Annotated in this window: 403 protein-coding genes, 10 tRNA genes, 3 rRNA genes, 1 pseudogene and 1 riboswitch (2 of these 418 cut by a window edge); of the genes and pseudogenes, 159 read left to right on the top strand and 258 right to left on the bottom strand. The window is 60.0% G+C overall.

Annotated features, from left to right (window positions below):
• A protein-coding gene (locus BLU71_RS03545; protein WP_083352302.1) for an ATP-binding cassette domain-containing protein crosses the window boundary here: on the bottom strand, positions 1–1618 show its 5' portion. 305 nt of this gene lie to the left of the window's left edge; the window shows 1618 of its 1923 coding nt (coding positions 1–1618); its start codon is at positions 1616–1618; its stop codon lies beyond the left edge, outside the window.
• Between the two features lie 214 nt (positions 1619–1832).
• On the opposite strand from BLU71_RS03545, the gene BLU71_RS03540 reads away from it, so the two are divergent.
• A complete protein-coding gene (locus BLU71_RS03540; protein WP_064365368.1) occupies positions 1833–3761 on the top strand; it encodes a transglycosylase SLT domain-containing protein in 1929 nt (642 codons plus the stop codon).
• Positions 3762–3864: 103 nt separating this feature from the next.
• On the opposite strand, the gene BLU71_RS03535 is transcribed toward BLU71_RS03540, so the two are convergent.
• Positions 3865–4893 carry a Fic family protein gene (locus tag BLU71_RS03535; protein WP_083352301.1) on the bottom strand — a complete coding sequence of 343 codons (1029 nt, stop codon included), beginning with the start codon at positions 4891–4893 and terminating at the stop codon, positions 3865–3867.
• Between the two features lie 56 nt (positions 4894–4949).
• Positions 4950–6734: an ABC transporter transmembrane domain-containing protein gene (locus tag BLU71_RS03530; RefSeq protein ID WP_162276420.1), complete on the bottom strand. Its 1785-nt coding sequence runs from the start codon at positions 6732–6734 to the stop codon at positions 4950–4952.
• Positions 6735–6992: 258 nt separating this feature from the next.
• Here BLU71_RS03530 and BLU71_RS03525 point away from each other — a divergent pair, with 258 nt between their 5' ends.
• A complete protein-coding gene (locus tag BLU71_RS03525) occupies positions 6993–7172 on the top strand; it encodes a PA1571 family protein (protein ID WP_042609025.1) in 180 nt (59 codons plus the stop codon).
• Between the two features lie 167 nt (positions 7173–7339).
• Here the strand turns inward: BLU71_RS03525 and pdxB are convergent, their stop codons facing one another.
• Positions 7340–8482, bottom strand: a complete 1143-nt coding sequence (gene pdxB, locus BLU71_RS03520) for a 4-phosphoerythronate dehydrogenase PdxB (protein ID WP_083352299.1) — start codon at positions 8480–8482, stop codon at positions 7340–7342.
• A 160-nt stretch (positions 8483–8642) separates the two neighbouring features.
• On the opposite strand from pdxB, the gene BLU71_RS03515 reads away from it, so the two are divergent.
• A complete protein-coding gene (locus tag BLU71_RS03515; RefSeq protein ID WP_083354297.1) occupies positions 8643–10052 on the top strand; it encodes an MATE family efflux transporter in 1410 nt (469 codons plus the stop codon).
• Between the two features lie 47 nt (positions 10053–10099).
• On the opposite strand, the gene tusA is transcribed toward BLU71_RS03515, so the two are convergent.
• The gene (tusA, locus tag BLU71_RS03510; RefSeq protein ID WP_042609023.1) at positions 10100–10348 is read right to left on the bottom strand and encodes a sulfurtransferase TusA; all 249 of its coding nucleotides are present in this window, start codon (positions 10346–10348) and stop codon (positions 10100–10102) included.
• Positions 10349–10510: 162 nt separating this feature from the next.
• Entirely contained in the window at positions 10511–11584 is a 1074-nt protein-coding gene (rlmM, locus tag BLU71_RS03500; protein WP_042609022.1) for a 23S rRNA (cytidine(2498)-2'-O)-methyltransferase RlmM, read from the bottom strand.
• Positions 11585–11806: 222 nt separating this feature from the next.
• On the opposite strand from rlmM, the gene acnA reads away from it, so the two are divergent.
• Positions 11807–14548, top strand: a complete 2742-nt coding sequence (gene acnA, locus BLU71_RS03495; RefSeq protein WP_065615870.1) for an aconitate hydratase AcnA — start codon at positions 11807–11809, stop codon at positions 14546–14548.
• Positions 14549–14869: 321 nt separating this feature from the next.
• Here the strand turns inward: acnA and BLU71_RS03485 are convergent, their stop codons facing one another.
• The gene (locus BLU71_RS03485) at positions 14870–15358 is read right to left on the bottom strand and encodes an SRPBCC family protein (protein ID WP_064365374.1); all 489 of its coding nucleotides are present in this window, start codon (positions 15356–15358) and stop codon (positions 14870–14872) included.
• A 175-nt stretch (positions 15359–15533) separates the two neighbouring features.
• On the opposite strand from BLU71_RS03485, the gene BLU71_RS03480 reads away from it, so the two are divergent.
• Positions 15534–16454 carry an ADP-ribosylglycohydrolase family protein gene (locus BLU71_RS03480; protein ID WP_083352297.1) on the top strand — a complete coding sequence of 307 codons (921 nt, stop codon included), beginning with the start codon at positions 15534–15536 and terminating at the stop codon, positions 16452–16454.
• Positions 16455–16496: 42 nt separating this feature from the next.
• Positions 16497–16901, top strand: coding sequence for a lysozyme inhibitor LprI family protein (locus BLU71_RS03475; RefSeq protein WP_042609017.1), 405 nt, complete (start codon positions 16497–16499; stop codon positions 16899–16901).
• Between the two features lie 42 nt (positions 16902–16943).
• On the opposite strand, the gene mrdA is transcribed toward BLU71_RS03475, so the two are convergent.
• The 6 genes from mrdA to BLU71_RS03445 form a co-directional block, all read right to left on the bottom strand.
• Positions 16944–18836 carry a penicillin-binding protein 2 gene (mrdA, locus tag BLU71_RS03470; RefSeq protein WP_083352296.1) on the bottom strand — a complete coding sequence of 631 codons (1893 nt, stop codon included), beginning with the start codon at positions 18834–18836 and terminating at the stop codon, positions 16944–16946.
• Between the two features lie 192 nt (positions 18837–19028).
• Positions 19029–19144, bottom strand: a 5S ribosomal RNA gene (gene rrf, locus BLU71_RS03465).
• 156 nt (positions 19145–19300) lie between these two features.
• Positions 19301–22194 (bottom strand): 23S ribosomal RNA (locus BLU71_RS03460).
• A 238-nt stretch (positions 22195–22432) separates the two neighbouring features.
• Positions 22433–22508, bottom strand: a tRNA-Ala gene (locus BLU71_RS03455).
• A 10-nt stretch (positions 22509–22518) separates the two neighbouring features.
• Positions 22519–22595 (bottom strand) — tRNA-Ile (locus BLU71_RS03450).
• A gap of 123 nt (positions 22596–22718) precedes the next feature.
• Positions 22719–24255: ribosomal RNA gene (locus tag BLU71_RS03445) — 16S ribosomal RNA — on the bottom strand.
• Together the 16S, 23S and 5S rRNA genes with 2 tRNA genes alongside form the textbook arrangement of a ribosomal RNA operon.
• 666 nt (positions 24256–24921) lie before the next feature.
• Between BLU71_RS03445 and rhtA the strand changes: the two genes are divergently transcribed.
• Together rhtA and BLU71_RS03430 are read left to right on the top strand one after the other, a co-directional pair.
• Entirely contained in the window at positions 24922–25809 is an 888-nt protein-coding gene (rhtA, locus tag BLU71_RS03435) for a threonine/homoserine exporter RhtA (RefSeq protein ID WP_064361587.1), read from the top strand.
• A gap of 169 nt (positions 25810–25978) precedes the next feature.
• Entirely contained in the window at positions 25979–26260 is a 282-nt protein-coding gene (locus tag BLU71_RS03430) for a hypothetical protein (RefSeq protein WP_039759777.1), read from the top strand.
• On the opposite strand, the gene BLU71_RS03425 is transcribed toward BLU71_RS03430, so the two are convergent.
• A complete protein-coding gene (locus BLU71_RS03425; RefSeq protein ID WP_042607815.1) occupies positions 26261–26830 on the bottom strand; it encodes a TetR/AcrR family transcriptional regulator in 570 nt (189 codons plus the stop codon).
• A gap of 91 nt (positions 26831–26921) precedes the next feature.
• Here BLU71_RS03425 and BLU71_RS03420 point away from each other — a divergent pair, with 91 nt between their 5' ends.
• Together BLU71_RS03420 and BLU71_RS03415 are read left to right on the top strand one after the other, a co-directional pair.
• A complete protein-coding gene (locus BLU71_RS03420) occupies positions 26922–27650 on the top strand; it encodes an SDR family oxidoreductase (RefSeq protein ID WP_042607816.1) in 729 nt (242 codons plus the stop codon).
• Between the two features lie 40 nt (positions 27651–27690).
• On the top strand, positions 27691–28287 hold the full coding sequence (locus tag BLU71_RS03415; protein ID WP_064361585.1) for a 2-hydroxychromene-2-carboxylate isomerase: 597 nt from the start codon (positions 27691–27693) through the stop codon (positions 28285–28287).
• A gap of 43 nt (positions 28288–28330) precedes the next feature.
• Here BLU71_RS03415 and BLU71_RS03410 read toward each other — a convergent pair whose 3' ends face one another.
• The 5 genes from BLU71_RS03410 to BLU71_RS03390 form a co-directional block, all read right to left on the bottom strand.
• A complete protein-coding gene (locus BLU71_RS03410) occupies positions 28331–30139 on the bottom strand; it encodes an aminopeptidase P family protein (protein ID WP_083352295.1) in 1809 nt (602 codons plus the stop codon).
• A gap of 69 nt (positions 30140–30208) precedes the next feature.
• Positions 30209–31375: an aminotransferase class V-fold PLP-dependent enzyme gene (locus tag BLU71_RS03405; RefSeq protein WP_064361584.1), complete on the bottom strand. Its 1167-nt coding sequence runs from the start codon at positions 31373–31375 to the stop codon at positions 30209–30211.
• A 205-nt stretch (positions 31376–31580) separates the two neighbouring features.
• A complete protein-coding gene (locus BLU71_RS03400; protein ID WP_042607820.1) occupies positions 31581–32195 on the bottom strand; it encodes a LysE family translocator in 615 nt (204 codons plus the stop codon).
• A gap of 101 nt (positions 32196–32296) precedes the next feature.
• The gene (locus BLU71_RS03395) at positions 32297–32566 is read right to left on the bottom strand and encodes a hypothetical protein (protein WP_065616926.1); all 270 of its coding nucleotides are present in this window, start codon (positions 32564–32566) and stop codon (positions 32297–32299) included.
• 111 nt (positions 32567–32677) lie between these two features.
• Positions 32678–33031, bottom strand: coding sequence for an antibiotic biosynthesis monooxygenase (locus tag BLU71_RS03390; RefSeq protein WP_064361582.1), 354 nt, complete (start codon positions 33029–33031; stop codon positions 32678–32680).
• Positions 33032–33124: 93 nt separating this feature from the next.
• On the opposite strand from BLU71_RS03390, the gene soxR reads away from it, so the two are divergent.
• The 10 genes from soxR to BLU71_RS03340 all read left to right on the top strand — a co-directional run bounded on the left by soxR (position 33125) and on the right by BLU71_RS03340 (position 40624).
• Positions 33125–33577 carry a redox-sensitive transcriptional activator SoxR gene (gene soxR, locus BLU71_RS03385; protein WP_065616925.1) on the top strand — a complete coding sequence of 151 codons (453 nt, stop codon included), beginning with the start codon at positions 33125–33127 and terminating at the stop codon, positions 33575–33577.
• 112 nt (positions 33578–33689) lie between these two features.
• Positions 33690–34148: a VOC family protein gene (locus tag BLU71_RS03380; RefSeq protein WP_064361581.1), complete on the top strand. Its 459-nt coding sequence runs from the start codon at positions 33690–33692 to the stop codon at positions 34146–34148.
• Positions 34149–34360: 212 nt separating this feature from the next.
• Positions 34361–35560, top strand: a complete 1200-nt coding sequence (locus BLU71_RS03375; protein ID WP_083352294.1) for a PepSY-associated TM helix domain-containing protein — start codon at positions 34361–34363, stop codon at positions 35558–35560.
• Complete coding sequence (locus BLU71_RS03370; protein ID WP_064361579.1) at positions 35557–36099, top strand: hypothetical protein; 543 nt, start codon at positions 35557–35559, stop codon at positions 36097–36099. Before BLU71_RS03375 ends, BLU71_RS03370 begins: the two co-directional genes overlap by 4 nt.
• On the top strand, positions 36096–36437 hold the full coding sequence (locus BLU71_RS03365) for a hypothetical protein (RefSeq protein ID WP_064361578.1): 342 nt from the start codon (positions 36096–36098) through the stop codon (positions 36435–36437). The genes BLU71_RS03370 and BLU71_RS03365 overlap by 4 nt, the downstream gene beginning before the upstream one ends.
• Entirely contained in the window at positions 36434–37009 is a 576-nt protein-coding gene (locus BLU71_RS03360; RefSeq protein ID WP_083352293.1) for a DUF6162 family protein, read from the top strand. The genes BLU71_RS03365 and BLU71_RS03360 overlap by 4 nt, the downstream gene beginning before the upstream one ends.
• Positions 37010–37044: 35 nt before the next feature.
• Positions 37045–37974: a metal ABC transporter substrate-binding protein gene (locus BLU71_RS03355; RefSeq protein WP_042607829.1), complete on the top strand. Its 930-nt coding sequence runs from the start codon at positions 37045–37047 to the stop codon at positions 37972–37974.
• Positions 37971–38819 carry a metal ABC transporter ATP-binding protein gene (locus BLU71_RS03350; protein WP_083352292.1) on the top strand — a complete coding sequence of 283 codons (849 nt, stop codon included), beginning with the start codon at positions 37971–37973 and terminating at the stop codon, positions 38817–38819. The genes BLU71_RS03355 and BLU71_RS03350 overlap by 4 nt, the downstream gene beginning before the upstream one ends.
• The gene (locus BLU71_RS03345; protein WP_007917717.1) at positions 38819–39718 is read left to right on the top strand and encodes a metal ABC transporter permease; all 900 of its coding nucleotides are present in this window, start codon (positions 38819–38821) and stop codon (positions 39716–39718) included. The genes BLU71_RS03350 and BLU71_RS03345 overlap by 1 nt, the downstream gene beginning before the upstream one ends.
• Positions 39719–40624 (top strand): metal ABC transporter substrate-binding protein, encoded by a 906-nt coding sequence (locus BLU71_RS03340; protein ID WP_064361575.1) that lies wholly within the window; start codon positions 39719–39721, stop codon positions 40622–40624. It abuts the gene before it with no gap.
• 177 nt (positions 40625–40801) lie between these two features.
• On the opposite strand, the gene BLU71_RS03335 is transcribed toward BLU71_RS03340, so the two are convergent.
• The 5 genes from BLU71_RS03335 to BLU71_RS03315 all read right to left on the bottom strand — a co-directional run bounded on the left by BLU71_RS03335 (position 40802) and on the right by BLU71_RS03315 (position 45367).
• A complete protein-coding gene (locus BLU71_RS03335) occupies positions 40802–41026 on the bottom strand; it encodes an MbtH family protein (RefSeq protein ID WP_041478467.1) in 225 nt (74 codons plus the stop codon).
• Positions 41027–41109: 83 nt separating this feature from the next.
• Positions 41110–42522 carry an aspartate aminotransferase family protein gene (locus BLU71_RS03330; RefSeq protein WP_083352291.1) on the bottom strand — a complete coding sequence of 471 codons (1413 nt, stop codon included), beginning with the start codon at positions 42520–42522 and terminating at the stop codon, positions 41110–41112.
• Between the two features lie 106 nt (positions 42523–42628).
• Entirely contained in the window at positions 42629–43150 is a 522-nt protein-coding gene (locus tag BLU71_RS03325; protein ID WP_083352290.1) for a GNAT family N-acetyltransferase, read from the bottom strand.
• A 214-nt stretch (positions 43151–43364) separates the two neighbouring features.
• Positions 43365–44687, bottom strand: a complete 1323-nt coding sequence (locus BLU71_RS03320) for an ATP-binding protein (RefSeq protein ID WP_042607835.1) — start codon at positions 44685–44687, stop codon at positions 43365–43367.
• Positions 44687–45367 (bottom strand): response regulator, encoded by a 681-nt coding sequence (locus tag BLU71_RS03315; RefSeq protein ID WP_042607836.1) that lies wholly within the window; start codon positions 45365–45367, stop codon positions 44687–44689. Before BLU71_RS03315 ends, BLU71_RS03320 begins: the two co-directional genes overlap by 1 nt.
• A 155-nt stretch (positions 45368–45522) precedes the next feature.
• Here BLU71_RS03315 and dsbD point away from each other — a divergent pair, with 155 nt between their 5' ends.
• Genes dsbD through dsbG form a run of 3 tightly spaced genes read left to right on the top strand, consistent with a single transcriptional unit; the run spans position 45523 to position 48883 of the window.
• Positions 45523–47256, top strand: coding sequence for a protein-disulfide reductase DsbD (gene dsbD / locus BLU71_RS03310; protein ID WP_083352289.1), 1734 nt, complete (start codon positions 45523–45525; stop codon positions 47254–47256).
• Complete coding sequence (locus tag BLU71_RS03305) at positions 47256–48137, top strand: TlpA disulfide reductase family protein (protein WP_083352288.1); 882 nt, start codon at positions 47256–47258, stop codon at positions 48135–48137. The genes dsbD and BLU71_RS03305 overlap by 1 nt, the downstream gene beginning before the upstream one ends.
• Positions 48113–48883 (top strand): thiol:disulfide interchange protein DsbG, encoded by a 771-nt coding sequence (gene dsbG / locus BLU71_RS03300; protein WP_064361570.1) that lies wholly within the window; start codon positions 48113–48115, stop codon positions 48881–48883. The genes BLU71_RS03305 and dsbG overlap by 25 nt, the downstream gene beginning before the upstream one ends.
• Positions 48884–48994: 111 nt before the next feature.
• Here the strand turns inward: dsbG and BLU71_RS03295 are convergent, their stop codons facing one another.
• Positions 48995–49819 (bottom strand): alpha/beta fold hydrolase, encoded by an 825-nt coding sequence (locus tag BLU71_RS03295; RefSeq protein ID WP_083352287.1) that lies wholly within the window; start codon positions 49817–49819, stop codon positions 48995–48997.
• Positions 49820–50023: 204 nt separating this feature from the next.
• On the bottom strand, positions 50024–63022 hold the full coding sequence (locus BLU71_RS03290) for a non-ribosomal peptide synthetase (protein WP_083352286.1): 12999 nt from the start codon (positions 63020–63022) through the stop codon (positions 50024–50026).
• A gap of 371 nt (positions 63023–63393) precedes the next feature.
• On the opposite strand from BLU71_RS03290, the gene BLU71_RS03285 reads away from it, so the two are divergent.
• Complete coding sequence (locus BLU71_RS03285; protein WP_042607842.1) at positions 63394–63948, top strand: RNA polymerase factor sigma-70; 555 nt, start codon at positions 63394–63396, stop codon at positions 63946–63948.
• A gap of 108 nt (positions 63949–64056) precedes the next feature.
• Here the strand turns inward: BLU71_RS03285 and BLU71_RS03280 are convergent, their stop codons facing one another.
• From BLU71_RS03280 to BLU71_RS03270, 3 genes are all read right to left on the bottom strand, one after another.
• Positions 64057–65070: a GNAT family N-acetyltransferase gene (locus BLU71_RS03280; RefSeq protein ID WP_065616913.1), complete on the bottom strand. Its 1014-nt coding sequence runs from the start codon at positions 65068–65070 to the stop codon at positions 64057–64059.
• An 85-nt stretch (positions 65071–65155) separates the two neighbouring features.
• Positions 65156–65953, bottom strand: a complete 798-nt coding sequence (locus BLU71_RS03275) for a substrate-binding periplasmic protein (protein ID WP_083352285.1) — start codon at positions 65951–65953, stop codon at positions 65156–65158.
• Between the two features lie 94 nt (positions 65954–66047).
• Positions 66048–66671 carry a TetR/AcrR family transcriptional regulator gene (locus BLU71_RS03270; RefSeq protein WP_042607845.1) on the bottom strand — a complete coding sequence of 208 codons (624 nt, stop codon included), beginning with the start codon at positions 66669–66671 and terminating at the stop codon, positions 66048–66050.
• A 184-nt stretch (positions 66672–66855) separates the two neighbouring features.
• Here BLU71_RS03270 and BLU71_RS03265 point away from each other — a divergent pair, with 184 nt between their 5' ends.
• From BLU71_RS03265 to BLU71_RS03230, 8 genes are all read left to right on the top strand, one after another.
• Positions 66856–68640: an acyclic terpene utilization AtuA family protein gene (locus BLU71_RS03265; RefSeq protein WP_083352284.1), complete on the top strand. Its 1785-nt coding sequence runs from the start codon at positions 66856–66858 to the stop codon at positions 68638–68640.
• Positions 68641–68652: 12 nt separating this feature from the next.
• Positions 68653–69537: an SDR family oxidoreductase gene (locus BLU71_RS03260; RefSeq protein WP_083352283.1), complete on the top strand. Its 885-nt coding sequence runs from the start codon at positions 68653–68655 to the stop codon at positions 69535–69537.
• A 3-nt stretch (positions 69538–69540) separates the two neighbouring features.
• A complete protein-coding gene (gene atuC / locus BLU71_RS03255) occupies positions 69541–71157 on the top strand; it encodes a geranyl-CoA carboxylase subunit beta (RefSeq protein WP_083352282.1) in 1617 nt (538 codons plus the stop codon).
• 30 nt (positions 71158–71187) lie between these two features.
• Entirely contained in the window at positions 71188–72345 is a 1158-nt protein-coding gene (gene atuD / locus BLU71_RS03250; RefSeq protein ID WP_042607849.1) for a citronellyl-CoA dehydrogenase, read from the top strand.
• Positions 72342–73139, top strand: coding sequence for an enoyl-CoA hydratase/isomerase family protein (locus tag BLU71_RS03245; RefSeq protein ID WP_083352281.1), 798 nt, complete (start codon positions 72342–72344; stop codon positions 73137–73139). The genes atuD and BLU71_RS03245 overlap by 4 nt, the downstream gene beginning before the upstream one ends.
• 219 nt (positions 73140–73358) lie before the next feature.
• Positions 73359–75320, top strand: a complete 1962-nt coding sequence (locus BLU71_RS03240) for an acetyl-CoA carboxylase biotin carboxylase subunit (protein ID WP_083352280.1) — start codon at positions 73359–73361, stop codon at positions 75318–75320.
• Between the two features lie 70 nt (positions 75321–75390).
• Complete coding sequence (locus BLU71_RS03235) at positions 75391–75933, top strand: exonuclease domain-containing protein (RefSeq protein WP_064361558.1); 543 nt, start codon at positions 75391–75393, stop codon at positions 75931–75933.
• A gap of 71 nt (positions 75934–76004) precedes the next feature.
• Positions 76005–76289 carry a pyrimidine/purine nucleoside phosphorylase gene (locus BLU71_RS03230; protein WP_039759849.1) on the top strand — a complete coding sequence of 95 codons (285 nt, stop codon included), beginning with the start codon at positions 76005–76007 and terminating at the stop codon, positions 76287–76289.
• A gap of 72 nt (positions 76290–76361) precedes the next feature.
• Here the strand turns inward: BLU71_RS03230 and BLU71_RS03225 are convergent, their stop codons facing one another.
• Entirely contained in the window at positions 76362–77168 is an 807-nt protein-coding gene (locus BLU71_RS03225) for an MOSC domain-containing protein (protein WP_083352279.1), read from the bottom strand.
• Positions 77169–77381: 213 nt separating this feature from the next.
• Entirely contained in the window at positions 77382–78317 is a 936-nt protein-coding gene (locus tag BLU71_RS03220; protein ID WP_016770829.1) for a chemotaxis protein CheV, read from the bottom strand.
• Between the two features lie 454 nt (positions 78318–78771).
• Between BLU71_RS03220 and BLU71_RS03215 the strand changes: the two genes are divergently transcribed.
• The 3 genes from BLU71_RS03215 to BLU71_RS03205 all read left to right on the top strand — a co-directional run bounded on the left by BLU71_RS03215 (position 78772) and on the right by BLU71_RS03205 (position 81255).
• Positions 78772–79242 (top strand): hypothetical protein, encoded by a 471-nt coding sequence (locus tag BLU71_RS03215; RefSeq protein ID WP_064361556.1) that lies wholly within the window; start codon positions 78772–78774, stop codon positions 79240–79242.
• 463 nt (positions 79243–79705) lie between these two features.
• The gene (locus BLU71_RS03210; protein ID WP_042607855.1) at positions 79706–80599 is read left to right on the top strand and encodes a sensor histidine kinase; all 894 of its coding nucleotides are present in this window, start codon (positions 79706–79708) and stop codon (positions 80597–80599) included.
• Complete coding sequence (locus BLU71_RS03205) at positions 80596–81255, top strand: response regulator transcription factor (RefSeq protein WP_042607856.1); 660 nt, start codon at positions 80596–80598, stop codon at positions 81253–81255. The genes BLU71_RS03210 and BLU71_RS03205 overlap by 4 nt, the downstream gene beginning before the upstream one ends.
• Here the strand turns inward: BLU71_RS03205 and yegS are convergent.
• Entirely contained in the window at positions 81239–82156 is a 918-nt protein-coding gene (gene yegS / locus BLU71_RS03200; RefSeq protein WP_042607857.1) for a lipid kinase YegS, read from the bottom strand. The genes BLU71_RS03205 and yegS overlap by 17 nt on opposite strands.
• A gap of 25 nt (positions 82157–82181) precedes the next feature.
• Between yegS and BLU71_RS27220 the strand changes: the two genes are divergently transcribed.
• Together BLU71_RS27220 and BLU71_RS27440 are read left to right on the top strand one after the other, a co-directional pair.
• Positions 82182–82415 carry a hypothetical protein gene (locus BLU71_RS27220; protein WP_133247397.1) on the top strand — a complete coding sequence of 78 codons (234 nt, stop codon included), beginning with the start codon at positions 82182–82184 and terminating at the stop codon, positions 82413–82415.
• A 56-nt stretch (positions 82416–82471) separates the two neighbouring features.
• A complete protein-coding gene (locus BLU71_RS27440) occupies positions 82472–82780 on the top strand; it encodes a hypothetical protein (protein WP_173867389.1) in 309 nt (102 codons plus the stop codon).
• Between the two features lie 59 nt (positions 82781–82839).
• Here BLU71_RS27440 and glp read toward each other — a convergent pair whose 3' ends face one another.
• Together glp and moaB are read right to left on the bottom strand one after the other, a co-directional pair.
• A complete protein-coding gene (gene glp, locus BLU71_RS03190; RefSeq protein ID WP_083352278.1) occupies positions 82840–84066 on the bottom strand; it encodes a gephyrin-like molybdotransferase Glp in 1227 nt (408 codons plus the stop codon).
• Positions 84050–84589 carry a molybdenum cofactor biosynthesis protein B gene (moaB, locus tag BLU71_RS03185; protein ID WP_083352277.1) on the bottom strand — a complete coding sequence of 180 codons (540 nt, stop codon included), beginning with the start codon at positions 84587–84589 and terminating at the stop codon, positions 84050–84052. Before moaB ends, glp begins: the two co-directional genes overlap by 17 nt.
• A gap of 81 nt (positions 84590–84670) precedes the next feature.
• On the opposite strand from moaB, the gene mobA reads away from it, so the two are divergent.
• The gene (gene mobA / locus BLU71_RS03180; RefSeq protein ID WP_083352276.1) at positions 84671–85273 is read left to right on the top strand and encodes a molybdenum cofactor guanylyltransferase MobA; all 603 of its coding nucleotides are present in this window, start codon (positions 84671–84673) and stop codon (positions 85271–85273) included.
• 78 nt (positions 85274–85351) lie between these two features.
• Positions 85352–85573: a YgdI/YgdR family lipoprotein gene (locus tag BLU71_RS03175; protein ID WP_016770600.1), complete on the top strand. Its 222-nt coding sequence runs from the start codon at positions 85352–85354 to the stop codon at positions 85571–85573.
• An 82-nt stretch (positions 85574–85655) separates the two neighbouring features.
• Here BLU71_RS03175 and BLU71_RS03170 read toward each other — a convergent pair whose 3' ends face one another.
• The 3 genes from BLU71_RS03170 to BLU71_RS03160 all read right to left on the bottom strand — a co-directional run bounded on the left by BLU71_RS03170 (position 85656) and on the right by BLU71_RS03160 (position 87285).
• Positions 85656–86546 carry a pseudouridine synthase gene (locus BLU71_RS03170; protein ID WP_083352275.1) on the bottom strand — a complete coding sequence of 297 codons (891 nt, stop codon included), beginning with the start codon at positions 86544–86546 and terminating at the stop codon, positions 85656–85658.
• Positions 86547–86616: 70 nt separating this feature from the next.
• A complete protein-coding gene (locus BLU71_RS03165) occupies positions 86617–86934 on the bottom strand; it encodes a hypothetical protein (protein WP_042607861.1) in 318 nt (105 codons plus the stop codon).
• Between the two features lie 114 nt (positions 86935–87048).
• A complete protein-coding gene (locus BLU71_RS03160; protein ID WP_064361550.1) occupies positions 87049–87285 on the bottom strand; it encodes a glutaredoxin family protein in 237 nt (78 codons plus the stop codon).
• Between the two features lie 198 nt (positions 87286–87483).
• On the opposite strand from BLU71_RS03160, the gene BLU71_RS03155 reads away from it, so the two are divergent.
• On the top strand, positions 87484–89196 hold the full coding sequence (locus tag BLU71_RS03155; RefSeq protein ID WP_083352274.1) for a cation:proton antiporter: 1713 nt from the start codon (positions 87484–87486) through the stop codon (positions 89194–89196).
• Here the strand turns inward: BLU71_RS03155 and BLU71_RS03150 are convergent.
• Positions 89193–90401, bottom strand: coding sequence for an ammonium transporter (locus BLU71_RS03150; protein ID WP_064361548.1), 1209 nt, complete (start codon positions 90399–90401; stop codon positions 89193–89195). The genes BLU71_RS03155 and BLU71_RS03150 overlap by 4 nt on opposite strands.
• 293 nt (positions 90402–90694) lie before the next feature.
• Between BLU71_RS03150 and BLU71_RS03145 the strand changes: the two genes are divergently transcribed.
• The 8 genes from BLU71_RS03145 to BLU71_RS03110 all read left to right on the top strand — a co-directional run bounded on the left by BLU71_RS03145 (position 90695) and on the right by BLU71_RS03110 (position 102074).
• Positions 90695–91009 carry a DUF883 family protein gene (locus BLU71_RS03145; protein WP_016770842.1) on the top strand — a complete coding sequence of 105 codons (315 nt, stop codon included), beginning with the start codon at positions 90695–90697 and terminating at the stop codon, positions 91007–91009.
• A gap of 2 nt (positions 91010–91011) precedes the next feature.
• On the top strand, positions 91012–91398 hold the full coding sequence (locus BLU71_RS03140; RefSeq protein ID WP_008079909.1) for a phage holin family protein: 387 nt from the start codon (positions 91012–91014) through the stop codon (positions 91396–91398).
• Positions 91395–91733: a hypothetical protein gene (locus BLU71_RS03135; RefSeq protein ID WP_042607865.1), complete on the top strand. Its 339-nt coding sequence runs from the start codon at positions 91395–91397 to the stop codon at positions 91731–91733. The genes BLU71_RS03140 and BLU71_RS03135 overlap by 4 nt, the downstream gene beginning before the upstream one ends.
• Positions 91734–91853: 120 nt before the next feature.
• A complete protein-coding gene (locus BLU71_RS03130; RefSeq protein WP_042607866.1) occupies positions 91854–93017 on the top strand; it encodes an EAL domain-containing protein in 1164 nt (387 codons plus the stop codon).
• Positions 93018–93086: 69 nt separating this feature from the next.
• Positions 93087–94415, top strand: coding sequence for a deoxyguanosinetriphosphate triphosphohydrolase (locus BLU71_RS03125; protein ID WP_042607867.1), 1329 nt, complete (start codon positions 93087–93089; stop codon positions 94413–94415).
• A gap of 385 nt (positions 94416–94800) precedes the next feature.
• A complete protein-coding gene (locus tag BLU71_RS03120) occupies positions 94801–95427 on the top strand; it encodes a response regulator transcription factor (protein WP_042607868.1) in 627 nt (208 codons plus the stop codon).
• A gap of 8 nt (positions 95428–95435) precedes the next feature.
• A complete protein-coding gene (locus BLU71_RS03115) occupies positions 95436–99080 on the top strand; it encodes a transporter substrate-binding domain-containing protein (protein ID WP_083352273.1) in 3645 nt (1214 codons plus the stop codon).
• A gap of 48 nt (positions 99081–99128) precedes the next feature.
• The gene (locus tag BLU71_RS03110) at positions 99129–102074 is read left to right on the top strand and encodes an HD domain-containing phosphohydrolase (RefSeq protein ID WP_083352272.1); all 2946 of its coding nucleotides are present in this window, start codon (positions 99129–99131) and stop codon (positions 102072–102074) included.
• Here the strand turns inward: BLU71_RS03110 and BLU71_RS03105 are convergent, their stop codons facing one another.
• Positions 102075–102557 carry a GAF domain-containing protein gene (locus tag BLU71_RS03105; protein ID WP_042607871.1) on the bottom strand — a complete coding sequence of 161 codons (483 nt, stop codon included), beginning with the start codon at positions 102555–102557 and terminating at the stop codon, positions 102075–102077.
• Positions 102554–103444, bottom strand: coding sequence for an ATP-binding protein (locus tag BLU71_RS03100; protein WP_041478431.1), 891 nt, complete (start codon positions 103442–103444; stop codon positions 102554–102556). The genes BLU71_RS03105 and BLU71_RS03100 overlap by 4 nt, the downstream gene beginning before the upstream one ends.
• Before the next feature lie 165 nt (positions 103445–103609).
• Between BLU71_RS03100 and BLU71_RS03095 the strand changes: the two genes are divergently transcribed.
• A complete protein-coding gene (locus BLU71_RS03095) occupies positions 103610–105931 on the top strand; it encodes a hybrid sensor histidine kinase/response regulator (RefSeq protein ID WP_042607872.1) in 2322 nt (773 codons plus the stop codon).
• Here the strand turns inward: BLU71_RS03095 and BLU71_RS03090 are convergent.
• The 3 genes from BLU71_RS03090 to msrB form a co-directional block, all read right to left on the bottom strand.
• A complete protein-coding gene (locus BLU71_RS03090; protein ID WP_083352271.1) occupies positions 105915–106373 on the bottom strand; it encodes a MarR family winged helix-turn-helix transcriptional regulator in 459 nt (152 codons plus the stop codon). The two genes, BLU71_RS03095 and BLU71_RS03090, sit on opposite strands and share 17 nt — an antisense overlap.
• A complete protein-coding gene (locus BLU71_RS03085) occupies positions 106370–106855 on the bottom strand; it encodes a glutathione peroxidase (protein WP_083352270.1) in 486 nt (161 codons plus the stop codon). The genes BLU71_RS03090 and BLU71_RS03085 overlap by 4 nt, the downstream gene beginning before the upstream one ends.
• Positions 106856–106959: 104 nt before the next feature.
• The gene (gene msrB, locus BLU71_RS03080) at positions 106960–107355 is read right to left on the bottom strand and encodes a peptide-methionine (R)-S-oxide reductase MsrB (protein WP_083352269.1); all 396 of its coding nucleotides are present in this window, start codon (positions 107353–107355) and stop codon (positions 106960–106962) included.
• Positions 107356–107579: 224 nt separating this feature from the next.
• Between msrB and BLU71_RS03075 the strand changes: the two genes are divergently transcribed.
• Both BLU71_RS03075 and htpX read left to right on the top strand, forming a co-directional pair.
• Positions 107580–108791, top strand: coding sequence for a pyridoxal phosphate-dependent aminotransferase (locus BLU71_RS03075; protein ID WP_042607876.1), 1212 nt, complete (start codon positions 107580–107582; stop codon positions 108789–108791).
• Positions 108792–109094: 303 nt separating this feature from the next.
• Complete coding sequence (gene htpX, locus BLU71_RS03070) at positions 109095–109982, top strand: protease HtpX (RefSeq protein WP_083352268.1); 888 nt, start codon at positions 109095–109097, stop codon at positions 109980–109982.
• Between the two features lie 171 nt (positions 109983–110153).
• Here the strand turns inward: htpX and BLU71_RS03065 are convergent, their stop codons facing one another.
• Positions 110154–110810: a thiopurine S-methyltransferase gene (locus tag BLU71_RS03065; protein ID WP_065616894.1), complete on the bottom strand. Its 657-nt coding sequence runs from the start codon at positions 110808–110810 to the stop codon at positions 110154–110156.
• A gap of 103 nt (positions 110811–110913) precedes the next feature.
• On the opposite strand from BLU71_RS03065, the gene BLU71_RS03060 reads away from it, so the two are divergent.
• A complete protein-coding gene (locus BLU71_RS03060) occupies positions 110914–111681 on the top strand; it encodes a DODA-type extradiol aromatic ring-opening family dioxygenase (RefSeq protein ID WP_042607878.1) in 768 nt (255 codons plus the stop codon).
• A 106-nt stretch (positions 111682–111787) separates the two neighbouring features.
• On the opposite strand, the gene BLU71_RS03055 is transcribed toward BLU71_RS03060, so the two are convergent.
• The gene (locus BLU71_RS03055; RefSeq protein WP_042607879.1) at positions 111788–113461 is read right to left on the bottom strand and encodes a DEAD/DEAH box helicase; all 1674 of its coding nucleotides are present in this window, start codon (positions 113459–113461) and stop codon (positions 111788–111790) included.
• 420 nt (positions 113462–113881) lie between these two features.
• Between BLU71_RS03055 and BLU71_RS03050 the strand changes: the two genes are divergently transcribed.
• A complete protein-coding gene (locus tag BLU71_RS03050; RefSeq protein ID WP_083354295.1) occupies positions 113882–114673 on the top strand; it encodes a crotonase/enoyl-CoA hydratase family protein in 792 nt (263 codons plus the stop codon).
• 111 nt (positions 114674–114784) lie between these two features.
• Here the strand turns inward: BLU71_RS03050 and BLU71_RS03045 are convergent, their stop codons facing one another.
• On the bottom strand, positions 114785–115540 hold the full coding sequence (locus BLU71_RS03045) for a spermidine synthase (RefSeq protein ID WP_042607880.1): 756 nt from the start codon (positions 115538–115540) through the stop codon (positions 114785–114787).
• Positions 115541–115691: 151 nt separating this feature from the next.
• Here BLU71_RS03045 and BLU71_RS03040 point away from each other — a divergent pair, with 151 nt between their 5' ends.
• A complete protein-coding gene (locus BLU71_RS03040) occupies positions 115692–117038 on the top strand; it encodes a class II 3-deoxy-7-phosphoheptulonate synthase (RefSeq protein ID WP_064361542.1) in 1347 nt (448 codons plus the stop codon).
• Positions 117039–117129: 91 nt separating this feature from the next.
• On the opposite strand, the gene BLU71_RS03035 is transcribed toward BLU71_RS03040, so the two are convergent.
• Both BLU71_RS03035 and BLU71_RS03030 read right to left on the bottom strand, forming a co-directional pair.
• On the bottom strand, positions 117130–118365 hold the full coding sequence (locus BLU71_RS03035) for a winged helix-turn-helix domain-containing protein (RefSeq protein WP_083352267.1): 1236 nt from the start codon (positions 118363–118365) through the stop codon (positions 117130–117132).
• Between the two features lie 64 nt (positions 118366–118429).
• Positions 118430–118651 carry a DUF1127 domain-containing protein gene (locus tag BLU71_RS03030; protein WP_042607883.1) on the bottom strand — a complete coding sequence of 74 codons (222 nt, stop codon included), beginning with the start codon at positions 118649–118651 and terminating at the stop codon, positions 118430–118432.
• 97 nt (positions 118652–118748) lie between these two features.
• Here BLU71_RS03030 and BLU71_RS03025 point away from each other — a divergent pair, with 97 nt between their 5' ends.
• Positions 118749–119603 (top strand): LysR substrate-binding domain-containing protein, encoded by an 855-nt coding sequence (locus tag BLU71_RS03025; protein WP_172667885.1) that lies wholly within the window; start codon positions 118749–118751, stop codon positions 119601–119603.
• Here the strand turns inward: BLU71_RS03025 and BLU71_RS03020 are convergent.
• Positions 119593–120339 (bottom strand): sulfite exporter TauE/SafE family protein, encoded by a 747-nt coding sequence (locus tag BLU71_RS03020; RefSeq protein ID WP_301291685.1) that lies wholly within the window; start codon positions 120337–120339, stop codon positions 119593–119595. The two genes, BLU71_RS03025 and BLU71_RS03020, sit on opposite strands and share 11 nt — an antisense overlap.
• A gap of 112 nt (positions 120340–120451) precedes the next feature.
• Here BLU71_RS03020 and BLU71_RS03015 point away from each other — a divergent pair, with 112 nt between their 5' ends.
• The 4 genes from BLU71_RS03015 (at position 120452) to BLU71_RS03000 (ending at position 123729) form a co-directional block, all read left to right on the top strand.
• Positions 120452–121408, top strand: coding sequence for a LysR family transcriptional regulator (locus BLU71_RS03015; RefSeq protein WP_083352266.1), 957 nt, complete (start codon positions 120452–120454; stop codon positions 121406–121408).
• Between the two features lie 74 nt (positions 121409–121482).
• Positions 121483–121938, top strand: a complete 456-nt coding sequence (locus BLU71_RS03010) for a MarR family winged helix-turn-helix transcriptional regulator (protein ID WP_042607887.1) — start codon at positions 121483–121485, stop codon at positions 121936–121938.
• 324 nt (positions 121939–122262) lie between these two features.
• Positions 122263–122682, top strand: coding sequence for an organic hydroperoxide resistance protein (locus tag BLU71_RS03005; protein ID WP_007940002.1), 420 nt, complete (start codon positions 122263–122265; stop codon positions 122680–122682).
• 36 nt (positions 122683–122718) lie between these two features.
• Positions 122719–123729: an alpha/beta hydrolase gene (locus BLU71_RS03000; protein WP_083352265.1), complete on the top strand. Its 1011-nt coding sequence runs from the start codon at positions 122719–122721 to the stop codon at positions 123727–123729.
• Positions 123730–123915: 186 nt separating this feature from the next.
• Here the strand turns inward: BLU71_RS03000 and BLU71_RS02995 are convergent, their stop codons facing one another.
• Both BLU71_RS02995 and earP read right to left on the bottom strand, forming a co-directional pair.
• Entirely contained in the window at positions 123916–124485 is a 570-nt protein-coding gene (locus tag BLU71_RS02995) for an elongation factor P (RefSeq protein ID WP_003226785.1), read from the bottom strand.
• 48 nt (positions 124486–124533) lie between these two features.
• Positions 124534–125676, bottom strand: a complete 1143-nt coding sequence (gene earP / locus BLU71_RS02990; RefSeq protein WP_083352264.1) for an elongation factor P maturation arginine rhamnosyltransferase EarP — start codon at positions 125674–125676, stop codon at positions 124534–124536.
• A gap of 125 nt (positions 125677–125801) precedes the next feature.
• Here earP and BLU71_RS02985 point away from each other — a divergent pair, with 125 nt between their 5' ends.
• Positions 125802–126215 carry a hypothetical protein gene (locus BLU71_RS02985; RefSeq protein ID WP_042607890.1) on the top strand — a complete coding sequence of 138 codons (414 nt, stop codon included), beginning with the start codon at positions 125802–125804 and terminating at the stop codon, positions 126213–126215.
• Between the two features lie 2 nt (positions 126216–126217).
• Entirely contained in the window at positions 126218–126700 is a 483-nt protein-coding gene (locus tag BLU71_RS02980) for a GreA/GreB family elongation factor (protein ID WP_042607891.1), read from the top strand.
• 9 nt (positions 126701–126709) lie between these two features.
• Here the strand turns inward: BLU71_RS02980 and cysB are convergent, their stop codons facing one another.
• The 5 genes from cysB to BLU71_RS02955 all read right to left on the bottom strand — a co-directional run bounded on the left by cysB (position 126710) and on the right by BLU71_RS02955 (position 130667).
• Positions 126710–127684: an HTH-type transcriptional regulator CysB gene (gene cysB, locus BLU71_RS02975; protein WP_016770873.1), complete on the bottom strand. Its 975-nt coding sequence runs from the start codon at positions 127682–127684 to the stop codon at positions 126710–126712.
• A gap of 112 nt (positions 127685–127796) precedes the next feature.
• Entirely contained in the window at positions 127797–128300 is a 504-nt protein-coding gene (locus tag BLU71_RS02970) for a universal stress protein (RefSeq protein ID WP_016770874.1), read from the bottom strand.
• A 98-nt stretch (positions 128301–128398) separates the two neighbouring features.
• The gene (locus tag BLU71_RS02965) at positions 128399–129304 is read right to left on the bottom strand and encodes a 5'-nucleotidase (protein ID WP_024013777.1); all 906 of its coding nucleotides are present in this window, start codon (positions 129302–129304) and stop codon (positions 128399–128401) included.
• Positions 129305–129327: 23 nt separating this feature from the next.
• Complete coding sequence (locus BLU71_RS02960) at positions 129328–130284, bottom strand: putative 2-dehydropantoate 2-reductase (RefSeq protein WP_065616886.1); 957 nt, start codon at positions 130282–130284, stop codon at positions 129328–129330.
• On the bottom strand, positions 130281–130667 hold the full coding sequence (locus BLU71_RS02955) for a thioredoxin family protein (RefSeq protein ID WP_083352263.1): 387 nt from the start codon (positions 130665–130667) through the stop codon (positions 130281–130283). Before BLU71_RS02955 ends, BLU71_RS02960 begins: the two co-directional genes overlap by 4 nt.
• On the opposite strand from BLU71_RS02955, the gene BLU71_RS02950 reads away from it, so the two are divergent.
• Complete coding sequence (locus BLU71_RS02950) at positions 130666–131109, top strand: PilZ domain-containing protein (protein ID WP_065616884.1); 444 nt, start codon at positions 130666–130668, stop codon at positions 131107–131109. The genes BLU71_RS02955 and BLU71_RS02950 overlap by 2 nt on opposite strands.
• Positions 131110–131238: 129 nt before the next feature.
• Positions 131239–132315: a 3-deoxy-7-phosphoheptulonate synthase gene (locus tag BLU71_RS02945; protein ID WP_016770878.1), complete on the top strand. Its 1077-nt coding sequence runs from the start codon at positions 131239–131241 to the stop codon at positions 132313–132315.
• A 60-nt stretch (positions 132316–132375) separates the two neighbouring features.
• Here BLU71_RS02945 and BLU71_RS02940 read toward each other — a convergent pair whose 3' ends face one another.
• On the bottom strand, positions 132376–132657 hold the full coding sequence (locus tag BLU71_RS02940) for a GNAT family N-acetyltransferase (protein WP_016770879.1): 282 nt from the start codon (positions 132655–132657) through the stop codon (positions 132376–132378).
• 638 nt (positions 132658–133295) lie between these two features.
• Between BLU71_RS02940 and oprI the strand changes: the two genes are divergently transcribed.
• Positions 133296–133547 carry an outer membrane lipoprotei OprI gene (gene oprI, locus BLU71_RS02935; RefSeq protein WP_003183784.1) on the top strand — a complete coding sequence of 84 codons (252 nt, stop codon included), beginning with the start codon at positions 133296–133298 and terminating at the stop codon, positions 133545–133547.
• A gap of 124 nt (positions 133548–133671) precedes the next feature.
• Here the strand turns inward: oprI and BLU71_RS02930 are convergent, their stop codons facing one another.
• The 3 genes from BLU71_RS02930 to BLU71_RS02920 all read right to left on the bottom strand — a co-directional run bounded on the left by BLU71_RS02930 (position 133672) and on the right by BLU71_RS02920 (position 135811).
• Positions 133672–134643, bottom strand: a complete 972-nt coding sequence (locus BLU71_RS02930; protein WP_042607894.1) for a L,D-transpeptidase family protein — start codon at positions 134641–134643, stop codon at positions 133672–133674.
• 211 nt (positions 134644–134854) lie between these two features.
• Positions 134855–135148 carry a hypothetical protein gene (locus BLU71_RS02925; protein WP_016770881.1) on the bottom strand — a complete coding sequence of 98 codons (294 nt, stop codon included), beginning with the start codon at positions 135146–135148 and terminating at the stop codon, positions 134855–134857.
• Between the two features lie 57 nt (positions 135149–135205).
• Positions 135206–135811 (bottom strand): arylesterase, encoded by a 606-nt coding sequence (locus BLU71_RS02920; protein ID WP_042607895.1) that lies wholly within the window; start codon positions 135809–135811, stop codon positions 135206–135208.
• A gap of 10 nt (positions 135812–135821) precedes the next feature.
• Here BLU71_RS02920 and BLU71_RS02915 point away from each other — a divergent pair, with 10 nt between their 5' ends.
• Genes BLU71_RS02915 through greB form a run of 3 tightly spaced genes read left to right on the top strand, consistent with a single transcriptional unit; the run spans position 135822 to position 139541 of the window.
• Positions 135822–136505, top strand: a complete 684-nt coding sequence (locus BLU71_RS02915) for an ABC transporter ATP-binding protein (protein WP_016770883.1) — start codon at positions 135822–135824, stop codon at positions 136503–136505.
• Positions 136505–139009 (top strand): ABC transporter permease, encoded by a 2505-nt coding sequence (locus BLU71_RS02910; RefSeq protein WP_083352262.1) that lies wholly within the window; start codon positions 136505–136507, stop codon positions 139007–139009. Before BLU71_RS02915 ends, BLU71_RS02910 begins: the two co-directional genes overlap by 1 nt.
• Positions 139010–139043: 34 nt before the next feature.
• The gene (gene greB / locus BLU71_RS02905; RefSeq protein WP_016770885.1) at positions 139044–139541 is read left to right on the top strand and encodes a transcription elongation factor GreB; all 498 of its coding nucleotides are present in this window, start codon (positions 139044–139046) and stop codon (positions 139539–139541) included.
• Between the two features lie 6 nt (positions 139542–139547).
• Here the strand turns inward: greB and BLU71_RS02900 are convergent, their stop codons facing one another.
• The 3 genes from BLU71_RS02900 to BLU71_RS02890 form a co-directional block, all read right to left on the bottom strand.
• Positions 139548–139856 carry a hypothetical protein gene (locus BLU71_RS02900; RefSeq protein WP_042607899.1) on the bottom strand — a complete coding sequence of 103 codons (309 nt, stop codon included), beginning with the start codon at positions 139854–139856 and terminating at the stop codon, positions 139548–139550.
• A gap of 249 nt (positions 139857–140105) precedes the next feature.
• Entirely contained in the window at positions 140106–140540 is a 435-nt protein-coding gene (locus BLU71_RS02895; RefSeq protein ID WP_016770887.1) for a DoxX family protein, read from the bottom strand.
• 113 nt (positions 140541–140653) lie between these two features.
• A complete protein-coding gene (locus BLU71_RS02890; protein WP_083352261.1) occupies positions 140654–142075 on the bottom strand; it encodes a transglycosylase SLT domain-containing protein in 1422 nt (473 codons plus the stop codon).
• A gap of 235 nt (positions 142076–142310) precedes the next feature.
• On the opposite strand from BLU71_RS02890, the gene BLU71_RS02885 reads away from it, so the two are divergent.
• The 3 genes from BLU71_RS02885 (at position 142311) to BLU71_RS02875 (ending at position 145405) form a co-directional block, all read left to right on the top strand.
• Entirely contained in the window at positions 142311–143117 is an 807-nt protein-coding gene (locus tag BLU71_RS02885) for a TatD family hydrolase (RefSeq protein ID WP_083352260.1), read from the top strand.
• Positions 143118–143333: 216 nt separating this feature from the next.
• Positions 143334–144815: a methyl-accepting chemotaxis protein gene (locus BLU71_RS02880; RefSeq protein ID WP_083352259.1), complete on the top strand. Its 1482-nt coding sequence runs from the start codon at positions 143334–143336 to the stop codon at positions 144813–144815.
• A gap of 224 nt (positions 144816–145039) precedes the next feature.
• Complete coding sequence (locus tag BLU71_RS02875; RefSeq protein ID WP_042607903.1) at positions 145040–145405, top strand: Mpo1-like protein; 366 nt, start codon at positions 145040–145042, stop codon at positions 145403–145405.
• 1 nt (position 145406) lies between these two features.
• On the opposite strand, the gene BLU71_RS02870 is transcribed toward BLU71_RS02875, so the two are convergent.
• From BLU71_RS02870 to BLU71_RS02860, 3 genes are all read right to left on the bottom strand, one after another.
• A complete protein-coding gene (locus BLU71_RS02870) occupies positions 145407–146201 on the bottom strand; it encodes an acyl-CoA thioesterase (protein ID WP_064361529.1) in 795 nt (264 codons plus the stop codon).
• Between the two features lie 233 nt (positions 146202–146434).
• The gene (locus BLU71_RS02865) at positions 146435–147193 is read right to left on the bottom strand and encodes a CHAD domain-containing protein (RefSeq protein ID WP_042607905.1); all 759 of its coding nucleotides are present in this window, start codon (positions 147191–147193) and stop codon (positions 146435–146437) included.
• Between the two features lie 106 nt (positions 147194–147299).
• Positions 147300–147578, bottom strand: a complete 279-nt coding sequence (locus BLU71_RS02860) for a lipoprotein (RefSeq protein WP_042607906.1) — start codon at positions 147576–147578, stop codon at positions 147300–147302.
• A 214-nt stretch (positions 147579–147792) separates the two neighbouring features.
• On the opposite strand from BLU71_RS02860, the gene BLU71_RS02855 reads away from it, so the two are divergent.
• Positions 147793–148830 (top strand): patatin-like phospholipase family protein, encoded by a 1038-nt coding sequence (locus BLU71_RS02855; RefSeq protein WP_042607907.1) that lies wholly within the window; start codon positions 147793–147795, stop codon positions 148828–148830.
• 125 nt (positions 148831–148955) lie between these two features.
• On the opposite strand, the gene BLU71_RS02850 is transcribed toward BLU71_RS02855, so the two are convergent.
• From BLU71_RS02850 to kdpF, 6 genes are all read right to left on the bottom strand, one after another.
• Entirely contained in the window at positions 148956–149654 is a 699-nt protein-coding gene (locus BLU71_RS02850) for a response regulator (RefSeq protein ID WP_083352258.1), read from the bottom strand.
• A gap of 48 nt (positions 149655–149702) precedes the next feature.
• Positions 149703–152354, bottom strand: coding sequence for a sensor histidine kinase (locus tag BLU71_RS02845; protein ID WP_083352257.1), 2652 nt, complete (start codon positions 152352–152354; stop codon positions 149703–149705).
• Between the two features lie 120 nt (positions 152355–152474).
• Entirely contained in the window at positions 152475–153020 is a 546-nt protein-coding gene (kdpC, locus tag BLU71_RS02840; RefSeq protein WP_083352256.1) for a potassium-transporting ATPase subunit KdpC, read from the bottom strand.
• Between the two features lie 232 nt (positions 153021–153252).
• Entirely contained in the window at positions 153253–155310 is a 2058-nt protein-coding gene (gene kdpB, locus BLU71_RS02835; protein WP_064361523.1) for a potassium-transporting ATPase subunit KdpB, read from the bottom strand.
• On the bottom strand, positions 155307–157016 hold the full coding sequence (gene kdpA / locus BLU71_RS02830; protein WP_065616876.1) for a potassium-transporting ATPase subunit KdpA: 1710 nt from the start codon (positions 157014–157016) through the stop codon (positions 155307–155309). Before kdpA ends, kdpB begins: the two co-directional genes overlap by 4 nt.
• A gap of 8 nt (positions 157017–157024) precedes the next feature.
• The gene (gene kdpF / locus BLU71_RS02825; protein ID WP_007899818.1) at positions 157025–157114 is read right to left on the bottom strand and encodes a K(+)-transporting ATPase subunit F; all 90 of its coding nucleotides are present in this window, start codon (positions 157112–157114) and stop codon (positions 157025–157027) included.
• A gap of 396 nt (positions 157115–157510) precedes the next feature.
• On the opposite strand from kdpF, the gene eat reads away from it, so the two are divergent.
• The 3 genes from eat to BLU71_RS02810 all read left to right on the top strand — a co-directional run bounded on the left by eat (position 157511) and on the right by BLU71_RS02810 (position 159884).
• Positions 157511–158875, top strand: coding sequence for an ethanolamine permease (gene eat, locus BLU71_RS02820; protein WP_042607913.1), 1365 nt, complete (start codon positions 157511–157513; stop codon positions 158873–158875).
• Positions 158876–159020: 145 nt separating this feature from the next.
• Entirely contained in the window at positions 159021–159188 is a 168-nt protein-coding gene (locus tag BLU71_RS02815) for a DUF2897 family protein (protein WP_016770901.1), read from the top strand.
• 138 nt (positions 159189–159326) lie between these two features.
• Positions 159327–159884 (top strand): TetR/AcrR family transcriptional regulator, encoded by a 558-nt coding sequence (locus BLU71_RS02810; protein WP_083352255.1) that lies wholly within the window; start codon positions 159327–159329, stop codon positions 159882–159884.
• On the opposite strand, the gene fabF (BLU71_RS02805) is transcribed toward BLU71_RS02810, so the two are convergent.
• The 5 genes from fabF (BLU71_RS02805) to BLU71_RS02785 form a co-directional block, all read right to left on the bottom strand.
• Positions 159881–161155 carry a beta-ketoacyl-ACP synthase II gene (gene fabF / locus BLU71_RS02805; RefSeq protein ID WP_083352254.1) on the bottom strand — a complete coding sequence of 425 codons (1275 nt, stop codon included), beginning with the start codon at positions 161153–161155 and terminating at the stop codon, positions 159881–159883. The two genes, BLU71_RS02810 and fabF (BLU71_RS02805), sit on opposite strands and share 4 nt — an antisense overlap.
• Before the next feature lie 256 nt (positions 161156–161411).
• Positions 161412–161747, bottom strand: a complete 336-nt coding sequence (locus tag BLU71_RS02800) for a ComEA family DNA-binding protein (protein ID WP_083352253.1) — start codon at positions 161745–161747, stop codon at positions 161412–161414.
• A 110-nt stretch (positions 161748–161857) separates the two neighbouring features.
• A complete protein-coding gene (locus tag BLU71_RS02795; RefSeq protein ID WP_042607966.1) occupies positions 161858–163852 on the bottom strand; it encodes a polysaccharide biosynthesis protein in 1995 nt (664 codons plus the stop codon).
• Positions 163853–163948: 96 nt separating this feature from the next.
• Positions 163949–164980, bottom strand: coding sequence for an MraY family glycosyltransferase (locus BLU71_RS02790; protein WP_083352252.1), 1032 nt, complete (start codon positions 164978–164980; stop codon positions 163949–163951).
• Positions 164977–165948 carry a UDP-glucose 4-epimerase family protein gene (locus tag BLU71_RS02785; protein WP_083352251.1) on the bottom strand — a complete coding sequence of 324 codons (972 nt, stop codon included), beginning with the start codon at positions 165946–165948 and terminating at the stop codon, positions 164977–164979. Before BLU71_RS02785 ends, BLU71_RS02790 begins: the two co-directional genes overlap by 4 nt.
• Before the next feature lie 381 nt (positions 165949–166329).
• On the opposite strand from BLU71_RS02785, the gene BLU71_RS02780 reads away from it, so the two are divergent.
• From BLU71_RS02780 to BLU71_RS02755, 6 genes are all read left to right on the top strand, one after another.
• The gene (locus tag BLU71_RS02780; protein WP_083352250.1) at positions 166330–167427 is read left to right on the top strand and encodes a DegT/DnrJ/EryC1/StrS family aminotransferase; all 1098 of its coding nucleotides are present in this window, start codon (positions 166330–166332) and stop codon (positions 167425–167427) included.
• Entirely contained in the window at positions 167424–168368 is a 945-nt protein-coding gene (locus tag BLU71_RS02775) for a glycosyltransferase family 2 protein (protein WP_042607920.1), read from the top strand. Before BLU71_RS02780 ends, BLU71_RS02775 begins: the two co-directional genes overlap by 4 nt.
• Positions 168361–169317 carry a WxcM-like domain-containing protein gene (locus tag BLU71_RS27860; RefSeq protein WP_042607921.1) on the top strand — a complete coding sequence of 319 codons (957 nt, stop codon included), beginning with the start codon at positions 168361–168363 and terminating at the stop codon, positions 169315–169317. Before BLU71_RS02775 ends, BLU71_RS27860 begins: the two co-directional genes overlap by 8 nt.
• Complete coding sequence (locus BLU71_RS02765; RefSeq protein WP_223259132.1) at positions 169314–169724, top strand: GtrA family protein; 411 nt, start codon at positions 169314–169316, stop codon at positions 169722–169724. Before BLU71_RS27860 ends, BLU71_RS02765 begins: the two co-directional genes overlap by 4 nt.
• Before the next feature lie 10 nt (positions 169725–169734).
• On the top strand, positions 169735–171930 hold the full coding sequence (locus tag BLU71_RS02760) for a hypothetical protein (RefSeq protein WP_083352249.1): 2196 nt from the start codon (positions 169735–169737) through the stop codon (positions 171928–171930).
• Positions 171931–172036: 106 nt separating this feature from the next.
• Entirely contained in the window at positions 172037–173464 is a 1428-nt protein-coding gene (locus BLU71_RS02755; protein WP_064361516.1) for a hypothetical protein, read from the top strand.
• A gap of 116 nt (positions 173465–173580) precedes the next feature.
• Here the strand turns inward: BLU71_RS02755 and BLU71_RS02750 are convergent, their stop codons facing one another.
• The 4 genes from BLU71_RS02750 to gmd are packed head-to-tail and all read right to left on the bottom strand — an operon-like array spanning position 173581 to position 177769.
• Positions 173581–174699 carry a glycosyltransferase family 4 protein gene (locus BLU71_RS02750; protein WP_064361515.1) on the bottom strand — a complete coding sequence of 373 codons (1119 nt, stop codon included), beginning with the start codon at positions 174697–174699 and terminating at the stop codon, positions 173581–173583.
• Positions 174696–175841 carry a glycosyltransferase family 4 protein gene (locus BLU71_RS02745; RefSeq protein WP_064361514.1) on the bottom strand — a complete coding sequence of 382 codons (1146 nt, stop codon included), beginning with the start codon at positions 175839–175841 and terminating at the stop codon, positions 174696–174698. Before BLU71_RS02745 ends, BLU71_RS02750 begins: the two co-directional genes overlap by 4 nt.
• Complete coding sequence (locus BLU71_RS02740) at positions 175842–176738, bottom strand: GDP-mannose 4,6-dehydratase (RefSeq protein ID WP_064361513.1); 897 nt, start codon at positions 176736–176738, stop codon at positions 175842–175844.
• On the bottom strand, positions 176738–177769 hold the full coding sequence (gene gmd, locus BLU71_RS02735) for a GDP-mannose 4,6-dehydratase (RefSeq protein ID WP_039760002.1): 1032 nt from the start codon (positions 177767–177769) through the stop codon (positions 176738–176740). Before gmd ends, BLU71_RS02740 begins: the two co-directional genes overlap by 1 nt.
• Before the next feature lie 355 nt (positions 177770–178124).
• On the opposite strand from gmd, the gene BLU71_RS02730 reads away from it, so the two are divergent.
• The 8 genes from BLU71_RS02730 to BLU71_RS02695 are packed head-to-tail and all read left to right on the top strand — an operon-like array spanning position 178125 to position 185356.
• Positions 178125–178949, top strand: coding sequence for an ABC transporter permease (locus BLU71_RS02730; protein WP_227972800.1), 825 nt, complete (start codon positions 178125–178127; stop codon positions 178947–178949).
• 12 nt (positions 178950–178961) lie between these two features.
• Positions 178962–179705, top strand: a complete 744-nt coding sequence (locus tag BLU71_RS02725; RefSeq protein WP_039760008.1) for an ABC transporter ATP-binding protein — start codon at positions 178962–178964, stop codon at positions 179703–179705.
• Positions 179706–179710: 5 nt separating this feature from the next.
• On the top strand, positions 179711–180250 hold the full coding sequence (locus tag BLU71_RS02720; RefSeq protein ID WP_064361511.1) for a hypothetical protein: 540 nt from the start codon (positions 179711–179713) through the stop codon (positions 180248–180250).
• Positions 180247–180876: an acetyltransferase gene (locus tag BLU71_RS02715; RefSeq protein WP_083352248.1), complete on the top strand. Its 630-nt coding sequence runs from the start codon at positions 180247–180249 to the stop codon at positions 180874–180876. Before BLU71_RS02720 ends, BLU71_RS02715 begins: the two co-directional genes overlap by 4 nt.
• A 10-nt stretch (positions 180877–180886) precedes the next feature.
• Positions 180887–181990, top strand: a complete 1104-nt coding sequence (locus BLU71_RS02710; protein WP_042607927.1) for a DegT/DnrJ/EryC1/StrS family aminotransferase — start codon at positions 180887–180889, stop codon at positions 181988–181990.
• Complete coding sequence (locus tag BLU71_RS02705; RefSeq protein WP_042607928.1) at positions 181990–183024, top strand: glycosyltransferase family 4 protein; 1035 nt, start codon at positions 181990–181992, stop codon at positions 183022–183024. The genes BLU71_RS02710 and BLU71_RS02705 overlap by 1 nt, the downstream gene beginning before the upstream one ends.
• The gene (locus tag BLU71_RS02700; protein WP_042607929.1) at positions 183021–184058 is read left to right on the top strand and encodes a glycosyltransferase family 4 protein; all 1038 of its coding nucleotides are present in this window, start codon (positions 183021–183023) and stop codon (positions 184056–184058) included. The genes BLU71_RS02705 and BLU71_RS02700 overlap by 4 nt, the downstream gene beginning before the upstream one ends.
• Positions 184055–185356, top strand: a complete 1302-nt coding sequence (locus tag BLU71_RS02695; RefSeq protein ID WP_083352247.1) for a glycosyltransferase — start codon at positions 184055–184057, stop codon at positions 185354–185356. Before BLU71_RS02700 ends, BLU71_RS02695 begins: the two co-directional genes overlap by 4 nt.
• Before the next feature lie 48 nt (positions 185357–185404).
• On the opposite strand, the gene BLU71_RS02690 is transcribed toward BLU71_RS02695, so the two are convergent.
• The 18 genes from BLU71_RS02690 to mtnA form a co-directional block, all read right to left on the bottom strand.
• Positions 185405–186790 carry a glycosyltransferase family 4 protein gene (locus BLU71_RS02690; protein WP_083352246.1) on the bottom strand — a complete coding sequence of 462 codons (1386 nt, stop codon included), beginning with the start codon at positions 186788–186790 and terminating at the stop codon, positions 185405–185407.
• Entirely contained in the window at positions 186787–188010 is a 1224-nt protein-coding gene (locus tag BLU71_RS02685; RefSeq protein ID WP_065616864.1) for a hypothetical protein, read from the bottom strand. Before BLU71_RS02685 ends, BLU71_RS02690 begins: the two co-directional genes overlap by 4 nt.
• A gap of 100 nt (positions 188011–188110) precedes the next feature.
• The gene (locus tag BLU71_RS02680; RefSeq protein WP_064361508.1) at positions 188111–189475 is read right to left on the bottom strand and encodes a phosphomannomutase/phosphoglucomutase; all 1365 of its coding nucleotides are present in this window, start codon (positions 189473–189475) and stop codon (positions 188111–188113) included.
• 148 nt (positions 189476–189623) lie between these two features.
• On the bottom strand, positions 189624–191066 hold the full coding sequence (locus tag BLU71_RS02675; RefSeq protein WP_083352245.1) for a mannose-1-phosphate guanylyltransferase/mannose-6-phosphate isomerase: 1443 nt from the start codon (positions 191064–191066) through the stop codon (positions 189624–189626).
• Positions 191067–191318: 252 nt separating this feature from the next.
• The gene (gene rfbA, locus BLU71_RS02670; RefSeq protein ID WP_064361506.1) at positions 191319–192209 is read right to left on the bottom strand and encodes a glucose-1-phosphate thymidylyltransferase RfbA; all 891 of its coding nucleotides are present in this window, start codon (positions 192207–192209) and stop codon (positions 191319–191321) included.
• Positions 192206–193099, bottom strand: a complete 894-nt coding sequence (gene rfbD / locus BLU71_RS02665; protein WP_083352244.1) for a dTDP-4-dehydrorhamnose reductase — start codon at positions 193097–193099, stop codon at positions 192206–192208. The genes rfbA and rfbD overlap by 4 nt, the downstream gene beginning before the upstream one ends.
• Positions 193096–194172 (bottom strand): dTDP-glucose 4,6-dehydratase, encoded by a 1077-nt coding sequence (gene rfbB, locus BLU71_RS02660; RefSeq protein ID WP_042607936.1) that lies wholly within the window; start codon positions 194170–194172, stop codon positions 193096–193098. Before rfbB ends, rfbD begins: the two co-directional genes overlap by 4 nt.
• A 222-nt stretch (positions 194173–194394) precedes the next feature.
• Positions 194395–194634 (bottom strand): LapA family protein, encoded by a 240-nt coding sequence (locus tag BLU71_RS02655; RefSeq protein ID WP_042607937.1) that lies wholly within the window; start codon positions 194632–194634, stop codon positions 194395–194397.
• 30 nt (positions 194635–194664) lie between these two features.
• Positions 194665–194961 (bottom strand): integration host factor subunit beta, encoded by a 297-nt coding sequence (ihfB, locus tag BLU71_RS02650; protein WP_007950920.1) that lies wholly within the window; start codon positions 194959–194961, stop codon positions 194665–194667.
• 153 nt (positions 194962–195114) lie between these two features.
• A complete protein-coding gene (locus BLU71_RS02645) occupies positions 195115–195393 on the bottom strand; it encodes a hypothetical protein (protein WP_083352243.1) in 279 nt (92 codons plus the stop codon).
• Positions 195394–195586: 193 nt separating this feature from the next.
• Positions 195587–197272, bottom strand: a complete 1686-nt coding sequence (rpsA, locus tag BLU71_RS02640) for a 30S ribosomal protein S1 (RefSeq protein WP_016770920.1) — start codon at positions 197270–197272, stop codon at positions 195587–195589.
• Between the two features lie 119 nt (positions 197273–197391).
• Positions 197392–198081: a (d)CMP kinase gene (gene cmk / locus BLU71_RS02635; protein ID WP_024013869.1), complete on the bottom strand. Its 690-nt coding sequence runs from the start codon at positions 198079–198081 to the stop codon at positions 197392–197394.
• A complete protein-coding gene (locus tag BLU71_RS02630; RefSeq protein ID WP_231982510.1) occupies positions 198078–200285 on the bottom strand; it encodes a bifunctional prephenate dehydrogenase/3-phosphoshikimate 1-carboxyvinyltransferase in 2208 nt (735 codons plus the stop codon). The genes cmk and BLU71_RS02630 overlap by 4 nt, the downstream gene beginning before the upstream one ends.
• Before the next feature lie 28 nt (positions 200286–200313).
• Positions 200314–201426: a histidinol-phosphate transaminase gene (gene hisC, locus BLU71_RS02625; RefSeq protein WP_064361502.1), complete on the bottom strand. Its 1113-nt coding sequence runs from the start codon at positions 201424–201426 to the stop codon at positions 200314–200316.
• A gap of 13 nt (positions 201427–201439) precedes the next feature.
• Positions 201440–202534, bottom strand: a complete 1095-nt coding sequence (pheA, locus tag BLU71_RS02620) for a prephenate dehydratase (RefSeq protein WP_016770924.1) — start codon at positions 202532–202534, stop codon at positions 201440–201442.
• Positions 202534–203619 (bottom strand): 3-phosphoserine/phosphohydroxythreonine transaminase, encoded by a 1086-nt coding sequence (gene serC / locus BLU71_RS02615; RefSeq protein WP_064361501.1) that lies wholly within the window; start codon positions 203617–203619, stop codon positions 202534–202536. The genes pheA and serC overlap by 1 nt, the downstream gene beginning before the upstream one ends.
• 251 nt (positions 203620–203870) lie before the next feature.
• Entirely contained in the window at positions 203871–206525 is a 2655-nt protein-coding gene (gene gyrA, locus BLU71_RS02610; protein ID WP_065616859.1) for a DNA gyrase subunit A, read from the bottom strand.
• A 423-nt stretch (positions 206526–206948) separates the two neighbouring features.
• The gene (gene mtnA / locus BLU71_RS02605) at positions 206949–208025 is read right to left on the bottom strand and encodes an S-methyl-5-thioribose-1-phosphate isomerase (RefSeq protein ID WP_042607942.1); all 1077 of its coding nucleotides are present in this window, start codon (positions 208023–208025) and stop codon (positions 206949–206951) included.
• Positions 208026–208133: 108 nt separating this feature from the next.
• Here mtnA and BLU71_RS02600 point away from each other — a divergent pair, with 108 nt between their 5' ends.
• The 5 genes from BLU71_RS02600 to BLU71_RS02580 all read left to right on the top strand — a co-directional run bounded on the left by BLU71_RS02600 (position 208134) and on the right by BLU71_RS02580 (position 213032).
• Positions 208134–209468, top strand: coding sequence for a TRZ/ATZ family hydrolase (locus BLU71_RS02600; RefSeq protein ID WP_083352241.1), 1335 nt, complete (start codon positions 208134–208136; stop codon positions 209466–209468).
• A 58-nt stretch (positions 209469–209526) separates the two neighbouring features.
• A complete protein-coding gene (ubiG, locus tag BLU71_RS02595) occupies positions 209527–210225 on the top strand; it encodes a bifunctional 2-polyprenyl-6-hydroxyphenol methylase/3-demethylubiquinol 3-O-methyltransferase UbiG (protein ID WP_024013875.1) in 699 nt (232 codons plus the stop codon).
• 4 nt (positions 210226–210229) lie between these two features.
• A complete protein-coding gene (gene mupP / locus BLU71_RS02590) occupies positions 210230–210901 on the top strand; it encodes an N-acetylmuramic acid 6-phosphate phosphatase MupP (RefSeq protein WP_042607944.1) in 672 nt (223 codons plus the stop codon).
• 102 nt (positions 210902–211003) lie between these two features.
• Complete coding sequence (locus tag BLU71_RS02585; RefSeq protein WP_042607972.1) at positions 211004–211744, top strand: YciK family oxidoreductase; 741 nt, start codon at positions 211004–211006, stop codon at positions 211742–211744.
• Positions 211745–212105: 361 nt separating this feature from the next.
• Positions 212106–213032: a GGDEF domain-containing protein gene (locus tag BLU71_RS02580; RefSeq protein ID WP_042607945.1), complete on the top strand. Its 927-nt coding sequence runs from the start codon at positions 212106–212108 to the stop codon at positions 213030–213032.
• A gap of 102 nt (positions 213033–213134) precedes the next feature.
• On the opposite strand, the gene BLU71_RS02575 is transcribed toward BLU71_RS02580, so the two are convergent.
• The 7 genes from BLU71_RS02575 to BLU71_RS02545 all read right to left on the bottom strand — a co-directional run bounded on the left by BLU71_RS02575 (position 213135) and on the right by BLU71_RS02545 (position 221068).
• The gene (locus BLU71_RS02575) at positions 213135–213896 is read right to left on the bottom strand and encodes a TenA family transcriptional regulator (RefSeq protein WP_371919864.1); all 762 of its coding nucleotides are present in this window, start codon (positions 213894–213896) and stop codon (positions 213135–213137) included.
• Between the two features lie 79 nt (positions 213897–213975).
• The gene (locus tag BLU71_RS02570; RefSeq protein WP_065616858.1) at positions 213976–216435 is read right to left on the bottom strand and encodes an EAL domain-containing protein; all 2460 of its coding nucleotides are present in this window, start codon (positions 216433–216435) and stop codon (positions 213976–213978) included.
• A 137-nt stretch (positions 216436–216572) separates the two neighbouring features.
• Complete coding sequence (locus BLU71_RS02565; RefSeq protein ID WP_042607948.1) at positions 216573–218390, bottom strand: ABC transporter ATP-binding protein; 1818 nt, start codon at positions 218388–218390, stop codon at positions 216573–216575.
• Positions 218383–218985, bottom strand: coding sequence for a DsbA family protein (locus BLU71_RS02560; protein ID WP_172667887.1), 603 nt, complete (start codon positions 218983–218985; stop codon positions 218383–218385). Before BLU71_RS02560 ends, BLU71_RS02565 begins: the two co-directional genes overlap by 8 nt.
• A 35-nt stretch (positions 218986–219020) precedes the next feature.
• Positions 219021–219962: a rhodanese-related sulfurtransferase gene (locus tag BLU71_RS02555; RefSeq protein ID WP_083352240.1), complete on the bottom strand. Its 942-nt coding sequence runs from the start codon at positions 219960–219962 to the stop codon at positions 219021–219023.
• A gap of 272 nt (positions 219963–220234) precedes the next feature.
• Entirely contained in the window at positions 220235–220534 is a 300-nt protein-coding gene (locus tag BLU71_RS02550; RefSeq protein WP_064361493.1) for a BolA family protein, read from the bottom strand.
• A 12-nt stretch (positions 220535–220546) separates the two neighbouring features.
• A complete protein-coding gene (locus tag BLU71_RS02545; protein ID WP_083352239.1) occupies positions 220547–221068 on the bottom strand; it encodes a DUF2059 domain-containing protein in 522 nt (173 codons plus the stop codon).
• A gap of 191 nt (positions 221069–221259) precedes the next feature.
• On the opposite strand from BLU71_RS02545, the gene BLU71_RS02540 reads away from it, so the two are divergent.
• Positions 221260–222654 carry a class II fumarate hydratase gene (locus BLU71_RS02540; protein ID WP_083352238.1) on the top strand — a complete coding sequence of 465 codons (1395 nt, stop codon included), beginning with the start codon at positions 221260–221262 and terminating at the stop codon, positions 222652–222654.
• A gap of 104 nt (positions 222655–222758) precedes the next feature.
• Here the strand turns inward: BLU71_RS02540 and BLU71_RS02535 are convergent, their stop codons facing one another.
• Positions 222759–223718, bottom strand: a complete 960-nt coding sequence (locus tag BLU71_RS02535; RefSeq protein ID WP_083352237.1) for a DMT family transporter — start codon at positions 223716–223718, stop codon at positions 222759–222761.
• Positions 223719–223928: 210 nt separating this feature from the next.
• Between BLU71_RS02535 and BLU71_RS02530 the strand changes: the two genes are divergently transcribed.
• Positions 223929–224129, top strand: a complete 201-nt coding sequence (locus tag BLU71_RS02530; RefSeq protein ID WP_083352236.1) for a DUF6316 family protein — start codon at positions 223929–223931, stop codon at positions 224127–224129.
• A 101-nt stretch (positions 224130–224230) separates the two neighbouring features.
• Here the strand turns inward: BLU71_RS02530 and BLU71_RS02525 are convergent, their stop codons facing one another.
• Together BLU71_RS02525 and pap are read right to left on the bottom strand one after the other, a co-directional pair.
• Positions 224231–225415, bottom strand: a complete 1185-nt coding sequence (locus BLU71_RS02525; RefSeq protein ID WP_083352235.1) for a thiolase family protein — start codon at positions 225413–225415, stop codon at positions 224231–224233.
• A 103-nt stretch (positions 225416–225518) separates the two neighbouring features.
• Entirely contained in the window at positions 225519–227033 is a 1515-nt protein-coding gene (pap, locus tag BLU71_RS02520) for a polyphosphate:AMP phosphotransferase (protein ID WP_064361490.1), read from the bottom strand.
• Positions 227034–227205: 172 nt separating this feature from the next.
• Between pap and mnmC the strand changes: the two genes are divergently transcribed.
• On the top strand, positions 227206–229185 hold the full coding sequence (mnmC, locus tag BLU71_RS02515) for a bifunctional tRNA (5-methylaminomethyl-2-thiouridine)(34)-methyltransferase MnmD/FAD-dependent 5-carboxymethylaminomethyl-2-thiouridine(34) oxidoreductase MnmC (protein ID WP_083352234.1): 1980 nt from the start codon (positions 227206–227208) through the stop codon (positions 229183–229185).
• Between the two features lie 3 nt (positions 229186–229188).
• On the opposite strand, the gene BLU71_RS02510 is transcribed toward mnmC, so the two are convergent.
• Positions 229189–234012 carry an NEL-type E3 ubiquitin ligase domain-containing protein gene (locus BLU71_RS02510; RefSeq protein ID WP_083352233.1) on the bottom strand — a complete coding sequence of 1608 codons (4824 nt, stop codon included), beginning with the start codon at positions 234010–234012 and terminating at the stop codon, positions 229189–229191.
• A 363-nt stretch (positions 234013–234375) separates the two neighbouring features.
• Between BLU71_RS02510 and BLU71_RS02505 the strand changes: the two genes are divergently transcribed.
• The 4 genes from BLU71_RS02505 to BLU71_RS02490 all read left to right on the top strand — a co-directional run bounded on the left by BLU71_RS02505 (position 234376) and on the right by BLU71_RS02490 (position 239651).
• The gene (locus tag BLU71_RS02505; protein ID WP_083352232.1) at positions 234376–236148 is read left to right on the top strand and encodes an N-acetylglutaminylglutamine amidotransferase; all 1773 of its coding nucleotides are present in this window, start codon (positions 234376–234378) and stop codon (positions 236146–236148) included.
• A gap of 3 nt (positions 236149–236151) precedes the next feature.
• Entirely contained in the window at positions 236152–237900 is a 1749-nt protein-coding gene (ngg, locus tag BLU71_RS02500) for an N-acetylglutaminylglutamine synthetase (RefSeq protein WP_064361486.1), read from the top strand.
• Between the two features lie 158 nt (positions 237901–238058).
• Positions 238059–239255, top strand: coding sequence for an osmoprotectant NAGGN system M42 family peptidase (locus BLU71_RS02495; protein ID WP_042607960.1), 1197 nt, complete (start codon positions 238059–238061; stop codon positions 239253–239255).
• Positions 239256–239423: 168 nt separating this feature from the next.
• Positions 239424–239651, top strand: a complete 228-nt coding sequence (locus BLU71_RS02490; protein WP_003172962.1) for a YheU family protein — start codon at positions 239424–239426, stop codon at positions 239649–239651.
• Between the two features lie 5 nt (positions 239652–239656).
• Here BLU71_RS02490 and csrA (BLU71_RS02485) read toward each other — a convergent pair whose 3' ends face one another.
• The 3 genes from csrA (BLU71_RS02485) to BLU71_RS02475 form a co-directional block, all read right to left on the bottom strand.
• Positions 239657–239842 carry a carbon storage regulator CsrA gene (csrA, locus tag BLU71_RS02485; RefSeq protein ID WP_024013891.1) on the bottom strand — a complete coding sequence of 62 codons (186 nt, stop codon included), beginning with the start codon at positions 239840–239842 and terminating at the stop codon, positions 239657–239659.
• A gap of 133 nt (positions 239843–239975) precedes the next feature.
• Positions 239976–240308, bottom strand: coding sequence for a YnfA family protein (locus tag BLU71_RS02480; protein WP_042607961.1), 333 nt, complete (start codon positions 240306–240308; stop codon positions 239976–239978).
• A gap of 64 nt (positions 240309–240372) precedes the next feature.
• Positions 240373–241188: an SDR family oxidoreductase gene (locus BLU71_RS02475; protein ID WP_064361485.1), complete on the bottom strand. Its 816-nt coding sequence runs from the start codon at positions 241186–241188 to the stop codon at positions 240373–240375.
• 331 nt (positions 241189–241519) lie between these two features.
• Here BLU71_RS02475 and BLU71_RS02470 point away from each other — a divergent pair, with 331 nt between their 5' ends.
• Positions 241520–241672, top strand: a complete 153-nt coding sequence (locus BLU71_RS02470; protein ID WP_003183939.1) for a DUF3309 family protein — start codon at positions 241520–241522, stop codon at positions 241670–241672.
• A gap of 72 nt (positions 241673–241744) precedes the next feature.
• On the opposite strand, the gene BLU71_RS02465 is transcribed toward BLU71_RS02470, so the two are convergent.
• The 10 genes from BLU71_RS02465 to BLU71_RS02420 all read right to left on the bottom strand — a co-directional run bounded on the left by BLU71_RS02465 (position 241745) and on the right by BLU71_RS02420 (position 251175).
• Positions 241745–243838 (bottom strand): LTA synthase family protein, encoded by a 2094-nt coding sequence (locus BLU71_RS02465; RefSeq protein ID WP_065616846.1) that lies wholly within the window; start codon positions 243836–243838, stop codon positions 241745–241747.
• 314 nt (positions 243839–244152) lie between these two features.
• Positions 244153–244758 carry an START domain-containing protein gene (locus BLU71_RS02460; RefSeq protein WP_042610733.1) on the bottom strand — a complete coding sequence of 202 codons (606 nt, stop codon included), beginning with the start codon at positions 244756–244758 and terminating at the stop codon, positions 244153–244155.
• 40 nt (positions 244759–244798) lie between these two features.
• On the bottom strand, positions 244799–245053 hold the full coding sequence (locus BLU71_RS02455; protein ID WP_083352231.1) for a YkgJ family cysteine cluster protein: 255 nt from the start codon (positions 245051–245053) through the stop codon (positions 244799–244801).
• A gap of 163 nt (positions 245054–245216) precedes the next feature.
• The gene (locus BLU71_RS02450; protein ID WP_083352230.1) at positions 245217–245690 is read right to left on the bottom strand and encodes a translation initiation factor 2; all 474 of its coding nucleotides are present in this window, start codon (positions 245688–245690) and stop codon (positions 245217–245219) included.
• 78 nt (positions 245691–245768) lie between these two features.
• The gene (locus BLU71_RS02445; protein WP_083352229.1) at positions 245769–247208 is read right to left on the bottom strand and encodes a PLP-dependent aminotransferase family protein; all 1440 of its coding nucleotides are present in this window, start codon (positions 247206–247208) and stop codon (positions 245769–245771) included.
• Positions 247209–247409: 201 nt separating this feature from the next.
• On the bottom strand, positions 247410–248222 hold the full coding sequence (locus BLU71_RS02440; protein ID WP_064361482.1) for an OmpA family protein: 813 nt from the start codon (positions 248220–248222) through the stop codon (positions 247410–247412).
• A complete protein-coding gene (locus BLU71_RS02435) occupies positions 248219–248581 on the bottom strand; it encodes a DUF4398 domain-containing protein (RefSeq protein WP_172667940.1) in 363 nt (120 codons plus the stop codon). The genes BLU71_RS02440 and BLU71_RS02435 overlap by 4 nt, the downstream gene beginning before the upstream one ends.
• Before the next feature lie 9 nt (positions 248582–248590).
• On the bottom strand, positions 248591–249412 hold the full coding sequence (locus tag BLU71_RS02430) for a substrate-binding periplasmic protein (RefSeq protein ID WP_083352228.1): 822 nt from the start codon (positions 249410–249412) through the stop codon (positions 248591–248593).
• An 81-nt stretch (positions 249413–249493) separates the two neighbouring features.
• Positions 249494–250423 (bottom strand): electron transfer flavoprotein subunit alpha/FixB family protein, encoded by a 930-nt coding sequence (locus BLU71_RS02425; RefSeq protein WP_042610727.1) that lies wholly within the window; start codon positions 250421–250423, stop codon positions 249494–249496.
• A 2-nt stretch (positions 250424–250425) separates the two neighbouring features.
• Positions 250426–251175: an electron transfer flavoprotein subunit beta/FixA family protein gene (locus BLU71_RS02420; RefSeq protein WP_007908338.1), complete on the bottom strand. Its 750-nt coding sequence runs from the start codon at positions 251173–251175 to the stop codon at positions 250426–250428.
• A gap of 550 nt (positions 251176–251725) precedes the next feature.
• Between BLU71_RS02420 and BLU71_RS02415 the strand changes: the two genes are divergently transcribed.
• Positions 251726–253390, top strand: coding sequence for an electron transfer flavoprotein-ubiquinone oxidoreductase (locus BLU71_RS02415; RefSeq protein ID WP_064361479.1), 1665 nt, complete (start codon positions 251726–251728; stop codon positions 253388–253390).
• A 184-nt stretch (positions 253391–253574) separates the two neighbouring features.
• Here BLU71_RS02415 and BLU71_RS02410 read toward each other — a convergent pair whose 3' ends face one another.
• Positions 253575–254465: an AraC family transcriptional regulator gene (locus tag BLU71_RS02410; protein WP_083352227.1), complete on the bottom strand. Its 891-nt coding sequence runs from the start codon at positions 254463–254465 to the stop codon at positions 253575–253577.
• Positions 254466–254656: 191 nt separating this feature from the next.
• Here BLU71_RS02410 and BLU71_RS02405 point away from each other — a divergent pair, with 191 nt between their 5' ends.
• Positions 254657–255709 carry an NAD(P)-dependent alcohol dehydrogenase gene (locus BLU71_RS02405; protein WP_039760107.1) on the top strand — a complete coding sequence of 351 codons (1053 nt, stop codon included), beginning with the start codon at positions 254657–254659 and terminating at the stop codon, positions 255707–255709.
• Positions 255710–255720: 11 nt separating this feature from the next.
• Here the strand turns inward: BLU71_RS02405 and BLU71_RS02400 are convergent, their stop codons facing one another.
• From BLU71_RS02400 to BLU71_RS02355, 11 genes are all read right to left on the bottom strand, one after another.
• Positions 255721–256524, bottom strand: a complete 804-nt coding sequence (locus BLU71_RS02400; RefSeq protein ID WP_042610724.1) for an IclR family transcriptional regulator — start codon at positions 256522–256524, stop codon at positions 255721–255723.
• A gap of 61 nt (positions 256525–256585) precedes the next feature.
• A complete protein-coding gene (locus BLU71_RS02395) occupies positions 256586–257896 on the bottom strand; it encodes an MFS transporter (RefSeq protein ID WP_064361478.1) in 1311 nt (436 codons plus the stop codon).
• A gap of 171 nt (positions 257897–258067) precedes the next feature.
• Positions 258068–259216 carry a galactonate dehydratase gene (dgoD, locus tag BLU71_RS02390; protein ID WP_016770960.1) on the bottom strand — a complete coding sequence of 383 codons (1149 nt, stop codon included), beginning with the start codon at positions 259214–259216 and terminating at the stop codon, positions 258068–258070.
• Between the two features lie 60 nt (positions 259217–259276).
• Positions 259277–259897, bottom strand: a complete 621-nt coding sequence (locus tag BLU71_RS02385; RefSeq protein WP_083352226.1) for a 2-dehydro-3-deoxy-6-phosphogalactonate aldolase — start codon at positions 259895–259897, stop codon at positions 259277–259279.
• Positions 259898–259916: 19 nt separating this feature from the next.
• Positions 259917–260906, bottom strand: coding sequence for a 2-dehydro-3-deoxygalactonokinase (locus BLU71_RS02380; RefSeq protein WP_083352225.1), 990 nt, complete (start codon positions 260904–260906; stop codon positions 259917–259919).
• A gap of 209 nt (positions 260907–261115) precedes the next feature.
• Positions 261116–261610: a hypothetical protein gene (locus BLU71_RS02375; protein ID WP_156889209.1), complete on the bottom strand. Its 495-nt coding sequence runs from the start codon at positions 261608–261610 to the stop codon at positions 261116–261118.
• Positions 261603–262343 (bottom strand): alpha/beta hydrolase, encoded by a 741-nt coding sequence (locus BLU71_RS02370; RefSeq protein ID WP_065616837.1) that lies wholly within the window; start codon positions 262341–262343, stop codon positions 261603–261605. Before BLU71_RS02370 ends, BLU71_RS02375 begins: the two co-directional genes overlap by 8 nt.
• A gap of 6 nt (positions 262344–262349) precedes the next feature.
• Positions 262350–262844, bottom strand: a complete 495-nt coding sequence (locus BLU71_RS02365) for a PAAR domain-containing protein (protein WP_083352223.1) — start codon at positions 262842–262844, stop codon at positions 262350–262352.
• The gene (locus BLU71_RS27620; RefSeq protein WP_231982459.1) at positions 262841–263110 is read right to left on the bottom strand and encodes a hypothetical protein; all 270 of its coding nucleotides are present in this window, start codon (positions 263108–263110) and stop codon (positions 262841–262843) included. Before BLU71_RS27620 ends, BLU71_RS02365 begins: the two co-directional genes overlap by 4 nt.
• A 51-nt stretch (positions 263111–263161) precedes the next feature.
• Entirely contained in the window at positions 263162–263503 is a 342-nt protein-coding gene (locus BLU71_RS27615; protein WP_231982458.1) for a hypothetical protein, read from the bottom strand.
• 159 nt (positions 263504–263662) lie between these two features.
• Positions 263663–264142, bottom strand: coding sequence for a GNAT family N-acetyltransferase (locus BLU71_RS02355; RefSeq protein WP_064361472.1), 480 nt, complete (start codon positions 264140–264142; stop codon positions 263663–263665).
• A gap of 225 nt (positions 264143–264367) precedes the next feature.
• Between BLU71_RS02355 and BLU71_RS02350 the strand changes: the two genes are divergently transcribed.
• The 4 genes from BLU71_RS02350 (at position 264368) to BLU71_RS02335 (ending at position 266257) form a co-directional block, all read left to right on the top strand.
• The gene (locus tag BLU71_RS02350) at positions 264368–265021 is read left to right on the top strand and encodes an HD domain-containing protein (RefSeq protein ID WP_083352222.1); all 654 of its coding nucleotides are present in this window, start codon (positions 264368–264370) and stop codon (positions 265019–265021) included.
• A gap of 107 nt (positions 265022–265128) precedes the next feature.
• The gene (locus tag BLU71_RS02345) at positions 265129–265473 is read left to right on the top strand and encodes a hypothetical protein (protein WP_042610718.1); all 345 of its coding nucleotides are present in this window, start codon (positions 265129–265131) and stop codon (positions 265471–265473) included.
• Positions 265474–265517: 44 nt separating this feature from the next.
• Positions 265518–265772: a hypothetical protein gene (locus BLU71_RS02340; protein WP_041479421.1), complete on the top strand. Its 255-nt coding sequence runs from the start codon at positions 265518–265520 to the stop codon at positions 265770–265772.
• A 104-nt stretch (positions 265773–265876) separates the two neighbouring features.
• The gene (locus tag BLU71_RS02335; protein ID WP_064361470.1) at positions 265877–266257 is read left to right on the top strand and encodes a Rho termination factor N-terminal domain-containing protein; all 381 of its coding nucleotides are present in this window, start codon (positions 265877–265879) and stop codon (positions 266255–266257) included.
• A 44-nt stretch (positions 266258–266301) separates the two neighbouring features.
• Here BLU71_RS02335 and BLU71_RS02330 read toward each other — a convergent pair whose 3' ends face one another.
• The 27 genes from BLU71_RS02330 to BLU71_RS02200 form a co-directional block, all read right to left on the bottom strand.
• Positions 266302–267231, bottom strand: coding sequence for a PfkB family carbohydrate kinase (locus tag BLU71_RS02330; RefSeq protein WP_083352221.1), 930 nt, complete (start codon positions 267229–267231; stop codon positions 266302–266304).
• Positions 267224–268690 (bottom strand): purine-cytosine permease family protein, encoded by a 1467-nt coding sequence (locus BLU71_RS02325; protein WP_083352220.1) that lies wholly within the window; start codon positions 268688–268690, stop codon positions 267224–267226. The genes BLU71_RS02330 and BLU71_RS02325 overlap by 8 nt, the downstream gene beginning before the upstream one ends.
• A 202-nt stretch (positions 268691–268892) precedes the next feature.
• Positions 268893–269891: an ADP-ribosylglycohydrolase family protein gene (locus tag BLU71_RS02320; protein WP_042610714.1), complete on the bottom strand. Its 999-nt coding sequence runs from the start codon at positions 269889–269891 to the stop codon at positions 268893–268895.
• A complete protein-coding gene (locus BLU71_RS02315; protein WP_042610713.1) occupies positions 269888–270601 on the bottom strand; it encodes a GntR family transcriptional regulator in 714 nt (237 codons plus the stop codon). The genes BLU71_RS02320 and BLU71_RS02315 overlap by 4 nt, the downstream gene beginning before the upstream one ends.
• Before the next feature lie 268 nt (positions 270602–270869).
• A complete protein-coding gene (gene araH / locus BLU71_RS02310; RefSeq protein ID WP_039760239.1) occupies positions 270870–271838 on the bottom strand; it encodes an L-arabinose ABC transporter permease AraH in 969 nt (322 codons plus the stop codon).
• A 12-nt stretch (positions 271839–271850) separates the two neighbouring features.
• Positions 271851–273401: an L-arabinose ABC transporter ATP-binding protein AraG gene (gene araG / locus BLU71_RS02305; RefSeq protein ID WP_042610712.1), complete on the bottom strand. Its 1551-nt coding sequence runs from the start codon at positions 273399–273401 to the stop codon at positions 271851–271853.
• Positions 273402–273454: 53 nt separating this feature from the next.
• On the bottom strand, positions 273455–274459 hold the full coding sequence (locus BLU71_RS02300) for a substrate-binding domain-containing protein (RefSeq protein ID WP_083352219.1): 1005 nt from the start codon (positions 274457–274459) through the stop codon (positions 273455–273457).
• Positions 274460–274736: 277 nt separating this feature from the next.
• Positions 274737–275555 carry an SDR family oxidoreductase gene (locus tag BLU71_RS02295; RefSeq protein ID WP_083352218.1) on the bottom strand — a complete coding sequence of 273 codons (819 nt, stop codon included), beginning with the start codon at positions 275553–275555 and terminating at the stop codon, positions 274737–274739.
• 270 nt (positions 275556–275825) lie between these two features.
• A complete protein-coding gene (locus tag BLU71_RS02290; protein WP_083352217.1) occupies positions 275826–276701 on the bottom strand; it encodes an SMP-30/gluconolactonase/LRE family protein in 876 nt (291 codons plus the stop codon).
• Positions 276702–276835: 134 nt separating this feature from the next.
• A complete protein-coding gene (locus tag BLU71_RS02285; RefSeq protein ID WP_039760144.1) occupies positions 276836–277552 on the bottom strand; it encodes a FadR/GntR family transcriptional regulator in 717 nt (238 codons plus the stop codon).
• A gap of 191 nt (positions 277553–277743) precedes the next feature.
• Positions 277744–278304: a DUF1285 domain-containing protein gene (locus BLU71_RS02280; protein ID WP_083352216.1), complete on the bottom strand. Its 561-nt coding sequence runs from the start codon at positions 278302–278304 to the stop codon at positions 277744–277746.
• Positions 278305–278318: 14 nt separating this feature from the next.
• Positions 278319–278924, bottom strand: coding sequence for a DUF4823 domain-containing protein (locus tag BLU71_RS02275; protein ID WP_024013915.1), 606 nt, complete (start codon positions 278922–278924; stop codon positions 278319–278321).
• Positions 278925–279089: 165 nt separating this feature from the next.
• Positions 279090–280058 (bottom strand): GTP 3',8-cyclase MoaA, encoded by a 969-nt coding sequence (locus BLU71_RS02270; protein WP_041479439.1) that lies wholly within the window; start codon positions 280056–280058, stop codon positions 279090–279092.
• A 138-nt stretch (positions 280059–280196) separates the two neighbouring features.
• Positions 280197–280835, bottom strand: coding sequence for a TetR/AcrR family transcriptional regulator (locus BLU71_RS02265; RefSeq protein WP_016770981.1), 639 nt, complete (start codon positions 280833–280835; stop codon positions 280197–280199).
• Positions 280836–281186: 351 nt separating this feature from the next.
• Entirely contained in the window at positions 281187–281978 is a 792-nt protein-coding gene (locus BLU71_RS02260; protein WP_083352215.1) for a TatD family hydrolase, read from the bottom strand.
• A gap of 15 nt (positions 281979–281993) precedes the next feature.
• Entirely contained in the window at positions 281994–282350 is a 357-nt protein-coding gene (locus tag BLU71_RS02255; RefSeq protein ID WP_016770983.1) for a PilZ domain-containing protein, read from the bottom strand.
• Between the two features lie 42 nt (positions 282351–282392).
• Positions 282393–283376 (bottom strand): DNA polymerase III subunit delta', encoded by a 984-nt coding sequence (locus BLU71_RS02250; RefSeq protein ID WP_064361463.1) that lies wholly within the window; start codon positions 283374–283376, stop codon positions 282393–282395.
• Positions 283369–284001 carry a dTMP kinase gene (gene tmk / locus BLU71_RS02245; RefSeq protein WP_042610705.1) on the bottom strand — a complete coding sequence of 211 codons (633 nt, stop codon included), beginning with the start codon at positions 283999–284001 and terminating at the stop codon, positions 283369–283371. Before tmk ends, BLU71_RS02250 begins: the two co-directional genes overlap by 8 nt.
• A gap of 19 nt (positions 284002–284020) precedes the next feature.
• On the bottom strand, positions 284021–285214 hold the full coding sequence (gene mltG / locus BLU71_RS02240) for an endolytic transglycosylase MltG (RefSeq protein WP_083352214.1): 1194 nt from the start codon (positions 285212–285214) through the stop codon (positions 284021–284023).
• A gap of 3 nt (positions 285215–285217) precedes the next feature.
• Complete coding sequence (pabC, locus tag BLU71_RS02235; RefSeq protein ID WP_083352213.1) at positions 285218–286033, bottom strand: aminodeoxychorismate lyase; 816 nt, start codon at positions 286031–286033, stop codon at positions 285218–285220.
• Positions 286033–287277, bottom strand: a complete 1245-nt coding sequence (gene fabF / locus BLU71_RS02230; RefSeq protein WP_038860467.1) for a beta-ketoacyl-ACP synthase II — start codon at positions 287275–287277, stop codon at positions 286033–286035. The genes pabC and fabF (BLU71_RS02230) overlap by 1 nt, the downstream gene beginning before the upstream one ends.
• Positions 287278–287385: 108 nt before the next feature.
• Positions 287386–287622 carry an acyl carrier protein gene (gene acpP, locus BLU71_RS02225; protein ID WP_003175607.1) on the bottom strand — a complete coding sequence of 79 codons (237 nt, stop codon included), beginning with the start codon at positions 287620–287622 and terminating at the stop codon, positions 287386–287388.
• A gap of 196 nt (positions 287623–287818) precedes the next feature.
• Positions 287819–288562: a 3-oxoacyl-ACP reductase FabG gene (gene fabG / locus BLU71_RS02220; RefSeq protein ID WP_016770989.1), complete on the bottom strand. Its 744-nt coding sequence runs from the start codon at positions 288560–288562 to the stop codon at positions 287819–287821.
• A 16-nt stretch (positions 288563–288578) separates the two neighbouring features.
• Positions 288579–289517 (bottom strand): ACP S-malonyltransferase, encoded by a 939-nt coding sequence (fabD, locus tag BLU71_RS02215; protein ID WP_083352212.1) that lies wholly within the window; start codon positions 289515–289517, stop codon positions 288579–288581.
• 123 nt (positions 289518–289640) lie between these two features.
• Positions 289641–290651, bottom strand: a complete 1011-nt coding sequence (gene plsX / locus BLU71_RS02210) for a phosphate acyltransferase PlsX (protein WP_083352211.1) — start codon at positions 290649–290651, stop codon at positions 289641–289643.
• A gap of 4 nt (positions 290652–290655) precedes the next feature.
• Positions 290656–290838 (bottom strand): 50S ribosomal protein L32, encoded by a 183-nt coding sequence (rpmF, locus tag BLU71_RS02205; RefSeq protein ID WP_003179396.1) that lies wholly within the window; start codon positions 290836–290838, stop codon positions 290656–290658.
• A gap of 13 nt (positions 290839–290851) precedes the next feature.
• Positions 290852–291379, bottom strand: a complete 528-nt coding sequence (locus BLU71_RS02200; RefSeq protein ID WP_003204262.1) for a YceD family protein — start codon at positions 291377–291379, stop codon at positions 290852–290854.
• A gap of 105 nt (positions 291380–291484) precedes the next feature.
• Between BLU71_RS02200 and BLU71_RS02195 the strand changes: the two genes are divergently transcribed.
• Entirely contained in the window at positions 291485–292063 is a 579-nt protein-coding gene (locus BLU71_RS02195; protein ID WP_083352210.1) for a Maf family protein, read from the top strand.
• Positions 292064–292182: 119 nt separating this feature from the next.
• On the opposite strand, the gene sppA is transcribed toward BLU71_RS02195, so the two are convergent.
• From sppA to rluC, 3 genes are read right to left on the bottom strand one after another with little or no spacing between them, the layout of a single operon-like run.
• The gene (gene sppA, locus BLU71_RS02190; RefSeq protein WP_083352209.1) at positions 292183–293172 is read right to left on the bottom strand and encodes a signal peptide peptidase SppA; all 990 of its coding nucleotides are present in this window, start codon (positions 293170–293172) and stop codon (positions 292183–292185) included.
• A 24-nt stretch (positions 293173–293196) separates the two neighbouring features.
• Entirely contained in the window at positions 293197–293859 is a 663-nt protein-coding gene (locus BLU71_RS02185) for an HAD-IA family hydrolase (RefSeq protein WP_083352208.1), read from the bottom strand.
• A complete protein-coding gene (gene rluC, locus BLU71_RS02180; protein ID WP_064361456.1) occupies positions 293846–294805 on the bottom strand; it encodes a 23S rRNA pseudouridine(955/2504/2580) synthase RluC in 960 nt (319 codons plus the stop codon). The genes BLU71_RS02185 and rluC overlap by 14 nt, the downstream gene beginning before the upstream one ends.
• Positions 294806–295504: 699 nt before the next feature.
• Here rluC and rne point away from each other — a divergent pair.
• Positions 295505–298792 carry a ribonuclease E gene (gene rne / locus BLU71_RS02170; RefSeq protein ID WP_083352207.1) on the top strand — a complete coding sequence of 1096 codons (3288 nt, stop codon included), beginning with the start codon at positions 295505–295507 and terminating at the stop codon, positions 298790–298792.
• Positions 298793–298983: 191 nt separating this feature from the next.
• Here the strand turns inward: rne and BLU71_RS02165 are convergent, their stop codons facing one another.
• The 12 genes from BLU71_RS02165 to BLU71_RS02110 all read right to left on the bottom strand — a co-directional run bounded on the left by BLU71_RS02165 (position 298984) and on the right by BLU71_RS02110 (position 310453).
• The gene (locus BLU71_RS02165; RefSeq protein ID WP_083352206.1) at positions 298984–299580 is read right to left on the bottom strand and encodes a nucleotidyltransferase family protein; all 597 of its coding nucleotides are present in this window, start codon (positions 299578–299580) and stop codon (positions 298984–298986) included.
• The gene (locus tag BLU71_RS02160; protein ID WP_083352205.1) at positions 299577–300557 is read right to left on the bottom strand and encodes an XdhC family protein; all 981 of its coding nucleotides are present in this window, start codon (positions 300555–300557) and stop codon (positions 299577–299579) included. The genes BLU71_RS02165 and BLU71_RS02160 overlap by 4 nt, the downstream gene beginning before the upstream one ends.
• Positions 300557–302878, bottom strand: a complete 2322-nt coding sequence (locus BLU71_RS02155) for a xanthine dehydrogenase family protein molybdopterin-binding subunit (protein ID WP_042610693.1) — start codon at positions 302876–302878, stop codon at positions 300557–300559. Before BLU71_RS02155 ends, BLU71_RS02160 begins: the two co-directional genes overlap by 1 nt.
• Complete coding sequence (locus BLU71_RS02150; protein WP_041479453.1) at positions 302875–303345, bottom strand: (2Fe-2S)-binding protein; 471 nt, start codon at positions 303343–303345, stop codon at positions 302875–302877. Before BLU71_RS02150 ends, BLU71_RS02155 begins: the two co-directional genes overlap by 4 nt.
• 250 nt (positions 303346–303595) lie before the next feature.
• Entirely contained in the window at positions 303596–304615 is a 1020-nt protein-coding gene (gene murB / locus BLU71_RS02145) for a UDP-N-acetylmuramate dehydrogenase (RefSeq protein ID WP_083352204.1), read from the bottom strand.
• On the bottom strand, positions 304612–305076 hold the full coding sequence (locus BLU71_RS02140; protein WP_064361450.1) for a low molecular weight protein-tyrosine-phosphatase: 465 nt from the start codon (positions 305074–305076) through the stop codon (positions 304612–304614). The genes murB and BLU71_RS02140 overlap by 4 nt, the downstream gene beginning before the upstream one ends.
• Positions 305076–305840: a 3-deoxy-manno-octulosonate cytidylyltransferase gene (gene kdsB / locus BLU71_RS02135; protein WP_042610690.1), complete on the bottom strand. Its 765-nt coding sequence runs from the start codon at positions 305838–305840 to the stop codon at positions 305076–305078. Before kdsB ends, BLU71_RS02140 begins: the two co-directional genes overlap by 1 nt.
• A complete protein-coding gene (locus BLU71_RS02130; protein ID WP_003179363.1) occupies positions 305837–306022 on the bottom strand; it encodes a Trm112 family protein in 186 nt (61 codons plus the stop codon). Before BLU71_RS02130 ends, kdsB begins: the two co-directional genes overlap by 4 nt.
• 24 nt (positions 306023–306046) lie before the next feature.
• Entirely contained in the window at positions 306047–307057 is a 1011-nt protein-coding gene (gene lpxK, locus BLU71_RS02125) for a tetraacyldisaccharide 4'-kinase (RefSeq protein WP_083352203.1), read from the bottom strand.
• A complete protein-coding gene (locus BLU71_RS02120) occupies positions 307057–307485 on the bottom strand; it encodes an ExbD/TolR family protein (RefSeq protein ID WP_042610688.1) in 429 nt (142 codons plus the stop codon). The genes lpxK and BLU71_RS02120 overlap by 1 nt, the downstream gene beginning before the upstream one ends.
• Positions 307482–308117, bottom strand: a complete 636-nt coding sequence (locus BLU71_RS02115; protein ID WP_007908216.1) for a MotA/TolQ/ExbB proton channel family protein — start codon at positions 308115–308117, stop codon at positions 307482–307484. The genes BLU71_RS02120 and BLU71_RS02115 overlap by 4 nt, the downstream gene beginning before the upstream one ends.
• Positions 308118–308218: 101 nt before the next feature.
• Entirely contained in the window at positions 308219–310453 is a 2235-nt protein-coding gene (locus tag BLU71_RS02110; protein WP_083352202.1) for a DNA internalization-related competence protein ComEC/Rec2, read from the bottom strand.
• A 136-nt stretch (positions 310454–310589) separates the two neighbouring features.
• Between BLU71_RS02110 and BLU71_RS02105 the strand changes: the two genes are divergently transcribed.
• Positions 310590–311108 (top strand): DUF2062 domain-containing protein, encoded by a 519-nt coding sequence (locus BLU71_RS02105; RefSeq protein ID WP_083352201.1) that lies wholly within the window; start codon positions 310590–310592, stop codon positions 311106–311108.
• Positions 311109–311246: 138 nt separating this feature from the next.
• Here the strand turns inward: BLU71_RS02105 and BLU71_RS02100 are convergent, their stop codons facing one another.
• The 4 genes from BLU71_RS02100 to BLU71_RS02085 all read right to left on the bottom strand — a co-directional run bounded on the left by BLU71_RS02100 (position 311247) and on the right by BLU71_RS02085 (position 314415).
• Positions 311247–312026: an ABC transporter permease gene (locus BLU71_RS02100; protein WP_039760202.1), complete on the bottom strand. Its 780-nt coding sequence runs from the start codon at positions 312024–312026 to the stop codon at positions 311247–311249.
• On the bottom strand, positions 312023–312955 hold the full coding sequence (locus BLU71_RS02095) for an ABC transporter ATP-binding protein (protein ID WP_042610685.1): 933 nt from the start codon (positions 312953–312955) through the stop codon (positions 312023–312025). Before BLU71_RS02095 ends, BLU71_RS02100 begins: the two co-directional genes overlap by 4 nt.
• Positions 312956–313088: 133 nt before the next feature.
• Entirely contained in the window at positions 313089–313712 is a 624-nt protein-coding gene (locus tag BLU71_RS02090; protein ID WP_083352200.1) for a glutathione S-transferase family protein, read from the bottom strand.
• Between the two features lie 43 nt (positions 313713–313755).
• Entirely contained in the window at positions 313756–314415 is a 660-nt protein-coding gene (locus tag BLU71_RS02085) for a transglutaminase-like domain-containing protein (RefSeq protein ID WP_064361446.1), read from the bottom strand.
• A gap of 247 nt (positions 314416–314662) precedes the next feature.
• On the opposite strand from BLU71_RS02085, the gene BLU71_RS02080 reads away from it, so the two are divergent.
• Both BLU71_RS02080 and BLU71_RS02075 read left to right on the top strand, forming a co-directional pair.
• Positions 314663–317110, top strand: coding sequence for an acyl-CoA dehydrogenase (locus tag BLU71_RS02080; RefSeq protein ID WP_083352199.1), 2448 nt, complete (start codon positions 314663–314665; stop codon positions 317108–317110).
• Between the two features lie 73 nt (positions 317111–317183).
• A complete protein-coding gene (locus BLU71_RS02075) occupies positions 317184–317591 on the top strand; it encodes a PA2817 family protein (RefSeq protein WP_007967565.1) in 408 nt (135 codons plus the stop codon).
• A 590-nt stretch (positions 317592–318181) separates the two neighbouring features.
• Here the strand turns inward: BLU71_RS02075 and BLU71_RS02070 are convergent.
• Entirely contained in the window at positions 318182–319180 is a 999-nt protein-coding gene (locus tag BLU71_RS02070; RefSeq protein ID WP_064361444.1) for a LysR family transcriptional regulator, read from the bottom strand.
• A gap of 89 nt (positions 319181–319269) precedes the next feature.
• On the opposite strand from BLU71_RS02070, the gene BLU71_RS02065 reads away from it, so the two are divergent.
• From BLU71_RS02065 to BLU71_RS02045, 5 genes are all read left to right on the top strand, one after another.
• Positions 319270–319896, top strand: a complete 627-nt coding sequence (locus BLU71_RS02065) for a hypothetical protein (protein WP_083352198.1) — start codon at positions 319270–319272, stop codon at positions 319894–319896.
• 90 nt (positions 319897–319986) lie between these two features.
• Entirely contained in the window at positions 319987–320757 is a 771-nt protein-coding gene (locus BLU71_RS02060; protein WP_042610678.1) for a 2OG-Fe(II) oxygenase, read from the top strand.
• A 1-nt stretch (position 320758) separates the two neighbouring features.
• Positions 320759–321397, top strand: coding sequence for a LysE family translocator (locus BLU71_RS02055; protein WP_042610677.1), 639 nt, complete (start codon positions 320759–320761; stop codon positions 321395–321397).
• A gap of 188 nt (positions 321398–321585) precedes the next feature.
• On the top strand, positions 321586–323325 hold the full coding sequence (locus tag BLU71_RS02050) for a dipeptidase (RefSeq protein WP_083352197.1): 1740 nt from the start codon (positions 321586–321588) through the stop codon (positions 323323–323325).
• A gap of 223 nt (positions 323326–323548) precedes the next feature.
• The gene (locus BLU71_RS02045) at positions 323549–324649 is read left to right on the top strand and encodes a transketolase-like TK C-terminal-containing protein (protein WP_156889208.1); all 1101 of its coding nucleotides are present in this window, start codon (positions 323549–323551) and stop codon (positions 324647–324649) included.
• A gap of 9 nt (positions 324650–324658) precedes the next feature.
• Here BLU71_RS02045 and BLU71_RS02040 read toward each other — a convergent pair whose 3' ends face one another.
• Positions 324659–325111, bottom strand: a complete 453-nt coding sequence (locus BLU71_RS02040) for a MarR family winged helix-turn-helix transcriptional regulator (RefSeq protein ID WP_064361440.1) — start codon at positions 325109–325111, stop codon at positions 324659–324661.
• Between the two features lie 171 nt (positions 325112–325282).
• Between BLU71_RS02040 and aceE the strand changes: the two genes are divergently transcribed.
• Positions 325283–327952, top strand: coding sequence for a pyruvate dehydrogenase (acetyl-transferring), homodimeric type (aceE, locus tag BLU71_RS02035; protein ID WP_083352196.1), 2670 nt, complete (start codon positions 325283–325285; stop codon positions 327950–327952).
• Positions 327953–328080: 128 nt separating this feature from the next.
• On the opposite strand, the gene BLU71_RS02030 is transcribed toward aceE, so the two are convergent.
• The 4 genes from BLU71_RS02030 to BLU71_RS02015 form a co-directional block, all read right to left on the bottom strand.
• Positions 328081–328156, bottom strand: a tRNA-Gly gene (locus BLU71_RS02030).
• Between the two features lie 3 nt (positions 328157–328159).
• A tRNA-Glu gene (locus tag BLU71_RS02025) sits at positions 328160–328235 on the bottom strand.
• Positions 328236–328339: 104 nt separating this feature from the next.
• Positions 328340–328415, bottom strand: a tRNA-Gly gene (locus BLU71_RS02020).
• Between the two features lie 2 nt (positions 328416–328417).
• A tRNA-Glu gene (locus tag BLU71_RS02015) sits at positions 328418–328493 on the bottom strand.
• 384 nt (positions 328494–328877) lie between these two features.
• Between BLU71_RS02015 and BLU71_RS02010 the strand changes: the two genes are divergently transcribed.
• Positions 328878–329636 (top strand): hypothetical protein, encoded by a 759-nt coding sequence (locus tag BLU71_RS02010; protein WP_039764159.1) that lies wholly within the window; start codon positions 328878–328880, stop codon positions 329634–329636.
• Between the two features lie 659 nt (positions 329637–330295).
• Here BLU71_RS02010 and BLU71_RS28055 read toward each other — a convergent pair.
• The 4 genes and pseudogenes from BLU71_RS28055 to BLU71_RS01995 form a co-directional block, all read right to left on the bottom strand.
• Positions 330296–331159 (bottom strand): methyl-accepting chemotaxis protein, encoded by an 864-nt coding sequence (locus tag BLU71_RS28055; protein WP_376779075.1) that lies wholly within the window; start codon positions 331157–331159, stop codon positions 330296–330298.
• A pseudogene (locus BLU71_RS28050) lies at positions 331157–331354 on the bottom strand (HAMP domain-containing protein); the annotation flags it as partial. The gene BLU71_RS28055 and the pseudogene BLU71_RS28050, both read right to left, overlap by 3 nt.
• A gap of 1017 nt (positions 331355–332371) precedes the next feature.
• Positions 332372–333772 carry a PLP-dependent aminotransferase family protein gene (locus BLU71_RS02000; protein ID WP_042610672.1) on the bottom strand — a complete coding sequence of 467 codons (1401 nt, stop codon included), beginning with the start codon at positions 333770–333772 and terminating at the stop codon, positions 332372–332374.
• Between the two features lie 187 nt (positions 333773–333959).
• Positions 333960–334721, bottom strand: coding sequence for an SDR family oxidoreductase (locus BLU71_RS01995; protein WP_042610735.1), 762 nt, complete (start codon positions 334719–334721; stop codon positions 333960–333962).
• A gap of 235 nt (positions 334722–334956) precedes the next feature.
• On the opposite strand from BLU71_RS01995, the gene BLU71_RS01990 reads away from it, so the two are divergent.
• The gene (locus BLU71_RS01990) at positions 334957–335961 is read left to right on the top strand and encodes an NADP-dependent oxidoreductase (RefSeq protein WP_016773662.1); all 1005 of its coding nucleotides are present in this window, start codon (positions 334957–334959) and stop codon (positions 335959–335961) included.
• An 85-nt stretch (positions 335962–336046) separates the two neighbouring features.
• Here the strand turns inward: BLU71_RS01990 and pyrF are convergent, their stop codons facing one another.
• Complete coding sequence (pyrF, locus tag BLU71_RS01985; RefSeq protein WP_083352194.1) at positions 336047–336745, bottom strand: orotidine-5'-phosphate decarboxylase; 699 nt, start codon at positions 336743–336745, stop codon at positions 336047–336049.
• A gap of 262 nt (positions 336746–337007) precedes the next feature.
• Between pyrF and BLU71_RS01980 the strand changes: the two genes are divergently transcribed.
• Both BLU71_RS01980 and BLU71_RS01975 read left to right on the top strand, forming a co-directional pair.
• Positions 337008–337757: a response regulator gene (locus tag BLU71_RS01980; protein ID WP_064361435.1), complete on the top strand. Its 750-nt coding sequence runs from the start codon at positions 337008–337010 to the stop codon at positions 337755–337757.
• A complete protein-coding gene (locus BLU71_RS01975; RefSeq protein ID WP_083352193.1) occupies positions 337757–338806 on the top strand; it encodes a sensor histidine kinase in 1050 nt (349 codons plus the stop codon). Before BLU71_RS01980 ends, BLU71_RS01975 begins: the two co-directional genes overlap by 1 nt.
• 710 nt (positions 338807–339516) lie before the next feature.
• On the opposite strand, the gene BLU71_RS01970 is transcribed toward BLU71_RS01975, so the two are convergent.
• From BLU71_RS01970 to BLU71_RS01930, 9 genes are all read right to left on the bottom strand, one after another.
• Positions 339517–340557, bottom strand: coding sequence for an AI-2E family transporter (locus BLU71_RS01970; RefSeq protein WP_042607148.1), 1041 nt, complete (start codon positions 340555–340557; stop codon positions 339517–339519).
• Between the two features lie 69 nt (positions 340558–340626).
• Entirely contained in the window at positions 340627–341433 is an 807-nt protein-coding gene (locus BLU71_RS01965; protein ID WP_065616807.1) for a DUF4892 domain-containing protein, read from the bottom strand.
• A gap of 115 nt (positions 341434–341548) precedes the next feature.
• Positions 341549–342403: an alpha/beta hydrolase gene (locus BLU71_RS01960; RefSeq protein WP_083352192.1), complete on the bottom strand. Its 855-nt coding sequence runs from the start codon at positions 342401–342403 to the stop codon at positions 341549–341551.
• Entirely contained in the window at positions 342400–343206 is an 807-nt protein-coding gene (locus BLU71_RS01955; protein ID WP_065616805.1) for an alpha/beta fold hydrolase, read from the bottom strand. Before BLU71_RS01955 ends, BLU71_RS01960 begins: the two co-directional genes overlap by 4 nt.
• A gap of 335 nt (positions 343207–343541) precedes the next feature.
• Positions 343542–343985: a hotdog fold thioesterase gene (locus tag BLU71_RS01950; RefSeq protein ID WP_064364810.1), complete on the bottom strand. Its 444-nt coding sequence runs from the start codon at positions 343983–343985 to the stop codon at positions 343542–343544.
• Positions 343986–344016: 31 nt separating this feature from the next.
• Positions 344017–345672, bottom strand: a complete 1656-nt coding sequence (locus BLU71_RS01945) for an AMP-binding protein (RefSeq protein ID WP_083352191.1) — start codon at positions 345670–345672, stop codon at positions 344017–344019.
• A 167-nt stretch (positions 345673–345839) separates the two neighbouring features.
• Positions 345840–346292, bottom strand: coding sequence for a phosphohistidine phosphatase SixA (gene sixA / locus BLU71_RS01940; protein WP_083352190.1), 453 nt, complete (start codon positions 346290–346292; stop codon positions 345840–345842).
• The gene (locus tag BLU71_RS01935) at positions 346289–346636 is read right to left on the bottom strand and encodes a DUF4389 domain-containing protein (protein WP_083352189.1); all 348 of its coding nucleotides are present in this window, start codon (positions 346634–346636) and stop codon (positions 346289–346291) included. Before BLU71_RS01935 ends, sixA begins: the two co-directional genes overlap by 4 nt.
• Before the next feature lie 30 nt (positions 346637–346666).
• On the bottom strand, positions 346667–347692 hold the full coding sequence (locus tag BLU71_RS01930) for an NAD(P)H-dependent glycerol-3-phosphate dehydrogenase (RefSeq protein ID WP_083352188.1): 1026 nt from the start codon (positions 347690–347692) through the stop codon (positions 346667–346669).
• A 197-nt stretch (positions 347693–347889) separates the two neighbouring features.
• On the opposite strand from BLU71_RS01930, the gene BLU71_RS01925 reads away from it, so the two are divergent.
• From BLU71_RS01925 to BLU71_RS01900, 6 genes are all read left to right on the top strand, one after another.
• Positions 347890–350013, top strand: a complete 2124-nt coding sequence (locus BLU71_RS01925; protein ID WP_083352187.1) for a TonB-dependent receptor plug domain-containing protein — start codon at positions 347890–347892, stop codon at positions 350011–350013.
• Between the two features lies 1 nt (position 350014).
• Positions 350015–350947, top strand: coding sequence for an ABC transporter substrate-binding protein (locus BLU71_RS01920; RefSeq protein ID WP_065616801.1), 933 nt, complete (start codon positions 350015–350017; stop codon positions 350945–350947).
• On the top strand, positions 350944–352848 hold the full coding sequence (locus BLU71_RS01915) for an ATP-binding protein (RefSeq protein WP_064364820.1): 1905 nt from the start codon (positions 350944–350946) through the stop codon (positions 352846–352848). The genes BLU71_RS01920 and BLU71_RS01915 overlap by 4 nt, the downstream gene beginning before the upstream one ends.
• A 247-nt stretch (positions 352849–353095) precedes the next feature.
• Entirely contained in the window at positions 353096–353611 is a 516-nt protein-coding gene (gene fabA / locus BLU71_RS01910; protein ID WP_024013962.1) for a 3-hydroxyacyl-[acyl-carrier-protein] dehydratase FabA, read from the top strand.
• An 11-nt stretch (positions 353612–353622) separates the two neighbouring features.
• Positions 353623–354843, top strand: coding sequence for a beta-ketoacyl-ACP synthase I (gene fabB / locus BLU71_RS01905; RefSeq protein WP_016773647.1), 1221 nt, complete (start codon positions 353623–353625; stop codon positions 354841–354843).
• Positions 354844–355232: 389 nt separating this feature from the next.
• Complete coding sequence (locus tag BLU71_RS01900; RefSeq protein WP_042607160.1) at positions 355233–355421, top strand: hypothetical protein; 189 nt, start codon at positions 355233–355235, stop codon at positions 355419–355421.
• A 129-nt stretch (positions 355422–355550) separates the two neighbouring features.
• Here BLU71_RS01900 and BLU71_RS01895 read toward each other — a convergent pair whose 3' ends face one another.
• From BLU71_RS01895 to BLU71_RS01860, 8 genes are all read right to left on the bottom strand, one after another.
• Positions 355551–356093, bottom strand: a complete 543-nt coding sequence (locus tag BLU71_RS01895) for a DUF2058 domain-containing protein (protein WP_016773645.1) — start codon at positions 356091–356093, stop codon at positions 355551–355553.
• A gap of 26 nt (positions 356094–356119) precedes the next feature.
• Positions 356120–356956 carry a nucleoside triphosphate pyrophosphohydrolase gene (gene mazG, locus BLU71_RS01890; protein ID WP_042607161.1) on the bottom strand — a complete coding sequence of 279 codons (837 nt, stop codon included), beginning with the start codon at positions 356954–356956 and terminating at the stop codon, positions 356120–356122.
• 130 nt (positions 356957–357086) lie between these two features.
• Positions 357087–359330 (bottom strand): GTP diphosphokinase, encoded by a 2244-nt coding sequence (relA, locus tag BLU71_RS01885; protein ID WP_064364824.1) that lies wholly within the window; start codon positions 359328–359330, stop codon positions 357087–357089.
• Positions 359331–359431: 101 nt separating this feature from the next.
• On the bottom strand, positions 359432–360808 hold the full coding sequence (rlmD, locus tag BLU71_RS01880; protein ID WP_083352186.1) for a 23S rRNA (uracil(1939)-C(5))-methyltransferase RlmD: 1377 nt from the start codon (positions 360806–360808) through the stop codon (positions 359432–359434).
• Positions 360808–361710 (bottom strand): cysteine synthase CysM, encoded by a 903-nt coding sequence (gene cysM, locus BLU71_RS01875; RefSeq protein WP_039757833.1) that lies wholly within the window; start codon positions 361708–361710, stop codon positions 360808–360810. Before cysM ends, rlmD begins: the two co-directional genes overlap by 1 nt.
• 88 nt (positions 361711–361798) lie before the next feature.
• Positions 361799–362842, bottom strand: a complete 1044-nt coding sequence (locus BLU71_RS01870) for a PDDEXK nuclease domain-containing protein (protein ID WP_083352185.1) — start codon at positions 362840–362842, stop codon at positions 361799–361801.
• 185 nt (positions 362843–363027) lie between these two features.
• Positions 363028–364452, bottom strand: coding sequence for a sensor histidine kinase (locus BLU71_RS01865; protein ID WP_065616798.1), 1425 nt, complete (start codon positions 364450–364452; stop codon positions 363028–363030).
• A complete protein-coding gene (locus BLU71_RS01860) occupies positions 364439–365161 on the bottom strand; it encodes a response regulator transcription factor (protein ID WP_065616797.1) in 723 nt (240 codons plus the stop codon). Before BLU71_RS01860 ends, BLU71_RS01865 begins: the two co-directional genes overlap by 14 nt.
• 205 nt (positions 365162–365366) lie before the next feature.
• On the opposite strand from BLU71_RS01860, the gene BLU71_RS01855 reads away from it, so the two are divergent.
• The gene (locus BLU71_RS01855; RefSeq protein ID WP_083354293.1) at positions 365367–368120 is read left to right on the top strand and encodes a response regulator; all 2754 of its coding nucleotides are present in this window, start codon (positions 365367–365369) and stop codon (positions 368118–368120) included.
• Between the two features lie 81 nt (positions 368121–368201).
• On the top strand, positions 368202–369191 hold the full coding sequence (locus BLU71_RS01850) for a 2-hydroxyacid dehydrogenase (RefSeq protein ID WP_042607167.1): 990 nt from the start codon (positions 368202–368204) through the stop codon (positions 369189–369191).
• Positions 369192–369197: 6 nt separating this feature from the next.
• Here BLU71_RS01850 and BLU71_RS01845 read toward each other — a convergent pair whose 3' ends face one another.
• Positions 369198–369656 (bottom strand): hypothetical protein, encoded by a 459-nt coding sequence (locus BLU71_RS01845; protein ID WP_083352184.1) that lies wholly within the window; start codon positions 369654–369656, stop codon positions 369198–369200.
• A 134-nt stretch (positions 369657–369790) separates the two neighbouring features.
• Here BLU71_RS01845 and BLU71_RS01840 point away from each other — a divergent pair, with 134 nt between their 5' ends.
• Positions 369791–370225, top strand: coding sequence for a hypothetical protein (locus BLU71_RS01840; protein ID WP_039757838.1), 435 nt, complete (start codon positions 369791–369793; stop codon positions 370223–370225).
• Positions 370225–370629, top strand: a complete 405-nt coding sequence (locus BLU71_RS01835; RefSeq protein WP_042607169.1) for an META domain-containing protein — start codon at positions 370225–370227, stop codon at positions 370627–370629. Before BLU71_RS01840 ends, BLU71_RS01835 begins: the two co-directional genes overlap by 1 nt.
• 216 nt (positions 370630–370845) lie before the next feature.
• On the opposite strand, the gene BLU71_RS01830 is transcribed toward BLU71_RS01835, so the two are convergent.
• Positions 370846–371313 (bottom strand): TlpA disulfide reductase family protein, encoded by a 468-nt coding sequence (locus BLU71_RS01830; RefSeq protein ID WP_042607170.1) that lies wholly within the window; start codon positions 371311–371313, stop codon positions 370846–370848.
• 113 nt (positions 371314–371426) lie between these two features.
• On the opposite strand from BLU71_RS01830, the gene arsC reads away from it, so the two are divergent.
• From arsC to BLU71_RS01815, 3 genes are read left to right on the top strand one after another with little or no spacing between them, the layout of a single operon-like run.
• Positions 371427–371780: an arsenate reductase (glutaredoxin) gene (gene arsC, locus BLU71_RS01825; protein WP_042607171.1), complete on the top strand. Its 354-nt coding sequence runs from the start codon at positions 371427–371429 to the stop codon at positions 371778–371780.
• Positions 371777–372373 carry an NAD(P)H:quinone oxidoreductase gene (gene wrbA, locus BLU71_RS01820; protein ID WP_042607172.1) on the top strand — a complete coding sequence of 199 codons (597 nt, stop codon included), beginning with the start codon at positions 371777–371779 and terminating at the stop codon, positions 372371–372373. Before arsC ends, wrbA begins: the two co-directional genes overlap by 4 nt.
• Positions 372373–372798, top strand: coding sequence for a DUF2069 domain-containing protein (locus BLU71_RS01815; RefSeq protein WP_083352183.1), 426 nt, complete (start codon positions 372373–372375; stop codon positions 372796–372798). Before wrbA ends, BLU71_RS01815 begins: the two co-directional genes overlap by 1 nt.
• A gap of 99 nt (positions 372799–372897) precedes the next feature.
• Here BLU71_RS01815 and BLU71_RS01810 read toward each other — a convergent pair whose 3' ends face one another.
• The gene (locus BLU71_RS01810; protein WP_016773632.1) at positions 372898–373572 is read right to left on the bottom strand and encodes a DNA-3-methyladenine glycosylase I; all 675 of its coding nucleotides are present in this window, start codon (positions 373570–373572) and stop codon (positions 372898–372900) included.
• A 135-nt stretch (positions 373573–373707) separates the two neighbouring features.
• Positions 373708–374532 carry a tRNA 2-thiocytidine(32) synthetase TtcA gene (gene ttcA / locus BLU71_RS01805; protein ID WP_039757843.1) on the bottom strand — a complete coding sequence of 275 codons (825 nt, stop codon included), beginning with the start codon at positions 374530–374532 and terminating at the stop codon, positions 373708–373710.
• Positions 374533–374966: 434 nt separating this feature from the next.
• Between ttcA and BLU71_RS01800 the strand changes: the two genes are divergently transcribed.
• Positions 374967–375569 (top strand): Yip1 family protein, encoded by a 603-nt coding sequence (locus BLU71_RS01800; protein ID WP_042607174.1) that lies wholly within the window; start codon positions 374967–374969, stop codon positions 375567–375569.
• A gap of 147 nt (positions 375570–375716) precedes the next feature.
• Positions 375717–376211, top strand: coding sequence for a SprT family zinc-dependent metalloprotease (locus BLU71_RS01795; RefSeq protein ID WP_064364837.1), 495 nt, complete (start codon positions 375717–375719; stop codon positions 376209–376211).
• A 111-nt stretch (positions 376212–376322) separates the two neighbouring features.
• Here the strand turns inward: BLU71_RS01795 and BLU71_RS01790 are convergent, their stop codons facing one another.
• Both BLU71_RS01790 and BLU71_RS01785 read right to left on the bottom strand, forming a co-directional pair.
• Complete coding sequence (locus tag BLU71_RS01790; protein ID WP_083352182.1) at positions 376323–377504, bottom strand: CaiB/BaiF CoA transferase family protein; 1182 nt, start codon at positions 377502–377504, stop codon at positions 376323–376325.
• 145 nt (positions 377505–377649) lie between these two features.
• Complete coding sequence (locus BLU71_RS01785) at positions 377650–378984, bottom strand: dicarboxylate/amino acid:cation symporter (RefSeq protein WP_042607176.1); 1335 nt, start codon at positions 378982–378984, stop codon at positions 377650–377652.
• A gap of 346 nt (positions 378985–379330) precedes the next feature.
• On the opposite strand from BLU71_RS01785, the gene BLU71_RS01780 reads away from it, so the two are divergent.
• Complete coding sequence (locus tag BLU71_RS01780; RefSeq protein ID WP_083352181.1) at positions 379331–380329, top strand: AraC family transcriptional regulator; 999 nt, start codon at positions 379331–379333, stop codon at positions 380327–380329.
• A 198-nt stretch (positions 380330–380527) separates the two neighbouring features.
• Here the strand turns inward: BLU71_RS01780 and BLU71_RS01775 are convergent, their stop codons facing one another.
• The 3 genes from BLU71_RS01775 to BLU71_RS01765 form a co-directional block, all read right to left on the bottom strand.
• The gene (locus BLU71_RS01775) at positions 380528–381874 is read right to left on the bottom strand and encodes an ATP-binding protein (RefSeq protein ID WP_065616790.1); all 1347 of its coding nucleotides are present in this window, start codon (positions 381872–381874) and stop codon (positions 380528–380530) included.
• On the bottom strand, positions 381871–382548 hold the full coding sequence (locus BLU71_RS01770; protein WP_016773623.1) for a response regulator transcription factor: 678 nt from the start codon (positions 382546–382548) through the stop codon (positions 381871–381873). Before BLU71_RS01770 ends, BLU71_RS01775 begins: the two co-directional genes overlap by 4 nt.
• A 147-nt stretch (positions 382549–382695) precedes the next feature.
• Positions 382696–383301 (bottom strand): membrane protein, encoded by a 606-nt coding sequence (locus BLU71_RS01765; RefSeq protein WP_039757849.1) that lies wholly within the window; start codon positions 383299–383301, stop codon positions 382696–382698.
• A gap of 143 nt (positions 383302–383444) precedes the next feature.
• Here BLU71_RS01765 and BLU71_RS01760 point away from each other — a divergent pair, with 143 nt between their 5' ends.
• Positions 383445–384236, top strand: a complete 792-nt coding sequence (locus tag BLU71_RS01760) for a dienelactone hydrolase family protein (protein WP_083352180.1) — start codon at positions 383445–383447, stop codon at positions 384234–384236.
• Between the two features lie 192 nt (positions 384237–384428).
• The gene (locus BLU71_RS01755) at positions 384429–385154 is read left to right on the top strand and encodes a 4'-phosphopantetheinyl transferase family protein (RefSeq protein WP_065616788.1); all 726 of its coding nucleotides are present in this window, start codon (positions 384429–384431) and stop codon (positions 385152–385154) included.
• Between the two features lie 117 nt (positions 385155–385271).
• Here the strand turns inward: BLU71_RS01755 and BLU71_RS01750 are convergent, their stop codons facing one another.
• Together BLU71_RS01750 and BLU71_RS01745 are read right to left on the bottom strand one after the other, a co-directional pair.
• Positions 385272–386882 (bottom strand): ATP-binding protein, encoded by a 1611-nt coding sequence (locus BLU71_RS01750; protein WP_083352179.1) that lies wholly within the window; start codon positions 386880–386882, stop codon positions 385272–385274.
• Positions 386879–387601: a response regulator gene (locus BLU71_RS01745; protein ID WP_042607182.1), complete on the bottom strand. Its 723-nt coding sequence runs from the start codon at positions 387599–387601 to the stop codon at positions 386879–386881. Before BLU71_RS01745 ends, BLU71_RS01750 begins: the two co-directional genes overlap by 4 nt.
• Before the next feature lie 757 nt (positions 387602–388358).
• On the opposite strand from BLU71_RS01745, the gene BLU71_RS01740 reads away from it, so the two are divergent.
• Positions 388359–391253, top strand: a complete 2895-nt coding sequence (locus BLU71_RS01740; protein ID WP_024013986.1) for a ribonucleoside-diphosphate reductase subunit alpha — start codon at positions 388359–388361, stop codon at positions 391251–391253.
• Between the two features lie 166 nt (positions 391254–391419).
• On the opposite strand, the gene BLU71_RS27215 is transcribed toward BLU71_RS01740, so the two are convergent.
• The 7 genes from BLU71_RS27215 to BLU71_RS01705 all read right to left on the bottom strand — a co-directional run bounded on the left by BLU71_RS27215 (position 391420) and on the right by BLU71_RS01705 (position 402344).
• Positions 391420–396897: a calcium-binding protein gene (locus tag BLU71_RS27215; RefSeq protein ID WP_156889207.1), complete on the bottom strand. Its 5478-nt coding sequence runs from the start codon at positions 396895–396897 to the stop codon at positions 391420–391422.
• Between the two features lie 290 nt (positions 396898–397187).
• The gene (gene flgE / locus BLU71_RS01730) at positions 397188–398534 is read right to left on the bottom strand and encodes a flagellar hook protein FlgE (RefSeq protein WP_042607184.1); all 1347 of its coding nucleotides are present in this window, start codon (positions 398532–398534) and stop codon (positions 397188–397190) included.
• Between the two features lie 31 nt (positions 398535–398565).
• Complete coding sequence (gene flgD, locus BLU71_RS01725) at positions 398566–399294, bottom strand: flagellar hook assembly protein FlgD (RefSeq protein WP_042607185.1); 729 nt, start codon at positions 399292–399294, stop codon at positions 398566–398568.
• Between the two features lie 15 nt (positions 399295–399309).
• Positions 399310–399753: a flagellar basal body rod protein FlgC gene (flgC, locus tag BLU71_RS01720; RefSeq protein ID WP_042607186.1), complete on the bottom strand. Its 444-nt coding sequence runs from the start codon at positions 399751–399753 to the stop codon at positions 399310–399312.
• A 3-nt stretch (positions 399754–399756) separates the two neighbouring features.
• Positions 399757–400167, bottom strand: a complete 411-nt coding sequence (gene flgB, locus BLU71_RS01715) for a flagellar basal body rod protein FlgB (RefSeq protein ID WP_016773613.1) — start codon at positions 400165–400167, stop codon at positions 399757–399759.
• Between the two features lie 370 nt (positions 400168–400537).
• Positions 400538–401365 (bottom strand): protein-glutamate O-methyltransferase CheR, encoded by an 828-nt coding sequence (cheR, locus tag BLU71_RS01710; RefSeq protein WP_016773612.1) that lies wholly within the window; start codon positions 401363–401365, stop codon positions 400538–400540.
• Positions 401366–401411: 46 nt separating this feature from the next.
• Positions 401412–402344, bottom strand: a complete 933-nt coding sequence (locus BLU71_RS01705) for a chemotaxis protein CheV (RefSeq protein ID WP_016773611.1) — start codon at positions 402342–402344, stop codon at positions 401412–401414.
• 82 nt (positions 402345–402426) lie between these two features.
• Between BLU71_RS01705 and flgA the strand changes: the two genes are divergently transcribed.
• From flgA to BLU71_RS01685, 4 genes are all read left to right on the top strand, one after another.
• Positions 402427–403188 carry a flagellar basal body P-ring formation chaperone FlgA gene (flgA, locus tag BLU71_RS01700; RefSeq protein WP_080902460.1) on the top strand — a complete coding sequence of 254 codons (762 nt, stop codon included), beginning with the start codon at positions 402427–402429 and terminating at the stop codon, positions 403186–403188.
• 162 nt (positions 403189–403350) lie between these two features.
• Positions 403351–403677 carry a flagellar biosynthesis anti-sigma factor FlgM gene (gene flgM, locus BLU71_RS01695; protein ID WP_042607188.1) on the top strand — a complete coding sequence of 109 codons (327 nt, stop codon included), beginning with the start codon at positions 403351–403353 and terminating at the stop codon, positions 403675–403677.
• Positions 403678–403725: 48 nt separating this feature from the next.
• A complete protein-coding gene (locus BLU71_RS01690; RefSeq protein WP_042607189.1) occupies positions 403726–404193 on the top strand; it encodes a flagella synthesis protein FlgN in 468 nt (155 codons plus the stop codon).
• Positions 404194–404285: 92 nt separating this feature from the next.
• Positions 404286–405032 carry a flagellar brake protein gene (locus BLU71_RS01685; RefSeq protein WP_042607190.1) on the top strand — a complete coding sequence of 249 codons (747 nt, stop codon included), beginning with the start codon at positions 404286–404288 and terminating at the stop codon, positions 405030–405032.
• 186 nt (positions 405033–405218) lie between these two features.
• On the opposite strand, the gene BLU71_RS01680 is transcribed toward BLU71_RS01685, so the two are convergent.
• The 4 genes from BLU71_RS01680 to BLU71_RS01665 form a co-directional block, all read right to left on the bottom strand.
• Complete coding sequence (locus BLU71_RS01680; protein WP_083352178.1) at positions 405219–406598, bottom strand: MFS transporter; 1380 nt, start codon at positions 406596–406598, stop codon at positions 405219–405221.
• Between the two features lie 69 nt (positions 406599–406667).
• A complete protein-coding gene (locus tag BLU71_RS01675; protein WP_173867385.1) occupies positions 406668–407909 on the bottom strand; it encodes a glutamine synthetase family protein in 1242 nt (413 codons plus the stop codon).
• Positions 407910–408217: 308 nt separating this feature from the next.
• A complete protein-coding gene (locus tag BLU71_RS01670; RefSeq protein WP_065616783.1) occupies positions 408218–408910 on the bottom strand; it encodes a sensor histidine kinase in 693 nt (230 codons plus the stop codon).
• Positions 408907–410511, bottom strand: coding sequence for a tetratricopeptide repeat-containing response regulator (locus tag BLU71_RS01665; RefSeq protein ID WP_042607193.1), 1605 nt, complete (start codon positions 410509–410511; stop codon positions 408907–408909). The genes BLU71_RS01670 and BLU71_RS01665 overlap by 4 nt, the downstream gene beginning before the upstream one ends.
• Before the next feature lie 217 nt (positions 410512–410728).
• Between BLU71_RS01665 and BLU71_RS01660 the strand changes: the two genes are divergently transcribed.
• Positions 410729–412081: a lysozyme inhibitor LprI family protein gene (locus BLU71_RS01660; RefSeq protein WP_083352176.1), complete on the top strand. Its 1353-nt coding sequence runs from the start codon at positions 410729–410731 to the stop codon at positions 412079–412081.
• 130 nt (positions 412082–412211) lie between these two features.
• Here BLU71_RS01660 and BLU71_RS01655 read toward each other — a convergent pair.
• Positions 412212–412288: transfer RNA gene (locus tag BLU71_RS01655), tRNA-Arg, on the bottom strand.
• Between the two features lie 298 nt (positions 412289–412586).
• Between BLU71_RS01655 and BLU71_RS01650 the strand changes: the two genes are divergently transcribed.
• Positions 412587–412820, top strand: coding sequence for a hypothetical protein (locus BLU71_RS01650; RefSeq protein ID WP_042607195.1), 234 nt, complete (start codon positions 412587–412589; stop codon positions 412818–412820).
• Positions 412821–412840: 20 nt separating this feature from the next.
• Positions 412841–413020: a PA3371 family protein gene (locus BLU71_RS01645; protein ID WP_016773599.1), complete on the top strand. Its 180-nt coding sequence runs from the start codon at positions 412841–412843 to the stop codon at positions 413018–413020.
• On the opposite strand, the gene phnN is transcribed toward BLU71_RS01645, so the two are convergent.
• Positions 412995–413564, bottom strand: coding sequence for a phosphonate metabolism protein/1,5-bisphosphokinase (PRPP-forming) PhnN (gene phnN, locus BLU71_RS01640; protein ID WP_064364865.1), 570 nt, complete (start codon positions 413562–413564; stop codon positions 412995–412997). The genes BLU71_RS01645 and phnN overlap by 26 nt on opposite strands.
• A 387-nt stretch (positions 413565–413951) precedes the next feature.
• Between phnN and BLU71_RS01635 the strand changes: the two genes are divergently transcribed.
• Positions 413952–414278 carry an Arc family DNA-binding protein gene (locus BLU71_RS01635; protein ID WP_003178899.1) on the top strand — a complete coding sequence of 109 codons (327 nt, stop codon included), beginning with the start codon at positions 413952–413954 and terminating at the stop codon, positions 414276–414278.
• Between the two features lie 119 nt (positions 414279–414397).
• On the opposite strand, the gene mgtE is transcribed toward BLU71_RS01635, so the two are convergent.
• A complete protein-coding gene (mgtE, locus tag BLU71_RS01630) occupies positions 414398–415840 on the bottom strand; it encodes a magnesium transporter (protein ID WP_016773597.1) in 1443 nt (480 codons plus the stop codon).
• 321 nt (positions 415841–416161) lie between these two features.
• Between mgtE and BLU71_RS01625 the strand changes: the two genes are divergently transcribed.
• A complete protein-coding gene (locus tag BLU71_RS01625; protein WP_083352175.1) occupies positions 416162–416674 on the top strand; it encodes a cell envelope protein SmpA in 513 nt (170 codons plus the stop codon).
• A gap of 19 nt (positions 416675–416693) precedes the next feature.
• Here BLU71_RS01625 and BLU71_RS01620 read toward each other — a convergent pair.
• The 7 genes from BLU71_RS01620 to ltaE all read right to left on the bottom strand — a co-directional run bounded on the left by BLU71_RS01620 (position 416694) and on the right by ltaE (position 422654).
• Positions 416694–416770 (bottom strand) — tRNA-Arg (locus BLU71_RS01620).
• A gap of 72 nt (positions 416771–416842) precedes the next feature.
• A tRNA-Arg gene (locus tag BLU71_RS01615) sits at positions 416843–416919 on the bottom strand.
• Positions 416920–417026: 107 nt separating this feature from the next.
• A tRNA-Ser gene (locus BLU71_RS01610) sits at positions 417027–417117 on the bottom strand.
• Between the two features lie 62 nt (positions 417118–417179).
• Positions 417180–417368: a carbon storage regulator CsrA gene (gene csrA / locus BLU71_RS01605; RefSeq protein WP_002554426.1), complete on the bottom strand. Its 189-nt coding sequence runs from the start codon at positions 417366–417368 to the stop codon at positions 417180–417182.
• Between the two features lie 187 nt (positions 417369–417555).
• Positions 417556–418797, bottom strand: coding sequence for an aspartate kinase (locus tag BLU71_RS01600; RefSeq protein WP_016773595.1), 1242 nt, complete (start codon positions 418795–418797; stop codon positions 417556–417558).
• A 90-nt stretch (positions 418798–418887) separates the two neighbouring features.
• Positions 418888–421503 carry an alanine--tRNA ligase gene (gene alaS / locus BLU71_RS01595; RefSeq protein WP_083352174.1) on the bottom strand — a complete coding sequence of 872 codons (2616 nt, stop codon included), beginning with the start codon at positions 421501–421503 and terminating at the stop codon, positions 418888–418890.
• A gap of 146 nt (positions 421504–421649) precedes the next feature.
• Entirely contained in the window at positions 421650–422654 is a 1005-nt protein-coding gene (ltaE, locus tag BLU71_RS01590) for a low-specificity L-threonine aldolase (RefSeq protein WP_083352173.1), read from the bottom strand.
• A gap of 190 nt (positions 422655–422844) precedes the next feature.
• Positions 422845–423015, top strand: a riboswitch (FMN riboswitch).
• A 103-nt stretch (positions 423016–423118) separates the two neighbouring features.
• On the opposite strand from ltaE, the gene BLU71_RS01585 reads away from it, so the two are divergent.
• Positions 423119–423628 carry a 6,7-dimethyl-8-ribityllumazine synthase gene (locus BLU71_RS01585; protein WP_016773593.1) on the top strand — a complete coding sequence of 170 codons (510 nt, stop codon included), beginning with the start codon at positions 423119–423121 and terminating at the stop codon, positions 423626–423628.
• Positions 423629–423744: 116 nt separating this feature from the next.
• On the opposite strand, the gene astE is transcribed toward BLU71_RS01585, so the two are convergent.
• The 7 genes from astE to BLU71_RS01550 all read right to left on the bottom strand — a co-directional run bounded on the left by astE (position 423745) and on the right by BLU71_RS01550 (position 431608).
• A complete protein-coding gene (gene astE, locus BLU71_RS01580; RefSeq protein WP_064364873.1) occupies positions 423745–424752 on the bottom strand; it encodes a succinylglutamate desuccinylase in 1008 nt (335 codons plus the stop codon).
• 12 nt (positions 424753–424764) lie between these two features.
• Positions 424765–425055, bottom strand: a complete 291-nt coding sequence (locus BLU71_RS01575; protein ID WP_016773591.1) for a hypothetical protein — start codon at positions 425053–425055, stop codon at positions 424765–424767.
• Between the two features lie 57 nt (positions 425056–425112).
• Positions 425113–426459, bottom strand: coding sequence for an N-succinylarginine dihydrolase (gene astB, locus BLU71_RS01570; protein WP_065616776.1), 1347 nt, complete (start codon positions 426457–426459; stop codon positions 425113–425115).
• Positions 426460–426622: 163 nt separating this feature from the next.
• Positions 426623–428092 (bottom strand): succinylglutamate-semialdehyde dehydrogenase, encoded by a 1470-nt coding sequence (gene astD / locus BLU71_RS01565; protein ID WP_173867383.1) that lies wholly within the window; start codon positions 428090–428092, stop codon positions 426623–426625.
• On the bottom strand, positions 428089–429114 hold the full coding sequence (gene astA, locus BLU71_RS01560) for an arginine N-succinyltransferase (protein ID WP_024014014.1): 1026 nt from the start codon (positions 429112–429114) through the stop codon (positions 428089–428091). Before astA ends, astD begins: the two co-directional genes overlap by 4 nt.
• 51 nt (positions 429115–429165) lie before the next feature.
• On the bottom strand, positions 429166–430185 hold the full coding sequence (gene aruF / locus BLU71_RS01555; RefSeq protein ID WP_024014015.1) for an arginine/ornithine succinyltransferase subunit alpha: 1020 nt from the start codon (positions 430183–430185) through the stop codon (positions 429166–429168).
• 202 nt (positions 430186–430387) lie between these two features.
• A complete protein-coding gene (locus BLU71_RS01550; RefSeq protein WP_064364877.1) occupies positions 430388–431608 on the bottom strand; it encodes an aspartate aminotransferase family protein in 1221 nt (406 codons plus the stop codon).
• 303 nt (positions 431609–431911) lie between these two features.
• On the opposite strand from BLU71_RS01550, the gene BLU71_RS01545 reads away from it, so the two are divergent.
• Positions 431912–439690, top strand: a complete 7779-nt coding sequence (locus tag BLU71_RS01545; RefSeq protein WP_197680934.1) for a dermonecrotic toxin domain-containing protein — start codon at positions 431912–431914, stop codon at positions 439688–439690.
• Positions 439691–439697: 7 nt separating this feature from the next.
• Here the strand turns inward: BLU71_RS01545 and argR are convergent, their stop codons facing one another.
• The 7 genes from argR to acs all read right to left on the bottom strand — a co-directional run bounded on the left by argR (position 439698) and on the right by acs (position 447743).
• Positions 439698–440678 carry a transcriptional regulator ArgR gene (gene argR / locus BLU71_RS01540; RefSeq protein ID WP_042607205.1) on the bottom strand — a complete coding sequence of 327 codons (981 nt, stop codon included), beginning with the start codon at positions 440676–440678 and terminating at the stop codon, positions 439698–439700.
• A 245-nt stretch (positions 440679–440923) separates the two neighbouring features.
• Entirely contained in the window at positions 440924–441688 is a 765-nt protein-coding gene (locus BLU71_RS01535; RefSeq protein WP_042607206.1) for an ABC transporter ATP-binding protein, read from the bottom strand.
• Between the two features lie 27 nt (positions 441689–441715).
• A complete protein-coding gene (locus tag BLU71_RS01530; protein WP_083352171.1) occupies positions 441716–442828 on the bottom strand; it encodes a succinylglutamate desuccinylase/aspartoacylase family protein in 1113 nt (370 codons plus the stop codon).
• A gap of 1 nt (position 442829) precedes the next feature.
• Positions 442830–443528 carry an ABC transporter permease gene (locus BLU71_RS01525; RefSeq protein WP_042607208.1) on the bottom strand — a complete coding sequence of 233 codons (699 nt, stop codon included), beginning with the start codon at positions 443526–443528 and terminating at the stop codon, positions 442830–442832.
• A complete protein-coding gene (locus tag BLU71_RS01520) occupies positions 443525–444214 on the bottom strand; it encodes an ABC transporter permease (RefSeq protein WP_016773583.1) in 690 nt (229 codons plus the stop codon). The genes BLU71_RS01525 and BLU71_RS01520 overlap by 4 nt, the downstream gene beginning before the upstream one ends.
• A 91-nt stretch (positions 444215–444305) precedes the next feature.
• The gene (locus BLU71_RS01515; protein ID WP_039757969.1) at positions 444306–445079 is read right to left on the bottom strand and encodes an ABC transporter substrate-binding protein; all 774 of its coding nucleotides are present in this window, start codon (positions 445077–445079) and stop codon (positions 444306–444308) included.
• 708 nt (positions 445080–445787) lie between these two features.
• The gene (gene acs / locus BLU71_RS01510) at positions 445788–447743 is read right to left on the bottom strand and encodes an acetate--CoA ligase (protein WP_042607209.1); all 1956 of its coding nucleotides are present in this window, start codon (positions 447741–447743) and stop codon (positions 445788–445790) included.
• 409 nt (positions 447744–448152) lie between these two features.
• Between acs and BLU71_RS01505 the strand changes: the two genes are divergently transcribed.
• Positions 448153–448413, top strand: coding sequence for a DUF2790 domain-containing protein (locus BLU71_RS01505; protein ID WP_042607210.1), 261 nt, complete (start codon positions 448153–448155; stop codon positions 448411–448413).
• Positions 448414–448963: 550 nt separating this feature from the next.
• Positions 448964–450214, top strand: a complete 1251-nt coding sequence (locus BLU71_RS01500; protein ID WP_016773579.1) for a ribonucleotide-diphosphate reductase subunit beta — start codon at positions 448964–448966, stop codon at positions 450212–450214.
• Between the two features lie 133 nt (positions 450215–450347).
• Here BLU71_RS01500 and BLU71_RS01495 read toward each other — a convergent pair whose 3' ends face one another.
• From BLU71_RS01495 to dcm, 3 genes are all read right to left on the bottom strand, one after another.
• Positions 450348–451676: a type II restriction endonuclease gene (locus BLU71_RS01495; RefSeq protein ID WP_083352170.1), complete on the bottom strand. Its 1329-nt coding sequence runs from the start codon at positions 451674–451676 to the stop codon at positions 450348–450350.
• Positions 451677–451786: 110 nt separating this feature from the next.
• The gene (locus BLU71_RS01490) at positions 451787–452269 is read right to left on the bottom strand and encodes a very short patch repair endonuclease (RefSeq protein WP_016983948.1); all 483 of its coding nucleotides are present in this window, start codon (positions 452267–452269) and stop codon (positions 451787–451789) included.
• 44 nt (positions 452270–452313) lie between these two features.
• On the bottom strand, positions 452314–453750 hold the full coding sequence (gene dcm, locus BLU71_RS01485) for a DNA (cytosine-5-)-methyltransferase (protein WP_083352169.1): 1437 nt from the start codon (positions 453748–453750) through the stop codon (positions 452314–452316).
• Positions 453751–454323: 573 nt separating this feature from the next.
• Here dcm and BLU71_RS01480 point away from each other — a divergent pair.
• The 5 genes from BLU71_RS01480 to BLU71_RS01460 all read left to right on the top strand — a co-directional run.
• A complete protein-coding gene (locus tag BLU71_RS01480) occupies positions 454324–454833 on the top strand; it encodes a Bro-N domain-containing protein (protein ID WP_016983946.1) in 510 nt (169 codons plus the stop codon).
• A 356-nt stretch (positions 454834–455189) separates the two neighbouring features.
• Complete coding sequence (locus BLU71_RS01475) at positions 455190–456653, top strand: ATP-binding protein (RefSeq protein WP_083352168.1); 1464 nt, start codon at positions 455190–455192, stop codon at positions 456651–456653.
• 2 nt (positions 456654–456655) lie between these two features.
• Positions 456656–459346 (top strand): Z1 domain-containing protein, encoded by a 2691-nt coding sequence (locus BLU71_RS01470; protein ID WP_083352167.1) that lies wholly within the window; start codon positions 456656–456658, stop codon positions 459344–459346.
• Positions 459336–460319 carry a PD-(D/E)XK motif protein gene (locus BLU71_RS01465; RefSeq protein WP_083352166.1) on the top strand — a complete coding sequence of 328 codons (984 nt, stop codon included), beginning with the start codon at positions 459336–459338 and terminating at the stop codon, positions 460317–460319. Before BLU71_RS01470 ends, BLU71_RS01465 begins: the two co-directional genes overlap by 11 nt.
• A protein-coding gene (locus BLU71_RS01460; RefSeq protein WP_083352165.1) for an AIPR family protein crosses the window boundary here: on the top strand, positions 460316–461373 show its 5' portion. The gene runs 1018 nt beyond the window's last position; 1058 of the gene's 2076 nt are visible here — the first part of the coding sequence; the start codon lies at positions 460316–460318; its stop codon lies beyond the right edge, outside the window. The genes BLU71_RS01465 and BLU71_RS01460 overlap by 4 nt, the downstream gene beginning before the upstream one ends.

The following is a 461373-nucleotide window of genomic DNA, read 5'->3' as shown; positions in this document are numbered from 1 at the left end:
TGCTTTCAGTCACGCCCAGCAGGCGCGGCGAACCGCCTTGACGGATCCAGTCCTGGTAGCCGCCGACATATTCTCGAACCTTGCCTTCACCTTCGAAAACCAGAGTGCTGGTCACCACGTTGTCGAGGAATGCCCGGTCGTGGCTGACCATCAGCACGGTGCCGTTGAAGGTCAGCAGCACTTCTTCGAGCAGTTCAAGGGTTTCCACATCGAGGTCGTTGGTTGGTTCGTCGAGTACCAGCAGGTTGGCCGGTTTGCTGAACAGCTTCGCCAGCAACAGACGCGCTCGCTCACCACCCGACAACGCCTTGACCGGCGTGCGCGCACGCTGCGGGCTGAACAGGAAGTCGCCGAGGTAACTCAGCACGTGGCGGCTCTGCCCGTCGATGTCGATGAAGTCGCGACCTTCGGCGACGTTGTCGATCACGGTTTTTTCCAGATCCAGCTGATGGCGCAACTGGTCGAAGTAGGCCACGTCGATGCGCGTGCCCTCTTCGACCTTGCCGCTGGTGGGTTGCAGACCGCTGAGCATCAGCTTCAGCAGTGTGGTCTTGCCGGTACCGTTGGCGCCGAGCAGACCGATACGGTCGCCGCGCTGCAGGACCATGGAGAAATCCTTGATCAGGAACGGCCCGCCCGGATGCGCGAAGCTCACGTTCTCGAGCACCATCACCTGCTTGCCGGACTTGTCGGCGGTTTCCAGCTGGATGTTGGCTTTGCCGGTACGCTCGCGACGCTCACTGCGCTCGACGCGCAGGGCTTTAAGTGCACGCACGCGGCCTTCGTTACGGGTACGCCGGGCCTTGATGCCCTGACGGATCCACACTTCTTCCTGAGCCAGACGCTTGTCGAACAGCGCGTTGGCGGTTTCTTCAGCGGCCAGCGCCGCCTCTTTGTGCACGAGGAAACTGGCGTAGTCGCCGTTCCAGTCGATCAGGCCGCCGCGATCCAGTTCGAGAATGCGCGTGGCGAGGTTTTGCAGGAAGGAACGGTCGTGCGTGATGAACAGCACGGCGCCCTGGAAATCCTTCAGTGCCTCTTCGAGCCAGGCGATCGCGCCGATGTCCAGGTGGTTGGTCGGTTCGTCGAGCAGCAGCAGGTCCGGCTCGGACACCAGGGCCTGCGCAAGCAGCACCCGACGACGCCAGCCGCCGGACAACTCGGCGAGGGTCTTGTCGGCCGGCAGTTGCAGGCGACTCAGGGTGCTGTCGACCAGAGTCTGCAAGCGCCAGCCGTCACGGGCTTCGAGGTCGTGCTGGACGTGCATCAGCTTGTCCAGATCGGCGTCGGTGACGATGTTCTGACTCAGGTGATGATATTCGGCGAGCAACGCGCCGACGCCGTCGAGGCCTTCAGCCACCACATCGAATACCGTCCGGTCGTCGGCCACCGGCAATTCTTGCGGCAATTCGCCGATTTTCAGACCGGGGGCACGCCAAACCGAGCCGTCATCGGGCTTCTGATCGCCCTTGACCAGTTTCATCATGCTGGATTTGCCAGTGCCGTTGCGGCCGATGATGCACACCCGCTCTCCACGGGCGATCTGCCAGGATACCTTGTCCAACAACGGCATAGCGCCGAACGCAAGGGACACATCGCTGAATTTGAGCAGGGTCATGAGCTTCTCCAAAAACCGGGGGCGCATTCTACCCGACTTGGGGCTTCAGCAGGCCGGCAATTTGTCGGTCGAAGCACTCTGCACAACATTTGTTGCGAACTTGTGCAGCGAGGCTCGCAAAGCTTTCGCCGCTTGCTGGCAAAAGGCTAAGCTACAGGCAATTCAGTGCGGATTTCGGTCAGCACTTGTCATGATTTCTCTGCCCGGATGTCTCATGCGCAGTCGCCTTTTCAGTGTTTTGTCTTGCTTGTTACTCACCGCCGCTGCCGCTCAATCCGTCCAGGCGGTGGACCTTTCCACCCAGCGCCAGTATTACGATGAAGCCAAACGCGCCCTTGCCAAGGGTGATACCGGCCCGTATTTCCGCTACAGCCAGGCGCTAGCCGATTATCCGTTGGAACCGTACCTGGCCTACGACGAACTGACAGCGCGCCTGAAGACGGCGAGCAATGCGGAGATCGAGAAATTCCTTGCCGAACACGGCGACCTGCCGCAAGCCAACTGGATGAAACTGCGCTGGTTGCGCTGGCTCGCGGACCGCGGCGACTGGGCGACCTTCGTCAAGTACTACGATCCGAAGCTGAATTTCACCGAGCTCGACTGCCTCAACGCGCAGTACCAGATCAGCCACGACAAGAAAGCCGAAGGCTATGCCAGCGCGGAAAAGCTCTGGCTGACCGGCAAATCGCAACCGGCCGCCTGTGATGCCTTGTTCGGCATCTGGGCTGCCGACGGCCAGCTCACCGAGCAGAAACGCTGGGAGCGCACCAAGCTCGCCGCGCAAGCACGCAATTATCCGCTGGCCAACAGTCTGATCAACGGCCTGACCACCCTCGCCCCGCGCGGTCGTTTGCTGGTCGACGTGGCGCAGAAACCCGAACTGCTCAATCAGCCGTCGCGCTTTACACCGGCCGACGAGCCGATGTCCGACGTGGTCAGCCTCGGCCTGCGTCGCCTCGCCAGGCAGGACCCGGACAAGGCCATGGCCTTGCTCGACGGTTACGCCAGCAGCATGCATTTTTCTCGTGATGAAAAAGTCGCGATCGCCCGTGAGATCGGCCTGACCCTGGCCCGCCGTTTCGACAGCCGCGCATTGGACGTAATGACCAAATACGATCCCGAGCTGCGCGACAACACCGTCTCGGAATGGCGCCTGCGCCTGCTGCTGCGTCTGGCACGCTGGAACGATGCCTACGAACTGACCAAACGCCTGCCGCAAGATCTGGCTACCACCAACCGTTGGCGCTACTGGCAGGCGCGCAGCCTGGAACTGGCCCAGCCGCAGAACCCGCAAGCGCTGACCCTGTACAAGAATCTGGCGCGGGAACGGGACTTCTATGGCTTCCTCGCCGCAGACCGCTCGCAGTCGCCTTACTCGCTGAACAACAAGCCACTGGTGCTCAGCCAGGCGCTGATCAATAAAGTGCGTAACACCCCGGGCGTACGCCGCGCGCTGGAGTTTCATGCACGCGGCCAGATCGTCGACGGGCGTCGCGAGTGGTATCACGTCAGCCGTCATTTCAACCGCGATGAAATGGTCGCTCAGGCCAAACTGGCCTACGACCTGAAGTGGTACTTCCCGGCGATTCGCACCATTAGTCAGGCGCAGTACTGGGACGATCTGGACATCCGCTTCCCGATGGCTCACCGCGATACCCTCGTGCGCGAAGCCAAGGTGCGTGGGCTGCATTCGAGCTGGGTGTTCGCTATCACCCGGCAGGAAAGCGCATTCATGGACGACGCACGCTCCGGCGTCGGCGCCAGCGGTCTGATGCAATTGATGCCCGGCACCGCCAAGGAGACCGCACGCAAGTTCAGCATTCCACTGGCCTCGCCCCAGCAAGTCCTCGATCCAGACAAGAACATCCAGCTCGGCGCGGCCTACCTCAGCCAGGTACACAGCCAGTTCAACGGCAACCGCGTGCTCGCCTCCGCCGCTTACAACGCCGGCCCCGGCCGCGTGCGTCAGTGGCTGCGCGGCGCCGATCACCTGAGCTTCGACGTCTGGGTGGAAAGCATCCCGTTCGACGAAACCCGGCAATACGTGCAGAACGTGCTGTCGTACTCGGTGATCTACGGTCAAAAGCTCAACTCGCCGCAACCGCTGGTGGATTGGCATGAGCGGTACTTTGATGATCAATAACCGGTAATCCCGGTCAGGCGGGAGTTGCCGAAGGCTGCGATCTTTTGATCTGGCTTTTCAAAAAATGCCCGCACGCGATGCGGGCATTTTTTTTGCTGCAGATCTATCTTTTCGCCAGCCCAATCTTGAGCCTGCCCGTTTCGGTGAGCAAATACTTCTGAACTGGACTGTTCGGGCTTCGAGGATCCGACATCTTTACAAATCCCGCTACCAGCGCGGGTTTAAGGTAGTTGGATCGAAACGTTGCTTTATGTCTAAGGCCCAACTCGCCCATTAGCTCGCTGGTTTTCAGCGCTCGGTTTTCCAACGTTAGCAACAGCCTCTTTACTGGGTCGGTTACTAGGTCGTTTACTGGGTCGGTCACAGACTCGCTTTCGACGGCTTCGCGCAGTGCAAGGCTCAACGCCTGCAGCATGTATTCAACAAACGGCGTCGATTCTGCCGTCCGGTCCGCTGTCGAGAGCGCAGCGTAATAGGCGTCCTGTTGATCTCGGATAACCGCCTCAACTGGCAGGTAGGCAAGCACCGGTCGCCACTGACTGAGAATCAGCGTTTGCCAGAGACGCCCCATCCTCCCATTTCCATCCGCGAAAGGATGAATAAACTCGAATTCGTAATGGAAGACACAACTGATGATCAACGGATGCCAATCAGATGAGCCAAGCCATGCCAAGAGGTCATCGACCAGATCCGCAATCCGGCTCGGGGGCGGCGCCATGTGCACCAACTGATCGCCTCGATAGATGCCAACGCCTGTACGGCGAAGTTGCCCGCATTCTTCGATCAAACCTTTCATCAATAGCTCGTGGGCCCGCAAAAGATCAGCCTTGCTGGCCGGATTCCAAGCGGCCAACAACTCATAAGCCGCGAAAGCGTTGTGGACCTCCTGTATCTCTTTGGGCAGCCCCAGGACTCTGCGTCCGGCAATGACCGCGGTGACCTGCTCAACGCTCAGTGTATTGTTTTCGATAGCCAGCGACGCCTGAATCGTGCGGATTCGATTGCTTCGACGGAGCTGAGGCGTCTGCCTGCTGTCGTCTACAGCCAGGAGCTGACCTATCTGTTCGCTGATGTCAGCGATCAAGGTAATCATTCGTGCAGTCAGGGTCAGCGGCGGCTGATAACGACTCATATCCTCATCCCAGCAATCATGCAGTTCGTCATGATGCCCGATGTAGGCGCGATGTATCAGTCCCGTTTGCTCGTCTCATCGCCATCATTGAACTGCAACGCCGCCAGGCGCGCGTACAGCGGGTTGCTGGCGATCAATTCCTGGTGCGTCCCCACCGCGACCAGCTTGCCTTGATCCATCACTGCAATTCGATCAGCGTTCTTCACGGTGGCCAGCCGGTGGGCGATGACCAGCGTTGTGCGGTTTTCCATCAGCGTTGGCAAGGCTTGCTGGATCAGATGCTCGCTCTGTGCGTCGAGGGCGCTGGTGGCTTCGTCCAGCAGCAGGATCGGCGCGTCCACCAGCAGGGCGCGAGCAATGGCCAGGCGCTGGCGCTGACCGCCTGACAGCCCGAGACCGCCATCGCCCAGATGAGTCCGATAACCATCAGGCATTTGCTCGATGAAATCGTGGGCGTGGGCGATTCGCGCAGCTTCCTTGACCTGCTCCAGCGTGGCGGTTGGGCAGCCGTAGCGAATGTTCTCCTCCACACTTCCGAAGAACAGCGCAGGGGTTTGCGAGACCAGTGCGAAACAGCGGCGCAGATCCAGCGGATCGAGGCTGGTGAGCGGCACGCCATCCAGCAGAATCTGGCCCTCGCGCGGATCGTAGAAGCGCAGCAACAGGTCGTAGACCGTGGACTTGCCCGCGCCGGACGGTCCCACCAACGCCAGGGTTTCGCCCGCCCTGACCGTCAGATTCAAGCCATCGACTGCGTAGCTTTGCGGACGCGACGGGTAGGAAAAGCGCACATCGCGCAGTTCAAGCTCACCTTTGACTCGGGCTGGCAAAGTAACCAGTCCGGTCACCGGTGGCTGGATGATGTTTTCCGAACGCAGCAATTCTGCGATGCGTTCGGCGGCGCCCGCAGCGCGTTGCAGCTCACCGATCACTTCGCTCAATGTGCCGAACGCACTGCCGACGATCAGGCTGTAAAAAACGAATGCCGCCAGTTCTCCGGCGGAAATCCGCCCGGCCATGACGTCCATGCCGCCGACCCACAACATCACTGCCACCGCGCCCAACACCAGCACAATCACCAAGGTGATCAACCACGCCCGCTGAAAAATCCGTTTGCGCGCGGTGTCGAACGCCTGCTCGACGGTCGAGGCGAAGCGCTGTTGATCCTGCACCTGGTGGTTGTAGGCCTGCACGGTTTTGATCTGGCCCAGGGTTTCCGACACGTAGCTGCCAATATCGGCGATGCGGTCCTGGCTCTGGCGCGACAGATTGCGCACGCGGCGGCCGAAAATCAGGATCGGCGCGATCACCAGCGGCAGCGCAATCACGACAATGCTGGTGAGTTTGGGGTTGGTAATGAACAGCAACACCACACCGCCGATCACCATCAGCAAATTGCGCAGGAACAGCGAGAGCGACGAGCCGATTACTGATTGCAGCAGCGTGGTGTCGGCAGTCAGGCGCGACTGGATTTCCGAGCTGCGGTTGTCCTCATAAAAGCCCGGATGCAGATACACCAGATGGTTGAAAACCTGGCGACGAATGTCGGCGACCACCCGCTCGCCGATCCACGACACCAGATAGAAACGGGCGAAAGTGCCCAGCGCCAGCCCGAGCACCAGCAGCATGAAAATGCCGATGGACTGATTGAGCAGATGCGGCGATCGGGTCATGAAGCCCTGATCCACCAACAACTTGATGCCCTGCCCCATCGACAAGGTGATGCCGGCCGTGACGATCAGCGCGAGTAACGCGCCGAAGGCATGCCAGCGATATGGAAGGAGAAAATGACTGGTCAGGCGCAGGGCGCGCCGGTGTCGGGAGGAAAGCATGGAGATCATGGAGTTCACGTCTGCGCAAATGGATCGGGCCAGCCCACAGACTCACATGGGGTGGAACTCTGTAAATCACAATGAGTCAGGTTAAATATGCCCGGGATGTCCGGATGCTAGAAACGATTGGTCTAAGGTTGCGGTTGAGACGAGCGGTCATTTCTGTTTGAGTAGAGATGCCGCCCGCCGACAGACCGCAGGGAGTTGTCACAGCCTGGTCACGTGGCGGTTTTAACTTAGGCACACAACCTGATGAGGAGACAGGCCATGTCCTTGCAACACAGCAGCGAAGACAAGATTGAAGTGATCCGCACCCAACCCGACCAGTCTCTGGGTTGCTCGATTATCGATGAACAGGGCCGCGAAGTACCGATCACTGAAAACATGATCCAGGACGCTTGCCGCGAACTGGAGAAGCGATTGGTCAAGCCTGCCGAACAAGAGTGATATAGCCACTGTCTTCCTGACCCGGCCCTGATTGGCCGGTTTTTTTCTGTCTGCAATTCAGGATCGGGGGTGCCGCTTTCGCGAGCAGGTTCGCTCCCACACAAATCGGATGTTCATTGAAGATCCCTGTGGGAGCGAGCCTGCTCGCGAATGAGCCGCTTCGGTTTCTAGACAGCCACAGCCCCCAGCGCCTCGACAATCTGGCGCAACGCCGGCCCATCCCCTTCAATCCGCACCTTGAGCCCTTCGATCTCGCGTCGCACCGGATACTGCTTGCGCAACACATCAAACGCCGCACGCTGTTCAGCGACATTTCCCACCAGACTGCGGCGGAAATCCGCATCATCGCGGCGCGGGTCGTACACGCCCCGGCACAACATCGCCAGCGCCCACGCCGGGTCACTGCCGCCGTGCAGGGAAACTTCCGACAGCCACGCTGCCGGCAAAAGATCACTGAGCTGGATATCTGCGGGCTGCCCGATGAACGCGCAGTAAGCCTGATAGATTTGCGCAGTCCCGCGTTGCTTGCCATCGAGGCTGTAACCGGCAATATGTGGCGTGGCCAATACACAGAGTTCGGCCAGCGCAACATCGACTTCAGGCTCCTTTTCCCAGACATCGAGCACTGCCTGCAGGTCCTCGCGCTCGAGCAGCACCTCACGCAGCGCTGCGTTGTCCACCACAGGGCCGCGCGCCGCGTTGATCAGCCACGCACCCTGCTTGAGTTGCCGCAGACGCTGTTGATCGAACAGATGCCACGTTGCATCGTCGCCGCTACGGGTCAGTGGCGTATGCAGACTGATCACGTCGCACTGCTGGATGATCTGCTCGAGGCTGACATATTCGCCGCCATCGGCAGCCTGACGCGGCGGATCGCACACCTTGACGTTCCAGCCCAAGGCCTTCAGGACCTTGATCAAGCGACCACCGACTTCACCGGCGCCAACGACGCCGTAGGTACGCTGAGTCAGATCCACCCCTTCGATTTCGGCCAGTGTCATCAGACTGCCCAGTACGTAATCGACCACACCCCGAGCGTTGCATCCCGGCGCGCTCGACCAGGTAATCCCGGCCTCGTTGAAGTAATCGAGATCCAAGTGGTCGGTGCCGATGGTGCAGGTGCCGACAAAGCGCACCTTGCTGCCCTCAAGCAGCGCGCGGTTGACGTTGGTCACCGAACGCACCAGCAACACATCGGCCTGCTCGACCGTCGCACGGTCAATGGAGCGGCCCGGGACCCGGCGGATTTCACCGAAACCGGCAAAGAAGGCGTCGAGCAGCGGGATATTTTCATCGGCAACAATCAGCATGGCGGGCTCCTTGGGCGGATCGGCAGTTTAGGTGCAGACGCGTCGATCAGCCAGCAGGCTTTGCGTTTACAAATACGCAACAGAGGATTTTTCCTGACCGGGGCGTCAGCGGCGTAGAATGCCCCGCCTCGCGCATCACTACTTTCTGGACGCTTTGCCTGTGAACCCTGTAACTGACCAACCTGTCGCCGTCTCCCTGACCCGCCCTGCGCGGATTCGCCTGGAGTTGAAAAACCTGCTCGCCCTGGCCCTGCCGATCATCATCGCGCAACTGGCGACCACGGCCATGGGCTTCGTCGATGCGGTGATGGCCGGGCGCGTCGGGCCTAAGGATCTGGCGGCGGTGGCGTTGGGCAACTCGATCTGGGTGCCGGTGTTTCTGTTGATGACCGGCACTCTGCTCGCCACCACGCCGAAAGTGGCGCAACGTTTCGGCGCCGGCAAGCACAGCGAGATCGGCCCGATCGTGCGTCAGGCGCTGTGGCTGGCATTGGTGGTGGGATTGATCGCCACCTCGATGCTGGTCGCCGCTGAACCGGTGTTGCACCTGATGAAGGTCGACCCAGAGCTGATCGGCCCGTGCATGCAATACCTGCACGGCATCGCCAGCGGCTTGCCGGCGGTGGCCTTCTATCACGTGTTGCGTTGCACCAGTGACGGCATTGGCCGCACCCGCCCGGCCATGGTGTTGGGCCTGTGCGGTCTGGCGCTGAACATCCCGCTGAACTACATCTTCATCTATGGCCACTTTGGCGTGCCGGCCATGGGCGGCGTCGGCTGCGGCTGGGCCACGGCAATCGTGATGTGGATGATGGCGCTGGGTCTGGCCGGTTACGAACGCTGGGCGCCGGCCTATCGTTCGAGCGAGCTGTTCAGTCGCTTCGACTGGCCGCAGTGGGCGGTGATCAAGCGTCTGCTGTCGATTGGTTTGCCGATCGGCATCGCGGTGTTTGCCGAATCGAGCATCTTCGCCGTGATCGCCCTGCTCATCGGCAGCCTCGGCGCGACGGTGGTGGCCGGGCATCAGATTGCACTGAACGTCAGCTCGCTGGTGTTCATGATTCCGTATTCGCTGGGCATGGCGGTCACCGTGCGTGTCGGACAGGCATTGGGCCGCGAAGAACCGCGGGAGGCGCGTTTTGCCGCCGGAGTCGGCATGGGCACCGCCCTGGCCTACGCCTGCCTGTCGGCGAGTCTGATGCTGTTGCTGCGCGAGCCAATTGCAGCGATCTATACCGCCGATCCGACGGTGATTCACATCGCGGCGATGCTGATCGTGTATTCGGCGCTGTTCCAGTTTTCCGATGCGATCCAGGTGACTGCTGCCGGCGCGTTGCGTGGTTATCAGGACACTCGCGTGACGATGATCCTGACCCTGTTCGCTTACTGGGGGATTGGCTTGCCGGTCGGTTACGCGTTGGGCCTGACCGACTGGCTCGGCGCGCCACGTGGCCCGAGCGGCCTGTGGCAGGGGTTGATCGTCGGTCTGAGCTGCGCGGCGCTGATGCTCTCGATCCGTCTGACGCGCAGTGCGCGCAAGCGGATTCGGATCAGTCGTTCGGCGGGTTGATCACCCATAAAAAAGACCTGCATTTGCAGGTCTTTTTTTGCCCAGAGTCAGGACTTCTTGCGAATCCAGTACAGATAAGTACCGGCCTCTTCATGCTGGCTCACCAGTTCATGGTCGAGGAACACACAGAACTTGGGAATGTCGCGTTTGGTCGAGGGGTCCGTGGCGATCACCTTGAGCAGGCCGCCGGGCAGCAGATCGCGGATGTACTGGTGCAACATCATCACCGGTTCCGGGCAATTGAGGCCGGTGGCGTCGAGGGTGCGGTCGACCGGGGTATCGATCATTTCACTCATGGTTCACTCCAGAAACTGGCCTGCATTGTCGCGCATTGCCGGATATCGTCCAACCCATGTGGGAACGAGCCTGCTCGCGAATACGCTGTTTCATCCAACATTGGTGTCGGCTGACAAGACGCTTTCGCGAGCAGGCTCGCTCGCACAAGGGTTTGCGCTGCTTCAGCGGGACTTGGCTTTTTTGCTGTCGTGCCGACGCAAGTGGCAGGTCACTTCTTCGCGGTCGTGATACAGCTGCTTGCAGCCGATATCAACCTTGATCCCGCGCGCCTTGAAACCATCGGCAATACGCTCCAGCAGACGCTTCACTTCGGCATAACGCTGTTTCATCGGCAGCTTCAGGTTGACCACCGCCTCGCGGCAATGTCCCTCGCCGATCCATTCTTCCAGCATCGCGGCATTGCGCGCCGGTTTCTCGACGATATCGCAGACCATCCAGTCAACCGGCTGTTTCGGCTTGAAGGTAAAACCATCCGCCATCAGATGCTGGACCAGCCCGGTTTCCATCAGGCTTTCAGCCATCGGGCCGTTGTCGATGGCGGTGACCAGCATGCCACGGTTGACCAGTTGCCAGGTCCAGCCGCCCGGCGCGGCACCGAGGTCGACGCCGGTCATGTCACTGTGCAGGCGATCTTCCCACTGATCACGCGGAATGAAGTGGTGCCACGCCTCTTCCAGCTTCAAGGTCGAGCGACTGGGCGCTTCGCGGGGAAACTTCAGGCGCGGAATGCCCATCGGCCACATTGCCGAGTTACCGGCGTCGGCCATGCCAAGAAACACCTCGCGGCCGCTTTTGAAGGTCAGCAACAGACGCGGCTTGCTGGCGTCTTCCACCAGTTTTCCGGCGGCGGTCAGTGCCTTGCGCAGCGGGCCTTCGAACTTCTTGCAGAAGTTCGACAGCTCCTTGCCATCATTGGTATCGACCACTTCCAGCCACAGACTGCCACACACCGGGAAATCGGCCATGTGCGCGAGGATCACGCTGATCCGGTCGTTTTCCGGCAGATCGATGAAAAAGCCGCGCGCCCACTGCCGCGGGAAGATCAGTTCGGCGAAACGCTGACCGCGCATCAGGCGTTCGGCGCCGTCGGCTTCGGTGCAGACAAACTCGGCGCAGGCCGCGGCCGTTTTGGCTTTGGCGTAGCCGGCGACGTTGAGACGGGCGGCGAGGTCGGAAATTTCCGAACAGACTTCGCCTTCGAAGCCGGGCCGGCAATGCATGAATAGGGTGTTCATTCTTACTCCTGGGCAGCGCTCGATGATTCGGCCGCTGCGCGATGCTCAAGCCTTGCGTTGCCGCAATGCCTGTCACGAAAACCGGCGCATGATAGCCGAAGTCGGAACCTTGGTTCCGCCCATAGAGTCCAGTTATTAGCCAGCTACTCAAAACAGAGCTAGGTTTAATGCTCTGCCCGTCCCCTCAGTCCGTAGCCGTGCGGACTCAAAGGAGTGATCGTAATGCCGTCCCTCGATAGTCTGAAATCACTGAAAACCCTGCAAATCGACGCCACGACCTACCATTATTTCAGCCTGCCGGAAGCCGCCAAAAGCCTGGGCGACCTCGACAGGCTGCCGATGTCGTTAAAGGTACTGCTGGAAAACCTGCTGCGCTGGGAAGACGAAAAAACCGTGACCGGTGCCGACCTCAAGGCCCTTGCTGCCTGGCTCAAGGAGCGCCGCTCCGATCGGGAAATCCAGTACCGCCCGGCGCGCGTATTGATGCAGGATTTTACCGGTGTCCCCGCCGTGGTCGACCTCGCCGCCATGCGTGCGGCGATGGCCAAGGCTGGCGGTGATCCTCAACGGATCAATCCGTTATCACCGGTGGATCTGGTAATCGACCACTCGGTGATGGTCGACAAGTTTGGCAGCGCCAGTGCGTTTGAACAGAACGTCGACATCGAAATGCAACGCAACGGCGAACGCTATGCGTTTCTGCGCTGGGGCCAGAGTGCGTTCGATAACTTCAGCGTGGTACCGCCGGGCACCGGCATCTGCCACCAGGTCAACCTCGAGTACCTCGGTCGCACCGTGTGGACCAAAGAAGAGGACGGCCGCACCTACGCTTTCCCCGACACGCTGGTCGGTACCGACTCCCACACCACCATGATCAACGGCCTCGGCGTACTCGGCTGGGGCGTCGGCGGGATCGAAGCGGAAGCGGCGATGCTTGGGCAACCGGTGTCAATGCTGATTCCGGAAGTGATCGGCTTCAAACTCACCGGCAAGCTCAAGGAAGGCATCACCGCGACCGACCTGGTGCTGACCGTGACGCAGATGCTGCGCAAGAAAGGCGTGGTCGGCAAATTCGTCGAGTTCTATGGCGACGGCCTCGCCGACCTGCCACTGGCCGACCGCGCGACCATCGCTAACATGGCTCCCGAGTACGGGGCGACATGCGGCTTCTTCCCGGTGGACGATGTCACCCTGGAATACCTGCGCCTGTCCGGCCGGCCAGCGGAAGTGGTGAAACTGGTCGAGGCGTACACCAAGGCTCAAGGTCTGTGGCGTCTTCCGGGTCAGGAGCCGGTGTTCACTGACAGCCTGGCGCTGGACATGGGCAGCGTCGAAGCCAGTCTGGCCGGACCTAAGCGCCCGCAGGATCGCGTCTCGCTGCCGAACGTTGCGCAGGCCTTCAGTGACTTTGTCGACCTGCAATTCAAACCCACCAGCAAAGAAGAAGGACGCCTGGAAAGCGAGGGCGGTGGCGGCGTCGCCGTGGGCAATGCCGATCTGGTGGGCGAAGCGGATTATGAATACGAGGGCAAAACCTATCGCCTGAAAAACGGCGCCGTGGTCATCGCCGCGATCACCTCCTGCACCAACACTTCCAACCCGAGCGTGATGATGGCGGCCGGGTTGCTGGCGAAAAAAGCAGTGGAAAAAGGCCTGACGCGCAAACCGTGGGTCAAAAGCTCGCTGGCTCCCGGGTCGAAAGTCGTCACCGACTACTACAAGGCTGCCGGGCTGACCCAATACCTTGATCAACTAGGGTTTTCTCTGGTCGGCTATGGCTGCACCACCTGCATCGGCAACTCCGGGCCACTGCCGGAGCCGATCGAAAAAGCCATTCAGAAAGCCGATCTTACGGTCGCGTCGGTCCTGTCCGGCAACCGCAACTTCGAAGGTCGCGTGCATCCGCTGGTGAAAACCAATTGGCTGGCCTCGCCACCGCTGGTCGTCGCCTATGCATTGGCGGGTAGCGTGCGCACCGATATCAGCAGCGAACCACTGGGTGAGGATCAGCAGGGTAATCCGGTGTATCTGCGCGATATCTGGCCGAGCAGCCGAGAGATCGCCGAGGCGGTGAATCAGGTCAATACGGCGATGTTCCACAAGGAATACGCCGAAGTGTTTGCCGGTGATGAGCAATGGCAAGCCATCGAGGTGCCGCAAGCGGCCACTTACGTGTGGCAGGACGATTCGACCTACATTCAGCATCCGCCTTTCTTCGACGACATTTCCGGCCCCCTGCCGGAGGTCAAAGATGTCAAAGGCGCACGGGTATTGGCCCTGCTCGGTGATTCGGTAACCACAGACCACATCTCCCCCGCCGGCAATATCAAGATCGACAGCCCGGCCGGGCGTTATCTGCAGGAAAAAGGCGTCGAGCCTCGCGACTTCAACTCCTACGGTTCACGTCGCGGCAATCATGAAGTGATGATGCGCGGCACGTTTGCCAACATCCGTATTCGCAACGAGATGCTCGGGGGCGAGGAAGGTGGCAACACCCTCTACATTCCCACCGGGGAAAAAATGGCCATTTATGATGCAGCCATGAAGTACCAGGCTTCGGGCACTCCGCTGGTGGTGATTGCCGGACAGGAATATGGCACAGGGTCAAGCCGTGACTGGGCGGCAAAAGGTACCAATCTGCTGGGGGTCAAAGCGGTCATTGCGGAAAGCTTCGAGCGCATTCACCGCTCCAATCTGGTGGGCATGGGTGTGCTGCCGTTGCAGTTCAAGCTTGACCAGAATCGCAAGAGTCTCAATCTGACTGGCAAGGAAACATTCGAGATTCAGGGGCTGAGCGGTGTCGAGTTGACGCCGCGGATGAATCTGCCTCTGGTGATTACTCGCGAGGACGGGCGTCAGGAGAAGGTCGAGGTCTTGTGCCGGATTGATACGTTGAACGAGGTTGAGTACTTCAAATCCGGGGGGATTCTGCATTATGTGTTGCGGCAGTTGATTGCTTCGTAACGGGTGACATTTGCGTGAGCAGAAGGCTGCGACTTTTGAGATTAGGCTTTTAAAAGCAAGATCAAAAGATCGCAGCCTTCGGCAGCTCCTACGTGCAGACGAAAAAAAACCCGCCGAAGCGGGTTTTTCCCAAGACCATTATCGACTCCCTGTCGGTAGCGATCCTTGCAAATGGTCGATCATCCATGATCCTGAAACACTCCCTGTGTCTCAGTTGATGTGTGTAGATTACCCAGTGGATCCAATCAGCAATAGTCGTAAAAGCTACCAACGCGTGTAAGACATTCGCCATACAAACACTTCCGAAAACCCTTAGACCTGTCAGGCACTACCGCTTTCACGGGCCTTGGCGCTTTCAGCGAGGAACCGTTCAAGCCTGCTCAATTGTTCCTCCCAGCCGCGACTGTCCATGTAATACGCCTCTTTCTGGCGAACATCGGGGATGTGGGCGAAGCCGGATTCCGAAACCTTGAGCAACGTACCGTCCTCGAAATCCTGCAGCTCGAACTTGACCAGGGTGGTGGGCTCTTGCGAGTAGTCGATCTTCGGGTTGACCGCATACGGATGCCAGCGGAAAGAAAACAACTGCTGCGGCTCGACCCGCTCGATCAGCACGTTCCACAATACGTGTTCATAACCGGGGTACGTGACCTGGCCCTGCGTCCATTCGCCAGCGATGAATCGCCGGCCCTCGAGCGCCACGCCAAACCATTGTCCAAACGCCTCGGCATCGACTAATGCACGCCAGACGTGGGAACGCGACGCCTTGAGCTTGATTTTGCGTTCGAAACTGTTAGGTACTGGTTTCATACGTCACCTCCTGTTCTGAACACTAGGCTTGTATGACCACATGTCCAATGGGAAGTTGTATCCAAGCGCTGCAGCTTTGACTCGTGCAGACACATTCTGCCGTAGTTTGCGCTCTGTAATCAGCGCCGATTGACCTGCTATCTTGCCAGCGAATTCGCAGAAACAAGGACGAACCATGCAGCCCTCTCTAGCCGATCGTTATCGCGGCGCCCTTCTAGGCCTGGCTTGCGGCGACGCGGTCGGCACCACGGTCGAGTTCCAACCGCGAGGATCATTCCGGCCGATGAGTGATATGGTCGGCGGTGGCCCGTTTCAGCTCAAACCGGGGCAATGGACCGATGACACCTCAATGGCGCTGTGTCTGGCCGAGAGCCTGCTGAGCAAAAACGGCTTCGATGCGGCTGATCAGATGGGCCGCTATCTCAATTGGTGGAAATGGGGATACCTGAGTTCTACCGGTGAATGTTTCGACATCGGTATGACCGTGAGCCAGGCGCTGCAACAGTACCAGCGCACCGGGGAGCCTTTTGCCGGCTCGACTGATCCGTTGACTGCTGGCAACGGGTCGCTGATGCGACTGGCCCCCGTCGTGCTGTTTTATTTTCCCGATGTACGACAGGTACAGACCTTCGCTGCTGACAGCTCACGCACAACCCATGCCGCGCCGGAGGCAATCGAGTGCTGCCAATTGCTGGCTGATCTGATCGCAAGAGCCCTTGAGGGTGCGGAGAAAACCCAGCTTCGCCGGGCGCCACTGCTAGCGCTTTCCCAGCCGGGGGTGGCTGCGATCGCACGGGGTGAATACCTCGACAAAGGGGAAACTGAAATCAAGGGCAGCGGCTATAGCGTCCAATCGCTGGAAGCCGCGCTGTGGTGCTTCCACCACACGCAGACCTACGCCGACGCGGTGTTGCAAGCAGCCAATCTCGGTGATGATGCGGATACAACCGCTGCTATCGTGGGTCAGTTGGCAGGTGCTTATTACGGCACTCGGGCGATTCCCGAGCACTGGCTGGAGCGGCTGCATGAACGCGAGGAAATCGCCGCCACTGCGGATCGCCTGCTGGAAGCTTCCAGGTTACGCACTCAACCCTAGCTACACTGTTTGCACTTTTCCATTCGGTACAGCGAGAACCTTATGTCAGTACGACTGCTTCTGGCCTTTGCGCCCTTTGTTTTTTCCCCATTCGTCCACGCCGCCGTTGACTGCGCCAATGCCAGTGATCAAGCGACAATGAATCAGTGTGCGGGGCAAGCCTTTAAAGCGGCAGACAAGGAATTGAATGCGGTTTACCAGCAGATCACCGGCCGCTTGAAAGACAATCCGGACGGCAAGAAGCTGCTGGTGGGCGCGCAACGGGCATGGATTGGATTCCGCGACTCTGAATGCAAGTTTTCGGCATCAGGAGTGGCGGGCGGGAGTGTTTATCCATTGATTTACAGCGATTGCCTGACGGGCATGACCAAGACGCGTGTCGAAGCGCTCAAGCAATATTTGAAATGTGAGGAAGGCGACATGAGTTGCCCGGTACCCGGTGCGTAATCACAGGCTCCGCTGGAGCCTGTGCCATGAAGCTACTACGCTTTAGACGTGGGGGTCGCCCGGGGCTTTGCTCGGCGCGGCGTATTGCGGCTTGAGATGACCATCCTGATCGAGTAACCAGGCATCCATGATCTGCCGGACTACCGGCCCTGCGACCCGCCCCCCGGCCTCGCCGTTCTCTATCATTACCGAGATGGCGATTTTCGGATGCTCTGCCGGCGCGAATCCTACGAACAGGGCGTTGTCACGGTGGCGCTCAAGGGTTTTCTCACGGTTGTAGCGCTCCCCCTGCTTGATCGCCACGACTTGCGCCGTACCACTTTTGCCGGCAATGCGGTATTGCGCGCCCGCAGCGGCTGCTCGGGCAATGCCTCGAGCATCGTGCATGACCATCTGCATGCCATGGTTGACCTGCTCCCAATCACGCGGATCCTTGAGCAGGATGTTCGGCATCGGGTGCTCGTCAACCGGCGCTACGCCGTCGACCGATTTGGCCAGATGCGGCCGATTCCATATCCCTTTATTGGCGATCAGTGCGGTAGCTTGGGCCAATTGCAGGGGTGTGACCTGCATGTAGCCCTGGCCGATGCCCAGGATAACGGTTTCACCGGGATACCATGCCTGCCGCCGCGTTGCGCGTTTCCAAGCCTGCGACGGCATCAGACCGGGGGACTCTTCAAACATGTCGAGCGAGACCTTTTCACCGAGACCGAACATCGCCATGTAGTCGTGCAGGCGATCGATGCCAAGCTTGTGCGCCAAATCGTAAAAGTAGGTGTCGTTGGATCGCATGATCGCCGCGTCCATATCCACCCAGCCGTCACCAATGTGGTTCCAGTTGCGGTACTTGTGATCGAAGTCCGGTAGTTGGTAATAACCGGGATCGAATACGCGTGTTTGCGGGGTCACGACGCCTGCGTCCAGACCTGCGATGGCGACTTCCGGCTTGATCGTCGAACCGGGGGCGTACAAGCCGCGCAATACGCGGTTGAACAGCGGCCGGTCGATGGAATCGCGCAGGGCCGAATATTCCTTTGAGCTGATGCCAGTGACGAACAGATTCGGATCGAAGCTGGGGTTGCTGACCATCGCCAGTACTTCTCCCGTGGACGGATCAAGAGCAACCACGGATCCACGACGATCGCCCAAAGCAGCTTCGGCGGCCTCCTGCAGTTTCACATCGAGGCTGAGGACGATGTTTTTGCCTGGCACCGGGTCGGTATGCTTGAGCACCCGCAGCACTCTTCCTTGAGCGTTGGTTTCGACTTCTTCATAGCCGACATGGCCATGCAGCTGCGCTTCATAGAAGCGCTCGATACCGGTTTTACCGATGGATTGCGTACCACGGTATTCAACGGAGTCGAGAGCCTTCGATTCTTTCTCGTTGATCCGACCGACATAACCGATTGAATGGGCGAAATGCGCGCCAAGGGGATAGTGCCGGACAAACTGCGGTTCGACATCGAGGCCCGGCAGGCGGAACTCATTGACCGCCAGGACGGCAATCTGCTCTTCCGTCAGCTCATAAAACAGGGTAACCGGTGTGAACGGATGCCGGGATTGCTTCATCGCCTTGTCGAATACCATGCGGTCCTCAGCAGGCAAGTGCAGCAAGTTGATGACTTCGTCCAATTCCTGATTGACGTCAGTTGCACGCTCACGAGTGATGGTCAGGTTGTAGCTGGGACGGTTGTCGGCGAGAAGTACACCGTTGCGGTCATAGATCAATCCGCGCGTCGGCGGAATCGGCAGGACATGCACACGGTTATTTTCGGAGATGGTCGAGTGGTAGTCGAATTCCACCACCTGAAGGATATACAGACGCACCACCAGAGCACAGCTGATGGCAAAGACGAACAGAGCACAGGCAATCAAGCGTTTGTTGACCAGCCGCGTCTCTTTTTCATGGTCCTTGATCGGGATTGGTTCAGGCATTTCTACAGCAACTCTTCGACATAAATGAGTGCCGATCCATGGGCAGGACATCAGTCCGTTAAAAAACGAGCTGCACCATACCAAAACTGGCCGTCCACTTCAGGATGTATTTCCCCGGTGGCGCTGTGAAAAACTTTCTCGCAGGCAAAACAAAACCCCAACTGCTTTCGCAATTGGGGTTTCGGAATTTAATCTTGACGATGACCTACTCTCACATGGGGAAACCCCACACTACCATCGGCGATGCATCGTTTCACTGCTGAGTTCGGGATGGGATCAGGTGGTTCCAACGCTCTATGGTCGTCAAGAAATTCGGGTACTGAATCGTGGCCAGAGGGCCTCGCTTCAGCAAATTGGGTATGTGATAGTTTTCGGTGTTTGTGCGTTTCGAACTTTCGGTTCGTTTCGTCTTCACACACCGCAATCTGGTGCCTTCTCAGGTCAGCAAATTGCTTGGGTGTTATATGGTCAAGCCTCACGGGCAATTAGTATTGGTTAGCTCAACGCCTCACAGCGCTTACACACCCAACCTATCAACGTCGTAGTCTTCGACGGCCCTTCAGGGAACTCAAGGTTCCAGTGAGATCTCATCTTGAGGCAAGTTTCCCGCTTAGATGCTTTCAGCGGTTATCTTTCCCGAACATAGCTACCCGGCAATGCCACTGGCGTGACAACCGGAACACCAGAGGTTCGTCCACTCCGGTCCTCTCGTACTAGGAGCAGCCCCTCTCAAATCTCAAACGTCCACGGCAGATAGGGACCGAACTGTCTCACGACGTTCTAAACCCAGCTCGCGTACCACTTTAAATGGCGAACAGCCATACCCTTGGGACCGGCTTCAGCCCCAGGATGTGATGAGCCGACATCGAGGTGCCAAACACCGCCGTCGATATGAACTCTTGGGCGGTATCAGCCTGTTATCCCCGGAGTACCTTTTATCCGTTGAGCGATGGCCCTTCCATACAGAACCACCGGATCACTAAGACCTACTTTCGTACCTGCTCGACGTGTCTGTCTCGCAGTCAAGCGCGCTTTTGCCTTTATACTCTACGACCGATTTCCGACCGGTCTGAGCGCACCTTCGTACTCCTCCGTTACTCTTTAGGAGGAGACCGCCCCAGTCAAACTACCCACCATACACTGTCCTCGATCCGGATAACGGACCTGAGTTAGAACCTCAAAGTTGCCAGGGTGGTATTTCAAGGATGGCTCCACGCGAACTGGCGTCCACGCTTCAAAGCCTCCCACCTATCCTACACAAGCAAATTCAAAGTCCAGTGCAAAGCTATAGTAAAGGTTCACGGGGTCTTTCCGTCTAGCCGCGGATACACTGCATCTTCACAGCGATTTCAATTTCACTGAGTCTCGGGTGGAGACAGCGCCGCCATCGTTACGCCATTCGTGCAGGTCGGAACTTACCCGACAAGGAATTTCGCTACCTTAGGACCGTTATAGTTACGGCCGCCGTTTACCGGGGCTTCGATCAAGAGCTTCGCGTTAGCTAACCCCATCAATTAACCTTCCGGCACCGGGCAGGCGTCACACCCTATACGTCCACTTTCGTGTTTGCAGAGTGCTGTGTTTTTAATAAACAGTCGCAGCGGCCTGGTATCTTCGACCGGCATGAGCTTACGGAGCAAGTCCTTCACCCTCACCGGCGCACCTTCTCCCGAAGTTACGGTGCCATTTTGCCTAGTTCCTTCACCCGAGTTCTCTCAAGCGCCTTGGTATTCTCTACCCAACCACCTGTGTCGGTTTGGGGTACGGTTCCTGGTTACCTGAAGCTTAGAAGCTTTTCTTGGAAGCATGGCATCAACCACTTCGTCACCCAAAGGGTAACTCGTCATCAGCTCTCGGCCTTAAGATCCCGGATTTACCTAAGATCTCAGCCTACCACCTTAAACTTGGACAACCAACGCCAAGCTGGCCTAGCCTTCTCCGTCCCTCCATCGCAATAACCAGAAGTACAGGAATATTAACCTGTTTTCCATCGACTACGCTTTTCAGCCTCGCCTTAGGGACCGACTAACCCTGCGTCGATTAACGTTGCGCAGGAAACCTTGGTCTTTCGGCGTGGGTGTTTTTCACACCCATTGTCGTTACTCATGTCAGCATTCGCACTTCTGATACCTCCAGCAAGCTTCTCAACTCACCTTCACAGGCTTACAGAACGCTCCTCTACCGCATCACCCGAAGGTGATACCCGTAGCTTCGGTGTATGGTTTGAGCCCCGTTACATCTTCCGCGCAGGCCGACTCGACTAGTGAGCTATTACGCTTTCTTTAAAGGGTGGCTGCTTCTAAGCCAACCTCCTAGCTGTCTAAGCCTTCCCACATCGTTTCCCACTTAACCATAACTTTGGGACCTTAGCTGACGGTCTGGGTTGTTTCCCTTTTCACGACGGACGTTAGCACCCGCCGTGTGTCTCCCATGCTCGGCACTTGTAGGTATTCGGAGTTTGCATCGGTTTGGTAAGTCGGGATGACCCCCTAGCCGAAACAGTGCTCTACCCCCTACAGTGATACATGAGGCGCTACCTAAATAGCTTTCGAGGAGAACCAGCTATCTCCGAGCTTGATTAGCCTTTCACTCCGATCCACAGGTCATCCGCTAACTTTTCAACGGTAGTCGGTTCGGTCCTCCAGTCAGTGTTACCTAACCTTCAACCTGCCCATGGATAGATCGCCCGGTTTCGGGTCTATTCCCAGCGACTAGACGCCCTATTAAGACTCGCTTTCGCTACGCCTCCCCTATTCGGTTAAGCTCGCCACTGAAAATAAGTCGCTGACCCATTATACAAAAGGTACGCAGTCACAGAACAAAGTCTGCTCCCACTGCTTGTACGCATACGGTTTCAGGATCTATTTCACTCCCCTCTCCGGGGTTCTTTTCGCCTTTCCCTCACGGTACTAGTTCACTATCGGTCAGTCAGTAGTATTTAGCCTTGGAGGATGGTCCCCCCATATTCAGACAAAGTTTCTCGTGCTCCGTCCTACTCGATTTCATGACTAAGAGATTTTCGCGTACAGGGCTATCACCCACTATGGCCGCACTTTCCAGAGCGTTCCGCTAATCTCAAAGCCACTTAAGGGCTAGTCCCCGTTCGCTCGCCACTACTAAGGGAATCTCGGTTGATTTCTTTTCCTCAGGGTACTTAGATGTTTCAGTTCCCCTGGTTCGCCTCTTGCACCTATGTATTCAGTACAAGATAACCATCTTATGATGGCTGGGTTCCCCCATTCAGACATCTCCGGATCAAAGTCTGTTTGCCGACTCCCCGAAGCTTTTCGCAGGCTACCACGTCTTTCATCGCCTCTGACTGCCAAGGCATCCACCGTATGCGCTTCTTCACTTGACCATATAACCCCAAGCAATCTGGTTATACTGTGAAGACGACATTCGCCGAAAATTCGAATTTCTCAACTAAGAGAACTCACAAATTTTACCTTAGCCTGATCCGTTACCAGTGAAAGTAACGTTCAGTCTATCTTTCTATCACATACCCAAATTTTTAAAGAACGATCCAGTCAAAAGACTAGAAATCAATATTCACTACGAATATTCATTTCTAAACTCTGTAACGGCGAAGCAGTTTATGGTGGAGCCAAGCGGGATCGAACCGCTGACCTCCTGCGTGCAAGGCAGGCGCTCTCCCAGCTGAGCTATGGCCCCATAACAAAATTGGTGGGTCTGGGCAGATTCGAACTGCCGACCTCACCCTTATCAGGGGTGCGCTCTAACCAACTGAGCTACAGACCCAATTTCGAGCTTGTAACTGTTAGCTCAGAGCTATCAGCTTGGAGCTTAAAGCTGCTTCTATCGTCTTCTTCAATGAATCAAGCAATTCGTGTGGGAGCTCATGCAGCAGCTGATGTCGTCGATTAAGGAGGTGATCCAGCCGCAGGTTCCCCTACGGCTACCTTGTTACGACTTCACCCCAGTCATGAATCACACCGTGGTAACCGTCCTCCCGAAGGTTAGACTAGCTACTTCTGGTGCAACCCACTCCCATGGTGTGACGGGCGGTGTGTACAAGGCCCGGGAACGTATTCACCGCGACATTCTGATTCGCGATTACTAGCGATTCCGACTTCACGCAGTCGAGTTGCAGACTGCGATCCGGACTACGATCGGTTTTATGGGATTAGCTCCACCTCGCGGCTTGGCAACCCTTTGTACCGACCATTGTAGCACGTGTGTAGCCCAGGCCGTAAGGGCCATGATGACTTGACGTCATCCCCACCTTCCTCCGGTTTGTCACCGGCAGTCTCCTTAGAGTGCCCACCATAACGTGCTGGTAACTAAGGACAAGGGTTGCGCTCGTTACGGGACTTAACCCAACATCTCACGACACGAGCTGACGACAGCCATGCAGCACCTGTCTCAATGTTCCCGAAGGCACCAATCCATCTCTGGAAAGTTCATTGGATGTCAAGGCCTGGTAAGGTTCTTCGCGTTGCTTCGAATTAAACCACATGCTCCACCGCTTGTGCGGGCCCCCGTCAATTCATTTGAGTTTTAACCTTGCGGCCGTACTCCCCAGGCGGTCAACTTAATGCGTTAGCTGCGCCACTAAGAGCTCAAGGCTCCCAACGGCTAGTTGACATCGTTTACGGCGTGGACTACCAGGGTATCTAATCCTGTTTGCTCCCCACGCTTTCGCACCTCAGTGTCAGTATCAGTCCAGGTGGTCGCCTTCGCCACTGGTGTTCCTTCCTATATCTACGCATTTCACCGCTACACAGGAAATTCCACCACCCTCTACCATACTCTAGCTTGCCAGTTTTGGATGCAGTTCCCAGGTTGAGCCCGGGGATTTCACATCCAACTTAACAAACCACCTACGCGCGCTTTACGCCCAGTAATTCCGATTAACGCTTGCACCCTCTGTATTACCGCGGCTGCTGGCACAGAGTTAGCCGGTGCTTATTCTGTCGGTAACGTCAAAATTGCAGAGTATTAATCTACAACCCTTCCTCCCAACTTAAAGTGCTTTACAATCCGAAGACCTTCTTCACACACGCGGCATGGCTGGATCAGGCTTTCGCCCATTGTCCAATATTCCCCACTGCTGCCTCCCGTAGGAGTCTGGACCGTGTCTCAGTTCCAGTGTGACTGATCATCCTCTCAGACCAGTTACGGATCGTCGCCTTGGTGAGCCATTACCTCACCAACTAGCTAATCCGACCTAGGCTCATCTGATAGCGCAAGGCCCGAAGGTCCCCTGCTTTCTCCCGTAGGACGTATGCGGTATTAGCGTTCCTTTCGAAACGTTGTCCCCCACTACCAGGCAGATTCCTAGGCATTACTCACCCGTCCGCCGCTGAATCCAGGAGCAAGCTCCTTTCATCCGCTCGACTTGCATGTGTTAGGCCTGCCGCCAGCGTTCAATCTGAGCCATGATCAAACTCTTCAGTTCAAACATCTTTGGGTTTTTAAGAAACCCTAAACTTGGCTCAGCAATCGTTGGTTACATCTTTGATTTCTCGCGGAGTAACTTGTGATGCTGATAATCTTGTTGACTATCAGTCTGACTGCACAAGCACCCACACGAATTGCTTGATTCAGTTGTTAAAGAGCGGTTGGTTAAGATCTTTCGTCTCAACCGAGGCGCGCATTCTACAGCAGCCTCATTTGCTGTCAAGTGATTATTTTCAGAAGTTTTCGAAGAATTCCTCAACAACTTCAACCACTTGCGCTTCCGATCTCTCGTTAGCGGGAGGCGAATTCTACAGCGTTAATCGCTGCTGTCAACACCTCTTTTTCTCCGCTTTCGACCGAGAAGACCGAACCGTTAAAAGAGCCGAACATCACTGCTCTTTCAACTCTTTCCAGGCTTCGATGATCTGAAGCGAGCCGCTGCCGAAAACTGCGTAACTCTTTGAATCTCAAGGAGTTTTCCGTTTCGACTGCGCCGGAAGTGGGGCGAATTATAGACCTCTGGAATCTGCCGTCAACCGTTAATTTCGCTTTTCTTACAAATCAGCAAAAACCTCCTCTATATATAGACGCGCCCCCATCCAATGCGCAGTATATTGCCCACTCCCATAACAACACTCTGCTTTTGCCTGGATGCCGCCCTGTAATGAATGACCAACCTCGCTCCCTAGCCTCCATGTTGTTTCCGGTAGGCCTGCTCATGATAGCCATGGCATCCATCCAGTCAGGCGCCTCCCTGGCCAAAAGCATGTTCCCGATTATCGGCGCTCAAGGCACAACCACGCTGCGCTTGATCTTTGCCAGCGTGATCATGCTGCTATTGCTCCGGCCATGGCGCGCAAAGCTGACCGCCAAGTCTCTTCGTACCGTGATTGTCTACGGCATGGCATTGGGCGGGATGAACTTCCTCTTCTATATGTCTCTGCGCACTGTGCCGCTGGGCATCGCCGTTGCTCTCGAATTCACCGGCCCTCTGGCTGTAGCGATATATGCCTCTCGCCGCGCTATCGATTTTCTCTGGATCGCGCTGGCCGCGGCCGGCTTGCTTCTATTGATACCTACTGGGGCAACCACTGCTGGCATTGACCTGGTCGGAGCGGGCTATGCACTGGGAGCCGGGGTCTGCTGGGCGCTGTACATTCTGTTCGGGCAGAAGGCCGGCGCTGATAACGGAGTAACTACGGCTGCGTTGGGCGTGATGATCGCCGCGCTGTTCGTAGCGCCGATCGGTATCGTTCATGCCGGCGCTGCGCTGCTGACACCCTCACTGATTCCAGTCGCTATCGGAGTCGCCATTCTGTCCACCGCCCTGCCCTACACCCTGGAAATGGTCGCCCTGACGCGAATGCCCGCGCGCACCTTCGGCACACTCATGAGTATCGAACCCGCGTTCGGCGCGCTATCGGGCCTGCTTTTTCTGCAGGAATACCTTTCATTGTCACAATGGCTGGCCATCCTGTGCATTATTCTGGCCTCCGTGGGCGCAACGATGACCATGGGCAGCGGAGCAAAGCCTGCTGTCGCGGCGGACTGAAGGGTAATGAAAAGTGGCTCTGGTAATTGGCGCTTATTTAGGCCATGTTTAGCTTCGTAACCCATCGCCAGGCATGGATTTTTTCGCAAAGGGACGGCACAACGCTGCAAACGCGAGCGAATACAGGCAGACCCGAGCACAAGACTCGCGGCCGCTATTAAGGATGGTAATGAAACGAATTTTGCTATTGATCGCCCTGCTGGCGATCGCAAGTTGCGCAGCGACCTCGGAAACCCAGGTCAAGCGGGGAAAGAAGGGCCTGCATATCAACTGTTCCGGACTTTCATCCTCATGGGACAAGTGCTACACCAGCGCCGCCAACTCCTGCGCTCCCAAGGGGTACAAGGTGATCGCCAAATCCGGGGATGCCGTGGAAGAACCAGGCGATTATCCGTTCGGCCTGAACCCCGCCGGCTATACCAGCCGCAGCATGATCGTCATCTGCAAATAACTACTCGGCTCGCGGGGAAGCGAGCTGACGCGTGATTTCCTGATGGCTCGAGCGCAACACCGTTCGCTGCACGTCCGGTGTTGCCAGCATCCGCGCGACCACCAGCGCACCCACGCATTGCGCAAGCACCGACCAGGCCAGGCTCTCGCTTTCCAGTATCTCAGCCCAACTTTGCTGGAGACGGCAGATCCATTCTTCCGCCTGCTCACGCACCTGCACATCGGCACGGGCGATCTCTGCACCCAATGTCGGCAGCGCGCAGCCGGACTCGGGTTGCTCGACGTGGGCCATGCTCAGGTACTGCTTCAGACAACGCTCCAGCCGCTGCCGATCTGCGCCGCCCTGCCCACCAAGGCGCTCGAGACTCTCACTCAGCTCTCGCTCGACAATGGCAGCAAACAACCCATCCTTTGAGGAAAAGTGACTGTAGAACGCTGCGCCACTCAAACCGATAGCCTTCATCAGACCATCCACGCCCACCGTGGAAAACCCCGATTTCTTTGCCGAGAGCGCGCTGCTTTGCAGCAATCTTTCGCGGGTTTCCGATTTGTGGCCTGCCGAATAACGCATGTCCTCTCCTGAAATGGTTCGCCTTGACGCTGCCCGAATCCTAGCATAACGTTCGTTAACTAAACGATCGTTAACCTAAAGGGATTCACCCATGAATAACAAGAAGGTCGTATTGGTTGTCGGTGCGGGCGATGCCACTGGCGGCGCGATTGCCAAGCGTTTTGCCAATGAAGGTTTCACTGCCTGCGTGACCCGGCGCAGCGCCGACAAACTGCAGCCACTGGTCGACGCCATAGTCGCTGAAGGCGGTGAGGCTCATGGGTTCGCTTGCGATGCGCGCAAGGAAGAAGACGTCATCGCGCTGATCGAAGACATCGAGACACGCGTCGGTCCGATCGAGGCCTTTGTCTTCAACATCGGAGCCAACGTGCCGTGCAGCATTCTCGAAGAAACCGCGCGCAAGTATTTCAAGATCTGGGAGATGGCCTGTTTCTCCGGGTTTCTCAATGCCCGTGAAGTGGCCAAGCGCATGGTGACCCGGCAGCGCGGCACGATTCTGTTTACCGGTGCCACCGCCGGACTGCGCGGCGCTTCCGGATTCGCCGCTTTCGCTGGCGCCAAACACGGTATCCGCGCACTGGCCCAAAGCATGGCCAGGGAACTGGGACCGATGAACATCCATGTCGCCCATGTCGTAGTGGACGGTGCGATCGACACCGACTTCATCCGCAACAGCTTTCCCGAAAAATACGCGACCAAGGATCAGGACGGCATTCTGGACCCGGAGCACATCGCCGAAAACTACTGGTATCTGCACAGTCAGCCACGGGATGCATGGACCTTCGAGCTGGACCTGCGCCCATGGAACGAGCGCTGGTAAGCCCTCCCCCTCATCACAACAATAAGAGCGCGACTTGATAATGACGAAAACCGTGGAATTCTATTTCGACCTCGGCAGCCCCACCACCTATCTGGCGCACACCCAGCTGCCGAACATTTGCGCCGAAACCCGCAGCGAACTGATCTACATCCCGATGCTGTTGGGTGGCGTATTCAAAGCCACCGGCAATGCCTCGCCGGCGGTGATTCCGGCCAAGGGTCGTTACATGTTTCAGGACCTCGACCGTTTCGCCAAACGCTACGGCGTACAGCTCAGGTTCAATCCGCACTTTCCGATCAATACGCTGATATTGATGCGCGCCGTCACTGGCATGCAGTTGCATCAGCCGCAGCGTTTCGCCGACTTCGTCGATTGCCTGTTCAAGGCACTTTGGGTGGAAGGCCGTAACCTTAACGATCCGCAAACCATCGCAGGGGTGCTGACTGAAAACGGCTTCGATACCCAGGAAATAATGGCGTTGACCAACGATGAATCAGTCAAGGCCGCGCTCAAGGAAAACACCGAAAAAGCCATCAAGCGCGGCGTTTTCGGTGCTCCAAGCATGTTCATTGGCGATCAGATGTTCTTCGGTCAGGATCGACTCGACTTCGTAGAAGAGGCATTGCGCCAGGATTGAAGCCAAGCCCAAGGCACCGCGGGCAGTGCCTTGGGTACATCGATCAAATTGCCACAGTGCGCTCGTTCAGCCAGCCCAGCGCCGCACCCTCCAGCAATGGGCTCAAACGCTCGCGCACTTCACTGTGATAAGCATTGAGCCACTGCTTTTCTTCCTGGGTCAGCAGATCCGCAATCAGGCAACGGGTATCGATCGGGCACAACGTCAGGGTTTCGAACTTGAGGAAATCGCCGAATTCGCTGGTACCGGCCTCGCGGTTCATCGCCAGGTTCTCGATGCGCACACCCCAGCGGCCTGGACGATAAGTACCGGGTTCGATCGATGTGATCATTCCCGGCTGCATAGCTGTGTGCGGCGCCGGCGCGGCCTGATAGGCGATCACCTGCGGACCTTCGTGAACGTTGAGGAAATAGCCCACGCCGTGACCGGTGCCGTGACCGTAATCGACGTTTTCAGCCCAGATCGGCGCACGGGCGATGGCGTCGAGCAGCGGCGACAGAATGCCTTTCGGGAAGCGTGCCCGTGAGAGGGCAATCACGCCTTTCAACACACGCGTGCAATCCTGCTTCTGCTCTTGGGTCGGAGTTCCCACCGGGACCATGCGGGTGATGTCGGTCGTACCGCCGAGGTACTGGCCACCGGAATCGATAAGCAACAGACCATCACCCTCGATCACCGCATGCTCCTCTTCGGTAGCGTGATAATGCGGCATCGCGCCGTTGGCATTGAACGCGGCAATGGTGTTGAAACTCAGCGAAACATAATCGGGGCGACGTTCACGAGCGGCGGTGAGTTTCTCGTCAATGGTCAGCTCGGTGATGCGCTCGCGACCCCACGCCGATTCCAGCCAGGCGAAGAATTCGCACAACGCCGCGCCATCCTGCTCCATCGCTTTGCGGATGTGCTGAGCGTCGGCTTCGCTTTTCTGCGATTTGGCCAGCGTGGTCGGGTTCAGGCCTTCGACCAGTTTCACGCCACTGTCCAGGTGATCCAGCAAACCTGTGGTCACTCGCGCCGGATCGACCAGCAGGCTCGCGCCACTCGGCACAGCACGCAATGCATCGGCCACTTCGCTGTAGTCACGCAGCGTCACGCCATCCTGTTCGAGCACGCCGCGCAGATCGGCATCGACCTTGCTCAGGGCGACGAACAACGTCGCCTGTTGCTGATTGATCAAGGCGAACGAAACAAACACTGGATTGAACGAGACATCACCACCGCGCAGGTTGAACAGCCAGGCGATGTCATCCAGGGTGGCGATGAAATGCCAATCGGCCCCACGCTCTTGCAAGGACTCGCGCAGCTTCGCGAGTTTCTCACCGCGGCTGACAGTCGCTTGCGGCGGCAGATGCTGATAGACCGGCGCGTCGGGGAGGCTCGGGCGATCGCGCCAGACTTCCTGCAACAGGTCGATATCGGTGCGCAGACGAGCGCCGCGTGCTTCGAGCTTGCTGCTCAGTGTGCGCGCCGACGCCACTGCCATCACCGCACCATCGACCGCCACCACGCCGCCCTCTGGGGTTTGCTCGGCCAGCCAGTCCAGCGGGCTCGGCTGCCCCGGTTGCAGCTTGACCAGTTCGATGCCGCTGCCGTCGAGTTCCTTGGTCGCCTGTTCCCAGTAACGACTGTCGGCCCACACGCCAGCGAAATCAGTAGTGACAATCAGCGTACCGACCGAACCGTGGAAACCCGACAGCCATTGCCGGCCCTGCCAGTAACCCGGCAAATATTCCGACAGATGCGGGTCGGCGGACGGCACGAGCAGCGCATGGATGCCTTCGCGGCGCATCAGTTCACGGGTATGCGCCAGGCGCTGAGGCACCGATCCTTCGGTCAAGGTGTGGGAACTCATCATGTCTCCTGCTAATCGCGTCATCGTTATTGTTCGTAGCCTTCACGGCCATGGAAAGCGTCGGCTGTTTTAAAGCCCTGTCGCCCAGAATGCCGGGGCACTGGCGCAGGCGGTTCTGATCAGTTCGACGGCCTTGTCGACATCCTCGGCGGTGGTAAACCGCCCGAGGCTCAAGCGAATGGTGCGCGCCGCCAGCCGCGCATCGTGGCCGAGCGCGAGCAGCACGTGGGACGGCGCGTTGCTTGCGGAATTACACGCCGACGTCGCGGAAAACGCGATCGAATGGCTCAACGCAGTACTGTTGAACTCGCCCTCGCTGAAGGTCAGGCTTAGGGTGTGCGGAATACGTTGCGAGGCACTGCCATTGAGGCGCACGCCGGGCAAACTCAAAAGCTGTTCGAGCAAACGTTCGCGCAAAGCGACGATGGCTTTTTTCTCTTCATCGAATGCGTCGGCGGCCAGAGCGAATGCTGCGCCCATACCGGCAATCTGATGAGTCGCCAGGGTTCCGGAGCGCAAGCCGCCTTCGTGACCGCCGCCATGGATCTGCGCCTGCAAGCGTTGCTGCGCGTGCGGACCGACATACAAGGCGCCGATGCCCTTGGGGCCGTAGAGTTTGTGTGCGGAAAACGACATCAGGTCAACCGCCAGGCGGCTCAGATCGATCGCGACTTTGCCAGCGCCCTGCGCGGCGTCGACATGGAATAGCGCCTGCCGACTGCGCACCACCTCACCAATCGCCTCGACATCGTTGACCGTGCCCAGCTCGTTGTTGACCAGCATCAGCGACACCAGAAACGTGTCGTCGCGCATCGCTTCACTGACCGCTTGCGGTGTGATCAAGCCTTCAGCGTCCGGCACCAGATAAGTCACGGCAATGCCCGAATCCTGCAATTGTCGGGCGGTGTCGAGAATGGCCTTGTGTTCGATCTGGCTGGTAATGATGTGCCCGCCGGAAACGCCACGGGCCTGGGCGACGCCTTTGAGGGCAAGATTGTTGGATTCGGTGGCACCGGAGGTCCAGACGATCTGCTCAGGCTGCGCGCCGACCAGATCGGCGACTTGCCGACGTGCCTGCTCGACCGTCTGCCGGGCCTGCTGGCCGAAGGCGTGGGAGCTGGAAGCCGGGTTACCGAAGTTACCGTGAAAACCCAGACATTCGGTCATCACCCTGATGACCCGCTCGTCCACCGGGGTGGTGGCGGCGTAATCGAAATACAACGGACGTGTGTTCATAAAGGACTCGCAGAGCGTGTTCCGGGATCAGGAGGCTCGTGTCTGCAAACGACGATGCACAGCCTCGTGAGCTGTGCATGGGTTCGAGAGCGTCATCAATACCTGATCGGATGCCGTTAAAGAAGTAGGGCTTCATTTAAAAGTGCGTAGGAACGCTCCTGAAACCGAGCTTAACAGGCATCGGGCCGGCGATTGAAGCAATGCGTCAGTGAAAGCTTTCGAGAAGTAACGGATACAGCGAAATTACCAGTAGCGCCGCCATGCCCCAATTGAACACGCGCAACCACCGCGGATCCTTGAGTACATTGCGCAACAGCGTGCCGCACGCGGCCCACAGGCCAACACTTGGAAGGTTGATGATGGCGAATACCGCCGCGATGACCACCACATTGTAGAAATAGCCCTGCATCGGCGTGTACGTGCTGATGGCACCGATGGCCATGATCCACGCCTTGGGATTGACCCACTGAAACGCGGCGGCGCCCAGATAGCTGATCGGTTTCGCCTGGCCGTCGGCACCGTCGCCGACCGGGCCGGAGTGGGCGATCTTCCACGCCAGGTAGAGCAAATAGGCGGCGCCGACATAACGCAGCACCGTATAAAGAATCGGGTAGGCCTGAAACACCGCGCCCAGGCCGAAGCCCACCGCCACCACCAACAGGAAGAAGCCGCAGCTGATGCCGAGCATGTGCGGAATGGTGCGGTTGAAGCCGAAATTCACTCCGGATGCCAACAACATGGTGTTGTTCGGCCCCGGTGTGATCGAGGTGACAAGGGCAAACAGGGCAAAGCCCAACAGCAGATCAAGCGAGAGGTTCATCGAGGCAGTCCATCCAGGGTCATTCAGGTGTTGACCCTATCCCACGGCGTCCGGCAAACCCACGGACAGTTAGGGAAAACTTCAAGCAGTACAGTTTGCTTTCAGCTAGGACGTCCGTGCAGCTGTACGGCACGCTCGGCGCTCATCTCACCCTGCTGGTCAAAACCGAAAGTCTTCTGCGGCTGGCCGAGCAACTGGGCTTTTTTTGCGTGGTATTCGTCGAACGACAGGCCGCTGCGGTTCAGCGCTTCCAGTGCCAGTTCGCGGGATTCTTCAGCGGTGTAAGGGCGCAGCTCTGGCGAAACGTGGCTGGCACAGCCAGCGAGTACGGAAACAGCGAGCATCAGCGAAACAGTCAGTAAACGGTTCATGGGGGCGTCCTAGCGAGCAATGTGGGGTCGATGGAGAAAGGCTACGCCCAGGCACGCTCGCGCAGAAATCAACGCTCTCAATAGTGGCTATCAGGTTTGCGCTAATCCTGGCTAACCCGGCAGACGGCAATGCAGCGCATCGTCGTGGCTGCGGGCAATGCTGCTGTGTACCTGGAAGGAATTGAAGGTCACGGTTTTCGCGCGATGAGTGCGGATCAGTTGCCAGAAATCCTGCTCACCGTTTTCGAAACTGTGAAATGCCGCCTCCCCCGCCTCGCGGCTTTGCCATTGCAGAAAGCTCAACACGCGTCGGCCGTCGTCGCTGGCCTGCACGCTGGCACTGAGAAAACCGTCGTAACGCTGAGCCAGACGCTCGGTCTGCATCGCCAATGCCGAAACCAGCGCGGCTTGCTGACGCGGTTCGATCTCGAACTCGATCAATTGGGTAAAGCTGCGATTGCTCATGGAAAGCCCCCACTCATCTTGAAGCGAGCCTTGCGACCCGAAGAGCTGCAGGGTAAAACCTCAAGTTAAGTCAAGGTCAAGAGCATTTTCCCCATGATCAGCAAAGACCAGGTGCATAAACCTCTTACCGTCGGCGAAGTTGCCGCGCGCAGTGGCGTCGCGGTCACCGCGCTGCATTTTTACGAAGCCAAAGGCTTGATCAAAAGTGAACGCAACGCCGGTAACCAGCGCCGCTATCCCCGTGCCGTGTTGCGCCGGGTAGCATTGATCAAAGTCGCGCAACGACTAGGGATACCGCTGGCGGAAATCGGCGAAGCGCTTAAGATCCTGCCGCAGGATCGCGCGCCGTCGGCGGCGGACTGGAAAATGCTGTCCGAACAATGGCAGCGCGAACTCGACGAACGAATCAAGCAACTGACGCTAATGCGCGATCAGCTCACCGGTTGCATCGGCTGTGGCTGTCTGTCCATGGAGGCGTGTCCATTGCGCAATAAGGGTGACGTGCTCGGTGACCGAGGCCCAGGCCCGCACTTTCGCGATGCGTGATGCGCGCTGCTCGTCGGCAGAAAACCTGCGCTGCGAGGACGGTTCTATAGTGATTGCTCCGGACAAATCCGGAGCAACCCCATCTGTTGAAAACAAAAACAGGGAGAACGTCATGAGCGTCAAACCCATTCCTGAGGGGTATCACAGCATTACCCCGTATCTCGGCATCCAACAGGCCGCCGAGGCCATCGATTTCTACAAGAAAGCCTTCAATGCCAGCGAAGTCATGCGTCTGACCATGCCCGACGGCAATATCGGCCACGCCGAACTGCGCATCGGTGACAGCGCGATCATGCTCGGCACACCTTGCGACCAAGGGCCGTTGAGCAATCCGCAGCAGGCGGTTTCGATCGGTTTGCACCTGTACGTGCCCGATGTCGATCAGGCCTTTCAACAAGCACTGGATGCCGGCGCGCAAAGCGTCTCCGAGGTCAAAGACCAGTTCTACGGCGACCGCAGCGGGACTTTGAGAGATCCGTTCGGCCATTTATGGTTTCTCGCCACCCACAAGGAAGACCTGAGCGAAGAGCAGATTCGCCAACGAGCGATGGAAATGTTCAACCAAAACTAAAGCCTTGTTGCCGGAACCGACCGACAAAACGCTGTGCCGATGTAATTGCGAAACATTTGCTTTCATATCCGCTTTCGGGATTTTCTTCGCTCATACGTCTTATAGGAATGCAGGCCGTTCGCGTAGGCAAAAGCCACGAACGGCCTCCCGGGGAGTTCCGTGCTGCGAAGCCCGTAGCCCGGCCCCTTCCACCGCTATCAAGACGCGCAATCATGTCGAAGAAATCCCGTTCCAAACTGTGGTTCCTGGTGCATAGCTGGCTGGCATTGCCGATCTGGTTCTTTGTGCTGATCGTCTGTGTCACCGGCACGCTGGCGGTAGTCAGCCAGGAAATCGTCTGGCTGGCCAACCCGCAAATGCGCGCCAGCCAGCCGTCGGACGACGCGCCGCGCCTGAGCTACGACCAGATTCTCGCCGCGATCAAACAAGCCGAGCCGCAAACCCTGGTGCAGAGCATCAATCGTCCGGACGAGTCGCACTTTGCCCTCGACGTCGAAGTCAGCTACCCCGACGGGCGTTCGTTGACGGTCTATGTCAATCCGTACACCGGCGTCATTCAGGGCACCGCGCCGGCCTTCGATTTCAAGGCCTTCACCCGCGCCCTGCACGGCTGGTGGCTGGTGCCGTTCACCAATGGCTACAGCTGGGGCTGGTATCTGGTGTCATTGCTCGGCGTGCCGATGCTGGTTTCGCTGATTACCGGGCTGGTGGTCTACAAGCGCTTCTGGAAAGGTTTTCTGCGCCCGACCCTACGCGTACGCCATGGCGCGCGGATCTTTTGGGGCGACTTCCATCGCCTGTGCGGCATCTGGTCGATCTGGTTCATTGCGGTGATTTCCATCACCGGCATCTGGTTCCTGATCAAGGCATTCCTGTTCGATAACCAGATTTCCATTTCCAGCGAACCGATCATTCCGGCGATGTCCCGGGAAAGCGTGCCGATCTCCGCCGCCGGCACTCCGCCACCGCGGATCAGCCTGGACCGCGCCATCGAAATCGCCCAGCAGAAAATTCCGGGGCTGGAAGCCAGCTACGTCAACCTGCCGGGCAATGCCTACTCGCACATGAGCGTCAGCGGTCGCGGCTGGTATCCGCTGATGTACCAGACCGCGACACTCAACCCATACAACGGCGAAATGGCCTCATCACGCTTGCTGTCCGACCGGTCCTCGCTGGAATTCGTTACCGAATCCATGCGCCCGCTGCACACCGGTGACTTCGGTGGCATCTGGATCAAATTGATCTGGTTCTTCTTCGGTCTGTTGCTGAGCATGATGATCCTCAGCGGCCTGCTGATCTGGACCAAACGCACCGCGCTGGCCACCGCCAATGCACTGAAGCGCGAGGACAAGAAAAACCGTGTCTCCGCCCAACCAGCGATGCGCCGTGAACCTTCGGAGGCCAGCCTGTGAACAAAGCCATCTCGGTCACACCGCCGTCTCGCCTGTCGCGTTTCTGGCACAAGTGGCGCTTCCACATCAATGTTCTGTTGTTGCTGATCCCTTTGGGGTTCATGCCGAAATACTTTGCCGATGCCTCGCTTTTTCGCGGCGACAGTGGCTTGGGCCAACGGGAAATAGGCACCGTTCAGGTCGGCCCGTGGAGCCTGCGCCTGGCCGAGCTGCGCGAAGAAGCGCCGCACCTGAGCGGCCCGGCTGGCTATATGAAGGATTTCACTGCTGCCGTCTGCGATACCTGCGTCGAACAGGTCAAGGCCACTTACCTGCGCATCGGCAAACCGCGCAGCCTGCGTGCCGCCGGCACGATCTTCTTCGGCACCCCTTACCGCATGGGCACGCAGATGCCGATCCCGGCGAAAACCAAACCTGACGCCGAGCTGTGGATCACCATGGAAGGCTGGGACGGCAGTATGCACCAGGCCGCGATTCCCCTGAGCCAAGCCTCCCCCGCCACCGTTGCCTGGCTGAACAAACAAGGAGCCAAACCATGACTCGCTCGCCACTCCACCCGCGCTTGCTGGCAAGTGCCGCGCTGCTGGTGCTGAGCGCCGGTTTCAGTGCCGGCGCTCTGGCGCACAACCCGATGTGCGAATGCAAAGCCATCGATGCCGAACAGATCAAATGCACCGGCGGTTTCTCCGATGGCAGCGGCGCGCCGGGCGTGACCCTCGACGTGATCGGCTACGACGAAACCATTCTGGTGCCGGGCAAACTGGGCGAAGACTCGACCCTGACGTTCAAGAAGCCCGGCAGCGAGTTCTATGTGCTGTTCGACGCTGGCCCCGGCCACGTTGTGGAAATCGACCAGGCGGATATCGAAGCCCCATGAGTACCCCGACAACTCAAGTGGTACGCCCGGCCGGCGCCGGCCATGAAACCCTCAACGTGCTGCTGTTGTGTCTGTTGATCCTCGCGGTCGCCGGTTCGGTGGTGGCGTGGCGCGGGGTTTCCCATGAGCCGGAGCCCGTCGCGAGCAACCAGTACGACGCCCGCCGCGACCTCAGCGCCGCCGAGCAAGGCATCTATGCCGACCTGCGGGTGACCCTCGACGAAATCCGCTTGCTGCGCGAAGAGCAAAAAGCCCTGCCGACCCCACAGGTGCTGGCCGAAGAAGGTTTCGCGCCGTTCGCACAGGATGCCAGTTCGGTCAGCCGTGGCGGTCATGCATGGCATATGCTCGCCGACCGCGCCTACTTCGGTCGCAGCGCGACGCCTGATGTCGCCGGGTCATTTCTCATGCGCGTCGGTGCCGATGCCAACGCTGCGCCGGACATCTGGCTGAACCGCAGCGCCGACCTCGTGCCTGCGCAGGATCTGTCCGATGCCGCGCTGTCCGCCGCTGGCTGGAAACAGATCGTCGCGCAATTCGATGCCGGGGTTACCCGCGAACATCGCCATTGATTCCTCGCCTTTATCCGAGAGAAGACTGCTTGCCCATGTCCATTTCATCTCCTCGCCGTCCATTGTTACGCCTGTTTCTGCTAGGCCTGTGCGCCTGCCTGCTGAGCCCACTGGCCAACGCCGAACAGGGCAAACGCCTGCGCATCGGCATCACCCTGCATCCGTATTACAGCTATGTCGCGAACATCGTCGGCGACAAGGCTGAAGTGGTGCCGTTGATTCCCGCCGGTTTCAACCCGCACGCCTATGAGCCACGAGCCGAAGACATCAAGCGCATCAGTGGTCTGGATGTGATCGTGCTCAACGGCGTCGGCCATGACGACTTCGCCGATCGCATGATCGCCGCCAGCGAAACGCCCAACGTCAAAACCATCGAAGCCAACGAGAATGTGCCGTTGCTGGCCGCTACCGGTGTCGCTGCGCGCGGCGCCGGCAAAGTGGTCAACCCGCACACGTTCCTGTCGATCAGCGCCTCCATCGCCCAGGTCAACAACATCGCCCGCGAGCTGGGCAAGATCGATCCGGACAATGCCAAGACCTACACCCAGAACGCCCGCGCCTATGGCAAACGCCTGCGGCAGATGCGCGCCGACGCTTTGGCCAAACTGACCCAGGCACCGAACGCCGAACTGCGTGTGGCCACGGTGCACGCGGCTTACGACTATCTGCTGCGTGAATTCGGTCTGGAAGTGACGGCCGTGGTCGAGCCCGCCCACGGCATCGAGCCAAGCCCAAGTCAGCTGAAAAAAACCATCGACCAGCTGCGCGAGCTCGACGTGAAAGTGATCTTCTCGGAAATGGATTTCCCCTCCAGCTACGTCGATACCATCCAGCGCGAATCCGGGGTGAAGCTGTACCCGCTGTCGCACATTTCCTACGGCGAATACACCGCCGACAAGTACGAAAAGGAAATGACCGGCAACCTCAACACCGTGGTTCGGGCGATTCAGGAGTCGGGGGCATGACGTCGAAAGAAACCCTCGCCCCAGAAAACACCGAGTCCCCTGTAGGAGTGAGCCTGCTCGCGATGGCGTCCGCTCAGCCAACATCTTCATTGGATGAAACTCCGCTATCGCGAGCAGGCTCACTCCTACAGGTTACGGGGCCATCGCTGGAGTTTGCGGAAGTCAGCCTGACGCTGGGGCGTACGACGATTCTCGACAAGGTCAGCTTCCAGGTGCAGCCCGGCAGCGTGCATGCGCTGGTCGGCCCCAACGGCGGTGGCAAGAGTTCGCTGATCAAGACGCTGCTGGGGCAGATGCCGCATCAGGGCCAGCTCAGCCTGCACTGGCCCGGCGAGCCCGGCACCATTGGTTACGTGCCGCAAGCGCTGGAGTTCGATCGCGGTTTGCCGATGACCGTCGACGATTTCATGGCCGCCATGTGCCAGCGCCGGCCGGCCTTTCTCGGTTTGAGCAAACACTACGCCGGTGCCATCGGCGAGGCGCTGGAGCGTGTCGGCATGCGCGACAAGCGCAAGCGGCGCATGGGCGCGCTGTCCGGCGGTGAGCGGCAGCGGGTGCTGCTCGCGCAGGGCCTGATTCCGCCGCCGCAATTGCTGGTGCTCGACGAGCCGATGTCGGCCCTCGATGAGGCCGGGATTCAGGTGTTCGAACGTCTGCTCACTGACTGGCGCGCAGCGGGCATCACCGTGCTGTGGATCGAACATGATCTGGAAGCGGTGGGTCGGTTGGCCGATCGAGTGACCGGCCTCAACCGCCGCGTACTGTTCGATGCCACACCGCAACAGGCGCTGACGCCGGAACGTCTGCTGACGCTGTTTTCCACCCATCCACGGAGCGCTGTGTGATGAGTTACGAAGCCTTTCGTTTGATGGTCCAGGGTTGGGCATCTTCGGGTTATCTGCCGGAAGCGCTGGCCTACGGATTTGTGGTCAACGCCCTGCTCGCCGGTCTGCTGATCGGCCCGGTGCTCGGTGGGCTCGGCACGCTGGTGGTGGTCAAGCGCTTCGCGTTCTTCTCCGAAGCGGTCGGCCATGCGGCACTGACCGGGGTGGCCATCGGCATTCTGCTCGGCGAACCCTACACCGGCCCGTACGGCAGCCTGTTCGGCTACTGCCTGCTGTTCGGCATCCTGCTCAATTACCTGCGCAACCGTACCGGGCTGGCACCGGATACGCTGATCGGCGTGTTCCTCTCGGTGTCGCTGGCACTCGGCGCGAGCCTGCTGCTGATCCTCGCCGGCAAGATCAACGTGCACATTCTGGAAAACGTGCTGTTCGGTTCGGTACTGACCGTCAACGGCAATGATCTGGCGGTGCTGGCGATCGTCGGGTCGCTGGTCATGGCCCTCGCCCTGCCGCTGTACAACCGCATCATGCTCGCCAGTTTCAATCCGCAACTGGCTGCGGTGCGTGGCGTAGCGGTCAAGACGCTGGATTACCTGTTCGTGATCCTGGTGACCTTGATCACCGTCGCGGCGGTAAAAGTCATCGGTGCAATTCTGGTCGGCGCCTTGCTGGTGATTCCGGCGGCGGCGGCACGCTTGCTCAGCCAGTCGCTCAAAGGATTTTTCTGGTGTTCGGTGCTGATCGCTACCGTCAGCACGCTGTGCGGGATTCTTGCGCCGATCGTGTTCGACCTGCCGATTCCATCCGGCGCCGCGATCATTCTGGTCGCCGGCATCGCTTTCGCCCTCGCCGCCATCGCGCGCGGCGTTGTCCCCAGCCTGAAAGGGAACCTTGGATAAATGGCTTTTTCATTGCGAAACCTGACTCTGGCAATGGCCCTGTGTGGCGTGGTCTGTACGCCGTTGATGGCTGCTGAAAATGCAAAACCCTTGCGCGTTCTGGCCTCGTTGCCGATTACCTTCGGCCTCGGCGAAGCGCTGCTCAAAGGCACGGACGTCAAGCTCGAACGCGCAGCCCCGGCCAACCTGCCCGGCAGCCGCCAGACTGCGTATTTCACCGGCCGTGGCGCTCCGGCCCTGAGCAAACTGGCCACCGACGCGGACGCGGTGATCGGTCTGCGTTCGCTGTGGGCCGATGATCCGCTGTACCCGATCGCTCGGCGCAGCAACATCCGTATCGTCGAAGTCGACGCTGCCCGCCCGGTCGACGGCGCCCTGCCCGGCATCGCCGTGCAGCCGGGCGTGCAGGTTGATGGCCTGAACAGTCAGCCATGGCTGGCGAGCAACAACATGGGGCGCATGGCGGATGTGATGGCGGCGGACCTGGTGCGCCTGGCACCGAGCGCCAAGCCTGCGATCGAAGCCAATCTGGCGGCGTTGAAACAGCGTCTGCTGAAACTCAGCGCGGACACCGAAGCGCGTCTGGCCGAGGCGGACAATCTGAGTGTGATGAGCCTGAGCGATCACTTCGGCTATCTGATTGGCAGCCTCAACCTTGAACTGGCGGGACAGGATGCGCGTCCTGATGCCGAGTGGACGCCTGAAGCACTGAAGAAGCTGACAGCGACGCTCAAGGACAACGACGTAGCGGTGGTGCTGCACCATCGCCAGCCAGCCGAACCGGTGAAAGCGGCGATTGCCGAATCCGGCAGCCGACTGGTGGTGTTGAGTACTGATGCGGCGGATCCGCTGGCGGAGCTGGAAGGCAATGTGGATTTGTTGCTCAAGGGGCTGAGCGGAGCGTAATTTCAGGCACGACCGCGTTATCGTTTATCGCGAGCGGGCTCACTCCTACAGGGGATCGCATTTCAACTGTAGGAGTGAGCCCGCTCGCGAAGAGGCCAGCACTGACAGCGCCACTCTCCAGACATGAAAACACCCGCCGACCCTCATTGGTCCAGCGGGTTTTTTCTGCCCGGTCGCTTATTGCGCCGCGACTTGCGCATCCATCTTCTGACGCAGACTCAACGGGCGCATGTCGGTCCAGACTTCTTCGATGTAGGCCAGGCATTCCTTTTTCAGGCCGCTCTTGCCCACGGTGCGCCAGCCTTCTGGCACGGCTTTGTAATCGGGCCAGATCGAGTATTGCTCTTCGTGGTTGACCACGACCTGAAAGAGGATGTCCTCGCGGTCGAATACTGACGTCATGCTGGTTCTCCATCGTTGTAAGGTCGGCTGTACAACGAGTGCAGCCGGGGTATGTAGAAAGAACGTTCGCCGCGCGGAAAAATTTACAGTGCGGCGGTGGCAGCGACCAAAGCGCGACCGAAAATCTCCGCGACGCGGTCGATTTCCGCAGCGGTAATCACCAACGGTGGCAGGAAACGCACCACTGCGCCATGGCGGCCGCCCAGCTCCAGAATCAGGCCGCGCTTGAGGCATTCACGCTGAACCAGCGGCGCCAGACGTGCGAATGCCGGCGGGTGACCGAGCGCGTCGGGTAGGCCGCTCGGGTCGACCAGTTCGACGCCGAGCATCAGGCCGCGCCCGCGGACGTCGCCCAGTTGCGGGAAGTCGCGTTGCAGAATGCGCAGATGCTCGCTGAGTCGATCCCCCATGGCGGCGGCGTGTTCGCAGACCTTGTGCTCTACCAGATAGCGCATCACCGCTGAACCGGCGGCCATGGCCATCTGATTGCCACGGAACGTGCCGGCATGGGCGCCCGGTTGCCAGGTGTCGAGCCAGTCGCGGTAAACCACCACCGCCAACGGCAGGCTGCCGCCGATGGCTTTGGACAACACCACCACATCCGGAACGATGCCCGCGTGTTCGAAGGCGAACATCTTGCCCGTGCGGGCGAAGCCGCTCTGGATCTCATCGACAATCAGCGCCACACCGGCCTTCTCGGTGATCCGGCGCAAACCGCGCAGCCACTCGATATCAGCGGGTATCACCCCGCCTTCGCCCTGCACCGCCTCGACAATCACCGCTGCCGGCAACTGCACGCCAGCCTCGGGATCGCTCAACAGGTTTTCCAGATAGCTCAGATTGGCTTTGACGCCCGCCGCGCCGCCGAGGCCGAACGGGCAACGATAGTCGTAGGGGAACGGCATGAATTGCACGCCATTGCTGAGCAAGGCACCCAGTGGTTTTTTTGGTCCCAGGCTGCCCATCAGGCTCAACGCGCCCTGACTCATGCCGTGATAACCGCCGGAAAAGGACAGCACGGTGCTGCGCCCGGTGGCGGTGCGTACCAGTTTCAGCGCTGCCTCCACGGCGTCGGTGCCGGTCGGGCCGCAGAACTGGATTTTCGCCTGCGCCGCCAGTTCCGTCGGCAGCAAGCCGAACAGATCCTGGACGAATTGATCCTTGACCGGCGTGGTCAGGTCGAGGGTGTGCAGCGGCAATTCATCGGCGAGCACCTGCTGGATTGCCTCGATCACTACCGGGTGGTTATGCCCCAGCGCCAGCGTGCCGGCCCCGGCCAGGCAGTCGATGAATGTGCGCCCCTCGACATCCTCGACATACAGGCCCTTGGCACGCTTGAGCGCCAGTGGAATACGCCGAGGGTAGCTGCGTGCATTGGACTCCTGCTGGCTCTGGCGCGCCAGCAACGGTGATTCGTGGAATTCGTACAACGTCTCCGCTGGTGCCGAGGCGACCCGGGCCGACGATTCTTCGATAAGGCTGGTGGCGACTGACATCTCTCGACCCCTCAATTCGCTATGGATAGTGACCAAAACAGCACACCAACAGGTGCGCGTTCCGGTGGCGGGGCGCACTTGCAGGTTTTCCTGTTCTGGAAACGCTTCAGCGCGGCGCGGATTTACACCCTTGATCGAGTTGTCGGGCCGGTGCGGACAAAGGTTTGTGCAGCGGCACGGTCTGCAAGCCGTCGCAGATGCCAGATGGCGCCGCTTGTTGATAACCCAGATGCCGATAGAACGGCTCGGCGGTGCGGGAACTGTAGAGGTGAACATGCTGCACACCACGAATGCGCAACCAGCCTTCAAGATCCTGCATCAGCGCCCGTCCGACGCCCCGGCGAAAGGATTCCGGCTGCACGTAACACAGGGAAATCTCGCCGCTGGCCTGGGCCATGCCGACACCGACCGGTTTGTCCGCCAGTAAAGCCAGACATAAATGGAAGTGGGGGTCAGCGAGTCGGGCGCTGATGAAGTCAGCGGATTGCTGAGCGATCCAGGTGCCGACCCGTGGCGGATCGTTACGGTGGTCGAGCGCGCAACCGATGCGGATGGAACGCTCGATAATGCGGCTGATGATGCCAGCGTCGGCCAATCGGGCCGGACGAATGCAGATGGGTGCTTCCATGGCGCAGTTCCCTCAATCCATTGAGTCAAGCTGCGTTGACCTTAGCCCCGGCCCTGCCGGATAGCGAACGGCGAGAAGTTACATTTCATGTGGCAGAACATGTTCCCTTGTGGGAGCGAGCCTGCTCGCGAAAGCGTCAGGCCAGTCAACGTCGATGTTGAATGACTTACCGCATTCGCGAGCAGGCTCGCTTCCACAGGGATCTGGGGTGCGGTCAGAGGGCTTGCAACGGCATGGTCAGTTCGACCCGCAAGCCATCCGGGCGGCTGTCGAAATGCAGGGCGCAGTCGCAGCGCTGAACAATCGCCTGAACAATCGCCAGACCCAGCCCGCAACCGGTGCTCTGGCCGTTGCGCCAGAAGCGCTGAGTCAGATGCTGCAAGTCATCCGGCGCAATGCCCGGCCCATGGTCGCGCACGACAAAGCGCACACGGTTGCCGATGCTTTCGAGATTGACCTCGACCGCACAATCTTCAGGCGTATGGCGCAGAGCGTTGTCGAGCAGGTTGCGCAGCGCAGCAATCGCCAGCACTGCAGGCATTTGCAGCGGCGCGGCGGACAGCTCGTCCGGCACGTGCAGTTTGATCCGCAGCCGTTCACCGCCCGTGGCGTCCTGAATCGCCAGCCTGGCCACTTGCTCGGCGCTGCATTGCGAGCCGTCATCGAATGACAGACTGCCTTCGACCCGCGCCAGCAACAGCAACTGTTCAAGGGTGCGGTGCAGGCGATCGGCACCCTCCTCGGCGCGGGCCAGCGATTGATCGCGGGCGCTGCCATCGGTCATGCGCGCGACTTGCAGGTGGGTCTTGATCGCCGTCAGCGGACTGCGCAATTCGTGCGCGGCGTCGCCGGTCAGACGACGTTCACGTTCGATGGTCTTGCCGATGCGCTGGAACAACTGGTTCTGGGTTTCCAGCAGCGGCTTCAATTCGCTGGGAAACGCCTGCAACTGCAACGGTTCAAGCGAATCGGCATTGCGCCGCATCAGCGCTTCGCGCAGACGATTCAGTGGCGCCAGGCCTTGACCGATCCCCAGCCACAGCAAGCACAGACAACCCAGCAAGGCCACGCCGACCGGTACCGAAGCGGCGAGCAGGATCGACATGTTCAACGCTTCACGCTCGATCTGCCGGTCTGCGGTAGTGATGCGCACATCGCCGCGGGCCAGGGTGAAACTGCGCCACGGTGCGCCGTCGATCATCTGATCGTGGAAGCCCATTTTTTCCGCTTCCAGCGCTTGTTCGGGATTGTTGTGGCTGCGGGCAAGAATCTCGCCGCGCAATGAGCTGACCTGACAGGCCATCCCCCCGGGAATATTCAGCTGTTCAGCGCTGAAGTGAGTGCCTTCGCCCTTGCTCGGCAGCGTCGGCAATTGCTCGAGCAGACCGGCAACCATGCGCGCCGAGGCAACCAGGCGCTGGTCGAGGGAAAACATCATCTGATTGCGCAGATCGCTGAGCATCCACGCCGCAGCCAGCGCCCAGATCAGCGCGAATGCGGCGCCGAGCGTCAGGCTCAGGCGCAGGCGCAGACTCATCACTTGCCCTGCTCCCCGCCATCGGCAGGCCCGAGACGATAGCCCAGACCGCGCACGGTTTCGACGATGCCTTTGCCAAGCTTGCTGCGCAGATGATGGATATGCACGTTCAGCGCGTTGCTTTCCAGCTCATCGTTGAAGCCATAGACGCTGTCCTTCAATTGCTCGGTGGACAAAACGCGGCCGCGGTTGTGCAGCAGCGCCTGCAACAGCGATTGCTCGCGGCGCGACAAGTCCACCGGTTGCCCGGCCAGGCGGGTTTCCCGGCTGCTCGGGTCGTAGGTGAGCGCGCCATGCTCGATCAGATTGACACTGCGCCCGGCCACTCGGCGCAACAGGGTTTGCAGGCGGGCGAACAGTTCGCGCAGGTCGAAAGGCTTGAGCAGGTAATCGTCGGCGCCGGCCTGCAAACCGTCGACACGATCCGTCACAGAATCGCGGGCGGTGAGAATCAGCACCGGAATCTCCAGGCCGCTCTGGCGCAATTGCTGGAGCAACTTGAGGCCATCTTCGTCGGGCAGGCCAAGATCGAGCACCATCACGTCGAACTCGGCGACCTTGAGCATCGCCCGCGCTTTCGACGCCGTGTTGACGTGCTCGACGGTCAGGCCCTGAGCCGTGAGCCCGGCAACGATGCCGCTGGCGATCAGCTCATCGTCTTCGCAAACCAGTACGTGCATGGTGAATCCCACAGGAAAAAAGCGGATTAGGCGGTTGGCCGATTAAGCTGACATTATGGCGCCGAACGTCACTGCGACAAGGGCATCGCGGTTAATCATCGGTTAATCGCCGCTGCCCATTGTGCACCTCAATTGCACAGGGACAAGGCTCCTCCATGCGTCATTTTTTTCTTCTGTTTGCTTTACTGATTTCCGGTCTGGCCCAGGCCGGAAACAATCCGTTCGAGTCCAAGCCGGACTTTTTACCCGTCGACAAGGCATTCGTCCTCACCTCCGAGCGTCTGGAGTCGGGGGAAACCCAGCTGTTCTGGCAGATCACCGACGGCTACTACCTGTATCAGAAACGCTTGAAGTTCGACGGACTGGCCGCCGACCAGCAGCCGGTGCTGCCTGAAGGCGAACCCCACAGCGATGAGTTCTTCGGCGAGCAGCCGGTGTATCGCCAAGGCCTGGAAGTGAAGATCCCGGCGGCGGCCAGTGGTCAGATCAAAGTCAGTTATCAGGGCTGCGCCGATGCAGGTCTGTGTTATCCACCGCAAACCCAGGTGATTGACCTGGGCGGCAAAGCCGCAGCGACAACTGGCGGGGAAGCGCCGGATCAGGCCTTGGCCAGCAGCTTGCAACAACGGGCGCTGGGCTGGAGTCTGCTGGTGTTCTTCGGTCTCGGCCTGCTGTTGGCGTTTACCCCGTGCTCACTGCCAATGCTGCCGATTCTGGCCGGGATGATCGTCGGCAGTGGCGCCACACCACGGCGCGGCTTCGCCCTGGCCAGCAGCTATGTGATCTGCATGGCGCTGGTGTATGCGGCGATGGGTGTGATTGCCGCTCTGCTCGGTGCGAACCTGCAGGCGTGGTTGCAGAATCCCTGGCTGCTCGGTGCGTTCGCGGCGATTTTCGTGGTGCTGGCATTGCCGATGTTCGGCTTCTTCGAGCTGCAGTTGCCGGTGGCGCTGCGTGATCGACTTGAACACGCTTCACGCAGCCGCAGCGGCGGCAGCCTGATCGGCGCCGGTGTGCTCGGTGCATTGTCCGGTCTGCTGGTCGGGCCGTGCATGACCGCGCCACTGGCCGGCGCGTTGCTGTACATCGCGCAAAGCGGTAACGCGTTGCACGGCGGTCTGATTCTGTTTGCGCTGGGCATCGGCATCGGTGTGCCGCTGTTGCTGCTGGTCACCGTGGGCAATCGATTACTGCCCAAACCAGGGGCGTGGATGAACCTGCTCAAGGGCATATTCGGCTTTCTCTTTCTCGCAACCGCATTGCTGATGCTGCGCCCGGTACTGGATCCGTCGTTGTGGCTGGGTCTGTGTGGCGCGCTGCTGCTGATTGCGGCTTACAGCGCCTGGAAACAGTCCGAAGGATTTGGCCGCGTCGCGCAGATGTTCGGCGCCCTGTCCCTGCTGCTCGGTTTGTGGGGCAGCTTGCTGGTGATCGGTGCGGCTGGCGGCAGTGATGATCCGTACCAGCCATTGCAGGTTTACAGCGCCGGCCGGGTCGCCAGCGCCGCACCAAGCGGTCATGACGCCTTCACCACCATCAAGGAACCGGCCGCCCTGCAACGTGAACTCGACGCCGCCAAGGCCCAAGGCCAGTGGGTACTGCTCGATTACTACGCCGACTGGTGCGTGTCGTGCAAAGTCATGGAGAAGAAGGTATTCGGCGAGGCCAAGGTCATGCAGGCATTGAGCGACGTGCGCCTGCTGCGCCTGGATGTGACCGCCGACAACGCCGCCAGCCGCGAGCTGCTCGGTCGCTATAAAGTGCCCGGGCCGCCGACTTTCATCTGGGTCGGTACTGACGGTGAAGAACGCCGCAGCCAGCGCATCACCGGCGAGGTCGATGCCGACACGTTCCTGCAACGCTGGTCCACTACCCGAGACGCCAACTGATGCTGACGTTCACCCTCGGCACTTTTGCCATCGCGCTCAACCACCTGCTGCTGATCAGTGCGCTGGCACTGGCGACATTTGTCGGCTGGCGGGTAGCCAAGCGCGGTGGCGATAACCCCGAGTCGGCGCTGTTCAGCCTGTTTTTGCTGGGCATGCTTGCGGCGCGCATTGCCTTTGTCGCGCTGTACTGGTCGCATTATCGCAATGACCCGTGGCAGATCATCGATCTGCGCGACGGTGGATTCCTCGCCTGGCCCGGGGTGATCGCTCTGCTGCTGGCGGCGTTGTATCGCGGCTGGCGTCGTCCCGGTCTGCGCCGACCGTTGGGCTTTGGTGTGGTCAGTGGCGTGGCGTTCTGGCTGCTCGCCACCCTCTCGCTGAACATCTACGAACAAGGCACACGCCTGCCGGACATTTCCCTGCGCAATGCCGCCGGGCAAACCATCAAGCTCAGTGACTATCGGGGCGGCCCGCTGGTGATCAACCTGTGGGCCACCTGGTGCCCGCCGTGCCGGCGGGAAATGCCGGTGCTGGAAAACGCCCAGCAACAGCGCCCGGATCTGACGTTTCTGTTCGTCAATCAGGCCGAAAGCATGCAAAGCGTGGCGACGTTCCTGGAAACCCAGGGCCTGAGCCTGAACAACGTGCTGTTCGACCGCAACGGCCGTCTCGGTCAGGCCGTGGGATCCATGGCGTTACCGACTACGCTGTTCTATAGCCCGGACGGTCGCTTGCTGACCAGTCACCTCGGTGAACTGTCGAACGCCAGCCTCGCCCGCGCTCTGGAAACCTTCGACACTTCACCTTCAAGCCCGAATCAGGCCGTTGCCCCGGCCAACTCTGCAAGGAAACTGCCATGCCCCGCCTCCGCCACCTGCTGACGCTGACCCTGGGCACTGCCCTGCTGCACTTGCCGTCGGTGCAGGCTGCTGAAGAACTGCCCGCGGCGATCAAAAAGATCGAAGCCAAGGGCGCGAAAATCGTCGGTCAGTTCGACGCCCCCGATGGCCTGCGCGGGTATGCCGCGCAATACCAGAATCGCGGCATGGCGCTGTACCTGACCCCGGACGGTAAACACGTGGTAGTGGGCAACCTGTACGACGCCGACGGCAAGGACCTGAGCAGCGAGCCATTGCAAAAACTGGTTTACGCGCCGATGTCCAAGGAAGTCTGGGCCAAGTTCGAGGCGAGCAACTGGATTCAGGACGGCAACAAGGATGCGCCGCGCACGGTGTACCTGTTCAGCGACCCGAACTGCCCGTACTGCAACATGTTCTGGGAGCAGGCGCGGCCATGGGTCAAGGCCGGCAAAGTGCAGTTGCGCCACATCATGGTCGGCATCATTCGTGAAGACAGCCCGGGCAAATCCGCCGCGCTGCTGGCGGCGAAAGACCCGGCCAAGGCCCTGGAAGATCACGAAAAGGCTGGCAAGGGCAGCGCGCTCAAGGCTCTCAAAGACATTCCGGTCGCCGTGCAGAGCAAACTCGCGGCGAACATGCAATTGATGGAAGACCTGGAACTGCAGGCCACTCCGGCGATTTTCTACCTGGACGACAAAGGCGAACTGCAACAACAGCAAGGCGCGCCTTCGCCGGACAAGCTAGTGAAGATTCTCGGGCCCAAGTAGTTTTTCATCGCCTGAACCGGCCCCAATCGCGAGCAGGCTCACTCCTACAGTTGACTGCATTCCTTCAGCAAGAATGCGATACCTGTAGGAGTGAGCCTGCTCGCGATTGGATCACACGGTGTGTCTGTTGCACTCGCTCAAGAAGCCAAGCAGCGCCTCAGTCACAAACCCGGGATTCTCCAGATTGGAGATATGCCCCGCCTCCGGTACCAGCACACACGGGCAACCAATCAATTCAGCCATTTCCCGGGCCTCCGAGGGTGGTCGTGGTTTGTCCTGATCGCCGCACAGCACCAACGTGGTCGCTGCGTTGAGTTCGCCCAGGCGTGGCAACAGATCGTCGCGACCAAACGTGATGCGCCCCATCGGTACGATGCTTTCGCGCAAACGCTCGGGCGAGTAGTTCTGCAGTTTTGCGCGGAAGTTCTGATACAGCGGCGACTGCGGATCGATGCCCGGGCGGAAGAAGATCGGTACGACGATGTCCAGCAGTTGTTCGGAGATGGTCCCGGTGTCTTCGATCTGCTTGAACAGCGAGAAGTAATACTGCCGGGTCGGTTCGGGCTCGACGCCGACGTAGGTGTCCATCAGCACCAGACCGTTGAGACGTTGCGGCGCGGCCAGTGCCAGGCGCGTGCCCCACATGCCGCCGACCGATAGCCCGACGAGGGTGACGCGGTCGATGTCCAGATGATCGAGCAGGGCCTGCGCCTGACGGGCGATGTCGTCCAGCGATGTGGTGCCTTCAGGTAACTTGCCGGACCCGCCATGCCCCCACAGATCCAGGGCAATGACGCGATAGTGCGGGGTCAGCGCGGCGATCTGCGGCGCCCACATCGCTTGATCCCAGAGATAACTGCCAGCGAGCAACACGGCCGGGCCGGTGCCTTGATCAATGTAGTGCAGCGCTTGTCCGTCAACCGTGAAAAAGGGCATCGACCACCTCCGGGAGAAAAGACAGAACCGGCAGACTGAGCTGCCGGTTGTTGATCGTCAAGGGTGGAAATGTACAGTCATGTACCGTTGATTTGTGTTGAATCCACCGACGCCATCGCGAGCAGGCTCACTCCTACAATTGGAATGCATTTCAACTGTAGGAGTGAGCCTGCTCGCGATGGGGCCAGTACAAACCCTAGAGAACTAAAGCCCCTCCAACTCCGCCATCAAATCATTCAACCGATCCACCTTCTCCTCGGTAATGTCACTGGCCGCCAATCCATCGATGTACTCAGCCAGTTCCTCTACCGTGCTGCACTCAAACATCGCGCGCAGCGGCACGTTGCGTTGCAGGGCTTTCTGCACCCGCGATGCAATTTGCGTCGCCAGCAAGGAATGCCCGCCGAGTTCGAAGAAGTTGTCGCGCACGCCGACCTTTTCCACCTTCAACACCTCGGCCCAGATATCAGCCAGGGTCTGCTCCAGCTCGTTGCGCGGGGCGAGATAATCCTCGCTCTGCAATTGACCGATCTCCAGCGCCGGCAGGGCTTTGCGGTCGAGTTTGCCGTTGGCATTGAGCGGCATCTGCTGCAGCCACAGCCAGTGCAGCGGCACCATGTATTCCGGCAGTTCGGCGCGCAGGCGCTGCTTGATCCGTTCAAGGCGTTCGCCCGGATTGAGCGCTGCATCGGCAGCAACCAGATAACCCACCAGATGCTTGCCGTTGACGCCTTCCTGCACGCCAACCGCAGCGTCGCGCACTTCCGGCTGTTCATGCAGGCGCGCTTCGATTTCACCAAGTTCGATGCGGAAGCCGCGAATCTTCACCTGATGATCGACGCGGCCGACGTATTCCAGCACGCCGTCAGCGCGGCGCCGCGCCAGGTCGCCGGTACGGTACAGACGCTCGCCCGGCGCGCCGAACGGATTCGGCACGAACACTGGCGCGGTGCGCAGCGGATCACTGACGTAGCCGCGTCCGACACCGGTGCCGGCCACGCACAGTTCACCCACCGCGCCCAGCGGTACCAGATCCAGCGCACCATCGAGCAGATAGAGCAAGTTGTTGTCGGTCGGCGTGCCGATCGGCAAATAACTGCCGCGCGTCGAGGCCAGGTCAACGCGGAAGAACGCCACGTCGTCGGAACATTCCGCCGGGCCATAAGCATTGACCAGACCGATGTCCGGGTAACGCAGCAGCCATTGATGCGCCAGTTCGGGCGGCATCGCTTCGCCGGTCGGCAGCATCCAGCGCAGACCGTCGAGGCTCATGTGGTCAGCGCCGAGCATGCCCTGGATCAGCGAGGGCACACTCTCCAGCACGGTGATGCCCTGCGCCTGCACATGCGCCAGCAGACCTTGCGGATCGTGTGCGATGGTGTTCGGCACGATGTCGACCCGCGCGCCGAACAACGGCGCGGCGAGGAACTGCCAGACGGAAATGTCGAAGCTTTGCGAAGCGGTCTGCGCGATCACGTCGGCCTCGCTCAAGTCGAGGTACGGGCGTTTGCTCAACTGGTTGTTGAGCATGCCGCGCTGCTCGACCATCACGCCTTTTGGCAAACCGGTCGAACCCGAGGTGTAGATCACATAAGCGAGGTTATCCGGGCTGCTGTGAATGCCGGGATTCTCAGTCGCCGTCCCCGATACCTGCACCTCTTCCCACACCAGCAAGCGCGGACGATTCGAACAGCCAAACTCCTCGAGCAAACTCTGCGCCTGTTGAAAGCAGGCGGCGCTGCATACCAGCAATGGCGTGCGGCTCATCTCGATGATGCGGCTCAGGCGCTGGCTCGGCAGTCCCGGGTCCAGCGGCAGGTAACCGGCGCCGGCCTTGAAGCTGCCGATGATCATGCCGAGCAGGTCGAGATTACGCTCGGCCAGCAGCGCCACCGGTTGATCCATGCGCACCCCGGCGGCGATCAGCGCATGACCCAGGCGGTTGGCGTTGTGATTCAGCTCGGCATAGCTCAATTGCTGATCGAGGCAACTGGCGGCAATGCGCTGCGGCTGCGCCGCGACCTGCGCTTCGAACAGCGCCACGTAGCTTTGCTCCAGCGGATAGTCGTGGCCGCTCTGGTTGCAACCGTGCAGGAGGAAATCGCGTTCTTCGTCGCCCAGCAACGGCAAGTCGGCCATGTCGCCATGAAAGCCGTCGACCAGCGCCAGCAGCAACCGCTTGAACTCAGCGAGCATGCGCTCGACCGTCGACTCGTCGAAATAACGCTGGTCATACGACAGGTGCAAACCAAGGTCATCGCCCGGGTAGCACACCGCCGTCAGCGGGAAGTTAGTGTGGGTCCGGCCGGAATCCGAGGTCGCGTTCAAGCTCTGTGCACGATCCAGCACCGAGACTTCCACCGGAGCGTTTTCGAACACGAACAGGCTGTCGAACAGCGGCTGGCCTTTGGGCAATTCGCTCTGTTCCTGGATGTTCACCAGCGGCAGGTATTCGTACTCGCGCAGTTGCATGTTGCTGTCGAGCAACGCGCTGAGCCACTGGCGCACGCTGCTGCGCTGATCGTCCGCAGGCATCTTCACCCGCAGGGCGATGCTGTTGATGAACAGGCCGACGGTACGTTGCATCTCCGGCATGTCCACCGGGCGCCCGGCCACGGTCACGCCGAAGAGCACGTCGCGGTCGCCGCTCAAGCGTCGCAGAACCAGAGCCCACGCCGCCTGGGCAAAGGTGTTGACGGTCAATTGATGGGCCTGCGCCAGCTCGCGGAGCCGCACACCGTCCTCGACATTCAGGCGGGTGTAGCGGTCGCCGACGATCATGCCGCCGCTTTCACCGGCATGCTCGCGCAGGAACGGCCGGTCGCTCGGGATCGGCGTGGTGCGCTCGAAGCCCTGCAGATTCTGCCGCCACCACTGCCGCGCTTCGGCCAGGCTCTGCCGTTGCAGCCAGCCGATGTAATCGCGATAACGCGGCGGCACGCTCAACTGCGCTTCACGACCTTCGCCGAGGGCGGTGTAGATCTCGAAGAAGTCGTTCATCAGCAGCGAACGGCACCAGGCGTCGATGAGAATGTGGTGGTTGCTCATCATGAACCAGTAGCGCGCCGCGCCGACCTTGATCAGGCGCAGGTGGAACGGCGCCTGATTGAGCAGATCGAAACCCGCCTCGCGCTCGCTTTTCAGCAGCGCTTGCAGTTTCGGTTCCTGCTCGGGTTCGGCGACGGCGCTCCAGTCCAGATACTCGATCGGCGTGCGACCCGGGGTGTGAATCACTTGCAGCATGTCTTCGCCGACGTTCCAGCAGAACGAGGCGCGCAACGCTTCGTGACGCGCGACCACCGCTTGCCAGGCCTGAGCGAAACGCTCGGGATCGAGTTCGCTGTTAATGCGATAACGATCCTGCATGTAGTACAGACCGGTACCGGGCTCGAGCAGGGTGTGCAGGAGCATGCCCTCCTGCATCGGCGTCAGCGGATAGACATCTTCGATGTGTGCGGCCGGCACCGGCAAGGCGTCGAGTTGCGTCTGGGTCAGTTTTGCCAGCGGGAAGTCCGACGGCGTCAGACCGCCGGCCCCTTCCTGCAGGCAATGTTCGATCAGGCTTTGCAGCTCACCAACGTAAGCATCGGCCAGATCGTGGATGGTCTGCGCGTCATAACGCTCGGCGCTGAAGGTCCAGCGCAGGAGCAATTCGCCGCCATACACCTGACTGTCGACGCTCAGCTCGTTCGGCAACGGCGCCTGTGGGTCGTGGGCGGCACCGACCGGCTCATCGAGCGGACGGAGCAGCGCATCGCTGGCAAAACTCTGGTCGAACTGGCCGAGGTAATTGAAGGTGATCGGCGCGCTCGGCAGCGTAGCCATGCTCTGCCGGCAACCGTCATCGGCGAGATAGCGCAGCACGCCATAACCGAGACCTTTGTGCGGCACGGCGCGCAGTTGTTCCTTGATCGCCTTGATCGAAGCGCCCTGCCCGGCGGCCTCTTCGAGGGTGTGCGGAGTCAGGCGCAGCGGGTAGGCGCTGGTGAACCAGCCGACCGTACGGGTCAGGTCGATCTCGTCGAACAGGGTTTCGCGACCGTGACCTTCCAGTTGAATCAGTGCCGACGGCTGGCCGCTCCAGCGGCACAGCACGCGGGCCAGTGCGGTCAGCAGCAGGTCGTTGACCTGGGTGCGGTACGCGCTCGGCGCCTGTTGCAGCAACTGCCGGGTACGCTCGGCATCGAGGCGCACGCTGACGGTGTGCGCATGACGATTCTGCCCGCCGCCCTGCGGATTCTCGCAAGGCAGGTCAGCGCTCGGCCCGGCCAGTTGCGCTTGCCACCAGCTCAATTCTTCACGTAGAGATTCGCTGCCAGCGTAGGCCAGCAAGCGCGCGGCCCAGTCCTTGAAGGCGCTGGTTTTCGCCGGCAGTTTCAGCGGCTGCGCAGCGTCGAGTTGGCGATACGCCGTTTGCAGATCGTCGAGCAGCACGCGCCAGGAAACACCGTCGACCACCAAGTGGTGGATGGCGATAAACAGGCGTTGCTGATCATCAGCGACATCGACCAGCACCGCGCGCAGCAACAGGCCATTGTGCAGATGCAGACTGCGTTGCGCGTCGGCGAACAGGCCTTCGCACTGTTCCAGCGAATCGACGCTGAATTGCCACAGCACATCCTCATCCGTCAGCGCTTGATGCGTCGCTTGCCATACGCCATCGGTTTCGCTGAAACGCAGACGCAGTGCATCGTGCTGCTCGATCACCGCCAGCAAAGCCTGGCGTAAACGTTGCGGCTCGAGCGGCACAGTCGGTTCCAGCAACAGCGCCTGATTCCAGTGCTGACGCTCGGGGATATCCGTATCGAAGAACCAGTGCTGAATCGGTGTCAGACGCGACTCGCCGTCGACCAGACCTTGCTCGGCAGTCACTTGCTGCGTGCGACTGGCAACTGCAGCGAGCGTCTGCACGGTCTGATGCTGGAACAGATCACGCGGGCTGAAGTGAATACCCTGCTGACGCGCGCGGCTGACCACTTGAATCGACAAAATCGAATCACCGCCGAGTTCGAAGAAGTTATCGCTGAGACCGACCTGCCTGACGTTGAGCACGTCGCACCAGATCTGCGCGAGGGTCTGCTCCAGCGCGTTGCTCGGCGCGATGTAGTCCTGCCGATTGAGCTGCAGATCCGGTGCCGGCAAGGCGCGGCGGTCGAGTTTGCCGTTGGCGGTCAGCGGCATGCTCGCCAGCAGTATGAGGTGGGTCGGCACCATGTAATCCGGCAGTTGCGCCTTGAGGTGAGTCTTCAGTGCCTCGCGCAGTTCCGCTTGTTGCGCCTGATTTTGCTCGGCTACGTCGGTCACCAGGTAACCCACCAGTTGCTTGCCACTCGGTGCGTCCAGCGCCAGCACTACGGCTTCGCGGATAGAAGGGTGATCGAGCAGGCGCGTTTCGATTTCGCCCAGCTCGATACGGAAACCACGGATCTTCACCTGATGGTCGATCCGGCCCAGATACTCGACCAGACCATCGGCACGCTGGCGCACCAGGTCGCCGGTGCGATACATGCGTCCGCCATCAGCGGCAAACGGGTCAGCGACGAAACGCTCGGCGGTGATGCCCGGACGGTCGTGATAGGCCTGGGCCAGACCGGCGCCGCCAACGAACAATTCACCGGTCGCACCTTGCGGCACCAACGCCAGATCGGCGTCGAGAATGTACGCGACCCGCGCGCCGATCACGCTGCCGATCGGCACACTGCCGGCGCCCTCTTCCAGCACCTGCGGCGCCAGACTGGCCAGCGGCATGACCACGGTTTCGGTCGGGCCGTAGGCGTTGAAGAACTGCGCCGGTTGGAACGCCGCGCGGATGCGCTGCAGATGCTCGCCGGTCAGCGCTTCGCCGCCGGTGATGATCATCCGCACCGGCAGGACTTGGTTCTGTGTCGCGAGAAACTGCGCCAACTGGCTGCCGTAGCTTGGCGTGAAGCCAAGGACGTTGATTCGATGCGTACGAATCAAACCGCAGATTTCTTCCGCGTCCCACTGGCCCTGCGCCCGCAACACCACCTGCGCACCGCTGAGCAGCGGCACCAGCAGACGTTCGGTGGCGGCGTCGAAGTTGATCGAATAGAAATGCAGTTCACAGTCGTCCGGGCGCATGCCGAAGCGTTCGATCACGGCCTGGCAGTGCATGGCGATTTCGCCGTGGGAGACCACCACGCCTTTCGGTTTGCCGGTCGAGCCCGAGGTGTAAATCAGATAAGCCTGATGTTGCGGCAGGCTGATAAACGGCAACTCGCTGGCCGGGTAGTCGGCCAACCCGGCGCTGTCATCTTCCAGGCACCAGCGCGCCACGCTTGGCGGCAACTCGCCGAGGGCTTCGAACATCGCCCGATCGCTGAGCAGCAGGCCGATGCGACTGTCTTCGATCATGCAGTGCAAACGGTCGAGCGGGTATTCCGGATCCAGCGGCACATAGGCGCCGCCAGCCTTGAGAATCGCCAGCAGGCCGATGACCATTTCCAGCGAACGCTCCAGCGCCAGACCCACCCGCACTTGCGGGCCGACCCCGCGTTCACGCAGCGCCCAGGCCAAGCGATTGGCGCGGGCATCGAGCTCGGTGTAGCTCAGAGTCTGCCCGGCGAAGGTCAGCGCCGGCGCGTCTTTGCGCGCCAGTGCCTTTTCGGCAAACAGATGATGAATGCACTGGTCGAGACGATGCTCGCCCGGCTCGATGCCGAGGCTCTCGAGCAGTTGCTGTTGCTCAGGCTGATCGAGCAACGGCAATTCGCTGAGCCGTTGCTGCGGATTGGCGATCAACGCTTCAAGCAGGTTGCGCCAATGCCTGGCCATGCGCGCGATGGTCGGTTCGTCGAACAGATCGGTGCTGTAGGTCAGGCAGCAACCGAGGCGATGGTCGAGGTCGGTGACTTCCAGATTGAGGTCGAACTTGGTCGCCCGCGCATCGTTGGCCAGGTACTCGACGGTCATACCGGCCAGCGTGCGGCTCTGCTGGAATTCCCAGCGCTGGACGTTGCACATCACCTGGAACAGCGGGTTGTAAGCGGCGCTGCGCGGCGGCTGCAAGGCTTCGACCAGATGATCGAACGGCAGATCCTGATGGGACTGGCCTTCGATCACCGTGTGGCGCACTTGCTCGAACAATTCGCCGACCGACATCTGCCCGTCGATCTGGCAACGCAGCACCTGGGTGTTGAGGAACGCACCGATCAGCCCTTCGCTTTCCGGGCGGATGCGGTTGGCCACCGGCGCGCCGATGCGCAGGTCGGTCTGGCCGCTGTAGCGGTAGAGCAACGTGGCGAGTGCGGCAGTCATGGTCATGAACAGGGTCAGACCGTTTTGCGCGTTGAACGCCCGCACCCGCGCGGCGAGATCGTCGCTCAGATCGAAACGGAACAGCTCGCCCTGGTGGCTTTGCACCGGTGGACGCGGACGGTCGCCGGGCAATTCCAGCAGCGGATGTTCGCGACCCAGTTGTGCAGTCCAATAGTCGAGTTGGCGCTGACGCTCGCCGGATTCCAGCCACTGGCGCTGCCAGACGCTGTAGTCGAGGTATTGCACCGGCAGCGGCTCGAGCGGTGATTCGCGCTCATCGACGAACGCTTCGTACAACGCGCTGAGTTCACGGGCAAAGATGTCCATCGCCCAGCCTTCGGTGACGATGTGGTGCAGGGTCAGAACGAAGTAATGCTCGTGCTCGGCAGTCTTGACCAGACAGGCGCGCAGCAGCGGGCCGGTTTCCAGGTCGAAAGGCTGGTGCGCTTCTGCATCGGCCAGTTGCTGGACTTGTTGTTCACCCACAGCCGCCGGCAGGCTGGAGAAATCCTTCCAGCCCATGCGCACGCCGGTCTGGGCATGCACTTGCTGGCGGGCGACACCGTCGACACTTGGGAACGTTGTGCGCAGGGTTTCGTGACGCAGGATCAGCGCCTGCAACGCGGCCTCGAAATGCTCGACATGCAGCACGCCACGCAGGCGCGCCATGCCACCGACGTTGTACGCCGGGCTGTCCGGTTCCATCTGCCAGAGGAACCACATGCGCTGCTGCGAATAGGACAACGACACCGCTTGGCTGCGATCGACTTTGCCGATCGGCAACTGTTGGTTGGTGCGCCCGCTGGCCTGGATCTGGCGGATCTGTTCGGCGTAATCGCCCAGTTCGCTGTGCTCGAACAGCGTGCGCAGCGGCAGTTCGACGTCACAGGCCTGACGTGTGCGGGAGATGATCTGTGTGGCCAGCAGCGAGTGACCGCCGAGGGCAAAGAAATCGTCGCTCAGGCCAATCTGATTTAGGCCGAGTACTTCACGCCAGATGGCGGCGATTTGTTGTTCCAGTTCGCTGACCGGTTCGACGTGTTCACGCACCTGCCATTGCGGTTCAGGCAAGGCGCGGCGGTCGAGTTTGCCGCTGGGGCTCAGCGGCATCGCGTCGAGGCGCAGCAGTTGCGCCGGGACCATATACTCCGGCAGCTCGGCGGCCAAAGCGGCTTTCAGGCGAGCGATTTGCTCATCGGCATCTTCAGGGAAATCGGTTGTCGTGAAGTAGCCGATCAGTTGCGCACCGGCAGCGGTTTCGCGCACCAGCACCACGGCTTGGGCGACGCCCTCCTGAGCGAGCAGCCGCGCCTGGATTTCTTCCGGCTCAACCCGAAAGCCGCGCAGCTTGACCTGCTGATCGAGACGGCCGAGGTATTCGATCACCCCGTCGGAGGTCCAGCGCGCACGGTCGCCAGTGCGGTACAAGCGGGCGCCCTGCTCGCCCGATGGATCGACGACAAAACGTTCAGCGGTCAACGCCGGACGGCCGAGATAGCCACGGGCCAGACCGCTGCCGCTGATGCACAGCTCACCCGGCACGCCCGCTGGAACCGGGTTGAGATCGGCATCGAGGATGCGGCAGATCACGTTGCCCAGAGGCCGGCCAATCGGCGAGCGCTCGCCATCGGCGCTGGTGCAATGCCAGTGCGTGACGTTGATCGCAGTTTCAGTCGGGCCGTAACGGTTGTGCAGTTGCACCGCCGGCATTTGCGCGAGGACGCGATTGCGCAGTTCGGCCGGCAGTGCTTCACCGCCGGAGAATACCCGACGCAGGCTGGTGCATTCGGCGCTCAGCGGTTCATCAATGAACAGCGAGAGCAGCGGCGGCACAAAGTGCAGCGTGGTCACGCCATGTTCTTGAACCAGTTGCGCGATGCGATGGGGATCGCGGTGTTCGCCGGGGCCGGCAATCAGCAGACGCGCGCCAGTGATCAGCGGCCAGAAGCATTCCCACACCGAGACATCGAAACTGATCGGCGCTTTTTGCATCAGCACGTCGGTTTCATCGAGGGCGTAGGTGTTCTGCATCCATTGCAGGCGCTCGGCCAGCGCTGCGTGGGTATTGCCGACGCCTTTCGGTTGCCCGGTGGAACCCGAGGTGTAAATCACGTAGGCGAGATTGTCGCCGTGCAAATGCAGGCCCGGTGCATGGCTCGGCCATTTTTCCAGGTGCAACGCGTCCATGGCGATCACACTGACACCGTCGCTGGCTGGCAGGCGCTCAAGCAGTTCGGTCTGGGTCAGGAGCAGTTCGACGCCACTGTCGCTGAGCATGTACGCGAGGCGCTCGGCCGGATATTCCGGATCAAGCGGCACATAGGCGCCGCCAGCCTTGATGATCGCCAGCAGACCGATCAGCAGTTGCGGCGAACGCTCGGCGGCGATGGCCACGCACACGTCCGGGCCGACGCCTTTGTCGCGCAGGTAATGGGCGAGCCGGTTGGCTTGCGCGTGCAGCTCGGCAAAATCCAGGCTACCGGTCTCCCACGCCAGCGCGGTGCGGTGCGGGGTTTTATGCAGTTGCTGGTCGAGCAGCTCCGGCAGCCACTGTTGCGCCGCGGTGCACGGTGCGACGCTCCAGTCCTTCTGCTGGTGTTGCTCGCTGGCGGTCAACAGGCGCAGATCGCCGATGGCCTGCTGTGGCTGTTCGCACACTTCGCCCAGGAGATTGTGGAAATGCTCGGCCAGTCGCTCGATGGTCGCGGCGTCGAACAGTTCGCTGGCGTAGTCGAACGACAAGCTCAGACGTCCGTTGCGGTCTTCTTCACTGTGCAATTGCAGATCGAACTTGGCCTCGCGGCTGTGCCACGGCAGCTCTTCGGCGAGCAGACCGGGCAAGCGCTTGAGTGCACCGAGGTCGCGCTGCTGATGGTTGAACATGACCTGGAACAGACCCTGTTCGCGGGCCTGCGGGAAGGCTTCAAGCAGTTGCTCGAAGGGCAGATCCTGATTGTCCTGGGCGCCGAGTGCGGCCTGGCGGGTCTGGCTCAGCAACTCGGCAAACGGCAGGCGCGAATCGACGTGTGCACGCAATACCTGGGTGTTGATGAAGAAGCCGATCAGGCCTTGGGTTTCCAGGCGCGGACGGTTGGCATTGGGTACGCCGATGCGAATGTCGCGCTGACCGCTGTAGCGGTGCAGCAGGCTCTGCAACGCGGCGAGCAGAAGCATGAACGGCGTGGCTTGGTGCGCCTGCGCGGTCTGGCGGATCGCCTCGCTGAGCTGGGCACTCAGGCGCACGCTGTGGCGCGCAGCGCTGTGGTTTAGTCTGGCCGAGCGGGGATGATCGGTAGCCAGCTCCAGTGTCGGATGCTCATCGCCCAACTGCGCTTTCCAGTACGCCAGTTGCCGCTCGCCCTCGCCTTGCGCCAGCCATTGCCGCTGCCAGTTGCCGTAGTCGGCGTATTGCGTGGGCAGCACTGCCAGGTTTGCCGTTGTACCCTGCGCAGCGGCGGCGTAGAGGCGCGAGAACTCGTCGAGGAGAATATTCAGCGACCAGCCGTCGGCGATGATGTGGTGCATCGTCACCAGCAGTTGATGTTCTTCATCGTCGAGACGCACCAGGGTCACCCACAGCAACGGGCCTTTTTCCAGGTCGAACCGAGTGCGCGCCTGGTCTTCGCGAATCTGCTCGGCCCGGGCTTCACGCTCGGCCGCTGGCAGGTCGCTGATGTCGATCAGTTGCAGATTGAATTCGGCGGCGGCGAGCACTTGCTGCAATGCCACACCGTCGCGTTCGAAGAAACGCGTGCGCAGGGATTCGTGGCGTTCGATCAGTTGCTGGAAGCTGCTGCGCACGGCGTCTTCGTCCAGCTCCCCACGCAGGCGCAGGCCACCGGGAATGTTGTAGGCGCTGCTGTGCGGGTCGAGCTGCCAGGTGATCCACAGACGATTTTGTGCCAGCGACTGCGGCATCGCCTCGCTGCGCGACAGCGCGGTGATAGCACCCTGCGCGCTGCCACCGTCCTGTTGTTGCTGCGCCACAGCGGCGGCGAAGGCGGACAGAGTCGGCGCTTCAAAGAGCAGGCGCAGACTCAGCTCTACACCGAGTTTTTCGCGAACCCGCGCGACGACTTGCGTGGCGGCGATCGAGTTGCCGCCGAGCAGGAAAAAGTGATCATCGGCGTTGACCTGCTTGACGTTGAGTTGCTCGGCCCAGATTTGCCCGATCACCGTTTCAAGATCCGAAGCGCTGCTGGTCGCGGTTGGGATTTCGGCGGTCGTCGACGGGAACACCGCGTAACTGTCGAGACTGCCATCGGCCAGACGATTACGGCATGCCGAACGCTGCAGTTTGCCGCTCGAGGTTTTCGGCAACGCACCCGGATTGAGCAGCACCACCACACTCGGCGCCTCTTGATACGCCTCGGCGACGGCTTGGCGAATGGCTTTGATCAGCGCTTCTGGCGGAAGGATTTTCTGTACGCTGCGGCTGATTTCCGCAGCGATGCCGATGCCCTCTTCGCCACCGTGATTAACGGCGAACGCCGCCACGCGACCCTTGCGCACAACTTCGACTTCGCGTTCGACGGTCTGCTCGATGTCCTGCGGATAGAGGTTGTGCCCGCGGACGATGAGCATGTCTTTCAGACGCCCGGTGACGAACAATTCGCCGTCACGGACAAAGCCCAGATCACCGGTGCGCAGCCAGGTGCGGCCGGCGTGCTGAACGAAGGTCTTGGCGCTGGCTTCGGGATTGCGCCAGTAGCCGTGGGCAATGCTCGGGCCGGCGGCCCAGACTTCACCGACCGCGTTGTCCGCCAGTTCCTTGAGCGTATTCGGTTCGACGATCAGCACCGCGTGTTCCGGCTGGCTGATGCCACAGCTCATGATCGCGCTGCCGTCGCCCGGCTCGGCGCGGTTTTGTGCCAGCGCCTGATCGTTCACGCGCAGCGCCGGGATGCCGTTGCCGCGCGGCGTGCCGGCGACAAACAGGGTCGCCTCGGCCAAACCGTACGAAGCCATGAAACTCTGCTCACTGAAACCGCAGGCAGCGAATTTCTCGGCAAAGCGTTCAAGGGTATCGAGGCGGATCGGCTCGGAGCCGGAATAGGCCACGCGCCAACGGCTCAGATCGAGGCGTTCCAGCGCCGATTCGCTGACCCGCTCGCTGCACAGGCGGTAGGCGAAATCCGGCCCGCCGCTGATGGTACCGCCGTATTCGGCGATCGCTTCCAGCCAGCGCAATGGCCGGCCGAGGAAGTATGCCGGCGACATCAGAATGCACGGCACGCCGCTGAAGATCGGCTGCAGCAGGCCGCCGATCAATCCCATGTCGTGATACAGCGGCAACCAGCTGACGATGACGTCGTCCGGGTTGACGTCGATGCCGAAACCGTGACGGATCAGCAGTTCGTTGGCGACCAGATTGCCGTGGCTGACTTGCACGCCCTTGGGCAGCGCAGTAGAGCCGGAGGTGTATTGCAGGAAGGCGATGTGCTCGGGCGGCAGGCTCGGCTCAACCCAGCGCTCGGCCAGTGCGCTGTCGAGGGTGTCGACGCACAACAGCGGCGGCGCGCCCTCGATTTGCTGCAAGGCATCGCGCAGGTCGGCGCTGGTCAGCAACAGCCTGGGCTCGGCGTCGGCGATGATCGACAGCAAGCGTTCCTGATGGTGACGCCGGGCGGATTCCGGCGGATAGGCCGGCACCGCAATCACACCGGCATACAGGCAGCCGAAAAACGCCGCGACGTAATCCGCGCCACTGGGGAACAGCAGCACCGCGCGCTCACCGAAACCGGCCTCGGCCTGCAATGCAGCGGCGATGGCGCGCGCGCGTTGATCCAGTTCGCGATAGCTGAGCACCACAGCCTGCTCAGGGTTTTCGGCGAGAAAACGCAAGGCCAGTCGGTCCGGCGTCAGGGCCGCACGACGCTTGAGGGCATGGACCAGGGTGCTGGGGAGTTCGAACGCGTCGGTCATGAGGTTTCCTGCCTGAATTCGGCTTGCAAGTGGAATCGGGTGGCTGCGTCACGCCTGTCGAGAGGCGTGCAGGGCGCGGTCTGTGCCGACCGCGCAAGGCATCGGAATGCGCTGTGGCCGGGGATCAACACCCGGAACCATTCACCAATGAGAACGGATGACGTCTTGAAATAATTAGTCGGCAGGCTCGACGTTCAACGGGGCCAGGCTGCGGCAGCGTGTCGCAGTTCGCAAAACACATCGACTTACAGCAGTACTTCTCTTTCTCATTTGACAATCATTATCATTCAACATAATTTGTCGCTCGATGTGTAGGACGGCGCCGTCCCCCCAGGCCCTCCCACTAACCTATTGGCAGCAAGGTGATTTCCATGACGGAACAAGTATCCACAAGCAGGTGCGATTCACCGCTACTTCAGGCATTCGTCGACAATCGACTGATTCTGGTCAAGATTGCAGCCCGCATTACCGGCTGCAGGTCTCGTGCCGAAGACGTGGTTCAGGATGCGTTTTTCCGACTGCAATCGGCGCCGCCGATCACGTCGTCGATCAAGGCCCAGCTGAGCTACCTGTTCCAGATCGTGCGCAACCTCGCCATCGATCATTACCGCAAGCAGGCGCTCGAACAGAAATACTCAGGCCCGGAAGAGGAAGGCTTGAACGTGGTGATTCAGGGCGCTTCGCCGGAAACGTCGCACATCAACTTCTCGACCCTGGAACACATCGCCGATGCGCTGACCGAACTGCCCAGCCGCACCCGCTACGCCTTCGAGATGTATCGCTTGCACGGCGTGCCGCAGAAAGACATCGCCAAGGAACTCGGCGTATCGCCGACCCTGGTCAACTTCATGATTCGTGATGCGCTGGTGCACTGCCGCAAGGTGTCGGGCAGTCGGCGGGATGGGGTGATCGCGGGTCGTCGCTGAGACCGCGTCGTCTGATCAAAAAAGATCGCAGCCTTCGGCAGCTCCTACTTGAGAATGCATTCCTCTGTAGGAGCTGCCGAAGGCTGCGATCTTTTGCTTGATGCGATATCAGGCCAATGGGCACCGATCAAAAAACCGCTCCCGCCCCAGAATCATCAGCGCCGCGCGCTTGTGCGGGAAATCAAATTCCTTTTCGCAGTGGAAACACTGGTTGTGCATATGCCCGATCATCTTCGCGTTATCGGCACGCGGCTCGGCGACCACGCGCTGGGTGCGTGGGTCATCGAGAAACAGGTAATGCACCAGCGCCGATAACCAGCTCGCCACTTTGTGCGGGCCGCGATGGCTTTCCTCGCCGACCAGCATGTGAATGCCACGGTCGTAATCGCCGGCATCGTAGAACGGCGCGATGCGGTCTTCCTTGGCCCAATAGGCTTCAAAATAGGCGAATGGCTGATCGTCAAAACAGCCGATCAGCGTCAGCGTGTGCGGATCGGCATCGAGCTTGCTCAGGTATTCGCGATGCTGCTCAAGGCTGCCCTCCTCCTGCCAGAAGCTCGCCACGCGCGGACTGTTCTGCCAGCGATTGAAGCGCGACAGGTCTTCTTCGATTTCCAGCGTACGCAGGGAAATCCACGCGCCGAGCCGCGCATCGAAACGTCGATAGACTTCACCCCGCGGCTTCACCGGGCGCAGCGGATGGCGCTTGCCCTGGCTGATAACCATTTGCTGCGGATAGCTGCCGGTCAGTGAAGCGCCGAGCCACGGTTGCGGCAGTTGCCAGAACAGCGTGCGCTCGCAGCGATATTCGCCAGCCACTTCGGTATTGATCAACAAACCGCTGAGCAATGCCTCGGTGGGCGGTTGGTCGAGTTGCCAGGTCAACTGCTGACACGCCGGGTCACGGGCGAACAACCAATAGCAGGCCGCCCACAAAGCTTGCCCGGGCGGCAGGGCGAAACGCTCGTCGAGCTGGATCGGGCCTTTGCCCTCGCGGTCGAGACGCAGCCGAATCAACGGCTGACCGTCCAGGCTCAGGCTCAAGCGGCTCTCGGTGGCATCAGCGATCAATTGACTGCCCGAGGGCAAGGCCAGGGCAGTCAGGTCATTCAGATTGGACATGGGTCGGGCTCACGTAATCGTCGACAGTTCAACGAAGTGACGTGAGCCGGAAGGGGAAATTTAAGCGCGGGATGAAAACCGCACCTTAGTGCTGAGGCACCGGCACCACCGCAATCCGGTACGGATCGAAGATCCTCAGCAATTCCCCGTTGTCGCGCAGCCCTTGCAGCAGCTTGCTGAAAGCTTCGCCAGTGATCGGAGCACTTGTGCGCAGAATCGCGTAGTGGTGATAGATCTGATCGGTACGCTGCGAGGGCAGCAAGGCGTCGCGGACCTTTTCGTTGCGCAGCAGGTAATCGAACAGATAGGAACGGGTCACCAGAGCAATGTCGGCGCGTCCGCGCAGGACCATCAGCAGGTTGCTGTCGTGGGAATAGGTCAGCGTGGCGTTGTAGTTTTTCGCGAGGTATTTCGGGTCGGCGTTGAAGTTGGCAAATTCGTAGTGATAACCGCTGAACAACGCCAGACGCTTGCCCGAAAGGCTGGAGAAATAGCTCTGCTGGCGGCCGTCTTCGCGTTGCGCGACGAAAATCTCGGCGTCTTCCAGGCCCATGTCGACGTCATCGTGGGGAATGTCTTTCCAGCCCCACTCGGGGTTTTCGAAGATCGCCATGTCGATGCGGCCCTGCTTGAAATCACCGAAGCGGCGCGGGATCGACGTCGGCACCAGGACGAACTGATAGTCGCTCTGCGAACTGTTCAACGCCTCGATCAATTGCGGCAACAGGCCGGTGTCGGCGCCGTTTTCCGGGCGAATCGTATAGGGCGGGAAATGCGCGGCGCCGACCCGGACCAATTGCGCTGACTGAACGGGCAATACCCATAACGCAGCCAGCGCAGCGAGCATCAGCCCGGCGGCTGTCCGAATTGGCGAAGACTTCAAAACACCCCACTCCCCGAAAAAAAATAGCGATCAATGCATTCAAGCTAGGCGGTTTCGCCGACTTAGCCAGTTTCCCGGCCGGTCCGACAACCGTTCAACGCGCTTCGAGGACCAGAATCAGCGCTTCATCGGCGAGTTGATCGAGGCTCAAACTGCCGCCGGCACGGAACCAGGTGGTGGTCCAGGACAGTGCGCCGGTGAGGAAACGTCGGGTAATAAAAACGTCGCCGCGAATATAACCGGCGTCCTTGGCCTCGCCCAGAACCTGCAGCCAGATGTCTTCATAAACGTCACGCAAAGCGAGGACTTTAGCCTGGCCGTCTTCGGACAATGAGCGCCATTCATACACCAGCACCGCCATCGCTTCGCCGCTGCCGCCCATGATCGACTGCAACTCGCAGCGAATCAGTGCCAGGACTTTCTCGCGCACGTCGTTTGCCTCGGCCAGGGCTGCGCGCATCAACGCGGTGTTGTAGCGGATGGTTTCCTCCATCACCGCGCGGAGGATTTCATCCTTGCTTTTGAAGTGATGAAAAATGCTGCCCGACTGAATGCCCACGGCGCTGGCCAGATCGCGCACCGTGGTGCGCTCGTAGCCTTTGTTGCGAAACAGGTGAGCCGCCACTTGCAGCAATTTGCCACGGGCGCTGTCCGGGTCGGTCAACTGGCCTGACTCGACCAGTTCGCGCATGACCCGCAGGGCTTTTTGCTCGTCCACCCGTTCTCTCCTACAGTCGATCAGTGTGTTGCCCCCTGTAACCGCAGGGTTGCGCGCAATTTAAGCCGCGCGCGGGCACCAAGCAAGCGCTTGGGCAGAAGAATGTTTCCCCTGTTTACAAACCAAGCGCTTGCTTGGTAGCCTCCAGACACTTCTGTCGCAGGTCCCTGAGTCGGAGATAAAAATGCCAACCACCGTGCGTATCGGCTGCGCCAGCGCCTTTTGGGGCGATACCTCCACCGCTGCCGCCCAACTGGTGACGGGCGGAGACCTCGATTATCTGGTGTTCGATTATCTGGCCGAGATCACCATGTCGCTGATGGCCGGCGCGCGTCTCAAAGACCCGCAGGCCGGTTACGCCGGCGACTTCATCGAAGTGCTGACGCCGCTGCTGACGCAACTGGCCGAACAGCAGATCCGCGTGATCAGCAATGCCGGCGGCGTCAATCCGCAGGCCTGCGCGGCTGCCCTGCAAGCGGCGTGCGACCAGGCCGGGGTCAAGTTGAAGATTGCCGTGTTGCTCGGTGATGACCTGCAAGGACACCTCGAAAACCCCGCCGACATCCGCGAAATGTTCAGCGGCGCCCCGCTTCCACGCGTGTGCGTGTCGACCAACGCCTACCTCGGCGCGCCGGGGATTGTCGAAGCGTTGCGTCTGGGTGCCGACATCGTCATTACCGGTCGGGTGGTCGACAGCGCCGTGGTCAGCGCGGCGCTGGTCCATGAATTCGGCTGGTCGTGGCATGACTACGACAAACTCGCCCAGGCCGCGCTGGCCGGGCACATCATCGAGTGCGGCGCGCAGTGCACCGGCGGCAATTTCACTGACTGGCGCGAGGTACCGGATTACGAGCACATCGGTTTTCCGATCGTCGAGGTCAGCGCCGATGGCCAGTTCCTCGTCAGCAAACCGGAAGGCTCCGGCGGGCTGGTCACGCCGCTGACGGTCGGCGAGCAGATGCTCTATGAAATCGGCGATCCGCAGGCTTACTTGCTACCCGACGTGGTCTGCGACTTCACTCAGGTCAAACTCCAGCAGCAAGGCAAAAACGTCGTGCAGGTGCACGGTGCCAAAGGCCTGCCGCCCACCGACAAATACAAGGTCAGCGCCACTTGTCCGGACGGTTTTCGCTGCACCGCCAGTTGCCTGATGGCCGGCATCGACGCAGTGGACAAGGCGCGGCGGGTCAGTCAGGCAATCATCGACAAGACCGCCGAGATGTTCAGCCTGCGCGGCTGGGCGCCCTACAGCGAAACCCATGTCGAACTGCTCGGCAGTGAAGCCACCTATGGCCCCCACGGTCAGCGCCGCGACAGCCGCGAAGTGGTGATCAAAATCGCCGTGCGGCATCCCGACAAACGTGCGCTGGTGCTGTTTTCCAAAGAGATCGCCCAGGCTGCGACCGGTATGGCGCCTGGCTTGACCGGCATCGTCGGCGGTCGCCCGAGCGTTTATCCAGTCATCCGCCTGTTCTCGTTTCTCATCGAAAAAAGCGCCTGCACCCTGCAAGTAGACATGGCTGGCGAGCGCCATTCGTGTGCCCTGCCCGCCTTGGTCGCTCTGGACAGTGCTGACTTGCCCGTCGCCCAGCATCCGCCCAAACCCCAGGGCCGCGCCGATGCCAGTGTGCCGCTGGTGAAACTGGCGGTGGCGCGCTCCGGCGACAAGGGCAACCACAGCAACATCGGCGTGATGCCGCGCCATCCCGATTACCTGCCGTGGATCGCCGAAGCGCTGACAACTTCGGTGGTGGTCGACTGGATGCGCCACGTCCTTGATCCAGTGCTCGGGCGTGTTGAACGCTGGTACCTGCCCGGCACCCACAGCCTCAACTTTCTCTTGGAAAACGCCCTCGGCGGTGGCGGTGTCGCCAGTTTGCGCATCGACCCGCAGGGCAAAGCCTTCGCCCAGCAATTATTGGAAATCCAGATTCCGGTGCCGCAGAGCATCGCCGAACAGCTCGTCTAGAGGATGGTGTGCATGGCTTACGCGTCGATATTCCGCGCCGATCTGTTCAGCGGCCAGAACCTGATTGTCACCGGCGGCGGCAGCGGCATCGGTCGCTGCACCGCCCATGAACTGGCGGCGCTCGGCGCCCATGTGCTGCTGGTCGGGCGCAAGCCGGAAAAGCTCGAAAAGGTCGCCGCCGAAATCACCGAGGACGGCGGCCGCGCGCACTGGAAGGCTTGCGATATCCGCGATGAAGAAGCGGTCAGGCAACTGATCAAAGAGCTGATCGCCGAACACGGGCCGATTCACGGTCTGGTCAACAACGCCGGGGGTCAGTACCCGTCGCCGCTGGCGTCGATCAATCAGAAGGGTTTCGAAACCGTATTGCGCACCAATCTGGTCGGCGGTTTTCTGATGGCCCGCGAGGTGTTCAACCAGTCGATGAGCAAACACGGCGGCAGCATCGTCAACATGCTCGCCGACATGTGGGGCGGCATGCCCGGCATGGGCCACTCGGGCGCCGCGCGTTCGGGCATGGACAACTTCACCAAGACTGCCGCGTTCGAGTGGGGCTATGCCGGGGTGCGGGTCAACGCTGTGGCACCGGGCTGGATTGCGTCCAGCGGCATGGACACTTACGAAGGCGCCTTCAAAGCAGTGATCCCGACGTTGCGCGAGCATGTGCCGCTCAAGCGCATCGGCACCGAGTCGGAAGTCAGTGCGGCGATCGTGTTTCTGCTCAGCCCGGCCGCGGCGTTCATCAGCGGCACCACGGTGAAAATCGACGGCGCCGCCAGCCTTGGCAGTCGCGCCTGGCCGCTGCACAAGGCCAGCCACAGCGAATCCTTCAACGGCTTTCACCGCGCCTATTTACCAGAAGTGTTGCGTCCCGACGTGCCCAAGGACGAGGAATAAGCCATGGCGCAGATCCAGTCGCAACTCGACCCGCACAGCGAAGCGTTCGCGCGCAACCGCGCCGCCATGCTCGCCGCCATCGAGCAGGTCCGGCAGCTTGAACAGAAGCTGCTGGACAAGGCCGCCGAAGCCAAAGACAAATTCAGCAAACGCGGGCAACTGTTGCCCCGCGAGCGTCTGAACCTGTTGCTCGACCCTGGCGCGCCGTTCCTCGAACTGGCCAGCCTCGCCGGCTACAAGTTGCACGACGACAAGGATGGCAGTTCGGCCGGTGGCGGGCTGATTGCCGGCATCGGTTACGTCTGCGGCATTCGCGCGATGGTGGTCGCCAACAACAGTGCGATCAAAGGCGGCACGATCTCGCCGAGCGGTCTGAAAAAATCCCTGCGCCTGCAACAGATCGCCCGGGAAAACAAACTGCCGATGATCACCCTCGCCGAAAGCGGCGGCGCCAATCTCAATTACGCGGCGGAGATTTTCGTCGAAGGCGCGCGCAGTTTTGCCAATCAGGCGCGCATGTCGGCCATGGGGTTGCCGCAGATCACCGTGGTGCACGGCTCGGCCACCGCAGGCGGCGCCTATCAACCGGGTTTGTCGGATTACGTGGTGGTGGTGCGCGGCAAGGCCAAGCTGTTCCTCGCCGGCCCGCCATTGCTCAAAGCGGCGACCGGCGAAGTGGCCAGCGATGAGGAGCTGGGTGGCGCCGAGATGCACGCGCAGGTCGCCGGTACCGCCGAATATCTGGCCGAGAACGATGCTGACGGCATACGTCAGGTGCGCGAAATCATGCGCATGCTGCCATGGAATGCACAGCTGCCATGGCAGCCGGAGGCGCAATTCAAAGAACCGCTCTACCCCATTGATGAACTGCTCGGGTTGATCCCGGACGATGCGAAAAAGCCCTACGACGTGCGCGAAATCATCGCGCGGATCGCCGATGAATCGGATTTTCTCGAGTTCAAGGGCGAGTTCGATCAACAAACCATCTGCGGCCAATTGAAAATCCAGGGCCGCGCCTGCGGCTTCATCGGCAACAACGGCCCGATCACCCCTCAAGGTGCGAGCAAGGCGGCGCAGTTCATCCAGTTGTGCGACCAGAGCCAGACGCCGCTGCTGTTTTTCCACAACACCACGGGTTTCATGGTCGGCACCGAATCGGAACAGCAAGGCGTGATCAAGCACGGCTCGAAACTGATTCAAGCGGTGGCCAACGCGCGGGTGCCTAAACTGACCATCGTCGTCGGCGGTTCCTACGGCGCCGGCAACTATGCGATGTGCGGACGCGGTCTCGATCCGCGCTTCATCTTTGCCTGGCCCAACAGTCGCACCGCAGTGATGGGCGGTGCGCAGGCCGGCAAGGTTTTGCGCATCGTCACCGAGGCCAAACAGCTCAAGGACGGCATCGAGCCCGATCCGAAAATGCTCGACATGCTCGAGCAGATGACCGCGCAGAAACTCGACAGCCAGTCCACCGCACTGTACGGCAGCGCCAACCTGTGGGACGACGGCCTGATCGACCCGCGCGACACCCGCACCCTGCTCGGTTACTTGCTGGATATCTGCCACGAAGCCGACAGGCGTACGCTGCAACCCAACAGCTTCGGCGTCAGCCGCTTCTGACCGCCACGGATCCTACGGAGAACAACAACAATGATCTTCACCCCGGAACACGAAGCCCTGCGCCGCACCGTCCGCCAGTTCGTCACGCACGAGATCAACCCGCACGTCGAAGAATGGGAAAAGGCCGGGCGCTTTCCCATCCACGATATTTTCCGCAAGGCCGGCGAACTGGGCCTGCTGGGCATTTCCAAACCGGAAAAATTCGGCGGTATGGGCCTCGATTACAGCTATTCGATTGTCGCCGCCGAAGAGTTCGGCACCATTCATTGCGGCGGGATTCCGATGTCGATCGGCGTGCAGACCGACATGTGCACTCCGGCACTGGCGCGTTTCGGCTCCGATGAACTGCGCGAAGAATTCCTCCGTCCGGCCATCACCGGCGAACAGGTGGGTTGCATCGGCGTTTCCGAAGTCGGCGCCGGCTCCGATGTCGCCGGGCTGAAGACCACGGCGCGCAAGGACGGCGACGACTACGTGATCAACGGCAGCAAAATGTGGATCACCAACTCGCCAAGCGCCGACTTCATCTGCCTGCTGGCCAACACTTCGGACGACAAGCCGCACATCAACAAGTCGCTGATCATGGTGCCGATGAACACGCCGGGAATCAGCCTCAGCTCGCACCTGGACAAGCTCGGCATGCGCAGCTCGGAAACCGCGCAGGTGTTCTTCGATAACGTGCGCGTGCCGCAGCGCAACCGCATCGGCCATGAAGGCGCGGGGTTCATGATGCAGATGCTGCAGTTCCAGGAAGAACGCCTGTTCGGCGCGGCGAACATGATCAAAGGCCTGGAATATTGCATCGACAGCACCATCGAGTACTGCAAGGAGCGCAAGACCTTCGGCAATGCGCTGATCGACAACCAGGTCATCCACTTCCGCCTCGCCGAATTGCAGACCGAAATCGAGTGCCTGCGTGCGCTGGTCTATCAGGCCACCGAGCAATACATCAAAGGCCAGGACGTCACGCGACTGGCGTCGATGGCCAAGCTCAAGGCCGGACGCCTCGGCCGCGAAGTCAGTGACAGCTGCCTGCAATATTGGGGCGGCATGGGTTTCATGTGGGACAACCCGGTGGCCCGCGCCTACCGCGATGTGCGCCTGGTGTCGATTGGCGGCGGCGCCGACGAAATCATGCTGGGCATCATCTGCAAACTGATGGGCATCCTGCCGGGGAAAAAGAAATGAGCGGCCTGCCGGATTGCCAGACGCTGTTGCTGGAACTGCATGGCGGCGTGCTGCATATCACTCTCAACCGCCCGGACAGCCGCAACGCGATGAGCCTGCAAATGGTCGCCGAACTGCGCGCGGTGCTGGCGGCGATACGCGATGACCGTACGGTGCGGGCGTTGGTGCTCAGCGGTGCCGGCGGGCATTTCTGCGCCGGTGGCGACATCAAGGACATGGCCAACGCACGGGCGCAGGGCACGGAGGCTTACCGCGAATTGAACCGGGCGTTCGGCGCGTTGCTGGAGGAAGCCCAGCACACGCCGCCAGTGCTGATCACTGTGCTGCAAGGCGCGGTGCTCGGCGGCGGATTTGGTCTGGCCTGCGTCAGCGATATCGCTTTGGCCGATCACAAGGCGCAGTTCGGGTTGCCGGAAACCAGCCTCGGCCTGATCCCGGCGCAAATCGCGCCGTTTGTGGTGCAACGGATCGGCCTGACCGAAACCCGCCGACTCGCGCTGACGGCGGCGCGTTTCGATGGCGCCGAGGCGCAGCGATTGGGGCTGGTGCATTTCGTTGAACAGGATGCGCAAGCACTGGCCGAACGGCTGGATGAAGTGTTGCAACAGGTGCTGCGCTGCGCCCCGCAAGCGAATGCGATGACCAAGAAATTGCTGTTGGCGAGTGCCGGGCAACCGTCGAATGAATTGCTGGACGACGCGGCGCAGTGGTTCAGCGCGGCGGTGACTGGAGACGAAGGGATCGAGGGGACTATGGCTTTTGTGCAAAAGCGCAAACCGCGGTGGGTCAACTAAAAGCTTCGCGAGCAGGCTCGCTCCCACAGGTCGAAATGCATTGCAAATGTGGGAGCGAGCCTGCTCGCGAAGAGTCCATCCAACCCACCGCAAAAACCTCAGGAAACCCACCATGCCCGCCATCCACAAATCCCGGGTCGAAATGCATTCCAAACGTGGGAGCGAGCCTGCTCGCGATGAGGCCATCACATTCACCGCCATCATTTCAGGAAATTCACCATGCCCACTCTCCACAAAATCCTGATCGCCAACCGCGGTGAAATCGCCTGCCGCATCCAGCGCACGGCCCAGGCGCTGGGCTATCGCACCGTCGCGGTGTTCAGCGATGCCGACGCCGATGCGCTGCATGTGCAAATGGCCGATCAGGCGGTGCACATCGGCCCGGCGCCGGTGCAGCAGTCCTACCTCAACATTCCGGCGATCGTCGAAGCCGCCCGACGCAGCGGCGCCGATGCGATTCATCCCGGCTACGGCTTCCTTTCGGAAAACGCCGATTTCGCCCGCGCCTGCGCCGAAGCCGGGCTGATCTTCATCGGCCCCAGCGCCGACGCGATCGAACTGATGGGCAGCAAACGCCTGTCGAAGATCGCCATGCTTGATGCCGGTGTTCCATGCATTGCAGGCTACCAGGGCGCCGCGCAGGACGACGCGACCCTGCTGGCCGAGGCCGAGCGCATCGGTTATCCGCTGATGATCAAGGCCAGCGCCGGTGGCGGTGGACGCGGCATGCGCCTGGTGCACGAGGCCAGCGAACTGGCGGCGCAACTGCGCACGGCTCGTTCCGAAGCACTGAACGGTTTCGGCAGTGACGAGTTGATCCTTGAGCAGGCACTGATCGAACCCCGCCATGTGGAAATGCAGCTGTTCGGCGATCAGCACGGCCATCTGGTCTACCTCGGCGAACGCGATTGCTCGATCCAGCGCCGCCATCAGAAAGTCATCGAAGAAGCACCCTGCCCGGTGATGACCGCCGAGCTGCGCCAGGCCATGGGCGAGGCGGCGCTCAAGGCCGGGCGCGCGGTGGATTACGTCGGCGCTGGCACCGTGGAGTTTCTGCTCGACGCGCGCGGGCAGTTCTATTTTCTGGAGATGAACACGCGCCTGCAGGTCGAACACCCGGTGACGGAAATGATCACCGGACTTGATCTGGTCGCATGGCAGTTGCTGGTCGCCGAAGGCCAGCCGTTACCGCTGACGCAGGAACAGATCCATCTCCACGGTCACGCCATGGAAGTGCGCCTCTACGCTGAAGATCCCGCCGCGGACTTTCTCCCGCAAACCGGCCAAATTGCCGCATGGCAGCCAGCGCTGGGCCACGGCGCGCGCATCGATCACGGTCTGCTTGAAGGTCAGTCGGTCAGCCCGTTCTACGATCCGATGCTGGGCAAACTGATCGCCCACGGCGCCACTCGTGAAGAGGCGCGGCGCAAGTTGTTGCGTGCGGTGCAGGACACCGTGCTGCTCGGGGTGCAGAGCAATCAACGTTTGCTCGAAGGCCTGCTGCAACATCCGCAGTTCATCAGTGGCGACTTCAGCACCGCTTTCATCCAGCAGCACTTTTCCAGCCACGCCAGTCTCAACGCCCATGTGCCAACGACGGAGCAACTGGCGATCGCCGTGGTGTTGTTTTATCAGGCCAGCGCCCTGCCCCATCGCGCCCCTTTGAACGGCTGGCGCAACAACGCCAGCGTGCCTCTGCACTATCGACTCGGCAGTGACGAGCAGGACTGGGCACTGTCGGTGATGGCGCGCAAATCCGGCGAATGTGTCGTGCAGGTCGGCGAACGCACGCTGGAATTGAAAGTCATCGAGCACACCGCGCAATCGGTCACCATGGAGGTCGACGGTCTGCGCCAGCGCCACGCCTATCGTCTGCACGACGGGCAGCTCTGGCTGTTCACCCATCCGGGCAGCCTGCGCCTGGAGGATCGAACTCATGCGCAGATCAGCAGTCAGACCAGCGTCGCCTCAGGCACCCTGAAAGCACCGATGGATGGTGCCATTGTCGACGTGCTGGTCAGCGAAGGCAGTACGGTCAGCAAGGGTCAATTGCTGGTGGTGCTGGAGGCAATGAAAATGGAGCATCCGCTGAAAGCCGGCATCGATGGCGTGCTCAAACGGGTGCAAGTGAAGGTCGGCGATCAGGTAAAAAATCGTCAGGTTCTGTTGCAGGTCGAGTAGTCGCCCGGACACAAGCGCGGGGTTTGACTACGCTCTGATAAATCAGAACGCGGAAATCAGGAACCCTGCGATGCCCCATTGGCTGGTCATAGATCTGGAAGCCACCACAGACGAGGGTGGCTGGCCGGTGACGGAAATGGAAATTATCGAGATCGGTGCGACGCTGGTCGATCGTGCCGGGCGCGAGCAGGATCACTTCCAGCGCTTCGTCAAACCGACCCGCCGTCCATTGCTGACGCCGTTCTGTCGGGAGCTGACGCACATCACCCAGGCCAATATCGATTCGGCGCAACCGCTGAGCGAAGTCTGGCCGGCTTTCGAGCGCTGGCTGGCGCAGCATCAGGCTCGCCTTGAAGGCTGGGCCAGTTGGGGCGGTTACGATCGCCAGCAGCTGCTGCAGGAATGGCAGCGCCTGAATATCGACAGTGGCCTGAGCAAAGTGCCGCACATGAACCTCAAACAACGCTTCGCCAAGGCCCGCCGTCTGGAACGACCGCTTGGGCTCAACGGCGCGCTGCAACTGGCGGGCATGCAGTTCAGCGGTCAACAGCATCGGGCCCTGGAAGATGCGCGCAATACTGCACGATTACTGCCGCTGGTCCTGCCGCTTTAGGGGCGTGACGAGGTTGCAAGCCTTGTGCATACTGGCCGCCCCCTTTCAAGCCCTTTTCGAGGAATCCGCCCATGTTTAAAGTCAACGAGTACTTCGACGGCACCGTCAAGTCGATCGCCTTTGGCACCGCTGAAGGTCCGGCGACCATTGGCGTCATGGCCCCGGGCGAATACGAATTCGGCACCAGCCAGCGGGAAATCATGCACGTCGTTTCCGGCGCGCTGAGTGTAAAACTGCCAGACAGCAGCGACTGGGAAACCTTCGCCGCGGGCAGCCAGTTCAACGTCCCGGCCAACAGCAAGTTCCAGCTGAAAGTCGCCGTCGATACCGCTTACCTGTGCGAATACCGCGGCTGATCCCGCCGGTTTCATCGCGCAAAAAAATGCCCGTGTCCAGAAGACACGGGCATTTTTCATTTCAGCGACAGCCTATTCGAGAACTTCCACCGGCATGCCGACTTCCAGGCAGCCGTTGCCGTCGTTGACCAGATTCTGCCCGAACATCGCACCATCGGCGGTAGAGCGGTGCTTTTGCAGTGTCGCAAAAGGCTCGCGATCAGCGCTGCGCTCACCGGTTTGCGGGTCGACCGTGGTCATGATGCAACGCGCGCACGGCTTGACCACGCGGAATTCGATGTCGCCGATGCGAATACGCTTCCAGTTGTCCTCGGCGTAAGGCGCGCTGCCTTCGATGACCAGGTTCGGGCGGAAACGCAGCATCTCCAGCGGTCGTCCGACTGTTTCCGCAAGCGCCAGCCGCGAGGCTTCGCCGATCAGCAGCAACGGATAACCGTCCGCGAACGCCACTTGATCGTCGTCCTTGCCGAATCCCGACTGGGTGGTGCGCGCCCGCTCCAGTGGCATTTGCACCAGACGCGTCGGTTTGCCGAGGAAGTCGCTGACAAATCGCGCGGCTTGATCACCGGCGTCCGGCACACGCAGGGTGTCACGCCAGATCGTCACCCCACGCATCTCGGCGTCGGCCGCAGGCAATGGGACTTCGATGGAGCCCTGGTCTGGAGCGCTCAGGGTCAGACCGCCGCTGGCATTCCACAATGCCGACAACTGACTCATTTTCGCTTCGGCGCGCTGGGTCAGAAAGCGTCCGCTGGCCTCGTCCACCAGCATCCAGCGTCGATCGCCCGCCAGGCCCAGCTTGTCCAGCTCGATGCTTTGCAGGATTTCGCCCTTGCCGGATTTCAACGGGTAACGATAAAGCGCGCTCAGACGCAGCATGGCCAGCTCCCTGATGGAAAAACGCCACCCTATACGAGCTTCAATGCTGAATCAAAGCCGTAGTGGGTTTGAACATATCCGTTGTGGGTTTGAACATATCTGTTGTGGGAGCGAGCCTGCTCGCGAAAGCGCAGGCTCAGACAGCATGGATGGTGAATGTGCCGGCGTCTTCGCAAGCAGGCTCGCTCTCACAGGAAGCAAAATCTGCGTGTTTCAGGCTGGCACGGCGTCGAGCATCAGGCGCTGGCGCACCACATCGACCAATTTGTCCGGCTGGAACTTGGACAGGAAGTTGTCGCAGCCGACCTTCTTCACCATGGAGTCGTTGAAACTGCCAGACAGCGAGGTGTGCAGCACGACGTACAAGCCACGCAGACGCGGGTCGTTGCGGATTTCCGTGGTCAGACGATAGCCGTCCATTTCCGGCATTTCTGCGTCGGTGAAGATCATCAGCAGTTTGTCTGTCATGTGCACGCCGGTATCGGCCCAGGCCTTGAGCATGTTCAAGGCTTTCAAACCGTCGCTGGCGATGTGCATTTTCACCCCGAGCTGGCCGAGGGTGTCGCGCAATTGCGAAAGCGCCACGTTGGAATCATCCACCAGCAACACTTCGCGCCCACGGGCGCGCTCCAGTACCGGGTCGTCGAGTTTCTCGCGCGAGACCTTGGCGTTGTACGGGACGATTTCGGCGAGGACTTTTTCCACGTCGATGATCTCGACCAGTTGATCGTCGACCTTGCTGATCGCAGTCAGGTAATGCTGGCGGCCGGCACTGGTCGGCGGCGGCAGAATGGCTTCCCAGTTCATGTTGACGATGCGGTCGACACCGCCAACAAGGAAGGCCTGCACCGAACGGTTGTATTCGGTGACGATGATCGTGCTGTTCGGGCCCGGCACCAGTGGGCGCATGCCGATCGCCTGGGACAGGTCGATCACTGGCAATGTCTGGCCGCGCAGATTGACCACGCCGCAGACAAAGGGATGACGCTGCGGCATCAGGGTCAGCTTCGGCAGTTGCAGTACTTCCTGAACCTTGAACACGTTGATCGCGAACAACTGGCGTCCGGCCAGGCGAAACATGAGGATTTCCAGGCGATTCTCACCCACCAGTTGCGTGCGTTGGTCTACCGTGTCGAGAATGCCGGCCATCAATGACTCCTGGGCTTGTTCTGATGAATTCACTATGGGGGTTTATCGGCCGCGTTCAGCTAATCTTGATTGCTGTAAGCAGCGCCCGTAAAAATGCCATAAACGCCCATTGATGTCACACTGACATCATGCTTTACTGGCGTTGGTGATTTCATCTGCTAGATTCATTGCGGCGCGACCTCGGTTTGCACGTTAGGTTCCCGCGGCTAAGGGATTCCCCTAGCCACAATCAGGCCCAACCTGATATTCGCCCTTTCCAATAGCCATTACTGTGACGCCATTCTCATTGCATGAACGGAGTCAGGCTATTGTGTGCGATCGCAATTCAGTGGCAACCCACCCTCTGGAACCCCTCGGTCCGTGCACCTGCACCGCCGGGAGCGATCTGCCGACGATCCACGATCGTCGCCACACACGGCCATCCGTCAACCAACACGACGTGGTGGAGATGAACATGCCAATCGACCGTAAAGACTGGGCGCAGCGCTTCCCCGAATTTCTGGTCGAGGCCGAAACGCTTCTCGCCAAGTCCGAAGAATGCCTGAATCACCTGCAACTGATCAGCAATGACAAGGATGCCATCGACTGCATGCTCGGCACCCTGCTCAAGTTGGCGGGCCGGGCCGAAGCATTGGCGCTGGAAGCGATCTCCGAGTTTTCCCTGCACATCTACAACCTGCTGAATCTGACCCAGGGTCATGTCGACCTGCACGAGCAGGCCCTCGATGCGCTGCGAGACTGCTTCACCCTGATGGCGTGGCAGCTTGAACTGGTCGATCCTAAAACCGGCCAACTGAGCCTCGATGAAAGCGAGCAGGCAGCCTTGCTTGAAGCGTTCGCGGCGCACATGGATCAGGACGCCCTTGAGCCGAAGACGGCGAGCAAACGTTTGCTCCCTTCGTCTCTGACGGCGCGCCAGGCTTGAGAAACCAGGCCGCGATACTGTTGTAATTGAATAGTTGATACCTGCCAGCGACAATCCGGGCCAAATAATCCGCCCGACCAACGGCTGATTTCCAAGTGCCGGCATCAGGGTTTTCCCTGTGTGCACCCGGCGATACTTTCCAGGCAAATCGAAGTCGTCCAAATACAATAATTCCAACTTTTCCAATATGGAACTTGCGTCCACGATCCGGTATTTCCTGACCAGATAGACATATATAGCGACCGCGACCAACGGTATGTTAAGTGGTATTATGCCGCCGGTTAGTTGCCTGCCGATTAATGGCACACTGACTTCAGCGTTTCGGTACCGATGTTATTGCCGGTCAATGATTGCTTAACGAATGCGGTTTGAATCAATAACATAATTGACAGTATTTCCACACAGAGATCCGCCCCTTACCGGCCGGTCTGCCCGCAGCGAACATCCATTGGCTCCATCCGTTATGTACGCCAGTCTCAAGTCACTCATTACATGGCCACCCTCACGGGAAAACGCCCGGCGCTTCACACTGGTGCTGTGTGTTCTGGCAACCCTTGGCAGTTTACTGGCCTATTGTTTTTCCGCGGGCATTCCGTTGGGGTTGCTGGCGATCGAGATCGCCGCGACCGCCTGCGTCTGGGTGCAATATCGCTTGTCGCGCAAGTCGATCAAGTTCCAGCCGCAAGAGCTGGCCGATCGTCTGCTGCAAGTCCAGGAAAACGAACGGCACCGCCTCAGCCGCGAATTGCATGACGATATCGGCCAATTGCTCACCGCCGCCAAACTGCAAAGTGACTGGCTCAAGCGTCGCCTGCCGGAAGAGCTGCAGGAACAATGCGCGGTGCTGTGCGACACGCTGGACGAAACCCTGACCAAAGTGCGCGACGTCTCGGCCATTCTCAATCCGCGGCAATTGACCAGTCTGGGGCTTGAAGCCAGCTTGCGTGCGCATTTGCTCAAGACGCTGGCCAACAGCTCGGTCAACTGGAGCCTCGACTGCCAGCAACGGCTCAACGGCATTCCCGAGGAAATGGCGGTCGCGGCGTTTCGCATCGCTCAGGAAGCCGTGACCAATATCCTGCGCCACGCACAGGCAAAAAATCTGTTGATTCGAGTGCAGCGTCTGCCGCAAGGTCTGACTCTGCTGATCAGCGATGACGGTCTCGGTTTCGCCCCGGCGGCCGACCCGGCCAGAGAAGGCCAACGCGGCATGGCCGGGATGGCCGAGCGCATCGAACAGTTGGGCGGCACATTGAGCGTTGTCAGCGAGCCGGGCAAAGGCACAAGAATCGAAGCACTTTTCCCCTGGGCGCCGCGAGCGCTCGAACGGGCCAGTACGAATAAGGTTATGCGTTGACTTGTAACTTACTTTTGGTGGATGACCACTCGCTGATCAGGGCCGGCGTGCGCGCTCTGGTACTGGATATTCCCGGTTACGCGGTAATCGGCGAAGCCAATGATGGTTCGCAACTGCTCGAAATGGTCGAGCAATTGAGCCCCGACATCGTATTGCTGGACATTTCGATGAGGGAAACCGGGGGCCTGGAAGCGCTGCAACGCCTCAAGCGCGTGCGCCCGCAGAGCAAGGTGCTGATCCTGTCGATGCACACCGATCCGGCGCTGATCATGCAGGCGCTGGAGTCCGGTGCCCATGGTTACCTGCTCAAGGACACCACGGCCACCGAGCTCGAACACGCACTGGAAGCCCTGCGCAACAACGAACGCTACCTCAGCCCCGCCATTGCTCATACGGTGATCAACCAGGCTTTGACTCGTAACCAGAAGAGCCAGCCGGACATCGCCGATTCGCACAACCTGACGGCGCGCCAGCTGGAGATCCTTCGGCTGATCGTACGAGGCAAATCCACCCGGGAAATCGCCAACGGCCTCGGCTTGAGCGTCAAGACCGTGGAAACCCATCGCGCGCAGATCATGAAACGCCTGCAGATCTACGACGTAGCGGGTCTGGTACTGTTCGCCGTGCGTGAACAGATCATCAGCCTGGATGACTGATTGACGCTTGTGGGCCCAATAGCGGCGAGTCTTTCGGCAGGTGCACCTGCAACGCTGCGGGTTTCGCCACGAAGCGCAGACTGTCGCCTTCCAGCGGCTCGCCGTCGAGATTGATACTCAGCCCTTCGGCGACCTTGATCTCGACCCACGGCAACCGCGCGCGTACAAACATGTTGTCGAGGCCAAAGCCCTCGCTCAGCAAATTCTTCAGTGTCCCGACCAGTTCCTGCGGCGCCGGCAAAATGCTGATATCCAGCAGACCGTCGTCGACTCGCGCCTCGGGGCACAACACATGCCCGCCACCCGCCTGCCGCCCGTTGCCGATGCCCAGTGCCAGCAGTTCGCCCTGCCAATGGAAATCCGGCCCCTGCAACTCACCGTAAGCGGCGTGCAGCTCGCTGAACCGGGTCAGGCCAGTGAACAGATAAGCCGCGCCACCCAGGACCTTTTTCAGGTCTTCCGAGGTATTGGCGGTGACCTGGCTGCCGAATCCACCCGTCGCCATGTTGAGGAAAATCTGCCCGCCGACTTCGCCCAGATCGATATCCGAAGGCTCGACGTCCAGCAGATCGAGGGCCTGCGCCGGCTCCAGGGAAATGCCGGCAGCCCGGGAAAAATCGTTGGCGGTGCCCAGTGGCAGCAAGACGAGACTGGCTTTTTGCGGATGCTGAGCCAATGCTTCGGCGATATCACGCAAGGTGCCGTCGCCGCCGCCGGCGATGATTTTCGTGTAGCCGGCGGCCAGCGCTTCTTCTACCAGACGCTGGGCGTCGCCGGCTTCCCAGGTCACTCGCACCGCAAGCTCCCAGCCTGACTCGCGCCTGGCCTCGACAGCGGCGCGGACATCCTCGTTGAGTGCCTGTTTGCCATGCAAGATCAGCAGTGCCCGGCGTTCACTCATAACGTCACTCCAAGAATTGAATCGGTTGAAACATCTTGACCACGGCGTGCCTCGAAAAAGCCACCGGGGAGAGCAATTAATTCCTGTTCGAACAGCAAGCTTCCTGCACAGCGGTATTTTTTCTTACGAAACAACAGGAATCGGCTTAATTGACCGCGCCCGGCCCTTGGGTCACCGTGTGCTGGCAGCATCAACCTTCAACCCAATAACACAAGGATGTGCCGGTAATGAACGGATCCCCCCCGATTTATTTTCATGAATCGCGTCATGGAAACATCAGCAAGCGTGCAGTTGATTCATTCAGCGAGTACTTCCATGCACAACCATGAAACCAAGGCACCGGTGAGCCCGGTCGCCGCGCTCGCCGAAAGTCGTGCCAGTAAAAAAGCGGATTTTTGCAACAGCGCCAAACCCACTGGAGAGTTTGATATGGAGCCCCGTGTCAGCGAGCTGGAAACCCATTTCAAATACATGCGCCGCGACATGGACGAAATGCTCAATGACGTCCGTACCATCAAACACCGTCTGGCGTATTCGGCGGGTGCGACCGCTGTCATCCTGGGACTGCTGGGATGGGTGGCCAACAGCCGATTCGACCAGTTGGTGACACTGATCAGCAACTGACCGAACCAATCGTTGCACGCGCCGTGCGTACCCGCCGACGCGTGCATGGGTGAGAAGGTCTACCCCAGAAGCCCACTGAGCGCAATGAAGTTCACTTCATCACCCTCGCTCAGCGTGCGGCCTTCTCGGACTTCGACCAATCCGTCGGCCCACGCCGCGCTACGCAGCACACCCGAACTCTGGTTGCGGTAGATGATTGCCCGCCCGTGCTCGAGACGTCCGCGCAAATATTCGCGACGGTTTCCGGCCACCGGCCAGACAAAACCTGCTGGCACTGCAAACTTCAGCGGTTCGACGTCTTGCACACCCAGGCATCGCAACAGATAAGGCCGCGTCAGCAATGCGAACGTCACCAGCGTGGAGGCGGGATTGCCGGGCAGGCCAATCACCGGCACGTTGCGGAAATGGCCGAAGGTCAAGGGTTTTCCAGGCTTGATGGCGAGCTTCCACAAGGCCAGTTCGCCTTCTTCACGCAAGGCAATGCCGAGGAAATCCGCCTCACCGACCGAGACACCGCCGGTGGAAAGAATCAGATCGACATTTTGCAACTCGCCCAGCCGGGCCCTTGTGGTGGGCAGATCGTCCGGGAGAATTCCGCCATCGATGACTTCACAGCCCAGACGCTGCAGCCAGCTGCACAGAAGCACGCGGTTGCTGTTGTAGATCTGGCCCGGGCCCAGTGCCTGGCCGGGCTCAACCAGTTCGTCACCGGTGGACAATACCGCCACGCGCGGCTTGCGCACGACATTGAGGCCGGCGCAGCCAAGCGAAGCAGCCAGACCTTGCTCAATCGGCCCCAATCGGGTGCCTGCCTGCAGCACCAATTCGCCAACCGTGGTTTCCTGGCCCTGCGGACGAATGTTCTGGTCTGGTTTCAGCGTTTCAAGGAAACGCACTCGGCCGTCGGCCTGAACTTCAGCGTTTTCCTGCATCTCGACGCAGTCCGCGCCCGGCGGCAGCGGTGCCCCGGTAAAGATGCGAGCGCAAGTGCCTCGCTCCAACGGTTGCGGAGACTGCCCGGCGAAGACCTTTTGACTGACGGCCAGCGGCTCACCCTTCCAGTCAGCAAGGTTCAAGGCGTAGCCGTCCATGGCGCTGTTCGGCCAGGGCGGCAGATCCAGTGTCGAGATCAGATCTTCAGCCAGCACCCGTCCTTCCACCTGAGCCAGCGGCAAGTGCTCGCGCTCGACAATGCGCGATGCATCGGCCATGTCCAGCAAACGCTCGAGCGCCGCTTCGACGGGCAACAAACTGCCGGTCTTGCCTGGCTTACCCACGGGATTCACAAGGCACTGCCTGCTTCAGATGGGTGACGAAGTTGCACGGACGATGACGGGCGTCCAGTTGCTCAGCGAGGATGCCGTCCCATCCGGTACGCACCGCATTGGTCGAACCTGGCAGGCAGCACACCAGCGTGCCGTTGGCCAGACCTGCCAGGGCACGGGACTGTACGGTCGACGTACCGATATCGGCCACGGAGATCTGGCGGAACAGTTCGCCAAAACCGTCGACCTGCTTGTCGAGCAGGCACGCCACTGCTTCCGGTGTGCTGTCACGGCCGGTGAAGCCGGTGCCGCCAGTGATCAGCACCACTTGAACGACATCGTCGGCAATCCAGTTGGCGACTTGCGCGCGAATTTTATACAGATCATCTTTTAGCAGAACGCGCTCGGCCAGCGCATGGCCGGCCGCGATCAAGCGATCGACGAAGACCTGGCCGGAGGTATCGGTTTCCAGGGTTCGGGTATCGCTGACAGTCAGCACCGCGATATTGAGCGGCACGAAAGGTACATCAGCCTTGGCTTTCATAGGCTCTTCCAGTTGTAGGGGAAACAGCCCGGTGTTATATCACAGCGGCTCATTTTTCTGCCGCCCCTCTGGAGAGTCGTCATGCCCTTGAACAGCCCATTGCCACCCTGCTCTGTCCTGCTTCTGGCCGGTGGACGCGGCCAGCGCATGGGCGGTCAGGACAAGGGGCTCATCGAATGGCTGGGCGAGCCTTTGATCGCGCATTTGCAGCGTAAGGTGCGGCCGCTGACCGCCGATCTCATTATTTCGTGCAACCGCAATCGCGAGCGTTATGCCGCGTTTGCCGATCAGTTGGTCATGGATGATGAGGGGGACTTTCCGGGCCCGTTGGCCGGGATTCGTGCAGGGCTGAAAGCGGCGCGCCATGCGCACTTGCTGGTGTTGCCATGCGATGTGCCACGGATTGACGAGGCGCTGCTGCAAGCCATGCTTGCCACCGCCGATCAGCAACGTGAAAAACCTTTAATGCTGCGCCACGGCGAGCACTGGGAACCGCTGCTGTGCGTGATTCCTGTGGCGCTATTGCCGGCATTCGAAGCGGCGTGGCACAGCGGTGAACGCAGCCCCGGGCGGGTGATGCGCGGTCTCGGCGCCGTCGAATTGCAATGCCCCGACAACGACCCGCGACTGGCCAACCTCAACACCCCCGAATTGTTACATCTGCATAACACTGTGTCAGACTGACATTATCCAAGGAACTCTCACGCCTTGTTTACGTCTCAAGCTCAGTAACCAGAAGATTTCCCATTCGGAGACACACTCATGACTCAACGGACCCTCGCCACTTTCATGCTCGCACTGGGCCTGGCAACCCTCGCCGGTTGCTCCTCGCCAACAGTGATCACCTTGAATGACGGTCGCGAAATCCAGGCCGTCGACACCCCGAAATACGATGATGATTCGGGCTTCTACGAGTTCCAGCAACTGGACGGCAAAGAAACCCGCATCAACAAGGATCAGGTTCGTACCGTTAAAGAGCTGTAAGGCTCCGGGTCGATACCGGATACAGAAAAGCCCGCATTGCGATGCGGGCTTTTTCATGGGCGTAGCAAAAGTGGATCGGTTGTCACCACTGCAAGGTGATCCGGCTTTCGAACGCCCGTAATTCACCCGTCACCGGATCAATGAAGCGCAGGCCTTGCGCAAGCAGCTTCAATGGGTTGGCGTAGTCGTCCTCGACATCTTTCAGCACAGTCGGATAAAAAGGATCGTTGCAGATACTCGCCCCCAGCGCGGTCATGTGCACACGCAGCTGATGCTTCTTGCCGGTCACCGGAAACAGGCCATAGCGCCACAGATCGCCGTTTTTCTCGCGCACCTCGACCGCCGTTTCGGTATTACTGACACCAGGCCCCTCTTGCATGCGGAAGAATGGCTCGCCATCGACCAACCGGCTCTTGTGTACCAACGGAAAATTCAGATCGGGCAGCGCCGGGGCAATCGCTTCGTAGCGTTTGTCGATCTGCCGCGTCGGGAACAACGACTGATAGGCGGAACGGGTTTGCGGATTCGCCGAGAAAATCACCAGCCCTGCGGTGTGCCGATCGATGCGGTGCAGCGGCACCAGATGCGGATTGTCCAGCCGACGGATCAGCCGCCGCAGCAGGGTCTGCTCGACATATTCCCCGGCCGGCGTGACCGGCAGGAAATGAGGTTTGTCGGCCACCACCAGATGTTCATCGGCGTAGAGAATCGATTCGACCACCGGAATCGGTTTCTCGTCCGGTACTTCGCGGAAGTAATGAATGCGCAAACCTTCCTTGTACGGCAAGTCCAGTGCAATCGGCTGGCCCTGTGCATCCAGCACCCGCCCCCGAGCAATCCGGTCGAGCCACTGCTCGCGGCCGATGGCACTGAAGTGCTCGCACAGGCAATCGAGGACCGTCAGCCAGGGGCCGGGCGGCAAGTACAACGTGCTGGCCTGATTGTGCGCAGCGGAAAAAACGGGAGTGGACATACGAAACAGGAATCCTCAATGCAGGCCGGCATTATCCAACACCGAGGCAAAGCCACCTAGCGGAGTTTCTTCACGCCGGCACGGATTTGAGTGCCGCCGCTTCGGTGAACTCCTTCAGCCAGCGCAACACATCGACCGCCTCCCAGCGCCCCGGATCGTACAAGGCATACAGCAGGCCCTGATAACCGACCACATCCAGCTGCTTGTGATAACCGGCGCGTTGAAACAGGGCTTCGATTTCGGCAAAGCAGGTATTGAAATGCAGCTTGTTGAACGGCGTCTTGCCTTCCGTGACCAGCCCGTCCAGGCGCAATTCGAGGACGGCCTCGCGCACCACGTCGACCGACATCCGGTTAACGCTGCTCTTCAACTGTTCGACATTGACCACGGTTCATCCCTCTGACTCGATTGCTGTATGGACATACAGTAACCGAAGAAGCCGGGGAGTGCCAACGCAAGGATGGGTTGCTGCGACCAGCGGAATGAACAGGACAAATCTGCGTCAGCGTAAAAACGCCACGATTTCATCGCCACTGAACGGCCAATCCAGCTCCGCGCCAGTGTCGACCCGCCGCAGTACCGGAATGCGCAAGCTGTACTTTTCGAACCACGACTCGTCTTCGGCGATGTCCATCAGTTCCACCAGCAGACCATGCTCGACAAAGGGCATCAGCTCGGCTTCGGCGACTTCACACAGATGACACCCGAGGGTGCCGAACAGCTGACATTCAGGAGGCATGACGGCATTACCGGAAAACAAGTGAGGCCATTCTAGGACGGTGCCGAACCCTCGTCGACCCGCCACCGCCCAAAGGATGCAACGCTGCTGGCGCAAAATCCTGACGCAAATCATTCGGCGCAAATTGCAATTGCGTCATCCTCGCGGACTTTTTGCCTCTACGCTTCAGAGGCCAACGCCCTGACAGCGGAGTGTCCCGTGTTTGCAAATCTGTTGATCATTCTCGCCTCGTCCCTGGTGGTGATTGCCCTGTTCCGGCGCCTGCGACTGCCACCGGTGCTGGGCTACCTGTGCGTGGGATTAATGGTCGGGCCGAACGCGTTCGACTGGGTCAACGAGAGCGAACATCTGCCGGATGTCGCTGAGCTGGGCGTAGTGTTCCTGCTGTTCTCGCTGGGCCTGGAGTTTTCCCTGTCGAAGATGATTGCGCTGCGTCAGGTGGTGTTTCGCCTCGGCAGTCAGCAGGTGCTCATCAGCACAGCCTTGCTCGGCACACTGTTGATGGGGCTGGGCATGCCGATGATGCCAGCGCTGTTGCTTGGTGCCGGTCTATCGCTGTCATCCACGGCGATTGTGACCAAGGAGCTGGGCAGTCTCGGTGAAGTGTTCAGCAGCCACGGCCAGAACGCGGTCGGCGTGCTGTTGTTTCAGGACGTCGTCGCAGTGTTGCTGCTGACACTGGTGCCCGTGTTCGCCGGGACCAGCGAGCAGCCCTGGTACTGGGCCTTGCCGTTGACCCTGGGCAAAACCGTGGTGCTGTTCTTCGGCCTGCTGCTCGCCAGTCGCTGGTTGCTGCCAAGGCTGTTTCATGAAGTGGCGGCGTCACGCTCGGCGGAGCTGTTCGTCCTGCTGGCACTGATGATCGTGCTGCTCACCGCATGGCTCACGCACTTGTTGGGCCTGTCGCCAGCCCTCGGCGCCTTTCTGGCCGGCATGTTGCTCGGGGAGAGCCATTATCGGCACCAGATCGAAGCCGACATCCGGCCTTTTCGCGACATCCTGCTCGGCGTGTTCTTCGTCAGCATCGGCATGCTGATCGACCTGCAATTGTTCGTCAGTCACAGCCTGTTGATCATCGGCCTGACGCTGGGACTGATGTTGGTCAAGGGCATCGTGGTGGCGCTGCTGGTGAAGTGGCGTGGCAGCGACAGCGAAACCGCGTGGCGCAGCGGTCTGGCGCTGGCCCAGGGCGGCGAATTCTGTTTTGCCTTGATGGCGCAGATGCAACAGAACAGTTTGCTGCCGGCCGAACCGGGTGCCCTGCTGCTCGCGGCGACGTTCTGTTCGATGCTGCTCACGCCGCTGCTTTTGCGCGCAGCGCCGCGCCTTGCCGCCGTGCTGCACCGCAAGCCCAATCAGGAAGCGCAGATCGAACAGATCAGCGCGCTCAACGCCGATCTCGACCAACATGTGGTGATCTGCGGCTACGGTCGCGTTGGCCAGTCCATCGGACGCTTCATGGGCAATGCCGGGCAAGCCTATGTCGCGCTGGACAACGACCCGGTGCGGGTACAGGAAGCCGCTAGCGGGGAAAGCGACGTGCATTACGGCGACTCGGCGCGTGGCGACCTGCTTACTGCCGTCGGCCTGCTACGCGCGAGGCTGCTGGTGATTGCCGTGGATCAAAGTGATGTGGCGTTGCGCATCCTCCGCGAAGCGCGCCGACTCAACCCACAGGTGCCGATTCTGGTGCGCACCCGTGACGACAGCCAATCGGCCGAGCTCAGAGCCGCCGGCGCCACCGAGGTGGTGCCGGAGCTTCTGGAGTCGAGCCTGATGCTCGCTTCACACGCACTGATCATGCTTGGCCTGCCAGCGCATCAGGTGCAGGAGAAAGTCGATCAGGTGCGCATCGATCGCTATCGCCTCCTCCACGGTTTCTACCCCGGAGCCAATGATGAGGAAATCTAGTCCTGACTCACCGCGCCGATCTTGTGCAGCGACAGGTCGGCGCCGTAATACTCTTGTTCCTGACTCAGGCGCAGCCCATGCAGAGCCTTGATCGCGCCGTAAACTACAAAGCCGCCGACCAGCGCCACCACGACGCCGAGCACGGTGCCGATCACCTGGCTGATCAGACTCACCCCGCCCAGACCTCCCAGCGCAGTCTGGCCGAAAATGCCGCAGGCAATTGCGCCCCACACGCCACACACGCCGTGCAGCGGCCATACGCCGAGGACGTCATCGATGCGCCATTTGACTTGAGCAGCGGTAAAGCACCAGACAAACAAGGCTCCGGCAATTGCCCCCGTCACCAGTGCGCCGACCGGGTGCATCAGGTCGGATCCGGCACAGATCGCCACCAGACCGGCCAACGGGCCGTTGTGCAGAAAGCCCGGGTCATTGCGCCCGACGATCAACGCCGCGACGGTGCCGCCGACCATGGCCATCAGCGAGTTGACGGCGACCAGGCCACTGACACCTTGCAGCGTCTGCGCGCTCATCACGTTGAAGCCGAACCAGCCGACAATCAGGATCCACGAGCCCAGTGCCAGAAACGGGATGCTCGATGGCGCAAATGCGACCAGCCGACCATCGCGATAACGACCATTGCGCGGCCCGAGCAACAACACGGCGGCCAACGCCAGCCAACCGCCCATGGCGTGCACCACCACCGAGCCGGCGAAGTCGTGGAATGCGGCGCCAAACTTCGCCGCCAGCCAGCCTTGCAGGCCGAAGTTGCCGTTCCAGACCAGGCCCTCGAAAAACGGATAGATGAAGGCCACGATCAGCGCCGTCGCGCACAGCTGCGGGACGAAACGCGCGCGCTCGGCAATACCGCCGGAAATGATCGCCGGGATCGCGGCAGCGAAGGTCAGCAGAAAGAAAAACTTCACCAGTCCATAGCCATGGTCGGCGCTGAGCACCGCGGCGGGTTGCATGAAGGTCACGCCATAGGAGATCCAATAGCCTATAAAGAAATAGGCCAGGGTCGAGACGGCGAAATCGCTGAGGATTTTCGACAGTGCGTTGACCTGATTCTTCTGCCGGACCGTGCCAACCTCCAGAAAGGCGAAACCGGCGTGCATCGCCAGTACCATCACCGCACCGATCAGAATGAACAACGTGTTGGAACTGTGAACCAGCGTGTCCACAGCGCTTTGCAGATTTTCCATGAGGAGGCAGACCTGAAGGCTAAAAAGGCACCAAAGCGGTTCATGGGGACATTTCATGCACCAAGTTGCGCCCCGTCAGTCATCCTTCCACAAATGGGATGAACTGATTTGGCGCACTGTTGATGTCCGATCACGAACCGCAAGCAGATGAATTGGATTTTTTCGCCCGGCAACAGCGCACGGATACCAAGCGACGCACCACGACACAGCAAAAGTTGTACCAGGCATTTGCACTGAACCTTCACGCAAGGCTCATACTCGAACGCTTCAAAGCCACCTACGGAGATCCACCAATGGCCAGCATCAAGGCAAAGACTGCTCAAGAAATCCTGATGAACGACTTCCAGACTCTGGTTGCCGACACCGAACGCTTGCTCGAGCACACCAAGACCCTCGCTGGCGATCAGGCCGATGAGCTGCGCGCCCAGATTCATGACAGCCTGCTGCGCGCCCGCGAGACCCTGAAAGTGACTGAAGACACTCTGCGCGAACGCGGTCAGGCGGCGGTTACCGCTACTGAAGACTATGTGTCCGCCAACCCATGGCAATCGGTGGGCATCGCTGCCGGCGTCGGTTTTCTGATTGGCCTGCTGGCTACTCGGCGCTGATCATGTCGATCGGTGAATCCGGCCCGACTGCGGGCACCGCCTCCTCCACGCGTCGTCTCGGCGCCGCCGTTCTGGGCCTGCTGCACAGTCATGTCGAGTTGTTCGGCATCGAATTGCAGGAGCAGAAATCACGCACCGTCAGCCTGCTGCTGTTTGCCGGTCTGGCGCTGGTGTTTGCCCTGCTCTTGCTGGTGGGCCTGTCGACGCTGGTGATGATCATCTTCTGGGACACCTACCGTCTGGCAGCGATCATCGGCCTGTGCGTGTTCTACACGCTGGCGTCAATCTTCTGCGGCCTGCGCCTCAAAGCGGCGATTTTCGACGAGTCCTCGCCTTTCCACGGCACGCTCGAAGAGCTGGCCAACGACCGGGAGCGCCTGCTGCCATGAGCCTGCCTGAACTTCCGCACAACAGCTCGCGCCGGGAAATGCGCAAGGCCCTGATCCGCCTGCGCATGGAAATGCACCGTCAGGAAATCCGCCACGAAACCGCGCAAGTGCTGCAACCCTTGCAGCGCATGCGTGGCATGAAGCAGAACGTGCAGGACGGTTTCGGCATCAAGCATGCGCCGTTGTGGGGCGTGGCGGCGGTAACGCTGCTGGGTTTCCTGACCGGCAAAGGCTCGAAACGCAGCGGCGGTGGCGGTCTGACCCGCCTGCTGCGTCTCGGCACCACGCTCGGACCGCTGATCAAACTGGTCATGCACAGCTCGGGCAAACGCTGAGTCGGTCTCTCTGGCTACAATCTTGCAATAGCGCCGGGATGAATCTCCTTATCGGGGGATTCAATCCCGCGTGCCTATCCGGCAAACGCGGCCAACGAACAATAAGATTAAGGACTTGCCGTGATCGACGGGCAACCGCTCGCCTGCTTTCAGCCTTTCATTGACACCGCCACCGGACGCATTGCAGGCGTCGAAGCACTCGGCCGCTTGCGTCACGGCGATGGTCAGTTGACCTCGGTCGGACCGTTATTCGCCGATCCGCGCACCCCGGCCACGGCCCTGCGTCGTCTCGACCGGCAGATCCGTGATCATGCCTTGAGCCGCCTGCATGAGGCACCGCCAGAATGGTTTCTCAGCCTCAACATGTCGCCGCGCTGGATCAGTCGCCTGCGTGCGGATCAGGCCTTGCCCAGTCTCAAGCAGTTGGCCCGGAACAAGGTTGATCCGCAGCGCATCGTGTTCGAAATCACCGAGCTGGGTGGCAACAGCGAACGTTTGTCACAGGTGGTCGGACGCTACCGCGACGCAGGCGCGAGAATCGCCATCGATGATTTCGGCGCTGGCTATTCGCAGCTGGATCGGGTGCTGGCCCTGCAACCGGACATTCTCAAGCTCGACATGCGCCTGTTCCAGGCAGCGGCCCTTGGTGGCCCGAGCAGCGATGTGGTCAAAGCACTTGCGCAAATGGCCGAGAAAACCGGCTGCTGGATCATCGCTGAAGGTGTCGAAACCGAAGCGCAGCTCAATTTCGCTCTGGAATGCGGCTCGCGCTACGTGCAGGGTTTTCTCTTCGCCCGTGCGCAGGAAGATTTCTTCGCTACGGACGCTTTCGTCGCGCACTTCGCTCAACTGCGCCAGCGCTATGTGAAGCAGAAACTCAGCGAGCGCGGACGCCTGATGCAGATGCGCCAGCAGCTCAGTGAGTTGATGGCGATTCTGCAGCAATGGGCGCAGGCCCGCGCTCCGCTCAGCGCACTGCCAAAGCTGCAGGCGTTTCCCTGGCTGCTGCGCTTTTATCAATGTGATCGTCACGGCACGCAACTGACGCCCAACCTGGAATGGCGACACGACGGCTGGTTCGCCGATGATCGCTACCTGGGGCACAACTGGTCGTGGCGACCCTACTTCTATCATCTGCTCGCCGAAGGCTGGGAAGAACGCCGCCTGACCCTGTCGAGTACTTATCGCGATGCCACCAGCAACCAGTATTGCCTGACCGCCGGGCAATTCTTCGATAACGGTGAACGCTTGCTGTTGATCGATATCGATGCGGCGGGCCTGTAGTTCTGCTTGCAGGCACGGGGCCGAACCGGGAAGCTAGGGCGATCAGTCATCAGACGGAGAGAATCAGCCTTGGATTGGCCTACCCTGCTCAACCGCGAACGCCTCGGCAAGCCGCTGCACAGCCCGCAAGAACTTGGCCGCAGCCCTTTTCACAAAGACCATGACCGCATCATTTTCTCCGGTGCCTTCCGCCGCCTCGGGCGCAAGACCCAAGTGCATCCGGTCACCAGCAACGATCACATTCACACGCGCCTGACCCACTCGCTGGAAGTCAGTTGCGTAGGCCGGTCGCTGGGCATGCGCGTCGGCGAAACCCTGCGCAGCGCGCTGCCGGAGTGGTGCGACCCCGCCGACCTCGGCATGGTGGTGCAGTCGGCCTGCCTGGCTCACGACATCGGTAACCCGCCGTTCGGCCATTCCGGCGAAGACGCCATTCGCCACTGGTTTCAACAAGCCGCCGGGCGCGGCTGGCTCGATGGCATGAGCGAAGCCGAGCGCGGTGACTTCCTCAATTTCGAGGGCAATGCTCAAGGCTTTCGCGTGCTGACACAGTTGGAATATCACCAGTTCGATGGCGGCACCCGCCTGACCTACGCGACGCTGGGCACCTATCTGAAGTACCCGTGGACCGCGCGCCACGCTGACTCCCTTGGCTACAAGAAACACAAGTTCGGCTGCTACCAGAGCGAACTGCCGCTGCTCGAACAGATCGCTCACAAGCTCGGCCTGCCACAACTGGAAGATCAGCGCTGGGCACGCCATCCATTGGTATATCTGATGGAGGCAGCCGACGACATCTGCTATGCGCTGATCGATCTCGAAGACGGTCTGGAGATGGAGCTCCTGGAATACGCCGAAGTCGAATCGCTGCTGCTCGGACTGGTTGGTGACGACCTGCCGGAAACCTATCGCCAGCTCGGCCCGCAGGATTCCCGACGGCGCAAGCTGGCGATCCTGCGCGGCAAGGCCATCGAGCACTTGACCAACGCGGCGGCGCGGGCCTTTGTCGAACAACAGGACGCCCTGCTTGCGGGCACGCTGCACGGCGATCTGGTCGAACACATGCACGGGCCGGCGAAACGCTGCGTGTTGAACGCCAAGGACATTGCCCGCAAGAAAATCTTTCAGGACAAGCGCAAGACCTTGCACGAAATCGGCGCGTATACGACGCTGGAAATCCTGCTCAATTCGTTCTGCGGCGCCGCGCTGGAGCAACACAACGGCCGCACGCCGTCGTTCAAGAGTCGGCGCATCCTCGATCTGCTCGGTAATAACGCCCCGGACCCGCGGGGGTCGTTGCACAGCTCGTTTCTGCGCATGATCGATTTCATCGCCGGCATGACCGACAGCTATGCCAGCGACATGGCGCTGGAAATGACCGGCCGCTCCAGCCACTGAGTCTGCTGCATCCAGTCGGGCGGGCACCGTGACCGACTGGATACAACCAGCTGCCCCCGCGATCATTCAGAAAACGCCGTGCTGGCCAGGGCAGCGCGTGAGCTGATATCGGAAAAGATAAACACCACGACGGCGCACTGTTAAACCCATATTTAAACACTTGCAAAATTATCAAAGCCCAACACTTGCAAACTCTGACAAGCCAACAGTGAAGTCCTGCCAACCCCGCACTTCCTTACGTCAAACCTAATTTTAACGTAGTCCCTTTCCTTATTACGCGTAGGACTAATCCTATAAGGTAGTCACGACACTGCCAGTCCATGCGAGTGCTCACGCATCTGAGCTAAGGTGCGCGCTTTATTCATGCTTGCATGGGACTCTATTTATGAACTCCGTTTTTATTGTGGACGACCATCCGGTTATCCGTCTCGCCGTCCGAATGCTGCTGGAACATGAAGGCTATAAGGTCGTCGGTGAATCCGATAACGGTGTCGATGCCATGCAAATGGTCCGCGAATGCATGCCTGACCTGGTCATCCTGGATGTCAGCATTCCCAAGCTGGACGGCCTCGAAGTGCTGGCCCGCTTCAACACCATGGGTTCGAATTTCAAAATTCTCATTCTGACCGCGCAATGTCCAACGCTGTTCGGGATTCGCTGCATGCAGTCCGGTGCCTCCGGTTATGTCTGTAAACAGGAAGATCTGAGCGAACTGGTCAGCGCAATCAAAGCGGTACTCTCCGGTTATAACTACTTCCCCAGCCAGGCACTTAATCCGGTGCGCTGTGACGACATCCGTTATGTCGAACTTGAATTATTCAAATCCGTCAATGATCGCGAATTGATGGTGCTGCAGTTATTTGCCCAGGGCCGTACCAATAAAGAAATTGCCAAGGGCATGTTTCTAAGTAACAAGACGGTGAGCACGTATAAAAAACGCCTGATGCAAAAACTCAAGGCCAGATCCCTTGTAGAACTTATCGAGATGGCCAAACGCAACGCTCTTGTGTGAGACCCTACATGCCCAGCCGTTTAAAGGACTATCTAATCGCCTGGAGCGCAGGTCTGTGCCTGAGCGCCAACGCATCTGCCATGCCAGGCGTCTCACCGGACTACGCCTTGCTCAGTCGCTCGGCCAGCGAAGCCGTCCAGGTTGTCTTGCAGCCTGCTCAGCGGCAATGGCTGCAGAGTCGCAGCGAACTGGTGCTGGGAACCTCCGCACCTGACTACCCGCCATTCGACATGACCGTGAGCGGCAAGGACTACGAAGGACTCACCGCCGACTACGCGGGCATCCTCGGCCAGGCCACCGGCTTACCGATCAGGGTGCAACGTTTCCCCTCCCGCAACGCTGCCATTCGCGCCCTGGTCGACGGCCAGATCGACCTGCTCGGCACAGCCAACGGCTACGAAGCGGGCAACGCCAATCTGGCGTTCTCCAGACCTTACGCGGTCGATCAGCCAGTACTGGTGACCCGCGAGGATGAAACCCGCTCTCTGACCGAGGGTCTGGCCGGGCTGCGCCTGAGCATGGTTTATCACTACTTGCCACTGCCCGAGATCAGAGCGCTGTATCCCAAGGCGCTCATTACCTGTTATCCGTCCTACCAGAATGCAATCAACGCCGTGGCGTTCGACCAGGCCGATGTGTTTCTCGGCGATACCCTTTCCACCCACTACATGATCAACAAGGGGTATCTGAACAATGTCCGCATGGCCAACTTCGGCAAGCAGGAAGCGCAAGGGTTCAGCTTCGCCGTAAGGCGCAGCAATCCGCAACTGCTGGCCATTGTCGACACGGTGCTCGATGCCATTCCGGGCAGCCAGCGCGACGAAATCGGCAAACGCTGGAGCGCTGGCAGCGACCTGCTGCTCACCGACCGAAAACTGCAGTTGACCCATCGCGAGGAGAGCTGGCTCAAGCAGCATCCCGTAGTCAGCGTAGTGGTCAATGAAGCGTTCGCACCGTTGACCTTCTTCGACAGCGCCGGCAACTTTCGGGGCATCAGCGCCGATCTGCTCGAACTCATTCGCTTGCGCACCGGCCTGCGTTTCGAAATTCAGCGCAGTCGCAACGATGCGGAAATGATCAGACAGATCGACAACCACAAAGCCGATCTGATCGCCGCGCTGCTGCCAAGTGCCGAACGCGAAAAAACCCTGAGCTTCAGCCGGCCCTACCTTGAAAATTCCTACGTGCTGCTGACCCGCAAAAGCGCCGACGGCCCGACCAACCTGGCACAACTCAAAGGCAAGCGGCTGGCGATCGCCCAAGGCAATCCACTGGTCGATTACTTGCGGGAAGACTTCCCGGGCATTGAAGTGATCGAAACGCCCGACAGTTTCAGCGCGGTGTCGATGCTGGCTGAAAACCATGTCGACGGCGCCGTGAACTCACTGGTGATCGCCAACTACTTCATTTCATCGCGCATCTTTGCCCGGCCATTGCAGATCACCACCACCATCGGTACCGGTCAGGCCGCGTTTTCGCTGGCTACCGCCCGTGACAACAGCGAGCTCTCCTCGATCATCAACAAGGCACTGCTGAGCATTGCTCCGGAAGAACTGGGTGTGATCAACGGTCGCTGGCGTGGTTACTCCACCGCATCGCAGAACATCTGGCAAAACTATCAGCGCCTGTTCTATCAAGTCATCGCTGCCGCCGGCCTGATCCTCCTGCTGTTACTGACCTGGAACGCCTACATGCGCCATCAGATCAAACAGCGCCGCGCCGCCGAGCGCGCGTTGAACGATCAACTGGAGTTCATGCGATCTCTGGTCAACGGCACGCCGCATCCGATCTACGTGCGGGATCGCCAGGGTCTGCTGCAAAGTTGCAATGACAGCTATCTTCAGGCGTTCAACGCCAAGCGTGAGGACATCCTTGGCAAAGGGGTCATGCAGGGCACAGTGAGCAATGCTTTCGAGGCCCAGGCCTTCCACGCCGATTACCAGAGAGTCATCGCCGAAGGTACTGCGCTGATACTCGACCGCCCCCTGCACATCGGCAACCGCCGTCTGACGATTTACCACTGGATCCTTCCCTACCGCGACTCCAGCGGCGACGTCCAGGGCATCATCGGCGGCTGGATCGATATCAGTGAACGCCGTCAGTTGTTCGAGGAACTGCGCGCGGCCAAGGAGCAGGCAGACGAGGCAAACCGGGCCAAGAGCACGTTTCTGGCGACCATGAGCCATGAAATCCGTACACCGATGAACGCCGTGATCGGCATGCTTGAGCTGACCCTCAAACGCATCGAGCCCCAGCATCCGGATCGAGCATCCATCGACACGGCGTACCATTCGGCGAAGGATCTGTTGGGGCTGATTGGCGATATTCTCGACATCGCCCGCATCGAATCCGGGCGACTGAGCCTGTGTCCGGACTGGATCAACCTGGTCGACACGGTGACATCCGTGGCGCGCATCTTCGACGGTCTCGCCCGGCAGAAAAACCTCGCCCTGCAAGTCGTCTTCAATCCGCCGGACCCGGCCGTGGAGGTGCATCTGGATCCGCTGCGCTTCAAGCAGGTGCTGTCCAATCTGGTCAGCAATGCCATCAAATTCACCGACCACGGCCACGTGCGGATTACCCTGGACTTGATGACATCGGACGCAACCGGACGGGCTCTGATGCAATTGACCGTGCAGGACAGCGGTGTCGGGATCAGCGCCGAAGATCAACAGCGCCTGTTCGAACCGTTTGCCCAGGCACAAAATGGCAGTCGCCAGGCCACAAGCGGCGCCGGGCTGGGGCTGGTCATCAGTCGCAACCTGTGTGAAATGATGGGCGGACAACTGCAGCTCAACAGCCAGCCGGAACTGGGCACTCAGGTCTGCGTGTCCCTGCCACTGCAAATCCGTCCGGCAACGACACACCCAGCGAAAAGCGAGCCGGCGATCAAACCTGCAACGACGCCCCTGCATGTCCTTGTGGTCGACGACCATCCCGCCAACCGTTTGCTGATGTGCCAGCAGCTCGAGTTTCTCGGTCACCGCTTCAGCATCGCCGAAGATGGCCGCAGCGGCCTGGAACTGTGGCAGGCAGAGCATTTCGATCTGGTGATTGCCGACTGCAACATGCCCGTGATGAACGGATATGAGCTGACTCGCGCCATCCGCCAGTTCGAGCTGCAAAATCGTCGTCCGCCGTGCACCGTGCTGGGTTTCACGGCCAACGCCCAGCCAGAGGAAGTCCAGCGCTGCAAACTCGCCGGCATGAACGATTGCCTGTTCAAGCCACTGAGCCTGACCCTGCTCGGACAGTGGATCGACGGGATCACGCCAGCGTCTCCCGCATCGGTGTTCGACCTGCAGAGTTTGTGCCTGCTGACCGGCAGCAACCCGGCGCAAACACGCCGCTTGCTGGTGGAGCTGCTCAAAAGCAGCCGCCTCGACCGCCAGGAACTGCTCACTCTTTCGCCTGCCGATGATCGCGAAGGACTGACAGTAGTCGCCCACAAGATCAAGGGCGCGGCACGCATCGCCCAGGCATCGCGGCTGATCGAATGTTGCGATGCCCTCGAGGACGCTTGCCAGCAAGCGCTTCCCTCGCTGGAGATTGGCCGCCGATGGCAAGCAACCAGTCAGGCGATGCTCGAACTGGAGCAAGCCCTGCAACATCAATTGGCATTGGCCGACCAAGGCACAGTGAGCGAGTCTTAACTATGCTTGGGGCTGAGCAGTGAGTTAAACATTCATGGAGAGCCTGCAATGCCCAGCCCACTGCGCCCCGAGCAGCGCCGCTTGCCGCTGCACGTGCACATCAGCGTCATGTTCACTTTTCTTTTGTTGCTGACGGGCGTAGTGCTGGGCCTGTTCAATTACCGCCAGACCACGCAGATCATTCTGTCGAGCAGCGAGAAACTGTTCGATCGCATCGAACAGGATGTGCGCGATGACCTGCAGGCGACTTACCAGCCGATCCGCCATCTGTTGAGCCTGCTGGCAGATACCCCGGCGGCCCAGTCTGCTGATCTTGAGCATCGCCTGCCCTTGCTCAAGCCCTTCAGCCAGTCATTGGTCGACAACCCGGCGCTGGCTTCGCTGTATCTGGGTTACGCCAATGGCGACTTTTTCATGGTGCGGGCGCTGCGCACGGCGGCGCTCAAGGCCCAGCTGCAGGCGCCGGACACGGCGGTGTATCAGGTGTGGAGCATCGAGCACGATCCCCAAGGCGCCATACGCTCGCAATCACTGTTCTTTGATCAGGCCCTGACCCCGATCAGCCGCCGCGATCATCCGCAGGACGCCTACGATCCACGCAACCGGAACTGGTTCAGCGACGCCCTGCAACAGGCCGGGCAGATCACCACCGAACCCTACGTATTTTTCTCCACTCACAATGTCGGCACCACGCTGGCCCGGCGCAGCGGCGAGAACGCCGTGATTGGCGCCGACCTGACCCTCGCCTCGCTGTCGACCGCCCTTGGCAGGCACCGGGTCACGCCCTCTACGGAAATCGCGTTGTACGACACCGACGGCAATGCCGTGGCCTACCCCGACAGCCATCGCCTGATCGTCGACGACCGCTCGGCGCGGCTGGCCCGAGCGGCCGATCTGAGCCCCGAGCTGAACGCACTTTTCAGCGCAGGAGATATTGGCAAGCGCCTGCAGGTGAACGGCCGGCAATGGATCGTCGCCCGTACCGGCATTGAGGAAGGTGGGCCAAAAGGTCTGCAACTGGCGCTGCTGGTGCCGGAAGATGAATTACTGGCCGACGCTTTCCGCCTGCGCTGGCAAGGCGCGCTCATCACCCTGGCGATCTTGCTGCTGTGCCTGCCACTGGGCTGGGTGACTTCGCGGATCCTCGTCAAACCGCTGCATGCATTGGTCAAGGAAGCCGATGCCATTCGCAGCTTCGACTTCAACTTCCCACTGACCCGCCGCTCAGCCGTGCTGGAAATCGACCGATTGAGCCTGTCCATGGCGCGGATGAAGGACACCCTGGGCAGTTTCTTCCGGATCACCGACAGCCTGTGTGCCGAAACACGCTTCGCCCCGTTGCTTGAACGAGTGCTCTTCGAAACCGTGCAAATCGCCCAGGCTCAGGCCGGCCTGATCTATCTGCGTGAAGCCGACGGTGCCCGCATGGAACCTTATGGGCTGATCATCGATGGCGTACCGCAAGCACTGGAGGCGTTCGACATTCAGGGCCGTGAGCTGCATCAAAACAGCGGGCCAGCGTGGTTCGAACAATTGGCCAGCGCCAACAATACCGTTAGCCATCTGGGCTTCGATCAGGCTGGCGACTTGCAGAAAATCCTCCTGGCGATGCAGTCGCCACGCATCCACCTGATTGGTATCCGCCTGCACAACCAGCATGACGAAACCATCGGCCTGCTGATTCTGCTGGTCGATGACAGCGGTGCGCCGAGCGATCTGGAAAAACTGCGACCTGACCGCATCGCCTTTTTGCAGGCGGTGTCCGGCGCGGCGGCGGTGAGCATCGAAAGCCAGCGCCTGCAGGCCCGGCAGAAACAATTGCTCGATGCTTTCATCCAGCTGCTCGCCAGCGCGATCGACGCCAAGAGCCCGTACACCGGCGGCCACTGCCAGCGAGTACCGGAACTGACGCTGATGCTCGCCCAGGCTGCCGCCGCCAGCCAGGCGCCGGCGTTCAGTGCCTATCAGCCCAGTGAGGATGAATGGGAGGCGTTGCACATCGCCGCGTGGCTGCACGATTGCGGCAAGGTCACGACGCCGGAATACGTGGTCGACAAAGCCACCAAACTTGAAACCATCAACGACCGCATCCACGAAGTCCGTACGCGTTTCGAAGTGCTCAAGCGTGATGTCTGGATCAACTACTGGCAGACGTTGGCGAACGGTGCAGACGACGCTGCGCTGGCCCGCTCGCGTGACCTCGAGTTGATGACGCTGGACGACGATTTTGCCTTTGTCGCCCGCTGCAATCTCGGTGGCGAGGCCATGGCCGAGGCTGATCTGCAACGCCTTGACCAGATCGCGCTACGCCCCTGGCTGCGCACGCTTGACGATCGCCTTGGTGTGTCATGGGAAGAACACCGCCGCCAGGCGAAAACGCCTGCGCCCACGCTGCCCGTCAGCGAAAGACTGCTGGCCGACAAACCCGAGCATCTGATCGAACGCGACCCGAACGAACTGATCCCGGAAGACAATCCCTGGGGTTTCAAACTCGATGTGCCCGCATACAAGTACAACCGCGGCGAGCTCTACAACCTGAAGATCGCCCGGGGCACGCTGACCCGCGAAGAGCGCTACATCATCAATCACCACATGGTGCAGACGATCATGATGCTCAGCCGCCTGCCCTTCCCCGGCCACCTCGACAGCATCGCCGAGATCGCTGGCGGCCATCACGAAAAAATGGACGGCACCGGCTACCCGAAACGGCTGAAGCGCGAGCAGATGAGCCTGCCGGCGCGGATGATGGCGATTGCCGATATTTTCGAAGCGCTGACCGCCGCCGATCGCCCTTACAAGAAAGCCAAATCGTTGAGCGAGGCGCTCGGGATCATGGCGACCATGTGCCGCGAAGCGCACATTGACGCGCCGCTGTTCGGCCTGTTCATCAACGAGGGGGTGTACATGCAGTACGCGACGCGGTTTCTCGATCCCGCGCAAATCGACAGCGTGGACACGGCCAGCCTGTTGCACAAGGCTGGCCTCAGCGGTTGATCAGCAGTCGGTCAGGCGCAGGAAAATCGCTGCCAGCTGCTCGATGCCGGCCTGGTCTGCGGCGCCGAAACGCGCCAGCTTCGGGCTGTCGAGGTCAAGCACGCCAATCAGGCGACCGTCCTTGACCAATGGCACCACCAGTTCGCTGTTCGAAGCGCTGTCGCAGGCGATGTGGCCGGGGAAGGCATGCACATCTTCGACGCGCTGAGTCTGCAGACTGGCAGCCGCCGCGCCACACACACCACGCCCGAACGGAATGCGCACGCACGCGATCTGGCCTTGAAACGGGCCGAGCACCAGCTCTTCGTTGCGGTTGAGGTAGAAGCCGGCCCAGTTCAGATCATCGAGTTGGTTGAACAGGAACGCGGAAAACTGCGCGGCATTGGCGATGAAATCGCGCTCGTCCGCCAGCAGCGACTCCAGTTGGGCAGCCAACATACCGTAGCCTTCGAGGCCTTGGCCGCTGTGTTGCAAATCAATCATGCCTTGTGCTCCAGCAATTTCAGTCCCACCCAGTAGCGGGCGAATTGATACGCGCAACGTCCGTTGCGATTACCGCGGCCGGTGGCCCAGCGCACGGCGAGAATGTCCAGTGCTTCGTCGCGCTGCCAGCTCAGGCCGGCCTTGGCGGCCAACTGGCCGATCCAGTGTTCGACGACATTGAGGAAGTGTTCCTGGGTAAACGGATAGAACGACAGCCACAGACCGAAGCGGTCCGACAGGGCGATCTTGTCTTCCACCGCTTCGCTGGGGTGCAGTTCGCCGTCGACGCGCTTCCAGTTTTCATTGTCGCTTTCCTTTTCCGGCACCAGGTGGCGGCGGTTGGAAGTGGCGTACAGCAAGACGTTGTCGGGGGCCTGCTCGAGCGAACCGTCAAGCACGCTTTTCAGCACGCGGTAGTCGCCTTCGCCGGATTCGAACGACAAGTCATCGCAGAACAGCACGAAACGTTGCGGCAATTTGGCGACCTGCTCGACCACCCGTGGCAAGTCCGCCAGATGATCGCGCTCGATCTCGATCAGACGCAGGCCCGCGCCGGCATGCTCGGCCAGCAACGCCCGTACCAGCGAGGACTTGCCAGTGCCGCGCGAGCCCCACAGCAAAGCGTGGTTGGCCGGCATGCCATCGAGAAACTGTTGCGTGTTGCGGCCCAATTGCTCCAACTGACGGTCGACGCCGATCAGGTCCGACAGGCGCATGTCGAGGCTGACTTCCAGCGGCAGCAGATAACCGCTGCGCCCGTCACGCTGCCAGCGCGCCGCCAGACACGTATTCCAGTCAATGACAGGACGCGGTGCCGGCAACAGTGGTTCGATTCGCGCCAGAACCGACTCGGCGCGTTCAAGAAAAGCATTCAATCGGGAATCCACGTCTTCTCCTCGGGCACTTTCACAGTGATGATGACGATCCAGCGACCCTGCACAGATAGAATTGCCCGACCAAGCCTTGTTACAAGGCGATTCGGGAACCTCGGTATCCATACATGATCGACTATGCTTGAGCAGCGAAGGGAAACGGAAGTGGTTCAACACCTCATGGATATCAAATTCACCCACCGGCTGTCATACAAGCAAGCCAGGCTTACCGTGCTGGTCGGGTTCATTCTGGGCACCCTGCTCAGTCTGCTGCAGATCGGCATCGATTATGCCAGCGAAGACGCTTCCATCAACCGGGAAATCCTCGCCCTGCTGGAAATCAGCCACAACCCGGCCTCGCGCATCGCCTACAACATCGACGCCGAACTGGCGCAGGAACTCACCCTGGGCCTGCTGCGCTCGCCGGCGATCATCGCCGCGCAACTGATCGACAACAACGAGACCGTGCTGGCCAACGTCAAACGCCCGGAACTGCAGAGCAACTATCGGCTGATCAGCGACTTCCTGTTCGGCGCCAAGCGTCATTTCGAAGACCGCCTGTACCTCGACCACTTGCCCAATGAATCCCTTGGCGTCCTCAAGCTCGAAGTCGACACCTATGCCTTCGGCAGCCGTTTCCTGCGACGTGCAGAAGTCACCCTGCTCAATGGCTTCGCCCGCAGCCTGCTGCTGACCGGGATCCTGCTGGCGCTGTTCTACGTGATGCTGACCAAGCCACTGGTGCGAGTCATCCGCGAGCTCAGCGGCCGCGATCCACGCAGCGCCGAGCCGACCACGCTCGAGTGCCCCGCCGGCCACGGCAACGATGAAATCGGTGTGCTGGTGAAAGTCGCCAATCAGCAATTCGAGAACATCGCCACCGAAATCCAGCAACGGCGTACAGCGGAAAACCGCCTGACCGAATACCTCGCGCAACTTGAAGACATCGTCTCGGCGCGCACCGCCGAGCTCAAGGCGATCAACGCCCGTCTCAGCCAGTCCAACGAAGAACTCGAAGTGGCGCGCCGCACGGCGCTGGACATGGCCGAAGCGCGTTCGGCCTTTCTGGCCAACATGAGCCATGAAATCCGCACGCCGCTCAACGGCTTGCTGGGGATGATCGCGCTGTCGCTCGACGGCCCGCTGAACGCCGAGCAGCAGCAACAATTGTCGATTGCCCACGACTCGGGCAAGGTGCTGGTGGAACTGCTCAACGATATTCTCGACCTGTCGAAATTCGACGCCGGGCAACTGGAGCTGGAAAACATCCCGTTCGATCTCGGCTCGCTGATCGAGGACACGGCCAATCTGCTCTCACAAAATGCTGCGCCGAGCGTTGAGCTGACCTGTTTGATCGAGCCGCACTTCCCGGCCCTGGTGCTGGGGGATCCGACGCGAGTGCGGCAGATTGTCAGCAACCTTTTATCCAATGCGCTGAAATTCACCCGCTTCGGTCGGGTCGACGTGCGTTTGTCGGCGCACAAGCATGGCGTGCGCATCGAAGTCTGCGATACCGGCATCGGTATCGCCCAGGAAGCTCAGGTGAAAATCTTCCAGCCGTTCACTCAGGCTGGCGCTGGCATTACCCGTCAATACGGCGGCACCGGGCTGGGTCTGGCGCTGACGTATAACCTGTGCGAAGCCATGCAGGGCCGCTTGACCATCAGTTCCGAGAGCGGTTTCGGCAGCCAGTTCTGCGCCGATCTGCCCCTGCCAAGCCACACCCGCGCACTGGCGCCGGAGCCGTTACGCGGCAAGGTCCTGGCGATCACCGCCGCCAGCAGTGGTCTGGCAGAGCTGCTGAAAAGCCTGTTGCCGGTGTGGGGGCTGGAATACACGCAGCGCACCATCGATGACTCGCTGCTGGGCCTGAATCCTGACGTACTGATCACTGATTGCCCGGAGTGCCTGTTCGGTCTGCGCCCGAACATCACCGCACCGATTCTGCTGGTGACGGCTTACGGCAGTTTCCTGCCCAGCGAAGAAGCCGCCGCCCTCGCCCCCTTGCAGCAGCAAGCCCGGCCGCTGGCGCGCAACGCGCTCTATCAGCACCTGCGGCGGATTCTGCAACCGGATGTCGCCACCCTCAGTGAAACGCAAGCGGATGCCTCGCCGTCCACGCGTCGGGGCAAGGTGCTGCTGGTCGAGGACAACCCGGTCAACCAGTTGGTCGCCAAAGGCATGCTCGGCAAGCTAGGCTGCGATGTGGTGGTGGCGGGCCATGGCGCCGAGGCGCTGGACCAGCTGGAGTTTGCCGATTTCGATCTGGTGCTGATGGACTGCAACATGCCGGTGATGGATGGCTATGAAGCCAGTCGGCAGATTCGCCAGAGCGGACGCTGGCCGAATCTGCCGATCGTCGCGCTGACCGCCAATGCCATGTCCGAGGAGCGCGAACGCTGCCGCGCGGCCGGCATGAGCGACTATCTGGCCAAACCCTTTCGCCGCGAAGAACTCGCGGCGTTGCTCGATCAGTGGATGCCGACTACGTCAGCGCTTTGATCTGCCCCAGCAAGTGATCGAGGCCGGCGCGCAAGTCGTCGAGACGGTCGAGATCAACGCCGCTGTCGCATAACAGGCGCGCTTTCAGCGGCCCGACCTGTTCGCGCAGTGCTGCGCCGACAGGCGTCAGGCTCAAATGCACCTCGCGTTCATCGCGCTCCGAGCGCCGACGCTGGACCAGATCGATGTGCTCCAGCCGCTTGAGCAACGGCGTCAACGTGCCCGAGTCCAGCGCCAGACGTTCGCCGAGGGCTTTTACCGTCGGCTGCTCCGGTGCAGCGTCATGCCACTCCCACAGCACCAGCATCGCCAGGTACTGCGGGTAAGTCAGGCCCAACTGATCAAGCATCGGCTTGTAGGCGCGAATCACTGCCCGCGAGGCTGCGTAAAGCTTGAAGCACAACTGGCTGTCGAGCTTCAGCGAATCAACCGCCAGGCTCATTTCAGCAAGGCTTCGATCTCGTCGCTCAGATCCTGCGGCTTGGTCGTCGGGGCGAAACGCTTGACCAACTGGCCGTCCTTGCCGATCAGGAACTTGGTGAAGTTCCACTTGATGCCCTGCGAGCCGAGCACGCCCGGGGCGCGTTTCTTCAACTGCACGAACAGTGGATGAGCATCGGCGCCATTGACGTCGATCTTCTTGAACAGCGGGAAGCTGACGCCGAAATTCAGCTCGCAGAATTCGCTGATGGCGCCCTCAGTGCCCGGTTCCTGCTTGCCGAACTGGTTGCAGGGAAAGCCCAGCACCACCAGCCCCTGGTCCTTGTAGGTCTGCCAGAGCTCTTCGAGGCCTTTGTATTGCGGAGTGAAGCCACACTTGCTCGCCGTGTTGACCACCAGCACTGCTTTGCCAGCGAAGTCGGCGAGGGTCTTTTGCTCACCCTTGATGGTGGTGCAGGGGATATTCAGCAGGTTGTCGCTCATGAGATGGCTCCGCAATCGTGAGGAAAGGGCGAACATAACGAGCAATTGAATTGTGTGCAATTTAATTATTCGAAAAAAAGGCGACATCGCGTCGCCTGGTTCGGTTATTCGCGGGGCTCGAGATTCAGGCACACCGAGTTGATGCAGTACCGCAGGCCAGTCGGTGGCGGGCCATCCGGGAACACATGGCCAAGATGCGCATCGCAGCGCGCGCATTTCACTTCGGTGCGGATCATGCCGTGGCTGGTATCACGGATTTCGGTCATCGCGCTTTCGCCGATCGGCGCGTAGAAGCTCGGCCAGCCGCAACCGGAATCGAACTTGGTCGTGGAATCGAACAGTGGTTCATTGCAGCAGATGCAGTGGTAGACACCGTCGGTTCTGGTGTCGTTGTATTTGCCGGAGAACGGGCGCTCGGTGGCACTCAGACGGCAGACGTTGTACTGCTCGGGGTCGAGCATGGCTTTCCACTCTTCCAGGGTTTTCTGCAACTTTTCCATCATCACACCTCAGCGGCTGAAAAAGCCCGATCTGTACCTTTTCCACGGATCGGGCGGCACGTATGATTGCGCCTCGTCACGCGCCAGTCTGGCAGCCAGACCGGGCGCATTCAAACGGATTCTGAGCGCTCAAGCGACAGACCTCCGCCTGTGCGAAGACGCAGCAATCCCAGTACGGTTGTCCACTTGCCGCCTGGATCGTTCATTTTCGGGATCACATCGCCATGCAGTTCAGCAAATCGAACAAGCTCGCCAACGTCTGCTACGACATTCGCGGCCCGGTGCTCAAGCACGCCAAACGACTGGAAGAGGAAGGCCAGCGCATCCTCAAGCTGAACATCGGCAACCCGGCGCCGTTTGGTTTCGAAGCGCCGGACGAAATCCTCCAGGACGTGATCCGCAACCTGCCGACCGCGCAAGGCTACAGCGATTCCAAAGGCCTGTTCAGCGCGCGCAAGGCGGTGATGCAGTACTACCAGCAGAAACAGGTCGAGGGCGTCGGCATCGAAGACATCTACCTGGGCAACGGTGTTTCCGAGCTGATCGTGATGTCGCTGCAGGCGCTGCTCAATAACGGCGACGAAGTGCTGGTGCCTGCGCCGGACTATCCGCTGTGGACCGCCGCCGTCAGCCTCGCCGGCGGGAATGCCGTGCATTACCTGTGCGATGAAGGCGCCGACTGGTTCCCGGACCTGGCCGACATCAAGGCCAGGATCACCCCGAACACCAAGGCCATGGTGATCATCAACCCGAACAACCCGACCGGTGCGGTGTACTCGAAGGAAGTGTTGCTGGGCATGCTGGAAATCGCCCGGGCGCACAACCTGGTGGTGTTCTCCGATGAAATCTACGACAAGATCCTGTATGACGATGCCGTGCACATCTGCACCGCTTCGCTGGCGCCGGACCTGCTCTGCCTGACCTTCAACGGCCTGTCGAAATCCTACCGCGTGGCCGGTTTCCGCTCCGGATGGATCGCCATCTCCGGGCCGAAACACAACGCACAGAGCTATATCGAAGGCATCGACATGCTGGCCAACATGCGTCTGTGCGCCAACGTGCCGAGCCAGCACGCGATCCAGACCGCGCTGGGCGGCTATCAGAGCATCAACGATCTGGTCCTGCCCCAGGGCCGCCTGCTGGAACAGCGCAACCGCACCTGGGAACTGCTCAATGACATTCCCGGTGTCAGTTGCGTCAAGCCGATGGGCGCGCTGTACGCATTCCCGAAAATCGACCCGAAGGTCTGCCCGATCCATAACGACGAGAAATTCGTCCTCGACCTGCTGCTCTCCGAGAAGCTGCTGGTGGTGCAAGGAACGGCATTCAACTGGCCCTGGCCGGATCACTTCCGTGTGGTCACCCTGCCCCGCGTCGATGATCTGGAAATGGCCATCGGCCGTATCGGCAACTTCCTCAAGTCCTACCGCCAGTAATAGGCCAGCAGTGCGCAACGGATCAGCCGTTGCGTACTGTCTGATTCAGCAACACATCTTTGTTCCGCACCTTTGCAGCCCTTCTACACTTGCGATGCGAGGCGTGCAGACGTGTCCGACCTAATGGCAGCGGGGCGCGAAGCTGTGTCATCCGCATCGGAATTGAGAGTGGGAATTTTCTTTTTCCTCAGGAAACCGCTGTAGGACACAGTTTGAAATAGTCACTCGGTTGAATAGCCCGGTGCCGCACCTTATATACCCCGCAGTACGCTACATCTTTAGCTTGAGGAGAGTTCTACAACCATGATGCGCATCCTGCTGTTTTTGGCCACTAACCTGGCGGTCGTGCTGATAGCCAGCATCACCCTGAGCCTGTTCGGCTTCAACGGGTTCATGGCGGCCAACGGGGTCGATCTCGACCTCAGTCAGCTGCTGGTTTTCTGTGCGGTCTTTGGTTTCGCCGGCTCGCTGTTCTCGCTGTTCATCTCCAAGTGGATGGCGAAGATGAGCACCGGAACGCAAATCATCAGCCAGCCACGCACTCGTCATGAGCAATGGCTGCTGCAAACGGTCGAGCAACTGTCCCGCGAAGCCAGGATCAAGATGCCTGAAGTCGGGATTTTCCCGGCCTACGAGGCGAATGCCTTCGCCACCGGCTGGAACAAGAACGACGCGCTGGTCGCGGTCAGCCAGGGCCTGCTCGAGCGTTTCTCGCCCGATGAAGTGAAAGCCGTACTGGCCCACGAAATCGGTCACGTTGCCAACGGTGACATGGTTACGCTGGCACTGATCCAGGGCGTGGTGAACACCTTTGTGATGTTCTTCGCGCGGATCATCGGCAACTTCGTCGACAAGGTGATCTTCAAGAACGAAGAAGGCCAGGGCATCGCCTACTACGTCGCGACCATCTTCGCCGAACTGGTGCTGGGCATTCTCGCCAGTGCGATCGTCATGTGGTTCTCGCGCAAGCGCGAATTCCGCGCCGACGAAGCCGGCGCCCGCCTGGCCGGTACCAGCGCGATGATCGGCGCACTGCAACGCTTGCGCGCCGAACAGGGCTTGCCGGTGCATATGCCCGACACCCTGAACGCCTTTGGCATCAACGGTGGCATCAAACAGGGCTTCGCCCGCATGTTCATGAGCCACCCGCCGCTGGAAGAGCGTATTGACGCCCTGCGTCGTCGCGGTTGATTTGATCGCACTGAAAAAGAAGGCCCGCAGTGATGCGGGCCTTTTTTTGTGTCCGACGATTATGCGCTGGCAGTGCCAACCCTTTCGCGAGCAGGCTCGCTCCCACCTTTGGAATGCATTCCCCTGTGGGAGCGAGCCTGCTCGCGAAGACGCCGGACTGTTAACAAAAAACTATCTGGAAGAAACCCGATAAACCCGCTCCACCAACCACTCAGCCCCGCCCTGCAGAAACTTGGGGCTCTCAGCCAGAATATCCCGCTCTTCCAGCCTCTCCACCTGCCAACCTTGGCCCAGCAACCGCTGCACTTCACCATCGCTCACCGCAAACGGCGGCCCCGGGATCTGCGTCTGATCGTAATCCAGGGTAATCACCAACCCTTTCATCCCCTGCGCCAGCAACTGCTGCAGGTGCGTCGCGTAGCGCTCGCGCATCGCTTCCGGTAGGGCAATCAACGCGGCGCGGTCATACAACGCAGTGCAACCCGCGACATCCTCCGCCTTCAGCGCGAAAAAATCCCCGCACCAAAGTTCGACGGCATCACTTCGATAAACCTTGAACGCGCCCTGCTCGCTGATCTGCGGCTCAAGCTTGTGCTCAACGAAAAAATCCTCGACAGCCCTTTCCGCGAGCTCAACCCCAAGCACCTGATGCCCCTGCCCGGCAAGCCAGAGCAGATCCAGACTCTTCCCGCACAGCGGCACCAGCACACGCGCCGACGGTGCAATCGCCAGATCCGCCCAGTAGCGCTGCAAATACGGGTTGGCCTCGGGCTGGTGAAAGCCGATCTGGTTCGAATCCCATTTCTTGTACCAAAACTCAGGCTGCATGGATCACTCCCGAAAAACCGATGAAAAACCGCAGAAACTTATATTGGATTCAGATCGATGACCTGACTGAAGATGGCTCATCTTAACGCTGAGGAGTCCGCCCATGTTGCCCAGCCTGTTTATCTCCCACGGTTCACCGATGCTGGCACTGGAACCCGGTGCCAGCGGCCCGGCACTGGCGCGACTGGCCGCCGAACTGCCGCGCCCCAAAGCCATCGTCATCGTCTCGGCACACTGGGAAAGCCACGAACTGCTGGTCGGCAGCCATCCGCACCCGGAGACCTGGCACGACTTCGGCGGCTTTCCGCGAGCGTTGTTCGAAGTGCAATATCCGGCGCCGGGCAATCCGCAGTTGGCAGCCGAAGTGGCTGAGCTTCTCAACACCAATGACCTGCCGTCGCGCCTCGATCCGCAACGACCGTTCGATCATGGCGTCTGGGTGCCGTTGTCGCTGATGTATCCGCAGGCCGATATTCCGGTGGTGCAAGTCTCGCTGCCGAGTCGCGGCGGCCCGGCACTGCAGACGCGAGTTGGCCGTGCTCTGGCGAGCCTGCGCGAGCAAGGCGTTCTGTTGATCGGCTCCGGCAGCATCACCCACAACCTGCGCGAACTGGACTGGCACGCCGGGCCGGAAAGCATTGAGCCGTGGGCGCGGGATTTCCGTGACTGGATGATCGCCAGGCTTGCCGCCGACGATGAGGCGGCGCTGCATGATTATCGCCAGCAGGCACCGAGCGCCGTGCGCAGCCACCCGAGTGAAGAGCATTTGTTGCCGTTGTTCTTTGCTCGCGGTGCTGGCGGGATTTTCAGCGTGGCGCATCAGGGCTTTACGATGGGCGCGTTGGGTATGGATATTTATCGCTTCGGTTGAGGCCTTCGCGAGCAGCCTCGCTCCCACAGACGCCAAAACACAGGCAAAAAAAATCCCCGAACCAGTCGGGGATTTTTTATCTGCGATCAATCAGCCCAGAGGCGGATCAATCTTCGCGATAGCGACGCAGCTTCAACTGCTTGCCAGCAACGCGAGTGTCCTTCAGTTTGGTCAGGAGTTTTTCCAGACCTTCTTCCGGCAGCTCGACGAGGCTGAAGCTGTCACGCACCTGGATGCGACCGATCGCTTCACGGGCCAGACCGCCTTCGTTGAGGATGGCGCCCAACAGGTTTTTCGCAGCGATACCGTCACGCGCACCCAGCGCGGTACGGCAACGAGCACGGCCTTCGCCCAACGGCATTGGCGCGCGACGCTCGCGATCACCACGGTCCGGACGATCGCCGGAACGCTCAGGACGGTCGCCACGCGGTGCGTTGTTCGGCACCAGTGGACGTTCCTTCTCGATCGCCGCCAGGTTCAGCGCTTGACCGTTGGTAGCCTTGCGCAGCAGCGCAGCGGCCAGTGCACGCGGGGTGCAACCGATGTCGGCGGTCAGGCGATCGAGCAGCTCACCGTGAGTCGATTCGGCATCAGCGACCAGCGGCGACAGGCTGTTGGTCAGTTTCTTGATGCGGGCATCGAGCACAGCCTGAGCGTCCGGCAGACGCACTTCGGCAACCTTCTGACCGGTTACACGCTCGATCACTTGCAGCATGCGGCGCTCACGCGGAGTCACCAGCAGCAGGGCACGACCTTCGCGACCCGCACGGCCGGTACGACCGATACGGTGCACGTAGGATTCCGGGTCGTACGGCATGTCAACGTTGAACACGTGAGTGATACGCGGAACGTCGAGACCACGGGCAGCAACGTCGGTCGCCACAACGATGTCCAGACGGCCATCTTTCAGCGAGTCGATCACACGCTCACGCTGGTTCTGGGCGATGTCACCGTTCAACGCGGCGGCTTTGTAGCCTTTGGCGTCGAGGGCGCTGGCCAGGTCCAGGGTGGCCTGCTTGGTGCGCACGAACATGATCAGGGCGTCGAAGTCTTCGACTTCCAGCAGGCTGAGCACGGCGGAGGTTTTCTGGTCAGCGTGAACCAACAGGTGAGCCTGTTCGATCGCGGTAACAGTCTGGGTCTTGGTCTGGATCTTGACGTGTTGCGGATCGCGCAGGTGGCGTTCGGCAATGGCGCGGATCGACTGCGGCAGGGTCGCCGAGAACAAAACGGTCTGACGGGTCGCTGGCAGAGCCTTGAAGATGACTTCCAGGTCATCCATGAAGCCCAGCTTCAACATTTCGTCGGCTTCGTCGAGAACCAGATGGTTCACGGTCGACAGGACTTTCTCGTCGCGACGCAGGTGGTCGCACAGACGACCCGGAGTGGCGACAACGATCTGTGCGCCATTACGGATTGCCTTGAGTTGCGGGCCCATCGGCGCGCCGCCGTAAACGGCCACGACCGTAACGCCTGGCATTTGCTTGGCGTAGGTTTCAAAAGCGGTTGCTACTTGCAGCGCCAACTCTCGGGTTGGCGCCAGGATCAGGGCTTGCGGTTCGCGCTTGGCAGGATCGATGCGGTGCAGAATAGGCAGTGCGAACGCGGCGGTTTTACCGGTACCGGTTTGCGCCTGGCCAATCATGTCCTGGCCGGCCATGATGATCGGGATCGATTGCTGCTGAATCGCCGAAGGCTCCTCGTAGCCGGTCGCTGCGACGGCTGCAAGAATATTCGGGTTGAGATTAAAAGCGGCGAATCCGCCGGTTTCCTGGGTCATGGGTCTGCCTCTAAGTGCATCCGCAAAGACCCATGCTCCAAAGCTGCGCATGCCGTGTTGAGACTCAAGAGTCGCCCTGGCAGCTTTGTCGGCGGGGATTTGCGAAAACGAATGAATGAAGATGAATCGTCAAGGAAGAGCCCGCAGTGCGGACGTGCAGCCGAAGCTGACTTCGGGAAATTGCGCTACCTAAACGCGGCCCGGTTAAAGGCCGGCGCGCACTATACCGGATTTTGCCCAAAAAGGGAGCTTTTTTTATCGCCACAACCCGTGTATCACCGCCGTGTAACGGGCTTTTGCGGATAATCGTGCAACGGTCTATTTTGCAAAGGCCCGGCCCTGCGGGTGATGACGCTTAAACGGTTCACCGACCTGCGGCAAAGCGCCGCGCACCCGTCCATCCTGCTCGAGGAATTCTTCATGAATCAGCCCTGCGCCGGCCGCGTCAGCCGAGAAAGTCGTGGTCACGTGTACCTGATCGGCCTTGATCGGGCGGCCAAGCGCAATGCCTTCGACCTCGATCTGCTCAATGAGCTGAGCCTGGCTTACGGCGAGTTCGAAGCCGACCGCGAAGCGCGGGTGGCCGTGGTGTTCGGCCACGGCGAGCACTTCACCGCCGGGCTCGACCTGGTCAATGCCAGTGCCGCACTGGCCGAAGGCTGGCAGGTTCCGACCGGCGGTTGCGATCCCTGGGGTGTTTTCGTCGGGCCCCGGGTGAGCAAACCGGTGATCGTCGCCGCGCAAGGTTACTGCCTGACCATTGGCATCGAGTTGATGCTGGCGGCAGACATCAACCTGTGCGCGAGCAACACCCGCTTCGCGCAGATGGAAGTGCAGCGTGGGATCTTTCCGTTTGGCGGGGCGACTTTGCGTTTCCAGCAGATCGCCGGCTGGGGCAATGCGATGCGCTGGTTGCTCACGGGCGATGAGTTTGATGCCCACGAGGCGTTGCATCTGGGCCTGGTGCAGGAAGTGATGGCCAGTGAAGACCTGATGCCGCGGGCGATCGAGCTGGCCGAACGGATTGCCCGGCAGGCGCCGCTGGGCGTGCAGGCGACGTTGATGTCGGCGCGAAAGGCGCGCTATGAGGGTGAGACGGCCGCGGCGCAGGCGTTACCGGCGCTGGTGAAGAAGTTGCTTGCTACTGAAGACGCCCGGGAGGGGGTGCGGTCGCTGGTGGAGCGGCGGCCAGGGATCTTCAAAGGAGTTTGAGAAGTCTGGCGCCTGTCGAGGCGACATCGCGAGCAGGCTCACTCCTACATTTGAAATGCAATCCCCTGTAGGAGTGAGCCTGCTCGCGATAGGGCCGGCACGGCCCTCGTTTCAGGTCGCCGGGCGAATCGCCTTGATCAACGACTGCAACGAATACCCCAGCTGTGGCGCCAGCGCTTCGGCCCGTTGGGTCAGCGCCTGCAGATCCAGCGTCTGATCGAGGTCCGCTGGGACGATCAGAATCACGTTGCCCTCCTTCACCGGCAGCTCCCAGTAATGCCGGTGATAAAGGCCGCGCAACAACGCCGCGCCCAGTGGTTTGCCATCGTCGGTGGCCCACTGGTTGATCACCAGCCAGCCGCCCGGATTCAGGCGCTTCTGGCAATCGCCGAGAAAGCTCCAGGCCAGATGCCCGACCCCGGGGCCGACATCGGTGTACAGGTCGACGAAAATCAGATCCGCCGGCTCGGCTGTGGGCAGCAGCTCAAGCGCATCGCCGACGCGGATGTACAGACGCGGATCGTCATCCAGACCGAGGTACTCGATGGCCAGACGCGGCACGTCCGGGCGCAGTTCGATGGCTTCGACGTCTTCCAGCGGCAGAAACTTGAGACAGGCCTGGGTCAGCGTGCCCGCCCCCAATCCGAGAAACAGCGCGCTCTCAGGTTGCTCGTGACACAGCGCGCCGATCAGCATCGCACGGGTGTAGTCATACTCCAGCCAGCTCGGGTCAGCGGTGAACACGCAACTCTGCTCGATCGCATCGCCGAATTCGAGAAAGCGGTAATCGGCCACTTCCAGCACGCGAATCACGCCGAACTCATCCTGTACTTCGGCGAGCAGATGCTCGACGCGCTCCTCAGTCATTTCGTCTCCTGATGGTCACCGGGCGCGGTGACGCGATGGCGCCGCTGTGGCACCGTGGCAAAGCGGCGATTGTCGGCGATGGGGCGGGAACAGGTCACGCACTAATTGCTGCTAACATGGCGCTCCCCTGCGTACGAACTTCGAGACCGTGATGAGCCAACCGTGGAGCCCTGACAGCTGGCGCGCCCTGCCGATCCAGCAACAACCGCAATACCCCGACGCCGCGCACCTGCGCCAGGTCGAGCAAACGCTGGCCAGTTATCCGCCGCTGGTGTTCGCCGGCGAAGCGCGCGAGCTGCGCCGTCAGTTCGCCGAAGTCACCCAGGGCCGGGCGTTTCTGTTGCAGGGCGGCGATTGCGCGGAGAGCTTCGCCGAGTTCTCCGCAGCGAAGATCCGCGACACCTTTAAAGTGTTGCTGCAAATGGCAATCGTCATGACCTTCGCCGCCGGCTGCCCGGTGGTCAAGGTCGGGCGCATGGCCGGTCAGTTCGCCAAGCCGCGTTCGGCCAACGACGAAACCATCGGCGGGGTGACTTTGCCGGCCTACCGTGGCGACATCGTCAACGGTATCGGCTTCGACGAAAAGAGCCGCGTGCCGGATCCGGAACGTCTGCTGCAGTCCTACCATCAGTCCACGGCGACTCTGAACCTGTTGCGCGCTTTCGCTCAGGGCGGTTTTGCCGACCTGCATCAAGTGCACAAGTGGAACCTGGATTTCATCGCCAACTCGGCGCTGGCCGAGAAGTACGCCCACCTCGCCGACCGCATCGATGAAACCCTGGCATTCATGCGCGCCTGCGGCATGGACAGCTCGCCGCAACTGCGCGAAACCAGTTTCTTCACCGCCCACGAAGCGTTGCTGCTGAACTACGAAGAAGCCTTCGTGCGCCGCGACAGCCTGACCAACGATTATTACGATTGCTCGGCGCACATGCTGTGGATCGGCGACCGCACCCGCCAGCTCGACGGCGCGCACGTCGAATTCCTGCGCGGGGTGAACAACCCGATCGGGGTCAAAGTGGGTCCGAGCATGAACCCCGATGACCTGATCCGCCTGATCGACGTGCTCAATCCCGACAACGATCCGGGCCGTCTGAACCTGATCGCGCGGATGGGCGCAAACAAGGTTGGCGATCACCTGCCGGCACTGATCCGCGCGGTGCAGCGCGAAGGCAAGCACGTGCTGTGGAGCTCCGATCCGATGCACGGCAACACCATCAAGGCCAGCAGTGGCTACAAGACCCGCGACTTCGCGCAGATCCTTGGCGAAGTGAAGCAGTTCTTCCAGGTGCACGAAGCGGAAGGCAGTTATGCCGGCGGCATCCACATCGAAATGACCGGACAGAACGTCACCGAGTGCATTGGCGGCGCGCGACCGATTACCGAGGATGGCTTGTCCGATCGTTATCACACCCATTGTGATCCACGGATGAATGCCGACCAGTCGCTGGAATTAGCGTTTCTGATTGCCGAGACCCTGAAGCAAGTCCGGCGCTAAACCGGATCCCGTGTAGGAGCTGCCGAAGGCTGCGATCTTTTGATCTTGATCTTCAAAAACAAGAGCAAAAGATCGCAGCCTTCGGCAGCTCCTACAGGGAGCCGGTGCCATCCAGTTGCGCCAATGCCAGCCTGAGCCGAGCCGCACTCTCGCGCTGACAATTCAACTGCACCCGCTCAAGCCCTAACCAACCCGCCATCCGCCGCAAATTCAGGGCCAGCGCCAGCATCCCCTCCTCGTCCAGCCCCGGCTCTTCCTCGTGAACCGCATGCACCGCCAACTGCCCCGCCGCCCGCTCGGCACGCAGATCAACCCGCGCGGCAATCCGTTCGTTGTGCAAAAACGGCAATACGTAATAGCCGTAAACCCGCTTGGGCTGCGGCGTGTAAATCTCCAGGCGGTAACGGAAATCGAACAGACGCTCGGTGCGGCTACGTTCCCAGATCAGCGAGTCGAACGGCGACAACAGCGCACTGGCAATGACCTTGCGCGGCACCTTGAGCTCAGGCAGGCAATAGGCGATCTGCCGCCAATCGCCGACTTCGCACATCTGCAATTGCCCCGCCTCGACCAGCTCAGCCAGACGCGGCCGTGCATCCGCAGGATTCAGCCGGAAATAATCGCGCAAATCTTTCTCCGTACCGACGCCCAGCGCTTGCGCTGCGTGCAACAGCAAACCGCGTTGTGCTTCGGCCTCATCCGCCAGCGGCTGCTGCAGGATCGCTGCCGGAATCACCCGCTCGGGTAAATCGTACAAACGCTCAAACCCGCGTCGCCCCGCCACCGTCACCTCGCCGGCGGCGAACAACCATTCCAGCGCCTGTTTCTCAGCACTCCAGTCCCACCACGGCCCGGCCTTGTCTTCGCGGGTCGACAGACTTCCCGCGCCCAACGCGCCCCGCTCTTCAACCGTGGCCAGCACGCGGCGAATGATTTCCTGTTGTTCGCGACCAAACTTCGCCAAGTGCTGATAGATGTCCTCGCCCCGCCTGGCTCGCTGCATCCGCCAGCCCAGCAACGGGTACATCGACAGCGGCAGCAGCGACGCTTCATGGCCCCAGTATTCGAACAGCGTACGGCGACGCCCCGAACTCCAGGCAGCCTGGTCGAGCAAGTCGGAAGAATAGCAACCAAGGCGGGAAAACAGCGGCAGGTAGTGCGAGCGCACCACGGCATTGACGGAATCGATTTGCAGCAGACCCAGCCGATCGATCAGCCGGTTGAGGTGGCTGGCGTTGACGGTCGGCGGCTGGCGCCCATTGAACCCTTGGGCAGCCAGCGCCAGACGTCGCGCCTGTTTGATGGAAAAGGACACTGTCGCGGGCATTGATTCCTCCATGTCTGCTCGCAACCTACCTCACCTGAAAGGGGTTTGTGTAGCGATGGCCTCATCATTTATGCATCGGATCGTCCCAGAACGGCCGCACGGTTTCGTGTTCGACATCGGCGCGGCTGATGCCGATGTCCTTCAACGCTTCGTCGCTCAGCCCGGCGAGCATTTCCCGCTCACGGTGCAGCTCGTACCAACGGCTGAACTTGTGCAGCAGATCGGACACGATATGCCCGTGGCCAGCCTGCTGTTGTTCACTCACATACTCTCTTTGACCTTTCATCGTCTTGCCCCCTTTTGTGGATGGCTCAAGTCTCGCGCCGGCGCTAAGATCAATCCAACGAATGTTTCTGATGGCATGCATCACGGAGATTCATCAATTGTCCGCGTACCCCAGTATCGATACCGATGTCCTGCGCACCTTCGTCGCGATTGCCGATCAGGGCGGTTTCACCCGTGCTGGCGAGATGGTCAATCGCACCCAGTCGGCGGTGAGCATGCAGATGAAACGCCTGGAAGAAGACGTGTTGCAGCGCCAGCTGTTCGAGCGCGATGGTCGCCAGGTGCGCTTGACCGCTGAGGGCCAGGTGCTGCTCGGTTACGCGCGGCGCATTCTCAAGCTGCACAGTGAGGTGTTCAACACCCTGCGCGAGCCGCACATGGTCGGCACCGTGCGCATCGGCACACCGGATGATTATGTGATGCGTTTTCTGCCGGGGATCCTGTCGCGATTTGCGCAGTTCTATCCGCTGATCCAGATCGAGGTGCATTGCGAGTCGAGCAAGCAGTTGCTGCAACGCACTGATCTGGATTTGTCGATCGTCACCCGTGAACCCGGTAACGAGATTGGCCAGTTGCTGCGCAAGGAGCGCTTTGTCTGGGCCGAGGCGCAGAACTTCAGCGCCCACGAACAGACGCCGTTGCCGCTGGCGATGTTCAACAGTGATTGTTTCTGCCGCTTGTGGGCGTGCAATGCGCTGGACGCGATGGGCCGCGATTACCGCATCGCCTACAACAGCAGCAGCCTGTCGGCGCTGATGGCCGTGGTCAGCGCGGGTCTGGCGATCACCGCGCAGCTGGAAAGCCTGATCACCCCGGACATGCGCATCCTCGGCGCCGCCGAAGACCTGCCGCTGTTGCCCGAGGCGAGCATCATGCTGATCCGCAACCTGAACAACCCGTCGCCGATCACCGAGTGCCTGGCCGAGCACATCGTCGAAGGCTTCAAACTTTAAACGCGAGCATCACCGCACACAGCACCAGGAAGCCGCAGAACAGCCCGCGCAGCAGTTTCTCCGGCATGGCGTGGGCAACTTTCACGCCCCAACTGATGCTGAGCAGACCACCGACTGCCAGCGGCAAACCGATCATCCAGTCGACTTCGTGGTGCACGGCGTAAGTCACTAGCGTCACACCGGTGCTCGGCAAGGCCAGCGCCAATGACAAGCCCTGAGCGACCACCTGCGTGGTGCCGAACAGGCTGGTCAGCACCGGCGTGGCGACCACGGCGCCGCCCACGCCGAACAAGCCGCCCATGGTTCCCGATGCGGCGCCAAGCACGCCCAGCCAAGGCCACGAATAGCGCATCTCGGCAGTCGGTGCCGGGCGCGGGCCGAACATCTTCAACAGGTTGTAGGCCGACAGCGCCACCAGAAACGCGACAAAGCCGATGCGCATGGTTTGCGCATCAATGCCCACTGCCCAGATCGAGCCGAGCCAGGCGAAGCAGAAACCCATCACCGCCAGCGGCAGCGCATGGCGCAACTCGATGCGGTTGCGCTGGTGATAACGCCACAGCGCCAGCATGACGTTGGGCACCACCATCACCAGCGCCGTGCCTTGGGCGATCTGCTGATCAAGGCCGAACCACACGCCGAGCAACGGAATCGCGATCAAACCGCCGCCAATGCCAAAGATCCCGCCCAATGTGCCAAGGGCAGCGCCGAACAGCAGGTACAACAGAAAATCCATCACAAACGTAATCCTCTAACGACAGGCGGCCAATGCTACGCACTCGCGCCTAGCGGGGAAACGCACAGCAACGCACAATGGCTGTGCCGATTTTGCACAAGCGTGGTTTCACATGAATCCCAACCAATTGACAGAGCAGCTTGGTCTGTTTCTCGACGTGCTGGAGAGTGGCAGCTTTTCTGCCGCGTCGCGCCGTCATCCGCTGACGCCTTCCGCTGTAGCCCGGCGGATCGACAGCCTGGAAAGTGCCGTCGGCAGCCAGCTGTTTGTGCGCAGCACCCATGCCGTGCTGCCGACTTCGGCCGGACTGGCCTTTGCCGAACGGGCGCGGCGGATCATCGCCGAATTGCAGCTGGCCCGCGCCGAGGCCGTTTCGTTGAGCAGCGCGCCGGAAGGCTTGATCCGCATCGATGCGCCAGCGGCATTCGGACGGCGGCATCTGGCGCCGGTGATTGCCGACTTTCTCCTGCTGTACCCGGGACTCGATGTGCAGATGCATCTGATCGACAGCTTCATCGACATGGCCGGCAGCAGTCTGGGCAAGGTCGATCTGGTGCTGCGTACCGGGCAGTTGGCCGACTCGCGTCTGGTCGCCACGCCCTTGGCCAGCATGGTCCGCGTGGCCTGCGCGAGTCCTGACTACCTCAAGCGTCGTGGCATGCCCAATCATCCCGCGCAGTTGAGCGAACACGACGGCCTCGACTGGGAAGGCCTCGCCCCGCCCTTTGCCTGGAAATTCGAAGTGGATGGGCAGCTGCAACTGCACCGTCCGTCGCGCGTGCGCCTGAGCGCCAACAATGCCGAAGCCCTGGCATGTGGCGCGACGGCGGGTCTGGGCGTCGCACACCTGCCGACCTGGCTGGCCAGTGAATACCTGCTGCGCGGCGAGCTGGTGCCGCTGTTCTGCGAAAACGGCCTGCCGCCACCGGAGTCCACCGGCATTTACGCGCTGCGCATGGAACAGCAGATCCATTCACGCAGTCGCCTGCTGCTGGAATACCTCAAAACCCGCTTCAGTCCGGTGCCGCCGTGGGATCTGGCGCTGCAACGGCAATTCGCCGGGCACTGACGCCGGGCATATTTGTCTGGCGCATTAAAGGTTGGAGCGCTAGATTCAAAACGATCAACGATCAAGGCTTAGACATGACTTCCGAACGCGACAATTGCGACGACCTGCTGCTCGACAATCAGGCGTGCTTCGCCCTGCACTCGACCTCGCTGATGATGACCAAGGTCTACAAGCCGCTATTGCAGGCGCTGGGCCTGACCTATCCGCAGTATCTGGCGATGATGGTGTTGTGGGAGAAGGACGGTTTGACTGTCGGAGAAATCAGCGCGCGCCTGCTGACCGATCCGGGTTCGCTGACGCCGTTGCTCAAACGACTGGAAGCCGAAGGCCTGCTCAGCCGCACCCGCAGTCGTGAAGATGAACGCGTGGTAATTGTCGAGCTGACCGCAGCGGGCCGGGCATTGCGCGACAAGGCGCAGACTGTGCCGCAGTGCATTCTTGGCGCCAGCGGCTTCACCCTTGAACGCCTGCAGAAGTTACAGGCCGAGCTGCAAGCGCTGCGCGGTCATCTGCAAGACAGCCTCAACTGAACGCACGCAGCCCCCTGTAGGAGTGAGCCTGCTCGCGATTGCGGTCTGTCAGGCTACACAGGCGGTGACTGACCCACCGCTATCGCGAGCAGGCTCACTCCTACAATTGATCTCCACCGCCAGAAAATATTCCACCCTTCACCTTTCCCTCCGACCGCTCTAATTCAAGTCTTTCAAGCTAATTGATCTCCAGACAGTCGCATTCCTCCAAGTTTTTTCGAAAATTTATCTTGCGCGCTAAACATTAGCGCTATACATTCTCTTCACACCTACTTAGCGCGCAAACAATTAGCGCACAACATCACAACCAATGAGGCTCACATCATGCAAACTCTCTACACCGCAATCGCAACTTCCACTGGCGGCCGTGACGGTCGTGCGATCTCCAGCGACAACGTTCTCGACGTCAAACTGGCCACTCCGAAAGAACTCGGCGGTGCTGGCGGCGCGGCGACCAACCCTGAGCAACTGTTCGCTGCCGGTTACTCGGCCTGCTTCATCGGCGCACTGAAATTCGTTGCCAGCCAGACCAAGCGCAAAATTCCTGACGACGCATCGATCACCGCCCACGTCGGCATCGGCCAGATCCCTGGCGGTTTCGGTCTGGACATCGACTTGCACATCAGCCTGCCGGGCCTCGAACAGGCCGACGCGCAATCGCTGGTCGACGCTGCTCACCAGGTCTGCCCGTACTCCAACGCCACCCGTGGCAACGTCGATGTCCGTCTGCACGTGACCGTGTAAGCACTGAAGCCCCCGGCCCGAACAAGGAAATTGAACATGAACACTTTCAGCAAAGTCTTGACCGGTACCCTTCTCGCCCTGTCGGTGCACAGCGCTTTTGCCGGTGATGTCGAACACAACACCCAGGCATTTCTCGATGCGCTGAATGCCGGCAGCGGCAAACCGATCGAGCAGCTGTCGCCCAAGGATGCCCGCGCCGTGCTGGTCGGCGCGCAATCCGGGGTCAAGTTGACACTGCCCAAAGCCGATGTCAGCGAGAAGACCGTGCAGGTCGATGGCCAACCGTTGAGCCTGACCATCGTCCGGCCGGCCGGGGTCAAGGGTGAGCTGCCGGTGTTCATGTTCTTCCACGGCGGCGGCTGGGTACTGGGGGACTTCCCGACTCACGAACGTCTGGTGCGGGATCTGGTGGTCGGTTCGGGGGCGGCGGCGGTGTTCGTCAATTACACCCCATCGCCGGAAGCGCATTACCCGGTGGCAATCAATCAGGCCTACGCTGCGACCAAGTGGGTGGCGGAACACGGTAAAGAGATCAATGTCGACGGCAAGCGCCTGGCCGTGGCCGGCAACAGCGTCGGCGGCAACATGGCCGCAGTGGTCGCGCTGATGGCCAAGGACAAGGGCACCCCGGCAATCAAATTCCAGGTGCTGCTGTGGCCGGTGACCGATGCCAACTTCGACACCGGTTCGTACAACCAGTACGCCGAAGGGCACTTCCTCACCCGCAACATGATGAAGTGGTTCTGGGACAACTACACCACCGACGCCAAACAGCGCAACGAGATCTACGCCTCACCGCTGCGCGCCACCACCGCGCAACTCAAAGGCCTGCCGCCTGCACTGGTGCAGACGGCCAGCGCTGATGTACTGCGCGATGAAGGCGAAGCCTATGCGCGCAAACTCGACGAAGCCGGAGTGCCGGTTACATCGGTGCGCTACAACGGCATGATCCACGATTACGGTTTGCTCAACGTGGTCAGCCAGGTGCCATCGGTGCGTTCGGCGATGTTGCAGGCGTCGCAGGAGCTCAAGGAACACCTGAAATAACCGCAGCCCTCCTGTAGGAGTGAGCCTGCTCGCGATAGCGTCGTCTCAGTCAACATCTTCAGCGACTGAATCACCGCCATCGCGAGCAGGCTCACTCCTACAAGGGATTCGCGCTGCCGCAAATACCGCAGGCACAAAAAAACCCGACTCAATGGTCGGGTTTTTTCTTTCCGCAAAAAGCAGTGCTTATTTGGCACGGCCCTTGTAGGAACCGCCTTCGCGGGTGTCGATCTCGATCATGTCGCCGATTTCGATGAAGTCGGCAACCGACAGTTCGGTACCGTTCTTCAGTTTGGCAGGCTTCATCACCTTGCCGGAAGTGTCACCGCGAGCGGAGCCTTCGGTGTAGTCGACCTGACGCACGATGGTGGTCGGCAGCTCTACGGAAACCAGACGCTCTTCGAAGAACACGGCTTCGCAAACGTCGGTCATGCCTTCTTCAACGAAAGGCAGAACGCTTTCGATGTCTTCGGCGTTCAGCTCGTACATGGTGTAGTCAGTGGTGTCCATGAACGTGTAGGTGTCACCGCTGATGAACGACAGGGTGGCTTCTTTACGATCCAGGATCACGTCGTCCAGTTTGTCGTCCGCACCGTAAACGGTTTCGGTCTTGTAACCGGTCAGCAGGTTCTTCAGCTTGGTCTTCATGATCGCGCTGTTACGGCCCGACTTGGTGAATTCAGCTTTCTGAACCAGCCAAGGATCGTTGTCGATACGGATCACGGTACCGGGTTTGAGTTCTTTACCAGTTTTCATTGCGAATATCCGAATTTGGATGGGATTTACAAAAATCTAGGCCGCGTATCATATCCAATTTACATAAAACTGTACCAGCGCCGTGGCAAGATCCGCCTGCAAGGCCTGTTCCAGACACCATGCCTCGGCGTTTTCCTCAAGTTCCGGCCAATGTTTTCGCACCCTCAGCCAGTGCTCGCCGATCGGTTGACCAGCGCTCCAGGCGCGCCACAGACCGTTCATCGCCTCAGCGGCCGCAGGTGAAAGCCCTTGGGTGTAGAGCGCGAGGAAAGCATCGAGCTTGTCCAGATGGATGTCGTCGTCCTGCTGATAGATGTGCCAGAGCATTGGCCGCCCCGCCCATTGCGCGCGCACGAATGAGTCTTCACCGCGCACCGCATTGAAATCGCAGCACCAGAGCAAATGATCGTATTGGTCCTGACGAACGAACGGCAGCACTTGCACGGTCAGCGACTCGCGCACATGAATCGCCCCGACCGTCAGGATTTCCACGTCCAGCCAGCGCGCCACATCACCGAGAATCCGCCCTTCCGGCACCAGCAGGTGCGTGGGCTGTGCATCGGCGGCGAGCACATCCAGCCAACTGGCCAACCCGGCATTCTCGTAAGCAAACAACGAGATCAGCTGTGCGCCGGGCGCAGGATCGATGCCCAGGCCCTGCAGGAATTGTCGCTGCGCCGGTCGATCCTGCTGAAACTGCCGACGCTGTTCAAGCAATCCGTGCTCACGCAGCAGGCCGCCGGTGCCCGGTTTGAAGCCCGGAAAGAAGAAGAACTTCTGCACCGATTTGTATTTCACCGATGGCAAGCCGTGGCAACCGGTGACCCAGTCTTCGGCGCTGAGATAATCGAGGTTGAGCCACAGCGGCGGCGTTTTCCGGGCGGCCATGCTGTCCATGTAATCCGTCGGCAGCTGACAGGCGAAGGCTGCGATGACTACGTCGGCAGCGTCCGCATGCCGCCACTCGCTCGGCCACTGTCGCACGTCGACACCCTGCTGCCACTGCTGCGCAAGATCGATATCGATCTCTGGGCAGAGGCGCTCGAACGCACGCAGATCATCCACCCACAGGCGCACCGGCAATGCCTGTTCGGCCACCAATTGCCGGGCCAGGCGCCAGGTCACGCCGATGTCGCCATAGTTGTCGACCACGGTGCAGAAAATATCCCAGCGGGGTTTCGCTTCAGACATGCCGTTCTCCCGTTGGCAAAAAACCTCGATTGTCCGCATAAATGCGCTCGCGCAGAAGAGCCAACGGCGATTAATCTTCGTGCGACAATCGTCACTTGCCTGCAACCATCCGCCAGGAGGCCGCCATGCCCTACCGTCCGAATCCGCGTCGCCCCTTGCCTGTTCAGCTTAGCGCGCTGCATCTGACCGGCAGCATCGCATTGGGCCTGTGGCTGGGGTTTCTCGCGATCGCGCTGACTTGCTGGCTGCTCTCGCGTCTGTTTTTTGCCGAGCAACTGGCCCCTGTCGCGCAAGCGGTGCAGCAGCGCGTCAATCCACCAGCAGCCGTCGAGCCACAGCCGGACGTTGCGCCGCCGCCAACGCCGATGTTCCAACAATACGAAGAAAACCTGCGCAAGAATGAACAGCAGGCCCGACTGGATCAGGCACGCGCCAATTCGCGCAATGCATCCAATCCGAAATGCCAGTTCTGGCTGCAGCAGGACCAGACCGCGCCAACCGAAAAGAGCCGCGCCAACGTTTTGCAATTCTGCGATTGATCATGAACAAACACAGCGTCCACCAATTGATTCTCGACAAGCTGCGCATCGACCTCGACATTGCCGAGCGCGCCGCGCAAACCGCTTACGAAACCGCGACCCACGAAGAAAACATCGCCGAAAACAAATACGACACCCTGGGGCTGGAGGCTTCGTATCTGGCGGCCGGTCAGGCGAAACGGGTTGAGGAGATCCGTCAGTCACTGGCGCTGTGCCAGAACCTGACGTTGCGTGCCTACGATGAAAACCGCGGTATCGAAGTTGGCGCCCTGCTCGGTCTGGAAGACGAAAAGGGTCGCGAGCAATGGCTGTTTCTGGCGCCGGATGCGGCGGGCCTGAAAGTCGATGTAGTGGGTCAGCCGATCACCGTCATCACCCCGCGCTCGCCACTGGGCAAAAGCCTGCTGGGCAAGTTCGAAGGCGATGAGGTGGAGATTCTGGTGGCGGGCACCCGGCAACAGTTCGCTGTCACCGAGGTGCTTTGAGGCGGGACCTTAGTGGACCGGCAGTTCGACACCGTCGAACAGCTCTTCCAGTTCCTGCTTGTTGTGGCACTGAATGGCTTTGGCCATGACTTCGCGGGTCAGGTGCGGGGCGAACTTCTCGATGAAGTCGCACATGAAACCACGCAGGAACGTGCCGCGACGGAAACCGATCTTGGTGATGCTCGACTCGAACAACTCGCTGGCATCCAGCACCACCAGGTCGTTATCGAGTTTGGTATCGACGGCCATTTTCGCCACGATGCCCACGCCCAGACCCAGGCGCACGTAGGTCTTGATCACGTCGGCGTCAGCAGCGGTGAATACCACTTTCGGGGTCAGCCCACGATGGCTGAACGCTTCGTCGAGTTTGGAGCGGCCGGTAAAACCGAACACATAAGTAACGATCGGGTATTCGGCCAGCGCTTCGAGGGTCAGCTTCGGCAGCTTGGTCAGCGGGTGCCCATGAGGCACGACCACGCAACGGTTCCAGCGGTAGCACGGCATCATCACCAGATCCCCGAACAGCTCCAGCGCTTCAGTGGCGATGGCGAAATCGACGGTGCCATCAGCGGCCATTTCGGCGATCTGCATCGGCGAGCCCTGATGCATGTGCAGCGCCACGTCCGGGTATTGCTTGATGAAATTGCTGATCACCGGCGGCAGCGCATAACGTGCCTGGGTATGGGTGGTGGCGATCGACAGCGTGCCTTTTTTCTCGTTGGAGAATTCCTGGGCAATCTGCTTGATGCTCTCGACCTTGCGCAGAATCTCGCCGGCGGTGGTGATGATGCGCTCGCCGGCCGGGGTGACGCGGGTCAGGTGCTTGCCGCTGCGGGCGAAGACTTCGACGCCCAGTTCGTCTTCCAGCAGGCGGATCTGCTTACTGATGCCCGGTTGCGAGGTGTACAGGCTTTGGGCGGTAGCGGAAACGTTGAGGTCGTGGTGCGCCACTTCCCAGATGTAGCGCAGTTGTTGAAGCTTCATATCAATCCCTCAAAGCAGGTAGACGCCACGGGCATCAGCGACGGTATATAACTATATTAATGGTTTGAAGAATAAATCTAGAACTTTTTATCAAAACGCCATTATTCCTGCTTCAACGATCTTCCCGCCGCCGGCGCTCCATCAACGGCACCAGATACACCGGCACCTTGGCCAGTTGCAGCACCCGCGCCGCCGTGCGCCCCAACGGCGTTTCAGCGCCGACGCCATGGCTGTGACTGCCGACGATCAGCAGATCGACCGAGAGCTTGTGCACCTGATCGAGAATCACCTGCGACGGATCGCCCTGCAGCACGCGCACTGCGCGAATGCGCTGCAGATCCTGTTCGCCGTCGTCCCCCAGTTCTTCACGAAAGCTGTCGAGCACCCGTTGTTCGATATTGGCGATGACTGTTTTCAGACCCTGACTATGGAATTCGTTCAATGCCTGTTCGTCGAGATAGCTCTGCAGCACCGACTCGGCAAACAGGCCCATGGGTTCCACCGCGTGCACTACATACAGATCGGCATTGAAGGTGCGCGCCAACGCCAGGGCATGCTGCATCACGAACGGTGCATAGAGACCGAGGTCGGTGGCATACAGCATTGAGCGAATCATCGGGACCTCCTCGCGAGCCAACGATGGCGGAGATTGATTCAGCTTAGCAGTGCCTTGGCGAGTGCGACGTGCGACGCAACGTCCTGAATGAAAAGGCTCTAGATCGGCGGTTCGTTGCTGATGCCATGGGGTACATGGCCGGTGGCGACCACTTCACGGGCCAGCTCGCAATGGCCGGTCTGGTCATCGAAGAACACGTCAGCGGCGAAGGCTTCGAGGAACGCCGATTTGGTCAGGCCACCGAGAAACAGCGATTCATCGAGACGGATATCCCATTCCCGCAAGGTGCGAATCACCCGCTCATGGGCCGGCGCCGAACGCGCGGTCACCAGCGCCGTGCGGATCGGGCAGTCGTCGTCGGGAAACTCGCGCTGCAACAGATTCAGCGCAGCCAGGAAGCCTTTGAACGGCCCGCCACGTAACGGCTCGCGGGCCGACTCGCGTTCCTTGGCCTGAAACGCTTCCAGACCACCAGACTGATAGACGCGCTCGGACTCGTCGGAAAAAATCACCGCGTCACCGTCGAAGGCAATGCGCAATTCATCGCTGGCCGCGCGGCTGGCGCCACCGGACAGGATCGTTGCCGCGGCAAATCCTGCATCCAGCGCCGCGCGCACGTCTTCAGCGTGCGTCGAGAGAAACAGGTCACAACCAAACGCTTTCAGGTACGGATACGGACTGCGCCCACCAACGAACGCCGCGCGGGAAATCGCCAGCCCGTAATGGTGAATCGAATTGAACACGCGCAGCCCGGTGTCGGCGCTGTTACGCGAGACCAGAATCACCTCGACCCGCGCGCGGCCGAGGCGACTGTTCAGGCTCAAGAGTTTTTCCACCAGCGGGAACGCATCGCCCGGCGCGAGAATTTCGTCCTCGTGCTCGATCTGATATTGCCGATAGGCTTCGACGCCGCTCGACAGGTAGACCTTGTGGCTTTCGCTCAGGTCGAACAAGGCGCGCGAGGAAATCGCCAGCACCAGTTTGTCATCGATGTTATTGGCCATGCCTTCCCCCCAGAACAACCGACTCAAGTATTGCGGCGGTCGATGAAACCCAAATGGCGATACAACGCCTCGATGCGCGGCAACTCGCAGCCCGCCGCTTTCGCCGCCGCCAGTGGCCGGGCGTAGATCGCCTCCAGCTCCAGCGGGCGTTTGTGTGAAAAGTCGTGGTACATGCTCGGCCAGTAATCGGGCATTTTTTCCGTCATGGTAAACAGGTACTCGCCATAGCCGGGCGGGATCTCGTATCCGCAAGCCCTGGCGCCCTGCACCACCTCGGCCATCAGCGCCTGAATCGACACGCGGCTGTCGGCATCGGCCATCAGCGCTTCAGTGCCCGCGCCGAGCAACACCGAAAGTCCGTTGTAGGGAATATTCCACACCAGTTTCTGCCAGCGCGCCTGATGCACGTTGGCCATCGCTTGAGAGTCGATGCCAGCGGCGCGGAACAACCCGGCGCCTTCTTCGACAATCGCCATGCGCGCCACTTCATCGATGGCCGGACCGCTGTGGTAACCGACGTTCACCGCGCCAAGGGCCTGATGGGTAATCTGCCCGGGGCCTTCGCGATTTACGCAGATCAGACACAGGCCGCCAAGCAGATGCAGCGAATCCGGCAGCAGCGGCCGCAGGCTGTCTTCGACATCCAGACCGTTTTGCAGCAACAGCACTTTTGCGTCAGGTTTGGCCGCTTGAATGATCGCCGGCGCGAGACCTGCGTTGCTGGTGGTCTTGGTGCCGACCAGCAGCCAGTCGCAGTGCGGCATGTCTTCGGCAGCGCAATAGGCATTCGCCGGATTCAGGGTCAACGCACCGTGCACCGCACTGTTGATCTGCAAACCACGCTCCGCCACTGCGGAAAATTCGCTGCGCAACAAGAAGTGCACGTCGAAACCGGCACGCGCCAGCATCACCCCGTAAAAACCGCCGATTGCACCGGTGCCGATAATCCCCACCACCGGTTTGCTGACTGTCTCGCTCATGGCAACTCCTCTGCAATTCGACCCAGCGCCTGCGCCACGGCCTGGTTGAGACCGTCAACCGTCAGGCGGCTGTGCACTGCGCCAAAGAACTCGCCGTCGCGCACCACAAACAGCGCCGGCAAATGAAACACCTGATAACGCTCGACCAGGCCGCCATTGTTGCCGGCGTCGATCCAGCACAGCTGATCGACTGCCAGCGGCATGCCCGGGAACACCTCGCGGGCATAGCGACAACTGGCGCAGCCGACGCTGGTGAAAACCACCAGGCAAACCCCTTTCATCGCCAGCAGCCGCTGGTCGGCGTCAAAGTCGGTCAGCTCGGATTCGGCCACTATACTGGGAGAAACAATGTCAGATGGCCGACACAGGGAGTCTGTGCTCATGGGACGTTTCATTCCTCATCCGGACGAAGTGCCGGTTGTATTGACGTTACTCAAGCCTGAATGCATTTCCAGACAACAGCTGCACACTATCAGCCTCGGCGGCATCGCTTGCAATTACCACCGCGCCTGGCGCCATGGCACCGCGTTGCAAGTGCGCATGCCGACGCTGAATGCCGACTTCTGTTGTCCGGGCTACGTGGCCTGGTGTCTGCGCCGCAAAAAAGGCTATCTGGTGGGCATCGCTTTCACTGACGAACAGACCCTGTTCAGCGCGCGAATGGGTGAGCAAGTGTGTCAGATCGAACGCTATTCGCGCATGCAGGACAGCCACGATGACCTGCAGGATATTCAGGCGCTGGCCCTGCAATGGGTCGAGGAGCATGCCGAAGAGTTCTCCCACGACAACCTGCGCAAGGCTTTTGCGCAGCCAGCGCTGGACTAAAGCACGGTTTGCCCATTGTCGAGCCGCGTCTGACGCGCTAAGGTTCGGCTCCCCCGACGCGCTAAATCTGCTGTGCTCCGCCGCGCGGGGATCGCTGGCGGCCGGCACCCGTGACCTGACGAGTAAACGATGGCTGATTTACCGATCAACGACCTAAACGTCGCCTCTAACGAGACCCTGATCACTCCCGATCAGCTCAAGCGTGATATCCCCCTGAGCGACGCCGCCCTGCGCACCGTCACCAAGGGCCGCGAAGTCATTCGCAACATTCTCGATGGCACCGACCACCGTCTGTTCGTCGTGATCGGCCCGTGCTCGATTCATGACATCAAGGCTGCCCACGAATACGCCGATCGCCTCAAGGTGCTGGCCGAGGAAGTCTCCGACACCCTGTACCTGGTCATGCGCGTGTATTTCGAGAAGCCGCGTACCACCGTCGGCTGGAAAGGTCTGATCAACGATCCGTACCTGGATGACTCGTTCAAGATCCAGGATGGCCTGCACATCGGTCGTCAGTTGCTGCTGGACCTGGCCGAAAAAGGCCTGCCGACCGCGACCGAAGCCCTCGACCCGATCTCCCCGCAATATCTGCAGGATCTGATCAGCTGGTCGGCCATCGGCGCGCGTACCACCGAATCGCAGACTCACCGCGAGATGGCTTCCGGCCTGTCCTCGGCGGTCGGCTTCAAGAACGGCACCGATGGCGGCCTGACCGTGGCGATCAACGCCTTGCAGTCGGTGTCCAGCCCGCATCGTTTCCTCGGCATCAACCAGGAAGGGGGAGTGTCGATCGTCACCACCAAAGGCAACGCCTACGGTCACGTGGTGCTGCGCGGCGGTAACGGCAAGCCGAACTATGATTCAGTTAGCGTGGCCCTGTGCGAGCAGGCGCTGAACAAGGCGAAGATCAAGCCGAACATCATGGTCGATTGCAGCCACGCCAACTCCAACAAGGACCCGGCCCTGCAACCGCTGGTGATGGAAAACGTCGCAAACCAGATCCTCGAAGGCAACCAGTCGATCATCGGCCTGATGGTTGAAAGCCACCTGAATTGGGGCTGCCAGGCGATCCCGAAAGACCTCGCCGACCTGCAATACGGCGTGTCGATCACCGATGCCTGCATCGATTGGTCCGCCACTGAAAACACCTTGCGCAGCATGCACGCCAAGCTCAAGGACGTATTGCCGAAACGCCAGCGCACGTAAGCATGGTTTCGCGGACATAAAAAAACGCCGGGCAATGCCCGGCGTTTTTGCGTGTGCGATTCAGATTTTTGCGGCGCGGCGCTGATGACGTTCCATGTAGCGCTCGACGTAGGAGCAGGACGGGATCACCGTGTAGCCCATTTCTTCGGCGTATTGCAGCGCGCGTTCAGTCAGCGCTGCGGCGATGCCACGACCGCGCAGGGCATTGGGCACGAAGGTGCGATAGATATCCAGGGTCTGCTTGCCCAGATCCATGTAGGTCAGGTAAGCACGATGACCGTCCACGGTGGTCTCGAATTGATGACCAGCCTGGTCATGGTGGATGGACAACGCCTCGCTCATCACTACTCCTCGCGGGTCTTGAATTGTGACCCCTACCTTACCGATGTTTTCCCGGCGAAGGAACATCTACGCCACCCCGTGCCTGATGGACACCGAGAAGAGCCACACCGATCTCGCGCAACCTGACACCTGTTGAATAGTAGGCACCATTGGCAAAAATGCTCAAGGTACGCTCGTCATCGCACAGTCGGTGGGCAAAGGCTTCGATGCTCGCAGGATGGCCGCAAGACGCTCTTCGCGTGCCGTTTGCCTGAACATTGCCGGAATGTTGAGACTTAAGACGTGCGACCTTTTTTAAAGTCACCTGAACATCAAGAAAGATACGCGAAGCGGTTCGCAGAAGCAGAACAAAAGTGTGGACGAATTCATTTAGAAAGACTCTCGCCGAACTCGCAAAAAGAGCATGCGAGGGTGGGAACTTTTTCCGTTTGAGTCGCTCACACCGGGGCTTGCAGCTGGATATTTTTTATACAGCGCAGTTAAAAGTTGCTCGAAAAAGAATCAACGCCTACAATTTTTTTTGCTTCTTGCGCTACGTCAGTTTACTTACTACAAGTAATGGGTAGTATGTACGCCGGCTATTTCCTCAATCGTGAGGAGACAGCCACTTAATTTGAAAGTCCTTGAAGGGGAACACGATGAACAACGTTCTGAAATTCTCTGCTCTGGCTCTGGCCGCAGTTCTGGCTACCGGTTGCAGCAGCGCATCGAAAGAAACCGAAGCACGTCTGACCGCTACTGAAGACGCAGCTGCTCGCTCCCAGGCTCGTGCAGACGAAGCTTACCGTAAAGCTGATGAAGCTCTGGCTGCTGCTCAAAAAGCACAACAGACTGCTGACGAAGCTAACGAGCGTGCTCTGCGCATGCTGGAAAAAGCTAGCCGCAAGTAATAATCCCTCGGGATTGTTATCGAGCCGATCCGGTTTCCCGGGTCGGCTTTTTTGTGCCCGGTACTTTCCTCCGGGCACTAAAAAACCCGCCGACGCTCTCGCATCGGCGGGTTTCGATCAACGCTTATTGCTGCAGATCGATCGGTGCACTGCTCACCATCGGCGCCGAAGCGTTCGGCACGGCGATCTCGACCGGCAGGCCATCTTCGGCCGCGACCACATCACGCACCACGTCCCAGTTCATGCGCAGGTTACTGGTGATGTCTTCACGCTTGAGCATCGCGTTGATCACCGCCGTGTGCTTGTCGACTACAGACGGGTTGCCGTTGTCGTCGAGCGGCGTGTGCGCTTCCAGATAGACCTTGCCGCCGCTGCGTCCGAACTTGTACGGGTCGTTGATGATGCGCACCGAGGTGCCGACCGGGACCATGCCGGCCATCTCCAGCACGTTGTTGTTGAACATGCGGAAGCAGCCGTGACTGGTGCGCATGCCGATGCCGAACTTCTTGTTCGAACCGTGGATCAGGTAACCCGGCGTGCCGAGAGTGAACTTGAACGGGCCCAGCGGATTGTCAGGTCCGGCTGGTACCACGTTGGGCAGCGGATCACCGTCTGCGGCGTGCTCAGCCTTGATCGAGGCCGGAGGAGTCCACGTCGGGTTCGGCGTCTTGGCGATGATCGAGGTATGCGCGATCGGCGAGCCCCAGCCTTCACGGCCGATGCCCAGCGGGAAGGTGTACACCACGTCGCGGCCTTTCGGGTAGTAATAGAGGCGGTATTCGGCGAGGTTGATGACGATGCCTTCACGCGGGCCCGGCGGCAGGATGAAGCGGGTCGGCAGGACGATCTCGGTGCCGGCGCCCGGCAGCCAGGCATCGATGCCCGGGTTGGCCGCAACCATTTCCGAATAGCCCAGATCGTAGGTGGTGCCCAGGTCGGCGAAGGTGTCTTCGTACTTGGCTTTGATCACCTGCACCTGGCCGACGATATCCTCGCCGGGTGGTGGCAGGGGAAGCTCCAATGCAGCAACGGGACCGGCCACACACAGGGCGGCAAGTGACAGGCAGCGGGTGACGGCAGGAAAGCGCGGCAACATCCGGAAAATCCTTCGCATGATCATCAAGGGTATAAGGGCGCGATTGTACACCGCGGCTTGGGGATTCGGGGAGGTAGCGCGGCCATAGGCGACAGGGTGCGTTCAGGGTGGGAGCGAGCCTGCTCGCGAAAGCAGTGTGTCAGCCAGCATGAATGTCGATTGAAAAGACCTTCGCGAGCAGGCTCGCTCCCACATTTTTGATCTTGAACACTCAGAGCTCGAAACGCAGCTCGGGCCAGATCGGCGAGGTACCGCGCTTCTGCGATTCGAGAATCGCCCGGCACAGCGAGCACAGGCGCTGATCCTGAAACACCCGGCGATCAACATTCGACCAGCGCGGTTGCGCCGGCAGCAGCGTGCCACAGAGCGTGCGGTCAGCCGAGCCTCCGAGTTCCAGCTGACGCGTCACCAGATGCACCCGCACTTCCTGGCAGGCGAACAGGTCCAGCTGCTCGTCAGGCTCGATCAGTTGGTAGGCAAACAGGGACCAGGCAGGACGCGGCATCGGGGGCTCCAAATTAGGGGGCGCCACATTAGCCGAAAGCCTGCCTGTAGAAAAGCCTCATAACAGCGGTTTCAGCGTCGGCCAGACATTTTCCAGCAACTTGCCCTGAGCCCCGGCGGCCGGGTGCAGACCGTCGGCCTGCATCAGGTCCGGATGACCGCCGACGCCTTCCAGAAAAAACGGCACCAGCGGGACCTTTTTCTCGTCAGCGAGCTTGCCGTAAACCTCGGCGAACGAATCGGTGTAACGCTTGCCATAGTTGGGTGGCAGTTGCATGCCGAGCAACAGCACTTTGGCGCCGCTCTGGCGCGAGCTGTCGATCATCGAGGCAAGATTTTGTTGCAATTGCGTTGGCGGCATCCCGCGCAGGCCATCGTTGCCACCCAGTTCGAGGATCACCAACTCAGGCTTATGCTCTGCAAGCAGCGCCGGCAGCCGCGCCTGGCCTCCGGCGCTGGTGTCGCCACTGATCGAGGCGTTGACCACTTTATCGTCGAAACCCTCTTGTTCGAGCCGCTGCTCAAGCAGCGACACCCACCCCAGACGGGTATCCAGGCCGAAACCGGCGCTGATACTATCGCCAACGATCAGGACAGTACCCGCCGCTGCGTTCTGGGCCATGCACATCAAGGCCAGGCCAGCACTCAAAAACCATACACGCATCGGATTCTCCATGGGCGCAAGCATTCTCACCGCGAAGAACCTCAGCAAAGTGGTCCCTAGCGCGGAAGGTGAACTGACTATCCTGCACGAACTCAGCCTGGAACTGAACAAGGGCGACAGCCTGGCCATCGTCGGCGCGTCCGGTTCCGGCAAATCCACCCTCCTCGGCCTGCTCGCCGGCCTCGACCTGCCGAGCAGCGGCGAAGTCACCCTCGCCGGCCAGGGCCTGAGCAATCTCGACGAAGACCAGCGCGCGCGAATCCGCGCCGAGCACGTCGGTTTTGTCTTCCAGTCGTTCCAGTTGCTCGACAGCCTCAATGCGCTGGAAAACGTCATGCTGCCGCTCGAGCTCGATGGCCGCAAGGATGCCCGCGAGCGCGCCACGCAACTGCTTCAGCGCGTCGGCCTCGGCCAGCGCCTGACCCACTCGCCGCGCCAGCTCTCCGGTGGCGAACAGCAACGTGTGGCCATCGCCCGCGCCTTCGCCGCCGAACCGGACGTGCTGTTCGCCGACGAACCCACCGGCAATCTCGACAGCCACACCGGCGAGCGCATCAGCGACTTGCTGTTCGAGTTGAACAAGGAACGCGGCACCACTCTGGTGCTGGTGACCCACGACGAACGCCTGGCCCATCGCTGCCGGCGCCTGATCCGTCTTGAAGCCGGGCTGCTGGTCGCCCCTCTGGAGCCTTGATGGCACGTCTGCCGCTGTTGCGTCTGTTCAGCCTCGCCCTGCGCCAGCTCATGCGCGATGCCCGCGCTGGTGAGTTGCGCGTGTTGTTCTTTGCGCTGGTGGTAGCCGTCGCGGCGAGCACCGCGATTGGCTATTTCGGCGCTCGCCTCAATGGCGCGATGATGCTGCGTGCCACCGAGTTTCTCGGTGCCGATCTGGTTCTGGAAGGCAGCTCGCCGGCCCGCGAGGAGCAAATCCGCAGCGGCACCGAACTGCGCCTGAATCATGTGCAAGTGGTGGAGTTCTCCAGCGTCATTGCCACCGACAACGGCATTCAGCTGTCGAGCATCAAAGCTGTCGACCGAGCCTATCCACTGCGTGGCGAGCTGAAAAGCGCGCCCGCGCCATTTGCCCAGGAAGAAGTCGGCGGCGAACCGCAACCCGGTGAAGCCTGGGTCGAGGCGCGCCTGTTGACCGCGCTGGATCTGAAGATCGGCGACAGCATCGATGTCGGCATGAAGACTTTGAAGCTGACGCGCGTGCTGACCTACGAGCCGGATCGCGCCGGCAACTTCTACAGCCTGACGCCCCGGGTGCTGATCAACCTCGATGACCTCGCCGCCACCGGCGTGGTGCAACCGGGCAGCCGGGTGAGCTACCGCGAACTGTGGCGCGGCGAACCGCAGGCGCTGGAAACCTATCGCGAACTGATCAAACCGGGCCTGGCTGCAAACCAGCGAATCCAGGATGCCCGTGATGGTAACCGGCAGATTGGCGGTGCGCTGGGCAAAGCCGAGCGCTATCTGAACATGGCCAGTCTGGTCGCGGTGTTGCTGGCCGGGGTGGCGGTGGCGTTGTCGGCCAACCGTTTCGCCAGCCGGCGGTTCGACGCTAGTGCCTTGCTGCGCTGCCTCGGATTATCGCGGCGGGAAACCATGGTGCTGTTCAGTCTGCAGCTCACCGTGCTGGGTCTGATTGCGGCGATCAGTGGCGCCCTGCTCGGCTGGCTGGCGCAACTGGGCCTGTTCGCACTGCTGCATGATTTGCTGCCGAGCGATGTGCCGCCGGGTGGCCTGTTTCCAGCCATTGCCGGGATCGGCACCGGGCTGGTGGCATTGGCCGGTTTCGCCCTGCCGCCGCTGGCCGCCCTCGGTCGCGTGCCACCGCTGCGGGTATTGCGTCGCGACATGCTGCCGATCCCGTCGAGTACGTGGATGGTCTATGGCGCGGCGCTGGGTGCGCTGGGCCTGATCATGTGGCGTCTGAGCCTCGACCTGCTGCTGACTTTCGCCCTGCTCGGCGGTGGCGTGGTCGCCGCGCTTGTGCTCGGCGGCCTGCTGCTGTTGTTGCTGCAAAGCCTGCGCCGCATGCTCGCCCGCGCCTCGTTGCCGTGGCGCCTGGGTCTTGGCCAGTTGTTGCGGCATCCGTTGGCCGCGGCCGGGCAATCCCTGGCCTTCGGCCTGATCCTGTTGTCGATGGCACTGATCGCGCTGCTGCGTGGTGAGTTGCTGGACACTTGGCAGAACCAGCTACCGAAAAATGCGCCGAATTACTTCGCGCTGAACATCCTCCCGGCTGACAAGCAGGCCTTCGCCGATCACCTGATCAAGGTGTCCGCGCAAGCGGCGCCGCTGTATCCAGTGGTGCCGGGGCGGCTGATCAGCATCAATGGCGAAGCGGTGCAGCAAATCGTCAGCAAGGATTCCGCCGGAGACCGCGCCATTCAGCGTGATCTGAGCCTGACCTGGGCGGCGGATCTGCCGGCCGGCAACAAGCTCACCGCTGGCTCATGGTGGAGCGGTCAGCCGTCCGACGATGTGCCGGGCGTTTCCGTGGAAGGCAAAGTTGCCGAAAGCCTGAAACTCAAACTCGGCGATCACATGGTGTTCAGTGTCGGCGGGGTCAATCGCGAAGCGAAGGTCACCAGCCTGCGCGAGATCAACTGGGACAACTTCCAGCCGAACTTCTTCATGATTTTCCAGCCCGGCACCTTGAAGGATCTGCCGGCGACCTACCTGACCAGTTTCTATCTGGCGCCGGGGCACGATCAGCAGATCGTCGAGCTGTCGCGGACCTTCCCGGCGGTGACCATCCTGCAGGTCGAAGCCTTGCTCGAACAGCTGCGCAGCATCCTCGCCCAGGTCACCCTGGCAGTGGAATATGTGTTGTTGTTTGTTCTTGCTGCGGGGATGGCGGCGCTGTTCTCCGGCCTGCAGGCGACGCTGGATGAACGCATCCGCCAAGGTGCGCTGTTGCGTGCGCTGGGTGCCGAGCGGCAGTTGCTGATCAAGGCGCGACGTATCGAGTTCGGTTTGCTGGGCGCGGTCAGCGGCTTGCTCGCGGCGATCGGTTCGGAGGTGGTCAGCCTGGTGCTGTACCGCTTCGCCTTCGACCTGCCATGGCATCCGCATCCCTGGCTGCTGGTGCTGCCGTTGATTGGCGCCGCATTGATAGGGGGAGCCGGAGTGTTCGGCACGCGTCGCGCACTGAACGCCAGCCCACTGACAGTGTTGCGCGAGGGTTGATAGACTCAGGCGGTCTTAATCACAAGAAGTTGCCATGAGCCGTTATCGCCCTCCCCGCACCGCCGGCACCGCGCTGATCACCCCCGAAGGTGAAGCGCGAATGCGCGCCGAATTCCATGAGTTGTGGCATGTGCGTCGCCCGCAGGTCACCCAGGCGGTGAGTGAAGCGGCGGCGCAGGGTGATCGTTCGGAAAACGCCGAGTACACCTACGGCAAAAAAATGCTGCGCGAAATTGACAGTCGCGTGCGTTTTCTCACCAAGCGTCTGGAAGCGCTCAAGGTAGTCAGCGAAAAACCCAGTGACCCGAACAAGGTCTATTTCGGTGCCTGGGTCACTATCGAAGACGAAGACGGCAAGCAGTCGCGCTACCGCATCGTCGGCCCCGATGAACTGGACCTCAAACTCGGTTTGATCAGCATCGACTCACCGCTGGCCCGCGCTCTCATCGGCAAGGCACTCGACGCCGAAGTGCGGGTGCAGACGCCGACCGGCGAGCAGTTCGTTTACATCGTGGCGATTGAATACCCGTAAGAACAATCAGCGCCGGGTGATCAAGCCCTGCCGCGCAACGCGGGTCAGTTGCTTGATCATTTCCGGCGCCTCTTCTGCACTCGGCGCCTGAATCACCGCCAGATCAAAGCTGTCAGTGGCGAAACGCGCCAGCGACTCGCCGTCATCGACAAACTGGATCAGGAACGCGGCAGGACCGCCGCTGCGACGTGGCCAGCCATCGAGATAACGCAACAGCGTCGGCTGGTGTTTGCCGCCAAGAAGGATTTTCGGGTTGCGCTGGGTGACATGGGCCGTGATCGGCGCGGGACGTGCTGGAGGGCGTAGTGCATTCATCGTGTCGTGTCTCTGCCTCAAAAGTCTGCATGGCAGGTGAGAGGCAACACCGAACCAGCGCTTTAGCGGTATTTCGAAGCCCTGTTCCGGCTTCTGACGGTAACTGTAGAAGTCACCTGGCGCCCCGCAAGTAGCTGTTTAAATCGGCGCATGAGCAACATCCTAGAGAACGTGACCGACCAGTGTCAAGAATCGCCCGCAACAAAAAAAGGCCCGCGCAATGCGGGCCTTTGCCTTGAGCCAGAGCCTTTAACCGGCGATGGCGCGATCCGCCGAGAGCTTGCCGGCACCTTCGATCAGTACCGCGATGCTACCGGCCAGCAGAGCCAGGGCGAACTCATAACCGTTGTTGGCCATGAACAGACCGTTGCCGATGTGCACCGAGAAGATTGCCACCAGCGAGAGGAACGCCAGACCGAGTGCCGCCGGGCGTGCCAGCAGGCCGATGATCAGGGCCAGACCGGCGAAGAACTCGGTACCACCGGCCAGCGAGGCCATCAGGTAGCCCGGGGTCAGGCCGATGCTTTCCATCCATTGCGCGGTGCCGGCCAGGCCGTAGCCACCGAACAGACCAAAGAGTTTCTGCGAACCGTGGGCGGCGAAGATCACGCCAACAGCAATGCGCAGGACAGTCAGGCCGTAACCGGCGCGGGTGAACAGAACCTTGTTGATCAGAGAGCTCATGGTGCATTCCTTGTTGTGCAGAAGTGTTTGTGTGTTTGGGTTGGTCGCTATATTAATCAGTTTATTTCATGTTAAAAGCGCAAATATTTCGCCATAACAATCGAATTTTTAGATTATTTTCGTGTAACCACTTTCTGCTGGCGGGGCTCGAGCGACTCACGCTCCCGGTCGAATGCCAGGTAGTACTTGTTCACGCTATTAACATAGCTGACGGCGCCCATTCCCACCTGCTCCATGGCGATACGCTCGACCTGGAAAAACCACTGGTTGGGATTGAGGCCACGGCGGCGCGCTTCGGCACGCATGCCTTGCACGCGCTCCGGGCCGATGTTGTACGCAGCGAGGGTGAATGCCATGCGCTCACGCTCGTTGAGTTTGGGGCTGCTGAAAAATTTGCGGCGGATCATCGCCAGGTACTTGGCGCCGGCCTGCACATTCGCATCGAGATTGTGGATATTGCTCACCCCGACCCGTTGCGCGGCGGACGGAGTGATCTGCATCAGCCCGGTCGGGCCGCTGCCGCTGCGGGCGTTGGGCTGCAGACGCGATTCCTTGAACGCCAGCGCCGCAAGATTGAGCCAGTCCATGTTCTGCGCGTCGGCGTGCTTTTGCAGGGTCGGGCGGAGTTTTTCCAGACGCTGGCGATCCCCCTTGGCCAGCGGATTGTGCACCTGGTACAAGCGCCGATAGATGCGCAGAAATGCGGCGTCTTTGTCAGAGGGTTTCTTGTAACCGGTGAGAAAGCGATCGATGCTCGCGCGCAACATCGACGCGTCGCGGCGCACGAACCAATGTTCCTCGCCCGGCTCGCCGAGGCTCAGTTGCCGGTCGAGGCGCAGCTTCGGCAGGATCTTGCCCCAGCGCTCGGCAATCGGCTGCTCGACGATGGTCAGGTGGAAAATCCCGCCCTGGACCATTTCCAGCACATCCTCCACGGCCAGCGTTGGATCGACCCATTCGATATTGATCGGTGCCAGTTTGTGCAGCGCCAGTTTCTGGTTGAGCTGGCTGACCACCTCCCCCGCCGCACTGCCAGTGGGCAGGGCCAGGGTTTTGCCAGAGAGTTGCTCGACCCTGGTGTAGCGGCGCTGGCCCTTGATGCCGACCAGCACCAGCGGCACGTTGCTGGCGATCGGCTCACTGCTGGCGACCGCATAGCCCGAAGGCAGATCGAGCAACTCGCCCGGCGCGACCATGTCACCTTCGCCGCGCTGCAAGGCGCCGAGCAATTGATCCTTGGCTTTGGGAATGATTTTGAGGGTGACTTGCTGACCGTCACGGGCATGGCCGTTGAGGTATTGCTCGAAGGCGCGCAGGCGGTGGTATTCGACACCAATGGCCTGGCCCTGGACTTCGCCGGAGCTGTTGCGGCTCTGATTGACCAGCACGCGCAACACGCGGCTGCTGCGAATGTCCGAGAGGTCGCGAACCTTGGTCGCCGGCACGGCTTGCAGCGGCCCGGGCAGGCGCGCGACCGCCGTCATCGGCAGCAGCAACGCAGCGCACAACAGCAGCAGAACCGAGGGACGATGCATCCACTCTCCGAAAAGAATACGGGGCGAACTCACCATGAAAGCGGCGAGATCACCGACGAAAACAGAGCGCTTTGTGCGCTGGTAAAGTGCGAGAGACTGGCACAGTGATGGCATTGCCGCCACCCCGGAGTCCCCCGCGGCCTCAACAGACAGCCATAAGTCGTTGTAGTTCTTGCCTTTTCTTATAAATCTACAGCTCTGATATGCTTTCCGGCCTTCGGCCCGAGGTAGCACCATGCAACTCATCGATATCGGCGTCAACCTGACCAACCCCAGTTTCGCCGACAAATACCAGACGGTGCTCGACCGCGCCTACGCCGCCGGGGTCTGCCAACTGGTGCTCACCGGCACCAGCGTCGAGGGCAGTGAGCAGGCGCTGGAGCTGTGCCAGCAACTGGACGAAAGCGGCCAACGACTGTTCGCCACTGCCGGTGTTCACCCACATTCGGCCAGCGACTGGAATGCTGACAGCGCGCGTCGTTTGCGCAGCCTGTTGAACGAATCCAATGTCGTCGCGGTAGGTGAATGCGGTCTGGATTTCAACCGCGACTTCTCCCCGCGTGCGCAGCAGGAAAAGGCCCTCGAAGAACATCTGGCGCTGGCCGCCGAGCTGCAACTGCCGGTGTTCCTGCATGAGCGTGATGCCAGCCAGCGCCTGCTGGAAATCCTCAAGGACTTCCGCGATCAACTGCCGGCGGCAGTGGTGCATTGCTTCACTGGCGAACAGAAAGCCCTGTTCAGCTACCTCGATCTGGATCTGCACATCGGCATTACCGGTTGGATCTGCGACGAGCGCCGCGGCACGCACCTGCATCCGCTGGTCAAGGAGATCAAGCCGGGACGGCTGATGCTGGAAAGCGATGCGCCGTATCTGCTGCCTCGCACGCTGCGGCCGAAGCCGAAAAACGGGCGCAATGAGCCGGCCTATCTGACCGAGGTGTTGCGCGAGGTGGCGTTGCATCGCGGCGAGACCGAAGAAGCACTGGCCGCGCACACCACCGCGTGTGCCCGGGCATTCTTCGGTTTACCGATCATTTCCTGACACACCCAAATCCCATTGTAGGAGTGAGCCTGCTCGCGATAGCGGTGTGTCAGTCAATGATGTAAGCGACTGACCCACCGCTATCGCGAGCAGGCTCACTCCTACAGAAAAGCAGGCCAGCGGCATCTGTTGATTCATATCAAAACTCCCTTATCTGCATAGCGGCACAATAATGGCACCTTGCCAAAACTGTTTCCGCTATCAGAGAAGACCTCCATGGGTGCCTGGCTTAGCAACATCTCGCTGAAATACAAATTCTGGGCGGTCAATGCGGTCGCCTTTGTCACAACGCTGCTGCTGGTGCTGTACGCCGTACATCTCGAACAGCAGGCCCGTGGCGACGCCGCTCAGGCATCCGCGCAGGCGCAGGCGCAATTGCTCAAGGCCTGGCCGCCCGGGCAGGCGCTGCCCAGATCCGCTCAGGTGCTGACCTTCAAGCGCGGTGAAGCGCCGCGTCTCAATGATCAACCGCTGCTGGAAATCAGCGGGAGCGTCGGTTGGAACGCCATCAATCATCTGCCGCTGTTTGGCGAAAATCCGTTGATCGGCGCCGAGGTGTTCAGTCGTGCCGACGGCGAACAAGTGGCAGTCATCGCCTATGGCCCGAGCCTGAGCCAAGTGTTCAGCGAGCGCTTCGCCAACTACGCGCTGGCGGTCTTCGTCCTGATGCTGGCAATGCTCGGCGCTTCGCAACTGTTGATCCGCTTTCTGCTCAGCCAGCTCAACACGTTGAAAGACGTGATGCTGCACGTTGAAGAAACCGGCGACCTTTCAGCTCGGGTGCCGCTGGTGGGCAGGGATGAAGTCGGGCAGATGGCCAATGCCTTCAACGCCATGCAGGCCGGATATCAACGCGTCGTGACGACAGTGGCCAACACCGCACGGCAACTGGATGTCGGTGCCGCGCGGTTGGCGGCGAGCATGAACGATGTGCGGCACGGCATGCTCGGGCAGCAGAGCGAAACCGATCAGGCCGCCACCGCGATCAACGAAATGACCGCCACCGTTTATCACATCGCGCAACACGCCGGCGCCACTCGCGATCTGTCGAAAACCGCCGACGGCCTCGCCGGCAGCGGCCAGCAAGTGGTCGCCCGGGTGCAGCAGTCGATTGCCGGGCTATCCAGTGGCGTGCAGCAGACGGCGCAAATGATTCAACGCCTGGCCGAAGACAGTCAGAAGATCAGCGGCGTGGTCAGCGTGATTCACAGCATCGCCGAACAGACCAATCTGCTGGCGCTCAACGCAGCGATCGAAGCTGCCCGTGCTGGGGAAATGGGTCGCGGCTTTGCCGTGGTCGCCGATGAAGTGCGTAACCTTGCCAAGCGCGTGCAGGCGTCCACCGACGAGATCACCGGTATGATCGCGGCGCTGCAGGCCGGCACCCGTGATGCGGTGGATTTCATGCAGGAGAGCTCGTACAAGGCTGACGATTGTGTGCAGCAGGCGCAGGAGGCCGGCGCAGCCTTGGCAGAGATCACCGGCGCGGTGGCGCAGATGCGCGAGAGCAACACGCAGATCGCCGTGGCGGCGGAGCAACAGAGTCAGGTTGCCGAGGAGATGAACCGGGCGGTGGTGAGTATTCGTGATGTGACCGAGAACACCGTGCAGCAGACGGTGGATTCGGCGACGACCAGTGATGAGTTGGCGACATTGGCGGGAGAGTTGAACAAGGCGATTGGGCAGTTGAAGCTTTAACATCAGAAGATCAAAAGATCAAAAGATCGCAGCCTTCGGCAGCTCCTACGGGGGGAACGCATTTCAAATGTAGGAGTGAGCCTGCTCGCGATGGGGCCAGATCGGGCACCATCAAAAACGGCCATTGCCGCTATCAACTCAATAGCCAACCTTGATTCGCCGCCCTCCGCGCCCGGGCCTATTCTTCAACCATGAAGTTCAACATGGATCGAGGAGTAGTAAACATGGGCAAACGTCACCCCAATCTTCCCGCGTGGCAATGGCGCGCCTACCCGGGCAATCATCAGCATCCGACCAATCTGGTCCTGCACCTGATTGCCGTGCCGCTGTTCATCGTGGCGTTTCTGCTGATCGTGTCGGGGGTGTTCAGCCTGAGCCTGGCCAGCGTCGCCATCGGCGTGATCGGTATCGTCGCGGCGCTGGGTCTGCAGCGTCACGGTCACAGCCTGGAGGCGCAAGCCTCCGAGCCGTTCAGTGATCGCCAGGATGCCGTCTCACGTCTGCTGGTCGAGCAGTTTCTGACCTTTCCGCGGTTCTTTCTCAGCGGTGGCTGGTGGCGCGCCTGGCGTGAGCGCCACCGTCGGCATTGAGTCAGGCAAAGATCGTCACGGTCTGGCGACTCATGGCTATCAACTCTCCCTTCGCGCTCCACAGCTTGGCGGCGACATGGCCGTAGCCGTCGGCGGCGTATTCGATATCGGCCAGGTATTGGCACCAGTCCAGCGTACTGAAGTCGTGCAACGGCTGAACGAATTCAATGGTCCAAGTCAGCGTGCTCCCCGGTGCAGGCTTCTTCAGATACGGCAACAGCGCCGGTGGCCAGGCATCCACCAGCGCCAACAGATGCGCCTCGTTGACCGGCTCCTCTTTGACATCCCCACGCAAGCGCACCCAACCGCCCATCAAGCGCGATGGCGTGCCGGAGAACGGAATGCCACCGACGCTCCAGCGCATGGCCAGATGGCGCATGAATTCCGGGGTGACACCTTTGATATACGGCAGCTCCTGACATTCGTCCCAGTGTTTCATGGTTGGCGCCGGGTAGGCTTCGACGGCGACTTCCGAGGGCCGCGAGGCACCGAAGCTGCCCTGAATGATCGTCACCACCTGGCCATTCTGCATGGCTCGGCCCAACACCTGGCTGACCGCTTTGCCTTCGCGCAGCACGTCGACTTCGAAACTCACCGGCACGTCCGGCTCGACCGGGCCAACAAAGGTGATCGCCAGCGAACGCACCGGACGTTCCGACGGCACCCTGGCGCGCATGACTTCAAATTGCAGCGCGGCCACCAGTCCGCCAAAACTGGCCCGGCCCTGCCCCCATTCGGCGGGGATGGTCACCTCAGGTTGTTGGCGGACAGCATCGAGCAGATCGCAAAAGCGCATGGCAACCTCGGAAAGCGAAAAAGGAATGCGGGGATCTTAACCAGCCCGGGGCGGCGGCGCAGCGTCTATTCCGGTCAAATGGGCTGACAGATAGGCCTTGCACCTTTATCCGTCACACCGAATTCTCCTGTAGGAGTGAGCCTGCTCGCGATAGCGGTCTATCTGGCAGCGAAGTGTCGACTGATGAATCGCTATCGCGAGCAGGCTCACTCCTACAAGGGACCGTGTGGATTTCAGGGTTTGAAACAAGTGGCGCTGAGTTTTTCCAGCACTTGATCGGCCTTCAGTTCTGCCTTGATCAAACCCGCCTGCCAGGTTGCCACACACGGTTGCAGATCGGCCTCCTGCTCTGCGCGGGCCAGCCATTGCCAGCAATCGTGCCAATCGCCCAATGCGCCTTGCGCGGATTTCAGTTGTTTGTAAGCCGGTTTCGGCAAGCGATCCAGTTGCGGATAGGCTTCGATGCCATAGCGCACGCGTTTGATCAGCAGGCGCAGACGATGACGGTCGTGGGCGGGATCGTGCAGCGCCGCGTCGAGCTTCTGCCATTGCTTGCCCAGACGTTTTTCAATGCGCTTATCCAGATCCTTGAGCAGCCCCTGACGCTCGGACGCGCGCAAGAACCGTGGAAAGGCGTCAAGAATCATCAGCAACGAAGCAAGCTCCGCACTCGCCGCCAGCGCCGGATACGCCTCGGCCATTTGCGCCAGGCGCCGCTGCGCAGCCTCGGGTTGATCATGCTCGAGCAGATACGCCGCCAGCACCTCGCGATCACGCCACGGTGTGGTCAGATCGCCCACCGCCGAAGCTGCCGCCTCCAGTTGCTCGACACCCGGCAATCCGCGCAACGGCCGCAACAGACTGCGCAAGCGCCGCACCGTGGTGCGCAAATCATGCAACGCCTCGGGATCGGTGCGCGCATTCAACCTTGCCTGACACGCCAGCAGCCGCACATCCAGGCTCAACACATGAGCCACCAAACGATCGATCATGGGGGTCTACTCCGTAGGACAGCTGCAAGTTGCAAGCTACAAGCTTCAAGCTGAACGCGGTCGTTTTAAGCTTGCCGCTTGCAGCTAGAAGCTTGCAGCTGTTTTTTTAACGTCCTGCTCGGGATTCGCGAATGTAGAAGCGGGCTTTTTCGGCTTTCTTGCTGCAGCCTTCGAAGCCTTCGAATTGTTGCTGGGTCTTGGCGGCGGTCAGCAGCGACAGCGCTTTGGAATAGCTGACGGTGCCGGCGAAGCCTTCAGCCTTGGCCAGGTCCAGTTCGTGCCAGGCCGTATCGAGTTGGCTGCCGCAGCTGTCGCGGTACGCGGTTTTGCCGGCGCAACCGGCCAGAACCAGGGCCATCAACGGTACACAGATCCAGGCTTTCATCACTCACACCTCAAGGTAGGTCAACAGTCGTGCAGGTAAGACGGTCGAGCGGCGAAAAAGTGCCTCGCCCGCCGGCCAAACCGTGTGGCGCAGAGCATAGCGCGCAAGCGTGCGGCGCGAGCGAAAAACGACGTCACTGCCTCGCGCAACGACCTTGGCGATTGAGCCGCTTGGCCGATGCGTGCATTGTGCAGGCTTGTCCGGAGGAAGTTTGATGAAAAAGCGTGTCGCACTGGTGCTGGGCTCCGGTGGTGCCCGGGGCTATGCCCATATCGGCGTTATCGAAGAGATTGAAAGACGCGGCTACGACATCGCCTGCATTGCCGGTTGTTCGATGGGCGCGGTGGTCGGCGGGATCTATGCCGCCGGCAAACTGGATGACTACCGGCGCTGGATCGAAAGCCTCGATTACCTCGACGTGCTGCGTCTGGTCGACGTCAGTTTCCGCCTCGGCGCGATTCGCGGTGAAAAGGTCTTCGGGCAGATTCGCAAGATCGTCGGCGAGATCAACATCGAAGACCTGCGCATCCCCTACACCGCTGTCGCCGCCGACCTGACCAATCAGCAGGAAATCTGGTTTCAGGAAGGCTGCCTGCATCAAGCCATGCGCGCCTCGGCGGCGATTCCCAGTCTGTTTACGCCGGTGATGCAGGGCAACCGCATGCTGGTCGACGGCGGCATTCTCAATCCGTTGCCGATCGTTCCGGTGGTGTCCAGTCACTGCGATCTGATCATCGCGGTCAACCTCAACGCCACCAATCAGCGTCATTACAAATTACCGGTGATCGAGCGGCCCGCGGCGTTCCGTTCGCGCTTCGACAGTCTGATCAAATCCATGGGTTCGAAGTTGCCATTCCGGCGTAAACAGGCCGAGCAGTTGTTGAAACTGGAACAGGAGGCCCTGCGCGCCGAAGCGGCGGAAATCAATCCGTGGCTCGAAGGCGTCGAACCGGAAAGCCAGCAACCGGCCGCCGCCCCGGAACGCGAAGGCGCACCGAAATCCGCCACCGGTTCGTTCATCATCGATAACGTCGGGCCGGCGTCGCTGCTGGATCTGATCAACCAGAGTTTCGAGGTGATGCAGACCTCACTGGCGCAGTACAAGATCGCCGGCTATCCGCCGGATATCCTGATCAACGTGCCGAAGCGGGTGTGCCGGTTTTTCGAGTTCTACAAGGCGCCGGAATTGATTGCGCTGGGCAGACAGATTGCCAGTGATACGCTAGATCGGTATGAGCAGGAGCAGGGTTGAGATCTCCGTTGGCTGTCAGGCCCTCATCGCGAGCAGGCTCACTCCTACAATGGATTTATGCACGACGCAACCCCCCTGTAGGAGTGAGCCTGCTCGCGATGAGGCCATAAAAGACAACAAAAAATCTACAGCCCACCCTCCCCCAACAACCGATACCCAACCCCCGCCTCAGTCACGATAAACCGCGGCCGGGTCGGGTCATCCGCCAGTTTCTGCCGCAGATGCCCGACCACGATCCGCAGGTAATGACTGTCCTCGGTGTGCGTCGGTCCCCAGATATCCTTGAGCAATTGCTGCTGGGTGATCACTCGCCCCGGATGCCGCGCCAGTTGCGCGAGCACCGCGTATTCCTTGCGGGTCAGGGCGACTTCGGCGCCGTGGAGCAGCACCCGCCGATAGGCCAGATCCACGGTCAACGGGCCGACGTTCAGCGCCGCCGGCTGCGCCTCGCCCGCCGGGGCCTGGCGCAATAGCGCGCGAACCCGGGCGAGAAATTCCTGGATGCCGAAGGGTTTGGTCACGTAGTCATTCGCGCCGCCATCCAGCGCTTCGACCTTCTGCCCTTCACTGGCGCGCACCGACAGCACCAGCACTGGCGTGCTCGCCCATTCGCGCAACTCGCGCAGCACTTGCTGACCGTCCATGTCCGGCAGGCCGAGGTCGAGCACCACCAGGTCCGGTTTGCTCAGCGCGGCTTGCGCCAGGCCTTCGGCACCGGTACCCGCTTCGAGCACTTTATAGCCTTGTGAAGCGAGGCTGATGCGCAGGAATTTGCGGATCTGCGGTTCGTCGTCGATGACCAAAATGGTCGCGGTCTGGCTCATGAATTCACATCAACACAAAAGAGTGGCAAGAGAGTAGCGCAGTCGGCCTCAGGCTTCATTGTCCATCCCAGGTTGCGCCTGCAACGGCAGGTGCAAGGTGATGCAGGTGCCCCGCCCGTCGATGCCGTCAGCTACGGCGATGCGCCCACCGTGCGCGCCGACCATACCCTGACAGATCGCCAGTCCCAACCCGGTGCCCTGCCCGCCGCGATCACCGCGCGCGGCGGTGTAGAACATGTCGAAAATCTTCGCGCGATCCTCTTCGGGGATGCCCGGGCCTTCATCGCTGACCGAAAAGAAAATCTCCTGCTCATCCGCCCCGGCGCGCAGTTGCAAGCGACCGTGGCTCGGCGAAAAGCGCGCGGCGTTTTCCAGCACGTTGACCAGCGCTTGCTCGATCAACGCCGCGTGCACGTACAGCAGTGGCAACTCGGCCGGCACCTCGGTGCTGACCTGCAAAGGCGACAGCACCGCGCGCAGGCGATTGAGCGCACTGCCGACGATATCGGCCGGTGACACCCAGTCCCGCGCCAGCTTCAAGGCGCCGTGGCCGAGGCGGGTCATGTCGAGCAGGTTCTGGATGTAGCGGTCGAGGCGTTCAGCTTCATCGCGGGTGCCTTCGAGCAACTCGCGGCGATCCTCCAGCGGGATCGCTTCGCCGAGGGCCAACAGGCTGTCGATGCTGCCGCGCATGGCGGTCAGTGGCGTGCGCAAATCGTGGGACACCGAGGCCAGCAAGGCGCTGCGCAGTTGCTCGGTTTCGCCATGCAGCCGCGCCGCTTCGAGATCATCGGCCAACTGCGCGCGGGCCAGGGCCTGCGCCAGCGGCTGGCTCAGCGCAGTGAGCAAGCGTCGGCGCTGACCGCTCAAGATCTGGCCTTCCCTGGCGCAAACACCGAGCAATGCCAGCGGCCCGTCCTCGACCGACAGCGGCCACCACCACCAACGCCCAAGCGGCAAGGTGCCGGTGCCCTTGCCCGCTGGTTGATCGTGTTGCCACGCCCAATCGGCGGCGGCGCGTTCGGCCTCGGTGAATTGCAGCGGCCCGCCGGTTTCGACTTTCCAGCCGCCCTGCCCGTCGCGGTTGAGCAGGCACAGTTGCAGGTCGCTCCAGCCTTCGAGGTGTTGTGCGGCGGCGCTGACCACGGCCTGGCGATCAGTCGCGGCGGTGAGTTTGCGCGACAGGTCGAGCAATTCGCTGGTCTCTTCCTGGGTATCGCGCAGGGCCTGCAATTGCCGCCGCTGACGTGCCGCGAGGTTGCCGGTGAGCGCCGCCATCAGCAGGAAAAACAGCAGCGTCAGCACGTCTTCTTCGCGCTGGATGCTGAGCGAGAAATTCGGCGGAATGAACAGGAAATCGTAGGTCAGAAACGACAGCGCCGCACACGCCAGCGCCGGGCCAAGGCTGCTGCGCACCGCCACCAGCAACACCGCTGCGAGAAACACCAGCGAGATGTTCGGCAGCGGCAACACGCTCGACACCGCCCAGGCCAGGGCACTGGCCAACAACGTCGCGACCAGCGCCAGCGCATAGTCGAACCACACCAGCGTGAGCGGATTGCGCGGGCGCGGTGGGTGCTGTTCGTGATCACTGTCGAGGACGTTGATTTCCAGCCCATGAGCCTGACGCAGCAGCCGCGCCGCCAGGCCGCCGCCGAACAATCGACGGCGCAATCGCGGCCGCGACTGGCCGACCAGCAACAGACTGGCGCGGCGCTCGGCGGCGTGTTGAATCAGGGTTTTCGCCACTTCGCCGGCGCGCAACAGCACCACTTCGCCACCGAGGCGTTCGGCCAGTTGCTGCGCGCTTTGCAGACGCAACCGCGATTGCTCGTCGCGGGCACTGCCGTTGTCGACATGCACCAGACTCCACGGCAGATGCCGGCGCTGGGCGACGCGGCTGGCATGACGCACCAGACGCTCGGCCTGCGCATCGCCATCGACACCAACCAGCAAACGCCCGCGCACCGCCGGTGCCGCCTGACCGAGCTGGCGATAGCCTTGGGCGAGATCGTTATCTACCTGCGCAGCAGCGGTCTGCATCGCCAGTTCACGCAGGGCGGTGAGGTTGGTCTGGGTGAAGAACGCGTCGATAGCAGCGCGGGCCTGCTCCGGCACGTAGACCTTGCCTTCGCGCAGACGCTCGAGCAATTCACGCGGCGGCAGGTCGATCAGCAGCAGCTCATAAGCTTCCTGCAAGACCCAGTCCGGGAGCGTCTCGCGCACTTGCACGCCGGTGATGCCGCGCACCTGATCGTTGAGGCTTTCCAGGTGCTGGACGTTGACCGTGGTGAACACGTCGATGCCGGCGGCGAGCAGTTCCTGAATGTCTTGCCAGCGCTTGGCATGACGACTGCCGGGGGCGTTGCTGTGGGCCAGTTCATCGACCAGTACCAGCTTGGGTCTGGCAGCGAGAATGCCGTCGAGGTCCATTTCTTCGAGCAGCACGCCACGGTATTCGCTGCGCACCAACGGCTGCTGCGGCAGGCCGCCGAGCAAGGCTTCGGTTTCGGCGCGGCCATGGGTTTCGACCACCCCGGCGAGGACTTTCACGCCCTGGCGCAGTTGCGTGTGGGCAGCCTGAAGCATGGCGTAGGTCTTGCCGACACCGGGGGCGGCGCCGAGAAAAACCTTGAGCCGGCCACGGCCATCGCGGGGCAGGTCTGCTAACAGCGCGTCGGCGCGGCCGGAGTCGCTCATGCTGGGATTGCCTTGTTCGGTTTGAGATTGGTGTTAAGCGTCAAGAGATCGCAGCCTTCGGCAGCTCCTACAGGGTAATGCGATTCATGTAGGAGCTGCCGAAGGCTGCGATCTTTTGATCTACAGGTTTTGCAGTGCCAGGTTCAGCTCCAGCACATTCACCACCGGCGGCCCCACCAGCGGCTGTTCGATGTGCTTATCGAGCAGTTGCTGCAAGGTCGACACCGGCAGGTTACGCGCCGCCGCAACACGCGCCAGTTGATAGGCAATTGCTGCCGGTGGCAAGTGCGGATCGAGGCCGCTGGCGGAGGTGGTCAGCAGTGCCAGTGGCACCGGGCCCTGGCCGGGGACTTGTTGTTTGTGGGCGTCTTCGATCACTCGGGCTGCCAGGGCCGGATTGCTCGGCGCGAGGTTGCTGGCGCTGCTGGCCACTGTGGCAAAAGCCCCGGCGGACGGGCGTGGGTGAAACCAGTTGTCGCCGCTGAAATCCTGGGCGATCAGCGACGAGCCGCGAACCTTACCGTCGGCGTCGTGGATCAGGCTGCCGTTGGCTTGGGCCGGGAATGCGACCTGGGCGATGCCGGTCACCACCAGTGGATAGGCGACGCCGGTGACCAGGGTCATCAGTGCCAACAGGGTCAGGGCCGGGCGTATCATTGTGGACATTTCAAGATCCTCGAATTCGTTGGGCAAACTTTTGCGGGGTGTCAGGGAGATCTTTTCCCCCTCACCCCAGCCCTCTCCCCCAAGGGGGCGAGGGGGAAAGGGAGCCGATCTTTGTGCCGTTCAAAACCTGAGTACACCTCGGTATTTCAGGTCGATACAGCTCCCGTCGTCACCTCGGTCAGTCCCCTCTCCCCCCGGGAGAGGGCTAGGGTGAGGGGCTCTTTTCTAATCGTCACACCAGATGCAACGCCGTAAGCAGCATGTCGATCGCCTTGATCCCCACGAACGGCACGACAATCCCGCCCACGCCATAGATCAGCAGATTGCGCCGCAACAACGCCGCCGCACTCGCCGCCTGCACGCGCACGCCGCGCAACGCCAGCGGAATCAGCACGACGATGATCAGCGCGTTAAAGACGATGGCCGAGAGAATCGCGCTCTGCGGACTGCTCAGGTGCATGATGTTCAGCACGCCCAGCTGCGGATAAATCGAGGCGAACAGCGCCGGCAGAATCGCGAAGTATTTGGCGATGTCGTTGGCGATGGAAAAGGTCGTCAGCGCGCCGCGAGTCACCAGCAATTCCTTGCCGATCTGTACCACGTCGAGCAGCTTGGTCGGGTCGCTGTCGAGATCGACCATGTTCGCCGCCTCGCGTGCCGCTTGCGTACCGTCGTTCATCGCCATGCCGACGTCTGCCTGGGCCAGTGCCGGGGCGTCGTTGGCACCGTCGCCGCACATGGCGACCAGGCGACCGTCGTTCTGCTCGTGACGAATGCGCGCGAGTTTTTTCTCCGGCGTGGCTTCGGCAAGCACGTCATCGACGCCCGCTTCAGCGGCGATGGCCGCAGCGGTCAGCGGGTTGTCGCCGGTGACCATCACCGTGCGAATCCCCAGTTTGCGCAGCTCGGCAAAACGCTCGCGGATGCCCGGTTTGACCACGTCCTTGAGATGAATCGCGCCAAGCAATTTGCCGTCAGCGCAGACCAGCAACGGCGTGCCGCCGCTCTGGGCGATCCTGTCGATTTCCCGCGCCAGCGCCGGGGCCAGATCGGTGCGCTGCTGACCGAGAAACGCCAGCAGCGAATCCACCGCACCTTTGCGATACACGCGGCCCTGATAATCCACGCCGGACAAGCGGGTTTCCGCGCTGAACGGTACGGCGGTCAGGGTTTCCGGGGCAGGCTCCGGTTGTGGATGCAGACCACGGAGGAACTCGACGATCGATTTGCCTTCAGCGGTTTCATCGGCAAGCGACGCAAACAACGCACCTTCGGACAGCTCACGGCCGGTCACACCCGGCGCGGCATACACCGCGCTGCAACGACGGTTACCGAAGGTGATGGTGCCGGTCTTGTCGAGCAACAGCACATGCACGTCACCCGCCGCTTCTACTGCGCGACCGGACTTGGCGATCACGTTGAGGCGCACCAGACGATCCATCCCGGCGATACCGATGGCCGACAGCAGACCGCCGATGGTGGTCGGAATCAGCGTGACCAATAACGCCACAAGGAACACCAGCGGCAGGCTGCCATTGGCAAAGTGCGCGAACGGTTGCAGGGTGACGACCACCAGTAGAAAGATCAGGGTCAGGCCGATCAGCAGAATGTCCAGCGCGACTTCGTTCGGGGTCTTCTGGCGTTTGGCGCCTTCGACCAGCGCGATCATGCGGTCGAGGGTCGACTCACCGGGATTGGCGGTGATCTTCACCAGCAGCCAGTCGGACACCAGCCGCGTGTTACCGGTAACGGCGGAACGGTCGCCGCCGGACTCGCGGATCACCGGCGCCGATTCACCGGTAATTGCCGCTTCGTTGACCGCCGCGATGCCTTCGATGACTTCGCCGTCACCGGGGATCATCTCCCCGGCCTCGACACGCACCACGTCGCCCTTGCGCAGATTGGCAGCCGGCACGATCTTGAAACTGCCATCGGCCTGGCGGCAGCGCGCACTGAGGCCTTCGCTGCCGGCCTTGAGGCTGTCGGCGCGGGCCTTGCCGCGACCTTCGGCCAAGGCCTCGGCGAAGTTGGCGAACAGCACGGTGAACCACAGCCACAGGGCGATTTGTGCGGCGACGAAGGTCGGCACGTCGGCATCCGGGATGAAGCACAGCACGGTGGTGAAAATCGCCGTCAGTTCGACCACCAGCATCACTGGCGAACGCGCCAGTTGCCGTGGGTCGAGCTTGACGAAGGCTTGCACCAGCGCCGGCCGCCACAGGGCCGAGATCGCGGTTTTTGCTTGTTCCGGCGCCTTGACAGCGGCGGGTTTGATTGCAGGCATATTCATGGATGGATTCCTTGGAAGCCCATACTTAAATGTTCGGCGACAGGACCGAGCGCCAGCGTCGGCAAGAACGTCAGGCCGCCCACCAGCAAAATGGTCACGGTCAACAGGGTCACGAACAGCGGGCCGTGCGTCGGGAAGCTGTTCTGTCCGACCGGTGCGCTTTTCTTCATCGCCAAACTACCGGCCAGTGCCAGCACCGGCAGGATGTAGCCGAATCGACCGATCAACATGCCCAGGCCGAGCATCAGGTTATGGAACGGGGTGTTCGCGCTCAGGCCACCGAATGCCGAGCCGTTGTTGGCGCTGGCCGAGGTGTAGGCGTAGAGCAACTGACTGAAACCGTGGGGGCCGGGGTTGCTGATGGTCGCCGCCGGGCCGGGTAGCACCGCAGCAATGGCGCCGAGCACCAGCACACCGACCGGCATCACCAGCAGCGTCACCACCAGCAACTGCACTTCGCGGGCCTGGAGTTTCTTGCCGAGGTATTCCGGGGTGCGGCCGATCATCAGACCGGCGAGGAACACCGCGATCAGCACGTTGAGCAACATGCCGTACAGCCCGGCGCCGACACCGCCGAAGATCACCTCGCCGACCATCATGTTGACCAGCGCGACCATGCCGCTGAGCGGGTTGAGACTGTCATGCATGGCGTTGACCGAACCGTTCGAGGCCGCCGTCGTCGTCACCGACCACAGCACCGTGGCGGTGGTGCCGAAGCGCGCTTCCTTGCCTTCCAGCGGCGCGGTCTGCTCGACGGCGGTGTTGTTCAGGGTCGGATTCGGCTGATACTCGGCCCACAGCGAGGTCGCGCCGCCGATCAGGAACAGCGCCAGCATGCAGGCGATGATCGCGCGGCTCTGACGCAGATCCTTGACGTAGTGGCCAAAGGTGAACACCAGCGCCACCGGAATCAGGATGATCGAAGCGACTTCGAACAGGTTGCTCCACGCCGTCGGGTTCTCGAACGGATGCGCCGAGTTGACGCCGAAGAAACCGCCACCGTTGGTGCCCAGTTGCTTGATCGCAATCTGGCTGGCGGCCGGGCCGAGCGGGATCACTTGATCGACGCCCTGCAAGGTCACGGCATTCACATACTGGGCGAAGGTTTGCGGCACGCCCTGCCAGACCAGATACAGCGCCAGCAGCAGGCACAGCGGCAGCAGGCCATAGAGCGTGGCGCGGGTCATGTCGACCCAGAAGTTGCCGAGGGTTTTCGTCGATTTACGGCCGATGCCACGGCACAGCGCGACCAGAACGGCGAGGCCGGTGGCAGCGCTGACGAAGTTCTGCACGGTGAGGCCGACCATCTGGCTCAGGTAGCTGAGGGTTGCCTCGCCGCTGTAGGACTGCCAGTTGGTATTGGTCATGAAACTGACCGCGGTGTTGAATGCCTGCGTCCATTCCTGGCCCGGCAGGTTTTGCGGGTTCAGCGGCAGGTGGTCCTGGAACAGCAGAATCGCAAACAGCAGCAGGAAACCGGCGAGGTTGAAGGCCAGCAGCGCCAGCGTGTACTTCTGCCAGCTCTGCTCCGCCTGCGCATCGACCCCGGCGAGACGATAGCAACCGCGCTCGACCGGGCCGAGAATCGGCGTCAGCCAGGTGCGCTGGCCCTCCATGACCTTGTAATAAAAGCGCCCGAGAAACGGCGCCGGCAACAGGACCAGCGCGAAAAACCCGAGGATCAGCCAATAGTCATAACTGTGCATAGCCGCTCCTAGTTCCGGTCCGCGCGCAACAGCGCAACCAACAGATAAATGAACAGCCCCACTGCCAACAGCAGTGACACCCCGTCCAGAACGCTCATGGAAGATCTCCGTGTTACGGCGTATTGCCGTGTGTGCGCTGATTGTCGGGAAGGTCGCTGTAAAGGAACGAGAGCGAGGCGCGGCGCGGGACATAAAGAAAGCGTAAAGAGTGGGTTTATGCGGGCTTTACAGGGAGATTTCTGGTGTTTGTACAGGCCCCATCGCGAGCAGGCTCACTCCTACATTTGGAATGCGTCGCCCTGTAGGAGCGAGCCTGCTCGCGAAGGCGGCGGCGCAGACAACATCGCACCCAACTGGCGCACAAAACCCACACATCCAGCGCCAATCATCCCCGCTGCGACAGCTTTGAACTCATTACGACTTGTTTCACGGCAGTGGCACGCCCACTGCACGCGCCCTCCCCGGAGCTTTCCAACCATTGCGGGAGCAAGCGCATGAACACACAACTCAAACCGACGCTGGGCACGTTGCACCTGTGGGGCATTGCCGTGGGGCTGGTGATTTCCGGGGAATATTTCGGCTGGAGTTACGGCTGGGGCGTGGCGGGCACGCTGGGCTTTCTGGTGACTTCATTCATGGTCGCGACCATGTACACCTGTTTCATCTTCAGTTTCACCGAATTGACCACCGCAATTCCCCATGCCGGCGGGCCATTTGCCTACAGCCGCCGTGCGTTCGGCGAGAAAGGCGGATTGATCGCGGGGCTGGCCACACTGATCGAATTCGTCTTCGCCCCGCCGGCGATTGCCTTGGCGATCGGTGCTTATCTGAATGTGCAATTTCCGGCCCTCGACCCGAAACACGCAGCGGTTGGCGCGTACATCGTGTTCATGAGCCTGAACATTCTCGGGGTGAAACTGGCGGCGACGTTCGAGCTGATCGTCTGCGTGCTGGCGGTGGCTGAGTTGCTTGTTTTCATGGGCGTAGTCGCGCCGGCGTTCAGCTTCAGCAACTTCGCGCTGAATGGCTGGGCCGGCTCCGACGTCTTCGGCGCGCCGGCGATTGCCGGGATGTTCGCGGCGATTCCCTTTGCCATCTGGTTCTTCCTCGCCATCGAAGGCGCAGCGATGGCCGCCGAAGAAGCCAAGGATCCCAAGCGCACGATCCCGAAAGCCTACATCAGCGGCATTCTGACCCTGGTGCTGCTGGCCATGGGCGTGATGTTCTTTGCCGGCGGCGTCGGCGACTGGCGCACCCTGGCCAACATCAACGATCCGTTGCCACAAGCGATGAAAACCGTGGTCGGTGACAACTCCGGCTGGCTGCACATGCTGGTGTGGATCGGCCTGTTCGGGCTGGTCGCCAGTTTTCACGGGATCATTCTCGGCTACTCACGACAGTTCTTCGCCCTCGCCCGCGCCGGCTATCTGCCTGCTTCGCTGGCTAAGCTCTCGCGCTTCCAGACACCACACCGCGCGATCATCGCCGGCGGGCTCATCGGCATTGCCGCGATCTACAGCGATGGCCTGATCAACCTCGGCGGCATGACACTGACAGCTGCGATGATCACCATGGCCGTGTTCGGCGCAATCGTGATGTACATCATGAGCATGCTCAGCCTGTTCAAACTGCGTAAAACGGAACCGAATCTGGAGCGCACCTTCAGGGCGCCGTGTTACCCGCTGGTGCCGTTGATTGCGCTGATACTGGCCGTGGTTTGCCTGGTGGCGATGGCGTGGTTCAACACGCTGATCGGGCTGATTTTCCTCGGCTTCATGGCGGTCGGGTTCTGTTACTTCCTGCTTACCGGACAACTGCGCGCCGATGCACCGGCGGATGCGATGCTCACAGGCCTGTAACGCCCCGTCCCCTACAAAAATTTGGGATCCACCGGGGGCAAGCGGCCTGGAAGGGAACCACTGCGAGTTCACTTCGCTCAAAAGTGGTATGCAGCATCGCACGGCGAAATCCTCGCCCGTCGAGCTGCCATTAAGGAGAGCCGTTATGCCCTGGTATGCCTGGTTGATTCTGGTCGTTGCGATCGGCTCGATTGTTGGCGGATTGATGATGTTGCGCGACACCGCCAACAAGGTCGAACTGACCGATGAAGAACGCAAGCGCGTCGCACAGCGCAATGCCGAAGCGGACGCCAAGGACGCACAGGACCGCTGACACCAGACCCCGCTGCAATGGCGGGGTTGGTTTTTCCAATGCAATCGGACTTACTGGCAGGCTTTTTAGATTTTAGAAGTACAGTCACCATTTAATCTTCCGTGGTTAAGATGGCAACATCGTCGCGGAGAGCTCCACATGCGTTACTCGCCAGATCACAAAGCCCAGACCCATCAGCGCATCATCAAGGAAGCCTCGGCGCGCTTTCGCAAGGACGGCATCGGCGCGACCGGCCTGCAACCTTTGATGAAGGCCCTCGGCTTGACCCATGGCGGTTTCTACTCGCACTTCAAATCAAAGGAAGAACTGGTCGAAAAAGCCCTGCAAGCGGCCGGCGAGCAGGTCGCGGGCCTGTGTGAAGACATCTTCGCGCAGGAAAACCCTCTGCAGGTCTTTATCGATACCTACCTGTCAGAGTGGCATCAGACCTCGCCCCACGAAGGCTGCCCGCTGCTGACCATTTCCTCAGAGCTGGGCCTGCGCGGCCAGCCGAGCCCAACCAGCGACGAAGTCCTCAATGCTCGACTCAGCCAGATTCAAGGCACACTCGCAGGCGACAATATTGCCGATCGCAGCATTGTCATCATGGCGACCCTGGCGGGTGCACTGCTGCTGTCGCGCAGCGTCGCCGATGCCGACTTCGCTCAGCGCATCCTCGACGTCACCCGCGAGCATCTCAAGCAATCGACCGATTAACCTCCCCAGCGCTTGAACAACACACTCGCATTGACCCCGCCAAAACCGAAGCCATTGGACAACGCAAACTCGATCGGCATCGGCCGCGCCTCGCCATGGACAATGTCCACCCCTTCGCTCGCTGGATCCGGGTTTTCGAAGTTGAGCGTCGGCGGCACCACCTGATCACGGATCGCCAGCAGGGTGAAAATCGCTTCCAGCCCACCCGCCGCGCCGAGCAGATGTCCGGTAGCGGATTTGGTCGACGTTACGGCGATTTTGTTCTGCGCACCGAACACCGCCTTGATCGCGGCCAACTCGCCCAGGTCGCCAACCGGCGTTGAAGTGGCGTGAGCGTTGAGATGTTGCACCTGCGCCGGCGTCACGCCACTCTGGGCCAGAGCCAGTTGCATCGCCCGCCGCGCGCCGCTGCCGTCTTCCGGCCCGGCGGTCAGATGATAGGCATCGGCGGTGGTGCCGTAGCCCACCAGTTCGGCCAACGGTTTTGCCCCCCGCGCCAGAGCATGCTCCAGCGACTCGATGACCAGCAGGCCGGCCCCCTCACCCATCACGAAGCCATCGCGCCCGCTATCGAACGGACGGGAAGCTTTCTCAGGGGTGTCGTTGTAACCGCTGGACAACGCCCGCGCGGCGGCGAAACCCGCCAGACTGACGCGATCGATCGACGCTTCCGCGCCGCCACATACGGCGATGTCCGCCTCTCCCGAGCGAATCAACCGCGCCGCGTCGCCGATCGCCTGAACCCCGGCTGCACATGCGGTCACCGGTGCGCCCAACGGCCCTTTCAGGCCATGCTGGATCGAGACATGACCGGCCGCGAGATTGACCAGAAACGATGGAATGGTGAACGGTGACAAACGCCGAGGACCACGGCTGTCGGTGGTACGCACGGCATCGGCAATCGCACCGAAACCGCCGACTCCCGAGCCGATGATCGTCGCAGTGCGCTCCTGGCTTTCCGCGTCCGCTGGATGCCAGTCGGCCTGCTCCAAAGCCTGCCGCGCCGCTTCCATGGCAAACAGGATGAAGCGATCCATCTTCTTCTGTTCTTTGGGTGGCGTTGCGCGATCCGGGTCGAACCCGGCCTCGGCGTCCTCCTCGACCGTCGGCACACGGCCGCCCACCCGGGTCGGCAGATCAGCCACGACCGCGTCAGGCAAATTGCGCAACCCGGAATGCCCGGCGAGCAAACGCTTCCAGACGATTTCAACATCACTGCCCAAGGGTGAAACCAGGCCCATGCCCGTGACGACGACTCGACGTTGGTTCATACCGTGGTGACCCCTTTATCAATTCAATATTCGACGTATCGCGGCGTGCTGCGATTCGGCTACTGCGTCAGCGACGAAATGCCGAGCAGCTCGGCCGATGCCGTTTCGGCTGCTGAATCAGCCCCAAGCGGAATTTATTATAGGCATAATCAAGGCGCAATATGATACCCGTAATGTTTAGCCTGTACGCCTCCACTGGTCGACAGCCAATAAAAAGGCCGGTCAATGACCGGCCTCTCGGCGTTGAACTGTCAGCTTAGTTCACTTCCAGCTTGTCACGGTTGCGATCCAGAATCGCCTTGCCGATCCCCTTCACTTCCAGCAACTCATCCACCGATGCGAACGGCCCGTTTGTATCACGATATGCAACAATCGCTTGCGCCTTCGCCTCTCCCACACCCGACAACTCCTTTTGCAGTGTCGCCGCATCCGCGCCATTGAGATCGACCTTCGCGCTTGCCGAGGGCGCAGCCGCCTCCATCAGCAAAGGCGCCTTTGTTGTCTCGGTCGGCTCTACAGGGGCAGCAATGGCAGCGATCGAGGCGCTGGTGAGGAAAGCAAAGATCAGCGAGTAGAAATAACCGGTACGCATAAGTGACGCTCCATCATCGTTTTAGAAAGCAGCTTTTCCGAAGCTGCTCTCCAAACGTAGGTCATGCTGGAGCGATGTCAAAAATGCGTGCGTTACAGAATGTGAAACAATCAAGGCTCGAGGCGGCGTTGCTGGTAGATCCAGTCGACGATGTCGCCGTCGGGTGTATAGCCGCTGACGGTTTCGCGCAGGAGCTGCCGGACGTGGGTGTAGTTGTCGCTATCAACGGCTGACAGCAGTTCGCTTAGCCGCGCTTTCAGTACATCCCATGGCAGATGGTCCTCATGGGCGCTCATGATCATCGGATGCGGGGTGGCGGCGACGTTATCGCCGATCAACAACTCTTCGTAGAGCTTTTCGCCGGGACGCAGCCCGGTGAACTCAATGGAAATATCGCCTTGCGGGTTGCGGTCCGAGCGCACGCTCAGACCGGAGAGATGGATCATTTTCTCGGCGAGCTCGACGATCCTCACCGGCTCGCCCATGTCCAGCACGAATACATCGCCACCTTGCCCCATGGAGCCGGCCTGAATCACCAACTGCGCAGCCTCGGGAATGGTCATGAAGTAGCGGGTGATTTTCGGATGGGTAACCGTCAGCGGCCCGCCGGATTTGATTTGGCTGTGGAACAACGGGATCACCGAGCCGGACGACCCCAGCACATTGCCGAACCGAACCATGGTGAAGCGGGTTTTGTTGACCCTTGAAACGTTGGACTTGTCGCCAAACAGTACCGGAGCAATCTCGTGACTGAGCGCCTGCAGCACCAACTCGGCCAGGCGTTTGGTACTGCCCATCACATTGGTCGGGCGTACAGCCTTGTCGGTAGAGATCAGCACGAAATTGGCAACACCCGATTGCAGGGCGGCCTGCGCAGTGTTCAAGGTGCCGATCACGTTGTTCAGCACACCTTCGGCAATATTGTGCTCGACCATGGGTACATGTTTGTAAGCGGCGGCGTGATAAACAGTGTCGACGTGCCAGGTTTTCATCACGTCCAGCAGCTTGTGCGGATGGCGCACGGAGCCGAGGATGGGCAGCAGTCTGACCTTTCCCGACTCCCTGCAACTGCGCTGCTCGAGTTCGGACAGAATGCTGTAGAGATTGAATTCACTGTGATCGAACAACAGTAGCGTGGTCGGTCCCAAGGAAAAAATCTGCCGGCACAGCTCGGATCCGATCGACCCACCGGCACCGGTCACCATGACCACTTTGCCCTTGATGCAGCGCTGGAGCAGGTCCGGTTGTGCCGGCACCGCATCGCGCCCCAACAGGTCAGCAATGTCGACTTCCTGAATATCCTCGACTCTCACCCTGCCACTGGCCAGATCGGTGAAATTCGGCACGCTGCGGATATGCAGAGGAAAACCCTCGAGCAGATTGAGGATTTCCCGCCGCCTGGCCCGGGTGGAGGATGGCAGGGCCAGCAGGATTTCCTGCGCACCGGTGACGTCGATCATTTCCTGAATGTGCTTGGGTTTATAGACATGCAGACCCGAGATCGAACGGTCAGCGATACTGGCATCATCGTCGATGAAAGCCACGGGGCGCATGACCTTGCCCATGCGCAACGCGGCAACCAACTGATTGCCGGCGACGCCGGCGCCGTAAATGGCGACCTTGGTCAGGCCATTGTCACGATTGGTGAAGGGCACGTGCTGTGCTGCAGTGAACCAGTCGCCCATGAAGTACTGGCGCATGCACAGGCGCAGTCCGCCGATGATGACCAGGCTCAACCACCAGTAATTGAAAATGATCGAACGCGGGACCACAGCCTCATGGTTGCTGTACCAGTACACGACAACGGCCAGGATCAGCGAAGAGAGACTGACGGCCTTGATGATGGCAATCAGGGCATCATTGCCGAAATAGCGCATGACCGCCCGGTACATACCGAAGCGGATGAACAAGGGAATGGCGACAACGGGTGCGCAGACAAACAGCCAGACATGCACTCTGAACGGGTTATACATGTCATCAATGCCCAGGCGCACGATGAACGCCAGCCACAGGGCTGCCCAGACCAGGACGATGTCCGTTGCCACCTGAATCAGGCGCTTGCGTCGCCTTGGCAATGCGACGAGCCGTTCCCGAACCTTGTCCATCAACTCTTCAAACACTCAGTTTTCTCCCTTCAACTGCTGTATCCCTCTGCGAAACTGCTGGCATGCCCTGCACTGTAAACCCAAATGACAGAACTGTTACCCGCGGATTTCCGAGCTCTTTTCCAGTTCGCCGGCGCGATACCTGATCGCCAGCCACAGCAAAGGAGCATAGGCGACAATAATGCCCACGCTCCCGTCCAGACCGAAATGCATGACGGCCACGGCAATCGGCAACAACCAGAACATATTGATCACGGCAACGGCAATAGTGACGGGCAGATGAGCGCCAAACCGACGAGAGGCATATTGATAGGCATGACTGCGGTGCGCCTCATAAACTTTATCGCCGCGCAGCAGGCGCCGAAACAGCGTGAACGTCGCGTCGACAATGAATACGCCGAGCAGAATCAACCAACCCCACAGCAGTTCGGCATTCTGTCCCGCCGCCTGGAGCGACAAGCCTCCCAGCACGATACCGAGAAACCCACTGCCGGCATCGCCCATGAAGATCCTCGCGGGCGGGAAATTCCAGAACAGGAAACCGCCGACGCAAACTGCGAGCAAAAGCGGGGCCCATACCAGCTGCGGCCAGCCACCCAGCCAGCCAAGAAGACAGGCACCGAGGCACACGCAAATGGCTTCGACACTGGCGATCCCGTCGATGCCATCCATGAAGTTGTAGAGGTTGAGCAGCCAGACCAGATAAAAGGCCGCCAGCACATCACCGACAACGCCCAGGTCGACCAGCACGCCCCAAATCCGCAAGGCAGGCAGTCCGCCCATCCACCAGAGCAACCAGATCGCCGCGGCAAAATGCCCCAACAAGCGCCAGCGTGCGGCGATGTGTCCATGGTCGTCCATGAAACCAACCACGGCGACCAGCGTACCCGCCCCGGCGATGGCCAAAAATGGCGCAAACGCGAGCAGATCCCGCCACAGCAGATAAACCAGCGCCACTATGAATGTCAGAACAATCGCCACCCCGCCCCCGCGCGGGGTTGGCACCGAATGCGAGCTTCGCGCGTTGGGAATATCCATCAGGCTTCGTGACAATGCGTAATGGCGCAAAACCCAGGTCAGCGTGAGGGAGAAAAGCGCGATGATCGCGATGAACCATCCGTAATTCATATTTCGCGAGTATCCAGAAAATGCTGCGCCGTCAGGCTCAAGGCGCGATCAAGGGGCACAGGAGGCACCCAGTTCAATAATTGGCGGTTCTTGCTGATGTCGACCTGCAGAGAACCGAAGATTCTCTGCGACAGGGCTTCACGCCCCAGCAACCTGGCCACACCGCTCATCAAGCCGACAGGGACCGGCACCAACCGGGCCGGTCTGCCGAGCGCAATGCCAAGCCTGCGCAACAGTTGAGTGGTCGACACATCTTCACCATCACTGGCCAGGAATACCTGGTTTGCAGCGGCCGGGTGCTCGACGCACGTCAGCAAAAGGTCGATCAGATTGTCCAGCCCCAGCAGGCTGCGTCGGTTGTCGACAGTACCGAATGGCAGCGGCACGCCTCGAACGAGCCAGCGCATCATGCCGAGGAAATTGGCTTTGACCCCAGGCCCGTAAACCAACACCGGTCGAATGATCACGACTTCCATGCCAGTCTCCTTCGCCAGCGCCTGCAACACCTGCTCCGCCTCGTATTTCGAGATACCGTACGGATCGACCGGAGCAGGTACGTCGTCGGCGCAGTACGGCCGGCCCGGCGGAGTACCTTCGCCATTGACCTTGATCGAACTGACGAAGATGAAACGCCGCACTCCGGCCGCCGCAGCTTGCCGGGCAAGATCCAGAGTGCCTTGGACATTGACCTGACGAAACGCTGCCAGCGGATCAACAGCCACCTCGTTCATGACGTGGACCCGGGCTGCCGCATGAATGACGCAATCGACGCCCTGCAGCGCTTCCGACAGATCCTGCCCGCTGCCAAGACCGGACCACTGGATCGCACGCATGCGAGGGTCGACGGCCGTTTCGGCGCGGCGCAGAGGGGCCACGACACGGCAGTCCGCTGACGCGAGCAATTGCCCGATCAATGCCCGGCCCACGAAACCGTTGCCACCCGTTACCAGAAATGTCTTGGTGCTCATGGGCGACCCTTGGAAGAAATGGATGCTGCAAACACACTGCAGCGACGCTGTTGCAAGTGGCGGAACCGCACGTGTGGCGCGACGCCAGGAAAATCGGATCGGCTATCGACTTGAGGCGGGCAGTTTATTGAATCGTCGACGTCATAGCCACTTCTGTGGCGACAGCAATCCTGCAAGCTGCATCTACCGCATAGCCCGACACTGGCGCTAATTGCACTTTGCTGTTGGAGCGGACTCAGGGTACGGATAGAATCCGTGCGGAAAAGTGATCAGAGCGCTCGCCGCTACAGGATTTTCAGATCCGTCATCACGCCAAATCTCGGCTAACACCGGCCAAAATCAAGATAGCAGACGCCTTTTGCTTCGAAATGGAGAGCACCCATGCAACAGATCAACAACCTCGCAGCGAAGATCGACAAGTTCAAGTCGCAGATTAATGCTTCGGTGCAGCGCGTGGTCGACAGCGGGTGGGTGGTTTTAGGACCGGAAGTCAAACGCTTTGAAACGGCATTCGCAGAGTATCTGCAGGCTGGCCATTGCGTCAGCGTCGCCAATGGAACCGACGCCATCGAGCTGGCGCTCAAGGCACTCGGTGTCGCTGATGGCGATCAGGTCGCTACAGTGGCCAATGCCGGCATGTACACCACCACATCGGTACTGGCCATCGGCGCCACTCCGCTGTTCATGGATGTTGACCTGGACACTCATGTAGTCACATTGGCGAGCGTCAAGCAGGCGATCGAAGCCGGGGCCAAAGCCGTAGTCGTCACCCACCTGTATGGTCTGGCAGTGCCGGACATCAAGGCGATCGCCGCGTACTGCGCGGCGCACAAGGTTGCCCTGCTGGAAGATTGCGCCCAGGCTCATGGCGCCGAGCGCGATGGTCAGCGGGTGGGTACCTTCGGGGACGCTTCCAGTTTCAGCTTCTATCCTACGAAGAATCTCGGCGCCCTGGGCGACGGCGGCGCTGTCGTGACCAATTCGGCTGCGATAGCCCAGCGTGTGGCGCAATTGCGTCAGTACGGCTGGTCCTCCAAGTACTGCGTGGAGCTCGCGGGCGCCCGCAATAGCCGCCTGGATGAAATGCAGGCAGCCATCCTGTCCGAGTTCCTGCCGCACCTCGATGAGGGCAATGCCCGCCGTCGCGAAATTGCCCAGCGCTACCGCAACGAGATCCAGCACACAGAGGTCAGTCATGCGCAGGATGCAGGCCTGGCCTCGGTGGCCCATTTGTATGTGATCAAATCCCCGAAGCGCGACGCCCTGCAGCAGCACTTGCGTCAGGCGCAGATCGCCTCCGACGTTCACTATCCGATTCCCGACTACAAACAACCGGTGTTCGGTGAGCAGTTTGCCGGCCTGAGCCTGGCCAATACCGAACAACTGGCATCGCTGATCCTGACGCTGCCCTGCTACCCGGAAATGAGCGATGCAGAAGTCGGCAACGTCATCGCTGCGGTCAATGGATGGGCTGCATGAGATATTCGGTCATCGTCCCGGTCTATAAAAACGCGGATTCCATACCCCGGCTGATCCAGGCGCTGACGGACATGAACACCACCCTAGAGAACCAGCTCGAGGTGGTATTCGTCGTGGACGGCAGCCCTGACGATTCGTTTCTGCTGCTCAAACAGGCTTTGGGCGCAATGAGCTTTTCCGCACAATTGCTGGCCCACTCGCGCAACTTCGGTTCGTTCCCCGCCATACGCACCGGCCTGATGGCTGCCAAGGGTGATTATTTCGGTGTGATGGCCGCTGATCTGCAAGAGCCGCCAGAACTCCTGATCAACTTTTTCAGGTCGCTTGCCAACGATGAGTGCGACGTCGCCATCGGTACGCGCAACGCCCGCCAGGATCCGTTTTCCAGTCGGATGGCGTCATCGATCTTCTGGGGCCTGTATCGCCGCCTGGTGGTGCACGACATGCCGCCAGGAGGGGTCGACATCTTCGGCTGCAACAAAGCGTTTCGCGAGCAGCTGCTGCAGTTGAACGAGTCGCGCTCGTCGCTGATTGCGCTTATTTTCTGGCTCGGCTTTCGGCGCAAGTTCATCGAATACGAACGGCAGACACGCCTGGAAGGCAAATCGGCGTGGACCTTCAAGAAGAAGCTCGAGTACATGATGGACAGTGTGTTCGCGTTTACCGATTACCCGATCAGACTGCTCACACGCATGGGCGCCATGGGTTCGCTCATTTCGCTGTTCATCGGTTTCATGGTGATCATTGCGAAGCTGTCTGGAGCTATCGAGGTGCCAGGGTATGCCGCCACCATGCTGGTGGTGCTCTTGTTGGGCACACTCAATCTGCTCGGCCTGGGACTCGTGGGCACCTATGCCTGGCGCGCCTACGAAAACAGCAAGCAGCGACCGCTTGCCATTGTCTGCATGAAACTCGACAACAAGGAACATTCCAATGACTGAGCCGTTCATCCACGCCAGCGCCGATGTAAAGAGTTCGAAGATCGGCAAGAACACACGCATCTGGCAATACGTTGTGGTCTTCCCGGACGCGGTGATTGGTGACGACGTCAACGTCTGCTCGCACTCACTGATTGAAAATGACGTGGTGATCGGTGATCGCACCACCATCAAGTCCGGTGTCTACGTGTGGGACGGCTTGCGGATCGGCTCCGACGTATTCATCGGCCCGAACGCCACGTTCACCAACGACAAGTTCCCACGCTCGAAGGTATATCCGGAGTCGTTTTCGCAGACGGTCATTCAGGACGGCGCCTCGATTGGTGGCGGCGCGGTCATTCTGCCTGGCGTCACCATCGGTACCGGCGCAATGGTGGGTGCAGGTGCGGTCGTTACCAAATCCGTACCTCCGTACGCCATCGTGACCGGCTCTCCGGCCCGTATAACAGGCTACGTGGAAAACTCCGCATCCAGTGATGCAACCAAGACTCCTGCCGTCAAAACCCAGGAGCAGGATGATGCGGTAGTGCGTATCGGCGTCGGCGATGTCACCACCCACCGCTTCAAATACATTGCGGACATGCGCGGCGACCTCTCCGTGGGTGAGTTCCACAAGGAAATCCCGTTTACCCCCAAGCGTTATTTTCTCGTGTTCAATGTCCCGAGCCAGAAGACCCGCGGCGAGCATGCCCACCACAAGTGCCACCAGTTTTTGATTTGCGTGAAAGGCAGCTGCGCAGTGGTAGTCGACGACGGTACCAACCGAGCAGAAGTGATGCTCGATGCTCCGAACAAGGGCATCTATCTGCCGCCACTGACCTGGGGCATCCAGTACAAATATTCCGAAGATGCGGTACTGCTGGTGTTCACCTCGGACTATTACGAAGCTGACGATTACATCCGTGATTATTCAGAGTTCACCAAGCTGACCGCAAAAAAAACAACGCCGTGACTACACTGAAGGACAATCCGCAAGTTCGCCGCTGGATCAGCTTCCTGATCGGCGGCGGACTCAATACCGGAATAACCTACTGCCTCTATCTGTTGCTCAGCTATGTGATCAACTACCAGATAGCCTATGCGATCGCCTATGTTGCCGGAATAGTCTTTGCCTACTTCTTCAACTCGAAAGTCGTGTTCAAGGTCGAGCACTCGGTAATCGGCATGCTTGTTTATCCGAGCATTTATCTCGTGCAGTACGTACTCGGCGCAGTTTTACTCAATGTGCTGGTCGAGCACTTGAATATGCACAAGGCTGTCGCACCGATTCTGGTCATATTGCTTCTCCTACCCTCAAGTTACCTTCTAAACAAAGTCGTTCTCAAGGCAACTCATAAAACCAAGCCCGCGAAGGATTAACAGGCGCCCCATGACAACTACGAAACCGGCATTGCCTGCGATGCCTATTCATACCTATAGCAGGTCGATGCTATGGCTTGCCCACTTGGCTCCGGCACTGCTGACCGTTGTGTTCATATGGCTGCCCTTCGGATTTTTGCTGACCGGGCTTATTGAGGAATGGGGTGTAATCGGCCTCTTCAGCAGAGCGGGGCTGTTTTTCGTAACAGACATTTCAAGCCCCTTGCCTGCTCATGCCTTGCGACCACTGACGGTATTTCCCCACGCGGTTGCTTATTTTCTCGACCCGAACAGTTTCAATTTCTGGCACATATTGCTGATGGTTGCACTGACGATCAAAGGCGCCTCATTGAGTTTGCTTACCACGCGGGTGACAGGCTCTATCAAATGGGGAATGTTCGCCAGCATTCTGGTCATCATTTATCCAGCTGACACGATGCAGCTCTCGTTCCGGGCGATCCACATCAATTGGGCATTGAGCCTGGTATTGATTGGCAGCGTCTTGCTGCTCGCAGCAACTGACCAGAACAGCAAACTCCGCGGGACATTCCTGAGCCTGGCTGCTGGCTTCCTGCTGGCTTGTGCCAGTGCAATGTATGAAGCCTCCCTGCTGCTCGTCGCAATTCCGTTTCTGGTCGCGTTCGCACAGACGGGATTCAAGCGATTGTTTTCGAATCTGAAAGACAATTGCCTGTACTACGTGATCTGGGTTTCCGGCGCCCTGACGTATATTGCTTATGTCATTCATACTGCGCCGCTGGTAAAAAGCTATCAAAGCGTGCTGGCTGGCGGCAGCGCACTGACGACGCTGATGACGTACTATCCCAATCTGTTCAAAGTGGGCCTGTTTCGCAGTATCTTCGGCGGCTGGATCGATGCACTGCGCATCACTCGCATCGAGATAATCAGTTATTGGTACCTGGTAGTTGCGACTGCACTACTGATGGGATTGATTTATATCTTCTTGAAGAGATCAGTAAAACCCGTCGCATTCGAAGAAAAAAGCGCCAACCTCGCAATCGTTTTCCGGCTCGCCTTGATCGGCCTCGCCCTTATTTGCATCGGCTACGCTCCGTTTCTGCTTTCGCCTCCGCATATGGCGATCAGCCAACGGACCTTTTTATTCGCCACACCGGGCGCCGTCCTGTTCGCAGTCTCAATGCTCTGGGCTTTGAGCAAAGCATCCAAAGCACTGACCTCGGCAGGATTCGCCGCGCTCATCTTCACTGGCCTCGCCTTCCAGCTGTTCCAGTTTCACCATTACATTGAAATTTCCAGGCAACAGCAGCTCGCGCTCAGGGACATTGTTCAAAATTTCGACGGCAACGCAGCTGATAAGACCCTGTTGATACTCGACTACAACAATCAGCTCAATCATGTCTGGATGTTCTTGAATCCTGATCTGGCAAACGTTCTTACTTACATTTATGGCAAACCCGTCAACGACATTCAGGTTTGCTATATGCCTAGTCGCGAATGGCAAGCTCCAACACCTTCGGTACAACGCAAGGGCACTTGCGAAGAGGGCAAAGATGACTGGACATTCAACTTTCCATCGCCTGTTACTGGCCCAGGCATGGAGTTGGCACCCGCTACCCCGAGCATGAAGCTCTCCAAGTCGAAAGTGGTCACGGTGGTAGTCGGGGACAGAAAGCCGAACGCGGAAAATGGTTTATCGGCATCCTACCGCACGGAGCTGGAATCGGGCGATACGCCGACCAGCCTGCGCTACCGTGGAATTACCGAAACCAAACCGTGGTTTGACTTTTTCAAATTTCGCGACCAATTGGCCAAAGATGAATACTCCTGGGGCTTTGGCAACTGGTGGAATCTCGACCTTCCTACGGCTGGCTCTGGATGGCGCGACGCAGATTGGGAACCTCGCCGGTTCAATCACATTGCTACGGCCTGGATGAATGCACCGCAAGCGTCACTTTACTTCGATATCGAGCCGAAAAACGCGCCTTACGTACTGAGCGGTTTTTTCGACGCGTTCCCGAACGAGGCGAGCCGCAGCAACATGAAGTTCAGAATCAACGGCGCAGAGATTCCTGTTGAATGGAGCGAGGTTGGAAAGTTCACTGGGACAGTGGACCCTAAACTTTTGAAAACGGGACGCAATGTACTCGAGTTCGAGACGGTCCCGAACCATGATTACTACGGTTACTCTGCCCGGCTGGACTGGGTCAAGATCGTACCTGAATAACCCTGCAGCCCCGCATCCTTGCCGAGTCAAAAATGCAGATGCGGGGTTTATCGGAATTTATTTCACGTCGAGCCAGCACACTCTTCGTTGAAAACGGAGCAACAACATGGATGCGATGAAAATCGATACCCGCACCCCGTCAGAGCAATCGGCAATGTATACCTTCAGACTAAGCGAGAAATTCGTCGCCTTCATACTGGCCACGCTACTGATGTTCATGGCCCAGCTTTACATCAACCCACAGACATTCCTGGGTGATGCCTATAACTATTGGGACCTGAGCTCAAAAGTCTGGGATTTTTCATTTCCAAAATCTTTGCGCGGTTACTTTTATCCATTGCTGCTCTCGCCAGCGAGGATATTCTTCGACGCTTATCCTGCAACGGGATATCTGGCTGTCCATTTGATCCAGGCACTGGCCTTCTCCTACTCACTGTGCATTTCGCTTCCATACGTGTTCAGCAAGGTCATCGGGGGCAAAGTCACTCTGCCGCGCCGCCTGTTGGTTCCCGCGCTGGTAGCCATTTTCTTCCCGCCGCTGATTGCTTACACACTTAGCGACCTTCCCGCTTTCTGCCTGATCATTGGCGCGCTGGCCCTGATTCTCAAAGCAAGCGAGCAAAAGAGTGTTGCAACAGCAATCGTCCTGATGATCGTGGCAGGGGTACTGGCATACGGGGCATACAATACTCGAACGATTTATCTGTTCACTCTCATTGCCTTGCTGCCGGCTATTCCCCTGCTCGCCCTTAAGAATCAATGCCTGCGTAAAAAAATGCTGTTATTGGCATTCTTCGTTATCGGCTCGGCGATCGCAGCCATTCCTCAGTCTTTGATAAACAAAAAGCACCTGGACTCTGCAACCCCGCTGGTTGTCGCGAGCGTCAACGACGCTTCCCTTTTTGCAAGTCAGCTGAAATGGGGGATTACCCTGCAGCGTTATGAAACAGGCCACGACACAGAGACCGGCGCAATCTTTCCTATCTTCTATCTCGATCCGATAGGTGTGCGATTGACTGAAGAATTAAAGTTTAAAGGTACTGTTCCAACACTACCGTGGTACTTCCAACTGCTCCTCTCGGAACCGGTTTCATTCCTCAAGATATACACCAAGCATTTTGTGAACGGGCTGGATGTTCGCGACTATGACACCTACACAAAGGTTCGTTCCAAGGAAAATGACGTTCGTTCGGCGACCAGTATCGCAACCGCTTTGTTTGGACTGATCTGCTTATTCCTTTTAGTGATTCGAAAATCGGACAAACCGGCGCAGGGCCTATATCGCATTGGCTGGCTGGCGGTTATTGTGCTGCCGGTATTCGCAATTCTTCCGGGCGCCATTGAGACCAGGTTTTTCTTGCCTCTGCATGTGATGGCTTACTGTGCGATTGCGTTCGGAGTTTCAAAACAGTGCGCACGAGCGACTTCGGCAAAAGTCCTCATTCCCTTGGGCATTTTGTTTGTGGTCGCCGTACCTATTGCGTTCATGATTGCAAAAGCTGCGATATCCAACCCGGTATTTCAGCTGAATTGAGAATCGGATGTCAGTGTAAGGGCGCCGCGCGAGACGCCCTTACATGCAGATTGAGCCGACGCGCTCACGATGGCTGTACGGAAGATTCCACGACGCTTGTGCGAAGCTCTCGGACCTCAGGGCTTTCGCAGCAAGCGCCGATAGATTGCCGCGTACGCTGAAACCATGGATTGCGCAGAAAACACCTCAGAGTATCGACGCTGCGCATTCTCACCGAAGGCCTGAGCGCGCTCAGGTGCGTTCGACAACGTCAACATTGCGCTGGCAAGGGCACCGGAGTCTCGAGGCGGAACCACAAGACCAGTCTCACCAGCAATGTTGATGAAGGTCGTACCCGAACCGATTTCACAGGAAATGAGCGGTTTGCCATACATCGCCGCCTCAAGCAGCGAGATGCCAAATGACTCCGAACGCAAGTGTGATGGAAACACAAAGGCATAACACAGCGTCAACAGCGCAGCCTTGTCCTCATCACCCAACCCTCCCAGGAAATGCACATTGGCAAGGCCGAGCCGCGCAGCCTGCTCTTTTAGTTCGGACTCCTGATGCCCACCCCCGAGGATCACTACTGGCAGTCCGCTGATCTTTGCCGCATCCAGCAGGTAATCGAGCCCCTTGTAATATCGCAAGGCACCGACGAACAGGAAGAACTTCGACCCCACCCTGCTCCGCCAGAAATCAAGCCTGGTTTCGGGCACGACCGGATAGGTAGCCCTGTCCAACCCATAAGGAATGATTTCGACCTTGTCGCGGAACCGTGACAGCACCGGACTGCTTTGCGCGTAGTTAGGTGAAGACGCCACGATACAATCCACGCTGGAGAGAAAGCGGTTCATCAGTGGCTGATACAACTTGAGCAGTGTCTTTTGCTTGACGATATCGGAGTGATAACTGAGTACCGAGGGTTTGCCATGCCGAGTCGCAAAATGGACCAGGTCCATATAAGGCCATGGGAAGTGGTAATGCACCACGTCAGCCTGTTTGGCCAATTGCGAAAAATCCTTGAACGCGGACAGAGAGAATCCCGTCGAGGCAACATGCATATCCAGCCTGGAGCGATGGGTCAGGTGGTTACCCACTGTTTCATTACGAGCAGCACCCCGTTCACTGAGGTACAGCACTTCGGAGCAAAACCCGTGTTCCGCGCCACCTTGGGCTATCTGGAAAATGACCTGCTCGATCCCGCCCATCGTTTCCGGGTAATAGGTTTTGAAGAAGTGCAGAACCTTGATCATTTGGCGTCGATAACCTTTTGGTAGACCTGCAGGGTTTCTCGAGCACAACGCTCCCAGGAAAAGCCTTGAGCGTGCTTCATTCCCTTGATGACGGCGGCATCGCGCCAACACTGATCGGTCAGCCCGCGTTCGATAAGACCGGTCAGCGCTTCGACGTCCAGCGCGGCGCACATCAGCGCAGCATCACCCGCCACCTCAGGCAGCGATGAACTATTGGAGCAGACCACCGGCACCCCGGAACTCATGGCTTCCAGCACCGGTAGACCGAAACCTTCATAAAGCGACGGAAACGCGAACAGACGTGCACCGGCAAACAGCAGGGGCAAGTCTGCGCTGGGAACGAATCCGAGATAATGCGCCCAGCCTTCACGCCTGGCGCTTTCGAGCTTCTCGTGAATCGCGTCGTTGCGCCAGCCGTGATACCCGGTAAGGATCAACGGCCAACGGGTTCGCAATGCAAGCGGCAATCGACCATAGGCGGCGAGTAAGGTCTCGATGTTCTTGCGTGGCTCGATCGTACCGACAAAAAGCGTGTAGCCATCGGGCTTCAAGCCATGGCGTGCGAGCACCTCGCGAAGCTCTTGCGGCGCGCGAGGATAGAACTCCGGAGAACTGGCCAACGGCACAGTATGGATTCGTTCGATGGGCCAGGAAAAATAGCTGGCCAGTTCCTGTCGCGTGAATTCCGAATCAGTGATCAGGGCATCGGCCCTGACCAGTGTGGTTTTCAGCTCTTTTTGCAGGTAACGGACTAACTGCGGCGCGTGACAATGCGCCCAGGTGAAGGGCGACAGGTCGTGAAACGTCGCCACGCTGCGCCCGGCAAAAGGCGGCAGATAATAATTGGGACTGTGGTAGAGAAAATCCCCATGCCCTTTCAGGGCAGCCTTTCGCAACATCGGCATCAATAGCCGATAAGCTTCTACTGCCAGAAAGTTCTTCTGCACCGCACGCTTCAGGCCGTAACCACTGCCTGACTCATTGGCAGCTGTGGGAAGTTCAGGCAGAAAACGTCGACCGGCAAAAAATTGCAGGTCGGTAATTTCGGGACTTTGCTGAAGTCTCAGCGCAAGTTCATAGGTATAGCGGCCGATGCCAGTCAGCGGAAAGCGGATCGGCTCAACTGAAAGAACTAGCTTCATTTATTCCGCCGCAAGCATCCAGCTCAGAGTTTCTTCCAGCCTTGGCGTGTCCCATCCCTGGACCAGCTCGCAAAGACGGGTATTGTCGCCGCACAGGATTTTGACTTCGTTGGCTCGGACGAACGCCGGGTTCACTTCGACTGCAAGCTGATGCCCCGTGATAGCCGAACACATGTCGATCACTTCACGCAGGGAATGACTTTTGCCCGAACTCACATTGACCGTCTGGCCAACAGGCCGCGCCTCGATCAAACCGCGATAAGCCTTGACCACTGCACGCACATCACTGAAGTCGCGAGATACATCAAGGTTGCCCAGCTCGATCTTGTCCGCACGCTGGCGGAAATGAGCGACGATCTTCGGCAGCAGAAAGCTCTCGGCCTGGCCGACACCGGTGTAATTGAAAGGACGTGTCACCACTATCGGCAAGCGGTTATGCCAAAGACTGGCCATGTATTCCATGGCCAGTTTGCTGACTGCGTAATCGTTGGCCGGTGCTGGCGGTGTGGTTTCGCTGAGCAAACCCGCCGAAGCATTGCCATAGACATTGGCACTGCTTGCCAGCAGCACGCAGTCCGGAACCTTGCCACAGGCTGCGACGGCTTCCAGCAGGTGACGGGTGCCGATGAGATTGACGCGGTAAAACGTATCGGCCGCACCGTGGGCCACAAAGGCGAGTGCGGCCAGATGAATTACCACGTCGGGTTGAATAGTTGCCAGTAACTCGCGCAAGGCAGGACCGTCGGCCAGATCAACCTGATAATAGCCAGGTTCATCCGACGGCTGTGTACCCATCCCTATCACTTCATAGCCACCGGCTTTCAGCTCAGCAGCCATGTACCGCCCGGTGAAACCTTGAATACCTGTGATCAACGCGCGTTTACCGGCAATACTCATCAGAACGAAAACCCTTTCTCATTTCGACGCAGATCCGCTTCGACCATCATGCGGCACAGCTCTTCAAGCGTGGTTTTTGGCTCCCAACCCAGCGCCGCTTTGGCTTTGGCAGGGTTGCCGATCAACAGCTCGACTTCGGTAGGACGGTAGAACTTCGGATTGATCGTGACCAACACCTTGCCAGTTGCCAGGTCTGTGCCCTTCTCGTCTTCAGCCGCACCGCTCCAGGCCAGATCGATCCCGACAGCCTTGAAGGCCATGGTGACGAAATCACGCACGGTTTCGGTACGGTTGGTCGCGAGTACAAAAGTATCCGGCTCGTCTGCCTGCAGCATGCGCCACATACCTTCGACGTACTCCTTGGCAAAGCCCCAGTCACGCTTGGCGTCCAGATTGCCGAGTTCCATCTTGTCGAGCAGGCCCAGCTTGATCTTCGCCACGGAGTCGGTGATCTTGCGGGTAACGAACTCGCGTCCGCGCAGTGGCGACTCGTGGTTGAACAAAATGCCGCTGGTGGCAAAGATGTTGTAGGACTCGCGGTAGTTGATGGTCATCCAGTGCGCGTACAGTTTGGCAACGCCATAAGGACTGCGCGGGTAGAAAGGTGTGCTCTCGATCTGGGGAATCGCCTGCACCTTGCCGAACATCTCGGAAGTCGACGCCTGGTAGAAACGCACTTTCGGATTGACGATCCGGATCGCTTCCAGAAGGTTCACACAACCCATGCCGGTAATGTCACCGGTAGTCAGAGGCTGATCGAATGACACGCCAACGAAACTCTGGGCTGCGAGGTTGTAAACCTCAGTCGCTTCAGTGGTCTGAAGCAGACGGATGCTGGCCGAAAGATCGGTCAGGTCGTACTCGACCAGATGCAGATTGGGATGCTTTTCAATACCAAGCTCCTCAATGCGCCAGAAGTTGACAGAACTGGTTCGACGGTAGGTGCCGTACACCGTATAACCCTTTTCCAGCAGCAGTTCCGCCAGATAGGCGCCGTCTTGCCCAGTAATGCCGGTAACGATAGCTTTCATGCGAATCCTCTAAACTCCATTAGAGAGCCTTTGCCAGGCTCCGTTGTGTCATGTGCGCCCATTGAGCTCTAAGTGGAAGAGCCATGAAATCTTGCAGATCATACAGAATGCGGCTCGGAACGACGATACCAAAGCTGTTCGCAAGGCGTAACAGGATCATTATGCCAGCAGCCCATGACATTCCTCCGCATGTCGAGGATTGCATTCTGCCCGATCCCTGCCACGCCTACACGGATATATAAATCAAGAAGTTGCTGCTACCGATCGAAATCTCCCAGCGCGTGCGACAGGCAATAAAGAAATAACTCAGAAAGAGTGACACTCCCCGCACCCAAGCCTAAAATGGCGTGTTTTTTTGATCAACAATCTGGTGCTATTAATGCGCAATGGTTCAGTAAGTATCGCCGTGTCGGACATCATCGCCGCGACGAGACGGTACGCTTTAGTAGGGATGCTAGGCTGGCAGGACGTTCGACAGCGCTATAGAAGGTCGGCACTCGGACCGTTCTGGCTGACCATCAGCATGGGTGTCATGATCGCCACGATCGGCGTGGTTTTCGGTCAGATTTTCAATTCTCCGATTCAGGAATTCCTGCCCTTTCTCGCTATCGGCATGATTCTCTGGAGTTTCATGTCCACGGTGATCACCGAAGGCTGCACCGGCTTCATTGCCGCCGAAGGCATCATCAAGCAACTACCGATCCCCCTGTTTGCCCACATCATGCGCATGATCTGGCGCAACATCCTGATTCTGGGTCACAACATCGTGATCTTTCCACTGGTACTGCTGGCCGTCGGCAAGCCGCTGACGTGGCTGGCCCTGATCAGCATTCCGGGTTTTTTCCTGGCACTGCTCAACTTGACCTGGATCGCCCTTCTGCTGGGCATTCTGTGTGCGCGCTATCGTGATCTGCCCCAGATTGTCGGAAGTTTGTTGCAAGTCGTGTTTTACCTCACGCCAATCATGTGGATGCCAAGCTTGCTGCCGCAACGGGCAGGTCTGTACCTGCTCGATCTCAACCCGGCCTACCATGTCATGTCGGTGGTTCGATCACCGCTGATCGGGCAGTTGCCAACCGCCACCAACTGGTGGGTTTCCCTAGGCATGGCCGTCGTCGGCTGGGCTTTCGCGCTCGTGGTTTATGGCCGTTACAAGCGCCGCATCGCATACTGGCTCTGAGAAGAACGACTAATGTCCTTGATCGAATTCAAAAATGTCTGTGTAGATTTTCCGATCTATAACGCGAACGGGCGCTCGCTGAAAAAGCGTCTGATGCAAGTGGCTACCGGCGGTCAGTTAGGTGCGGATCAACAGGGTCGAGTGATTGTCAGAGCTCTCGAAGACCTGACGTTCACACTTCGCGACGGGGATCGGGTCGGTCTCCTTGGACACAACGGCGCCGGCAAGAGCACGCTGCTGCGCTTGCTCAGCAGCGTGTACGAACCTTCCTCCGGCACCGCCGTGATCAAGGGAGAAATCGGCTCGTTGATCGACATATCACTGGGTACGGATCCGGAGGCGACCGGCCGGGAAAACATTTTCCTGCGCGGCGGCATTCTTGGCATGACCAAGTCGGAGATCGCTGAAAAGCTCGACGAGATCATCGAGTTCTCGGAGCTTGGGGATTTCGTCGACATGCCGATCCGCACGTATTCGTCAGGGATGCACTTGCGTCTGGCGTTTGCCGTTTCGACGACGATAAAACCGGAAATCCTGTTGATGGACGAATGGCTTTCGGTGGGCGATGAAGGCTTCAAGCACAAAGCCGAAATCCGCATGAACGAGCTGGTGAAATCGACCAATATCCTGGTGATTGCCAGCCACTCGCGCGAACTCGTCATGCACACCTGCAATCGAGTGCTGTGGCTGGAGCACGGGAAAATAAAAATGGATGGCGACCCGGCGACGGTCACCGCGGCTTATTTCGGAGCTTGAGGCAGATGAACAGCATTAAGCGCAACGGCGTGGATATACAGGTGGCTTTCACGCTGGCCTCCAGCCGCCTGCACGCCAAGAACATCATTGAAACGGGCGGTGATGTCCCGGCGGAGGTCGTCGCGACCAAGCCAGGCATGAAACTGATCGTACGCCACTATACGAAGCAGGCGCTTGTGCGTATTGCGCATCGCCTTGTCAGAGCGGCCCGACCGGTCACCCGTCCGCTATTGTTCCACCTGCGCAACTACTTCACCTCCACTCTCCGCCAGGAGATGCTGGAAGAGTTCACCAAACTGCAGAAGATTCAGTACCAGCAGCACCAGCAGATTGTTCTCGAATTCCAGCGCCTGGCGAACTCGGCGAAGATCCAGACCCGACTGTCGCAAAAAATCTTTTCCGGCCAGCACTCGCTGGAAAGCCTGCAACAACAACTGGACCGTATCGAACAGAAATGTCCGGGTGCCGACCGTCAAGCGGCTGTCGATTCGCTTCAGGACGACGCCACGGCCGCTCCTCGACAAGCCAGAGGTGAAGGTGCATGAAAAGTGAAGTGATCGTCGTCGGTGCCGGTGGGCACGCCAAGGTGTGTATCGAATTGCTGCGCGCCCAAGGCGATAGCGTCGCTTACTGCGTAGGTAATCCGGACAGTCCGGATATCTGCCTGGGGGTTCCCGTACTTAAAAATGACGAACACCTCGCCGCGCTTCGCAAGGACGGCTACGAAAAGGCGTTCATCGCGATCGGGTCCAATTCAGTGCGAAACAAGCTGGCCGCGAAGGCGACCCAACTGGGGTTTGGCCTGGTCAATGCGATCAGTCCGGCAGCAGTGGTATCGCCTTCAGCTACCTTGGGGAGGGGAATTGCCGTCATGGCTGGCGCCGTTATCAATGCCGAGGCGAAGATTTCGGATCTGTGCATCGTCAATACCGGCGCCACTATCGATCACGATTGCGTGATTGGCGAGGCGGTCCATGTCGCTCCGCAATGCGCGCTGGCGGGCAATGTGCATGTGGGCAATTTCAGCTTTATCGGTGTCGGCAGCAAAATCATCCCCGAGGTTCATATTGGTGAGTCGGTGATGGTAGGTGCCGGCAGCGTCGTCATTTCGAACATCGGGTCGGCAACCACAGTCGTAGGCGTGCCAGCCAAAGCTCTACACAAAATTTGAAGGAACAAGCATGAATCGTATTTCTGTTGCACAACCGAAGCTTGCCGGAAACGAACGTAAGTATGTGCTGGATTGCCTGGATACCAACTGGATTTCCTCGAACGGCAAATACATCGGCGCCTTCGAAGAAAGCTTCGCAGCATTCTGCGGCGTCAAGCATGCGATCGCCACCAACAACGGCACTACTGCACTGCACCTGGCATTGGTCGTGCTCGATCTGCAACCGGGCGATGAAGTCATCATCCCGACAGTGACCTACATTGCCACCGCCAATGCCGTGCGCTACTGCGGAGCGACGCCTGTACTGGTGGACGTGTGCGCCGATACGATGAACATCGATCCGCAGACCATCGAAAGCAAGATCACCGCGAAGACCAAAGGCATCATCCCGGTGCACCTGTACGGTCACCCGGCGCAGATGGATGTCGTCAACGAAATCGCCCGCAAACACAACCTGTGGGTGGTGGAAGACGCGGCCGAAGCCCATGGCGCCGAAGTCAAGGGCAGCAAGGTTGGCAGCCTCGGCACGTGCGCAACCTTCAGTTTTTTTGGCAACAAGATCGTCACCACCGGTGAAGGCGGCATGATTACCACCAACGATGATGAGCTGGCGGCGAAACTGCGCCTGTTCCGTGGTCAGGGCATGGATCCTAAGCGTCGTTACTGGTTTCCAGTGGTCGGCTACAACTACCGCATGACCAACATTCAGGCAGCCATCGGTCTGGCGCAGATGGAAAACATTGACACTGCCCTGGCTGATCGTGATCGGCTCGCTGGCTGGTACAACGAAGCGCTGGCCGACCTTGCTGGCAAAATCGTGTTGCCGACCGAGGCTTCCTGGGCCAAACAGGTTTTCTGGATGTACAACATCTTTCTGAGCGATGGCGACGAGCACAAACGTGACGAAGTCATGCAAAAACTTGATGCCATGGGTATCGAAACCCGCCCGGTCTTCTACCCGATGCACGTGCTGCCACCGTACATGGAAGACAGCACCTACCCTGTTGCAGACTTGTGGTCGGGGCGGGGCATCAATCTGCCGACGCATCAGGACCTGACTCAGGATGACATCATCAGAATTGCAGCCAGCCTGCGTGAGGTCCTGGCCGACTGATGAAAATCGCCCTTTGCTCCACATTCGTGCCCTTCATCAGAGGGGGCGGAAGGAATATCGTCGACTGGCTGGCCTCTACGCTGACGGCTGCCGGCCATCAGGTCGAAGTCGTCTACTTGCCCGAACTGGATGCGCCGGATCTGTTGTTTCAACAGATGATGGCGTTGCGTTGGGTCGATCTGCAGAGCGCTGACCGGGTGATATGTTTCCGGCCACAGTCGCACCTGATTCCCCATCCGCACAAGATCCTCTGGTTCATCCATCACATTCGTGCGTTCTACGATATGTGGGACAGCCCGTACCGCGATTTCCCGGACGATGCCAAGCATCGCGCAATTCGCGATGCGCTGGTGGATGCCGATACCCGAGCCCTGGGCGAAGCAAAGGCGATCTTCACCAATTCGAAGGTCGTATCCAAGCGACTCAAGACCTACAACGACTTCGATAGCGAGGTGCTTTACCCTCCGGTCTTCGAGTCGGAGCGTTTTTTTTGCGCTGGCTACAACGATGAAATCGCTTACATCTGCCGCCTCGAACATCACAAGCGCCAACACCTGCTGATCGACGCACTGAACTATACGACGACGCCGGTCCGCCTGCGGTTGCTGGGAACGGGCGCGGGTCCTGACTACGGCATCGCCCTGCGAGAAAAAATCGAAGAGTACGGCCTTTCGGACCGAGTGACCCTGGATGATCGCTGGATCACCGAAGAAGAAAAGGTCGCGCAGTTGTCAGTTTGCCTGGCTGCCGCTTACCTTCCGGTTGATGAAGACTCCTACGGCTATCCCAGCCTCGAAGCCAGCCACGCGGAAAAACCGATCCTCACCACTACCGACTCGGGTGGCGTTCTGGAGTTGGTGCAGGATGGCTACAACGGTTATATCGCCGAGCCGACTCCAGAGTCTCTGGCCGTTGCGATGGACAAACTCTACCGGGATCGAAGTCTGACCGAAGCGATGGGCAAGAATGCCCGGCAGCGCCTGGTTGACTTGAAAATTTCCTGGTCACATGTGCTGGAGCGTCTGTTGGCATGAAAGTCCTGATTGTGAACAACATGGCTCCGTTCATCTGGGGCGGCGCAGAAGAACTGGCGGTCAATCTGCAAAGAAACCTGCTCATGGCCGGTCACGACGCCGAAGTCATGCGCATCCCGGCTCAGTGGGAACCGGCATCGCGCATCCCCTCGCAGATGTTGCTGACCCGCACGCTGGAAATCTTCAATACCGATCACGTCATCGCCTTGAAATTCCCGGCGTACCTGGTTCGCCACCACCGCAAATCACTGTGGCTGCTGCACCAGTATCGTCAGGCCTATGACCTTTACGACGTCGGCCAGACCAACCTGCCGGCAGACAAAAGCGGCACCGACATTCGCAACGCCATTATCAACGCGGACAACGAAACATTCGCGGAGAGCCGCAGCATCTACACCAACTCCGAAGTGACCAGACAGCGGTTGTTCAAGTACAACGGCTTCGACTCGCAGGTGCTGTTGCCGCCCGTAAACGATCCTGAAGCATTCACCGGCGGTGAATATGACGATTACATATTTGCCGGCGGACGCGTCAACGGCATGAAGCGTCAGCACTTGCTGCTGCGAGCACTTGCCAAAGCCGACAAACGGGTCAAGCTGGTCATTGCCGGGCCTCCCGAGTCGCACGCCGACACGCTGCAATTGCATTCGATCATCAATGAGTTCGGCCTGCATGATCGCGTCAAACTCGACCTTGGCTTCCTGCCTCGGTCCACCTACGTCAATTATGTCAATCGTGCACTCGCCGTTGCTTACATCCCGTTCGATGAAGACTCCCTGGGTTACGTCGCGATGGAAGCCGCCACTGCGCGCAAGGCACTGATCACGACGACCGACAGCGGTGGCATCCTGGGCCTGGTCAATCCGCAGGAGTCCGGATGGCGAGCAGAGCCCACTGCAGAAAGTCTGGCCGAAGCGATGAATGCGGCGTTCGAAAGCAAAACCCGAACCATCGAGTACGGCGAAGGCGCGGAGGCGCTGTGGAACACCCTGGGCATCAACTGGCCCGAGACCATAGAGGCGCTACTTAAATGAAACTGGTCATTTTTACCCCCGGCGTCAAATCCTCCGCCATCGGAAGGATGACTCGTCTCGTGGTTCGCGCCCTGCTCAGTCAGCAGCACCACATTGTGCTGGTGCGCACTGAAAGCCCGCATGTTCTCGACAAAGAGGCTCATGACTTCGGTTGCACCGTCATTGCCTGGACGGATGAAGAACGGGTTAGCACCGAAGTGGCCGACGCTGACTGTCTCGTCTACCAGATCGGCGACAACTACGAGTTTCACGAAGGTGGCGTGGCCTGGCTTCACAAAGCCCCAGGCATCGTCTGCCTGCATGACTTCTTCCTCGGCCATCTTTTCTGGGGCTGGGCGCAGCAGCGGCGCGATGAAGCCCATCACATCCTGACGCAGTGGTACGGACGCAGAATCGCCACCGACTACTTCAACGTCAGCGACAGTACGACCTTCATCAACTCGACGCGAGAAACCGCACCGCTGACCGAATGGATCAGTTCGATGGCCACCGGCGTGATTACCCATAGCAACTGGGGATGCAAGCGGGTAATGGCCGCGTGCGCGGGTCCGGTTTTCGTGACACCGCTGGCCTACGACGCTCCCGGGGCCGTCGATGTGCAACCGGTACACAATGACAATCGCAAGTTGCGCTTGTTGACCATCGGCCACGTCAACCCCAACAAACGCGTGGAAAGTTGCATCAAGGCGATTGCCAGCAACGCCTCACTTCGAAAGAACGTGAGTTACCGTCTGGTGGGGGCGATTCTTCCGGATGTCGAACGGAAATTGACCGAAATGGCCGCCAAGGCCGGGGTCGAGCTGATCATTTCCAACGAAGTCGATGACGCCGCGTTGTCAGAGGCCATTCGCGAAGCTGACGTCATCAGTTGCCTGCGCTGGCCCAGCCTCGAAGCTGCGTCGGCCTCTGCGATTGAAGCGATGCTTTACGGTAAAGCCACCATCGTTACCAACACTGGCTTTTACAGCGAACTGCCCGATCAGTATGTATTGAAGGTATCGCCTGAAAGGGAAATAGAAGATCTGAAGAAGATCCTTCTATCACTGCGCGGCAGCCCCTCCTCGGCGATCGATATCGGCAAGCAGGCGCAAACGTGGGCACAGGAGACATTCACGGCCGAGAACTACGCCCACAAACTTGCGCAGGCTGTGCCTGTCGCGCTTCGGGCGAAGGTCATCATTTCAGCGGTCGACCATTTTGCGACCATCATCGAGAAATGGTCAGCGAGCCCCGAATTGCTCGGTACGCCCGAGATTCTCAAGTCGCTGAATCTGTTCAACACCAATACGATTGCCTGAATACCAGCATGCGGTGGATCGCCCCTGATCCACCGCATGCTGTAATCGTTACTTCAGGCTATCGAAAACAAACTGCGCCGTCTCTTTCCAGGCAACGGGTTTGTAATCACGTTTGATCGCCGCTTCCTTGGCCGCCAGCGCCAGCGGATCGAAAGCATATTTGTGCAGTTCAGCGACCCACGCCGACACATCCCACGGCTCCAGGTAGTCCAGCAGCTGCCCGCCTACTTCCGGAATCGAAGCCGCATTGGAGGCCAGGCAATACTTGCCGGCAGCCAGACTTTCGGCAACAGGCAACCCCCAGCCTTCATACAAGGAAGGGAACGCGGTCATCATGCAGTTGCGATACAGATGCATGAGGTCAGAGTCCGAAACGTTGTTGAGAATCCGTATGTAATCCCGGGTTCTCGGGTCAAGCGAGATGTCCGATAACAAGTCACCCACGCCCCAACCCGGCATTCCGACGAAGACCAGTTTAGGCAGATCCTCAACACCGCTATCGATCAGGCGCGTATAGGCGCGATATAGCACTTCGTGGTTCTTGCGGCGCTCGATCGTGGAAACGAACAGCACGAAACGCTCTTTCAACAATGTTTCGACGTCAGGGCTGACGGTGTCGCTCAACTCGTGGGATAGCTGGCAGCCCAACTTGACCACCGCCGTTTCAGGAATCGGCGCACCCAATTCATCGAGCAACGCGATCAGATCCTTGCGCGTGCATTCGGAAATGCACAGGATCTTGTCCGCGCACCAGGCGACGTCAGCAAAGTAATTGGCAAACTTGGCCGCAACATCACCCACGCACAAGTGTGGCAGCCTCACCGGAATCACGTCGTAACAGAAGAGAATGACGCGCAAACCGACCTGCTTCTTCAACTCATAGAGATGCGCAAGGTCTTTATTGTCCCAGTCCAGCCCCACCGATATGTAGCTGTCGCCTTTGGCAAAGGGATGGCCGCCACTGTGCACTTTGCGTGACGAAGGATTGAATACATGGCTGCGCTGGGCCGGTTTGAAAAAAGCCCGTGCGGCCGAGATCAAATGGCGGACGCCGATCACCGCTTCAACGATGGAGGTACGGCGCAGCTGGAAAAACTGATAGATACGCCCGCTCAACTTTGGAGGCAGGCGGTTCAGCACCTTGGTCGCCTTTTCTTTCAGGCGCGCCTCTATCGAACGTTTATGGGTAGCGCCCGCAACTGTCCGGCCTGGCGCTGCCGCGTGAGCCCCGGAAATTCTCTTCAGGGTCGCTGCCACGTCGGCCGCATCGATCGCGCTGTATCCGGTAGCATGACTGAAGAAGCAGAACTTCACCTCTTCCCCCGCCGCGATCAGTTCGAGCGCATGGGCCGCAGCCTCGGCCTCGGTACGAATAATGCCTACGGCAGGCCGACGCCAGCCAAGAATGGTTGTTACATCAAACCAAGTGGTCATGCTTGCGCCTTCTGAACGATTACGTCTGCCGCTGTACGCGGAATTGATTCCAGACTCCGAGCCCACGTCAATGGCTCGCGCGATGCTCTGTCCGGGCCGTCACCACTGATCGTCGCAGGCCCGGTGAGACGCGCGCGGATTGCCGCATGAAACTCGTGTGGCGTACGCGCAACACTGAGCTCGGGAAGCAGAAGATGCTGTTCAAAACCACGAAATGCCGCTTCGGTACCGATGACGTACTTGCCAGAGTAAATGGCTTCCGCGGTTTTGATATTCGAGCCGCCACCGTGGGGGATCGGTAACAGAAATGCGTGCGCAAGTGTCTTGACGGCGTCCAGATCTTCGTCCGGCAGCATGTACAGCAGTTGCAGGCGCGAAAGGTTCAGTTGTCCCCAGCGACTGTCGCGAAGTGTGGTTTCGAGGTGCTCACATACACTGCCGACCACCACCAGTTTGCTGTCCGGAGGAATGCACGCCAGAGAACTGCCGAGGCATTCATTGAAACCCTTGAAGTTGGGCGGATGGGCACTGGCAACATAGAGAATCCAGGGCGACTGCGGCAGCCGCTCCTTCCAACTGGCGAGCAACTCCGCCCTGGCCGACCACGGCGCGATACCGTTGGACGCCAGCAGCGGTCTTTTCGCGCCCCAGGCCTTGAGAATATCGAAATCGGCCTGGGTTACCGCCACGGCGATATCTGCTTCCAGCGTTGCCTTGCGCTCGAGCGTCTCGATGTCGGCGATCACCGATTCGGCGCCCTTGATGCCGTAGCTGTCGAGGATCTCCTGCTTCAGCGGAGCCTCGATGTTCTGCGAGCCGTAAATGAGGCAGGCATTGGCGTATTGCGGCATCTGGCGGATCTTCAGCACCAGCGGCCATAGCCATGGCTGCTCGACATGAATGACGTCGATCACTGGCGGCAGTTTCTTGAGAATTTCAGCGAACCCGCCCTGCTCCGACGCTGCGAATTCCCCGGACAGCAAATCGTTGATCAACGGCACGTACGTGCCCTTGTATTTCCTGAAGTCGCTGCCAGCCGGAAAGCTGACATCGTTGGCACCCAGGGTAGATGGCGGATAACCTTCCGGCTCATAGACAGCCAGATGAGTCACATCCCAACCATTTTCGCGAAAGGTCTTGGCGATGTTGGCGACCCGGACCTGTCCGCCGTGGCGGGGACTGGCAATCGGGTACGTGCTTAGCAATAAAACCGTTTTCAAAATGGCAACCTATAGAAATGATGTTTCGCATCCCGCGCCCACATTGCTGTGCTTCGCTCACCAGAGTACCGGCGCCGCTGAATACCAGACGGGCGAAGCTTCAAGCACCTTTGATCAACAACTCGATCTCTTTCAGACGCGCCCACATCAACGCCTGATCGCCACGGGTCTCGACGTTGAGGCGCAACAGCGGCTCGGTGTTGGAGCCGCGCAGGTTGAAGCGCCAGTCGGCAAACGACACGCTGATGCCGTCAGTCCTGTCGAGCGCGGGATTGAGCGGCAGGAAATGCTCCAGGACTTTGTGCAGCATCGCCGGCACATCTTCAACGCGATAATTGATCTCGCCGGTGCATGGATAAGCGGCAATACGCTCATCGACCAGTTGCGCCAGGCTCTTGCCAGTGCTGGACATCAGGGCCGTGACCAACAACCACGGGATCATCCCGCTGTCACAATAGGCGAAATCACGGAAATAGTGGTGGGCGCTCATTTCGCCGCCATAAATGGCGTCCTCGATACGCATGCGCTCTTTGATAAAGGCATGTCCGGTCTTGCACAGCACCGGTACACCGCCCGCTTGCTCGACCTGCTCGATGGTGTTCCAGGTCAGCCGCGGGTCATGAATGATCTTGCTGCCCGGGTGTTGCTTGAGCAACATTTCCGCCAACAGACCGACCAGGTAATAACCTTCGATAAACCGGCCGGTTTCGTCGAAAAAGAAACAACGGTCAAAATCCCCATCCCACGCCAGCCCCACATCGCAGCCATTTTCAAGCAATGCCTGGCGCGTCAGCTCGCGATTTTCCGGCAGCAGGGGATTGGGCACGCCATTGGGGAAGTGACCGTCCGGCTCGGCATTGATCAGCGTCCATTCGAATGGCAACTTGCCCATCAACTCCTGCAGGACCGGCCCGGCAGCACCGTTGCCAGGGTCTGCCAGGATCTTCAGCGGCTTGAGGTCCGCCACGTCGATGTAAGTCAGCAGGTGGTCGATGTAACGGCTTTTATCGAACGCCTCACGCACGTTACCGACGGCATCCGCCAACGCGCCAAGGTCACCACTCTCTACCCGATCACGGATGGCGTTCAGCCCGGTGTCACCGCTGATGGGCCGTGACTGCGACTTGACCAGTTTCATCCCGTTATAGCCTTTGGGGTTGTGACTCGCCGTGATCATTACGCCACCGTCGGCATTGAAGGCACTGGTGGCGAAATAGACTTCTTCAGTTCCGCAAAGTCCGATATCGATGACATCGGCACCTGCCTCTCTCAGACCACGGCACATCGCCTCGGCCAGCATCGGACTTTCCAGTCGCATGTCCCGCCCCAGCACGATGCTTCTGGCTTGCAACTCGACGACCATGGCCCGGCCGATCCGGTAAGCAACATCCTCGTTCAGATCGACCGGTACTTCACCACGGATGTCATAAGCCTTGAAGCAGCGGGTCTTGATAGGGGTATGCATTTCGATCTCTTGCCTGGGAATCCGAGACAGCCGCCGGTAAATGCCGCAGCTGTGAATCATCGATAGGGAGTGAAGTCGCGTGAAGCCACATGCAAATAAGCCCGACCGGTAAAAAATCGCCGATCAGGCTTAAGGCTGCAACCCGCTGTTATTTGTCGACGCGGCCGTAGTTGTCTTCGAAGCGGACGATATCGTCTTCACCCAGATAATCGCCGCTCTGCACCTCGATCAGCACCAGGTCAATGACGCCCGGGTTCATGAGGCGATGCTGGTGACCGGCACGGATGAACGTCGACTCGTTGGTGTTGAGCATCAGTTCCTGCTGGTCGTTGACCACGACCGCCATCCCGCTGACGACGATCCAGTGTTCACTGCGGTGATGATGCATCTGCAGCGACAGCGACGCCTTGGGCTTTACGACAATTCGCTTGATCTTGAAGCGTTCGCCATTTTCCAGGGTCGTGTAGGTACCCCATGGACGGTGGACCGTACGGTGCAGCAAATGCACGGTGTGGCTGCACGCCTTGAGCTGATTGACGATGTGTTTCACGTCTTGAGCGTGATCCTTATGAGCAATCATCACCGCATCAGGCGTGTCGATGACCAACAGGTCTTCCACACCGACCAGCGCGGTCAGACGCCCTTCGCTGTTCACATAATTATTGCGCGAGCCATGGGACAGCACTTCGCCTTCAAAGCGGTTGCCGTTTTCATCCGGCGCAGTCAGTTCGCTCACAGCGTTCCATGAGCCGATGTCACTCCAGCCGATGTCACACGGAATGGTTGCGACTTTCTGGGAACGCTCCATCAATGCATAGTCGATGGAAATATCCGGCACCTGCGCAAAGCTTTCGCTGTCCAGCGCCAGGCAACGATATTTGTTGGAGGACGTCAGGCGAGACACCTCGATGGTCTTTGCAACGGCCTCGACAACGTCGGGAGCGTGCAGCCGAAGCTCTTCCAGGACGGTGCCTACACGGAAACAGAACATGCCCGAGTTCCAGAAATAGTTGCCGGCACTGACGTAGTTCTGTGCAGTCTCCAGATCAGGCTTCTCGACAAACCGGGCGACCTTCAGCCCGCCTTTGAGCGGCGCCTCTTTCTGCGCCTCGATGTAACCGAAACCGGTTTCCGGATAGGTCGGCTGAATGCCAAACGTAACCAGCCAGCCTTCACTGGCCAGCGCCACGGCATTGGACACGGCCGCGGCAAAGGTTTTTTCGTCCTGGATCAAATGATCGGCGGCGAGCACCAGCATGTGTGCATCGGGACCATGGGTGGTCTCCAGTTGCAGAGCCGCCGCCGCCACTGCCGCTGCAGTATTTCGCCCAAAGGGTTCGAGGATGAAGCCTTGCGCGTGCCTGGCCGTGTTGACGACGCCGTATTCATCTTCAGTCTTGAACAGCAACTCACGATTGGTCACGGTGAGGACTTCCACCACACCGTCCAGCCGTGAGGCGCGCAGGAACGTCTTCTGGATCAGATTCTGACCATCCGGCAACTCCATGAAGGGCTTGGGATGGGCTTCTCGGGACACAGGCCACAACCGGCTGCCCACTCCGCCAGACAAAATTACGGGAATCAGTTCCATGCTCAAAGTCCTTAACCCTCTCTCCCGCCAATGATTGTCAGGAAAGCAGTCTCAATTATGTTTGCAATCGAACTGCACCAAACCCAGTGCAGAATCCTTGCCCCGCCTCTCGATCTCAAGACAACGGGACTGATGACACATGCGCCCTCGCGAGCGCGGAATACGTTGCGTAATTGCCTGCCATTCTACAGCGCCAATCGCAATTGATACCTCGACAGAATGCAACAAACAGCGCTCGATAAACCGCGCCCGTCAACGTGCTGGCTGATCGAGCAGCTTCTGCAGATATTGCCCGTAGCCGGTTTTCTTCAGGCGCAGCGCCTGAGCTTCGACTTGCTCTGCGCTGATCCAGCCGTTGTGGTAGGCGATTTCTTCAAGGCAAGCGACTTTGAGCCCCTGACGGTGTTCGATAGTGTGGACGAAATGCCCGGCTTCCAGCAGCGAATCATGCGTACCGGTATCCAGCCAGGCAAAGCCGCGCCCCAACATTTCGACGTTCAGGGTTTTCTGTTCCAGATACGCGCGATTGATGTCGGTGATTTCCAGCTCGCCCCGCTCCGAGGGTTTGATGTTCTTGGCGATTTCGACGACCTGGTTATCGTAGAAGTACAACCCGGTCACGGCGTAGTTGGATTTCGGCTTCAGTGGCTTTTCTTCGATGCTCAGCGCGCAGCCATTGGCATCGAATTCCACCACTCCGAAACGCTCCGGGTCGGACACGTGATAGCCGAACACTGTCGCGCCTGAGGCCTGAGCGTTGGCAGAGCGCAGGTTTTCAGTGAAGTACTGACCGTAAAAGATATTGTCGCCGAGAATCAGGCAGCAAGGGTCGCTACCGATAAACGACTCGCCGATGATGAACGCCTGCGCAAGGCCGTCCGGGCTCGGCTGCTCGGCATAACTCAACTCGATGCCATACAGACTGCCGTCACCCAGGAGCTTGCGGAAATTGGGCAAGTCTTCAGGCGTCGAAATGATCAGGATTTCTCGTATGCCCGCGAGCATGAGCACCGACAACGGATAGAAAATCATCGGCTTGTCGTAGATAGGCAACAGCTGCTTGGACACCCCCAGCGTGACCGGATGCAAACGTGTCCCGGAGCCACCTGCCAGAATGATGCCTTTACGATTGGTCTTGATCATTTATTCAGAATTTCCCTGAGCATTCGGGTTACACCACTTTGCCAATCCGGCAAGTGTAGAGAAAAAGTAGCGCGCAGCTTTTGAGTATTCAGTCGCGAGTTCAGCGGTCGGTGTGCGGGCGTCGGATACGAAGTGGTTTCGACCGGCTCGATAGCCTTCACCGCGAGTAATTCACCATTGGCTTTAGCGAAAGCGATCACCTCGCTTGCGTAGCCATGCCAGGACACTTCACCAGCGGCTGCCAAGTGGTACAACCCCGCCAGCTCGGGCTGTTGCAGGGCCTGGCGAAGCGCCTGAGCCGTTACGTCGGCAATCAGATCTGCACCGGTAGGCGCACCAATCTGATCCGCGACCACGCTCAACGTTTCGCGATCACTGGCCAAGCGCAGCATCGTCTTCGCGAAGTTGTTACCGCGAGCGCCATAAACCCAGCTGGTACGGAAGATCAGGTGCTTGCAGCCCGATGCAGTGATTGCCCGCTCGCCGGCGAGTTTGCTGGAGCCATAGTGGTTCACCGGCGCAACGGCATCGGTTTCCCGCCACGCGGCAGTGCCCTGGCCATTGAAAACGTAATCGGTTGAGTAATGAACCAGCCAGGCACCGGAGGCGGCGGCTTCTTCAGCCATAACACCCGCTGCAATGCCGTTTACACGGTCAGCCAACTCGGTTTCCGATTCGGCTTTATCAACGGCAGTGTAAGCAGCAGCGTTAACGATAACGTCGGGCTGCACCTGCCGAATCGTCGCGCGAAGAGCCTCGGGATTCGACAGATCGCCATTCAATCCATCGGCCTGATGGCGATCAAGTGCAATCAACTCTCCAAGCGGAGCCAGAGAGCGTTGCAGCTCCCAGCCCACCTGACCGCTCTTGCCCAGCAACAGAATTTTCATGCGTTGTTCGAGCGATCCGTGTAGTTCTGATCGATCCACTGCTGATAGCTGCCGCTCTTCACGTGCTCAACCCAATCAGCGTTGTTCAAATACCACTCAACCGTCTTGCGGATTCCGGTCTCGAAGGTCTCTTCAGGCGCCCAACCCAATTCCCGCTGGATCTTGCTGGCATCGATTGCATAACGCTGATCATGCCCCGGGCGATCCTGCACATAGGTAATCAGGCTGGCATGGGGACGATGGGCCGAATCAGGCCGCAACTCATCGAGCAACGAACACAGGGTATGCACCACGTCGATGTTCTGTTTTTCGTTGTGTCCACCGATGTTGTAGGTCTCACCGATGACGCCTTCGGTGACGACTTTGTACAACGCACGAGCATGATCTTCGACATACAACCAATCGCGAACCTGATCGCCTTTGCCGTACACCGGCAGCGGCTTGCCTTCAAGTGCGTTGAGAATGATCAGCGGGATCAGCTTCTCAGGGAAGTGACATGGGCCATAGTTGTTCGAGCAGTTGGTCACCAGCGTAGGCAAGCCATAAGTGCGTGCCCAGGCACGAACCAGATGATCGGAGCTGGCCTTGCTCGCCGAGTAGGGTGAGCTTGGTTGATAAGGCGTGGTTTCGGTGAAGAGGTCTTCCGGACCTTCGAGGTCTCCGTAAACTTCGTCAGTCGAAATGTGGTGGAAGCGGAAGCGCGCTTTACGCGCATCGTCCAGCGCGGCCCAGTAGTGGCGCGCGGCCTCGAGCAGCGTGTAGGTACCGATGATATTGGTCTGGATGAAGTCGGACGGGCCCGATATCGAGCGATCGACGTGGGACTCTGCGGCCAGGTGCATGATTGCATCCGGTTGATGCTCACGCAGAACGCGGTCGATCTGCTCACGATCACAGATATCGACTCGCTCGAACGCATAACGCGAATTCTGGCTGACTTCGGCCAAGGACTCCAGATTGCCGGCGTACGTGAGTTTATCGACGTTAACGACTGCATCGGAAGTGTTGGAGATGATGTGACGGATGACTGCCGAGCCAATGAAGCCGGCACCGCCGGTAACTAGAATTTTCACGCGAAGCGATACCCTTGAGCTGCGGACAGCGCTGCCAGCGAGCGCGGTCTAATCCATGAATGCAGAAGCCACTATCAGTCGGCATCCGTCAGAGTCAGTCTGAATCGACATGCAGAAGGCACGATCGAACAAGGGACGCATTTTACAGCTTAATGATGGTTTTACTAATGGATAAAGGCAGGCCGAGGCGCAATTTCGACAGATGCCTTGCGCCTGCCGTTTTCAGACCATTCGCTTGCGTGCGGCTCTGGACGAACGCCCCAGAAACCAGCCCAATACCGGGCCGATCAGCATGCCAATCAGCAGCGCCAACACTGCAACCACCGAGACCGGCAACTGCGGGCCGGAAAAACCCAGAAACAAAAGCGCAACCGATTGCTGGTTCTCCAGTACAAACGCCAGAACAACCAGAACCATCAACAGAAGAAATACGCCAAGCAGTATGCGTTTCAGATTACGCATTCACACGCCCTCGAATTTGAATAGCGAAGATCAAGCGCCCTCCTCCTCTTCCTCGTTCACGCGGTCACGCAACTCCTTGCCTGGCTTGAAATGCGGAACGAATTTGCCGTCCAGGCTGACAGACTGGCCGGTCTTTGGGTTACGGCCGACGCGGGGCGCGCGGTAGTGCAGGGAGAAGCTGCCGAATCCACGGATCTCGATGCGATCACCGGTGGCTAGGCACTGAGACATTTGTTCAAGCATGGTCTTGATAGCCAGCTCAACATCCTTGGATGAGAGTAGCCCTTGATGGGTGACAATTCGTTCGATCAACTCCGACTTCGTCATATTTTTCCCTTCTTTTTCAAGCAGCTAGATCAGCGCTTGAAAGGTTTTAGCATGCCCCGAAGAATTTGAACAGCCCAGGGATTGACATATCTTCCCCCGCGTTAAAACGCCCATTTTCAGGGCATCGAACCCACGAGCCGGAACGCTGCGCACCTAGCGACACATCACCAGCATGGTCCGGGTGACAAAGCCTGCGGGATTGAAGCCGAACGGATAGTCGTCTTCATCTTTCGCATCATCAGAGCGGGTGATGACCTTGTAGCCTTTGCCCTTGCACTCTTTAGCCGCACGCTTCTGGCACTTCTCCCAGCTGGAACCGAGCCCCGAACAGTCGACTTCGATACCGCTGACACCACGTACTGCATGGGTCTTCGCACTGGTGGCACAACCTGTCAGCGCCATTACCATTGCAACAACAAGTAACTTGTTCATCCACTTCCTTAGGCCAGGCAAGCCCGACGACTACACGCTCAAGACCAAGCTTAGTCGCGAATAGGCGATTGATCCGATTAAAGAAACAGACCCACAGGCGGACGCAATGGTTTCATGCACGGGCGTACAAAGACCAAATCGCAGACACAAAAAAGGGCGACCGAAGTCGCCCTTTTTCATGATCAAGCAGAACTTAGTTCTGTTTGGCCATTGCTTGACGCAGCAGTGCCGCCATAGTGGTGTCAGCTGCTTCACCTTCCGGAGCTGCTTTCAGGCTCTGGATGGCTTCTTTCTCTTCAGCATCGTCTTTCGACTTGATCGAGAGCTGGATTACGCGGCTCTTGCGATCAACGCTGATGATCTTGGCTTCAACTTCCTGGCCTTCTTTCAGAACGTTGCGCGCGTCTTCAACGCGGTCACGGCTGATTTCGGAGGCTTTCAGGGTAGCTTCGATGTCGTCGGCCAGAACGATGATGGCGCCTTTGGCGTCAACTTCTTTCACGGTACCGGTCACGATAGCGCCCTTGTCGTTAACCGAGACGTACTCGGAGAACGGATCGCTTTCCAGTTGCTTGATGCCCAGGGAGATGCGCTCGCGCTCCGGGTCAACCGACAGGATGACAGTGTCCAGCTCGTCGCCCTTCTTGAAACGACGTACGGCTTCTTCGCCCACTTCGTTCCAGGAGATGTCGGACAGGTGAACCAGACCGTCGATGCCGCCGTCCAGACCAATGAAGATACCGAAATCGGTGATCGACTTGATGGTGCCGGAGATCTTGTCGCCCTTGTTGAACTGGCCAGAGAAGTCTTCCCATGGGTTCGACTTGCACTGCTTGATGCCCAGGGAGATACGACGACGCTCTTCGTCGATGTCCAGAACCATGACTTCCACTTCGTCGCCGACTTGTACGACTTTCGAAGGGTGGATGTTCTTGTTGGTCCAGTCCATTTCCGAAACGTGTACCAGGCCTTCAACGCCTTCTTCCAGCTCAGCGAAGCAGCCGTAGTCGGTCAGGTTGGTTACACGAGCGGTTACGCGAGTGCCTTCTGGGTAACGGGCTTTGATAGCAACCCATGGATCTTCGCCCAGTTGCTTCAGGCCCAGGGAAACACGGTTGCGTTCGCGATCGTATTTCAGAACCTTGACGTCGATTTCGTCACCAACGTTGACGATCTCGGAAGGATGCTTGATGCGCTTCCAGGCCATGTCGGTGATGTGCAGCAGGCCGTCCACGCCACCCAGATCGACGAATGCGCCGTAATCGGTGAGGTTTTTGACGATACCTTTGACTTGCTGGCCTTCCTGCAGGGATTCCAGCAGAGCTTCACGCTCGGCGGAGTTCTCGGCTTCGAGGACGCTGCGACGGGAAACGACAACGTTGTTGCGCTTCTGGTCCAGCTTGATGACCTTGAATTCCAGCTCTTTGCCTTCCAGGTGCGTGGTGTCGCGCACAGGACGGACGTCAACCAGGGAACCTGGCAGGAACGCACGGATGCCGTTAACGTCGACAGTGAAGCCGCCTTTAACCTTACCGTTGATAACGCCCTTGACCACTTCCTCGGCTGCGAAGGCTGCTTCCAGAACGATCCAGCATTCAGCGCGCTTGGCTTTTTCACGGGACAGCTTGGTTTCGCCAAAGCCGTCTTCAACCGAATCCAGAGCAACGTGAACTTCATCACCAACGTTGATGTTCAGTTCGCCAGCATCGTTGTAGAACTGCTCAAGCGGGATGAGTGCTTCAGACTTCAGACCAGCGTGAACGGTTACCCAGCGAGCCTGGTAATCGATATCAACGATAACACCGGTGATGATGGAGCCTGCCTGAAGGTTCAGGGTTTTCAGGCTTTCTTCAAAGAGTTCCGCAAAGCTTTCGCTCATTTTAATTCCTGTAGATGAGGGCGAAGTAAACGCCCATCTCCACACCCCAGACGGTGTGGGTTAGTTTCATTTAAAAGAAGCACCGCAGGACTATGACTGGTCCCCTGCGGCCCTCTTGGTCACCCGGCGATATCGCGAATGGCGATCTCGCTCATGATGCGTTCAAGCACCTGATCGATGGAAAGCTCCGTGGAATCCAGCTGAATCGCGTCGGCCGCCGGCTTGAGCGGGGCTACTGCGCGCTGGGTGTCACGCTCATCGCGTGCACGGATCTCATCTAGCAGACTCGACAGACTAACACCCTCGACTTTGCCCTTCAACTGCAAATATCGACGGCGCGCCCGCTCCTCGGCACTGGCGGTCAGGAAAATCTTCAGCGGTGCATCCGGAAAAACCACCGTACCCATGTCGCGACCGTCAGCCACCAGGCCTGGCGCTTCCTGGAATGCGCGCTGGCGCTGCAGCAGCGCCTCACGCACGGCGGGCAGCGCAGCCACTTGCGAGGCACCGGAACCGACGCTTTCAGTGCGAATCACATCACTGACCTCATCGCCCTCCAGAATGATCCGCTGCAACTGACCTTCGGTCGCGGCGATGAACTGCACATCCAGATGAGCGGCCAATGTCTTCAGCAGCTCTTCGTTGGTCAGGTCGACGCCATGATTGTGCGCAGCAAACGCGAGCAAACGATAAAGCGCACCGGAATCCAGCAGGTTCCAGCCCAGACGCTTGGCCAGAATCCCGGCGACCGTGCCTTTGCCGGAGCCGCTTGGCCCATCGATGGTGATGACCGGTGCAATGTTTTTCACGACTGAGCCTCTTGTGCCACACGAATGCCGACTTGCCCGCACAGCGCGAGGAAGTTGGGGAACGAGGTCGCGACGTTGGCGCAATCGTGGATGCGGATCGGTGCGGTAGCGCGCAACGAGGCAACGCTGAAAGCCATGGCAATACGATGATCGCCGTGACCGTGCACTTCACCGCCGCCGATCGGGCCGCCGTCGATGATGATGCCATCCGGGGTCGGTTCGCACTTGACGCCCAGCGCCAGCAAACCGTCCGCCATGACCTGGATCCGGTCGGATTCCTTGACCCGCAGCTCTTCGGCGCCGGTCAGCACGGTCCGCCCTTCGGCGCATGCAGCAGCGACGAACAGTACCGGGAATTCGTCGATCGCCAGCGGCACCAGTTCTTCCGGAATCTCGATACCTTTGAGTCTAGCTGCCCGCACGCGCAAGTCAGCCACTGGCTCACCGCCGACTTCGCGCTGGTTTTCCAGAGTGATATCAGCGCCCATCAAACGCAGGATGTCGATCACGCCAGTACGGGTCGGGTTGATACCGACGTGCTCGAGCACCAGCTCGGAACCCTCGGCGATCGAGGCCGCGACGAGGAAGAACGCCGATGACGAGATATCGCCCGGCACTTCGATGTGAGTTGCAGTGAGCTTGCCGCCGGACTCGACCGAAGCCGTGGCACCGTCAACGCTGACCGGGTAGCCGAAGCCACGCAGCATGCGCTCGGTGTGGTCACGGGTCGGTGCTGGCTCGGTGACGGTGGTCTTGCCTTCGGCGTACAGGCCGGCGAGCAGCAGGCAGGATTTCACCTGAGCGCTGGCCATCGGCATGGTGTAGGTCAGGCCTTTGAGTTTGTGGCCACCGCGAATGGTCATCGGCGGACGACCTTCAGCGGCGGTTTCGATCACGGCGCCCATTTCCCGCAGAGGATTGGCCACACGATTCATCGGACGCTTGGACAGCGACGCGTCGCCGGTCAGGGTGCTGTCGAAGTCCTGCGCCGCCAGCAGGCCGGAGAGCAGGCGCATCGAGGTGCCGGAGTTGCCCAGATAGATCGGGCCCGGCGCCGGTTTCAGGCCGTGCAGGCCGACACCGTGAATGGTCACGCGGCCGTGGTGCGGGCCTTCGATGACCACGCCCATGTCGCGAAACGCCTGCAAGGTCGCCAGGGCGTCTTCGCCCTCGAGGAAGCCTTCGACTTCGGTGACGCCTTCGGCCAGCGAGCCGAGCATGATCGAACGGTGGGAAATCGATTTGTCACCCGGTACGCGAATCCGACCGGACAGGCGGCCACCAGGTTGAGCCAGGAAGATCAGATCGTTGGAATTCATAGCGTCCACATAGGCCCTGCGGGCCAGGATTTTACTGAAATGCTCGCGGGCAACCCGGGCGCGCGTGAAAACGCCCAACAATTGGTGCCCATCCCCTGCATCGACCGCGTCGCGCAAGGCGTCGAGGTCGCTGCGAAATGTATCGAGTGTGCGCAGGACAGCCTCGCGGTTGGCGAGGAAGATGTCGTGCCACATCACCGGGTCGCTTCCGGCGATTCTTGTGAAATCGCGAAAACCACCGGCAGCGTAACGGAAGATCTCCAGATTTTCATTGCGCTTGGCCAACGAATCGACCAGACCGAAGGCCAGCAGGTGCGGCAGATGACTGGTCGCGGCAAGCACTTCGTCGTGACGCTCGACCTGCATGTGCTCGACATCGGCGCCCAGCTCGCGCCACAGGCGATCGACCAGCGCCAGCGCGGCAGGATCGGTCTGCTCAAGCGGCGTCAGGATCACCTTGTGCCGACGGAACAGCTCGGCATTCGAGGCTTCCACCCCGCTCTGCTCGGAACCGGCAATCGGGTGGCCCGGCACGAACCGCGCCGGCATGCTGCCGAACGCTTCGGTCGCCGCGCGCACCACATTGCCCTTGGCGCTGCCGACATCCGTGAGGATCGCCTGCCCCAGATCCATTACAGCCAGACGTGCGAGCAGTTTTTCCATCGCCAGAATCGGCACCGCCAGCTGAATCACATCAGCGCCGACGCAGGCTGCCGCCAAGTCGTCTTCACAGCGATCGACGACCCCCAACTCGACCGCGAGCTTGCGCGATTGCGGATCCAGATCGACGCCGACCACTTCACGGCACAGGCCGCTTTCACGCAAGCCTTTGGCAAACGAACCACCGATCAATCCCAGACCGACCACCACAAGGCGACCGATCATAGGTGCAGCAGGTTGCAGCGCAGTGACATCAACCACGAGCCAGAACCTTGCGCAGCGCCTCGAGGAAACGGCTGTTTTCTGCCGGCAGACCAATGGTCACCCGCAGGTGGTTCGGCATGCCGTAATTGGCCACCGGACGCACGATCACGCCTTCGCGCAGCAAGCCCTGGAAAACCGGCGCCGCGACCTGGCCGAGATCGACGCAAATGAAGTTGCCTTTGGACTCGATCCAGCCCAGATCCAGCTCACGGAAACCAGCCTGCAACTGCTGCATGCCCGCTTCGTTGAGCTGACGGCTCTGCGCCAGATACTCACCGTCCTTCAATGCTGCACAAGCTGCGGCGAGGGCGAGGCTGTTGACGTTGAACGGCTGGCGAACGCGGTTCAGCACATCTGCCACCACAGGCGTCGACAAGCCGTAACCGACGCGCAGCGCTGCCAGGCCATAGGCTTTGGAGAACGTGCGCGACACCAGCAGGTTTGGATAAGCCGCGAGAAAGTCGAGGCCGTCCGGCAAGTCGCTGCCTTCGGCGTATTCGATGTAAGCCTCGTCGAGCACCACCAGCACGTGCTCGGGAACGTCCTGCAGGAACTCGTCCAGCGCTTCTGCGCCGAACCAGGTGCCGGTCGGGTTGTTCGGGTTGGCAATGAACACCACGCGGGTGTTGGCATCGATGGCCGCAAGCATCGCCGGCAGATCATGCCCCCAATCCTTGGCCGGCACGACTTTGGCTTGTGCGCCGACCGCCTGGGTGGCAATCGGATATACGGCGAAAGCGTGCTCGCTGAACACCGCATTCAGGCCCGGTGCCAGATAGGCACGGGCAACCAGCTCAAGAATATCGTTAGAGCCATTGCCCAGGGTGACCTGATTCAGCTCGACGCGGCACTGCTCGGCGAGCAGCGATTTCAGGGCGAAACCATTGCCGTCCGGGTAGCGGGTCAGCTCGGCCAGCTCTTCGCGAATCGCCGCCAACGCCTTCGGGCTGGCGCCCAGCGGGTTTTCATTGCTCGCCAGTTTGACGATTTTTGCCGGATCCAGATCCAGCTCGCGCGCCAGTTCGTCCACAGGCTTGCCCGGAACGTACGGCGAAAGTTGTTGCACGCCCGGCTGTGCCAGAGCGAGGAAGTTGCCACTCATTTGCTACCATCCCTTAGAGAACTGCTTTCGGGTAGGAACCCAGCACTTTGAGTGCTACTGCTTCCTGACTGATCTTTTCCAGCACACCTTTGATCAACGGATCACGGTGGTGGCCGACGAAGTCGATGAAGAACACGTAGGTCCATTTGCCGCTGCGCGACGGACGGGTTTCGATGCGGGTCAGGTCGATGCCATTGTCATGGAACGGCACCAGCAGCTCATGGAGCGCGCCGGGCTTGTTGCTCATCGACACAATGATCGAGGTCTTGTCGTCGCCGGTCGGCGGCACTTCCTGATTACCGATCATCAAAAAGCGCGTGGAGTTGTCCGGACGGTCTTCGATCTTCTCGGCCAGGCGCGTCAGGCCGTACAGCCCCGCCGCCATGTCGCCGGCGATCGCCGCGGAATTCCACTCACCCTTGACCCGTTTGGCCGCTTCGGCGTTGCTCGACACCGCGACGCGCTCGACATTCGGGTAATGCGCGTCCAGCCACTTGCGGCACTGGGCCAGCGACTGCGCATGGGAATAGATGCGGCTGATGCTGTCGGTCTTGGTGTTTTCGCCGACCAGCAGATGATGGTGGATGCGCAGCTCGACTTCGCCGCAGATCACCATGTCGTGCTCGAGGAAGCTGTCCAGCGTGTGGTTGACCGCGCCTTCAGTGGAGTTTTCCACCGGCACCACGCCGAAATTCACCGCACCGGCGGCGACTTCACGGAACACTTCGTCGATCGCCGCCATTGGCTTGCTGATCACTGCGTGACCGAAGTGCTTCATCGCCGCCGCTTGGGTGAAAGTGCCCTCAGGGCCCAGATACGCCACTTTCAGCGGCTGCTCCAGCGCCAGGCACGAGGACATGATTTCGCGGAACAGCCGCGCCATCTCTTCGTTGCCCAGCGGCCCCTGATTGCGCTCCATCACGCGCTTGAGCACCTGAGCTTCGCGCTCGGGACGATAGAACACCGGCACTTCGCCTTCGGCCAGCGAGGCCATCTTCACGCGGGCGACTTCCTGGGCGCAACGCGCACGCTCACTAATCAGCTCGAGGACTTTGGTGTCCAGAGCGTCGATGCGAACGCGCAGTGCCTTGAGTTCTTGCTCGGACATCAGCCGTGTTCCTTCTCGAATTCCGCCATGTAGGCCACCAGCGCGTTGACCGCAGTGATGTCGACAGCGTTGTAGATGGAGGCGCGCATGCCGCCCACCGAGCGGTGGCCCTTGAGGTTGAGCAGACCGCGCTCGTCGGCACCGGCGAGGAACGGCTTGTCCAGACGATCGTCAGCCAGACGGAACGGCACGTTCATCCACGAGCGATCCGATTTGTTGATCGGGTTGCTGTAGAGGCCGCTGGCATCGATGAAGTCGTACAGGGTGCGTTGCTTGACGTCATTGAGCCTGGCGATCGCTTCGACGCCGCCTTGCTCTTTCAGCCACTGGAACACCAGACCGGACAGGTACCAGGCCAGGGTCGGCGGGGTGTTGTACATCGAGCCGTTGTCGGCCGCGACCTTGTAGTCGAGCATGGTCGGGCACAGCGAGCGGGCCTTGCCGAGCAGGTCTTCGCGGATGATGTTGACGAGGATGCCGCTCGGGCCGATGTTCTTCTGTGCGCCGGCGTAGATCATGCCGAAACGCGAGATGTCGACCGGACGCGAGAGAATGTCCGAGGACATGTCGGCCACCAGCGGCACATCACCGGTTTGCGGGATCCACTGGAATTCCAGACCACCGATGGTTTCGTTCGGCGCGTAGTGAACGTACGCGGCGTCTTTCGACAGATTCCACTCGTTCTGGCCGGGAATGGCGAAATAGTCGTAAGGCTTGGCGGTGGCGGCAACGTTGACGTGACCGTAGCGCGAGGCTTCTTCGATGGCTTTCTGCGACCAGATACCGGTGTCGATGTAGTCGGCCGAACCACCTTCGGGCAGCAGGTTCAGCGGGATCTGTGCGAACTGCTGGCTGGCGCCGCCCTGCAGGAACAGCACTTTGTAGTTCGACGGGATATTCAGCAGGTCACGCAGATCCTGCTCGGCCTGGGTGGCAATGGACACGAACTCATCGCTGCGATGGCTCATTTCCATGACCGACAGACCCTTGCCGTGCCAATCAAGGAGTTCACCCTGGGCGCGCTGCAGGACAGCTTCAGGCAGCGCCGCAGGACCGGCGCAGAAGTTATAGGCTCGCTTGCTCACATCCAATCTCGCTCTGATTTGATATCACGCATTAAATCGTATCGACCGTCGACACTGGAACGGCGATAAACCGCTTTCCAGTGTAGGAGTGAGCCTGCTCGCGATAGCGGTGTGTCAGATAAACATTCGCTGACTGAAACACCGCTATCGCGAGCAGGCTCACTCCTACAGGGGATCTCCTTGCCTGACGATATTTCATACCGGACAAATAACAAGGGGGCGAATTCTCATCCGCCCCCTCGTTTGTCCGCTTATTCCTGCGGTTCTTCGTCAGCTGCGGCGTCGAGTTGCTGGTCTTCACCTGCCTCGTCGATGCCGACGCTGCCTGCGAACTCCTCGCCCTCTTCACCTTCGAGCTCTTCGCCTTCGACTTCCGAAGGCTCCTGGACCCGCTCCAGCCCGACCAGGGTTTCATCCTTGGCCAGCTTGATCAGCGTCACGCCCTGAGTGTTACGGCCCAGGCTCGACACTTCGCCGACACGGGTACGCACCAGAGTGCCCTGATCGGAGATCAGCATGATTTCTTCACCGTCGAGCACCTGCACCGCGCCGACCAGACGGCCGTTACGCTCGTTGCTGACCATGGCGATCACGCCCTGGCCGCCACGCTTGTATTCAGGGAACTCGGTGATCGCGGTGCGCTTGCCATAACCACGCTCGGAAGCGGTGAGGATCTGGCTGCCTTCTTCCGGGATCAGCATGGAAATCAGCTTCTGCCCTTCCGGCAGACGCATGCCGCGCACGCCGCGCGCGGTACGGCCCATGGCACGTACATCGGACTCTTTGAAGCGGGTGACCTTGCCGCCGTCGGAGAACAGCATCACTTCGCGCTCGCCATCGGTAATGGCCGCAGAGATCAGCACGTCGCCTTCGTCCAGCTCCAGCGCGATCAGACCGACGCTGCGCTGACGGCTGAAGGATTCCAGCGGGGTCTTCTTCACGGTGCCGTTGGCGGTGGCCATGAAGATGTAGTGACCTTCGGTATATTCCTCGACCGGCAGCATGGTGGTGATGTATTCACCGTCATCCAGCGGCAGCAGGTTGACCAGCGGACGACCACGGGCCGCGCGGGATGCTTCCGGAATTTCGTAGGTCTTCAGCCAGTACACCTTGCCCTTGCTGGAGAACAGCAGCAGCGTGGTGTGGCTGTTGGCGACCAGCAGGTGAGCGATGTAGTCCTCGTCCTTGACGCCGGTGGCCGACTTGCCTTTGCCGCCACGACGCTGAGCCTGGTACGCAGCCAGCGGCTGGGTCTTGGCGTAGCCACCGTGGGAGATCGTCACGACGCGCTCTTCTTCCGGGATCATGTCACCCAGGGTCAGGTCGAGACGGGCATCGAGAATTTCGGTGCGGCGCACGTCGCCGTATTCGGCGCGGATCACTTCCAGCTCTTCGCGGATCACTTCCATCAGGCGCACAGCGCTGTTGAGGATGCGGATCAGCTCGCCGATCTGGTTGAGGATCTCCTGGTACTCGGCCAGCAGCTTCTCGTGCTCCAGACCGGTCAGGCGGTGCAGGCGCAGTTCGAGAATGGCTTGAGCCTGTTCTGGCGAAAGGAAGTACTTGCCTTCGCGCAGACCGTATTGCGGATCGAGGTTTTCCGGACGGCACGAATCGGCACCGGCACGTTCAACCATCGCCACCACTGCCGAGGATTCCCAAGGCGTGCTGATCAGCGCTTCCTTGGCTTCCGACGGCGTTGGCGAGGCCTTGATCAGGGCGATCACCGGGTCGATGTTCGACAGGGCAACGGCCTGACCTTCGAGAATGTGCCCGCGCTCGCGCGCCTTGCGCAGTTCGAACACGGTGCGGCGGGTGACCACTTCGCGACGGTGACGGACGAAGGCTTCCAGCAGATCCTTGAGATTGAGGATGCGCGGACGGCCGTCGATCAGCGCGACGATGTTGATACCGAACACCGATTGCAGCTGGGTCTGGGCGTAGAGGTTGTTGAGGATCACCTCAGGCACTTCGCCGCGACGCAGTTCGATCACGACGCGCATACCGTCCTTGTCGGACTCGTCACGCAGCTCGGTGATGCCTTCGAGCTTCTTCTCCTTGACCAGTTCGGCGATTTTCTCGATCAGACGCGCCTTGTTCAACTGGTAGGGCAGTTCGGTGATGACGATCTGCTGACGGCCACCGACCTTGTCGATGTCTTCGATGATCGAGCGGGCACGCATGTAAATGCGCCCGCGACCGGTGCGATAGGCTTCGATGATGCCGGCGCGACCGTTGATGATCGCGGCAGTCGGGAAGTCCGGACCGGGGATGTATTGCATCAGCTCATCGACGGTCAGCTCGGGGTTGTCGATGAGGGCCAGGCAACCGTCGATGACTTCACCGAGGTTGTGCGGCGGAATGTTGGTCGCCATGCCCACGGCGATACCGCTGGAACCGTTGACCAGGAGGTTCGGTACGCGGGTCGGCATGACCGCCGGGATCAGTTCGGTGCCGTCGTAGTTCGGCACCCAGTCCACGGTTTCCTTGTGCAGGTCAGCCAGCAGCTCGTGCGCCAGCTTGGTCATGCGCACTTCGGTGTATCGCATGGCCGCGGCGTTGTCGCCGTCGACCGAACCGAAGTTGCCCTGGCCGTCGACCAGCAGGTAGCGCAGGGAGAAAGGCTGGGCCATACGAACGATGGTGTCGTACACGGCAGTGTCGCCGTGCGGGTGATACTTACCGATCACGTCGCCGACGACACGGGCAGATTTCTTGTACGGCTTGTTGTAGTCGTTGCCCAGCTCGCTCATCGCGAACAGTACGCGACGGTGCACGGGCTTGAGGCCATCGCGCGCATCCGGCAGTGCACGGCCGACGATCACGCTCATTGCGTAGTCGAGGTAGGACTGTTTCAGCTCGTCTTCGATATTGACCGGGAGGATTTCTTTGGCCAGTTCGCCCATGAGAAGCCTGATTCCTTTTTCTGGTGAAACTTCGTCATATCCATGTGGGAGCAACGAAGCTCGTCGGGGCCGGCCGAGTGCCATGCGCCGACTTACGACAAATCAACATTGGATCGCGGATTTGCGCAGTAAAGACAGCTCCGTGGAGCCGCCTCGGAAAACGCCGGATGTTATCACAAAGGCCGCCACGCACCTATCCCCCAGATGCGCATGGAGCATAGTTAGTTGACCGATGACAGGCTTGAGGGGGACGAGAGAGGCTCAGAGCTTCGTTGAATGTGAAATCTCGGCCTGAATTGGAGTTGTTTATTGACTTTACCGGCCTCATCGCGAGCAGGCTCGCTCCCACAATGGTTTGTGGCGATCACGAAACCTGTGGGAGCGAGCCTGCTCGCGAAGGGCTCAATGCAAGACCAGAGCCTGTCAATGCAGGCGCTTGCGGCACATCAGCTGGGCCATTTTCGCGGTATCCGGGCGTTCGACGATGCCTTTCTCGGTGACGATCGCGTCGATCAGATCCGCCGGCGTTACGTCAAACACCGGGTTGAACGCTTCAACGTCCGCACCGACGCGTTTGCCGCCGACTTCAAGCAATTCGGCGCCATCGCGCTCTTCGATCGGAATGTCGTCACCGCTGGCCAGATTCATGTCGATGGTCGAACTCGGCGCCACCACCATGAAGCGCACGCCATGATGCATGGCGTTCACCGCCAGTTGATAAGTCCCGATCTTGTTCGCCACGTCGCCATTGGCAGTGATGCGATCAGCGCCGACGATCACCCAGGTCACGCCTTTGGTTTTCATGATGTGCGCGGCGGCGGAGTCGGCGTTCAGGGTCACCGGAATGCCTTCGTTGGCCAGCTCCCACGCGGTCAGCCGCGAGCCCTGCAGCCACGGTCGGGTTTCGTCGGCGTAGACGCGCTCGACCATGCCTTCTATATAAGCGGCGCGGATCACACCCAGCGCAGTACCGAACCCGCCGGTCGCCAGCGCGCCAGTGTTGCAGTGAGTCAGAATGGCCTGAGCGTTGCCCTGATGCTTGCGAATCAGATCGACGCCGAGTTGCGCCATGGTCAGGTTGGCTTCGCGGTCGCTTTGGTGAATGGCGATGGCTTCGGCCTCGAGCGCCGCCAGCGGATCGGCGTTGCTCTTCAAACGATCCAGGCGATCGTGCATGCGGCCCAGCGCCCAGAACAGATTGACCGCGGTCGGCCGCGAATCCGCCAACAGGGCAAAATCCTCTTCCAGCGCCGCGTACCAGTCGCCACCCTCGGCAATCCGCGCCCGCGCCGCGAGGACGATGCCATAAGCCGCGCTGATGCCGATGGCCGGCGCGCCACGCACGACCATCGAGCGAATCGCTTCGGCCACGCCGGCGGCGCTGGTGTAAGCGATCCAGGTTTCCTCGAACGGCAAAATACGCTGATCCAGCAGGTGCAGCGCGCCATCACGCCAATCGATGGCCTTCACTTTCTCCGCAGCCAACAGTCGATCGCGCATCCCACACCCCGCACTCATGAACAAAAGCCGCCGATTATAGCGATCCCCCCGCGAAGACGCTCGGGTATACTTCGCCATCCTTTACAAAAGCACTGGAACCGACCCTCGATGCCGAAACCTGCCATTGCGCTCGACCTGTTATTGCTGCCGACCTGGCTGGTTCCCGTCGAACCTGCAGGCGTGGTGCTCAAGGAGCACGGCCTGGGCATCCGTGATGGTCGCATCGTATTTATCGGCCCGCGGGCTGAAGCATTGAAGTGTAACGCCACGCAAATCCGTGAACTGCCGGATATCTTGCTGGCGCCGGGGCTGATCAACGCCCACGGCCATGCGGCGATGACACTGTTCCGGGGCCTGGCCGACGATCTGCCGCTGATGACCTGGCTGGAAAATCACATCTGGCCGGCCGAAGGCAAATGGGTCGATGAAGACTTCGTCCGCGACGGCACCGATCTGGCGATCGCCGAGCAGATCAAGGGCGGCATCAGCTGTTTTTCGGACATGTATTTCTTCCCGAAAGTCGCCAGCGAGCGCGTGCACAACAGCGGCATCCGTGCGCAGATCGCCATTCCGATCCTCGATTTCCCGATCCCCGGTGCCAGCAGCGCCGACGAAGCCATTCGTCAGGGCGTCGAGTTGTTCGGCGACCTCAAGCATCACGAACGCATCAAGATCACTTTCGGCCCTCATGCACCCTACACCGTCGGCGATGAGAACCTCGAGAAAATCAGGGTGATCGCCGAGGAGCTGGACGCCTCGATCCACATGCACGTGCACGAAACCGCATTCGAGGTGCAGCAGGCCGTCGAGCAGACCGGCGAACGGCCACTGGCGCGCCTCGCGCGCCTTGGCCTGCTCGGCCCGCGGTTCCAGGCCGTGCACATGACCCAGATCAGCGATGACGACCTCGCCCTGCTGGTAGAAAGCAACAGCAGCGTGATCCACTGCCCGGAATCCAACCTCAAACTGGCCAGCGGCTTCTGCCCGGTCGAGCGTTTGTGGCAGGCTGGGGTCAATGTGGCTGTCGGCACCGATGGCGCGGCGAGCAACAATGATCTTGACCTGCTCGGCGAAACCCGCACTGCCGCCCTGCTGGCCAAAGCCGTCGCTGGCTCCGCCACCGCGCTGGATGCCCATCGCGCCTTGCGCATGGCCACGCTGAACGGCGCCCGTGCATTGGGCATCGAGACGCAGGTCGGCTCGCTGGAGATCGGCAAAGCCGCGGACATCGTCGCGTTCGACCTGTCCGGTCTGGCGCAGCAACCGGTGTACGACCCGGTGTCGCAGTTGATCTACGCCACCGGGCGCGATTGCGTGAAACACCTGTGGGTCGCCGGCAAACAAGTGCTCGACGATCGGCGCCTGACCCGCATGGACGAACAACAGCTGGGCGAGACCGCCCGCCACTGGGGCCAGCGCATCAGCGGCCATACCGAATCGTAAACACCGCGGCGCAATATCCGCGGCTACAGCCCTTTTCAGGTTTTTCGAGGAATTGAACATGAGCAACGTCGACCACGCCGAAATCGCCAAATTCGAGGCCCTGGCCCATCGCTGGTGGGACCGCGAAAGCGAATTCAAGCCACTGCATGACATCAACCCGCTGCGGGTCAACTGGATCGACGAACGGGTCAACCTGGCCGGCAAGAAAGTCCTCGACGTCGGCTGCGGCGGCGGCATCCTCAGCGAAGCCATGGCCCAGCGCGGCGCCACGGTGATGGGCATCGACATGGGCGAAGCGCCGCTGGCGGTCGCGCAACTGCATCAGCTGGAATCCGGGGTCAGCGTCGAATACCGGCAGATCACCGCCGAAGCCCTCGCTGACGAGATGCCCGAGCAGTTCGATGTGGTCACCTGCCTGGAAATGCTCGAGCACGTGCCGGATCCATCCTCAGTGATCCGCGCCTGTTTCCGCATGGTCAAGCCGGGCGGCCAGGTGTTCTTCTCGACCATCAACCGCAACCCGAAGGCGTATCTGTTCGCGATCATCGGCGCCGAATACATCATGAAGCTGCTGCCGCGCGGCACCCATGATTTCAAGAAATTCATTCGCCCGTCCGAGCTCGGCGCGTGGAGCCGCATGGCCGGCCTGACCGTCAAGGACATCATCGGTCTGACCTACAACCCGCTGACCAAGCACTACAAGCTGGCCAACGACGTTGACGTCAACTACATGATCCAGACCCTGCGCGAGGAATAAGCCGATGGCCATCAGAGCGGTACTTTTCGACATGGACGGCACCCTGCTCGACACCGCGCCGGACTTCATTGCCATCTGCCAGGCAATGCGCGCCGATCGCGGTTTGCCGCCGATCAACGACAAGCACATTCGCGATGAAATCTCCGGCGGCGCCAAGGCCATGGTCGCAGTGACGTTCTCGATGGACCCGGAATCGCCAGGCTTCGAGGAGCTGCGCCTGGAGTTTCTCGAGCGCTATCTGGTCGGCTGCGCAGTGCACAGCAGACTGTTCGACGGCATGAGCGAACTGCTCGCCGACATCGAAAAGGCCAATCTGATCTGGGGTGTGGTCACCAACAAACCGGTGCGCTTCGCTGAGCCGATCATGCAACGTCTGGGGCTGGCCGAGCGTTCGGCGCTGCTGATCTGCCCGGACCATGTGAAGAACAGCAAGCCGGACCCGGAGCCGTTGATCCTCGCCTGCAAGATGCTGGATCTGGATCCGTCGACCGTGCTGTTTATCGGCGATGATCTGCGCGATATCGAATCGGGCCGCGACGCCGGCACCAAGACCGCTGCGGTGACCTACGGCTATATTCACCCTGACGACAACCCGCGGCATTGGGGCGCGGACGTGGTTGTGGATCACCCGCTGGAGTTGCGCAAGGTGCTCGATAGCGCGCTTTGCAGCTGCTGACCAAAATCAAAAGATCGCAGCCTTCGGCAGCTCCTACAGGAGAATGCATACCCATGCAGGAGCTGCCGAAGGCTGCGATCTTTCAAGGACTATGAGGTTTTTATGTTTGATTACACCGCTCGCCCCGAATTGCTCAAGGACCGGGTGATTCTCGTCACGGGTGCCGGTCGTGGCATCGGGGCGGCTGCGGCGAAGACCTATGCCGCACACGGCGCCACCGTGCTGCTGCTGGGCAAGACAGAGGCCAATCTGACCGAGGTCTACGACGAGATCGAAGCGGCCGGTCATCCGCAACCGGCGGTGATCCCGTTCAACCTTGAGACTGCCCTGCCCCATCAGTACGATGAACTGGCGGCGATGATCGAAACCGAGTTCGGCCACCTCGACGGGCTGCTGCACAACGCCTCGATCATCGGCCCACGCACGCCGATCGAGCAACTGTCCGGCGAAAACTTCATGCGCGTCATGCAGGTCAACGTCAACGCGATGTTCATGCTGACCAGCACCTTGCTGCCGCTGCTCAAGCTGTCCCAGGATGCTTCGGTGGTGTTCACCTCCAGCAGCGTCGGGCGCAAGGGCCGTGCGTATTGGGGCGCCTACGGCGTGTCGAAATTCGCCACCGAAGGCCTGATGCAAACCCTGGCCGACGAAGTCGAAGGCGTGGCGCCGGTGCGCTCCAACAGCATCAACCCCGGCGGCACCCGCACCAGCATGCGTGCGCAGGCGTACCCGGCGGAGAATCCGCTGAACAACCCGACGCCGGAAGAGATCATGCCGGTGTATCTGTACCTGATGGGTCCCGACAGCACAGGCGTCAATGGCCAGGCTTTCAACGCTCAATAACGCCATACGTCGCATTTGTTGCCGCGGCAGAATGCTGTCGCGGCAAACCATTGCCGCTCAGAAGCGTCACAAAGCCGCCAATTACCCAGCGCTAGACGCTGGCACGTTTCAGCAAGTCATTGATTGGAAAAGCTTTAAATAAAATCGAACCGAATGGCACGGGTTTCGCTCTAAATTCCCTCAAAACATGCCGTGTGATGGCCATGGGGCAACGCCGATTTCGATAGCTGACTGATCGTCCTGCGGCAGACTAAACTTACGCCAAACGTCCTACGGGACTGATGGATCAGTACGACGCGCAGCCCATAGCCGCTCTCACCCAGCCTGTAAGACAGACTTACTGCTTAGGGGCTCACGCCATATGAAATCTCCTTCCCAGACCCATGCAATTGACTTTGACAGTGCCAAATTGCAGCGCCTGGGCTTCGGTCAACTACCGGCGCTGATCGAGCGCCCGACCAGCCTGGCGCAATTGCGTCAGCAAATGAGCCTGCAACTGCAAACCAGCCTTGAGCCTCAGCGCATCCTTGGCCTCTTTTTCCGCGAAATCCAGCGCCTGGTGCCGTTGGACGCGCTGAGCTACGTGCATAAGGCCAGTGATCTGCGCCTGGAGTTCGGCGCCCGCGGCCACCATTCGGTCAGCTACACCCTGAGCCACGAAGGCGAGCACATGGGCGAGCTGGTCTTCCGCCGCAATCAGCGTTTCAACGACAAGGAACAGGGCGACCTCGAGTCGCTGCTGTCCTGCCTGCTCTATCCGATGCGCAACGCCCTGCTCTATCGCGCCGCCACTCAAAGTGCCTTGCGCGACCCGTTGACCGGCGCCGGCAATCGCGTGGCGATGGAGCAGACCTTGCAGCGCGAGATCGACATGTCGCGCCGCCATGTGCAGCCGCTGTCGGTGCTGATGCTCGACATCGACCACTTCAAACGGGTCAACGACGAACACGGCCACGGCGCCGGGGATGACGTGCTCAAGGCTATCGCAGCGTCGATCAAGGCGCAGCTGCGCAACGTCGACATGGTGTTCCGTTATGGCGGCGAGGAGTTTCTGATCCTGCTGTCCAACACCGGCCGTGAAGCGGCGGCGATGGTCGGCGAGCGTTTGCGCCAGGCGACGCAGTCGGAGGAATATTTCGCCGATGGCCAGTTGATCGAGATCACCGTGAGCCTGGGATGCTCGACGTTGTTGCCGGGCGAATCGGCGGACAGCTTGCTGCGCCGCGCGGACAGTGCGCTCTATGTCGCAAAGCGCGAGGGGCGTAACCGGCTGGCGATGGCCGGCTAGAGATCATTGTGGGAGCGAGCCTGCTCGCGAAGAGGGAGTGTCAGACAACGATTCGTTGAATGACCCACCGCTTTCGCGAGCAGGCTCGCTCCCACAGTTCTATCAGCTCTCGGTGACGGTCCTGCGCTCGCGGTTGACCAGCAACCGCTCCGACGTTTCAAGCTGCATGCACCGTTCGAGGAACAGGTACATGTAGTCGTAGCTCTTGCAGATTGCCTGCCGCAGCTCGGCCTGCAAAGCCTTGGTCGGGTTCAGGCCGGCCAGGGTGCAGATGATTTCCAGCGCTTCCCACGGATGGGCATCATCGTACTGGGCGTGCATCTTCAGCCACTTCATCGCGCGCTTGCGGTCCTCTTCCGGGAACGCCGCCGCATAGACCCCGGTCGAGCAGACCACCGCTGACCACTCCCCGGTCGCGCCCTCGATCGCATAGTTGGTCGCGGCGATCGCGACGATCAGCGAATCCGCCGAGCTGGTGTGCCAGCACCAGTGACTCAGGGCGTGCAGCTCCGGTGGCACTTGCTGAGCCTGGAGATCTTCGAGGCTGACGCCATGGGCGCGGCTCCAGTGCATCCAGTAGTCGGCGTGATTGAGTTCGACGCGGATGTTGCGCATCAGCCAGCGCCGCGCCATGTCCTCGCCGGGATGGCGGGCGAAGCGGGTCTTGGTGAGGTTCTGCGCCATGTACAAGGCAAACTGCTCGACCACTGGCCAGCCGCCGATCAGGTACTGGCGCATGGTTTTCGCGCTGAGTTTGTTGTCACGCATGCGCTGATAAAGTTCATGTTCGACAACCCGGCGCTTGCTCTCGCTGCAATCCTTGATGAGCTGTTGTGCCCAGGCAGGATAACTTGCAGCTTCCATGAGGGGTCCGGTTCGGTTGAATGTGTCGATCACTGTTCGGCTCCTTTTGAGTTGTGATGGCAAGGATCGGCGAGAGACTTCAACGGAACGTGCCAGGCGCTTTGAACAACAACGGCTGCGGTCTGGCAGGGCGACTTTGCAAACTGTCACAGGTAAACAACTGCGGACGCTCTATGACATAACCCTGAGCGTAATCCACACCTATTTCAAGCAATGCCTGTTCGATCTGGTTAGTTTCAACAAACTCGGCAATTGTCTGCTTACCCATAACATGGCCGATGTGATTGATCACCTCGACCATTGCCCGATTAATCGGGTCGTCCAGCATGTCCTTTACGAAACTCCCGTCGATCTTCAGGAAGTCTACAGGCAAATGTTTCAAGTAAGCGAATGAAGACATTCCGGCACAAAAGTCATCCAGGGAAAAGTGACAACCTAAGCCTTTGAGTTCATTGATAAAACGAATTGCGCTGCCAAGATTGGCGATTGCACTGGTTTCAGTAATTTCAAAACAAATCATTTCAGGCGGTATAGCGTAGTTAACAAACTGTTCGCGCAGGAAGTGCAAAAACGCGTCATCTCCGATAGTAATGCCTGACAGATTAATCGCACACATCGCTAACGGAAGTTCATGTTCCTGCTCAATACACTGAGCAATTACCTTAAACACGTTTTGAACTACCCAGCGATCTAACTGGGTCATCAAACCATAGCGCTCTGCCGCCGGAATAAAGCTGTCCGGCAAAATCATCCGTCCCGACTCATCGTGCAGACGCAGGAGGATCTCGATGTGCCCGGCCTGACCGGGTTGCGGCTTGAGCGGCGCGATCTGTTGGGCATACAGGCAGAAGCGGTTTTCCTCCAGCGCCATGTGCAGCCGTTGCACCCAGGCCATTTCACCGAAGCGCATGGACAGTTCGGAATCGTCGGCGTGGTAGACCTGCACGCGATTGCGACCCTTTTCCTTGGCCATGTAGCAGGCCATGTCCGCCGCCCGCAGCGAGGCCTCAAGGGTGGTCGGATTCTGCGCCACGTGGACCAGGCCGATACTGACCGTGGTCAGAAACGGCCGCCCTTTCCAGACAAAATGCAGGTTCTGCACGGTCTGGCGCAGGCTCTCGGCAATCTTCTCCGCCACCTCCGGCGGGCAGTTCTCCAGCAGGATGCCAAATTCGTCGCCGCCCAGCCGCGCCAGCGTGTCGCCCTCGCGCAGGCCCGATTGCAGCAGCGTGCAGATATGCCGCAACAACTCATCGCCTGCCGCATGGCCGCAGGTGTCGTTGACCAGTTTGAACTGGTCCAGGTCGAGGAACATCAGCGCATGCCGCCCGGGCTGGCGTGTCAGGTTGTGCAAGGCCTGTTCGAGGCGATATTCGAATTCGCGGCGGTTGGCCAGCCCGGTCAGCGCATCATGGGTCGCCTGCCAGGACAGATTGGCGATGTACTGCCGCTCCTGGGTCATGTCGTGCAACACCAGCACGGTGCCGCTGACATTGCCGGCATTGCGGATCGGCGCACCGACCAGGGTCACCGACAACGTGCTGCCATCCAGACGCTGAATCAATTTGGAATGCTCGCTGCCGCCGCTGAGCTGACCGCTGAGAATGTGCTCGATCAAGGTCAGCCCTTCGGTCTGGGCATTCTCGTCGAGCAGGTTGAACAGCGCCGACAGCGGCAGGCCCGCCGCCTGCTCGGCCTTCCAGTGGGTCATGGCTTCGGCGGCCGGGTTCATGTAATCGATCGCGCCGTTGACGTCGGTGGTGATCACGCCATCGCCAATCGACTGCAAGGTGATATGCGCGCGATCCTTCTCCAGTTGCAGTGCCTGGGCAAACTCATGTCGTTGTTTGAGCAGTTTGTGCGTGCGCCACAGCGCCAGCACGATCAGACCCAGCGCGGTGGCCAGGTTGGTGAACAGCAAAATCCGCATGATCACCCGCGACCCTTCGCCCAAGGCATCGCTGAAAGCCCTGGCTGCCGGGGTCACGGCATCGTTGATGGCGAAGATCTGCACTTTCCAGCGCTGCACATCGCCGGGGCTGGCCTGGTTCCGGGCAATGCCCTGATGCATCTCCTGCGCGACTTCGTGCAATCGGTCCAGATACGCGTCGCCGATCGTCCAGCGATCGATGGCGGTTTCGAGATAACTGAAGTGACGAAAATTGAGGTACAGCCAGATCAGGCTGGAAACGTCGTCGGGGTGATTGCCGCCCTTGAGTATGCCTTCGCGCGCGGCCTGCAGATCCGGCGGCTGACGATCCAGCGCCAAGCGCAATTCGTGCCCGCCCTGGGGCACGGCGATGGCCGTCAGGTACTTGCGGTAGATCGCCTCGTCACGGCTGTCGGCGTAGAGGTTCAAATAATAGATGGCGTCTTTCTGGCCCTTGGACCACAGGCTTTCTCCAGCCACGTAGCCACGCACGGCCGAAAGCACGTAAAGGCTCACGCCCCCGAGTAATGCCTGGAACACCACGACAGCAATAAAGGGCCAGACGATACCCAACAACCGTGGTGTTCCCAGAGTCTGCTTTTGCTTCATGAGAGTCCTTGCATGAGCACTGCCCGCTCGCCTTCCGGGCGAATTCGCTATGACGAGACTAGGTGGGGTTCTCGTTCAAGGCAAGGCGCGGCCTTACACCGCGCGCAGAACGTCTGACAGGTCGGCGAAGGTTTCGATCAGTGCTGTTGCAAGTTGCCGTAGAGCTTGGCGTACAGACCGCCGTCGGCGATCAGTTGGCGATGGTCGCCGTCCTCGGCGATCTGCCCGCCGTCGAACACCAGCACCCGGTCCGCCTGCTTAACCGCCGAAAGGCGATGGGCAATGATCAATGTGGTGCGACCGTTGAGAAATTTCGCCATCGCCTGATGCAGGTTGTACTCGGTGGCGGCGTCGAGGGCCGAGGTGGCTTCGTCGAGAATGACCACTTTCGGCTCGGCGAGGATCATCCGTGCGATCGCCAGACGTTGGCGCTGGCCGCCGGACAAACGCACGCCGGAACGACCGACGATGCTGTCGAGGCCATCTGGCAGCGCGCGGATGGTCGAGGCCATTTGCGCAATTTCCAGAGCCTGCCAGCAGGCTTCGTCGCTGCGAATCCGGCCCATGGTCAGGTTGGCGCGCACGCTGTCGTTGAACAGTGCCGGATGCTGCAGCACCACCGCGACGTTCTCGCGCACCGTCTCCAGACCGATTTCCTGCTGGGTCGAGCCGCCGAAGCGGATGGTCCCCGCCGCTGGCGTGTACAGGCCCAACAGCAGCTGCACCAAGGTACTCTTGCCGCCGCCGCTGGCGCCGACAATCGCGACTTTCTCGCCGGGCAGGATCGACAGGTTCATCTGATCCAGCACCAGCTCGTCGCCATAACCGAAGCTCAGGCCTTGCACCTCGATGCCGACGGTGTCGCGGCCCTTGAACGGATCGACGCCGCCGGGATACTGCGGCTCGTCGGCGCGCGCCAGCAGTTCATTGATCCGCGCCAGTGCGCCGCCCGCCGCGTAGTAGGCGTATTGCAGGTTAAGCAACTGTTCGACCGGGCCGATCATGAACCACAGGTAACTGAACACTGCGAGCATCTGGCCGATCGACAGGTCGGAAAACAGCACGGTGAGCATCGCTGCTGCGCGGAAGATGTCGATGCCGAACTGGAACAGCAAACCACTGGCGCGATTCGAGGCGTCGGTTTTCCACTGCGAGTTGACCGCGTAGTTGCGCACTTCCTGCGCTCGCAACCCGAGGCGCCCGAGGAAATAGCCCTGGCGGTTGCCGGCGCGCACTTCCTGAATCGCATCGAGGGTTTCACTCAGCGCCTGGGTGAAGCGCGAAGTGCTGTCGTTCTCCAGTTTCTTCAGATGTTTGACACGTTTGCCCAACTGCACCGTGGCGTAGATCACCAACGGGTTGAACAGCAGAATCAGCAGCGCCAGCTTCCAGTGCATCCACATCAGGATGCTGGCGGTGCCGACCAGGGTCAGCATGGCCACAAGGAAGCGGCTAAGGGTTTCGCCGACGAATTTATCCAGCGTGTCCAGATCGGTGACCAGATGCGTCGTCACCGTACCGCTGCCAAGGCTTTCGTATTCGCCGAGTGAGATACGCTTGAGCCGTTCGATCAGACGCACGCGAATCCGGTAGACGATGTCCTTGGCCAGCCGCGCGAACAGCCGCGACTGCAAAACACCAAAACACAGGGCGCTGCAACGCAGAGTCAGGGTCACCACCAGCATCAGGCCGATATAACCCGCCGCCTGCTGCCACATGCTCGGCAGGAAATGGTTCATGACTTTCAGTGCCGCATCGCCGTGGCCGAGCAGGACTTCGTCGACCAGCAATGGCAGCAGCAACGGAATCGGCACACTGCACAACGTCGCCAGCACAGCCACGCCGTTGGCGATCCACAGGGATTTCTTGTGATGCAATGCCAGACGCCGGACTTCGGCCCAGCTCAGCCGGTCGACACGCTCTACGGCTGGCGTGTCATCGGCCCGGTCAGACACAGGCCGCGCGCTCCAGCCAGCGGCCGAGCAATGGCGACAGCTCGCTGAGCGGTTGATAGCCGTTGGTCAGCAGCGCCAGTTGACCGTTGCGCTCGGCGAGCAGGGTCGGGAATCCGGCGATGCCCAGATCCTGCACCCAGCTGAAATCGGCCTGGGTCGCCTTGTGCTGCTCGGCATGATCGAACAGCGCGGCGAATTCGATACGCGGCACACCGGCCTGCTCCGCCAGTTCGACCAGCACGCTGGCCTGAGTGACATCGCGACCTTCGGCATAGAACGCCTGCTGGATCAGCCCGACCAACGTCCACGCGCAATCCGGCGCCAGACTGCGCGCGGTCACGATGGCGCGACAGGCCGGTTCGGTGTCGTAGACGAATCCGTCAGGCAACGCGCCGTCGAATTTGAACGGCTGGCCGGTGGCCTCGGTGACCGCTTGCCAGTGCTCAAGAATGTAGCGTCGCGTGGTCGGCTCCAGCGCCGAACCGCTGCCGGTACGCAACCCGCCAACCACCAGATGCAGCTCGACCCCGGCTGCCTGCGCCTGCTCGACCAGTGCCTTGGCCACCGGAGCAAATCCCCAGCACCACGAACACATCGGATCCATCACATAGAGCAAGCGCGCTGACATGGTTAAGCCTCGGTGGATGCTTGCTTATAGTTGTAGCCGATCGGGTGCGGCTGGTTGCGCGCCTTGGCCAGTTCGATCTGCTTTTGCCGATCGATGGCGCTGCGCCGGGTCTTCTCGCTGAGCTTGTCCCAGCAATGCGGGCAACTGATGCCGGCGACGTAGTGCTCGGAGGCGCGATCCTCAACGCTGACCGGTGTGCGGCAGGCATGACATTGATCGTAGTCGCCTTCCGTCAGGTCGTGACGCACGGTCACGCGGTTGTCGAAGACGAAACAGTCGCCGCGCCACTTGGTTTCTTCCTGCGGCACCTCTTCGAGGTATTTCAGAATGCCGCCCTTGAGGTGGTAGACCTCTTCGAAACCTTCGCCGAGCATGTAGCTCGAGGCTTTTTCGCAGCGAATGCCGCCGGTGCAGAACATCGCGACCTTCTTGTGCACGGCCGGGTCGAAGTGTTCTTTGATGTAGTCGGGAAACTCGCGAAAACTGGTGGTTTTCGGATCGATGGCGCCTTCGAAGGTGCCGATCGACACTTCGTAATCGTTGCGCGTGTCGATCAGCAGCACTTCCGGGTCGCTGATCAGCGCATTCCAGTCCTGCGGCTCGACGTAGGTGCCGACCTTCTTGTTCGGGTCAACGCCTTCGACGCCGAGGGTGACGATCTCTTTCTTCAGCTTGACCTTGGTGCGGTAGAACGGCTGCTCGTCGCAGTAGGATTCCTTGTGGTCGATATCGACCATGCGCGGATCGTTCTTCAGCCAGGCGAGCAGACCATCGATACCCTCACGGCTGCCGGAAACCGTGCCGTTGATGCCTTCTTCGGCGATCAACAGGGTGCCTTTGATGCCGTTGTAGACCATCGCTTGCAGCAGGGGCTCGCGCAGGTCAACGTAATCTTCGAGGGTGACGAACTTATACAGTGCCGCCACGACAATCGGTTGTGTCATGGGTATTTCTCCAGGTGGCTACCCTCGCAAAGGGTGAACCGGATTCAAAAAAAACGCGCCGGCTAAGCGGCGCGTTGCGGATTCTAGCAAAAAACACGGTCAATTGACGGTGCACTGATATCTCTGTGGCGAGGGAGCTTGCTCCCGCTTGGCTGCGCAGCAGTCATAAAACCAGCAAGCGCATTCCTTCAGCCCGTGCACCTTTGCAGCCTCGGGAGCGCTGCGCACTCCAGCGGGAGCAAGCTCCCTCGCCACAACAGCCCTCACTATCCTCAGTGTTTGCTACCGCCAGCACAGGTCGGCGACGCCGGGGCGCCATCGAGCTCTGCCCATTCCTGCGGGGTATAGGTGTGCAGCGCCAACGCATGGAACTCGCCCATCAGCTCGCCGAGCGTGCCGTAGACTTTCTGGTGACGCTTGACCCGGTTCAGGCCTTCGAACTGCGTGCTGACCACCACAGCCTTGTAGTGGGTCTGTAACCCGCGACTGTGCATGTGGCTTTCGTCCAGCACTTGCAGGTGCTCAGGCTGTAACAAAGCCAGCGTCGATTCGATGCGTTGTTGCATGGTCATCACGAACTCCGCTTACTTCTTCTTGGCCGGCGCAGCAGCACCTGTCGGGTCCAGCTCTTTGGTCATGTCGTCGAGCAGCTTGTTGACCACAGGCACCGCGCTTTCCAGTTTGCCCTGGGTCATCTGCGCCGACTGCTGGGTCAGCTGCGGCATTTTTTCGAGGACTTTCTTGCCCAGTGGCGACTGGTAGAAAGCCACCAGATCCTTCAGCTCGGATTCGCTGAAGTTGCTGGTGTAGAGCTTGACCATGTCCGGCTTGAGCTTGTTCCAGCCGATGGCCTGGTCCAGCGCGGCGTTGGCCTTGGCCTGGTAGGTTTCGAGAACGGCTTTCTTCGACTCCGGCGCTTTGGTCTGTTCAAAGCGCTGGGCGAACATTTGCTGCACTTGCATGTACACCGGGGTGCCCAGCTTGTCAGCGTGAGCCAGCGTCAGGAAAGCTTCGGCACTGGCGTTGTGGCTGGCGGTATCGGCAAGCACCTGGCCGCTGGCGCAAACCAGTGCAACCGCGGTACAGATGGCGCGAAGACGAGTCATCGAGTTTCCTTTAAGCAAAGCGAGGTCGAACCCCAAGGGCGACCATTCTGCGCCTAACGATCGCTGTGGCTCAACCCCCGCCCCTTGCCGCGCTTGATTGGCGGGGCTTTGCGGTCAACAATCGAGCCGATGGAACCACCCGGGCCGATGCCGGCCTAAATTGCGCCAACAGACCAACAGGAGTGTGCACGATGAGCCGTATCGAAACCGACAGCCTGGGCCAGATCGAAGTCCCGGACGACGCTTACTGGGGTGCTCAGACGCAACGCTCGCTGATCAACTTCGCCATTGGTCAGGAACGCATGCCGCTACCGGTGCTGCATGCCCTGGCGCTAATCAAGAAAGCCGCCGCGCGGGTCAACGACCGCAACGGCGATCTGCCCGCCGACATCGCCCGCCTGATCGAACAGGCCGCCGATGAAGTCCTCGCCGGTGAGCACGACGAGCAGTTTCCGCTGGTGGTCTGGCAGACCGGCAGCGGCACCCAGAGCAACATGAACGTCAACGAGGTGATCGCCGGCCGCGCCAATGAACTGGCCGGCAACCCGCGCGGCGGCAAGTCGCCGGTGCACCCGAACGATCACGTCAACCGCTCGCAAAGCTCCAACGACTGCTTCCCTACCGCCATGAGCATCGCCACCGCCAAAGCGGTGCAGGAACAGCTGCTGCCGGCGATTGCCGAGTTGTCCGGCGGCCTCGCTGAACTGGCGGCGCGCCATATGAAACTGGTGAAGACCGGGCGCACGCACATGATGGACGCGACGCCGATCACCTTCGGTCAGGAGCTGTCCGGGTTCATCGCGCAACTGGATTACGCCGAGCGCGCGATTCGTGCCGCGCTGCCGGCTGTCTGCGAGCTGGCGCAGGGCGGCACTGCGGTCGGCACCGGGCTGAATTCGCCCCACGGCTTCGGTGAGGCGATTGCCGCCGAGCTCGCTGCGCTGTCCGGCTTGCCGTTCGTCACCGCGCCGAACAAATTTGCCGCGCTGGCCGGCCATGAGCCGCTGGTCACCCTGTCCGGTGCGCTGAAAACCCTCGCTGTGGCGCTGATGAAAATTGCCAACGACCTGCGTCTGCTGGGCTCGGGTCCGCGCGCGGGGTTCGCGGAAGTGAAGCTGCCGGCCAACGAACCGGGCAGCTCGATCATGCCCGGCAAGGTCAACCCGACCCAGTGCGAAGCGCTGTCGATGCTCGCCTGTCAGGTGCTCGGCAACGACGTGGCGATCGGTATTGCTGCGAGCCAGGGGCACTTGCAGTTGAACGTGTTCAAACCAGTGATCATCCACAACCTGCTGCAATCGATCCGCTTGCTCGGCGATGGCTGCAGCAACTTCCAGCAGCACTGCATCGCCGGACTCGAGCCGGATGCCGAGGCCATGGCCAAACATCTGGAGCGTGGGCTGATGCTGGTGACTGCACTGAACCCGCACATCGGTTATGACAAATCGGCGGAGATCGCCAAGAAGGCCTACAGCGAAGGCCTGACTTTGCGTGAGGCGGCGTTGCAATTGGGTTATCTGAGCGATGAAGAGTTCGATGCGTGGGTGCGGCCGGAGAACATGATCGAAGCGGGCGCCAAGGGCTAGATCTGTAGCGTCTGTTAGTAAGTCATCGCGAGCAGGCTCACTCCTACAGGGGGTATGCATTTCAACTGTAGGAGTGAGCCTGCTCGCGATGAAGATGACGCGGTTTAACTGGCTGCCATCTTCAGCCGCCGCGCCCTGAGCCCGGCAATCAACGATGGCCCCAGCGCCACCAGCGCCGAACCCAGCACCACCAGCACCGCCCCGCCATAGCCCAGGGCATTGATCTGCTCGGCATGCACATACTCGGGCCAGATCCGCGCCGCAATGGCCACCGCAACAAACGTCACCAACGGCGTGATCGCCAGCGTCGCACTGACCCGCGACGCTTCCCAATGCGCCAGCGCTTCGGCGAATGCGCCGTAAGCGATCAAGGTATTCATGCAACACGCCAGCAACAGCCAGCCCTGCAGCGGGCTCAGCGCCAGCGCTTCCAGCGGATGCACCCACGGCGTCAGCAACAGCGCGCAGAACAGGTAGATCACCATCATCACCTGCAACGAATTCCACACCGTCAGCAATTGCTTCTGGCCCAGCGCGTAAAAGGTCCAGACGGTCGACGCCAGCAACACCAACAGCACGCCAGCGGTGTAATCGGACAGCGAGGTCAGCAGTTCGGCCAGGCGCTGATTGAAGAACAGACCAAAGCCTATCAGCAGCACCAGCAAGCCGATGCCCTGGCCGATGCTGAAGCGTTCCCTGAACACGAACAGGCTGGCAATCAGCAACATGATCGGGCCCATTTGCACCACCAGTTGCGCGGTGCCGGGGCTGAGCAGGTTGAGGCCCATCAGGTACAGCACGTAATTGCCGACCAGCCCCAGCACGGCCATCAGCACCAGCCAGCCGCCCTTGGGGCCGAGCACCTTGCGACTCGGCAGGCGTTTGACCGAGGCCAGATAGATGAACAGGCAGCCGCCGGACACCAACAGGCGAAACCAGGTCACCGTGACCGGGTCCATCACCAGCAGCACCTGTTTGAGCTTGATCGGCAGGATGCCCCACAGAAACGCGGTCAGCAGCGCCAGGAACAGTCCGTATACCCAGCGCCCCGATGAAATGTGCATGCGAACCCCAAAAGCCTGCTGACAAGAGCGGTCATTCTAGGCGCCCTGTCCCGTGCAACACAGGGACAGTTGCCGGCAGGCCGCGAATGAAACTGTGCAGGTCGCAGCAGTAAACCGCCACGCCGCCGTTGATCGGCCGGACAGGCGCGCCAAGTGCTTCAGGCATAAGCTGATTGCAGACTTTTCCACACATTGATCAGGGAGACTGACATGTACGCCATGCGCGCCGAAGACAGCGCCCCCGCCACCCGTTTTCGCAGCGACCGTGTGTGTCGGGTCAATGGCGAGCTGTATTTCAGCACCCGGGAAAATACCCTTGAAGGGCCGTTTGACAGTCAGGTGATTGAGCGGGAGATTCAGGCTTATATCGCGCGGATGCAGCGGCAGGATTCCAATCGGACAACCGGTTGATGCCATCGCGAGCAGGCTCACTCCTACATTTGGAACGCGTTCCCCTGTAGGAGTGAGCCTGCTCGCGATAGCGGTTGATCAATCAACGCATCAGTCAGGGCTTAGCGCACCGCCTCAAACAACCCCGTCGCCCCCATCCCGCCACCCACACACATGGTGACGATGCCGTAACGCAGATTGCGCCGCTGCAACTCGCGAACCAGATGCCCGACCTGGCGCGAGCCGGTCATGCCGAACGGGTGGCCGATGGAAATCGAGCCGCCATTGACGTTGTACTTCTCGTTGTCGATCTCCAGCCGATCGCGGCTGTACAGGCACTGCGAAGCGAACGCCTCGTTCAATTCCCACAGATCGATATCCGCCACTTGCAGGCCCTTGGCCTTGAGCAGTTTCGGCACCGAGAACACCGGGCCAATGCCCATTTCGTCCGGCTCGCAACCGGCCACAGTGAAACCGCGGAAAAACGCTTTGGGTTTGAGCCCCAGCTCCAAGGCTTTGTCCAGACTCATCACCAGCGTCATCGACGCACCGTCGGACAGCTGTGATGAATTGCCCGCCGTCACCGAACCGTCGTCGGCGAATACCGGCTTCAAACCGGCAAGGCTTTCGTAGGTCGTGTCCGGACGGTTGCAGTCGTCGCGCTCGACGACGCCGTCGACAATCTGCACCTCACCGCTGGTCTTGTCCTCGACGCGGTATTTCACCGCCATCGGCACGATTTCGTCATCGAACAGGCCGGCTGCTTGCGCTTGCGCCGTACGCATCTGGCTTTGCAGCGCATAACGATCCTGCGCTTCGCGGCTGACACCGTAACGGCGCGCCACCACTTCTGCGGTCTGGCCCATGGTGTAGTAGATGCCGGGGGTCTGCTGCTTGAGCAGAGGGTTGATCAGGTGATCGGTGTTGACGCTTTTCAGGGTCAGGCTGATCGACTCGACGCCGCCGGCAACGATGATCTCGCTGCAACCGGAGGCGATCTGGTTGGCGGCAATCGCAATCGCCTGCAGGCCCGACGAGCAGAAGCGGTTGAGGGTCATGCCGGCAGTACCGGTGCCCAATCGTGAGAGCACCGCGACGTTGCGGCCGATGTTGTAGCCCTGCGCGCCTTCGTTGGAGCCGGCGCCAACGATGCAATCCTCGACGCTGGCCGGGTCGATATCGTTGCGTGTCAGCAGCGCATTGACGCAGTGGGCCGCCATGTCATCGGGGCGGGTCTGGTTGAACTTGCCGCGAAAGGATTTGGCCAGGCCGGTCCGCACGCTGTCGACGATCACCACTTCACGCATGGCATACCTCATTGTTGTTGTCGGTTGAAAGTGGACCTGAGCATAAGTCCACCTTCTTGCCGACCGCGAGGATCATTCACCCGGCGTATGCGCGGCCATCGTCTCAGTCCTTGTGCTTCCGGGCCTTCTTGTCGGATTTCTCGAACGCATCTTCCAGCGCACGGTTGATGGTGCGCAGGACTTTCACCCGTGCCCAGCGCTTGTCGTTGGCCTCGACCAGGGTCCACGGCGCGATCTCGGTGCTGGTGCGATCGACCATGTCACCGACCGCCGCACGATAGGCGTCCCATTTTTCCCGATTGCGCCAGTCGTCTTCAGTGATCTTGAAACGCTTGAAGGAAATCTCTTCGCGCTCCTGAAAGCGTTCCATCTGGGTGTCCTTGTCGATGGCCAGCCAGAACTTGACGACGATGACCCCGGCGTCGGTCAGCTGCTCCTCGAAATCATTGATCTCGCCATAGGCGCGCAACCAGTCGGCCTGGGTGCAGAAGCCTTCGACGCGCTCGACCAGCACCCGCCCATACCACGAGCGGTCGAACACGGTGAATTTGCCCCGTGCCGGAATGTGTCGCCAGAACCGCCACAGGTACGGTTGCGCGCGCTCTTCTTCGGTCGGCGCGGCAATCGGCACGATGCTGTACTGACGCGGGTCGAGCGCCGCCGCCACCCGCCGGATCGCGCCGCCCTTGCCGGCCGCATCGTTGCCTTCGAACACCGCAATCAGCGCATGGCGACGCATGCGTTTATCGCGCATCAGCCCGGACAGGCGCGCTTGCTCGCTGATCAGTTGTTCTTCGTAGGCTTTCTTGTCCAGACGCTGTGTCAGGTCGAGGCTGTCGAGCAGGTTCAACTGATCGACCGGCGCCCCCAGCGGCGCGGCGCTCACCTCACGCGGATTGACCTCGGCGCGTTTGAGCGCACTTTGCAGTCCTTCAAGGAGGATCTTGCCCACCGCCAGGCTGCGGTAGTTGGCGTCGGCGCCTTCAATGATGTGCCACGGCGCGTAATCGCGACTGGTGCGGCGCAACACGCGCTCGCCGTATTTGACGAACTTGTCGTAGGTCTGCGATTGCTGCCAGTCCAGCGGACTGATGCGCCAGCTGTGCAGCGGGTCGTCGGCCAGTGATTTGAGCCGCGCTTTCATCTGCTTTTTGGACAGGTGAAACCAGAACTTGAAGATCAGCGCACCTTCATCGCAGAGCATCTTTTCCAGACGCTCGGCGCCGGCAATGGCCTGATCCAGACGGGGATCCTTGAACAACCCATGAACCCTGCCCTGCAGCATCTGGCTGTACCAGTTGCCGAAGAACACCCCCATCCGCCCCTTGGCCGGCAGCATCCGCCAGTAGCGCCAGGCCGGTGGCCGCGCGAGTTCTTCATCGGTTTGCTGGTCGAAAGTGCGCACTTCGATCAGGCGCGGATCCATCCATTCATTGAGTAGTTTGACCGTCTCGCCCTTGCCCGCCCCTTCGATGCCGTTGATCAGGATGATCACCGGGAAGCGCTTCTGCTGCTGCAACTCGAACTGCGCTTCCAGCAAGGCTTCACGCAGCGCAGGGACCGCCGCCTCATAAGTGTCTTTGTCGATGGCGTGACCGATTTCAGCGGATTCAAACATGGGACGGCTCCTTCCAGGGTTCAGCAAGACTAGCGGATTGGGCACGGGCGCGGCGCAGAAATTCCCTGTGTTCAACGATTGTCCCCGAGCGGTCGATGCTGGACCTTGCGCTGGATCAGGCAGCCCTCGCGCGATCGGCTAGAATGGCCGCCTTGTGTTTGCCGAGCCTGCCATGAAAGCCGAAATACCCCACGCCCAACTCGACTGGGATGACCACGGACGCCCACGTTCGCGGGTGTTCGATGACGTGTATTTTTCCGACCAGTCGGGGCTGGAGGAAACCCGTTACGTGTTCCTCGAACAGAACCGTCTGGCCGAGCGTTTCGCTGCGCTGCCGGCCAATGGGCGCCTGGTCATTGGCGAAACCGGCTTCGGCACCGGGTTGAATTTTCTCTGTGCCTGGCAGCTGTTCGAGCAACACTCAGTGGCGGGCGCGCGCCTGCATTTTGTCAGCGTCGAGAAGTACCCGCTGGCGCCTGCGGACATGCACCGAGCCTTGGCATTGTGGCCGGAGCTCAAGCCGTTGGCCGATCAGTTACTCAAGCACTACGTAGCGATTCATCCAGGCTTTCAGCGCATCACGCTGGCCGGAGGTCGGGTGACGCTGACCTTGCTGATTGGCGATGCACTGGAGCAACTGCCGCAACTCGATGCGCAGATCGACGCGTGGTTTCTCGACGGTTTCGCTCCGGCGAAAAACCCCGATATGTGGACGGCTGAACTGTTCGTCGAACTGGCGCGTCTGGCCGCGCCGGGCTCGACCATCAGCACCTTCACCAGCACCGGTTGGGTGCGACGCTTGCTCAATGCTGCCGGGTTCAAGATGAAACGCACGCCGGGCATTGGCCACAAATGGGAAATCCTGCGTGGCGAGTTTCTCGGCTGGCCCGCCGAGGTGGCGGCGCCAGTGCCGGCAAAACCCTGGTTTGCCCGCCCTGCTCCGTTGCGCGGCGAACGCCGGGCGTTGGTGATCGGCGCCGGTCTCGCCGGCTGCGCAACGGCGTCGAGCCTGGCGGCACGTGGCTGGCACGTGAGTCTGCTGGAGCGTCATGCTGAGGTGGCGCAAGAAGCCTCGGGCAATCCGCAAGGCGTGCTCTATCTGAAGCTGTCCGCCCATGGCACCGCGTTGTCGCAGTTGATTGTCAGCGGCTTCGGTTACACCCGGCGACTGCTCGAAACGCTGCAGCGCGGTACTGACTGGGATGACTGCGGCGTGCTGCAATTGGCGTTCAATGCCAAGGAAGCCGAACGTCATGGGCAACTGGCGACGGCGTTTCCCGAAGATCTTCTGCAATGGCTGGAACAGCCTGAAGCACAGGCGCGTGCCGGTGTCGGCGTGGCCCATGGCGGTTTGTTCTATCCCGAGGGCGGTTGGGTGCATCCGCCGGCGCTGTGTCAGGCCCAGGCGATGCACGTCAACATCGAACTGCTCAGCCATCACCATGCCCTGGAGCTGCGCAAGGTCGCTGACCAGTGGCAAGCCTTCGACGGCGAACGCCTGCTCGCCAGTGCAGCGGTTGTGGTACTGGCCGGAGCCGCAGACATCCAACGCTTCGCCCAGAGCGCCGAATTGCCGCTCAAGCGCATTCGCGGACAGATCACGCGTCTGGCTGAAACCGCAGAAAGTCATGCCTTGGCGACGGTGGTGTGCGCCGAAGGCTACGTCGCCCCGGCGCGTCTGGGCGAGCACACCCTGGGCGCCAGTTTCGACTTCAACAGCGACGATCTGACGCCCACGACTGCCGAGCATCAAGGCAATCTGGCAATGCTCGAAGAGATCTCCAGCGATCTGCTGGCACGCCTGAACATCAGCGAGCAGCCGCTTGAGCACCTTGAGGGCCGCGCCGCCTTCCGCTGCACCAGCCCGGACTACTTGCCGATCGTCGGCCCGCTCGCCGATCGCGCCGCCTTTGTCCAGACCTACGCGGCCCTGAGCAAGGATGCCCGGCAAGTGCCAGACAATCCCTGCCCATGGCTCGACGGACTCTACGTCAACAGCGGCCATGGTTCTCGCGGACTGATCACCGCGCCGCTGTCCGGCGAACTGCTCGCCGCGTGGCTGGACAACGAGCCGCTGCCGTTGCCACGCAGCGTGGCCGAAGCCTGCCATCCCAACCGTTTCGCATTACGGCAGTTGATTCGCGGCAAGTGAACCTCACGTATCGGGCATTGCGCAAAGGCCGAGGTCCATCAAGCGGATCGATTCTTCGGTCAGACGCTTGATCACGGCCTCTTGCGCCTGTTCCTTCTCAAGTTTGAGGGCATCCGCCTGACTCACATAGTCGGCGCTGAGCAGTGTGTCCGCCTGCTCATCCAGCGCGCTCATTCGCGGGGCGAACGATTCATCGATCAGCGAAAATTTGCGTGTAAACGTACGCTTCAGGTAGTCGCGCCAGAATGTTTGCGCCTGGATGAATTTCAGCCACTGAGGCGAGAGTTCGGCGGTCGTGATGCGGTTTTTTGCGGTTTCCAGATCCGTTGCAGTGACGCCGCTCTGCGCATTGAACAGCATGCTTTGCGGCTGGCCGGGCAGCTCCAGCGCTTTGGCCAGCCCGACGCGATACGCCAGATTGACCTCCAACGGATCCGACTTCACAGCCTTGACGGCATGTTCGCGGGCAATCGCGTTCAACCGATCCAGCCGGAACAGGCCGCGCCCCAGATTGAGCAGCGGTTTGGCCGTGACTCTGCCGCCTGCCCCCTTGGTGACCTGATCAACTTCAACGGCGACTTCCAGGTGACTGAAATTGAGCGCCGCGCTGTCAATGCAGTTGATCGGGTTGGCGGCCAGATCGAGCAACTGATCGCACAGAGCACCGTCAGCCTCCGCCGCCTTCAACACTCTCCAGACCCGTCGCTGCATGTCTGCGCTGCCCTTGGTGGCGTCGGCCGTGTCGCCCAGTTGCGCAAGTAAATGAAACAGACCTTCGGCGCGGGTATCGTCACGAAATGCCGCCCAGATTCGCGCCTGCTCGGCCGAGTCTGCAGCGGACGTTGTGGTCAACCATAACGATCGCGCGGTCTGCTCGTTGAGGCGGGGAATGTCATCGGCGGAATAGCCCATTCCGATACCGAAATTTTCGCGATAGTCATCCAGATGCGTTTTGCTTGTTTCGTTGAAGGGATTCAGCCCCAGGTCGAGCACGCCGGTGAATCGTCGATTTTTTTCAAACAGCCAGTCGGGCAGTTCCCTGATCTGGTTTTTGCTCAGATCCATCCATTCAATGTGCGCAGCATTGTTGAGGCCTTCGGGCAATTCCGTGATGCCTGTCTCGCGCAGCGTCAATCGACGCAGGTCGGTCATCTGACTGACATCAGGGGTAGCGCCCAACGGATTGCTGTCCAGATTCAGATACCGCACCGTCCGCAGCCGATTCAGTTTCGCCAGTGTCTGCTCGGTCAACTTCAGCTTATTGCCCGGCAGACTCAACCGTTTGAGTCTGGGCATATACGAGAGCACTTCAGGGAGGCGGGTGATTTTATTGTTGTCCAGTTCCAGCGACTCGAGCTGTTTGAAGGATTTGAGGAAGTACACGATATCGTCATCCTGCTCCATGTTTCTCATCGATAAGTGCTGGATATGGGCAAAGCTCAAACCCGTTGGCAGGGTCGGCAGTTTACCGACCCGCATGCCGTCCAGATTGAGGGCGCAGACCCGGTCGCCCTGCTCATCATTGATCCAATTGAATCGACGAAAGCCCTCCTCGATCAGTTCAGCGGCCATTTTGCGGCTGTGTCGCGCCTCTGCCCGATCACCGCCCATGGCCGCCAGGGCAACGCCATCCTCACTCCAGGTAAACAGCGCATCGCGCAGGGTTTTCACGTCCTCGCGCAAGGCTTTGACCCGGGTTGCGCGGCTCAGCGAATCGTCGCCCAGTTCATCGAGCAATTGGCCGGCCTGGGTGTCGTCCAGGCGTGGAAACAGTTTGCGCACTTTGCGCAGCAGCTTGCGTGAATGAGCTGTCGCGGGGACCTGATCGCCTTGCACACAGGCCGGCTCGACAGCCGATGGTTCAATGCTGTGGCCGAGCAATGTCCGCGCAGTGACCTCGCGTTCGTCGAGGGCAACATTGAGCAGCTTTTTGCGTAACTGTTGCGTACTGACCTGTCCGGCGTCGGCAAATCCGAGCGCTGCCCGCTGACGTGACGGCAGCGCCTTGAGGATGGCCATGAATAACGCGCCGGGGCCGGATTTCACCTTGCCCAGGGATTTCCTGTCGCCGCCAAAGGCTTCATAGCCCTCAGTGGACTTCACCAGATAGCCGGTATTGTCGGAGGTCGCCGACGCATCGCCGACCTCTTCGAGCAACGGTCCGGTCAAGGCCTTGTCGCGTACCTGCAGACGCAGTTGAGCGTCCCATCCGCTGAGGCGCGGCAGCAATTTCACGGCCAGCTTGTCTGTGTCGGCATTGGCCAGTCGCGACCAGTGCAATCCGCTCAGCGCCCGGTCAAGCCGCACCTCGGCCACACCGGCCCGAACCCGCTGCCCCAGGCGCAATGGCACGCGCCCGGTCGAACGCAGGTGCAGGCGCTCGACACTCGGAGCGCGGTCAATCAGCCTTTGGCCAAGGCGCGCCGGAATGTCGGCGAAGACCTTGCGCAATTTGTCCAGATCCTGCGCGTCACTGTGGTCGTAGCGCTTGTACATCCGCTCGAACGCCGCGCGGTAATCCGCCTTGAGCGCAGCAGCCAGTTTTTTCGCCAGCGCAGAAGCCTGGGTGGTTTTCGCGACTTGGCCGCCGAGCATGGCCTCGACTTCATGCGGGTAAAGGCCACCGATCACGGTTTGCAGCAAGCGTCCGAGTGCCAACTGGCCTCGAGTGACCGGCACTTCCAGGGTTTCGTCGAGCGTGCTGTTGGCAGGATAAGTGGTGTCGACGTCGCCTTCATGACCGGCGACCTTGATGTAGCGGTCAGTCGGCCAGCCCGGCAGTTGCGTCAAGGCATGCATCTGTTCCTCGACAGGTTGCCCGGAGTGAAACTCGCCATTGGCCAGCTCCGTCGTCAGCTCCCGCAACTGCCGCCCGATGCGCACGCGCTCGACGGTATCGCGCAGGCGTACCGGCAACTTCAGATTGTCATTGAACGTGTCGAGCAGCGCCTGCTGCGAGGTGTCGCTCAGCCGGCGCAGCATGTCCAGATCACTGTCGGCAAACTCGCTCAACTGCGGATCGATGCGCTTGAGCGTGTAGGCGGAACTGCCCCATTCTTCGGGCTCCTCGGCAGGGAGCCGCCAGCCGCCCTCGACGTGGCGGATCAGTTCGGGGGCATAGGCTTGTGCGCGGCCGGCGTGTTCCAGGCGCCAGCGCTGGGTGTCGGTATCAAAGTTGCCGGCCAACAGGCGGTGCTCGAGGCGGCCGATGGTCTTGCTGCCAATCTGGTAGAACTCCTTGGAGCCTGCATCGATGGTGAATCCGGCCGGCAGAGAATGCTCGTACGGGCTCAAATCAGCCTTCCACAGGCGTGGCTTGCCGGCCTGACCGAGAATCGCGGTGAACTGCGCGAAGAACTGCGGATGCGCGCGCAGGAGTTTTGTGCCCAGGGTGCCCAGCGCTTTCTGCCCCCCGGCAAAGACGCCCATCAATGCGACGTTCTCGACCACACTGAGCAGATGTGACAGCGCTTGTTGATGATCACCGCGACGCCAGTCCTCGACGCCTTCATACACTTCGCCGAGCAATTGCCCGACCGCGACGCCCATCATCAATTGCCCCAGGACCGGCACGAACAGCCCGGCCACCGACGCCACGCTCACCCCGCGCTGAACGAAATCCAACAGACGTTTCTGCCGCGCCGCTTCATCGATATCAGCCGTCGGCACCGCCAGTTTGCGCGCGTCGATCTGCAGCTTGCCGACATGGCTCTGCACCATGAAATCGAAGAGCGGCACGTTGATCGGCCACTGTTCGACCAACCCCAGATCAGGTTTTTCGGCAAGCGACTTGAAGAAGTCGGCCTTGTCATCTTCATCGAGGCTGCCGGCGAAATACCCCTGATATTCGGTGCTCTTGAGTTGTTGCGCGAGGTAGCGCTTGAACGCGTTGAAACTCGGATATTCATACACCGCTCGCTCGGGCTCGCCGGGCATGTACACCATGCATCCGTCCTCAGGGTGTTGCTGCACGGAGCGTTTGGAAAACACGACCACGCCCCACACGCAACTGTCGAGGATTTTGATGCCCTGCATGATCATCGGGTCTTTGCCGTAGCGCAGGTTTTGCGCCGACGCCACGCCCTCGGCCACCATCAGATCCTGCAGCATGCGCAGACCTGCCGTGGTGATATCGCCCTTGAGCGCGGCCAGATGGGCGTCCAGTTCCAGCAGCGATTGCTTCAATGCGGCGATATCGCGGGTCATGGCACTGGTCGCGACGACTTTGCCGCTGTCATCACGCAGACCGAACACTTGCTGCAGATGCTCCTGGTACTTCTTGCCCAGATCCAGCTTGCGGCAAAACGCTGCGAACGCTGCCGGCGTCAGATCTTTCACGCCAGCGGGCGCACTTTTGATGCGCACCAGACTGCCGGCGGGGAAACCGTCGGCCAGTTCCTCGTCTTCGGTGAAATTCTGCATGGCTGCTTGCAACAGGGTCTGGGTTGCGTGTCTGACCAGGTCGATATCGGCCTGATCCGTCGCCGTCGCATCGCAGCCGCAATCGACGCCCGGCAGACTGAGCACATCCTCGCCTGCGTCATAGACCGCTGGCCATTTCGCGCTCAGCGCCGCGTCGAGTTCGCTGATGCAGAAGCTGTGCAAGGGTTTGAGCCGGGTCAATTGCTTATCGACCTTGAGTTGCAGGGTGTGCAGCTCACGATTGATTTCGTCCAGCTTGACCAGCGTGGCCGTGGACGCCTCGAGCAAATACGCCGGCAAGCGTTTTTCCAGGACTTCAGCGGTGTCGAGGTCGCCTGTAGCGTCGTACAGGGTGCTCAGGACCGAGGCCTGAATCGGTGGATTTGTCTTGTCTTGGGTGGGCATGGCAATAGTCCTTTATTGCGATTTGAACCCTCGACCCTAGCGATGCCGGACGGCCAATAACAGTTCAAATTCCTGGGCCGAATCCGCGCAGATCAACCGTGTTTTTGTATGGAAAAAATAGCCCTGCACCACCCGCGCGGAACGTCGACGCCCAGCGGGGGCTTATGCACAAAAAGTGTAAAGGCACGCAGGCAAATCCGGCGCTCGATCCGCGCTGATAGCGTGACGACAGGAGGCAGCGCGGCCGACTTATAACTTATCGATCTAAAACTCCACATACCGAGACAGGTCAGTTTCTGAGTACCCGCACTTTCCGCGTGGTACGGCTTGACCTTCCCCAACGGAAAAACCGGTAAGGACTTTATGTGCGGATTAGCTGGCGAGTTACGTTTTGATCAACAACCTGCAGACCTTGCAGCGATCGAGAGAATCACCCATCACCTGGCCCCTCGCGGCCCTGACGCGTGGGGCTTCCATGCCCAAGGGCCGATTGCCCTGGGCCATCGACGCCTGAAAATCATGGACCTGTCGGACGGCTCGGCGCAGCCGATGATCGACAGCCCGTTAGGCCTGTCCCTGGCCTTCAACGGCGCGATCTACAACTTCCCGGAATTGCGCGAAGAGCTCGAAGGGCTGGGTTATGCCTTCTATTCCGGTGGCGACACCGAAGTGCTGCTCAAGGGTTATCACGCCTGGGGCGAGGCGCTGCTGCCGAAACTCAACGGCATGTTCGCCTTTGCCATTTGGGAGCGCGATGCCCAGCGCCTGTTCATCGCTCGTGACCGTCTCGGCGTGAAGCCGTTGTACCTGTCGCGCACCGGCCAGCGCTTGCGCTTTGCCTCGGCACTGCCAGCCCTGCTCAAGGGCGGCGATATCAACCCGATCCTCGATCCGGTGGCGCTCAACCACTACCTGAATTTCCACGCAGTCGTGCCTGCGCCGCGCACATTGCTGGCCGGCATCGAAAAACTGCCGCCCGCCACCTGGATGCGCGTTGAAGCCGATGGCCGCACCGAACAGAAGACCTGGTGGACCCTGCCCTACGGCCCGCATGAGGATGAGAAAAACCTCAACCTCGAAGACTGGGTTGATCGCGTTCTCGACAGCACCCGCGAAGCGGTGGCGATTCGTCAGCGTGCGGCGGTTGATGTCGGTGTGTTGCTCTCGGGCGGTGTCGATTCGAGCATGCTCGTCGGCCTGTTGCGCGAAGTCGGTGTAGAGAATCTCTCGACCTTCTCCATCGGGTTTCAGGACGCCGGCGGCGAACGCGGCGACGAATTCCAGTACTCGGACCTGATCGCCAAGCACTACGGCACCCGCCACCATCAATTGCGCATCGACGAGAAAGAAATCATCGAGCAACTGCCCGCCGCGTTCCGCGCGATGAGCGAGCCGATGGTCAGCCACGATTGCATTGCCTTCTACCTGTTGTCCCGGGAAGTGGCCAAGCACTGCAAAGTGGTGCAGAGCGGCCAGGGTGCCGACGAGTTGTTTGCCGGCTATCACTGGTATCCGCAAGTCGACGGCGCGGCCGATCCTTACGCGGCTTACCGAGATGCGTTTTTCGACCGCAGCTATGACGACTATGCCGCAACCGTGCAGCCGAAATGGCTGGTCGATCACGACGCAGCAGGCGACTTCGTCAAAGAGCATTTTGCCCAGCCTGGCGCTGATGCCGCGGTGGACAAAGCCTTGCGTCTGGACAGCACGGTGATGCTGGTCGATGACCCGGTCAAACGCGTCGACAACATGACCATGGCCTGGGGCCTGGAAGCGCGTACGCCGTTCCTCGACTATCGACTGGTCGAACTGTCGGCCCGCGTGCCCGGCAAATTCAAGCTCCCCGATGGCGGTAAACAAGTGCTCAAGGAAGCCGCGCGTCGGGTCATTCCAAGCGAAGTGATCGACCGCAAGAAAGGCTATTTCCCGGTGCCGGGCCTCAAGCATCTGCAGGGCGACACGCTCAATTGGGTGCGCGAGCTGCTGCTCGATCCAAGCCAGGATCGTGGCCTGTTCAACCCGACCATGCTCGACAAGCTTTTGACTGATCCACAAGGCCAGCTGACCCCGTTGCGCGGTTCGAAATTGTGGCAACTGGCGGCCCTGAACCTGTGGCTCAGTGAACAAGGAATCTGATTGATGAAACCCCATGCCACGTCCATCAACCAACGTCTGTTGCGTGGTCAGGCCCCTTCGTATGAACGTTTGCAGGCGCGCCTGGCCGAAGACGGCAGCGAACCTGCCACCGCCCCGATTGCCGTGCATTGCGGTTGGGGCAGGCTGCTGATCGGTCACACCTTTCCCGACCCGGCGTCACTGGCGCAGGAACTGCTCAACGAGCAGCCCGGCGAGCGCGACATCGCCCTGTACGTCGCCGCACCGCAGCAGATTCTCGGCCTTGAGCCGACTCAGCTGTTTCTCGATCCATCCGACACCCTGCGCCTGTGGTTCAGCGATTATCGTCAGGCGACACGGGTGTTTCGCGGCTTCCGCATTCGTCGTGCGCAGAGCGAAACCGACTGGCAGGGCATCAACCGTTTGTATCAGGCGCGCGGCATGTTGCCGATCGATCCGGAGCTGCTCACCCCGCATCATCAGGGCGGCCCGGTGTACTGGCTGGCGGAAGACGAGGACAGCGGCGCGGTGATCGGCAGTGTCATGGGCCTCAATCATCAGAATGCCTTCAACGACCCGGAACACGGCAGCAGCCTGTGGTGCCTGGCGGTCGATCCGCATTGCTCGCGTCCGGGCGTCGGTGAAGTGCTGGTGCGGCACCTGGTCGAGCACTTCATGAGTCGCGGCCTGGCCTACCTGGACCTGTCGGTACTGCATGACAACCGTCAGGCGAAAAGTCTTTACGCCAAACTGGGCTTCCGCAACCTGCCGACCTTCGCCATCAAGCGCAAGAACGGTATCAACCAGCCGCTGTTTCTCGGTCCGGGGCCGGAGGCGAATTTCAATCCTTACGCACGGATCATTGTCGAAGAAGCGCATCGGCGCGGTATCGATGTGCAAGTGGATGACGCCGACGCCGGGCTGTTTACCCTCAGCCATGGCGGCCGCCGCGTGCGCTGCCGCGAGTCGCTGAGCGATCTGACCAGCGCGATCAGCATGACCCTGTGCCAGGACAAAAGCCTGACCCATAAAGTGCTGAAGGCCGCAGGCCTGAAACTGCCGGCCCAGCAACTGGCGGGCAATGCCGACGATAATCTGGCCTTTCTCGATGAGCATCAGCGTGTAGTGGTCAAACCTCTCGACGGCGAACAGGGCCACGGTGTGGCTGTGGATCTGCGCACCATTGAAGAAGTGCAGAAGGCCATCGAAACCGCCAAGCAGTTCGACAGTCGCGTGCTGCTGGAAAGCTTCCATGAAGGCCTTGATCTACGGATTGTGGTGATCGGTTTCGAAGTGGTTGCGGCAGCGATTCGCCGTCCGGCGGAAGTGGTTGGCGATGGTCAGCATTCGATCGGTGCGCTGATCGAAGCGCAAAGCCGCCGTCGGCAAGCGGCCACCAGTGGCGAAAGCAAGATTCCCCTGGACCACGAAACCCAACGCACGCTGCACGCCGCCGGCTATGACTACAGCAGCATTCTGCCGGCCGGCGAGCATCTGTTCGTGCGGCGCACGGCCAATCTGCACACCGGCGGGACGCTGGAAGACGTGACGGCGATTCTTCATCCGACCCTGGTCGACGCGGCGGTGCGTGCGGCGCGAGCGCTGGACATTCCGATGGTCGGCCTCGATCTCATGGTGCCGGCGGCGGATCAGCCCGAGTACGTTTTCATCGAAGCCAACGAACGTGCCGGCCTGGCCAACCATGAACCGCAGCCGACGGCGGAGCGCTTTGTCGATCTGTTGTTTCCGCACAGTCAGCCGGCTGCCTCTTGAACCTTCATTGTTCCGGCTGACGCCTTCGCGAGCAGGCTCGCTCCCACATTTGGAATGCGTTTCCCCGTGGGAGCGAGCCTGCTCGCGAAGAGGCCCGAACGTCATCACAAATTTCTCTCATCGAAACCATCGGTGTGCTCAACCCATCAGGAGTTTCCATGACCAAGACCCCACACATCCCTGAACCGGATCTGGCTTACCTGCAAAAAGTCCTGCTGGAAATGCTCGCCATTCCCAGCCCCACCGGCTTCACCGACACGATCGTGCGCTACGTCGCCGAACGTCTTGAAGAGCTGGGCATTCCGTTCGAAATGACCCGGCGCGGCACCATTCGCGCGACGTTGAAGGGCAAAAAGAGCAGTCCTGACCGCGCGGTGTCTGCGCACCTGGACACCATCGGTGCCGCCGTCCGTGCGGTGAAAGACAACGGTCGCCTGACCCTCGCCCCGGTCGGTTGCTGGTCGAGCCGCTTTGCCGAGGGCAGCCGGGTCAGCCTTTTTACCGACACCGGCGTGATTCGCGGCAGCGTGCTGCCGCTGATGGCTTCCGGGCATGCGTTCAATACTCAGGTCGATGAAATGCCGATCAGCTGGGATCACGTCGAACTGCGTCTGGACGCCTACTGCACGACCAAGGCCGATTGCGAATCCCTGGGCATTCATGTCGGTGACGTGGTGGCGTTCGACCCGCTGCCGGAGTTCACCGAAAGCGGCCATATCAGCGCGCGCCACCTCGACGACAAGGCAGGCGTTGCCGCACTGCTCGCCGCACTGAAGGCGATTGTCGACAGCGGCCAGGAACTGAACATCGATTGTCATCCGCTGTTCACCATCACCGAGGAAACCGGCAGCGGCGCGGCGGCGGCATTGCCGTGGGACGTCAGCGAATTTGTCGGCATCGACATCGCTCCGGTCGCGCCGGGCCAGCATTCCAGCGAACACGCGGTGAGCGTGGCGATGCAGGATTCCGGTGGCCCATATGACTATCACTTGTCCCGGCATCTGTTGCGCCTGGCCGATGAACACGAACTGCCGGTGCGCCGCGACATGTTCCGCTATTACTTCAGCGATGCGCACTCGGCGGTCACCGCTGGCCACGACATCCGCACCGCCCTGCTCGCTTTCGGCTGCGATGCCACGCATGGTTACGAACGCACGCACATCGACAGCCTGGCGGCGCTCAGCCGTTTGCTCGGCGCGTACATTCTGAGCCCGCCGGTCTTCGCCAGCGATGCGGCGCCGGCCAATGCCTCCCTGGACCGCTTCAGCCACCAGATCGAACATGACACGCAGATGGAAAGCGAGACCCGCGTACCGCCGGTGGACAGTCTGGTTGGGCAGCGTTCCGACAGTTGAATCTTCGGTGATCACATAAACGTCTTCGCGAGCAGGCTCGCTCCCACAGGGATCGCATCAAATGTGGGACTGAGCCTGCTCGCGATGGCGCCGGTCGAGGCACTACAAAAACTGGCAGGCAAAACCCAATCCCCGTAGCATCCCGACATTGATTTGACCGAGGTGCCCATGCTCATTCCCCACGACGCGCTTGAAGTCGACACCCTCACCCGCCTGATCGAGGATTTCGTCACCCGCGATGGTACCGACAACGGCGATGACACCCCGCTGGAAACCCGCGTACTGCGCGTGCGCCAGGCATTGACCAAAGGCCAGGCGCTGATCGTGTTCGACCCGGAAAGCGAACAGTGCCAGTTGATGCTCAAGCACGACGTACCCAAGCATCTGTTCGACTGAAACCGTCAGCCAGCCTTCGCGGCAGCCTCCTTGCGCTTGATCCGGTCATAGACCTCGGCGCGGTGCACATGGACTTTCTTCGGCGCCTCGACGCCGAAGCGCACGCTGGAGCCATTCACCGACAGAACACGCAGGGTGATGTCGTCACCGATTGAAATCAACTCACCGACCACACGGCTGAGTACAAGCATGGGATTCATCCTTAAGGACTGGCAAACCCTGAAGATGCGCGGCTTACAGCGGCTCCACAATGCATGACGAGCAAATCAGTCTTGCCCTACAGCCTCCCACGCCCGCAGCCGTCAGACGCTTCGCACAAAGGTATCAGGCGGCGGAAAAGCGCGGCCCCAACAGAATCACACTCGCACCGACCACGCACAGCGCCATGCCGATCCAGTCCGAGCCCAGCGGGCGCACCCGTTCGACGACCGCGAGCCAGCCGATCGAAGCGACGATGTAGATCCCGCCATACGCGGCATAGGCGCGCCCGGCGTAGGCCGCTTCAACACGGGTGAGCAACAGCGCGAACAGGGTCAGGCTAAGTAACGCGGGAATCACCCACAACGCACTTTTGCCTTGGCGCAGCCACAAATAGAAAGCAAAACACCCGGCGATTTCAAACAGCGCCGCCAGGAAGAACCACAGGTAATTAAGCATGGAATGCGTCTCGACAGGGTGACCATGGCGGCCACCCTAACCACGCGGCGGGCAACGAACAAGATCACGCGTTGTTTTGTCGGGCCTTGGCGCGCATTTTCTCCGCCATCGAAGTCATCTCGTTGTAGAGCAGTTGCGGATTTTTCTGTTTCAGCGCCCAGGCCATGCGCCCTTGTTCGTGGGGCAGAATCATGAACTCGCCAGCGGCGACTTGCTGATAGATGTATTCCGCAATATCGGCTGCACTGATCGGCGAACTTTCCAGCAACTTGCCGACCTGCGCTTTCATTGCCGGGGTCGGGCCGCGGAAGGAATCGAGCAAGTTGGTCTGGAAGAACGATGGGCAGACCACGTGCACCGCCACTTCCTGCTGCGCCAGTTCGATCAGCAGGCTTTCCGACAATGCCACCACACCCGCCTTGGCGACGTTGTAGTTGCTCATCGCCGGACCTTGCATCAGCGCGGCCATGGAGGCGATGTTGATGATCTTGCCCTTGCTCTGTTCCAGCAGCGGCAGGAACGCCTTGCAGCCTTTGACCACGCCCATCAGGTTGATCGCGATCTGCCAGTCCCAGTCTTCCAGGGACAGTTCGCTGAAAAACCCACCCGAGGCGACCCCGGCATTGTTGACGATGATGTCGATGCCGCCGAACTTCTCTTCACAGGCTTGGGCGAACGCGGTCAGCTGGCTGTAATCACGCACATCGCAGCGCTGGATGAAACCGTCGCCGCCCGCCTCGCGCACCAGTTTGAGGGTCTCCTGCAGGCCGGGTTCACTGACATCGGACAAGGCCAGCCGCCAGCCTTCACGGGCCCAGCGCAGCGCGATTTCGCGACCCAGGCCGGAGCCTGCACCAGTGATCATCATGCGATTTTGCATAGCGGACAGCCTTGTTGTTCCGGGAGAGATGTGCCGAGTGTAGCGAAGGAACTGCGTCCGCCCACGCTCCATCCAGTTGCTGAATGGAGGATCAAAAGATTGCTGCCCCCGCCAACTTCGCCATCCAATCCTGTAGGAGCTGACGATTGCAACGAGGCTGCGTTCTTTTCGCTGGAAAGGAAATAACAGAGCAATCCAAATACATTAAAAAAACATTGAATTTTTTTTCATTCGCGCAAGTCGGAACATGTAAGCCGGCTGGAATTTAGTTGCTATCCAGCTGCCCACTGAGCGTCAAGACTCTTCCAGACTCTGAACAAGGAAATCACCCATGGGCACAATTCTAATCATCATCCTGATCCTGTTGCTGATCGGTGGTCTGCCGGTCTTCCCGCACTCCAGAAGTTGGGGTTATGGCCCGTCGGGCATTATCGGCGTGGTGTTGGTCGTGCTGCTGGTGCTGTTGTTACTCGGCAAGATATGACGATTTGAAGCTGTAAAAAAAGAGGCCCTTTTTCAAGGGCCTCTTTTTTATTGCGTGGACTTCAACGAGTCATCAATCCGGCTTGCCGTGAATCACACCGGCGGTGTTATCGAGCAGGCTTTTGGTCGCGGTTTGCAGGAACGCCTCGAGTTTGAGTTTGAGTTCGGCAGTACGCGGCGCATTTGGCACAACTTCGGCGTGCGGAGTGGCACCGAGCTGGTATTGCCAGATTTTCGGACCCATGTCCTTGTCGCGCGGCAGCACCAGAATCTGGTCAGCGGTGACGATGGCGGTGGTCTGCTCGCTGCCCGATGGCTTGATCACACCGAAACCGGTGTCGCCCTCCGGCAGGTTGAGCAGGTCACGGCCCCAGCACTGGTGACGCACTTCACCACCGAGACGGCCCATGATGGTCGGCACGATGTCGATCTGCGTGCCCACGGTGTGGTCACGGGCACCGAACTTCTGCTGAATGCCCGGGGCGATCATCAGCATCGGCACGTTGAAGCGGCCCAGGTCCATTTCAGTGATCTGGCGCTCGTTGCCGAAGCCGTGGTCGCCGACGATGACGAACAGGGTTTCGTTGAAGTACTTCTCTTTGCGCGCCTTCTCGAAGAACTGGCCGAGCGCCCAGTCGGAGTAACGCATGGCGGTCAGGTGTTCGTTGAGGCTGCCACGGTCAGTCACGCGCTCGACCGGCAACGGTGTCGGCAAGGCGTACGGCGTGTGGTTGGACAGGGTTTGCAGCAGGGCGTAGAACGGCTTGCCGTTTTCCCGCGCCTTGAGCTCCTGCAGGCCACGATCGAACATGTCCTGGTCGGACACGCCCCAGGTCGGATCGGAGAACACCGGATTGACGAAATCGTTACGGCCAACGAAGTTGGTCATGCCCTGGTTGCTGAAGAAGCCCGACTGGTTGTCCCAGGCGAAATCGCCGTTGTAGACGTACACGTCGTCGTAGTCGCGGGCACTGAGCACCTGCGGCAGGCCGGACAGCTTGTGGCTGCCTTCCGGGGTCTGCATCAGGTATTCGAAGCCGGGCAGGTTCGGGAAGCAGGCCATGGTCGCAAACATGCCCTGGTGGGTGTGCGTACCGTTGGAGAAGAAACGGTCGAACAGCAGGCCTTCCTTGGACAGCTTGTCCAGGTAAGGGGTGATGTTGCCCGGAGCACCCAGGGCGCCAACCGAGTGACCGGCCATGCTTTCCATCAGGATCACGACAACGTTCTTGATCGGCAGGGTCTTGTCGGCTGGCGGCATGTAATCACGGCGCACGGCGGCAATATCGGCGTCGACCAGTTTGTCGTCAGGCATCAGCAGCATGTCACGCACGATTTTCTGCGCCTGTTCCTGCGGCAGCGTGGCTTTCCAGATGTTGTCGCGATCTTCGCCCATGCGCGACTTGGCGGCCTCGATCAGCGACAGCGTGGCATTGAGACCGAGCTGGTTGGCGAAGTTGGAATCAGTGGTGTACACGTCACCCCAGCGCATTGGCGGGCCTTGACGCAGGGTGCCACGGGCGGCAACCACGCAGATCAGCAGGCAGACCACAAACACCGCCAGGCGGGTGTACCACGGCGCAACCTGACGGGAGCTGACGCTGCCGCCGCTGAACGGCCCGCGCGGGCGGGTGGCGCGGTCGGCGCCCTTGAATGCCAGGGTCAGAATGACCGTGCCGATGACCCACGCCAGCAGGTAGCGCACCACCGGGAAACCGTACCAGAGCATGCTCATCACGGTTTTCGGATCTTCTCTCACGTATTGGAACACCAGACCGTTGAGGCGCTGGTGAAACTCGCGGTAGAAGTCCATCTCCATCAGGCCGAGGAACAGCGCGATGCTCGAGGCGATGGTCAGCCACAGGCGAAAGAAGCCGCGCGCGGCCATGGCCCGGGCGCTGAACAGCGCCAGCACCAGCGGAATGCACAGGTACACCACCAGGCGCAGGTCGAAACGCAGACCGTTGACGAACGCTTCGAGGAAGGTCGCGGCCGGGGTGTCGAGGATCATCTCGCGGTTGTAGACCAGCAGCGCGAGGCGCAGCGCGGAAAACATGACCATCATGACCAGTGCGCACAGCAGCGTGTAGGCCAGATGCGATTTGACGGTCGGTTGCAGCAGGCGAGCAGAAGATCGCTGCTGATTCAGGGCGTCCGGGTTTGCCATGTCGTTTTAGGACCCATTGGAAGTTGAAGTTGCAAAAATACAGCGGCGCCAGGCCCTCTATTGGTCATTCCAGACCCCGGGGCGTGCGCGGTGCGCAAATGTTGCACGATCGTTCACACCATTGCCATTGATTACTGCCCTGCTCTTCGAGACTTTCATTCAAAGGGCTGACAGCGCTGTTGCAGGCAACAAGTGCGGGCGAATTGTCTTGAAGGCTTTGTGAAAATTTCGTGCAACGCATATCTGGAAATACAATTTAGAGACAAAACAAAACGCCCCGAACCGGTCGGGGCGTTTTGCTTAGAGCGCGAAGATTATTTCTCGGCGCGTTCTTTCAGCGCTTTCAGCGTATTGAATGGCGCATCGACGACGAACTTGTTGGCAACCATCGCCGGTACGCTGCCACCTGGCTCGGTGTGTACTTGATAGGTCACTTCGACCTGATCGCCTTTAGGCACGAACTTCCAGAAGCCTTTGACTTGCTGAACCCGTACGAAGCCTTTTTCTTCCGGCAGATAGGTCGGCACGCCTTCCAGATTCCGCGTCAGGCTGCCATCGGCACCTTCAACAGTGGTGATCTTCAACACCGAATCACGCGGGGTCACCGGCCATGGTGTATTGAATTGCGAATAGGTCCAGCTCAGATCGCCTTCATGCTTGAGCAGTTTCTGGCTCTTGCACTCGTGAATCCAGGCGCAGGCGCCGGAGACGTCTTCCTGCAAGGCGCGCAGTTTGGCGATGGTGGTCTTCATCAGCGCGACGCCCTGATAGGACTTGTAGTCCGAACCGGGTATTTCACTCAGGGAAACCTTGATCCCGTCTTCGTTCTTGGCGACTTTCCAGTCTTCCGCCTGGGCGACCGAAGTAGCAAGTACGGCAGTCAGACCACACAACACAGCGATACGATGAAGCGAACCCATAGTGTTATTCCTTATTGTTGAAGTTCCGTTGGTGAACACATCACGCCGCCGTGATCTGCTCCCACCAGCCGATCAATCTGATCGCTTCTTCCGAGCTGCTGCCGCAGACCTCGACATCCGCAGCGAAACCCGAGCACACAGGCGGACGTTCCGGACGGCCGAAAATGCTGCACAGGTTATCGACCGACAGTTGCACGCAACGTTCGCCGGCGGGCTTGCCTTGGGGCATGCCGGGGATCGGTGAACTGATGGAGGGGGCAATGCAGCAAGCGCCACAGCCTTCGCGGCATTTCATGACGTACAGATCCTCGGGACGGGCGATGTGTAAAGAGACGGGGAACAGAGTAACCGCTAAAACGGCTGTTTCAAATTGCTGGAAGCGGGTTTTCAACGATAAGTAAAAGTGACCGGGCAGTCTCCGACGAAGCGTCTGGTCTGCGCATCACAGATGACCCGTTCTATTGTTTGAATTCAAAATCCAGCGCGGCGCCTTCCACATCGCGTCGCGCTTCATTGCGCAGTTGCAACTGCATTTCGTTGCTGAGCAAGCGGCCGTTGAGCTGGAAACCGGCGTCCTTCTCACCGAACATCTGCGGCAGGATCGCCTCGCGCTTGGGCAGCTCCACCGTGCCCTTGGGCTTCAACTCTTCAACCATATCCTTGGGCAGGCTGAGATCGAGTTTTGCCGGCGGCAATTTGGTCCTCGCCACTTCGCTGGCGGATTTCGATTTCGAAGCAACCGGGCGGCGCTTCTTCACTGTGGCGTTTTTTTTGGCCTGGGCTTTTTTTGCCGGAGCCGCGGTTTTCACGGTTTTGTTCGTCGTACTCGTCGCTGCCGGTTTTTCCTGGGCTGCGGCCGCCATGACACCCGGCGCCTGACCGATCATCAGCCAACCCAACAATACCCACGCGGCAGGAACAATGGCTTTCATGGACCCAACGAACTAACGGCAGAGGGCCACATGCTCGCCTGTTGTGCGTCACATGACAAGCATCACCTGCCCCCTCGTTCAGAAACCGCCAGCGGTTTCCTGACACAGTTGCGTCGCCAACAGACCCAGCGTCATCAGTGCCCGCTCCGCCTCGCGATTCCACGGAATGCCGCAATTGAGGCGGATACAGTGGTTGAACTGCTCGGTGTTACTGAAGATCAGCCCCGGCGCGATGCTGATGCCTTGTTGCAGCGCGCGGACATGCAATTCCTGGGTGTTGACCCGTCCCGGCAAGCTCACCCAGAGGATGAAACCGCCGGTGGGCCGGGACATTTGCGTGCCATCGGGGAAGTGCTGCTGCACCGCCAGCTGGAACGCGCTGAGGTTTTTTCGGTATTCCTGGCGGATGTACCGTAAATGCCGGTCATAACCGCCGTTTTCCAGATAGGCGGCGATCGCCATTTGCGTAACGCTGCACGCCGAATGGGTGCTGAAGGTTTGCAGTCGCTGGATTTCCTGCTGGTACTTGCCAGCGATCATCCAGCCGATGCGCACACCTGGCGACAAGGTTTTGGAGAAGCTCGAGCAGTAGATCACCCGATCCAGCCGGTCATAGGCTTTCAGCGCTTTGGTGCGGCCTTGCTCGAACATCAGTTCGCCATAGATATCGTCTTCGACAATCTGAATGTCGAAATCCGAGGCCAGGCGCAGCAACTGTTTCTGCCGCTCTTCCGGCATGGTTCCGCCGAGGGGATTACTCAATCGCGTGGTCAGCACCAGTGCCTTGATCGACCATTGGTTGGCGGCCAGTTGCAAGGCTTCCAGGCTCATGCCGGTGGCGGGATCACTGGGGATTTCGATGACTTTCAGACCGAGCAGATCAGCCAGTTGCAGCAGGCCGTAATAGGTGGGTGATTCCGCAGCGATCAGATCGCCCGGCCGGGTCAGCACGCGCAATGACATCTGCAGGGCATCGACACAGCCGTGGGTGATCACCACTTCCGATGGATCGACCACCACGCCGGCGTCACGCATGCGGATCGCGACCTGCCGGCGCAGCGGTTCGAAACCGGGGCTGAACATGTAGCTGAACGCCCGCGGACTGTGGAATCGGGTGACCTTGGCGAGCTGCTGATGCAGTGCCCGCACCGGTAAATAATCGACACTCGGTACCGCAGCGCCCAGCGGAAACACGCCTTCACGTCGGGACTCAACCAATACCTGTTGGATGATGCTGCTGCGCGTGACCAGCCCCGGCCGCTCGACCCGCGCGATGTCCGGGGTCGGCGCGGTCAGCGCGGGGGTCTGGTGCACGTAATAACCCGATTGCGGACGGGCGCGGATCAGGCCCTGGTCTTCGAGGTTGGCATACGCCTGCAACACCGTCGCGTGGCTGACGTTGAGCTGCGAACTCATCTTGCGCACCGAAGGCACGCGCTCCCCGGGTTGATAGACACCACGGCGGATGTCCTCGGCCAGTTGCTGAGCAATACGTTGGTAGAGCAAGAGATTGGTCATGACGCAGCACTCGATTTCACGGGCGTTTTATTCTTGTGTGAAACAATACCGGAACAGTTTAGAAGTGTACTGGGACAGTTGCCAGATTACTCGACCGTACAGTGCGGTGTCTGCCCCATCTGTACGGTTTTGCGCGGCAATCGACAGACGTAAAAAAGCCCGGCACTGCATGACAGGCCGGGCTTCCCAGAGACGCAACCCTCAGCGGGCGGCGCCGAGCTGGCCTTTTTCGTCGGAGAAAACAATTTCCACCCGGCGGTTCTGTGCCCTGCCGCGCTCGGAAGCGTTGGCGTCGACCGGGAACTGGTCGCCGTACCCTTCGACCTGAATGCGTTTTTCATCGACACCCAGATCGACCAGCACGTCAGCCACCGATTGCGCGCGGTCTCGGGACAGTTTGAGGTTTTCCTGCTTGCCGCCCGTGCTGTCGGTATAACCCTCGATGCGCACCACGCGCTTGGGGTTCAGTTGCAGGAACTGAACGATCTTCAACACGACACGGTTGGCGGAGTTTTTCAGTTCCGCTTCGCCGGTGTCGAACAACACATCACCGAGAGTCATCACCAGACCACGATCGGTCTGCGTGGTGGCCAGCGCCACGATCTGTTCCTCCAGCCACTTGCCTTGCTGCTGCACGCTGAGCAGTTTCGACTCGCGCAGGGCCAGTTGCAGACGCTGCCGCTCCAGTTCGAGCCTGGCCGCCTGCTCCTCGTTGAGTGCCTGGTTGGTGTGCTCGCGAGCGATTTCGCTGTAGCGCTGGCTCAGGTAGGCGTAATGCACAACGTCGGCACCGCTGCCCCAATAAGTCGACAGACGATCGGCGCGGGCCAGGGATTCACCGGCGCGGATCACGTCTTTCGGCGCAATCCGCAGCACGTTGGAATCTTCCTTGACCTTCTGGAAATCAGCCCCGGCCTGTTGCAGCGCCGCCTCGCTGTGCTGGCCGGCGCAGCCGTAAAGGCTCGCGCACCCGGCGAGCAGCAGAATGCCAATAGCGTTGGATCTGAGGCTCATTGCGCTTCCCCCAGTTGCAGCTGCTTGCGCAGGCGGACAATGCGGGTATTGAGCACATTGAGTTGCTCTTCGCTTTTTTTCGTCAGCACCTTGGCTTCGGCCAGACGTGCATCCAGTTCGGCCTGCTCGGCACGCATGCGCGCATTGCGATAGGACTCGTCCGCCATGTTGCCTTTGGCGCGGTTGTACTTGGTTTCGGCCAGTTGCATTTCCGGCACTTCGTCAGCGGTGGCGCCGACTGCCTTGGCCTGCACGATGGCCTGTTCGGTCAAACGCATTTGTTCACTGGGTGCCGGATCGGTTGCGCACCCGGCCAGGGCCAGAACGGCCACAGCCGCGAAAAGAGGTCGAATACTCACTAAGAATCCCTACTGTTTTGGGGCACTGACAGGTTGTGGCGGCTGTTGCTGTTGCGCCTTCCAGCGCTCGATGTTGCGTTGCAGCGCGGCTTCCGTCAGTCCGGACGCGGGCAATTCTGTCATCTTTTTGGCGAGCTGTCCGCGCAACCACGGATCGTTGCAGGCCGAGTTATGGGAAACCGCGAGGAACAGCCCCGGACGATCAATGGGTTGCTCGAACGCCAACAGATCGCTGGTCATGCCCAATGTCTGCGCGGCGGCCAGTCCTGAGTAACGTCCGGCGAGGACATATTCCACCTCGCCCAACAGAAGTTTCTGTAGGGCCTGGGTAAGGTTGGCTGTCCGCGTCAGGGTCAGATTCTGTTCGGCGAAAGTGCCGAATGCCTGGGTCATCCGAGACTTTTCCGACACCGCGCCGGCATGGCCTTTCAGATCGACCGCCTCGGCATAGGTCAGCGTCGAGCCTTTGCGCGTCCACACCAGATAGTCGTTTTCCAGCAGTGGCGGATGAATGAAGTCGAGGTTTTCCAGCTCATTCACGGTCAGCGGTGCGTCGGCGAGCATGTCCATGCGCCCGCTGCGCACTTCATCGAGCGCTTGCGAGCGTTTACCGGCATACAGCAGATCGACTTTGATGCCGAGGTCCTTGGCCACTTGCTGCAACAGATCGGCACTGGCACCGATCAAGCGCTTGGGGTTTTGCGGGTCCTGCCACAGGTACGGCGGCGCATCCGGGCTACCGGTGACGACCAGGCGCTCGCACTTGCCAGCGGCCGTGGCCAGACCTGGCAACAGCATCAATCCCAACAACCATCCGCAGCGCAGATCCATGGCAAACCGTTCCCCACTCAAATCCGAAACAAAAAAAAGCCCGACCAACAGGCCGGGCTCTTTATAAGTGAAGCCGCCGGATTAGACCAGCTTCTCCAGCTCAGGTACTGCTTCGAACAGATCAGCCACCAGACCGTAATCGGCCACCTGGAAGATCGGCGCTTCTTCGTCCTTGTTGATCGCAACGATCACTTTGGAGTCTTTCATACCGGCCAGATGCTGGATCGCGCCGGAGATACCGACGGCGATGTACAGCTGCGGCGCAACGATCTTGCCGGTCTGACCGACCTGCATGTCGTTCGGTACGAAACCTGCGTCGACCGCAGCGCGGGAAGCGCCAACAGCTGCGCCGAGCTTGTCGGCCAGAGCGTACAGGTGTTTGAAGTTGTCGCCATTCTGCATGCCACGACCGCCGGAAACGACGATCTTCGCAGCGGTCAGCTCAGGACGATCGGACTTGGCCAGCTCTTCGCTGACGAAGCTCGACGTACCGGCGTCGTGGGCAGCGCCAACCGCTTCAACGGCAGCCGAACCACCTTCAGCGGCAACCGGGTCGAAACCGGTGGCGCGCACGGTGATCACTTTGATCGCAGCAGTCGATTGCACGGTAGCGATGGCGTTACCGGCGTAGATCGGACGCTTGAAGGTGTCAGCGCTTTCCACCGAGATGATCTCGGAGATCTGGTCAACGTCCAGCGCAGCAGCAACGCGCGGCAGGATGTTTTTGCCGTTGGAGGTCGCGGCAGCCAGGATGTGGCTGTAGCCAGCGCCGAGTTCGGCTACCAGCGGCGCGATGTTTTCCGGCAACTGATGCGCGTAGGCGGCGTTGTCAGCGTTGAGGACCTTGCTCACGCCAGCGATTTTCGCCGCGGCTTCGGCCACCGGGCCAGCGCCCTGACCTGCCACCAGAACGTGGATGTCGCCGCCGATTTTGGCAGCGGCGGCCACGGTGTTCAGTGTGGCCGGGGCCAGCACTTTGTTGTCGTGTTCAGCGATTACCAAGATAGTCATTTTTAGATTACCTTCGCTTCGTTTTTCAGTTTCTCGACCAGTTCAGCCACCGACTTGACCTTGATGCCTGCGCTGCGTGCTGCCGGCGCTTCGACTTTCAGAGTCTTGTTGGTGGAGGCGGTGGAAACGCCCAAAGCGTCCGGAGTCAGCACTTCGAGAGGCTTCTTCTTGGCTTTCATGATGTTTGGCAGAGACGCATAGCGCGGCTCGTTCAAACGCAGATCGGTGGTGACGATGGCCGGCAGTTTCAGCGAAACGGTCTGCGCGCCGCCGTCGATCTCGCGGGTCACGGCAACGCTGTCGCCGGAGACTTCGACTTTCGAAGCGAACGTGCCCTGACCGTAGCCGCTCAGTGCAGCGAGCATCTGACCGGTCTGGTTGTTGTCGCTGTCGATCGCCTGTTTGCCAAGGATCACCAGCTGAGGCTGTTCCTTGTCGACGACGGCCTTGAGCAGCTTGGCCACGGCCAGCGAAGTCAGGTCTTCAGCGGATTCGACGAGGATGGCGCGGTCGGCACCCAGAGCCAGTGCGGTACGCAGCTGCTCCTGAGCGGTGGTCGGGCCGATCGAGACGACGACGATTTCAGTCGCAACGCCCTTCTCTTTCAGGCGAACGGCTTCTTCCACGGCGATTTCGCAGAATGGGTTCATCGACATCTTGACGTTGGCGAGGTCGACGCCGGAATTGTCCGCCTTGACGCGGACCTTGACGTTGTAATCCACAACGCGTTTGACAGCTACAAGAACCTTCATGGATTCCTCGTTACTCTCCGGTGAAAAGAAAGTCGCCTAGGCGAACCTGGCGGATGATGCTCATCGGGCGACAAGGGCACCTCTAAAAACGCCGGCTTGAATGTGAGGTGATTCACTTGGCGAAGGGTGATGACCGTTCGTCAGGGGTGACTGCCGGGTCATTCATTCCCACGCTGTGTAAACTGCGCGCCGGACTTGCGCTGCGCATCACCGTCTACTGCCTGTGCCCTGTCTTTAGAGGTGCTCTTGAAACCGCCAGTCTGCCTACGGCGAGCGCAAAACCGCCCGTATCTTGACCGGAACGCCCATTCTGGTCAATACGCCAAAATGCCCTGTCATAAGCCGCGCTTCTTTGATTTATCAGGGCTGGAGGCGATTCAAACAAACGTTTGTATTGGACGCTAGGAGTGGTGTAGATATAATGCGCCGCCTAGAGAGAAAGGTAGATTCGCCAATATTCCCTTTGACGTTAACGTAAAGGCAATACGGAAGCGACATCAAACCTCCAAATCAGAAAAAAAACTGTTGAGCCTTGAGTAGGAGATAGCCTGTGGAACGCGAATACATGGAATTCGACGTCGTCATCGTCGGTGCCGGCCCCGCTGGTCTGTCCGCCGCCTGCCGCTTGAAGCAGAAGGCCGCTGACGCCGGTAAGGAAATCAGCGTCTGCGTGGTCGAAAAAGGCTCCGAAGTCGGCGCGCACATCCTCTCCGGTGCGGTGTTCGAACCCCGCGCATTGAACGAACTGTTCCCGGACTGGAAAGCACTCGGCGCACCGCTGAACACGCCAGTCACGCGCGATGACATTTTCGTGCTGAAAAACGCCGACAGCGCGCAGAAGATCCCCGACTTCTTTGTGCCCAAGACCATGCACAACGAAGGCAACTACATTATCTCCCTCGGCAACCTGTGCCGCTGGCTGGCTCAACAGGCCGAAAACCTCGGTGTGGAAATCTACCCGGGCTTCGCCGCTCAGGAAGCGCTGATCGATGAAAACGGCGTGGTGCGCGGGATCATCACCGGTGATCTGGGCGTCGATCGCGAAGGCCATCCGAAAGAAGGCCTGTACACCCCGGGCATGGAATTGCGTGGCAAGTACACGCTGTTCGCCGAAGGCTGCCGTGGCCACATCGGCAAGCAACTGATCAAGCGCTACAACCTCGACAGCGATGCGGACGTTCAGCATTACGGCATCGGTCTGAAGGAAATCTGGGAAATCGACCCGGCCAAGCATCAGCCAGGCCTGGTGGTGCACACCGCAGGCTGGCCGCTGGACATCATGGGCACCGAGAACACCGGCGGCTCGTTCCTTTATCACCTGGAAAACAATCAGGTAGTGGTCGGTCTGATCGTCGACCTGTCCTACAGCAACACTTACCTGTCGCCATTCGACGAATTCCAGCGCCTCAAGCATCACCCGGTGCTCAAGCAATACCTGGAAGGCGGCAAGCGCGTCAGCTACGGCGCCCGCGCCATCGCCAAGGGCGGCCTGAACTCGCTGCCGAAAATGGTCTTCAAGGGCGGCGCGCTGATCGGTTGCGACCTCGGCACCCTGAACTTCGCCAAGATCAAAGGCAGCCACACTGCGATGAAGTCCGGCATGCTCGCGGCTGAATCGGTGGCAGATGCGCTGTTCGCCGAGCAGGATTGCACGGTCGAACTGACGACTTACGTCGACGCGTTCAAGAACAGCTGGCTGCACGAAGAACTGTTCGCCAGCCGCAACTTCGGCGCGGCGATTCACAAGTACGGCGCGATCATCGGCGGCGGCTTCAACTGGCTGGACCAGAACATCTTCGGCGGCAAACTGCCGTTCACCCTGCGCGACACCAAGCCGGATTACGCCTGCCTCAAGCTCGCGGCCGACTGCAAGAAGATCGACTATCCGAAACCCGACGGCAAACTGAGTTTCGACAAACTCAGCTCGGTGTTCATCTCCGGTACCAACCACGAAGAAGAACAGCCGTGCCACTTGAAGCTGACCGACCCGAGCATCCCGATCAGCAAGAACCTGCCGCTGTACGACGAGCCGGCGCAGCGCTACTGCCCGGCCGGCGTGTACGAAGTGATCACCAAGGAAGACGGCGAGAAGCGCTTCCAGATCAACGCCCAGAACTGCGTGCACTGCAAGACCTGTGACATCAAGGACCCTGCGCAGAACATCACCTGGGTGGCGCCGGAAGGTGCCGGCGGCCCGACTTATCCGAACATGTAAGTCGACGCGCTGAACAACAAGGCTCCCGAAATGGGGGCCTTTTTGTTGCCCAAAATTCCTGCAACACCGCCGAACCAATGTAGGAGTGAGCCTGCTCGCGATAGCGGTGCTTCAGTCAGCATCATCGTCAACTGATACACCGCTATCGCGAGCAGGCTCACTCCCACAGGGGATTATCGTCGGCTCAGGCAGCGCGCTCATCTCCCGGGCTACGTTCGAAGTAGCGCTTGTACTCGCGGCTGAACTGCGACGTGCTCTGATACCCCACCCGATGCGCCACCTGTGCCACCCCCAGCCCTTCCGCCACCAACAGCGTCTGCGCCTTCAACAAGCGCAAGCGCTTGAGATACTGCACCGGCGACAACAACGTGCTGCGTTTGAAATGCTCGTGGAAGGTCGACACGCTCATGTTCGCGCAACCGGCGAGTGTCTCGACATTCAGCGGCTCGGTGTAGTGCGCATGCAGATGGCTGATCGAAGCCGCCACCCGGGCGAATTGCCCTTGTTGCTCGACCAGCGCGCGCAACACATCCGCTTGCGGCCCGCGCAGCGCGACGAACAATAATTCGCGGACCCGCGCCGGGCCGAGAATCTGGCATTCCAGCGGATCGTGCAGACAGCTGAGCAGGCGTTCGACGCAACCGCGCATGCCGTCATCGAGCACCACCGAGGTCATCGACTCCGGTGTCTGCGCCGGAATATGCCGCCCCGGCGCCAGCCCCATGGCCAGCACCAGTTCGCCGAGCAGTACGCGATCGATCGCCACCGAGATCCCAAGCAACGGCGCATCGGGCAAGGCAAAGGTTTCGCATTCGAACGGCACCGGCAGCGCCTGGATCAGGTAATGCCCGGCGCCATATTCCATGGTGCGTGGGCCGAGAAACGCCAGCTTGCTGCCCTGGGCGATGATCATCAGGCTCGGCTCGTAAATATGCGGGCCACGGGCGACGTCGCAACTGGCGCGCAAAATCTGCACACCGGGCAGGCCGGTCTGGCTGTAGCCATCGCGCAGCGCCAGCGGTTCGATCAGCGAAACCAGCCGGGCATTGGCATCAAGATGACGGGTCAACTGCATCGAATAGGTCTTCGTAAAAAAATCAGGAAAAGGGGATGAAAACATGATCGCAGATCTGCTGGCCAATACGACTGCCGCAACCCGCATCCCGGAGGATTAGGCATGAGACCCGGAGAAATCGTCATGGCCGCACCCGCGCCCGGCGCCCAGAATTCACCGCCTCACTTGTCACTGTTTTTGCGAGGTCACTCATGTACACCGCCATCGGCTATGCCGCCCAGTCGGCCACCACTCCCCTCGCCCCGATGAAATTCGAACGCCGCAGCCCGCGCGCGGACGACGTGGCGATCGAAATTCTCTACTGCGGCGTCTGCCACTCCGACATCCATCAGGCACGCAACGAATGGGGCATCGCCGTTTATCCGCTGATGCCCGGCCACGAGATCGTCGGAAAAGTCACCGCTGTCGGTGCGAATGTCACCCGTCACAAGGTAGGCGATCTGGTTGGCGTCGGCTGCATGGTCGATTCCTGCCGCAGTTGCGAAGCGTGCCAGGCGAACCTCGAGCAATATTGCCTCGAAGGCCCGACCATGACTTACGCGACCCCGGACCGGGTCGATGGCAGCAACACCATGGGCGGTTATTCGGACAGCATCGTGGTCAGCGAACACTTTGTCGTGCGCATCCCGGAACGCCTGGCGCTGGCCAGCGCCGCACCGATTCTCTGCGCCGGCATCACCACCTACTCGCCGCTCAAGCACTACGGCGTGAAGGCCGGTGACAAGGTCGGGATTCTCGGCATGGGTGGCCTCGGTCACATGGGCATCAAGTTCGCCAAGGCCATGGGCGCGGAAGTCACGCTGTTTACCCGCTCGGCAAGCAAGGCTGAAGAAGGTCGCCGTCAGGGTGCCGATCACGTCATTGTCTCCACCGACGCCGAACAGATGAAGGCCGCGGCCGGTTATTTCGACTTTCTGCTCGACACCATTCCAGTCCAGCACGACCTCAACCCGTACCTCGACACCTTGCGCTTCGATGGCGTGCACATTCTGGTCGGTCTGATCGAGCCGGTGAACCCGCCGGTCCACGCCGGCAAACTGGTGATGAGCCGTCGCGTGCTGGCCGGCTCGCTGATCGGCGGTATCGCCGAAACCCAGGAGGTGCTGGATTTCTGCGCCGAGCACAACATCACCTGCGACATCGAAATGCTCGACATCCGCAATATCAACGAAGCCTACGCGCGGATGATTGCCGGTGACGTGAAGTACCGTTTCGTCATCGACATGGCGACGCTGAAGGCTTAAACCTTCACGGCTTACACCTTCAAGCCAAGCTCCGCCGACAGCCGGGTTGTGACCCCTTTGAGCAGGGGGATCAACTCGGCCATTTTTTCCAGCGGCATGTACGGCACGGTGCTGGCGATGCTGATCGCGGCAACAATGCCCTTGCTCGCATCGCGAATCGGCGCCGCCACGCAGCGGATCGACGGTTCGTTGTCTTCCAGATCGAAGGCGTAGCCACCAGTGACGTATTCGCCCATGCGCTGCTCCAGCTGTTCCCACGACTGCTGGGGATGCTGCGGCCAGAACTGACTTTTGCCACCCGCCGGCAGGCTGATGTCGTACAGCCGCCGCCAGTCCTGCGGCGAGTCATCGAGCATCAATGCCTTGCCGATCCCGGTGCGCACCAGCGGCATGCGATGGCCGACCCGCGAGCGCATTTCCGGGCCGTTGCGCCCAGGATTCTTCAGCAGATACAACACCTCGTCGCCTTCGCGAATGCCCAGATGCACGGTATCGCCGGTCAGCGCCGACAACTCGTCCAGATACGGCCCGGCCAGGGTCACCAGCGGCAACTCTTCGCGGGCCTGAAAGCCCAGTTCGATCAGCTTCGGCCCAAGCAGATAACCGATTTGCGGGACCACGCGCAGATAACGCTCGTCGACCAGGCAACTGGCCAGCCGATGGGTGGTGCTGCGCGTGGTGCCGATCAGCCGGGCGATCTCCTTGAGATCACGTGCGCCGCTGGCCACCGCTTGGACTACACCGAGGCCGCGCAGTAGCGTCTGGGTGCCGGTGGGCGCGGCGTCCTTGGTTTTTTCCGGGGCGTCTTCCTGCATATCCAGCCTTTTACCGTTGAGCGAAGGAACGGGCGGCATTATGGTCGCCCGACGCAGAGCACTACAACTCGATACGCTCGACCTTGCCCACCAGCAGCACGTAGGACAGGGCACCGACCAGTGCGAGCACGGCGATGTAGGTAATCGCCGGCGCGAACGAATCGCCGCTGGCGAGGAAGCCGATCACGATTGGCGTCGCGATCGCCGAGAGGTTGCCGATGAAGTTGAACACGCCGCCGGTCAAGCCGAGCAAACGCGCCGGCGCCAGCGTCGACACCAGCGACCAGGTGATCGACGCCAGACCGTTGCCGAAAAATGCCAGGGCGAGGAAGGCGATCACCAGCGGCGTCGACTCGACGAAGTTGGCGCCGATGATCGAGGTCGAAATCAGCAGCCCGCCAATGATCGGCAACTTGCGCGCGAAGCCCACGGTGTAGCCACGGCGAATGAGGAAGTCGGAAAAGAATCCCGAACACAACACTCCCACGAACGCGGCGAGAAACGGCAGCGACGCGAGCAGGCCGGACTTGATGAAGTCCATGCCGCGATATTTCACCAGGTAGGTCGGGAACCAGGTGAGGAAAAACCACAGGGTCGAGTTCAGGCAGAACTGGCCGAGGTAGATGCCCCACAACTTGCGTTTGCTGAGGACGATGCCCAGATCGGTCCAGCTGAATCTGGCTTTGACCTTGGCCGCGTCAGCCTGGATATCGACCAGCCCGCCACCCTCGCGGATCAGATCGATTTCCGCCTCATTGGCGCCTTTGAAATCGCGCGGCTCGCGATACACCGCGTACCAGATCAGCGCCCACAGAATACCCACGGCGCCGGTGGCGACGAACACCATGTGCCAGCCGAATTCATGTTGCAGCCACGCCAGCACTGGCGTCAGGAAGGCCAGGCCGACGAACTGCCCGGAGGTGTAGAAACCGATCGCCGTGGCGCGTTCGCGCTCGGGAAACCAGGTGGTGACCACGCGGCTGTTGATCGGATAGGCCGGCGCTTCCAGTGCACCGACGGCCATGCGCAGCACGAACAGTGCGATGAAGCTGCTGACGAAACCGAGCATCACCGTGGCCACCGACCACAGCAGCAGCGCGACGCTATAAAGGATCCGAGGCGGCACGCGATCGACCAGCCAGCCGCCGGGGATCTGCATCGCGGCATAAGTCCAGCCGAAAGCGGAGAAGATCAGCCCGACGTGTACCGGATCGATGCCCAGCTCACTGGTCAGCGCCGGTGCGGCAATCGACAGGTTGCTGCGGTCGAGGTAGTTGATGACCACGGTGATGAACAGCAGCACCATGATGAAAAACCGCTTGCGGCTGGGCGTGACTAAAGACGCCTGCCCGGAGAGGGTGTGCGTTTGCATGAGGAGAGCCTCTTTTTATGTTTATTGAGGTCGGCCTGAGGCCTTGCACAAATCCCTGTAGGAGTGAGCCTGCTCGCGATAGCGCTCTGTCAGTCACAAACATTCCGGATGTAAAACCGAATCGCGAGCAGGCTCACTCCTACATTGGGATTGTGGTGTTTCGCAGACGACTTACCACTCGGCAAAGCTGCCATCGGCATGGCGCCAGATCGGGTTGCGCCAGCGGTGGCCGACGGCGGCGCGTTCGATCACGTATTCCTCGTTGATCTCGATGCCCAGCCCCGGGCCGTTCGGAATTTTCACGAAGCCCTGATCGTAGTCGAACACCCGCGGGTCCTTCACATAGTCGAGCAAGTCATTGCTCTCGTTGTAATGGATGCCCAGGCTCTGCTCCTGGATAAACGCGTTGTAACAAGCCGCGTCGAGTTGCAAACACGCCGCCAGCGCAATCGGCCCCAGCGGGCAATGCAGCGCCAGCGCGACGTCGTAGGCTTCGGCCATGTTGGCGATCTTGCGGGTTTCGGTGATGCCGCCGGCGTGGGACGCGTCCGGCTGGATGATGTCGACGTAGCCTTCGCTCAACACCCGTTTAAAATCCCAGCGCGAGAACAGCCGCTCGCCGAGGGCAATCGGTGTGCTGGTCAGCGGCGCCAGTTCTTTCAGCGCTTCGTAGTTTTCGCTGAGTACCGGCTCTTCGATAAACATCAGTTTGTAAGGGTCGAGTTCCTTCATCAGCACCTTGGCCATCGGCTTGTGCACGCGGCCATGGAAGTCGACGCCGATGCCGACGTTCGGCCCGACCGCGTCACGCACGGCGGCAACGTTGGCCAAGGCGAGATCGACTTTTTCGAACGTGTCGAGGAACTGCAGCTCTTCGGTGCCGTTCATTTTCACCGCAGTGAAACCACGGCTCACCGCCTCTTTCGCCGCGCGCGCGGTGTCAGCCGGGCGGTCGCCGCCGATCCACGAGTAGACACGGATCTTGTCGCGCACCTGGCCACCGAGCAGGTCGCTGACCGAGACGCCGAGGGCCTTGCCCTTGATGTCCCACAGGGCCTGATCGATACCGGCCAGCGCACTCATGTGGATCGCGCCGCCGCGGTAGAAGCCGCCGCGATAGAGCACGGTCCAGATGTCTTCGATGTTGCGTGGGTCTTTACCGATCAGGTAGTCGGACAATTCTTCCACCGCAGCGGCGACCGTGTGCGCGCGCCCTTCGACCACAGGCTCGCCCCAACCGGTCACGCCCTCGTCGGTTTCGACCTTGAGGAAGCACCAGCGCGGCGGAACGATGAAGGTCGTGAGTTTGGTGATTTTCATCTCTGCTCTCTTTTGTAAATGCAGCTTTTATTAGATGCAGCGCACACAGCGCCAAAATTCTTAACGCAGGGCTTTCCAGGCAGCCACGTAGGCCTTGGCATTGACCGCCACCTGCTCGGGCGTCATGCCCGGTTTGAACAGGCCGGAACCGAGGCCGAAACCTTTCACGCCAGCGTCGATAAAGGCCTGCATGTTGTCCGGGGTAATGCCGCCGACCGGCGCCAGCACCGTGCCGGCCGGCAACATCGCAAGCCAGGCTTTGACGACTGCCGGCCCCATCTGCTCGGCCGGGAACAGCTTGAGAATGTCCGCACCCTCGGCCAGCGCGGCGAAGGCTTCGGTCGGCGTCGCCACGCCCGGCGACAGGTACAGCCCCGCCGCTTTCGCCGCGCGCAACACCTTGGCATCGCTGTGGGGCATAACGATCACTTGTCCGCCAGCAGCTTTGACCTGCTCGACCTGCTCGGGGGTGAGCACCGTGCCGGCACCGATCAGGCAATCGGCGGGCAGCGCATCACGCAGAATGCGGATACTGTCGTACGGCGATGGGGAATTGAGCGGTACTTCGATGACGCGAAATCCGGCGGAATAAAGGACTTCTCCGACAGCCGCCGCTTCCTGCGGTTGCAGGCCACGCAGAATCGCGATCAGACCGTTTTGTGCCAGTGCTTGCTTGAGCATGTCAGGCCTCCAGTCAGGGTTAACGGGATGAGGAATCGATCAGCCCGGCGGCACGCGCCAGTTGCCACAGGCCACGCTCGGTCGCCTGCTCGGCCAGCGTCACCCGAGCAAAGCCGCAGGCGTCGAGGGCACGGCGATAACGCGTGCACAGTTGCGCATTGCCGATGAGCACGATCGATGGAAGATTCGCTTGATTGCGCCGGCGCCGCTGCACATTGGCGAGCGCGGCCAACTCGTGGCCGATCATCAGACCGGACAGATAATCCGCTTGAGCGCTCGGGCTCAGTTCACCAGTGAGGCCGAGGGTACGGGCGCTGAACAGGGTCGAGAGCACACCGAGCTCGGCATCCGCCGACAGCGCGATTTGCACGCCACGGTCAAATGCCTGTGCGTCGAAAGTCAGGCTCGGCTGTTGGGTACGGCCAAGAATGCTGTGTTCGCTGAGTACGGCGAAGACTTCGCCAGTCATGAAGGTGTCGAAATGCGTGATGCGGCCATCGACCACTTCCACCCATTTCGAGTGGCTGCCGGGCAGGCCGATCAACAGATCGTTACCCGCCTCGGCCGGCAGACTTTGCAGCACGCCGAGGACTTGGGTTTCTTCGCCGCGCATCACATTCGGCAGCCGCGAACGCTGGATCACGCCCGGGACGATATGCACTGGCGTGCCGCGAAGACTGATAACGCTCTGTAGGGAATTTCCGAGATGGGCGACGTCGGCCGGCGTCTCGCAGTAAGCCGCTTCGCGCCAGCCCTGGGCACTGCCGACCATACCGCAAGCGATCACCGGCAGATCCGGCTGCGCGTCGAGCCAGTCACCGCAGGCTTCGTCGAAGGCCAGTTCAAAACCATCGGCGCATTCACGACCGTGGATGATTCGCGGAGTCTTGGGCAACTGCATGATCCCGGACGACAGCGCACGCTGCTCCAGCACCACACCGTCCGCCGCGAGTTTGTAAGCACGTAATGAGGTTGTCCCCCAATCGAGCGCGATCAATTGCGCCTGCATCGCTTCACCTGTTTTGTTTTTGGCAGTGAGTGCGACGGACTATAAACCTGGGCGGCTCAAAATCTCAATATATAAATATCAATCCCATATTTTGGGATGAGTAATCACCCTGCTTTGGACTTGATGGGGGGATGGCTTAGTTGCGTTAGCGCATCGGTCGATGACCTAGGGAACCGAAACTCTCAAGTAACTCATCGAGCGCCCCCGACTCAGTATTTATTGACTTCTTTCATGAGATCTTTGACTGGAATCTTCATGACCTCCGATAAATAGACCCTGTAGGAGTAAGAGTTGATTCTGACTTTACAAGCTATAGACTGTTGACGAGCCACCAAGGCTCTTAATTCATCGCTGCTCATTAGCGTATAACTTGTCGAATCCTTAACCTTGTAAAACATCAGATCCGCTCTGAAGACTAGTCCCTCCCCTGACTTCACCGGCTCAACCCAGCCCTCGCCATATTCCTTCAGATCTTGAGGCATTGCGAAATCTGTTTCTTCGTCGAAAGAACAGAGAAGAGATTGGCTTATTTTAGATTTGAACAATGGCTCCACGTCGACATCAGAAGAGAACGTGACTTGGTAAATATTTCGATTGAGATAACGCTCCGTATTCATGTATTCAATATGGGCAATCGGCCGCCCGTGACTGATAGCGCATGACGCACATACCAAAAACATTGAAATCAGTAAAGATTTACGCACATTTCCTCCCTTTGAAGTGCTGTATCACTGACTGCATAAGAATATCCCTCGCTGACACTCCGCTACCTAATACGGCAATGTAGATAGCCCAGGCATCGGCATGATTCACATCAACCCGGCCGTTCATGTTCGGGCCGCTTGTCATGTCCCACTGCTCTCCAAAATCCGCCACGAGATCAGAAAAATTCCAGTCTTTGGCATCCGCTCTTACATTCACCCAATATTCAGCCTTGGGAGTAGGCTCTGTTTGATAAATATTTGATATGCCCCATACGATCTGACCCTCTCCGACGGGGTCCAGCGTAACCAATACCGGGATCCGATAGCCTTTGTCTGCCAGCACTTTAGACAAGTGAGCTCCATTCCAGCCTCCCAGGCTATGCCCGATAATGTAGACCGGAGTGGTCAGGTCGGGAATTTTCGCCAACACATTTGCATTAAGTCCCTCATCACTGGTGAAGGCGTTATAACCGATGTGGTGTGCGTCGTAGGTATCAGGGCAAAGACCTTCAGCGTCCATATTCTTGATGAATATTTTCAGAGCCTCCGCCACGTTATTGTTCGGGCCCGTTCCGTAATAACTTTCTTTATCTCCCGCTCCTCCAACGAAAAACAAAACAATTTTTTTCGGGCTAACGGTAGCCTGTTTTACGGTCCCGTCGGTTTTACAGGTTAATTCGTGTGTCACGACCAGTCTTTGACAGCCTTTCAATTCTGAATTTTCAGCGGCCATAGCTTCTTACTCTACGAACAATTTGATGGATTCAGGCAGGTGCGAGCTCACCGTGTGCGTGAAACCTGCTTCATCGGTAACGCCGTGTTCGACGCGCCCGTCACCCCGTTGAATCGCGTAGGGATGATTCGGCATGGGCTCTCCTGTGATCTCGTTGATCACTTGCATCCGATCGTTGAAATGCACCGGCATCGGCAGCAACCCGCTAAACGCGGCCCCTCCCCCGCTCTGGCCGATAATCACCGTGCCTGAGCCACCGATCACGACATTGCCATGCCCACCAGTGCTGTCGAGCATCGCGGCATTCAGGCCGTTAATGAAAACGGTGCCGGAGACCGCTCCGGTGATAGGGCTGCCACACGCTGATTTATCGGTCATGCGGGCAGCCGCGAGGCAATCGAAAAACACGTCCGGCGAGCCGGAGACTATCGGGTTGGTGCCGTGACCCGGCAGTGGGCAGGCGGTTGGGTCGGTGACGCGAGCTGCGGGTTTACCACTCAATTCAAAGCTCCTTGCTTAAGGGGTGCCGGGGATGGCTGATAGATATCGATGTCGGTCGCGGCAAAGCGCCAGCGATTGTCGACCGGGTCGAACAGAGCATGACAATGCTCACGGCTTTCAGACGATGTGGCGGTTTGTATGGCACGCCAGGCTTCGTCGGCTTGCCACCTCAACTCGGCAGGCGTTACATCATCAAGTTCGTTGAGCCAGGCGTTGTAGTTGCGCAGGTGATTGCGCTCGAAAGTCGATTGCAGCAAGTCGCCCATTTGCACGCCAAGGTCAAGATGATGCCCGGAGGTCCAGCGCCCCACTTCGGACTAGACGTGCCAGCCCATCGGTATCAACGCACCGTTCTTCAATAGAGAATGGCCAGCGAGAGCGACGAAGCCGCAACAGATGTGCAGCATCAGCCAGCCTTGATGAGCGTCGATAATCGCAGTTGGATCAAAGGTTCTCAGCGCTACCACGCGGTATTCGCCGAGGCCGGCGCTGCGCGACATCAACTCGGCGTCGAGCCGCGACACGAAAGCCCGAATAGCCAGGCCACCGGTGCGCTGGGCCATGCAGAGAATTTCGACAGCCTGTCGTTTCGGGTCGTCGGAAGAGCCGGTGGTTTTCACCAGGCCATACAGACGCATGGAAGCCTGCAGTCCGCTCATTGCTGGTCACTCATTGACACAGCGGGAGCTCCGCAGGCGCGGAGAAATGTTGCCAGAAGCATTGCAGGTGTCGTCCGTGAGCGCGCAAAAATGGCGCACAGAATGCCGGACTAGAACAATGCCTACAACCGAATCAGCATGAGATTGCTTTTATTCTGTTCACCCCTCGGCAAACTCCCTCAACACCTTGCCATCCATGCGATACCGCACCCACTCCTCCTGCGGTTGCGCGCCGAGGGATTTGTAGAATTCGATGGCCGGGGTGTTCCACTCCAGCACACTCCATTCGAAGCGGCCGCAGTCGTTGGCGCAGGCGATTTTCGCCAGGTGGCGCAGCAGGGTTTTACCGGCGCCGCCGCCGCGTTGTTCCGGGGTGATGTAGAGGTCTTCGAGGTACAGGCAGTTGCTGCCCAGCCAGGTCGAGTAACTGAAGAAGAACACCGCGAAACCGATCGGCAAGCCGTCGCGCAGGCAGATCAGGCCGTGGGCGGTGGCGCCGTCGCCGAACAGGCTGCGTTCGATGTCGGCGACGCTGGCGATGACTTCGTGACGGGCCTTCTCGAAATCTGCCAGTTCAGTGATGAAGGCGAGGATTTGCGGCGCATCGCTGGGGGTCGCCGGGCGGATTTCGATCGTCATGGACGGGCCTTGTGTGCAAATTAAAGCGCCATACTAAGGCGCGCAGCGGCGCTCGTCACATGGCAAAACATCCTGACCTGCCCAATTTGATGAACACTGCTGCCCCTGTGGGAGCGAGCCTGCTCGCGAAAACGTCCTTCCAGTCAGCCTCGAGTCAACTGACATAATGTCTTCGCGAGCAGGCTCGCTCCCACAGTTGATACCGCACATTCTGAAAGGATGCTTATGACCGTTAACTGTTTTGCGCCGATGGAAACACTGGCATCAGCGCTGATTCGGCACGCACTGGAACCCTCGGACGACGGCGCCCACGACTTCGCCCACCTGCAACGGGTCTGGCACAACGCACGCACCTTGCATGAAACCGAAGGCGGCGATCTCGAGGTGCTGCTTGCGGCCGTGCTGCTGCACGATTGCGTCGCGGTCGAGAAAAACTCAGCTCTGCGCTCGCAGGCTTCACGTCTTGCCGCGGACAAGGCTTCATCGGTGCTGCAGGAAAAAAACTGGCCCCGCGAGAAAATCAGCAACGTCGCCCACGCCATCGAAGCCCACAGTTTTTCCGCCAACATCACCCCACTGACACTCGAAGCGAAAATCGTCCAGGACGCCGATCGCCTCGACTCGCTGGGCATGCTCGGCGTTGCTCGAACCTTCTACGTGGCCGGGCGCATGGGCTCGGCACTCTACGATCCGCAAGATCCCGAAGCGCATGAACGCGAGTACGACGACAGACGTTTTTGCCTCGATCATTTCCAGACCAAACTGCTGCATCTGGCCGACGGCTTTCAGACCGCGACCGGCCAGCGTCTGGCACAGATTCGTCATCACCGTCTGAAGGATTTCATGGAGCAGTTCAAGGAAGAGATCGGCATCGCCTGAACAGCAAAGACGTACCTCGGTGAAGACCGTTCGTCGATCATCAGGCACCAATCCGACACCAGGGCTGACCAACCAAGTGTATGGATTCCAATCACTGGAGAAGCCCTATGATCTCGTCAAGGTTGACCGCTCTTGTCTTCAGCGCCCTGCTCTGCCCTGCGGTGTTCGCCGCCTCGTCCACGGCAGCAGGCACTGGCCCTACCGATCCGACCCCGCCACGTGCGCCTGCCATCAACAGTGCCCCCGGTGTGAACACCGATGGCTCCGGTGTGCCGCTGATCAACCAGCCACCAGCCACCGGTACCGACCCGCGCACTCAGGGCAGCGATCCTGGACGTCAGGGCGGCATGAACACGCCAGACTCCCCGGCCGCCACGCCTGACAATGCCGGTCCGGGTGTCGGCTCGAAAACCACCACCGGTGGCTCCGGTTCCGAAGGTGCCGGTCAGTAGTTCGCCGACGCGAGCGCCCTATTCACTCCGATGAAGAGGTAACCATGAACGTCGACAAAGACCTGGAAAAAGAAGTCCTCACCCGTCTGCTCCACGCGCATCCCAATGGTCTGGGCAAGGAGGTGCTGGACAATTACCGGGGCGAGAAAGTCGTGGCCAGCGCCCTCGCCGCCCTGCAGGATCGCGGGCTGATTCACCACGGTCATGTGACATGCAGTGAAGCGGGCGAACACTCGCTGAACCTGCCGATCAAGCTCAGTTCAGCCGGGGTTGAAGCGGCGAAGAAACTCGATAGCTGACGCTGGATGGGGCTGCGGACTTTCGACTTCGGACGTTTGATTCGTCTCGAGAGATTCGCAGCCCTCGGCGCAACGCACCACATCCTGACGCAAGGAGAAATCCCATGCCTCGTGGAAGCAAAGACAAATACACCACAGAACAGAAGCGCAAAGCCGAGCACATCGAAGACAGCTACGAGAAAAAGGGCGTGTCGAAAGATGAAGCCGAGGCGCGCGCTTGGGCGACGGTGAATAAACAATCCGGCGGCGGTGAAAAGTCCGGCGGCTCAGGGCGCAAAAAGCCTGCGAGCGCCAAGTCGCAAGAGCGCAAAGAGTCATCGCGCCGCGCGGTGGCCAGTCGCAAGGGGCACTCGCGTAACAGCGAAACTTCGAAGGACACCCAGACTGTCGACAGCCTGATGAAGGAAGCCCGGGCGAAGAATATTCCGGGGCGCTCGTCGATGCGCAAGCAGGAGTTGATCGAGGCGTTGCGCAAAGCGGGCTAGAACGCCCCCACTGTAGGAGCGAGCCTGCTCGCGATGGCCGTGGATCAGTCGCCACAGGACTCGCGGATAAACTCATCCACCTCAGCCGCCCCCGGCGATGTCGCCGGCCCCCAGCGAGTTACCGCCAGCGCTGCCGCAGCATTGGCGCGCCTGGCCGATTCCCACGCATCCAATCCCTGCGCCAATCCGGCAACAAACACCCCGGCGTGGGCATCGCCGGCGCCATTACTGTCCAGCGCTTTCACAGCAAATCCCGGCACCTGACGACGCTCGCCACGCTGTTGAATCCAGCAACCCTGCGGCCCGTCGCGCACCACCATCAGCACATCTCCAGGCAAAAATTTCGCCAGACGATCCATTGCCACGCCAATCTCATCAGCGCCGGTAAAACGCAGCGCCTCGACACTGTTGCTGGTCCACACATCGATGCGCGGCAGCAACGCTTGCATCATCGGCGCGTCGGGCGATTCCACCAGCGGTCCCGGGTCGAACACCACATTGACCGATCCCGGCAGCGCCAGTGTCCAGTCGAGCAACGCCTGCGCCTTGCCCTCGTGCAGCAGGCTGTAACCACTCAGATAAACGTAATCGCCGGCCTCGGCCAGCACGCTGTTCAAATCCTCCTCGGTCACCTCGCCTTCGGCGCCGATGTAGGAAATGAAACTGCGTTCGGCCGAGGCATCGGTCAGCGCCACACACAACCCGGTGTCTCGCTCGGCCGGTTCGCGGATGCCAATGCAGATACCTTCCGCCTGCATCGCTTGGCGTGCCAGATCGCCGAAGCGCCCGCTACCATGGCGACCGAGATAGACCACCGGCAAGCCGTTACGCACCGCCGCCGCCATCACGTTGAAACCGCCACCGGCTTCGAATCCCGCCGACTGCGCCAGTACGTCGCCGCCAATCTGCGGCAATTTATCCACGGCCATGACCAGGTCGATGATGACCTGGCCGGTGTGCAACATCTTAGGCATGAGCATTCTCGGGTTGCGCGGCGCGGCGATCTTTCGCGCCGCCGAGTATCAGGTAAAGGCCACCGGCGACGACGAAGGTCACGATCCAGCCGAGGCCGTTGTGGCCCAGCCAGGAGTCGGACAGAAAGCCATTGAACCAGACGTTTTCCGCCGTGGTGCCGATGGTGGTGAAGCTGAAGCCGAGCACGATGGCGATCGCCCAGGCGCCGAACGCGCGCCACTCGATGCCGCCGCGATACCAGTAGGCGCTGCTCGGGCTGACGTCGAGCAGGTCTTTGGGGCTGTAGTAGTGACGGTGAATCAGGTCGACCACGAAGATCCCCACCCACGCAGTGATCGGCACCGCCAGCAGGGAAATGAAGGTGATGAACGGGCCGTAGAAACTGTCGGCGATCAGCATGAAGTAGATCGAGCCGGCGAAGATCGCGACGATGTCGACCACCACCGCGTAGACGCGTTTGACCTTGAGACCCAGGGTCAGCGTGGTCAGGCCGGCCGAGTACACCGACAGGTTGTTCGACAGCAGCAGGCCGCCGAACGCGGTGATCAGGTACGGCACGGCCATCCAGGTGGGCAGCATGTCGCGGATCGCCACGATCGGGTCAGTCGCCGAAGCCAGGTCATTGTTGCCCACCGAGAGCAAGCCGCCGAGGGTGATCAGCAGCACCAGCGGAATGCCCGCGCCGAATGCCGCCGACGCCACCAGACGCACAGCCTTGACGCTGCGGTGCTGATAGCGCGACATGTCGGCGCCGGCGTTGGCCCAGCCGATGCCGGTGCCGGCAGCCATGGTGCCGATACCGATGATCATCGCGCTCAGCGGCGCCGGCGTGGCGTTGAACACCGCACTCCAGTCGATGGTCGCGCAGAGGAAGCCGCCGACGAGAATGTTCAGCGCGCCGAACACGTAGGTCGCCCACTTCTGGATCACCAGCAGTGTCGCGTGGCCGAGCCCGGACACCGCCAACGTCAGCAGGACGAAGATGGCGATAAAGATCAGCGTCAGTACCGGCGCGCTTTTCGCCTCGACCGGCGAGCCGAACAGGATCGAACACAGCGACAGCAGTACGAACGCCGCGGTGGTGGTGTTGACGGTTTCCCAACCCAGACGCGACATCAGCGAAACCAGCGTCGGGCCGATGTTGCCGCGTACGCCGAAGATCGCCCGCGACAGCGTCAGGCTCGGCGCGCGGCCACGACGTCCGGCAATCGAAATGATGCCGACCACCGCAAACGAACCGGCGGCCCCGAGGATCGCGACGATGATCGCCTGCCAGATCGCCAGCCCGCGAAACGCCACCAGCGTGGCGCCCAGCGGCAGGCCGAGAATGGAAATATTGGCGGCAAACCAGACCCAGAACAGCTGCAGCGGATGACCGTTGCACTCGGCTTCCGGCACCGGCTCGATGCCGCGGGTTTCCAGTTGCCCGACGCTTTGCCCGGCGGTTGATGAACTCATGAAGATGCTCCTGTTTGCCTTTTTTATGGTTGTGGCAATGATGCAAAACGACAAGACAACCGGCCTTCCGAGGCCTGTCTGTGCGATCCATTGCTGTGTGAATTCTTTAGAAATGCGCCGCCCCTTTCGCGAGCAGGCTCGCTCCCACAAGGAAATGCATTCCAATTGTGGGAGCGAGCCTGCTCGCGAAGAGGCCAGCCAGTCAACGCAAGGCCAAAAGCCCCTGCACCAATGGCTCGAGCTCAAGTTGATTAACCGCTTTCACCGTCTCGATCATCTGTACCGGCCAGCACTCAAGCCCCAGGCAGGCCCCGAGCATGGCGCCGAGAATCGCCGCGATGGTATCGGTGTCGCCACCCAGGCTGGCGGCCATGCACACCGCGTCAAAAGCGCTCATCTCGCCAATGGCCACTTGTTGCGCCAGCGCGAATGAAACCACCACCGACTCCTGCGACGCCACCGATGTACCGATCACGTCATAGAGCAGATCGGCGAGCAGTGTTTTGTCACTGTCGACACTGATGCTGCGCGCCCAACTGATCCGTGAGGCGATGCGCCCACCGGCGACCCAGTGCCCGTGGACTTCGGCTTGCTGGGCAATCTGCTGGCCGAGGTTCAGCGCCTCGCCCAGATCGACGCCATTGATTCCGGCCGAGACCACCGCCGCCACCGCCGCCGCGCTGGAAATCCCCAACGTGGTGTTGTGAGTCACCTGACAGGCTTGCACCACTGCCGCAATGAAGCGCTGCGGATCGGCCACGTTCGCAGCTATTCCCACCGGGGTGATGCGCATCGCCGCGCCGTTGGTAGTGCCGTAGCGCCCGGCTTCTTCCGGGGAATGCCCGGCGAGGATCATCTCGATGGCGCGTTTGGTCGACGGGCCGAGCAAGTCCTGCGAGCCTTTGGCCTGCATCTGTGCTTCCCATTCGATCAAGCGTTGGGCAAGCACGGCGGGTTCGATGCGGCCCTGACCTTCGACCAGCAACTCGCCAACCAGAATCGCCTGTTCGGTGTCATCGGTGATTGAGCCCTTGGGCATGTTCGCAGCGATCGGTTGCAAGGGACCGGCATCCTGCAGATCAGTGATCTGTCCGAAGCGCGCTTTGATCGTTTCACGATCGAGCGACTGCGTCGGCATGCCCAGCGCATCACCCAGGGCCAGACCGTAGAAAGCGCCGAGCGCACGGTTGAGCGCGGTCATTTCGATTCTCCAAATTGCAGGTGCAGACGAAAGTGCACTGGATCGAGCAGACTTTCGACCTGCTCCATGAAACGATTCTGTCGGTCGTAGGTGGTGCGCAGCGCCTTGAGGAACACCGTGCCGGCCGGGCGACCGAGCAACTCGGCGTCTTCGGCACTCAGCGGCTCGGCGCCGATCCACTGATCGCCGCGTTCGCCGATGTAGCCGTAGGCGGCCAGGGTGATGGTCAGAGAATTGTCGATCAGACCGACACGCGGCAGGCTTTCCAGGCCGCCGTTGGCCGGCATCAATGCACGTTCCAGAGACACCAGCGTACCGTCGGTGGCGCGCCGGCGACGGTCGAGGGTGATGAATTGATCGGTGCCGAAACGCACCAGCAGATCAGGTCGGGTTACGGCTTCGAGGCGCAACACTTCGGTGTTGATCAGCGCCCCGCTGTCGGCCAGCGCCTGCGCCCAGCCGCTGCGCTGATCCAGCGCGACACCGTCGAAGGTCACGATGGAACCGACCCCACTTTGCGTGGCGATGTACTTGCGCCGCTTCAGCTCGGCCAGCGCCTCACGCAAGGTGCCACGGCTGACCTGGAATTCTTGAGCCAACTGATGTTCGCCGGGCAACAGAAAGCCGTCCTCCATGAGGCCGCTTTCGATGCGTCGGACGAGCTCGTCGACCACCCTTTGTTTCTTGTCGAATCGTACCTGTCTAATCATGTACAAATTGATAACCGAAACGGGTGCGGGCGAGCAAGGAAAATCTCGGGGAAGAGACAGAAGGTTGAAAGTCAAAAGCACCCTCACCCTAGCCCTCTCCCGGAGGGAGAGGGGACTGAATGGGGGATGCTCAAGAGGTATGCCGGCCTGATATTGCTTTAGCGAATCCACAATCGACCCAACCTTGCAGGTCGATGTAGACCGCAAGACACCTCGGTCGGCCCCCTCTCCCTCCGGGAGAGGGCTGGGGTGAGGGTAGTTCTTGACGTTAGCGTTGTTTCAGGCGGTCAATGACCACAGCCAACAACAGGATCGAACCCCGAATTACATACTGATAAAACGTATCGATGTTCTTCAGGTTCATCGCGTTCTCGATGATCGCCAGAATCAACACCCCGGCAATCACATGGCGGATCATGCCGATGCCGCCGCTCAGCGAAACCCCGCCCAGCACGCAAGCCGAGATCACCGTCAGTTCAAAACCCTGACCAATCATTGGCTGCCCGGAAGTCATCCGCGAGGCCAGGATCACCCCCGCCAGCGCGCCGATCACACCGTGCACGGCGAAGATGATGATCTTGGTGCGGTCGACGTTGACGCCCGCCAACAGCGCCGCTTCCTGGTTGCCACCGATGGCCATGGTGTTGCGTCCGTAGGTGGTGTAGTTCAGCAGCCAGCCGAAGAACAGGAAGCAGACAATGGTGATCAGGATCGGCACCGGCACGCCGAACAACTGGCCGTTACCGAAGACGAAGAAGGATTCCTGCGAGACGCCGACCGCTTTGCCGTTGGCAAAGATATAAGCCAGACCGCGAACGATCTGCATGGTCGCCAGCGTCGTGATCAACGCATTGACGCGCAACTTGGCAATCACGATGCCGTTGATCAACCCGACGATCAGGCCCATCACCAGCGCCGCACTGACCCCGAGAAACACGCTGTTGGTGTCACGCATCACCACCGCCGCGACCACGCCGGCACAGGCAATCACCGAACCGACCGAGAGGTCGAAGTGTCCCGACGCCAGGCAGTAAAGCATGGTGCACGCGGCGATGCCGGTGGTGGAAATCGCCAGGCCCAGACCGCGCATGTTCAGCGGCGAGAGGAAGTTGTCGATCAGCAGCGTGCAGGCGACAAAGATGCCGATCGCCGCCAGCAGCATGACCCAGTCATCAAGGAAGCGCCGCAGGTCCAGCGGTTTGCGCTCGGTCGGCAGGGTTTCGTTTTGGGTAGTCATCATAGTCACCTCTCAGTTCGCCACGCCGTCAGCGCGGTGGCGTGGCAAAGCCAGTTGCAGCAGGTTGGATTCATTGGCCTGGTCGCGGCTGACTTCGCCGCGCAGGGCGCCTTCGCACAGCACCAGGATGCGGTCGGAAATGCCCATCACTTCCATCAGATCGCTGGACACCACGATCACCGAAATGCCGTCGGCGGCGAGGTTGTGGATGATCTGGTAGATCTCGGCCTTGGCGCCGATGTCGATGCCACGGGTCGGTTCGTCGAGCAGCAAAACCTTCATCGGCATCGACAGCCAGCGGCCGAGAATGGCCTTCTGCTGGTTGCCGCCGGAAAGGAACTTGATCTGCTGGCCGGCGTGCGGGGTTTTCACTTTCAGGGCCTTGATCTGCTTGTCGGCGTTGCCCTTTTCCCACAGGCCACGGATCAGGCAGCCAAGCCCGGAATGCGCACCACGAGCACTGATGTTGATATTCTCGGCGACGCTGGCCAGCGGAATGATGCCTTCCTTCTTGCGGTCTTCCGGGCAGAGCAGAATGCCGGCGGCAATCGCGTCACGGGGCGAACGCAGTTTCAGCTCATGGCCGCGCAATTCAAGGCGTCCGGCGGTGTTGCGCTCCAGGCCACTGAGCAGACGAAACAGCTCGGTGCGCCCTGCCCCGACCAGCCCGAACAGGCCAAGGATCTCGCCCTTGTGCGCTTCGAAACTGATCGGCTCGCGCAGGCCCGGGCCAAGTAAACCGTCGACTTTCAACGCCACGGCGCCACGGGGGCGATGGCGGTAATCGTAGATATCCTGAATGTCGCGACCGACCATGCAGGTCACCAGTTGATCGTGGGTCAACTGGCTCATGTCTTCAAACGTGCGCACGTAGCGGCCGTCCTTGAACACCGTCACGGCGTCGCAGATGCGGAACACTTCTTCCATGCGATGGGACACGTAGAGCACCACTTTGCCCTCATCGCGCAGGCGCCCGATGATCGCCATCAAGCGATCGATCTCGCGCGCCGAGAGGCTGCTGGTCGGTTCGTCGAAAGCGATGACGTGGGCACCACGAGACAACGCTTTGGCGATTTCGACCAATTGGCGCTGGCCCAGCGACAAGCGCCCGACTTTGGTTTGCGGATCGATTTCGTCCGCCAGGCCTTTCAGGCAATTCAAGGCCTTCTGGCGCAGTTCGCTGCGATTGATCAAACCGAAACTGGCCGGCAGATGACCGAGAAACAGGTTCTCGGCCACGGTCATTTCCGGAACCAGATGCAGTTCCTGGTGAATCACCGCGACACCGCTGCCAATGCTGTCGGCAGTCGACTTGAACGCCATCGCCTGCTCGCCGATCTGCAGTTCGCCGCTGCTCGGAATATAGGCGCCACCGAGGATTTTCAGCAGCGTCGACTTGCCCGCACCGTTCTCGCCCATCAAGGCATGAACCTGGCCGGGGTGGGCGACGAAGCTGATGCCATCGAGCGCCTTTACCCCGGGAAAGGTCTTGCCGATCCCGTTGAAGCGCAGGCTGCCGCTGGCGCCATGTTGTTGTTCTTGTGTCTGTACTTGCGCGTGCATAAAGCCACCTCTTCACACCGAAAAACGGCCCGGCTGCCCGGGCCGTCGCTGCCTCAGTTCCACAAGCCGATTTTTTCCAGCTCTTGCTTGAAGTTTTCGCGGGTGATCAGGGTGACGTCATCCATGGCGGTGTACTTCGGCGGTTCTTTGCCGGCGGTGATCCACTCGTACATCATCTCGGCGGTTTTGTAGCCTTCGATGTGCGGACTAGGCAGCATCGAACCGAAGAAACCGCTGTTAGGTTTCTTCAACTCGCCAATGGCGTCGGTGCCGTTGATGCCGATGCCGATAACGTTGCTCGCGGCAAACCCGGCCGCTTCGGTAGCACGCACGCCGCCAAGCACAGTGTTGTCGTTCATGCCGCCGATGATCAGGTTTTTCGCCGCACCCGGCAGTTTCACCAGCGCCGAGTTGGTGGCGTCCATGCTGCCCGGTACGTCGAGGGTTTTCAGCGCGGCGAAGAGGATGTGATCCTCTGGCATACCGGCCTTCTTCAGCGCATCGACCGAACCATCGGTGCGTTTCTTGCCGGTGTCGAGTTCGTTGTAGGTATTGACCACCGCGTAGGTGTCTTTCCAGTCCCAGTTACGCTTTTTCGCTTCGGCAGCCATGGCGGCGCCCTGCTTCTGGCCGACTTCGAACGCGGCCATGCCCAGGTACGGCACGTCTTCCATGAATTTGCCGTTGGCGTCGACGAAACGGTCGTCGACGGCAATCACTTTCAGATCGTTGATCTTGGCCTTGGCCATGATGGCCGGGCCGAGGGACACGTCCGGCGGGCAAATCACGAAACCCTTGGCGCCGTTGGCAGCCAGGCTGTCGATGGCCGAAAGGGTTTTTTCGCCATCGGGCACAGCGATCTTGATCAGTTCGAAGCCCTTGTCCTTGGCGGCTTTTTCGGCAAAAGCCCATTCGGTCTGGAACCACGGTTCTTCGGCCTGCTTGACCAGAAAACCGATCTTCACCGCGTCGGCGGCGAGCAGCGCACTGCTCAGGCTGAACGCAGTGACCGCCAGGGCAGTGCTGCACAGGATACGAATCCCGAAACGACGTTTCATCAGATGACTCCTTGTTATTTTTTTGAGCAAATTAAACAGCTTGTGGCGAGGGAGCTTGCTCCCGCTGGGCTGCGAAGCGGCCCTAAAACCGGTTACCTCGGTCAATCAGACACACCGCATAGCCCGAATTTACGACTGCTGCGCAGCCGAGCGAGAGCGAGCTCCCGCGCCACAGGTGTGGTGGCGTGACACGTACTGCTGCGAAGCTATTTGAAAATAGTCATATCGTATGATGATTGGATTTCAAGCGTAGTTCAGCGCTGGAAATCCGTTCTATTCAGTCGTGGTACATCACCGAGCGACCACCATCGATGGTGATGCACGATGCGTTGATGAACGGTGCTTCATCGCTGGCCAGAAACACTGCCGTCATCGCCACTTCGAGCGGCTGGCCGATGCGCTTGGGCGGGTGCAGGTCGAAGGCGCGCTGCCGCTCGGCGTGCGGATCGGCAAAGCCGTTCCAGTAATCGACGTTCAGCTGGGTTTCGATGTAGCCCGGCGCGATCGCGTTGACGCGAATGCCTTTGGCCGCATATTCGATGCCGAGGGCGCGGGTCAGGCCGAGCAAGCCGTGCTTGGCCACCGGGTACGGAAAGCAGCCAGGAATGATGTGGCTGGAATGAGTCGAGGCGATGTTGATGATGCTGCCGACGCCCTGCTCGATCATTTGCGGCAGCACGGCTTTGCAGCCATACCAGGCGCCATCCAGATCAATGGCGAAGCAACGATGCCAGTCTTCCTCGGTCATCTGCAGCGGATCGCGGAACACATTGACCCCGGCGCAGTTGACCAGCACGTCGATGCGGCCATGCAATTCCACGGCGCGTCTGGCAAGGGCATGCAGGTCCTGCTGATTCGACACATCGACCTTCAGTGCCTGCACGTCATGGCCTTGTGCACGCCAATGGGCGGCGACCTGCTCGACCTTGTCGGCCTGGATATCGCTGATCAGCAGTCTGGCCTGCTGTGAGGCAAAGGCGGCAACGATCGCTTCGCCAATGCCCTGAGCGGCGCCAGTCAGCAGCACAACCTTGTTTTTCAGGCGTTCGCCTTTTGGCGTTGGCGGCACGGCAGGCAATGTGAGCGCTTCACCCATGGTTCAGGCCTCCCGCGCGCAGACGCAAAAAAACCGGGCATCGGTCGATGTCCGGTTTTCACGGCTTGGGAAAAGAAACAGGCAAGCGTCGCCAACGGCATTGAGCCGTGACGAAAGGCGGATCCCGCCTAAGCGGGCGACAAGAATTCGCTGCATCACTTCACCTGTTTTGTTCTTTTTAAGTGTGAGTGCGTGTTACTGCTGGAGCCGACTATAAACCCGACCCGCAAATAATCTCAATATATAATTTTGCATCCCATATCTTGGGATTTAACCGGCAAAACGCGTACAGAGTTTTCCTGCAACATCGACGCGCATGCTCAGCACCGCACCATCGAGTGGATGATTGAGCGGACTTTTTGCACTGGTGATGTACAAGGTTTTCAGGTCTTCACCACCGAATACGCAACTGGTCGGGCGACTGACCGGCAGATCGATTCTGCGATCCACTTGCCCGTCCGGCGTCAGGCGCAACAGGCAACTGCCGTCCCAGCGCGCATTCCACACATAGCCTTCGGCATCCATGGCCGAGCCGTCGGGGCCGCCGTGCTGATCGGATGAATAGAAAACCTGTGGCGCATCGAGACTGCCGTCGGTGCGGATGAAATATCGATTGAGCGTGCTGTCGAGACTTTCGCCGAACAGCAGCGTGGTGCCGTCGTCGCTCCACAGCAGGGTGTTGGGAATGCCCAGACCGAGCAGCAGTGGCGTGACGCGCTGATCGGGATCGACGCGGAACAGGCCACCGGAACGCCGCACGATCGGCAGATCCTCGCCGTGCTCGCCGATGTTGTTCTGCATGGTGCCGAGCCACAAGCGGCCCAGCGCATCACAGCGGGCTTCGTTGGGCCGATTGCCCGGTTGCGGGTCGGCAACGCAGAACAGGGTCAAGCGTGGCTCGAGCCCGGGAGATTCGAGATCCAGTCGATAGACACCGCTGCTCAACGTGACCAGCGCATCGCCGCTGGCGCAGGGAATGAAGGCAGAGATGTGCTCGGGCATTTGCCAGATCTGCACGTTCTGGCCAATCAGCCGCAATGCTTGTTTGCCAGCGATGTCGACCCAGTACAACGCCTGGGTCGGCGCATCCCAGAACGGGCCTTCGCCGAGTAGCGCGCGGTGTTGGGTCAGGGCGGTGCAGGTCATCTGGAATCCTTCATGTTCTTGTTGTTCGCATTGTAGGAGTGAGCCTGCTCGCGATAGCGGTGTATCAGTCGACATCATTGGTAGTGAACCACCGCTATCGCGAGCAGGCTCACTCCTACAGGGGATCTCGGTGTTCAGCTGGCTTTCCGGTCGGCCATGACTTTCGGGTAAAAGCGTTTTATCGCCAGATCGGCATTGTCGATCAAGGTCATGCACGCCCACACGCCACGGGTCGAATCCCGTGCGGCGATGGCGTCGGCCATGTCTTTATGGATCGGCAAGGTGCGACGCAGTTCATCGGGGTCGGCGGCGGAGACTTCGAACGACACCGCCAGCAACGCGCCGAGAGCCGGGACCATTTGTTCGATGAACTGATTATGGCTGGCGGCCAGGATGCATTCGTGGAAAGCCTGGTCGGCGCGGTTGTAATCGATGCCACTATCGACCGCACGCTCCAGCGCATTGAAGGCCAGTTGCACCGCTTCGATCTGCTCCGGGGTCGCCCGTTCACAGGCCCAGCGCACCGCCATCGGCTCAATGGTGCGACGCAAATCCAGCAAGTCATCGACGAAATTTTCCGGCAAGCCATTGCGCGACAGCCAACCTACGACTTGCGGATCGAACAGATTCCAGCGCCGCACCGGCAATACCCGCGTGCCGACTTTCGGCCCGACTTCGAGCATGCCTTTGGCGACGAGGGTTTTGATTGCTTCGCGAATCACCGTACGGCTGACACCGAGTTGCTCGCCCAGATCCGCTTCGACCTTGATGGTCTGCCCAGGTTTGACCTGGCCAGCGGCAATCCAGCTGCCCAGCCAGTCAACGGTCGACGCATGAAAGCTGCTGGACATGGACACCTCAAGGCGAATCGCGATGGGTGACTACGCTAATCATCATACGAATAACAGTCAACCGGGATTTTCCGCTGGAACACGAAACAGATGTAGGAGTGAGCCTGCTCGCGATAGCGGTGTACCAGTCAATGCAAATATCGACCGTCATACCGCCATCGCGAGCAGGCTCACTCCTACAGGGGATTTATTCAGGGTTCGAGACCGATGCGAAAGAACTCGCCGCCGCTCCACACGCCGAGCCAGCGCTGACCATCGATCTCGCGGCTCACCGCCAGTTCCACCAGCTGATAAAACACATTGCGGTGAATCAGCGCTTCCAGATTGCTGCGCACATGCACATAGGGCGCAGGCTCCTGGGTCTCAGGATCAATCTCGACGCGAATCGGATGCTCGGGTCCCGCTTCGGTGATTTCCTCGACATTGGTAGTGAAGCGCAAAAGCTGCGTCTCGCCCTCGCCTTCTACTTCCACGGCAACCGCTACGAACGGCGCATCATCAACCCTGATCCCGACCTTCTCGACCGGGGTGATCAGGAAATAATCATCGCCGTCGCGGCGGATGATGGTGGAGAACAGTTTGACCATCGGCTTGCGCCCGATCGGCGTGCCCAGGTAATACCAGGTGCCGTCGCGGGCGATGCGCATGTCGATGTCGCCGCAGAAATCCGGGTTCCACAAATGCACCGGTGGCAGGCCTTTGGTCTTGGGAATCTGTCCCAGCAGGTCATTGGCTGTTTGCGGGTCACTCATGGCGTACTCCTTGATTACTGGTCGCCGATCCCCAGCAGGCTGCGTGCGTACTGCGCCAGCGGCGGACCGATGAGGTCTTCGGGTTTGGAGTCATGGAACGTCAGTAAACCGCCACGACTCTTGATCCGTGCAGTATCAATCAAATACTGGGTGCTGGTCTCGATCAACATGATCTGAATCACGCCGCCGTCGATACCGAGGCGATCCACCGCTTCCTGATCCAGCCACTCGTCGGAGTTGCCGATGCGGTCGTCTGCCTTGGCGAAACGTGTGTAGAGCAGGTAATGCGCGCCGGCGTCGCGGGCTTCGCCCATTGCCTGGTCGAGGCCTTCCGGCGCACGGGCGCGGCGGACCATCGGGAAGTATTCGACGAAGCCCTTGAAGGCTTCTTCGGCGACCACGTTCGGCCGTGGATAGGAACCACCCGGCGGCGCGAATGCGCCCTGGGCGATGAAGATGAACGAGTCCGGCTGAATGCGGATATTGTTCACCCGGCGGCTGTCGCTATGGTCCAGAAGTCCCGCATCGCTCATGTGATAGCGAGTGCCTTCGGCCATGTCGCTGACATTCATGCAGCCGCCAAGCGCCAAAACGGCCAGCAGCAAAACCAGGCTACGCATCCTATTCCTCCAGAAGCCGGTGTCGGAAAACCGGCGAATGGCCGTTGGATGCAGCTTTTGCGCCAGCTCGGCTAATTCAGTCACAGAGGCATTCGCGAGCAGGCTCGCTCCCGCAGGGAAATGCATTTTCAAGGTGGGAGCGAGCTTGTTCGCGAAAGCGGTAGATCAGCCGCCAATAATCTTCATGACCGTAGCGCCGCCAGAGAACGCCACCTCCTGCTTGTCACCCAACGCCTTGACCAGCAAACGTTGCAGCGCCGGCAACGCCTGATGCCGCGGCTTGTCGAGCAAATCGCCGACGTAGTGACGGTTGCTCGACGACAGGCAGCCATGCAGCCAACCGGTCGACGACAGGCGCAAGCGCGAACAGGTGCGGCAGAACGGCACGCTTTCGTTGGCGATCACGCCGAAGGTGCCGCGACCGGGAATCGCGTAGCGTACGGCCGTGGCATCCACAGGCGCGTCGGTCTGAGCGTATTCATAACGTTCGCCGATCAGACCGAGCAACTGCTCAAGGCTGACGAACTGCTGCAGGAAGGCGTTCGAGTCTTTGGCCAGGTGGCCCATGCGCATCAATTCGATGAAACGCAGTTCAAAGCCGCGTTCCAGACAATAATCGAGCAGCGGCATGACCTGATCGAGGTTCTGCCCGCGCAACGGCACCATGTTGACCTTGATCTTCATCCCGGCGGCGGCAGCCTGATCCATGCCATCGAGTACGCTGGCCAGATCGCCGCCACGAGCGATGCTGCGAAAAGCAGCGGCATCAAGAGTATCGAGGGAAACGTTGATTCGACGCAGACCGGCATCCACCAGCAGCGGCAGTTTTTTCGCAAGAAGTTGACCGTTGGTGGTCAGGCTGATGTCGTCGAGGCCCATCTGGCCGACGGCAGTCATGAACGATTCGAGCTTGGGGCTGACCAGCGGCTCGCCGCCGGTGATGCGCAGGCGCTCGATGCCGGCCGCCTCGATCAGGTATTCGACGCCCCGCGCCATGGCTTCGGCCGACAGTTCATCCTGCGCAGCGACCAACCGCTTGCCGTTGGGCACGCAGTAGGTACAGGCATAGTTGCAGGCAGAGGTCAGGCTGATGCGCAGATTGCGAAAACGCCTGCCTTGACGGTCAACGATCATGAAACACTCCGGCGAAAGAAAGTCGAGCGCGCAAAACTTGACTGAGAAATCAGGTTTTAGCAAGCCCTATGCCTGAGTATATTCCTGCGCTACTGCGCCATGTAGCGAAAACATGGCGCAATCAGATCGCTGAATGGCTCAAGTGCTCGGCGTTTCCGGGTCGCGCTTGCGCTTGTTGCCCATGCGCACGCCGATGTCCATCAGGAACTGGAAGAAGCCTTCCTGATCTTCCAGCACGTTGCTCCAGAACGGCGAGTGATACAGCGCCACCGCGCCGTGTACCAACGCCCAGGATGCGCAGTAGTGGAAGTACGGCGGCACGTCTTCGAGCTTGCCTTCGCTGATGCGACCCTTGATCAGCAGGGTCAGGCGTTCGAAGTTCGAGGCACGGATCTTGTGCAGTTCCTCGACCATCTCCGGCACCTGATTGCCCTTGACCACTTTCTCTTCGAGGCGGTCGAACAGGCGATAGCGCTGCGGGTCGCGCATGCGGAATTCGAAGTAGGCGCGGGACAGCGCTTCCTTGTCCTTGTCGACATCGGCCGAATGCAGCAGCTCGTTCAGATCGCGCTCGTAATCGAGCATCAGGCGCAAGTAGATCTCGGCCTTGGATTTGAAGTGCTTGTAGATCGTGCCTTTGCCGATACCCACGGCATCAGCAATCATCTCGACGGTGACACTGTCTTCACCCTGGTCGAGGAACAGCTTGAGCGCGGTATCGAGAATTTCCTGCTCGCGGCGACGAAATTCACGGACCTTACGAGGTTCTTTATGCATAAGAAAAAGGTCTGAAGGGTCAAAATTCGAAGCCGCGTATTATGCCTAACTTGCACAAAAAAGCACGGTTCATCGACCAAATCTGTGTTTCTTGTTCATTTCGAGAACGATTTGAGCGCAATGAGAACTCAACTGAAGCAAACGTATTCCAAATTTGTTTAAAAACCCCGACCGGCTCACTGGACTGAACGCCAGACTGATCAATACTTGAACTGTCGGCCGACATCTCCCCCAAGTGTCGCGCCGGTAAAGGCACCAACGGACCGCGTGCCTTTGTTTTACTCCTAATGGTCTTAACCCGGATTCACCCCCCAGAACCCGGGTTTTTTTTGCCTGCGATTTGGTCAGCCGTCACAGGGCAGATTTAACACTCGCCAGCGGGAACAGACGCCTGAAGTTTTCCGTGGTCTGCTCGGCAAAGCGCTCGTAGTTCTCACCACGCAGCATCGCCAGAAACTCCGCGACTTCGCGCACGTACTGCGGCAGGTTCGGCTTGCCGCGATAAGGAATCGGCGCCAGATACGGCGAATCGGTTTCCACCAGCAGGCGATCGGCCGGCACTTTGCTCGCCACATCGCGCAGCGCGTCGGCGTTGCGGAACGTAACGATGCCTGACAGGGAAATGTAATAGCCCATGTCCAGCGCCGCTTTGGCCATGTCCCAGTCTTCGGTGAAGCAATGCAACACGCCGGCCTGGGGCAACGCCGCTTCGCGCAGCAGTTGGAGGGTGTCGGCACGCGCGCCGCGAGTGTGGATGATCACCGGCTTACCGGTCTGCTGCGCCGCCTGCAGATGCAGGCGAAACGACTCCTGCTGCAATTCGGCGGCTTCCGGCTCGTAGTGATAGTCGAGGCCGGTCTCGCCGATTGCCACCACTTTCGGGTGGTTGAGTTCGTGCAACAACCAGTCAAGCGCCGGTGCCGCGCCTGGCTGCACATCCAGCGGATGCACGCCCACCGAGCAGTCGACGTCGGCATAACGCTCGGCGAGGGCTTTGACGTCGGCGGCGTTGTCGGCACTGACGCCGATGCACAGAAAATGTCCGACCCCGCGCTCACGGGCCGCAGCAAGTGCGGCATCCAGCGAGCCGTCATGGGCGGCGAGGTCGAGGCGATCAAGGTGACAATGGGAATCTACGAGCATAAAAAAGACTGCAACTTACATCGTATGAGTGGGACGGTCGGATTTAAGCGCTCCGGCCAGGTGAGTTTCGATGCGACTGCGCGCGGTGTCGTCACCGTCGTTGAATTGCACGCCGACGCCGGCGGCGCGATTGCCTTGTGCGCCTTTGGGAGTGATCCAGGCGACTTTGCCGGCGACCGGAATCTTTTCCGCTTCGTCCATCAGGTGCAAAAGCATGAACACCTCGTCGCCCAACCTGTAGCTTTTGTTGGTCGGGATGAACAGACCACCGTTCTTGATGAACGGCATATACGCGGCGTAAAGCACCGACTTGTCCTTGATGGTCAGGGACAGGATGCCGTTACGAGGCCCCGGGCTGACAGGTTCAATCATGTTCACCTCCACTGCTGATCTTCAGAGTCTAGGTACACATTCTTATCTTTGACCAGGCAATCCCACCCATTGCACCAACAACGCTTCCAGCAACAGCGCCGGATTGAGGTTGGCCTTGCTCAGGACTTTCTGCCGTTGGGCGAGAATCCAGTCCTGAATCTCCAGCACTTTGCCCTGCGCGCTTTTCTGCGCCAGATATTGCACAACCTTGCGCATATCGGCCAGGCCAAGGCCGGCTTCGTCCTGGGTCAACTGATAGCGCAGGATCAGGCTCGACCAGTCGCAGAACCAGTCGAACAGACGCAGCATCGGAATGCTTTTCCACTCTTCCGCCAGCTGCGTCGGCGATTGCTGCCCTTTGAGCAACTTCTTCACGCCTTCGACCACTAGCGCGCGCTGTTCACGCACGCCCTGGGCTTGCAGGCTGACCGCCATCAGCGGCGAGCCGGCGGCGAGGGTCAGCAGTTCGACGCGTTCTTCTTCGGCGCAATCCGGCAGCGCCTGAGCCAGCCACTCCAGGCTCATCGCCTCGCCCGGCAGCGGGCAGGCCTGCTGCACGCAACGGCTCTTGATGGTCGGCAACAAACGGCTCGGCTGATGGCTGACCAACAGCAGCACGGTATCCCCTGAGGGCTCTTCGAGGCTTTTCAGCAAGGCGTTGGCAGCGTTGATGTTCATCGACTCGACCGGCTCGATCAGCACCACTTTGCGCCCGCCGAGCTGCGCGGTCTGCACGACGAAACTGACCAGATCACGAACCTGATCGACCTTGATCGCCTTGTCCGCTTCTTCCGGCTCCAGAATGTAATTGTCCGGGTGACTGCCGGCCTTGAGCAGCAGGCAGGATTTGCACTCGCCACAGGCCTCGGGGGTTGGCCGCTGGCACAGCAGGCTGGCCATCAAACGTTCGGCAAGCGCACGTTTGCCGATCCCGGCAGGGCCGTGCAGCAGATACGCGTGGGCGTGCTGACTTCGTCCGGCCAATTGCTGCCAGAGGTTGTCCTGCCATGGATAGGCCTCAGCCACGGGCCAGCTCCAGCAGATTCGGCAGCAAGGTGTCCAGCGATTGCTGGACCTTGGCCAATGGCTGACCGGCATCGATGCGCACATAGCGCGAAGGGTCGGCTTCGGCGCGTTTCAGGAACGCATTGCGCACGCTTTCGAAAAACGCCCGCCCTTCCAGTTCGAAACGGTCCAGTCGACCACGGGCACTGGCACGGGCCAGACCGATTTCCACGGGCAGATCGAAAATCAGCGTCAGATCGGGACGCAAGTCGCCCTGCACGAAAGTCTCCAGAGTGGCGATGCGCTCCAGCGACAAACCCCGACCGCCGCCCTGATAGGCGTACGTCGAATCGGTGAAGCGATCACACAGCACCACGGCGCCACGGGCCAGCGCCGGGCGAATCACCTCTGCCAGATGCTGCGCGCGAGCGGCGAATACCAGCAACAACTCGGCGTCCGGGTGCATCACTTCGTCGGCCGGTGTCAGCAACACCTCGCGAATCCGCTCGGCCAGTGGCGTGCCACCCGGCTCACGGGTGAGCACCACTTCGATACCGGCGGCGCGCAGGCGCTCGGCGAGGTATTCGCGATTGGTGCTCTTGCCCGCGCCTTCCGGGCCTTCCAGGGTAATAAACAAGCCAGTCACAGGCAGTCCTTCATCAAAGTCATTGCGCGTTCTGCGATGCAGCGGCGTCCGGTTCTTGGGCTGGCGCCGGATCTTGCGGCGGCGCTTTCGATGGCACTTCGGGCAGTGCCTCGGGCGCGGTGTTCGGCGAAGCGGCCGGAATCGCCTCATCGGTGGTCGGCGCCGTTTCCGGCGCGTTCACTGGCGCCGGGCTGGAACGGTAATCGGCACGGCGTTTGAGCTGGTACTCGCGCACTGCGTTGTTGTGCGCATCCAGATCATCGGAAAACACATGGCTGCCATCGCCACGGGCGACGAAATACAGGCTGCTGCCCTCCACCGGGTTGAGCGCAGCATGAATCGCCTCGCGTCCGACCATCGCAATCGGCGTCGGCGGCAAGCCGGGAATCACGTACGTGTTGTAAGGCGTCGGCTCTTTCAAATGCGCGCGGGTCAGTTTGCCGGTGTAGCGATCACCGAGGCCATAAATCACCGTCGGGTCGGTCTGCAACTGCATGCCCAGCGCCATCCGCCGCACAAAGACGCCGGCAATCTGGCCGCGTTCCTGCGGTACGCCGGTTTCCTTCTCGACCAGTGAAGCCATGATCAGCGCTTGATAGGGTTCGGAGTAAGGCACATCGGCGGAACGCTGCGACCACTCTTTGGCAAGCACTTCGTCGAGGCGGTCAAAGGCCTTCTTCAGCAGCTCGGCATCGGACATGCCGCGCACGAAACGATAGGTGTCCGGGAAGAACCGGCCTTCAGGGAACAAGCCCTTGTGGCCAATCTTGGCCATGACGTCGCCGTCGCTCAGACCGTTGAGGGTCTGCTCGAGCTTGTCGTCCTTGGCCAGGGCGGCGCGCATTTGATGGAAAGTCCAGCCTTCGACCAGAGTCAGGCTGTACTGAACCACGTCGCCGCGCTTCCACGAATCGATCAGACCGTTGACGGTCATGCCCGGCTGCATGCGGTACTCGCCGCTGTGAATCGGCGTGCCGGCGAGGTTGAAGCGCCAGTAGACGCGCAGCCAAAACGCGTCCTTGATGACGCCATCGGTCTCGAGTTCAAGGAAGGTACGGGTCGGAGTGGAGCCTTTCGGCACATCCAGCAGTTGCTCCTGCGGGATGTTCAGGGGCTGTTCCAGTGCCGAGTGAATTTTCCAGGCGCTGGCGCCCAACAGCAGCCCTGCCAGAACCAGTCCGGTTTCCAGCAGCAGCAAAAGTTTACGTCTCACGAATCAAGCATCCAGTAGCGCACGGGCAATGGTTTGCAGTTTACGGGTGAGCGGGCCAACCGGCCAGCTCAGTGCGGCACAGGCGCGTACCGGCCAGACGCCATAAACGCTGTTGCAGACAAACACTTCATCAGCCCATTGCAGGTGATCGAGGCTGATATCGGCGATTTGCGCAGGGATGGCCAGTGACTCGGCCTGAAACAATATTTCCGCGCGCATCACACCAGCGACGCCGCAGCGCTTCAAGTCGGGCGTGATCAGACCACCGTCGCGCACCAGGAAAATATTGCTGAACACGCCTTCGACGACGCGCCCGGCCTGATCGAGCATCAGGCCCTCGGCGTGATCGCTGTCCTGCCATTCGGCTCGGGCGAGAACCTGTTCCAGTCGGTTCAGATGTTTTAGCCCCGCCAGCAGAGGCTGCGTGGACAAGCGGGTGTTGCAGGGAAAGAGGCGGATGCCGTGTTCGGCGTGGGCAGCGGGATAAGCCGCCGGCGGATTGCCTTGCAGAATGCGTCGGCCCTGTGCCGCAGGGTCGGGTGCATAACCGCGCAGACCGTCACCGCGAGTGAGGATGAGCTTGAGCACGCCCTCGCCCATCGCTGTCGCATAGCTCAGCAGCTCGTGGCGAATCAGCTCGATATCGGTAGAGATGGCCAGACGCATACAGCCCTCGGCCAGACGCGTCAGGTGCCGATCCAGCAGGATCGGCCGACCACTGCGCACAGCAATGGTCTCGAACAGACCATCGCCGTAGGCCAGGCCGCGATCTTTCAGCGACAGCGCGTCAGCCGGTTGACCGTCGACCCAGCTCTCCATCAGCCCGCGAACCGGCGGAACGCCAGAGTGCCGTTGGTGCCGCCAAAACCGAAGGAGTTGGACAGCACGACATCGATATCCATATTGCGCGCAGTGTGCGCGACGAAATCGAGATCGCAGCCTTCGTCCGGCTCATCGAGGTTGATGGTCGGCGGTGCTACCTGGCTGTTGATCGCCAGCACGCTGAAGATCGCCTCGACGGCGCCCGCTGCACCCAGCAGGTGACCGGTCATCGACTTGGTCGAGCTGACCGCCAGCTTGTAGGCGTGATCGCCGAACACCGACTTGATCGCGTTGGCTTCGGCAAGGTCGCCGGCCGGGGTCGAAGTGCCGTGAGCGTTGATGTACTGCACTTGATCGACATTGATCTTCGCATCGCGCAGGGCATTGGTGATGCAGCGTGCGGCACCGGCGCCGTCGGCGGGTGGCGAGGTCATGTGGAACGCATCGCCACTGGTGCCGAAACCGATCAGCTCCGCGTAGATCGTCGCGCCGCGCGCCTTGGCGTGTTCGAGTTCTTCAAGAACCAGCGCACCGGCGCCGTCGGACAGGACGAAGCCATCACGGCCCTTGTCCCATGGACGACTGGCGCGGGTCGGCTCGTCGTTGCGGGTCGACAGCGCACGGGACGCGCCGAAGCCGCCCATGCCCAGGCCGCAAGCGGCCATTTCCGCACCGCCGGCAATCATCACGTCGGCTTCGTCATACATGATGTTGCGCGCGGCCATGCCGATACAGTGCGTACCGGTGGTGCACGCGGTGGCGATAGCGTAGTTGGGTCCCTGTGCGCCCAGATGGATCGACAGGAAGCCGGAAATCATATTGATGATCGAGCCAGGCACAAAGAATGGCGAGATTCGCCGAGGACCGGTCTCGTGCAGGGTGCGACTGGTTTCTTCGATGTTGGTCAGACCGCCGATACCCGAACCCATGGCCACGCCAATGCGCTCACGGTTGGCGTCGGTGACTTCCAGACCGGCGTTGCGCACGGCTTGAAAACCTGCGGCGAGGCCGTACTGAATGAACAGGTCGAGCTTGCGCGCTTCCTTGACCGACAGGTACTCCTCGACATTGAAGCCTTTGACCGAACCGCCAAAGCGGGTCGAATAGGCAGAAAGGTCGGTGTGTTCGATCAGACCAATGCCACTGCGGCCAGCCAGAATGCCCTGCCAACTGCTCGGCACATCCGTGCCCAGTGGCGACAACATACCCATACCGGTGACTACGACGCGTCTACGCGACACAGCACTCTCCTTTTTCAAATGACGACTTTGCATCAGGCCTAAAGAAAAAACCGCACGCCATGATGGCAGTGCGGTTTTTCCATGACAGCAAGCAACGATTACAAACTATTACGCCTGGTGGCTGGTAACGTAGTCGATTGCAGCTTGTACAGTAGTGATCTTTTCAGCTTCTTCGTCAGGGATTTCGGTCTCGAATTCCTCTTCCAGAGCCATCACCAGCTCAACGGTGTCAAGGGAGTCGGCACCCAGGTCTTCTACGAAGGAAGCGGTGTTGACCACTTCTTCTTCTTTAACACCCAGTTGCTCGGCAACGATTTTCTTGACGCGCTCTTCGATGGTGCTCATACCTTGTTTTCACTCCTAATGGACAAATTCAGGCAGCTGGCCAGTGGGTAAGTGTATAGAAAGACTTTTCAGCTTTTCAACTGAAAGCTTCACTCCTCAAACCCTGCGGCCCTCTGCCTATAAATAGATTGCAGCTTTATAACGGATTTTAGACAGCTCGTATGACATTTTTTTGAAGCAATCCGTCACATTTTACTTACATGTACATCCCACCGTTCACCGGGATTGTAGCCCCGGTAACGTATGCCGCACCGTCGGATGCAAGAAAAGCGACCACGGACGCGATCTCTTGAGCTTGCCCCAGACGACCCAGCGGAATCTGCGTCTGCAAGGCTTCACGCTGTGCTTCAGGCAGCTCGCGGGTCATATCGGTGTCGATGAACCCTGGGGTTACCGAGTTGACCGTAATCGAACGCGAACCGACTTCACGCGCCATCGCCCGGCTGAAACCTTCCAGACCGGCCTTGGCGGCTGCATAGTTTACTTGGCCGGCGTTGCCCATGGCACCCACCACCGAGCCAATACTGATAATTCGACCCCAACGTGCCTTGGTCATGCCGCGCAGAACGCCCTTGGACAGGCGATACAGACTGTTCAGGTTGGTATCGATCACGTCGTACCATTCGTCGTCTTTCATGCGCATCATCAGGTTATCGCGGGTGATACCGGCATTATTGACCAGAATCGCCACCGGCGCACCGAACTGCTCCTGAATGCCCGCCAGCACGGCGCTGACCGACTCGTCGCTGGTGACGTTGAGTTCGAAACCGGCACCCTGGATGCCGTTTTCCTTCAGGGTCGCAGCAATGCGCTCGGCGCCCGACGCGGAGGTCGCGGTGCCAACAACGATGGCGCCCTGACGACCCAGTTCCAGTGCGATGGCCTGGCCGATACCGCGGCTTGCACCGGTGACCAGTGCAACTTTACCTTGCAGACTCATGCAAGTTTCTCCTGATTCAGGCCTGCGCTGCACGAGCGGCAGCGAAGGCGTCTGGGGTATTGAGATTGGAAGTCGAAACGCCTTCGGCGCAACGTTTGTTCAGGCCGGCCAGAACTTTGCCCGGGCCGCATTCGACCAGATTCGTGGCGCCCTTGCCCGCCAGGGTCTGCACCGATTCAACCCAGCGCACTGGCTTGTAGAGTTGTTCCAACAGATCACGCTTGAGGGTTTCCAGATCGGCCGGCACTTGTGCGCTGACGTTCTGGACGACCGGGATCTGCGGCGCCTGCCAGTCGATGGCAGCGATCGACTCAGCGAAGCGCTCGGCAGCCGGACGCATCAGTTCACAGTGCGATGGCACGCTCACCGGCAACGGCATGGCGCGTTTGGCACCACGGGCCTTGCAGCCTTCGATGGCGCGCTCGACGGCTGCCTTGGCGCCGGCGATCACCACTTGGCCTGGCGAGTTGAAGTTCACCGCGCTGACGACTTCGCCTTGCGCCGCTTCGGCGCAGGCTGCCAGCACATCGGCATCTTCCAGACCGAGAATCGCGGCCATGCCGCCCTGCCCGGCCGGCACCGCTTCCTGCATCAACTGGCCACGGCGCTCGACAAGCTTGACCGCGTCAGCCAGGGTCAGGCTGCCGGCGGCGACCAAGGCACTGTATTCACCCAGGCTATGACCGGCGACGAATGCCGGACGCGCGCCACCTTCAGCCAGCCACAGACGCCACAGGGCGATCGATGCGGTCAGAATGGCCGGCTGGGTTTTATCAGTTTGATTGAGCAGCTCTTCCGGGCCCTGCTGGGTCAATGCCCACAGGTCATAGCCCAGCGCAGCAGAGGCTTCTTGAAATGTTTCGAGGATCAGCGGATGTTGCGCGTCCAGCTCGGCCAGCATGCCGAGGGACTGCGAACCCTGTCCTGGAAAGACGAATGCGAGGGAAGCAGACATGTAACAAGCCCCTAATGATCTTGTCGTCGGAAAATAACGTCCCGCTCGGGACGGGAGAAACTGACAGTTTGGATGGCCCTTTGAACCGGGCGGTCACATTTAAGCATTGTCCGACGAAAACGCCTAAGACAACAGATCCTCCAGACGACCGTGGAGGCGCTCGGGCAGGTTCTCCTGAATCTCGATCAGCGCCCGCTGAATCGCACTCTGAAAGCCCTGCACCCCGGCCGATCCGTGACTTTTCACGACGATGCCCTGCAAGCCGAGAAAGCTTGCGCCATTATGTCGCGCCGGGGCCAGATCGGCCTGCAGACGCTTCATCAACGGCATCGCGAGCGCACCTACAGCGCGAGAAGCCAGGTTTTTCTTGAACAGAGCCTCGATGCGCGCCGCAATCATCGTCGCCAGCCCCTCGCTGGATTTGAGCAGAATATTGCCGACGAAACCGTCACAGACCACCACATCGGCCTCGCCGCGATACAAGCCGTCGCCTTCGATGAAGCCGATGTAGTTGATCCCGCGCGCAGCCTGCAACAGCGTCGCCGCCAGTTTGACCTGCTGATTGCCCTTGATGTCTTCGGTGCCGATGTTCAGCAATGCCACACGCGGACGGGCAATCCCCAAGGTCTGCGCAGCCACCGAACCCATCACAGCGAACTGCAACAGGTGCTCGGCACTGCAATCGACGTTGGCGCCAAGATCGAGCAACTGGCAATAACCGGTCTGCGTCGGAATCGCCGCCACCATGGCCGGACGATCAATGCCGGGCAGCGTCTTCAGGACAAAACGCGACAACGCCATCAACGCCCCGGTATTGCCGGCACTGACACAGGCCTGCACCTGGCCATCGCGGAGCAATTCGAGGGCGACACGCATCGACGAATCCGGCTTGCCACGCAGGGCCTGGGCAGGTTTTTCGTCCATGGTGATGACTTCGCTGGCCGGAACAATCGTCAGGCGCGCGCGATCGGCAGCCGATTGGCCGTGGATCAGTTCTTCAAGAAGGGAGGGTTGACCGACGAGGGTCAGGTGCAACGAGGGCGTAGCAGACAGGCAAGCGAGACTGGCCTGAACAATGCTGCGGGGACCGAAGTCCCCGCCCATTGCGTCAATCGCGATGACTTGAGCGGACAAGTGATTACTCGTCAGCGCCCTTGTCGATCACTTTACGGCCACGGTATACGCCTTCTGGCGATACGTGGTGACGCAGGTGAACTTCACCGGTGGTTTTTTCTACAGACAGGGTGCTAGCCTCGAGAGCGTCGTGCGAACGGCGCATGTCACGGGCAGAGCGGGATTTTTTGTTCTGCTGAACAGCCATAATTGATTAACTCCTAAACGTTTGGGTCACGCTTTAACTGCGCCAATACACTGAACGGGTTGGACCGCGTTACCTCGTCCTCGCTCGGTTCGGGCTCATCTGCTCCCGCCGGCTGCTGGCATTCTTCCGGATGATGAGCAGGCACAATGGGCAAGGCGAGCAGAAGCTCCTCCTCGATCAGTGACTGCAGATCCAATGGATCTTCGCCCAGTTCCAGCACGTCATAACCTTTCGGCAACGACTGGGTATTCGCACCCTCCTTCACCACCGCGTAACTGCATTCGCTGTGGATCGGCAGGGTGACCAGCTCAAGACAACGCTGGCAAACCATTTTGACTTCGGTGTCGATAAAGCTGTGGATGACCACAGACTTACGTTCATCTCGTTCAAAAACGAATTTGGCCTGCACCGTACCGACATCGTCGGAAAGCGGGTCGCAGAGTCTCTTCAAATCGGCCAGCAGCAGTTCACCTTGAAGGGTGGTGCCACGGTCAGCCAATTTGCGCGGGTCAACGTGAGGTGGAATCGGGTCATTCAACATAGGCGCAGCATTATAGGGATGCACCCACCCATGTCAAAGGAAATTGTGCCCTGTCCGTCACTTGCGCGCCTCCGCTAGAATCCGCACCTGCCTCAGGAGACGTCCATGCTGCCTTTATTACTCGCTTCAAGCTCGACTTATCGCCGCCAATTGCTCGCCCGCCTGCACCTGCCGTTCGTCTGCAGCTCACCGGACATCGATGAAAGTCATCGCCCGGGCGAGTCCGCGCTCGGCCTGGTCAAACGTCTTGCCGAGGAAAAAGCCCGGGCCTTGGCGGACAGCCACCCTGCTCATCTGATCATTGGCTCGGATCAGGTCGCCGTCCTCGGCGAACAGATCATCGGCAAGCCGCACACCTTCGAAAAGGCCCGCGATCAGCTGATGGCCGCCAGCGGCGCGAGCGTGACCTTCCTCACCGGCCTGGCGCTGTTCAACAGCCAGACCGGGCAATGCCAGGTCGACTGCGTGCCGTTCACCGTGCACATGCGCCGGCTGGACCAGGCGCGCATCGAACGCTATCTGCACATCGAGCAGCCGTACGACTGCGCCGGCAGCTTCAAGGCCGAAGGCTTGGGTGTAAGCCTGTTTCAATCGACCGAAGGTCCGGACGCCACCAGCCTGATCGGCCTGCCGCTGATTCGCCTGATCGATATGTTGCTGGCCGAAGGTGTGCAAATCCCTTAAAAGCAAAAGATCGCAGCCTGCGGCAGTCCTACAGAATCGGCGTCACCGCAAAAAAAAGCGAGTGAACATTAATCCTGTAAGAACTGCCGCAGGCTGCGATCTTTTGATCTACCGGCAATTTACCGCAACGAAGGCCCGTGGAAACCCATCCACATCGCCAATTGCTCCGCCACGCTGGCACCAAGCTTCTTCGAGAAACGATCGAACGGCGATTCCTGCACAGTGAAGTCCACCAGTTCCTTCTCGCCAATCACATCACGCGCCACCGAACTGGCACTGCCCAGGCCGTCGATAAGGCCCAGCGGCAGCGCCTGCTCACCCGACCAGACCAGCCCGGAAAACAGCTCCGGATGCTCTTTGTCTTTCAGGCGCTCGCCACGACCCTGCTTGACGCTGTTGATGAACTGCTTGTGCGTAGTGTCGAGCACGCCTTGCCAGAACGCTGTTTCTTCAGGCTTTTGCGGCTGGAACGGATCGAGAAACGCCTTGTGCTCGCCGGAGGTGTAGGTACGACGCTCAACACCCAGCTTTTCCATGGTGCCGACGAAACCGTAACCCGCCGCTGTCACGCCGATCGAACCCACCAGACTGGCCTTGTCGGCGTAAATCTGGTCCGCCGCGCTGGCGATGTAGTAAGCACCGGAGGCACCTAGATCGGAAATCACTGCGTAAAGCTTGATCTCCGGGTGCAGAGCACGCAGACGCTTGATCTCGTCATAGACATAACCCGACTGCACCGGACTGCCGCCCGGGCTGTTGATGCGCAGGATCACGCCCTTGACCTTTTTGTCTTCGAAGGCCGCGCGCAGGCTGCCCACGATATTGTCGGCGCTGGCTGGCTCCTTGTCGGCGATTACGCCGTCGATCTCGATCAACGCCGTGTAGTTCGGGCCGCGGGTGGCGCTTTTTTCCATGTCCATCAGCGGCGTGAACAGCAGCAGCGCAACAAACAGATAAACAAACGTCAGCAGCTTGAAGAAAATCCCCCAGCGCCGCGAACGGCGTTGTTCCTGCACACCAGCCAGCAGAGTTTTTTCCAACAGCTTCCAGCTTTTCGCGTCACCGTCGTCGGCACTTGCCTTGGCCGGTGCTTTCCATTCGTCGGTCATGCCATCTACCCCAGCAAAAACGTATTAAGCCCGCTGACCCAGCCAGGCATGCAATTCAGAAAAACGGTCGATCGACAGCCGCGGCTCAAACTGCTGCAGGGACTCGATCGATTGCGCGCCATAACTGACCGCCACCGAATCCATTCCCGCATTGCGCGCCATCAGCAGATCGAACGACGAATCACCGACCATCAACGCCTGCTCCGGGCGCACGCCGCAGTGGCTGACGATCTGCTCAAGCATCAGAGGGTGCGGCTTGCTGGCAGTTTCATCGGCGGCACGGGTGATATCGAAATAATCTTCCCAGCCATTGGCCTTGAGCACACGATCCAGTCCGCGCCGGTTTTTGCCGGTCGCCACCGCCAGGTGATAGCCCTGTTCGCGAAACGACGCCATCGACTCGACCACGCCTTCGAACAGCGGCGAAGGCACGGCCTCGGCAGCGATGTAGTGATCGGCGTAGTACTCGCGAAAAGCGAGCAGTTCTGCGTCGCTGATTTCGGGGTACAGGGTGCGAATCGCTTCCGGCAATCCGAGGCCGATGATGCCTTTTACGGCGAAGTCATCGCGCAGCTCGAAACCGGAACGGCCGGACGCCGAATGCATGGCCTCGACGATCCGGTGAATGGAATCGGCGAGGGTGCCGTCCCAATCGAAAATCAGCAGTTTGTAATCAGATGGGCGCACTCAATCGCTCCACGGTCTTGGCCCACATTTCGTCAACCGGTGCTTGCAGGGTCAGCTTGCCGCCATCGGGCAGCGGCACAGTCAGCATGTAGGCGTGCAGGAACAAGCGCTTGCCACCCAGATCGCGGATTTCCCTGGTGAAATCGTCGTCGCCGTACTTGCTGTCGCCGGCAATGCAATGCCCGGCGTGCAGGGTGTGCACACGAATCTGGTGGGTACGCCCGGTAACCGGTTTGGCCTCGACCATGGTGGCAAAGTCGCCGAAGCGGCGCAGCACCTTGAACACGGTCAGAGCCTCCTTGCCTTCATCGTTGACCTCGACCATGCGCTCGCCGGAACGCAGATTGCTCTTGAGCAATGGCGCACGGACTTGCTTGATCGATGTTGCCCAGTTGCCGCGAACCAGTGCCATGTAGCGCTTGTCGACGCCATCGCCGCGCAGTTGCTCGTGCAAGTGGCGCAACATGCTGCGCTTCTTGGCGATCATCAGCAGGCCGGAGGTGTCACGGTCGAGACGGTGAACCAGTTCCAGCTCCTTGGCATCGGGACGCAACTGACGAAAGGCTTCGATCACCCCGAAATTCAGCCCGCTGCCGCCGTGAACCGCAATGCCGGCGGGCTTGTTGATCACGATCAGGGCTTTGTCTTCGTAGACAATCGACGCTTCCAGCCGCTGCAGCAGCCCCTGGGCCAGGGGCACCGGCTCGTCGCGCTCAGGAACGCGAACCGGCGGCACGCGCACGATATCGCCGGCCTGGAGCTTGTATTCGGGCTTGATCCGACCTTTGTTCACGCGCACTTCGCCTTTGCGCAAAATGCGGTAAATCAAGGTCTTGGGCACGCCTTTGAGCCGGGCGAGGAGAAAGTTGTCGATTCGTTGGCCGGCATACTCCGGCGAGACTTCAAGCAGTTGAACGCCTGGAGTCGAAGGGGCAGTAGTTGTCATGCTGCGGATGATAACAATTTTTATGGAATTGAAGCACTTAATCATTGCTGCTATAGTCGCGAACGCCGCCAAAAGCGGCCTGGACAGCGGAACCACGGTCAAAGACCGGCCCTGACCAACGCAATTCACCAGGGCGCGAGGCCGTCCTACGGGGCTTTCGCTACGTAACGGTGGAGTTTGCGGTTGTAACGAGCGCAGGTGACATGAGGCCTGAATTACACCGCCGAGCAGAGTTCTCACTCGCCCGGCAGGCAACATTCGAGGCCAGTTCACAAAGTGCAGTCGACTGCGAATGACCCCGAGCGAATGTTTCGGAAACATCGCCTGAATTAGCCATGATGCGTGACCTCCCCTTTCGGAGCTCACGGTAAATGCCAACCCGCTGCGGATTCTGCGCGCGGCAGCACCCGAATTATCAGGGATACGTGTAGGGTGGAGATGCACAACCGCCGGACTGTGTAGCAACAAGCTTTGATCAAGACGCTTCATCTCGTCCACAGCCGCTGGTTGATTCCTCCTCCTGACTGAGTGCTTAAGTAGCCACAGCAAGCAGGACGCGTACGTCGCGGTATCGGCCCAATTGGCCGGACATCGCTGGACACGGGAATGGCCAACCACTCCCGACGCACCTGACACCGACCGTGAGAAGTCGTGTGTGCCGAACGCCGTTTCCGGCAGCCCGGAAACCGACGGTACTACATGAAAAGAATGCTGATTAACGCAACTCAACCCGAAGAGTTGCGTGTTGCACTGGTAGATGGCCAGCGCCTCTACGACCTGGACATCGAATCCGGTGCACGCGAGCAGAAGAAGGCCAACATCTATAAAGGCCGCATCACTCGCATCGAACCAAGCCTTGAGGCTGCCTTTGTCGATTTCGGCTCCGAGCGCCACGGCTTCCTGCCCCTCAAAGAAATCTCCCGCGAATACTTCAAGAAAGCCCCCGAAGGCCGCGTCAACATCAAGGACGTCCTGAGCGAAGGCCAGGAAGTCATCGTTCAGGTCGAGAAAGAAGAACGTGGCAACAAGGGCGCCGCCCTGACCACCTTCATCAGCCTGGCCGGTCGTTACCTCGTGCTGATGCCGAACAACCCGCGTGCCGGCGGCATCTCCCGTCGCATCGAAGGCGAAGAGCGCAACGAACTGCGTGAAGCGCTGAACGGCCTGGTCGCTCCGGCCGACATGGGTCTGATCGTGCGCACTGCCGGCCTGGGCCGCAGCAGCGAAGAAATGCAGTGGGACCTCGACTACCTGCTGCAACTGTGGACCGCCATCAAAGAAGCTTCGCTGGATCGCTCCGCGCCATTCCTGATCTACCAGGAAAGCAACGTGATCATCCGCGCCATCCGCGATTACCTGCGCCAGGACATCGGCGAAGTGCTGATCGACAGCGTTGAAGCCCAGGACGAAGCCCTGACCTTCATCCGCCAGGTGATGCCGCAGTACGCCAGCAAGATCAAGCTGTACGAAGACAGCGTGCCGCTGTTCAACCGTTTCCAGATCGAAAGCCAGATTGAGACCGCGTTCCAGCGCGTCGTCGAACTGCCTTCCGGCGGCTCCATCGTCATCGATCCGACCGAAGCCCTGGTGTCCATCGACATCAACTCGGCGCGCGCCACCAAAGGCAGCGACATCGAAGAAACCGCCCTGCAGACCAACCTTGAAGCCGCCGAAGAAATCGCCCGTCAGTTGCGCCTGCGCGACATCGGCGGCCTGATCGTCATCGACTTCATCGACATGACCCCGGCCAAGAACCAGCGCGCCGTGGAAGAAAAAGTCCGTGAATGCCTGGAAGCCGACCGCGCCCGTGTGCAGATCGGTCGCATCTCGCGCTTCGGCCTGCTGGAAATGTCCCGTCAGCGCCTGCGTCCATCGCTTGGCGAAAGCAGCGGCATCGTCTGCCCGCGTTGCAACGGCACCGGCATCATCCGTGACGTTGAATCGCTGTCGCTGGCCATCCTGCGCCTGATCGAAGAAGAAGCCCTGAAGGACCGCACCGCCGAAGTTCGCGCGCAAGTGCCGATCCCGGTCGCCGCGTTCCTGCTCAACGAAAAACGCAACTCGATCACCAAGATCGAACTGCGCACCCGTGCCCGCATCGTCATTCTGCCGAACGATCACCTCGAAACGCCGCACTTCGAAGTTCAGCGTCTGCGTGATGACAGCCCGGAAGCCGCGACCAACCAGTCCAGCTACGAAATCGCTGCGGCAGCTGCCGAAGTCGAAGAAGTCCAGCCAGCCGCCGCCACCCGTACCCTGGTTCGCCAGGAAGCTGCGGTGAAGACTGCGCCGGCCCGCGCCAACGCGCCGGTGCCGACTGAAGTTGCCCCTGCCGCCCCTGCTCCGGCACCGGTTGCCGCGCCTGAGCCAAGCCTGTTCAAAGGTCTGGTAAAGTCGCTGGTCAGCCTGTTCGCCACCAAGGAAGAGCCAGCCGCACCGGTTGCCGTTGCAAAACCGGCTGCCACCGAGCGTCCAGCGCGTAACGAAGAGCGTCGCAACGGTCGTCAGCAGAGCCGCAACCGTAACGGTCGCCGCGATGAAGAACGCAAGCCGCGCGAAGAACGTGCCCCACGTGAAGAGCGTGCGCCGCGCGAACCGCGTGAAGAGCGTCAGCCACGTGAAGTCCGTGAGCCCCGTGAAGCTCGCAGCGAAGCACCGGTTGCTCGCGAAGAGCGCGCACCACGTGCCCCGCGTGAAGAACGTGCACCGCGCGCACCGCGTGAAGATCGCAAGCCGCGTGGCGAGCGTGAAGAACGCGTACGTGAACTGCGCGAGCCACTGGACGCCGCGCCAGCCGCAGCCGCAGCCACCGCTGCCGTGTCGGCTGAAGAGCGTCCGGCCCGTCAGCCACGCGAAGAACGCGCTCCGCGTCCGCCGCGTGAAGAACGTCAACCGCGCGCCGAACAAGCCGCTGCTGCCGTCGCTGAAGAAGAAGTGAACACCAATAACGAAGAGCAACTGCCGGAAGACGGTCAGGACAGCGCCGAAGGCGATCGTCCACGTCGTCGCTCCCGTGGTCAGCGTCGTCGCAGCAACCGTCGCGAGCGTCAGCGTGATGCCAACGGCAACGTGATCGAAGGTTCGGAAGAATCCGAGTCCGCTGAAAACGCTGGTGAGCCAAGCACTGCCGATCTGGCCGCTGGCCTGGCGGTCACCGCCGCCGTTGCCAGCAGCACCATCAGCGCGCCGGCTGAAGCCCAGGCCCACGAGCAGGCTGAACGCGCCACCGCCGCCACACTGGAAACTGCTCCAGTCGAAGCGCCGGTTGTCGAAGCCACCACTCCTGTGGAAGTGACCGCTGCACCGGAAATCGAAGTGGCCCCGGTTCGCGAAGCCCAACCTCAGGCTGAAGCGGCGGCTGAACCAGAAGCTACCGTTGAAGCGCCAGCTGCCGTCACTGAGCCAGCGGTTGAAACCGTCACTGAAGACGTGACCAAAACCGTGCGTGAAGTTCGCGAAGAGCAGACTGCGTTCAACTGGGTTGCCGAGCCAGCCGTCACCGAAGCGCCAGCGCCAGTCGCTGAAGTCGAAGTGCCGCAGGCCATAGTTTCCGAGCCAGTAGTTGCAGCGGCCGAACCGGCTCCAGAGCCAGTGGTTGAAGCACCAGCTGTCGAAGCACCGGTTGCGAAAGCTCAGGTTGAAGAAGCACCAGCCGTAGTCGAAGCGCCTGCCCCAGTGGTTGAAGCACCGGCTCCGGTCAGCGCCCTGACGCCAAACGGCCGCGCGCCAAACGACCCGCGTGAAGTGCGTCGTCGCAAGCGTGAAGCCGAGCGTCTGCAGAAGGAAGCCGAACTGGCTGCCGCTGCGGCGCCAGTGGCTGCAGAACCGGCCGCTGCGGTTGAAGTGGTCGAGGCAGCCCCTGCCCCGGTCGCTGAAGAAGCTTCGGTTGAAGCGGTGATCGCTGAAGCACCACGCTCCGTTCAGGACGCGGTCGAGCAGCGCGAAGAAGCCCAGGAAAAACAGCACGAGCCTAAACCACTCGTGTAATTCCTGAAGCCATTAAATAGCCCCGCCTGGTGAAAGCCTGGCGGGGCTTTTTATTGACTGCGATTCAGGCCGCACCGATGTTCATTGTAGGAGTGAGCCTGCTCGCGATAGCGGTGTGTCAGTCAGCACACATGTAGCTGAACGACCGCTATCGCGAGCAGGCTCACTCCTACAGGGGATTTGTGCATGGCTCAGGAATGAGGAAATACCAGAGATTCAGGCACATCGATATCCCACAACACCCCGGGATCATCCACCGCCACTTCCACCACCCGCCCCTGCGCAAACAACGGCCGGGCCCCACGATCACCGGTCAGCGTCTGCAATTGCGTGCCAAACGAACGACCAAACCCCACCGGATGGCCAAACTCGCCGTTCAGCACCGGCACACTCACCGCATCGTCAGCCATCGCCGCGAACACTCGCTCAATACTCGACGGCAAGATAAACGGCATATCACCCAGCACAATCAACCAGCCATCGGCGTCAGGGCAAGCGGCAACACCTGCGGCGATACTGTCACCCATGCCTGTCGATTCGATCGACACCACATCGCAGCCGTAAGCCTGGGCCATGCGCATCGCCTGCGGGCGCGCTTCGGTCGTGACCAGTACGCGCTTGTCGAGACTGGCCGGCAGGTTCACGAGTACTTGCTCGATCACCGAGCGCACGGCGTCGTCGCGCCCCGTGCAGTCAGCGAGCAACTTGTCTTTGTCAGGGCCGGCGATCTGGCGAAAGCGCTTGCCCTCGCCCGCTGCCAGCACGATCACTGCGATGGATTGGCTCATACACCCTCCAGCGGTTTTTTCTGCTTCAACTCCACACCGTTCTTGATCGCGACAATTTCCGCCAGCAACGACAAAGCGATCTCCGCTGGCGAATGACTGCCGATGTGCAGGCCGATCGGCCCGTGCAGGCGATCAATCGATGTTTGCGACAAGCCTAGCTGAGCGAGGTTTTCCCGGCGCTTCTGGCTGTTGACCCGCGAGCCCAGCGCGCCGACGTAGAACGCCGGCGAGTCGAGCGCGGTGAGCAACGCCATGTCGTCCAGCCGAGGATCGTGGGTCAAGGCAACAATCGCCGTGCGCTCGTCGGTCTGGATGTTCAGCACCGCTTCGTCCGGCATGCCGGGAACAAAACGGCCATGTTGCTCTTCCCAGCCGTAAACGAACTCGGTGCGCGGATCGCAGATCAGCACTTCGAAATCCAGCAGCCGCGCCATGTCGGCGACGTAGCGCGACAACTGCCCGGCGCCGATCAGCAACAGGCGCCAGCGCGGGCCATAAATCGCTCGCAGGATTTTGCCGTCGAACACCAGTGAGTCGGATTTAGTCGCCGGAGTTAACAGCACCTCGCCGGTTTCGATGTTCAGTTCCCGGGCAACGATTTCATGGTTTTCGCAACGCTGCAGCAGCTCGGCCACCCACGCCGGGTCGCCGACGCGCTCCTCGGTCAGGCGCAGGGTGCCGCCGCATGGCAGGCCGAAACGCGCGGCCTCCTCGCGGGTCACGCCGTAGGTAATCATCTGCACTGGCGGGCCCTCGGTGGCGATGCGACCGTCGTGCAGGCGCGCGATCAGGTCATCCTCGACACAGCCGCCCGACACCGAGCCGATCACCACGCCATCTTCACGCAAGGCGAGCATGGCGCCGGGCGAGCGCGGTGCGGTGCCCCAGGTCTGCACCACACTGAACAGCACCACCCGCTGCCCGGCGCGGCGCCATTCGAGGACGCTGCGCAGGACGTTGAGATCGACGCTGTCCATTACGCCTCCGCCTTCTGCCAGCCTTGCAACTGATAACGCACCGGCAGATTGCGGATGCGCTTGCCGGTCGCGGCGAAGATCGCATTGCACAGCGCCGGAGCAATTGGCGGTACGCCCGGCTCACCAACGCCACCCAACGGCACGTCCCCCGGCGGCGTGACCAGATGCACCGCAACTTCCTTCGGTGCCAGCGACATGCGCGCGACCTCGTACATATGGAAGTTGTCCTGCTGCACCTTGCCGTCCTTGAAGCTGATTTCACCGAGTACGGCATTGCCCAGGCCCATGACGCACGCGCCTTCGAACTGCGAACGGATACGCTCAGGGTTGATTTGCGGCCCGCAGTCGACGGCGATGTCGGCCTTGTGCACGATCAGCGAACCGTCGTCCTTGACCTCGACCTCAATCACCGCCGCCACATAGGTGACGAAGCTGTAATGAACGGCCAGACCGAGCCCCCGGCCCTTGGGCAGCTTGCGCCCCCAACCGGCAGCCTTGGCGGCCGTTTCCAGCACCGTGCGCATGCGACCGGTGTCGATCGGATAACGCTCGGGCGATTCGCCGTAGTTCCACTCTTCGCTCAAGGTGCGAGGATCGATCTGCCGGTCCGGCCCGAGCAGTTTGATCTGGTACTTGAGCGGATCTTCACCGGCCTTGTGCGCCAATTCATCAACGAAACTCTGAATCGCAAAGCCATGGGGAATGTTCGATACCGAGCGGTACCAGCCGACCCGCGTGTGCACTTTGGCTTCGGGGTTTTCCAGGCGTACGTTGGGAATCGCGTAGGCCATGTTGGTAAAGCCCATGCCCAGCTCGAACGCGGCTTCATGGTTCATGTCCGGGGCAAACAGTGCAGTGATGCTTGGCGCCACGGTGCGATGCAGCCAACCGGAGGGCATGCCGTTCTTGTCGATGCCGGCCTTCAGGTACTCCGCCGACACGGTGTGGAAATACGAGTTGTGGATGTCGTCTTCGCGCGTCCACTGCACCCGTACAGCCTTGCCCGGAAATTCCTTGGCGAGAATCGCCGCTTCGACGACGAAGTCCGGTTTCGACTTGCGCCCGAACCCACCGCCCAGCAGCGTAACGTTGAAAGTGACCTTTTCGAACGGTACGCCCAGGCGCTCGGCGATGCGCTCACGGGTGACCTGCGGTGCCTGGCTCGGCGCCCAGGCCTCGCACACGCCGTCCTTGAACCGCGCAATCGCAACCATCGGTTCCATCGGTGCCTGCGCCAGATGCGGCAGGTAGTACGAGGCTTCGAGGGTGCTGGCAGCGCCGCTCAGGGCCTTGTCGATGTCACCGGTATTGCGCACCACTTTGCCGGCTGTCAGCGACGCGGCTTCAAGCTCTTTGCGATAGGCAATCGAGTCATAACTGGCATTCGGGCCGTCGTCCCACTCGATCTTCAGCGCCTCGCGGCCCTTGATCGCCGCCCAGGTGTTGCTCGCGACGACTGCGACGCCGCCCAGCGGCTGAAACTCCGACGGCAACGGCCGGCCTTCGATCTGAATGACTTTTAGCACGCCCGGGACTTTCAGCGCGGCGCTGTCATCGAGGCTTTTGACCTTGCCGCCATACACTGCCGGGCGAGCGATGGTGGCGTAGAGCATGCCGTCGAAATGCACGTCGGCGCCGTACACTGCGCGGCCATTGACGATGTCGGCACCATCAATGGCCTTGGTGCCTTCTTTGCCGATGTAGCGAAACTCCGACGGCTGCTTGAGGCGCAGGCTGTCACGCGCCGGTACTGCCAGCGCACTGGCCGCAGCGGCGAGCTCGCCATACCCCAGCTCACGGCCGGAGGGTTTATGAATAACTTTGTGCAGTTGCGCATGGCATTCGCCGACCGGCACTTTCCATTGCGCAGCGGCCGCCTGTTCGAGCATGGTCCGCGCGGCCGCGCCGCAACGACGCATCGGCTCATACCAGTGACGCATGCTGCGCGAACCGTCGGTGTCCTGGTTGCCGAAGCGCACTTCGTCACCGGGCGCCTGCTGCACTTTGACCTGCGCCCAATCGGCCTCCAGTTCATCGGCAACCACCATGCTCAGGCTGGTGCGCACGCCCTGGCCCATTTCCGAACGGTTGCAAACCACGGTGACGCTGCCATCGGCGGCAATGCTTACATAGACCTTGGGATCGTCGATCCAGCCATTGGGCATGCCGTCGGCGCCGAACTTCTTCGCCGCGTCATCGGCCAGCGCATCCTGCCAGCCCCAACTCGCCGCAAGGACCAGCGCGCTGGTGGCGCCGACGCCTTTGAGAAAGCCACGGCGGCTGAGGTTGCTCAGGGCGAAATCATTCGGGACGCGGCTCATGCCTTCACCTCCTTCAGTTGCGTGGAGGCCTGGCGGATCGCGGTTTTGATCCGGTTGTAGGTGCCGCAGCGGCAGATGTTGCCGACCATGGCTTCTTCGATCTGCTCGTCGCTCGGGTTGGGATTGGTTTTCAGCAGAGCGGTGGCCGACATGATCTGCCCGCCCTGGCAATAACCGCATTGCGCGACCGCGCTGTCGAGCCAGGCTTGCTGAACGACCTTGCCCACCGGATCGGCGTGGAGGTTATCGATGGTGGTGACATTCTGGCCGATCACCGAGCCGATCGGCGTGATGCAACTGCGCGCCGGCAAGCCGTCGATGTGGATGGTGCAGGCGCCGCACAGGCCCATGCCGCAACCGAACTTGGTGCCGTTGTAACCGGCTACGTCACGAATCGCCCACAGCAGCGGCATGTCTTCGGTGACATCGAGGGAGTGGTCTTGACCGTTGAGTTTCAGGGTAATCATGGGCACGCCCGCATATTTTTTAGTGGTTATGGGGTCGAGCAATCTGCCGCCGGAAAATCAGCGGTGGGTTCGCGCAGATCGACTCAGGCTAATCAGGCTCTCTTGCGCCGACGGGAACGTCTGCACCGGGCCTTTGGGTGGAGCAAATGGTAGGTATCGTTAGGTCGCTAAGTTAACCCAGCATTAACAAAAAAGCCCTGCACTTTTTTCATCAGTGCAGGGCTTTGGATGGCATCAGGCAAGCGTAGCCTCAATACCGATTGGGCTCCATTTCCAGTTCGACATGGAAGCGCTCGGCGATGTCTTTCTGGATACGTTGCGCCAGGTCGAGCAGTTGCAGACCGGTGGCCGTGCCGTAGTTGACCAGCACCAGTGCCTGCAACTTGTGCACGCCGGCATCGCCGTCGCGAAAACCCTTCCAGCCGGCGCGTTCGATCAGCCAGCCGGCGGCCAGTTTCATCTGTCCATCGGCTTGCGGATAAGCCACCAGATCCGGGTGCTGCGCTTTGATCTGCGTGACTACAGCGGCGGGCACCAGCGGGTTCTTGAAGAAGCTGCCGGCGTTGCCGAGCACCGCCGGGTCCGGCAGTTTTTCGCTGCGGATGCTGCAGATGGCGCGGCTGACGTCGGTGGGCGTCGGCTGCTCGATGCCCTGCTCGCTCAAGCGCTGACGCACTGGGCCGTATTCCAGATGCAGGTGCGCTGCGCGATCGAGCCTGAAGCGCACCCGCAGGATCAGCCAACGTCCCGGCTGCTGCTTGAACAGACTGTCGCGGTAGCCGAAGTTGCAGTCTTCCAGACTGAAATCACGCAGCTCGCCGCTCTCGCGGTCGAGCGCGGTCAGCCCGGCAAACACATCTTTGATCTCGACGCCATAGGCACCGATATTCTGCATCGGCGCGGCGCCGACGGTGCCAGGAATCAGGCTGAGGTTTTCCAGCCCGGCCAGCCCCTGGGCCAGCGTGTGCTGCACGAACGGATGCCACGGTTCGCCCGCTTCCGCCTCGACCACCACGCGACTGCCATCATCGCTGAGCAGCCGAATGCCACGAGTGGCCATGCGCAACACCAACGCCTGAACATCCGCCGTCAGCAGCAAATTGCTGCCGCCGCCGATCACCAGCAACGGCACGTCATGGGACGCGGCATAGGCCAGCGCTTCGCGGACGTCGGCGTCGCTGTGGGCTTCGGCAAACAGTTGCGCACGCACATCGACGCCAAAGGTGTTGAACGCTTTCAGCGACACTTGTGCTTGGATCTGCAAACTCATAAGCGGCCCTTCACTTCGATCAGCAGTTGATCGCAGGCCGCTTCGATCAGATCGAGCACCTGCTCGAAACCCTGATCACCGTCGTAATACGGATCTGGCACTTCATCGACCAATCCAGCATAGCGACGCAGGAACAGGTCAAGCTCGGCCTTGCCGGCGGACGGCTGCAAGGCTTTGAGGTTGCGCAGGTTGCTGTTATCCATGGCGAGAATCAGGTCGTAGCTGGCGAAATCGGCCCGGCTGACCTGCTGCGCGCGTTGCGTCGACAGGTCATAACCGCGCAGTTTCGCCGCGGCCTGGCTGCGCTTGTCCGGCGGGTTGCCGACGTGCCAGTCACCGGTGCCGGCGGAGGCCACTTCGACCACGTCCGCCAATCCGGCTTCGCGCAACTTGTGGCGCAACACGCCTTCGGCGGTGGGCGAACGGCAGATGTTGCCCAGGCACACAAACAGAACGCGCATCAGGCCCCCAGCAGGCGACGAACCCGCTCAAGGTCTTCGACGGTGTCGACGCCGGTCGGCGGCGCGATCAGCGCGTCGGCGACATGAATGCGCACGCCGTGCCACAAGGCACGCAGTTGCTCGAGGGATTCGGTGTTTTCCAGCCAGCAGGGCCCCCAGCTCACGAAGTCGTGGAGGAACCCGGCGCGATAGGCATAAATACCGATGTGGCGGCGATAGGGCACGCCTTCCGGCAGTTGCTCGCGGTTTCTGGCGAATGCATCGCGAGCCCATGGCAAGGTTGCACGACTGAATGTCAGGGCCAGACCGTTGATGTCGCTGGAAACCTTCACAACGTTGGGGTTGAACAGGGTTTCGACGTCTTCGATCGGCTCGGCCAAGGTGGCCATGCGCGCTTCGGTGTGAGCGGCCAGGTTAGCGGCGACCTGATCGATCACGCTCGGCGGAATCAACGGCTCATCGCCTTGCACGTTGACCACGATCGCATCCGGCGCAAGACCCAGTTTCGCCGCGACTTCGGCCAGACGATCAGTGCCGGAATTGTGATCTTCACGGGTGAGCACCACTTCGGCGCCAAAGCTTTTGCACGCTTGGACAATGCGCGCGTCATCGGTGGCAACCACGACGCGGGTGGCGCTGCTTTTGCTGGCCTGTTCCCAGACATGCTGGATCATCGGCTTGCCGGCGATATCGAGCAACGGCTTGCCCGGCAGACGGGTCGAGGCGAAACGCGACGGGATGACAACGGTGAAGGCTGTGGTCATTTATCCAGGCGCTCGTCGGTGGTCAGGGTGCGCGCTTCGCTTTCCAGCATTACCGGGATGCCGTCGCGGATCGGGTACGCCAGGCCGGCGCCCTTGCTGATCAGTTCGGTCTTGTCGGCGCTGAGCTTGAGCGGGCCTTTGCACACGGGGCAAGCAAGGATGTCGAGCAGTTTGGTGTCCATGAACATTCCCAGAAATAAAAACAGTTAAGGCAACAGACGATCCGGCAACAGCCGCATCAGCTGCGTGTCGAACCAGGCCACGAAGGCCGGCGACGGCACGGCATCGACCGCCAGATACCACCAGTCGGCAGCAGCAAAGGCACGGCACTTCACCGCGTCCTTTTCGGTCATTACCAAGGGTAATGACGGGGTGAAATTCAGGGCCTGCACGCTGTACTCGGCGTGGTCGGCAAACGCATGCGGAACTGGCCGCCAGTCTAGCGCTTCGAGGGTATTGAAGAAACGTTGCGGATTGCCGATCCCGGCTACCGCGTGCAGCGCCTGGCCGGGCGGAAAATGTTCGAGCGACTGACGTTCGCCGCTGTGCAGATTGACCAGCGCCGTGGGTTGCAGGCGGAAGGCGAAACCGTCGTCGCGATCAGCCAAGGCACCGTTGAACAGCACGCCGTCGACACTTTGCAGGCGCTCGACCGGCTCACGCAATGGTCCGGCCGGCAGACAGCGCTGGTTGCCCAAGCCACGAGCCGCATCGATCAGTACCAGTTCCAGATCCCGTGCGAGGCGGTAATGCTGCATGCCATCGTCGGACAGGATCAGGTCCAAGGGCTCACTGGCGATCAAGGCTTTGACGGCGGCGCCGCGATCAAGGTCGATCATCAGTGGCACGCCGGTGCGCTGGACAATCAGCAGCGGCTCGTCACCGGCTACCTCGGCGCTGTGCGCAGCCTCGACGCGCCACGGCAGGTGCGGCGGCCTGGCGCCATAACCACGACTGACCACGCCAACCCGCAGTCCACGGCGCCGGCAATGCTCGATCAGCCAGAGAATCATCGGTGTCTTGCCGGTGCCGCCGACGGTGATATTGCCGACCACAATCAGCGGCACGGGCGATTGGTAGATTTCACCTTCGCCGTCGAGAAAGCGCTGACGTTTGTTGATCACCACACGGCGATACAACATTTCCAGCGGCCGCAGCAGCGTCAGGGCCGGGTGCCCCTGATACCACGCGGTGAGCAGGCGATCGGAGAGGCTCATCAGGATTTCGGCGCCGCCTCGACCGTGGTCATGCGCAGGTGGCTGAAACCGAGCTTGCCGGCCGCGTCCATGGCGGTGATCACCGATTGGTGCTGGGCCTTGCCATCGGCACTGATCGACAGCGGCATGCTGGTATCGCCGTTGGACTCTTTCTGCATGGCTTCCATCAGCGTCGGCAGGTCATTCTTCGGCAGAATCCTGTTATTCACCGAGAACACGCCTTCGGCGCTGATCGCGACGTCCAGTTGTTTGACTTGCTGATCTTCGGCGGGCGAACCGCTGACTGCTTCCGGCAAATCCACGCGCAGCTGGGTTTCACGGGTGAAGGTGGTAGTGACCACGAAAAACAGCAGCAGAATGAACACCACGTCGATCAGCGACGCGAGGTTGATATCGATGGTTTCCCGAGGCTTGCGACGGAATTTCACGCGCGGCCCTCGGCCAGATCGACATCACGGTCGCCCTGCACCACTTCCACCAGTTTGATCGCTTCCTGCTCCATGCCGACCACCAGCTCGTCGATACGGCGTTGCAGGAAACGGTGGAAGAACACCGCCGGAATACCGACCATCAGGCCCGCCGCCGTGGTGATCAGCGCCTTGGAAATACCGCCGGCCAGCACCGATGCATTGGTGGTCATGCCGGAACCGGTGAAGGCACTGAAAATGTCGATCATGCCGAGCACAGTGCCGAGCAGACCGAGCAACGGCGACATCGCGGCGATGGTGCCCAACGCGTTGACATAGCGTTCGAGCTCATGAATGACCCGCGCGGCGGCCTCTTCGATGCACTCCTTCATGATCTCGCGACCATGCTTGGAGTTGGCCAGGCCCGCGGCGAGGATTTCCCCCAGCGGCGAGTTGGCGCGCAATTCCTTGAGTTTTTCCTTATTGAGCTGCTTGTCCTTGATCCAGACCCAGACCTGACCCAGCAGATGCTCGGGGGTGACGCGACTGGCGCGCAGTGTCCACAGGCGTTCGGCAACGATCGCCATGGCCGCAATGGAACTCAGAATGATCGGCAACATCATCCAGCCGCCGGATTTGACCAATTCCCACACAGTGACAGTCCCCTCGAAAAAGTGCGCCACTTTACCATACCGATCCGCGATTAAGACCCGCCGCCCCGACGACCGTAAGGTGGCAACCATGCTGGCACCGATCAACGGCCAGGCGCCGGCGGCTCGCGCCAGAAACGCCGCTGGTGACGCATCGTCCACGGCGGTTTGAAGCTGCCCAGTTGCAGATGGATGGCGCCCTGCTCGGCGCTGTCATAGATGCGCAGGCCTTGCTTGCGGTAGCGCGCAAGCACGGTCGGATGCGGGTGACCGAAGGAGTTGCCGTGGCCACGGGAGATCAGCACCGCTTCTGGCTGCAAGGCTTTGAGCAGGGCCATCGACGATGAGCTGCGACTGCCGTGATGCGGCGATTGCAGCCATTGCGTCGGCACCGCCAGTGGACTGTCGAGCAGAACGCGCTCGGCGTGAATGTCGATGTCGCCGGTGAGCAGCAGGCGCTCGCCGTTGGCTTCGATCTGCAAGACACAGGAGCGCTGGTTGCTGTCATCGGCCGCAGACCATTGCCAGAGCTGGAACTGCACGCCATCCCACTGCCACTGTTCGCCACTTGCGCAGGCTTCGGCGCTCAACTCCGGCGGCAGGTTTGGCGGGTCGCCACTGACGATGCGGTGCACGTCCAATCCACGCATCACCGCCCCGGCGCCGCCAGCGTGATCGGCGTCGGCATGGCTGAGCAGCATCAGGTCGAGCGTTTGCAGATTGAGTTTGCGCAGCGCTGGCAGCACCACCCGCTCGCCGAGATCGAACTCGCCGAAACGCGGCCCGGCGTCATAAAGCAACGCGTGATGGCGGGTGCGCACGAGGATGGCCAGGCCTTGGCCGACGTCGAGTTGCCAAACATCGGCCCGCCCCTCTTCTATTCGCTCTCGCGGCGGCAATATCAGCAGCAACATCAACGGCCAGCCCAATGGACGCAGCGGCACACCACGGGGCAACAGCAATAACAAGGCGCCGAGGCTGCCCAAGACCAGCGCCCACGAGGGGATGGCGGCAGGTATCCACGCCGGCCATTGCCCGGCAATCAGCGCCAGTCCGATAAACAGCCAGTCGATCAAACCACCGGCCAGCCACAACAACCCTTCGCCAACATAAGGCACGGGCAGCAATAGCGTGCCGAGCAACGCCGGCGGCAATACCACAAGACTGACCCACGGCACCGCCAACAGATTCGCCACAGGGCCACTGACGCTGATCGGCAAGCTGAGCGCCAGCAACACCGGACACAAGCCAATCGCGATCAGCCACTGCGCGCGGGTCCAGGTCTGCCACCAGCGCCAAGCGCCCAGCCGCCCGCCGAAGGTGAAAATCAGTACGGCCACCGCCGCGAAAGACAGCCAGAAACCGGGACGCAAACTGGCCAGCGGATCAAACAGCAGCACGCCGTTGAACGCCAGCAACAACGGCCTCCACGCACCGAGATGGCGAAAACGCAGGCGCCACAACAGCACCAGCGCCACCATCACGCAGGCGCGCTGCACCGGCACATCGAAACCGGCGAGCAAGCCATAACCCAGCGCCGCCGCGAAGGCCAGGCCGCATGCCCAGGGCAGCCATGGCCAGCGCAACGGCCATAAACCGTATCGCGCAAGCCCGGCGACCAGCAGATACATCACCGCGGCGAGCAAACCGATGTGCTGGCCGGAAATCACCAGCAAATGCACGGTGCCGGTGTCTTGCAGTACCTGCCAGTCCTCGCGACTCAGACCCGAACCGTCGCCGAGCACCAGCGCCGCCAACGCGCCCTCTCGCCCCTGCGCATCGACCGCCAGCAGGCGCTGACGAACGCTATCGCGCCAGGCGTACCGGGCCTCAGCCAGACGCTGGCCATCCTTGATCGTACCGGTCGCACCGATGCGCTGGGCGAGCAGCCAGGCCTCGTAATCGAAGGCGTCGGGATTGAGCAAGCCACCCGGGCGCTTCAACTTCACCGCCAGACGCCAGCGTTCGCCGCTGTTGACCGGCGGCCCGGCGTACCAGGCCAGGCGCATCAGCGATGGCAGCTTTTCGTGGCGCGAGCGGGCGTCAGCCAGTTCGAAACGCACCACACCGTCGCCGTGCTGCGGCAAGCCGACCACGCGCCCTTCGAGCCAACGGGTTTCGCCGTCCAGTCGCGGCGGCAAGCGGTCATTCAGAGCCATCTGCGCGCCGACGCAGGCCCATGTGAAGCCAAACAACAAAAATGCCAGTGGATAGCTGCGAAACGGTAGGAGCATCAGCGCCACCACCGGCAGTACCACCCACCAACCGACCGGCGGCAAGGCCGGCAAAAAAACCGGGGCCAGCAGACCGACTGCCAGCGCCATCATCCCTGTGCGCATATGCCCGTCCTTGAGAGTCCCCTCCTTAGGCATAGCGGGTCTGCGGCACCACTGTGGTCAACAATTGTCACAAAGTCTGAATGGGCGGTTCGTAGAATCCAGACATACTTGCCGCCTTAACCGACCGAGAAGCCTTATGCCCCGGCGCTTATTCAAACGTTACATGCCAGACCCGACGAGCATCAGGGAACACAAATCCTTACGCTTTCTCGGCAAGTTGCTGCATGACCCGAACCTCTGGCACCTCAACCGCCACTCGGTGGCCCGGGCGATGGCGGTCGGCCTGTTTGCCGCGTTCCTGCCGATACCAGCACAGATGCTGGTCGCGGCGGCGCTGGCGGTGATGGTGCGCGGCAACATGCCGATCGCGGTGAGTCTGGTCTGGCTGACCAACCCGATCACCATGCCGGCGGTGTTTTTCTGTACCTATCAGGCCGGGGCGTTCCTGATGGATGTGCCGGCGCGACATCTGCCGGACGAGTTGACCTGGGAATGGATCAGCGGCGAATTGTCGACGCTTTGGCAACCGTTTCTGTTGGGCTCGGTGGTCGTCGGCCTGGTGCTGGGCATCCTCGCCTACTTTCTGGTGATGCTGTACTGGCGCTGGTGGGTGGCGCGGCAATGGCGGCGGCGCAAGAAAAGGCGGCAGAAATGAATGCAAAACGGCCTCCGCGATGGGAGGCCGTTTTTTCGTTGTGTCTGGGCTGGCCCCTTCGCGAGTGGGCTCGCTCCCACGGACATCATTCCAGTGTGGGAGCGAGCCTGCTCGCGAAGAAGGCGACGCGGTCCTGGATCAGGTACGCATGCCGCGCCCGCTCACCAGCAACCGCGCACAGCCGAGATACAGCACCACGGTCGCTACCAGCATGAACGTAATGGCGATGCCGATGCGAATATCCGAGACACCAAGGATGCCGTAGCGGAAGGCGTTGACCATGTGCAGCACCGGGTTGGCCAGCGACACGGTCTGCCAGAACGGCGGCAGCAAGGTGATCGAGTAGAACACCCCGCCCAGGTAAGTCAGCGGAGTCAGCACAAAAGTGGGGATGATCGAAATATCATCGAAGTTGCGCGCAAACACCGCGTTGATGAAGCCCAGCAACGAGAAGATCGTCGCGGTCAGCACCACCACCAGAATGGTCACGCCGAGGTGATGGACCTGCAAATCGGTGAAGAACAGCGACAGAATCGTCACGATCAGACCCACCGCCAGACCGCGCAATACACCACCAATGGTGAAGCCGATGAGGATCGTGTGCGGGGACACCGGTGAGACCATCAGCTCTTCGATCGAACGCTGGAACTTGCTGCCGAAGAAGCTCGATACCACGTTGCCGTAAGAGTTGGTGATCACCGACATCATGATCAGGCCCGGCACGATGTACTCCATGTAGGTGAAGCCACCCATGTCGCCGATCTGCCGGCCGATCAGGTTGCCGAAGATCACGAAGTACAGAACCATGGTGATCGCCGGCGGCAGCAGCGTCTGCGGCCAGATCCGCATGAAGCGTTTGACCTCGCGGTAGACGATGGTTTGCAGGGCGACCAGGTTGGGACCGAACTCGGAACTCATACCGCCACCTTCGACAGATTTTTCTCCACCAGGGACACGAACAACTCCTCGAGGCGATTGGTTTTGTTGCGCAGGCTCAGCACTTCGATGTTCTGCTGCGCCAACTGGGTGAACAGCGCCGTAATGCCCATGGATTTGTCGACCTGGACTTCCAGGGTATGACTGTCAAGCAACCGGGCGGGGTAGCCGAGCAATTGCGGCGCCGCATGCAGGTCGTTTTTCAGATCCAGCAAAAAGGTTTCCACGTGCAACTGGCCCAGCAATTGTTTCATGCTGGTGTTTTCGACGATGGTGCCGTGGTCGATGATGCCGATGTTGCGGCACAACTGCTCGGCCTCTTCCAGATAATGCGTGGTCAGGATGATGGTGATGCCTTTCTGGTTCAGCTCGGTGAGGAAGGTCCACATCGAACGGCGCAGCTCGATATCAACGCCAGCAGTCGGCTCATCGAGGATCAGCAGACGCGGTTCGTGCACCAGTGCACGGGCGATCATCAGACGACGTTTCATGCCGCCGGACAGCGAACGCGACGGCACATCGCGCTTGTCCCACAGGCCGAGCTGGGTCAGGTACTGCTCGGCGCGTTCCTTGGCGACTTTCGCCGGAATGCCGTAGTAACCGGCTTGGGTCACGACGATGTCGAAGGTCTTCTCGAACTGGTTGAAATTGAATTCCTGCGGCACCACACCGATCGAGCGCTTGAGCGCCGCCGGGTTCTTGTCCAGATCGTGGCCGAAGATATTCACCGTACCGCTGGTCTTGTTGACCAGGGTCGAGAGGATGCCAATGGTGGTGGATTTGCCGGCGCCGTTGGGGCCGAGCAAGGCGAAAAAGTCACCTTCGGCGACGTCCAGATCGATACCACTCAAGGCCTGGAACCCGTTGCCGTAGGTTTTGGTTAGCTGCCGGATGGACAGAGCGGAACTCATATCGGATTTACGCACCAAGAAGGAAGGAAAGGAATAAATAAGGGCGGGCGGCGAGGGAAACAACCGCGGCGCAAGTTCGCAATGGTGCTTGCCGCCGCCGCACAAGTACAGTCAAGTGTGTCGATAGTAATTATCAAGTCAACGCGGTCATGACCGCTTTCTGATAGGCCGCACGCTGCTTCAAACGTTCATACCAGGCTTGCAGGTGGGGCTGCGGAGCGCGCTCGATGGGCATTTCGAACCAGGCATAAATGAAGCTGCCCAGCGGGATGTCACCCATGCCAATGTCATTGCCGGAGAGATAAGGCTGGCTGATCAGGGCATGGTCGGCCATGTTCAGCAATTCATCGCATTCCTTGATCGCGGCGTTGATCGCCTTCCAGTCCTGCTTCTCGGAGGGCGTGCGCAGCACACCCCAGAACACCGTGCGAAACGGCCCGGCGAAGCTCGAAGTGGCCCAGTCCATCCACTTGTCCGCCGTGGCGCGGGCTTGCGCATCGGCCGGATACCAGGCGCTGCCCGGTGCATGTTTGGCCAGCAGATAGCGAACGATGGCGTTGGATTCCCACAGCACGAAACCATCATCTTCGATCACCGGCACCCGGCCATTGGGGTTCATCGCGCGGTACTCGGGCGTGTCGACCACACCGAACGCGCCACCGGCATCGATGGCCTCGTAAGCCAGGCCCAGCTCCTCGGCAGCCCACAAGGGCTTCCTGACGTTCGATGAATTTTTCCGTCCCCAGATCTTCAGCATGACCGCCTCTTTGCACATGAGTGGACGGCCAGCATACGCCGGATCAGGTGCGGCTCAAATCAGTCTGCATATCACCCAGCAGCACGGGCAGTTGCTCGCTGAACAGATGCGGATAGCACTTTTGCAGGTGCTCGAAGAAGAAGGTTTCCGGCACGTCGGTGAACTGACCGTGATCGAGCAGATACTCCATCAACTGCGCGCCGTCCCGGTTGAACGGGTGGAAAACGCTGTCGTTGATCCCGTCGAACTCCAGCGCTGCGACGTTGAACAGCTCGCACAGTTGCTGGTTGAACGCCGGCGTCGCCTTGACCCAGCGGCCGGCGAGAAACAGCTCGGTGTAGCCATGCATGGCAAACACATCGCTTTTGAGCAACTCAAGCAGCCGCGGCGTCGACAGGTGATTGCGTACATCGGCCAGACCGATGCGCGCCGGGATCCCGCAATGCCGCGCGCAACCGGCGAGCAGCGTGGCTTTCGGCACGCAGTAACTCTGCCCCGCTGCCAGTGCGTAACTGCCGCGCAAGGTTTGCGGATCACGGCTGAAGGTGTAAGGGTTGTAGCGCACCGCCTCGCGCACGGCGTAATAAAGACTGATCGCCTGCTCACGCGGATCATTGCTGGCACCGCGATGCTGCTCGGCGAACTCCACCACTGCCGGGTGGTCACTATCGATGAAGCGGCCGGGGCTCAGATACTCGTGCATGGCGGCAATCTCCTGGGTAAGCCACGAGTCTAGCGACAGCCTGAGCACAGAGATAACGACGTTTCGGCCAAACCTGAAAGCAAAGCTGCGCAGCAACGAACGATTTCCCACACGTGTTGCCCACCGAACCTACGAAAACCATCCGGGGTTTCCCACGATTTCAATCACCATGCTCTGACCACCCGGATTTACAGATGCCGTCTAAGCTCTGGAGGGTCGATTTGCCTTGGTTCACGGAGGACTGAATATGCTGTTGTTGTGGATACTGGTTTTGATCGTCGGCGTGGCGTATCTCGCCCATCGACGCATCGCCCCGCTGCCCGCGTTGGGCATCGTCGCCGTCTATTTGCTGGCGATGGGGATTTTCAGTCACGCGCCGGGCTGGCTGCTGTTCATCTTCTGGGTCTTGCTGGCAGTGGTCGCCGCGCCATTGCTGTTGCCTGACCTGCGCCGCAAGCACTTCACCGCGCCACTGTTCAACTGGTTCCAGAAAACCCTGCCGCCGATGTCGCAGACCGAACGCGACGCAATCGACGCCGGCACCGTATGGTGGGACGGCGAGCTGTTCAGCGGCCGTCCGGACTGGGACAAACTGCTGGCCTATCCCAAAGTGCAACTGAGCGAAGAAGAACAGGCCTTCATCGATGGCCCGACCGAGGAACTCTGCGCGATGGTCAGCGACTGGCAGATCGGCCAGTCGATGGATCTGCCGCCCGAGGCCTGGACGCACATCAAGGAACACGGCTTTTTCGCCCTGATCATTCCCAAGGAATACGGCGGCAAAGGCTTCTCCGCCTACGCGCACTCACAAGTGGCGATGAAACTGGCCACCCGCAGCGGCGACCTCGCCTCTACCGTGATGGTCCCGAACTCCCTCGGCCCGGCCGAACTGCTGCTGCATTACGGCACCGATGAACAACGTAATCACTACCTGCCGAGCCTAGCCCGTGGCGACGATATTCCGTGCTTCGCATTGACCGGTCCGCTGGCCGGTTCCGATGCCGGCGCGATGCCCGACACCGGGATCATCTGCAAAGGCCAGTGGGAAGGACAGGAAGTCATCGGCCTGCGCCTGAACTGGGAAAAGCGCTACATCACCCTCGGCCCGGTAGCAACCCTGCTTGGCCTGGCATTCAAGGCTTATGACCCGGATCACCTGCTCGGTGAAGAAGAAGACCTCGGCATCAGCCTGGCGCTGATCCCGACCGATACCGCAGGTGTGGAAATCGGTCGTCGTCACCTGCCGCTGGGCGCCGCGTTCATGAACGGCCCGAACTCCGGCAAGGACGTGTTCATTCCGCTGGACTACCTCATCGGTGGTCAGGAAATGCTCGGCAAAGGCTGGATGATGCTGATGAACTGCCTGTCAGTCGGGCGTTCGATCTCGCTGCCAGCCGTCGGTACCGGTGCGGCCAAGTTCACCAGTCTGGTCACCGGCCAGTACGCGCAGATTCGCGAGCAATTCAATGTACCGCTGTCCGCTTTCGAAGGCATCCAGGAAGCCATGGCGCGCATCGGCGGTAACGCCTGGATGATGGACGCCGCCCGCATGCTCACCGCCAACGCGGTGGACCTGGGTGAAAAACCATCGGTGCTGTCGGCGATCCTCAAATATCACCTCACCGAACGCGGCCGCGAATGCATCAGCCACGCCATGGATGTGCACGGCGGCAAAGCAATCATCATGGGGCCGAACAACTACCTCGGCCGCAGCTGGAACGGCGCGCCGATCTTCATCACCGTCGAAGGCGCAAACATCCTGTCACGCAACCTGATGATCTTCGGTCAGGGCGCAATCCGCTGCCATCCGTTCGTACTCAAGGAAATGGCCCTGGCTGGTCGTGCGGACAAGGAACAGGCACTCAAGGAGTTCGATGGCCTGCTGCTCAAGCACATCGGCTTCGCCGTCAGTAATGCCGCCAGTACATTGGTGCTGAACCTCGGGCTCGGTCACTTCGAACATGCACCGGGCGACAGGATCAGCCAAGGCTACTTCCGCGCGCTCAACCGTCAGGCTGCCGCATTCGCCATGCTTGCCGACTTCAGCATGATGCTTCTGGGTGGCGAACTGAAACGTCGCGAACGCCTGTCGGCGCGGCTCGGTGATGTGTTGAGCAACCTGTATCTGGCCTCCGCCTCGCTCAAGCGTTATCACGACCTGGATTCGCCGGCCTACATGGAGCCGCTGTTCCGCTGGGCCATGGAAGAAAGCCTCGGCCAGTCGGAGCGCGCGCTGGATGAACTGTTGAGCAACTTCCCGAACAAGGTCTTCGGCTGCCTGCTGCGGGTTATCGTGTTCCCGTTCGGCCGCCGACACAAAGGCCCGTCGGACAAACTCGGCGCCGAAGTCGCTGCGGTCATCGGTCGCGCCAAAGGCGATCCGGCCCTGGAAGAACTGCTCGCCGGCTGCTACCGCCCGCAATCGGCGGACGATGCCGTGGGCGCACTGCAACACGCGAGCGACCTGCTCAACGCTGCGCAACCTCTGCACAAAAAGCTGCACATCGCGCTGAAAAGCGGCCAGGTCAAACCGGCAGCAGGCGAACATGCCATTGATGCCGCCCTGGAGGCCGGCGTGCTGCAAGCTGTCGAAGCGCAAAGCCTGCGCGACGCCGAAGCGGCCCGCCGCAAGGTGATCGACGTCGATGATTTCGACAAAGACGAACTGACCCAGGCAGAGGGCAAAGTTCGCTGATCCCGGTTTTTGTGAAAAAACGGCGCGAGGGCTTTATACTCCCGCGCCCTTTTTGCTCTTGAGGACTTATCTCGTGTCCAACGTCGTTGCCGATCATCTCGTGTTGCTCGACCACCTGCGCAGTATCCTGGTCGCCGTAGGTGAGGCCGAACAAGTGCCCGAAGAAAGCCATGCCCTGTTCCTCGAGCGCTTCGACGAACTGCTGGCCTCCCTGCCGATCGATCCTATCGAAAGCCAGTACCTGGGTCAGGACATCCTCACCCAAGTCATCACCCGCTACCCGCAAATCGCCCACCTGATCCCGCGCGACCTGCTGTGGTTCTTCGCCGGCGACTGCCTGCATTACCTCTCCGACGAAGAAATCGACCTGTACCAGGCCCTCGAAGAACGCCGCTACGAAGCCGAACAGAACGACGAACCGTTCGACTGGAACCAGGAAAAACAACTGCTGGCCATGTCCGCACAGGACAGCAAGCACTGATTCTCGACAGGTAATCAAAGGCCCGCATTGGAGATTCCATGCGGGCCTTTTTTTAAGATCAAAAACACCCTCACCCTAGCCCCCTCCCGGAGGGAGAGGGGACTGACCGAGGTGTCTAGGCGAAATACGCTGACGTGAGATACCGAGTTGAATGCAAATACGCACAAGATCAAAAGCCCCTCACCCTAGCCCTCTCCCGGAGGGAGAGGGGACTGACCGAGGTGTTTAGGCGAAATACGCTGACGTGAGATACCGAGTCGAATGCAGATTCTGAAAAACCCGCAAATCGGCTCCCTCTCCCTCGGGAGAGGGCTGGGGTGAGGGGCGAATCCAACACAGATCCAAAGCAGACCACACGCTTTTCACCACTCAACAATGAGCGTTAGCGCGAGTGCTTTTGATCTTGATCCACGGGCGACGTCGGAAGGCTGAGTGGAGGGATCGATCCCGCAACGAAGGAACCCGAGCCTGCGAGGGCCGAACGCAGGAGCTAGCGTTTTGGTTACTTTTTGGCGTCTGAAAAAGTGACTCGCCGTAAGGGCGAAACCGCCATCAGCAACACCCGAAGCAACGGATATACACCCAAAACTTCAAAGCAACCCCTCACTCTCCGGCAACTCATACGCCACAGCCGCATTGCTCCCGCCCGCCGACTTCCCGGGCCTGCCCAACGTCGGCTCCTTCTGCAGACACTCCACCAGATAATCAATAAACACCCGCAACTTCGGCGGCAAATAACGCGTCGGCGAATGCAGCAACCACAACCCGCCATGGTAAGAGGCCAGAAACGTCCAGTCCGGCAACACCTGCACAATCAACTTCTGCTCCAACGCATAACGCGCGGTGAAATACGGCAGACTGCCAATCCCGATGTGCTGCAATACCGCCCCCAACCGCACGCCAGTGTGATTGGCGGCATAGCGCCCCCGCACACCGACCGTGACAGCCTTGCTGCCCTTCTTGAATTTCCAGCGCGCATCGCTCGGGGTTTCACCCAGATAAATACAACTGTGATTGAGCAAGTCGTGAGGATGCGTCGGCGTGCCGTGTTCGGCCAGGTATTGCGGCGTGGCGCAGAGCAAATGATCGATAGTCAGCAACTGCCGACCGACCAGCCCGGCCGGCGGACGATCAGTGATACGAATCGCCAGATCGACATGATCATCGATCAGATCCACCTGACGATCCTCCAACAGCAACTCCACATCGACCTTGGGATAGCGGCGCAGAAAATCCGGCATGTGTGGATGAATCACAAAGCGCCCTACCGCCTTCGGCACGCTGACCCGGACCAGACCTTCCGCTTCGTGGGTGAACTGGCCGCTGATCTCCATCACCGATCTGGCCGCACTGACCATTTCCTGGCAACGCTTGAACACCTCTTCCCCGCCATCGCTCAAACGCAGTTTGCGGGTGGTGCGTTGCAGCAAGCGCGTGGCTAACGCCTTCTCCAGTCGGGAAATACTGCGACTGACCGCCGAGGGTGAGGAACCCATCTGCCGGGCCGCTTCAGAGAAGCTGCCGGTCTCGACAACCTTGACGAAAATCGCCATTTCACCCAGCAGCGGCAGCGGAAGATTGATGCTCACAACGCACAAGTCCTTTGATGTTCGAATGGATTATCACGTTATTGCACGATTCATATAATAAAAACAGAACTTCGATCAGGGCATGGAATATGACGCTTCGCCTGTTTTTTCACAGTGATGACCTCAAGGCGAATGTCGAAGTCCTCGACTGCACACCCCACGAGCACGAATTCGCCGTAGTGCTGCGCGCTACTCTGTTCCACCCGCAGGGCGGCGGGCAGCCTTGCGATACCGGCTGGATCGGTGAAAGCCAGGTCTCGCGGGTGGTGCAAGAGCCGGAGCGCATTGTGCATTTCGTCGACCGACCGGTGCCGCTGGGCATGACTGTTATCCGGGTCGATGAACAGCGCCGCCGCTTCAATACGCGCATGCACTCGGCCGGGCACTTGATCGGACATTTCATTCAGGCCATGGGCTGGATACCGATCAAGGCGCATCACTGGCCGGACGAAGGTCGGGTGCAATTCAAGCCGGGTGATGGCGCTGAAGAGGTCGACGCGCCAACGCTGCAAACCGGCATCGAGCAGTGGATCGAACACGATCTGCCGCGCCTGACCTCACTGCGCGAAGGCGCGCGGGAAATCAGTTTTGGTGAACTGCCAGCCTATGGCTGCGGTGGCACCCACGTACGCAGCCTGAAGGATCTGGGCACAGTCACGATCGCGTCGCTTTCGCAGAAGAAAGGCACGCTGTCCGTCCACTACAGCGTGGATTGAGCATTTCGGACGTTGCCGTCGCGCAGCGTCCGCCGCCGGGGAACCGCAATCGCCGGTTCCGTTGACTATCGATAGATGGACCTAAAACAAATGATGCTAGACGTCGAGCGTCTCGATGAGACGTGCATAAAAAAACTGGCCAACGAAGAAGTCCTCGCCATCCGCGTCAAACGCTTTCTGCCCGAGCCGCTGGCAGTCGAGATTGGCGACAAGATCCTCGCCCCGGGCTTTGAGGGCTACATCAACGCACCGAGCATCGGCCGCATTGGCATGGCCTTTTATGAGGCGGAAAACCAGCCGCTGCTGATCGAGGACTACTTCGAACGCGCCACCCGCAACATCGACGAACTGCGCCAGCGCTGTGCGCCCTACTCTTCGCCGATCGACACCCTGCGCTGCATGCTCGACGAATCCTGGCCCGCCGGCGCGCATCTGGAAAACCTCTACGGGCGCAAGATGTATGTCGGCTTGTCGCGGGTGGTCAAACCCGGCGTGTGCTTTCTCGCCCACCACGACATCTTCGCCAAGGACGCCCCGGACAGTTTTCAGGCACGCAGCCTGGAAGCGCAATTCGCCTGCAACGTCTACCTGAACATGCCCACCGAGGGTGGCGCTTTGCAGATGTGGGACGACGACATCACCCCGGACCAATTCGATGAAATGCGTGGCGACAGTTATGGCATCGAGCCGTCGCTGCTGGGGCCTCCAGCGCTCGAAGTGCGCCCGCAGCCCGGCGATTTCATCATGTTCAACTCGCGCCGCATGCACTCGGTGACCCCGGGCGTAGCGGATCCGCGTTTGAGCCTGTCGTTCTTTGTCGGCTATCGCGGCAATGCTTCCCCTCTGACTTTCTGGAGCTGACATGCTTTCCAATTACCTGGGCGAATTTCTCGCATTGGCGACTATCCACTTCCTCGCCGTCGTTGCACCCGGCCCGGACTTCGCCGTGACCATCCGCCAGAGCGTGCGCTTCGGACGCCTCGTCGGCATCTGCACCGCGCTGGGCATCGGCGCGGGGATTTCCGTGCATGTGCTGTATACCTTGCTCGGCGTCGGCGCCTTGATGCACACCACGCCTTGGCTGCTCACCGTCGCCAAGGTTGTCGGCGGTGCCTACATCCTTTATCTGGGCGTCAGCCTGATCCGCAGCAAACCGAAAAGCAGCGTCGAAGGCGAAAAAAACGCTGACGAGCCGCTGGTCGAACAGTCGCTGTTCAAAGCCTTCAGCACCGGTTTTCTGACCAATGCGACCAACCCCAAGGCCACGCTGTTCTTCCTGGCGATCTTCACCACGATCATCAGCGCCAGCACACCGCTGCAGATCCAGGCGTTCTATGGATTGTGGATGTGCTTCGTCAACGCGCTGTGGTTCGTCATCGTCGCGCTGTTTTTCTCCAGCAACAAAGTGCGCCTGCTGTTCATGCGCCTCGGCCACTGGTTCGAGCGCAGCATGGGCGTCATTCTGATTCTGTTCGCCGGACGCCTGATGCTGTCGATGTAATCCACCCCAAAAAGTCCCGGCCATCACTCGCCGGGACTTTTTCATTTGTGCGTCTCTTTTGCATTTCTGTGCGACAGATCAAGTTTGCGACTCCCTTTCCCAGCGCTCGCAGTGTTAGGTTTACAAAATGTTTCTGTCACAAGCGTCAGAAATACTTTCCCAATCCTTTGCAAAGGAATGCCTGTTCCATGGTCTTTTCCCTGAAAAAACTGGCCGCCGCCACTCTGGTCATGGCCAGCCTCGCCACGTTTACCAGCGCCGCACAAGCCAACATCACTGCCGAGCAAAGCGCAGCGATCCTGAAATCCTTCGACGGCAAGAGCTTGACGGATTTCCGCAGCTTCCTTGGCAGCCTGGCGAAAAGCGACCTGGCCAAGACGGATAACCTCAACCCGTCCATCAGCGCCTTCCTCGACAACAAGACCCTGAACGCCGAACAGCAGAATGAAATCCACCGTCTGCTGGGTATCTACACTCGAGTGAAATACGGCAAGGCGGCGCTGGAAACCCTGCGTCAACTCGTCGAGATTCCAACCTTCCGCAAGGACGGCGTGGCGCAGCACGACAACCCGGAATTCATCAAAATTGCCGGCGAGATTCAAAAGCTCTCCGAATCCTTTGGTTTGAAATTCCGCAACATCGATAACCGTGTCTACGAAATATCTCTGGACGGCAAAGGCGACGAAGTCGTCGGTATTCACGCGCACGCTGATGTGGTGCCAGTGACCCCGGAAAACTGGGTGCTGAAAGACGGCACCAAGCTCGACCCGTTCAAAGTCACGCTGATTGGTGATCGCATGTACGGTCGCGGTACCGAGGATGACAAAAACGCCATTGTCGTCGCGCTGTACGCCATGAAAGTGATCAAGGACGAGAAGCTGCCGCTGGCACGCAATTTCAAATTGCTGGTCGACACCACCGAGGAAACCAGCGGCGACGCCATCCCGTACTACTTCGAGCGCAACCCGACGCCGAACTACAACATGGCGCTGGACGGCGGCTATCCGGTGGTGATTGCCGAGAAAGGCTACGGCACGGTGATGGCCAACTTCGCCAAGCGCAAAGGCGAAGGCAACGGCGCGGAAATCGTTTCGATGACCGGCGGCAAGGCGACCAACCAGATTCCATCGGCTTCGGTGGTCACCCTGGTAACCGACAAGCCTGCCGAGCTCGCCGCCAGTCTGCAAAAATCCGGCGACGCCTATGCCAAAGCCAACGGTGGCGACTTCCAGGTCGCTGCGAAGGTTGATGGTAAAGACGTGAAACTGACCGTCACCGGGGTTTCTGCGCACTCCTCGGAACCAGAGTCCGGCGTCAACCCGGTCGCGCGGATGTTGAGCTTCATCAACAGCCTGGACGGCAAAGTCGCGCTCAAGCACAACCAGTTCACCGACGCGGCGCGTTATGCCGACGACAACTGGGGCCTGGATTACTTGGGTAAAAAACTTGGCGTGGGCTTCTCCGATTCGTTCATGGGACCACTGACCACCTCGCTGACCTATGTCGGCGAGGACGACAAAGCCTTCAAACTGGCGGTGAACCTGCGGGTGCCGAAGGGTAAATCCCCGGAAAAGCTCAAGGCCGAGATCGCCGAGAAACTGGACGCCTGGAGCAAGAAGACTCACGTTGCCGTGGCGTTCGACTACTCAGTGGCAGAACCGATGTACCGCAATCCCGAAGGTGAGTGGGTCAAGGCGCTGCTCGCGGTGGCCAGCGAAAACCTCGGCATGAAGTCGGAATTCGGTACTTCCGCTGGCGCGACTTCGGTTCACGAATTGCCGAACGGCGTGCAATTCGGCCTGGCGCGACCGGAAGCCAAATACACCGGCCACACCGATGGCGAATTCAAGACCGTCGACCAGTTCCTGCTGGATCTGCAGATCGTCACGGAAATGATGGGGCGTGTCGGGCAGTTGCCGAAGCTCTGATGCGCTGTTTTAACCCGGTCGCTTGTGACCGGGTTAAACATAAGGAAGGACCCGCATCGGGTCCTTTTTTTTGCCCCCAAAAAACGCGCGCGTCGAGACTGTCAGCCCCCTGAGCAGGTCGCACTTCGATCGCCTGCAACCGTCACCCAACTTCGTTGCACTTGCAATCACATGCAAGCCTTGAGTAAGGTGCAGGCACGACGGAACGTACGGAGATCGTGGAATGATGGGCTTTTCCAGCTTCACTAAGACGCCAGAAACCAGCCTGGCCGCTCAGGCCTGCATCGATAAGATCCGCACAGTTCCACCGCAGCAGACTGCGGACTCTTCCTCGCCGCTGCTCACCATGGTCGATATCGCCAATCGCCTCGAGAGGGATCCGGGAACAGCCAGGCATATCTGGGTCATCCGCTCCAGCAAACAGAGCCAAACCGCAAATGCCCACACCCGGATCAGCGCCTGGCCCCTGCGTTTGAACGCCACAGCCCGCTCCAGTGAGAGACCGCTGCTGTACCTGACCACTTCGGCAACATCGGCCGAGTTGTGTGCACTTTCCAATGAATCGGCCCATCGCGGCATTCTGTGCAATGACATCGAAACCTTGCCTTCACGCTGGCCCAAGGGGGCTCATCCCTGGGTGCCACTCTGGCTGGTCGCCAACACGCACTGCCTGCCCTTTGACCCCGCCAGCGGCGCCGAAGCGCAGGCCATTACCCTGGCGGCTTTGCAAAGTCTGTATGTGGAAGGCAACGACGGTTTTTATTACATGGCACTTCACGATGAGCCCAGTGACTTCATCGCTCCAACCAACCGACTCAGCGCCAGCGAGGCTTTCAAGGGCATGTACCGGCTCAGCAGCATCGATATCGATTCAGCGCGCCCTAAAGTGCGCTTGCTCGGGGCGGGGCTGGCGTTGCAGTCGGTGACGACGGCGGCGCAGCTGCTACGCGAGGACTGGGGCGTGGCCAGCGAACTGTGGAGCTGCCCCAGCTATACCCGCCTTGCCCGCGATGCGGACAATGCGCACCGCTGGAATCGCCTGCATCCAGAGATGCCGCGCAGGTCAGCGCATTTGTTCGATTGCCTGGACAACGAGGATTGGCCGGTGGTGGCCGTGACCGGGTATGGCCGGCATGTCGCCGAGCAGATCGGTGCACATGTGAAGTCACGGTTCGTGGCCCTCGGTGCCGACTCGATCGGGTCCGCCATGGGCCGGGTGGATGAGCGCTGGATCGTGGTGCTGGCCCTGCAGGTTCTGGCTGAGGAAGGCGTCATCAGCCGAGCGTTCATCCAGCAGGCCATGGATCGGTACCTGCTCCAATGAAAAGCTCCCTCACTTCCCCCGCCCACTGCTGCGCGCCGCGCTGGCCGCGCGCTCGAGGGCATCGCTGAAAAGCCGTTGCTCGGCGTCGTCAAATTGCGACAAGAACAGTTCGTCCACTGCGCCTTCGTAGATGGCCCACATTTTCTTGCGTAATGCCTTGCCCTGCTCGGTGATGCTGGCATACGCGCCGCGACCGTCATCGCTGGCGCGGCTGCGGATGACCAGACCTTCGGCTTCCAGGCGGTCCACCAGACGCGTCAGGTTGTAGCGCTCGATGGCCATCACATCTGCCAGTTCGTTCATTCGCCGGCTGCCATCGGGGCCGCTTTCCAGCCCCCATAACGCGTCGTACCAGGCATAGGCCGGAAGCCCGGCGGCCGCCAGCCGACGCTCGATCTCGCGGATGAGGCAGCGGTGTGCCCTGACGAATCTGAACCAGGTATCCGGCTCGTTGGAAGACATGCATCACCTTTTTCATGAAATCGATTTAGTTGCAATTGTAGCGCACGGCAGGCTAAGTTCTTTCACGTAGTTGCAACTGCAACTACATACTCGAAGGCTGGCGCTGACCCACGCCCCTTGGTCAGGCACCAAACGACTCGGTGCTGCTGCAATGTTCAGGAGACGACAACGATGGCACAACAACCCGCTTTTCTCGACGAGGATCCACAAGAGACTCGCGAATGGCTCGAATCGATTGAGTCGGTGGCGAGTGTCGAAGGACGCCCTCGCGCCCACTATCTGATCGATCAGATGCTGGATTTCGACGCCAACCGTCACGGTGACTTCTACGGGCGCGTGACGACGCCCTACGTCAATACGATCCCGGTCGAACGCCAGCAACCCTACCCCGGCGACCTGGCCGTGGAGCGCCGGATCAATGCCTATATCCGCTGGAACGCGCTGGCCATGGTGCTGCGCGCTGGCAAACATTCGAACGTGGGCGGACACATTGCGTCCTACGCATCGGCGGCGGTTTTGTACGACGTCGGCTTCGAGCATTTTTTCCGTGGCCGCACCGAGCAGTTCGCCGGCGACATGGTGTACATCCAGGGCCACTCCTCACCTGGCATCTATGCACGGGCGTATCTGGAAGGACGCCTGAGTGAAGAGCAACTGGACAACTTCCGCCGCGAAACCGATCGTGACGGTATCTCATCCTATCCGCATCCGCGGCTGATGCCGGAGTTCTGGCAATTCCCGACGGTGTCCATGGGGCTCGGGCCAATTACCGCCGCGTATCAGGCCCGGTTCATGCGTTACCTGGAGGACCGCGGGCTGAAAGAACATCAGGGGCGAAAAGTCTGGGCATTTCTCGGCGACGGTGAAATGGACCAGCCGGAATCCCTGGCGGCGATTTCTCTCGCGGGCCGGGAAAAGCTCGACAACCTCATCTTTGTCGTCAACTGCAATCTGCAGCGCCTGGACGGACCGGTTCGCGGCAACAGCAAGGTGATTCAGGAGTTTGAAAGCCTCTACCGGGCGGCTGGCTGGAATGTACTCAAGGTAATCTGGGGCAGCGGCTGGGATGCCCTGTTGGAGAAGGACAGGACCGGCCTGCTGCGCCAGCGGATGATGGAGTGCGTCGACGGCGACTATCAGAACTACAAGTCGCAGAACGGCGCCTATGTGCGGGAGCATTTCTTCGGCAAATACCCTGAGCTGCTGGAGCTGGTCAGTGACCTGAGCGACGACGACATCTGGAAACTGTCCCGTGGTGGCCACGATCCGGAGAAAGTCCACAACGCCTACGCCGCCGCCATGCGCCACATCGGCGGACCGACCGTGATCCTCGCCAAGACGGTGAAGGGTTTCGGCATGGGCGAAGCCGGTGAAGGCCAGAATATCAACCACCAGCTCAAGAAGATGGGCGACGACGCGGTCAAGGCGTTCCGTGATCGGTTCGGACTGGAACTCAGTGATGATCAGCTCGGCGACATGCCTTACCTCAAACCGGCTGCGGACAGCGTCGAAAGCCTGTACCTGCAAGCCAGGCGCAGCCAGTTGGGCGGTTACATCCCGGCCCGTTTCAGTGCCGTGGCACCATTGCAGGTCCCGCCTTTGTCGGCGCTGGATACACAGCTCAAAGGGACTGGCGAGCGGGCGATCTCCACGACCATGGCGTTCGTGCGCATCCTCGGCACGCTGCTCAAGGACCCGAATATTGGCAAACTGATCGTGCCGATCGTGCCCGATGAATCACGCACCTTCGGTATGGAAAGCCTGTTCCGCCAGATTGGCATCCACTCCCACGTCGGCCAGCTCTATACGCCTCAGGACGCCGGCCAACTGAGTTATTACAAGGAGGCCAGAGATGGCCAGATCATGCAGGAAGGCCTGAACGAATCCGGCGGAATTTCTTCCTGGATCGCCGCGAGCACTTCCTACAGCACCCACGCCGTAATGACGGTGCCCTTCTATATTTTCTACTCGATGTTCGGCTTCCAGCGCGTGGGTGACCTCGCTTGGGCGGCAGGTGACGCCCGTGCCCGGGGCTTCCTGCTCGGCGCCACGTCCGGCCGGACCACGCTGATGGGCGAAGGCCTGCAGCACGACGACGGCCATAGCCATGTCCTGTCTTCCACCATCCCCTGCTGCGTGTCCTACGACCCCACTTACGCCTATGAATTGGCGGTGATCATCCAGGACGGGATGCGGCGGATGTACGTCGAAAACGAGGATATCTTTTACTACATCACGCTGCTCAACGAGAACTACGCCCATCCGCCGATGCCCGAGGGTGTCGAGCAAGACATCCTCAGAGGCATGTACCGGCTCAGCGCCAGTGCGCACCCCGCCGAAGGCAAGCATGTGCAACTGATGGGTTGCGGTTCGATCCTGCAGGAAGTCGTCGCCGCTGCCCAATTGTTGGAGCGGGATTTCGCCGTCAGCAGTGACGTATGGAGCGTCACCAGCCTGACCGAACTGCGTCGGGAGGGCCAGGATGCCGAACGCTGGAACCTGCTTCATCCACAACAGACGCCTCGCATCAGCCATGTTGAAAGCTGCCTGCAGGATGCACAGGGTCCGGTGGTGATCGCGACCGACTATATGAAAATATTCGCCGATCAGATCCGCCCGTTCGTGCCCAATCGCCGCTTCGTCGCCCTGGGCACTGACGGTTTCGGCCAATCGGACACCCGCGAATCGTTGCGTCGGTTTTTCGAAGTGGATCGCCATTTCATTGCCTTGGCGGCCCTGAAAGCGCTGGCTGACGACGGCGCGATCACACGAGAAAAAGTCGCCGAGGCGATTGTTCTTTATGGGATTGACCCCGAGAAGCAGAATCCTGCAGCTGTATGATTGGGTGATTCCATTGAAACTGGAAAGGCATCCTGCACTGGTTCCAGGGCAGGGTCCTTTTTTTTTGCCGCTACAAAACGCGCACAAACAAAAACGCCGATCATCACTGATCGGCGTTTTTGTGAAATTGGAGCGGGAAACGAGACTCGAACTCGCGACCCCGACCTTGGCAAGGTCGTGCTCTACCAACTGAGCTATTCCCGCAAATGGCGTCCCCTAGGGGACTCGAACCCCTGTTACCGCCGTGAAAGGGCGGTGTCCTAGGCCACTAGACGAAGGGGACACGCTACCCGGAACACATGGTGTGTGTTTCGGTGTCCAGATCCGCGTCCGAAGACTTGGTTCTGCTTTCACTCAGCACCGCCCGAAAGCACTGCTGTTTAAAATTGGAGCGGGAAACGAGACTCGAACTCGCGACCCCGACCTTGGCAAGGTCGTGCTCTACCAACTGAGCTATTCCCGCATTGGCGTCCCCTAGGGGACTCGAACCCCTGTTACCGCCGTGAAAGGGCGGTGTCCTAGGCCACTAGACGAAGGGGACACACTACAACATTCACTCCCTGCCGCGTTTCGCTGTGTGCTTTACGCTGCAAGTGGCGCGCATTCTATGGATGGATTGAGAGGTCGTCAACCCCCTGATATAAATTTATTTAAATCAATGACTTCGACCTGGATTAAGGGCTGCGCAGGGCTTTTCCGTCATCCGAAACCTGACGCCTATATTCCGCCACTCGCCAAGACGTTATAGTCCACCGCACAGTGATGGCAATCTGCACATCAAGCGCCAGCATTCATCTATACAGCCGGCGGCCGACACAGATTGCAGCAGCCGATCAAACCCGTCGAGCGGCGCTAGGCGCCTAAATGCCCAGCCACTACACTCGCATGCGAACCCTATAAAGAGGTCTTACCGGTGACACCACTCATGATCACCCTGCTAGTCGTAGCCGGGATCGCAATTCTGATCGCCATTGGCTACATGAACCATGTGGTGGAAAACAATAAACTGGAGAAGGCCCGCACCAAAGTCGAACTCAACGACCGCCTGCGCCGCTGCGGTGAACTGACCGAAACCTTCCCCGGCCAATTCATGACCCCGGCGCTCAAGCTGCTGCTGACCCGCCTGGAACTCAACGTCTGCCAGCGCCTGCTCAATCTGGAAAAAACCAGCGCGACCACCAAGGCCCGGATCACCGAACTCAGTGCCCTGGTGGCCCAGGGCGAATCGATCCCGGTCAACAACCCGCCGGCGCCGATCCTGACCGAAGCCAAGGCCAAAGACGTACGCTTCCTCCTCGAAGCCCTGCACGGCCAGATCACCCGCGCCGCCCACGACGGCTTCCTGCCACCGAACGAAGCCAAACAATGGATTCGCGAAGTGCGCCACATCCTTGTTCTGCTGCACATCGAATTCTTCAACAACCTCGGCCAACAGTCCCTGCAACAAAACCAACCCGGCCAGGCCCGCCTCGCCTTCGAACGTGGCGTGCAATATCTGCGCAAACAACAGGATCCGCAGATGTACGCCGAGCAACTGCAATACCTGGAAAAACTCCTCGCGCGCGCCAATGCCCAGGTCATGGACAAGATTGCCCCGGTTGAAGGTGAAGAAAACCAATTGACCGCTGGTTTGAAGGATGTCGAAGCGGATGCGGACTGGAAGAAGAAAGTGATTTACGACTGAGGCGGGAATGCCGGGAAAGAAGCCACCGTAATCGGTGGCTTTTTTGTGGGGGGGTTAAAGAGGGTGTGATTTGAAGATCGCCATCGCGAGCAGGCCCGCTCCCACAGAAAAGCAAAGTCAAAAGCAAAAGATCGCAGCCTTCGGCAGCTCCTACAGGCGGATCGCGTAACACTCAAGAACAGGTTGGCTGTCAGGCCGCCTTCGCGAGCAGGCTCGCTCCCACAACAGCAACAGCAACAGCAACAGCAACAGCAACAGCAACAGCAACAGCAACAGCAAAAGATCGCAGCCTTCGGCAACCCCTACACACGATGAGCGCAAGCTCGAGTAGCTTTTGATCTTGATCTGGGAGCCCGTCGGCAGGCTGAGTGGAGGGATTGATCCGGGCGTGGGAGCGCAGCGACCGTACGACGCAGTCGTACACAGCGGGAGGAGGTGCAGCGAAGCAAACCGGAGACGCTGCGCCCGGATCGATCCCGTAGCGAAGGAACCCCGAGCCCAAGCGAGCGGGCCGAACGTCAGGGCACAGCCTTTTGGTTCCTTTTTGGCGTTTGAAAAAGGGACTCGCCGTAAGGGCGAAACCGTAATCAGCAACCCCCGAAGCAACGGATATTCACCCAAAACCCCAAGAGCCTGGTCGGCCCAGAGGCCGCCAAGGCTCAAAGCCGAAAATGCCCAACCATCGAGCGCAACTCCCCCCCCAACTGCGCCAGCTCAACACTCGAAGCCGCATTCCCGCGCATCGCCAGCGAAGAGTGATCCGCGCTCGCGCGAATCTGCGTGACACTGCGATTGATTTCCTCCGCCACCGAACTCTGCTCCTCCGCCGCCGCCGCAATCTGCTGATTCATCTGCTGAATCAACGACACCGCCGCCGCAATACTCCCCAGCGCACTCTCGGTCTGCAACGCATCACTGACCGCCAGCTTCACCAGCTCGCCACTGCTGCGAATCTGCTGCACCGACGACTGCGCCGCCGCACGCAAGGCACTGACCAGACGCTCGATCTCCTCGGTCGATTGCTGCGTGCGCCGTGCCAGTGCGCGCACCTCATCGGCCACCACCGCAAACCCCCTGCCCTGCTCACCGGCCCGCGCCGCTTCGATGGCCGCGTTCAGCGCCAACAGATTGGTCTGCTCGGCCACGCTCTTGATCACCTCCAGCACCGTGCCGATATTCTGAATCTCGGCGCTGAGGCTCTCGATACTCGAACTGGCGGAAGTCGCCGAATCGGCCAACTGCTCGATCCGCGCCATGCTCTGGCGCACAACCTGCTGGCCGCTCTCGACCTTGTCATCCGCTGTCTGCGCTGCCAGCGCCGCTTCTTCGGCATTGCGCGCGACGTCATGCACAGTGGCGGTCATCTGATTCATGGCCGTGGCCACCTGCTCGGTTTCTTCTTTCTGGCTGTTGACCTCCAGGTTGGTTTGCTCCGTCACCGCTGACAGCGATTGCGCGGAACCGGCCAGGCGTTCGATCCCGGCCTGCAAGCCACTGACAATCGTGCCAAGGCCTGCAGCCATCTGCTGCATCGCCAGCATCAGCTGACCCATTTCATCGCGGCGCGTCACCTCGACCTTCGCCGTCAGATCACCCGCAGCAATCTGCTGAGCCACGCGAATCACACTGCGCAGCGGCGCCACGATCAGCCGCGTGATCACCCAAGCGGCGAGCAATCCGACCAACAAGGCCAGCGCCGAGGAGCCGATGATCAGCATCGAGTTCTTCTTCAGCTCGGCCTGCATCGAAGCGTCTTCGGCGACATAGGCCTGATTCACTCGATCCATCACCTGCGCGGCACGCTGATGCAGTTGGTCGTAGACAGTTTTTTCCTGCGCCAGCAGGCCAGTGTATTCAGCGAGTTTTTCGTTGAACCCGGCGATGTGCCCCGACACCTCATTGAGCACGGTCAGATAGCCCTCGTCCTTGACCGTGGTTTTCAGCGCCTCGGCCTGCTTTTGTGCTTGCGCCGCCTGTTCAATATTGGCTTGACCCGTATTGTCGGGATCGCCCTTGCGACTCTGATCCAGGCGCACGCGCGCTTCGTTCATTGCCTGCAACATCAGCCGCGAGACCTGACTGACCTGGCTGGCCTGTTCGATGAACTGGGCGCCGTCCTTGCCCTCGGTGTCTTTCAGCGTGTAGGCGGCATCATCGGCGAGCCCGGCCTGCAACACGTCGAGATTATTGGCCACGCTGGACACCGACCAACTGGCCATTTCCAGCGCGAGGTCCTTGGCCTGGCTCAGCGAAACGAATTCATCGAACGCCTTGCGATACGCGCCCAGCGCTTGCTCGACATCGCTCATCACCGGCACATTGGCCGGCGTATGCGCCTTGAGCTCACCGGCAAGGACGATCAGCCCATCGACACCTTCGCGCAGGGCATCGGCGGTTTTCGGATTGCCACGCAGGGCGTACTCCTGCTCGAGCAGACGCACCTTGAGCAGGCCGCTGTTGAGCGCAGACATCTGCTTCAAGCCGTCGAAACGCAGACTGATGGCTTGCAGGGACCAGACCCCGATCGCCGCGACCAATGCAGTCAGCAGCAAGACCAGCACAAATCCGATACCCAGTTTTTTCGCCATACCGAGGTTGGCAAAACGTCCTTGCACGGCCGAAATCATTGCGCGTAGTCCCCTGCCAAAGTCTGTTGCCGAAGATTCGCAACGGGCTCGAACCAGCACAAGTCTCGGGCGTCGGAATAATGGCAAAAAGCTACGCCCGCGTCGTTTTCAGAATGCTGGAGGTCGATCCGCGCAGGTATTGCGGAAAAACTGCCGGGCACGCGGGTCGCAGGCACAGGCGACATTGATGCGCTGCCAGTCTCCGGCCTCGCCGCTGGGACTGAAGGCGTCCGCTGCCGATAACTCCAGCCCGCAACGCTGCGCCTGCCTGCGCACCAACGCCTGATCCTTCAACCGCGCCCGCGCCCAGATGAACAGCCCGCCAACCGGCTTGCCGAACACTTCCCAGTCGGCATCTTCCAGGGCCTGCAGGGCCGCCGCGCGATCAGCATTCAAGCGCTGGCGCTGACGCTGCACCAGTTTGCGATACGCGCCCGTCGCCATCAGGCGGGCCAGCACTGCCTCGGCCAGCCTTGAACAACCCAGGCCGCTGATCATCTTGACCTCGGCCAGGCGCATGACAAGTTCGCGCTCAGCCAGCACAAAACCCACCCGCAACGAACTGCTCAGGGTCTTGGAGAAACTGCCCACATAGATGACCCGCCCCTCATGGTCCAGCGCCGCGAGGCGGGTGCCGTTGCCCGTGTGCAGATCGGCATAGACATCGTCCTCGATCACGCGCAGATCGTAGGTCTTGCTCAGTTGCACGATGCGCTGGGCGACAGCGGGCGTCAGGCAACTGCCGGTGGGATTGTGGTGGTGACTGCCGATGAACAAAGCGACGGGACGAAACTGACGCAGCACCGATTCAAGCATTTCGATGTCCGGCCCGTTCGGCGTACGTCGGACTTCGAGCATGCGTACGCCGTGCATGCGCAACAGGTCAAACAACGGTGCATGACCAGGCGTTTCCACCACCACACAGTCGCCGGCCTTGAACAAGGTGCGCACGATCAGATCCAGCGCATGACTGGCGCCGCTGGTGCTCATCAACCGGCTGCCACAGGCTTCGATATTCATTGCTTTGAGACGCTTGACGATCTGCTCGCGCAACGCTGGCAGGCCCAGCGGCGAGCTGTAATTGAACAGACTGGCCATGTCGGTCCGCGCTACCTCGCGTAACGCGTAGCTGAGGTCGTCGGGCTCACGCCAGCTCGGCGGCAGGCTGCCCTGCCCCAGCTTAAGGCGACTGGTCGTGGCGCTCATCTCATCACACCAGGCATGGCGCCCCTCGAACACGCCCAGTTCCGGCTCTGCACCGCTCACGGTCGCCGACGCCGCGACGATAAATCCGGCCCCCTGACGCGTGGTCAGGATACCCTGCGAAACCAGGCGCTCGCAGGCTTCGACGACGCACGACTGGCTGAGCAGATTGCCCCGGGCGATTTGCCGCACGGAGGGCAACCGGGTGGCCGGCGGGATGCCGCTTTGCACGATCCAGTCCGTCAGTCCGTCCACAATCTGCTGCACGACCGGCACCATTGCCTGTCGGTCAATTCTCAGTTCCATGAGCTCGCAAACTCCTGTCAGTTTTGCTGGCAGCAGTAAATCACAGCCGCGCCGCCGAGGCTGTGCGACAACGCCGCCAAATGCAGCAGTTCTAACTATTTGATACACATTGTTTAACGGATTCACGCCCACAGAACGCGGGACAAAAAAACCCGCACGAAGGCGGGCTCTTTAGAAGCGGACACATTCAGAACGCCGTCACGCCACCGTCCACCGCCAGTGAGTGCCCGGTAGTGAACGCCGCGCCATCGCTGCACAGGTACAGCACCGCACTGGCGATTTCCTCGACCTTGCCGATGCGCCCGACCGGGTGCATGGCGTTGGCGAATTCGCCCTTCTTCGGATCGGCTTCGTAAGCACGCCGGAACATGTCCGTATCGATCACCGCCGGGCACACCGCGTTGACGCGGATTTTCTTCTTCGCATATTCGATTGCCGCCGATTTGGTCAGGCCGATCACTGCATGTTTCGACGCCGCGTAGATACTCATTTTCGGTGCCGCGCCCAGCCCGGCCACCGATGCCGTGTTGACGATCGCCCCACCGCCCTGAGCCAGCAGCAACGGCAACTGATACTTCATGCACAGCCAGACGCCTTTGACGTTGACGCCCATGATCGCGTCGAATTCGTCGAGCGAACCGTCGGCAAGTTTGCCTTTCTCGATTTCGATCCCGGCGTTGTTGAAGGCGTAGTCGAGCCGACCGTAGGTATTGATCACCTCGTCCATCAGATTTTTTACATCACTTTCCAGCGTTACGTCGCAGCGCACGAAGGCCGCTTCGCCACCGGCTGTACGAATCAGCGCCACCGTGCCTTCACCACCGGCCGCATCCAGGTCAGCCACCACGACTTTCAGGCCCTGCGCGGCAAACGCCAGAGCGGTCGCCCGGCCGATGCCGTGGGCCGCACCCGTGATTACAACCACCTGACCGGAAAACGTCATGCTCATGGATATGTCCTCGAAGGCAAAGAAGCCGGGATGTTGGCGTTGCAGCATAGCCAGCTGCGGTGGCGGTGCGTCAGCACTATCCAGAAGCCGTTTATGGGTCCATGCGTTGCAGTGATAAAACCCCACCTGCAACCATCACTGCACTGGATCGACCTGCATTCGCCGTATCAGCCAACCTTGCGACATCGGCGCTGAAGGTCTATCAACAAAGCTTCATTCCGTTCGAGTGCCTGTCATGACCAACCAGACCAATCGCCAGTTCCTGCTCGCCAAACGCCCAGTGGGCGCCGCGACCCGCGAGACTTTCACTTATCAGGAAGTACCGGTCGGCGAACCACAGGCCGGACAGATTCTGGTCAAGAACGAATATTTGTCTCTGGATCCGGCCATGCGCGGCTGGATGAACGAAGGCAAGTCCTACATCCCGCCGGTCGGCCTCGGAGAAGTCATGCGCGCACTGGGCGTGGGAAAAGTCATCGCCTCGAACAATCCCGGTTTTGCCGTGGGCGATTACGTCAACGGTGCCCTCGGCGTGCAGGATTATTTCCTCGGCGAGCCGCGCGGCTTCTACAAGGTCGATCCGAAACTCGCACCATTGCCGCGTTACCTGTCTGCGCTGGGCATGACCGGCATGACCGCCTACTTCGCCCTGTTAGATGTGGGCGCCCCAAAAGCCGGTGACACCGTGGTGCTGTCCGGCGCGGCAGGTGCGGTGGGCAGCGTCGCCGGGCAGATCGCCAAAATCAAAGGCTGCCGCGTCGTCGGCATTGCCGGCGGTGCCGACAAGTGCAAATTCCTCATCGACGAATTGGGCTTCGACGGCGCCATCGATTACAAGGCTGAAGACGTGGTGGCGGGACTGAAGCGCGAATGTCCGAAAGGCGTCGACGTGTACTTCGATAACGTCGGCGGCGACATTCTCGATGCGGTGCTGAGCCGCTTGAACATGAAGGCGCGGGTGGTGATCTGCGGCGCGATCAGCCAGTACAACAATAAAGAGGCGGTCAAGGGGCCGGCCAATTACCTGTCACTGCTGGTCAATCGCGCGCGTATGGAAGGTTTTGTGGTGATGGACTACGCCGCGCAGTTTGCCAGTGCCGCGCAGGAGATGGCCGGCTGGATGGCCAACGGGCAGCTCAAGAGCAAGGAAGATGTGGTTGAAGGGCTGGAGACGTTCCCGGAGACGCTGATGAAACTGTTCAACGGTGAGAACTTTGGCAAATTGGTGTTGAAGGTTTAAGACAGAAGATCAAAAGATCGCAGCGTTCCGCAGCTCCTACAGGTGTTCACATGGCTCTGTAGGAGCTGCCGAAGGCTGCGATCTTTTAGGCGATTTCGGCTACGACCGCGGCCAAGGCTTGGACCGGGTTCGCCGCCTGGCTGATCGGGCGACCGATCACCAGGTAGTCGGAACCGGCATCCAGCGCCTGACGCGGGGTCAGAATGCGGCGCTGATCGTCCTGCGCGCTGCCCGCCGGGCGAATCCCCGGGGTGACCAGTTGCAGCGACGGGTGCGCGGTTTTCAGCGCCGACGCCTCCAGCGCTGAACACACCAGACCGTCCATCCCGGCCTTCTCGGCCAGGGCCGCCAGCCGCAGCACTTGCTCCTGCGGTTCGATGTCCAGACCGATACCCGCCAGATCCTCGCGCTCCATGCTGGTCAGCACGGTCACACCGATCAACAGCGGTTGCGGGCCGCTGCGCTTGTCCAGCTCTTCACGGCAGGCGGCCATCATGCGCAGGCCACCGGAGCAGTGCACGTTGACCATCCACACGCCCATCTCCGCAGCGGCTTTCACGGCCATCGCCGTGGTGTTGGGGATGTCGTGGAATTTCAGGTCCAGGAACACTTCGAAGCCCTTGTCACGCAGGGTGCCGACGATTTCCGCCGCGCAACTGGTGAACAGTTCCTTGCCCACTTTGACCCGGCACAGTTTCGGGTCCAACTGATCGGCCAGCTTCAGTGCGGCGTCACGGGTGGGAAAATCCAGGGCGACGATGATAGGAGTCTGGCAGGCGGACATGGATGGGCTCTCAGGCTGGTCGAAAACGGCGCGCATTGTAGCGGAACCGGCGGCGGCGCGGCACCCGATGATCGGTAAATCGTCGCGCCGGCGGTGTTCAGCGTAGCCGCCACGGTCATTGTGTCGACTCCGATACACAACCGACACGCCGGCAACACGCACCCGGGTTAGCCTCGCCCGGCGCAACACGCCCTTACAACAGCACTTCCCGCCTCCCGGCTGGACGCCTATGCTGAAACCACCCCTGGTAGTGAACAGCCCCATGCCCAACGCCCCGACAACCGTGACGGATGAAAGCAAAGACGACAAGCGCTGGAGCATCCGCGCGCTGATCGTCGACGATGACGTGCCGATCCGTGAGCTGATGATCGATTACCTCGCCCGCTTCAACATCCACGCCAGCGGCGTCACCGACGGAGCGGCAATGCGCCAGGCGCTGCAGGCCGAACACTTCGATGTCATCGTCCTCGACCTGATGCTCCCCGGCGAGGACGGTCTGTCGCTGTGCCGCTGGCTGCGTGCCGAATCGGACATCCCGATCCTGATGCTCACCGCTCGCTGCGAACCCACCGATCGCATCATCGGCCTGGAACTGGGCGCCGACGACTACATGGCCAAGCCTTTCGAACCGCGCGAACTGGTGGCCCGCATCCAGACCATCCTGCGCCGCGTGCGCGACGACCGCACCGAGCAGCGGGCGAACATTCGCTTCGACCACTGGCGCCTGAACAGCGTCCTGCGCCAAGTGATCGCCGACGACGGCCTGGTAGTGCCGCTGTCCAACGCTGAGTTCCGCCTGCTCTGGGTCTTCCTCGAACGCCCGCGCCGCGTGCTCAGCCGCGAACAACTGCTCGACGCCGCCCGCGGTCGCTCGATCGAAGCATTCGACCGCAGTATCGATCTGCTGGTCTCGCGCCTGCGGCAAAAACTCGGCGACGACCCGAAAGCCCCGCAGCTGATCAAGACCGTGCGCGGTGAAGGCTACCTGTTCGACGCGCGGGACATTGGCTGATGAGGGTGCGCTTCGACACATTGTTCGGCAGGCTATTCGGTGTGCTGTTCGTGGCAATTGTCCTGGCCCACCTGCTGGCCTTCGCCTGGTTCAAGCTCTACGGCCCTCCGCCGCCCCCACCGCCGCCCGCGTTCACAGCCAACATCGACGGCCAACCGCCGGTGCACGATTCCGCTTACCCACCGAGGCAAGCGCGTCCCTGGTTCGGTGGCCCGGTGGTGCCACTGACCTTTCAGTTCATCACGCTGATGATCGCTGCGTGGTACGGCGCCAAACTGCTCAGCCGGCCGATCCAGCGCCTGAGCGACGCCGCCGAGCGCCTGAGCGAAGACCTCGACAGCGACCCCCTCGACGAGTCCGGCCCGCGCGAAGCCCGGCAAGCCGCGCACACTTTCAACCTCATGCAGCGGCGTATCCGCGAACAGGTCCAGCAACGCGCCCGCATGCTCGGCGCCGTCTCCCACGACCTGCGCACGCCACTGTCACGGCTGAAACTGCGCCTGGAAAACATCAGCGACGACAAACTGCAAAACCAGATGCGCCAGGACCTGGACGACATGATCGGCATGCTCGACGCCACCCTCACCTATCTGCACGAACAACGCACCAGCGAAGCCTTGCAACTGCTGGACGTGCAGGCGCTAGTCGAATCGCTGTGCGAGAACGCCCAGGACCAGGGCGCCGATGTTCAGGTCAGCGGCCACTGCGCGCCCCTGCCGGTGCAACCGATGGCGCTGCGCTCATGCATCAACAACCTGCTGGATAACGCCCTGCGTTACGCCGGACAGGCACGGATTGAACTGCTGGAACAGCGTGAAGCATTGCTGATTCGGGTAATCGATCACGGACCGGGCATCGCCGAAGACCAACGCGAAGCCGTGTTCGAGCCGTTCTATCGACTGGAGGGATCGCGTAATCGCAACTCCGGGGGCGTCGGACTGGGCATGACCATCGCCCGCGAAGCCGCGCGGCGGTTGGGCGGGCAATTGACGCTGGAAGACACACCGGGCGGCGGGTTGACCGCAATTGTTCGGTTGCCGCGGTGCTGACTCCCTGTAGGAGCGAGCCTGCTCGCGAAGGCGTCTGTTCATTCAATGTCTGTGTTGAATGTACGCCCCCTTCGCGAGCAGGCTCGCTCCCACATTGGAGTGGTGTTCATCCGGGATAATGGGTTGGCTGTGAGCGCGCTATCGCTGGCAAGCCAGCTTCCACAGGGGATCGAGTGATCTCAGAGGACGATGGGTTGGCAGTGAGGACGTCATCGCGAGCAGGCTCACTCCTACAATTGGATCGAGTACAACCTCAAGAAACAGGTCGGCTGTCAGGCCGCCTTCGCGAGCAGGCTCGCTCCCACAGAAAAGCAAAGCAGCGCAGCTGCCCGCGGCGAAGCCGCCCCACTCAACAATGAGCGTTAGCTCGAGTGCTTTTGATCTTGCTTTTGATCCACTGGCGACGTCGGAAGGCTGAGCGGAGGGATTGATCCGGGCGTGGGAGCGCAGCGACCGTACGACGCAGTCGTACACAGCGAGTGTAGGTGCAGCGAAGCAAACCGGAGCCGCTGCGCCAGGATCGATCCCGCAGCGAAGGAACCCGAGCCTGCGAGGGCCGAACGCAGGAGCAAGCCTTTTGGGTTACCTTTTTGGCGTTTGAAAAAGGTGACCCGCCGTAAGGGCGGAACCCTAAGTCGCCGTTACCGCAGAAATGGATATTCACCCAAAACCCCAAGCAGCATGGTCGGCCCAAAGGCCGCCAAGCCCCCCTAGACCCGAGCCTGACTCTTACTCCAATCCGTCAACAGACTATAAGCCACCGCCAACAACGTAGGCCCAATAAACAACCCGATAAACCCAAACGCAATCAACCCGCCAAACACCCCGAGCAACACAATCACCAACGGCAGATTGCCGCCACGGCTGATCAGATACGGCTTGAGCACATTGTCCACGCCACTGATGATGAACGTCCCCCAGATACCGAGAAACACCGCCATCCCGTAATCGCCCTTCCACGCCAGCCACGCCGTGGCCGGCACCCACACCAGCGGCGGCCCCATCGGAATCAGGCTGAGCAGGAACGTGACGATCCCCAGCACCAGCGCCCCCGGAACGCCAGCAATCAAAAAGCCGATCAACGCCAGCACCGCCTGCGCAGCCGCCGTACCGATCACGCCGTTGACCACCCGCTGAACAGTTCCGGCCACGAGCTCGATGTAATACCCGGCACGATCGCCGATCAAGCGCTGCAGCAGACTGTGCACGAACGCCGCCAGTCGCGGCCCGTCACGGTAGAAAAAGAATACGAACACCAGACTCAGCGTCAGCTCGAGAATACCCCCGCCGATCTGCGCACTGCGTGCCAGCAGCCAGTTGCCGACCTGGCCCAGATACGGTTTGATCGAGACCATCAACGCCGCGCCCTGCTGGTCGATGCTGTCCCACATCGCCACCAGCCGCTCACCGACCAGAGGCACGCTGCCCAGCCAGGTCGGTGCTTCGGGCAGACCGTCGACCTGCACATCCTTGATGAATGCTGTGGCATCGCGCACATGATCGGCGAGATTGAACCCCAGCCAAACCAACGGTGCGGCCACCAGTAACATCCAGCCCAGTGTCAGGATCAACGCGGCCAGCGATTCGCGGCCATTGAGCGCCCGGGTCAGCAAACGCATCAGCGGCCAACTGGCGAATGCCAGCACCGCGCCCCAGAACAGCGCCGACCAGAACGGCGCCATCACCCACAGGCTGGCGCCAAACAACACCAGCAGCAGAATCTGCACCAGCAGGCGATCGTTATTGAGCATGGAAAGTCCCGGCAAAGTCAGTCAGCGAAAGAGTAGGCGAACATGCATCGCATGCTCGCCGGGCACAGCTTATCGCAACAGGTCGATGCGCAGGCCAGAGCCTTCGAGATTGCCGGTTTCCAACCGCGCCGCCCGCACGCCCTGAGTGATCAATGCCTGGCGCCAGGCTTCGGCCTTGGGCCCGGAAATCGTGACCCGCAAGGTCGTATCGAGATTCAGCCCCCGGGAAATCAGGCGCAGCCAGGTGGCATCCGGGTCATCGGCGAGTTTCGGGAAATCCAGTTCGCCAGTGCTTTTCAACTGCCGCAACAGGGTCGCTGAGGTTGGCAGCAACTCGCCCAACGGCGCAGTCGCCTCGAACTGCTCGACATGCAGATAGGCTTTGCGATTGCCCCGCGTGATGCTGTAGAGCGCCACCAACGTGTTGTCCTTTGGCGCCGCCAGCCTGAGCAACAGATAGGCCTGCTGCTCATCGGAACCGTACAACTTGGCGTTGCCGAACACCTCGTTGGCCCACAGGCTGCTTTCGCCGCAATCACGGGCCTGACACCAGAACAGCAGCTCGGCGTCCTGCTTTTGCAGGGCTTCGCGGGCGGCGGTGAAGGCTTCGGTAGCGGAATGTTCCGGCGGCAATTCGTAGGTCACCGAGGTGGTCTGGCCGCGGGCGGTGATCTGCCCGTCGAAACGCAACTGGCCGCTGATCTTGCGGATCGAGCCCAGCGGATAGATGCGCTCCAGCTCGGCGGCCGGGCGATAGTCGACGATCTGCGCGTCGGCCAGACGCGGCACGATTTGCAGATCATGGCTGCCCGGCACATCGGCGGCGAACGATAAGGAGCTGAAGCAGCCCAGCGCGAAAAGACTGAGTGACCGCATAGTCAGGCTCACCGGACGGTCAAGGCTGGGCGGGTCGGGGTCGCAGCGGTATAGAAATCCATCGAGTTTGTCTCCCATTTCAACCCGCCCAGCCTCGGCAGTTGCCCGCAGCAAGTCAAGGCATGGCGAAGAAGCGATTGAAACAGTCTGCTACAAGACCTGCGCCAGCCTGATCATTCAGGTGCAGATGATGCCCGCCCGGCAACTGTTCGTGACTGAACGGTAGACGCTGCAGCAGCTCGGGATGCCTGGCCAGCATGCCATCCGCCGCGACCACCAGATGGGCCGGACAGCGGACGCGCAGAGCGAACGCCATCGCCTGTTCCTCGGTCAGGCGCAGCGGCGATGGCAGCGTCAGGCGATTGTCGGTGCGCCAGGTGTAACCGCCGGGCACCGGCATCAAGCCGCGTTGGGCCAACAGTTCAGCGGCTTCGCGACTGACCGCCACCAGGCCTTTCATCCGCGCCTCGATGGCACGCTCGAGGGTGGTGTAGACCGGTTTGCGCTTTTCCCGCAGATCGAGTTGCGCCTGCAGTGCCATGCCCATGCGCTCGGCGGCGTTTTCTCCGTTGTCTGTAGGAGGAATCACCCCATCGATGAGCGCCAGGTGACTGATGCGCTCCGGCAGCGAACCGGCGAGGACCATCGAGACGATCGCGCCCATCGAATGCCCAAGCAGGCCGAAACGCTTCCAGCCCAGTTGTTCGGCGACTTGCAGCACATCGTGGGCGTAGTCCCACAGGGCATAACCGGCGCCGTTCGGCCGATGTCCGGAATGGCCATGCCCAGCCATGTCCAGCGCGACGATGCGCAGGCCTTTGAGCATCGGCGCCAGCCGGGCAAAGCTGTTGGCGTTGTCGAGCCAGCCGTGCAGCGCGATCACCGGCAAGCCGTCGTCAGGGCCGAACAGGTGCGCGGCCAGCTCGATGTGCGGCAGATTCAGGCGTACTTCTTCGCAGGTCGGGCTCATGCGCAATCCTTGTTCTGTCGGTGTTCCCAGCGCATGAACAGGCTCTTGAGCAACCGTGCCGTGTCCTGCGGGCGCTCCAGCGGAAACATGTGCCCGCCGGGCATGCTCAGCGCCTCGCCTTGCGGCAGACGCGAAACGAAGCGTGTGTGATGACGCATGACCACGCGGCTCTTGTGCCCGCGCACCATGGCCAGTGGCACCTGCAATTGCCGGGTACGCCCGGGGCTGGTGTGCGGCACGCCGCGATAAATGCTGATCTCCGTGGCGGGATCAAAACGCAGGCGCAGTTTATCGTCGACCTGATGCAAACCGTGTTGCAGGTAGGCGTCGAAGCATTCCGGGTCGAAGCCACGAAACAGGGTTTTGCCGGCAAAGTAACTGCGCGCGCTGTCCAGATCGGCGAATTCTTCACGGCGCCCGAGCGTGCGCCCGGCCGGGGTCAGCTTATCGATGAAACCAAAACGCTTGGCCGCGCGAATCACCCACTGATCGGTGCGCGTCAGCACCGGCGAATCGAGCATCACCACGCCCCGGTACAGCTCGGGACAGCGCAACGCTGCGTGCAGGTGCAGCAGACCGCCAAAGGAATGCCCGACGCCCCACACCGGCTGCTCCTGCTGTTCCAGGTGATGGATCAGCTCATCGACGAGGTTGTACCAATTGTCGTCCGCCGGAAAACGCGGGTCATGGGCATGCTGCTCCAGATGCGCGACCCGGTACTCCGGCGCCAGCGCCGCGAACAACTTGCCATAGGTCCCCGAAGGGAAACCGTTGGCGTGGGCGAAAAAGATCGGTTGCGACATGCGGGCAAATCCACTGGGCGAGAAACGTGGCGTTGATTGTCCGCAAGACCCGGCGCCGCAGCAATGACTGTAAGTGCCAGGAATGATGACAGTCTGGTCAGGGTGATGGGTGTCAGCGAGACTGCTTCCCCCTCACCCCAGCCCTCACCCCCAAGGGGGCGAGGGGCAAAGGGAGTGATCGGGGATAATTCAATTCTGAAGGTCGGCGCGAAACCGCCGATCAGAACTCACTCTGGAACACGCAGATCTCTAAGGTCTACGACGATCGCCGAAACCACACGGTCGGCCCCCTCTCCCTCTGGAAGAGGGCTGGCCCTGACGGAACTCGATAATTGTCAGCGCAATGGTGGCTGTTCCCCCAGCGGCACCACCGCCATGGTCAGGCGCGAAACGCAACTGGCCTTGCCTTCATCGCTGGTCAGGCGGATGTCCCAGACGTGTGTGGTGCGGCCAATGTGGATCGGCGTGGCCACCGCGGTCACTCGCCCGCTCCGCAAGCCACGCAAGTGGTTGGCGTTGATCTCCAGGCCGACGCAATAGAACTTGCTGGCATCGATGCACAGATAACTGGCCATCGAGCCGACGGTTTCCGCCAGCACCACCGATGCGCCGCCATGCAGCAGACCGTAGGGCTGATGGGTGCGATGGTCGATAACCATGCTCGCGGTCAGCGATTGTTCGTCGAAGGTTTCGAAGCGAATGTCCAGCACTTCGCCAATGGTGTTCTTCTGGATTGCGTTCAACTGTTCGATGTCGGGTGCAGTACGCCACAAGCTCATCGCAGACTTCCTTTGTTGTTGTAGTCGACGCTCAATCCTGCCACAGCACCGCCTCACTGCGCGCGCTCCATTCTTCGAAGCGCGCGCCGTAGCGGTCTTCAATGACATTGCGTTTGATTTTCAGGGTCGGCGTGAGGAAGCCGTTGTCCACCGCCCAGTTGTCCTTGACCACCACCAGCCGGCGCAGGCGTTCGTGTTTGTCGAGGGCGGCGTTGACCTCTTCCAGGAGCTTTTCCAGGCTCGCGTGCAGGTTCGCTCGGGGCTCTTGCTGATTGACCGTCGACAGCACGCACAACCCCAGGGGCGCACTCAGGCCATCGCCGACCACGCACACTTGCTCAATGCGCGAATGCACGGCCAGACGGTTTTCGATCGGCGCCGGCGCGACGTATTTGCCTTTGCTGGTCTTGAAGATTTCCTTGAGACGCCCGGTCAGGCGCAGGCGCCCTTCACTATCCTGCTCGCCCTTGTCGCCGGTACGCAAAAAGCCGTCGGCGGTCAGCGTCTCGGCGGTCTTCTGCGGCTCCTTGAAATAGCCGAGCATGTTGGCCTGGCTGCGCACCTGCACTTCGCCCGATTCATCGATGCGCACTTCCACTTCCGGGCACGGCTGACCAATCCAGCCCTGCTTGTATTGCCCGGGGAGGCAGATATGCGAATAACCGCAGCCCTCGGTCATGCCGTAGACCTCCAGCACATCGAGGCCGAGTTTCTGATACCAGGCAAGCAAGGTCTGCGGCACTGGCGCGGCACCGGACAACGCCACGCGCAAGGCATCCAGGCCAAGCCCGGCCAGCACTTTATGCCCGACCCGCTTGCCGATAAAGGGCAGCCCGAGGAGAAAGTCCAGACGCTGCGCCGGGATCTTGCTGTACACCCCCATCTGGAATTTGGTCCAGATACGCGGCACGCCAAACATGGCCGTCGGCCGCGCGCGCTGCAGATCGGTAATGAAGGTGTCGAGGCTTTCGGCGAAAAAAACCGTCTGCCCGGTGTAGATCGACGCCAGTTCGACAAACATGCGCTCGGCGACGTGACACAGCGGCAAGTACGACAGCAGCCGATCGTTCTCGTTGAGCCCGAACAGCTGCGTGCCCCGACTGGTGGCGAAACCGAGATTGGCGAAACTGTGCATCACGCCTTTGGGCAGGCCGGTGGTGCCGGAGGTGTAGATGATCGTCGCCAGTTGCTCGGCGGCCGGACGCGGATCGTCCTGGATCGGCGAACAGCTTTGCAGGTCCGCCCAACTGAAATCGAATTCGCCGGGCGGATGCAGCGGCAGGCAGATGGTCGGCAAACCCGCCGGCACACCTTGGGACATGCCTGCCCAGTCATCGAGCTTGCCGATGAACGCCAGCGCACTTTCCGAGTGGGTCAGCACCTGCGTCACGGATTCCGCGGTGAGGTTGGGATACAGCGGCACCGAGACATGCCCGGCCATCCAGATCGCCAGGTCGGCGATGATCCAGTGCGCGCAGTTTTTCGAGATCAGGGCGATGTGGCTGCCGGGCGGCAGTTCCCGCGCCCGCAGCCAGTGGGCCGCGCAGCGTGCCTGATGGCCGACGTCCGCCCAGCTCAGCGTCTCGACCTGGCCGCCACCGATAGGCTGCACCAGAAAGCGTTGGCGCGGGTGCCGGGCTTCCCGTTCGTAGAACACGTCCAGCGGCAAACGGAAGGCGGCAGACATGCGACTCGCTCCTCTTTTTTGGGTCTGGAGCAAGCGTAGTCAACCAAGCAAGTGCTTGGTTGAATTTTTTACCAAAAGAGACAAGATCAAGAGATCGCAGCCTTCGGCAGCTCCTACAGGGGTATGCATTCCTATGTAGGAGCTGCCGAAGGCTGCGATCTTTGCTTTTAAGGGTGCTTGAGGCTATTGAGCTTCATTGAGCCAATCAGCAGTTCACTGTGTTCAAGCTCCGCCAGTCCCGCTGTACTAACCCGCTCCGGTGGGTGCCCGGCGCCATGTTGCAGATAGCTGAGCAGATTGCCCACCAACGGGTTGTGGCTGACCAGCAGTACATTGCTCACCGCAACCAATTGCTCGGCCACCTTGTCGGGATCAGTATCCGGCGTCAGCCAGTCGACCGTGCGGATCTCCGGCTCGAAGCCGAGTACCTCACGAACGATCTGCGCAGTCTGCTGCGCGCGCAGATAAGGGCTGGCGTAAATCGCGGTCAGCGGCTGGCCGATCAGATGCGCCGCGCTCGTCAGGGCTTCGTTGCGGCCGTGCTCGGTCAGCTCACGTTCGGAATCGATTTTCGAGCCGTGAGGCACCGCCTCACCGTGACGCAATACCCAGAGTTTCATAGTTTGGGCTCCTCATCGCGCACCGGATGCGCGGCCGGGGCGACGGTGTGCGGCGTTTCCCCTTCCGGGGTGCGCGGCGCGGGCCAGTCGGCGAACGGCCAGGGCTTCTGGTCACTGTGGAACGTGCCGAAGCGGCCGATCTGCGCGAGGAACTGGCTGAGGCTGTCGCCAAAATTCATCAGGCTGGCGCTCGGTGCGCCGTAGATCAAACGGTAGATCAGTTGCACCAGCACCACCGCGCCGAGGATGAATTGCGCGACTTGCCAGACCAGCAGATAAACGATCATCCACAACACCCGCAGGAGAATGGATTCGTACTGGGTTTCGGTTTTCGGATCGTTCATGGCTTGCTTCCTGTCCGTGTAACAGCTGAATCAGTTGAAACCGCTGGTGGAAATAAAGTCGACGTCGGTTTTCGGCTCGGCACGCATCAGTAGACCGATCACCTGCTCCAGCGTGCGTCCTTCGAACAGGATTGCGTGCAGCCCGGCGACCAGCGGCATGTACACACCGACTTCCTGGGACTTGGCCTTGAGCACTTTGAGGGTATTGACCCCTTCGGCGACTTCGCCGAGACGCGACACCGCTTCGTCGAGGCTCAAGCCCTGACCAAGGGCGAAACCGACCTGATAGTTGCGGCTCTTGGGCGACGAACACGTCACGATCAGATCGCCGACCCCGGCCAGGCCGAGAAAGGTCATCGGGTTGGCGCCTTGATTCACAGCGAAGCGGGTCATCTCGGCCAAGGCGCGAGTGATCAGCATGCTCTTGGTGTTCTCGCCCATCTCCAGCGCCACCGCCATGCCGGCGATGATCGCGTAAACGTTTTTCAACGCCCCGCCCAGCTCGACACCGAACCGGTCGGCGCTGGCGTAAACGCGGAAGGTGCGCCCGTGCAGCGCGGCTTGCACCTGTTTGCACAGCTCTTCGTCTTCGCTGGCGACCACTGTGGCGGTCAATGCATGTTCGGCGATTTCCCGCGCCAGGTTCGGCCCCGACAACACGCCGATCCGCGCCTGCGGGGCGATCTCTTCGAGGATCTGGCTCATCAGTTTGAAGGTCTGCGCTTCGATGCCTTTGGTCAGGCTGACCAGCATCTTGCCGCTCAAGCGCTGGGCGTGGGCCGCAAGCACCGTGCGCAAGGCGCTGGAGGGCAGCGCGACAAAGCACTGATCGCAGGCGTCGAGGGTGGCCTGCAGGTCGGTGACGGCGCTCACCCCCGGCAGAATCTTGATGCCTTTGAGGTAGCGGGGGTTTTCGCGATTGACCCGGATGGCCTCGGCCTGCCCGGGGTCACGCATCCACTGAAGGACTTGATGGCCGTTCTCGGCCAGCAGATTGGCCACGGCGGTACCAAAACTTCCGCCTCCCAGGACCGCAATCGGGCGCTGTTCAGTCATATGCAATCCGTTAATCCATACCAGTGGCGATGCCGGGCATTATACGGGGCGCCCCGGTGGCGGCCAGCCCCAGCAACAATTACCGACATTTGTAGGAAGAAGACCAATAAAGCCTAGGAAAATGCCTGTAACGTCACTGGAAAAGTCGCCGCCCTCGGTTAACATGCGCGCCAATTCTTCTCTCTACAGGCTGTGTCGTGTTTTCTGGCCCTCCTCCCCCGCGCTCGCCCCTGCTACTGGCACTGCTGTTCAGCCCGCTGGTGCTGGCGGACGACCTGTTCGTCGACAGCCAGACGCTGCCGCCGGTGCTCACGGCCACGCGGCTGAAGCAGACGCCGGCAGAAGTGCCCGGGAGCATGACCGTCCTCGACAACGAATTGATCACTGCCAGCGGTGCCCGCGATATCAGCGAACTGCTGCGGCTGGTGCCGGGAATGATGGTCGGCAACATCAACGGCAATCAGCCGGCGGTGAATTACCACGGCACCAACGCCAGCGAAGCACGACGCATGCAGGTGCTGATCGATGGCCGTTCGGTGTATCGCGCCGGTCTGGCGACGGTGGACTGGAGCGATATTCCAGTGGCCATGGAAGACATCGAGCGGATCGAGGTGTTTCGCGGCCCGAACACCGTCAGCTACGGCGCCAACGCATTGATGGCGGTGATCAACATCATCACTAGCCACCCGGCGGACAGTCACGGCACGCGCCTGAAAATCACTCGCGGCCAGCGCGGCATCAACGACTTTTATGCCAGCCAGGGCACCGGTTGGGATGGCGGCGATTTGCGCCTGTCGCTGTCCGGCCAGGAAGATGACGGTTTCGACAGCGACCGCAACGGCGCCGATTACCGTGACAGTCGGCGCTTGAATCGTCTGAGTCTGGCGGTCAGTCACGACCTCAATGAAGGACAAAGCCTCGACTGGCAGCTCAACGCCAAGGACGGCAGCAATCAACGGCCCTATACCTACCGCCCGGTGTTCTCCGGGATTACCGACGCCGGGAACAATTCCGACGTGGTCGCTAAGGATTACGCCGGCTCGGTGCGCTGGAACCTCGATATCAACCCCGAACACAGCCTGTACGTGCAAGGCTCGGCGCAGCATTGGGACCGCCAGCAAGTCTGGCGCGCCTGCGATGCCGAGGTGTCGTTCAGTCCTGAACTGACGCAATTGTGGCAGCTCAACCCGAATTACACCGAACGCCTGGCGCGGAATATCAGCCAGTTCACCGGCCCCGGCGCGGCACCCGGCACGCCAGAGGAAATGGCCCTGGCCAATCAGGTGCTCGAACAATGGCGTAACGGCGCGAGCAGAACCCTGTGCGGCGACATCGATCAGAGCGCCCGCGAGTCGCGTTACGACCTCGAACTGCAAGACACCCTCAGCCTGTCCGACAGCCTGCGTCTGGTCAGCGGCCTCAACTACCGCTACGACCGCGCCGACTCCGAGACGTACTTCAACGGTACCCTCGACGACACCACCTGGCGCGCCTTCGGCCAACTGGAATGGCGCGCTACCGAGCACTGGCTGGTGCAGGGAGGTGTGATGTTCGAAGACACGCAACTGATCGGCAGTTCGCTGACCCCGCGCTTCGCGGTCAACTACCTGATCAACCCGCGTCACGGCCTGCGCGCGGTGTACTCGGAGGCGATCCGTTCGCCGGACATGTTCGAGAACAACGTCAACTGGAGCTATCAGGTCAGCAACCTGCGACCTTCGGCGTATGGCCAGTCGTCGGCGCGCTATTTCGTCAAGACCCGCGGCCCCGGCGATCTCGATCAGGAGCACATGCGCTCGCGGGAATTGGGCTACAACGGCTATTTCGCCGAACTCGGACTGGCCGTAGACGTGAAGCTGTTCTACGACGAAATCACCGGGATGATCAGCGAGCCGCTGCGCAACAATCAGTACATCGCCAGCAACGCCAACAGTTCGCGCTTTCGCGGCACGGAAACGCAACTCGACTGGCGCCTCAGCAGCGCCGACCGCTTGCGCTTCACTTATGCCTTCGTCGATGCCGAGGCGAGCAATCCGCTGGATCAGCAGTTCACCTCGCGCAACAGCGGTTCCGCCGGTTGGCTGCGTAACTGGGGGCATGGCTGGAACAGCGCCCTCTTCTATTACGGAGACAACGCGCTCAACGGCTATCGGTTCGAACGCGTCGACACGCGCATCGCCAAACGCATCGCCATTGGCAAAGCGCAGCTGCAACTGGCGGGCGTGCTGCAACAGCGTCTCGACCATCAGCCGAACACCTTCGTCGATAACCATTATGACGAACGCCGGGTGATGTATTTCAGCGCCGAGCTGGAGTTCTAGGATGCGCAACGGCTCGTCACGGAAGACGCCAACCCTTGGCCACTGGCTGGCGGGGCTCTGCCTGTTCTTGACCGCGTGGCTGCACGGGGTCGCGGTGCAAGCCGCCGACATTCTCCTGACCGGCGCCGAGGAAAGCCCCGGCGTGCAGGCGTTCGTCCAAGCATTGAGTGAACTGCGCCCGACCGACAACGTGCGGTTTCAGCCGCTGGCGAGCCTGCCGGCGCCGGGCAAACTGCCGGCCAGCCTGCGCCTGATCCTGCTCGATCTGCCGAGCCTCGACTGGCGCCTGCAGGACGCGCAAGGCCCGTCGACCCTGGTGTTGCGCATCAGCCGCTTGCAGGCGCGCCAGCGTTTCGCCGATGCCCACCCGGCGCGCCTGAGTCTGCTGTGGAGCGACCCGCCGCTGAGCCGACAACTGCAACTGATCCGGCGGATTCTGCCTCAAGCCCGGCGCGTCGGCGTGCTGTTCGATGAGCACGGCGAATTCCTTCTCGACGAACTGCGCGTGGCTGCCCGGTCCTTGAATCTGGACATCGTCAGCCAGCGCTGGGACAACACCCACGACAGCCGTCCGTTGCAAGCCGTGCTGAAAAACAGCGACGTATTGCTCGGTCTCGACGACCCCGATCTGTACAACTCGCAAACTGCAAAGAATCTGTTGCTCAGCAGCTACTCGCGGCAGGTTGCGCTGATCGGCCCCAACATTGCATTCGTTCGCGCTGGCAGTCTCGCCAGTACCTACAGCGATCAAAGCGACTGGCTGGCGATCCTCGACCATTTGCTCGATCAGCCGACCAGCGCATGGCCGCGGGCGCTCTATCCCGATCGTTTCAAAGTCTCAAGTAATGCGCAGGTGGCTCGTTCCCTAGGCATCGAACCGTTGAATGAAGCATCTGTCGCCAGTGCCTTGGCCGAAGGAGAGCGCCGCCCATGAATTTCCGTCGCCGTTGGGACATCAACACCCGCACCCAGCTGATCAGCCTCGGCCCGGCGCTGTTGCTGACGTTGCTGCTGATCAGCTTCTTTACCTTCGTACGCATCCAGGATTTGCGTCAGGAGCTGAACCACACCGGCCAGTTGATCGCCAACCAACTGGCCCCGGCCACGGAATACGGGGTGATTTCGGGCAACAACGAAGTGCTGGAAAGCCTGCTCAAAGCGACACTGGCCACGCCCAATGTGCGTTTTCTCGAAGTGCAGGACAGCGCCAACCGGATTCTGGTGTATGTCGAACAACCGGCCGACAGCCACAGCCGCCCCCATCAGGTCGAAGTGTTCCAGGCCCCGGTGCGCCTGCAGCGGATCGCTTTGCACAATGATTTTTTCCAGGACGGCAAAGTCAGCAACAGCGCCGCGGGCGAGGATTATCTGGGGCGGGTGATCGTCGGCCTGTCCAACGACGCTTTCAGTCAGCGCCAGCAGGAGATCCTGTTCAAGGCCGGGATTCTCGCGCTGTTTGCCCTGCTCTTCACCTTCGTCGTCGCCCGGCGTCTGGCCGGCAGTCTGTCGCAACCGATCCGCGACATCGGCGACGCAGTCAAGGCGATTCAGGAAGGCGACTACAAAACCCCGCTGCCGATCGTCGACGACACCGAACTGGGCGCGCTGTCGCAGCACATCAACAACCTCGCCCAGGCGCTGGAACAGGCCAGCCGCGAACAGCAACAGGCGATGGCGCAACTGATCCAGACCCGCGAAGAAGCGGAAAAGGCCAACAACGCCAAATCGGATTTCCTGGCGATGATGAGCCACGAACTGCGCACCCCCATGAACGGCGTGCTGGGCATGCTGCAGTTGCTCGAAACCACCGAGATGACCGACGAGCAGGTGGAGTACGCCGCTCTCGCTTCGGAGTCGACCGAGCATTTGCTCAAGGTCATCAACGACATTCTCGACTTCTCGCGAATCGAACGTTCGGAGCTGGAGCTTGAGCACATTCCGTTCAACCTCGCCGAGCTGATCGGCGCCTGCGCGCAATCGTTCCAGCACAGTGCGGTGCAGCGAGGCCTGGCGCTGAATCTGCGCATTCCCGACGACATGCGCGGTTTGCAGGTGCAGGGCGATCCGACGCGGATCCGGCAGATTCTGGTCAATCTGGTCGGCAATGCCTTGAAGTTCACCGAGCAGGGCCGGGTCAGCATCGAGGCGCAATGGCAATCGCTGGATCATGAACTGCTGTGGTTCACCTGCTCGGTGCGCGACAGCGGCATCGGCATTTCATCGCAGAGTCTGGAGCTGATGTTCAATGCCTTCCAGCAGGCCGACAGCTCGATCTCCCGCCGTTACGGCGGCACCGGCCTGGGTCTGCCGATCGCGCGCACGCTCGCCGAACGCATGGGCGGCACCTTGCGCGCGCAGAGTGAGGAAGGACGCGGTTCGGTGTTCACGCTGGAAATTCCATTGGCGCTCTATAAGCAGGCAATGCCGGCGCTGGCCGCGCCGCGTGCGCTGAACGGCAGCGGTCAGGGCGACGGGCGTCATGTGTTGCTGGTCGAAGACAATCCGGTCAACCAGACCGTGATCGAAGCGATGCTGCGCAGTCTGGGTTTTGCCGTCAGCGTGGCGACCGATGGCGCGCAAGCGGTGCGCAGCGCCGGGGACGGCGAATTCGAAGTGATTCTGATGGACTGCCGCCTGCCGGTCATCGACGGCTACGAGGCCACGCGGCAGATTCGCGACCTGCCCGGACGCCGCGATGTGCCGATCATCGCGCTGACTGCCAATGCCTTGCAGGGCGACCGCGAAACCTGTCTGGCGGCGGGTATGAACGATTACCTGGCCAAGCCGTTCAAACGCAATGACCTGCAGCAGATTTTGCAGCGCTGGGTGTCGTAGTGTGGGCCTTTCGACCATCTGCGACTGGCGTGAAAAGCGAAAGTGCGGCAGTCTTAGGCACCCGAACGAGCCCCAAAAGGGGCTTGATTAAAAATTTCAGTGCACAAGTGTACATTCATGTCCTTGGTGCTGTGACTTTCACCACAACGCAATAGTCTATGAGTAGGCTGCCGGTTCGAGGCATGAACGCTTCGAACGGTCGGGAAGATCTGCCCCACCTGCCGCATGGGATTATTGAGGAGCTCGCATGACCAAACAAAACGCCTTTACTCGGGAAGACCTGCTGCGCTGCAGTCGCGGTGAGCTGTTCGGCCCAGGTAACGCGCAACTGCCCGCCCCGAACATGCTGATGGTGGATCGCATCACCCATATCAGCGAAGAAGGCGGCAAGTACGGCAAAGGTGAATTGGTCGCCGAACTGGATATCAACCCTGACCTGTGGTTCTTCGCCTGCCATTTCGAAGGCGATCCGGTGATGCCGGGCTGCCTGGGTCTGGATGCCATGTGGCAACTGGTCGGCTTCTTCCTGGGCTGGCAAGGCCTGCCGGGCCGCGGCCGTGCGCTGGGTTCGGGCGAGGTGAAATTCTTCGGTCAGGTGCTGCCGACCGCCAAGAAAGTCACTTACAACATTCATATCAAACGCGTCCTCAAGGGCAAGCTGAACATGGCCATCGCCGATGGTTCGGTGAGTGTCGACGGACGCGAAATCTACACCGCCGAAGGCCTGCGCGTCGGCGTGTTCACCTCCACTGACAACTTCTAAGGGTTATTCGCATGCGCCGCGTCGTTATCACTGGTCTGGGCATCGTTTCGTGCCTGGGCAATGACAAAGAGACCGTCTCCGCTAACCTGCGTGCAAGCCGCCCTGGCATCCGGTTCAACCCGGAATATGCTGAAATGGGTCTGCGTAGCCAGGTTTCCGGCTCCATCGACCTCAACCTTGAAGAGCTGATCGATCGCAAGATCTATCGCTTCGTCGGCCATGCAGCGGCTTATGCCTACCTGGCCATGAAAGACGCCATCACTGACTCCGGCCTGACCGAAGAGCAGGTGTCCAACCCGCGCACCGGCCTGATCGCCGGCTCCGGCGGTGCCTCCACGCTGAACCAGATGGAAGCGCTGGACATCCTCCGTGAGAAAGGCGTGAAACGCGTCGGCCCGTACCGCGTCACGCGGACCATGAGCAGCACCGTTTCCGCTTGCCTGGCCACGCCATTCAAGATCAAGGGCCTGAACTACTCCATCGCCTCTGCCTGCGCCACCAGTGCTCACTGCATCGGTACCGCCATGGAACAGATCCAGATGGGCAAGCAGGACATCGTCTTCGCCGGTGGCGGTGAAGAAGAGCACTGGAGCCAGTCTTTCCTGTTCGACGCCATGGGCGCCCTGTCCAGCAAGCGCAATGACACCCCGGAACAAGCTTCCCGCGCCTACGACAAGGACCGTGACGGTTTCGTCATCGCTGGCGGCGGCGGCATGGTTGTCGTCGAAGAGCTGGAACACGCTCTGGCCCGCGGCGCGAAAATCTACGCCGAGATCGTTGGCTACGGCGCAACGTCCGACGGCTACGACATGGTTGCCCCGAGCGGTGAAGGCGCAATCCGCTGCATGCAGCAGGCGCTGTCCACCGTCGACACCCCGATCGACTACCTGAACACCCACGGCACTTCGACTCCGGTCGGCGACGTCGCGGAAATGAAAGGTGTGCGTGAAGTGTTCGGCGACAAGGCTCCAGCGATCAGCTCGACCAAGAGCCTGTCCGGTCACTCCTTGGGCGCCGCCGGCGTGCACGAAGCGATCTACTGCATGCTGATGATGGAAGGCAACTTCATTGCCGGCTCCGCCAACATCGACGAGCTGGACCCGGAAGTGGCCGATCTGCCGGTGCTGACCAAGACCCGCGAGAACGCCACCATCAACACTGTGATGAGCAACAGCTTCGGCTTCGGCGGCACCAACGCCACGCTGGTGCTGAAGCGCTGGGAAGGCAAGTAAGTCCCCGCTGCCGAGCCACACATGAAAACGCCCCGACTGGTTCGGGGCGTTTTTTTTGGTCTATGGAATCTCCGAGCCGACAAAAATCCTTTGTAGGAGTGAGCCTGCTCGCGATAGCGCTGGATCAGCCAACATCTTCTGTGACTGACACTCCGCTATCGCGAGCAGGCTCACTCCTACAGGGTTTCGCGGTGCGCCGGAGATGAAAGATTCGTCATGAAACCAATCACCCTGCGACCGAATGTCGCGGTTTACGCGGGCTGCAGCACTGTTGCGAAATCCGCAACAACACCTTGCGCCAATCGGCGGTTTACTTAGCTGGCTAACAAATCCTATAACAGAGTCCTGCACACGCCTTGGTGCAGCAACTTGAGATCTGGAGCTAGCAGATGACTGTAAAAGTAACTGAACGCGACGATTCACACATGTCCCACGAAGGCCTGGCCGCCGGTATCCGTATCTGGGACGTGCATCAACAAGACTTGCTGGTCGGCATGTTCCACAACGAGATCGATGCCCACAACTACAAGGCCGAACTGGAAATGCAGGAACAGCAAAGAGAACTGAAGTCCGCCTGATCAGGCAAACATTGCACATTGTGGCGAGGGAGCTTGCTCCCGCTGGACTGCGCAGCAGGCCCTGCTCTCAGGATAAAGAGCGGGGCCGCTTCGCGCCCCAGCGGGAGCACGCTCCCTCGCCACAATCGCTTACCACATCAGATCGTCAGGGATCTGATAAGCCGCGTACGGATCGTCCTCGGCGTTGACCTCTTCGGTCTGCACGTTGAGCTGGACGATGCGCTGCGGGTCGCGCTCCTGGATCTTGAGTGCCGCTTCACGGGGAATCACTTCATAGCCGCCGTTGTGGTGCACGATCGCCAGCGAGCCGCTGCTGAGCTTGTTGCGCATCAGCGTGTTGACCGAGATGCGCTTGACCTTCTTGTCGTCGACGAAGTTGTAGTAGTCCTCGGTGGTCAGCTTGGGCAGACGCGAGACCTCGATCAACTGCTTGACCTGTGCGGCGCGGGCCTTGGCCTCGGCCTTCTCCTGCTGCTGACGGTTCAGCTCCTGGTCGCGCTTGACCTTCTCGGCCATGGCTTCCTGGGCGGCGCGCTGCTGCGAATCATCCAGCTCGGCCTGGCCTTTGTGGGCCAGACGCTGTTGCTTCTGCTTGTCTTTGCTGACCTGCTTGGCCTGCTTTTGATTGACCAGGCCTGCTTTGAGCAACTGGTCGCGAAGGGAAAGGCTCATCAATGCTTACTCACTTGGGCAACGGCTCAGCCGCAGCTGGGCTCATTCTTTTCCTGGCGTTTGGCTTCGCCCCAGAGGGCGTCCAACTCTTCGAGGGTGCAATCTTCCATGGGACGGTGGGTGTCGCGCAATGCCTGTTCGATAAAACGGAAACGTCTTTCAAACTTGCCGTTGGCGCCGCGCAAGGCGGTTTCCGGATCGACCTTCAGATGCCGGGCCAGATTGACCACGGAAAACAGCAGGTCGCCGATCTCGTCGGCCACCGCCACCGGATCGTTTTCGGACATGGCTTCGAGCACTTCATCGAGCTCTTCGCGGACCTTGTCGAGCACCGGCAAGGCGTCCGGCCAGTCGAAACCGACCTGCCCGGCGCGCTTCTGCAACTTGGCTGAGCGCGACAGTGCCGGCAACGTGGCCGGCACATCGTCGAGCAGCGACAACTGCTCGGGCGCCGCGGATTTTTCCGCGCGCTCTTCGGCCTTGATCTCCTCCCAGCGCTGCTTGACCTGCGCTTCGCTCAAGCGCGGCACGTCAAGCGGCGCGTACAGATCGCCGGTGGGGAATACGTGGGGATGACGACGAATCAGTTTGCGCGTGATGCTGTCGATCACTCCGGCGAATTCGAACCGCCCTTCTTCCTTGGCCAACTGGCTGTAATACACCACCTGAAACAACAGATCACCCAACTCGCCCTGCAAATGATCGAGATCGCCGCGTTCGATGGCATCGGCCACTTCATAGGCTTCTTCGAGGGTGTGCGGGACGATGGTCGCGTAGGTTTGCTTGATGTCCCACGGACAACCGAACTGCGGATCGCGCAGACGGGACATCAGATGGAGCAGGTCTTCGAGGGTGTACTTCATTTATCTGGCTCACCACAAATCCCATGTGGGAGCGAGCCTGCTCGCGAAAGCGGCGTGTCTGCAACAAAGATGTCGACTGACACACCCTCTTCGCGAGCAGGCTCGCTCCCACAGGGAACAATCAATTGCATCACGGGGTGCGGTTACGTCGCGTCTCGATGATGTTCGGCAATTGCGAAATCCGCCCCAGCAACCGCCCGAGCGCATCCAGACCGGGGATCTCGATGGTCAGCGACATCAGCGCGGTGTTGTCTTCCTTGTTCGAGCGGGTGTTGACCGCCAGCACGTTGATGCGCTCGTTGAGCAGCACCTGCGAGACGTCACGCAGCAGCCCGGAACGGTCGTAGGCGCGGATGATGATGTCCACCGGATAGGTGAGCACCGGCACCGGGCCCCAGCTGACCTGAATGATCCGCTCCGGCTCGCGCCCGCCCAGTTGCAGCACCGAGGCGCAGTCCTGACGGTGAATGCTCACGCCACGGCCCTGGGTGATGTAACCGACGATCGCGTCGCCCGGCAGCGGCTGGCAGCAGCCGGCCATCTGCGTCATCAGGTTGCCGACGCCCTGAATCTGGATATCGCCGCGCTTGCCCGGCTTGTAACCAGTAGCCTTGCGCGGGATCAGCTCCAACTGTTCGTTGCCGCGCTCCGGCTCGACCAGTTGCTGCGCGAGGTTGACCAGATGCGCCTGACGCAGGTCGCCGGCCCCAAGGGCGGCGAACATGTCTTCGGCGGTTTTCATGTTGGCCTTTTCGGCCAGCTTGTCGAAATCCACCGCCGGCAGGCCGAGGCGATTGAGTTCGCGCTCGATCAGGGTTTTACCAGCGGCAACGTTCTGATCGCGAGCCTGCAACTTGAACCAGTGAACGATCTTCGCCCGCGCACGCGAGGTGGTCACGTAACCGAGGTTCGGGTTCAGCCAGTCGCGGCTCGGCGTGCCGTGCTTGCTGGTGATGATCTCGACCTGCTCGCCGGTCTGCAGGCTGTAGTTCAGCGGCACGATACGGCCGTTGATCTTCGCACCGCGACAGTTGTGGCCGATTTCGGTGTGCACCCGGTAGGCGAAATCCAGCGGCGTCGCGCCTTTCGGCAAGTCGATGGCGTGACCGTCGGGCGTGAAGATGTAGACCCGATCAGGCTCGATGTCGACGCGCAGCTGTTCAGCCAGACCGCCGATGTCACCGAGTTCTTCGTGCCATTCAAGGACCTGGCGCAGCCAGGAGATTTTCTCTTCGTAATGGTTCGAGCCGGATTTGACGTCGGTGCCCTTGTAGCGCCAGTGCGCGCAGACGCCAAGTTCGGCTTCTTCGTGCATCGAATGAGTGCGGATCTGCACCTCGAGGACCTTGCCCTCCGGGCCGATCACCGCCGTGTGCAGCGAGCGGTAGCCATTCTCTTTCGGGTTGGCGATGTAGTCGTCGAATTCTTTCGGGATATGCCGCCACAGAGTGTGGACGATGCCGAGCGCGGTGTAGCAGTCGCGCATTTCCGGCACCAGCACGCGCACGGCGCGAACGTCGTAGATCTGGCTGAATTCCAGGCCCTTGCGCTGCATTTTGCGCCAGATCGAGTAGATGTGTTTCGCCCGGCCGCTGATGTCGGCGTCGACGCCGGTGGCCTGCAGTTCGTCCTTGAGCTGGGTCATCACGTCGCTGATGAAGCGCTCGCGATCCAGCCGCCGCTCGTGGAGCAACTTGGCGATCTGCTTGTATTGATCAGGTTCGAGATAGCGGAAGGACAAGTCCTCCAGCTCCCATTTGATGTGACCGATGCCAAGACGATGCGCGAGCGGCGCATAGATGTCGAAGACTTCCCGGGCGACGCGGTTGCGCTTTTCATCGTCGGCGGTTTTCACCGCACGAATGGCGCAGGTGCGTTCGGCCAGTTTGATCAGCGCAACGCGCACGTCATCGACCATCGCCACGAGCATCTTGCGCAGGTTTTCGACCTGCCCCTGGGTGCCCATGACCATCGACTGCCGTGGGCTGAGACTGGCGCTGATGGCCGCCATGCGCTGCACGCCGTCGATCAGTTTGGCCACCACCGGGCCGAAGCGCTGGCCGACTGCCGCCAGTTCGATCTGCCCTTCGCGCACGCCGCGATACAACACGGCGGCGACCAGTGAATCCTGATCGAGCTTGAGGTCGGCAAGGATTTCGGCGATCTCAAGGCCAGTGCTGAAACTGCCGGAGCCTTCGGCCCACAGGTTCTTCCTGGCGTTGGACTGTTGTTCGGCCTCGCGAGCGAACTCGCAGGCTTCTTTCAAGGCCTCGCGATCCAGTGCCAGATCGACACTGACCGCGTGATCGAGCCAAGCCTCGAGATTGATACTGCCGTCGGTGTTGATCGGCTGGTGTGCTCTCACCTGTACCATGCTGCTTTACCTTCCCTACGACGCAGATTCAATGCGTCAAATCGCTGATCCTCAGTGTCCGTTCGCGCTCGCGGGGCTCAGGCGAGCGCTGCGCGGACAGATCAGACGGATTCAGACGAGCCATCCTGGCTCGCTTCAAATAACGCCATGGCCTCGACATGTGCCGTCTGAGGAAACATATCGAGAATCCCGGCACGTTTTAACCGGTAGCCCTGCTTGATCAATTCCTGCGTATCGCGCGCCAGCGTGGCCGGGTTGCACGACACGTATACCAACCGTCTGGCGCCCAGGGTCGCGAGCTTGCGCACCACCTCGAAAGCACCGTCACGCGGTGGGTCCAAGAGTACCGCAGAAAAGCCGTTTCCGATCCACTGAGCATCGGTCAAAGGCTGGGATAAATCGGCTTGAAAAAACTTTGTGTTATGCAAATTGTTACTGACGGCATTGGCAGCGGCACGCTCGACCATGGTCTGCACGCCCTCTACCGCTACCACTTCACGTACGCTTTTGGCCAGCGGCAGGGCAAAATTGCCCAGCCCGCAGAACAGATCGAGCACGCGCTCGTCAGCCGTCGGCTGCAGCCACTCCAGCGCCTGAGCGATCATCGCTTCGTTGACCCCGGCGTTGACCTGAACAAAATCTCCCGGCCGGTACGCCAGTTCGAGATCCCACTGCTCCAGGCGATAACCGAGGCTCTGACCGGCCTCGACCGGTTGCGGTTCACCTTCGCCATGCAACCACAACTGCGCCTGATGGAATTGGCAGAAATCCTTGAGAATCGTCAGATCCGCTTCGGACAAAGGCGCCATGTGCCGCAGCAACACCGCCAGAGATGAGCCGCTGAACAACTCGACATGGCCCAGCGCCTGGGGCTTGCTCAGGCGCCGCAGCATCTCCGGCAAACGGGTCATGATCGGTTGCAAGGGCTGTACCAGCACCGGGCATTCGCTGATCGCAACGATGTCCTGACTGCCGGCGGCGCGGAAACCCACTTCGAGGTTCTTCGCTTTCATGTCCCAGCGCACGGCGATGCGTGCGCGCCGACGGTAGCCGAATTCCGGGCCGGTCAGCGGCGCTGCCCATTCTTCGGGTTCGACTCCGGCAACTCGCGACAATTGCTCGGCGAGCATGCGCTGTTTCAGGGCGAGCTGTTCGGCGTGGGGCAAGTGCTGGACGCTGCAACCGCCACAGCGGCCGAAGTGCGCGCACGCTGCCGGACGACGCAAGTCGCTTGCGGTAAACACACGCTCGGTGCGTGCTTCGACCACTTTGCCGTGGGCGCCAAGCACCCGCGCTTCGACCTCCTCACCGGCAAGGGCGCCGAGGACGAACCAGGTTTTACCTTCGAAAAACGCGATACCGCGACCGTCATTGGCCAGGCGCTCGATGCTCAAGCGCTGCTTTTTACCGGTCGGGATCTGCGGCGCCTTGCTGCCGCCGGTGGGCTGGAAGCGCAGGCCTCTTTCGTGTTTGGCCATCAGTTGGGCGCGTCGAAAATGCCGGTCGACAGGTAACGGTCGCCACGGTCGCAGATGATCGCAACGATCACCGCGTTTTCAACTTCTTTGGACAGGCGCAGCATCGCTGCCACCGCACCGCCCGAGGACACGCCGCAGAAGATGCCTTCTTCGCGGGCCAGACGACGAGTGACGTCTTCGGCTTCGCTTTGCGCCATGTCGACGATGCGATCGACGCGGTCAGCCTGATAGATCTTCGGCAGGTATTCCTGCGGCCAGCGGCGGATGCCGGGAATGGCCGAGCCTTCCATCGGTTGCAGGCCGACGATCTGCACGCTGTCGCTCTGCTCTTTGAGGTAGCGCGACACGCCCATGATGGTCCCGGTGGTGCCCATCGAACTGACGAAATGGGTGATGCTACCCTGGGTCTGACGCCAGATTTCCGGACCGGTGGTGGTGTAGTGCGCTTCGGGGTTGTCGCCGTTGGCGAACTGGTCGAGCACCTTGCCACGGCCTTCGGCTTCCATACGCTGGGCCAGATCGCGGGCGCCTTCCATGCCCTCTTCCTGAGTGACCAGAATCAGCTCGGCGCCGTAAGCGGTCATCGCCGCTTTGCGCTCGGCGCTGGAGTTGTCCGGCATGATCAGGATCATCTTGTAACCCTTGATCGCAGCGGCCATCGCCAGAGCGATACCGGTGTTGCCGGAGGTCGCCTCGATCAGCGTATCGCCGGGATTGATCTGCCCGCGCAGCTCGGCACGGGTGATCATCGACAGCGCCGGCCGGTCCTTGACCGAACCCGCCGGGTTGTTCCCTTCGAGCTTGAGCAAAAGGGTGTTGCTGGTGGCGCCGGGCAGGCGCTGCAAACGCACCAGCGGCGTGTTGCCGACGCAATCGGCGATGGTTGGGTACTGCAGGGTCATGGCGTATTCGCAATCCAGACGTGCGGGGGCGCCTATCATACCGGCAAACCCGCGCAGGCCATATCACGCAAAGTGCGGTGCTTATGGTTTATGGGAATAAGGGATCACTGGTCGGGTTTTCCATATGGGCTGTATCCAAGGCGTAAAACTCATGGAGCTTGGCTTGCAGCAACTGTTTATCCGGCAAGCATGTTTGATATTGCGCAATCAATGCGGGCGAAAGACTGCGGTTGAGGGCGTACTCGACAACCTCGTCCTCTTTGCTGGCACAGAGCAACACACCGATCGCCGGATTTTCGTGGGGCTTGCGGACATTGCGATCCAGCGCCTCCAGATAGAAATCCAGCTTGCCCAGATACTCTGGCTCGAAACGCCCGACCTTGAGTTCAATCGCGACCAGGCAATTAAGCCCCCGGTGGAAGAACAGAAGATCCAGAGCGAAATCCCGACCGCCGACTTGCAGCGGATATTCGGAACCGACAAAGCAGAAGTCCCGACCCAGCTCAATGAGGAAGTCCTTTAGCCTTTTCAGGAGCCCTTGGTGCAGATCGGTTTCAGAATGAGCAGAAGGCAGGTCGAGAAATTCGACCATGTAGGAATCGCGGAATATCTCAAGCGCTGCCGGGTGCGTTTGTTTGAGCGCGGCGGAGGCTTTCGCTGGATCGGCGATGGCTCGCTCGAACAGAGCGGCTTTAAGTTGCCGCTCCAGTTCGCGCTTTGACCATTTTTCCTGAACGGCCATTCGCAGGTAGAAAGCCCGCTCCTCAGGGCATTTGCTCTGACTCAAAATGATCATGTTATGAGTCCACGGCAATTGTCTCACCAGTGGTGAGACAATTGCTTCGTTTCGATAAGTCTCATAAAACTGGCGCATGCGGAACAGATTGGGTCGAGTGAATCCACGCAGGCCTGGCTGGGTCTGAGCGAGATGCGCAGCCAGTTGAGCGATGACCGAATCCCCCCACTCCGCCCGCTCAATCTTGCGACTGATATGCGCGCCCACCTGCCAGTAAAGCTCGATCAGGTGAGTATTGACCGCTTGCATGGCCTTGTGTCTGGAACTGTGAATCAGCGCGAGCACTTCATTGAAACGATCGCCATCTGAGCTGCCGGTAAGGCTGGATGCATTCATGCGCAATTCCTTGAAGGTTTGGTGAAGCACGAGCCTAAACCGTTCAGGAAGCTTGAAATGACCGCTGGTGCAGCTTGGGAAATGTCATACAGAAAAAGACGAGCGCTCCGGCAAGTCAGTGGGATTGGGAGCGCGAATGGACTACATCGCGAGCAGGCTCACTCCTACAAGGGTATTTATGTTGTTCAAATAATCTGCGGCGTACGCAATTCCACTGTAGGAGTGAGCCTGCTCGCGATAGCGTCATTCGGCGCAACACCATCATCCGCCAACAAGCGCAAATTCAACCGCAACCCAGCCCCTGCATTTTCCGCCCAGAGCAACCCGCCCTGGCGCTGCACCGCGTTACGCGCAATGCTCAACCCCAGCCCAAACCCGCCATCCCCGGGCCGCGATCCGTCCAGGCGAATGAACGGCGAAAAGATCCGCTGCAGATCCTCTTCAGCCACGCCGCCGCCCTGATCCTCCAGCCACAAGTGCCAATACTCACCATCACGCCGGCCATCCAGCCGCACAATCCCGCCCTCAGGCGAGTGACGAATCGCGTTGCGCAAAATGTTTTCCAGCGCTTGCGCGAGGGTATTGAGGTTGCCGCGCACCCAGCACGATGCTTCGACCGAGCATTGCAGTTGCAGACTCGGCCAGCCGCTTTCATAACAGGCGTTGTCGGTGAGCATTTCCCACAGTGCCTGAATCTGGATCGCTTCATCCGGCAATGGCGAGCGGTCGGTGTCGAGCCAGGCCAGTTGCAGGGTGTCTTCGACCAGGCGTTGCATGCCGTCCACCTCGCGGCCGATGCGTTCGCGCAGTTGCGGCAGGCCCTGTTCGCTTTCGCTGGCCACGCGCAAGCGGCTCAGCGGCGTGCGCAACTCATGCGACAGGTCGCGCAACAATTGCTGTTGCAGGGCGACGGTGGTTTGCAGGCGTTCGGACATGGAATCGAAGGCCCGCGCCAGCTCACCGAGTTCATCCGGGCGCTGGGTGATGCCGCTCGACAGGCGCACATTCAGTTGGTCGGCGCGCCAGGCGTTGGCCTGTTCGCGCAGGTTGTTCAGCGGCACCACCAGCAGGCGATACAGGCCGACACAGAGCAACAGGGTGAACAGTCCGGGAATCACGCCGTTGGTGATCACGCGCCAGAACACCCGGTACTTGCCCGGGACAAAGCGCTCGGGCAATTCGATGACCAGAATGCCGGCCGCCGGATCCTGGGGAAACGGTACCCGCAGCCACGGCCGGCCCTTCTTGTGGATCGGCCAGTCGAGGCCACGCAGAAAGGTCAGGTGCTGCACTTCTGCCGCGTTCAGCGGGCGGCTGCTCAGCGATTGCAGGTCCGCGCCAATCACCCCGACCCAACTGGCCTCGCGCAACTCCATGCTTCGCAACCAGTCATCGACACCATCGCGCCCGCCGCGCTGCCACGCCTGTTCGGCTTGTGCGGCATACCGGCTGAGAGTGTTGCGCGCTTCACTGGAAAGGAACTGATTGCGTTCCTCCATGTAGCGCCCCCACGACCAGCTCAGCCAGATCATCAACAGACAGAACGCTACCAACAGGCACGCCAGTTTCCAGAACAGCGAATGCCGCCCTGGCAGCTCAGACAGTTTCATCGGCACCGCTCAAGACATAGCCTTTGCCCCACACCGTGCGCACTTCGCGTTCGGTGTAACCGATGGCTTTGAGTTTGCGGCGGATCTGGCTGATGTGCATATCGAGGCTGCGGTCGTGGGCAGCAAAACCGCGTTGCAGGACGTGCTGATAAAGGAAGGCTTTGCTCAGCACTTCTTCGTGGTTGCGGTGCAGGGTTTCCAGCAAACGGAATTCGCTGCGGGTCAGCCCGGCCGCTTGCTCGCGGAAGAACACGTCGCACTGTTGGTCATCGAAACGCAGGGTGCCTCCGACCTGAGCAGCGGCCACCGCAGGTGGGCGCCGATCCAGTGCGACTCGCCGCAGGATCGCTTCGATGCGCACATGCAACTCGGCCATGCTGAACGGCTTGGGCAGGTAATCATCGGCACCGAGACGGAAGCCGCTGATGCGATCGGCCTCGGCGCCCAGCGCCGACATCAGCAACACCGGCGTCGAGTGGCTCTGGCGCAGTTGCGTCAACAGTTTCAGGCCATCGAGCCCGGGCAGCAGAATGTCCATCAGCACCACGTCGAAAGGCTGGCGCTGCGCAATATTGAGACCTTCCTGGCCGTTCTGGCACCAGGTCACCTGAAAACCGCTGCGGCCCAGATGCTCGTGCACATAGGCGCCGAGAACCGGATCGTCTTCAATGGAAAGGATGCGTGGCTGGCCAGCGGAAACAGGAGTCATGAGTATCTGCAAGTAATTCTCAGTTGGCGGATTATTCAAGATTGTCCGACTGCGGGCAACACAAGCTTGGCCTGTCGGACGAACGCGTGCTTGAGCGCGCTGCATTTTCCGCAAGATTGCCCGCCAGCAAATCGCTACACTGCGCCCATGTCGCGTGCTGGATGCACGCATGTGTCAACAGATCAGCGGGATGCGGGAGATAGGCGTGCTCAAGAAACTGGGAATCAAAGGTCGCGTGCTGTTGCTGACCTTGTTGCCGACCAGCCTGATGGCGCTGGTGCTGGGTGGCTATTTCACCTGGACGCAGCAGACCGACCTGCAGAGCCAATTGATGCAGCGCGGCGAAATGATCGCCGAGCAACTGGCGCCGCTGGTCGCGCCGGCGATGGGCCACGGCGATGCCGATCTGCTCGAGCGCATCGCCACCCAGTCCCTTGAACAACCCGACGTGCGCGCGGTGACCTTCCTCGCGGCGGACCGCTCGCCACTGGCCCACGCCGGCCCGACCATGCTCAATCAGGCGCCCAGCGGCGACAGCGCATTGTTGCAACGGCGCAGCGGCAATGACGCGACGCGCTACCTGATGCCGGTGTTCGGCAAGCACCGCAACCTCGCCGGTGAAATCATTCCCGAGGAGTCCGAGCGGTTGCTCGGTTGGGTCGAACTTGAGCTGTCGCACAACGGCATGCTGTTGCGCGGTTATCGCAGCCTGTTCGCCAGCCTGCTATTGATCGCCGCCGGACTCGCCGGCGCCGCCCTCCTCGCGCTGCGCATGGGCCGCACCATCAACCGCCCGCTGAGCCAGATCAAACAGGCCGTCGCGCAACTCAAGGACGGTCACCTGGAAACCCGGTTGCCGCCTCTCGGCAGTCAGGAACTGGACGAACTGGCCTCCGGCATCAACCGCATGGCCGGCACCCTGCAGAACGCTCGTGAAGAGTTGCAGCACAGCGTCGATCAGGCCACCGAAGACGTCCGGCAGAACCTGGAAACCATCGAAATCCAGAACATCGAACTGGACCTGGCGCGCAAAGAGGCGCTGGAGGCCAGCCGGATCAAATCCGAATTCCTTGCCAACATGAGCCACGAAATCCGCACCCCGCTCAACGGCATTCTCGGCTTCACTCACCTGTTGCAGAAAAGCGAACTGACCCCGCGCCAGCTCGACTATCTCGGCACCATCGAAAAGTCTGCCGACAGTCTGCTGGGGATCATCAACGAGATTCTCGATTTCTCGAAGATCGAGGCCGGCAAACTGGTGCTCGATCACATTCCGTTCAATCTGCGTGATCTGTTGCAGGACACCCTGACCATTCTCGCCCCGGCGGCGCATGCCAAACAGCTCGAGCTGGTGAGTCTGGTCTATCGCGACACGCCGCTGTCGCTGGTCGGCGATCCGCTGCGCCTCAAGCAGATCCTCACCAACCTGGTGAGCAATGCGATCAAGTTCACCCGCGAAGGCACCATCGTCGCCCGGGCGATGCTCGAAGACGAGCACGAAGACAGCGTGCAATTGCGCGTCAGCATTCAGGACACCGGCATCGGTTTGTCGAGCCAGGATGTGCGCGCGCTGTTCCAGGCCTTCAGCCAGGCCGACAACTCGCTGTCCCGCCAGCCCGGCGGCACCGGTCTGGGGCTGGTGATTTCCAAGCGCCTGATCGAGCAGATGGGCGGCGAGATCGGCGTCGACAGCACCCCGGGCGAAGGCTCGGAATTCTGGATCAGCCTGAGCCTGCCGAAGACTCGCGACGACGCCGAAGACCTGCCCGCCGCGCCATTGCTCGGGCGCCGCGTGGCGGTACTGGAAAATCACGAACTGGCGCGTCAGGCCTTGCAGCATCAACTGGAAGACTGCGGCCTCGACGTCACGCCGTTCAATACTCTGGAAAGCCTGAGCAATGGCGTCACCGGCGCACATCAGACCGATCAGGCGATCGATCTGGCGGTCATCGGCATCACCAGCAACGACATGCTCCCGGAGCGTTTGAACCAGCACATCTGGGACCTCGAACACTTGGGCTGCAAAGTGCTGGTGCTGTGCCCGACCACCGAGCAGACGCTGTTCCATCTGTCGGTGCCCAACCCGCACAGCCAGCTTCAAGCCAAACCGGCGTGCACGCGCAAGTTGCGCCGGGCGCTGGCCGATCTGGTCAATCCGCGCCAGATCCGCAGCGAACCGGGCGAGCCGCTGTCGAGTCGTGCGCCGCGCGTGCTGTGCGTAGACGACAATCCGGCCAATCTGTTGCTGGTGCAAACCCTGCTCGAAGACATGGGCGCCCGCGTGCTCGCCGTGGAAAGCGGCTACGCGGCTGTCAAAGCCGTACAGAGCGAATCCTTCGATCTGGTGCTGATGGACGTGCAGATGCCGGGCATGGACGGTCGCCAGACCACCGAAACCATTCGCCAGTGGGAAAGCGAACGGCATTGCACACCGCTGCCGATCGTCGCCCTCACCGCCCACGCCATGGCCAACGAAAAACGCGCGCTGCTGCAAAGCGGCATGGACGACTACCTGACCAAACCGATCAGCGAGCGGCAACTGGCGCAGGTGGTGTTGAAGTGGACCGGACTGGCCCTGCGCAATCAGGCGCCGGATCGTAGCGGCGACAGCGCGGCGAGTCAGCAGGAACTGCCGGTACTCGATCACGAAGAAGGCTTGCGTCTGGCGGCCGGCAAGGCGGATCTGGCGGCGGACATGCTCGCCATGCTGCTGGCCTCGCTGGAAGCCGACCGCGAAGCGATTCGCGCGGCGCGGGACAGCCACGACCAGAATGCCTTGCTCGAACGCGTGCACCGCCTGCACGGCGCCACCCGTTATTGCGGGGTGCCGCAACTGCGCGCCGCCTGCCAGCGCAGCGAAACCCTGCTCAAGCAGGACGATCCGAAAGCCGCTGCCGCGCTGGACGAACTGGAACGCTCGATCAACCGACTCGCGGCGCAGGCGCGCATCAGCGCCTGATCCACGGCAAGGCACGGTGCGCGCAAAGCGCTACAGTTGTCGCGGGCGATTGCCGCCCGCGTCGATGTTCCAGGAGGATTCATGCGCACGATCTTTTTCAGCAGCCAGACCTACGACCGCGACAGCTTCCTCGGCGCCGACTGCCCGGCCGGGCTCGAACTGCACTTTCAAGCGGCGCGACTGAGCGTAGATACGGCGGCGCTGGCCGAGCAGCACGAAGTGGTCTGCGCGTTCATCAATGACGACCTCAGCGCCCCGGTGCTGGAACGCCTTGCGGCTGGCGGCACGCGGCTGATTGCCCTGCGTTCCGCCGGTTACAACCATGTCGACCTGCCCGCAGCGAAGCGCCTCGGCCTGGCCGTCGTGCGTGTGCCGGCCTACTCGCCGCACGCCGTGGCCGAACATGCCGTCGCGCTGATCCTCGCCCTCAATCGTCGCCTGCACCGCGCCTACAACCGCACCCGCGAAGGTGATTTCAGCCTGCATGGCCTGAGCGGTTTCGATCTGGTCGGCAAAACTGTCGGCATCGTCGGCACCGGGCAGATTGGCGCAACCTTCGCGAAAATCATGCACGGCTTCGGCTGTGAACTGCTGGCCTGCGACCCGTATCCCAATCCCGAGGTACTGGCCTTGGGCGCGCGTTATCTGAGCCTGCCGGAGTTGCTCGCGCAGTCGCGGATCATCAGCCTGCATTGCCCGCTCAACGAGCAGAGCAAACACCTGATCAATCGCCAGTCACTGGCACACATGCAGGCGGGGGCGATGTTGATCAACACCGGGCGCGGTGGTCTGGTGGACACCCCGGCGCTGATCGACGCCCTGAAGGACGGTCAACTCGGGTATCTGGGGCTGGATGTTTACGAGGAAGAGGCGCAGCTGTTTTTCGAGGATCGCTCCGACCTGCCGTTGCAGGACGATGTGCTGGCACGCCTGCTGACGTTTCCCAACGTGATCATCACGGCGCATCAGGCATTTCTGACCCGCGAGGCGCTGGGCGCGATTGCCGCCACCACCCTGGATAACATCGCGACCTGGGCGGCAGGTGCGCCGCAGAACCAGGTCGAGGGTTGAACCGTTTTACTTGGGCAGCGAAGACGCCAGGATCAGCAAGCCCAGCCAACCGAAACCGAGCAGGCGCTGCTTGCTCGAATGGCCGCTGCGCAGCAGGAACCAGACGAAAAACGCCGGCAACAGAAACACCATGATTTTCAGCCAGCCTTCCACCGGGCGGCTGCCATCGGCGTTGAGCGGTTGTTGTGCCTGGCGAGCCTGTTCTGCCGCCTGCTGACGACGACGGCGCCCTGCTGCTGCGGGCATCACTTTCGGTAACGGCTCGGCCACTGGCAGTACAACCGCTTCGGGCACAGCCTTGTTGCGTGGCAGGCTGCCGAAGGAAATCGTCGAGGTCTGCGCCGATGCCGCAATCGACTGCGCCTGCATGGCGGCGTGCTCGGCCATCGGGGCGCCGCAGTGAATGCACACCAGCGCTTCGGAACTGATGCTCCGCTTGCATTCATAACATTCGATCAGCGCCATGTTCCGTTCCTTCAGATTCGGGGGCCGGCAGTTTGCCATGACTGTCGGCCTATTTGAACCGGATCGAAGGTCGCACGCGTGCATCATTCTGCAATCGAGCCCGTGCTAGCATGTCGCGCATATTTGGAGGACCCATGGTCGAACACGATTTCCGCTACACCCTGATGAACCCGCAACACACCCTCACCGAATGCCGTGCCCTCGTTCCGGGCCGCTATCAAGTGACTGGCAACGGTGGCTCGATCCGCATCGGCGATGCCCTGTTGGTCACCCTCAAAGGCAGCAAGGACTTGTCCATGCGCCTGACCGTCGACACGGTCCGCCACCTGATCAACCCGCCGGGCCAGTGGACCGCAATGACCACAGGCCCGGTGTTCGGCGAACTGGCCATTCACACCTGGCAGGTCAATTGCGACAGCTGCGCGAAAGAGCTGAGCTTTGAATTCGCCGTGGACGCCAAACTCGGCAAAACCGCAGAAAAACCGGCTGCCACCGCACGCATCGCCGAACTGGGCTGGAAAGCCGTTGGCGACAAGCACCTGTGCCCGAAATGCCAGGAGCCTGCGTGATGAAACGGCTCGTCCTGACCGCGCTGATCGGTGTCGGCCTGGCCGGTTGCGCCGCAGAGCCGGTGCAACTGCAGCACAACCGCAGCTACATTCTGGAATGGATCGGCGAGCGGCCACTGATGGATTACAGCCATCTGACCGTAACCCTCGGCGATGACGGCCGCGCCTATGGCAACGGCGGCTGCAACCATTGGTTCGCGCCCTATACGCAGGACGGCGACAAGCTGACCTTCGGCAAGATCGGCAAGACCCGCAAGCTCTGCGCCCCGGCGCTGATGGAGCAGGAACAGCGATTCCTGCAGGCGCTGGAAAAGGTCGAGCGCTGGGACATTTCGCCGATCGAGCAGATACGCTTCTGGCCGGCTGAAGGCAAACCGTTGCGCTGGTGGCTGGAAGAGGGCTGATCGCTTGGACCGCCAAGCCCCTCACCCTAGCCTCTCCCAGAGGTAGAGGGGACTGATTGGGGGATATTCGAGAGATACGCCGACTTGAAAGCTCTTCGCTGAATCCCTGATGTACTGGCCCCTCTCTAGCGGATGCATAATCGACTCGGTGTCTCAGACACCTCGGTCGGCCCCCTTTCCCTCGGGGAGGGGCTGGGGGGAGGGGCTTCTGGCGGTTTACTTCGTAGCCTGCAACGCTTCCAGCTTCGCCATCACCCCCGCCGCTGTCTGCTCACCGAGCAACTGTTCACGCACCTTGCCCTTGTCATCGATGATGAAGGTCACCGGCAGCGCCTCACTGCGCGGCAGGTCGAACAGCTCTGCCGGATCCTGCGCCAGCACGGTGAACTTGATGCCCAGTTTCTCGCTGGCTTCTTTCAGCTCCGCGCCCTGCACATTGTCGAAATTGACCCCGAACACACCGACGTTCCTGCCTTTGAGTTCGTCAGCCAAATGATTCAGTTCAGGAATCTCCGTACGGCACGGGCCACACCATTCGGCCCAGTAGTTAAGCACCACCCATTGTTTGTCCAGACGTTCGGACGCAACCTTCTGGCCGTTCTGGTCGATCCCGTAATCATTGCCGCAGCCCCCCAGCATCAACGCCCCGATAATGGTCAATGCCGCTGCCAATCGCCGTGTCATGTCGTGTTCCTTGTGAAAATTCGAAAGCGCCTGCGACCCATCGCCTCTGACGGTTCTGGATTGCGCGCCGCACAGTTAGAATAGCCGCCACTTTACGCCAGAAGCGACCCGCCATGACCGATCTGACGCTTTATCACAATCCGCGCTGCTCGAAATCCCGCGCCGCGCTGGAACTGCTCGAAGCCCGCGGCTTGCAGCCGACTATCGTGCGCTACCTGGAAACGCCGCTGAACGCCGCGCAAGTCAAGGCCCTGCTCGGCAAGCTCGGGATCAGCGCGCGGCAACTGCTGCGCAGCGGCGAAGAGGAATACAAAACCCTGAACCTGGCGGACGCCAGTCTCAGCGAGCAGCATTTGATCGACGCCATCGCTGCGCACCCGAAACTGATGGAGCGGCCGATTCTCGAAGCCGGCAACAAAGCCGTCATCGGTCGCCCACCGGAGAACGTGTTGGAGTTGTTGCCATGAGCGCGCCGTACATTCTGGTGCTTTATTACAGCCGCAGCGGTTCGACCAACGAGATGGCCCGGCAGATCGCCCGGGGTGTCGAGCAGGCCGGAATGGAAGCGCGTCTGCGCACGGTCCCGGCGATCTCCACCGAATGCGAAGCGGTGGCCGCGGACATTCCCGATGAAGGCGCGCTCTACGCCAGCCTCGACGATCTGAAGAACTGCGCCGGTCTCGCACTGGGCAGTCCGACGCGTTTCGGCAATATGGCCGCGCCGCTCAAATATTTTCTGGACGGCACCAGCAACCTCTGGCTGACCGGCGCGCTGGTCGGCAAACCGGCCGGCGTGTTCACCTCCACCGCCAGCCTGCACGGCGGGCAGGAAACCACGCTGCTGTCGATGATGCTGCCGCTGTTGCACCACGGCATGTTGATCACCGGCCTGCCCTACAGCGAATCGGCCCTGCTCGAAACCGAAGGTGGCGGCACGCCCTACGGGGCCAGCCATCACGCCGGTGCCGACGGCAAGAACGGTCTCGATCAGCACGAAGTGGCGCTGTGCCGCGCACTCGGTCTGCGTCTGGCGAAAACCGCGCAGAAACTGGTGGGCTGATGGCGAAGAAGCCGAAAGTCCTGCCCTCGGTGGCGTGGCTTGAGCCACGGGTCAAGGCAATGCGCGTGCTCAGCCTGCTGAGCTTTTTCGCCCTCGCCGGATTGCTCGCCGCTTATTACCTGCTGTTCGCCGACCTGCACGGCGCACGGCCGTGGGTGATTCTGCTGGTCGAGCTGATCCCGTGGCTGGTGCTCGCCCCGGCGATGATCATGGGCAGCGGCCGTGGACATTCGTGGATGTGTTTTGTAGTGAACCTGTATTTCATCAAAGGCGCACTGGCCGCATACGATCCCAACCGGCACGTGTTCGGTCTGCTGGAAATGGCCGCGAGCCTGGCAGTGTTCTGTTCGGCGCTGCTGTATGTGCGCTGGCGCTATCAGTTGAATCGCAAATTGGCTGGCGAAGGCGAAGTCTCCGTCGCCTGACAAATAGCTATCGCGAGCAGGCTCACTCCTACAGGGGATTTGTGTACGCCACAGATCCCCTGTAGGAGTGAGCCTGCTCGCGATAGGAACGACCCCGTCTTAATGGTTCACGGTGTAGGCGAGCATCATCGAGATCTGGCTCATCGGCCGTCCGCCACTCTGTTCGTGCCACTGGTTGAACGCGTTCTGCACCGTTGCCAGATCACGCTGGCTGGTCGGCACTTTGTCGACGATCTTCTGCGCGTTCAACGCTGCGACCACGTCGTAGCTCGGCACGAATGTGTCCTTGCCGACCATGCGCAAAAACCGCGGCGCCGACAGCCCGCCGAGTTGGTGGCCGTGCTTTTTCAGGTACGTCCACAGACCAACGATGTCGGTCACCGGCCAGTCGGCGATCAGCGCGCCGAAGCTGCCCTTGTCCTTTTCCACATCGAGGATGAACTGCGCATTGCGCGGCACGCTTTTCAGCTTGCCCAGATGGCGGATGATCCGCGCGTCCTGCATCAGGCGCTCGAGGTGTTCGGCGCTCATCAGCACGACTTTTTCCGGATCGAACTTGAAGAACACTTCTTCGAAGGCCGGCCACTTGGCGTCGACCAGGCTGTGCTTGAGCCCGGCGCGAAACACCCGCAGGGCCATGGTCGAGAGGTAGCGGTCGTCGCGGATCTTGCGCAATTGTGCGGGGGTCTTGGGAACGGGCAGATGGGCTTCCAGTTCAGCCGCCGAACCAAAACGGTTCAGACAGTATTCGTGCAGCCACTTGTAATCGCGCATGCCCTCTCCTATTGAATGAAACGAACAGATCCCTGTGGGAGCGAGCCTGCTCGCGAAGGGGTTGGATCAGTCAACACTTGGGCTGAATGACACACCGCTTTCGCGAGCAGGCTCGCTCCCACATCTGGATCGGGTTTACAGATTGACGACATTGACGAAACGCGAAGCCGCGGTCTCGTCGATCTTCAGGCTGGTGAAGTCGAACAGGTTACGGTCGGCCAGTTGCGACGGCACCACGTTCTGCAGGCTGCGGAAAATCGATTCGGTGCGGCCCGGGGTCTTGCGGTCCCAGTCCTGAAGCATTTCCTTGACCACCTGGCGCTGCAGGTTCTCCTGCGAGCCGCAAAGGTTGCACGGAATGATCGGGAATTGCTTGAAGTCCGAGTAGGCCTGGATGTCTTTCTCGTTGCAGTACGCCAGCGGCCGAATCACCACGTTGCGGCCATCGTCAGCGCGCAGTTTCGGCGGCATCGCTTTCAGGGTGCCGTTGAAGAACATGTTGAGGAAAAACGTCTCGACGATGTCGTCGCGGTGATGACCGAGGGCCATCTTCGTCGCGCCGATTTCGTCAGCAAAGGTGTACAGCGTGCCGCGACGCAGGCGCGAGCACAGCGAGCAGGTGGTCTTGCCTTCCGGCACCAGTTCCTTGACCACCGAGTAGGTGTCCTTCTCGACGATGTGGTACTCGATGCCCAGCTCTTTCAGGTAGGCCGGCAGCACGTGCTCGGGAAAGCCCGGCTGTTTCTGGTCCATGTTCACCGCGACGATGTCGAATTTGATCGGTGCAACCTTCTGCAGGTGCATCAGCACGTCGAGCATGGTGTAGCTGTCCTTGCCCCCGGACAGGCAGACCATGACCTTGTCGCCGTCTTCGATCATGTTGAAATCGGCGACCGCCTCGCCGGCCAGGCGGCGCAGGCGCTTTTGCAGTTTGTTCTGGTTGACCGTAAGAGTGCCCATGACGCGAAATCCGTGAGGTGTGACGAAAGGCCGGCATTTTACGCAAAAAACCCGGCGCGGGCGAAGGGCCGCAGTCGAATTGACTCACCTCTACGGTGGCGAGGGAGCTTGCTCCCGCTGGGGTGCGAAGCGCCCCCAAACCTGCAACGGAATTTTTCCTGACACGGCGAGCCGGGAGGGTTTGCGACTGCTGCGCAGCCGGGCGGGAGCAAGCTCCCTCACCACCGAACCATTCGGTTCCTTCAAGATTCTGGCGCGATTAAGCCCTTTGTTTACAGCGCGATTTGCTCTAAGCCCGGCATACCGGTGCGCTGGAGTCCTTTCTATACTGCGACATAAGGTCGCACACGTCTTTAGACCTGTATTTGCTCGGCCACCTTGGCCCGTAGGCGCTCCGTTGGGGGGCGATGGCAATGACAAGAGGAGTGAATGGCATGATCCATCACGTAGTGGGACTGTTTACCCACCCCGATCAGGAATGGAAGGAGATCCGTGGCGACCAAGAGGAAAGCATCAGCCACATGTACTTGACCCACACGCTGATTCTGGCGGCGATCCCCGCTGTCTCGGCGTTCATCGGCACGACCCAGGTCGGCTGGGTGATCGGCAACCGCGCGCCGGTGATGCTGACGTTCGAAAGTGCCTTGTGGATGACCATCATGTCGTACCTGGCGATGCTCGGCGGGGTCGCGGTGATGGGCGCCTTCGTGCACTGGATGGCGCGTACCTATGACGCCAATCCAAGCCTGGCCCGTTGCGTGGCGTTTGCCACTTACACGGCGACACCGTTGTTCGTCGGCGGCCTGGCGGCGCTGTACCCGCACATGTGGCTGGGGATGATCGTCGGCACGGCGGCCATCTGCTACACGGTATACCTGCTGTACGTCGGCCTGCCGACCTTCATGAACATTCCTTCGGATGAAGGTTTTCTGTTTTCCAGTTCGGTGCTCGCGGTCGGGCTGGTGGTGCTGGTCGCGATCATGGCGTTTACCGTGATCATCTGGGGGCTGGGTGTCGGGCCCGTCTATACCAACTGACTCGTTTCCTCCCTGAGAAAAACAACCTCTGCCAATACAGGCCGCCGCAAGGCGGCCTTCTCGTTGGGCGACGACCATTCGGCAGGTCGGCGATTCGCAAGTCGCCGGGGTTGCGGCATACTCGGCTTCTCTGGAGATCCATCAAGCATGCCCGAGCAACTCAATACCCGCGTCGAAGATTGTTACCAACTCGCTGAATCCTTTTTCAAACGTTCCTTCAAACGCCCCGTCGTCAGTCTCAAGCTGCGCGGGCAGAAAGCCGGTGTCGCGCATCTGCACGAGAACCTGCTGCGCTTCAACCCGCAGTTGTACCGGGAAAACACCGAACACTTCCTCAAGCAGACCGTGGCCCACGAAGTCGCGCACCTGATCGCTCATCAACTGTTCGGCGACCGCATCCAGCCCCATGGCGAGGAGTGGCAATTGATCATGCGCGGCGTATACGAACTGCCGCCCGACCGCTGCCACACCTACGAGATCAAGCGGCGCAGCGTGACCCGCTATATCTACAAATGTCCGTGCCCCGAGAGTGACTTCCCGTTTACCGCCCAGCGCCATGGCCTGGTACGGCAAGGGCGGCGGTACTTGTGCCGGCGCTGCCGCAGTACCCTGGTATTCAGTGGTGAGATGCGGGTGGAATAGTTGGTTTCTGTGTTGCTTTGACTGGCCCCATCGCGAGCAGGCTCACTCCTACATTTGGAACGCGTTTCACCTGTAGGAGTGAGCCTGCTCGCGATAGGGCCATCACAGGCACTAAAGGATTACTTTGGCGGAACGCAGCTCAGCGATCTTCGAAGCACTCAACCCCAACTCCTCCAACACCTGATCCGTATGCTGCCCCAATCCCGCGCCGACATGCCTTGGCGCCGGTAACGCTTCAGAGAATTTCAACGGACAGGCGATCTGCGCCTGCGTCGTGCCATCGCCGCGCGGCACCTGGGTCACCAGCTCCCGCGCCTGCAATTGCGGATGGCGCAGCGCCTCGCCCAGATTCAACACCGGCTCGACACAGGCATCGACTCCGGCGAACAGCTCACACAGTTCAGCAAAATCATGTCGCTCGAATTCGATCCGCAATGCCTCTTTCAGCTCCTGTTGCTGCTCTGCCCTGGGGGACAATCCCTGCGCCGCCAGTTCCGGTCGGCCCAGCGCCGTGCACAGTTGCTGCATGAACGCCGGCTCGAGACTGCCCACTGACATCCAGCGCCCATCCCGCGTGCGGTAATAATCGTAGAAACTGCCGCCGTTGAGCATCTGATCTTCCCAGCCCGGCTCCGCGCCACAGGCCAGATATCCCGCACCTGCCATGGCATTCAGGCTGAACGCGCAATCGGTCATGCTCACATCCAGATGCGTGCCTTGCCCGCTCTGCTGGCGAGCGATCACCGCCGCCAGCAAGCCGATCACCCCGTGCAACGAGCCGCCGGCCACGTCCGCCACCTGCATGCCCAGCGGCAAGGGCCCGCTGTCGGCGCGGCCGGAGTAACTGGCCAGCCCGGCCAGCGCCAGATAGTTGATGTCATGCCCCGCACGCTCTTTGTACGGCCCGGTCTGGCCGTAACCGCTGATCGACACGAAAATCAGCCGCGGGTTGATCGCCTTCAACGCCTCATAGCCCAGGCCCAGGCGCTCCATCACCCCGGGGCGGAATTGCTCGAGAACGATGTCGTACTCACCCAGCAGTTGCTTGATGATCTCCAGCGCCGCGGGCTGTTTCAGATCCAGCGCCAGACTGCGCTTGTTGCGGTTCAGGTAGGCGTGGCTGGCCGATACCCCGCCATCATGCGGCGGCAGCACCCGCAGCAGATCCATACGGGTCGGCGATTCGATGCGCAGCACCTCGGCGCCCATGTCCGCCAGCAGCAGCGAGGCGAACGGCCCCGGCAGCAAGGTCGAGAAATCGAGAATCTTCAGTGAGGCCAGCGGTGCGGACATGGGCGAACTCCTTGGGCGATGCACTCAGCCTAGGCAGCCATCGTCGATGCGGCAATCACCGCAAATGTCAGCAGGTGTGACCGTTGTGCTCAAATCCCGGGCAAGAAAAAACCCGCCGAAGCGGGTTTTTCCGTGCAAGCGATGCTTACTTCACATTGCTCGGGGTTGGGCCTTCAGCCACACCCAGGTCGTCTTCTTCACGCTCGTCGGAGATACCGCGACCGCCGGAAGCCAGCTCGGCCTGCAGTTGATCGGTATCCAGCTCCTTGACCCACTTGGCCACGACGATGGTCGCTACCGCGTTACCGACCAGGTTGGTCAGCGCGCGGGCTTCGGACATGAAGCGGTCGATGCCGAGGATCAGCGCCAGACCGGCCACCGGCAGGTGACCTACCGCCGACAGGGTTGCGGCCAGCACGATGAAGCCCGAACCGGTTACACCCGCCGCACCTTTGGAGGACAGCAGCAGTACCAGCAGCAGGGTGATCTGGTGGGTGATGTCCATGTGCGTGTCGGTCGCCTGGGCGATGAACACGGCGGCCATGGTCAGGTAGATCGAAGTACCGTCGAGGTTGAACGAATAACCGGTCGGGATCACCAGACCCACCACCGATTTCTTCGCGCCCAGACGCTCCATCTTGATCAGCATGCGTGGCAGTGCCGATTCCGACGAGGACGTACCCAGTACGATCAGCAGCTCTTCACGGATGTAGCGCACCAGTTTGAACACGCTGAAACCGTGAGCCCGGCAGATCGCACCCAGAACCAGCACGACGAACAGCACGCAGGTGATGTAGAAGCAGATCATCAGCTGACCCAGCTGCACCAGCGAGCCGACCCCGTAGGCACCGATGGTGAACGCCATGGCGCCCAGCGCACCGAGTGGCGCCAGTTTCATGATCATGTTGATGATGTTGAACATCACGTGGGCGAAGCGATCGATCATGTCCAGCAGCGGACGACCGTACGAACCCAGGCGATGCAGGGCGTAACCGAAGATCACCGAGAACATCAGCACTTGCAGGATGTCACCGGTGGCAAACGCGCCGACGATGGTGTTCGGGATCACATTGAGGAGGAAGCCGACAATGCTCTGGTCTTTACTGGCCGTCACGTAGGTGGCGATTTTCGAGGCGTCGAGGGTGGTGACGTCGATGTGCATGCCGGCGCCCGGTTGCACAACGTTGACCACGACCAGACCGATCAGCAGGGCAATGGTGGAAACGATTTCGAAGTACAGCAGCGCGTAGCCGCCGGTCTTGCCTACCGACTTCATGTTCTGCATGCCGGCGATGCCGCTGACGACAGTACAGAAGATGATCGGGGCGATGACCATTTTGATCAGCTTGATGAAGCCGTCACCCAGTGGCTTGAGGGCCACGCCGGTCTGCGGGTAGAAGTGACCGAGCAGGATGCCGATGGCGATGGCAACGATCACCTGGAAATACAGGGATTTGTACAGTGGCTGACGAGTCGTCATTGCAGGTTTCCTCAAGCGTCCAGCGGCAACATCCATCTGTCGAGCGCCGAACCTTAATTGCGAACCCTCCTGCACTGGAGGGATTTGTTGTTGGAACGGCATCCTCCCGAGCGGGAGAAATGCACGCTTCTGTCGCTTGTATCGCAAACGTCGTGCCAGATTGGTGCGATTGGCAGCAAGCCTTTTGATATCAGGCATTGCAGGATCTGTCCGGACCGCGTTGACTACTTCAGCGTGGCGGATTTCCGCCAACTCACCGCCCCTCGTCCTACAATTTGGCGGAAATCCGCCTTGTTGCGTTGCAGGCCCGCCGTTACGATCGGTGCCAGAACAAGGATTGCCGCTTATGCGCGAACGCACCATCGCCAGCCATTTCGCCCGCGCCGCCCTTGGCGGCGCACGCCGTCGCGGTTTCGATTACTCAAACCTGTTGCAGCAACTGGGAATCAGCCCGGAGTTGCTCGACGAGCCCCGCGCACGCATCGCGCCGGAGCAGTTCACCCGCCTGATTCAGGGGTTGTGGCTGGCGCTGGACGATGAATACCTGGGTTTCGGCAACGCACCGAGCAAGCCCGGCAGCTTTGCCATGATGTGCCACGCCTCGATTCACTGCCGCAATCTGGAGAAGGCCCTGCAACGCGGTTTATTGTTTTATAGCCTATTCCCTGATGCCCCGCGCCTGAGCTTGAGCCGCGAAGACGAATGGGTGCGGTTGAGCCTGGATGACGCGCAGTTGTGGGACCCGGACCACTTTCTCAGCGAAAGCCTGCTGGTGATCTGGCACCGCTTCGGCAGTTGGCTGATCGGCCAGCGGATTCGCCTTGAGCAGGCCACCTTCAGTTATCCGCGCCCCGCTCACGGCAGCGAATACGACCTGCTGTTCCCCTGCCCCCTGACCTTCGACGGCGCCCGGAGCAGCCTGCTGTTTCACAGTCGCTACCTGGCCATGCCGCTGTTGCAGGACGAACGCACCCTCAAACATTTTCTCGAACGCTCCCCTGCCGACCTGCTCTCACGCCCGGACGACGGCGACAGCCTGAGCAGCCGCCTGCGCCGCTTGCTCAGCCGTGACGCTGCGCGCTGGCCGGACCTGGAAGCCGTCGCCGCGCATCTGCACATCAGCCCGCAAACCTTGCGCCGGCACTTGCGCGAGGAAGGCACGAGTTTTCAGGAGCTGAAGGATCAACTGCGGCGGGATATCGCCATCTATCATCTGGGCCGGGCGGATTTGTCGTTGCAGCAGATTGCCGAGCAGCTCGGATTTTCCGAACCGTCGGCGTTTCATCGGGCGTTCAAGAAATGGACGGGGCTGACACCGGGGGCTTATCGGGCGCAGGAGTTGTGAAAGATCAAAAGCCCCTCACCCTAACCCTCTCCCAGAGGGAGAGGGGATTGATTGGGGGATGCTGAAGATCTGGACCGGCCTGACAGTTATTCAGTGAATCCATATCCACTGCAAGTTGCTCAGGTCGATAAACTTCTCAAGACACTTAGGTCAGTTCCCTCTCCCACTGGGAGAGGGTTAGGGTGAGGGCCGCTTCATTCACACCGCAGGAAAATGAATCCTGAACGCCGCCCCACCCATCGGCGAATCGCCCAGGGCCAAACGGGCGTTGTAACTCTCGATGATGTCCTTGACCACCGCCAGGCCGATCCCCTGCCCCGGATGCTGGGCGTCCAGGCGTTCGCCGCGCTCGAGAATCCGCGCCCGCTGATCGAGCGGCACGCCTGGCCCATCGTCCTCGACACACAATTCGATCCCGGCCAGTGACTCGCGTACGCTGACACGCACTTCGCCCAGGCACAGGCGATAGGCGTTTTCCAGCAGATTGCCGAGCATTTCCAGCAAGGCGCCCTGTTCGATCGGCACGTAGCAATGTTGAGGCAGATCAAAAGTCACGCGCACATGTTTGTCGCGGTAGACCTTGTCCAGCGTATCGCACAGGCTTTTGAGCACAGGTTGCAGGCGCACCTGATGGCGAACCAGGCCGCTTTTGCGCAGGCTGGCCCGTTGCAGCTGGTAGCTGATCTGCTGGCTCATGCGCTCGATCTGGCTTTGCAGGACCCAGGCCTGATCGCGGTCTTCGGGACGCTGGGCCATGTCTTCGCTGACGCCTTGCAGCACCGCCAACGGGGTTTTCAGGCTGTGGGCGAGGTCGTCGAGGGAGTCGCGGTAGCGGCTGCGCTGCTGGCGTTCGCTGAGCAGCAGGCGGTTGAGCGAGCCGGTCAGGCGCAGCAGTTCGCGCGGGTGTTTTTCCGTCAGGCTTTCGCGGGTGCCGCCTTCGATTTCATCAAGTTCCTGGCTCAATCGCCGCAGAGCCTTGAGGCCCCAGGTCAGGCCGATCCACAGCAATGCCAGCAGTACCAGCAATGCCGCGCCGAAGCCCAGATAGAGATTTTCGCGCAGGCCTTCCAGGGTGGTTTCGTACTCACGGACCGGTTGCAGAGCAACGATGCTGAATGCCGCGCTCTTGCCGCCGAGCAGTTTGACTTCGACGTCGTAGACGAAGAACTCCTGACCGCTGGCTTCACGGATCCGCGCGAACTCGTTGCCGAGGCCGTCGTAACGCGGCTTGTAGTTGATCTGCTCTTCCTGGGTGGCTTTCGAACGCCACACCAACTTGCCGTCGCGGTCGTAGATATAGCCGAGCAAGCGGAAATCGGTGAGGTTGAAGCGCTCGTCCGGCAATTGCGAGGGCATCACCAAATGACCGTTTTCCACCCGCGCCGCGGAGATCAGTGTGGTGACGTCGGAGGCCAGGCGTTGCTCGATCGAATCCTGCAACGCGAGGCTGAACGCGCCCTGCATCGCCGGCAGCAAGGCGAGCATGAACAACACCGCCAACGTGGTGGCGGCAAGCATCAAACGAACGCGGAGGGAACGGATCAAGTGCAGCGCTCATTGAACAGGTAGCCGAGGCCGCGCACGGTGTCGATCGGCTTGAACCCGGCCGGGCCTTCGAGCTTGCGCCGCAGACGGCCGACCAGCACTTCGATGACATTCGGGTCGCGCTCGTCGTCATCCGGGTAGAGCTGCTCCATCAAGCGGTCCTTGGGCACCACTTGCTGATGGTGGCGCATGAGGTATTCGAGGATGCGGTATTCGTAGGCGGTCAGCGCCAGCGGTTGTTCATCGAGGCTGGCCTGTTTGCGATTGAGGTCGAGCAGCAACGGCCCGGCAACGATGGTCGACTGGGTGAAACCGCTGGAGCGGCGCAACAGTGCGTTGAGGCGTGCGTCGAGTTCTTCGAACTGGAAGGGCTTGACCACGTAATCGTCGGCACCGGCGGCAAGGCCCTCGACTTTGTCCTGCCAGTTGCCGCGCGCGGTGAGGATCAGGATCGGGAAGGTCTTGCCGCCCGAGCGCAACTGGCGGATCAGGTCGAGGCCGCCCATGCCCGGCAGGCCGAGATCGATCACCGCCAGATCGAAGTTGTACTGGCCGGTCTGGTACAGCGCCTCCTCGGCATTGGCCACGGACTCGACCACGTGGCCGCTCTCCGTCAGGCGGGTTTGCAGGTGATGACGCAACAGCGCCTCATCTTCGACGACCAACAGTTTCATGCCCTTCTCCCCATCACTTGAACACTCCGACACAACCTGTGGGAGCGAGCCTGCTCGCGAATGCGGTTATTCAGTCAACGATGATGTTGAATGAAACATCGCTTTCGCGAGCAGGCTCGCTCCCACTATTCAATCGGCGACAACTGCTTAGAAATAGTAGTTGGCCGACAGGTAGGTCTGCGCGCTGCTGGTCAAGTCCAGCGAGCCCTGTTTGCTGCCGCCGCTCTCTTTCATTTCGGTGCTGGCGTTGCTGCGCAGGTAACGGTAACCGAGTTCCACCGAGGTGTTCTGTGAAACTTGCTGCAAGACACCGACCTGGCCACCGATGGCGTAACCGATGTCGCTGTCACGGCTGAAGCCTGGCGAATCCTGAGTCAGTTTGGTCAGACCGGCCGTGGCGCCGCCGAACAACTTGGTGCTGCCGCCCACCGGGTAGAACAGGTCATAGCTGCCGAGCAGGTTTTCCTGGCGCAGTTTAACGCCATTGTGCGAGCCGGAAACGTTGTCGTAGGTGGCGTAGTAGCGACCCTGGCTGTTTTGCTGACCGAGGCGCATGCCATAGGTGTTGTTGCCGTCGATGGCTCCGGTGGCGTTGGGGTGGCCGAGGTTATTGTTCAGTGCGTGGGACTTGTCGATCTTGTCGCTGGTCTGGCCGAACGTCAGGCCGGCGAAGTTGCTGGTGTCGTCGGCGTTGGCCGCGATGCTGGAGCCTAACAGGGTAAAAGCCAGCAGCAGTTTGTTGATACGAGTCATGGGTATTTCCTCTTTCACAGTGCTGTTTGGGTATGGCGCAAGGTTACTGAGCCGCCCCTGTACGGCCCCTGAACCGTCTCTGAACCTGACCTGAACCAGATCGACTAGGCTGTTCTGACCACTTTCCATAAGGAGACCCGACCATGCGCCTGTTCCTCGCCCTTGCTTTGCTGGCGGTCAGCAGCTTCACCCAGGCTGCGATCAAGACTGAAGAAATCCCTTATCAAAGCGCCGACGGCAGCAAACTGATCGGTTACTACGCCTATGACGACGCGATCAAAGGCCCACGCCCCGGCGTTGTCGTGGTCCACGAATGGTGGGGGCTGAACGATTACGCCAAACGCCGCGCACGGGATCTCGCCGAACTCGGCTACAGCGCACTGGCCATCGACATGTACGGCGATGGCAAAAACACCGAGCACCCGAAAGATGCCATGGCCTTCATGCAGGCAGCGACCAAGGATGCCGATGCCGCCAGTAAACGCTTCGCCGCCGGGCTGGAGCTGCTGAAGCAGCAAACGCAGACCGACCCGAACAGGATTGCCGCCATCGGCTACTGCTTCGGCGGCGGCGTGGTGCTGAATGCAGCGCGTCAGGGTGTGCCGCTGGCCGGTGTGGTGAGTTTCCATGGCGCGCTGGCGACCAAGACCCCGGCGACCCCGGGCAGCGTGAAGGCGAAAATCCTGGTCGAGCATGGTGCGCTGGACAGCATGGTCACGCAGGACAACGTCACTGCGTTCAAGGCGGAGATGGACAAGGCCGGGGCGGACTACCAGTTCGTCAGCCTGGATGGCGCCAAGCACGGCTTCAGCAATCCGGATGCGGACCGCTTGAGTCATGGCGAGCATGGTGGGCCGGACATCGGGTACAACAAGGCGGCGGATGAAAAATCCTGGGCGGACATGCAGGCGTTCTTCAAGAAGATTTTCGGCTAACGCGCCTGTGTGGCGAGGGAGCTTGCTCCCGCTCGGCGACGCAGTCGTCGCCAAACCTGCTGGCGACCTTCTCGCTGACAGATATCAGCAGGTTTTTGGGGGGGCGCTTCGCGCCCCAGCGGAAGCAAGCTCCCTCGTCACAAAAACAGGGCCTACTGTTCAGCCTCGAAGCTAACCGGCAAAATGCCCGCCATGCATACCATCCCCGCCCTGCCCGCCTGCTGCACCGCGCTCGACAGCCACTGGCCGTTGCCGACGGTGTTGGCCGACACCGTGCTGCTCAGTACCCACTTCAACCCGGCGCAGTTGCTTGGCGATGACTTTCAGCGCAGCGCTGTCATCGCGCCGCCGAGCATTCAGCGTTCAGTGGCCAAGCGTCAGGCCGAGTTTCTCGCCGGGCGAATCTGCGCCCGTGCCGCGCTGCAACAACTCGAAGGTTTGAACGTCATCCCGCCGATCGGCGAGGACCGCGCGCCGGTGTGGCCAGCGCATATCTGCGGCTCGATCACCCACAGCACCGGCCGCGCCGCAGCGATTGTCGCCAACAAGCGGCACTGGCGCGGCTTGGGCATGGATCTGGAAAACCTGCTGAGCCATGAGCGCGCCGAACGTCTGGCCGGGGAAATCCTCACCCCGGCGGAAATGCAGCGCATGGCGGCTGGGCCGCAGGATCAACTGGCGCTGCTGGTGACCTTGACGTTTTCGGTCAAGGAGAGTCTGTTCAAGGCGCTGTACCCGATCGTCCAGCAGCGCTTCTATTTCGAGCACGCCGAAGTGCTGGAATGGACTGAGGCGGGTCAGGTCAGGCTGCGGTTATTGACGGATCTGTCGAGCGAATGGCGCAACGGTTCGGAGCTGGAGGCGCAGTTCGGGGTGCAGGATGGGCAATTGTTGAGTCTGGTCAGCATTCAGGCCTGAAGATTTGCATTGTCGGCACTGGCGCTATCGCGAGCAGGCTCACTCCTACAGGGTGAACGCATCCCAAATGTAGGAGTGAGCCTGCTCGCGATGAGGCCAGCCCTGCCACCACACAACCTACCGGCGCTCCTGATTCCTCGGCCAACTCAGACTGAAACACGCCCCGCCCAGACTCTTGCTCTTGCCAATGATCGCCCGGCCGTCGTGCCAGTGAATGATCCGCCGCACGATCGACAACCCTAGGCCATGCCCGCCCGACGCCCGCGTGCGGCTGTCGTCCAGGCGCAGGAACGGCGTGAAGATCCGCTCCCACGCCACTTCCGGCACGCCCGGTCCGTCGTCCTCGACGTCGATGCGACAGCGCAACTGGCCGACCTGATAACTCACCGTCACCTGTGAATGGGCATGGCGCATCGCGTTGCCCACCAGGTTCTGCAGCGCCCGATGCAGATAACGCGGCTCGGCCTCGACCCACGCGCCGTCGTTGTCGGCGGATGACAGGCACAAACCGCGCTGCACCGTGACCTCGGCGCGTAGCGGCGCCAGCTCCTCGATCACCTGATTGACCAGCGCATCCAGATCGATGCGCTGGAAAGTCAGCGCTGGCGAGCCCTGTTCCAGTCGCGCGTAGGTGAGCATTTCGTCGACCAGCTTATCGAGGTCCTCGATGTCGTGATCCATGCCTTCGCGGTATTTCTCCAGCGCTTGCGGGGTGGTCGCCGTGCCGATCATTTCCAGACCGAAACGCAGGCGCGCCACTGGCGTGCGCAGTTCATGGGACACCGCGCGCACCAGTTCACGCTGGATCGCCAGCAGTTGTTGCAGGTGCTCAGCCATGCCATTGAACGCCGATGCCAGACGCCCGACCGAGTCGGCGCCACGCGCCGGCACGCGGGTTTCCAGACTGCCCTTGGCAATGCGCGTGGCCGCCGCTTCGAGACCACGCAAACGCCGCTCAAGCTGACGCACCAATAAATAGACGATGAGACCGATCAGCGTCAGCCCCAGCGCGGCGATCAGCACCAGCCATTCCGGCGGGTACGGATTCATTTGATACAGCGGGCCGATTTCCAGCACCCACGGCGTACCGACCATGCCGGCAAACACGCGGATCGAATCACCGCCCTTGCCCAGCGCCATCACCGTGTCGCCCTCGGCCACGCGGCGACTCTGGTCTTCGTCCATGTCGGCATCATTCACCGTGACCAGCCGCAGATCGAAGCCGAAACCCTTTTCCTGCTTTATCTGCGCCAGACGTCTGGGCTGTTCGCCGACCGGCACCCGCACCAGTTCATCGGCGAGCAGGTAAATAGTCGCCCGAGCCAGTTGCTCGCTGATCTGCTGCACCTCTCCTACCAGTACAAGCTGCTCTTTTTCACTGATCAGCCGATAGACCTTGGCCGCGTGCGGCCCGGTCTGCTCGACCAGCGCCTGACCGCGCAGCACGCGGGTGCGCTGGGCCAGATCGAGGTCGGTTTCGGCGAATTTCTTCAGCGTCAGCGGAATACCGAGCAGCCGCTCCCACACCAGCAGCGCGCGATGGCGCTCGGTCTGGTTCATCGGTTGCAGGTTATCGGCCATCAGCGAGAACGTGCCGTGGGCCAGGCGCTCGCGGTATTGCTCGCTGCGCACCTGATTGAGCAGGTTCAGCGCCAGCACGCCAAGCACCGCCACCAGAATCAGCGCGGCGCACATGCCGCCATAGATGCGCAGGAAAATCGAATTCACAGGGCCAGGTCTGCGCAGGCTTCAGGGACGAACAGGTAGCCTTTGCTGCGGATGGTCTTGATCAGGCGCGGATGGTCGGGGTCGTCGCCGATTTTCGGGCGGATGCGCGAGATGCGCACGTCGATCGAGCGATCCTGGCCGTCGTAGCCGATGCCGCGCAGGGCAGTGAAGATTTCTTCGCGCGAAAGAATCCGCCCGGCGTTGGAGACCAGCAGCCAGAGCAGGTCGAACTCGGCGCTGGTCAACTCGATGCCGTTGTCGCTCAACCAGGCTTCGCGCAACGCGTTGTCGACCACCAGCGGACCGAATTGCAGGCGACGGGATTTTTCCGCGACCGGCTCGGGTGTGTCACTGCGTCGCAGCAACGCCTGGATGCGCGCCAGCAACAAGCGCGGGCGCACCGGTTTGCACACGTAATCGTCGGCACCGAGGTCGAGGCCGTGGATCTGATCGGCGTCGTCGGTGCGCGCGGTGAGCATCAGGATCGGCCCGTCGTACCGGTCGCGCACCTTTCGGCAAATGCTCAGGCCATCCTCGCCGGGCAGCATCAGGTCGAGGATCACCAGATCCGGTTGCTCCTTGATGATCCGCGCCGCCGCCAGCGCACCGTTGCCTTCGATCTCCACGCGCAGGCCATTGGCTTGCAGGTAATCGCGGGTCAGCTCGGCCAGTCGCTGGTCATCCTCGACGATCAATACCTGCCAGGTTTGTTGCTCCACCGGTGACCTCTGCTTGCTGTTTTTATTGATATGAGAAGGCTGTGCTGAATGAACGCGGTCCCTCCTCCCGTTCATTTGTCATGTTTCGGGAGGATAAAAATGCCCGTGCACCCAGCGATTGTATAAACGCCGGTCACCCGGAAAACAAGTCGGTAAATGCGTTCGGACAAGGCGGAATTCTGTGGTAGGGTTCGCGCCCTTAAAAAACCGCTGAAGCGTTTTTCCAGGCAAAAAAACAGTGACAAACGGTCTGGCTCAGCAGGTTCGCGGCCTACACGCGTTTTCCCTGTTTCTTACACAAATTACGCACAGGCTTATCCACAGGTAGTACGTTGCAATCCTCCCCTGAAACGCATTATCTTGTAGCACCGCGAAAACGCAGACCCTACATATGGGGTTTTCGTCAAAATCGCCCAACCACATTTCAGACCTGAAACTCAAGTGCTTTATGGCCAGTTTCCGGTAGAACGAACGAGTTTTTTCAAGTCCGAACCGCACTGGCGGATGGCACCGTTTTATTTGGTCCGAAACGGACAAAACGGTATGGGTGTTGCAGTCATGACTGTCACCCGCGAAGGAATCCGGTAGCGAGCTTCGGCTCACGACCAAAACTTCGGCAAGGATGCGGCGTTGCAGCCTTTTTCCTACTGTTCCGAAGTTTGTAATGCCGACGCCCGTCGGTTGCAGTGCTTCGGTACAGAACGGTGAGCACCATGACGGTGCCAAACAAACATAGAGAATGTGGAGACCACCCCCCATGCAAACCGACACAACTCGCGAGAACCCGCAGGGCACCTTGCCGCAGGCCGCCGATTCGACTTCGGATCTGGCAGCCACCGCGCCTGGCCAGCTGCGCGTGATCAAGCGTAATGGCACTGTCGTTCCTTACACCGATGACAAGATCACCGTCGCTATCACCAAAGCGTTTCTCGCAGTTGAGGGCGGCACCGCTGCCGCTTCGTCGCGAATCCACGATACCGTTGCACGCCTGACCGAGCAGGTCACCGCGACTTTCAAGCGTCGCATGCCATCGGGTGGCACCATCCACATCGAAGAAATCCAGGACCAGGTCGAACTGGCCCTGATGCGCGCCGGCGAGCAGAAAGTCGCGCGTGACTACGTGATCTACCGTGACGGCCGTTCGAAAGAGCGCGCTGCCCACGCCCCGGCCGAAGCAGCCGTCAATGCACACCCGTCGATCCGCATCACCCGCGCCGACGGCAGCCTCGCGCCGCTGGACATGGGCCGCCTGAACACCATCGTCACCGAGGCCTGCGAAGGTCTGGAAGAAGTCGACGGCGACCTGATCCAGCGCGAAACCCTGAAGAACCTGTACGACGGCGTGGCCCTGACCGACGTCAACACCGCCCTGGTAATGACCGCCCGTACCCTGGTCGAGCGCGAGCCGAACTACTCGTTCGTCACCGCCCGCCTGCTGATGGACACCCTGCGTGCCGAAGGCCTGAACTTCCTCGAAGTCGCCGAAAGCGCCACCCATCACGAAATGGCCGACCTGTACGCCAAGGCACTGCCGGCCTACATCGCCAAAGGTATCGAATTCGAACTGCTGAACCCTGTGCTGGCCACCTTCGACCTGGAAAAACTGGGCAAGGCGATCAACCACGAACGCGATCAGCAATTCACTTACCTCGGCCTGCAGACCCTGTACGACCGTTACTTCATCCACAAGGATGGCGTGCGTTTCGAACTGCCGCAGATCTTCTTCATGCGCGTGGCCATGGGTCTTGCGATCGAAGAGAAGCAGAAAGAAGACCGTGCGATCGAGTTCTACAACCTGCTGTCCTCGTTCGACTACATGGCTTCGACCCCGACCCTGTTCAACGCCGGTACCCTGCGTCCACAGCTGTCGAGCTGCTACCTGACCACCGTGCCGGATGACCTGTCGGGCATCTATCACGCGATCCACGACAATGCCATGCTGTCGAAGTTTGCCGGCGGCCTGGGCAACGACTGGACGCCAGTGCGTGCACTGGGTTCGTACATCAAGGGCACCAACGGCAAGTCGCAAGGCGTGGTGCCGTTCCTCAAAGTGGTGAACGACACCGCTGTGGCCGTGAACCAGGGTGGCAAGCGCAAAGGCGCTGTGTGTGCCTACCTGGAAACCTGGCACATGGACATCGAAGAGTTCATCGAGCTGCGCAAGAACACCGGTGATGATCGTCGTCGTACCCACGACATGAACACCGCCAACTGGATCCCTGACCTGTTCATGAAGCGTGTCTTCGATGACGGCAAGTGGACCCTGTTCTCGCCATCCGAAGTACCGGACCTGCACGACCTGACCGGTAAAGCCTTCGAAGAGCGCTACGAGTACTACGAAGCGCTGACCGAGTACCCGGGCAAGGTCAAGCTGTTCAAGACCATCCAGGCCAAAGACCTGTGGCGCAAGATGCTGTCCATGCTGTTCGAAACCGGCCACCCATGGCTGACGTTCAAGGACCCGTGCAACCTGCGCAGCCCGCAGCAGCACGTCGGCGTGGTCCACAGTTCGAACCTGTGCACCGAGATCACCTTGAACACCAACAAGGACGAGATCGCCGTTTGCAACCTGGGCTCGATCAACCTGCCGAACCACATCGTCGACGGCAAGCTCGATACCGCCAAGCTGCAACGCACCGTGAACACCGCCGTGCGCATGCTCGATAACGTGATCGACATCAACTACTACTCGGTGCCGCAAGCGAAGAACTCCAACTTCCGCCACCGTCCGGTCGGTCTGGGCATCATGGGCTTCCAGGACGCTCTGTACCTGCAGCACATCGCCTACGGCTCCGACGCTGCCGTCGAGTTCGCCGACAAGTCGATGGAAGCGGTCAGCTACTATGCGATCCAGGCCTCCTGCGACCTGGCCGACGAGCGCGGCGCCTACGAGACGTTCAACGGTTCGCTGTGGTCCAAGGGCATCCTGCCGCTGGATTCGCAACAGATCCTGATCGAGCAGCGCGGCGAGAAGTACATCGACGTCGACCTGAAGGAAACCCTGGACTGGGCACCGGTTCGCGCCCGTGTACAGAAAGGTATCCGTAACTCGAACATCATGGCCATCGCCCCGACCGCGACCATCGCCAACATCACTGGCGTCTCGCAGTCGATCGAGCCGACCTACCAGAACCTCTACGTGAAATCGAACCTGTCGGGCGAATTCACCGTGATCAACCCGTACCTGGTTCGCGACCTGAAAGCTCGCGGTCTATGGGACTCGGTGATGATCAACGACCTGAAGTACTACGACGGTTCGGTGCAGCAGATCGAGCGCATCCCGCAAGAACTCAAAGAGCTCTACGCGACCGCGTTCGAAGTGGACACCAAGTGGATCGTTGACGCCGCCAGCCGTCGTCAGAAGTGGATCGACCAGGCCCAGTCGCTGAACCTGTATATCGCCGGCGCATCGGGCAAAAAGCTCGACGTGACCTACCGCATGGCCTGGTACCGTGGTCTGAAAACCACTTACTACCTCCGTGCCCTGGCCGCGACCAGCACCGAGAAGTCGACCATCAACACCGGCAAGCTGAACGCTGTTTCCAGCGGCGGCAACCATGGCGACGATTCGGTCCTGGCCGCTCCGGCAGGTCCGGCGCCAGTGCCAAAGGCTTGCGCGATTGACGAGCCGGATTGCGAAGCTTGCCAATAAGCTGAGCTGATCCCAGGCGTTGCGAGACGCCTGGGATCTTCAGGCAAAAGAAACCCCCGACAGACTTCTTGTTTGTCGGGGGTTTCTTTTGCATGGAAAAAACCACAGGCATAAAAAACGGCGAGGCCCTATTACGGGACTCGCCGTTTCAACATTGCAACCTTCGTCAGCCCATCACGGACTCGGTCATTGCCTGCCCCACTACCGGAATAGTGAAGGAATCGCCGTTGTTGGTGTAGAAGGTTTCAATGGTGTTGGCTCCCTTGTACCAGTCTTTCAGGAACACGCCAGAGTCCAGATTGCCGCTTTGCAGGTCGGCGGCGTTGAAGATGTAGGCGCCCTGATCGTTTTGCATGATCCGGACATCGCTGACACTCTGGATGTTTCTGAGAGTGACCAGATCGATCCCTGTGGTGCCGTCATCGAAAATCGCGACCATGGTTTTGGAAGATACAAAATACGCATCGCTGCCCTCTCCACCATAACCGTCACCGGAAGCGCTCAGATACAGCTTGTCGGCACCGGCACCACCGCGCAGCTCATAGCCATGACCCAAGCCCATTAACGTGTCATTGCCATCGCCCCCGTCGGCGATACCCGAAATGACCGTAATGTTGTCATTGCCGGCTTCGCCATAGAAAACTGAACCGACATCACGCACATACCCAATGATGTAATCATCGCCGTTACCACCATAGATGGTATCAGCCTGATTATCCGTCGAGAAAGGTACAGTCAGGGCGCCAATATCCGTGAAGCTATGACCATAGAGAGTGTCATTGCCATCACCGCCATACAGGACGTCGTTACCGTCACCGCCCTCTAACATGTTGGCGTAGGCATTACCGGTCAAGGTGTCACTGAAGGCTGAGCCCACAAGGTTATCGATATTTATGAGTGCGTCCCCTTGGGCATCACCGCCAGTGCCGAAACCTGTCAGCAGATTGACCTGTACCGCATCGGAGCTATTGACGTACCAGGCAGAGTCTCCACGCCCAACACCAATCAAACTATCCGCACCAGCGCCGCCAATAAAGGTCTCTCTCACGGCGGCGGAGCCAGTGAAGGTATCGGCATAGGCGGAACCTTGGAATGCCTCGATCGACGCATAGATATCCCCCGCCGCAATACCGGTAAGCACCGCAGCACTCAGATCCAGCGTAACGCCCGAATCCTCACCAGCAAAGCTGAGAATGTCGTTGCCATTGCCACCATCAAAACGATCCACGCCGGCACTACCGACAAAGATATCGCCGTAATTGGAGCCCCGGATCTGTTCAATACTGTTGTAGGAATCGGCGGCAGCGATACCCGTGCTGACTCCGGTTTTGGAGTTGATTGTCACGCCCGTGAGGCTGTCAACGTAGCTGACCGTGTCAAAACCATCGCCACCGAAGAATTGGTCAGCACCTGCTCCGCCCGACAGCGTATCGGCACCGGCCCCGCCCGTGATGATGTTGTCTGAGGCATTGCCGTAACCGGTAAAATTACCGGTGCCGACGTAAGTAAGACGTTCAACGTTGGCTGCCAGGGTGTGATTGAGCAAAACAGTGCGTACTTCATCATCACCGCCGCTAACTGCTTCAACCACGTTCACCGAAGTGCCGTTGACGTAGTAGATGTCATCGCCGGCGCCGCCGTTCAGGACATTGCCCGTGGTTTGCCCGGTCAGGACGTCATTGAAAGACGAGCCGATGACCGTTTCAAATTCCCACAGCTTGTCGCCCTGGGCATCGCCACCCACGCCTGCAACACCGCCGACCAGACTCACCGTCACACCGCTGGACGAACCGGAGTAGTCAATGGTGTCCGTGCCGCCCGAACCGAAAAACTGATCCGCAGCTTCGCCGCTGATAAAGGTGTCATTGCTGCCAGAACCTTGCAGGAACTCGATACCGACGTATGTATCACCGAAAGCGATCCCGGAGTTCACCCCGGTTTTGGTGTTGATCGTCACACCCGAAGGGCTGTCGCCATAACTCACGATATCGTTACCGGCGCCACCGATGAACTGGTCAGCACCTGCTCCGCCCGACAGCGTATCGGCACCGGCCCCGCCCGTGATGATGTTGTCTGAGGCATTGCCGTAACCGACGAAGTTACCGGTGCCGACGTAAGTAAGACGTTCAACGTTGGCTGCCAAGGTGTGATTCAGCAAAACAGTACGCACTTCATCATCACCGCCGCCGACCGCTTCAACCACGTTCACCGAAGTGCCGTTGACGTAGTAGATGTCATCGCCGGCGCCGCCGTTCAGGACATTGCCCGTGGTTTGCCCGGTCAGGACGTCATTGAAAGACGAGCCGATGACCGTTTCAAATTCCCACAGCTTGTCGCCCTGGGCATCGCCACCCACGCCTGCAACACCGCCGACCAGACTCACCGTCACACCGCTGGACGAACCGGAGTAGTCAATGGTGTCCGTGCCGCCCGAACCGAAAAACTGATCCGCAGCTTCGCCGCTGATAAAGGTGTCATTGCTGCCAGAACCTTGCAGGAACTCGATACCGACGTATGTATCACCGAAAGCGATCCCGGAGTTCACCCCGGTTTTGGTGTTGATCGTCACACCCGAAGGGCTGTCGCCATAACTCACGATATCGTTACCGGCGCCACCGATGAACTGGTCAGCACCTGCTCCGCCCGACAGCGTATCGGCACCGGCCCCGCCCGTGATGATGTTGTCTGAGGCATTGCCGTAACCGGTAAAATTACCGGTGCCGACGTAAGTAAGACGTTCAACGTTGGCTGCCAGGGTGTGATTGAGCAAAACAGTGCGTACTTCATCATCACCGCCGCTAACTGCTTCAACCACGTTCACCGAAGTGCCGTTGACGTAGTAGATGTCATCGCCGGCGCCGCCGTTCAGGACATTGCCCGTGGTTTGCCCGGTCAGGACGTCATTGAAAGACGAGCCGATGACCGTTTCAAATTCCCACAGCTTGTCGCCCTGGGCATCGCCACCCACGCCTGCAACACCGCCGACCAGACTCACCGTCACACCGCTGGACGAACCGGAGTAGTCAATGGTGTCCGTGCCGCCCGAACCGAAAAACTGATCCGCAGCTTCGCCGCTGATAAAGGTGTCATTGCTGCCAGAACCTTGCAGGAACTCGATACCGACGTATGTATCACCGAAAGCGATCCCGGAGTTCACCCCGGTTTTGGTGTTGATCGTCACACCCGAAGGGCTGTCGCCATAACTCACGATATCGTTACCGGCGCCACCGATGAACTGGTCAGCACCTGCTCCGCCCGACAGCGTATCGGCACCGGCCCCGCCCGTGATGATGTTGTCTGAGGCATTGCCGTAACCGGTAAAATTACCGGTGCCGACGTAAGTAAGACGTTCAACGTTGGCTGCCAAGGTGTGATTGAGCAAAACAGTGCGTACTTCATCATCACCGCCGCTAACTGCTTCAACCACGTTCACCGAAGTGCCGTTGACGTAGTAGATGTCATCGCCGGCGCCGCCGTTCAGGACGTTGCCCGTGGTTTGCCCGGTCAACACGTCACTGAAAGACGAGCCGATGACGGTTTCGAAGTTCCACAGCTTGTCACCCTGGGCATCACCACCGACACCCAGAACACCTCCGACCAGACTTACTGTCACACCGCTGGAAGACCCAGAATAGTCAATGGTGTCAGTACCGCCCGAACCATCAAACTGATCGGCAGTTGCGCCACTGATAAAGGTGTCGTTGCTGCCGGAGCCCGCCAGCATCTCGATGCCGACGTAGGTATCACCGGCAGCAATCCCGGAGTTCACTCCGGTTTTGGTGTTGATCGTTACACCCGCAGGGCTGTCGGTATAACTCACGGTATCAGTGCCTGCACCGCCGATGAACTGGTCAGCACCTGCGCCGCCCATCAGAATGTCGTTACCGATCCCGCCGGTAATGACGTTGTCCGACGCGTTGCCGTAACCGACAAAGTTGCCGGTACCGACGTAGGTCAGGCGTTCGACGTTGGTTGCCAGGGTGTGATTGAGCAGGATGGTCCGTACTTCGTCATCACCGCCGCCCACCGCTTCAACGACGTTTACCGAAGTGCCGTTGACGTAGTAGATGTCATCGCCGGCGCCGCCGTTCAGGACGTTGCCCGTGGTTTGCCCGGTCAACACGTCATTGAAAGACGAGCCGATGACGGTTTCGAAGTTCCACAGCTTGTCACCCTGGGCATCACCACCGACACCCAGAACACCTCCGACCAGACTTACTGTCACACCGCTGGAAGACCCAGAATAGTCAATGGTGTCAGTACCGCCCGAACCATCAAACTGATCGGCAGTTGCACCACTGATAAAGGTGTCGTTGCTGCCGGAGCCCGCCAGCATCTCGATGCCGACGTAGGTATCACCGGCAGCAATCCCGGAGTTCACCCCGGTTTTGGTGTTGATCGTCACACCCGAAGGGCTGTCGCCATAACTCACGATATCGTTACCGGCGCCACCGATGAACTGGTCAGCACCTGCTCCGCCCGACAGCGTATCGGCACCGGCCCCGCCCGTGATGATGTTGTCTGAGGCATTGCCGTAACCGGTAAAATTACCGGTGCCGACGTAAGTAAGACGTTCAACGTTGGCTGCCAAGGTGTGATTCAGCAAAACAGTACGCACTTCATCATCACCGCCGCCGACCGCTTCAACCACGTTCACCGAAGTGCCGTTGACGTAGTAGATGTCATCGCCGGCGCCGCCGTTCAGGACGTTGCCCGTGGTTTGCCCGGTCAACACGTCACTGAAAGACGAGCCGATGACGGTTTCGAAGTTCCACAGCTTGTCACCCTGGGCATCACCACCGACACCCAGAACACCTCCGACCAGACTTACTGTCACACCGCTGGAAGACCCAGAATAGTCAATGGTGTCAGTACCGCCCGAACCATCAAACTGATCGGCAGTTGCGCCACTGATAAAGGTGTCGTTGCTGCCGGAGCCCGCCAGCATCTCGATGCCGACGTAGGTATCACCGGCAGCAATCCCGGAGTTCACTCCGGTTTTGGTGTTGATCGTTACACCCGCAGGGCTGTCGGTATAACTCACGGTATCAGTGCCTGCACCGCCGATGAACTGGTCAGCACCTGCGCCGCCCATCAGAATGTCGTTACCGATCCCGCCGGTAATGACGTTGTCCGACGCGTTGCCGTAACCGACAAAGTTGCCGGTACCGACGTAGGTCAGGCGTTCGACGTTGGTTGCCAGGGTGTGATTGAGCAGGATGGTCCGTACTTCGTCATCACCGCCGCCCACCGCTTCAACGACGTTTACCGAAGTGCCGTTGACGTAGTAGATGTCGTTACCAGCGCCACCGCTTAAAGTGTTGCCGGATGCTTGGGCGGTGAGAATGTCATTAAATGCAGAACCAATCACGGCCTCAATAGACGTCAAGGTATCGCCCTGAGCATCTCCGCCAACACCTGTTCCAGCGGTCAGATTGACGGTTACTCCTGCCGTCGAGCTGGCATAAGACGCGGTATCGATACCGTTCCCGCCATTCAAGACATCAGCACCTGCTCCGCCATCCAGCAAGTCATTGCCATCGCCGCCACTCAGCGAGTCATTTCCTGCAACCCCATACAACTCATCCGCACTTGACGTGCCTACCAGTGTGTCCGTACCCGACGTTCCGTTTATAACTGCCATTGTCTCTTCCTTGCCTTTTTGATGAATCGATAGTCAGCGCAATACTTCAGAATCGCCTCGATAAGGCCGAGTACTTTTGAGCGTGGTCATTGATGAGACGCTTAACCGCCTTGCAACCAGAGGTCTCCATGACCTGCGAAAGTTTGACGCGCCCCTTCTTCTGCTGGGGGCAACTGCAATTACTGCACCACAGCTGCCGACGAACGGTAGGTATTTGAGAAAAGCCTGACAGCGCGCAAAAAAAACCGACGCCCTAGGACGTCGGTTTTCAGTGCAGCAATCAGATCACATCAAGTCATCTGAATGATGGTCTGCATGATGGTGCTCTGAGTGGAGATGGTCTTGGCGTTCGCCTGATAGTTGCTCTGGCCCTTGATCAGATCAACCAGCTCGTTTGTTAGGTTAACGTTCGACTCTTCCAGCGAGTTGGACACCACCTCACCCAAAGTACCGGTCTTCGGCGCGTCGTACCCCGGGATACCCGAAGCGAACGTCTCTTTCCAGCTAGTGCCACCCACAGCCTGCAGGCCCTGTTCGTTGGTGAAGCTGGCCAGCGCAACCTGACCGATCGCCTTGCTCTGGTTGTTGCTGAAGTTGGCGAACAGCGTACCTGTACCGTCGATGGTCAGGTTGGTGATCTGTCCAGTGGCGTAGCCATCCTGAGTCGGGATCGTGCGCGAAGTATCAGCGTTGTACTGGGTGGTCTTGGCCATCGAAATGGTCACGCCAGCCGGATTTGCTGCCGCGCCGTTAGGCGTAAAAACACCGTTGGTCACGGTGCCTGGTTTCCAGTTACTCAACGTCAAGTCGCTGCTGATGAGCGGATTTGGCGCCGGCGGCGGCAAAGTACTCGGTGTACTCACCTGAAGCAATTTGCCGGAACTGTCGAACGTCAATGTCGAAGCAACCGGAGGCGTGGCGGCGTTGGTTGGATCGCTACCGGTGGCATCCGGGTTGCGTCCATCAACCAGGGTGTAAACCTTCCAGGTATTCTCGCCAGTCTTGACCATGTACTGATCCATGACGTGGGAGTTACCCTGAGTGTCATAGATCGGCGTGCTGAAGGACTTGGTGTAAGTCTCAGGCTTCGACGGGTCGAATTTGACGGCGCTGGCGCCGGTATCAACGATCACTGGCGAAGACGAATTGAGGTTGATGCTTGAGGTCACCGAAGAAGACGACTTCGGCGCCAGGTTCGAGGTGTCGATCTTCAGATCGGTCAACACGCCGTTGATGATCTTGCCGTTGGCATCCACACCGTAACCCTGCAGACGCGAGGTGTAGTCGGTGTTGGTGATGTAACCGGCGTTGTCGACCTTGAACGTACCGGCACGGGTGTACGAGATCGAGCCGTTGTTGCTCATGGTGAAGAAGCCGGAACCGTTGATGCCCATGTCCAGCACGTTGCCAGTGTTGTTGATGTCACCCTGGGTGAACTGCTGGGACACGTTGGCCAGGCGCACGCCGTTACCGATGACTTTGCTGCCGCTGCCCAGACGAGTCGACGAATAGACGTCTTCGAATTCCGCGCGGGAGGATTTGAAACCGGCGGTGGCGACGTTGGCGATGTTGTTGCCGGTCACGTCGAGTTGTTTGTTGGCGGCATAGAGACCGCTAAGGCCGATGTTAAAAGACATGTTCCACTCCTTCGTGCCGGGTTAGTCGGCTCTATATACCAATGGTTTGTACTTTGGACAGGGCAACGGTGCCCTTGCCGGCCAGGTTGAGCATCAGCTCGCCACCGGTCTGGCTGATCGTCACGCTGTTGACCGTCGCTGGCAGGTAGGTCGCCAGGTCGGTCGCGGTGCCGTTGATCGGTGCGTTGGCCTTGAACGTGTAAGTGCCGACCGGAACCACGGTGCCGGCAGTGTCCTTGCCGTCCCAGGTGAAGCTGGCATCGCCGGCGGCGCGGCTGCCGAGGTCGATGGTGCGTACGGCTTTGCCGTCCTTGTCGGTGATGGTCACGGTGCCGCCGGCAATCGACGAAGGCACGGTGACCGAGCCGGTCAGGCCTTTGCTCGGGTCATCGAGCTGGGCGGTGTTGGTCTGCACGATCACGTTGCGACCGACCAGCGACGACGCCTGCAGCGCCTGCGACGAGTTGTAGTTGCCGGCAAGGCCACTGACGGTGGAGTTCAGCGTGGTGATGCCTTCAAGGCTGCTGAACTGCGCCAGTTGCGCCACGAAAGCGCTGTTGTCCTGCGGGTCGAGCGGGTTCTGGTTTTTCAGCTGGGTGACCAGCAATTGCAGGAACGCATCCTTGCCCAGCGCCTGGCCGCCGGTGGCACTGTTGGTCGCCGAGGCGATGCCGCCCGGCGTCGTGCTGCTGGCCGTCTTCGACGAGTTGGCCAGGATGTCCTTCATGCTCAGGGTGCTGGTGGTGTCCGTAACGCTCATGGCATTCGTCCCTTATTACTGACCGAGGGTCAGTACCTTCTGCATCATGGTTTTGGCGGTGTTCATCATTTCGGCGTTGGTCTGGAACGAACGACTCGCGGAAATCATGTCAGCCATTTCTTCCACCACGTTGACGTTCGGGTAATAGACATAGCCCTTGGCGTCAGCGGCCGGATGGTTCGGCTCGTAGCGCGCTTCGAGGTTGCTCTGGTCTTCGACCACGCCAAGCACCTGCACGCCCTGCCCGGCTGCGTCCTGGTTCTGGAACAGCGAATCGCTGCCGCCGGCCTGGCCGCCTTGGAACATGGTGGCGAACACCGGGTGACGGGCGCGGTAGGTCTGGTCGATGCTCGACGAAACGGTTTCGGCGTTGGCGATGTTCGACGCCACGGTGTTCAGACGCGTGGTCTGCGCGCTCATGCCGCTGCCGGCAATGTTGAAAACGCTGGACAGGGACATGGATTATTCTCCGCGCAGGGCTGACACCAGCCCTTTGAATTTGCTGTTGAGCAAGGTGAAGCTGGCCTGGAAGCCGACCGCGTTTTCCGCGTAGTTCGACTGTTCCAGTTGAGCGTCGACGGTGTTCTGGTCGATGGAAGGCTGCATCGGCGTGCGATACATCAGCGACTCGTCGCCGTTGCCCAACCCTTCAGCCTCGATGTGGCGGCTGTTGGTCATGTTCAGGGCAAAGTGGCCGCCGGTCTTGGTCTTCTCGGTCTGTGCTTCGAGCACTTTGGAGAAATCCAGATCCCGCGCCTTGTAGTTCGGGGTGTCGGCGTTGGCGATGTTGTTGGCCAGCACTTCAGCACGCTGGGCGCGGAAGCCCAATGCCTTTTCGTGAATGCCCAGCGCTTTGTCGAAGCTGATGCTCATGTCGGGAACCTTCAGGTGACCGGTTTTTCGTAACTGAGCTTTAGCAAGCGCCGTGCCAAATGGAAGAACCCCCGTATTCCGGGGCTTTGCGCCAGACAGGCAAAGCGGCAATGCCAGAAAAGCGGCAACCGGTTTCCGCTGGATGCCGCTTTTCTGCCGCTTGCCGTCCCTCTCCCTGACGCCGCAGATCCATTGTAGGAGTGAGCCTGCTCGCGATTGCGGTGTATCAGTCACTTATGTGGCATCTGGTAGACCGCTATCGCGAGCAGGCTCACTCCTACAGAGGAGCCATGGAGTTTCGCAGAGAACATTCAGGCATAAAAAACGGGAGACCTTGAGGGCCTCCCGTTTTTGTATTGCCGCCAACCGGTTATTTCGCCTTGTAGATAATCCCCGGGCTGCACTGAACCATCTGGTAATGATCCGGCAAACCGTTCAGCGCCTCAGACGCGCCAAGGAACAGATACCCGCCCGGCTTCAACGTGCTGTGAATGCGCAACAGGATGTCTTTCTTCACTTCGGCAGAAAAGTAGATCAACACATTGCGGCAGAACACGATGTCGAACTTGCCCAGCGCTGCGTAGCTGTCGAGCAGGTTGAACGAGCGGAATTCCACCCGGCTCTTGATCGGCGCCTTGACCACCCAGCGCCCCGGCCCTTTCGGGTCGAAATAGCGTTGCAGGCGTTCCGGCGACAGTCCGCGACCGATCGCCAGGCTGTCGTACTCGCCGGTCTTGCAATTGTTGAGCATCAGTCCCGACAGGTCAGTGGCAACGATCTGCACGCCCATCTTCAACTGGCCCAGGTTGCTGCGCTCGAACTCGTCGATCGACATCGACAGCGAGTACGGTTCCTGACCCGACGAGCAGGCCGCCGACCAGATCCGCAGACGCTGGTTGGGGCTGGCCTTGATCGCTTCCGGCAGTACCTTGTTCTTCAAGACTTCAAACGGATAGGTGTCACGAAACCACAGGGTTTCGTTGGTCGTCATGGCATCGACCACCTGCTCGCGCAAACCGCTGCGCGGCTGGGTCTGGATGCGCTGAACCAGCTCACCCAAAGACTTGATGCCTTGCTGCTCCATCAGTTTGTTGAGACGGCTCGAGACCAGATACTGCTTGTTTTCACCGAGCAGAATGCCACAGGCTTTTTCCAGGAAGACCCGGAACTGTTCGAAATCCAAATTACCCGTAGACAATGATGCCGCCTCTTAAATCGTGTTGAACGCCAGGGGCAGAAGGCCCTTAGCTGATATCTGCTGCTTTGATCCGGTCGACTACCCGGGACGCGAGGTCATCAGGACGGAATTTGGCCAGAAAGTCATCAGCACCGACTTTCTTGACCATCGCCTGGTTGAATACCCCCGACAACGAAGTATGCAGGATGATATGGAGCTTTTGCATGCGCGCGTCGCCGCGGATTTCCGCCGTCAGGGTGTACCCGTCCATCTCCGGCATCTCGATGTCGGAAATCATCATCAGGAACTCTTCTTCCGGCTTCTTGCCCTCGTCGACCAGCTTGCGCAGGTAATCCAGCGCCTGCTTGCCGTCGTTCAGCGCCACCACTTCGACACCGATGGTCTGCAGACAACGCGTGACCTGCTTGCGCGCCACCGACGAGTCATCGACTGTCAGCACCCGCAGCGACAGCGCTTTGGTCTGCGTCTCGACATCGACCACGCCCACCGAAATCGCTTCCGGCGTCGGCGCTACTTCGGCCAGCACCTTCTCGACGTCGATGATTTCGACTAACTGGTTGTCGACCCGAGTCACAGCGGTCAGGTAGTGATCGCGACCGGTGCCCTTGGGCGGCGGATGGATCTCTTCCCAGTTCATGTTGACGATGCGCTCCACCGAGCGGACCAGGAAACCCTGGGTCTTGGTGTTGTACTCCGTGATGATCACGAACGGACTGTTCTTGTCTTTCAACGCACCGGAGCCCGTTGCCATTGCCAGATCCAGGATCGGAATGGTCGCTCCCCGTATATTCGCTACCCCGCACACGACAGGACTGGATTTGGGCATCAAGGTCAGTGACGGGCATTGCAACACTTCCCGTACCTTGAACACGTTGATCCCGTAGAGCTGCGGCCCGTCAAGACGGAACAACAGCAGCTCGAGGCGATTCTGCCCTACCAGTTGCGTGCGCTGGTTCACCGAATCCATTACACCAGCCATGCCCAGACTCCTACATCAACGCCAAGTGTTGTTGCGACGCACATTCATTGCTAAACGGCACGGCGCTTGCTTTTTAACTCGTATGAACGCTCAAACGACATTTTCCCGACGCCTGACATCTTCCCTTCGCAAAGGGCTTTGCGCGGTGTCCGCCGTTTGCTGCTTGCTTGCCGGCAGTCCTGCCAATGCTGATGCGGTTACCTTGCCTGATATGCTTATCGGCGTGACTCAGGGCTTTCTTGAATTCACCGTAGAAGACTATTTGGCTTCCAGTCAAACCGAAGGCCGCTACGAAATCGAAGTCAACCAGCTCGACCCGCGTATGCGCATGCCCATGTGCGACAAGGAATTGACAGCCACTCTGGAGAGCCCGGCCCGCCCGCTGGGCCGCGTTACGGTGAAGGTCCGATGCGAAGGCAGCTCGCCCTGGACGGTGTTCGTACCCGCTCAAGTCCGCCTGTTTCGCGAGATCGTCACGACCACTCGTCCGCTGAAACGCGCCGGCATCATCGAGCCGCAGGACGTGACGTTGCGCGAGCGCGATGTCAGCACGATCAACCAGGGTTTCCTGACCTCGGTCGATGAAGCGATCGGGCAGAAACTGACCCGACCAACGGTCGCCGATCAGGTCATCACACTGGTGCATCTGGAACAGGCCGAAGTGGTGCGCAAGGGCGATCAGGTGGTGATCACTGCGCGTAGCGGCACCCTTGCCGTACGCATGCCGGGGGAAGCCCTCTCCAATGGCGGCATGAAAGAACAGATTCGAGTAAAAAACCTTAATTCTCAAAGAGTTATCAAGGCGCAGGTGATTGCGCCGGGACAGGTCGAAGTGGCCATGTAAAAGCCCTGTGGAGAAAACTGGCGCCGATCCCGTCGCTTCCCTAAACTGTGCCGCAGCAGGTCTCGCAACGGCGCATGCAAGCTTATGGTTGATTGGGCCTAAAGTTTTTCAGGGGATAGCCGAAAACATGGCAAGCGTCCAAATTCCCAGAGGTTTTTTATCATGGTTATCGATTTCAACCGATTGAACAGTTCCTCGTCACTTACCGGCAGTACACGTACCAGCAACGCCAAGGAAAGCGCTGAAAACAGCCCTTCCGCGCCGCTGAATACCCAGGCCGAACCGGCCAGTGCCGCCAAAAGCGGGGAATCGGTACACCTCAGCAATGAGGCTCAACAGTTGCAGAAGGTCACTGACAAGCTGCGCGATCAACCTGCTGTCGACAAAGCCCGCGTGGCCGAGTTGAAAGCCGCGATTGCCGATGGCAGCTATAAAGTCGACAGCAACCGTGTAGCCAGCAAACTGCTCAACTTCGAAGCCCAGCGCTAGGCTTTTGCCGGCGCCAGGCTTTTGGACGCTTAAACCCCAAGGCCAGCCATGCACGACACTAACTTATTGCAACTGATCAACGACGACTTTGCTCCAGCGCAACAATTGCTGGAGTTATTGCAAACCGAATCCCTCGCTTTGCACGGTCGTGACATGCCGCTGCTGGAAGAAATTCTGGCAACCAAGCAGGCGTTGATCATTTTGCTTGAACAGCATGGCCGCAAGCGCAGCGAAATCCTCGCCAGCCTCAACCTGCCGACCGACCGCAGCGGCCTTGAGCAACTGGCCAGCCAGTCGAGCATTGGCGACCAGTTGCTGGCCCAGGGCGATGCCCTGACCGCGCTGATCGCACAATGTCAGGACGCCAACACCAAGAACGGCCGGTCAATCCAGATCCAGCAGGCGACCACGGCCAATCAGCTGAAGATCCTCACCGGCGGTGAGCCGCCAGCGCTTTACGACGCCAGCGGGACCTTTGCCAAACCGGTCAAGCCGCGAACGCTCAGCCAGGCATGAGCCATTCGGTGGCCCTGCACTATCCACTCGTGCAACATGCTGGCAAAATACTGGCCAGTCGTAGTCTTATTTTGTCTGGAGATTGAAGAACCGTGTCCAACACCCTAAGCGCGGATGATGCTCCGCAGCCTCCGAAGGTGCTCACCACGCCACTGGAAATCTCCAGCAACCTGCGCCAGCTGCAAGACAGCCATGACCCGCTGATCATCACCTTCCATGAACGCAGCCAGCGCTTCCAGAGTTACCTGATCAAGGTCGACCGTGAAACCGCGACGATTGCGCTGGACGAAATGATCCCCCGCGATGGCGAGCGTTTCCTGCAAGCGGGCGAGCCGTTCAAGGTCGAAGGCTTTCATGACGGCGTACGCATCGCCTGGGAATGCAACGGCACGCTGAATATAGAAGAATCCGACGGCGACCGTTTCTACACCGGCGACCTGCCGAGCGAAGTGGTCTATCACCAGCGCCGCAACGCCTTCCGCGCTGCGTTGAAACTCACTGACCTGGTCAGCGTTGAACTGGGTGGCGAAAAGCTGAAGTCGCCTCTGCACGGCAAGCTGCTGGATATCTCCGCCACCGGTTGCAAGTTCCGCTTCGAGGGCGACATCACTGACCGTCTGCAACTGGGCCAGGTCTACGATCGCCTGATCGCCCCGCCGCTGTTCGGCAACCAGCCAACGTCGGTCGAGCTGCGCTATCTGCACTTCGAAGAAAAACTCAACATCACCTTCGCCGGTCTGCGCTTCCACAACATCAGTGGTCAGGCTGCACGTAACGTTGAACGTTTTGTCTACCAGTTGCAGCGTGAAGCAAGACGTTTCGACAAAGACGACCTCTGAGTCGCAGCGACAAATAAAAAGGGCAGTCCCGCACAGGACTGCCCTTTTTTTATGCCTTCAAAGCTTCTGTGACGAGGGAGCTTGCTCCCGCTGGACCGCGCAGCAGGCCCTGCCTTCAAACAAAGAAAGGAGCGCTTTGCGCCCCTGCGGGAGCAAGCTCCCTCGCCACAGTTAGCGCGTGATATCTCAGGGTCTGCCGCCGCTGATATCCGTCGCAGGTGTGTCATGTTCATCGGCGGAATCGGTTTCGACGCCTGCCTCCGGCTGGGCGACCGGTTCCGGCTCAGAAGAGGCCGGCGCCGGATCCTGGACCATCTGCTCCTGCACCACCTGCTCATCGACACGCGGGTCAAGTGCCGCCACCAGTGGCGAGCTCGACATGCTGTCCGGCATTGCCACGTGATGCAGCGGCGCGTCGTCGACCTGATGCAGATTGGTGACCGCTTTCGGGCGAATCCGCCAGACCAGCACCAGCGCAAAGAAGCTGAAAAAGGCATACAGGCTCTGGCTGCCGAGAAACTTCATCAGCACACCGGCAAGCAGCGGCCCGATGCTCGCGCCGACGCCGTAGGTCACCAGCAGCATGGCGGTCAGTGACACGCGGCGATCGCCTTCGACGTGGTCGTTGGAGAACGCCACCGCCAGCGGATACAGGCAGAACTGCACCAGCGAACAGAAGAAGCCGACCACGAACAGCACCTCCAGCGGCACCTGCGGCAAGATCGCCAATGGCAATGCCGCCACCGCGAGAAACCCGGCAAAGCAGCGAATCAGCAGCGCGCGGTCGTAGCGGTCGGACAACCAGCCCAACGGCCACTGCACCAGCAAACCGGCAAAGATGCAGCTACCCATGAACAGACCGACCTGCTCGGTCGTCAGCCCCTGTTGCGAGGCGTACAGCGGCGCAAGACCATAAAACGAACCGATGATCAGACCCGCACCGAGCACTGTACTCAGCGATTGCGGCACGCGTTTGATAAAGAAGCGCGGCTCCATCGGCGCCGGATGCAGCGGCGCCGGATGGATCCGCTGGGTCAGGGTCACCGGTACCAGACACAGGGCAAAGCACAGCGCCACCAGCATCAGCAGTTCCAGCCCCAGGCCGGGGTGCATGACCAGAATCAGTTGGCCGAGCACCAGGCCCAGATACGACGCGATCATGTAACCGCTGAACACCAGCCCGCGCTGATTGGCGTCGGCCTGTTCGTTGAGCCAGCTCTCGATGACCATGTACTGACACATCATGCCCAGACCGACGATCGTCCGCAGCACTATCCACGCCGGCAGCCAATCTACCAGGCCATGGCCGAGCACCGCCGCGCCGACGATCCCGGCACACGCCGAGTACGCACGGATATGCCCGACCCGGGCGATCAGGCGATGGCCGATCTTGCCGCCCAGCACCAGACCGAAATAGTTGGCCGCCATCAGCGCACCGACCCACAGACCGTCGACATTGTCGGCGGCCAGACGCAAAGCCAGATAAGTAGAGAGAAGGCCTGAGCCGATCAACATCATCAGCGAGGCGAGATACAGCGCTCGAAAGGATTTCCAGATTTGGCGCATCGGCGTTCCGAGCGGCTCCTTGCAGTAAGTACCGGGCTATCGCAACGATAGCCCGGTGGCGGCGAAACGTCAGGCCTGGGCGGCCAGCACACGGCGCTCCCAGGGAGTGATTTCATCAAAGAAGCTGGTCAACTCCATGGTCTTCGAAGCGATGTAGCCTTCGATGAACTCCGCTCCGAACAGTTCCCTGGCCAACTGGCTACGTTTCAGACGTTCAAGCGCGGCGTGCAAGGTACATGGCAAGGCGAGGTTATCCGGCACGGCGAATTCGCCCTGAATCGCCGCGCTCGGCTCCAGCTCCTGTTCGATGCCGTGCAAACCCGCGGCCAGACTAGCGGCGATGGCCAGATACGGATTCGCGTCGGCGCCCGGCAGACGATTTTCGACCCGACGTGCGGCCGGCGAGCTGGCGGGAATACGCAAGCCGGCGGCGCGATTGTCATGGGACCAACAGGCATTGTTCGGCGACGCGTACGGATGACACAGGCGCTGATAGGAATTCACGTTGGGCGCGAACAGTGCGGTGAAATCGGCAAGGCCGGCCTGCTGCCCACCAATGAAGTGGCGGAACATCGCCGTCGGCTCGCCGTTCGAGTCGGTGAAGACATTCTTGCCGCTTTCGATGCCGACGATGCTCTGGTGAATGTGCATCGAACTGCCCGGCGTGTGCGCCAGCGGCTTGGCCATGCACACCACGCTCAGGCCATGCTTGAGCGCGACTTCCTTGAGCAGGTGCTTGAACAGGAACGTCTGATCGGCCAGCAGCAGCGGATCGCCGTGCAGGAGGTTGATTTCGAACTGGCTGACGCCCATCTCATGCATGAAGGTGTCGCGTGGCAGGCCGAGGGCCGCCATGCATTTATACACTTCGCTGAAGAATGGCCGCAGACCATTATTGGAGCTGACGCTGAAGGCCGACTGGCCATCTTCGCGACGGCCATCGAGGCCTACCGGCGGACGGAACGGCTGGGTCGGATCGGTATTCGGTGCGAAGACAAAGAATTCCAGCTCGGTCGCCACCACCGGCGCCAGACCGTGCGCGGCATAACGGGCAATGACCACTTTCAACTGGCCACGGGTCGAGAGGCTGGAGCTCTCCCCGCTCAGTTCGTCGGCGTCGCAAATCGCCATGGCGCGGGGCTCGTCGCTCCAGGGCAAACGATGGATCTGCGCCGGATCGGCGACCAGCGCCAGATCGCCGTCATCGCTGCCGTAAAACCGCGCCGGCGGATAACCGCCCATGATGCATTGCAGCAGCACACCCCGCGCCAGCTGCAAACGCCGCCCTTCGAGGAAACCCTCGGCGGTCATCACCTTGCCCCGTGGCACACCGTTCAGATCCGGGGTGACACATTCAATCTCATCAATGCCGGTCAATCGCTGCGCGAGTGAACCCTGGCCATCGGTTGTCATGACGCAATCCTTGTTATTGTGCGAGCCGCGAACGGCGACCCGGACAAAATAGGCTGCGCCTGTTCGGAATATCAAGCAGCGTCCACAAAAATCCCGGATCTTGCGTAGGAGCTGACGAGTGCAACGAGGCTGCGATCTTTTGACTTTGATTTTTCAAGATCAAAAGATCGCAGCCTCGTTGCACTCGTCAGCTCCTACACGTCATGTCAGGGCAAGTAGAGGCTGAACACCCCGCCACCCAACGGCCCGCCATTGCTGATTTCGGTGCGCCCTTCGACACCATTGCGCTGATGCAGCGCCGCGATGCGATTGGCGAAATACAAACCCAGGCCGGTACTGCCGCTGCTGTGATTGATGCCCTGCACATAATCGGCCTGACGGTCGAGCATCTGCGCCGGGTAGCCGTCGCCATCGTCGTTGATACTCAGCACCAATTGCCCGGCTTCGTCGCTGACGGTAATCAGCAGCGACTCGCGGGCGTAACGGATCGCATTGTTGATGCAGTTGCCGAGCACCGAGGCGATCAGTTCGCGATCGAAGAAACCCAGCGGGCTCAGCGGATCGACTTCGTAGGTGGCGATGATGCCGCGACTGGCGAACACCTCTTGGTGCGCGGCCAGTTGCGCTTCGATGAAGTCGTCGAGTTCGTGATAGGCCGGCTGCAATGGCAACTGGTTGACGCCGAGTTTGTACAGCCCGAGCAACTGCACGAGCATGCCGTTGAGGTGGGCGAACTCGAAATCGATCACGCCCTGCTCCGAGCCGTCGCGCAGCTCTTTCGGCAAACGTGCGAGCCACTGGCTGTGCGCCTGCATCAACATCGCCAGGGAGTTCTTCATGTCGTGAACGGTGGAGGCAATCACCGTGGAAAAATCCAGCGCCGGATCAATTGGGTTCATTCGCCAAACGCCTTGCTTTTCAGCTTCTGATAACGCGCAAACCGCGCGTCGGTGTCGGGCATCAGGCCAACCAGTTTCAGGCAGGCCCGACATTCTTCCAGCTCCGCCGACGGCACACTGGTGTCGGTGCCGTGCAGCAGCGACTGGGCCAGGTTCAGCGCAATACTGATGTTTTTCGGTTGCAACTTGAGCGCCTTGCGGAACACCTCGCGGGCCTCGACCAGATTGCCGGTCTTGTACACGCGCACGCCCTGACGGTTGAGATCGGCCGCAGCGTTACTCGAGCTGAGGATGGTCGGATCGTCGGTGAGCTTGGCAATGTCTTTCATCACCGCCGGGTCATCGCCGTAGATCTCCGCGCAGCTCTTGAGCATCGAAGTGCCCGCCTCGGCCTGACCGAGCATCTGCAACTGCTTGGCCACCAGCAACGCCGCCTCGGGACTCATGAATTGCTCCATGCCATCGAGGCGCATCAACGCTTGTTCGGTAAGTTTGTCTGCGGTTTCGGCGTCGTTGAGCAACAGGCTGGTGGCCTTCATCAGCCGCGCACGAATTTGCAGGCCGGGATCGCTCGGGTTCTCTTTAGCCACAGCGCTGAGCGTCGTGTTGATTTCCAGCCGCGTGCGCGTGTCGAGGCCGCGATCACTGCCCTTGCTGATCAGGGCGTGCGCCAGACCGAGGTTGCTTTCCGGGTCCTTGAAACGCGACTGCGCGCCCTGCGCCACAGCCTGACGATAAGCGCGCGAGGCGGTTTCAAAATCCTCGTTGGCCATCGCCAGTTTGCCCAGCAGAGCCTGACGACGCACCGCCAGCGGCGACAAACGAATCGCCTCTTCCAGCACCCGCTGCGCGCCTTTGCTGTCGCCTTCGGCCACCAGCACATCGGCCATGCCGTCATACAGCGCTGGCATCATCGGGAAGACTTTCAGGGCTTTTTCATAAACTTCTTTGGCCTGCGTTACCTGCCCGCGCTTGAACAGCAACTTGCCCAATCCGGCGAAGGCCCAAGGCAACGGGCGGTCGGCGATGATGCCGTCGTAGAGTCGCTCCAGCGCTTCGTTCTGATTCATGTCGCGCAGCGCATCGGCACGGTAGCGCAGGCACAGCGGCGAATAGCGGATGTCCTGTTTGCACAGGGCAATACAGGCATTGAGCACCTCGACCGGCTTACCGCGATCGAGGGCCTGCAGAATCGGTTTGAGCAACGTTTTGCGTTGCTCCAGACGTTCAAGGCGCTGGGCCAGTCCGGAACGGTTGAACGGCTTGGTCAGGTAGGCATCCGGCTCGTGCTCCAGGGCACTGAGCACCATCGCCTGACTGGTCTCGGCAGTGACCATGACGAACACCGCTTCGTGGCTGATGAGCTTTTCCGACATCAGGTCTTCGAGCACCTGCTGGCCGTTCTTCTTGCCGTCGCCGAGGTGGAAGTCCTGAAGAATGAAATCGTAGGACTTCTGCGAACACATCTTCAGCGCCTGCTCGCCGGTGTCGGCAGTATCGACATCCTTGACACCGAGCTCACGCAACATCGAACGCACGGAACTGCGGAAATCGGAAAAATCATCGACGATCAGAAAGCTTTTTTGGTGATACGACGACATCGAGGATTTCCAGGCAATTGAAGAAAACGAACCGAGGCGATTTCAGGCGCGCAGATGATAGCTGGAGGCCATGCACCATCAAGCGATTTCGCGCGAGTGTGAACTCACCGTTCGGGTTATCGGCCAAAAGTGCCGGGGCCTGAGGGTGGTGCTTCAAGAATATTGCTTCGAGTATTACTCTGCGCGCCTGCTCAAGGATTTCCATAAGGACTGAATCGTGTACATCAAGGGACGCTACATCCTGTCAGCCTGTTTGCTTCTGTTTATCCAGCCAATCAGTGCGGCGGCAATGGACTGCACAAAAGCGGCGAACGACGCGGAAAACACCATTTGCGCGAATAAAGCGCTGCACGAGCTCGATGTGCAGATGGGCAGCCTGTATCGCCAACTGATGGCAACGGCCACAGCGACGCAAACTGAACTCAAGGGCACCCAGCGCGCCTGGCTGAAAACCCGCAATGCCTGCGCAGACGATGTCGCTTGCCTGGATGGCAGCTACCGCCAGCGCCTGCAAGCATTGCAGGCACAATGGACGCACGCCGCAATGTGGCAGCCGGACGCCGTGGATCTTCAGGCGATGAACGATCTGCAGGAAAGCATTCGCGCCGAGAGCAAAAGCCACCCGGAATTTGCGCTGGAACGCGCCTTGGCCGCGCGGGCTTTCGATTCTTCGCAGACATCGTTCGCGGGCGATCCAGTCGACAGCTACGGCGAGCAAACCAACTTCCCCAAGTCGCGCCCCAAAGGCGTGAGCGCGGATGAATGGAAAGCATTGAACGCCTCAAGCATCGACGGCGCCGCCGAAACCGGACGGACTTCCTACGCACTGCTGGATCTGGACAATGATGGCCAGCGCGACCTTATCGTCGACACATACGCAGGCGGCACCGGCCTGTTCACCTACGTGGAAACCTGGCGCCGGGCGGGCGAGCGGTTTGTCAAAAGATCGGTCGAGCCGGAAAGTTCGCTGTTCTACACCAACGACCGTGGCGCCAATCAGGCAATCAGCTGGATCAAGCTTCACGACAGGATTTATGCCGCCTACCGAAACAGCACCTACGGTGTCGACAACCTGTATCTGCTCAATCCGCTGAAGATCAACCGCCAGGTACCGACGGTGTCCGTGCGTTACGCTTACTCCCTGCAAGTGCCCACGATTCAACATAAAGAGGATGGCACCAGCACCTATGAGCTTGGCGCGGATCTGCACGCGGCACTTGAGCAATCCATCACTCAAGCGATGAAAGTCGCCCTAGGCTCGGCCGATCACGCGCCGCTTTGCCCAATTCCTCCCACGGGCGCCAGTGACGACGATTACTACAGCTACGGCCCGACGCACTACGCCATCGAGAAGATCACCGATCTGCCCGTGATGATCGAGGGCGAATGTCATATCGGCGCGCTGATCGACTGGTTCGGCAGCTACAGCGAGAAAACCGGCTTATCTGCTCAACTGGCCGTGCGCAAACCGGGGGTCGAGTCGAGTGGGACTGGTTACGAGGTCTATGGACGTCGGCATATCACCGACGTCAGCAGTACCCTCGGCAAAGTCGAACTGAACAGCGACTGATCGGCGGTAGCACCGCCCCGCGAAATCATCGCCACGGTCGCTAATGACAGGGTGCCAAAAGCACAGGCCGCGCAACGTAAAAGCCCCGTCGCACGGTTAAATGCGGCGGGGCTTTTCGGTGTTGAAGAGGTGGTGTCCCAGGCGGGGTTCGAACCTGCAACCTTCCCCTTAGGAGGGGGATGCTCTATCCAATTGAGCTACTGAGACACTGATTGACGCGGGCTGTATGCGGCGCGACAGACGGCGTGCATGTTAACGGCCAGCCCCTGTTTTGTCATGTCGTCCGTAGGGCTTTTTAAGTGTAGGCAAGCGCCCTGCAAGATTGCGGGAACTTTTACCGGGCAATTTGCACTACGCGAAAATGCGCTCATTGCAGATTGCAATCAGCGCATTCCTAAAAACCTTACCAAACCCTTGTTTTTAAAGGACTTATCAGCCGTTACACTGTTGGCACGGCGACTGCTATGCCTGTTCTATCAAAAAGAACAATTTGGAGCGTCGTGCCATGAACAGCACCCTCTTGCTTGCAAACGCAGCGGCTTTGGCTTTCTTGCTCGGATCGCATTTTTTCCCCAAGGCTGAGGTTGAGCAGCCAGTGGCGCAACGCATGCCGCATTACCTGCAGGTGCAGAAAGCACCGCAGTGGGCAGTGTTGAGTGATCGCAGCGACGCTTCTACGCACATGGTCAGCGAACCTGAGCAAGCCTCGGCGCCAACCACCGAACGTCTGGTTTTTTGAAATATCTTCAGGAGTACAACATGTCCAAATCGGCGACAGGATTTCTGATCCTCGCTTTACTGAGTGGCGTTACCCATCTGGCGCTGTTCGAGGAGACGGAAGTCACCTTGCCTCTGGTTGGCTGTGGCGTGTTTGCGGTGCTTTTCGTGCTGGCTCTGATCGCCGGGCGCAAGATCAAATTCGATCCGGTTCTGCGTTGAGCCGAATCAATTCCAGTAGCGCGGAAACAGCGTCAGCAAGGTCACCAGAATTGTCGATGTGATAAACGGGGCTGTCGCTGGATCTGCGGTCTTTGAACAGCGCATTGCGCGCCAGCCTGGCATCGATCTGCTCAGGGGTCTCCCGACCCCGCCTGAGCAGTCGCTGGCGCAGAACCTCGTCGTTGACCGTCAGCAGGATCGGCACGAGGGCCGGGTACAACTCCATCGCTTGGCGCAGGTTTGCTCTTGAACCATTGACCAAGACATGGCGCCCACCTCGCAACCATTGATCCATTTCAATGGGAATGCCGTAAGACAGGCCATTTGCTTGCCAGGCCAGAGAAAACGCCCCGGCCTGCTTTTGCCGATCGAACTCTTGCGGCGTCACGCCAATCGCATCCTCGCCGACGGACTCCGCTGATCGGGTGATCACCCGACGCATGATCTCGCAGTTCAACTCACGCAATGGCTCACGCGATGCGTCGATCAGGCTGTCCTTGCCCGAACCGGACGGTCCCATCAGGTAAAAAAGCTTGCCATCCATCCTGTAAACGCCCTCCGACGGGACCTGCCTCTAGTAAATCGGCAAATTGCCACTATCCTGTACACATAGGGATAAGAATAGCGAGCCGCATAGCATGCACGTTCCGAGGTCTTCGGACATCAACAGATGTGCATGTCGAAGCATGCAGCGATATGGATGGATGGAAAGTTTTCCAACCAGTCCGCATTTCTGACAACTGGTGCTGGCATTACGCCTTTACCCGGCTCAATATTTGTCACAGAATTGGCGCCAATGATCTGGCAATTTTGAGGCATGATGCCGGCCTCTTAACAATTCAGGTTGAACCAATTGGTCCGGATGCTTGTCCTACCACACATCCTGCGGCCAATCCCGAGAACCGCTCCCCTGAACTAACCGGTTAAATATATGCGCCCATTGAAACAGGCAATTTATTCCAGCCGTACGGCTGACAAGTTTGTCGTACGTCTGCCAGACGGAATGCGTGAACGCATTGCCGAGGTGGCTCGCAATCATCATCGCAGCATGAACTCCGAGATCATTGCGCGCCTTGAGCAGAGTCTTATTCAGGAAGGCGCACTGGGCGAAGAGCTGAGCATGCGCCTGGACAGCCCGGAGCTGTCGCTGCACGAGCGCGAGCTGTTGCAACGCTTCCGTCAGTTGTCGCATCGTCAGCAAAACGCCTTGGTGTCGCTGATCGCCCACGACGCTGAAATGGCCGCAGACGCGTCCTGAGTCATACCGAACACATTAAAGCCAGCATGATTGCTGGCTTTTTTTTGCCTCGGTTTTGAGTTTTCGCAGCCATGAAAAAGCCCGTCAATTTGACGGGCTTTGTATTTGTTATCAGATGATCAGAGCAGGAAGATCGTCGCCAGACCGAGGAAGATGAAAAAGCCGCCACTGTCCGTCATTGCGGTGATCATCACACTGGCGCCCATCGCCGGATCCCGGCCCATCTTCGCCAGCGTCATCGGGATCAACACCCCCATCAACGCGGCCAGCAACAGGTTGAGCGTCATTGCCGCCGTCATCACCACGCCGAGCGACCAACTGCCGTAGAGCATGTACGCGACCACACCGATCACCCCGCCCCAGACCAGACCGTTGATCAAACCGACCGCCAGCTCTTTGCGCATCAAGCGCGAGGTGTTGCCGGTGCTGACCTGATCCAGCGCCATGGCGCGCACGATCATGGTGATGGTCTGGTTGCCGGAGTTGCCGCCGATACCGGCGACGATCGGCATCAGCGCCGCCAGCGCTACCAGTTTTTCGATCGAGCCTTCGAACAGGCCGATCACCCGCGATGCCACGAACGCAGTGATCAGGTTCACCGCCAGCCAGGCCCAACGGTTGCGCAGGGATTTCCACACCGACGCGAAAATGTCTTCCTCTTCACGCAGACCGGCCATATTGAGGACTTCGCTTTCGCTTTCCTCACGGATCAGGTCGACCATTTCATCGATGGTCAGACGGCCGATCAGCTTGCCGTTCTTGTCAACCACCGGGGCCGAGATCAAGTCGTAACGCTCGAATGCCTGAGCGGCGTCGTAGGCATCTTCGTCCGGGTGGAAACTCACCGGATCGCTGGCCATCACTTCGGCGACCTGCTTCTCCGGATCGTTGACCAGCAGACGCTTGATCGGCAGCACGCCTTTGAGCACGCCGTCGTAATCGACTACGAACAATTTGTCGGTGTGACCAGGAAGCTCTTTGAGGCGACGCAGGTAACGCAGAACCACTTCGAGGCTGACGTCCTCACGGATCGTCACCATCTCGAAGTCCATCAGCGCACCGACCTGATCCTCGTCATAGGACAGGGCCGAGCGCACGCGTTCGCGCTGCTGGTTATCCAGACTTTCCATCAGCTCATGGACAACGTCTCGCGGCAGCTCGGAAGCCAGGTCAGCGAGTTCGTCGGCGTCCATGTCCTTGGCCGCGGCCAGGAGCTCGTGATCGTCCATGTCGGCGATCAGCGTTTCACGGACGGAATCGGATACTTCGAGAAGAATGTCGCCGTCGCGATCGGCCTTGACCAGTTGCCAGAGGGTCAGACGATCGTCCAGCGGCAAGGCTTCGAGAATGTAGGCGACGTCGGCGGAGTGCAGATCATCGAGCTTGCGTTGCAGCTCGACAAGGTTTTGCCGGTGAACCAGGTTCTCCACGCGGTCGTGATGCGGACCTTCCTGACGATGAGTCAGGTCTTCAACGACACGCTGGCGCTGCAGCAACTCGACGACCTGAGCCAGGCGGTCCTGCAGGCTTTCCTGAGTTTTCTTTACTTCGATTTCGGACATAGGCGAACTCCACTCCCAGCAGCGGGGCACGCCGGAAGGATCAATCAGTCAATTCATGATTGGTGAAACGGTTTACTGAACAACTACTGGGTAAGTCCATGGAGGATTTCCATAAGCCCCGGCGGGGCTGACGGGCGCAATGATACACGCCTGACGGTTTAAAACGTTGAAAAAATCACGGCTGAAACAAGCGCTTGCGAAACAAACCTGAGCGCCTTCCTGACCCGTGCAAATGCGACGACTCATCTTGAAAAGAAAACACACCGGCAATGGAAAAAGCAGCGACTACCCTTGAGCGTAGATCGTCATGGAGGACATCGAATGCCAGCAAAACCCGCGCTTATTCTACTGACCGCTCTGCTCCACCTCACGCCTTCCAAGGCCACCACACTTCATCGTTGCCAGGCCTCCGACGGCAGCGTCACCTTTACATCGATGAGCTGCGCAGTCGGCGAACAGCTGTCGCTTCAGGAGGTTCATCCCTATTCTCCCGGCTGGGTCGCAATCATGCCGGAGTTCAATCACGAAGCCGTGAACGGCATTAAAGACAGCGGACGCGAACCGGGCATCATCGGCGGTGCCGAGCATAAATGTGGAAACCTGACCGATAACAGGCAGCGGCGCGAAGCGATCATTAACCGGCGAGTCATTGTCGGCATGAGCCAGCGGGATGTCGAAAGCGCGCTGGGCAAGCCGGACAAGATCAATACGCGTACGTCGACCACAAGCTATCGTTACGACCTCAAGCGAGGGCGCAGTGCTCAAATTGATTTTGATGAAAGAGGCTGTGTGAAGGGAAAAGCCAAATCCCGGACAGCAAAAAGCCCGCGTTAAACGCGGGCTTTTTGGTATATGGTGCACTCGACAGGATTCGAACCTGTGACCGCTCGGTTCGTAGCCGAGTACTCTATCCAGCTGAGCTACGAGTGCATTTTGTGTTTTTAGACCAGACCACAACTGGCTCAAACCGAGTTACTCACCTTACAGCAAATAACTCTTAAATGGTGCACTCGACAGGATTCGAACCTGTGACCGCTCGGTTCGTAGCCGAGTACTCTATCCAGCTGAGCTACGAGTGCATTTGTTGCCGCGCATTATAGGCCGTCTAATCTCTATGTCAAACACTTTTTCTAGTAATTTCAACAACTTACAGAAGAAGCCAGATTACGACGTACTAAGCAAATAATGGCGGAGAACGGGGGATTCGAACCCCCGACACCCTTTTGAGGTGTACTCCCTTAGCAGGGGAGCGCCTTCGGCCACTCGGCCAGCTCTCCGCAACACGGGGCGTATATTAACCAGCTTCTTCCCCGTTTGCAAACATAAAAATCGATAAAAATTAATGGCTTGGTTCTTCGTCCTTCTCTTTCTTTATACGCAGGTAAATTTCCTCACGGTGCACCGCAACCTCTTTCGGAGCGTTGACGCCGATACGCACCTGGTTTCCTTTGACGCCGAGCACGGTCACGGTGATTTCGCCGTCACCGATAATCAGGCTTTCCGCGCACCGACGAGTCAGAATCAGCATACCTTTCTCCTTACGCCATTCATTTCAGGGACAACAGTCTGCAAAAAAAAGGCACCCGACCTACAACCGCAGCGATCGTAGCCCTACATGCCTGAGTATTGACCAGCGCGAGCAAAAGAACAGTTCAGGGCCCGCGCCATTCAAAAAATAAAGGGCGCGGTCAGACCGCGCCCTTCACAGAATCGGATTACTCGCCCTGACGGGCCGGAGCATCCAGTTCGAAAGCCGTGTGCAGCGCGCGCACGGCCAGTTCCAGGTACTTCTCTTCGATCACTACGGAAACCTTGATTTCCGACGTCGAGATCATCTGGATGTTGATGCTTTCTTTCGCCAGGGATTCGAACATGCGGCTGGCCACGCCTGCGTGGGAACGCATGCCGACGCCGACGATCGAGACCTTGGCGATTTTGGTGTCGCCAACCACCTCACGGGCACCGATCTCGCGAGCGGTGTTTTCCAGCACGGTCTGTGCGGCCTGGTAGTCGTTGCGGTGCACGGTGAAGGTGAAGTCGGTGGTGTTATCGTGCGCGACGTTCTGCACAATCATGTCGACTTCGATGTTCGCGGCACTGATCGGGCCGAGAATCTTGAACGCCACACCCGGGGTGTCTGGCACGCCACGGATGGTCAGCTTGGCTTCATCGCGGTTGAAAGCGATGCCGGAAATGATCGGCTGTTCCATGGTTTCCTCTTCATCAATAGTAATGAGGGTGCCCGGACCCTCCTTGAAGCTGTGCAGTACGCGCAGCGGTACGTTGTACTTGCCGGCAAATTCCACCGCACGGATCTGCAGCACCTTGGAACCGAGGCTGGCCATTTCCAGCATCTCTTCAAAGGTGATCTTGTCCAGACGCTGAGCGACAGGCACCACACGCGGGTCGGTGGTGTAGACACCGTCGACGTCGGTGTAGATCTGGCATTCATCCGCCTTCAAGGCTGCCGCCAGCGCCACGCCAGTGGTATCGGAACCGCCACGCCCGAGGGTGGTGATGTTGCCGTGCTCGTCGACGCCCTGGAAACCGGCGACAACCACCACGCGACCGGCCTTCAGATCACCGCGAATCTTCTGGTCATCAATCTGCAAGATACGCGCTTTATTGTGCGCACTGTCGGTCAGGATCCGCACCTGATTACCGGTGTACGACACCGCCGGCACACCGCGCTTGATCAGCGCCATGGCCAACAGGGCAATCGTCACCTGCTCACCGGTGGAAACGATCACGTCCAGCTCGCGCGGAACCGGTTGCGCCTCGCCACTGATTTGCTTGGCCAGATCGATCAGACGGTTGGTTTCGCCGCTCATTGCAGACAGCACAACCACCAGGTCATCGCCGGCATCGCGGAATTTCTTAACCTTGTCGGCGACCTGCTCGATTCTCTCGACAGTGCCGACCGAGGTGCCTCCAAATTTCTGTACGATCAAAGCCATTTCAAAGCCGCCTCTGCCCATGAAGGGCGCCCAATAATCTTTCCAACAGTCGCCGGGGCCGCCACTGGACTGCGGGCCCGGCGAGCCGTCTTATAAAGCCTGCTCGACGAATGGAACGGTCAGCGCCAGTGCGCCATCCAGCGCTGCGGCATCGACGCCACCGCCCTGCGCCATGTCCGGACGACCACCGCCCTTCCCGCCCACTGCCGCAGCGGCCTGTTTCATCAAATCACCGGCTTTGAGTTGGCCAGTCAGGTCCTTGGTTACGCCTGCAACCAGTACGACCTTTTCCTCATGGACACCGCCGAGCAGGATCACTGCGCGGCCGAGTTTGTTTTTCAGCTGATCGACCAGCGCCAGCAGCGCCTTGCCATCCTGACCGTCCAGACGGGCGGCCAGCACCTTCACATCCTTGACGTCCACCGCCGAGGCCGACAGATCGTCGCCCGCAGCGCTGGCAGCCTTGGCCTGCAACTGCTCGAGTTGTTTCTCCAGCAGACGGTTGCGCTCAAGTACCGCCGAGAGCTTGTCGATCAGGTTGTCGCGGCTGCCCTTGACGAGGCTGGCCGCTTCCTTGAGTTGTTCTTCCGCCGCGTTCAAGTAGGCCAGTGCTGCAGCACCGGTAACTGCCTCGATACGACGCACGCCCGATGCCACACCGCCTTCGCTGATGATTTTCAGCAGGCCGATGTCGCCGGTACGGTTGGCGTGGATACCGCCGCACAGTTCGACGGAGAAGTCGCCCATGCTCAGCACGCGCACGCTGTCGCCGTACTTCTCGCCGAACAGCGCCATGGCGCCTTTGTTCTTCGCGGTTTCGATATCGGTTTCTTCGGTTTCAACCGCGGAGTTCTTGCGAATCTCGGCGTTGACGATGTCTTCCAGCTGCTTGATCTGCTCTGGCTTGATCGCTTCAAAGTGACTGAAGTCGAAACGCAGGCGCTGACTGTCGACCAACGAGCCTTTCTGCTGCACGTGCTCGCCCAGCACCTGACGCAGGGCGGCGTGCAGCAAGTGGGTGGCCGAGTGGTTCAGCGCGGTGGCGTGACGCACTTCGGCATCGACGTGGGTTTGCACCGGCGCGCCAATGGTCAGGCTGCCCGAGGCCAGCACGCCGTGGTGCAGGAACGCGCCGCCGGTCTTGGTGGTATCACGAACGTCAAAACGGCTGTCGCCGGCCTGAATGAAACCGCAGTCGCCGATCTGGCCACCGGACTCGGCGTAGAACGGCGTCTGGTTGAGCACGATCACCCCCTCCTGACCTTCGCTCAGCACGTCGACCGACTGACCATCCTTATAGATGGCGACGATTTTTGCCGAACCACTGGTGGCGGCGTAACCGGTGAATTCGGTGGCTACATCAACCTTGACCAGGGTGTTGTAGTCCAGACCGAACGAGCTGGCCGAACGTGCACGAACGCGCTGGGCTTCCATCTCGCGCTCGAAGCCGACTTCGTCGACGGTCAGGCCGCGTTCGCGAGCGATGTCGGCGGTCAGGTCCATCGGGAAACCGTAGGTGTCGTAGAGTTTGAACACCACGTCGCCCGGCACCACGGTGCCTTTGAGCTCGGCCAGATCCTGCTCGAGGATTTTCAGGCCGTGCTCCAGGGTCTTGGAGAACTGCTCTTCTTCAGCCTTGAGCACGCGCTCGATGTTGCTTTGCTGCTTCTTCAGTTCCGGGAAGGCTTCGCCCATCTCGGCGACCAGCGCCGCAACGATCTTGTAGAAGAAGCTGCCGCTGGCGCCGAGCTTGTTGCCGTGACGGCAGGCGCGACGGATGATCCGGCGCAGCACGTAACCGCGACCTTCGTTGGACGGCAGCACGCCGTCGGCGATCAGGAAGCCGCAGGAACGAATGTGGTCGGATACGACCTTGAGCGACGACTGATCGCCGTTTTCGCAGCCGATCGCTTGCGCCGAAGCCTTCAGCAGGTTCTTGAACAGGTCGATGTCATAGTTGGAATTGACGTGCTGCATCACCGCACTGATCCGCTCCAGGCCCATGCCGGTGTCCACCGACGGCGCTGGCAACGGATGCAACACGCCATCGGCGGTGCGGTTGAACTGCATGAACACGTTGTTCCAGATCTCGATGTAGCGGTCGCCATCTTCTTCCGGCGAGCCCGGCGGGCCGCCCCAGATGTGCTCGCCGTGATCGTAGAAGATCTCGGTGCACGGGCCGCACGGGCCGGTATCGCCCATGGTCCAGAAGTTGTCGGAGGCGTAAGGCGCGCCCTTGTTGTCGCCGATACGGATCATGCGCTCGGCCGGTACACCGATTTTCTGTGTCCAGATGTCATACGCTTCGTCGTCGGTGGCGTAGACGGTGACCCAGAGCTTTTCCTTCGGCAGCTTGAGCACGCCGGTGAGGAAGGTCCAGGCAAAGGTAATCGCGTCGTGCTTGAAGTAGTCGCCGAAGCTGAAGTTGCCGAGCATTTCGAAGAACGTGTGGTGACGCGCGGTATAACCGACGTTTTCCAGGTCACTGTTCTTGCCGCCGGCGCGCACGCATTTCTGGCTGCTGGTGGCACGGGTGTACGCACGTTTTTCCTGGCCCAGGAAGCAGTCCTTGAACTGGTTCATCCCCGCGTTGGTGAACAGCAGGGTTGGGTCGTTGCCCGGAATCAAAGAGCTGGAGGCTACACGGGTGTGGCCTTGCTCTTCGAAGAAGCGAAGGAAGGCTTCACGGATTTCTGCGCTTTTCATTAGGTTCTTCCACGGAGGCTGCGGCCAAAGGCCTGTTCGAAACGTCGTGAGACGAAGCGACGGCAAAGGGCCGCATTATATCGGCCCTGCGCGCGGGGTACAGCGTGTTTATACGATAGAAACGGTCAATTGGACGGCTAACGCTGTCACTTGCGCGAAAACTCGACGAATGTGGCGATCACTTGCTCGATTTGCGCGCGGCTGACGTCCATGTGCGTGACCATGCGCAACCGTGCGGCGGCGCTGAGCTTGATCCCGCGTTCGCCGGCAAAGGCCTTGAGCGCTTGAGCCTTGTCGCCCATTTGCACATAAACCATGTTGGTTTGCACGGGTTCGACGACGAAACCGGCCTCACGCAGACCATCGGCGAGCACTTGCCCGTTGGCGTGATCGTCGGCCAGCCGTTCAACATGGTGATCCAGCGCATACAACCCAGCCGCCGCGAGCAAACCGGCCTGACGCATCCCGCCGCCGACCATTTTGCGCAAACGCCGCGCCTTGCCGATCAACGGTTCGGAGCCGCACAGCACCGAGCCGACTGGCGCGCCGAGGCCCTTGGACAGACACACCGACACCGAATCGAAATGCTGGGTGATCTCGCGGGCATCGACGCCGAGTCTGACCGCCGCGTTGTACAGCCGCGCACCGTCGAGGTGCACTTGCAGGCCGTGATCCTGCGTAAAGCGTCGGGCGCGCGCCAGATATTCCAGCGGCAGCACCTTGCCCTGCATGGTGTTTTCCAGCGCCAGCAGGCGGGTGCGGGCGAAATGGAAGTCGTCAGGTTTGATCGCCGCCGCGACCTGATCCAGATCCAGCGACCCGTCGGCCTGCACTTCCAGCGGCTGCGGCTGGATCGAGCCGAGCACCGCCGCCCCGCCACCCTCGTACTTATAGGTGTGTGCCTGCTGACCGACGATGTACTCGTCGCCGCGCTCGCAATGGGCCATCAAGCCGAGCAGATTACTCATGGTGCCGGTGGGCACGAACAACGCAGCGGCGAAGCCCAGGCGTTTGGCCAGTTCGGCTTCGAGGCGATTGACCGTCGGATCTTCGCCGTACACATCGTCTCCGGTGTCCGCTGCGGTCATCGCTTCGAGCATGGCGGAAGTCGGTTGGGTAACGGTGTCGCTGCGAAGATCGATAACGCTCATGAACCTGGCCTCTGGTCAGCAGGGAGAATCCCTTTGTGAAGTGGGATTACTGCGGTCAACGCGCGGATTAATCAAGCCTTGAACAAGGAAAAATCATCATCCTCATAAAGAAGCACAATCCATGAGGGGGTCTGTGCAGGAGCGGAAAATATGTGTTACAAACTTGCCGCCGCCCGCCTATGGGCGGCGAAAACGTTCTCAGGGCGGGGTGCAATTCCCCACCGGCGGTAATTGCGCGCAATGCGCATAGCCCGCGAGCGCTTGGCGCTGCACACGACTTGATCGGGTGCGTCGGCAAGGTCAGCAGACCCGGTGTGATTCCGGGGCCGACGGTCATAGTCCGGATGAAGAGAGAACGGGATTGACGCCAAAGGGCCGTCCGCGAGCATTCGTGCCTGCGCTCGCACCCTTGCATCCCTTTCGATTCATAACGCCCTGTTTTTCACACAAACAGGAGTCAGAACATGCAACCCACCGCTATCGACAGCAAAAGCAAACACCCACAGGGCGAGCGCGTCGCGTTCATCCAGGCCTGCTGGCACAAGGAAATCGTCGACCAGAGCCGCAAAGGCTTCGTCGCCGAAATGCTGGTGCAGGGTTATCAGGAATCGGACATCGATTTCTTCGAAGTCGGCGGCGCTTTCGAAATGCCGCTGCACGCCAAGCTGCTGGCCAAGTCCGGGCGTTACGCCGGCATCGTCGCCGCCGCCCTGGTGGTGGACGGCGGCATCTACCGCCACGAGTTCGTTGCGCAATCGGTGGTCAGCGGCCTGATGCAGGTGCAGCTGGAAACCGAAGTGCCGGTGTTCTCGGTGTCGCTGACTCCGCATCACTTTCATTCGGGCGAAGAGCACCAGAAATTCTTTTTCGAACACTTTGTGCACAAGGGCCAGGAAGCGGCGCGGACTTGCGCCGATACGCTGCAGAAGATTCGCGCACTGCGCCGTACGGAGCCGCGGGCGGTAGCGGTCTAGGACGCGGCAAAACCTGTAGGAGCTGACGAGTGAAACGAGGCTGCGATCTTTTGATCTTCAAGAGCAAGATCAAAAGATCGCAGCCTTCGGCAGCTCCTACATGGGATGTGGTGAACTCAGGCGAGGTTTTCGTCGGTGGTCGGGACGATCAGGATGCCGGCGCGCAGGCCGTTCTTGACCTTGGGATTGGGGAAGATGATCCGCGCGCCCTGCTCTTCGATCACCCAACGGGTATTGGCCAGGTCTTCGGCCAGCAAATAACCCGGCTCCAGCTCGGAAAAATTCTCGATGTCCGCCGGCAGGTTCAGGCGGAACGCGTCGCTGTGCTTGATGATTTCCCGCGCCACGCTGAACAGTTGCAAGCCGTCCAGCCCTGCTTCTGTCTCCGGCTCATTGCCTTCGATGATCTGCTTCAGGCGGGTTTCCAGCAGTGAGACATTGACGCCGTCGTTCTGCCCGAACGGCCGCGCCTTGCCCAGTTCCAGGGTGAAAGCCTCGGCGTCGAGCTTGTCGTAGGTATACGAACTGAAGACGATCGACGGCTTGTTCTGCAACAGCACCGCTTCCATGCCGGCGGCGCGCAGTCGCGCCAGTTCACGACGGGAATGCTGGCGCCCTTCCTTCCAGGGGTACAAGGCGAACTGTTCGATCTTCGAACCGCGTATCGCCGTGTGCAGGTCGTAGTGCAGGCGCTGGCGCTCGGGCTTGCTGAAGAAACTCGCCGCCAGCCGCTCCAGCTCACAGGCGCGCAACGCTTCCGAGCCGCTGCTTTGCTCATGACGACCGTTGAACAGCCGATTGACGTCCTGCTCGACGAAACGCTCACCCTTGCGAATCGCTTCCGGGTTGCCGAACAGGAACAGAATGCGTGCGCGCGGCTTCAGGTCGCCGCGTGCGATGTCGTGCAGCAACCGATCGAGCAACTCGATCGGTGCGGTTTCATTGCCGTGGATACCTGCCGACAGCAGCAGGTCCAGGCCATTGTCGCGCGCTTCCGGGGGCCGGACTTCCAGCGCCCCTTCGCTCAACCAGCGCATGCGCACGCCTTCGACAGTCAGTTGAGTCTTCTCCGCCGGTTCGCGGCCGGCGAGGGTCAGTTCAAGCAGTTTGCCGAGGGCGAGCATAGAGCGGTTTCCTTAATGGTCGTGGTTGCAATCCGGGCCGTGTACGTGATCCTCGTCAGCGCCGAGGTCAGCCGGTTCCATTTCCAGTTGCAGACTTACCAGATTAGTCGCCAATGGGCGCAGCAGCAGGTTGGCGTACTCTTCGTCACCTTCCTCCACGTCCACGCCGATCAGCAACTGGCCGCGGCCGTCCTGCTGGATCCACAGCTCTTTGCCTTGCCACATGACCGCAACGCGGGTGCACGAGGTTTGCAGTTGCGTGCCGTCGGTGTCTTCAAGGATCAGCTGCAGGGAATCGCTCATGTTTTTACTCTCTTCGGGTGACACGCCGCGCGCCGGGTTCAGGCAGCGCGCTGGCGATCAATTGATCTGGAAAGGATAAACCGCGCCCAGTTTAAGGATTTGCGTCAGTTCATCCAGTGCCGTCCGGCATTCAAGCAGCAACTGCGGGTCCGCCAGGTCGGTTTCGCTCAGGCGGTCGCGGTAGTGCTTTTCAACCCATGCGGTCAACGAACCGTACAACGGGGCCGTCATGATAACCCCTGGGTTGACCGCCGCCAGTTCGGTTTCATTCAGCGCCACGCGCAGACGCAGGCACGCCGGCCCACCGCCATTCTGCATGCTTTGCTTGAGATCGAAGACTTTCACTTCGCGGATCATTCCACCCGAGCTGGTCAGGCTCTGCAGATAAGCCCAGACGCGTTCGTTGGCCTGGCATTCCTGCGGCACGATCAGCAGCATCGAACCGTCGGGACGCGACAGCAACTGGCTGTTGAACAGGTAGGAACGCACCGCGTCATCGACGCTGACCGCCGAACGCGGCACGCAAACGGACTGGAAGTTGCCGCCAACCTTGGCCAGTTTGTCTTGCAGTTCGGCGAGCATCTTGTCGGTCTCGAGGAACGCGTCCTCGTGATAGAACAGAACCTCGCCGTTGCCCACAGCGATCACGTCGTTGTGGAACACGCCCTGATCGATGACGTTGGGGTTCTGTTGCGCGTAGACCACGCCTTCGTCACGCAGACCGTGCAGGCGAGCAACGGCTTGCGAGGCTTCGAGGGTCTGGCGCGCCGGGTATTTCTGCGGCGCCGGGAAACGGTTGTCGAACGCGCTGCGGCCGAACACGAAAAACTCGACGCCGGCTTCGCCGTACTCACGGCAGAAGCGCGTGTGGTTGGCCGCGCCTTCGTCGCCGAATTGCGCTACCGCTGGCAGCGCAGCGTGATGGGCGAAGTGCTGCTGATTGGCGAACATAGCGCCGAGCACGCGACTGGTGGTCGGGTGTTCGATGCTGCGGTGGTATTTGCAATTGAGGTTGGCGGCGGTGAAGTGCACGCGGCCGTCGCCGGTGTCGGCGCTCGGGCTGACCGTGGCAGCGTTGGCCACCCACATGCTCGACGCCGAGCAGCTGGCGACCAGCAGCGGCATCGCTTCTTTGGCGGCGCGCTCGATCACCTGCGCATCGGTGCCGCTGAAGCCCAGACGGCGCAGCGCGGCCACGTCGGGACGTTCCTGCGGAGCCAGTACGCCTTGCTGGAAGCCCATGTCCATCAGCGCTTTCATTTTCGCCAGACCTTGCAGCGCCGCTTCCTTCGGATTCGAGGATTGCTGACTGTTGCTCTGCGAGGCGACGTTGCCGTAGGACAGACCACCGTAGTTATGGGTCGGCCCCACTAGACCGTCAAAATTGACTTCATAGGATTTCATCAGCGAGGCTCCACGAGAATCTGTTGTTATAGGCTTCAGGTAACAATTCAGTCAGACCGCGTCGCGGCTATCGCGAGCAGGCTCACTCCTACAGGTTTAGCGGTGGACACATAAGCTGTGTACAACACAAATCCTGTAGGAGTGAGCCTGCTCGCGATGGCCGCTACGCCATTTTCACGCCAGGCGTCAGGGCCGATGGCAACACCAGGCTCGGGGTTTCCAGCGATGCCACCGGGTACGCGCAGTAATCCGCTGCGTAATAGGCGCTGGCGCGGTGGTTGCCCGAGGCACCGACGCCGCCGAATGGCGCGCTGCTGGCGGCGCCGGTCAGCTGTTTGTTCCAGTTGACGATGCCGGCGCGGCTTTCCAGCCAGAACTGCTGGTAACGCGCTTCGGAATCCGAGAGCAAACCGGCGGCCAGCCCATAAGCGGTGTTGTTGGCTTCAGTGATCGCCGCAGCGAAATCGGCGTAGCGGATCACTTGCAACAACGGCCCGAACAGTTCTTCGTCCGGACGCTCAGCGACTGCCGTTACATCGACGATGCCCGGGGTCAGCAAGGCCGACTGCGCCTGCGGCTGAGTCATTTCCAGCAGCGCCACCGCGCCGTTGGCCAGCAGTTGTTCCTGCGCATCCATCAGCGCTTTCGCCGCGCCGAGGGAAATCACCGAACCCATGAACGGCGCCGGTTGCTGATCGAACGCACCGACTTCGATGGTCGCGCTGACTTCCACCAGACGCTTGAGCAGGCTGTCGCCCCACGCGCCTTCTGGCACCAGCAGACGCCGGGCGCAGGTGCAGCGCTGGCCGGCGGAAATGAATGCCGACTGAATGATGGTGTACACCGCCGCATCCAGATCGGCGACCTGATCGACCACCAGCGGGTTGTTGCCGCCCATTTCCAACGCAAGAATCTTGTCCGGGCGACCGGCAAATTGCTGATGCAGATGATTGCCGGTGCGGCTGGAACCGGTGAAGAACAGACCGTCGATGCCCGGGTTCGCCGCCAGAGCGATACCGGTTTCCCGCGCGCCTTGCAGCAGGTTCAGCACACCTGCCGGCAGGCCGGCTTCGATCCAGCACTTGACCGTCAGCTCGGCGACTTTCGGTGTCAGTTCGCTGGGTTTGAACAGCACGCTGTTACCGGCCAGCAGCGCCGGCACGATATGACCGTTGGGCAAGTGACCGGGGAAGTTGTAAGGACCGAACACCGCGACCACGCCGTGGGGCTTGTGGCGCAATACGGCGGTGGCGTCACCCAGCGGGCCGCTCTTCTGGCCGGTACGTTCGCGGTAGCTCTGCACCGAGATGGCGATCTTGTTGACCATGCTGGTCACTTCAGTCGCGGACTCCCACAGCGGCTTGCCGGTTTCTTCACCGATGGTGCGAGCCAGTTCGTCAGCGTGGTTTTTCAGCGACGCGGCGAAAGCCTCGAGCACGCTGATGCGCTCTTCGAGCGTGCGACGTGCCCATTGAGGAAAGGCCTGACGGGCAGCCTGCACCGCCGACTCGACCTGCGCGGCCGTCGCGCCCTCGCCCGCCCACAGCACTTGCTGGGTCACCGGGTTCAGCGACTGAAAGGCTTCGCCCTGACCGGCCAGCCACTCACCTGCGATGTATAGCGAATTCATTATTTCGACTCCCGTGCAGCGGACAGCGCCACGGCGCGAACCTGATCGCCGGCGCTGAGTTGAAGACGTTTTGCGGTCTGCGGATCGACCACCAGGGTGCCCGCTGCCAGACGCGCTGGCGCGGCTGTGATGCGGCAATCCTCGCGCTTGCGGTTATGGATGATGAACGGTGTGGCGTCATCACCCGGCGTGCCCACGGCCAGCACCAGCGCTTCGCTGTCACGCACTGCGCGGATCTTGCTGGTTTCGCATTCGATGGCCGGGCCGGCGTCGAAGATGTCGACGTAACCCTGGTAGCTGAAGCCTTCGCTCTTGAGCATCGCCAGTGCCGGTTCGGTGTCCGGGTGCACCTGGCCGATGACATTGCGCGCGTCCGGCGAGAGGAAGCAGGTGTACAGCGGGAATTTCGGCATCAGTTCGGCGATGAACGCCTTGTTGCCAACGCCGGTCAGGTAATCGGCCTGGCTGAATTCCATCTTGAAGAAATGCCGGCCAAGGCTCTCCCAGAACGGCGAGCGTCCGGCGTCGTCGGACACGCCGCGCATTTCGGCGATGATCTTGTTGCCGAACAGCTCCGGGAACTCGGCGATGAACAGCATGCGTGCCTTGGACAGCATGCGGCCGTTCAGTCCGTTGCGGTAATCGGCGTGCAGGAACAGCGAGCACAGCTCGGAATTGCCGGTCAGGTCGTTGGCCAGAAACAGCGTCGGAATTTCGCGATAGATGTTCAGCTCTTGCGACGCGCTGACGGTCAGACCGACGCGGAAGTTGTACCAGGGCTCACGCAGGCCGACCGCTCCGGCGATGGCGGAAATACCCACCACGCGGCCGTCATCGTCTTCGAGCACGAACAGGTAGTCCGCATCGCCACGCCCGGCTTCGCCGCGAAAGGTCTTCTCGGCCCAGCCGACCCGGTGGGTCAGGCGCTCTTCGTTGGCCGGCAAAGTGGTCAGGCCGGTGCCGGTGCTGCGGGCCAGGTCGATCAGCGCGGATAAATCGCTGCTGCGTACGGGACGAACAATCATGCTATCTCCTCAAACGGGCCGCTCGCGCCACCCGTGAAACTCGCTAAGGCGTTAAACCGCCACCAGGCGCACGCTGGCACCTTCACCGACGCCCAGGGCTTCGGCCGCTTCCATATCCAGCGTCACCGGTTTGCCCGGCGCGTAATCCAACTCGAGCAACACCGCGCGGTAATCCTGCAACTGCGCGTTGGCCACCAGATACTGACGCCCGGCGCCTTTGACCGGCTCGCCGATCTTCACCGGCACCACGCGGCTCTGCGCGATCGAACGGATCCCGGAAACCCGCGCATGCAGGGTCGGGCCGCCGTCGAAGATGTCGATGTAGTGATCGGTCTCGAAGCCTTCGCGCATCAGGATGTCGAAGGTGATCTGCGCCCGCGGGTGCACCTGACCCATCGCCTCTTGCGCGGAGTCCGGCAGCAGCGGCACGTAGATCGGGTAATGCGGCATCAGCTCGGCGAGGAAGGTGCGGCTTTTCAGCCCGCACAGACGCTCGGCTTCGGCGTAGTTGAGGTCGAAGAAGTTGCGCCCGATCGCATCCCAGAACGGCGAGTCGCCATTCTCGTCGCTGTAACCGACGATCTCGGTCACCACCGAATCGGCAAAACGCTCCGGGTGACTGGCGACGAACAGCAGACGGCCACGGGAATTGAGCTCGGCCCACGGCGACCCGACCAGTTCGCGCTGCACGTAGAAACTGGTCAGCAAGCTGTTGCCGGTCAGGTCGTGGCACTGCGAGAGCACGTGGATCTTGTTGTGAATCTTCAGCTCGCGGGAGGCATGCACGAACGTCTCGTTGCGGAAGCTGTAGAACGGCTCGGAGTAACCTGCCGACGCGACGATGGCCGAGCAGCCGACCAGTTTGCCGGTGCTCGAGTCTTCGAGGACGAAGAAGTAACTCTCTTCACCGTTGAAGCTCACTTCGGCGGCGAACGATGCTTCGCTCGCGGCGATCTTGTCGCTCAGACGTTCAACGTCATCCGGCAAGGAAGTGACACCAATCGGGCTGTCCGCAGCCAGACGCTGTACCTCGCCCAGATCAGCCATTTGCGCGGGGCGCATCACCAGCATGGTGTCACTCCTTTCTCTTCAATATTCACAGAAAAAAACACCGGACCTTGTAGGAGTGAGCCTGCTCGCGATAGCAGTCTGTCAGAGCCCGATGAGTCGACTGACAAACCGCTATCGCGAGCAGGCTCACTCCTACAGTGAACGTGCCCGGTATCAAAAATTGGCTTCGGCACCGGAAAATCTCCAGGCGCCGAAAGGTCCATCAGGCTTGCGTCAACTTCGCCGCAGCACGTTCGAAGCGGTCCAGACCGGCATCGATATCGGCGTCTTCCACCACCAGACTCGGGGCGAAACGGACCACGTCCGGGCCAGCCTGGAGAATCATCAGGCCTTCCTGTTCGGCGGCGTTGAAGATGTCCTTGGCCTTGCCCTTCCAGGCGTCGCTCAGCACGCAACCGATCAGCAGACCGAGACCACGCACCTGGGTGAACAGGCCGTATTTCTCGCCGATCTGTTGCAGGCGGGTCTTGAACTTGTCGTGCTTGGCGTTCACGCCGTTCAACACTTCAGGAGTGTTGATCACGTCGATCACTGCCTCAGCGACAGCGCAGGCCAACGGGTTGCCGCCGTACGTGGTGCCGTGAGTGCCGACCACCAGATGTTTGGCCAGCGCTTCGGTGGTCAGCATCGCCGCGATCGGGAAACCACCGCCCAGGCTCTTGGCGCTGGTGAGGATGTCCGGGGTCACGCCGTAATGCTGGTAGGCGAACAGCTTGCCGCTGCGGCCCATGCCGGTCTGCACTTCATCGAACACCAGCAGCGCGTTGTTCGCATCGCACAGTTCGCGGGCACCTTGCAGGTATTCAAGCTCGGCCGGCAGTACGCCGCCCTCGCCCTGGATCGGCTCGAGCACGACCGCGCAGGTCTTCTCGGACACCGCGGCTTTCAGCGCGGCCAGGTCGTTGTAGGGAACGTGGGTGATGCCGGTGATTTTCGGGCCGAAACCGTCGGAGTATTTCGACTGACCACCGACATTAACGGTGAACAGGGTACGGCCGTGGAAGCTGTTCAGCGCGGCGATGATTTCGTATTTCTCCGTGCCGAAACGGTCGAATGCAACGCGACGGGCCAGCTTGAACGCGGCCTCGTTGGCTTCAGCGCCGGAGTTGCAGAAGAACACGCGCTCGGCGAACGTGGCGTCGATCAGCTTGTGGGCCAGGCGCAGGGCCGGCTCGTTGGTGAACACGTTGGAGACGTGCCACAGCTTGTTCGCCTGTTCGGTCAACGCGCCGACCAGCGCCGGGTGCGCGTGGCCCAATACGTTGACGGCAATCCCGCCGGCGAAGTCGATCAGCTCGCGGCCGGCCTGATCCCAGACCCGGGAACCGGCGCCACGCACCGGAATGAAAGCGGCAGGCGCGTAGTTGGGAACCATTACCTGGTCGAAATCGGCGCGTTGTACCGCAGCGTGCTCAACGGACATCGGAGTCTCCTGAAGAGGAACACCCGCCTGGAACTGGCGAGCGATGGGGGGATTGTAAGGACAGTTTGGTGCCCGGCCTTGTCGCCAAGCGACAACTTCTTATAGCGCAAACCCCGGATTTTCCCGGGTTTACGGCAATGCGACATATAGCGTCGCAAAGGCGCAGTTTACCGGGCACGGCCGATTTGCGGGAGGCCGCGCAGAATACCAAGTCAGCCTCGCGAAAGAGATATGAATATGTACCGCACGGCAGGCGCTTGCTGCTGATTTGCTGAGGGTTCTTATCACCGCCAAGGAATGGTCATGCACCTGTCTGATCGACACTCACCGACAACCTCGAGCAAGACGCCCGATCCACAACATCCGGACGAGCATTATCAACCCCTGAAAAACGCGATTCCCCAGTGGCTCGGCAACACCTCCGCCTCCCGGCGCCAGGCACTGAAAAACAGCACTGCGCAAATGCCGGAGACACTCAGGCTCGCTGCCACCGAACAGCACGCTGTGCTGAAAGACCTCACTGCAACAAGTATCACCGCGCACAGCCAAGTGGACAAAAGCCTGGAACATTTGCAGGACGCCGCCGCGTTCGCCGAGCCGTTGCTCAAGGCGGAACTGAAAAAATGCTTCGATCTCGATCTGGACGTCAGAGGCACCTTCGTGCGCCTGTACATCCCCGTGACGACGCCATGGTTTGCCATCAGCACGGGCGCCCGCGTCTGGACGGTATCGTTGCTGGATGCCGCGCTGCATAACTTCGAGGACCGGGAAACGCACGAAAACGCTTTCGAAGCGGCATCGACCTACACCACTGCGCCCTCCCCAGGCGGGCAGTTCGAGCCACTGCCGCAGATCAAGGCCAGACTCAGTATTGCGGCCTTCACCCAACTGTGTCGCCGCCTGGACATCGGTGCGCAGTACAAAGCCAGTCTGGAAAACAATCTCGGTTACTCCGATCCGATGGTCGCGACGGTGTTACGCGGCAAACTGGACGCCAGCGAGAAAGCTGCGATGAAAGCCGCGCTGCAATGGGCGCGGATGAACCGTGACGTATCGGAGAATCACTTTCGTCTGGTCGACGCCATGCTCGACGGCATGACCGGCATTTACATCAACGGTGCACCGGTGCTGCGCCATGACATGACCATGCTTTGTGCGCCGCTTACCGGCATCGTCGTGTTCGCTGCGGATCTGTACGTGACACGCGACGCTGCACGCGTCGTGGCCTATGTACCGAACGACCCCGAGCATCCGTTCAAGGAGTACGCGTCGCCGGCTGAAATGCTCGTCGAGCTGACGCGCCAGTTGCGGTCAACGGAGTACCAGCAGTTCTTCAGCCGCTTCGTCAATCACGAACAACGGGGCTACTTCTTCAGCACACTCAACAGCCGGCTGAGCGAAATCAAATGGCACCCGCACGAGCCCGGCAGCGCCCTGCCCGCCTGGCGAGAAACACCTGTGGAACGGCCCGATCTGCAGAGCGCGCTCGTGCCGTTCTACGACGACCTGTGGCAGCACTTGCACCAGGCCAAACTGAACAAGGTCTTCAACGATGCCCGAGTCATCGCCGTCCCGACGGCCTGGGTCGACCAACGCGCGCGCTGGGCATTCTGGGATTCGGTGGTCAATATCCTTTCCAGCATCGTCCAGACCGCTGCCCTGATCGTCGCGCCATTCGTGCCGGTGCTGGGCGAGGCGATGATGGCGTACATGGCTTATCAGATGCTCGACGAAACTTTCGAGGGCATCGTCGAGTGGGCACAGGGCCGCAACACCGAAGCCATCGGGCACCTGATGGACACCGTCGATTCGATGATTCAGTTGGGCCTTTTCGCAGTGGGCGGGGCGATTGGCGCGGCCGAATTCCGCAAGGTACTGCCCACAGAGGTCGTGGCGTTCATCGACCGCTTCAAACCGGTGAAACTGGCCAAAGGCGAAACCCGCTACTGGCAGCCCGATCTTGAGCGTTACAGGCACCCGCTGCGTCCGCCAGCCAATTCGCAACCCGACGGACTGGGCCTGCATGCCCATCAGGACAAGCAACTGCTGCCCCTCGACGATGCGCATTTTTCAGTGAAACCCGACGAGATGTCCGGGCAGTACCGCATCGAACATCCCACCCGACCCGACGCCTACCAACCGGTGGTCCGCCATAACGGTGAAGGCGCCTGGCACACGGAGCTCGAGCAACCGCTCGAGTGGGACGGCGAAACCGCACTGCGCCGCATCGGCCCGTCGGTCGAGAGCTTTTCGCCGGCCGAGCGGGAAACCATTCTGCAGGTCAGTGGCGCCAGCGAAGACGTTTTGCGCAAGATGCATGTCCATCAGGAAAAGGTCCCGCCGCTGCTGGCCGACAGCATTCAGCGCTTCAGGATCGACCAGCAGCTGCAGCGCTTCATCGATCAGCTCGACAGCGAAGCGTCTGAAGATTTCTTGCGTGCCGATCCGGTCACCCAGTTGCAATTGCTTGCCGACCACGGCGGTTGGCCGAGCAACAGACGACTGCGTCTGATCGACCGACAAGGCGAACTGCTCTGGCAATCCTCTGCAGACGAAAGCCTGCCCCTGACAGAACTGCAGCAGGATCGCCTGGTCGGAGGCGACCTGCTCAAATCCTTGCTCGCGGTTCTCGATGAAGCGCAGATCAAGGCGTTGCTGGCTGAACCCTTTGCGCTGACGCCATCACTGGACGTTCGCAGCCAGACCCTGCGCAAGCAACTGGTCGGCCTCGCGAAAACCCACAGAAACACATTGTTCGAATCACGCTATCAGGCGCTGCAACCCATCGACGACCCACTGGCACAGCCGCTCCAGGCGCAAGCCCCCGACCTGCCGGTCAGCATCACCCGCGAACTGCTCGATACCGCCACCGGCGGCGAACTGTTACAGCTCGACCAGGGCCAGGTCCCGCCGCGCCAGCAGGAGCTGCTGCAACTGGCCCGCCAGGAAGTGCGCGTCGCCCGCGCCTACGAAGGGCTGCAACTGGGTTCGGTGAGCAATCCCGATTCCGATGCCCTCGCCCTGCATAGCCTCAAACTGTTGCCCGGCTGGAGCGGCGATGTGCGCATCGAAATCCGCGACGGCCGTTACGACGGCCCGGTACTCGACAGCATCGGCCGCGAAGACGCCCCCGAGCAAAAAGTCCTCGTGCGCACCGACGACGGGCGCTATCAACCCTACGATGAGCGCGGCCAGGCACTGCATTCGCTCAGCGATTTCTATTCCGGCCTGCTCCATGCCCTGCCCGACAGCGAACGCCAGAGTCTGGATCTGCGGATCGATGAGGGACAGGCGCTGAAGGCCGCAATCCGCGAGCGCACGCTGGAACGCAGCGAGCTGCGGGAGGTGCTGGCGGAACATCCGGTCACGCCGCCGAAAATCGATACGTTACGCCTGGTGGGTGCCGAGGGTTACCCACGGCTTTCCCGTGCGATCACGCTGGAGGACGCCCCACAACGCACCCTTGAAGCAGACATACGGGTCCTCTACCCGAGAATGTCGGATCGCCGGATCCAGCACCTGGCGCGGAGCATGCGCGCCAGCCCGTCCGGCGCTCGCGCGGAACTGGTTCGTTTGCAAGATGACTATCTGCAACTGCAGCACGAGCTGCAGGTCTGGGCCAACGACCCGCCCGCCCGACATCCAGAGACGGGTAGCGTGCTCACGGCAATCGAGCGACGCGCGGACATTCGCAACCGGCGATTGCTCAGGGAACAACTGCTCCAGGGCTGGCGACGTGAGAACGTCGTCGGGATCGATCCGCAGGGTGCCGCCTCGGGCCACGCCTTGTTGTTGACCCACGGCATCCTGGGCGACTTGCCTGTGCTGTCGGCCGACTTCAGCCACATCACTCTGCTCGCGATCGACGGCAATGCCACGACCGGTTCTCTCGACAGCTTTCTCCACTCTTTCACGCAACTGCAAAGCCTGGATGCGCGCAATCTCAATCTGCCCAGCCTGCCCCAGGCGCTCGGCTCGATGCCGGCGCTGCGCGAATTGAGATTGCGCAATTGCCGAGTCAGCCTGACCACCACGACCCAATCGGTGCTGGCCTCATTACCGCAACTCACCCTGCTCGATCTGCACGGCAATTCGTTGGGCCTGCCTCCCGATCTGCACGCAATGCCCTCGCTGCGTTACGTCAACTTGTCGAACACCGGCCTCTACGCCGTGCCGGATGACGTACTCGATCATCCGCGATTGATCTCTGCGCAGTTCGACGGCAACCGGATCACGCGCATCCCCGACGGTTTCTTCAAACTGGCCAGTTCTCTGAGCGATGGCTACACCTTTGCTGACAACCCGTTGTCCACTGCGTCTCGCGAACGGGTAAAAAGCTTTTACAGCCACACCGGCAAACACTTCGGCGTCCGCCCCAAGTCGCAAGACCTGCGACGCACCATCAACCTGTTCCCCAACCTGGATGCCGAGCAGGCCACTCAGGTGTTGTACCGGCTACCCGGCACCTGGGCCGACGCCCGCGCCCAGTTGTCACGCTGGGAGACAGAGCTGAGCCAGATGAACGTCGAACTGGATCAATGGATCGCTCAGGCTTCCATCGCTCCACCTGAATCCGGCACGTCGACGACATTTGAAGAAGACCCCCGCGAAATCAATGCCAGGCGTTCCTTTGCCCGGCAACTCAAGTTGTTCTGGCGCAGCCGGACCGCGTTCGGCCGCGCTGATGAACTGAGGGCAAATGCCGAGTTCAGCGGCACCATGCCGATACTCAGCGCCAATTTCGACCACGTTTCGCGATTGAACCTGATCGGCAACAGGAACCTCTCCGCCATCGCGCCATTCCTGGAACGTTTCCCCAACCTGACTACCCTGCGCCTGGACGGCTTCGACCTGGACACAACCACACTGGCGGGAGTCAGCCTGCCCGGCCTGAGCGAGCTGGAGCTGAAGAACTGCGGCGTGATCCTGACCCCGGAAAACCAGGCTGCGCTGGTGTCGCTGAACAACCTGCGCAGGCTGGACCTGAGCGACAACCCGTTGGGGACATTTCCCGATCTGAACCTGCTGCCGGAACTGAGGTATATCGACCTGTCCAACAGCGGTCTTACCGTGGTGCCCGATGGGCTGGCCAGCCACCCGAATCAGCCCATTGCAGTGCTGACCGGCAACCGCATCACCGACCTTCCCGATGCCCTGTTCGACATTCCGGCAACTGGCAGCGATGGCATTTATCTTTCCGACAATCCGCTCTCGGCCGCAGCGCGGGACAAGATCAAAGCCTATTACCGCCTTTATCAACACGACTTTGAAGTGCCCGCCGACGGCCAGGACATTGCCCTCGCCCGCCAACTGTTTCCCGACCTCGACCAGCAACAGGCCAGCGATATGATTTACGACCTGCCCGGCACCCTGGCGGACAGCCGTATCCAGCTTGATCAATGGCATGCAGAGCTGGAACAGATGCAGCTCGATCTCGCGCAGTGGACAGAGCAGATCACAGCCACCCATCCGGTTACCGGGCAGTTGCTGTCCGCCGCTGAATTACAGGCGCAGACAACTGCGCGAACCGCGTTCAAACAGGCCCTGGAGGCGTTATGGCGACAGCGGTCGAGCGAGACTGCAGCGCGAAGCGGTTTCTTTTCGGCCGACCTGAAATTCTTTGGCGACATGCCCCGGCTGACCGCGGATTTCAGCCACGTTGAAAGCCTGAAGCTGAGCGGAAACGCTGCAATCAGCAACATCGGGACGTTCGTCGAACAATTCCCCAACCTCCAGGCTCTGGAACTGAAAGCCATCGCCCTGAAGGAAATCCCGGCTTTCGTGGCAGGCCTGCGGACGCTCAAGGAACTGCGCCTGCGTCACTGCGCCGTCACGCTCACGAGCGCCGGACAGGATGTACTCGATTCCTTGCCTACCCTCAAGCTTGTGGATCTGAGCGATAACCCGTTGGCCATGGCACCCGATCTGCGCGGCATGCAGGCGCTGGGGGATATCTTCCTGATGAATACCGGCCTGACTGCCCTGCCTGAGGGGATCATCGACCACCCGACACTGCAGAGCGCATACCTCAACGACAACCACATGACTGAACTGCCGGAGGTTTTGTTCACGGCCAACCCACAGCGTGCCGATGGCATACATCTGACCGGCAACCCGCTGTCCCTCAATGCGCGCGAGCGGATCAAGGCCTACCACGCAGTGCACGGTCGCAACTTCCGGGTCAGGCCCGCGACGGCGGATATAACCCTGGCGCGCCGGCTGTTTCCGCTCCTGGACGATGCTGCAGCCAGCGACATGATTTACCGACTCCCCGGTACGTTGCAGGCCGGTACGGCGCAACTGATCCGCTGGGAAGCGGAAATCGCCCGCATGATCAGTGACCTCAACACCTGGCGCGAGCAAGTGCCCGTCAGCAACCCTGCTACAGGACAACCGTGGACGGCCGAAGCGCGGGCGGCGCAACTTGTCGCCAGGCAACAGTTCGGTGAGCGCCTCGAAGAGCTTTGGCGCGGCCGACGCACGCGGGACCTGGCGTTACGCCTGGACAGGTTCGAAACGGAGGCGAAATTTGCCGGCGAATTACCGCAGTTGAGCGCAGATTTCAGCCACATCACTCATCTGCAGATCGCGGGCGATGGCGGCTCAGGCGTTCCGGACGGTTTCCTCACAAGCTTCAGCGGCTTGAATGGACTGGAACTCAAAGGCTGCAACCTGGGCCGGATGCCGCAGGCGCTGGAGAGCATGCGGTCGCTTGAAACGCTGATGTTGAGCCGCTGCGAGATCACGCTTGATGCGGCCGGGCAAGCGACGTTGTCCACGCTTGTCCGCTTGAAGGCACTGGACCTGTTCGGCAATCCTTTACAGACCACCCCCGATGTATCGGCGCTGACGGACCTCAGGTTCCTCGACCTGATAAGAACCGGCATCGACGCAGTGCCTGCAGGGCTTGAGCAACTGCCGCAGCTGGGCGCCGCATTATTGAACGACAACAACATTACCGAGTTGCCGAGTGACCTGGTTCCCTACACCGGTAATGGCGTGGATATCGGCGCCAATCCGCTGTCGGCGGCGTCGAGAGAACGCATCAAAGCGACCTTTCAGATCACGGGGGACAATCTGGGCGTGTGGGGCGAATCAGCTGACTTGAGCCTGATTCAGTCGCTGTACCCCTCGTTAACCGCTTTCGAAGCCAACGACCTGCTGTATCGTCTGCCCGGCACGCTGGCCGACGGTCGCGTCGAGCTGATGCGCCGACAGACCGAAATAACCCGATTGCTGACGCGCCTTGATACCTGGAGCAACGAGACTGCGCACGACCCGGTGCTCCGCACGCCCCTGAAAGGAGAGGCCGCGCGCCGGGAATCGGCCCGCCGAAAACGCTTCAAGGAAAATCTGGTAGCACGTCTGCGGCGCTATCCGAAATCGCCAGGGGACAACGCGTTCGTCTGTGATTTGTCGTTCACTGGAGAGCTGCCGCCATTGGCCGGACGCTTCGACTACATCGAACAGCTGGGGCTGACCAGCACGGCCGCTTCGCCGCCGGGCGTCAATCGGTTGGTGGAGCTGTTTCCGAAGCTGCGCGGGGTCGACATTCGCAATTATCCGCTGAGGGAAATCCCGCCTGCGATTCTGGGACTGGATTCACTGGCGAACCTGAGCCTGCCAGACTGCCGCATCACGCTTCCACGGCAAGCCGCAGACGCCATCGCCGGGATGAAAAACCTTCTTTCCCTGGACCTGGGCGACAACCCGCTGGGCAACGTGCCCGACCTGAGCAGACTAGTCAATCTGCGGGTATTGCGTCTGAACAATATCGGGCTGAGCGAAACGCCCAAAGGGCTGTTCGATTTGCCCGGGCTTGAGTCGGTGAACCTGGCCGATAACGTCATCAGCGAGCTGCCGAGTCAGTTTCCTTCCAGTCCCGGCGAGGTGGCGACGCATTACAACTTCAGCGGCAATCCCTTGAACCCGCAGAGTCAACTGCGTCTTGAGACCTACAATGCCGCTCGGCAAATGCGTCTGTTTGAAGAACAGGCAAGTCAGATCGACCTGAATCCACCGCTCGATGGCAGCGACGAGTCGGAGATCTCCATCGGTGTGGAGTTCAACCGCAACAACTGAACCGCGATCAGCCACGCTCCGGTGGCATTGACGACAATTCGAACGGGCTGCTGCTGCGCCGCTGGTTGCGATCTTCCCGCGGCGTGGCACCGAAGAAGTTGCGGTAGGCGCTGGAGAAATGCGGCCCCGAGGAGAAGCCGCACGAGAGGCCAATCTGGATGATCGACTTGCTGGTCTGCATCAACATCTGCCGGGCCTTGTTCAAACGCAGCTCGAGGTAGTACTGGCTCGGCACGCGGTTGAGGTATTGCTTGAAGATCCGCTCCAGTTGCCGACGGGATACGCACACGTGCTGGGCGATTTCGTCGGTGGTCAGCGGCTCTTCGATGTTGGCTTCCATCAGCAACACCGCTTGGGTCAGTTTCGGATGGCTGGAGCCGAGGCGATTCTGCAATGGAATGCGCTGACGCTCACCGCCCTCGCGGATGCGCTCGACCACCAGTTCTTCCGAGACTGCGCCGGCGAGTTCAGCGCCGTGATCACGAGCGAGCACCGCCAGCAACAGATCGAGCACGGACATGCCGCCGCACGCGGTCAGGCGATCGCGATCCCAGTCGAACAAGTGGCTGGTGGCGATGACCTTGGGGAAGCGCTCAGCGAAATCGTCCTGCCAGCGCCAGTGCACGGCGGCGCGATACCCGTCGAGCAACCCGAGCTGGGCCAGCGGATAGACACCGGCCGACAGACCACCGATCACGCAACCGGCGCGCACCACTTGCTTGAGCGCACTGCTCAGCGCCGGCGCCAGGGTGGTCGGCGGCTCGTCAGCGAGCAGAAAGAGTTTCTGGAAGTTTTCAAGCTTGCCGGCCCAGGGTTCACCGGGCAATTGCCAGGCACCTTCGGCAGGCGGCTCGGCCTGCAGGAATGACAGTTCGTAAACCACATCCGGGTGCACCCGCTGCGCAACACGCAAGGCCTCCTCCGCCAGCGCCAGCGTCAAGGCTTTAGTGCTGGGCCAAATCAGGAAACCAATTCGATGGGCAGTCATGGGCGGGCAATCCGAAACGAACAACGGTGATGAAGGCATGGGCCAATGCTAGCCCGGAAATGAACACAATTCCTGAGTCCGACGCAGATCCCTGTAGGAGCTGCCGAAGGCTGCGATCTTTTGATTTTCGAAAACAGGATCAAAAGATCGCAGCCTCGTTGCACTCGTCAGCTCCTACAGGGGACCTGAGCCAGCCAGAAGATCGCGAAGCATGACCTAATCGAGTGCACAACGGCAGCGCTGATTTATTTCAGGCTACCCGACAGGAACTGCTGCAAACGCTCCGACTGCGGGTTGACCAGCACTTCGCGCGGGTTGCCGCTTTCTTCGACGACGCCTTTGTGCAGGAATACCAACTGGTTCGACACTTCACGGGCGAAGCCCATTTCGTGGGTTACGACGACCATGGTGCGGCCTTCCTGCGCCAGCGCCTGCATGACTTTCAGCACGTCGCCGACCAGTTCCGGGTCGAGGGCCGAGGTCGGTTCGTCGAACAGCATCACTTCCGGCTCCATCGCCAGCGCCCGGGCGATCGCCACGCGCTGCTGCTCGCCGCCGGACATGTGCCCCGGGAACGCGTCTTTGCGATGGGCCACGCCGACCTTGTTCAGGTAGTGCTCGGCTTTCTCGCGGGCTTCGGCTTTGGACACACCGAGCACATGCACCGGCGCTTCCATGATGTTTTCCAGCGCAGTCATGTGCGACCACAGATTGAAATGCTGGAACACCATCGACAGGCGCGAACGCATGCGCTGCAGCTGCTTCGGGTCGGCGGCTTTCAGCGCGCCGTCCTTGTTCGCCACCAGTTTCAGCTCTTCGTTGTTGAGCAGGATCCTGCCGGCGTGCGGCTGCTCGAGCAGGTTGATGCAGCGCAGGAAAGTACTTTTGCCGGAGCCACTGGAGCCGATGATGCTGATCACATCGCCGGCGGCGGCTTTCAGGGACACGCCCTTGAGCACTTCGTGACTGCCATAGCGTTTATGCAGGTCTTGGACTTCAAGTTTGTACATGCGGTCGGTTCTCACAAAAACAGTCAGTCAGTCGTTGAGCAAGCGCCCGTGACGCAGCGCTTCGCGCCCCGCCACCTTGGCCAGCCAGAAACCGGGTTGGGCATAGCGCAGCCGTTCAATGGCAAACAGCACCCCGGACGTACCAGCACTTACCGTGCTGACCCGATCGGACACAGGGTCGATCACTTGAAAAATCTCGTCGCCCGCCTCGACCCATTCGCCGGGCCTGCGGGAAAAACTCACCACACCGGGGTGCGGGGCAAACAACAATTCGGTGCCTTCGAAGGGCACGCCTTCGCAGGGTTCAAACGCCGGGGTCGGCCACTCGCCAGTGATCAGGCCTTGCTCGGCCAGAAACGCCAGAATGCCTTCGGCGTAAGCCTCGGCTTCGACACGACCGGTGTCGGCCTGCCCGCCCAGCTCGATGGTCGTCGCCAGACAGGCCAGCGGAATCTGCGCATCGGGGAACTGCCGCGACAGGCGCAGCCACGGTAGCGAGCACGCCTCGTCGAAGGAGCTGCCACCGGAATCTTCCGCGAGCAAACCGACCTTGACGTTCAGATGCGCCGACAGTGAACGCCACTGCGGCCAGTGCTGCGGCAGCGCGTACATGTGCAGCGCGGCTTCGGCGTCGCAGTGCAAATCCAGCACCACATCGGCGGTGCAGGCGTGGCTGAGCAACACCCGCTGCATGCCTTGCAACTGGCTGCTCGCCTCAGGCAGCGCGGCCAGGTGATCGGCCATGGCCTGACGGATCAGCCGCACGTTGGCATGCGGATCATCACCGAGCCTGTCGCCCAGCGCGGCCGCGACCGGCGCGCTCAGCTCGACGAAATCACGGTTGAAATTCTTGCCGCTGCCTGCCTCGAAACGGCCCTGGAAATTACCTTGCAGCAATTGCCCCAGCCCGAGTGGATTGGCCACCGGCACCAGCTCGATCACACCGTTGAGCAAGCCCTGGGCTTCGAGTTCGCCGAGACGCTTTTTCAGCTCCCAGGCAGTGCGCATGCCCGGCAATTCATCAGCATGCAGGCTGGCCTGGATGTAGGCCTTGCGCTCGCCGCTACCAAACCGGAAAACCGAAACCTTGCGCTCGCTGCCCAGATGGCTCCATGGCAATACGTGATCGATGCGTTGCATATCAGTGCTTCCGTGGCGCGAGGTAGCTCAACCAGCGACGCTCGGCCAGTTTGAACAGCTTGACCAGAATGAAGGTCAGGCACAGGTAGAACACGCCGGCGGTGATGTACGCCTCGAACGGCAGATAGAACTGCGCGTTGACGGTACGCGCCGCGCCGGTGATGTCGATCAGGGTCACGATCGACGCCAGACTGGTGGTCTGCAGCATCATGATCACTTCGTTGCTGTACTGCGGCAGCGCCCGGCGCAGGGCCGACGGCAGCAGAATGCGCTTGTACAGTTTGAAGCGCGACATGCCCATGGCCTTGGCCGCTTCGATCTCACCGTTCGGCGTGGCCTTGAGGCTGCCGGCGATGATCTCTGCGGTGTAGGCGCTGGTGTTGATCGCAAAGGCCAGGCAGGCGCAGAACGTCGCGCTCGACAGCCATGGCCACAAGAAGCTTTCGCGCACCGCTTCGAACTGGGCCAGACCGTAGTAGATCAGGAACAGCTGCACCAGCATCGGCGTGCCACGAATCACGTAGGTGTACAGCCACGCCGCGCCATTGATCAGCGGGTTTTTCGAGACGCGCATCAGCCCCAGCGGCAACGCCGCGAGCAAGCCGAAGAACAGCGACAGCGCAAGCAGTTTGAGGGTGGTCAGCAGGCCGCCGAAGTACAGCGGCAGCGCCTCCCAAATGACGTTGTAGTCGAAGATCATAGATCAGCCGCCCTTACGCCTACCGAGTAGCGCTTCTCAAGGTGACGCAATGCCAGCAACGAAACACTGGTGATCACCAGGTACATCGCCGCCACTGCGAGGAAGAAGGTGAAAGGCTCACGCGTGGCATCCGCCGCCTGCTTGGCCTTGAACATCATGTCTTGCAGACCGACCACGGAAATCAGCGCGGTGGCCTTGGTCAGTACCAGCCAGTTGTTGGTAAAGCCCGGGATGGCCAGACGAATCATCTGCGGCACCATCACCCGGAAGAACACCTGAAAACTGCTCATGCCGTAGGCCATGCCCGCTTCGGCCTGGCCTTTGGGGATCGCCATGAACGCGCCACGGAAGGTTTCCGACAGGTACGCACCGAAGATGAAACCGAGGGTGCCGATACCGGCGGCCAGCGGGTTCAGGTCGATGTAGTCGTCATAGCCGAGCATTGGCGCCACGCGGTTGAGCAGGTCCTGACCGCCGTAAAAGATCAGCAGGATCAGCACCAGGTCGGGAATCCCGCGGATCACCGTCGAATACAGGTCGCCCAGCCACGCCAGCCAGCGCACCGGCGACAGGCGCAACGCAACACCGATCAGCCCGAGAACGATGGCCAGAGCCATGGACGACAAGGCGAGCTGAAGCGTCAGCCATGCGCCATCGAGGATGACAGCCCCGTAGCCTTTCAACATGATTCAGGTCCTCGAAAGTTGGGATGAAAAAATGGCGCAAACCGCAGAGATTCTGTTGCTTGCGCCATTTCGGACTTGTCGCAGAGACGTCTTACTTGCCGTAGATATCGAAGGCGAAGTACTTGTCCTGGATTGCTTTGTATTTGCCGTTTTCGCGGATGGCCGCGATGGCAGTGTTGATCTTGTCTTTCAGGGCGTCGCCCTTGCGCACCGCGATACCTACGCCGTCGCCGAAGTATTTGACGTCGGTGAAGGCCGGGCCGACGAACGCGAAGCCCTTGCCAGCGTCGGTTTTCAGGAAACCGTCGTCGAGCAGGGTGGCGTCAGCCACGGTACCGTCGAGACGACCGGCGGCCACGTCGAGGTAGATTTCGTTCTGCGAGCCGTACGGCTTGATCTCGGCGCCCAGTGGAGCGAGAACCTCGCGGGCGAAACGCTCGTGGATCGAACCACGCTGTACGCCGATGTTCTTGCCCTTCAGTTCAGCCAGGTTTTCGCTGACCTGAGTGCCGGCCTTCATGACCAGACGCGCCGGGGTGTTGTAGTACTTGTTGGTGAAGTCGACCGACTTCTTGCGGTCTTCGGTGATCGACATCGACGACAGGATCGCGTCGATCTTGCGCACTTTCAGCGCCGGGATCAGACCGTCGAACTCTTGCTCGACCCACACGCACTTGACCTTCATTTCTTCGCACAGCGCATTGCCGATGTCGTAGTCGAAACCGACGATGCTGCCGTCCGGAGCTTTCGAGGCGAATGGAGGGTAAGCCGCTTCGATGCCGATCTTCACAGGTTTTTCGTCAGCGACGGCATTCAACGACAGCACGGACAGTGCCAGGGCGCCAAGCAGCACAAGTTTCTTCATCTTGGGACTCCATCGGTAAAGGGCAAAAACGGCAGAGTGAGCGACAGCCCAATATGCGAATGGGTGAATCGGAAATCGGTTGCGCATCGGCGGAAATTTCCCGTTGAAACCGCAGGCGATTTCAACATCAGCCACGATGAGCGAGTGATCGGCATTCTAACGACAGGCCCGAAGCCGATATTTCTTCAATGCGACAACTAATTACAGATGCACCGAGAAAGCGGTTTGAGCTCATTGACAGCCCTGCAATTTCATGCAAGAGCGAAAGACAGTGAACCGATACATATTGCAAGTTGCGGGCCCATTATTCGCAAACCCTTCTAATCCGGCAAGCGCAGCGTTGTGTCTTATTTTTCACTGGTGGCTGCGAGGCTCTGGAACGGGGCATGACGTTTCCCTTCGCCCCGGTTTGGCGCAGGGGGTTACACATTGGGTTGTGACGGGTAACAGCAGCAAGGGTCCTGCGGCGCAGATCGATAATTATTGGTTGGGGTGTTGCGGTTTCCTACAAGCGGCTACAGCGGCGTCTGACAGATTGCTATCGCGAGCAGGCTCACTCCTACAGTGACTGCATTCCAACTGAAGAAACCCAATCCCCTGTAGGAGCGAGCCTGCTCGCGAAGAGGCCAGCCCGGCCACCACAAAACCTCCAGACACAAAAAAGCCCCGTCCGGTAATACCGGACGGGGCTTTCTGTGCTTCTAACGCTTAAGCAACATTCATGGTCTTGTGCGTATCAATCAAATGCTGCACCACACCCGGATCCGCCAGGGTCGAGATATCCCCCAACCCGTCATATTCCGCCGTGGCGATCTTGCGCAGAATCCGGCGCATGATCTTGCCCGAACGGGTTTTCGGCAGCCCCGGCGCCCACTGGATCACGTCCGGCGAAGCAATCGGGCCGATCTCCTTGCGCACCCAGTTCTTCAGCTCCAGACGCAACTGCTCGGTCGGCTCCTCGCCGTTCTTCAAGGTCACGTAGACATAAATGCCCTGCCCCTTGATGTCATGCGGCACACCCACCACCGCCGCTTCAGCGACTTTCGGATGCGCAACCATCGCGCTCTCGATCTCGGCGGTGCCCATGCGGTGGCCGGACACGTTGAGCACGTCGTCCACGCGACCGGTGATCCAGTAGTAACCGTCGGCGTCACGACGCGCGCCGTCACCGGTGAAGTACATGCCACGGAAAGTCTTGAAGTAGGTATCGACGAATCGATCGTGATCGCCATACAGCGTGCGCGCCTGGCCTGGCCACGAATCGAGAATCACCAGATTGCCTTCGGCCTCGCCCTCGATGATGTTGCCCAGGTTGTCGACCAGCGCCGGCACCACGCCGAAGAACGGACGCGCCGCCGAACCCGGTTTCAGCGCATGAGCCCCCGGCAGCGGGCTCATCATGTTGCCGCCAGTCTCGGTCTGCCACCAGGTATCGACGATCGGGCAACGGGACTTGCCGACATTCTTGTAGTACCAGTCCCAGGCTTCCGGGTTGATCGGCTCGCCCACCGAGCCGAGCAGACGCAGGCTGCTGCCATCGGCGCCTTCGACCGCGGCCTGACCCGAAGCCATCATCGCGCGGATCGCGGTCGGCGCGGTGTAGAGAATGTTGACCTTGTGCTTGTCGATGATCTTCGCCACCCGGGTGATGTCCGGGTAATTCGGCACACCCTCGAACAGCACGGTGGTCGCGCCATTGGCCAGCGGGCCGTAGACGATGTAACTGTGGCCGGTGACCCAGCCGACGTCGGCGGTGCACCAGTAGATTTCGCCCGGGCGGTAGTCGAACACGCGCTCGTGGGTCATCGCCGCATACAGCAGATAACCGCCGGTGGTGTGCTGCACGCCCTTCGGCTTGCCGGTGGAGCCGGAGGTATAAAGGATGAACAGCGCTTCCTCGGCGCCCATCTCTTTCGGCGCGCACACAGTGCCCGCGACTTTCATCAGGTCTTCGTACCAGATGTCGCGATGCTGGTTCCACTTGATGTCGCCACCGGTGCGCTTGCAGACGATGACTTTCTGGATGCTGCTGGTTTCCGGGTTGGTCAGCGCGTCGTCGACGTTGGCCTTGAGGGAAATCTTCTTGCCGGCGCGGATACCTTCGTCAGCGGTGATCACCACTTTCGATTTGCAGTCGATGATGCGACCGGCCAGGGCTTCCGGCGAGAAACCACCGAACACCACCGAGTGAATCGCGCCGATCCGGGTGCAGGCCAGCATGGCGACCACGGCTTCGGGGATCATCGGCATGTAAATGGTCACCACGTCGCCACGGTGCACATCCTGACCACGCAGGGCGTTGGCCAGTTTGCACACTTGCTCGTGCAGTTCGCGGTAGGTGATGTTGCGGCTTTCGGAAGGATCGTCGCCTTCCCAGATGATCGCGATTTGATCGCCGCGCTCGGCCAGATGACGGTCGAGGCAGTTATAGGAAACGTTCAGGGTGCCGTCGGCAAACCACTTGATGTCGACATGGTGATCGTCGAACGAGGTCTGTTTCACCGTGGTGAAGGGCTTGATCCAGTCCAGACGCTGGGCTTGCTCGCGCCAGAAGCCGTCAGGGTTGACGACCGACTGCTGGTACATGGCTTTGTAGGTCGCCTCGTCAGTCAGCGTGTTTGCCAGAACCTCGGGACGAACGGGATACAGAGAAGCCGCACTCATCTTTCCTACCTCGGTGTAATAGTTGTTTTTGTATGACCCCGTTGTAGCCGGGTGGGCCCCATAGAACCATTCGACGATGGTTGTAGGAGCTGCCGCAGGCTGCGATCTTTTGATCTCCAAAGCAAGATCAATAGATCGCAGCCTCGTTGCACTCGACAGCTCCTACAAGGGCCGTGCGGGGGATTGTTACCAAATATGCCAAAAGTGTTTATCAAAACCCGGTCTGTTTACCCCGCGCCCGACTCCCTAAAATTGACCTCGCCAACAAGGCAACCGCGATTAACAACGTTACAGCCCCCACGAAGGCCGTTAATCCAGCTCTCCAAGTAACGCATCAAATACCCAAGCTCCACACGCAACCCTAAAAAGGTTGCGTGACCCCACTCGACCTCAAAAAGGTGAATTAGAAATGAAAGCTTTATTGGTTCTGGCCCTCAGCAGTCTGTGCGCAACCGCCATGGCAAACGAGGGTCCGACTGATGTCGCACAGCAACAACCGGTTATCGAGGAATACACCTACTCCACACACCTGGACATCGCCAAAGTTGTATCGATGAGCGAAATTCCAAATGTCTGCGAAGTAGTACCGGCAAAAATGGAATACGACGACTCCAAAGGCCAACGCCACATCCTGCGCTACAGCATCATGGGCAACGGCTGCACGAACTGAATCAGACTGCACCGAATCGGATCGCTCAGCGCTACATTGAGGGTCGATTCCAGCCCGGCTTCGGTCGGGCTCAGTTGTGTCTGGAGACGCCCATAAGGGTTGCAAAACACAAGATATAGTGAAAACCGTACTTTTCTGGCTATTTTTTAAACAGAAAACCACCTGCCAAAAATTTAACGAAAAAAAATCTGCACGCGCTGAATCAGCGCAAAGCCCTGTAATCCCTCGGTCGGATCGAAATCCACCCCCTCCCCGGCCTCGCCATGAGCCGATTCGCCGCACCACGCCGGTAAAAATTTCCCTATAATGCCGCCCCATACGGGTCAGCAATATTCCCTTACAGGGAGCAAAAGCCATTCTGAAGCCCCGCAACAGTGCCAGACACTGATTGCGCCCATCAGAGGCTCTCGGAACCCGTCAAAATTTCTGTTTATTTGCCTGCGTGCAGCGCTGCAAAAAACGACATCCAACGCGGCTTGTTTGGCCGTGTGAAAAACCAACCCATCAGGTTTCACACGGGCACAAGCCCTCACGCAGGAGACGACACGTCATGCTGAGCTGGGACGAATTCGATAAAGAAGACAGTGAAGTCGCAACCGTGAAAGGCGCCAACGCCGGCCACGCAAGCGAAGCCAACATGGACCGCCTCGACAACGCCGGCGGCGCCGCGGCGCTCGAAGCCCGCGCCGTGACCGCCGACGACTCGGCCGCCGTGGCCCGCGCCAAGGCTGCACTGAACTCCCTCGACGTCGCCGAAGGCCTCGCCGAACTCGAAGGCGCCTCCGCTCGTGTCGCCGTTGACGAAAAGCGCATGATCAACTGCCGCGCCGACCTTAACCAACTCGTGCCATTCAAGTACGACTGGGCCTGGCAGAAGTACCTGGACGGTTGCGCAAACCACTGGATGCCGCAAGAAGTCAACATGACCGCCGACATCGCCCTCTGGAAAAACCCGGAAGGCCTGACCGACGACGAGCGCCGCATCGTCATGCGCAACCTCGGCTTCTTCTCCACCGCCGACTCCCTGGTTGCCAACAACCTGGTCCTGGCCGTGTACCGCCTGATCACCAACCCGGAATGCCGCCAGTACATCCTGCGCCAGGCTTTCGAAGAAGCGATCCACACCCACGCCTACCAGTACTGCATCGAATCGCTGGCCATGGATGAAGGCGAAATCTTCAACATGTACCACGAGATCCCATCAGTCGCGAAGAAAGCAGCCTGGGGCCTGAAGTACACCCGCTCGATCTCCGATCCGAAGTTCGAAACCGGCACCCCGGAAACTGACAAAGAATTGCTGCGCAACCTGATCGCCTACTACTGCGTTCTGGAAGGCATCTTCTTCTATTGCGGCTTCACCCAAATCCTCTCCATGGGCCGCCGCAACAAAATGACCGGCGTCGCCGAGCAGTTCCAATACATCCTGCGCGACGAATCCATGCACCTGAACTTCGGCATCGACGTGATCAACCAGATCAAAATCGAAAACCCACATTTGTGGGATGCCGAGATGAAAGAAGAAGCGACCCAGATGATTCTGCAGGGTACGCAGCTGGAGATCGAATACGCACGGGATACCATGCCTCGCGGGGTTTTGGGTATGAATGCGGCGATGATGGAGGATTATCTGAAGTTTATTGCTAACCGTCGTTTGTCGCAGATTGGTTTGAAGGAAGAGTATCCGGGGACTACGAATCCGTTCCCTTGGATGAGCGAGATTATGGACTTGAAGAAAGAGAAGAATTTCTTTGAGACTCGGGTTATTGAGTATCAGACTGGTGGTGCGTTGAGCTGGGATTGATAGTCTCGCTTGGTATGATTTGACGATTGCAGCCTGAGTCGGCGAGTCGAGAAAGCAAAAAGCCCCGATCTGATCGGGGCTTTTTTATTGGACGTGCGAAATAAGAACCAGATGTATGGCTTAGGGCGTCTTGCTACAGCGGAATAATCATCGAAGGGCGCTTCGACTTCACCTCATCATCGAAAAACTGTCTGAACGTAATGACATTATCGTAGCCCGCATAAGCAGACTCCTTAGCTTTCTTCAAGGACTCCGGAACGATCAGGGTGATTGAATTTTTATCCATCTCCGTAATGGCCTCACCTGACACACGATCATCAACAGTAGCAAGAAAGATTGCTCCAAACGGTTTCTCTAGCGCCAACTGTTTCCATCTTTCACGCAGGGTTGTCTTCAAGGAAACGATTACAGCGTCCCCCTTGATGTTGAGTTCCTTAACGTCCGGCAAAACAAAGTCCGGGCGACGACCACCAAAGACAGCCTGCGCTTCGTGGCGAATTCGGCCGTCCTTGAAAAGTCTACCTACATGGTGCTCGAACGATAGCCCTGCCCTGCTCTTTCGGGTTTGCGCCGCACTTAGAAATATTGAGTCGAGCTCAGAGAACGCCCGAACCAGATTTCCAACAGGATCACCTCCTCCATGAAGGAGAAGTCGGGCGACCTGAGCTGCACGAAAACGGAGTTCCGCCTGCTTGTAGATAGAGTATTCAATGTCCCTGCTAATGCGCATTACCGCGTCACCTGGCATGGAGACACAGTACGGATTCATATCACTCAGATCGTTTTCACCGAGCCATTTTTCCTGGGCCATTCCCGCTAGTGTCTCTGGAGATGGCAGAGTCTGCTTCTTGATAAATTGCTCTAACGTTCCATCCTTGATCGCCTGCGACAATTCAGCAATGAGCTGGTCGGTTTCGGAAGCAGGCTTGGCAAGAGCAGTCGGATCGAACAATCCATAATGAAAATCGGCACCCAACTCGAACGCAGTCTCAATAATTTCTGCTTCTTCGCTCACCGAATCGACGACGATGAACCAGTAGCTTGAACCAAAATGCGCTTGCTTGAGCTTTCCAATAACGAGCAGCGATGCTGGAGAAAGCCGCTGGAATTGCTCCTTAGGTATACCCGTATGCTGCCACTCGTACCTTGGCCTTGCCTTCTCTTTATCAGCCGGATTACGCATCGAAAAATACTTGATTGTCGATGTTTTGATCTCGCCAGAGGCTGGCCAGAACGTCGGATACTCCACATCGTAAATATGCGGTTTTTCCGGATTTGAATTACTCAGTTGGGGAAAGAAGTCAGACTCAGCCACAGGACGAGGGATAAAAAATCCGTTCTGATGCCCATTCTTGGAACTATCCGCCCATGATGTGTCATTGCGAGACAGCTTCTTAATGAAGATGCTCTCACTTTGATTGACCAAAGCAGAAATATCATTCCATTCAGGATGGAAACCCATCGTAATTCCTTATTTATGATATTCAGGTGAACCTTAATAGGCTCAAACAGCTCGACTGGAATCACTACAATTGCATATTTTAGCTAACTGCCAATGAGCTTCAGCCCACGCTAATGTGAGGAGCCACATCCCGGACTCAACATGTTTTCGTCGATCTGGATATATTTAGATCCATTTTTAAGCCAGCTAGCAATCAGGTCAACAAGCAATAAGGACTTCTCTTTTCTCATCGACCTTACAGCACACTCCCAAACGACAAGAATTCTCCAGCCCATCGCTTTGAGCGCTTCTTCCTGCAGGCTATCGCGTCTTTGATTTTTACCGATCTTCTCCAGCCAGAACTCGGGGCGAGTCTGAGGAACCTTGAAATATCTACACGCATGCCCGTGCCAAAAACACCCATGTACGAAGATGAGAGCGCGATATTTCGGCAACACCAGATCTGGTTTACCGGGAAGGTCTTTGACGTGCAAACGAAAGCGAAAGCCCCGCGCATGCAGGGCTTTGCGGATTAGAATCTCAGGCTTGGTATTTTTACCCTGAATTCCAGCCATCATTCTTGAACGAGTAGCTACATCCACGACATCAGTCATTTCACATCCATATTGTCGTCAGATCGGCCGAAGCGTCTCCAGCATCAAGTGGGAAGGGCGAACTCCAATTGAGGCTGCCCAGTATCGGCCATTTTCTCCTTCGCTTTCAGGATGCGCTCTTTCATCAACCGGGCCACCGCTTCGAAAACCGGAACGGCAACCGAGTTTCCAAACTGACGATATGCCTGGGTATCAGATACTGGAATCACAAACTTGCTTTCCCCCGGCTTGTCGAACCCCATCAGGCGCGAGCACTCATGCGGAGTCAGACGACGCGGACGATTGAGCTGATTCAACTCACTGTTGAAGTCCAGCGTTTCCACAAATCCACGGTCAACCAGAATTTCCGACCCGTCTTTGTGATATCTCGCGGAGAGAGTGCGAGCCACGTCGATTGGACGAGTCAAACCAAAACCAAAGCCGTTGCCCTTCTCACGATGCTTGGCAGCGTAGCGGTAGAGGTAATCCCAAAGCTTCGGAGTCAGGATGTATTTTTCGTCCACTTCCTTATCAAGCAGATCACCGAAACTAGGTCGCTGCTTTGGTATGAGCTTACTGATTTCGCTCAGCGTGAATCCTTGGTGAACGTTCAAGTCGCGGCGGAAGCCGACCAGCACGATTCGCTCACGATGCTGTGGCACGAAATGCCTGGCATCAATGACCTTCGGATCTGATCCCTTTGGCGCATTTACATCTGCAACCTCATAGCCCAATTCATCCAGCGCTTCGCAAATGATCCGGAAGGTATTGCCCTTGTCATGGCTTTTCAGGTTTTTTACGTTTTCAAGCAAGAATGCGGCTGGCCGCTTCGCGGCAATGATCCGGGCCACGTCGAAGAACAGAGTGCCTTGGGTCTCACATTCGAAACCGTGCTTGCGCCCCAAAGAGTTCTTCTTGGATACACCTGCAAGCGAAAACGGCTGGCATGGGAAACCTGCCAGCAAAACATCGTGGTCAGGAATTTCACGATCAATGTTCTTGTAGGCTTCCTCGTCACTGATTTCAGGCTTGTCTGAAAGCGTGACCGAGCGGATATCCAGGTTGAAGCGATGACGCGCAGGATCGCAGTAGTGGTTTGCCTTGTACGTTTTAACGGCGTACTTGTTCCATTCGGATGTGAACAAGCACTCGCCACCGATGGCTTCAAACCCTTTCCTGATACCGCCAATGCCGGCAAAGAGATCGATAAAGGTGAATGAAGGTTTGTGGTTCAAGCGCTTGGGCAGAAGATCCTTCAGACGAGTGAATTCAATGTGAGAGAGCTTCGGCGAGGCCTTTCCCTTGATCCAGCGATTGATGGTTTCACGGCACCAATGACTCGGGCTAACGTCGTTGAGAATTTCGGCCAACTGCCCTTGGTCGTAGATCTCCAACAGCTTGTGCAGTAGCGCCAGGTCAGTTACGGGATGGGTATCAGGCTCGTACGAACCCGAGGTTGTTTCGCTCAAGGATTCAAAAGACGGTGTTTCAAAAAGATTCATGAGCCCGAAATTCCTCTGGGTCAAAACTGTGACGAATGGTCACCATTCTAGCCCGCTAAACTTCAAAGTAAATGAAATTTCCTGGATTCCGTGAGATGAGTCATGGCTACACGGATGTTGGAGCTGCGGGATTCGATGGCGATCAAATACTGGATATAAACACAGCATAATTTACTCTGCATCTTTGTCCAGGTTTCCTTTCGCCTCAGGACCAGTAGGAAAAGTCGCTGGTTGACGACCATCCCTGATGCCCCTACCCTCAGCTCCGAGCCTAAGAAACTCTACAAACCAGAGCGGTCCTCCGCACCCGACAGTCATGCGGCTTTTTTTCGTCTGCGGTTTCTCTACGCCTGCGAAAAATCCCGTTATGTCGGGAGTGGGCGAATACAAGACCCGAAAGGGGAATATGTCCGGCCCGTCTCTGGTGGGTTTCTTAGCTCCCGACACCCTAACAAATGCCCTAAGAAAGCAGCCAGAGGTAAATGGAAATGCCTGGATATCAAACCTTCATGATGAAGGTGAATCGCTGTACCCGCCGTTCGAATCCCGTGCTTCCAGGTCAGGAGGCATGCCATGTCTGAACCACTTCTCCCGACTCGTTTCACCCGCAACAAAACTCATCTGCACGCTCTTCTGGTTGAGAACCAGGCGTGGTTCTGCGTCCATGAGCTGGGGCGATTGATGGGCAAATATCTGGATGAGCGACAGCTGCGCAAACTCGATGCAGATCAGCGGCAGATGATGTGCGTGGAGACCTATGGCGAAGCTGAGGAGCATATGATGGTGAGTGAGTCCGGTGTGTATGCATTGCTGATCTATCACTACTGTCCTGAGTATCGCCAGCTTCGTGAGTGGGTGACGCATCAAGTTGTGCCTGCGCTGCGTGATGCGCGTCCGGCGCGATCAGTTGAGCGTCCGATATTGAGTGTTTTGAGCTGGCGGCAGATGTCGCTGAGTACATTGCACTGGCAGGGCGAGCCGTGGATTCGGTTGCGGGATATGCCAAGTTTGTTGGCCAAGGATTCTTTCAATCGTCAGGAGTCTTGGTGGAGTAAGGCGTCCCAGTTTGTCCGCAGACTTTGAATGTCAAAGTCATCAAACAATCCGCCGCTTGAGTTTCCAAGCAGCGGATTTTTCTGCGCTAAACGGCGGTGCCTGAATCGATCCCTCACAAAACTCGACTCCCCACCTCGCTCGGCACCCGATAACCCAACTCTCGAATGGCGTCCACCTGTTTCATCGCTAAATTGGGCAGCCTTGTGCCCTAAAGCAACGAAAGGCTATTTGCTACTATAGTCATAGTAGTTTTTTAAAAAACAGGTGCTACATTCGATAGCTATCGATCGCAGCCAAGCTTCAGGCTAGCTTGCGTCTTCGAAGACAAAAAATATTTAAGTTGTGGGATTACCCCAGCTTTTTTGGGCAAATGGGGGGGGGATATGAAGCATATGAATAATCCTCCTGACGCGTCTGCGCTGATGACCTCAGCGCGTAGCTTTGGGAATTACGATCTGTCGAGTGCTCTCGCCGACATTATCGACAATAGCATTAAGGCAAAAGCCCATAGCATCGATATCAAATGCATCCGGAAGGATGATGGACCCGAAGTCAGGATTCTAGACGACGGATCAGGAATGACGAACGTCGAGCTTCATCGGGCGATGAGACCCGCCAGCACCAATCCTAATGAGGAACGGGCCCATGATGACCTCGGTCGCTTCGGGTGGGGGATGAAGTCCGCATCACTCTCACAATGCAGGCATTTGACAGTCGTTACGAGACAGAATGGCCTCCTTACCGGCGCGTCTTGGAATCTGGATGATATCGCTGATTGGAAAATGGGGATTCTTGAATTTGAAGAGATTGAAGCCCAAGCCGATCACCGGCTGCTTGAGCGCGACGGGACCGAGATCATCTGGAGCACATGCGATCGCCTGTCCGAATATGGTCAAGTTGGCGGCAAGGGATTCAATGATTTAGTCGCGCATGCCCAGAAGCAGCTGTCACTCATTTTCCATCGGTATTTGGGTGGCGAGGAAGGCCTTCGGAAACTCAGTATTAGTTTCAACGGAAGTGCGCTGAAGCCTATAGATCCCTTTCTGCGTAACCATGATGCGACGCAGGCCCAGCCAAAAGAAACGCTTAATCTCGACGGCCAGCCTATTGAGGTGCAGTCATTTATTCTACCGCACTATTCGAAGTTGACTGCAGGTGAGCACGATCAGCTCAGCGGAGAAGAGGGTTTTGTTCGCAATCAAGGCTTCTATGTCTATCGGCAGCACCGACTCATCATACACGGGACTTGGTTTCGGTTAGTGAGGCACGGGGAGCTGTCGCAACTTGTCAGAATTGCCATCAACATTCCAAACACCCTTGATGCGATATGGAAGATCACGCTCGATAAGGCAGACGCACAGCTTCCCTCAGGGCTTAAGAGCCGCTTGAAGGATATTGTCTGCGGACTCAAGAGGAAATCGGGAAAGGTATTTCAGTCCCGAGGTGGGCGTATCCGCGAAGAAGCGGGAAAAACGTCGGTCTGGGCAAAATACGTTCGAAACGGTGAGGCTCGCTACTATGTTAATCGGGAGCACCCGCTGATCGCCGGTATGCTAGAAGACGAGAATAGGGATAGAGCAAAAGCCTTTGCGGCAACACTCGGAGTCATCGAGGACTGCTTCCCGATTGTAAGTATCGGAGAGGACTATTCGTCCCGACCAGAGATGATGAATCAAGGAATACTAGACAAGGACATATTTCTCGACAAACTCGACTCAGCTCTTCCCTCACTGCTGCTCCACTCAGGAGGAGATATGAAAGCGCTGCGTGAAATTCTTGCTTCAACAGAACCGTGGGCCAGTCAAGCCGACCTCGTTGTAAAACACCTCAAGGACAAAAGGTGGTAATAATGTTTCATAGCGAACTTGCGTATTTCCGCTCCATTATCAATGAGCAATATCGCGAAGATATTGCTCAAGGGCAAGGATTACCTGAAGGTGCTATCTCTACAATAGTTCGCAATGGACCATTTCAGCACCTTGAAGAACGGGCGATCAATGCGATTATCCGCGAACTGGAAGCGAGCTTTATCGTAACTCAGAAGCGCGGGGCGATTATTTCAAAGGACCACCGGCCTTGGCTTGCAACAGTACGACCGGGGCTGGATTTCTATTACTGGAACCGCTTACGCAAATACTATCTTGAGACGGGAGCTCTTCCGTCGCCGGTGCTCGCTACCCTCAATACCGACACAGACGAAATTCTCGATCAATGCGGCAACCCGAAAGATGAACGCTACGGCGCAGTTCGCGGCATGGTCATGGGAAATGTCCAGTCAGGTAAGACCACAAACTACTCTGCTCTGATCTGCAAGGCAGCTGACGCAGGCTACCGCGTCATTATCCTATTAGCAGGGATAACCAACTCACTGCGTGCGCAGACGCAAGAACGAGTTGACGAGACATTCATTGGCAAAGTATCGATGTTTGGCGCGGCCGCACAGCAGTCGTTGCCGATCCAAAATTATGCAGCGACACGGCGAATCCCCTCCTACGGCACTACTCGGGTAGCCGATTTCTCGAGCGGCACGGATGGAATCTATTTCGGCTTGGCAGGTCATCAGGAACCTATGATCTTCATAACCAAAAAAAACAAATCCATCCTTGAGCGTCTCGCACACTGGATAGAGAAACAGGGAGAAACCGGAGGCTATGAGCTGCCACTTCTGCTGATAGACGATGAAGCCGACAATGCATCTATCAATACAGCCATTGACCCCAAACGTACTAGCGCTATCAATGGTGTGATTCGACAAATTCTGTCGCGATTTCCGCGCTCCGCATATGTCGGCTATACCGCTACACCGTTTGCCAACATTTTCATCGACCCGGAAACGACAGAGGAAATGGAGACGGATGACCTTTTTCCAGGGAATTTTATTAAGGCGCTTGATCCACCTACCAATTATGCAGGATCACATAGAATTTTCCGGGAGGGTGGCAACTTACGCCAAAGCATGGTCAGAGTCATTGATGACTATCGAGCGAAACTGCCGCTGAAGCACAAGAGCGGCGACAATGTTACCGAGCTACCCGACAGTTTGCGTCACGCGATTCGTGTATTTTGCATAACAAGGGCCATTAGGGTATTCCAAGAAAAGGGCAAGACTCATTGTTCGATGATGATCAACGTCAGCCGATTCAATGCCATCCAGGAAAAAATTCTAGGGCTCGTTTTCGAATATCTCACGGAGATCAAGGACGCGGTCTCGGTACATGCATCGCTGCCGCTTGATCAGATCAACGATGAGATCATGGATGATCTCGAAAGTAGCTTCACAGTCGAGTTCGGCAAGACTGATCTCAAATGGCGCGATCTGCTGCGTGTCCTAAATGAAGGGGTCCAGTCCATCGATGTCCGCACCGTCAATATGCGGGGTGGCAAGTTAGATTATTCACTGCGCAAATCAGAAGGTCTGCATGTCATCGCAATCGGCGGGCTGGCGCTTTCACGCGGCCTAACTCTAGAAGGCCTCACGGTCTCCTATCTCTTGCGGAACGCTACTGCGAGCGACACACTTATGCAGATGGCGCGCTGGTTCGGCTACCGACCGGGATATGAGGAATATTGCCGCCTCTATCTGCCGCAGGTGTCCTTCGACCATTACGAATTTGTAGACGAAGCGACCGAAGAGTTGAGGAGCGAGATCAAGCGCATGAAGGCCGCAGGCCGCACACCGCGTGATTTCGGCCTTAAAGTTCGGCAGAGCCCGCTCGCCATTCGGGTAACCGCGGCAAACAAAATGCGGACGGCCGAGAAGCTCAAAATAGCTCAGGACTATTCCGCGCGTCACATCGAAGGCTTTGCACTTCCAAATAATTCAAGCATTGGAAAGAAACATCTCGACGCGGTCGAACAATTTCTCATCGCACTCGGCAGTCCCACTGAAGTAAACAAGAGTTACATTCGCTGGGCCGCAGATGGTCGAGACATACTTGGTCTCATGCTCGAATTCCAGTTCGTAGATCATCCCGATCTATCGGCAATTTCCGATACCTCTCTTCTCTCGGACTATATTCAGGACCGCGTCACGGACGAACTCGCGAAATGGGACGTTGTGATTCCCATGCGCCAGTCAGGCGACTCTAGTCCATTTGCTGGTCAGCAGATCAATCTGAGGTCTCGGAATCAAGGAACAATTCAGAAAGGCACCTATCGAGTAAATGGCAGCAAGAACCGTGTCGCCGATCCCGGCGACGCGCTGATTGGCCTGTCCGACATACAAATCGCGGCAGCGGATGCTGCCTATCAGGCTGAAACTTACAAAAAGGAACGTGCCGCTTGCTCTGTGCGCGAGCGGCCGATGATGTTAGTGCATTTATTCAGCGCGTCCCTGCGCACCGATCCAGACGAGAGCGACGATAATCTCAAGCTAGACGAGAAAATCGTGACGCTGTCCTTCTGCATGCCTGAGACTTGTAAACCCGCTGAAGAGAGAACATACCAGGTAAATGCTGTCTATCGGCAGCAACTTGAGCAATTTGCCGCAGAAGCAGACGATGACTCCGAGCCTATGATGGAGGCTCAGGATGTTGAGTGAATGGAAGGCAATCGTCACACCGACAGACCCAAGTTTTTACAACATTCGACTTGCTGACAGTAGCCATCCTCTCGATTTCAGGTTCGGCCGCGACTTTCATGGATGTTTTGTCTTCCAGCTTGATGCAGTATGCGCCGAGCCGAGAATGCTTGATCTGCCGAAAATGTCGGCCGTGACCTGCGAGGTCCATTCGGTGGACTTTGAGCGCTCAAGATTAGTGCTGAGCTTGAGCGATGTGGCCAATTTCCAAAACTTCGCACTTATGTGCAAGAGTCTAATGCTTGCGACCGACAAGCTTGCACCGACGCAGTCAGGAGAGGGGCTGCTGCAAGCCATCAAGGAAGTCCACCGTTGGCAGGAGATGCTGCGCCATAGAGCCAACCACCTACTGTCAAAAGGTGAACGCATTGGCCTAGTCGGCGAGCTGCTGTTTCTGCGAGATGTTCTTGGTGAACGCATCGGATGGAGTGCCGCCATAAAATGCTGGAATGGCCCTAGCGGTCATGAGCAGGATTTCTTGGTCGCCGGCACCATCTTTGAGGTCAAGACGCAAGTGGCGACTGCTGACCGGCGAATCCGGATTTCCTCTGAAGATCAACTCGACCCAGTTCAGGGACGCATCCTGCTCTGCAATCAGGGCATAGCTTCGCTACCATCCACCACCCCAACCGCTCGGACTCTCAATACTCTTGTTGCAGAGATTCGAGACACTTTTGCCGAGGCAGGCACAGGGGCGCTGGAGGACTTTGAGATAGCTCTACTAGAAGCAGGATATCAGGAGCAGCCGGAATATAATGAGGAGAGCTGGGCTCTCGTTGATCGCATATTTTATGAGGTGTCCAGTGAGTTTCCTCGTATCGAGCGTAGAGACCTCCGCCATGGGGTAGAGATGGTTAAGTACAGCATTCGCGTTAGCGACTGCGCTCCATTCATCGTCAGCCTCGATGATGCTTTTAGGGGAGTCGAATCATGAGCGAGTTGCAACAAACATTTGAAGCCCTGCGAGAGGATATTCTTTTAGAGGCAGAGGTGCGGGGCGTATTTCAGCAAGAAGCTTTTTTCGAGCTTTATGCGGCAGCGGCTTCTGAGAACGGTGACACAATTGACTTGGAATACACCCACAGTCACAAAGAAGGTGGACGGCGGCCATACCGAATCGACGGTTATGGACTAGATACCGATCGCGGAACTCTTTACCTCGCCATCTGCGATTTCCGAAACGGGATTGAACTGGAACCGCTGCATAGTGACCGCCTGAACTCAGCGTTCAAGCAAGCAATTGCCTTTTTCGAAAACGCCTGTTCCTCGCTCTTTATCAATTCAATTGAGGAAACAAGTCCGGCGTTTGCCGCGGCCTTTCCTATCTACTCAGTACGCGATCTCATAAAGAGAGTTCGCATCATCCTTTTTTCCAACGCCCGACTGGCAACCAAACGTCCACCACAACTGGGCGAGCTAGTAAGCGGAGTTCCGATTGTCTTGAGCGTCCTTGACGCGATTCGCTATTTCGAAATCCAGAAAAGCTTTCGAGTTTCAGAATCTATCGAAGTCAATATCGCAGGCATAGCCGGCGCGCCTATTGCCTGCCTCAAAGCCTCGACGAACACCCAAGAGCATCAGTCCTACCTTCTTGCTATCCCTGGCCCTGTGCTTGCTGAAATCTACGGTCTATACGGAGCACGTCTGCTAGAACAGAACGTCCGAACCTATCTCCAGGCTAAGACGAAAGTGAACAAAGGCATTTTGGAAACGATCAAAAACTCACCGGAGATGTTTTTCGCTTACAACAACGGACTTACTGCGACAGCATCGGCGGTTACGCTCGAAACGCTAGAGGACGGACAACTAGGAGTCGCAACTATTCATAATCTTCAGATCGTGAATGGCGGCCAGACGACGGCGTCTATCCTTTACGCAAAGGATGTCGCGAATTCACCGCTCGAGCGTGTTCATGTCCAAATGAAGCTCTCAGTCGTCCCATCTGCCCACATCGAGCATGTCGTTCCAAAAATTTCGCGATATGCCAA

This window comes from Pseudomonas moraviensis (assembly GCF_900105805.1).
In the GTDB taxonomy this organism is placed as follows: Bacteria; Pseudomonadota; Gammaproteobacteria; order Pseudomonadales; family Pseudomonadaceae; genus Aquipseudomonas; species Aquipseudomonas moraviensis_A.
This window is presented reverse-complemented; position numbering and strand designations above follow the sequence as displayed.

What these genes read in the sequence shown, in the direction of transcription:
- BLU71_RS03540 (WP_064365368.1), top strand. Translation starts at nt 1,833, where the DNA reads ATGCGCAGTCGCCTTTTCAGTGTTTTGTCTTGCTTGTTACTCACCGCC.
- BLU71_RS03535 (WP_083352301.1), bottom strand. Translation starts at nt 4,893, where the DNA reads ATGAGTCGTTATCAGCCGCCGCTGACCCTGACTGCACGAATGATTACC.
- BLU71_RS03530 (WP_162276420.1), bottom strand. Translation starts at nt 6,734, where the DNA reads ATGATCTCCATGCTTTCCTCCCGACACCGGCGCGCCCTGCGCCTGACC.
- BLU71_RS03525 (WP_042609025.1), top strand. Translation starts at nt 6,993, where the DNA reads ATGTCCTTGCAACACAGCAGCGAAGACAAGATTGAAGTGATCCGCACC.
- pdxB (WP_083352299.1), bottom strand. Translation starts at nt 8,482, where the DNA reads ATGCTGATTGTTGCCGATGAAAATATCCCGCTGCTCGACGCCTTCTTT.
- tusA (WP_042609023.1), bottom strand. Translation starts at nt 10,348, where the DNA reads ATGAGTGAAATGATCGATACCCCGGTCGACCGCACCCTCGACGCCACC.
- rlmM (WP_042609022.1), bottom strand. Translation starts at nt 11,584, where the DNA reads ATGAACACCCTATTCATGCATTGCCGGCCCGGCTTCGAAGGCGAAGTC.
- acnA (WP_065615870.1), top strand. Translation starts at nt 11,807, where the DNA reads ATGCCGTCCCTCGATAGTCTGAAATCACTGAAAACCCTGCAAATCGAC.
- BLU71_RS03485 (WP_064365374.1), bottom strand. Translation starts at nt 15,358, where the DNA reads ATGAAACCAGTACCTAACAGTTTCGAACGCAAAATCAAGCTCAAGGCG.
- BLU71_RS03480 (WP_083352297.1), top strand. Translation starts at nt 15,534, where the DNA reads ATGCAGCCCTCTCTAGCCGATCGTTATCGCGGCGCCCTTCTAGGCCTG.
- BLU71_RS03475 (WP_042609017.1), top strand. Translation starts at nt 16,497, where the DNA reads ATGTCAGTACGACTGCTTCTGGCCTTTGCGCCCTTTGTTTTTTCCCCA.
- mrdA (WP_083352296.1), bottom strand. Translation starts at nt 18,836, where the DNA reads ATGCCTGAACCAATCCCGATCAAGGACCATGAAAAAGAGACGCGGCTG.
- rhtA (WP_064361587.1), top strand. Translation starts at nt 24,922, where the DNA reads ATGAATGACCAACCTCGCTCCCTAGCCTCCATGTTGTTTCCGGTAGGC.
- BLU71_RS03430 (WP_039759777.1), top strand. Translation starts at nt 25,979, where the DNA reads ATGAAACGAATTTTGCTATTGATCGCCCTGCTGGCGATCGCAAGTTGC.
- BLU71_RS03425 (WP_042607815.1), bottom strand. Translation starts at nt 26,830, where the DNA reads ATGCGTTATTCGGCAGGCCACAAATCGGAAACCCGCGAAAGATTGCTG.
- BLU71_RS03420 (WP_042607816.1), top strand. Translation starts at nt 26,922, where the DNA reads ATGAATAACAAGAAGGTCGTATTGGTTGTCGGTGCGGGCGATGCCACT.
- BLU71_RS03415 (WP_064361585.1), top strand. Translation starts at nt 27,691, where the DNA reads ATGACGAAAACCGTGGAATTCTATTTCGACCTCGGCAGCCCCACCACC.
- BLU71_RS03410 (WP_083352295.1), bottom strand. Translation starts at nt 30,139, where the DNA reads ATGAGTTCCCACACCTTGACCGAAGGATCGGTGCCTCAGCGCCTGGCG.
- BLU71_RS03405 (WP_064361584.1), bottom strand. Translation starts at nt 31,375, where the DNA reads ATGAACACACGTCCGTTGTATTTCGATTACGCCGCCACCACCCCGGTG.
- BLU71_RS03400 (WP_042607820.1), bottom strand. Translation starts at nt 32,195, where the DNA reads ATGAACCTCTCGCTTGATCTGCTGTTGGGCTTTGCCCTGTTTGCCCTT.
- BLU71_RS03395 (WP_065616926.1), bottom strand. Translation starts at nt 32,566, where the DNA reads ATGAACCGTTTACTGACTGTTTCGCTGATGCTCGCTGTTTCCGTACTC.
- BLU71_RS03390 (WP_064361582.1), bottom strand. Translation starts at nt 33,031, where the DNA reads ATGAGCAATCGCAGCTTTACCCAATTGATCGAGTTCGAGATCGAACCG.
- soxR (WP_065616925.1), top strand. Translation starts at nt 33,125, where the DNA reads ATGATCAGCAAAGACCAGGTGCATAAACCTCTTACCGTCGGCGAAGTT.
- BLU71_RS03380 (WP_064361581.1), top strand. Translation starts at nt 33,690, where the DNA reads ATGAGCGTCAAACCCATTCCTGAGGGGTATCACAGCATTACCCCGTAT.
- BLU71_RS03375 (WP_083352294.1), top strand. Translation starts at nt 34,361, where the DNA reads ATGTCGAAGAAATCCCGTTCCAAACTGTGGTTCCTGGTGCATAGCTGG.
- BLU71_RS03365 (WP_064361578.1), top strand. Translation starts at nt 36,096, where the DNA reads ATGACTCGCTCGCCACTCCACCCGCGCTTGCTGGCAAGTGCCGCGCTG.
- BLU71_RS03360 (WP_083352293.1), top strand. Translation starts at nt 36,434, where the DNA reads ATGAGTACCCCGACAACTCAAGTGGTACGCCCGGCCGGCGCCGGCCAT.
- BLU71_RS03355 (WP_042607829.1), top strand. Translation starts at nt 37,045, where the DNA reads ATGTCCATTTCATCTCCTCGCCGTCCATTGTTACGCCTGTTTCTGCTA.
- BLU71_RS03350 (WP_083352292.1), top strand. Translation starts at nt 37,971, where the DNA reads ATGACGTCGAAAGAAACCCTCGCCCCAGAAAACACCGAGTCCCCTGTA.
- BLU71_RS03345 (WP_007917717.1), top strand. Translation starts at nt 38,819, where the DNA reads ATGAGTTACGAAGCCTTTCGTTTGATGGTCCAGGGTTGGGCATCTTCG.
- BLU71_RS03340 (WP_064361575.1), top strand. Translation starts at nt 39,719, where the DNA reads ATGGCTTTTTCATTGCGAAACCTGACTCTGGCAATGGCCCTGTGTGGC.
- BLU71_RS03335 (WP_041478467.1), bottom strand. Translation starts at nt 41,026, where the DNA reads ATGACGTCAGTATTCGACCGCGAGGACATCCTCTTTCAGGTCGTGGTC.
- BLU71_RS03330 (WP_083352291.1), bottom strand. Translation starts at nt 42,522, where the DNA reads ATGTCAGTCGCCACCAGCCTTATCGAAGAATCGTCGGCCCGGGTCGCC.
- BLU71_RS03325 (WP_083352290.1), bottom strand. Translation starts at nt 43,150, where the DNA reads ATGGAAGCACCCATCTGCATTCGTCCGGCCCGATTGGCCGACGCTGGC.
- BLU71_RS03320 (WP_042607835.1), bottom strand. Translation starts at nt 44,687, where the DNA reads ATGAGTCTGCGCCTGCGCCTGAGCCTGACGCTCGGCGCCGCATTCGCG.
- BLU71_RS03315 (WP_042607836.1), bottom strand. Translation starts at nt 45,367, where the DNA reads ATGCACGTACTGGTTTGCGAAGACGATGAGCTGATCGCCAGCGGCATC.
- dsbD (WP_083352289.1), top strand. Translation starts at nt 45,523, where the DNA reads ATGCGTCATTTTTTTCTTCTGTTTGCTTTACTGATTTCCGGTCTGGCC.
- BLU71_RS03305 (WP_083352288.1), top strand. Translation starts at nt 47,256, where the DNA reads ATGCTGACGTTCACCCTCGGCACTTTTGCCATCGCGCTCAACCACCTG.
- dsbG (WP_064361570.1), top strand. Translation starts at nt 48,113, where the DNA reads ATGCCCCGCCTCCGCCACCTGCTGACGCTGACCCTGGGCACTGCCCTG.
- BLU71_RS03295 (WP_083352287.1), bottom strand. Translation starts at nt 49,819, where the DNA reads ATGCCCTTTTTCACGGTTGACGGACAAGCGCTGCACTACATTGATCAA.
- BLU71_RS03290 (WP_083352286.1), bottom strand. Translation starts at nt 63,022, where the DNA reads ATGACCGACGCGTTCGAACTCCCCAGCACCCTGGTCCATGCCCTCAAG.
- BLU71_RS03285 (WP_042607842.1), top strand. Translation starts at nt 63,394, where the DNA reads ATGACGGAACAAGTATCCACAAGCAGGTGCGATTCACCGCTACTTCAG.
- BLU71_RS03280 (WP_065616913.1), bottom strand. Translation starts at nt 65,070, where the DNA reads ATGTCCAATCTGAATGACCTGACTGCCCTGGCCTTGCCCTCGGGCAGT.
- BLU71_RS03265 (WP_083352284.1), top strand. Translation starts at nt 66,856, where the DNA reads ATGCCAACCACCGTGCGTATCGGCTGCGCCAGCGCCTTTTGGGGCGAT.
- BLU71_RS03260 (WP_083352283.1), top strand. Translation starts at nt 68,653, where the DNA reads ATGGCTTACGCGTCGATATTCCGCGCCGATCTGTTCAGCGGCCAGAAC.
- atuC (WP_083352282.1), top strand. Translation starts at nt 69,541, where the DNA reads ATGGCGCAGATCCAGTCGCAACTCGACCCGCACAGCGAAGCGTTCGCG.
- atuD (WP_042607849.1), top strand. Translation starts at nt 71,188, where the DNA reads ATGATCTTCACCCCGGAACACGAAGCCCTGCGCCGCACCGTCCGCCAG.
- BLU71_RS03245 (WP_083352281.1), top strand. Translation starts at nt 72,342, where the DNA reads ATGAGCGGCCTGCCGGATTGCCAGACGCTGTTGCTGGAACTGCATGGC.
- BLU71_RS03240 (WP_083352280.1), top strand. Translation starts at nt 73,359, where the DNA reads ATGCCCACTCTCCACAAAATCCTGATCGCCAACCGCGGTGAAATCGCC.
- BLU71_RS03235 (WP_064361558.1), top strand. Translation starts at nt 75,391, where the DNA reads ATGCCCCATTGGCTGGTCATAGATCTGGAAGCCACCACAGACGAGGGT.
- BLU71_RS03230 (WP_039759849.1), top strand. Translation starts at nt 76,005, where the DNA reads ATGTTTAAAGTCAACGAGTACTTCGACGGCACCGTCAAGTCGATCGCC.
- BLU71_RS03225 (WP_083352279.1), bottom strand. Translation starts at nt 77,168, where the DNA reads ATGCTGCGTCTGAGCGCGCTTTATCGTTACCCGTTGAAATCCGGCAAG.
- BLU71_RS03220 (WP_016770829.1), bottom strand. Translation starts at nt 78,317, where the DNA reads ATGGCCGGCATTCTCGACACGGTAGACCAACGCACGCAACTGGTGGGT.
- BLU71_RS03215 (WP_064361556.1), top strand. Translation starts at nt 78,772, where the DNA reads ATGCCAATCGACCGTAAAGACTGGGCGCAGCGCTTCCCCGAATTTCTG.
- BLU71_RS03210 (WP_042607855.1), top strand. Translation starts at nt 79,706, where the DNA reads ATGTACGCCAGTCTCAAGTCACTCATTACATGGCCACCCTCACGGGAA.
- yegS (WP_042607857.1), bottom strand. Translation starts at nt 82,156, where the DNA reads ATGAGTGAACGCCGGGCACTGCTGATCTTGCATGGCAAACAGGCACTC.
- BLU71_RS27440 (WP_173867389.1), top strand. Translation starts at nt 82,472, where the DNA reads ATGCACAACCATGAAACCAAGGCACCGGTGAGCCCGGTCGCCGCGCTC.
- moaB (WP_083352277.1), bottom strand. Translation starts at nt 84,589, where the DNA reads ATGAAAGCCAAGGCTGATGTACCTTTCGTGCCGCTCAATATCGCGGTG.
- mobA (WP_083352276.1), top strand. Translation starts at nt 84,671, where the DNA reads ATGCCCTTGAACAGCCCATTGCCACCCTGCTCTGTCCTGCTTCTGGCC.
- BLU71_RS03175 (WP_016770600.1), top strand. Translation starts at nt 85,352, where the DNA reads ATGACTCAACGGACCCTCGCCACTTTCATGCTCGCACTGGGCCTGGCA.
- BLU71_RS03170 (WP_083352275.1), bottom strand. Translation starts at nt 86,546, where the DNA reads ATGTCCACTCCCGTTTTTTCCGCTGCGCACAATCAGGCCAGCACGTTG.
- BLU71_RS03160 (WP_064361550.1), bottom strand. Translation starts at nt 87,285, where the DNA reads ATGCCTCCTGAATGTCAGCTGTTCGGCACCCTCGGGTGTCATCTGTGT.
- BLU71_RS03150 (WP_064361548.1), bottom strand. Translation starts at nt 90,401, where the DNA reads ATGGAAAATCTGCAAAGCGCTGTGGACACGCTGGTTCACAGTTCCAAC.
- BLU71_RS03145 (WP_016770842.1), top strand. Translation starts at nt 90,695, where the DNA reads ATGGCCAGCATCAAGGCAAAGACTGCTCAAGAAATCCTGATGAACGAC.
- BLU71_RS03140 (WP_008079909.1), top strand. Translation starts at nt 91,012, where the DNA reads ATGTCGATCGGTGAATCCGGCCCGACTGCGGGCACCGCCTCCTCCACG.
- BLU71_RS03135 (WP_042607865.1), top strand. Translation starts at nt 91,395, where the DNA reads ATGAGCCTGCCTGAACTTCCGCACAACAGCTCGCGCCGGGAAATGCGC.
- BLU71_RS03120 (WP_042607868.1), top strand. Translation starts at nt 94,801, where the DNA reads ATGAACTCCGTTTTTATTGTGGACGACCATCCGGTTATCCGTCTCGCC.
- BLU71_RS03115 (WP_083352273.1), top strand. Translation starts at nt 95,436, where the DNA reads ATGCCCAGCCGTTTAAAGGACTATCTAATCGCCTGGAGCGCAGGTCTG.
- BLU71_RS03110 (WP_083352272.1), top strand. Translation starts at nt 99,129, where the DNA reads ATGCCCAGCCCACTGCGCCCCGAGCAGCGCCGCTTGCCGCTGCACGTG.
- BLU71_RS03105 (WP_042607871.1), bottom strand. Translation starts at nt 102,557, where the DNA reads ATGATTGATTTGCAACACAGCGGCCAAGGCCTCGAAGGCTACGGTATG.
- BLU71_RS03095 (WP_042607872.1), top strand. Translation starts at nt 103,610, where the DNA reads ATGGATATCAAATTCACCCACCGGCTGTCATACAAGCAAGCCAGGCTT.
- BLU71_RS03090 (WP_083352271.1), bottom strand. Translation starts at nt 106,373, where the DNA reads ATGAGCCTGGCGGTTGATTCGCTGAAGCTCGACAGCCAGTTGTGCTTC.
- BLU71_RS03085 (WP_083352270.1), bottom strand. Translation starts at nt 106,855, where the DNA reads ATGAGCGACAACCTGCTGAATATCCCCTGCACCACCATCAAGGGTGAG.
- msrB (WP_083352269.1), bottom strand. Translation starts at nt 107,355, where the DNA reads ATGGAAAAGTTGCAGAAAACCCTGGAAGAGTGGAAAGCCATGCTCGAC.
- BLU71_RS03075 (WP_042607876.1), top strand. Translation starts at nt 107,580, where the DNA reads ATGCAGTTCAGCAAATCGAACAAGCTCGCCAACGTCTGCTACGACATT.
- htpX (WP_083352268.1), top strand. Translation starts at nt 109,095, where the DNA reads ATGATGCGCATCCTGCTGTTTTTGGCCACTAACCTGGCGGTCGTGCTG.
- BLU71_RS03065 (WP_065616894.1), bottom strand. Translation starts at nt 110,810, where the DNA reads ATGCAGCCTGAGTTTTGGTACAAGAAATGGGATTCGAACCAGATCGGC.
- BLU71_RS03060 (WP_042607878.1), top strand. Translation starts at nt 110,914, where the DNA reads ATGTTGCCCAGCCTGTTTATCTCCCACGGTTCACCGATGCTGGCACTG.
- BLU71_RS03055 (WP_042607879.1), bottom strand. Translation starts at nt 113,461, where the DNA reads ATGACCCAGGAAACCGGCGGATTCGCCGCTTTTAATCTCAACCCGAAT.
- BLU71_RS03050 (WP_083354295.1), top strand. Translation starts at nt 113,882, where the DNA reads ATGAATCAGCCCTGCGCCGGCCGCGTCAGCCGAGAAAGTCGTGGTCAC.
- BLU71_RS03045 (WP_042607880.1), bottom strand. Translation starts at nt 115,540, where the DNA reads ATGACTGAGGAGCGCGTCGAGCATCTGCTCGCCGAAGTACAGGATGAG.
- BLU71_RS03040 (WP_064361542.1), top strand. Translation starts at nt 115,692, where the DNA reads ATGAGCCAACCGTGGAGCCCTGACAGCTGGCGCGCCCTGCCGATCCAG.
- BLU71_RS03035 (WP_083352267.1), bottom strand. Translation starts at nt 118,365, where the DNA reads ATGCCCGCGACAGTGTCCTTTTCCATCAAACAGGCGCGACGTCTGGCG.
- BLU71_RS03030 (WP_042607883.1), bottom strand. Translation starts at nt 118,651, where the DNA reads ATGAAAGGTCAAAGAGAGTATGTGAGTGAACAACAGCAGGCTGGCCAC.
- BLU71_RS03020 (WP_301291685.1), bottom strand. Translation starts at nt 120,339, where the DNA reads ATGGATTTTCTGTTGTACCTGCTGTTCGGCGCTGCCCTTGGCACATTG.
- BLU71_RS03015 (WP_083352266.1), top strand. Translation starts at nt 120,452, where the DNA reads ATGAATCCCAACCAATTGACAGAGCAGCTTGGTCTGTTTCTCGACGTG.
- BLU71_RS03010 (WP_042607887.1), top strand. Translation starts at nt 121,483, where the DNA reads ATGACTTCCGAACGCGACAATTGCGACGACCTGCTGCTCGACAATCAG.
- BLU71_RS03005 (WP_007940002.1), top strand. Translation starts at nt 122,263, where the DNA reads ATGCAAACTCTCTACACCGCAATCGCAACTTCCACTGGCGGCCGTGAC.
- BLU71_RS03000 (WP_083352265.1), top strand. Translation starts at nt 122,719, where the DNA reads ATGAACACTTTCAGCAAAGTCTTGACCGGTACCCTTCTCGCCCTGTCG.
- BLU71_RS02995 (WP_003226785.1), bottom strand. Translation starts at nt 124,485, where the DNA reads ATGAAAACTGGTAAAGAACTCAAACCCGGTACCGTGATCCGTATCGAC.
- earP (WP_083352264.1), bottom strand. Translation starts at nt 125,676, where the DNA reads ATGTCTGAAGCGAAACCCCGCTGGGATATTTTCTGCACCGTGGTCGAC.
- BLU71_RS02985 (WP_042607890.1), top strand. Translation starts at nt 125,802, where the DNA reads ATGCCCTACCGTCCGAATCCGCGTCGCCCCTTGCCTGTTCAGCTTAGC.
- BLU71_RS02980 (WP_042607891.1), top strand. Translation starts at nt 126,218, where the DNA reads ATGAACAAACACAGCGTCCACCAATTGATTCTCGACAAGCTGCGCATC.
- cysB (WP_016770873.1), bottom strand. Translation starts at nt 127,684, where the DNA reads ATGAAGCTTCAACAACTGCGCTACATCTGGGAAGTGGCGCACCACGAC.
- BLU71_RS02970 (WP_016770874.1), bottom strand. Translation starts at nt 128,300, where the DNA reads ATGATTCGCTCAATGCTGTATGCCACCGACCTCGGTCTCTATGCACCG.
- BLU71_RS02965 (WP_024013777.1), bottom strand. Translation starts at nt 129,304, where the DNA reads ATGGCCAATAACATCGATGACAAACTGGTGCTGGCGATTTCCTCGCGC.
- BLU71_RS02960 (WP_065616886.1), bottom strand. Translation starts at nt 130,284, where the DNA reads ATGAGCGAGACAGTCAGCAAACCGGTGGTGGGGATTATCGGCACCGGT.
- BLU71_RS02950 (WP_065616884.1), top strand. Translation starts at nt 130,666, where the DNA reads ATGGGACGTTTCATTCCTCATCCGGACGAAGTGCCGGTTGTATTGACG.
- BLU71_RS02955 (WP_083352263.1), bottom strand. Translation starts at nt 130,667, where the DNA reads ATGAGCACAGACTCCCTGTGTCGGCCATCTGACATTGTTTCTCCCAGT.
- BLU71_RS02945 (WP_016770878.1), top strand. Translation starts at nt 131,239, where the DNA reads ATGGCTGATTTACCGATCAACGACCTAAACGTCGCCTCTAACGAGACC.
- BLU71_RS02940 (WP_016770879.1), bottom strand. Translation starts at nt 132,657, where the DNA reads ATGAGCGAGGCGTTGTCCATCCACCATGACCAGGCTGGTCATCAATTC.
- oprI (WP_003183784.1), top strand. Translation starts at nt 133,296, where the DNA reads ATGAACAACGTTCTGAAATTCTCTGCTCTGGCTCTGGCCGCAGTTCTG.
- BLU71_RS02930 (WP_042607894.1), bottom strand. Translation starts at nt 134,643, where the DNA reads ATGTTGCCGCGCTTTCCTGCCGTCACCCGCTGCCTGTCACTTGCCGCC.
- BLU71_RS02925 (WP_016770881.1), bottom strand. Translation starts at nt 135,148, where the DNA reads ATGCCGCGTCCTGCCTGGTCCCTGTTTGCCTACCAACTGATCGAGCCT.
- BLU71_RS02920 (WP_042607895.1), bottom strand. Translation starts at nt 135,811, where the DNA reads ATGCGTGTATGGTTTTTGAGTGCTGGCCTGGCCTTGATGTGCATGGCC.
- BLU71_RS02915 (WP_016770883.1), top strand. Translation starts at nt 135,822, where the DNA reads ATGGGCGCAAGCATTCTCACCGCGAAGAACCTCAGCAAAGTGGTCCCT.
- BLU71_RS02910 (WP_083352262.1), top strand. Translation starts at nt 136,505, where the DNA reads ATGGCACGTCTGCCGCTGTTGCGTCTGTTCAGCCTCGCCCTGCGCCAG.
- greB (WP_016770885.1), top strand. Translation starts at nt 139,044, where the DNA reads ATGAGCCGTTATCGCCCTCCCCGCACCGCCGGCACCGCGCTGATCACC.
- BLU71_RS02900 (WP_042607899.1), bottom strand. Translation starts at nt 139,856, where the DNA reads ATGAATGCACTACGCCCTCCAGCACGTCCCGCGCCGATCACGGCCCAT.
- BLU71_RS02895 (WP_016770887.1), bottom strand. Translation starts at nt 140,540, where the DNA reads ATGAGCTCTCTGATCAACAAGGTTCTGTTCACCCGCGCCGGTTACGGC.
- BLU71_RS02890 (WP_083352261.1), bottom strand. Translation starts at nt 142,075, where the DNA reads ATGCATCGTCCCTCGGTTCTGCTGCTGTTGTGCGCTGCGTTGCTGCTG.
- BLU71_RS02885 (WP_083352260.1), top strand. Translation starts at nt 142,311, where the DNA reads ATGCAACTCATCGATATCGGCGTCAACCTGACCAACCCCAGTTTCGCC.
- BLU71_RS02880 (WP_083352259.1), top strand. Translation starts at nt 143,334, where the DNA reads ATGGGTGCCTGGCTTAGCAACATCTCGCTGAAATACAAATTCTGGGCG.
- BLU71_RS02875 (WP_042607903.1), top strand. Translation starts at nt 145,040, where the DNA reads ATGGGCAAACGTCACCCCAATCTTCCCGCGTGGCAATGGCGCGCCTAC.
- BLU71_RS02870 (WP_064361529.1), bottom strand. Translation starts at nt 146,201, where the DNA reads ATGCGCTTTTGCGATCTGCTCGATGCTGTCCGCCAACAACCTGAGGTG.
- BLU71_RS02865 (WP_042607905.1), bottom strand. Translation starts at nt 147,193, where the DNA reads ATGATCGATCGTTTGGTGGCTCATGTGTTGAGCCTGGATGTGCGGCTG.
- BLU71_RS02860 (WP_042607906.1), bottom strand. Translation starts at nt 147,578, where the DNA reads ATGAAAGCCTGGATCTGTGTACCGTTGATGGCCCTGGTTCTGGCCGGT.
- BLU71_RS02855 (WP_042607907.1), top strand. Translation starts at nt 147,793, where the DNA reads ATGAAAAAGCGTGTCGCACTGGTGCTGGGCTCCGGTGGTGCCCGGGGC.
- BLU71_RS02850 (WP_083352258.1), bottom strand. Translation starts at nt 149,654, where the DNA reads ATGAGCCAGACCGCGACCATTTTGGTCATCGACGACGAACCGCAGATC.
- BLU71_RS02845 (WP_083352257.1), bottom strand. Translation starts at nt 152,354, where the DNA reads ATGAGCGACTCCGGCCGCGCCGACGCGCTGTTAGCAGACCTGCCCCGC.
- kdpC (WP_083352256.1), bottom strand. Translation starts at nt 153,020, where the DNA reads ATGTCCACAATGATACGCCCGGCCCTGACCCTGTTGGCACTGATGACC.
- kdpB (WP_064361523.1), bottom strand. Translation starts at nt 155,310, where the DNA reads ATGAATATGCCTGCAATCAAACCCGCCGCTGTCAAGGCGCCGGAACAA.
- kdpA (WP_065616876.1), bottom strand. Translation starts at nt 157,016, where the DNA reads ATGCACAGTTATGACTATTGGCTGATCCTCGGGTTTTTCGCGCTGGTC.
- kdpF (WP_007899818.1), bottom strand. Translation starts at nt 157,114, where the DNA reads ATGAGCGTTCTGGACGGGGTGTCACTGCTGTTGGCAGTGGGGCTGTTC.
- eat (WP_042607913.1), top strand. Translation starts at nt 157,511, where the DNA reads ATGAACACACAACTCAAACCGACGCTGGGCACGTTGCACCTGTGGGGC.
- BLU71_RS02815 (WP_016770901.1), top strand. Translation starts at nt 159,021, where the DNA reads ATGCCCTGGTATGCCTGGTTGATTCTGGTCGTTGCGATCGGCTCGATT.
- BLU71_RS02810 (WP_083352255.1), top strand. Translation starts at nt 159,327, where the DNA reads ATGCGTTACTCGCCAGATCACAAAGCCCAGACCCATCAGCGCATCATC.
- fabF (WP_083352254.1), bottom strand. Translation starts at nt 161,155, where the DNA reads ATGAACCAACGTCGAGTCGTCGTCACGGGCATGGGCCTGGTTTCACCC.
- BLU71_RS02800 (WP_083352253.1), bottom strand. Translation starts at nt 161,747, where the DNA reads ATGCGTACCGGTTATTTCTACTCGCTGATCTTTGCTTTCCTCACCAGC.
- BLU71_RS02795 (WP_042607966.1), bottom strand. Translation starts at nt 163,852, where the DNA reads ATGGACAAGGTTCGGGAACGGCTCGTCGCATTGCCAAGGCGACGCAAG.
- BLU71_RS02790 (WP_083352252.1), bottom strand. Translation starts at nt 164,980, where the DNA reads ATGAATTACGGATGGTTCATCGCGATCATCGCGCTTTTCTCCCTCACG.
- BLU71_RS02785 (WP_083352251.1), bottom strand. Translation starts at nt 165,948, where the DNA reads ATGAGCACCAAGACATTTCTGGTAACGGGTGGCAACGGTTTCGTGGGC.
- BLU71_RS02780 (WP_083352250.1), top strand. Translation starts at nt 166,330, where the DNA reads ATGCAACAGATCAACAACCTCGCAGCGAAGATCGACAAGTTCAAGTCG.
- BLU71_RS02775 (WP_042607920.1), top strand. Translation starts at nt 167,424, where the DNA reads ATGAGATATTCGGTCATCGTCCCGGTCTATAAAAACGCGGATTCCATA.
- BLU71_RS27860 (WP_042607921.1), top strand. Translation starts at nt 168,361, where the DNA reads ATGACTGAGCCGTTCATCCACGCCAGCGCCGATGTAAAGAGTTCGAAG.
- BLU71_RS02760 (WP_083352249.1), top strand. Translation starts at nt 169,735, where the DNA reads ATGACAACTACGAAACCGGCATTGCCTGCGATGCCTATTCATACCTAT.
- BLU71_RS02755 (WP_064361516.1), top strand. Translation starts at nt 172,037, where the DNA reads ATGGATGCGATGAAAATCGATACCCGCACCCCGTCAGAGCAATCGGCA.
- BLU71_RS02750 (WP_064361515.1), bottom strand. Translation starts at nt 174,699, where the DNA reads ATGATCAAGGTTCTGCACTTCTTCAAAACCTATTACCCGGAAACGATG.
- BLU71_RS02745 (WP_064361514.1), bottom strand. Translation starts at nt 175,841, where the DNA reads ATGAAGCTAGTTCTTTCAGTTGAGCCGATCCGCTTTCCGCTGACTGGC.
- BLU71_RS02740 (WP_064361513.1), bottom strand. Translation starts at nt 176,738, where the DNA reads ATGAGTATTGCCGGTAAACGCGCGTTGATCACAGGTATTCAAGGTTTC.
- gmd (WP_039760002.1), bottom strand. Translation starts at nt 177,769, where the DNA reads ATGAAAGCTATCGTTACCGGCATTACTGGGCAAGACGGCGCCTATCTG.
- BLU71_RS02725 (WP_039760008.1), top strand. Translation starts at nt 178,962, where the DNA reads ATGTCCTTGATCGAATTCAAAAATGTCTGTGTAGATTTTCCGATCTAT.
- BLU71_RS02720 (WP_064361511.1), top strand. Translation starts at nt 179,711, where the DNA reads ATGAACAGCATTAAGCGCAACGGCGTGGATATACAGGTGGCTTTCACG.
- BLU71_RS02715 (WP_083352248.1), top strand. Translation starts at nt 180,247, where the DNA reads ATGAAAAGTGAAGTGATCGTCGTCGGTGCCGGTGGGCACGCCAAGGTG.
- BLU71_RS02710 (WP_042607927.1), top strand. Translation starts at nt 180,887, where the DNA reads ATGAATCGTATTTCTGTTGCACAACCGAAGCTTGCCGGAAACGAACGT.
- BLU71_RS02705 (WP_042607928.1), top strand. Translation starts at nt 181,990, where the DNA reads ATGAAAATCGCCCTTTGCTCCACATTCGTGCCCTTCATCAGAGGGGGC.
- BLU71_RS02700 (WP_042607929.1), top strand. Translation starts at nt 183,021, where the DNA reads ATGAAAGTCCTGATTGTGAACAACATGGCTCCGTTCATCTGGGGCGGC.
- BLU71_RS02695 (WP_083352247.1), top strand. Translation starts at nt 184,055, where the DNA reads ATGAAACTGGTCATTTTTACCCCCGGCGTCAAATCCTCCGCCATCGGA.
- BLU71_RS02690 (WP_083352246.1), bottom strand. Translation starts at nt 186,790, where the DNA reads ATGACCACTTGGTTTGATGTAACAACCATTCTTGGCTGGCGTCGGCCT.
- BLU71_RS02680 (WP_064361508.1), bottom strand. Translation starts at nt 189,475, where the DNA reads ATGCATACCCCTATCAAGACCCGCTGCTTCAAGGCTTATGACATCCGT.
- BLU71_RS02675 (WP_083352245.1), bottom strand. Translation starts at nt 191,066, where the DNA reads ATGGAACTGATTCCCGTAATTTTGTCTGGCGGAGTGGGCAGCCGGTTG.
- rfbA (WP_064361506.1), bottom strand. Translation starts at nt 192,209, where the DNA reads ATGATCAAGACCAATCGTAAAGGCATCATTCTGGCAGGTGGCTCCGGG.
- rfbD (WP_083352244.1), bottom strand. Translation starts at nt 193,099, where the DNA reads ATGAAAATTCTGTTGCTGGGCAAGAGCGGTCAGGTGGGCTGGGAGCTG.
- BLU71_RS02655 (WP_042607937.1), bottom strand. Translation starts at nt 194,634, where the DNA reads ATGCGTAATCTGAAACGCATACTGCTTGGCGTATTTCTTCTGTTGATG.
- ihfB (WP_007950920.1), bottom strand. Translation starts at nt 194,961, where the DNA reads ATGACGAAGTCGGAGTTGATCGAACGAATTGTCACCCATCAAGGGCTA.
- BLU71_RS02645 (WP_083352243.1), bottom strand. Translation starts at nt 195,393, where the DNA reads ATGAACAAGTTACTTGTTGTTGCAATGGTAATGGCGCTGACAGGTTGT.
- rpsA (WP_016770920.1), bottom strand. Translation starts at nt 197,272, where the DNA reads ATGAGCGAAAGCTTTGCGGAACTCTTTGAAGAAAGCCTGAAAACCCTG.
- BLU71_RS02630 (WP_231982510.1), bottom strand. Translation starts at nt 200,285, where the DNA reads ATGATCGGTCGCCTTGTGGTGGTCGGTCTGGGATTGATCGGTGGTTCG.
- hisC (WP_064361502.1), bottom strand. Translation starts at nt 201,426, where the DNA reads ATGAGTGGCAACTTCCTCGCTCTGGCACAGCCGGGCGTGCAACAACTT.
- pheA (WP_016770924.1), bottom strand. Translation starts at nt 202,534, where the DNA reads ATGTCCGAGCAAGAACTCAAGGCACTGCGCGTTCGCATCGACGCTCTG.
- gyrA (WP_065616859.1), bottom strand. Translation starts at nt 206,525, where the DNA reads ATGGGCGAACTGGCCAAAGAAATCCTCCCGGTCAATATCGAAGACGAG.
- mtnA (WP_042607942.1), bottom strand. Translation starts at nt 208,025, where the DNA reads ATGCGCGATCGACTGTTGGCTGCGGAGAAAGTGAAGGCCATCGATTGG.
- BLU71_RS02600 (WP_083352241.1), top strand. Translation starts at nt 208,134, where the DNA reads ATGCCGAAACCTGCCATTGCGCTCGACCTGTTATTGCTGCCGACCTGG.
- ubiG (WP_024013875.1), top strand. Translation starts at nt 209,527, where the DNA reads ATGAGCAACGTCGACCACGCCGAAATCGCCAAATTCGAGGCCCTGGCC.
- mupP (WP_042607944.1), top strand. Translation starts at nt 210,230, where the DNA reads ATGGCCATCAGAGCGGTACTTTTCGACATGGACGGCACCCTGCTCGAC.
- BLU71_RS02585 (WP_042607972.1), top strand. Translation starts at nt 211,004, where the DNA reads ATGTTTGATTACACCGCTCGCCCCGAATTGCTCAAGGACCGGGTGATT.
- BLU71_RS02580 (WP_042607945.1), top strand. Translation starts at nt 212,106, where the DNA reads ATGAAATCTCCTTCCCAGACCCATGCAATTGACTTTGACAGTGCCAAA.
- BLU71_RS02575 (WP_371919864.1), bottom strand. Translation starts at nt 213,896, where the DNA reads ATGGAAGCTGCAAGTTATCCTGCCTGGGCACAACAGCTCATCAAGGAT.
- BLU71_RS02570 (WP_065616858.1), bottom strand. Translation starts at nt 216,435, where the DNA reads ATGAAGCAAAAGCAGACTCTGGGAACACCACGGTTGTTGGGTATCGTC.
- BLU71_RS02560 (WP_172667887.1), bottom strand. Translation starts at nt 218,985, where the DNA reads ATGTGTTCGTGGTGCTGGGGATTTGCTCCGGTGGCCAAGGCACTGGTC.
- BLU71_RS02555 (WP_083352240.1), bottom strand. Translation starts at nt 219,962, where the DNA reads ATGACACAACCGATTGTCGTGGCGGCACTGTATAAGTTCGTCACCCTC.
- BLU71_RS02550 (WP_064361493.1), bottom strand. Translation starts at nt 220,534, where the DNA reads ATGACCATGCAACAACGCATCGAATCGACGCTGGCTTTGTTACAGCCT.
- BLU71_RS02545 (WP_083352239.1), bottom strand. Translation starts at nt 221,068, where the DNA reads ATGACTCGTCTTCGCGCCATCTGTACCGCGGTTGCACTGGTTTGCGCC.
- BLU71_RS02540 (WP_083352238.1), top strand. Translation starts at nt 221,260, where the DNA reads ATGAGCCGTATCGAAACCGACAGCCTGGGCCAGATCGAAGTCCCGGAC.
- BLU71_RS02535 (WP_083352237.1), bottom strand. Translation starts at nt 223,718, where the DNA reads ATGCACATTTCATCGGGGCGCTGGGTATACGGACTGTTCCTGGCGCTG.
- BLU71_RS02530 (WP_083352236.1), top strand. Translation starts at nt 223,929, where the DNA reads ATGTACGCCATGCGCGCCGAAGACAGCGCCCCCGCCACCCGTTTTCGC.
- BLU71_RS02525 (WP_083352235.1), bottom strand. Translation starts at nt 225,415, where the DNA reads ATGCGTGAAGTGGTGATCGTCGACAGCGTGCGGACCGGCCTGGCCAAA.
- pap (WP_064361490.1), bottom strand. Translation starts at nt 227,033, where the DNA reads ATGTTTGAATCCGCTGAAATCGGTCACGCCATCGACAAAGACACTTAT.
- mnmC (WP_083352234.1), top strand. Translation starts at nt 227,206, where the DNA reads ATGAAAGCCGAAATACCCCACGCCCAACTCGACTGGGATGACCACGGA.
- BLU71_RS02510 (WP_083352233.1), bottom strand. Translation starts at nt 234,012, where the DNA reads ATGCCCACCCAAGACAAGACAAATCCACCGATTCAGGCCTCGGTCCTG.
- BLU71_RS02505 (WP_083352232.1), top strand. Translation starts at nt 234,376, where the DNA reads ATGTGCGGATTAGCTGGCGAGTTACGTTTTGATCAACAACCTGCAGAC.
- ngg (WP_064361486.1), top strand. Translation starts at nt 236,152, where the DNA reads ATGAAACCCCATGCCACGTCCATCAACCAACGTCTGTTGCGTGGTCAG.
- BLU71_RS02495 (WP_042607960.1), top strand. Translation starts at nt 238,059, where the DNA reads ATGACCAAGACCCCACACATCCCTGAACCGGATCTGGCTTACCTGCAA.
- BLU71_RS02490 (WP_003172962.1), top strand. Translation starts at nt 239,424, where the DNA reads ATGCTCATTCCCCACGACGCGCTTGAAGTCGACACCCTCACCCGCCTG.
- csrA (WP_024013891.1), bottom strand. Translation starts at nt 239,842, where the DNA reads ATGCTTGTACTCAGCCGTGTGGTCGGTGAGTTGATTTCAATCGGTGAC.
- BLU71_RS02480 (WP_042607961.1), bottom strand. Translation starts at nt 240,308, where the DNA reads ATGCTTAATTACCTGTGGTTCTTCCTGGCGGCGCTGTTTGAAATCGCC.
- BLU71_RS02475 (WP_064361485.1), bottom strand. Translation starts at nt 241,188, where the DNA reads ATGCAAAATCGCATGATGATCACTGGTGCAGGCTCCGGCCTGGGTCGC.
- BLU71_RS02470 (WP_003183939.1), top strand. Translation starts at nt 241,520, where the DNA reads ATGGGCACAATTCTAATCATCATCCTGATCCTGTTGCTGATCGGTGGT.
- BLU71_RS02465 (WP_065616846.1), bottom strand. Translation starts at nt 243,838, where the DNA reads ATGGCAAACCCGGACGCCCTGAATCAGCAGCGATCTTCTGCTCGCCTG.
- BLU71_RS02460 (WP_042610733.1), bottom strand. Translation starts at nt 244,758, where the DNA reads ATGGGTTCGCTTCATCGTATCGCTGTGTTGTGTGGTCTGACTGCCGTA.
- BLU71_RS02455 (WP_083352231.1), bottom strand. Translation starts at nt 245,053, where the DNA reads ATGAAATGCCGCGAAGGCTGTGGCGCTTGCTGCATTGCCCCCTCCATC.
- BLU71_RS02450 (WP_083352230.1), bottom strand. Translation starts at nt 245,690, where the DNA reads ATGAAAGCCATTGTTCCTGCCGCGTGGGTATTGTTGGGTTGGCTGATG.
- BLU71_RS02445 (WP_083352229.1), bottom strand. Translation starts at nt 247,208, where the DNA reads ATGACCAATCTCTTGCTCTACCAACGTATTGCTCAGCAACTGGCCGAG.
- BLU71_RS02440 (WP_064361482.1), bottom strand. Translation starts at nt 248,222, where the DNA reads ATGAGCCTCAGATCCAACGCTATTGGCATTCTGCTGCTCGCCGGGTGC.
- BLU71_RS02430 (WP_083352228.1), bottom strand. Translation starts at nt 249,412, where the DNA reads ATGGATCTGCGCTGCGGATGGTTGTTGGGATTGATGCTGTTGCCAGGT.
- BLU71_RS02425 (WP_042610727.1), bottom strand. Translation starts at nt 250,423, where the DNA reads ATGACTATCTTGGTAATCGCTGAACACGACAACAAAGTGCTGGCCCCG.
- BLU71_RS02420 (WP_007908338.1), bottom strand. Translation starts at nt 251,175, where the DNA reads ATGAAGGTTCTTGTAGCTGTCAAACGCGTTGTGGATTACAACGTCAAG.
- BLU71_RS02410 (WP_083352227.1), bottom strand. Translation starts at nt 254,465, where the DNA reads ATGCAGTTGACCCGTCATCTTGATGCCAATGCCCGGCTGGTTTCGCTG.
- BLU71_RS02405 (WP_039760107.1), top strand. Translation starts at nt 254,657, where the DNA reads ATGTACACCGCCATCGGCTATGCCGCCCAGTCGGCCACCACTCCCCTC.
- BLU71_RS02400 (WP_042610724.1), bottom strand. Translation starts at nt 256,524, where the DNA reads ATGCAGGAAGACGCCCCGGAAAAAACCAAGGACGCCGCGCCCACCGGC.
- BLU71_RS02395 (WP_064361478.1), bottom strand. Translation starts at nt 257,896, where the DNA reads ATGCAAACGCACACCCTCTCCGGGCAGGCGTCTTTAGTCACGCCCAGC.
- dgoD (WP_016770960.1), bottom strand. Translation starts at nt 259,216, where the DNA reads ATGAAAATCACCAAACTCACGACCTTCATCGTTCCGCCGCGCTGGTGC.
- BLU71_RS02385 (WP_083352226.1), bottom strand. Translation starts at nt 259,897, where the DNA reads ATGCTCAAGCAAGCACTGGCACAAAACGGTCTGATCGCGATTCTGCGT.
- BLU71_RS02380 (WP_083352225.1), bottom strand. Translation starts at nt 260,906, where the DNA reads ATGCAGGCGCAATTGATCGCGCTCGATTGGGGGACAACCTCATTACGT.
- BLU71_RS02370 (WP_065616837.1), bottom strand. Translation starts at nt 262,343, where the DNA reads ATGGCCGCTGAAAATTCAGAATTGAAAGGCTGTCAAAGACTGGTCGTG.
- BLU71_RS27620 (WP_231982459.1), bottom strand. Translation starts at nt 263,110, where the DNA reads ATGGGCGACTTGCTGCAATCGACTTTCGAGCGCAATCACCTGCGCAAC.
- BLU71_RS27615 (WP_231982458.1), bottom strand. Translation starts at nt 263,503, where the DNA reads ATGAGCGGACTGCAGGCTTCCATGCGTCTGTATGGCCTGGTGAAAACC.
- BLU71_RS02355 (WP_064361472.1), bottom strand. Translation starts at nt 264,142, where the DNA reads ATGACGATCGAAATCCGCCCGGCGACCCCCAGCGATGCGCCGCAAATC.
- BLU71_RS02350 (WP_083352222.1), top strand. Translation starts at nt 264,368, where the DNA reads ATGACCGTTAACTGTTTTGCGCCGATGGAAACACTGGCATCAGCGCTG.
- BLU71_RS02345 (WP_042610718.1), top strand. Translation starts at nt 265,129, where the DNA reads ATGATCTCGTCAAGGTTGACCGCTCTTGTCTTCAGCGCCCTGCTCTGC.
- BLU71_RS02340 (WP_041479421.1), top strand. Translation starts at nt 265,518, where the DNA reads ATGAACGTCGACAAAGACCTGGAAAAAGAAGTCCTCACCCGTCTGCTC.
- BLU71_RS02335 (WP_064361470.1), top strand. Translation starts at nt 265,877, where the DNA reads ATGCCTCGTGGAAGCAAAGACAAATACACCACAGAACAGAAGCGCAAA.
- BLU71_RS02330 (WP_083352221.1), bottom strand. Translation starts at nt 267,231, where the DNA reads ATGCCTAAGATGTTGCACACCGGCCAGGTCATCATCGACCTGGTCATG.
- BLU71_RS02325 (WP_083352220.1), bottom strand. Translation starts at nt 268,690, where the DNA reads ATGAGTTCATCAACCGCCGGGCAAAGCGTCGGGCAACTGGAAACCCGC.
- BLU71_RS02320 (WP_042610714.1), bottom strand. Translation starts at nt 269,891, where the DNA reads ATGACCGCGCTCAACCGTGCGCTCGGCGCTTTCTACGGTCTGGCCCTG.
- BLU71_RS02315 (WP_042610713.1), bottom strand. Translation starts at nt 270,601, where the DNA reads ATGATTAGACAGGTACGATTCGACAAGAAACAAAGGGTGGTCGACGAG.
- araH (WP_039760239.1), bottom strand. Translation starts at nt 271,838, where the DNA reads ATGACTACCCAAAACGAAACCCTGCCGACCGAGCGCAAACCGCTGGAC.
- araG (WP_042610712.1), bottom strand. Translation starts at nt 273,401, where the DNA reads ATGCACGCGCAAGTACAGACACAAGAACAACAACATGGCGCCAGCGGC.
- BLU71_RS02300 (WP_083352219.1), bottom strand. Translation starts at nt 274,459, where the DNA reads ATGAAACGTCGTTTCGGGATTCGTATCCTGTGCAGCACTGCCCTGGCG.
- BLU71_RS02295 (WP_083352218.1), bottom strand. Translation starts at nt 275,555, where the DNA reads ATGGGTGAAGCGCTCACATTGCCTGCCGTGCCGCCAACGCCAAAAGGC.
- BLU71_RS02290 (WP_083352217.1), bottom strand. Translation starts at nt 276,701, where the DNA reads ATGACCTGCACCGCCCTGACCCAACACCGCGCGCTACTCGGCGAAGGC.
- BLU71_RS02285 (WP_039760144.1), bottom strand. Translation starts at nt 277,552, where the DNA reads ATGTCCAGCAGCTTTCATGCGTCGACCGTTGACTGGCTGGGCAGCTGG.
- BLU71_RS02280 (WP_083352216.1), bottom strand. Translation starts at nt 278,304, where the DNA reads ATGAGTGACCCGCAAACAGCCAATGACCTGCTGGGACAGATTCCCAAG.
- BLU71_RS02275 (WP_024013915.1), bottom strand. Translation starts at nt 278,924, where the DNA reads ATGCGTAGCCTGGTTTTGCTGCTGGCCGTTTTGGCGCTTGGCGGCTGC.
- BLU71_RS02270 (WP_041479439.1), bottom strand. Translation starts at nt 280,058, where the DNA reads ATGATCGTTGACCGTCAAGGCAGGCGTTTTCGCAATCTGCGCATCAGC.
- BLU71_RS02265 (WP_016770981.1), bottom strand. Translation starts at nt 280,835, where the DNA reads ATGCATAAAGAACCTCGTAAGGTCCGTGAATTTCGTCGCCGCGAGCAG.
- BLU71_RS02260 (WP_083352215.1), bottom strand. Translation starts at nt 281,978, where the DNA reads ATGCTCGTAGATTCCCATTGTCACCTTGATCGCCTCGACCTCGCCGCC.
- BLU71_RS02255 (WP_016770983.1), bottom strand. Translation starts at nt 282,350, where the DNA reads ATGATTGAACCTGTCAGCCCGGGGCCTCGTAACGGCATCCTGTCCCTG.
- pabC (WP_083352213.1), bottom strand. Translation starts at nt 286,033, where the DNA reads ATGGAGAGCTGGGTCGACGGTCAACCGGCTGACGCGCTGTCGCTGAAA.
- acpP (WP_003175607.1), bottom strand. Translation starts at nt 287,622, where the DNA reads ATGAGCACCATCGAAGAGCGCGTCAAGAAAATCGTTGCCGAGCAACTG.
- fabG (WP_016770989.1), bottom strand. Translation starts at nt 288,562, where the DNA reads ATGAGTCTGCAAGGTAAAGTTGCACTGGTCACCGGTGCAAGCCGCGGT.
- fabD (WP_083352212.1), bottom strand. Translation starts at nt 289,517, where the DNA reads ATGTCTGCTTCCCTCGCATTCGTCTTTCCAGGACAGGGTTCGCAGTCC.
- rpmF (WP_003179396.1), bottom strand. Translation starts at nt 290,838, where the DNA reads ATGGCTGTTCAGCAGAACAAAAAATCCCGCTCTGCCCGTGACATGCGC.
- BLU71_RS02200 (WP_003204262.1), bottom strand. Translation starts at nt 291,379, where the DNA reads ATGTTGAATGACCCGATTCCACCTCACGTTGACCCGCGCAAATTGGCT.
- BLU71_RS02195 (WP_083352210.1), top strand. Translation starts at nt 291,485, where the DNA reads ATGCTGCCTTTATTACTCGCTTCAAGCTCGACTTATCGCCGCCAATTG.
- sppA (WP_083352209.1), bottom strand. Translation starts at nt 293,172, where the DNA reads ATGACCGACGAATGGAAAGCACCGGCCAAGGCAAGTGCCGACGACGGT.
- rluC (WP_064361456.1), bottom strand. Translation starts at nt 294,805, where the DNA reads ATGACAACTACTGCCCCTTCGACTCCAGGCGTTCAACTGCTTGAAGTC.
- rne (WP_083352207.1), top strand. Translation starts at nt 295,505, where the DNA reads ATGAAAAGAATGCTGATTAACGCAACTCAACCCGAAGAGTTGCGTGTT.
- BLU71_RS02165 (WP_083352206.1), bottom strand. Translation starts at nt 299,580, where the DNA reads ATGAGCCAATCCATCGCAGTGATCGTGCTGGCAGCGGGCGAGGGCAAG.
- BLU71_RS02160 (WP_083352205.1), bottom strand. Translation starts at nt 300,557, where the DNA reads ATGGACAGCGTCGATCTCAACGTCCTGCGCAGCGTCCTCGAATGGCGC.
- BLU71_RS02155 (WP_042610693.1), bottom strand. Translation starts at nt 302,878, where the DNA reads ATGAGCCGCGTCCCGAATGATTTCGCCCTGAGCAACCTCAGCCGCCGT.
- BLU71_RS02150 (WP_041479453.1), bottom strand. Translation starts at nt 303,345, where the DNA reads ATGATTACCCTGAAACTCAACGGTCAAGACCACTCCCTCGATGTCACC.
- murB (WP_083352204.1), bottom strand. Translation starts at nt 304,615, where the DNA reads ATGAGTTTGCAGATCCAAGCACAAGTGTCGCTGAAAGCGTTCAACACC.
- BLU71_RS02140 (WP_064361450.1), bottom strand. Translation starts at nt 305,076, where the DNA reads ATGCGCGTTCTGTTTGTGTGCCTGGGCAACATCTGCCGTTCGCCCACC.
- kdsB (WP_042610690.1), bottom strand. Translation starts at nt 305,840, where the DNA reads ATGACCACAGCCTTCACCGTTGTCATCCCGTCGCGTTTCGCCTCGACC.
- BLU71_RS02130 (WP_003179363.1), bottom strand. Translation starts at nt 306,022, where the DNA reads ATGGACACCAAACTGCTCGACATCCTTGCTTGCCCCGTGTGCAAAGGC.
- lpxK (WP_083352203.1), bottom strand. Translation starts at nt 307,057, where the DNA reads ATGAGCCTCTCCGATCGCCTGCTCACCGCGTGGTATCAGGGGCACCCG.
- BLU71_RS02110 (WP_083352202.1), bottom strand. Translation starts at nt 310,453, where the DNA reads ATGCGCACAGGGATGATGGCGCTGGCAGTCGGTCTGCTGGCCCCGGTT.
- BLU71_RS02105 (WP_083352201.1), top strand. Translation starts at nt 310,590, where the DNA reads ATGCCCCGGCGCTTATTCAAACGTTACATGCCAGACCCGACGAGCATC.
- BLU71_RS02100 (WP_039760202.1), bottom strand. Translation starts at nt 312,026, where the DNA reads ATGAGTTCCGAGTTCGGTCCCAACCTGGTCGCCCTGCAAACCATCGTC.
- BLU71_RS02095 (WP_042610685.1), bottom strand. Translation starts at nt 312,955, where the DNA reads ATGAGTTCCGCTCTGTCCATCCGGCAGCTAACCAAAACCTACGGCAAC.
- BLU71_RS02090 (WP_083352200.1), bottom strand. Translation starts at nt 313,712, where the DNA reads ATGCTGAAGATCTGGGGACGGAAAAATTCATCGAACGTCAGGAAGCCC.
- BLU71_RS02085 (WP_064361446.1), bottom strand. Translation starts at nt 314,415, where the DNA reads ATGCACGAGTATCTGAGCCCCGGCCGCTTCATCGATAGTGACCACCCG.
- BLU71_RS02080 (WP_083352199.1), top strand. Translation starts at nt 314,663, where the DNA reads ATGCTGTTGTTGTGGATACTGGTTTTGATCGTCGGCGTGGCGTATCTC.
- BLU71_RS02065 (WP_083352198.1), top strand. Translation starts at nt 319,270, where the DNA reads ATGACGCTTCGCCTGTTTTTTCACAGTGATGACCTCAAGGCGAATGTC.
- BLU71_RS02060 (WP_042610678.1), top strand. Translation starts at nt 319,987, where the DNA reads ATGATGCTAGACGTCGAGCGTCTCGATGAGACGTGCATAAAAAAACTG.
- BLU71_RS02055 (WP_042610677.1), top strand. Translation starts at nt 320,759, where the DNA reads ATGCTTTCCAATTACCTGGGCGAATTTCTCGCATTGGCGACTATCCAC.
- BLU71_RS02050 (WP_083352197.1), top strand. Translation starts at nt 321,586, where the DNA reads ATGGTCTTTTCCCTGAAAAAACTGGCCGCCGCCACTCTGGTCATGGCC.
- BLU71_RS02045 (WP_156889208.1), top strand. Translation starts at nt 323,549, where the DNA reads ATGATGGGCTTTTCCAGCTTCACTAAGACGCCAGAAACCAGCCTGGCC.
- BLU71_RS02040 (WP_064361440.1), bottom strand. Translation starts at nt 325,111, where the DNA reads ATGTCTTCCAACGAGCCGGATACCTGGTTCAGATTCGTCAGGGCACAC.
- aceE (WP_083352196.1), top strand. Translation starts at nt 325,283, where the DNA reads ATGGCACAACAACCCGCTTTTCTCGACGAGGATCCACAAGAGACTCGC.
- BLU71_RS02010 (WP_039764159.1), top strand. Translation starts at nt 328,878, where the DNA reads ATGATCACCCTGCTAGTCGTAGCCGGGATCGCAATTCTGATCGCCATT.
- BLU71_RS28055 (WP_376779075.1), bottom strand. Translation starts at nt 331,159, where the DNA reads ATGGCTGCAGGCCTTGGCACGATTGTCAGTGGCTTGCAGGCCGGGATC.
- BLU71_RS02000 (WP_042610672.1), bottom strand. Translation starts at nt 333,772, where the DNA reads ATGGAACTGAGAATTGACCGACAGGCAATGGTGCCGGTCGTGCAGCAG.
- BLU71_RS01995 (WP_042610735.1), bottom strand. Translation starts at nt 334,721, where the DNA reads ATGAGCATGACGTTTTCCGGTCAGGTGGTTGTAATCACGGGTGCGGCC.
- BLU71_RS01990 (WP_016773662.1), top strand. Translation starts at nt 334,957, where the DNA reads ATGACCAACCAGACCAATCGCCAGTTCCTGCTCGCCAAACGCCCAGTG.
- pyrF (WP_083352194.1), bottom strand. Translation starts at nt 336,745, where the DNA reads ATGTCCGCCTGCCAGACTCCTATCATCGTCGCCCTGGATTTTCCCACC.
- BLU71_RS01980 (WP_064361435.1), top strand. Translation starts at nt 337,008, where the DNA reads ATGCCCAACGCCCCGACAACCGTGACGGATGAAAGCAAAGACGACAAG.
- BLU71_RS01975 (WP_083352193.1), top strand. Translation starts at nt 337,757, where the DNA reads ATGAGGGTGCGCTTCGACACATTGTTCGGCAGGCTATTCGGTGTGCTG.
- BLU71_RS01970 (WP_042607148.1), bottom strand. Translation starts at nt 340,557, where the DNA reads ATGCTCAATAACGATCGCCTGCTGGTGCAGATTCTGCTGCTGGTGTTG.
- BLU71_RS01965 (WP_065616807.1), bottom strand. Translation starts at nt 341,433, where the DNA reads ATGCGGTCACTCAGTCTTTTCGCGCTGGGCTGCTTCAGCTCCTTATCG.
- BLU71_RS01960 (WP_083352192.1), bottom strand. Translation starts at nt 342,403, where the DNA reads ATGAGCCCGACCTGCGAAGAAGTACGCCTGAATCTGCCGCACATCGAG.
- BLU71_RS01955 (WP_065616805.1), bottom strand. Translation starts at nt 343,206, where the DNA reads ATGTCGCAACCGATCTTTTTCGCCCACGCCAACGGTTTCCCTTCGGGG.
- BLU71_RS01950 (WP_064364810.1), bottom strand. Translation starts at nt 343,985, where the DNA reads ATGAGCTTGTGGCGTACTGCACCCGACATCGAACAGTTGAACGCAATC.
- BLU71_RS01945 (WP_083352191.1), bottom strand. Translation starts at nt 345,672, where the DNA reads ATGTCTGCCGCCTTCCGTTTGCCGCTGGACGTGTTCTACGAACGGGAA.
- sixA (WP_083352190.1), bottom strand. Translation starts at nt 346,292, where the DNA reads ATGAAACTCTGGGTATTGCGTCACGGTGAGGCGGTGCCTCACGGCTCG.
- BLU71_RS01935 (WP_083352189.1), bottom strand. Translation starts at nt 346,636, where the DNA reads ATGAACGATCCGAAAACCGAAACCCAGTACGAATCCATTCTCCTGCGG.
- BLU71_RS01930 (WP_083352188.1), bottom strand. Translation starts at nt 347,692, where the DNA reads ATGACTGAACAGCGCCCGATTGCGGTCCTGGGAGGCGGAAGTTTTGGT.
- BLU71_RS01920 (WP_065616801.1), top strand. Translation starts at nt 350,015, where the DNA reads ATGCGCAACGGCTCGTCACGGAAGACGCCAACCCTTGGCCACTGGCTG.
- BLU71_RS01915 (WP_064364820.1), top strand. Translation starts at nt 350,944, where the DNA reads ATGAATTTCCGTCGCCGTTGGGACATCAACACCCGCACCCAGCTGATC.
- fabA (WP_024013962.1), top strand. Translation starts at nt 353,096, where the DNA reads ATGACCAAACAAAACGCCTTTACTCGGGAAGACCTGCTGCGCTGCAGT.
- fabB (WP_016773647.1), top strand. Translation starts at nt 353,623, where the DNA reads ATGCGCCGCGTCGTTATCACTGGTCTGGGCATCGTTTCGTGCCTGGGC.
- BLU71_RS01900 (WP_042607160.1), top strand. Translation starts at nt 355,233, where the DNA reads ATGACTGTAAAAGTAACTGAACGCGACGATTCACACATGTCCCACGAA.
- BLU71_RS01895 (WP_016773645.1), bottom strand. Translation starts at nt 356,093, where the DNA reads ATGAGCCTTTCCCTTCGCGACCAGTTGCTCAAAGCAGGCCTGGTCAAT.
- mazG (WP_042607161.1), bottom strand. Translation starts at nt 356,956, where the DNA reads ATGAAGTACACCCTCGAAGACCTGCTCCATCTGATGTCCCGTCTGCGC.
- relA (WP_064364824.1), bottom strand. Translation starts at nt 359,330, where the DNA reads ATGGTACAGGTGAGAGCACACCAGCCGATCAACACCGACGGCAGTATC.
- rlmD (WP_083352186.1), bottom strand. Translation starts at nt 360,808, where the DNA reads ATGGCCAAACACGAAAGAGGCCTGCGCTTCCAGCCCACCGGCGGCAGC.
- cysM (WP_039757833.1), bottom strand. Translation starts at nt 361,710, where the DNA reads ATGACCCTGCAGTACCCAACCATCGCCGATTGCGTCGGCAACACGCCG.
- BLU71_RS01870 (WP_083352185.1), bottom strand. Translation starts at nt 362,842, where the DNA reads ATGAATGCATCCAGCCTTACCGGCAGCTCAGATGGCGATCGTTTCAAT.
- BLU71_RS01865 (WP_065616798.1), bottom strand. Translation starts at nt 364,452, where the DNA reads ATGAAACTGTCTGAGCTGCCAGGGCGGCATTCGCTGTTCTGGAAACTG.
- BLU71_RS01860 (WP_065616797.1), bottom strand. Translation starts at nt 365,161, where the DNA reads ATGACTCCTGTTTCCGCTGGCCAGCCACGCATCCTTTCCATTGAAGAC.
- BLU71_RS01850 (WP_042607167.1), top strand. Translation starts at nt 368,202, where the DNA reads ATGCGCACGATCTTTTTCAGCAGCCAGACCTACGACCGCGACAGCTTC.
- BLU71_RS01845 (WP_083352184.1), bottom strand. Translation starts at nt 369,656, where the DNA reads ATGGCGCTGATCGAATGTTATGAATGCAAGCGGAGCATCAGTTCCGAA.
- BLU71_RS01840 (WP_039757838.1), top strand. Translation starts at nt 369,791, where the DNA reads ATGGTCGAACACGATTTCCGCTACACCCTGATGAACCCGCAACACACC.
- BLU71_RS01835 (WP_042607169.1), top strand. Translation starts at nt 370,225, where the DNA reads ATGAAACGGCTCGTCCTGACCGCGCTGATCGGTGTCGGCCTGGCCGGT.
- BLU71_RS01830 (WP_042607170.1), bottom strand. Translation starts at nt 371,313, where the DNA reads ATGACACGGCGATTGGCAGCGGCATTGACCATTATCGGGGCGTTGATG.
- arsC (WP_042607171.1), top strand. Translation starts at nt 371,427, where the DNA reads ATGACCGATCTGACGCTTTATCACAATCCGCGCTGCTCGAAATCCCGC.
- wrbA (WP_042607172.1), top strand. Translation starts at nt 371,777, where the DNA reads ATGAGCGCGCCGTACATTCTGGTGCTTTATTACAGCCGCAGCGGTTCG.
- BLU71_RS01815 (WP_083352183.1), top strand. Translation starts at nt 372,373, where the DNA reads ATGGCGAAGAAGCCGAAAGTCCTGCCCTCGGTGGCGTGGCTTGAGCCA.
- BLU71_RS01810 (WP_016773632.1), bottom strand. Translation starts at nt 373,572, where the DNA reads ATGCGCGATTACAAGTGGCTGCACGAATACTGTCTGAACCGTTTTGGT.
- ttcA (WP_039757843.1), bottom strand. Translation starts at nt 374,532, where the DNA reads ATGGGCACTCTTACGGTCAACCAGAACAAACTGCAAAAGCGCCTGCGC.
- BLU71_RS01800 (WP_042607174.1), top strand. Translation starts at nt 374,967, where the DNA reads ATGATCCATCACGTAGTGGGACTGTTTACCCACCCCGATCAGGAATGG.
- BLU71_RS01795 (WP_064364837.1), top strand. Translation starts at nt 375,717, where the DNA reads ATGCCCGAGCAACTCAATACCCGCGTCGAAGATTGTTACCAACTCGCT.
- BLU71_RS01790 (WP_083352182.1), bottom strand. Translation starts at nt 377,504, where the DNA reads ATGTCCGCACCGCTGGCCTCACTGAAGATTCTCGATTTCTCGACCTTG.
- BLU71_RS01785 (WP_042607176.1), bottom strand. Translation starts at nt 378,984, where the DNA reads ATGACGACTCGTCAGCCACTGTACAAATCCCTGTATTTCCAGGTGATC.
- BLU71_RS01780 (WP_083352181.1), top strand. Translation starts at nt 379,331, where the DNA reads ATGCGCGAACGCACCATCGCCAGCCATTTCGCCCGCGCCGCCCTTGGC.
- BLU71_RS01770 (WP_016773623.1), bottom strand. Translation starts at nt 382,548, where the DNA reads ATGAAACTGTTGGTCGTCGAAGATGAGGCGCTGTTGCGTCATCACCTG.
- BLU71_RS01765 (WP_039757849.1), bottom strand. Translation starts at nt 383,301, where the DNA reads ATGACTCGTATCAACAAACTGCTGCTGGCTTTTACCCTGTTAGGCTCC.
- BLU71_RS01760 (WP_083352180.1), top strand. Translation starts at nt 383,445, where the DNA reads ATGCGCCTGTTCCTCGCCCTTGCTTTGCTGGCGGTCAGCAGCTTCACC.
- BLU71_RS01755 (WP_065616788.1), top strand. Translation starts at nt 384,429, where the DNA reads ATGCATACCATCCCCGCCCTGCCCGCCTGCTGCACCGCGCTCGACAGC.
- BLU71_RS01740 (WP_024013986.1), top strand. Translation starts at nt 388,359, where the DNA reads ATGCAAACCGACACAACTCGCGAGAACCCGCAGGGCACCTTGCCGCAG.
- BLU71_RS27215 (WP_156889207.1), bottom strand. Translation starts at nt 396,897, where the DNA reads ATGGCAGTTATAAACGGAACGTCGGGTACGGACACACTGGTAGGCACG.
- flgE (WP_042607184.1), bottom strand. Translation starts at nt 398,534, where the DNA reads ATGTCTTTTAACATCGGCCTTAGCGGTCTCTATGCCGCCAACAAACAA.
- flgD (WP_042607185.1), bottom strand. Translation starts at nt 399,294, where the DNA reads ATGAGCGTTACGGACACCACCAGCACCCTGAGCATGAAGGACATCCTG.
- flgC (WP_042607186.1), bottom strand. Translation starts at nt 399,753, where the DNA reads ATGTCCCTGTCCAGCGTTTTCAACATTGCCGGCAGCGGCATGAGCGCG.
- flgB (WP_016773613.1), bottom strand. Translation starts at nt 400,167, where the DNA reads ATGAGCATCAGCTTCGACAAAGCGCTGGGCATTCACGAAAAGGCATTG.
- BLU71_RS01705 (WP_016773611.1), bottom strand. Translation starts at nt 402,344, where the DNA reads ATGGCTGGTGTAATGGATTCGGTGAACCAGCGCACGCAACTGGTAGGG.
- flgA (WP_080902460.1), top strand. Translation starts at nt 402,427, where the DNA reads ATGAACGCTCAAACGACATTTTCCCGACGCCTGACATCTTCCCTTCGC.
- flgM (WP_042607188.1), top strand. Translation starts at nt 403,351, where the DNA reads ATGGTTATCGATTTCAACCGATTGAACAGTTCCTCGTCACTTACCGGC.
- BLU71_RS01690 (WP_042607189.1), top strand. Translation starts at nt 403,726, where the DNA reads ATGCACGACACTAACTTATTGCAACTGATCAACGACGACTTTGCTCCA.
- BLU71_RS01680 (WP_083352178.1), bottom strand. Translation starts at nt 406,598, where the DNA reads ATGCGCCAAATCTGGAAATCCTTTCGAGCGCTGTATCTCGCCTCGCTG.
- BLU71_RS01675 (WP_173867385.1), bottom strand. Translation starts at nt 407,909, where the DNA reads ATGACCGCCGAGGGTTTCCTCGAAGGGCGGCGTTTGCAGCTGGCGCGG.
- BLU71_RS01670 (WP_065616783.1), bottom strand. Translation starts at nt 408,910, where the DNA reads ATGAACCCAATTGATCCGGCGCTGGATTTTTCCACGGTGATTGCCTCC.
- BLU71_RS01665 (WP_042607193.1), bottom strand. Translation starts at nt 410,511, where the DNA reads ATGTCGTCGTATCACCAAAAAAGCTTTCTGATCGTCGATGATTTTTCC.
- BLU71_RS01650 (WP_042607195.1), top strand. Translation starts at nt 412,587, where the DNA reads ATGAACAGCACCCTCTTGCTTGCAAACGCAGCGGCTTTGGCTTTCTTG.
- BLU71_RS01645 (WP_016773599.1), top strand. Translation starts at nt 412,841, where the DNA reads ATGTCCAAATCGGCGACAGGATTTCTGATCCTCGCTTTACTGAGTGGC.
- phnN (WP_064364865.1), bottom strand. Translation starts at nt 413,564, where the DNA reads ATGGATGGCAAGCTTTTTTACCTGATGGGACCGTCCGGTTCGGGCAAG.
- BLU71_RS01635 (WP_003178899.1), top strand. Translation starts at nt 413,952, where the DNA reads ATGCGCCCATTGAAACAGGCAATTTATTCCAGCCGTACGGCTGACAAG.
- mgtE (WP_016773597.1), bottom strand. Translation starts at nt 415,840, where the DNA reads ATGTCCGAAATCGAAGTAAAGAAAACTCAGGAAAGCCTGCAGGACCGC.
- BLU71_RS01625 (WP_083352175.1), top strand. Translation starts at nt 416,162, where the DNA reads ATGCCAGCAAAACCCGCGCTTATTCTACTGACCGCTCTGCTCCACCTC.
- csrA (WP_002554426.1), bottom strand. Translation starts at nt 417,368, where the DNA reads ATGCTGATTCTGACTCGTCGGTGCGCGGAAAGCCTGATTATCGGTGAC.
- BLU71_RS01600 (WP_016773595.1), bottom strand. Translation starts at nt 418,797, where the DNA reads ATGGCTTTGATCGTACAGAAATTTGGAGGCACCTCGGTCGGCACTGTC.
- alaS (WP_083352174.1), bottom strand. Translation starts at nt 421,503, where the DNA reads ATGAAAAGCGCAGAAATCCGTGAAGCCTTCCTTCGCTTCTTCGAAGAG.
- ltaE (WP_083352173.1), bottom strand. Translation starts at nt 422,654, where the DNA reads ATGAGCGTTATCGATCTTCGCAGCGACACCGTTACCCAACCGACTTCC.
- BLU71_RS01585 (WP_016773593.1), top strand. Translation starts at nt 423,119, where the DNA reads ATGCAACCCACCGCTATCGACAGCAAAAGCAAACACCCACAGGGCGAG.
- astE (WP_064364873.1), bottom strand. Translation starts at nt 424,752, where the DNA reads ATGCTCGCCCTCGGCAAACTGCTTGAACTGACCCTCGCCGGCCGCGAA.
- BLU71_RS01575 (WP_016773591.1), bottom strand. Translation starts at nt 425,055, where the DNA reads ATGAGCGATTCCCTGCAGCTGATCCTTGAAGACACCGACGGCACGCAA.
- astB (WP_065616776.1), bottom strand. Translation starts at nt 426,459, where the DNA reads ATGAAATCCTATGAAGTCAATTTTGACGGTCTAGTGGGGCCGACCCAT.
- astA (WP_024014014.1), bottom strand. Translation starts at nt 429,114, where the DNA reads ATGATTGTTCGTCCCGTACGCAGCAGCGATTTATCCGCGCTGATCGAC.
- aruF (WP_024014015.1), bottom strand. Translation starts at nt 430,185, where the DNA reads ATGCTGGTGATGCGCCCCGCGCAAATGGCTGATCTGGGCGAGGTACAG.
- BLU71_RS01550 (WP_064364877.1), bottom strand. Translation starts at nt 431,608, where the DNA reads ATGTCCGTTGAGCACGCTGCGGTACAACGCGCCGATTTCGACCAGGTA.
- BLU71_RS01545 (WP_197680934.1), top strand. Translation starts at nt 431,912, where the DNA reads ATGCACCTGTCTGATCGACACTCACCGACAACCTCGAGCAAGACGCCC.
- argR (WP_042607205.1), bottom strand. Translation starts at nt 440,678, where the DNA reads ATGACTGCCCATCGAATTGGTTTCCTGATTTGGCCCAGCACTAAAGCC.
- BLU71_RS01535 (WP_042607206.1), bottom strand. Translation starts at nt 441,688, where the DNA reads ATGTACAAACTTGAAGTCCAAGACCTGCATAAACGCTATGGCAGTCAC.
- BLU71_RS01530 (WP_083352171.1), bottom strand. Translation starts at nt 442,828, where the DNA reads ATGCAACGCATCGATCACGTATTGCCATGGAGCCATCTGGGCAGCGAG.
- BLU71_RS01525 (WP_042607208.1), bottom strand. Translation starts at nt 443,528, where the DNA reads ATGATCTTCGACTACAACGTCATTTGGGAGGCGCTGCCGCTGTACTTC.
- BLU71_RS01520 (WP_016773583.1), bottom strand. Translation starts at nt 444,214, where the DNA reads ATGTTGAAAGGCTACGGGGCTGTCATCCTCGATGGCGCATGGCTGACG.
- BLU71_RS01515 (WP_039757969.1), bottom strand. Translation starts at nt 445,079, where the DNA reads ATGAAGAAACTTGTGCTGCTTGGCGCCCTGGCACTGTCCGTGCTGTCG.
- acs (WP_042607209.1), bottom strand. Translation starts at nt 447,743, where the DNA reads ATGAGTGCGGCTTCTCTGTATCCCGTTCGTCCCGAGGTTCTGGCAAAC.
- BLU71_RS01505 (WP_042607210.1), top strand. Translation starts at nt 448,153, where the DNA reads ATGAAAGCTTTATTGGTTCTGGCCCTCAGCAGTCTGTGCGCAACCGCC.
- BLU71_RS01500 (WP_016773579.1), top strand. Translation starts at nt 448,964, where the DNA reads ATGCTGAGCTGGGACGAATTCGATAAAGAAGACAGTGAAGTCGCAACC.
- BLU71_RS01495 (WP_083352170.1), bottom strand. Translation starts at nt 451,676, where the DNA reads ATGGGTTTCCATCCTGAATGGAATGATATTTCTGCTTTGGTCAATCAA.
- BLU71_RS01490 (WP_016983948.1), bottom strand. Translation starts at nt 452,269, where the DNA reads ATGACTGATGTCGTGGATGTAGCTACTCGTTCAAGAATGATGGCTGGA.
- dcm (WP_083352169.1), bottom strand. Translation starts at nt 453,750, where the DNA reads ATGAATCTTTTTGAAACACCGTCTTTTGAATCCTTGAGCGAAACAACC.
- BLU71_RS01480 (WP_016983946.1), top strand. Translation starts at nt 454,324, where the DNA reads ATGTCTGAACCACTTCTCCCGACTCGTTTCACCCGCAACAAAACTCAT.
- BLU71_RS01475 (WP_083352168.1), top strand. Translation starts at nt 455,190, where the DNA reads ATGAAGCATATGAATAATCCTCCTGACGCGTCTGCGCTGATGACCTCA.
- BLU71_RS01470 (WP_083352167.1), top strand. Translation starts at nt 456,656, where the DNA reads ATGTTTCATAGCGAACTTGCGTATTTCCGCTCCATTATCAATGAGCAA.
- BLU71_RS01465 (WP_083352166.1), top strand. Translation starts at nt 459,336, where the DNA reads ATGTTGAGTGAATGGAAGGCAATCGTCACACCGACAGACCCAAGTTTT.